Origin of the sequence: Streptomyces roseirectus, assembly GCF_014489635.1 — a bacterium.
Lineage (GTDB): Bacteria > Actinomycetota > Actinomycetes > Streptomycetales > Streptomycetaceae > Streptomyces > Streptomyces roseirectus.
Window position 1 is genome coordinate 4,587,583 of record NZ_CP060828.1, and the last position, 452,892, is coordinate 5,040,474.

Annotated in this window: 441 protein-coding genes, 5 tRNA genes, 7 pseudogenes and 1 CRISPR repeat array (1 of these 454 only partly in view); of the genes and pseudogenes, 221 read left to right on the plus strand and 232 right to left on the minus strand. The window is 70.3% G+C overall.

What is annotated here, in order from left to right:
* On the plus strand, positions 1-267 hold the 3' end of the coding sequence (locus IAG44_RS18960; RefSeq protein WP_187748277.1) for a sporulation protein. It extends 795 nt beyond the left edge of the window; only the last 267 of its 1,062 coding nucleotides appear in the window; its start codon lies off the left edge, out of view; it ends in the stop codon at positions 265-267.
* Position 268: 1 nt separating this feature from the next.
* The gene (locus IAG44_RS18965; RefSeq protein WP_187748278.1) at positions 269-517 is read left to right on the plus strand and encodes a twin-arginine translocase TatA/TatE family subunit; all 249 of its coding nucleotides are present in this window, start codon (positions 269-271) and stop codon (positions 515-517) included.
* An 84-nt stretch (positions 518-601) separates the two neighbouring features.
* On the opposite strand, the gene IAG44_RS18970 is transcribed toward IAG44_RS18965, so the two are convergent.
* Positions 602-1,633, minus strand: a complete 1,032-nt coding sequence (locus tag IAG44_RS18970; protein ID WP_187748279.1) for a cytochrome c oxidase assembly protein — start codon at positions 1,631-1,633, stop codon at positions 602-604.
* A gap of 131 nt (positions 1,634-1,764) precedes the next feature.
* Between IAG44_RS18970 and IAG44_RS18975 the strand changes: the two genes are divergently transcribed.
* The gene (locus IAG44_RS18975) at positions 1,765-2,181 is read left to right on the plus strand and encodes an SgcJ/EcaC family oxidoreductase (protein ID WP_187748280.1); all 417 of its coding nucleotides are present in this window, start codon (positions 1,765-1,767) and stop codon (positions 2,179-2,181) included.
* 16 nt (positions 2,182-2,197) lie between these two features.
* Here IAG44_RS18975 and IAG44_RS18980 read toward each other — a convergent pair whose 3' ends face one another.
* Positions 2,198-2,830 (minus strand): hypothetical protein, encoded by a 633-nt coding sequence (locus IAG44_RS18980; RefSeq protein WP_246561870.1) that lies wholly within the window; start codon positions 2,828-2,830, stop codon positions 2,198-2,200.
* Between the two features lie 85 nt (positions 2,831-2,915).
* Complete coding sequence (locus tag IAG44_RS18985; RefSeq protein WP_187748282.1) at positions 2,916-3,347, minus strand: SRPBCC family protein; 432 nt, start codon at positions 3,345-3,347, stop codon at positions 2,916-2,918.
* A 163-nt stretch (positions 3,348-3,510) separates the two neighbouring features.
* Here IAG44_RS18985 and IAG44_RS18990 point away from each other — a divergent pair, with 163 nt between their 5' ends.
* Together IAG44_RS18990 and IAG44_RS18995 are read left to right on the plus strand one after the other, a co-directional pair.
* On the plus strand, positions 3,511-3,966 hold the full coding sequence (locus IAG44_RS18990; RefSeq protein WP_187748283.1) for a tellurite resistance TerB family protein: 456 nt from the start codon (positions 3,511-3,513) through the stop codon (positions 3,964-3,966).
* 66 nt (positions 3,967-4,032) lie between these two features.
* Positions 4,033-4,545 (plus strand): AAA family ATPase, encoded by a 513-nt coding sequence (locus tag IAG44_RS18995; RefSeq protein WP_187748284.1) that lies wholly within the window; start codon positions 4,033-4,035, stop codon positions 4,543-4,545.
* Here the strand turns inward: IAG44_RS18995 and IAG44_RS19000 are convergent.
* The 4 genes from IAG44_RS19000 to IAG44_RS19015 all read right to left on the minus strand — a co-directional run bounded on the left by IAG44_RS19000 (position 4,505) and on the right by IAG44_RS19015 (position 7,506).
* The gene (locus IAG44_RS19000) at positions 4,505-4,843 is read right to left on the minus strand and encodes a hypothetical protein (protein ID WP_187748285.1); all 339 of its coding nucleotides are present in this window, start codon (positions 4,841-4,843) and stop codon (positions 4,505-4,507) included. The genes IAG44_RS18995 and IAG44_RS19000 overlap by 41 nt on opposite strands.
* 60 nt (positions 4,844-4,903) lie before the next feature.
* A complete protein-coding gene (locus IAG44_RS19005; protein ID WP_187748286.1) occupies positions 4,904-5,896 on the minus strand; it encodes a trypsin-like serine peptidase in 993 nt (330 codons plus the stop codon).
* 281 nt (positions 5,897-6,177) lie between these two features.
* Positions 6,178-7,110 (minus strand): M56 family metallopeptidase, encoded by a 933-nt coding sequence (locus tag IAG44_RS19010; RefSeq protein ID WP_187748287.1) that lies wholly within the window; start codon positions 7,108-7,110, stop codon positions 6,178-6,180.
* Positions 7,111-7,116: 6 nt separating this feature from the next.
* Positions 7,117-7,506: a BlaI/MecI/CopY family transcriptional regulator gene (locus IAG44_RS19015; protein WP_187748288.1), complete on the minus strand. Its 390-nt coding sequence runs from the start codon at positions 7,504-7,506 to the stop codon at positions 7,117-7,119.
* Positions 7,507-7,684: 178 nt separating this feature from the next.
* On the opposite strand from IAG44_RS19015, the gene IAG44_RS19020 reads away from it, so the two are divergent.
* Together IAG44_RS19020 and IAG44_RS19025 are read left to right on the plus strand one after the other, a co-directional pair.
* Positions 7,685-8,260, plus strand: coding sequence for a TerD family protein (locus IAG44_RS19020; RefSeq protein ID WP_187748289.1), 576 nt, complete (start codon positions 7,685-7,687; stop codon positions 8,258-8,260).
* A gap of 98 nt (positions 8,261-8,358) precedes the next feature.
* Positions 8,359-8,904 carry a hypothetical protein gene (locus IAG44_RS19025; protein ID WP_187748290.1) on the plus strand — a complete coding sequence of 182 codons (546 nt, stop codon included), beginning with the start codon at positions 8,359-8,361 and terminating at the stop codon, positions 8,902-8,904.
* Between the two features lie 66 nt (positions 8,905-8,970).
* Here IAG44_RS19025 and IAG44_RS19030 read toward each other — a convergent pair whose 3' ends face one another.
* The 5 genes from IAG44_RS19030 to IAG44_RS19050 all read right to left on the minus strand — a co-directional run bounded on the left by IAG44_RS19030 (position 8,971) and on the right by IAG44_RS19050 (position 15,241).
* Complete coding sequence (locus IAG44_RS19030; protein ID WP_187748291.1) at positions 8,971-9,489, minus strand: hypothetical protein; 519 nt, start codon at positions 9,487-9,489, stop codon at positions 8,971-8,973.
* A gap of 32 nt (positions 9,490-9,521) precedes the next feature.
* Positions 9,522-9,890 (minus strand): hypothetical protein, encoded by a 369-nt coding sequence (locus tag IAG44_RS19035; protein WP_187748292.1) that lies wholly within the window; start codon positions 9,888-9,890, stop codon positions 9,522-9,524.
* Positions 9,891-9,957: 67 nt separating this feature from the next.
* Entirely contained in the window at positions 9,958-10,641 is a 684-nt protein-coding gene (locus IAG44_RS19040; protein WP_187748293.1) for a type 2 periplasmic-binding domain-containing protein, read from the minus strand.
* A gap of 9 nt (positions 10,642-10,650) precedes the next feature.
* A complete protein-coding gene (locus tag IAG44_RS19045; protein ID WP_187748294.1) occupies positions 10,651-11,298 on the minus strand; it encodes a hypothetical protein in 648 nt (215 codons plus the stop codon).
* A 112-nt stretch (positions 11,299-11,410) separates the two neighbouring features.
* Complete coding sequence (locus IAG44_RS19050) at positions 11,411-15,241, minus strand: WD40 repeat domain-containing protein (RefSeq protein ID WP_246561871.1); 3,831 nt, start codon at positions 15,239-15,241, stop codon at positions 11,411-11,413.
* Positions 15,242-15,509: 268 nt separating this feature from the next.
* Here IAG44_RS19050 and IAG44_RS19055 point away from each other — a divergent pair, with 268 nt between their 5' ends.
* Entirely contained in the window at positions 15,510-17,153 is a 1,644-nt protein-coding gene (locus IAG44_RS19055; RefSeq protein WP_246561872.1) for a carbohydrate-binding protein, read from the plus strand.
* A gap of 162 nt (positions 17,154-17,315) precedes the next feature.
* Here IAG44_RS19055 and IAG44_RS19060 read toward each other — a convergent pair whose 3' ends face one another.
* From IAG44_RS19060 to IAG44_RS19070, 3 genes are all read right to left on the minus strand, one after another.
* Positions 17,316-18,164, minus strand: coding sequence for an LLM class F420-dependent oxidoreductase (locus IAG44_RS19060; RefSeq protein ID WP_187748295.1), 849 nt, complete (start codon positions 18,162-18,164; stop codon positions 17,316-17,318).
* A gap of 86 nt (positions 18,165-18,250) precedes the next feature.
* Complete coding sequence (locus tag IAG44_RS19065; RefSeq protein WP_187748296.1) at positions 18,251-20,323, minus strand: HelD family protein; 2,073 nt, start codon at positions 20,321-20,323, stop codon at positions 18,251-18,253.
* Between the two features lie 50 nt (positions 20,324-20,373).
* Entirely contained in the window at positions 20,374-21,111 is a 738-nt protein-coding gene (locus IAG44_RS19070) for a GbsR/MarR family transcriptional regulator (protein ID WP_187748297.1), read from the minus strand.
* Positions 21,112-21,338: 227 nt separating this feature from the next.
* On the opposite strand from IAG44_RS19070, the gene IAG44_RS19075 reads away from it, so the two are divergent.
* The 3 genes from IAG44_RS19075 (at position 21,339) to IAG44_RS19085 (ending at position 23,850) form a co-directional block, all read left to right on the plus strand.
* The gene (locus tag IAG44_RS19075) at positions 21,339-22,010 is read left to right on the plus strand and encodes a DUF4097 family beta strand repeat-containing protein (RefSeq protein ID WP_187748298.1); all 672 of its coding nucleotides are present in this window, start codon (positions 21,339-21,341) and stop codon (positions 22,008-22,010) included.
* A gap of 20 nt (positions 22,011-22,030) precedes the next feature.
* Positions 22,031-22,984, plus strand: a complete 954-nt coding sequence (locus IAG44_RS19080) for an ATP-binding cassette domain-containing protein (protein WP_187748299.1) — start codon at positions 22,031-22,033, stop codon at positions 22,982-22,984.
* An 83-nt stretch (positions 22,985-23,067) separates the two neighbouring features.
* A complete protein-coding gene (locus tag IAG44_RS19085) occupies positions 23,068-23,850 on the plus strand; it encodes an ABC transporter permease (RefSeq protein ID WP_187748300.1) in 783 nt (260 codons plus the stop codon).
* A gap of 104 nt (positions 23,851-23,954) precedes the next feature.
* Here IAG44_RS19085 and IAG44_RS19090 read toward each other — a convergent pair whose 3' ends face one another.
* From IAG44_RS19090 to IAG44_RS44555, 4 genes are all read right to left on the minus strand, one after another.
* Positions 23,955-24,581, minus strand: a complete 627-nt coding sequence (locus IAG44_RS19090) for a TetR family transcriptional regulator (RefSeq protein WP_187748301.1) — start codon at positions 24,579-24,581, stop codon at positions 23,955-23,957.
* 35 nt (positions 24,582-24,616) lie between these two features.
* Entirely contained in the window at positions 24,617-26,773 is a 2,157-nt protein-coding gene (locus IAG44_RS19095) for a phosphotransferase (RefSeq protein WP_187748302.1), read from the minus strand.
* 158 nt (positions 26,774-26,931) lie between these two features.
* Entirely contained in the window at positions 26,932-27,567 is a 636-nt protein-coding gene (locus tag IAG44_RS19100; RefSeq protein WP_187748303.1) for a GntR family transcriptional regulator, read from the minus strand.
* Positions 27,568-27,594: 27 nt separating this feature from the next.
* Positions 27,595-27,765: a hypothetical protein gene (locus IAG44_RS44555; protein WP_187748304.1), complete on the minus strand. Its 171-nt coding sequence runs from the start codon at positions 27,763-27,765 to the stop codon at positions 27,595-27,597.
* A 112-nt stretch (positions 27,766-27,877) separates the two neighbouring features.
* Here IAG44_RS44555 and IAG44_RS19115 point away from each other — a divergent pair, with 112 nt between their 5' ends.
* Entirely contained in the window at positions 27,878-28,060 is a 183-nt protein-coding gene (locus tag IAG44_RS19115; RefSeq protein ID WP_187748305.1) for a hypothetical protein, read from the plus strand.
* On the opposite strand, the gene IAG44_RS19120 is transcribed toward IAG44_RS19115, so the two are convergent.
* Both IAG44_RS19120 and IAG44_RS19125 read right to left on the minus strand, forming a co-directional pair.
* Positions 28,044-28,784: an HAD family hydrolase gene (locus IAG44_RS19120; protein ID WP_187748306.1), complete on the minus strand. Its 741-nt coding sequence runs from the start codon at positions 28,782-28,784 to the stop codon at positions 28,044-28,046. The two genes, IAG44_RS19115 and IAG44_RS19120, sit on opposite strands and share 17 nt — an antisense overlap.
* A gap of 29 nt (positions 28,785-28,813) precedes the next feature.
* Positions 28,814-29,689, minus strand: coding sequence for a FadR/GntR family transcriptional regulator (locus IAG44_RS19125; RefSeq protein ID WP_246561873.1), 876 nt, complete (start codon positions 29,687-29,689; stop codon positions 28,814-28,816).
* A 135-nt stretch (positions 29,690-29,824) separates the two neighbouring features.
* On the opposite strand from IAG44_RS19125, the gene IAG44_RS19130 reads away from it, so the two are divergent.
* A complete protein-coding gene (locus tag IAG44_RS19130; protein WP_187748307.1) occupies positions 29,825-30,019 on the plus strand; it encodes a hypothetical protein in 195 nt (64 codons plus the stop codon).
* Here the strand turns inward: IAG44_RS19130 and IAG44_RS19135 are convergent.
* Both IAG44_RS19135 and IAG44_RS19140 read right to left on the minus strand, forming a co-directional pair.
* The gene (locus IAG44_RS19135; protein WP_187748308.1) at positions 30,009-30,932 is read right to left on the minus strand and encodes a winged helix-turn-helix domain-containing protein; all 924 of its coding nucleotides are present in this window, start codon (positions 30,930-30,932) and stop codon (positions 30,009-30,011) included. The genes IAG44_RS19130 and IAG44_RS19135 overlap by 11 nt on opposite strands.
* 447 nt (positions 30,933-31,379) lie before the next feature.
* A complete protein-coding gene (locus IAG44_RS19140; protein WP_187748309.1) occupies positions 31,380-32,633 on the minus strand; it encodes a GNAT family N-acetyltransferase in 1,254 nt (417 codons plus the stop codon).
* Positions 32,634-32,865: 232 nt separating this feature from the next.
* Between IAG44_RS19140 and IAG44_RS19145 the strand changes: the two genes are divergently transcribed.
* Entirely contained in the window at positions 32,866-35,535 is a 2,670-nt protein-coding gene (locus tag IAG44_RS19145; protein WP_187748310.1) for an RICIN domain-containing protein, read from the plus strand.
* Positions 35,536-35,578: 43 nt separating this feature from the next.
* Here the strand turns inward: IAG44_RS19145 and IAG44_RS19150 are convergent, their stop codons facing one another.
* Positions 35,579-36,094: an RsiG family protein gene (locus IAG44_RS19150; protein ID WP_187748311.1), complete on the minus strand. Its 516-nt coding sequence runs from the start codon at positions 36,092-36,094 to the stop codon at positions 35,579-35,581.
* Positions 36,095-36,230: 136 nt separating this feature from the next.
* On the opposite strand from IAG44_RS19150, the gene dtd reads away from it, so the two are divergent.
* Complete coding sequence (gene dtd, locus IAG44_RS19155; RefSeq protein ID WP_187748312.1) at positions 36,231-36,656, plus strand: D-aminoacyl-tRNA deacylase; 426 nt, start codon at positions 36,231-36,233, stop codon at positions 36,654-36,656.
* Between the two features lie 344 nt (positions 36,657-37,000).
* Here the strand turns inward: dtd and ygfZ are convergent, their stop codons facing one another.
* From ygfZ to IAG44_RS19195, 8 genes are all read right to left on the minus strand, one after another.
* Entirely contained in the window at positions 37,001-37,966 is a 966-nt protein-coding gene (gene ygfZ / locus IAG44_RS19160; protein WP_187748313.1) for a CAF17-like 4Fe-4S cluster assembly/insertion protein YgfZ, read from the minus strand.
* 39 nt (positions 37,967-38,005) lie between these two features.
* Positions 38,006-38,437 carry a Fur family transcriptional regulator gene (locus tag IAG44_RS19165; RefSeq protein WP_187748314.1) on the minus strand — a complete coding sequence of 144 codons (432 nt, stop codon included), beginning with the start codon at positions 38,435-38,437 and terminating at the stop codon, positions 38,006-38,008.
* A 16-nt stretch (positions 38,438-38,453) separates the two neighbouring features.
* Positions 38,454-39,029, minus strand: a complete 576-nt coding sequence (locus IAG44_RS19170; RefSeq protein WP_187748315.1) for a heme-binding beta-barrel domain-containing protein — start codon at positions 39,027-39,029, stop codon at positions 38,454-38,456.
* Between the two features lie 196 nt (positions 39,030-39,225).
* The gene (locus IAG44_RS19175; protein ID WP_187748316.1) at positions 39,226-40,053 is read right to left on the minus strand and encodes a hypothetical protein; all 828 of its coding nucleotides are present in this window, start codon (positions 40,051-40,053) and stop codon (positions 39,226-39,228) included.
* Positions 40,050-40,817 carry a hypothetical protein gene (locus IAG44_RS19180; protein ID WP_187748317.1) on the minus strand — a complete coding sequence of 256 codons (768 nt, stop codon included), beginning with the start codon at positions 40,815-40,817 and terminating at the stop codon, positions 40,050-40,052. Before IAG44_RS19180 ends, IAG44_RS19175 begins: the two co-directional genes overlap by 4 nt.
* Positions 40,814-41,536, minus strand: a complete 723-nt coding sequence (locus IAG44_RS19185; protein WP_187748318.1) for a hypothetical protein — start codon at positions 41,534-41,536, stop codon at positions 40,814-40,816. Before IAG44_RS19185 ends, IAG44_RS19180 begins: the two co-directional genes overlap by 4 nt.
* Positions 41,537-41,642: 106 nt before the next feature.
* Entirely contained in the window at positions 41,643-41,837 is a 195-nt protein-coding gene (locus IAG44_RS19190) for a DUF397 domain-containing protein (RefSeq protein WP_187748319.1), read from the minus strand.
* A complete protein-coding gene (locus tag IAG44_RS19195; protein ID WP_187748320.1) occupies positions 41,819-42,664 on the minus strand; it encodes a helix-turn-helix domain-containing protein in 846 nt (281 codons plus the stop codon). Before IAG44_RS19195 ends, IAG44_RS19190 begins: the two co-directional genes overlap by 19 nt.
* Positions 42,665-42,828: 164 nt before the next feature.
* Here IAG44_RS19195 and IAG44_RS19200 point away from each other — a divergent pair, with 164 nt between their 5' ends.
* Genes IAG44_RS19200 through IAG44_RS19210 form a run of 3 tightly spaced genes read left to right on the plus strand, consistent with a single transcriptional unit; the run spans position 42,829 to position 43,878 of the window.
* On the plus strand, positions 42,829-43,224 hold the full coding sequence (locus IAG44_RS19200) for a hypothetical protein (RefSeq protein WP_187748321.1): 396 nt from the start codon (positions 42,829-42,831) through the stop codon (positions 43,222-43,224).
* Complete coding sequence (locus IAG44_RS19205) at positions 43,221-43,481, plus strand: hypothetical protein (RefSeq protein ID WP_187748322.1); 261 nt, start codon at positions 43,221-43,223, stop codon at positions 43,479-43,481. The genes IAG44_RS19200 and IAG44_RS19205 overlap by 4 nt, the downstream gene beginning before the upstream one ends.
* A gap of 34 nt (positions 43,482-43,515) precedes the next feature.
* A complete protein-coding gene (locus IAG44_RS19210; RefSeq protein WP_187748323.1) occupies positions 43,516-43,878 on the plus strand; it encodes a DsrE family protein in 363 nt (120 codons plus the stop codon).
* A gap of 5 nt (positions 43,879-43,883) precedes the next feature.
* Here IAG44_RS19210 and IAG44_RS19215 read toward each other — a convergent pair whose 3' ends face one another.
* Entirely contained in the window at positions 43,884-44,771 is an 888-nt protein-coding gene (locus IAG44_RS19215; RefSeq protein WP_187748324.1) for an AraC family transcriptional regulator, read from the minus strand.
* Between the two features lie 114 nt (positions 44,772-44,885).
* Between IAG44_RS19215 and IAG44_RS19220 the strand changes: the two genes are divergently transcribed.
* Positions 44,886-45,899, plus strand: a complete 1,014-nt coding sequence (locus IAG44_RS19220) for an aldo/keto reductase (RefSeq protein WP_246561874.1) — start codon at positions 44,886-44,888, stop codon at positions 45,897-45,899.
* A gap of 3 nt (positions 45,900-45,902) precedes the next feature.
* On the opposite strand, the gene IAG44_RS19225 is transcribed toward IAG44_RS19220, so the two are convergent.
* A complete protein-coding gene (locus IAG44_RS19225; protein ID WP_187748326.1) occupies positions 45,903-46,163 on the minus strand; it encodes a DUF3099 domain-containing protein in 261 nt (86 codons plus the stop codon).
* Between the two features lie 288 nt (positions 46,164-46,451).
* On the opposite strand from IAG44_RS19225, the gene IAG44_RS43590 reads away from it, so the two are divergent.
* A complete protein-coding gene (locus IAG44_RS43590) occupies positions 46,452-46,817 on the plus strand; it encodes a hypothetical protein (protein ID WP_246561876.1) in 366 nt (121 codons plus the stop codon).
* A 2-nt stretch (positions 46,818-46,819) separates the two neighbouring features.
* Positions 46,820-47,128 (plus strand): hypothetical protein, encoded by a 309-nt coding sequence (locus IAG44_RS43595; RefSeq protein ID WP_246561879.1) that lies wholly within the window; start codon positions 46,820-46,822, stop codon positions 47,126-47,128.
* Between the two features lie 70 nt (positions 47,129-47,198).
* Here IAG44_RS43595 and IAG44_RS19235 read toward each other — a convergent pair whose 3' ends face one another.
* From IAG44_RS19235 to IAG44_RS19260, 7 genes are all read right to left on the minus strand, one after another.
* Positions 47,199-47,486 (minus strand): DUF1416 domain-containing protein, encoded by a 288-nt coding sequence (locus IAG44_RS19235; protein WP_010351646.1) that lies wholly within the window; start codon positions 47,484-47,486, stop codon positions 47,199-47,201.
* 32 nt (positions 47,487-47,518) lie between these two features.
* Positions 47,519-48,358, minus strand: coding sequence for a sulfurtransferase (locus IAG44_RS19240; protein ID WP_187748327.1), 840 nt, complete (start codon positions 48,356-48,358; stop codon positions 47,519-47,521).
* 117 nt (positions 48,359-48,475) lie between these two features.
* Positions 48,476-48,556 (minus strand): putative leader peptide, encoded by an 81-nt coding sequence (locus IAG44_RS44770; RefSeq protein ID WP_425508529.1) that lies wholly within the window; start codon positions 48,554-48,556, stop codon positions 48,476-48,478.
* Positions 48,557-48,747: 191 nt separating this feature from the next.
* Positions 48,748-49,479: an LmeA family phospholipid-binding protein gene (locus IAG44_RS19245; RefSeq protein ID WP_187748328.1), complete on the minus strand. Its 732-nt coding sequence runs from the start codon at positions 49,477-49,479 to the stop codon at positions 48,748-48,750.
* Between the two features lie 647 nt (positions 49,480-50,126).
* Positions 50,127-51,686 carry a hypothetical protein gene (locus tag IAG44_RS19250; protein ID WP_187748329.1) on the minus strand — a complete coding sequence of 520 codons (1,560 nt, stop codon included), beginning with the start codon at positions 51,684-51,686 and terminating at the stop codon, positions 50,127-50,129.
* Between the two features lie 7 nt (positions 51,687-51,693).
* Positions 51,694-51,948, minus strand: a complete 255-nt coding sequence (locus IAG44_RS19255) for a MoaD/ThiS family protein (RefSeq protein ID WP_187748330.1) — start codon at positions 51,946-51,948, stop codon at positions 51,694-51,696.
* Between the two features lie 47 nt (positions 51,949-51,995).
* Positions 51,996-52,865, minus strand: a complete 870-nt coding sequence (locus tag IAG44_RS19260) for an alpha/beta hydrolase (RefSeq protein ID WP_187748331.1) — start codon at positions 52,863-52,865, stop codon at positions 51,996-51,998.
* 155 nt (positions 52,866-53,020) lie between these two features.
* Between IAG44_RS19260 and IAG44_RS19265 the strand changes: the two genes are divergently transcribed.
* The 8 genes from IAG44_RS19265 to IAG44_RS19300 all read left to right on the plus strand — a co-directional run bounded on the left by IAG44_RS19265 (position 53,021) and on the right by IAG44_RS19300 (position 60,389).
* Positions 53,021-53,788: a winged helix-turn-helix transcriptional regulator gene (locus IAG44_RS19265; RefSeq protein WP_187748332.1), complete on the plus strand. Its 768-nt coding sequence runs from the start codon at positions 53,021-53,023 to the stop codon at positions 53,786-53,788.
* Between the two features lie 96 nt (positions 53,789-53,884).
* Complete coding sequence (locus IAG44_RS19270) at positions 53,885-54,907, plus strand: LacI family DNA-binding transcriptional regulator (protein ID WP_187748333.1); 1,023 nt, start codon at positions 53,885-53,887, stop codon at positions 54,905-54,907.
* 159 nt (positions 54,908-55,066) lie between these two features.
* The gene (locus IAG44_RS19275) at positions 55,067-56,101 is read left to right on the plus strand and encodes a S1C family serine protease (protein WP_187748334.1); all 1,035 of its coding nucleotides are present in this window, start codon (positions 55,067-55,069) and stop codon (positions 56,099-56,101) included.
* Positions 56,102-56,128: 27 nt separating this feature from the next.
* Positions 56,129-56,323, plus strand: a complete 195-nt coding sequence (locus IAG44_RS19280; RefSeq protein ID WP_187748335.1) for a hypothetical protein — start codon at positions 56,129-56,131, stop codon at positions 56,321-56,323.
* A gap of 251 nt (positions 56,324-56,574) precedes the next feature.
* Positions 56,575-57,309 carry a response regulator transcription factor gene (locus tag IAG44_RS19285; protein ID WP_187748336.1) on the plus strand — a complete coding sequence of 245 codons (735 nt, stop codon included), beginning with the start codon at positions 56,575-56,577 and terminating at the stop codon, positions 57,307-57,309.
* The gene (locus tag IAG44_RS19290; RefSeq protein ID WP_187748337.1) at positions 57,306-58,778 is read left to right on the plus strand and encodes a sensor histidine kinase; all 1,473 of its coding nucleotides are present in this window, start codon (positions 57,306-57,308) and stop codon (positions 58,776-58,778) included. Before IAG44_RS19285 ends, IAG44_RS19290 begins: the two co-directional genes overlap by 4 nt.
* Positions 58,779-58,840: 62 nt before the next feature.
* Positions 58,841-59,281 carry a GNAT family N-acetyltransferase gene (locus IAG44_RS19295; protein WP_187748338.1) on the plus strand — a complete coding sequence of 147 codons (441 nt, stop codon included), beginning with the start codon at positions 58,841-58,843 and terminating at the stop codon, positions 59,279-59,281.
* A gap of 112 nt (positions 59,282-59,393) precedes the next feature.
* Positions 59,394-60,389 (plus strand): glycoside hydrolase family 26 protein, encoded by a 996-nt coding sequence (locus IAG44_RS19300; RefSeq protein WP_246561881.1) that lies wholly within the window; start codon positions 59,394-59,396, stop codon positions 60,387-60,389.
* Between the two features lie 62 nt (positions 60,390-60,451).
* On the opposite strand, the gene IAG44_RS19305 is transcribed toward IAG44_RS19300, so the two are convergent.
* Positions 60,452-61,105 (minus strand): hypothetical protein, encoded by a 654-nt coding sequence (locus IAG44_RS19305; RefSeq protein WP_187748339.1) that lies wholly within the window; start codon positions 61,103-61,105, stop codon positions 60,452-60,454.
* Between the two features lie 200 nt (positions 61,106-61,305).
* Between IAG44_RS19305 and IAG44_RS19310 the strand changes: the two genes are divergently transcribed.
* Positions 61,306-62,052 carry a M23 family metallopeptidase gene (locus IAG44_RS19310; protein ID WP_246561883.1) on the plus strand — a complete coding sequence of 249 codons (747 nt, stop codon included), beginning with the start codon at positions 61,306-61,308 and terminating at the stop codon, positions 62,050-62,052.
* 119 nt (positions 62,053-62,171) lie between these two features.
* Here IAG44_RS19310 and IAG44_RS19315 read toward each other — a convergent pair whose 3' ends face one another.
* Positions 62,172-62,912, minus strand: a complete 741-nt coding sequence (locus tag IAG44_RS19315) for a G1 family glutamic endopeptidase (RefSeq protein WP_187748341.1) — start codon at positions 62,910-62,912, stop codon at positions 62,172-62,174.
* Between the two features lie 213 nt (positions 62,913-63,125).
* On the opposite strand from IAG44_RS19315, the gene IAG44_RS19320 reads away from it, so the two are divergent.
* The gene (locus IAG44_RS19320) at positions 63,126-65,333 is read left to right on the plus strand and encodes an InlB B-repeat-containing protein (RefSeq protein ID WP_187748342.1); all 2,208 of its coding nucleotides are present in this window, start codon (positions 63,126-63,128) and stop codon (positions 65,331-65,333) included.
* Between the two features lie 357 nt (positions 65,334-65,690).
* Here the strand turns inward: IAG44_RS19320 and IAG44_RS19325 are convergent, their stop codons facing one another.
* On the minus strand, positions 65,691-68,000 hold the full coding sequence (locus tag IAG44_RS19325; RefSeq protein ID WP_187752769.1) for an ATP-binding protein: 2,310 nt from the start codon (positions 67,998-68,000) through the stop codon (positions 65,691-65,693).
* Positions 68,001-68,188: 188 nt separating this feature from the next.
* A complete protein-coding gene (locus tag IAG44_RS19330; RefSeq protein WP_187748343.1) occupies positions 68,189-68,881 on the minus strand; it encodes a DUF6445 family protein in 693 nt (230 codons plus the stop codon).
* 256 nt (positions 68,882-69,137) lie between these two features.
* On the opposite strand from IAG44_RS19330, the gene IAG44_RS19335 reads away from it, so the two are divergent.
* From IAG44_RS19335 to IAG44_RS19370, 8 genes are all read left to right on the plus strand, one after another.
* The gene (locus IAG44_RS19335) at positions 69,138-69,953 is read left to right on the plus strand and encodes a DUF4142 domain-containing protein (protein WP_187752770.1); all 816 of its coding nucleotides are present in this window, start codon (positions 69,138-69,140) and stop codon (positions 69,951-69,953) included.
* Between the two features lie 236 nt (positions 69,954-70,189).
* The gene (locus tag IAG44_RS19340) at positions 70,190-71,179 is read left to right on the plus strand and encodes an LAETG motif-containing sortase-dependent surface protein (protein ID WP_187748344.1); all 990 of its coding nucleotides are present in this window, start codon (positions 70,190-70,192) and stop codon (positions 71,177-71,179) included.
* Between the two features lie 343 nt (positions 71,180-71,522).
* Positions 71,523-72,740 carry a threonine--tRNA ligase gene (thrS, locus tag IAG44_RS19345; protein WP_187748345.1) on the plus strand — a complete coding sequence of 406 codons (1,218 nt, stop codon included), beginning with the start codon at positions 71,523-71,525 and terminating at the stop codon, positions 72,738-72,740.
* Positions 72,741-72,811: 71 nt separating this feature from the next.
* Positions 72,812-73,780, plus strand: a complete 969-nt coding sequence (locus tag IAG44_RS19350; RefSeq protein ID WP_187748346.1) for a nucleoside hydrolase — start codon at positions 72,812-72,814, stop codon at positions 73,778-73,780.
* A gap of 250 nt (positions 73,781-74,030) precedes the next feature.
* The gene (locus IAG44_RS19355; RefSeq protein ID WP_187752771.1) at positions 74,031-74,747 is read left to right on the plus strand and encodes a hypothetical protein; all 717 of its coding nucleotides are present in this window, start codon (positions 74,031-74,033) and stop codon (positions 74,745-74,747) included.
* A 265-nt stretch (positions 74,748-75,012) separates the two neighbouring features.
* Complete coding sequence (locus tag IAG44_RS19360; RefSeq protein ID WP_187748347.1) at positions 75,013-75,159, plus strand: hypothetical protein; 147 nt, start codon at positions 75,013-75,015, stop codon at positions 75,157-75,159.
* Positions 75,160-75,269: 110 nt separating this feature from the next.
* Complete coding sequence (locus IAG44_RS19365) at positions 75,270-75,575, plus strand: DUF6401 family natural product biosynthesis protein (RefSeq protein ID WP_187748348.1); 306 nt, start codon at positions 75,270-75,272, stop codon at positions 75,573-75,575.
* A gap of 177 nt (positions 75,576-75,752) precedes the next feature.
* The gene (locus IAG44_RS19370; RefSeq protein WP_187748349.1) at positions 75,753-76,559 is read left to right on the plus strand and encodes an NPP1 family protein; all 807 of its coding nucleotides are present in this window, start codon (positions 75,753-75,755) and stop codon (positions 76,557-76,559) included.
* A gap of 62 nt (positions 76,560-76,621) precedes the next feature.
* On the opposite strand, the gene IAG44_RS19375 is transcribed toward IAG44_RS19370, so the two are convergent.
* The 3 genes from IAG44_RS19375 to IAG44_RS19385 all read right to left on the minus strand — a co-directional run bounded on the left by IAG44_RS19375 (position 76,622) and on the right by IAG44_RS19385 (position 80,565).
* The gene (locus tag IAG44_RS19375) at positions 76,622-77,389 is read right to left on the minus strand and encodes a mechanosensitive ion channel family protein (protein ID WP_187748350.1); all 768 of its coding nucleotides are present in this window, start codon (positions 77,387-77,389) and stop codon (positions 76,622-76,624) included.
* Positions 77,390-77,625: 236 nt separating this feature from the next.
* The gene (locus IAG44_RS19380) at positions 77,626-79,227 is read right to left on the minus strand and encodes a hypothetical protein (protein WP_187748351.1); all 1,602 of its coding nucleotides are present in this window, start codon (positions 79,225-79,227) and stop codon (positions 77,626-77,628) included.
* A 117-nt stretch (positions 79,228-79,344) separates the two neighbouring features.
* Complete coding sequence (locus tag IAG44_RS19385) at positions 79,345-80,565, minus strand: PP2C family protein-serine/threonine phosphatase (protein ID WP_187748352.1); 1,221 nt, start codon at positions 80,563-80,565, stop codon at positions 79,345-79,347.
* A 120-nt stretch (positions 80,566-80,685) separates the two neighbouring features.
* On the opposite strand from IAG44_RS19385, the gene IAG44_RS19390 reads away from it, so the two are divergent.
* A complete protein-coding gene (locus IAG44_RS19390; RefSeq protein ID WP_187748353.1) occupies positions 80,686-81,108 on the plus strand; it encodes a hypothetical protein in 423 nt (140 codons plus the stop codon).
* A 99-nt stretch (positions 81,109-81,207) separates the two neighbouring features.
* Here IAG44_RS19390 and IAG44_RS19395 read toward each other — a convergent pair whose 3' ends face one another.
* Positions 81,208-81,756 carry an SH3 domain-containing protein gene (locus tag IAG44_RS19395; RefSeq protein ID WP_187748354.1) on the minus strand — a complete coding sequence of 183 codons (549 nt, stop codon included), beginning with the start codon at positions 81,754-81,756 and terminating at the stop codon, positions 81,208-81,210.
* A 207-nt stretch (positions 81,757-81,963) separates the two neighbouring features.
* On the opposite strand from IAG44_RS19395, the gene IAG44_RS19400 reads away from it, so the two are divergent.
* On the plus strand, positions 81,964-82,815 hold the full coding sequence (locus tag IAG44_RS19400) for a hypothetical protein (RefSeq protein ID WP_246561886.1): 852 nt from the start codon (positions 81,964-81,966) through the stop codon (positions 82,813-82,815).
* Positions 82,816-82,943: 128 nt separating this feature from the next.
* Here IAG44_RS19400 and IAG44_RS19405 read toward each other — a convergent pair whose 3' ends face one another.
* Together IAG44_RS19405 and IAG44_RS19410 are read right to left on the minus strand one after the other, a co-directional pair.
* Positions 82,944-83,957, minus strand: coding sequence for an endonuclease/exonuclease/phosphatase family protein (locus IAG44_RS19405; RefSeq protein ID WP_187748355.1), 1,014 nt, complete (start codon positions 83,955-83,957; stop codon positions 82,944-82,946).
* On the minus strand, positions 83,902-84,255 hold the full coding sequence (locus tag IAG44_RS19410; protein WP_187748356.1) for a hypothetical protein: 354 nt from the start codon (positions 84,253-84,255) through the stop codon (positions 83,902-83,904). Before IAG44_RS19410 ends, IAG44_RS19405 begins: the two co-directional genes overlap by 56 nt.
* A gap of 110 nt (positions 84,256-84,365) precedes the next feature.
* Between IAG44_RS19410 and IAG44_RS19415 the strand changes: the two genes are divergently transcribed.
* Positions 84,366-84,857 carry a hypothetical protein gene (locus IAG44_RS19415; protein ID WP_187748357.1) on the plus strand — a complete coding sequence of 164 codons (492 nt, stop codon included), beginning with the start codon at positions 84,366-84,368 and terminating at the stop codon, positions 84,855-84,857.
* Here IAG44_RS19415 and IAG44_RS19420 read toward each other — a convergent pair.
* On the minus strand, positions 84,854-86,941 hold the full coding sequence (locus tag IAG44_RS19420) for a PhoX family protein (protein ID WP_187748358.1): 2,088 nt from the start codon (positions 86,939-86,941) through the stop codon (positions 84,854-84,856). The genes IAG44_RS19415 and IAG44_RS19420 overlap by 4 nt on opposite strands.
* 314 nt (positions 86,942-87,255) lie before the next feature.
* Here IAG44_RS19420 and IAG44_RS19425 point away from each other — a divergent pair, with 314 nt between their 5' ends.
* Both IAG44_RS19425 and metG read left to right on the plus strand, forming a co-directional pair.
* Entirely contained in the window at positions 87,256-89,427 is a 2,172-nt protein-coding gene (locus IAG44_RS19425; RefSeq protein WP_187748359.1) for a VWA domain-containing protein, read from the plus strand.
* 152 nt (positions 89,428-89,579) lie between these two features.
* Entirely contained in the window at positions 89,580-91,295 is a 1,716-nt protein-coding gene (gene metG, locus IAG44_RS19430; protein ID WP_187748360.1) for a methionine--tRNA ligase, read from the plus strand.
* Between the two features lie 245 nt (positions 91,296-91,540).
* On the opposite strand, the gene IAG44_RS19435 is transcribed toward metG, so the two are convergent.
* On the minus strand, positions 91,541-92,884 hold the full coding sequence (locus tag IAG44_RS19435; RefSeq protein ID WP_187748361.1) for a pectate lyase family protein: 1,344 nt from the start codon (positions 92,882-92,884) through the stop codon (positions 91,541-91,543).
* A 247-nt stretch (positions 92,885-93,131) separates the two neighbouring features.
* Between IAG44_RS19435 and IAG44_RS19440 the strand changes: the two genes are divergently transcribed.
* Positions 93,132-94,757 carry a prealbumin-like fold domain-containing protein gene (locus IAG44_RS19440; RefSeq protein WP_246561889.1) on the plus strand — a complete coding sequence of 542 codons (1,626 nt, stop codon included), beginning with the start codon at positions 93,132-93,134 and terminating at the stop codon, positions 94,755-94,757.
* A gap of 210 nt (positions 94,758-94,967) precedes the next feature.
* On the opposite strand, the gene aspS is transcribed toward IAG44_RS19440, so the two are convergent.
* On the minus strand, positions 94,968-96,731 hold the full coding sequence (gene aspS, locus IAG44_RS19445; protein WP_187748362.1) for an aspartate--tRNA ligase: 1,764 nt from the start codon (positions 96,729-96,731) through the stop codon (positions 94,968-94,970).
* A gap of 165 nt (positions 96,732-96,896) precedes the next feature.
* Here aspS and IAG44_RS19450 point away from each other — a divergent pair, with 165 nt between their 5' ends.
* From IAG44_RS19450 to IAG44_RS19465, 4 genes are read left to right on the plus strand one after another with little or no spacing between them, the layout of a single operon-like run.
* Positions 96,897-98,999, plus strand: a complete 2,103-nt coding sequence (locus IAG44_RS19450; RefSeq protein ID WP_187748363.1) for an ATP-binding SpoIIE family protein phosphatase — start codon at positions 96,897-96,899, stop codon at positions 98,997-98,999.
* A gap of 9 nt (positions 99,000-99,008) precedes the next feature.
* Positions 99,009-100,193: a DUF262 domain-containing protein gene (locus IAG44_RS19455; RefSeq protein WP_187748364.1), complete on the plus strand. Its 1,185-nt coding sequence runs from the start codon at positions 99,009-99,011 to the stop codon at positions 100,191-100,193.
* Entirely contained in the window at positions 100,190-101,305 is a 1,116-nt protein-coding gene (locus IAG44_RS19460) for an AAA family ATPase (RefSeq protein WP_187748365.1), read from the plus strand. Before IAG44_RS19455 ends, IAG44_RS19460 begins: the two co-directional genes overlap by 4 nt.
* A gap of 21 nt (positions 101,306-101,326) precedes the next feature.
* Positions 101,327-102,295, plus strand: a complete 969-nt coding sequence (locus IAG44_RS19465; RefSeq protein ID WP_187748366.1) for a hypothetical protein — start codon at positions 101,327-101,329, stop codon at positions 102,293-102,295.
* Positions 102,296-102,315: 20 nt separating this feature from the next.
* Here the strand turns inward: IAG44_RS19465 and IAG44_RS19470 are convergent, their stop codons facing one another.
* On the minus strand, positions 102,316-102,588 hold the full coding sequence (locus IAG44_RS19470) for a hypothetical protein (protein ID WP_187748367.1): 273 nt from the start codon (positions 102,586-102,588) through the stop codon (positions 102,316-102,318).
* 112 nt (positions 102,589-102,700) lie between these two features.
* Complete coding sequence (locus IAG44_RS19475; protein WP_187748368.1) at positions 102,701-103,672, minus strand: pirin family protein; 972 nt, start codon at positions 103,670-103,672, stop codon at positions 102,701-102,703.
* Between the two features lie 297 nt (positions 103,673-103,969).
* Here IAG44_RS19475 and IAG44_RS19480 point away from each other — a divergent pair, with 297 nt between their 5' ends.
* Positions 103,970-104,173, plus strand: a complete 204-nt coding sequence (locus tag IAG44_RS19480) for a cold-shock protein (RefSeq protein ID WP_187748369.1) — start codon at positions 103,970-103,972, stop codon at positions 104,171-104,173.
* Between the two features lie 89 nt (positions 104,174-104,262).
* Positions 104,263-105,918, plus strand: coding sequence for a DEAD/DEAH box helicase (locus IAG44_RS19485; protein WP_187748370.1), 1,656 nt, complete (start codon positions 104,263-104,265; stop codon positions 105,916-105,918).
* Positions 105,919-105,978: 60 nt separating this feature from the next.
* Here IAG44_RS19485 and IAG44_RS19490 read toward each other — a convergent pair whose 3' ends face one another.
* Positions 105,979-106,455, minus strand: coding sequence for an SseB family protein (locus IAG44_RS19490; protein WP_050371310.1), 477 nt, complete (start codon positions 106,453-106,455; stop codon positions 105,979-105,981).
* Positions 106,456-106,634: 179 nt separating this feature from the next.
* On the opposite strand from IAG44_RS19490, the gene IAG44_RS19495 reads away from it, so the two are divergent.
* From IAG44_RS19495 to IAG44_RS19505, 3 genes are all read left to right on the plus strand, one after another.
* Positions 106,635-107,516, plus strand: a complete 882-nt coding sequence (locus IAG44_RS19495) for a dioxygenase family protein (protein ID WP_187748371.1) — start codon at positions 106,635-106,637, stop codon at positions 107,514-107,516.
* Positions 107,517-107,648: 132 nt separating this feature from the next.
* Complete coding sequence (locus IAG44_RS19500; RefSeq protein WP_187748372.1) at positions 107,649-109,475, plus strand: acyl-CoA dehydrogenase; 1,827 nt, start codon at positions 107,649-107,651, stop codon at positions 109,473-109,475.
* Between the two features lie 176 nt (positions 109,476-109,651).
* Positions 109,652-110,668: a serine hydrolase gene (locus IAG44_RS19505; RefSeq protein ID WP_246561891.1), complete on the plus strand. Its 1,017-nt coding sequence runs from the start codon at positions 109,652-109,654 to the stop codon at positions 110,666-110,668.
* Positions 110,669-110,692: 24 nt separating this feature from the next.
* Here IAG44_RS19505 and IAG44_RS19510 read toward each other — a convergent pair whose 3' ends face one another.
* Positions 110,693-113,587 carry an nSTAND1 domain-containing NTPase gene (locus tag IAG44_RS19510; RefSeq protein ID WP_187748373.1) on the minus strand — a complete coding sequence of 965 codons (2,895 nt, stop codon included), beginning with the start codon at positions 113,585-113,587 and terminating at the stop codon, positions 110,693-110,695.
* Between the two features lie 149 nt (positions 113,588-113,736).
* Here IAG44_RS19510 and IAG44_RS19515 point away from each other — a divergent pair, with 149 nt between their 5' ends.
* Together IAG44_RS19515 and IAG44_RS19520 are read left to right on the plus strand one after the other, a co-directional pair.
* Complete coding sequence (locus IAG44_RS19515) at positions 113,737-114,063, plus strand: SH3 domain-containing protein (protein WP_246561894.1); 327 nt, start codon at positions 113,737-113,739, stop codon at positions 114,061-114,063.
* 99 nt (positions 114,064-114,162) lie between these two features.
* Positions 114,163-115,251, plus strand: coding sequence for a glycoside hydrolase family 183 protein (locus IAG44_RS19520; RefSeq protein WP_187748374.1), 1,089 nt, complete (start codon positions 114,163-114,165; stop codon positions 115,249-115,251).
* Between the two features lie 174 nt (positions 115,252-115,425).
* Here the strand turns inward: IAG44_RS19520 and IAG44_RS19525 are convergent, their stop codons facing one another.
* The 4 genes from IAG44_RS19525 to IAG44_RS19540 form a co-directional block, all read right to left on the minus strand.
* Entirely contained in the window at positions 115,426-115,932 is a 507-nt protein-coding gene (locus IAG44_RS19525) for a hypothetical protein (RefSeq protein WP_187748375.1), read from the minus strand.
* Positions 115,933-115,936: 4 nt separating this feature from the next.
* Positions 115,937-117,253, minus strand: a complete 1,317-nt coding sequence (locus tag IAG44_RS19530; protein ID WP_246564195.1) for an AAA family ATPase — start codon at positions 117,251-117,253, stop codon at positions 115,937-115,939.
* A 144-nt stretch (positions 117,254-117,397) separates the two neighbouring features.
* A complete protein-coding gene (locus IAG44_RS19535; RefSeq protein WP_187748377.1) occupies positions 117,398-117,658 on the minus strand; it encodes a DUF397 domain-containing protein in 261 nt (86 codons plus the stop codon).
* A complete protein-coding gene (locus tag IAG44_RS19540; protein WP_187748378.1) occupies positions 117,655-118,485 on the minus strand; it encodes a helix-turn-helix domain-containing protein in 831 nt (276 codons plus the stop codon). The genes IAG44_RS19535 and IAG44_RS19540 overlap by 4 nt, the downstream gene beginning before the upstream one ends.
* Positions 118,486-118,580: 95 nt before the next feature.
* On the opposite strand from IAG44_RS19540, the gene IAG44_RS19545 reads away from it, so the two are divergent.
* The gene (locus tag IAG44_RS19545) at positions 118,581-118,823 is read left to right on the plus strand and encodes a hypothetical protein (protein ID WP_187748379.1); all 243 of its coding nucleotides are present in this window, start codon (positions 118,581-118,583) and stop codon (positions 118,821-118,823) included.
* A gap of 71 nt (positions 118,824-118,894) precedes the next feature.
* A complete protein-coding gene (locus IAG44_RS19550; protein WP_187748380.1) occupies positions 118,895-119,092 on the plus strand; it encodes a hypothetical protein in 198 nt (65 codons plus the stop codon).
* 22 nt (positions 119,093-119,114) lie between these two features.
* Here IAG44_RS19550 and IAG44_RS19555 read toward each other — a convergent pair whose 3' ends face one another.
* On the minus strand, positions 119,115-119,366 hold the full coding sequence (locus IAG44_RS19555; protein WP_187748381.1) for a GntR family transcriptional regulator: 252 nt from the start codon (positions 119,364-119,366) through the stop codon (positions 119,115-119,117).
* 175 nt (positions 119,367-119,541) lie between these two features.
* On the opposite strand from IAG44_RS19555, the gene IAG44_RS19560 reads away from it, so the two are divergent.
* Positions 119,542-119,877: a hypothetical protein gene (locus IAG44_RS19560; RefSeq protein ID WP_187748382.1), complete on the plus strand. Its 336-nt coding sequence runs from the start codon at positions 119,542-119,544 to the stop codon at positions 119,875-119,877.
* Between the two features lie 470 nt (positions 119,878-120,347).
* Entirely contained in the window at positions 120,348-121,646 is a 1,299-nt protein-coding gene (locus IAG44_RS19565) for a M18 family aminopeptidase (RefSeq protein ID WP_187748383.1), read from the plus strand.
* Positions 121,647-121,735: 89 nt separating this feature from the next.
* Here the strand turns inward: IAG44_RS19565 and IAG44_RS19570 are convergent, their stop codons facing one another.
* Entirely contained in the window at positions 121,736-123,118 is a 1,383-nt protein-coding gene (locus IAG44_RS19570) for a GH1 family beta-glucosidase (RefSeq protein WP_187748384.1), read from the minus strand.
* 436 nt (positions 123,119-123,554) lie between these two features.
* Between IAG44_RS19570 and IAG44_RS19575 the strand changes: the two genes are divergently transcribed.
* The 10 genes from IAG44_RS19575 (at position 123,555) to IAG44_RS19620 (ending at position 136,462) form a co-directional block, all read left to right on the plus strand.
* Positions 123,555-124,667 (plus strand): radical SAM protein, encoded by a 1,113-nt coding sequence (locus tag IAG44_RS19575; protein ID WP_246561897.1) that lies wholly within the window; start codon positions 123,555-123,557, stop codon positions 124,665-124,667.
* A gap of 79 nt (positions 124,668-124,746) precedes the next feature.
* Positions 124,747-127,107 (plus strand): NAD(P)-binding protein, encoded by a 2,361-nt coding sequence (locus IAG44_RS19580; protein ID WP_187748386.1) that lies wholly within the window; start codon positions 124,747-124,749, stop codon positions 127,105-127,107.
* Entirely contained in the window at positions 127,104-128,507 is a 1,404-nt protein-coding gene (locus IAG44_RS19585) for a sugar efflux transporter (protein ID WP_187748387.1), read from the plus strand. Before IAG44_RS19580 ends, IAG44_RS19585 begins: the two co-directional genes overlap by 4 nt.
* Positions 128,504-129,463, plus strand: a complete 960-nt coding sequence (locus IAG44_RS19590; RefSeq protein WP_187748388.1) for a glycosyltransferase — start codon at positions 128,504-128,506, stop codon at positions 129,461-129,463. Before IAG44_RS19585 ends, IAG44_RS19590 begins: the two co-directional genes overlap by 4 nt.
* Positions 129,463-130,239, plus strand: a complete 777-nt coding sequence (locus IAG44_RS19595; protein ID WP_187748389.1) for a PIG-L deacetylase family protein — start codon at positions 129,463-129,465, stop codon at positions 130,237-130,239. Before IAG44_RS19590 ends, IAG44_RS19595 begins: the two co-directional genes overlap by 1 nt.
* A complete protein-coding gene (locus tag IAG44_RS19600) occupies positions 130,236-132,776 on the plus strand; it encodes a glycoside hydrolase family 3 protein (protein WP_187748390.1) in 2,541 nt (846 codons plus the stop codon). Before IAG44_RS19595 ends, IAG44_RS19600 begins: the two co-directional genes overlap by 4 nt.
* Positions 132,754-133,728, plus strand: coding sequence for a Gfo/Idh/MocA family protein (locus IAG44_RS19605; RefSeq protein WP_187748391.1), 975 nt, complete (start codon positions 132,754-132,756; stop codon positions 133,726-133,728). Before IAG44_RS19600 ends, IAG44_RS19605 begins: the two co-directional genes overlap by 23 nt.
* Positions 133,725-134,759 (plus strand): NAD-dependent epimerase/dehydratase family protein, encoded by a 1,035-nt coding sequence (locus IAG44_RS19610; RefSeq protein ID WP_187748392.1) that lies wholly within the window; start codon positions 133,725-133,727, stop codon positions 134,757-134,759. Before IAG44_RS19605 ends, IAG44_RS19610 begins: the two co-directional genes overlap by 4 nt.
* 24 nt (positions 134,760-134,783) lie before the next feature.
* Positions 134,784-135,248 (plus strand): cupin domain-containing protein, encoded by a 465-nt coding sequence (locus IAG44_RS19615; RefSeq protein ID WP_187748393.1) that lies wholly within the window; start codon positions 134,784-134,786, stop codon positions 135,246-135,248.
* Positions 135,245-136,462: a class I SAM-dependent methyltransferase gene (locus IAG44_RS19620; RefSeq protein WP_187748394.1), complete on the plus strand. Its 1,218-nt coding sequence runs from the start codon at positions 135,245-135,247 to the stop codon at positions 136,460-136,462. Before IAG44_RS19615 ends, IAG44_RS19620 begins: the two co-directional genes overlap by 4 nt.
* Before the next feature lie 66 nt (positions 136,463-136,528).
* On the opposite strand, the gene IAG44_RS19625 is transcribed toward IAG44_RS19620, so the two are convergent.
* Positions 136,529-138,346, minus strand: a complete 1,818-nt coding sequence (locus tag IAG44_RS19625) for an NHL domain-containing thioredoxin family protein (protein ID WP_187748395.1) — start codon at positions 138,344-138,346, stop codon at positions 136,529-136,531.
* Positions 138,347-138,376: 30 nt separating this feature from the next.
* Positions 138,377-138,769, minus strand: a complete 393-nt coding sequence (locus tag IAG44_RS19630; protein WP_187748396.1) for a cupin domain-containing protein — start codon at positions 138,767-138,769, stop codon at positions 138,377-138,379.
* Positions 138,770-138,822: 53 nt separating this feature from the next.
* Here IAG44_RS19630 and IAG44_RS19635 point away from each other — a divergent pair, with 53 nt between their 5' ends.
* Positions 138,823-139,827 (plus strand): helix-turn-helix domain-containing protein, encoded by a 1,005-nt coding sequence (locus IAG44_RS19635; RefSeq protein WP_187748397.1) that lies wholly within the window; start codon positions 138,823-138,825, stop codon positions 139,825-139,827.
* A complete protein-coding gene (locus tag IAG44_RS19640; protein ID WP_187748398.1) occupies positions 139,824-140,318 on the plus strand; it encodes an LURP-one-related/scramblase family protein in 495 nt (164 codons plus the stop codon). Before IAG44_RS19635 ends, IAG44_RS19640 begins: the two co-directional genes overlap by 4 nt.
* Positions 140,319-140,325: 7 nt before the next feature.
* On the opposite strand, the gene IAG44_RS19645 is transcribed toward IAG44_RS19640, so the two are convergent.
* A complete protein-coding gene (locus tag IAG44_RS19645; protein WP_187748399.1) occupies positions 140,326-141,126 on the minus strand; it encodes a carbon-nitrogen family hydrolase in 801 nt (266 codons plus the stop codon).
* Between the two features lie 193 nt (positions 141,127-141,319).
* On the opposite strand from IAG44_RS19645, the gene IAG44_RS19650 reads away from it, so the two are divergent.
* Positions 141,320-142,144, plus strand: a complete 825-nt coding sequence (locus tag IAG44_RS19650) for a maleylpyruvate isomerase family mycothiol-dependent enzyme (protein WP_187748400.1) — start codon at positions 141,320-141,322, stop codon at positions 142,142-142,144.
* Positions 142,145-142,244: 100 nt separating this feature from the next.
* Here IAG44_RS19650 and IAG44_RS19655 read toward each other — a convergent pair whose 3' ends face one another.
* Positions 142,245-143,540: an MFS transporter gene (locus IAG44_RS19655; RefSeq protein ID WP_187748401.1), complete on the minus strand. Its 1,296-nt coding sequence runs from the start codon at positions 143,538-143,540 to the stop codon at positions 142,245-142,247.
* The gene (locus IAG44_RS19660; RefSeq protein WP_187748402.1) at positions 143,537-144,199 is read right to left on the minus strand and encodes a GntR family transcriptional regulator; all 663 of its coding nucleotides are present in this window, start codon (positions 144,197-144,199) and stop codon (positions 143,537-143,539) included. Before IAG44_RS19660 ends, IAG44_RS19655 begins: the two co-directional genes overlap by 4 nt.
* Before the next feature lie 219 nt (positions 144,200-144,418).
* Between IAG44_RS19660 and IAG44_RS19665 the strand changes: the two genes are divergently transcribed.
* Positions 144,419-145,312 (plus strand): D-alanyl-D-alanine carboxypeptidase family protein, encoded by an 894-nt coding sequence (locus tag IAG44_RS19665; RefSeq protein ID WP_187748403.1) that lies wholly within the window; start codon positions 144,419-144,421, stop codon positions 145,310-145,312.
* Positions 145,313-145,643: 331 nt separating this feature from the next.
* On the opposite strand, the gene IAG44_RS19670 is transcribed toward IAG44_RS19665, so the two are convergent.
* The 6 genes from IAG44_RS19670 to IAG44_RS19695 form a co-directional block, all read right to left on the minus strand.
* The gene (locus IAG44_RS19670; protein ID WP_187748404.1) at positions 145,644-146,528 is read right to left on the minus strand and encodes a hypothetical protein; all 885 of its coding nucleotides are present in this window, start codon (positions 146,526-146,528) and stop codon (positions 145,644-145,646) included.
* Positions 146,525-147,460 (minus strand): ABC transporter ATP-binding protein, encoded by a 936-nt coding sequence (locus tag IAG44_RS19675; protein WP_223006797.1) that lies wholly within the window; start codon positions 147,458-147,460, stop codon positions 146,525-146,527. Before IAG44_RS19675 ends, IAG44_RS19670 begins: the two co-directional genes overlap by 4 nt.
* Positions 147,461-147,583: 123 nt before the next feature.
* Positions 147,584-147,865 carry a hypothetical protein gene (locus IAG44_RS19680; RefSeq protein WP_187748405.1) on the minus strand — a complete coding sequence of 94 codons (282 nt, stop codon included), beginning with the start codon at positions 147,863-147,865 and terminating at the stop codon, positions 147,584-147,586.
* A gap of 56 nt (positions 147,866-147,921) precedes the next feature.
* Positions 147,922-148,350 carry a hypothetical protein gene (locus IAG44_RS19685; protein ID WP_187748406.1) on the minus strand — a complete coding sequence of 143 codons (429 nt, stop codon included), beginning with the start codon at positions 148,348-148,350 and terminating at the stop codon, positions 147,922-147,924.
* 264 nt (positions 148,351-148,614) lie between these two features.
* Positions 148,615-148,800, minus strand: a complete 186-nt coding sequence (locus IAG44_RS19690; RefSeq protein ID WP_187748407.1) for a DUF397 domain-containing protein — start codon at positions 148,798-148,800, stop codon at positions 148,615-148,617.
* 5 nt (positions 148,801-148,805) lie between these two features.
* Entirely contained in the window at positions 148,806-149,699 is an 894-nt protein-coding gene (locus IAG44_RS19695; protein ID WP_246561898.1) for a helix-turn-helix domain-containing protein, read from the minus strand.
* A gap of 170 nt (positions 149,700-149,869) precedes the next feature.
* Between IAG44_RS19695 and IAG44_RS19700 the strand changes: the two genes are divergently transcribed.
* Positions 149,870-150,280, plus strand: a complete 411-nt coding sequence (locus IAG44_RS19700; RefSeq protein WP_187748408.1) for an ATP-binding protein — start codon at positions 149,870-149,872, stop codon at positions 150,278-150,280.
* On the opposite strand, the gene IAG44_RS19705 is transcribed toward IAG44_RS19700, so the two are convergent.
* On the minus strand, positions 150,277-150,795 hold the full coding sequence (locus IAG44_RS19705; RefSeq protein WP_187748409.1) for a hypothetical protein: 519 nt from the start codon (positions 150,793-150,795) through the stop codon (positions 150,277-150,279). The two genes, IAG44_RS19700 and IAG44_RS19705, sit on opposite strands and share 4 nt — an antisense overlap.
* A gap of 154 nt (positions 150,796-150,949) precedes the next feature.
* Here IAG44_RS19705 and IAG44_RS19710 point away from each other — a divergent pair, with 154 nt between their 5' ends.
* Positions 150,950-151,912, plus strand: a complete 963-nt coding sequence (locus IAG44_RS19710; RefSeq protein WP_187748410.1) for a hypothetical protein — start codon at positions 150,950-150,952, stop codon at positions 151,910-151,912.
* Positions 151,913-152,027: 115 nt separating this feature from the next.
* Positions 152,028-152,960: a BRO-N domain-containing protein gene (locus IAG44_RS19715; protein WP_187748411.1), complete on the plus strand. Its 933-nt coding sequence runs from the start codon at positions 152,028-152,030 to the stop codon at positions 152,958-152,960.
* 85 nt (positions 152,961-153,045) lie between these two features.
* Here the strand turns inward: IAG44_RS19715 and IAG44_RS19720 are convergent, their stop codons facing one another.
* The 3 genes from IAG44_RS19720 to pdhA (IAG44_RS19730) are packed head-to-tail and all read right to left on the minus strand — an operon-like array spanning position 153,046 to position 156,730.
* Positions 153,046-154,542 carry a dihydrolipoamide acetyltransferase family protein gene (locus tag IAG44_RS19720; protein WP_187748412.1) on the minus strand — a complete coding sequence of 499 codons (1,497 nt, stop codon included), beginning with the start codon at positions 154,540-154,542 and terminating at the stop codon, positions 153,046-153,048.
* A gap of 10 nt (positions 154,543-154,552) precedes the next feature.
* On the minus strand, positions 154,553-155,533 hold the full coding sequence (locus IAG44_RS19725; RefSeq protein ID WP_187748413.1) for an alpha-ketoacid dehydrogenase subunit beta: 981 nt from the start codon (positions 155,531-155,533) through the stop codon (positions 154,553-154,555).
* A 3-nt stretch (positions 155,534-155,536) separates the two neighbouring features.
* On the minus strand, positions 155,537-156,730 hold the full coding sequence (gene pdhA, locus IAG44_RS19730; RefSeq protein ID WP_187748414.1) for a pyruvate dehydrogenase (acetyl-transferring) E1 component subunit alpha: 1,194 nt from the start codon (positions 156,728-156,730) through the stop codon (positions 155,537-155,539).
* Positions 156,731-157,052: 322 nt separating this feature from the next.
* Between pdhA (IAG44_RS19730) and IAG44_RS19735 the strand changes: the two genes are divergently transcribed.
* Together IAG44_RS19735 and IAG44_RS19740 are read left to right on the plus strand one after the other, a co-directional pair.
* Positions 157,053-157,712: a response regulator gene (locus IAG44_RS19735; RefSeq protein WP_187748415.1), complete on the plus strand. Its 660-nt coding sequence runs from the start codon at positions 157,053-157,055 to the stop codon at positions 157,710-157,712.
* Positions 157,713-157,818: 106 nt separating this feature from the next.
* Positions 157,819-158,172: a pyridoxamine 5'-phosphate oxidase family protein gene (locus IAG44_RS19740; protein WP_187748416.1), complete on the plus strand. Its 354-nt coding sequence runs from the start codon at positions 157,819-157,821 to the stop codon at positions 158,170-158,172.
* A gap of 18 nt (positions 158,173-158,190) precedes the next feature.
* Here IAG44_RS19740 and IAG44_RS19745 read toward each other — a convergent pair whose 3' ends face one another.
* Positions 158,191-159,819, minus strand: a complete 1,629-nt coding sequence (locus tag IAG44_RS19745; RefSeq protein ID WP_187748417.1) for a protein kinase domain-containing protein — start codon at positions 159,817-159,819, stop codon at positions 158,191-158,193.
* Between the two features lie 355 nt (positions 159,820-160,174).
* On the opposite strand from IAG44_RS19745, the gene IAG44_RS19750 reads away from it, so the two are divergent.
* Complete coding sequence (locus tag IAG44_RS19750) at positions 160,175-161,788, plus strand: Stk1 family PASTA domain-containing Ser/Thr kinase (RefSeq protein WP_187748418.1); 1,614 nt, start codon at positions 160,175-160,177, stop codon at positions 161,786-161,788.
* Between the two features lie 81 nt (positions 161,789-161,869).
* Here IAG44_RS19750 and IAG44_RS19755 read toward each other — a convergent pair whose 3' ends face one another.
* On the minus strand, positions 161,870-162,415 hold the full coding sequence (locus IAG44_RS19755) for a bacterial proteasome activator family protein (RefSeq protein WP_187748419.1): 546 nt from the start codon (positions 162,413-162,415) through the stop codon (positions 161,870-161,872).
* A gap of 504 nt (positions 162,416-162,919) precedes the next feature.
* Between IAG44_RS19755 and IAG44_RS19760 the strand changes: the two genes are divergently transcribed.
* Positions 162,920-163,450 (plus strand): hypothetical protein, encoded by a 531-nt coding sequence (locus IAG44_RS19760; RefSeq protein ID WP_187748420.1) that lies wholly within the window; start codon positions 162,920-162,922, stop codon positions 163,448-163,450.
* Positions 163,451-163,485: 35 nt separating this feature from the next.
* Here the strand turns inward: IAG44_RS19760 and IAG44_RS19765 are convergent, their stop codons facing one another.
* Both IAG44_RS19765 and IAG44_RS19770 read right to left on the minus strand, forming a co-directional pair.
* The gene (locus IAG44_RS19765; protein ID WP_187748421.1) at positions 163,486-164,469 is read right to left on the minus strand and encodes an NAD(P)H-quinone oxidoreductase; all 984 of its coding nucleotides are present in this window, start codon (positions 164,467-164,469) and stop codon (positions 163,486-163,488) included.
* 1,090 nt (positions 164,470-165,559) lie between these two features.
* A pseudogene (locus tag IAG44_RS19770) lies at positions 165,560-166,231 on the minus strand (potassium channel family protein); the annotation flags it as partial.
* A gap of 116 nt (positions 166,232-166,347) precedes the next feature.
* Here IAG44_RS19770 and IAG44_RS19775 point away from each other — a divergent pair.
* Positions 166,348-167,463: a potassium channel family protein gene (locus IAG44_RS19775; protein ID WP_246564200.1), complete on the plus strand. Its 1,116-nt coding sequence runs from the start codon at positions 166,348-166,350 to the stop codon at positions 167,461-167,463.
* A 34-nt stretch (positions 167,464-167,497) separates the two neighbouring features.
* On the opposite strand, the gene IAG44_RS19780 is transcribed toward IAG44_RS19775, so the two are convergent.
* The 5 genes from IAG44_RS19780 to pdhA (IAG44_RS19800) form a co-directional block, all read right to left on the minus strand.
* Positions 167,498-168,883 carry a molybdopterin molybdotransferase MoeA gene (locus IAG44_RS19780; protein ID WP_187748424.1) on the minus strand — a complete coding sequence of 462 codons (1,386 nt, stop codon included), beginning with the start codon at positions 168,881-168,883 and terminating at the stop codon, positions 167,498-167,500.
* The gene (locus IAG44_RS19785) at positions 168,880-169,770 is read right to left on the minus strand and encodes an NTP transferase domain-containing protein (RefSeq protein ID WP_187748425.1); all 891 of its coding nucleotides are present in this window, start codon (positions 169,768-169,770) and stop codon (positions 168,880-168,882) included. Before IAG44_RS19785 ends, IAG44_RS19780 begins: the two co-directional genes overlap by 4 nt.
* 66 nt (positions 169,771-169,836) lie before the next feature.
* Entirely contained in the window at positions 169,837-171,261 is a 1,425-nt protein-coding gene (locus IAG44_RS19790) for a dihydrolipoamide acetyltransferase family protein (protein WP_187748426.1), read from the minus strand.
* Positions 171,261-172,265 (minus strand): alpha-ketoacid dehydrogenase subunit beta, encoded by a 1,005-nt coding sequence (locus tag IAG44_RS19795; RefSeq protein ID WP_187748427.1) that lies wholly within the window; start codon positions 172,263-172,265, stop codon positions 171,261-171,263. Before IAG44_RS19795 ends, IAG44_RS19790 begins: the two co-directional genes overlap by 1 nt.
* Positions 172,262-173,392 (minus strand): pyruvate dehydrogenase (acetyl-transferring) E1 component subunit alpha, encoded by a 1,131-nt coding sequence (gene pdhA / locus IAG44_RS19800; RefSeq protein ID WP_187748428.1) that lies wholly within the window; start codon positions 173,390-173,392, stop codon positions 172,262-172,264. Before pdhA (IAG44_RS19800) ends, IAG44_RS19795 begins: the two co-directional genes overlap by 4 nt.
* Positions 173,393-173,567: 175 nt before the next feature.
* Here pdhA (IAG44_RS19800) and IAG44_RS19805 point away from each other — a divergent pair, with 175 nt between their 5' ends.
* Positions 173,568-174,068 carry an Lrp/AsnC family transcriptional regulator gene (locus IAG44_RS19805; RefSeq protein WP_425508458.1) on the plus strand — a complete coding sequence of 167 codons (501 nt, stop codon included), beginning with the start codon at positions 173,568-173,570 and terminating at the stop codon, positions 174,066-174,068.
* 8 nt (positions 174,069-174,076) lie between these two features.
* On the opposite strand, the gene IAG44_RS43600 is transcribed toward IAG44_RS19805, so the two are convergent.
* Positions 174,077-174,379, minus strand: coding sequence for a hypothetical protein (locus IAG44_RS43600; protein WP_246561899.1), 303 nt, complete (start codon positions 174,377-174,379; stop codon positions 174,077-174,079).
* 129 nt (positions 174,380-174,508) lie between these two features.
* Between IAG44_RS43600 and IAG44_RS43605 the strand changes: the two are divergent.
* A pseudogene (locus tag IAG44_RS43605) lies at positions 174,509-174,824 on the plus strand (NUDIX domain-containing protein); the annotation flags it as partial.
* A gap of 153 nt (positions 174,825-174,977) precedes the next feature.
* On the opposite strand, the gene IAG44_RS19820 reads toward IAG44_RS43605, so the two are convergent.
* Positions 174,978-175,310 carry an SH3 domain-containing protein gene (locus tag IAG44_RS19820; RefSeq protein ID WP_246561900.1) on the minus strand — a complete coding sequence of 111 codons (333 nt, stop codon included), beginning with the start codon at positions 175,308-175,310 and terminating at the stop codon, positions 174,978-174,980.
* Between the two features lie 311 nt (positions 175,311-175,621).
* On the opposite strand from IAG44_RS19820, the gene IAG44_RS19825 reads away from it, so the two are divergent.
* From IAG44_RS19825 to IAG44_RS19835, 3 genes are all read left to right on the plus strand, one after another.
* Positions 175,622-175,981 carry a hypothetical protein gene (locus tag IAG44_RS19825; RefSeq protein ID WP_187748430.1) on the plus strand — a complete coding sequence of 120 codons (360 nt, stop codon included), beginning with the start codon at positions 175,622-175,624 and terminating at the stop codon, positions 175,979-175,981.
* A 109-nt stretch (positions 175,982-176,090) separates the two neighbouring features.
* Positions 176,091-176,318 carry a type II toxin-antitoxin system VapB family antitoxin gene (locus IAG44_RS19830; RefSeq protein ID WP_187748431.1) on the plus strand — a complete coding sequence of 76 codons (228 nt, stop codon included), beginning with the start codon at positions 176,091-176,093 and terminating at the stop codon, positions 176,316-176,318.
* On the plus strand, positions 176,315-176,725 hold the full coding sequence (locus IAG44_RS19835; RefSeq protein ID WP_187748432.1) for a PIN domain nuclease: 411 nt from the start codon (positions 176,315-176,317) through the stop codon (positions 176,723-176,725). The genes IAG44_RS19830 and IAG44_RS19835 overlap by 4 nt, the downstream gene beginning before the upstream one ends.
* 22 nt (positions 176,726-176,747) lie before the next feature.
* On the opposite strand, the gene IAG44_RS19840 is transcribed toward IAG44_RS19835, so the two are convergent.
* Positions 176,748-177,338 carry a TetR/AcrR family transcriptional regulator gene (locus IAG44_RS19840; RefSeq protein WP_187748433.1) on the minus strand — a complete coding sequence of 197 codons (591 nt, stop codon included), beginning with the start codon at positions 177,336-177,338 and terminating at the stop codon, positions 176,748-176,750.
* Positions 177,335-178,852: a 3-hydroxyacyl-CoA dehydrogenase gene (locus tag IAG44_RS19845; RefSeq protein WP_187748434.1), complete on the minus strand. Its 1,518-nt coding sequence runs from the start codon at positions 178,850-178,852 to the stop codon at positions 177,335-177,337. Before IAG44_RS19845 ends, IAG44_RS19840 begins: the two co-directional genes overlap by 4 nt.
* Before the next feature lie 138 nt (positions 178,853-178,990).
* Here IAG44_RS19845 and paaN point away from each other — a divergent pair, with 138 nt between their 5' ends.
* The gene (paaN, locus tag IAG44_RS19850; RefSeq protein WP_187748435.1) at positions 178,991-180,682 is read left to right on the plus strand and encodes a phenylacetic acid degradation protein PaaN; all 1,692 of its coding nucleotides are present in this window, start codon (positions 178,991-178,993) and stop codon (positions 180,680-180,682) included.
* A gap of 34 nt (positions 180,683-180,716) precedes the next feature.
* Here paaN and IAG44_RS19855 read toward each other — a convergent pair whose 3' ends face one another.
* The 3 genes from IAG44_RS19855 to IAG44_RS43610 are packed head-to-tail and all read right to left on the minus strand — an operon-like array spanning position 180,717 to position 183,711.
* Entirely contained in the window at positions 180,717-181,454 is a 738-nt protein-coding gene (locus IAG44_RS19855) for a TrmH family RNA methyltransferase (RefSeq protein WP_187748436.1), read from the minus strand.
* Positions 181,451-182,689 carry an HTTM domain-containing protein gene (locus tag IAG44_RS19860; RefSeq protein WP_246561901.1) on the minus strand — a complete coding sequence of 413 codons (1,239 nt, stop codon included), beginning with the start codon at positions 182,687-182,689 and terminating at the stop codon, positions 181,451-181,453. Before IAG44_RS19860 ends, IAG44_RS19855 begins: the two co-directional genes overlap by 4 nt.
* Positions 182,686-183,711, minus strand: a complete 1,026-nt coding sequence (locus IAG44_RS43610; protein WP_246561902.1) for a DUF5819 family protein — start codon at positions 183,709-183,711, stop codon at positions 182,686-182,688. Before IAG44_RS43610 ends, IAG44_RS19860 begins: the two co-directional genes overlap by 4 nt.
* 498 nt (positions 183,712-184,209) lie before the next feature.
* On the opposite strand from IAG44_RS43610, the gene paaA reads away from it, so the two are divergent.
* The 6 genes from paaA (at position 184,210) to IAG44_RS19895 (ending at position 189,060) form a co-directional block, all read left to right on the plus strand.
* Positions 184,210-185,244 carry a 1,2-phenylacetyl-CoA epoxidase subunit PaaA gene (gene paaA, locus IAG44_RS19870; protein WP_246561904.1) on the plus strand — a complete coding sequence of 345 codons (1,035 nt, stop codon included), beginning with the start codon at positions 184,210-184,212 and terminating at the stop codon, positions 185,242-185,244.
* Positions 185,241-185,525 (plus strand): 1,2-phenylacetyl-CoA epoxidase subunit PaaB, encoded by a 285-nt coding sequence (gene paaB, locus IAG44_RS19875; protein WP_187748437.1) that lies wholly within the window; start codon positions 185,241-185,243, stop codon positions 185,523-185,525. Before paaA ends, paaB begins: the two co-directional genes overlap by 4 nt.
* On the plus strand, positions 185,522-186,238 hold the full coding sequence (gene paaC, locus IAG44_RS19880; protein ID WP_187748438.1) for a 1,2-phenylacetyl-CoA epoxidase subunit PaaC: 717 nt from the start codon (positions 185,522-185,524) through the stop codon (positions 186,236-186,238). Before paaB ends, paaC begins: the two co-directional genes overlap by 4 nt.
* Positions 186,232-186,750 (plus strand): 1,2-phenylacetyl-CoA epoxidase subunit PaaD, encoded by a 519-nt coding sequence (gene paaD / locus IAG44_RS19885; RefSeq protein ID WP_187748439.1) that lies wholly within the window; start codon positions 186,232-186,234, stop codon positions 186,748-186,750. The genes paaC and paaD overlap by 7 nt, the downstream gene beginning before the upstream one ends.
* On the plus strand, positions 186,750-187,814 hold the full coding sequence (locus IAG44_RS19890) for a 2Fe-2S iron-sulfur cluster-binding protein (RefSeq protein ID WP_187748440.1): 1,065 nt from the start codon (positions 186,750-186,752) through the stop codon (positions 187,812-187,814). Before paaD ends, IAG44_RS19890 begins: the two co-directional genes overlap by 1 nt.
* A gap of 121 nt (positions 187,815-187,935) precedes the next feature.
* Positions 187,936-189,060 (plus strand): acyl-CoA dehydrogenase family protein, encoded by a 1,125-nt coding sequence (locus IAG44_RS19895; protein ID WP_187748441.1) that lies wholly within the window; start codon positions 187,936-187,938, stop codon positions 189,058-189,060.
* 153 nt (positions 189,061-189,213) lie between these two features.
* Here IAG44_RS19895 and IAG44_RS19900 read toward each other — a convergent pair whose 3' ends face one another.
* The 5 genes and pseudogenes from IAG44_RS19900 to IAG44_RS19920 all read right to left on the minus strand — a co-directional run bounded on the left by IAG44_RS19900 (position 189,214) and on the right by IAG44_RS19920 (position 193,631).
* Positions 189,214-189,543, minus strand: coding sequence for a rhodanese-like domain-containing protein (locus IAG44_RS19900; RefSeq protein WP_187752780.1), 330 nt, complete (start codon positions 189,541-189,543; stop codon positions 189,214-189,216).
* Positions 189,544-189,635: 92 nt separating this feature from the next.
* The gene (locus IAG44_RS19905; protein WP_187748442.1) at positions 189,636-190,439 is read right to left on the minus strand and encodes a J domain-containing protein; all 804 of its coding nucleotides are present in this window, start codon (positions 190,437-190,439) and stop codon (positions 189,636-189,638) included.
* A gap of 181 nt (positions 190,440-190,620) precedes the next feature.
* Complete coding sequence (locus IAG44_RS19910) at positions 190,621-192,018, minus strand: DUF2252 domain-containing protein (RefSeq protein ID WP_187748443.1); 1,398 nt, start codon at positions 192,016-192,018, stop codon at positions 190,621-190,623.
* 125 nt (positions 192,019-192,143) lie between these two features.
* Positions 192,144-192,808 (minus strand): annotated as a pseudogene (locus tag IAG44_RS19915) (lipid II flippase MurJ); the annotation flags it as partial.
* Between the two features lie 31 nt (positions 192,809-192,839).
* A complete protein-coding gene (locus IAG44_RS19920) occupies positions 192,840-193,631 on the minus strand; it encodes a DUF4232 domain-containing protein (RefSeq protein WP_187748444.1) in 792 nt (263 codons plus the stop codon).
* A 214-nt stretch (positions 193,632-193,845) separates the two neighbouring features.
* Here IAG44_RS19920 and IAG44_RS19925 point away from each other — a divergent pair, with 214 nt between their 5' ends.
* Complete coding sequence (locus tag IAG44_RS19925; RefSeq protein ID WP_187752781.1) at positions 193,846-195,210, plus strand: helix-turn-helix domain-containing protein; 1,365 nt, start codon at positions 193,846-193,848, stop codon at positions 195,208-195,210.
* A gap of 118 nt (positions 195,211-195,328) precedes the next feature.
* Here IAG44_RS19925 and IAG44_RS19930 read toward each other — a convergent pair.
* Positions 195,329-195,412, minus strand: a tRNA-Leu gene (locus tag IAG44_RS19930).
* 382 nt (positions 195,413-195,794) lie between these two features.
* Between IAG44_RS19930 and IAG44_RS19935 the strand changes: the two genes are divergently transcribed.
* The 7 genes from IAG44_RS19935 to IAG44_RS19965 all read left to right on the plus strand — a co-directional run bounded on the left by IAG44_RS19935 (position 195,795) and on the right by IAG44_RS19965 (position 204,686).
* Positions 195,795-196,634, plus strand: a complete 840-nt coding sequence (locus IAG44_RS19935; protein ID WP_187748445.1) for an FHA domain-containing protein — start codon at positions 195,795-195,797, stop codon at positions 196,632-196,634.
* Positions 196,635-196,644: 10 nt separating this feature from the next.
* The gene (locus IAG44_RS19940) at positions 196,645-197,178 is read left to right on the plus strand and encodes an FHA domain-containing protein FhaB/FipA (protein ID WP_187748446.1); all 534 of its coding nucleotides are present in this window, start codon (positions 196,645-196,647) and stop codon (positions 197,176-197,178) included.
* 92 nt (positions 197,179-197,270) lie between these two features.
* Entirely contained in the window at positions 197,271-198,830 is a 1,560-nt protein-coding gene (locus IAG44_RS19945) for a Stp1/IreP family PP2C-type Ser/Thr phosphatase (RefSeq protein WP_187748447.1), read from the plus strand.
* Positions 198,831-198,879: 49 nt separating this feature from the next.
* The gene (locus tag IAG44_RS19950) at positions 198,880-200,319 is read left to right on the plus strand and encodes an FtsW/RodA/SpoVE family cell cycle protein (protein WP_187748448.1); all 1,440 of its coding nucleotides are present in this window, start codon (positions 198,880-198,882) and stop codon (positions 200,317-200,319) included.
* Entirely contained in the window at positions 200,316-201,779 is a 1,464-nt protein-coding gene (locus tag IAG44_RS19955; protein WP_187748449.1) for a penicillin-binding transpeptidase domain-containing protein, read from the plus strand. Before IAG44_RS19950 ends, IAG44_RS19955 begins: the two co-directional genes overlap by 4 nt.
* A 159-nt stretch (positions 201,780-201,938) precedes the next feature.
* Positions 201,939-203,930, plus strand: coding sequence for a Stk1 family PASTA domain-containing Ser/Thr kinase (gene pknB / locus IAG44_RS19960; RefSeq protein ID WP_187748450.1), 1,992 nt, complete (start codon positions 201,939-201,941; stop codon positions 203,928-203,930).
* Between the two features lie 129 nt (positions 203,931-204,059).
* Positions 204,060-204,686 carry a restriction endonuclease gene (locus IAG44_RS19965; RefSeq protein ID WP_246561910.1) on the plus strand — a complete coding sequence of 209 codons (627 nt, stop codon included), beginning with the start codon at positions 204,060-204,062 and terminating at the stop codon, positions 204,684-204,686.
* Positions 204,687-204,765: 79 nt separating this feature from the next.
* Here the strand turns inward: IAG44_RS19965 and IAG44_RS19970 are convergent, their stop codons facing one another.
* Genes IAG44_RS19970 through IAG44_RS19995 form a run of 6 tightly spaced genes read right to left on the minus strand, consistent with a single transcriptional unit; the run spans position 204,766 to position 208,814 of the window.
* The gene (locus IAG44_RS19970) at positions 204,766-205,500 is read right to left on the minus strand and encodes a class E sortase (RefSeq protein WP_187748452.1); all 735 of its coding nucleotides are present in this window, start codon (positions 205,498-205,500) and stop codon (positions 204,766-204,768) included.
* Positions 205,501-205,512: 12 nt separating this feature from the next.
* Complete coding sequence (locus IAG44_RS19975; protein WP_187748453.1) at positions 205,513-206,496, minus strand: class E sortase; 984 nt, start codon at positions 206,494-206,496, stop codon at positions 205,513-205,515.
* On the minus strand, positions 206,493-207,131 hold the full coding sequence (locus IAG44_RS19980) for an aminodeoxychorismate/anthranilate synthase component II (protein WP_187748454.1): 639 nt from the start codon (positions 207,129-207,131) through the stop codon (positions 206,493-206,495). Before IAG44_RS19980 ends, IAG44_RS19975 begins: the two co-directional genes overlap by 4 nt.
* Positions 207,128-207,325: a hypothetical protein gene (locus IAG44_RS19985; RefSeq protein WP_187753147.1), complete on the minus strand. Its 198-nt coding sequence runs from the start codon at positions 207,323-207,325 to the stop codon at positions 207,128-207,130. The genes IAG44_RS19980 and IAG44_RS19985 overlap by 4 nt, the downstream gene beginning before the upstream one ends.
* A 16-nt stretch (positions 207,326-207,341) precedes the next feature.
* Positions 207,342-208,004: a class E sortase gene (locus IAG44_RS19990; protein ID WP_187748455.1), complete on the minus strand. Its 663-nt coding sequence runs from the start codon at positions 208,002-208,004 to the stop codon at positions 207,342-207,344.
* 21 nt (positions 208,005-208,025) lie between these two features.
* Positions 208,026-208,814 carry a DUF881 domain-containing protein gene (locus tag IAG44_RS19995; RefSeq protein WP_187748456.1) on the minus strand — a complete coding sequence of 263 codons (789 nt, stop codon included), beginning with the start codon at positions 208,812-208,814 and terminating at the stop codon, positions 208,026-208,028.
* A gap of 93 nt (positions 208,815-208,907) precedes the next feature.
* Here IAG44_RS19995 and crgA point away from each other — a divergent pair, with 93 nt between their 5' ends.
* Positions 208,908-209,162, plus strand: coding sequence for a cell division protein CrgA (crgA, locus tag IAG44_RS20000; protein WP_187748457.1), 255 nt, complete (start codon positions 208,908-208,910; stop codon positions 209,160-209,162).
* Between the two features lie 244 nt (positions 209,163-209,406).
* Here crgA and IAG44_RS20005 read toward each other — a convergent pair whose 3' ends face one another.
* Both IAG44_RS20005 and IAG44_RS20010 read right to left on the minus strand, forming a co-directional pair.
* Positions 209,407-210,291 (minus strand): rhomboid family intramembrane serine protease, encoded by an 885-nt coding sequence (locus IAG44_RS20005; RefSeq protein WP_187748458.1) that lies wholly within the window; start codon positions 210,289-210,291, stop codon positions 209,407-209,409.
* A gap of 98 nt (positions 210,292-210,389) precedes the next feature.
* Complete coding sequence (locus tag IAG44_RS20010; RefSeq protein WP_281404295.1) at positions 210,390-210,908, minus strand: peptidylprolyl isomerase; 519 nt, start codon at positions 210,906-210,908, stop codon at positions 210,390-210,392.
* A 159-nt stretch (positions 210,909-211,067) separates the two neighbouring features.
* On the opposite strand from IAG44_RS20010, the gene IAG44_RS20015 reads away from it, so the two are divergent.
* The 7 genes from IAG44_RS20015 to IAG44_RS20045 all read left to right on the plus strand — a co-directional run bounded on the left by IAG44_RS20015 (position 211,068) and on the right by IAG44_RS20045 (position 217,565).
* Positions 211,068-211,760 carry a DUF5324 family protein gene (locus IAG44_RS20015; protein ID WP_187748460.1) on the plus strand — a complete coding sequence of 231 codons (693 nt, stop codon included), beginning with the start codon at positions 211,068-211,070 and terminating at the stop codon, positions 211,758-211,760.
* A 116-nt stretch (positions 211,761-211,876) separates the two neighbouring features.
* The gene (locus IAG44_RS20020) at positions 211,877-212,242 is read left to right on the plus strand and encodes a hypothetical protein (RefSeq protein ID WP_187748461.1); all 366 of its coding nucleotides are present in this window, start codon (positions 211,877-211,879) and stop codon (positions 212,240-212,242) included.
* 325 nt (positions 212,243-212,567) lie between these two features.
* Positions 212,568-213,767, plus strand: a complete 1,200-nt coding sequence (locus tag IAG44_RS20025) for a cation:proton antiporter (RefSeq protein WP_187748462.1) — start codon at positions 212,568-212,570, stop codon at positions 213,765-213,767.
* A 283-nt stretch (positions 213,768-214,050) separates the two neighbouring features.
* Positions 214,051-215,100 (plus strand): PucR family transcriptional regulator, encoded by a 1,050-nt coding sequence (locus IAG44_RS20030; protein WP_425508459.1) that lies wholly within the window; start codon positions 214,051-214,053, stop codon positions 215,098-215,100.
* A 66-nt stretch (positions 215,101-215,166) separates the two neighbouring features.
* The gene (locus IAG44_RS20035) at positions 215,167-215,574 is read left to right on the plus strand and encodes a hypothetical protein (RefSeq protein ID WP_187748464.1); all 408 of its coding nucleotides are present in this window, start codon (positions 215,167-215,169) and stop codon (positions 215,572-215,574) included.
* A gap of 302 nt (positions 215,575-215,876) precedes the next feature.
* Entirely contained in the window at positions 215,877-216,644 is a 768-nt protein-coding gene (locus tag IAG44_RS20040) for a L,D-transpeptidase family protein (RefSeq protein WP_246561913.1), read from the plus strand.
* Positions 216,645-217,565 carry a serine hydrolase gene (locus tag IAG44_RS20045; protein WP_187748465.1) on the plus strand — a complete coding sequence of 307 codons (921 nt, stop codon included), beginning with the start codon at positions 216,645-216,647 and terminating at the stop codon, positions 217,563-217,565.
* On the opposite strand, the gene IAG44_RS20050 is transcribed toward IAG44_RS20045, so the two are convergent.
* From IAG44_RS20050 to IAG44_RS20060, 3 genes are all read right to left on the minus strand, one after another.
* The gene (locus tag IAG44_RS20050; RefSeq protein WP_187748466.1) at positions 217,555-218,010 is read right to left on the minus strand and encodes an NUDIX domain-containing protein; all 456 of its coding nucleotides are present in this window, start codon (positions 218,008-218,010) and stop codon (positions 217,555-217,557) included. The two genes, IAG44_RS20045 and IAG44_RS20050, sit on opposite strands and share 11 nt — an antisense overlap.
* A gap of 283 nt (positions 218,011-218,293) precedes the next feature.
* Positions 218,294-218,810: direct repeats of the CRISPR family, unit length 29 nt; unit sequence GTGGTCCCCGCGCACGCGGGGGTGTTCCC.
* Positions 218,811-218,840: 30 nt separating this feature from the next.
* Positions 218,841-219,692, minus strand: coding sequence for a glycoside hydrolase family 6 protein (locus tag IAG44_RS20055; protein ID WP_246561915.1), 852 nt, complete (start codon positions 219,690-219,692; stop codon positions 218,841-218,843).
* A 479-nt stretch (positions 219,693-220,171) separates the two neighbouring features.
* On the minus strand, positions 220,172-221,227 hold the full coding sequence (locus tag IAG44_RS20060) for an LCP family protein (protein ID WP_187748467.1): 1,056 nt from the start codon (positions 221,225-221,227) through the stop codon (positions 220,172-220,174).
* A gap of 253 nt (positions 221,228-221,480) precedes the next feature.
* On the opposite strand from IAG44_RS20060, the gene IAG44_RS20065 reads away from it, so the two are divergent.
* Positions 221,481-223,706 (plus strand): Orn/Lys/Arg family decarboxylase, encoded by a 2,226-nt coding sequence (locus IAG44_RS20065; RefSeq protein ID WP_187748468.1) that lies wholly within the window; start codon positions 221,481-221,483, stop codon positions 223,704-223,706.
* Positions 223,707-223,724: 18 nt separating this feature from the next.
* Here IAG44_RS20065 and IAG44_RS43615 read toward each other — a convergent pair whose 3' ends face one another.
* On the minus strand, positions 223,725-223,865 hold the full coding sequence (locus tag IAG44_RS43615) for a hypothetical protein (RefSeq protein ID WP_246561918.1): 141 nt from the start codon (positions 223,863-223,865) through the stop codon (positions 223,725-223,727).
* A 211-nt stretch (positions 223,866-224,076) separates the two neighbouring features.
* Between IAG44_RS43615 and cyaB the strand changes: the two genes are divergently transcribed.
* Complete coding sequence (cyaB, locus tag IAG44_RS20075; RefSeq protein ID WP_187748469.1) at positions 224,077-224,664, plus strand: class IV adenylate cyclase; 588 nt, start codon at positions 224,077-224,079, stop codon at positions 224,662-224,664.
* Here cyaB and IAG44_RS20080 read toward each other — a convergent pair.
* The 5 genes and pseudogenes from IAG44_RS20080 to IAG44_RS20100 all read right to left on the minus strand — a co-directional run bounded on the left by IAG44_RS20080 (position 224,641) and on the right by IAG44_RS20100 (position 226,865).
* Positions 224,641-225,216, minus strand: a pseudogene (locus tag IAG44_RS20080) (nucleotidyltransferase domain-containing protein). The gene cyaB and the pseudogene IAG44_RS20080 sit on opposite strands and share 24 nt — an antisense overlap.
* A gap of 28 nt (positions 225,217-225,244) precedes the next feature.
* Entirely contained in the window at positions 225,245-225,592 is a 348-nt protein-coding gene (locus IAG44_RS20085; RefSeq protein ID WP_187748470.1) for a hypothetical protein, read from the minus strand.
* A gap of 174 nt (positions 225,593-225,766) precedes the next feature.
* Positions 225,767-226,141, minus strand: a complete 375-nt coding sequence (locus tag IAG44_RS20090) for a hypothetical protein (RefSeq protein WP_187748471.1) — start codon at positions 226,139-226,141, stop codon at positions 225,767-225,769.
* 32 nt (positions 226,142-226,173) lie between these two features.
* Positions 226,174-226,569, minus strand: a complete 396-nt coding sequence (locus tag IAG44_RS20095; protein WP_187748472.1) for a hypothetical protein — start codon at positions 226,567-226,569, stop codon at positions 226,174-226,176.
* 38 nt (positions 226,570-226,607) lie between these two features.
* Complete coding sequence (locus IAG44_RS20100; RefSeq protein WP_187748473.1) at positions 226,608-226,865, minus strand: hypothetical protein; 258 nt, start codon at positions 226,863-226,865, stop codon at positions 226,608-226,610.
* A 105-nt stretch (positions 226,866-226,970) separates the two neighbouring features.
* On the opposite strand from IAG44_RS20100, the gene IAG44_RS20105 reads away from it, so the two are divergent.
* From IAG44_RS20105 to IAG44_RS20120, 4 genes are read left to right on the plus strand one after another with little or no spacing between them, the layout of a single operon-like run.
* A complete protein-coding gene (locus IAG44_RS20105) occupies positions 226,971-227,801 on the plus strand; it encodes a helix-turn-helix domain-containing protein (RefSeq protein WP_187752784.1) in 831 nt (276 codons plus the stop codon).
* Entirely contained in the window at positions 227,798-227,998 is a 201-nt protein-coding gene (locus IAG44_RS20110) for a DUF397 domain-containing protein (protein ID WP_187748474.1), read from the plus strand. Before IAG44_RS20105 ends, IAG44_RS20110 begins: the two co-directional genes overlap by 4 nt.
* Before the next feature lie 40 nt (positions 227,999-228,038).
* A complete protein-coding gene (locus IAG44_RS20115; protein ID WP_187748475.1) occupies positions 228,039-228,353 on the plus strand; it encodes a DUF397 domain-containing protein in 315 nt (104 codons plus the stop codon).
* A gap of 52 nt (positions 228,354-228,405) precedes the next feature.
* A complete protein-coding gene (locus IAG44_RS20120) occupies positions 228,406-228,753 on the plus strand; it encodes a hypothetical protein (protein ID WP_187748476.1) in 348 nt (115 codons plus the stop codon).
* A 10-nt stretch (positions 228,754-228,763) separates the two neighbouring features.
* On the opposite strand, the pseudogene IAG44_RS20125 reads toward IAG44_RS20120, so the two are convergent.
* Positions 228,764-229,258 (minus strand): annotated as a pseudogene (locus tag IAG44_RS20125) (class I SAM-dependent methyltransferase); the annotation flags it as partial.
* A 401-nt stretch (positions 229,259-229,659) separates the two neighbouring features.
* Between IAG44_RS20125 and IAG44_RS20130 the strand changes: the two are divergent.
* A pseudogene (locus IAG44_RS20130) lies at positions 229,660-230,079 on the plus strand (Uma2 family endonuclease); the annotation flags it as partial.
* 20 nt (positions 230,080-230,099) lie between these two features.
* Here IAG44_RS20130 and IAG44_RS20135 read toward each other — a convergent pair.
* Complete coding sequence (locus tag IAG44_RS20135; RefSeq protein WP_187748478.1) at positions 230,100-230,483, minus strand: VOC family protein; 384 nt, start codon at positions 230,481-230,483, stop codon at positions 230,100-230,102.
* A 234-nt stretch (positions 230,484-230,717) separates the two neighbouring features.
* Between IAG44_RS20135 and IAG44_RS20140 the strand changes: the two genes are divergently transcribed.
* The 3 genes from IAG44_RS20140 to IAG44_RS20150 are packed head-to-tail and all read left to right on the plus strand — an operon-like array spanning position 230,718 to position 234,166.
* A complete protein-coding gene (locus IAG44_RS20140) occupies positions 230,718-231,956 on the plus strand; it encodes a beta-ketoacyl-ACP synthase 3 (RefSeq protein WP_187748479.1) in 1,239 nt (412 codons plus the stop codon).
* Positions 231,943-233,136: a beta-ketoacyl-[acyl-carrier-protein] synthase family protein gene (locus IAG44_RS20145; protein WP_187748480.1), complete on the plus strand. Its 1,194-nt coding sequence runs from the start codon at positions 231,943-231,945 to the stop codon at positions 233,134-233,136. The genes IAG44_RS20140 and IAG44_RS20145 overlap by 14 nt, the downstream gene beginning before the upstream one ends.
* Before the next feature lie 4 nt (positions 233,137-233,140).
* Positions 233,141-234,166 carry an SDR family oxidoreductase gene (locus tag IAG44_RS20150; protein WP_187748481.1) on the plus strand — a complete coding sequence of 342 codons (1,026 nt, stop codon included), beginning with the start codon at positions 233,141-233,143 and terminating at the stop codon, positions 234,164-234,166.
* Positions 234,167-234,546: 380 nt separating this feature from the next.
* Here the strand turns inward: IAG44_RS20150 and IAG44_RS20155 are convergent, their stop codons facing one another.
* The 8 genes from IAG44_RS20155 to IAG44_RS20190 form a co-directional block, all read right to left on the minus strand.
* Positions 234,547-234,999, minus strand: coding sequence for a hypothetical protein (locus IAG44_RS20155; RefSeq protein WP_246561920.1), 453 nt, complete (start codon positions 234,997-234,999; stop codon positions 234,547-234,549).
* On the minus strand, positions 234,957-235,400 hold the full coding sequence (locus IAG44_RS20160; RefSeq protein ID WP_187748482.1) for a glycine-rich domain-containing protein: 444 nt from the start codon (positions 235,398-235,400) through the stop codon (positions 234,957-234,959). The genes IAG44_RS20155 and IAG44_RS20160 overlap by 43 nt, the downstream gene beginning before the upstream one ends.
* A gap of 92 nt (positions 235,401-235,492) precedes the next feature.
* Positions 235,493-236,338, minus strand: a complete 846-nt coding sequence (locus IAG44_RS20165; RefSeq protein ID WP_187748483.1) for a helix-turn-helix domain-containing protein — start codon at positions 236,336-236,338, stop codon at positions 235,493-235,495.
* A gap of 12 nt (positions 236,339-236,350) precedes the next feature.
* A complete protein-coding gene (locus IAG44_RS20170; protein WP_187748484.1) occupies positions 236,351-236,863 on the minus strand; it encodes a DUF6879 family protein in 513 nt (170 codons plus the stop codon).
* Entirely contained in the window at positions 236,841-237,071 is a 231-nt protein-coding gene (locus tag IAG44_RS20175; RefSeq protein WP_187748485.1) for a hypothetical protein, read from the minus strand. Before IAG44_RS20175 ends, IAG44_RS20170 begins: the two co-directional genes overlap by 23 nt.
* Before the next feature lie 156 nt (positions 237,072-237,227).
* Entirely contained in the window at positions 237,228-238,085 is an 858-nt protein-coding gene (locus tag IAG44_RS20180) for a hypothetical protein (protein WP_187748486.1), read from the minus strand.
* A 167-nt stretch (positions 238,086-238,252) separates the two neighbouring features.
* Positions 238,253-238,609, minus strand: coding sequence for a hypothetical protein (locus IAG44_RS20185; protein WP_187748487.1), 357 nt, complete (start codon positions 238,607-238,609; stop codon positions 238,253-238,255).
* Between the two features lie 170 nt (positions 238,610-238,779).
* Positions 238,780-239,175: an ATP-binding protein gene (locus IAG44_RS20190; RefSeq protein WP_187748488.1), complete on the minus strand. Its 396-nt coding sequence runs from the start codon at positions 239,173-239,175 to the stop codon at positions 238,780-238,782.
* Positions 239,176-239,288: 113 nt separating this feature from the next.
* On the opposite strand from IAG44_RS20190, the gene IAG44_RS20195 reads away from it, so the two are divergent.
* Positions 239,289-240,116, plus strand: a complete 828-nt coding sequence (locus tag IAG44_RS20195) for a helix-turn-helix domain-containing protein (protein WP_246561921.1) — start codon at positions 239,289-239,291, stop codon at positions 240,114-240,116.
* Complete coding sequence (locus IAG44_RS20200; protein WP_187748489.1) at positions 240,113-240,364, plus strand: DUF397 domain-containing protein; 252 nt, start codon at positions 240,113-240,115, stop codon at positions 240,362-240,364. The genes IAG44_RS20195 and IAG44_RS20200 overlap by 4 nt, the downstream gene beginning before the upstream one ends.
* Here the strand turns inward: IAG44_RS20200 and IAG44_RS20205 are convergent.
* Positions 240,350-240,928: a TetR/AcrR family transcriptional regulator gene (locus IAG44_RS20205; protein ID WP_246561922.1), complete on the minus strand. Its 579-nt coding sequence runs from the start codon at positions 240,926-240,928 to the stop codon at positions 240,350-240,352. The two genes, IAG44_RS20200 and IAG44_RS20205, sit on opposite strands and share 15 nt — an antisense overlap.
* Positions 240,929-241,131: 203 nt before the next feature.
* Here IAG44_RS20205 and IAG44_RS20210 point away from each other — a divergent pair, with 203 nt between their 5' ends.
* Positions 241,132-243,240 carry an InlB B-repeat-containing protein gene (locus IAG44_RS20210; protein WP_187748491.1) on the plus strand — a complete coding sequence of 703 codons (2,109 nt, stop codon included), beginning with the start codon at positions 241,132-241,134 and terminating at the stop codon, positions 243,238-243,240.
* Between the two features lie 411 nt (positions 243,241-243,651).
* On the opposite strand, the gene IAG44_RS20215 is transcribed toward IAG44_RS20210, so the two are convergent.
* Positions 243,652-244,062, minus strand: a complete 411-nt coding sequence (locus IAG44_RS20215) for a hypothetical protein (protein WP_187748492.1) — start codon at positions 244,060-244,062, stop codon at positions 243,652-243,654.
* A gap of 217 nt (positions 244,063-244,279) precedes the next feature.
* Here IAG44_RS20215 and IAG44_RS20220 point away from each other — a divergent pair, with 217 nt between their 5' ends.
* From IAG44_RS20220 to IAG44_RS20230, 3 genes are all read left to right on the plus strand, one after another.
* A complete protein-coding gene (locus tag IAG44_RS20220) occupies positions 244,280-244,702 on the plus strand; it encodes a hypothetical protein (protein WP_246561923.1) in 423 nt (140 codons plus the stop codon).
* A gap of 13 nt (positions 244,703-244,715) precedes the next feature.
* Positions 244,716-245,492: a hypothetical protein gene (locus tag IAG44_RS20225; RefSeq protein WP_187748493.1), complete on the plus strand. Its 777-nt coding sequence runs from the start codon at positions 244,716-244,718 to the stop codon at positions 245,490-245,492.
* Positions 245,493-246,179: 687 nt separating this feature from the next.
* On the plus strand, positions 246,180-247,091 hold the full coding sequence (locus tag IAG44_RS20230) for a hypothetical protein (protein WP_187748494.1): 912 nt from the start codon (positions 246,180-246,182) through the stop codon (positions 247,089-247,091).
* 284 nt (positions 247,092-247,375) lie between these two features.
* Here IAG44_RS20230 and IAG44_RS20235 read toward each other — a convergent pair whose 3' ends face one another.
* Together IAG44_RS20235 and IAG44_RS20240 are read right to left on the minus strand one after the other, a co-directional pair.
* Positions 247,376-248,980: a hypothetical protein gene (locus IAG44_RS20235; RefSeq protein WP_187748495.1), complete on the minus strand. Its 1,605-nt coding sequence runs from the start codon at positions 248,978-248,980 to the stop codon at positions 247,376-247,378.
* A gap of 168 nt (positions 248,981-249,148) precedes the next feature.
* Positions 249,149-249,973, minus strand: coding sequence for an MmyB family transcriptional regulator (locus tag IAG44_RS20240; RefSeq protein ID WP_187748496.1), 825 nt, complete (start codon positions 249,971-249,973; stop codon positions 249,149-249,151).
* 610 nt (positions 249,974-250,583) lie between these two features.
* Here IAG44_RS20240 and IAG44_RS20245 point away from each other — a divergent pair.
* From IAG44_RS20245 to IAG44_RS20255, 3 genes are read left to right on the plus strand one after another with little or no spacing between them, the layout of a single operon-like run.
* Complete coding sequence (locus IAG44_RS20245; protein ID WP_246561924.1) at positions 250,584-251,063, plus strand: hypothetical protein; 480 nt, start codon at positions 250,584-250,586, stop codon at positions 251,061-251,063.
* Positions 251,050-252,303, plus strand: coding sequence for an MAB_1171c family putative transporter (locus IAG44_RS20250; protein WP_187748498.1), 1,254 nt, complete (start codon positions 251,050-251,052; stop codon positions 252,301-252,303). Before IAG44_RS20245 ends, IAG44_RS20250 begins: the two co-directional genes overlap by 14 nt.
* 5 nt (positions 252,304-252,308) lie before the next feature.
* Positions 252,309-252,755: an NUDIX domain-containing protein gene (locus IAG44_RS20255; RefSeq protein ID WP_246561925.1), complete on the plus strand. Its 447-nt coding sequence runs from the start codon at positions 252,309-252,311 to the stop codon at positions 252,753-252,755.
* Between the two features lie 8 nt (positions 252,756-252,763).
* Here the strand turns inward: IAG44_RS20255 and IAG44_RS20260 are convergent, their stop codons facing one another.
* On the minus strand, positions 252,764-253,663 hold the full coding sequence (locus IAG44_RS20260) for a helix-turn-helix domain-containing protein (protein ID WP_187748500.1): 900 nt from the start codon (positions 253,661-253,663) through the stop codon (positions 252,764-252,766).
* Between the two features lie 324 nt (positions 253,664-253,987).
* Here IAG44_RS20260 and IAG44_RS20265 point away from each other — a divergent pair, with 324 nt between their 5' ends.
* The 9 genes from IAG44_RS20265 to IAG44_RS20305 are packed head-to-tail and all read left to right on the plus strand — an operon-like array spanning position 253,988 to position 259,261.
* Positions 253,988-254,305 carry a transcriptional regulator gene (locus tag IAG44_RS20265; protein WP_246561926.1) on the plus strand — a complete coding sequence of 106 codons (318 nt, stop codon included), beginning with the start codon at positions 253,988-253,990 and terminating at the stop codon, positions 254,303-254,305.
* On the plus strand, positions 254,302-254,634 hold the full coding sequence (locus tag IAG44_RS20270; RefSeq protein WP_187748501.1) for a MerR family transcriptional regulator: 333 nt from the start codon (positions 254,302-254,304) through the stop codon (positions 254,632-254,634). The genes IAG44_RS20265 and IAG44_RS20270 overlap by 4 nt, the downstream gene beginning before the upstream one ends.
* Positions 254,635-254,654: 20 nt before the next feature.
* Complete coding sequence (locus IAG44_RS20275; protein ID WP_187748502.1) at positions 254,655-255,227, plus strand: WhiB family transcriptional regulator; 573 nt, start codon at positions 254,655-254,657, stop codon at positions 255,225-255,227.
* 38 nt (positions 255,228-255,265) lie between these two features.
* The gene (locus IAG44_RS20280) at positions 255,266-255,601 is read left to right on the plus strand and encodes a hypothetical protein (RefSeq protein WP_187748503.1); all 336 of its coding nucleotides are present in this window, start codon (positions 255,266-255,268) and stop codon (positions 255,599-255,601) included.
* A gap of 8 nt (positions 255,602-255,609) precedes the next feature.
* On the plus strand, positions 255,610-256,401 hold the full coding sequence (locus IAG44_RS20285) for a hypothetical protein (RefSeq protein ID WP_187748504.1): 792 nt from the start codon (positions 255,610-255,612) through the stop codon (positions 256,399-256,401).
* Between the two features lie 2 nt (positions 256,402-256,403).
* The gene (locus IAG44_RS20290) at positions 256,404-257,129 is read left to right on the plus strand and encodes an ATP-binding protein (RefSeq protein WP_187748505.1); all 726 of its coding nucleotides are present in this window, start codon (positions 256,404-256,406) and stop codon (positions 257,127-257,129) included.
* Positions 257,130-257,164: 35 nt separating this feature from the next.
* A complete protein-coding gene (locus IAG44_RS20295) occupies positions 257,165-257,575 on the plus strand; it encodes a DUF6195 family protein (RefSeq protein WP_187748506.1) in 411 nt (136 codons plus the stop codon).
* Entirely contained in the window at positions 257,572-258,657 is a 1,086-nt protein-coding gene (locus IAG44_RS20300; RefSeq protein ID WP_187748507.1) for a DUF2637 domain-containing protein, read from the plus strand. The genes IAG44_RS20295 and IAG44_RS20300 overlap by 4 nt, the downstream gene beginning before the upstream one ends.
* 46 nt (positions 258,658-258,703) lie before the next feature.
* Complete coding sequence (locus IAG44_RS20305) at positions 258,704-259,261, plus strand: hypothetical protein (protein ID WP_187748508.1); 558 nt, start codon at positions 258,704-258,706, stop codon at positions 259,259-259,261.
* A gap of 35 nt (positions 259,262-259,296) precedes the next feature.
* Here IAG44_RS20305 and IAG44_RS20310 read toward each other — a convergent pair whose 3' ends face one another.
* The gene (locus tag IAG44_RS20310) at positions 259,297-259,935 is read right to left on the minus strand and encodes a PASTA domain-containing protein (RefSeq protein WP_187748509.1); all 639 of its coding nucleotides are present in this window, start codon (positions 259,933-259,935) and stop codon (positions 259,297-259,299) included.
* Positions 259,936-261,008: 1,073 nt separating this feature from the next.
* Here IAG44_RS20310 and IAG44_RS20315 point away from each other — a divergent pair.
* Positions 261,009-261,209 (plus strand): DUF397 domain-containing protein, encoded by a 201-nt coding sequence (locus tag IAG44_RS20315; RefSeq protein WP_187748510.1) that lies wholly within the window; start codon positions 261,009-261,011, stop codon positions 261,207-261,209.
* A 48-nt stretch (positions 261,210-261,257) separates the two neighbouring features.
* Here the strand turns inward: IAG44_RS20315 and IAG44_RS20320 are convergent, their stop codons facing one another.
* Positions 261,258-262,124, minus strand: a complete 867-nt coding sequence (locus IAG44_RS20320) for a helix-turn-helix domain-containing protein (RefSeq protein WP_187748511.1) — start codon at positions 262,122-262,124, stop codon at positions 261,258-261,260.
* Positions 262,125-263,002: 878 nt separating this feature from the next.
* Positions 263,003-263,140 (minus strand): hypothetical protein, encoded by a 138-nt coding sequence (locus IAG44_RS44775; protein ID WP_223006798.1) that lies wholly within the window; start codon positions 263,138-263,140, stop codon positions 263,003-263,005.
* A 745-nt stretch (positions 263,141-263,885) separates the two neighbouring features.
* Here IAG44_RS44775 and IAG44_RS43625 point away from each other — a divergent pair.
* The 12 genes from IAG44_RS43625 to IAG44_RS20385 all read left to right on the plus strand — a co-directional run bounded on the left by IAG44_RS43625 (position 263,886) and on the right by IAG44_RS20385 (position 274,158).
* Positions 263,886-264,062, plus strand: a complete 177-nt coding sequence (locus IAG44_RS43625) for a hypothetical protein (protein WP_246561929.1) — start codon at positions 263,886-263,888, stop codon at positions 264,060-264,062.
* Positions 264,063-264,068: 6 nt separating this feature from the next.
* Positions 264,069-265,046, plus strand: coding sequence for a C40 family peptidase (locus IAG44_RS20335; RefSeq protein ID WP_187748512.1), 978 nt, complete (start codon positions 264,069-264,071; stop codon positions 265,044-265,046).
* Positions 265,047-265,097: 51 nt separating this feature from the next.
* On the plus strand, positions 265,098-265,436 hold the full coding sequence (locus IAG44_RS20340) for a hypothetical protein (RefSeq protein WP_187748513.1): 339 nt from the start codon (positions 265,098-265,100) through the stop codon (positions 265,434-265,436).
* Between the two features lie 2 nt (positions 265,437-265,438).
* Positions 265,439-266,686: a DUF8175 domain-containg protein gene (locus tag IAG44_RS20345; RefSeq protein WP_246561930.1), complete on the plus strand. Its 1,248-nt coding sequence runs from the start codon at positions 265,439-265,441 to the stop codon at positions 266,684-266,686.
* Positions 266,667-268,190: a hypothetical protein gene (locus tag IAG44_RS20350; protein ID WP_187748514.1), complete on the plus strand. Its 1,524-nt coding sequence runs from the start codon at positions 266,667-266,669 to the stop codon at positions 268,188-268,190. The genes IAG44_RS20345 and IAG44_RS20350 overlap by 20 nt, the downstream gene beginning before the upstream one ends.
* Before the next feature lie 3 nt (positions 268,191-268,193).
* On the plus strand, positions 268,194-269,720 hold the full coding sequence (locus IAG44_RS20355) for an SCO6880 family protein (RefSeq protein WP_187748515.1): 1,527 nt from the start codon (positions 268,194-268,196) through the stop codon (positions 269,718-269,720).
* Positions 269,717-271,114 (plus strand): ATP/GTP-binding protein, encoded by a 1,398-nt coding sequence (locus tag IAG44_RS20360; protein WP_187748516.1) that lies wholly within the window; start codon positions 269,717-269,719, stop codon positions 271,112-271,114. The genes IAG44_RS20355 and IAG44_RS20360 overlap by 4 nt, the downstream gene beginning before the upstream one ends.
* Complete coding sequence (locus IAG44_RS20365; protein ID WP_187748517.1) at positions 271,111-271,386, plus strand: DUF6238 family protein; 276 nt, start codon at positions 271,111-271,113, stop codon at positions 271,384-271,386. Before IAG44_RS20360 ends, IAG44_RS20365 begins: the two co-directional genes overlap by 4 nt.
* Entirely contained in the window at positions 271,383-271,571 is a 189-nt protein-coding gene (locus IAG44_RS20370) for a hypothetical protein (protein WP_187748518.1), read from the plus strand. The genes IAG44_RS20365 and IAG44_RS20370 overlap by 4 nt, the downstream gene beginning before the upstream one ends.
* A 4-nt stretch (positions 271,572-271,575) precedes the next feature.
* Complete coding sequence (locus IAG44_RS20375) at positions 271,576-273,030, plus strand: type IV secretory system conjugative DNA transfer family protein (protein WP_246561931.1); 1,455 nt, start codon at positions 271,576-271,578, stop codon at positions 273,028-273,030.
* Positions 273,027-273,488 (plus strand): hypothetical protein, encoded by a 462-nt coding sequence (locus IAG44_RS20380; protein ID WP_187748519.1) that lies wholly within the window; start codon positions 273,027-273,029, stop codon positions 273,486-273,488. The genes IAG44_RS20375 and IAG44_RS20380 overlap by 4 nt, the downstream gene beginning before the upstream one ends.
* Positions 273,489-273,681: 193 nt before the next feature.
* Positions 273,682-274,158: an ATP-binding protein gene (locus tag IAG44_RS20385; protein WP_187748520.1), complete on the plus strand. Its 477-nt coding sequence runs from the start codon at positions 273,682-273,684 to the stop codon at positions 274,156-274,158.
* A 90-nt stretch (positions 274,159-274,248) separates the two neighbouring features.
* Here IAG44_RS20385 and IAG44_RS20390 read toward each other — a convergent pair whose 3' ends face one another.
* Together IAG44_RS20390 and IAG44_RS20395 are read right to left on the minus strand one after the other, a co-directional pair.
* Positions 274,249-274,839 carry a hypothetical protein gene (locus tag IAG44_RS20390; RefSeq protein WP_187748521.1) on the minus strand — a complete coding sequence of 197 codons (591 nt, stop codon included), beginning with the start codon at positions 274,837-274,839 and terminating at the stop codon, positions 274,249-274,251.
* Positions 274,840-274,864: 25 nt separating this feature from the next.
* Positions 274,865-276,037, minus strand: coding sequence for a NucA/NucB deoxyribonuclease domain-containing protein (locus IAG44_RS20395; RefSeq protein WP_246561932.1), 1,173 nt, complete (start codon positions 276,035-276,037; stop codon positions 274,865-274,867).
* A gap of 554 nt (positions 276,038-276,591) precedes the next feature.
* On the opposite strand from IAG44_RS20395, the gene IAG44_RS20400 reads away from it, so the two are divergent.
* Complete coding sequence (locus tag IAG44_RS20400; RefSeq protein ID WP_187748523.1) at positions 276,592-277,194, plus strand: non-canonical purine NTP pyrophosphatase; 603 nt, start codon at positions 276,592-276,594, stop codon at positions 277,192-277,194.
* A 21-nt stretch (positions 277,195-277,215) separates the two neighbouring features.
* Here IAG44_RS20400 and IAG44_RS20405 read toward each other — a convergent pair whose 3' ends face one another.
* The 6 genes from IAG44_RS20405 to IAG44_RS20430 all read right to left on the minus strand — a co-directional run bounded on the left by IAG44_RS20405 (position 277,216) and on the right by IAG44_RS20430 (position 281,647).
* Positions 277,216-277,935, minus strand: coding sequence for a class I SAM-dependent methyltransferase (locus IAG44_RS20405; protein ID WP_187748524.1), 720 nt, complete (start codon positions 277,933-277,935; stop codon positions 277,216-277,218).
* A gap of 20 nt (positions 277,936-277,955) precedes the next feature.
* Positions 277,956-279,326: a hypothetical protein gene (locus IAG44_RS20410; RefSeq protein WP_187748525.1), complete on the minus strand. Its 1,371-nt coding sequence runs from the start codon at positions 279,324-279,326 to the stop codon at positions 277,956-277,958.
* The gene (locus IAG44_RS20415; RefSeq protein WP_187748526.1) at positions 279,326-280,081 is read right to left on the minus strand and encodes a hypothetical protein; all 756 of its coding nucleotides are present in this window, start codon (positions 280,079-280,081) and stop codon (positions 279,326-279,328) included. Before IAG44_RS20415 ends, IAG44_RS20410 begins: the two co-directional genes overlap by 1 nt.
* A gap of 11 nt (positions 280,082-280,092) precedes the next feature.
* Positions 280,093-280,656 (minus strand): hypothetical protein, encoded by a 564-nt coding sequence (locus tag IAG44_RS20420; protein WP_187748527.1) that lies wholly within the window; start codon positions 280,654-280,656, stop codon positions 280,093-280,095.
* A gap of 110 nt (positions 280,657-280,766) precedes the next feature.
* On the minus strand, positions 280,767-281,066 hold the full coding sequence (locus tag IAG44_RS20425) for a hypothetical protein (RefSeq protein ID WP_187748528.1): 300 nt from the start codon (positions 281,064-281,066) through the stop codon (positions 280,767-280,769).
* A 71-nt stretch (positions 281,067-281,137) separates the two neighbouring features.
* Positions 281,138-281,647, minus strand: coding sequence for a nucleoside-diphosphate kinase (locus tag IAG44_RS20430; protein WP_187748529.1), 510 nt, complete (start codon positions 281,645-281,647; stop codon positions 281,138-281,140).
* 575 nt (positions 281,648-282,222) lie between these two features.
* On the opposite strand from IAG44_RS20430, the gene IAG44_RS20435 reads away from it, so the two are divergent.
* From IAG44_RS20435 to IAG44_RS20480, 10 genes are all read left to right on the plus strand, one after another.
* Entirely contained in the window at positions 282,223-282,621 is a 399-nt protein-coding gene (locus tag IAG44_RS20435; protein ID WP_187748530.1) for a hypothetical protein, read from the plus strand.
* Positions 282,618-283,295, plus strand: a complete 678-nt coding sequence (locus IAG44_RS20440; RefSeq protein WP_187748531.1) for a DUF6875 domain-containing protein — start codon at positions 282,618-282,620, stop codon at positions 283,293-283,295. Before IAG44_RS20435 ends, IAG44_RS20440 begins: the two co-directional genes overlap by 4 nt.
* On the plus strand, positions 283,226-284,068 hold the full coding sequence (locus IAG44_RS20445; protein WP_187748532.1) for a serine/threonine-protein kinase: 843 nt from the start codon (positions 283,226-283,228) through the stop codon (positions 284,066-284,068). The genes IAG44_RS20440 and IAG44_RS20445 overlap by 70 nt, the downstream gene beginning before the upstream one ends.
* Positions 284,065-284,520 (plus strand): GNAT family N-acetyltransferase, encoded by a 456-nt coding sequence (locus IAG44_RS20450; protein ID WP_187748533.1) that lies wholly within the window; start codon positions 284,065-284,067, stop codon positions 284,518-284,520. The genes IAG44_RS20445 and IAG44_RS20450 overlap by 4 nt, the downstream gene beginning before the upstream one ends.
* Before the next feature lie 322 nt (positions 284,521-284,842).
* Entirely contained in the window at positions 284,843-286,081 is a 1,239-nt protein-coding gene (locus IAG44_RS20455) for a helix-turn-helix domain-containing protein (protein ID WP_187748534.1), read from the plus strand.
* Between the two features lie 108 nt (positions 286,082-286,189).
* Positions 286,190-286,630 carry a hypothetical protein gene (locus IAG44_RS20460; RefSeq protein WP_187748535.1) on the plus strand — a complete coding sequence of 147 codons (441 nt, stop codon included), beginning with the start codon at positions 286,190-286,192 and terminating at the stop codon, positions 286,628-286,630.
* Entirely contained in the window at positions 286,630-286,824 is a 195-nt protein-coding gene (locus IAG44_RS20465) for a hypothetical protein (RefSeq protein ID WP_187748536.1), read from the plus strand. The genes IAG44_RS20460 and IAG44_RS20465 overlap by 1 nt, the downstream gene beginning before the upstream one ends.
* Positions 286,825-286,941: 117 nt before the next feature.
* Positions 286,942-287,943, plus strand: coding sequence for a hypothetical protein (locus IAG44_RS20470; RefSeq protein WP_187748537.1), 1,002 nt, complete (start codon positions 286,942-286,944; stop codon positions 287,941-287,943).
* Complete coding sequence (locus tag IAG44_RS20475; protein ID WP_425508460.1) at positions 287,940-289,517, plus strand: amino acid permease; 1,578 nt, start codon at positions 287,940-287,942, stop codon at positions 289,515-289,517. The genes IAG44_RS20470 and IAG44_RS20475 overlap by 4 nt, the downstream gene beginning before the upstream one ends.
* Positions 289,517-290,920, plus strand: a complete 1,404-nt coding sequence (locus IAG44_RS20480; protein WP_187748539.1) for a glutamine synthetase family protein — start codon at positions 289,517-289,519, stop codon at positions 290,918-290,920. The genes IAG44_RS20475 and IAG44_RS20480 overlap by 1 nt, the downstream gene beginning before the upstream one ends.
* Positions 290,921-292,079: 1,159 nt before the next feature.
* On the opposite strand, the gene mobF is transcribed toward IAG44_RS20480, so the two are convergent.
* Positions 292,080-296,477 carry a MobF family relaxase gene (gene mobF, locus IAG44_RS20485; protein WP_246561933.1) on the minus strand — a complete coding sequence of 1,466 codons (4,398 nt, stop codon included), beginning with the start codon at positions 296,475-296,477 and terminating at the stop codon, positions 292,080-292,082.
* Positions 296,478-296,782: 305 nt separating this feature from the next.
* Here mobF and IAG44_RS20490 point away from each other — a divergent pair, with 305 nt between their 5' ends.
* Positions 296,783-297,136, plus strand: a complete 354-nt coding sequence (locus IAG44_RS20490; RefSeq protein ID WP_187748541.1) for a peptidase inhibitor family I36 protein — start codon at positions 296,783-296,785, stop codon at positions 297,134-297,136.
* 84 nt (positions 297,137-297,220) lie between these two features.
* On the opposite strand, the gene IAG44_RS20495 is transcribed toward IAG44_RS20490, so the two are convergent.
* The 17 genes from IAG44_RS20495 to IAG44_RS20570 all read right to left on the minus strand — a co-directional run bounded on the left by IAG44_RS20495 (position 297,221) and on the right by IAG44_RS20570 (position 310,841).
* Entirely contained in the window at positions 297,221-297,400 is a 180-nt protein-coding gene (locus IAG44_RS20495) for a hypothetical protein (protein ID WP_187748542.1), read from the minus strand.
* Between the two features lie 2 nt (positions 297,401-297,402).
* Positions 297,403-298,056 (minus strand): hypothetical protein, encoded by a 654-nt coding sequence (locus tag IAG44_RS20500; RefSeq protein WP_246561934.1) that lies wholly within the window; start codon positions 298,054-298,056, stop codon positions 297,403-297,405.
* 23 nt (positions 298,057-298,079) lie between these two features.
* A complete protein-coding gene (locus IAG44_RS20505; protein ID WP_187748544.1) occupies positions 298,080-298,352 on the minus strand; it encodes a DUF6211 family protein in 273 nt (90 codons plus the stop codon).
* Positions 298,353-298,543: 191 nt separating this feature from the next.
* Positions 298,544-299,137 carry a DUF6349 family protein gene (locus IAG44_RS20510; protein WP_187748545.1) on the minus strand — a complete coding sequence of 198 codons (594 nt, stop codon included), beginning with the start codon at positions 299,135-299,137 and terminating at the stop codon, positions 298,544-298,546.
* A complete protein-coding gene (locus tag IAG44_RS20515) occupies positions 299,134-299,535 on the minus strand; it encodes a DUF6181 family protein (RefSeq protein WP_187748546.1) in 402 nt (133 codons plus the stop codon). Before IAG44_RS20515 ends, IAG44_RS20510 begins: the two co-directional genes overlap by 4 nt.
* 31 nt (positions 299,536-299,566) lie before the next feature.
* Positions 299,567-299,983 carry a DUF6197 family protein gene (locus IAG44_RS20520; RefSeq protein WP_187748547.1) on the minus strand — a complete coding sequence of 139 codons (417 nt, stop codon included), beginning with the start codon at positions 299,981-299,983 and terminating at the stop codon, positions 299,567-299,569.
* 53 nt (positions 299,984-300,036) lie between these two features.
* Positions 300,037-300,699 carry a hypothetical protein gene (locus IAG44_RS20525; protein ID WP_187748548.1) on the minus strand — a complete coding sequence of 221 codons (663 nt, stop codon included), beginning with the start codon at positions 300,697-300,699 and terminating at the stop codon, positions 300,037-300,039.
* Positions 300,700-300,772: 73 nt separating this feature from the next.
* A complete protein-coding gene (locus IAG44_RS20530) occupies positions 300,773-301,786 on the minus strand; it encodes a DUF3560 domain-containing protein (protein WP_187748549.1) in 1,014 nt (337 codons plus the stop codon).
* A gap of 312 nt (positions 301,787-302,098) precedes the next feature.
* Positions 302,099-302,515: a DUF6409 family protein gene (locus IAG44_RS20535; RefSeq protein WP_187748550.1), complete on the minus strand. Its 417-nt coding sequence runs from the start codon at positions 302,513-302,515 to the stop codon at positions 302,099-302,101.
* A gap of 118 nt (positions 302,516-302,633) precedes the next feature.
* On the minus strand, positions 302,634-303,488 hold the full coding sequence (locus IAG44_RS20540; RefSeq protein ID WP_187748551.1) for a hypothetical protein: 855 nt from the start codon (positions 303,486-303,488) through the stop codon (positions 302,634-302,636).
* A 105-nt stretch (positions 303,489-303,593) separates the two neighbouring features.
* Positions 303,594-304,091: a hypothetical protein gene (locus tag IAG44_RS20545; RefSeq protein ID WP_187748552.1), complete on the minus strand. Its 498-nt coding sequence runs from the start codon at positions 304,089-304,091 to the stop codon at positions 303,594-303,596.
* 537 nt (positions 304,092-304,628) lie between these two features.
* The gene (locus tag IAG44_RS20550) at positions 304,629-305,195 is read right to left on the minus strand and encodes a hypothetical protein (RefSeq protein WP_187748553.1); all 567 of its coding nucleotides are present in this window, start codon (positions 305,193-305,195) and stop codon (positions 304,629-304,631) included.
* Positions 305,196-305,604: 409 nt separating this feature from the next.
* A complete protein-coding gene (locus IAG44_RS20555; RefSeq protein WP_187748554.1) occupies positions 305,605-306,843 on the minus strand; it encodes a hypothetical protein in 1,239 nt (412 codons plus the stop codon).
* 137 nt (positions 306,844-306,980) lie between these two features.
* Positions 306,981-307,403, minus strand: a complete 423-nt coding sequence (locus tag IAG44_RS20560; RefSeq protein WP_187748555.1) for a hypothetical protein — start codon at positions 307,401-307,403, stop codon at positions 306,981-306,983.
* Positions 307,404-307,470: 67 nt separating this feature from the next.
* A complete protein-coding gene (locus IAG44_RS20565) occupies positions 307,471-309,237 on the minus strand; it encodes a ParB N-terminal domain-containing protein (protein WP_187748556.1) in 1,767 nt (588 codons plus the stop codon).
* Positions 309,238-309,341: 104 nt separating this feature from the next.
* Positions 309,342-309,797 carry a DUF6197 family protein gene (locus IAG44_RS44780; RefSeq protein ID WP_223006799.1) on the minus strand — a complete coding sequence of 152 codons (456 nt, stop codon included), beginning with the start codon at positions 309,795-309,797 and terminating at the stop codon, positions 309,342-309,344.
* 297 nt (positions 309,798-310,094) lie between these two features.
* Complete coding sequence (locus IAG44_RS20570; RefSeq protein ID WP_187748557.1) at positions 310,095-310,841, minus strand: DUF2786 domain-containing protein; 747 nt, start codon at positions 310,839-310,841, stop codon at positions 310,095-310,097.
* 708 nt (positions 310,842-311,549) lie between these two features.
* On the opposite strand from IAG44_RS20570, the gene IAG44_RS20575 reads away from it, so the two are divergent.
* The 6 genes from IAG44_RS20575 to IAG44_RS20600 all read left to right on the plus strand — a co-directional run bounded on the left by IAG44_RS20575 (position 311,550) and on the right by IAG44_RS20600 (position 316,855).
* Positions 311,550-312,092 (plus strand): hypothetical protein, encoded by a 543-nt coding sequence (locus IAG44_RS20575; RefSeq protein WP_187748558.1) that lies wholly within the window; start codon positions 311,550-311,552, stop codon positions 312,090-312,092.
* A gap of 356 nt (positions 312,093-312,448) precedes the next feature.
* The gene (locus tag IAG44_RS20580; RefSeq protein ID WP_187748559.1) at positions 312,449-312,820 is read left to right on the plus strand and encodes a hypothetical protein; all 372 of its coding nucleotides are present in this window, start codon (positions 312,449-312,451) and stop codon (positions 312,818-312,820) included.
* Positions 312,810-313,445, plus strand: a complete 636-nt coding sequence (locus IAG44_RS20585) for an HNH endonuclease (RefSeq protein WP_246561935.1) — start codon at positions 312,810-312,812, stop codon at positions 313,443-313,445. The genes IAG44_RS20580 and IAG44_RS20585 overlap by 11 nt, the downstream gene beginning before the upstream one ends.
* A 43-nt stretch (positions 313,446-313,488) precedes the next feature.
* Positions 313,489-314,187, plus strand: a complete 699-nt coding sequence (locus IAG44_RS20590) for a hypothetical protein (RefSeq protein ID WP_187748560.1) — start codon at positions 313,489-313,491, stop codon at positions 314,185-314,187.
* 221 nt (positions 314,188-314,408) lie between these two features.
* Positions 314,409-315,398 (plus strand): hypothetical protein, encoded by a 990-nt coding sequence (locus IAG44_RS20595; RefSeq protein WP_187748561.1) that lies wholly within the window; start codon positions 314,409-314,411, stop codon positions 315,396-315,398.
* Between the two features lie 2 nt (positions 315,399-315,400).
* The gene (locus IAG44_RS20600; RefSeq protein ID WP_187748562.1) at positions 315,401-316,855 is read left to right on the plus strand and encodes a DUF5131 family protein; all 1,455 of its coding nucleotides are present in this window, start codon (positions 315,401-315,403) and stop codon (positions 316,853-316,855) included.
* A 40-nt stretch (positions 316,856-316,895) separates the two neighbouring features.
* On the opposite strand, the gene IAG44_RS20605 is transcribed toward IAG44_RS20600, so the two are convergent.
* Positions 316,896-318,746, minus strand: coding sequence for a tyrosine-type recombinase/integrase (locus IAG44_RS20605; protein ID WP_187748563.1), 1,851 nt, complete (start codon positions 318,744-318,746; stop codon positions 316,896-316,898).
* Between the two features lie 137 nt (positions 318,747-318,883).
* Positions 318,884-318,956 (minus strand) — tRNA-Ala (locus IAG44_RS20610).
* 178 nt (positions 318,957-319,134) lie between these two features.
* Between IAG44_RS20610 and IAG44_RS20615 the strand changes: the two genes are divergently transcribed.
* A complete protein-coding gene (locus IAG44_RS20615; protein ID WP_050371167.1) occupies positions 319,135-319,683 on the plus strand; it encodes a helix-turn-helix domain-containing protein in 549 nt (182 codons plus the stop codon).
* A gap of 233 nt (positions 319,684-319,916) precedes the next feature.
* Positions 319,917-321,311, plus strand: a complete 1,395-nt coding sequence (locus tag IAG44_RS43630) for a serine/threonine-protein kinase (protein ID WP_187748564.1) — start codon at positions 319,917-319,919, stop codon at positions 321,309-321,311.
* Here the strand turns inward: IAG44_RS43630 and IAG44_RS43635 are convergent.
* Positions 321,275-322,765 (minus strand): hypothetical protein, encoded by a 1,491-nt coding sequence (locus IAG44_RS43635; protein WP_246561936.1) that lies wholly within the window; start codon positions 322,763-322,765, stop codon positions 321,275-321,277. The genes IAG44_RS43630 and IAG44_RS43635 overlap by 37 nt on opposite strands.
* Positions 322,766-322,895: 130 nt before the next feature.
* Entirely contained in the window at positions 322,896-323,024 is a 129-nt protein-coding gene (locus IAG44_RS42980) for a DLW-39 family protein (RefSeq protein WP_003999697.1), read from the minus strand.
* Positions 323,025-323,341: 317 nt separating this feature from the next.
* Here IAG44_RS42980 and IAG44_RS20635 point away from each other — a divergent pair, with 317 nt between their 5' ends.
* The 3 genes from IAG44_RS20635 (at position 323,342) to IAG44_RS20645 (ending at position 324,667) form a co-directional block, all read left to right on the plus strand.
* Entirely contained in the window at positions 323,342-323,671 is a 330-nt protein-coding gene (locus IAG44_RS20635; protein WP_187748566.1) for a DUF6344 domain-containing protein, read from the plus strand.
* Between the two features lie 154 nt (positions 323,672-323,825).
* The gene (locus IAG44_RS20640) at positions 323,826-324,296 is read left to right on the plus strand and encodes a hypothetical protein (RefSeq protein ID WP_187748567.1); all 471 of its coding nucleotides are present in this window, start codon (positions 323,826-323,828) and stop codon (positions 324,294-324,296) included.
* Entirely contained in the window at positions 324,293-324,667 is a 375-nt protein-coding gene (locus IAG44_RS20645; protein ID WP_187748568.1) for a winged helix-turn-helix domain-containing protein, read from the plus strand. The genes IAG44_RS20640 and IAG44_RS20645 overlap by 4 nt, the downstream gene beginning before the upstream one ends.
* Before the next feature lie 206 nt (positions 324,668-324,873).
* Here IAG44_RS20645 and IAG44_RS20650 read toward each other — a convergent pair whose 3' ends face one another.
* The 12 genes from IAG44_RS20650 to dnaA form a co-directional block, all read right to left on the minus strand.
* A complete protein-coding gene (locus IAG44_RS20650; RefSeq protein WP_187748569.1) occupies positions 324,874-325,293 on the minus strand; it encodes a YeeE/YedE thiosulfate transporter family protein in 420 nt (139 codons plus the stop codon).
* Positions 325,293-325,940 (minus strand): YeeE/YedE family protein, encoded by a 648-nt coding sequence (locus IAG44_RS20655; protein ID WP_187748570.1) that lies wholly within the window; start codon positions 325,938-325,940, stop codon positions 325,293-325,295. Before IAG44_RS20655 ends, IAG44_RS20650 begins: the two co-directional genes overlap by 1 nt.
* Entirely contained in the window at positions 325,937-326,281 is a 345-nt protein-coding gene (locus tag IAG44_RS20660) for a hypothetical protein (RefSeq protein WP_223006800.1), read from the minus strand. Before IAG44_RS20660 ends, IAG44_RS20655 begins: the two co-directional genes overlap by 4 nt.
* A gap of 86 nt (positions 326,282-326,367) precedes the next feature.
* Positions 326,368-326,441: transfer RNA gene (locus IAG44_RS20665), tRNA-Ile, on the minus strand.
* A gap of 84 nt (positions 326,442-326,525) precedes the next feature.
* Positions 326,526-327,374: a DUF3566 domain-containing protein gene (locus IAG44_RS20670; RefSeq protein ID WP_187748571.1), complete on the minus strand. Its 849-nt coding sequence runs from the start codon at positions 327,372-327,374 to the stop codon at positions 326,526-326,528.
* A 20-nt stretch (positions 327,375-327,394) separates the two neighbouring features.
* Positions 327,395-329,971: a DNA gyrase subunit A gene (gene gyrA / locus IAG44_RS20675; RefSeq protein ID WP_187748572.1), complete on the minus strand. Its 2,577-nt coding sequence runs from the start codon at positions 329,969-329,971 to the stop codon at positions 327,395-327,397.
* Positions 329,972-330,013: 42 nt separating this feature from the next.
* Positions 330,014-332,077 (minus strand): DNA topoisomerase (ATP-hydrolyzing) subunit B, encoded by a 2,064-nt coding sequence (gene gyrB, locus IAG44_RS20680; protein ID WP_281404296.1) that lies wholly within the window; start codon positions 332,075-332,077, stop codon positions 330,014-330,016.
* 482 nt (positions 332,078-332,559) lie between these two features.
* Positions 332,560-333,138, minus strand: a complete 579-nt coding sequence (locus IAG44_RS20685; protein WP_187748573.1) for a DciA family protein — start codon at positions 333,136-333,138, stop codon at positions 332,560-332,562.
* Positions 333,135-334,256, minus strand: a complete 1,122-nt coding sequence (gene recF, locus IAG44_RS20690; RefSeq protein WP_187748574.1) for a DNA replication/repair protein RecF — start codon at positions 334,254-334,256, stop codon at positions 333,135-333,137. Before recF ends, IAG44_RS20685 begins: the two co-directional genes overlap by 4 nt.
* A 21-nt stretch (positions 334,257-334,277) precedes the next feature.
* A complete protein-coding gene (gene gnd, locus IAG44_RS20695) occupies positions 334,278-335,153 on the minus strand; it encodes a phosphogluconate dehydrogenase (NAD(+)-dependent, decarboxylating) (protein ID WP_187748575.1) in 876 nt (291 codons plus the stop codon).
* A gap of 137 nt (positions 335,154-335,290) precedes the next feature.
* The gene (dnaN, locus tag IAG44_RS20700; protein WP_187752795.1) at positions 335,291-336,421 is read right to left on the minus strand and encodes a DNA polymerase III subunit beta; all 1,131 of its coding nucleotides are present in this window, start codon (positions 336,419-336,421) and stop codon (positions 335,291-335,293) included.
* A gap of 2,124 nt (positions 336,422-338,545) precedes the next feature.
* Positions 338,546-340,540 carry a chromosomal replication initiator protein DnaA gene (dnaA, locus tag IAG44_RS20705; protein ID WP_187748576.1) on the minus strand — a complete coding sequence of 665 codons (1,995 nt, stop codon included), beginning with the start codon at positions 340,538-340,540 and terminating at the stop codon, positions 338,546-338,548.
* Positions 340,541-340,916: 376 nt separating this feature from the next.
* Between dnaA and rpmH the strand changes: the two genes are divergently transcribed.
* The 9 genes from rpmH (at position 340,917) to IAG44_RS20750 (ending at position 347,770) form a co-directional block, all read left to right on the plus strand.
* A complete protein-coding gene (rpmH, locus tag IAG44_RS20710; protein WP_015659252.1) occupies positions 340,917-341,054 on the plus strand; it encodes a 50S ribosomal protein L34 in 138 nt (45 codons plus the stop codon).
* Positions 341,055-341,075: 21 nt separating this feature from the next.
* Positions 341,076-341,447, plus strand: coding sequence for a ribonuclease P protein component (gene rnpA, locus IAG44_RS20715; RefSeq protein WP_187748577.1), 372 nt, complete (start codon positions 341,076-341,078; stop codon positions 341,445-341,447).
* Positions 341,444-341,797: a membrane protein insertion efficiency factor YidD gene (gene yidD / locus IAG44_RS20720; protein WP_187748578.1), complete on the plus strand. Its 354-nt coding sequence runs from the start codon at positions 341,444-341,446 to the stop codon at positions 341,795-341,797. The genes rnpA and yidD overlap by 4 nt, the downstream gene beginning before the upstream one ends.
* Positions 341,798-341,800: 3 nt before the next feature.
* On the plus strand, positions 341,801-343,093 hold the full coding sequence (yidC, locus tag IAG44_RS20725) for a membrane protein insertase YidC (protein ID WP_187748579.1): 1,293 nt from the start codon (positions 341,801-341,803) through the stop codon (positions 343,091-343,093).
* A gap of 15 nt (positions 343,094-343,108) precedes the next feature.
* Entirely contained in the window at positions 343,109-343,621 is a 513-nt protein-coding gene (locus IAG44_RS20730; protein WP_187748580.1) for a Jag family protein, read from the plus strand.
* 119 nt (positions 343,622-343,740) lie between these two features.
* Complete coding sequence (gene rsmG / locus IAG44_RS20735) at positions 343,741-344,457, plus strand: 16S rRNA (guanine(527)-N(7))-methyltransferase RsmG (protein WP_187748581.1); 717 nt, start codon at positions 343,741-343,743, stop codon at positions 344,455-344,457.
* 234 nt (positions 344,458-344,691) lie between these two features.
* Positions 344,692-345,765 carry an AAA family ATPase gene (locus tag IAG44_RS20740; RefSeq protein ID WP_187748582.1) on the plus strand — a complete coding sequence of 358 codons (1,074 nt, stop codon included), beginning with the start codon at positions 344,692-344,694 and terminating at the stop codon, positions 345,763-345,765.
* Positions 345,762-346,850 (plus strand): ParB/RepB/Spo0J family partition protein, encoded by a 1,089-nt coding sequence (locus IAG44_RS20745; protein ID WP_187748583.1) that lies wholly within the window; start codon positions 345,762-345,764, stop codon positions 346,848-346,850. The genes IAG44_RS20740 and IAG44_RS20745 overlap by 4 nt, the downstream gene beginning before the upstream one ends.
* A 302-nt stretch (positions 346,851-347,152) precedes the next feature.
* Positions 347,153-347,770: a GNAT family N-acetyltransferase gene (locus IAG44_RS20750; RefSeq protein WP_187748584.1), complete on the plus strand. Its 618-nt coding sequence runs from the start codon at positions 347,153-347,155 to the stop codon at positions 347,768-347,770.
* Between the two features lie 94 nt (positions 347,771-347,864).
* On the opposite strand, the gene trxA is transcribed toward IAG44_RS20750, so the two are convergent.
* From trxA to IAG44_RS20785, 7 genes are all read right to left on the minus strand, one after another.
* Positions 347,865-348,197, minus strand: coding sequence for a thioredoxin (gene trxA / locus IAG44_RS20755; protein WP_187748585.1), 333 nt, complete (start codon positions 348,195-348,197; stop codon positions 347,865-347,867).
* Positions 348,198-348,237: 40 nt separating this feature from the next.
* Positions 348,238-349,203 carry a thioredoxin-disulfide reductase gene (trxB, locus tag IAG44_RS20760; protein ID WP_187748586.1) on the minus strand — a complete coding sequence of 322 codons (966 nt, stop codon included), beginning with the start codon at positions 349,201-349,203 and terminating at the stop codon, positions 348,238-348,240.
* 183 nt (positions 349,204-349,386) lie between these two features.
* Positions 349,387-350,259: an anti-sigma factor family protein gene (locus IAG44_RS20765; RefSeq protein WP_187748587.1), complete on the minus strand. Its 873-nt coding sequence runs from the start codon at positions 350,257-350,259 to the stop codon at positions 349,387-349,389.
* A complete protein-coding gene (sigM, locus tag IAG44_RS20770; protein ID WP_187748588.1) occupies positions 350,256-350,999 on the minus strand; it encodes an RNA polymerase sigma factor SigM in 744 nt (247 codons plus the stop codon). Before sigM ends, IAG44_RS20765 begins: the two co-directional genes overlap by 4 nt.
* Positions 351,000-351,025: 26 nt before the next feature.
* Complete coding sequence (locus tag IAG44_RS20775) at positions 351,026-352,735, minus strand: protein kinase family protein (RefSeq protein ID WP_187748589.1); 1,710 nt, start codon at positions 352,733-352,735, stop codon at positions 351,026-351,028.
* A 138-nt stretch (positions 352,736-352,873) separates the two neighbouring features.
* Complete coding sequence (murJ, locus tag IAG44_RS20780) at positions 352,874-355,177, minus strand: murein biosynthesis integral membrane protein MurJ (protein ID WP_187748590.1); 2,304 nt, start codon at positions 355,175-355,177, stop codon at positions 352,874-352,876.
* 44 nt (positions 355,178-355,221) lie between these two features.
* Positions 355,222-357,588, minus strand: coding sequence for a DUF6049 family protein (locus tag IAG44_RS20785; RefSeq protein WP_187748591.1), 2,367 nt, complete (start codon positions 357,586-357,588; stop codon positions 355,222-355,224).
* A 293-nt stretch (positions 357,589-357,881) separates the two neighbouring features.
* Here IAG44_RS20785 and IAG44_RS20790 point away from each other — a divergent pair, with 293 nt between their 5' ends.
* Positions 357,882-359,279: a CCA tRNA nucleotidyltransferase gene (locus tag IAG44_RS20790; protein ID WP_187748592.1), complete on the plus strand. Its 1,398-nt coding sequence runs from the start codon at positions 357,882-357,884 to the stop codon at positions 359,277-359,279.
* 73 nt (positions 359,280-359,352) lie between these two features.
* Here the strand turns inward: IAG44_RS20790 and IAG44_RS20795 are convergent.
* The 4 genes and pseudogenes from IAG44_RS20795 to IAG44_RS20810 form a co-directional block, all read right to left on the minus strand.
* A pseudogene (locus IAG44_RS20795) lies at positions 359,353-359,577 on the minus strand (LppU/SCO3897 family protein); the annotation flags it as partial.
* A 117-nt stretch (positions 359,578-359,694) separates the two neighbouring features.
* On the minus strand, positions 359,695-360,957 hold the full coding sequence (locus IAG44_RS20800; RefSeq protein WP_187748593.1) for an MFS transporter: 1,263 nt from the start codon (positions 360,955-360,957) through the stop codon (positions 359,695-359,697).
* Positions 360,958-361,091: 134 nt separating this feature from the next.
* A complete protein-coding gene (locus IAG44_RS20805) occupies positions 361,092-362,174 on the minus strand; it encodes an inositol-3-phosphate synthase (RefSeq protein WP_187748594.1) in 1,083 nt (360 codons plus the stop codon).
* 44 nt (positions 362,175-362,218) lie between these two features.
* Entirely contained in the window at positions 362,219-362,899 is a 681-nt protein-coding gene (locus IAG44_RS20810) for a PadR family transcriptional regulator (protein ID WP_187748595.1), read from the minus strand.
* Positions 362,900-363,274: 375 nt separating this feature from the next.
* Here IAG44_RS20810 and IAG44_RS20815 point away from each other — a divergent pair, with 375 nt between their 5' ends.
* A complete protein-coding gene (locus tag IAG44_RS20815; RefSeq protein WP_187748596.1) occupies positions 363,275-365,950 on the plus strand; it encodes a transglycosylase domain-containing protein in 2,676 nt (891 codons plus the stop codon).
* Between the two features lie 171 nt (positions 365,951-366,121).
* Positions 366,122-367,603: a glycosyltransferase family 87 protein gene (locus IAG44_RS20820; protein ID WP_187748597.1), complete on the plus strand. Its 1,482-nt coding sequence runs from the start codon at positions 366,122-366,124 to the stop codon at positions 367,601-367,603.
* A 109-nt stretch (positions 367,604-367,712) separates the two neighbouring features.
* Here IAG44_RS20820 and IAG44_RS20825 read toward each other — a convergent pair whose 3' ends face one another.
* From IAG44_RS20825 to IAG44_RS20835, 3 genes are all read right to left on the minus strand, one after another.
* Positions 367,713-368,744, minus strand: a complete 1,032-nt coding sequence (locus IAG44_RS20825; RefSeq protein WP_187748598.1) for an alanine racemase — start codon at positions 368,742-368,744, stop codon at positions 367,713-367,715.
* Between the two features lie 62 nt (positions 368,745-368,806).
* Positions 368,807-369,925 (minus strand): lipid II:glycine glycyltransferase FemX, encoded by a 1,119-nt coding sequence (locus tag IAG44_RS20830; protein WP_187748599.1) that lies wholly within the window; start codon positions 369,923-369,925, stop codon positions 368,807-368,809.
* 231 nt (positions 369,926-370,156) lie between these two features.
* The gene (locus IAG44_RS20835; protein ID WP_187748600.1) at positions 370,157-370,474 is read right to left on the minus strand and encodes a hypothetical protein; all 318 of its coding nucleotides are present in this window, start codon (positions 370,472-370,474) and stop codon (positions 370,157-370,159) included.
* A gap of 227 nt (positions 370,475-370,701) precedes the next feature.
* On the opposite strand from IAG44_RS20835, the gene rpsF reads away from it, so the two are divergent.
* The 4 genes from rpsF to rplI all read left to right on the plus strand — a co-directional run bounded on the left by rpsF (position 370,702) and on the right by rplI (position 372,404).
* Complete coding sequence (gene rpsF / locus IAG44_RS20840) at positions 370,702-370,992, plus strand: 30S ribosomal protein S6 (RefSeq protein ID WP_007383258.1); 291 nt, start codon at positions 370,702-370,704, stop codon at positions 370,990-370,992.
* 74 nt (positions 370,993-371,066) lie between these two features.
* Entirely contained in the window at positions 371,067-371,660 is a 594-nt protein-coding gene (locus tag IAG44_RS20845) for a single-stranded DNA-binding protein (protein ID WP_187748601.1), read from the plus strand.
* 42 nt (positions 371,661-371,702) lie between these two features.
* Positions 371,703-371,939 carry a 30S ribosomal protein S18 gene (gene rpsR, locus IAG44_RS20850; protein ID WP_006381652.1) on the plus strand — a complete coding sequence of 79 codons (237 nt, stop codon included), beginning with the start codon at positions 371,703-371,705 and terminating at the stop codon, positions 371,937-371,939.
* An 18-nt stretch (positions 371,940-371,957) separates the two neighbouring features.
* On the plus strand, positions 371,958-372,404 hold the full coding sequence (gene rplI, locus IAG44_RS20855; protein ID WP_055719654.1) for a 50S ribosomal protein L9: 447 nt from the start codon (positions 371,958-371,960) through the stop codon (positions 372,402-372,404).
* A gap of 136 nt (positions 372,405-372,540) precedes the next feature.
* Here the strand turns inward: rplI and IAG44_RS20860 are convergent, their stop codons facing one another.
* The gene (locus IAG44_RS20860) at positions 372,541-373,878 is read right to left on the minus strand and encodes an MATE family efflux transporter (protein WP_187748602.1); all 1,338 of its coding nucleotides are present in this window, start codon (positions 373,876-373,878) and stop codon (positions 372,541-372,543) included.
* Between the two features lie 458 nt (positions 373,879-374,336).
* On the opposite strand from IAG44_RS20860, the gene dnaB reads away from it, so the two are divergent.
* The gene (gene dnaB / locus IAG44_RS20865) at positions 374,337-375,815 is read left to right on the plus strand and encodes a replicative DNA helicase (RefSeq protein WP_187748603.1); all 1,479 of its coding nucleotides are present in this window, start codon (positions 374,337-374,339) and stop codon (positions 375,813-375,815) included.
* A 13-nt stretch (positions 375,816-375,828) separates the two neighbouring features.
* Entirely contained in the window at positions 375,829-377,214 is a 1,386-nt protein-coding gene (locus tag IAG44_RS20870; protein WP_187748604.1) for a serine hydrolase domain-containing protein, read from the plus strand.
* Positions 377,215-377,279: 65 nt separating this feature from the next.
* On the opposite strand, the gene IAG44_RS20875 is transcribed toward IAG44_RS20870, so the two are convergent.
* Together IAG44_RS20875 and IAG44_RS20880 are read right to left on the minus strand one after the other, a co-directional pair.
* Positions 377,280-377,747: a GNAT family N-acetyltransferase gene (locus IAG44_RS20875; RefSeq protein WP_187748605.1), complete on the minus strand. Its 468-nt coding sequence runs from the start codon at positions 377,745-377,747 to the stop codon at positions 377,280-377,282.
* Between the two features lie 27 nt (positions 377,748-377,774).
* Complete coding sequence (locus tag IAG44_RS20880) at positions 377,775-378,239, minus strand: MarR family winged helix-turn-helix transcriptional regulator (RefSeq protein ID WP_187748606.1); 465 nt, start codon at positions 378,237-378,239, stop codon at positions 377,775-377,777.
* Positions 378,240-378,380: 141 nt separating this feature from the next.
* Here IAG44_RS20880 and IAG44_RS20885 point away from each other — a divergent pair, with 141 nt between their 5' ends.
* The gene (locus IAG44_RS20885) at positions 378,381-379,601 is read left to right on the plus strand and encodes an MFS transporter (protein WP_187748607.1); all 1,221 of its coding nucleotides are present in this window, start codon (positions 378,381-378,383) and stop codon (positions 379,599-379,601) included.
* A gap of 13 nt (positions 379,602-379,614) precedes the next feature.
* On the opposite strand, the gene IAG44_RS20890 is transcribed toward IAG44_RS20885, so the two are convergent.
* Entirely contained in the window at positions 379,615-380,481 is an 867-nt protein-coding gene (locus IAG44_RS20890) for a GNAT family N-acetyltransferase (protein WP_187748608.1), read from the minus strand.
* Positions 380,482-380,981: 500 nt separating this feature from the next.
* On the opposite strand from IAG44_RS20890, the gene IAG44_RS44785 reads away from it, so the two are divergent.
* Positions 380,982-383,477: a globin domain-containing protein gene (locus IAG44_RS44785; protein WP_425508461.1), complete on the plus strand. Its 2,496-nt coding sequence runs from the start codon at positions 380,982-380,984 to the stop codon at positions 383,475-383,477.
* Positions 383,478-383,480: 3 nt separating this feature from the next.
* Here the strand turns inward: IAG44_RS44785 and IAG44_RS20900 are convergent, their stop codons facing one another.
* From IAG44_RS20900 to IAG44_RS20920, 5 genes are all read right to left on the minus strand, one after another.
* On the minus strand, positions 383,481-383,963 hold the full coding sequence (locus IAG44_RS20900; RefSeq protein WP_187748609.1) for an NUDIX domain-containing protein: 483 nt from the start codon (positions 383,961-383,963) through the stop codon (positions 383,481-383,483).
* Between the two features lie 98 nt (positions 383,964-384,061).
* A complete protein-coding gene (locus IAG44_RS20905) occupies positions 384,062-384,967 on the minus strand; it encodes a LysR family transcriptional regulator (protein ID WP_187748610.1) in 906 nt (301 codons plus the stop codon).
* 191 nt (positions 384,968-385,158) lie between these two features.
* Positions 385,159-386,292, minus strand: a complete 1,134-nt coding sequence (locus tag IAG44_RS20910) for a cystathionine gamma-lyase (protein ID WP_187748611.1) — start codon at positions 386,290-386,292, stop codon at positions 385,159-385,161.
* Positions 386,289-386,783, minus strand: a complete 495-nt coding sequence (locus IAG44_RS20915; protein WP_187748612.1) for a low molecular weight protein-tyrosine-phosphatase — start codon at positions 386,781-386,783, stop codon at positions 386,289-386,291. Before IAG44_RS20915 ends, IAG44_RS20910 begins: the two co-directional genes overlap by 4 nt.
* A gap of 7 nt (positions 386,784-386,790) precedes the next feature.
* Entirely contained in the window at positions 386,791-387,168 is a 378-nt protein-coding gene (locus tag IAG44_RS20920; RefSeq protein WP_187748613.1) for a phage holin family protein, read from the minus strand.
* A gap of 59 nt (positions 387,169-387,227) precedes the next feature.
* Here IAG44_RS20920 and IAG44_RS20925 point away from each other — a divergent pair, with 59 nt between their 5' ends.
* From IAG44_RS20925 to IAG44_RS20940, 4 genes are all read left to right on the plus strand, one after another.
* The gene (locus IAG44_RS20925; RefSeq protein ID WP_187748614.1) at positions 387,228-387,545 is read left to right on the plus strand and encodes a cupin domain-containing protein; all 318 of its coding nucleotides are present in this window, start codon (positions 387,228-387,230) and stop codon (positions 387,543-387,545) included.
* A 207-nt stretch (positions 387,546-387,752) separates the two neighbouring features.
* A complete protein-coding gene (locus IAG44_RS20930; RefSeq protein ID WP_187748615.1) occupies positions 387,753-387,968 on the plus strand; it encodes a DUF5326 family protein in 216 nt (71 codons plus the stop codon).
* Between the two features lie 185 nt (positions 387,969-388,153).
* Positions 388,154-389,014 carry an IclR family transcriptional regulator gene (locus IAG44_RS20935; protein ID WP_246561939.1) on the plus strand — a complete coding sequence of 287 codons (861 nt, stop codon included), beginning with the start codon at positions 388,154-388,156 and terminating at the stop codon, positions 389,012-389,014.
* Between the two features lie 101 nt (positions 389,015-389,115).
* A complete protein-coding gene (locus IAG44_RS20940) occupies positions 389,116-389,562 on the plus strand; it encodes an SsgA family sporulation/cell division regulator (protein WP_187748616.1) in 447 nt (148 codons plus the stop codon).
* Between the two features lie 130 nt (positions 389,563-389,692).
* Here the strand turns inward: IAG44_RS20940 and IAG44_RS20945 are convergent, their stop codons facing one another.
* Complete coding sequence (locus IAG44_RS20945; RefSeq protein ID WP_425508530.1) at positions 389,693-391,264, minus strand: YibE/F family protein; 1,572 nt, start codon at positions 391,262-391,264, stop codon at positions 389,693-389,695.
* Positions 391,265-392,279: 1,015 nt separating this feature from the next.
* On the opposite strand from IAG44_RS20945, the gene thiC reads away from it, so the two are divergent.
* Positions 392,280-394,085: a phosphomethylpyrimidine synthase ThiC gene (gene thiC, locus IAG44_RS20950; protein ID WP_246561941.1), complete on the plus strand. Its 1,806-nt coding sequence runs from the start codon at positions 392,280-392,282 to the stop codon at positions 394,083-394,085.
* 645 nt (positions 394,086-394,730) lie between these two features.
* On the opposite strand, the gene IAG44_RS20955 is transcribed toward thiC, so the two are convergent.
* The 3 genes from IAG44_RS20955 to IAG44_RS20965 form a co-directional block, all read right to left on the minus strand.
* Positions 394,731-395,594 carry a hypothetical protein gene (locus tag IAG44_RS20955; protein ID WP_187748617.1) on the minus strand — a complete coding sequence of 288 codons (864 nt, stop codon included), beginning with the start codon at positions 395,592-395,594 and terminating at the stop codon, positions 394,731-394,733.
* Positions 395,595-395,750: 156 nt separating this feature from the next.
* Positions 395,751-396,857, minus strand: a complete 1,107-nt coding sequence (locus tag IAG44_RS20960) for a metallophosphoesterase (RefSeq protein WP_187748618.1) — start codon at positions 396,855-396,857, stop codon at positions 395,751-395,753.
* 1,433 nt (positions 396,858-398,290) lie between these two features.
* Positions 398,291-399,403: a LacI family DNA-binding transcriptional regulator gene (locus IAG44_RS20965; RefSeq protein WP_187748619.1), complete on the minus strand. Its 1,113-nt coding sequence runs from the start codon at positions 399,401-399,403 to the stop codon at positions 398,291-398,293.
* A gap of 401 nt (positions 399,404-399,804) precedes the next feature.
* Here IAG44_RS20965 and hisC point away from each other — a divergent pair, with 401 nt between their 5' ends.
* From hisC to IAG44_RS20995, 6 genes are all read left to right on the plus strand, one after another.
* Positions 399,805-400,881, plus strand: a complete 1,077-nt coding sequence (gene hisC, locus IAG44_RS20970) for a histidinol-phosphate transaminase (RefSeq protein ID WP_187748620.1) — start codon at positions 399,805-399,807, stop codon at positions 400,879-400,881.
* A 204-nt stretch (positions 400,882-401,085) separates the two neighbouring features.
* Entirely contained in the window at positions 401,086-402,594 is a 1,509-nt protein-coding gene (locus tag IAG44_RS20975; protein ID WP_187748621.1) for a cytochrome ubiquinol oxidase subunit I, read from the plus strand.
* A 20-nt stretch (positions 402,595-402,614) separates the two neighbouring features.
* On the plus strand, positions 402,615-403,616 hold the full coding sequence (gene cydB / locus IAG44_RS20980) for a cytochrome d ubiquinol oxidase subunit II (protein WP_187748622.1): 1,002 nt from the start codon (positions 402,615-402,617) through the stop codon (positions 403,614-403,616).
* A gap of 49 nt (positions 403,617-403,665) precedes the next feature.
* Positions 403,666-407,190 carry a thiol reductant ABC exporter subunit CydD gene (gene cydD / locus IAG44_RS20985; RefSeq protein ID WP_246561944.1) on the plus strand — a complete coding sequence of 1,175 codons (3,525 nt, stop codon included), beginning with the start codon at positions 403,666-403,668 and terminating at the stop codon, positions 407,188-407,190.
* A 127-nt stretch (positions 407,191-407,317) separates the two neighbouring features.
* Positions 407,318-408,751 (plus strand): GAF domain-containing sensor histidine kinase, encoded by a 1,434-nt coding sequence (locus tag IAG44_RS20990; RefSeq protein ID WP_187748624.1) that lies wholly within the window; start codon positions 407,318-407,320, stop codon positions 408,749-408,751.
* Positions 408,752-408,873: 122 nt separating this feature from the next.
* Entirely contained in the window at positions 408,874-409,926 is a 1,053-nt protein-coding gene (locus tag IAG44_RS20995) for a M23 family metallopeptidase (protein WP_187748625.1), read from the plus strand.
* Positions 409,927-409,929: 3 nt separating this feature from the next.
* On the opposite strand, the gene IAG44_RS21000 is transcribed toward IAG44_RS20995, so the two are convergent.
* The 5 genes from IAG44_RS21000 to IAG44_RS21020 all read right to left on the minus strand — a co-directional run bounded on the left by IAG44_RS21000 (position 409,930) and on the right by IAG44_RS21020 (position 415,154).
* Positions 409,930-410,799, minus strand: coding sequence for a Cof-type HAD-IIB family hydrolase (locus tag IAG44_RS21000; protein WP_187748626.1), 870 nt, complete (start codon positions 410,797-410,799; stop codon positions 409,930-409,932).
* 65 nt (positions 410,800-410,864) lie between these two features.
* Entirely contained in the window at positions 410,865-411,767 is a 903-nt protein-coding gene (locus IAG44_RS21005; RefSeq protein ID WP_187748627.1) for an LLM class flavin-dependent oxidoreductase, read from the minus strand.
* 65 nt (positions 411,768-411,832) lie between these two features.
* The gene (locus IAG44_RS21010) at positions 411,833-412,381 is read right to left on the minus strand and encodes an RNA 2'-phosphotransferase (protein ID WP_187748628.1); all 549 of its coding nucleotides are present in this window, start codon (positions 412,379-412,381) and stop codon (positions 411,833-411,835) included.
* Between the two features lie 173 nt (positions 412,382-412,554).
* Positions 412,555-414,315: an SDR family oxidoreductase gene (locus IAG44_RS21015; RefSeq protein WP_187748629.1), complete on the minus strand. Its 1,761-nt coding sequence runs from the start codon at positions 414,313-414,315 to the stop codon at positions 412,555-412,557.
* Positions 414,312-415,154 carry a M24 family metallopeptidase gene (locus tag IAG44_RS21020; protein WP_187748630.1) on the minus strand — a complete coding sequence of 281 codons (843 nt, stop codon included), beginning with the start codon at positions 415,152-415,154 and terminating at the stop codon, positions 414,312-414,314. Before IAG44_RS21020 ends, IAG44_RS21015 begins: the two co-directional genes overlap by 4 nt.
* 226 nt (positions 415,155-415,380) lie before the next feature.
* Between IAG44_RS21020 and IAG44_RS21025 the strand changes: the two genes are divergently transcribed.
* From IAG44_RS21025 to IAG44_RS21050, 6 genes are all read left to right on the plus strand, one after another.
* Positions 415,381-416,358 carry an ABC transporter ATP-binding protein gene (locus IAG44_RS21025; RefSeq protein ID WP_187752800.1) on the plus strand — a complete coding sequence of 326 codons (978 nt, stop codon included), beginning with the start codon at positions 415,381-415,383 and terminating at the stop codon, positions 416,356-416,358.
* Complete coding sequence (locus tag IAG44_RS21030) at positions 416,348-417,244, plus strand: ABC transporter permease (RefSeq protein WP_187748631.1); 897 nt, start codon at positions 416,348-416,350, stop codon at positions 417,242-417,244. The genes IAG44_RS21025 and IAG44_RS21030 overlap by 11 nt, the downstream gene beginning before the upstream one ends.
* Positions 417,241-418,152 carry an ABC transporter ATP-binding protein gene (locus IAG44_RS21035; protein WP_187748632.1) on the plus strand — a complete coding sequence of 304 codons (912 nt, stop codon included), beginning with the start codon at positions 417,241-417,243 and terminating at the stop codon, positions 418,150-418,152. Before IAG44_RS21030 ends, IAG44_RS21035 begins: the two co-directional genes overlap by 4 nt.
* 9 nt (positions 418,153-418,161) lie before the next feature.
* A complete protein-coding gene (locus tag IAG44_RS21040; RefSeq protein WP_187748633.1) occupies positions 418,162-418,881 on the plus strand; it encodes an ABC transporter permease in 720 nt (239 codons plus the stop codon).
* A 105-nt stretch (positions 418,882-418,986) separates the two neighbouring features.
* The gene (locus IAG44_RS21045) at positions 418,987-419,232 is read left to right on the plus strand and encodes an SGM_3592 family protein (protein ID WP_187748634.1); all 246 of its coding nucleotides are present in this window, start codon (positions 418,987-418,989) and stop codon (positions 419,230-419,232) included.
* A gap of 273 nt (positions 419,233-419,505) precedes the next feature.
* Positions 419,506-419,590: transfer RNA gene (locus IAG44_RS21050), tRNA-Thr, on the plus strand.
* A gap of 184 nt (positions 419,591-419,774) precedes the next feature.
* Here IAG44_RS21050 and IAG44_RS21055 read toward each other — a convergent pair.
* From IAG44_RS21055 to IAG44_RS21095, 9 genes are all read right to left on the minus strand, one after another.
* Positions 419,775-420,614: an HAD family hydrolase gene (locus IAG44_RS21055; protein ID WP_187748635.1), complete on the minus strand. Its 840-nt coding sequence runs from the start codon at positions 420,612-420,614 to the stop codon at positions 419,775-419,777.
* Between the two features lie 58 nt (positions 420,615-420,672).
* Entirely contained in the window at positions 420,673-421,950 is a 1,278-nt protein-coding gene (gene serS / locus IAG44_RS21060) for a serine--tRNA ligase (RefSeq protein ID WP_187748636.1), read from the minus strand.
* A gap of 517 nt (positions 421,951-422,467) precedes the next feature.
* On the minus strand, positions 422,468-423,403 hold the full coding sequence (gene pheA / locus IAG44_RS21065) for a prephenate dehydratase (RefSeq protein ID WP_187748637.1): 936 nt from the start codon (positions 423,401-423,403) through the stop codon (positions 422,468-422,470).
* Between the two features lie 319 nt (positions 423,404-423,722).
* Positions 423,723-424,985, minus strand: coding sequence for an iron uptake transporter deferrochelatase/peroxidase subunit (gene efeB / locus IAG44_RS21070; RefSeq protein ID WP_187748638.1), 1,263 nt, complete (start codon positions 424,983-424,985; stop codon positions 423,723-423,725).
* A 3-nt stretch (positions 424,986-424,988) separates the two neighbouring features.
* A complete protein-coding gene (locus IAG44_RS21075; protein ID WP_187748639.1) occupies positions 424,989-426,890 on the minus strand; it encodes a copper resistance CopC/CopD family protein in 1,902 nt (633 codons plus the stop codon).
* Between the two features lie 13 nt (positions 426,891-426,903).
* A complete protein-coding gene (locus IAG44_RS21080) occupies positions 426,904-427,341 on the minus strand; it encodes a copper chaperone PCu(A)C (RefSeq protein ID WP_187748640.1) in 438 nt (145 codons plus the stop codon).
* Complete coding sequence (locus tag IAG44_RS21085; protein ID WP_187748641.1) at positions 427,338-427,991, minus strand: SCO family protein; 654 nt, start codon at positions 427,989-427,991, stop codon at positions 427,338-427,340. Before IAG44_RS21085 ends, IAG44_RS21080 begins: the two co-directional genes overlap by 4 nt.
* A 68-nt stretch (positions 427,992-428,059) precedes the next feature.
* Positions 428,060-428,812 (minus strand): YcnI family copper-binding membrane protein, encoded by a 753-nt coding sequence (locus IAG44_RS21090; protein ID WP_187748642.1) that lies wholly within the window; start codon positions 428,810-428,812, stop codon positions 428,060-428,062.
* A 119-nt stretch (positions 428,813-428,931) separates the two neighbouring features.
* Complete coding sequence (locus tag IAG44_RS21095; RefSeq protein WP_187748643.1) at positions 428,932-429,711, minus strand: hypothetical protein; 780 nt, start codon at positions 429,709-429,711, stop codon at positions 428,932-428,934.
* Positions 429,712-429,965: 254 nt separating this feature from the next.
* On the opposite strand from IAG44_RS21095, the gene IAG44_RS21100 reads away from it, so the two are divergent.
* Entirely contained in the window at positions 429,966-430,403 is a 438-nt protein-coding gene (locus IAG44_RS21100) for an ATP-binding protein (RefSeq protein ID WP_187748644.1), read from the plus strand.
* 154 nt (positions 430,404-430,557) lie between these two features.
* Here IAG44_RS21100 and IAG44_RS21105 read toward each other — a convergent pair whose 3' ends face one another.
* Together IAG44_RS21105 and IAG44_RS44790 are read right to left on the minus strand one after the other, a co-directional pair.
* Entirely contained in the window at positions 430,558-432,030 is a 1,473-nt protein-coding gene (locus IAG44_RS21105; protein ID WP_187748645.1) for an aminopeptidase P family protein, read from the minus strand.
* 79 nt (positions 432,031-432,109) lie between these two features.
* Positions 432,110-433,474, minus strand: coding sequence for a PP2C family protein-serine/threonine phosphatase (locus IAG44_RS44790; protein ID WP_187752801.1), 1,365 nt, complete (start codon positions 433,472-433,474; stop codon positions 432,110-432,112).
* Positions 433,475-435,063: 1,589 nt separating this feature from the next.
* Here IAG44_RS44790 and IAG44_RS21120 point away from each other — a divergent pair.
* Both IAG44_RS21120 and IAG44_RS21125 read left to right on the plus strand, forming a co-directional pair.
* A complete protein-coding gene (locus tag IAG44_RS21120; RefSeq protein ID WP_187748646.1) occupies positions 435,064-435,729 on the plus strand; it encodes a bifunctional DNA primase/polymerase in 666 nt (221 codons plus the stop codon).
* A gap of 55 nt (positions 435,730-435,784) precedes the next feature.
* Entirely contained in the window at positions 435,785-436,387 is a 603-nt protein-coding gene (locus IAG44_RS21125; protein WP_187748647.1) for a hypothetical protein, read from the plus strand.
* Between the two features lie 235 nt (positions 436,388-436,622).
* Here IAG44_RS21125 and IAG44_RS21130 read toward each other — a convergent pair whose 3' ends face one another.
* From IAG44_RS21130 to IAG44_RS21140, 3 genes are all read right to left on the minus strand, one after another.
* Positions 436,623-437,588, minus strand: coding sequence for a DUF5926 family protein (locus IAG44_RS21130; protein WP_187748648.1), 966 nt, complete (start codon positions 437,586-437,588; stop codon positions 436,623-436,625).
* Positions 437,589-437,895: 307 nt separating this feature from the next.
* Positions 437,896-438,519: an ATP-binding protein gene (locus tag IAG44_RS21135; protein WP_187748649.1), complete on the minus strand. Its 624-nt coding sequence runs from the start codon at positions 438,517-438,519 to the stop codon at positions 437,896-437,898.
* Between the two features lie 70 nt (positions 438,520-438,589).
* Positions 438,590-439,429: a glycerophosphodiester phosphodiesterase gene (locus IAG44_RS21140; RefSeq protein WP_187748650.1), complete on the minus strand. Its 840-nt coding sequence runs from the start codon at positions 439,427-439,429 to the stop codon at positions 438,590-438,592.
* Between the two features lie 200 nt (positions 439,430-439,629).
* On the opposite strand from IAG44_RS21140, the gene IAG44_RS21145 reads away from it, so the two are divergent.
* On the plus strand, positions 439,630-441,123 hold the full coding sequence (locus tag IAG44_RS21145; RefSeq protein WP_187748651.1) for a S1C family serine protease: 1,494 nt from the start codon (positions 439,630-439,632) through the stop codon (positions 441,121-441,123).
* A 54-nt stretch (positions 441,124-441,177) separates the two neighbouring features.
* Here IAG44_RS21145 and IAG44_RS21150 read toward each other — a convergent pair whose 3' ends face one another.
* On the minus strand, positions 441,178-442,044 hold the full coding sequence (locus tag IAG44_RS21150) for a hypothetical protein (protein WP_187748652.1): 867 nt from the start codon (positions 442,042-442,044) through the stop codon (positions 441,178-441,180).
* A gap of 175 nt (positions 442,045-442,219) precedes the next feature.
* Here IAG44_RS21150 and IAG44_RS21155 point away from each other — a divergent pair.
* Positions 442,220-442,306, plus strand: a tRNA-Ser gene (locus IAG44_RS21155).
* Positions 442,307-442,355: 49 nt separating this feature from the next.
* Here the strand turns inward: IAG44_RS21155 and IAG44_RS21160 are convergent.
* From IAG44_RS21160 to IAG44_RS21170, 3 genes are all read right to left on the minus strand, one after another.
* Positions 442,356-442,790, minus strand: a complete 435-nt coding sequence (locus IAG44_RS21160; protein ID WP_187748653.1) for a hypothetical protein — start codon at positions 442,788-442,790, stop codon at positions 442,356-442,358.
* A gap of 131 nt (positions 442,791-442,921) precedes the next feature.
* On the minus strand, positions 442,922-443,359 hold the full coding sequence (locus tag IAG44_RS21165; protein ID WP_246561949.1) for an SMI1/KNR4 family protein: 438 nt from the start codon (positions 443,357-443,359) through the stop codon (positions 442,922-442,924).
* Between the two features lie 265 nt (positions 443,360-443,624).
* Positions 443,625-444,491: a bifunctional DNA primase/polymerase gene (locus IAG44_RS21170; RefSeq protein WP_187748654.1), complete on the minus strand. Its 867-nt coding sequence runs from the start codon at positions 444,489-444,491 to the stop codon at positions 443,625-443,627.
* A 370-nt stretch (positions 444,492-444,861) separates the two neighbouring features.
* Here IAG44_RS21170 and IAG44_RS21175 point away from each other — a divergent pair, with 370 nt between their 5' ends.
* The 5 genes from IAG44_RS21175 to IAG44_RS21195 all read left to right on the plus strand — a co-directional run bounded on the left by IAG44_RS21175 (position 444,862) and on the right by IAG44_RS21195 (position 448,770).
* The gene (locus tag IAG44_RS21175; RefSeq protein WP_187748655.1) at positions 444,862-445,176 is read left to right on the plus strand and encodes a hypothetical protein; all 315 of its coding nucleotides are present in this window, start codon (positions 444,862-444,864) and stop codon (positions 445,174-445,176) included.
* Between the two features lie 234 nt (positions 445,177-445,410).
* On the plus strand, positions 445,411-446,370 hold the full coding sequence (locus IAG44_RS21180; protein WP_187748656.1) for a bifunctional MaoC family dehydratase N-terminal/OB-fold nucleic acid binding domain-containing protein: 960 nt from the start codon (positions 445,411-445,413) through the stop codon (positions 446,368-446,370).
* Complete coding sequence (locus tag IAG44_RS21185) at positions 446,367-446,846, plus strand: MaoC family dehydratase (RefSeq protein ID WP_187748657.1); 480 nt, start codon at positions 446,367-446,369, stop codon at positions 446,844-446,846. The genes IAG44_RS21180 and IAG44_RS21185 overlap by 4 nt, the downstream gene beginning before the upstream one ends.
* Before the next feature lie 49 nt (positions 446,847-446,895).
* Positions 446,896-448,062, plus strand: coding sequence for a lipid-transfer protein (locus IAG44_RS21190; RefSeq protein ID WP_187748658.1), 1,167 nt, complete (start codon positions 446,896-446,898; stop codon positions 448,060-448,062).
* Between the two features lie 147 nt (positions 448,063-448,209).
* Positions 448,210-448,770 (plus strand): SigE family RNA polymerase sigma factor, encoded by a 561-nt coding sequence (locus IAG44_RS21195; RefSeq protein ID WP_187748659.1) that lies wholly within the window; start codon positions 448,210-448,212, stop codon positions 448,768-448,770.
* An 18-nt stretch (positions 448,771-448,788) separates the two neighbouring features.
* Here the strand turns inward: IAG44_RS21195 and IAG44_RS21200 are convergent, their stop codons facing one another.
* The 4 genes from IAG44_RS21200 to IAG44_RS21215 form a co-directional block, all read right to left on the minus strand.
* Positions 448,789-449,304: an NUDIX domain-containing protein gene (locus tag IAG44_RS21200; RefSeq protein WP_246561950.1), complete on the minus strand. Its 516-nt coding sequence runs from the start codon at positions 449,302-449,304 to the stop codon at positions 448,789-448,791.
* 84 nt (positions 449,305-449,388) lie between these two features.
* A complete protein-coding gene (locus IAG44_RS21205; RefSeq protein ID WP_187748660.1) occupies positions 449,389-451,044 on the minus strand; it encodes a long-chain fatty acid--CoA ligase in 1,656 nt (551 codons plus the stop codon).
* A 212-nt stretch (positions 451,045-451,256) separates the two neighbouring features.
* The gene (locus IAG44_RS21210; RefSeq protein ID WP_187748661.1) at positions 451,257-451,646 is read right to left on the minus strand and encodes a hypothetical protein; all 390 of its coding nucleotides are present in this window, start codon (positions 451,644-451,646) and stop codon (positions 451,257-451,259) included.
* A gap of 328 nt (positions 451,647-451,974) precedes the next feature.
* Positions 451,975-452,850: a GIY-YIG nuclease family protein gene (locus IAG44_RS21215; protein WP_187748662.1), complete on the minus strand. Its 876-nt coding sequence runs from the start codon at positions 452,848-452,850 to the stop codon at positions 451,975-451,977.
* Between the last annotated feature and the right edge of the window lie 42 nt (positions 452,851-452,892).

The window sequence follows — 452,892 nt, forward strand, 5'->3', positions numbered from 1 at the left end:
GCGGGGCAAGGGGGACCTGAGGGCTACGGGTCGTACGGGGGCCAGGGGGCGTACGGGTCGTACGGGGACCCCGGCAAGCACGACACGTACGGGCACGGCGGCGCCGGTCACGAGGAGCACCGGCGTTCCGGTCCCGGTGTGGGGACGGCGGTCGCGGCCGGGGCGGCCGGGCTCGCGGTCGGTGTCGTGGGCGGGATGGTCGCGGCGGAGGTCGTCGACGAGATCGGCGACTTCTTCGAGGGCGACGACGAAGAGGGCGAGGACTGACATGTTCGGGCTCAGCGAGCTGGCCGTCATCCTGATCGTCGTCATAGCCGTCCTGGCCGCGAAGAAACTGCCCGACCTGGCGCGCTCGGCGGGGAAGTCGGCGCGGATCCTCAAGGCGGAGGCGCGGGCCGCGAAGGAGGAGGGGGCTCAGGTCACCCAGGAGGGTGAGGGGGCGCCTCGGATCGTGCGGGGGGAGGCGGTGCGGCGCGGGGAGGTGCCGCCGGAGCCGGACCAGCGGGCGGCGTCCTGAGGCGGTACCCGTAGTACTTCTGGGGGCGTACCCGTAGTACTTCGGCCGCCGGACACCCCGGCCGGCGCCTCCGTCTCCAGCACTTCAGTCGCCCGCGCCTCGCCCATCTCCATGCTGACGGCGGAGCCTCGACGCGACCTCGTTCTGCTCTGTCTCCCACCAGGGGCGTACCCGGTCCGGCTCTTCGGAGGGACCGGCCGCCCCGCCGGGCCGACCGGCGTCGGCGGCCTGCGCCGATCGTGCCGCCCGCTCCGCCCTGGCCGCCTGTTCCGCGTCGAGGCGGCGGTCGAGCGCCGCCGCCTGGACCCGCTCCGTGCGGGCCCACTGGACGAGGATCGCCAACAGGAAGGGCAGGGCGACGAGTTCGGCGATGCTCAGCATGAGGCCGCCGCCGAGCTGCTGATCGTAGGAGACCCCGGGGGCCCAGTCGGGGTGGTGGTGGAGGTACCAGGCGCCCGCGATGAGGGAGCCGTGCGTCATGACGACGAGGCCCGGTACGGCGTCGATGACACCGTCGAGGAAGACCAGGGCGGCCCTTACGGGATGGGTGCACCAGGAAGGCAGGGTCTCCTCCTTGGTGAGTACGGGTATGACGAAGAGGCAGCCGGCGGCGAGCAGGTTGAGGTACATCAGCTCGTGGAGCCAGCCGTCGCGCAGGGCGGTCGAGAAGTACGGGGTGAAGTAGACGGTCAGCTCGGTGAGCAGGACGAGGGCGGTGCTGACGAGGGGGAACGTCAACGCGCGGACGGCCCGCCCGGTCATCGCCCGCCGGACCCGGCCCGCGCCCCGCTCCGGGAGCGCCGCCAGCGCCAGCCCCAGGGGGTCGCCGAGCGCGAGGCCCAGCGGGGCGACCAGGTCCAGCAGGATGTTCTGGACGGCGGCGGGCCAGAACAGGACGTGGTCGTAGACGGCGAGGCCGGACATCGTGGCGACCAGGAGCGTGCCGAGGCCGAGGACCGCGAACGCTGCCGTCCGCACGAGCGGCCACCGCCCCCGCAGCCGCACCACGCCCCACCCGTAGGCCCCGCCCAGCAGGGCGATCAGCAGCAGCGCCGGGACGTCGAGCTGCCATGCTGTGAGGAAGTGGACGGGGGTGGGGGCGGGCAGGGCGCTCATCAGGGTCGTACCTCTCAGGTATTGCTTCGAGGTAGGACGCTAGTACTGGCTCCGAGGTACGACGCACGAGGGAGGGAAGCCGACTACCCGCCCTTGACCTCGACTTTGCTTGAGGTCGCAGGATGAGCGGCATGACGACAGAGACGACAGAGACGACAGGCACCGAAGCCGCCGACATCCAGGCCATCAAGGAGATCGTCGCCACCGTCCAGCGGACCCAGCGCGCCAAGGACCCGGAAGGGTTCCTCGCGCTGTTCCATCCCGACGCCCTCTGGACGACCGGGCACGGCAAGGTGCTCATCGGGCTCGACGCGATCGCCGAGTTCACGCGCGCCGTGCTGCCCGCGGCGAACTGGGAGGGCGAAGTCACCTACGAGCCCGTGCACATACAGTTCCTGCGGCCCGACGTCGCGGCGGTCAAGGTCCGGCAGGTGTACCGCTCGGCGGAGGAGGAGAGCGAGGGCGCCCCGCTCTACGTCATGACGAAGCGGGGCGACGGGAAGTGGCTGCTGCACGCCTGCCAGAACACCCAGGTGCAGGCCGGTTAGGCCGGCAGGGTCAGGGTCAGTGGCCGCCCTGGGGCTCGAAGCAACCGCCCTCCGGGTAGGGGCCGTTGGCCGACACCTGGAAGTTGGTCCGCTGGACGAACGCGGTGACGCAGGCGTCGTCGTGGACGCGCAGGCCGATCCGCGCGCCCTCGGGGGTGACGTACCGGCCGTTGTCGTAGCGGGAGTTCATCGGCTTGACCTGGAGGGTGCCGCCGAGGGAGTTGCCCTTCGCGTCGAAGTGCTGCTCCTTGTACCCGAGTTGGAGCATCGCCGCGAGGACCGACCGGGGGTCCCACTTCTTCTCCTGCCACAGGCCCTTGAGGACGGGCTCGATGCGGGCGGCCTCGCGCTGGGCGTCCTTCTCGCTCGCGGGGGACATCTCGCCGGCGATGCGGAAGCCGTTGTTCTCGCGGTAGTGGGGTGCGCCGTCGTGGGAGCCGGGCTCCACGTAGGCGGGGGCCGGAGGGGTGGTGGGGGTGGGGCCGGGAGTACTAGGGGTGCTAGGGGTATCAGGGGTACGAGAGGACGGAGTAGCCCCTACGGCCGACGTACCTCCGGACTCCCCCGCCGTCGCGTGCTCCTTGCCGCACGCGCCGAGCGTCAGTGCGGTGACGGCGATCAAGGCCGCCGCCGCAGCGCCCTTCCTCATGTTTCCTTCCGGCATGTGGACCTCCCCCGTGACAGGCGGGACTCACGATAGGTGCCGTGTCCCGCGTTGTCGTGAGTATGCGGGCTCATTCCCGGGGCCGGTCCCGCGGCCCCTCGTTCTCCAGCAGGTCCCTGAGGCGGGCCAGGTCGGCGGCGACCGTCTCGGCGTCCTTGGCGAACTCGGCGTCGGTGGTGCCTGGTGGGCGGCGCAGGGTGAAGACGAGTTCGCACCGGTCGTCCCCGTAGGGGATGACCCTGATGGGGTTGTGGACGGTCTCTCCCGTAGGGAAGGTCACGTAGTGGTCGAGGACGCCGAGGTCGTTCTCGGGGGTGAAGGTGACGGTGACACGGCCGAGGAGGCCGGAGTGGGCGACCCAGGCGCCGTCCACCTGTTCGACGGTGTCGCCGAGGCCGTGGGCCCAGGCGGGGAGGTGGGTGGGCTCGGCGGTGTAGCGGTAGACGAACGCGGCGGGACGGGCGATGCGGACGGTCAGGTGCAGCGTCTCGGTGTCGGTCATGCGTCGAACGTAGCGACCGGGCGGGGCCGGGGTCTTGAAGGAATCGGCCGGGAAACCGGACATGGCCGGGAACCGACGGATTAACTTCTACGTTCCTGTAGAAGATGTAGTCAGGCAACGGTAGGGCGGCCGGGAGCGGGCGCCCCTGGTTTTTGGAGTGTTCATGGCCCTGTGGGACCGCATCAAGGACTCCGCATCGCAGATGCAGACGCAGTTGGTCGCGAAGAAGAACGACCTCAAGAGCGGGGCGTTCCGGGACGCGAGCATGGCCATGTGCGCGCTGGTCGCGGCGGCGGACGGCCACATCGACCCGGCGGAGCGTCAGCGGGTCGCCCAACTCATCGCGAACAACGAGGTGTTGGCGAACTTCCCGGCGGACGATCTGCGCCGGCGGTTCGAGGAGAACCTCACCAGGCTCACCACCGACTTCGACTTCGGCAAGGTCAGCGTCCTCCAGGAGATCGCCAAGGCCAAGAAGAAGCCGGCCGAGGCCCGCGCCGTCATCCAGATCGGCATCGTCATCGGCGGCGCCGACGGCGACTTCGACAAGGACGAGCAGGCGGTCGTCCGCGAGGCGTGCTACACCCTCGATCTGCCGCCGCACGAGTTCGACCTCTGAGCACGCCTTCCGGGCACCGGGCCACGGGTATGACAGGGTCCGGTGCTACGGAGGTACTACGGGGCCATGACGAAGATCCTCATCACCGGCATGTCCGGTACCGGCAAGTCGACGGCGGTCGAGTGGCTGCGCCACCGGGGACACCGCGCGATCGACACCGACACGGACGTCTGGAGCCGCTGGGTCACGCTCCCCGACGGCACCCGTGACTGGGTCTGGCGCGAGCAGGCCCTCACCGATCTGCTGGCCGGCCATGAAACGGGCCAGGGAACGGGCCATCTCTTCGTCGCGGGCTGCAAGAGCAACCAGGGCCGTTTCTATGCCCAGTTCGACCACGTCGCCCTGCTCAGCGCCCCCGCCGAGGTGCTGCTCGCGCGGATCGCCGCCCGCACGAACAACCCCTACGGCAAGCAGGCCGGCGAACAGGCCGAGATCCTGGGCTACTTGAGAGAGGTCGAGCCCTTGCTCCGGGAATCGGCGACCGTCGAGATCGATGCGACGGCGCCCGTGGAGGTCGTCGCGCGGCGGCTCGAAGCACTCACGGATCCACCGGCATGCTCGGGACGCCGCTGTCGATGACGCAGTTGTCGTCGGGGTCCTGGCTGTGGGTCTGGCTGTCGCCGGGGGCGGCAGTGCCGGACGCGCCCGAGGCGTCGGGGGTGGTGGACGTGGAGGGGCCGCACGAGGCGGTGCCGGTGTCGTCGCCGTCCTCCGGGCCGGAACCGGCGGTCGGGGTCGCCTCGGCGCCGGTGCCCGAGACGCCCGTCGGCGGAGTACTGGTGCCGCCCTCGCCGCTCTCGTCCGTGCCGCAGGCGACCAGCGCGCAGGCCAGCACGCCGATGCTGACGGCGAGCCGAACTCGTAAGGATCCAGGCATGAGTTGGCCCCTCCACGTCGTACGTCCGACCGGGGCCGGACGCCGGATGGCGCGTGAACGTCAGTAGGAAGAGTACGTGTTGAAGGCGTCGCCGACCCAGGTGGCGAAGTACGGCGAGCGCATCTCGGTCGGGTTGTCACGGCGTTCGGTGTTGCTGTTCACGCCGTTGACGTAGCCGCTCCAGTAGACGTTGTCGTCCTTGCCGAAGATCCAGGGCCCGCCGCTGGAACCGCCGGTCATGTTGCACGGCATCTTGATCTGGTCGGTGATGGAGGAACTGCGCTGCGAGGTGGTCGCGGAGCAGAAGTACTGCCACTGGCCGTCGAAGGCTCCGGCCGCCGGGTACCCCATGGCGACCATGAAGCGGTTCTTGGGGTAGTTCCACTGGATCCCCAACCCGCCCACGGAATTGACGAGTTCACCGGACGAGTTCGGCGAGGTGATGACGATGCCGACGTCGTAGCCGAAGTTGCCGCTGTTGACCCACCCGTTGAACGCGACCAGCGTCTCGGCCCACCACGTCCCGTACGGCCGGCTGCCGTGGTCGTAGTACGGCACGAACTGCCAGTTGGACGCCCAGCCTTGACCGGGACCGCCGTGGACGCAGTGCCCCGCCGTGAACACCATGTTCTTGTTGGTGGAGTTGACGGCCGACCCCGAGCACACGTAGTCGATGCCGTCGGAGCCCCGGTAGAACACCTTGCCCACGACCTGGGTCGCGGAGACCTTCAGCTTCGCCCCGCCCGGTGCGACCCCGACTCCCTTGCCCGCGACCGGTTCTGACCCGGTGGTAGCCCCGCCGACCGCCTCCTCGATGACGCTCTCGGGGACCGCCGAGTTCCCAACTGCCTTGGGCGGTACGGCCGCCGCCATGCGCTCCGGCGTCCAGTACGTCCCCGTCAGCGCCTGCGCGCCCGGCGAAACGCGGTGCTCCACGGCCGTCGAGGCGGCCGTCGTGGCCTGCCCTTCGGCCGCGATGACGGTCGACGGCGCGAACGCGAGTCCGAAGGCGACGCCGACCGCGAGTATGTATCTACAGCGCTTGCGTAACACGTGACACCCTCCCCATCCAGTGGCATGTCCACGCAAGCCTCCAAACTCCGGGCAACCCCTGTCAACGGTCCCATCGAGGTACAGGGTCCGGATATCACCCATGAGGACCCGGGCGGGAGAACTCAACACACCCTGGACGCACCACTGATGACGCTCCGTCACATTCCACTCGGCCCCGGCGTCCGGCACGGATCCCGGCAGCTCGCCGAGAGGGGCCGGATATCACCCAAGCCCTACGGCGCAGAGGTGTACGGGAGTTGAAACGGTGCCCTACACGCGCTTCACAGCGGGGTCGCCGCTTGCAGGATGACGAACATCGTCACCGCCGAGTTCGCCGACGACATCGCCGACACGGCCGTCCCCGCGGCGGCCCCCCACGCCGCGAGCCCCACCCCCGTGAACACGGACGGCCAGTGCCGCACGAGGGGCGCGGGACCCAGAAGTGCCGCCACCCGGCGGGGAATCGGGCCCGGTGCGGCGAATCCGGCGAGGGCCGGGACCGGGGCGCCCCGGGAGAGCAGCGCCGCCTTGCCGATGGCGCGCGCGACGGTGCGGCGGCTGCCGATGACGGCCGCCGCGTCCTCGTCGGCCCAGCGTTCCGCCGTGTAGGAGACGGCGGTTGCCAGGGGGCGCAGGAACGGGTTGGCGCGGGCGGCGAGTTGGACGGTGAGCAGGTACCGGTGGTGCCGGGCGGTGAGGTGCGCGCGCTCGTGCGCGAACAGGGCCCGGCGTTCGCCCGGATCGAGGCTGCTCAGCAGTGCCGTCGTGACGACGATGCGGTCACGGCGGGCGCCGGGCAGGGCGTAGGCGTACGGGGTGTCGTCCCGTAGTACCGCCACCTCTGTGGAGGGAAGACCCGTAAGGGCCCGGTGGGCGCGGCGGCGCAGGCGGAAGTGGTGCCAGGCCGTGCGAGCGCAGACCGCGGCGACGGCGATGAGGGCGGGGATGGCGGCCTTGCCCGCGACCTCGTCATAGGGGACGGCGGCGCGGACCTCGGGGTCGGACCAGCCGTCGGGCAGGGGGTTGCCCGGGAGCTGCGCCGTGCCGACGACCATCAGCAGGGCGAGGCAGACGGTGCTGCACAGGGCCATGACGGCGGCCATCGCGGTGAGGAGGCGGGTCGCGGCGCGGGGGTGGAGGTGCTGTTCGGCGAGGCGCGCTATCGGCCAGGCCGTCAGGGGCAGGACCAGGGGGAGGAAGACGAAGTACCCCATACGGCGTCAGTCCGTCCCTTCGCTCCCGGCCTCGCCGAGCAGTTCTCGCAGCAGCCGTTCGTCGTCGGCGCCGAGCCCGGTGACGAAGCTGGCGAGCACCGCCTCGCGGTCGCGTTCGCCGTCCAGGACCTTGCGCATCTTGCGCGCGGCCAGGCCGGCCTGGTCGGAGGCGGGGGTCCAGGCGAAGGAGCGGCCCGCGCGCTCGCGGGTGACGGCGCCCTTCTCCAGGAGGCGGGTGAGGATGGTGATGACGGTCGTGTACGCCAGGTCGCCGCCGAGGCGTTCCTGGACCCAGCCCGCCGTCGCGGGGCCGTCGGCGGCGCGCAGGGCCTCCAGGACGAGCGCTTCCAGCTCGCCCTGGCCCCGTCGCCGGGGGCGCTGTTCGTGATCCGTCACGCCCTTCTCTCCTCTCCCGCTCAGGTATCACCCCATCGTATCGACGCACCCCTCCCCGCAGGACCCCTAGTACTTTTGTTTCTACAGTGATGTAGATTTAAAAGCCGGAGGCGGCTTCTACGGGTCACCTCTCACGGCCCCTACGGGTCGTCCCCTACCCCCCGAGGAGGAGTTCGCAGTGGGAGTAACCCTGTCCAAGGGCGGCAACGTCTCGCTCAGCAAGGAGGCGCCCGGCCTCACCGCCGTCCTGATCGGACTGGGCTGGGACGTCCGCACCACCACCGGCACCGACTACGACCTCGACGCCTCCGCCCTGCTGCTGGACGCGGCCGGGAAGGTCGCCTCGGACGCGCACTTCGTCTTCTACAACAACCTCACCAGCCCGGACGGCTCCGTCGAGCACACCGGCGACAACCTGACCGGTGAGGGCGAGGGTGACGACGAGACCATCAAGATCAACCTCACCGGGGTCCCCGCCGACATCGACAAGATCGTCTTCCCGGTCTCCATCCACGACGCCGACAACCGCGGCCAGAGCTTCGGCCAGGTCCGCAACGCCTACATCCGCGTCGTGAACCAGGCGGGCGGCCAGGAGATCGCCCGCTACGACCTCTCCGAGGACGCCTCCACCGAAACCGCCATGGTCTTCGGCGAGTTGTACCGCCACGGCGCCGAGTGGAAGTTCCGCGCCGTCGGCCAGGGTTACGCCTCCGGGCTGCGCGGCATCGCCGCCGACTTCGGCGTGAACGTCTGAACACCCGCCGGATGTACGGGGATCGCCCCGAGGGGATCACCTTGAGGGAACACCCTCGGGTGGTCCCCCTTCCGCCTCTTCCACCACCGGGAGACCCTATGGCCGTCCCGCACCACCTCCGCCCCGAGGACCGGGCGGACTTCGAGGAGACCCTGCGCCTCGCGCTCGTCCGCACGGGCCAACGCGACCTGAAGGAACAGGCGTTGGCCGACGCCGACGTCATCATCGCCGCATCCGGCACCGAGTACGCCGCCTACGTCGCCCTGCGGCGCGACGCGAGCCGGACGCCGGACGCGCAGAGCACCGCGCTCGCCGCACTCGCCGTCCTCACGCCGATCGTCTCCGCGACGTCGGCCGCCTTCCTCCTCCTCGCCGGGTACGTCCTCCAACTCGCCGACGTCTCCGCCTCGTTGGCCGACTCGCTGGTCACCGCCGGCTGGGTGCTCGGCGTCGTCGCCGTCCTCAGCACCCTCCTCGCCGTCGCGGCACTGGTGCGCACGGCGGTGCGCGACCGCCGTGGGCCCGCCTCGCCCGCCGAGGTCGAGCAGGCTCGGCTGGAGTGGAAACGGGCGCTGCTGGAGCGGGGGTTGGTGCCGTACCTGTCGGGTTCGGGGGACAACTCGGGTCGCCAAGCCGCCAGTTGAGGTGGGAGAACGCGACGAGCCGGAGCCTGCTTGTGGCGGCTCCGGCTCGTTTCAGCCTCGGGGGGTTCAGCCGTAGAGAACCACCCGCGGCTGCACCGTCCCGACCGCTCCGGGGGAGTTGACGGTCAGGCGGTACACCTCGGTCAGCGTCTCGCCGGGGGCGAGCGTGCGCTGCGCGGTGGTGAGGTCGGTGTAGAGGGTGCCGGTCTGGTTGCCCGGCGTCACCGTCGTCCAGCAGCCGTCGGCCTTGCGGACCTCAAGTTTGACGTCGGCCGGCTTCAGGAACGGGCCCGAGTCCGGGGACACGAGCAGGAGTTGGGGCGCGGCTATCACGTCGGACGCGGTGGTGTTCGCGTACGTGACGGTGAACTCGTGGCTCTTGCCGTCGGTGGGCAGGGCACTGGTCGCCTGGTCCGCGAAGTCGACGGGCACCGGCGCCGGTTCGGCGGCGACGGTGGTGGCCGCCGGGGCGGTACGGGTGTCCGCCAGGGCGGGGGTGGCCGTGGCCAGGCCGCCCGCGAGCGCCACGAGGAGGGTCAGGGACGCGATGCGCGCACCGGTGTGGGGGAGGGAGACTTTCTTCACTGTGGGGGGTTCGCCTCTCGGAGAGATCGGACTTACCTCACCGAGTATTCCTGAGTGCTCCCGTTCTTTGCCTTCGGGACGTACAGCTGCTTCCAGTTCCAGCCCGTGCCGGTGCGCACGTAGTGGAACTCGACCGAGCGGTTCGTCTGCCACCAGTAGTCGGCGGCCGTGGTGCAGCCGTGCGCCGGGACGTCCCAGAAGCGCGAACCGCCCCAGTCACCATGGTCGTTGTAGCCGACGAGGTAGAACTTCAGGGCCGCGGCGTTGTCGTTGCAGATCCTGAGCTGCGCGTTCGCCGACGCGGCGCTCGCCGTCGCCGGGAACGCGACTCCGCCGAGCGCGGCGGCGACGGTCAGCAGTCCTGCGGCGATCTTGCGTTTCGTGTTCAGGGCAGTACGCATGGTCTTCGGTCACCTGTCTGTGGAGGTACTACGGGTAGTGCAGGGGGGTACTACGGGTAGTAGGGGCTCAGCGCAGCAGGCCCCGTGCCCGCAGCCAGTCCTCGGCCGTGTCGTCCGGGTCCTCGCCTGCGGAGATCCGCGCCGTGAGCTTCGCCAGTTCCGGCGTGGTCAGGGGCGCGTTGAGGCCGGCCAGGGCCTTGCGGGCGGCCGAGCCCAGCGCGGGGGCTTCGGCCAGCGGGAACACGTGGTCCTTGAGGGGTACGTCCGCAGAGCTACCCGAGTCACCGGGCGCCGCGTCGCCTCCATCCCCGTCCCCGTCCCGTAGTACCCGTACATCGGCCGCCGCCGGGGGCAGCGCGACGGTGCCCGGCGGCAGCGCCATGCTCAGCGTCGCCGCGAGGTCGCCGGGCACGCGCTGCCCGTCCGGCAGCACACTGAGCAGCGTGCTCCCGTACGCGGGCGCGAGGCCCAACTCGCCTGCCACGACGGCCCGTACGGTGTCGGCCGGGGTGGCGTACGCGGCGTCCGGCGTCTCGACCCGCTCCCCCGCCGCCGTGAGGACAGCGGCGTACAGGGCGGCCACGGCCCGGCTCTGCGGGGTGGCGTCGGTGCCGAGGACGATCGTGCCGGGGCGGTCGGCGGCCACCGAGGTCGTGCCGTCACCGCCCGCCGCGCCGCAGCCGGCGAGCAGCAGCACCGCGGCGAACCCGGCGGCGAGGGCGTGGCGCGCACGCGTCGTGGAGCAGCGCACGGCGGGCGGCTAGCAGTGGGCGCCGCGCTCGGCGGCGGTCATCTTGGCGTCCTTGAAGTTGACGTACCCGGCCTTGGGGTTGTCCTTGTTGAAGCCGGACGACTTGTAGTTGTTGACGTACCAGATGTAGTGCCCGTAGTACCTCTTGGGGAAGTGGAGCTCGTACCAGCCCTCCGCCTGCTGCTTGGAGGTGCCGCGCTCGATCCACCCCTTCGAACCGGCCGGGATGTTCAGGGTGTTGGACTCCGTGTCGGTGTGCGAGACCTCCCAGGAGTGGCCGTAGGTCGCGGTGACGGACACCTCGTAGACCTTCCAGAAGCCGGCGGTCGCGGTGACCGAGACGCCCACCGAGTTGGTCGTGCCGGTGGTGTCCGCCCAGTCGATGCGGTGCTGGTTGGTCTGGCTGCCGCAGTTGTAGGCCGTGCTGCCCACCTGGTGCCGGGGGCCGGTGTACGTCCAGTACTTCTGCGGGTGGAACTCGCACAGGTCGACCGAGCGCGTACCGCACTGGTCCAGCAGCTGCCTGGTCGTCGGGCTGTCCGCCGCGAGCGCCTGCGGGACGGCCAGCAGGGAGGCGCCCAGGGTGAGGGCCGCGAGGGTACCCGTAGTACGGGTGAGACCTTTGGGGGACGCGGTTGCGTAGCGCGTGAGATCCATCGATCGCTCCATGGGGGGGGAAGGGGCCCGCCCACCGTCGTGGCGGGCCGTTCCCCACTCACCTTTCGGGGGCCGGATTTGTTGCGCAACGCAGGTCGGAGGGGGAAACAACTCAGGTCGGGGGCAAGGCGGGCGCGTCCGCGGGCCGCGTGCCGCACACCCGCCGGTAGGGCGCGTCGGGCAGGTACGTCCTCCACTCCTCGGGGGACAGGGATGGGCCCGCGCGGGTGCACAGCCGGGCGGCGATCCGGTCGGGGTCGACGGTGTAGCTCTGCAGAGGGGCGCGGACGCCCCCCACCCGCAGAGTGACGCCGTCCGGGGTGAAGGCGAGCGTCCGCACCGCGTCACCCGCCGTCCTCAGGGATCCCCCTAGGGGCAGCCGGGCGTCGACGTCCCACACGCGGACGTCCCCGGAGCCGTAGCCGATCGCGAGGGTGGCACCGTCCTCGCTGAAGGCGAGGGCGGTGACCCGGGAACAGGTCAGGCACGCGGGCGCGTCGGCGGGTGCCGGGACCAGCGTCCCGGGACGGCGGCCGGCGGTCCACACGGTCACCTCGCCGTAGGCGTTGCCGGTGGCCTGGTGGCGACCGTCGGGGCTGAGCGCCGTGGGTGACGGGCTCGCCGCGCGCTCCGCGTGAGCCGTGCGCTCCGGGTAGGTCGTGTGCTCCTCGTGGGCCATGGTCTCCGGGACGGGCCCGGCGCCAGGCCCGTCGGAGCCCCGCCCTACGCCGGTGCGCACCCGGCGGGCGATGTCCCACAGCTCGGTGCCGAGGGTGCCGTCCGCCGTCGTCCGGGTGAGCCGTAGTGCGTCACCCTCCGGCGTGAGGGCGATCGCGCGGACGTCGGTGCCGGCGGGCGGGGTGAGGACGGCCCTGGTGCGCCGGTCCCGTAGATCCCGTACGACCACGGAGCTACGGGGGCCACCGGTGCCGTAGGCGAAGGTGCCGCCGTCCGGGGTGAAGGACATCAGCGGCGGACCGCCTGTGGCGGGGGCGGTGAGCGTGGCGAGCGGGCGGCCCGACTCGGTGTCGTACAGGTGGAAGCGGTCGCCCTCCGTGGTGGCCAGGAGAGCACCGTCCGAGGAGAGGAGTACGTCGTCCAGAGGTATGTCGTACCAGGGAGTGATCAAGGGGGTGGTGAGGTCGAGGGTGTGGACCGCGCCGCCGGTCAGGTAGCGGAGGGTGGGGGTGGTGCGGTCCCAGGCCAGCGCGGTGACGGGGCCGTCGGTGAGGGGATGGCGCAGGACCGGCGCCGCCGGGGAGGCGACGCGCCACACGGTCAGCTCGGGTCCGCCGCCGACCGCCGCCAGGAAACGGCCGTCCGGGGTGAAGGCGAGGTGTTCCGCGCGCCCGTGCGCGAGATCCGCCAGGCGGCGGCCCGTCACCGTGTCCCAGATCCGCGTCCCGGTCGGGGTGGGGACGGCCAGCCGGGTGCCGTCCGGGCTGAAGGCGAGCGAGCAGTACGCGGGCGAGGCGGCCGGCGCCCGCCAGTCGCCGGGGCGGGTGCGGTGCCGGAGGGTGTCCCACAGGAGGAGGGGACGGCCGGCACGGCACAGGGCGACCAGGCGGGCGCCGGGGGCGGGGTGTGAAGTGGGGGTGTCCATAGGGGAGTTAGCGGTGGTGGGGTCGGCCGGAGCTCCTGACGGATCCGGGTCGTTCGCGTCGGCCGGCGCCGGCTCGATCTCCTCGGTCGCGAACAGCACCCTGTCGTCCTCAAGGGAGCGCAACAGCACCCGTGAACCGTTCGCCATCACGTAACTCGCCCCGTCCACACCGAATCTGACGAACCGTCCAACAATAGGGCGCTCGGACGTCGAGCCGTCCGGTGCGCGGCGCCACAGGCTGGTGTCCCCGGTGCGGGGATCGGTCAGGGCGAGGGTGCGGCCGTCGGGGCTCGCGGCGGTGACGTGGGCCGCGCTCTCGGCGGACGTGAAGCGGCCGGTGCCGGTGCGACGGCGGTCGACGACGTCCCAGGTCGACCAGGTGCCTGCGGACGCGACGAGGAGAGCGCGGCCGGAGTCGACGAGGAACTGCCGTGCGGGAACGGCACTTCGGGACGTCGCCGCCCTCCCCGCCGCCGCGACCGCCCCGGCGCCTTCCTCCTCCCGCAGGCCCTCCATCGCGAACACGTCACTCTCCGCAGACCCGAACGCGTCCATCAACGCCCCACGGCTCTCCGGGATTTGGGACAGCCGCCAGGCCGCCACGCTCAGCAGCGCCCGCACCCGAGGGTCGGTGACCCGCTGCCGTCCGGCGAGGGCGGCGGCCTGCCGTGCGGCGGCGAGTCCACGCTGCCGTTCCACCACGCGGCTTTCCTGCCAGGCGATATGACTGACCGTCAGCGTGCCCATCAGCGCGAGGGAGAGCGCGAGGACCAGCCCCCGGACGCGTCCCCGGGTACGGTCGCTGGTCCAGCCCTCCATCGTCTGCGCGACCCGGGAGGCGCTGAGGAAGGCCCGCTCACCCGCCGTGAGGTCGTGGTCGCCCCGGTCGCGCCCGAACAGCGCGTCGGCGACGGCGAGCCGGGCACCCCGGTAGAGGCTGCCGGGGTCGCGGCCGTGCTCACGCCAGTCGCGGGCTGCCTCGGCGAGGTCACGGTGGCGGCGCATCCGCTCGCGGCTCTCCTCGATCCACCCCTGGAGCCGGGGCCAGTGGGTGACGAGGGCGTCGTGGGCCAGCTCGGCGTGCTGCCCGTCGAGGGTGACGAGCCGGGCCGCGGCCAGGCGCTCCAGTACTACGGGTACCTCGGGGTCGGGCCACTCGCGCAGCGCGGCGCGGGCGAGCGGGCGCCGGGTGTACTCCCCGTCATACCCAGGGGTGATGAGGGCGAGCAGGACGCGCCGCGCGGTACCGGTCTGCTCGGGGGTGAGGGAGCCGTACACCTCCTCGGCGGCCCGCGCGATCGCCCCGCGTACACCGCCGGTCTCCTCGTACGCCTGGAGGGTGAGGACCCCGCTGCGCCGGCGCCGCCAGGTCTCGCGCAGCGCGTGCGAGAGCATCGGCAGGGCGCAGGGCTGGTCGGTGGCCTCCTCGACGAGGCGAGCGGTGAGTTCGCGCTCGACACGCAGCCCGGCGGAGGTCGCGGGACCGACGACAGCCTCGCGCAGTTCGGCGCGGGTCATCGGGCCGACGGTGAGGGTGTGGCCGTCCAACTCCTCGGCCAGGCCGGGGTGTTCGGCGCACCGGCCGTGGAATCCGGCGCCGACGGCGACGACGACGCGCAGCCGGCTCGCCGGGTCCCGAGCGGCCAGGAGCTGGTCGACGAACCGCCAGCGGTCGGCGCGGTCCCGGCACAGGGTGAAGATCTCCTCCAACTGGTCGACGACGACCAGCCGTTCGGGTCCTTCCCGGCGCGGGACAAGGAGCCGTCCGTAGTCGGCGGCGGGTCGGCAGCCCGGCGTGAGAAAGGTCAACTCGCAGTCGCAGCCCTGGTCTTGGGCGAAGCGTTCGAGGCGGGGCAGGAGTCCGGCGCGCAGCAGCGACGACTTGCCGCTGCCGGAGGCGCCGACCAGGACGACGAACCGGTGTTCGCGCACCATCCGTAACGCCTCGTCGGCCAGCCGGTCCCGGCCGAAGAACAGCGCGCGGTCGGCGCTCTCGAACCGGGCGAGCCCCTGGTAGGGCGCGCCCGCGCCGTCCTCCCGCCTGGCGTCCGCCTGCCGTGCGACCGCGTTCAGCCGCTGCTCCCACACGTCGGGGTCGGCGCCGCAGGCGCGCGCGTAGGCGCGGACCACCGCGGCCGACGGCAGCCGCTCGCCGGAGGCCGCGCGGGACAGGGCGGTCACCGAGACGCGGGTGCGCTCGGACATCGTGCGGTAGGAGGGGGAGCCGAACCCCCGGCGGAGAAGGCGTAGTTCGTGGGCGAAGCGCTGGACGGGACCGGCTTCGGGGTCGAGCGGGCGTTCAGGCCTGCCCAGCGGGCGGCCGTTGCTTCTCGGGATCACTGGCAGTCGCTTTCACCAAGGCCACAGGGCGCGAAGTGCCGCGAGTATGCCACGCAACTTGAGAGTTAAAGGGGAATAGCTCGATTCAACCCCACGGGCAAGCGTTCACATTCTTAGACAATGATCAAGTACATAACTCTTGACGCGTTCACACCATGAGCCTAACGTCCCGAGAAAGCGCTTGCTATCGCCCGGGGATCCCCAGATCCGGGAGCTCTACCTGTTCACGTACACACCCCGCATACATGTACTCGAACGGAGCCGCACGATGCACCAGCGATCGACGAGACCAGCCGCCCCCGCACAACCGGTGGACCGCCCGGTAGCCCCACGGGTAACTTCCGCTCTCGCCTCCGCCGCCCTCCTCACCGGCGCCCTCGTGGCGCTCACCGGCACCGCGCCGGCCCACGCCGCGACCACCCGCTACGAGGCCGAGACCTCGCCCGCGGTCTGCACCGGCACGATCGACTCCGACTGGACCGGCTACTCCGGCAGCGGCTTCTGCAACGCGACCAACTCCACCAGCGGCTATGCCCAGTTCACGGTGAACGCGGCCGCCGCCGGAACCGCGACGCTCAACATCCGCTTCGCGAACGGCACTTCGGCCGCCCGCCCCGCCTCCCTCGCCGTCAACGGGACGACGGTCCAGACGCCGTCCTTCGAGACGACCGGCGCCTGGACGACGTGGGCCACCAAGACGCTGACCGTCACCCTCAACGCGGGCAGCAACACGATCCGGCTGACCCCTACGACCTCCGGGGGACTACCCAACGTCGACTACGCGGAGGCGACTACCACCGACTCGACGACACCGCCCGCGACCGGCGCCATCTACGTCTCCCCGACCGGCACCGACAGCGCGGCCGGCACGCAGTCCGCGCCCACGACACTCACCTCGGCGATCAGCCGCGTCACCGCGGGCGGCACGATCTACCTCCGTGGAGGGACGTACAACCACTCCGCCACGGTGACGATCCCCCAGACCAACAGCGGCACCTCGTCGGCCCGTACGACCCTGACGGCGTATCCGGGTGAGACCCCGGTGCTCAACTTCTCGGCACAGACCGAGAGTTCGTCCAACCGCGGGCTCCAGCTCTTCGGGTCGTACTGGAAGGTCTACGGGATCGTCGTCGAGCGGGCCGGGGACAACGGGATCTACGTCGGCGGCAGCCACAACGTCATCGAGCGGACGATCACCCGCTACAACCGTGACACCGGGCTCCAGTTGGGCCGGATCGCCTCCTCCACGCCGAGCAGCCAGTGGCCCTCGGACAACCTGGTCCTCAGCGCCGAGTCCCACGACAACGCCGACTCCGACGGCGAGGACGCGGACGGCTTCGCGGCGAAGCTGACGACCGGCACCGGGAACGTCTTCCGCTACGCCGTCGCCCACAACAACATCGACGACGGCTGGGACCTCTACACCAAGCCCGACACGGGTCCGATCGGCCCGGTCACCATCGAGGACTCGCTGTCGTACAACAACGGCACGCTCTCCGACGGCACCGTCAACTCCAACGGCGACCGCAACGGGTACAAGCTCGGCGGCGACGACATCGCGGTGGACCACGTCGTGCGGCGCAGCATCGCCTACCGCAACGGCAAGCACGGGTTCACCTACAACAGCAACCCGGGCTCGATGACCGTCTCGAACAACCTCAGCATCGACAACACCCAGCGCAACTACAGCTGGGACGCGGGGACTTCGGTGTTCCGCTCCAACACGTCCTGCCGGTACAACGTCAGCGGCTCCAACGACAAGACGATCGGGAACGCGGACAGCACGAACCAGTTCTGGACCGGCACCAACGGCTCGCGCTGCGCGTCGAGTTGGTCGGGCGCGCTGCGCTGGTCCTTCGCCTCGGACGGCAAGCTGGTGGTGACGCTGGGCGGGGTGACCGTCACGCTGTGACCGACCGAACCAACCGAACCGACCGAACTGGCTGAATCGGCTGAACCGGCTGGCCTCCTGGCCGACGCGGACGGTGTGCGGGCCCGCCCCCTTCGAGAGCGGGCCCGCGAACACTCCCACGGTCCAGGAACCCCGTTTCGGACAACTACCCTTCGGAACCGCTCACTTCAGTGCCAGAGCCTCCGCCAACTTCCGGTACCCCTCCGCCCCTTCCCCCGCCCCCAGTACCTGCGCCACCACATGATCGGCCCCCGCCTCGGCGTGCGCACGCAGTCCCGCAGCCGCCGCCTCCGGTCCACCCTGCGTCACCAGATCCCCGAGGAGCCGATCACTCCCCGGCGCGACGAAGTCCTCGTCGGAGTACCCCAACTTGCGCAGGTTGTTGGTGTAGTTGCTGAGCCCGAGGTACACCCCCACGCTCTCGACGGCCAGTTCACGCGCCCGCACCGGATCCGGGTCGACCACGACCTTCTGCTCGGTCACCAACAGAGGCCCCTCACCGAGGATTTCGCGCGCCCGGCGGGTGTGCTCCGGCGGTACGAGGTAGGGGTGCGCTCCGACGGCCCGCTCCATGGACAGCCGCGTCACCCTGGGCCCGAGCGCCGCCAACACCCGGCGACTGACCGGGACTTCGGCCTCGTCCAGCACGTCCAGATAGTCGTTGAGCGCCTGGTAGGGCCGGGTGTACTCCTGCGTGTTCTCCCGGTGCCCGGCGCCGACGCCCAACAGGAAGCGGTCCGGGTGCCGTTCGACGATCCGGTGATACCCGCGAGCCACCTCCTGCGCCGGGTTGGCCCAGATGTTCACGATCCCGGTCGCGACCACCAGGGTCTCGGTGGCGTCCAACATCCGCTCGATACCGTCGAATTCGGAGACCGAGGGGTTGCCGAGCCACAGCGCGCTGAAGCCGAGCGCTTCCAACTCGACGGCCAGCTCAGGGGATGAACTGCCGAAGCGCCAGACGCCGTACGTACCGAGGCTGAGGGGTGCGGGGTTGCTGTTCGTCGTCATACCTGGGGCCAACGAACCGACACCGCCCCATATTCCGACGCCGATCAAAATATTCCCGGCCCGGCGCTCACCTCACGCTCAACCCCTCACCAAGGCAACTCCCTCCCATGCACCACCTCCAACCGAGAAACCGCCCTGGTCAACACCACATACAACCGATGCCACCCCCGCTCCTCCCCCTCCACGATCGCCGCCGGCTCGACGACCACCACATGGTCGTACTCCAGCCCCTTCACCACCCCCGCCGCAACCACCTCGACCCGCTCCCCCGAAACCCCCTGGAACAAAGGGAGTTCCGCATCCGCGACCACCACCCCCACCGACCCCTCCTCCTTCAGAGCCCGCCGAACGGCCTCCAACACCCCGGCGTACAGGTCGCCTTCACAACGAGTGACCCGCACCTCCCCACCCCCACGCAGCGACCGAGCCGCCGGCACCGAGACCTCCAGCCGCCCCCTCACCCGGTTCGCCAGCTCCAGCACCACAGCGGGTACCCGGAACCCGACGGTGAGCGGCACCACGGCGGCCTCGGGCTTGCCGAGATGACAGAGCTGCCCGGACCAGGACCGAGCGGCCCAGGCGGTCGTCCCCTGGGCAAGATCCCCCAGTACCGTCAGGGACCCGAACTCCGCGCGCCGGGCGATGGCACGGCACTCCATGGGGGACAGGTCCTGCGCCTCGTCGACGACGATGTGCCCGTACCCCGCGGGATGCGCGATCAGACCTGAGACCTCGTCCAGAAGGACCAGATCGGCGGCGGACCAGCGAGCCGACTTCCAGGAGCGCGGCGGACGTGCCCAGACCAGGTCCGCCTGCTCCTCCGCCGACAGCAAGCCGTCCGCGAGATCCGCCAACTCCGGTCCACCCCGCAGGAGTTCGTACACGACCTCCTCCGCCCGCGCCTTCGGCCACACCGCGTCCACGCACCCGCCGACCGCCCGCTCGACCCGTCGTACCCAGGAGCCGTTCCGCGTCCCGCTCCGCCGCTCGGCCTGCTCGCGCATCCGGACGACGATGCGTGTGCGGACCCGCTCGCGGCCGACCTCGTACGGCGGAGCCTCGTCGAGCACGCCGCGCACGATCTCGGCGACCTCCCCCGCGGGTACCCGCCACCGGTACGACCCCTCCTGGACTACGGCACCCTCCGCGTCGTCCGCGCGGACCCTGCCGTACAGGGCCCGGCGCAGCACCTCCGCCATGCGCGGGTCGTGCTTGACGACGGCGGTGGCACGCGGGTCGGTGCCCGTGACCGGGTGACGGCCGACCAGCTCCGTGAGGGTCGACTGCCGGACGCCGGTCTCGCCGAGGGCGGGCAGCACCTCGGAGATGTAGGCGAGGAAGGTGCGGTTGGGGCCGAGGATCAGCAGACCTGCGCGCTCGATCCGCCGCGGGTACGTGTAGAGGAGGTACGCCGCGCGATGCAGCCCGACGGCCGTCTTCCCTGTACCAGGAGCACCCTGCACGCAGACGGAGTCACCGAGCCCGGCGCGCACGAGGTCGTCCTGCTCGGGCTGGATCGTCGCGGCGATGTCCCGCATGGGCCCGACGCGGGGACGTTCCAGCTCACGGGTGAGCAGATCCCCTGGCCCCGCTTCACCGACGCCCGCTTCACCGACCCCCGTTTCGCCGACGCCCGCTTCACCAAGCCCCGCCCCACCACCACCCACTCCCCCGGCGCCCGCCTCACCCCGTGAGACCCGTAGTACCCCCAGCCGCTCATCCTCCAGCCCCGTCAGATCCCCCGACTCCCCCCGGCTCCCCGGCGCCCACCCGAACCGCCGCCGCACATCCACACCCTGTGGATCCCGCACCGACGCCTGATAGAACGCCCGCGAGACCGGCGCCCGCCAGTCCACCACCAACGGCGGATCCGCAGGCCGCTCACTCACCCGCACCCGCCCCACGTAATGCGCCCGCCCGTCCTCGAAGTCGAGCCGCCCGAAGAACAGCGGCCCCTCCGGCAGCTCGCGCAACGCCTTGGCGTGACTGCGTAGTTGGTACCCGAGGACCTCCGCGTCGGCACCGGACGCGGAGACGTCCTCACCGACGACGACCTGCTCGTCAGCGCCGTCGACCATCGCCGCGAAGGCCGTCCGGCAGCGGTCGTGGTGGGCGCGTTCGTGTCGTAGGGATGCCTCTAGCTCAAGCTCGTCAGCCATCCTACGAGCCTAAGCCAAATATTTAACTGAGTCACTTTTTTAACCGACGATCACTCCGAGGTACTAGGGGTATCAGGCTTCGTATACAGCACCTCCCGCGCCTGATCAGCCGCCCGCGCAATGCTCTCCGACACGAAGTCCATGAACCGAGCCATGTTCTCCAGCCGCGTAGCGGCCGGCGTCCCGACCCCTAGTACCCCTACCCCCTGCCGCGCGACGTCCCCCAGATACGCCGTGGCCTTGGCGCTCGCCATCGTCGACTGGTACATCACGTCATCGTCGACGACATACCGCTCCCGCCGCCGCCCGTCCGGCTCCCGCTCCCGCCGCACCAACCCCTGCACCTCAAGGAACGCGATCGCCTTGGACACGGACGCCGCGCTGATCGCGAGCCGCCCGGCGAGTTCGGCGGCGGTGAGACTGCCGCTGTCGGTGACATAAAGCGCGGCCAGCACCCGGGACGTCATATTGGGCAGCCCCTGCTGCGTGAACAGCGTCGCGAACGCGTCCTCGTACTCGCGCACCGCCTCCGCGTCACGCCCGTCAACTCCCGGCGAAACACCGGGCGTTCGGGGCGCGGACTTCTTGCGACGGTGAGCGCGCTGCTCGGTCGCGCGGTGAGCGAGGTCCGCGCGGTACGAGTGGGGGCCGCCATTGCGCATCACCTCGCGCGTGACCGTCGAGGTCGGACGGTCGAGGCGCCGCGCGATCTCCGCGTACGCGAGTCCATCGGCCAGCCCCAGCGCGATCTGCTGACGCTCCGGCTGAGTGAGCCTGCCTCCCGGCATCGCCATCTCCTTCGTGGATCTCCAACTGCCGCCACCATAGCGTTCACCTCCAATTCATTGCAACGTCCACTCGCGCGAGCATTGCGTTACGAACACAACAGTTGCAACGATTTCTAGGCTACGACCTGCAATAACAACCATCCATCGCAACGAATGCGTTGCCAGATACTTCAACGCAACGTAGCTTTTCGATCGTCAGAAACGACGACGAGCGGAAGGCACCCACCATGCACACCTTCACCACCCCCACCCCCATCACCACCCACATCACCCTCCCCGCCGGCCGCATCCAGCTCATCGCCGCCGACCGCACCGACACCACCGTCACCATCCGCCCCGCCAACCCCACCAAGACCCGCGACCAGAAGACCGCCGACCAGATCACCGCCACCTACGACAACACCACCAACACCCTGCGCATCGAAGCCCCCGAACCGAAGAACGCCCTCCTCGGCCACACCGGCGCCGTCGAGATCACCGTCCAGCTCCCCACCGGCTCCCACCTCCACGCCACCACCGACGCCACCGAACTCCGCGGCGTCGGCCGCCTCGGCACCGTCACCCACACCGGCGGATACCGCACCGTCAAACTCGACGAAGCCGACAACGCCCACCTCACCGCCCACGACGCCGACATGACCATCAAACGCCTCACTGGCCCCGCCCACCTCACCACCCAACGCGGCACCCTCCACATCACCGAAGCCACCACCGGCGCCCTCACCCTCACCACCCAGCAGGGCGACATCCACATCGGCACCACCCCCACCACCAACGCCACCCTCGACGCCTCCACCGGCCACGGCCGCATCGCCAACTCCCTCAAGAACAACGGCAACCCCACCCTCACCATCACCGCCACCACCACCCACGGCAACATCACCGCCCACACCCTCTGACCACGAAGGAGCCCCCTGCCATGACCGAACTCGCCATCTCCGCAACCGGGTTGCGCAAGTCCTACGGCGACAAGACCGTGTTGGACGGCGTCGACATAGCCGTACCGCAGGGCACCGTCTTCGCCCTGCTCGGCCCGAACGGCGCGGGCAAGACCACCGCCGTGAAGATCCTGTCCACCCTGATCAGCGCGGACGACGGACAGGCGCGGATCGCCGGGCACCAACTCGGCGCCGGCGCCGCCGAGTCGCAGGCCGTGCGCCGGGCGATCGGCGTCACCGGGCAGTTCTCCGCCGTCGACGGACTCATCACCGGCGAGGAGAACATGCTCCTCATGGCGGACCTGCACCACCTCTCCAAGCGGGAGGGCCGCGAGGTCGCCGCCGAACTCCTCGCCCGCTTCGACCTCACCGAGGCCGCGAGCAAGCCCGCGTCGACCTACTCCGGCGGCATGAAGCGCCGGCTCGACATCGCCATGACCCTCGTCGGCAGCCCCCGCATCATCTTCCTCGACGAGCCGACGACCGGCCTCGACCCGCGTTCCCGGCACAACATGTGGCAGATCATCCGGGAGTTGGTGGCCGACGGTGTCACCGTCTTCCTCACGACGCAGTACCTGGAGGAGGCCGACGAACTCGCCGACAACATCGCGGTGTTGAACGGCGGACGCATCGTCGCGGAAGGCAGCGCCGCGGAGTTGAAGCGCCTGGTCCCCGGCGGCCACGTCCGACTCAGGTTCACCGACCCGGCGTCGTACCAGAGTGCGGTCAGTCTCTTCGAGGAGGCGTCCAGGGACGACGACTCACTCACCCTCCGCATCCCGAGCGACGGCGGACAGCGCCAACTCCGCGCGTTCCTCGACCAGTTGGACACGGCCGCCATCGAGGCCGAGGAACTGACCGTCCACACGCCCGACTTGGACGACGTCTTCTTCGCCCTGACGGAACACGGCGAGCCCGAGCACGTCAGCCCCTGAACAGCCCCCGTTGAACAGTCCCGCCCCCTGACCACACCCCCACACCCACCGCGTCACCCCAACCACCCCAAGGAGAACGCCAGATGAGCGCGTCCCTCGCCCTCCGCGACTGCACCACCATGCTCCGCCGCAACCTCCTACACGCCCGCCGCTACCCCTCCCTCACCCTCAACCTCCTCCTCACCCCGATCATGCTGCTCCTCCTGTTCGTCTACATCTTCGGCGACGCGATGAGCGCCGGCGTCGGCGGCGGCGACCGCGCGGACTACATCGCGTACATCGTCCCCGGCCTGCTGCTGATGACCATCGGCAGCACCACGATCGGCACGGCCGTCTCCGTCTCGAACGACATGACGGAAGGCATCATCGCCCGCTTCCGCACGATGGCGATCCACAGAGGTTCCGTGATCGTCGGGCACGTCATCGGCAGCGTGCTCCAGTCGGTCGCCAGCGTGGTCCTCGTCGGCGCGGTCGGCGTGGCCATCGGGTTCCGGTCGACCGACGCGAGCCCCGTGGAATGGCTCGCCGCGTTCGGGCTGCTGGTGCTGTTCGCGACGGCGCTCACCTGGATCGCCGTCGGCATGGGCCTCGTCAGCCCCAACGCCGAGGCCGCGAGCAACAACGCGATGCCGCTGATCCTGCTGCCGCTGCTGTCCAGCGCGTTCGTGCCGGTCGACACGATGCCGGGCTGGTTCCAGCCGATCGCCGAGTACCAGCCCTTCACGCCGGCGATCGAGACGCTGCGGGGTCTGCTGCTGGGCACGGAGATCGGCAACAACGGCTGGATCGCCGTCGGTTGGTGCCTCGCGTTGACGGTGCTGGGTTACCGCTGGTCGACGGCGAGGTTCGACCAGGACCCCAAGTAGCCGTCATGGCACGGCCGTTCACCACAGGGCGGCGCACCCCGGCAACTCGTCGGCGTGCGCCGCCCGTTCAATGCGGCCGCCCCAACAGCAGACGCCACCGCCCCTCACCCTCGCTCCAACAACCGCCCCACAGCCCCCTCCAACACCCCGAACGCCCCCTCCGCCGCCGCCACCGCGTCCCCCCGGACCTCCGCCACCGTCTCCCCCTCCGCGATCCGCCGCCAGTTCTCCTGCGCCAGGATCCGCCGGACGGCGATGAGTTGTCCGGCCGCGAGCCGCGCCGCGAGATCCCCACCGAGGACGTCGGCGAGGGCGCCCTCGGACCGTTCGAGGAACCCGTACAGCCGCGCGACAAGCGCCGGCGTTCCGTACAACAGGGCATAGAAAGCACGGACGTTGGGGTGATCGTTGAGCCCCGTGATCGGATCCTCGGCCCGCAGCCCCGCCAGGAAGTGCCGCCGCAGCGCCTCCACCGGCGCGAGCCCGGCCGCCCGTCCCTCGGTCACCACCTCCGCCGCCTCCCGCTCGTGGTCCGCGAGCCGGTGCAGGACCAGGTCCTCCTTCGCCGGGAAGTACCGGAACAGCGTCGGCTTCGAGATCTCCGCCGCGGCGGCGACCTCCGCGACGGACACCTCGTCGAACCCGCGTTCGATGAACATCCGCACCGCGATGTCCGACACATCCCGGTACATCCGCTGTTTCTTGCGCTCCCGCAACCCGCTCTCACTCATGCCACGAGCGTACGCAGCACCCCGCGCCCGACGCCCTAACCGGCCAGCGCGAGCCCCAGATAAGGATTGGCCGCCCTCGGCACCGGCAGCCCCAGCACCTCCAGCGCGGCCTTCAACGTCTCCCCGTACGAATCGACCGCCCTGCGCACGTTCGGCGCCTCCAACGCCTCCCGACTCACCAGCCGATCCAGGTCGATGTACGCCGACCGCACGATCTCCAGCCACCGGTACACCAGCCAGTCGCTCTCCCACCCCACCACCCGCTCCCCACCGAGACGTTTCTCCCACCGCCCGAACATCCGTTCCCTGATGGCCTGTTTGGTGGGCGTGAGATGCATGTGCCGCACCAGGTCGTAGAGCGGATCCCCGACCAGCGCCAACTCCCAGTCGATGATGGTGAATTCGGCGGAGTCCTGGCGCCGCACGAGGTTCCAGGGGTTGAGGTCTCCGTGCAGAAGGGAAGGAGCCCGGCGCGTCACGCGATGACGCAGCAGCAACTCCTCCAACCGATGCCCGTCGGGCAGCCCGACCTCCCTGGCCAACTGCGTGGTCTCCTCGGGAAGTTCCCACACGAGCCCAACCAGCGACTCGGTCAACTGCCCGTAGAAATCCCGGTCTTCGGCTCCCGGATCGAGCGACCGCCAGTCCACCTCCGTCAGCGCGCACAACTGGTCCACCAGCGCGTCCGCCTCGTACGGCCGCAGCCCGTCGACCGGATGGCGGGGCACCCGTTCGGGGTCGGGTCCGGCGTACGTGTGGATCGCGAACGGGTCGTCGCGGTAACTCTCCCCGAGCGCAAGGGTCCTGGGCGCCCGCACCGGCACCCGCGACTCGTGGATCGCCCGCAGCACGGCGTGTTCGTACAGCGGACGCCGCTCCCGCCGCCGCACGTCGGGCAGTTGGCGCCGGACGACGACCGGGAAGCCGACGCCGGCCACCTCGACGACGGTGTTGAGGTGCGAGGCACCCTTGAACACCTGGTCCGCTCCGGCCGCGCCCTCCGCGAGGAGCACCGCCTTCACCTGGTCCGTCCCGAACTCCGGTGTGAGCGGGACGCGTTCGGTGTCCAGGCGCCAGTCGAACGCCTTGCCCAGCCAGTCCCGTCCGTTGACGTCGCCACCGTGCCGGGCCGCGTGCCAGCGGAACAGGGCGCGCTCGATCTCCTCGCGCCCCGGCAACCCCCGTAGCCGCAGGGGCCGTTCGGCTGTCTGGAGGGCCCGTTCGACCTCGCGGGTCGCCCGGTCGAGGTCGCGCTGCGTGAACGACGCCTCCAGCCAGCGGGCGGCGCGCATGACGTCCGGGTAGAGGGACTGCGCCCGTTCGAAGTCGAGGTAGTGCCGCAGATCGGTGTCGAACCCGGTCACCGCGGCGGGCCGCGCGCCGCGCATCGCCGACTCCCAGGAGCCGATCACCTCGTCCCACTGCTGCGCCGGGTAACGCATGCGGACGAGGTGTGTCGCGAGGTCCTGCAACGGGTCGCCGAACGTGGCGAGTTCCCAGTCGACGCTGACGAGTCCGCCGTCCTGCGAGGCGTACGGCAGGATCAGGTTGTCGCGGTGCAGGTCGGTGTGCAGGAGGCTGTACGGCCGCCGCGCCATCGCCGGGACGCGCTCCGCGAAGCGGGTCAGGGCGTCCTCCGGGACCCCGAGCGAGCTGAACAGGCCGCCGAACTCACGCCAGTTGGGCATCCGGACCTGCCGGTCGGCCTCTCTGGCAAGGGTTTTGAGGAACGCCTGGCTGTCGGATCCGTGCGTGGGCCAGCCGCTCGGCAGCGGGGGCAGCGCCGTGCGGCGCACCCTCGTCATCTGGGTCAGCAGGCCGGTCAGCGCCGACACGAGCCGACTGTCCACGAGTTTGCCGTTCCCGCAGACGGTGGACAGCGGCACGCCGTTCACATAGCTGTGGACGCTGAAGTCCTCGGCCCGCAGCAGGCAGGTCGGCACGTGCGGCAGATGCGGGAGGACGGCCTTCAGGATCGCGCCCTCGTCCTGCCACGTCCGGATCACCACGGGCAGGGCGGAGCGGCGCCTGACCCGCACCAGCACGGTCGTCCCGGGCTCCTGGCCCAGCCTCCGCGCCAGCGACTCCGGAAGTTTGCAGACGTAGTTGTCGTTGTGATGGCCGCTGGCGACCGGGGCCTTGTTCCTGGCGTCCTCGACGAACGACGACAAGGCGGCGCTGGGCTCGATCACTGACCGCTCCGATGTACTCACGCTGATGGACAGGCACGTGACCTGAGTAACGACACAGTGGTGACGTGGGTGTAGTCACCACTCCTGGGTGTCTGCCTGTTCGACAGCGCGGCCACTGGACGATCCGGAGATCGTAGCCAACGCCCTTTGCGTGCGGGCTACTTGGCGAGGTATTTCCACACGGACTCGAACCACGTCCGCATGCTGTCCACAAAGGCCGTCGGGGCCGAGTTCGGGTCGGAGTCCCGTACTTGGTGGGTGAGTGTCGCGCCGAGGCCGAGGACGTCGAGCGCGTCGACCTCGGCGCCCGAGTCCAGGGTGATCCGGCGTTCGACCACCTGGTAGGGGCCGAACAGGGCCGTGCGGTCGTTGAGCAGGTAGAGCTTGAACGTCGGTGTCAGCGGCACGTATCTGATGTCCAGGGAGACGTCCCGTACCGCACCTTGCGTCTTCAGCTCCGTGAACTGCCGGGTGAGCGTTTTGACGTGCTGCTGGGTCATGGTCTCCAGGCGTTGCTGCAACCGACCGTCCTCGGGATCCCCTTGGGTCCGCGGATACGGCAGGTTGCCGGTGGGAAGCAGCATCCGCAGGGCGAGCCGTTCGGGCGCGATCTGCCCGGAGTAGATGCGCTCCAACTGGGCCACCATGTGCGCGCTCAGCGACTCCGACGTCAACGTGTAGACATCCAGCGCGACTTCACGCTCCTGAAACGCCTCGTCGAGCAACGGCCCCAGCGACAGCACCCGCCCCTGCCGCCTCGGATCCCCCGACGAGATGTGCCGGATCTTCACCACCCGCGACCCACTCCCCGGCCAGCTCCCTCAATACCCGCTGCACGGTGTCCCGCGAGACCCCGAACTCCTCGGCAAGACCCGCTGCGACGGCAGGAACGCCCCCTCGGCGTACAGCCCCTCGGAGATCCGGTACCGCAACTCCCCGGCCACCTGCTGGAACTCCCGCCCACCGCCGTCACCGCTCTGTCGTTCACCCACCCTCCGACCGTAACGCCGACCGCCCGCGAGCACACCACTTTCAGTCAAATCAGCCGTCCAATTGGACTGCAAGTTGCAGGCTTATCCAAGAGTTGTCCGGAGGTGAACGAACATGCTCCTGCTGTCCACGCTGACGGAGTCCCTGAGCCTGACCCTGGGTTACCTGGCCCAGGCACAACTCGGCCCCCTCGGCGTCTTCCTGCTGTTCTGCCTGGGAACAGGACTGCGAGCCCGGCACAGCGGACTCGCGGTCGGCGCCGCGGTGACGCTGGCGGTGCTCATGACCCAGGCGTGAGGAAGCCGGCCCGTCTCCGGACCGCCGTCAGCACCGGAAGCAGCGAGGAGACCACGGTCTCCGCCCCCTCCTTGCGCAACGCCCCCTCCTTGGTCCCGTTGCGCGCGTACCCGAGGAACGGCACCCCGGCCCGCCGGGCGGCCTCCAGGTCCGAGGTCGTGTCACCGATCATCAGGGCGTCCGCGGGCGCCGAACCCATCGCCCGCAACGCCCTGTTGAGACAGTACGGGTCGGGCTTGAGGAGCTGGAGATCCCCGGTACGGCCATAGATGTGCGGGGCGAAACAGTCGGTCAGACCACGGGTCGCGAGGTAACTCGTCACCACACGCGGCGCGTTGTTGGTGGTGACGGCCATCCGCGCGCCGACGGCGACCCAGGTACGGATCAGCGGATCGGCGTACGGCGTGGGCAGCGCCGAGGCCGTGGCCGTCAACTCCTCCTCGGTCAGCCACTCTTCGAGCTCGGCCACCAGATCGCTGCCGGACCGGCGACGGTCCACGGCGCGCAGCACGACGTGCGGATCGAGGCTCAGCCGCTCCGCCTCGTCCAGCAGCCCCCGCAGTCCCCGCCGGTCGAGCCGTTCCACGAGCCCGGCCGCCACCCGGTCCGCCGGGTGCCCGGCGAAGAGCCCGCACACGGGGCCGTCGAAGTCCCAGAGCACGACACGGGCGCGACCGATCAACTCCTCTACTTTTCCGGTCGTGTTGTCGCTCTCGAAAGCCATCCGATCCGTCTGTTTCGTATCAGAAGTCACTAGGAGAGTGTCAGGTCTGTCGTGATGGTTTCCCAGAGGGCGTCGAACCACCGCTGCGACTCCTCGACGAACGCGGCGTCCCGCTGCCCGGTGCGCTTCTCGAAGGAGAAGAGCAGGGACTCGGTCCCGCGCACGTCGTACATGTCGAGCACGCCCTCCTCGGTGGGCTCCTCGTACCGCGCGACCGTGTAGTAAGCCATCAGCGCCTCCTCGCCGTTGAGGAGGTACAGCTTGACCGGAGGGGTGAACGGCAGTGCTCTGAAAGTGACGTTGATGTCGATGCCGTGGGAGCGCAGCGCGCTGAGGTTGTAACGCAGCACCTGCCCCTGCGCGTTGCGCATCGCGAGCCACCGGTCGTGCACCGGGTCCTCGCCCTCGCTGGACCCGACCTGCACCGGGAACGCCAGGTTGATCTTCCGGGACGGCAGCATGATCCGCACGTCGATCTTTTCGGGCCGCACCGCCCCCGCGTGGATGAGCCGCAGCGGCTCACCGAGCGCGGGAATCAGGCTCTCCGAGGTGAGGCAGGCCGCGTCGATGCGGACGTGCGGCACCTGGAAGGCGTCGATGAGCCGGGGCGCGAGGGCGACCATGGTCGGCCGGGGCTCCTCGCCCTCGACGACCGGCGTCTCCGCGATCCGGGGCGGGCTGCCCTTGCTGACGTTCGTCAGCAGCCCGTCCTCCTGGAGCGAGCGCAACGCCTGCCGCACGGCGCCTCGTTCCACCCCGAACTCGTCCGCCAGCTCGGCCTGGGTGGGGAGGCGGTCGCCCGCCTTGAGGTCCCCGATCCGGATCCGCTCCCGCAGGTTGTCGGCGATCTCCTGGGGCGAGAGCCTTCTGCCGGCGTCCACTGCCACCTTCCCCTGGGTCGTCACGGTCGAACGCTACAACTCTCATCCATCTTAGGGCAGTTGCCGACAACTTGTTTGAGGGTTGGTGCCAAGTGGGGACAACATAAGTGAAGTTGGTTGCCAACTTTACCGAGTTGGACGGAGAAAGAGGTGAACCCCATGCCCACGCCCCTCGGCGCGACAGCCCTGATCACCGCCGCCCTCGAACAGGCCGTCCAGTGGAAGTACGGCACGACTGGCACGGTCGCCCTCCTGCTGATCACCGTCGGCATCAGGGCGAGGATCCCCACCCTGACCTCGATCGGCGCCGTGCTCCTCGCCGCGCTGATGACAACTCCCGCCGTCAGCTCGTGAGTTGAAGGTCCGAGCTGATCGTCCCCCACAGCGCGTCGAACCAGAGCCGGGACTGCTCGACGAACGTCGTGTCGCGCGCCCCGGCCCCCCGGCCGAACGCGAACAGCATGGACTGGGTCCCCTCGGCGTCGTACGTCTCCACCCGCTCGTCGTTGATCAGCTGCTCGCGCCGGCGCAGCGTGTAGTAGGCGAACAGCGCCTCGTCCCCGTTGAGCAGGTACAGCTTGACCGGCGGTGTGAACGGCAGTGCGCGGAAGGCGACTTGGACGTCGATGCCGTGCGTCTGGCGCAGCGCGAGGAGGTTGTGCTTGAGCACCTGGCCCTGCGCGTTGCGGTGCAGCAGCCAGTGTTCGCGCAGCCTCCCCGACGCCGAACCGTCCAGCGAGGCGGGGAAGGCGAGCGGGATGTTGCGCGACGGCAGCAGCACCCGCACGTCGACCTTGGCCGGATTCATTCGCCCCGCGTGGATGTGCCGCAGGGGTTCGCCCATGGCAAGTGTCAGTGAGACGGCGGTGAGGCAGAGCGCGTCGATGCGGACGTGATCGGCCTCGAACGCCTCCGCTATGCGCGGCGCGAGCGCGACCGTCGTCGGCTGCGGCGGGGTTTCGGGGCCCCAGTCGGTGAGCCCAACTCGCAGGTCGACGGCGACAGTTGCGGGCGCGCCCTTGGTCATGTTGGTCAGCAGGCGCTCCGCCTGGAGGATGCGCAGGGCCTGCCGGACAGCGCCCCGCTCCACCCCGAACTCGTCCGCCAACCGGGCCTGCGTGGGCATGCGTTCACCGGGCCGCAGCACTCCGGTCCTGATCCGGGTGCGCAGTTCGTCGGCCACCTCGCGGTGTGACTTCTGTGGCCGCTGTGGCCTTTTCCGTCCATTGACGGAGGCGGGTTCCGGCTCCACGGCAAAACAGTACAACTTCCCGCCATCTTCGGACAGTTCCCCGGGAGATGGTTATGAGACGCTTCCAAGCGGACATAAGTACAGTGAAGTTGGCGACCAACTTCACAAGACATGGTCGACATGGTCAAACTTTCAGATGGTTGGTCGGGCTCTCTTCCGGAGGGGAGCCGGGAGCCCGCAGATACGGCGGCCAGGCCGATACGGCGGCCGAAGCCGCGACCGCACAGTCACAACCGCATACGAGGCACCACCGCACAGCCACAACCACATATCGCGAGCACAGTCACAACTTCATAAGCCACAGCTACGAATGCACTACACCGTCAGAAGTAGGACGGGCGTACCTCCGAAGTAGCTCAGCAGTAGCTCAGAGGTACGCCCGGACCAGTGACCGACGACCCCGACCGGAAGGGAGCGAAGCCACACCCCCTAGGGGAAACCCGCAGGGGAGTTCGACTCGACTCAGAACATGTCCGGGCACCATGGCCGCCCGGACGTACGCAGCAGGGCGTCGGCCTCACGCACGGCGCCCGCTCGTACCTCCCGCACCCGGCCCAGCGCCGCCAGCCGCGCCACCGACTCGTCGCCCAGCCACAGCGACGCGAGGTCGGTCACGTCCAGCGCGAGGTCGGCGCCCCGGGTGCTCCGAGCGCAGGACGCCCCCTCCGGCGACGCCGCCAGCAGGAACCGGCCCCCGGCCAGCCCCGCCGCGTCGTCCACCTCCAGGACCAGCTCGCCCGAGCCGGCGTACGTACGCGCCGCCAGGGCCCGCTCGACGTCCAGGATCCGCACCCACAGCCAGTCCGCGAGCTGGGTGATCCCCACGGCGCGGGGGTCGGGGAACAGCCGGGGCAGCAGGTCGTCGGGACCGCGCTGGCCCGACTTCACGGTGGTCACCCAGTCGATCGAGCACAGGAAGTGCCACAGCGCGCGCTCCGCCCGCGGGGACGTCCCGATCAGCCACTTCACCGTCAGCGTGTTCGCGGCCTGCCCGCCCCCGGTCCACGCGTCGTCGACCTCGTACGCCGCCATACCTTCGAGGGACCCCTCGGGCGAGCGGTACGCCACGAACGTCGGCACCGGGCGGTCCCCCTCGTAGACCCGTAGTACTCCGGTCCCCGCGTCCCACCACTGCGGGACACGGCTGACCGCGCCGACCTGCCCCCGCCGCACCCGCTCGTGCAGCTCCGGCCCCGTCTTGCGCACCTCCTCCGGGTCCACCATCTCGATCCGCCCCCCGCACTCGGGCGCGGCCCACCGGGGGTCCAGCCCCGTGCGCGGCACGTCGATCGTCCACTCCGCGACGGACGTCGCCGGCCCGAACCCGTACCTCCCGTAGATCGCGTACTCGGCGGCGATCAGCGTGGCGGCGACGTCCCCCCGCTCCTTCGCGGCGCGCAGGTCCTCCCCCATCACCCGCGTCAGGATCCCCCGCCGCCGGTGCGTGGGCAGCACCGTCACGTTCGAGATCGCGTTCGCCGGTACCAACTGCCCGCCGGGGACGGTGAGTTCCTGGTCGTACGACCGGAACGCCCCCACCACCCGGTCGCCCTCGAACACCCCGTACACCCGCTGCCCCGCGTCCGCGATCCGCCGTGCCTCGGCGCGCTCCTCCGAGACCGCCGGGGCTTGCAGGAACCCGGTGTTGAGCGCCCGCAGCCAGGCGGGCCGCTCGTCGTCGGTGATGAATCGGATATCGAACGTGTCGTCGGTCATACGCCCACGCTAGACACCAAGCCCCGCCGCCCTCCAACGATTTGACCCACGCCGACGGCCGACTGCCCGGTCCCGAAAAAAAGTTTCCGGCCCATGGCAACCCTTTGCGTGGCCTGTGACCACAAAGAGCCGGATCAGGTGAGAAGCCGGATCCGGTCACGCCAGTGGCCGGATCCAGCGCCTCCACCGATCCACCGCACACCGAACGGCACACAAGGAGCCTCCCCTCCCCATGACCACCCCCTCGACGACCCCCAGCTCCCACCGGGCCGCCCGCTCCCGCGCCCACACCCGGGGCCGCCACCGCCGCCGCTGGACCACCACCGCCGTCCTCCTCGCCGTCCCCGCCGCAGCCGTCCCCTACCTCCTGTTCACCCAGGACGACTCCCAGGCCGCGACGATCGACACCGCGGCCTACTACCGCCTGATCTCCGTCCGCAGCGGCAAGGCCCTGGACGTCGACGCCTTCTCCACCGCCGACGGCACCCGCATCCAGCAGTGGACCGACCAGAACACCGCCAACCAGCAGTGGAAGTTCCGCCCCACAAACGGCGGTTACTACGAACTCGTCAACCGCAACAGCGGCAAGGTCCTCGGCATAGCCGGCAACTCAACCGCCAAGTCGGCGGCGGCAGTTCAGCAGACCGATTCCTCATCGACCGCCCAGGAGTGGCGCGTCGACGAGACGAACGGTGCCTTCACCCTCACCTCCCGCAGGAGCGGCCAGGTCCTGGACGTCTCCGGCGGCTCAACTGCCCAGGGAACGCCCGTCATTCAGTTCCCGGGCATCGGAAGCACCAACCAGCGCTGGAAGTTGGTGAAGGTGACCCCGGCGACGACCCCGGGCTCCTCGACCGGCACCACGCAGACGTCCGCCTCCGGACCGTACGCGTGGAAGAACGCCCAGGTCGTGGGCGGCGGTTACGTCACCGGCCTCGTCTTCAACTCCCGTGAGAAGAACCTCCTTTACGCCCGCACCGACATGGGCGGCGCCTACCGCTGGGACGCCGGCGCCAAGCAGTGGCTCCCCCTGACGGACTGGATCGGCGAGAAGGACTGGAACCTCCTCGGCATCGACTCCCTGGCCACCGACGCCGCCGACCCCAACCGCCTCTACCTCGCCGCCGGCACCTACACCAACGACTGGGCGGGCAACGGCGCGATCCTGCGCTCCACCGACCGGGGCCGCACCTTCCAGCGCACCGACCTCCCCTTCAAGGTCGGCGGCAACGAGGACGGCCGCGGCGCGGGCGAACGCCTCGTCATCGACCCCGCGAACCACGCCAACCTCCTCCTGGGCACCCGCAAGAACGGCCTGTGGCGCAGCACGGACTTCGGGTCGACTTGGCGTCAGGTCACGGGCTTCCCGGTCCGGGACGGCGTCCCCGTCACCTTCGTCACCTACGGCCCGGCGGGCAGCGGAACGGTCTACGCCGGGACGGCCGACAAGTCCGCGCCCCTGTACCGCTCCACCGACGGCGGCACCACCTGGAAGCCCGTCGCCGGCCAGCCGACCGGTCAACTCCCGCAGCACGGCGTCCTGTCGGGCGACGGCACCCTGTACCTGACCTACACCGACGCCCTCGGCCCCAACGGCGTGACGGCGGGCTCGGTCTGGAAGTACACCGCGTCCGGCGTGTGGAAGAACATCTCGCCCTCGCAAGGCAGTTACGGCTTCTCCGGCCTCGCCGTCGACCCGCGTGACCCGTCCACGGTGATGGTCACGACCCTCGACCGCTGGTGGCCCGAGGACGAGATCTACCGGACGACGGACGGCGGTTCGACCTGGAAGGCGCTGGCCGAGAAGTCCGTGCGCGACGCCTCCGCCGCCCCGTACGTCGGCACCGGCGTCGGCCACTGGATGACGGCCCTCGCGATCGACCCCTTCGACTCCGGCCACGTCCTGTACGGCACCGGCAACGGCATCTGGCGCAGCCAGGACGCGAACGCCTCCGACACGGGCGGCACCAGCCACTGGACCGTCGGTGCGCAGGGCCTCGAAGAGACCGCGCTGCTGGACGCCGTCGCCCCGCCCGGCGGCGGGACCCTCGTCACCGCCATGGGTGACCAGGGCGGTTTCCACTACGACGGCGCCCTGACCAAGGTGCCCACCGGACGCCTGAGCAACCCCCTCATGACCAACAGCACCAGCATCGACTTCGCCCAGTCCAGCCCCTCGACGATGGTCCGCGTCGGCCGTGGCGGCAAGCAGGACGGCGCGTACTCCACCGACGGCGGCCGCACCTGGACCGGGTTCACGTCGGAGCCGGTGCCCAGCGCCGACAGCGGCCACGTAGCTCTTTCGGCCGACGGCTCCGCGATCGTCTGGACGGAGTCCGGCCAGGCCCCCTACCGCTCCACCGACAGGGGTACGACCTGGTCCCGCTCGGCGGGTCTTCCGGCTAACTCGGAAGTAGTAGCCGACCGCTCCACCTCCGGCACCTTCTACTCCCTGTCCAACGGCACCCTCTACGCCAGCACCGACGCGGGCGCGACCTTCACCCCCCGGGCCACGAACCTCCCCGGCGGCCGTCTGTCCGTCACCCCCGGCGCTGCCGGTGACCTGTGGCTCTCCGGTGGTTCGGGCGGTCTCCTGCACTCCACGGACGCGGGCCGTACCTTCACCAAGGTCTCCACGGTGCAGTCCGCCTCGGCCCTCGGCTTCGGCAAGCCGGCTCCGGGTTCTTCCCAGCAGACGCTCTACGTGATCGCCACCGTCAACAACACCCCCGGCGTCTACCGCTCCACCGACCGGGCCGCCACCTGGGTCCGCGTCAACGACAACGCCCACCAATGGGGCGCGCTGACCGGCACCGCCGTCATCACCGGCGACCCCGACACCTTCGGCCGCGTCTACATCGGCACCAACGGCCGCGGCCTCCAGTACGGCGACCCTTCCTGATCCACCCCGGGGCGGCCCCACCCGCCCCACCCCTCTCCCCGCCTCACCCCAGCAGGTCGTCCACCTGGGCCTCACCCTCCCGATACCTGCGAGTGATCTCCGCCCCGCAGTCGTCCGCCGCCCGCTGCAACCCCTGTCTACGCCGGGAGACCTCCTGCTCGTAGCCCTCAAGTCTCCCCATCGCCTCGGTCAGCTCCCCGTCCGTGCGGGCGGACAGGTCCGACAGCTCCACCTCGCCCAGCATCTCCGCGGCCAGCCTCCGGTACTCCTCCCCCCGAGGGGTACCGAGCGTCACGTGCCGAGCGGACGACCGGTACCGGGCCGGTCCGTCCGCCAGGATCTCCGACAGCCGCTCCACCACTCCCCCCACCACGGCGGCCCCCCGGCACGCCAACTCCGCCCGCAGGATGTCGATCCGCCCCTGCAACAGCCGCCGCACGTAACTGAGATCCGCCTCGTCCCGGAGCGCGTCCCGCCGCATGTCGCGCAGCTCGGCCAGGCTGAGCCGGGACAGGTCGTACTCCTCGTACCGCGTGCCCGATGTACTGAGTGTGCTCATCCGCCTCTACCGTCCCCTCGACCGGCGTGTGGGAAGCATGGTGCCACCCCAAGTGGCCGCTATGTGACCGAGTGCCCCCGAACGGCCCCAGATGGGGGCTTTCGACACCCACTTTCGCCCCCGGCATGATGGGCGCATGCGAGCGGTAGTACAGAGAGCGGACGGCGCGAGCGTCGTCGTCGACGGCGAGACGGTGGGCGAGTTCACCGGCGAGGGCCTGTGCGTCCTGGTGGGCGTGACTCACGACGACACGAAGGAGAAAGCAGCCCAACTGGCCCGAAAACTATGGACGATCCGCATGCTGACGGACGAGCGGTCCTGCAGCGACACCAACGCCCCCCTCCTCGTCATCAGCCAGTTCACCCTCTACGGCGACGCCCGCAAGGGCCGCCGCCCCACCTGGAACGCCGCCGCCCCCGGCACCCTCGCCGAACCCCTGGTCGACACCGTCGTTTCGGAACTACGTACGCTGGGCGCAACCGTGACAACAGGCCACTTCGGCGCCCAAATGCGAGTAACCCTGACGAACGACGGCCCTTTCACGGTCCTGCTCGACATCTGAGGCTCCCGCGGGCACGCCCACCCGAATACACCCCCGGCACAACGCGCGCACGGACGACCCCGGCATGGGGATCGACGTGGACGTCCGGGACGACGCGCAGTTCGAGGTGTTTCTGACCCTGGCCCTGGCCCTGGCCCCCACACGATCCACGCCGAGGCCGGCCAGGGCGACCACCCGCCGGCTGGCCCTCACCCCGCAGGAGCACGCCCCGACCTCACCGCACGGTCGGCCCGGCACGGAATCCCGCCCACAGCCCTACCCCCGGCGCCCTAGCCCTCACGAGCTACCCCTGAAGAGCCACCCGGGCCCCACCCCTGAGGGCCAGCCCAAGGCCGGCCTCACCCCTAAGGCTCGACAATCACTTCCTGCGCCGCAGCCGTCTCCCCCACGACCAACGCCGCATCGACCGGCACGTTCCGCTTGACCAGGGCGAGGGCGATGGGCCCGAGTTCGTGGTGGCGGACGGCGGTGGTGACGAAGCCGATCTTGCGGCCGTCGACACCCTCCGTGGCGACCCGGATCTCGGCCCCCCGCGCGGGCAACTGCACTTCGCTGCCGTCGAGATGGAGGAAGACGAGCCGCCGGGGAGGCTTGCCGAGGTTCTGGACGCGGGCGACGGTCTCCTGCCCCCGGTAGCACCCCTTCTGGAGATGGACGGCGGTCCCGATCCACCCCAGCTCGTGCGGGATGGTCCGGTGATCGGTCTCGAACCCGACCCGGGGCCGATGCTGCTCGACGCGGAACGCCTCGTACGCGAGGATCCCGGCCGCGTCCCCCACCTCGGCGGCGAACGACTCCAGCTCCTCCCGGGGAAGGAACACATCCCGCCCGTAGGGGGTCTCCCGTACGACCACGGAGCCAGGCACCTCGACCACGGACCCGGCCGGCAGATGCACCACCCCGAACTCCCCGGTCCGGTCGGCGACCTCGACCCGGTAGAAGAACTTCATGGACTCCAGGTACGAGAGCAACGCCTCCTGCGTCCCGGGCTCCACATGCGCCCAGACGGTCGCCCCGTCGTCGACGAGGTACAGCGCGTGCTCGATGTGCCCGTTCGCGGAAAGGATCAACGCCTCGGTGGCCACCCCGGACGGCAGCTCGCTGACGTGCTGGGTGAGCAGCAGATGCAGCCAGGCGAGCCGGTCGTCCCCGCTCACCGCGATCACCCCGCGATGCGAGAGGTCGACGAACCCCCGCCCGTCGGCGAGAGCCCGCTGCTCCCGGAACAGATCCCCGTAGTGGGCGGCGACACCGTCGTCCACACCCTCGGCGGACACCGCGCCGGGCAAGGACAGCAAGGGACTCTTCATACTCCCAACCCTACGACGGGGTGACGGAACCCCCGAAAGTCACCGCCCGTCGGCCACGGCCGAACACTCCGCGCACCGCCCGAAGATCGCGAAGTGCTTCATGTCGGTCTCGAACCCGAACGTCTCCCGCAGCGACGCCGTGAACTGCGCCGCGACGGACACGTCCGCCTCGATCACCCGCTCACAGTCCCGGCACACGAGATGCAGATGATGGTGCCGGTCGGCGAGATGGTAAGTCGGCGCCCCGTGCCCGAGATGCGCATGGCTGACCAGCCCCAACTCTTCCAGCAGCTCCAGCGTCCGGTAGACCGTGGAAATATTGACCCCCGACGCGGTCTTCCTCACTTCCGCGAGGATCTCGTCGGGGGTCGCGTGCTCCAGCGTGTCCACGGCTTCCAACACAAGCTGCCGCTGCGGCGTCAGCCGATACCCACGCTGCCTGAGGTCGCTCTTCCAGTCGGTGCTCACCACACTGGAGAGTCTAGGACTACTTGAAGAAAGCGATCCCGTCGTCGGGCATGTCCTGCGGAAGTGCCTTGGCCCAGCGGGCGACCTCTTCGGGGGTGACGACCTTCTTGAGGTGCGCGGACATGTAGGGGCGCAGCTCGACCTCGGGGGTCTGCTTCTCGCCGACCCACATGAGGTCGCTCTTGACGTACCCGTACAACCTCTTGCCACCGGTGTAAGGGGCAGACGCCGCGGTCCGGGCGACGGCGTCGGTGACGAGGTCGATCTGCGGCTTCTGCTTCGCCAGCTCGCCGTACCAGATCTCGACGACGCCGTCGTCGCGGACCATGGTCACCTCGACCTTGCGGTCGGCGTCGATGCGCCAGAAGCCGTGCTCGGACTCCAGGGGGCGGACCTTGTTGCCGTCGCCGTCCAGTACCCAGGTATGAGAGGTGTACTCCAGGAAGTCACGCCCGTCCTGGGTGAAGCTGACCTCCTGCCCGAAGTTGCACTTCTCGGAGCCGGGGAAGTCGTGCACACCGGCGCCGGCCCACTCGCCGAGCAGGAACGCGAGGGGCAGAAGGTCCTTGTGCAGGTCGGACGGGATCTCGATCATCTGGCTTCCTGGTATGACGGGTCAGCGCTGGCCCTGGTACAGCTTCTTCACGGTCAGCCCGGCGAACGCGAGCACGCCGACGCAGACCAGGACGAGGAGAGCTTCGAAGAAGACTTCAAGCACGGGGTGCTCCTAGGAGGCGCGATTCAGGTACACAAGGCCGCCCCCCAGCTTACGCCGCCCCGTCCGCCCCCACTCATCGGCCCGGTACCGAGGCCAGCAGCTGGCTCTGGAGTACTACGGTCTGCTGGAACGGCACGGCCCCGGCCGAACCCTTACGGGACTGGAGGACGACGGCCATGACGTCCCCGGCGAAGAGGTACGCCTGCCGAAGCTGCTCGGCCCCGTAGGGCCGCTTCTCGTCGTAGGCGTCCCGGTCGACCCCGGCGACGTTGGACTCGGCGGCGAAGGCGTCGTCGAACGTCGTCTCCGTGGCCCCCCGCGCGGGGTACACCGGGTCGTCGTACCCGGTCAGGTTCTCGCGGAGGCGGGCGGTGACGGCGGGGTCGTCGAGACGCAGGAGGTAGACGGCGGTACGGGTCCCGTCGGGGGTGGTCCAGCCGCGCGCGGCGACGTGCCGCAGCCCGTAGTCGGTGAGGTACTGCCCGACGGTGACACGGTCCTCGGCGGACGCGTACACCGCGAGGAAGTCCTTGACGCCGAGCCACCCGTCACGCCCGCGCAGCGCGGTGTCCTCGACGGCGCCCTCAGGGGCGGGCAGCACATAGGACCGCAGGTCGGACCCGGTGACGGGCCGCTGCACCTCCGGGTACTCCCAGCGCCCGTCGGACTCGGTGGCGAGCCCGGGGACGTCGGTCCGCTCCATCCGGGTGATCCCGTAGGCGGTCCCCGCCCCGAGCACCCCGAAGACGACGACGGCGGCACCCCACCGCAGAACGCCCCGCAGAACACGCCGCCCCCGCGCAGGGGGCGCCCCCGTAATACCCGTAGGGGACTCGACGGCCCCCTCCACGACCTCGTCCGCGACGGCCTCGGCCACCCCCGCCTCCCTCTGCTCACTCATACGGCACGCCCCGGATCGTCGATACGGTCAAGCTGCTCGGCCACGAACGCGGCGACCCCCTCGCTGTCCAGCGAACCGGCCCCGGTGGCGCTGAAGAAGACGACGAGGTCCCCGACCCCTGCCGTGCACTGGATGCCCGTCAGCTTCTCCTCGTCCGGCTCCTTCTCACCCGCCCGCGCCTTCGGCACGAGGCACAGCGCGTCCTTGTGCCCCTTGACGACGGGCCCCTTCCCGAGGACCCCGGAGTCGGCGAGTTCCCGATACCCCTGGGTGACGAAGCGTACGGAGGACCGGTCGGCGAGCCGGGTCAGCGTCACCTGGACGACGTAGGGGTCACTCTTCTCGCCGAACCAGTCCTCCCTGCTGAGGTAGGTCCGCAGAGCCATGCTCTTGATCCGGTGCTTCTCGACGGAGTCGCGGTACTTCTTGGGCATGTCCTTGAGCGAGTTCGCGCGCAAGGCGGTGGCCTGCCGCTCGTTGAACTCGGTGTCGTGCCCGAAGTCCTCGACGTCGGGTCCGGGCCGCAGCCCGTCCGTCCCGTAGGGGACGAAGAGCGCGCGCAGGGACCCCGCGGCGGGCTGGTCGACGGCGCCCCCCGACGCCGCCGGCTTGGGAAACACCCAGCTCACGTCCCCCGGCTCCCGATCGGCCCCGCGCACGGTGACGACGGTGTACCCGACGCCCGCGAGGACGACGGAGGCGAGCAGCGCGCCCCCGAGAACGGCACCGGCGCGACGCCGGCGAACGGGCTTCTCGTCGCTCACAGCTTCCCCATCTGCCGCTGGGCGAGCCCCATGATCGCGGACTTGGAAATCGGCTTGGTGTCGTAGACGTAGATCTGGACGTACAGATCCCCGCGCCAGGCGTGCGCCTCGGCGGAGTAGAGGGGGAGGTACCCGTCCTTGTTGTCGGGGCTGTCGTGGACGTAGACCGTCCCTCCCTGGTACCCCGTACCAGGGAGGGACCAGTCGCGGGTATCGGCCTCGTCCTCGGCCCAGTACTGCCCGTTGGAGGCGGACTCCGCGGCCCCGGCGACGTCGCCGCTCTGGTTGTACTGGATAAGGCTCACGCGGACGAGACGGCGCTCGCCCTCCAGCCAGTTGGTGGTGACGGCGCGGCGGAACCCGTCCTCGACGGCGGTGTTGAAGACGCTGGACGGTTCGGCGAAGGTGGCGGAGTACGCGGCGAGGGACATCCACGTGGCCTCGCCCCGCCAGCTCCCCTGCGGCAGCGCCTTGCCCCCCTTCGGCCTGCTGACCAGCAGTTTCCGCAGATCACCGTCGGTTTTGACGCGCCGGTCGAGAGCGGCGGACAGCGGCTCGGGGGAACTGCCCTTGGCCTGCGGGACGGCGGCCTGGGAGAGCGGCGGCAAGGGGGTGGGAGACCGCTCGGCCTGGACGAGGTACCCCGTACACACCCCGGAGAGGACCCCGAGGCAGGCGGCGGTGGAGATGAGGAGGGCGGTACGGCCCCGGCGTTTCAAAGAGTCCCCCCGGACGAAGAGCCGGACAAAGAAGTGAAGCGCGCACTTGGCGTGCACGCTTCACAGGAGACTCACGGGTATCAGCGCTGGTTGTACGCCCCAGGTATTACGACTTGATACCGGCGACGAAGGCGGCCCAGGAGTCGGCGGGGAAGAGGAGAGAACCCTGAGAGGGGTCTTTGCTGTCCCGGACGGGAACGAGGGAGGGGATGCTGTCGGAGACTTCGAGGCATTCGCCGCCATCGTTGTTGCTGTAGCTGCTCTTACGCCACGAGACGCTGCTCAAGTCGATGGATCGCACGGCAATTCCTCCAGCAGACGCATGATGAACCTTCGTGTCTCGGCGGGGCTGTACGCCAAGTCACGTAGGGCATCATAGGCGCGGTTAAATGCCTCAACCCTGCTGCTGTCCTCGATCAGTTCGCCCTGTGCATCGTTCTCCGCGTAGGCGACGATCGTCCCGTCCACCATCTGCAAGAACATCATGTTGGTGTTGACCAGACCGTGCCGCCCCACGCCGAACGGCAACACCTGAATGGAGACGCCGGGCAGGTCCAGCACCTCCAGCAGGAACTCCAACTGCTTGCGCCACTCCACCAGGTCCGCCAGCGGATTGCGCAGCACCGCCTCCGACATGATCGACCGGAACGGCACCGGGTTCTCCGGGTCGAACAGCGCGCGCTGGCGTTCAAGTCGGGCCTGGATCTGCCGCTCCAGCTCCTCACCCTCGTAGCCACCGGCGATAAGCGCCGCCCGCGCGAACCCTTCGGTCTGGAGCAGGCCCGGCGGCGTGGTCGCCCCGTAGTGCCACAGAGCTACGGCCTTCTCCTCCAGTTCCATGTACGGCCGGTACTGCCGCTTGAACCGGTTCTTGTCGGTGACCGCCAACTCCCACAGGATCAGGAGCTTGTCCCCGGTCTTGTAGTAGGTGTCGAGGTCTTCGACCACATCGGGACCGCCCAACATGATCCCGTTCTCCATCCTGTTGAGCATCGTCTCGTTCCAGCCCACCTCCCGCGACAGCCTCCTCAGGGTGACCTTCGCCCTCTCCCTCTCCTTCTTCAGCTCCTGCGCGAACCTCGCCCTGGGCCCACCACTCCGCCCCGTGATCGTCTTCCTGGCCGGCATCGCCTTCCACCCTCCCACTGCCGATGACGAATCTCGCGTTGCCTTTGCGTCTGTCCGGGGTGCGAAGGCGTCCCTGCTTGGGCCATCCTCTTACTACCCAGGAATACGCAGAGTAGTACAACTGCCGCATTCCGTATAGATGTTGGGCGAAAGGAAGCAAACCGATGGAACCCGGAACCCTCCTCTACGACCCCACGACCGACAAGGTGGGGGAGTTCCAGGCCCGCTCCGGCAAGTACGCGATGCTGCGCCCCGTCGGCGGCGGGATCGAGTGGCAGGCCGACCCCGACACCCTGCGGCCCCCGACCGACAGCGAGCGCATCGGCGCGGGCGTGAAGGCGGCGAACGCGCAGGCGACGCGGAAGTACCCCCTGTTGGAGCCGACCGTCGACATCACGTCCGTCCCGGAGCCGTACCCGAACTGCGCGAGCTGCGCGGACCTGGTCCTGCTGGCCAAGTCGGCAGGGGAGAAGCGGGACTTGAGCGCGCAGGTGGACGCGAGGGTGTTGATGAGGCAGCACCACAAGCAGGCGCACCTCACGCGGGCCGACCCCGCGTGATCCGCCCCCGCCCCGAGCAGATCACCGAGGTCCAGCCGGCGTACGCGGTCCCCCCGCCCGCGCTGCCACGACCCCCGGCCCCTCACAACGACCGTCAACTCACCCCCGTCCGAAGCGAGTTCCCCCAGCAGAGGACGCGCCGAGGCCGAACTCGCCGCGCGGCGAGGCGACTTCTGACCGACGACACCTTCTGGAGCGGCGTCCTGACCGCCTTCAGCGTCGCGACACTGATCGTGGTGATCGCGGCGACGGTGTGAGGCCCGCACCACGGCCCGCACTACGCTTCACGGCATGGCCAAGAAGCTAGTGCTCAAGGTGACCGCGGGTGCCGACGCCCCCGAACGCTGCTCGCAGGCGTTCACCGTCGCCTCGGTGGCGGTCGCGAGCGGCGTTGACGTCTCCCTGTGGCTCACCGGCGAGTCCGCGTGGTTCGCGCTGCCCGGCAGGGCGGCGGAGTTCGAACTCCCCCACGCGGCCCCCCTCCCGGACCTCCTCGACACGATCCTCTCCACCGGCAAGGTCACGCTGTGCACGCAGTGCGCGGCACGCCGGGACATCACGGAGAAGGACGTGATCGAGGGGGTCCGGATCGCCGGCGCGCAGGTCTTCGTCCAGGAGGCACTGGCGGACGACGTCCAGGCACTCGTGTACTAGGGGTACTACGCGATCCCCCCTACGGACTGCCTCCCCGCCCTCAGCCTCGCGGCGTCCTGCCCCGGAGGTAGTCCGTAGGTACTCCGGTACTCCCGGCTGAACTGCGTAGCACTCACGTACCCCACCGCCTGCGCGACCTGCGCGGCGGACTCCTCCCCGCTCACCAGCCGCCGCCGCGCCTCCTGCATCCGCAGCCGCTTCTGATACCTCAGCGGGGTCATACCCGTGACCTCCTTGAAGTGCCGGTGCAGCCAGGCCGTGCTCATGTGCGCGACGGCGGCGATCTCCTCGACGCTCAGCGGCTGGTCGTACCGCTCCCGGATCCACCGCGCGGCCTTCCGCACCCGGGCCGCCGCCGAGTCGGACAGGCACCACTCCCGCAGCACGGGCCCGAGGCCGCAGCGCAGCACCCGGTACAGGATCTCGGCCTCGATCCGCCCGGCCAGCGGCCCGATGTCCTCGGGAGTATCGAGCAATTCGACCCACCGGGTGACGGCGTCCACGAGCTGCGGCGTCATCTCCGCCTTGATCAGCCCGCGCACCGGCGGCCCGACGGCCCCGGCACCGCTGTCCTCCAGCTCCATCAGCAGCTCGGTGATCGTCCCCATGTCGAGGCTCAGCAGCACCGACCGGTACGGAAACTTGACCAGTTCGATGGAGACGGGCAGGTCAATAGGGGTGAGCAGGATCTCCCCAGGCCCCGCGACCTCGCTCAGCGCCCCCGCCGTCGTCCGTTTCTCCCCGTCCGCGACGAAGCACAGAAGCGGCTCGTACAGCGTGTCCGCCGGCTGGAACGACCCGTCCAGCACGACCAGCGAGAGCCGGGGGACGGCCGTTTCGGCGCCCGGAACGGTGTGGTGCCGCTCGATGGCGGCGCCGAGTCGGTCGAACACGCGCGCTCCTGAGAGGTCCTGTACTGAGAGGATCAGGCAAGCTGAGACGATCAGGCAATCTTATGCGGCTGACGGCTCATGCCGCCCCGGCGCCCGGTCCGTAGCGTCGAGGGCATGGCACAGCAGACTTCCAAACTCCCTCTCCGCGCCCTCGGTACCCAGGGCCTCAAGACCGGCGCGATCGGCCTCGGCACCATGGGCATGACCATGGCGTACGGCGCCGGCGACGAGCAGGCGGGCATCGACGCCATCCGCCGCGCCCACGATCTGGGCGTCACTCTCTTCGACACCGCCGAGCTCTACGGCTGGGGCACCGGCAGCAACGAACAGCTCCTCGGCCGCGCCGTCGCCGGTTTCCGTGACGAGATCTTCCTCGCGACGAAGTTCGGCTTCGACCTGTCGGACGTCTCCGACCCGCTCAACCTCCCGCTCGACAGCCGACCCGAGAACATCCGCCGGGTCACCGAGGAGAGCCTGCGCCACCTCGGCACCGACCGCATCGACGTCCTCTACCAGCACCGGGTCGACCCCGGCGTGCCGATCGAGGAAGTCGCGGGCGCGGTGGGCGAGTTGATCGCCGAGGGCAAGGTCCTGTACTTCGGCCTGAGCGAGGCCGGGCCCGACACCGTCCGCCGCGCCCACGCCGTCCAGCCCGTCTCCGTCCTCCAGACCGAGTACTCGGTCTTCGAGCGCGCCGTCGAGGCCGACATCCTGCCCGTCGTACGGGAGTTGGGCATCGGCTTCGTCCCCTACTCGCCGCTCGGGCGCGGCTTCCTCACCGGCACGGTGAAGCCCGCCGCCGAGTACGCCGAGGACGACATCCGCCGCTGGGACGAGCGCTGGCAGCCGGGCAACTACGAGAAGAACGTCGCCGCCGTACGGGAGTTGACGGCCCTGGCCGAGTCGAGGGGCGCGACGGCACCCCAACTCGCCCTGGCCTGGCTCCTGTCCCAGGGCGACGACATCGTCCCCATCCCCGGCACCCGCAGCGCGGCGCGCGTGCAGGAGAACGTAACGGCTGCCCAACTCACCCTGACCACCGAGGACTTGGCCCGCATCGACGCCGTCCTCCCGCACGGCGCCGCAGGCTCCCGCTACCCCGAATCACTCATGCCCACCTGGACCTGACCCCTACCGGCGCCGCCGCTTCCCGTCCAACTCGTCCCACCACTCATCGGACTTGGGGTCCCCCGACGGATCGTCCCACCAACGGTCCTCGGGCCCCCGCCGGTTGGCCACGATCGCGGCAAGCGGCGGAATCACCATCGCCACCACACACATCCCCACCGCCACCGGCACCGACCACAACCGCACGACCCCCCACGCCAGCACGAAGAGCCCGATACAGCTCCCCATCATGGCGAAGTACACATGCCGCCGCCGCGCGTACATACCCCCAGCGTAACTCCGCAGAACCACACCCATTCAGCGGAACCCCCCTCGCCCCCACTTCCCTAGATTCAAGCCACCGACCGGCCCACCAGCCAAAGCCCGAAAGATGGCTGAACCACTGCGCAAGACCTCCCGGGGAATTCTCATCGTCGCACGCGGCGACTCGGCTGCACCCCGGTGAGCGGCCCGCCATGACTGCATCGACACGGCCGAGCAGCCGATGAACCAGGCTGCCGTCAACTGCCGGGTCCGCTGAGCCGGTTGTTCGAACGGGGACGGAGGAACCGCGTGGAAGAGAGAAGCGGCGAGCCGCGGCCGGCCGTGCTGCCCCTGTCTCCACCGATCGCGGAAACCCTGTTCGCCGCCCTCTACGGCGAACAGAGACCCCGCCCTTGGCACGACCCCGAGAACGACCCCTACCAGCTCTTTCACCAGCGCTCGCTGGCGATGGGCTGGCTGGACGTGCTGTGGGGCATGAACGACGCCGGCTCCGGGCACCCGCGCGGGGCCGCCGGGGGCCCGGAACCGGTCATGTGGTTCCAGGTCGAGGCGGCCGTCGTGAGCGGTGAACGGCCGTTGCCGGTGCGCCCGTGCCGTCGATGCGGACGAGGGAGTGGTACGAGGCGGGTGCCCCGGAGGCGCGGACGGCGGTAGAAGTGACCATCAGCAGCGGACGGGACGAGGTGATCGGACAACTGCCGCACCGGCTCGACGAGTTGGAGCAGAACGTCTTCACCCTCCGGTCGTACGCCTCAGGAAGTACCTCTCCCGAACCACCCTTCGACGACACCTTCTGGGACGGCCCGGCCCGCCACACCCTGACCCTCCAGGGCGACCTCGCAGCTTGGTCGTACGACAGCGTCGGCTGGCTCGCCGAAACCCTGGCAGAGCTCGCTGCCCGCCTCGGTGCGCGTGCACCTCTGCTGCTCACGGCCACCCGGAGCGACCAGCCCCGCCTCCCCTAGGGGGCATCCCGTCATACCGGAAGGGCCGTACCCGAGTACTACGGGTACGGCCCTTCGTGGCGGGCGTCGGTCAGACCGCGATCGCGACCTCGGCGAGGCCGCCCTGCTGGGCGACGACCGTGCGGTCGGCGGTGGCGCCGGGGACGAGGGCGCGGACGGTCCAGGTGCCTTCGGCCGCGTAGAAGCGGAACTGGCCCGTGGCGGAGGTGGGGACCTCCGCCGTGAACTCACCGGTCGAGTCCAGGAGGCGGACGTAACCGGTCACCGGCTCACCGTCCCGCGTCACCTGGCCCTGGATCGTCGTCTCACCGGGCTTGATCGTCGAGGCGTCGGGGCCGCCGGCCTTCGCTCCACACATGGTCATACTCCAGAGGTCGTCGGTCTGACGGGTTACTTGTTGGCGCCGAGCTCGATCGGGACGCCGACGAGGCTGCCGTACTCGGTCCAGGAGCCGTCGTAGTTCTTGACGTTCTCGACACCCAGCAGCTCGTGCAGCACGAACCAGGTCAGCGCGGACCGCTCACCGATCCGGCAGTACGCGATCGTGTCCTTCGCGAGGTCGACCTGCTCCTCGGCGTACAGCTCCTTCAGCTCGTCGTCCGACTTGAAGGTGCCGTCGTCGTTCGCGTTCTTCGACCACGGGATGTTGCGCGCGGACGGCACGTGGCCGGGGCGCTGCGACTGCTCCTGCGGCAGGTGCGCGGGGGCAAGCAGCTTGCCGGAGAACTCGTCGGGCGAGCGGACGTCGACGAGGTTCTGCGTGCCGATCGCGGCGACGACGTCGTCACGGAAGGCGCGGATCGCGGTGTTCTGCGGCTTGGCCTTGTACTCGGTGGTCGGCCGGGTGGGGACCTCTTCGACCAGCTCGCGGGCGTCCAGCTCCCACTTCTTGCGGCCGCCGTCGAGCAGCTTCACGTTCTCGTGGCCGTACAGCTTGAAGTACCAGTAGGCGTACGACGCGAACCAGTTGTTGTTGCCGCCGTACAGGATGACCAGCGTGTCGTTGGCGATGCCCTTCGCGGACAGCAGCGCCTCGAAACCGGCCTGATCGACGAAGTCGCGGCGGACCGGGTCCTGGAGGTCCTTCGTCCAGTCGATCCGGATCGCGTTACGGATGTGGTTCTTCTCGTAGGCCGACGTGTCCTCGTCGACCTCGACGATCGCGATGTCGGCGTTGTCGAGGTTGGCCTCGACCCAGTCGGCGTCTACCAGGACGTCGCTGCGGCTCATGCTCGTTCTCCTCCGGGGCAGTTGCGGCGGGGGTGCGAAGTGCGGGTGAGTGCGCGCGGGCTGCGCCGTGCGGATACGGGAGCGGGCGCGCGGGTGCCCCTGACAGGGCCGGCGAGTTCAGGAAGCGTTACAGAGCATGGCGGCGACGCGGCACAGGTCTACTGCCCGCCGCTTCGTGAGATCCGCCTGTCGCTTCATGCCGTCGATCGTAGGGACGGATCGGGCATGCTGTCACCGGTGTGTCGTATGGCGAGATACGATCGTCCACATGCCGAGATACAGGTAGCCCTGAAGTAGTACGGGACGGGACCCGTAGTACTCGGGAGGGGCCCCGCATCTACGGTACGGACGCCCCCGTCTCGCCAGTCGGACAGAACCCCGTACGACCCCTACCCCGCGAGTCGTACGTTCGAACCGCCCACCGTGATCTCCACGCCGTTCCGCGCCGGGACCACCTTGTCCAGCTTGATGCCGCCCGGCAGGTTCTCGATCCGCTGCTCGAAGTCGGTGATCTTCCGGACCTCGCCCTCGGCGGCGTCGACGCCCCCGAAGCTGGGCAGCGTGTCGGCGCGCACCTTCACCGTGTCACCGTCGACGGTCACGGTGCTCAGCACGGACGCGGGCGCCTTCTGGCCGAACGCGTCGATCTGGACGTCCACCTTGATCTTCCCGTTGCCTCCGTCGGACAGCCCGACCACCTCGGCGTCGACGCCCTGGATGATCTGCGTCGGCTCGGACTTCGCGGCCTTCAGCAGCTCGGCGTAGGAGATGCTGGCGGTGCCGCTCGCGGACGAGGCCGTCGCCGAGCTGAAGCTGGAGTCGAAGTCGACGCCCTTCATGCTCGCCTTCAGGTCGTCGATCCTGATCGTCCCGCTGCTGGTCCCCGTCGCCGCGTCGTACTGCTTGATCCCGACCTCGACGTCGTCGAGCTGCCCGCCGAGCGCCTGCGTCAGGAACGGGAACCCCTTGATCGACACGTCCGGCGTCGCCGCCAGCCCCTCGTTCACCCTCAGCTTGTCCGCGGCCTCCCCCTCGGCGAAGTTCACCGCCAGCCGGTCGGCCAGCACGAACAACCCGCCCAGGACAACAACAACGATCAGAAGTATGCGAAGGCCGCGCATTGCAGTGGTTCCCCCAAAGAGTGCTGACCGGGACCCTGAGGACCCCTAGCCCTTACGGCCACCCACCGTAACTCTCTGGGGTGAGGTGCCCCGGAGACTGTCGAGCAGTTGTGACAGTGGGGAGGGGTGGGGCGAGCGGTACGGGGGGCTCGGCGCAGGTACGCCGGGTGGCGGGGGCCCGAGGCGGCCGGGGTCACCGGGCACGCACGGGTGGGTCGGCTGCATCACGCGCGGGAACTGTGCAGCCCTTGGGATAACCGCGTACACGCGGGCCGGCCTCGGGGGGCAAACGGCGGCGCGGACAGGCCCGAATGAGGAGGCACACACGCGCGCGTGGCCGACGCTTCGCCAGCCTGTCGGCCTTCGCCGAGCGCCGCCGCGCGGGCACCGGTGTGAGCGTGGGTGCGCACTGGCCCACAGCCCGGGACCACCGCTCCGGAACGGCGCGCGCGCACGCGCCGAGGCACCGGCAACTCCGCCGCCCCGGCATGAGGCCCCCCCGCACGAGGCCGGTCCGCAGCCAGGGCGGGGCCTCAGCCAGGAGCAGGGCCTCCGCCGGGGCGCACGCCGCGCCAGCGCCGGTACGCGCGTGGGCGCGCCGGCACTCAGCCCGGGGCCTGCCTTGTGGCGGGCCCCGACCCCCGTTGCTAGCCCAGCGCCCGGCCCAGGACGTACACCGCGGGGGCGGCGAGGGACAGGGGGAGGGCGACGCCTGCCGTGAAGTGGACGAACCTCGATGGGTAGTCGTAGCTCGCGACGCGGTGGCCGATGAGGGCGCAGGCGGCTGCGCCCGCGCCGACGAGGGCACCCGGGGCGCCGACGTCGTTCATGCCGCCGACGGCGATGCCCGCGCCGGCGGCGGCGAGGAGGGAGACGACGACGGAGGCGGGCGTCGGGAGGGGCAACGCGCGCGCGAAGATGGCCACGGCGACGGCGGCCGCGCCCACGGAGACGGCGTCGGAGTCGGCGCCGAGGTACCCCGTCGCGACGATCGCCAACGCGCTGCTCGCGACGGTGGCCATGAGGCCGTACATGCGCTCGTCGGGGTCCGCGTGGGACCGGAGCTGGAGGATCAGGCACAGCAGGACCCAGACGCCGAGCGTGCCCAGGATCGCGGCGGGCGCGTGCTCCTGGCCGACGCCGAGCAGGACCGCGTCGGAGACCAGCGCGCCCAGGAACGCGAGCGCGATGCCCTGGCGCGCGGGCCACATCCCGTTCAGCCGGAACCAGCCCGCCGCCGTGACGCCCTGGAGCGCGACTAGCGGCAGCAGCAGCCCGTACATCCCGAACGGCGCCGTCCCGGCCAGCAGCAGGCCCAGCAGCGCCGTCAGCGCCGCCGGCTGCATCCCGGGCTCGATGATCGGCGAGCGCCCTTCGAGCCGGGCCCGCTGAGCATCGGTCACGCGCGCGTTCCCGGCGAGGGTGGCAGGCCCGTACCCGGGCCCGCCGCCCTGCGAGGACGCGGCGGAGGTCTCGCCCCCGCCGAAGGACGGCGCCCCCTGTCCGACACCCGAGCCCGCCGCCCCGGCGGACGGAGCCGACGGCCCAGCGGGCGAAGCCACCGGCCCAGCGGCCGAGACACCCTGCCCGGCGGGCGCGTACGCCCCGGCCTGAGCACCCCCCGCCGCGAAGCCCCCGGCACCCGCGCCGGACGCGTACGGCCCCGCCTGCGCCCCGCCCGGCACGAACCCACCGGACGACGCGTCGGGATGCCCAGCAGGCGCGTACGGCCCGGCAGCGGCCCCGGCGGTCCCGGCAGCACCGGCAGCACCGGCGGACGCGTACGGCCCGGCGGCAGCCCCCGCGTGCGCGCCGGGCGCATAACCTGCGGCACCCGCCGCGGCCGCGCCCTCGCGCGCGTACCCCCCGCTCTGCCCCGGCGCCCCGCCGCCCGCGTACCCGCCCGTCGGCGCGCCCTGCGCGGGCTGCTGCCAGGCGTACGGGGACGGCGGCTCGGCGGCCGCCGCATACCCTGCGTCCGGGGGGCCGTCGTAGGACTGCTGGGGCGGCAGGTAGGCCGTCTCCTCGGCGGGCGACGGCATCTGGAGGGACGGCTGGACGGTCGTCTCCCAGGTCTGCCCCTGCCACTGCTGGGTGTCGTCCATGGGGTCGTAGCCCGGTCTGCCCGGCCCGCCCTGCTGCCCCGGCTGCCCCTGCTGGGGCCACTGCGTCGCGTACGGGTCGTAGGGACCCTGCTGGTCGGTCATCGGTGACTCATCCTCCTGCGAACGGCGGGAGCACCTCGACCGTGCCGCCCTCGGCCAGCCGTACCGTCTCATGCGCGCGCGTGCCGACGGGGTCACCGTCGACGAGGAAGGAGCATCGGCGCAGGACGCGTACGAGTTCCCCGGGGTGTCGCTCGCGCACGGCGGCGAGCGCGTCCGCGAGCGTCACCGCGTCGTACGGCTCCTCCGCGACCTCGGCGGCGGCCTTCGCGGCGGCCCAGTAGCGCACGGTGACCTTTGGCATCCGTTCCTCGAAACAGCGGTGAGCGATCGGTATCCGGACCACAAAGGCTAGCCCGCCCGTCTGACACTCCAGTCCCCGATGCGCCCCAGCAGCCCGTCGCTCACGGCGTGCTCGGCGTGCCCCATGCCGGACTCCAGCCACAGTTCCGCGTGCCCGGCGGCGGCCTCGGCGAGGCTGCGGGGGTGGTCGAGCGGGAAGTACCCGTCCCGGTCGCCGTGGACGACGAGCAGCGGCGTCGGCGCGATCCTGGCGGCGGCCTCTACGGGCGACAGCGGCACGGGGTCCCACTCCTGGTGGTGGATGCGCGTCCCGAACCCGTAGCGCCCCACGAGCCGCCCCTCGGGCCGCATGACGAGCCAGTGCAGCCGCCGCATCGGCGCGGTCCCCCGGTAGTACCAGCGCGCGGGCGCGCTGACGGCGACGACGGCGTCCGCGTCGCCCGGGTGCAGCGCGGCGTGCCGCAGGGCGACCGAGCCGCCCATGGAGAACCCGACGCTCACCACGCGCGCGTGCCCGAGTTCGCGCGCCCAGCGGACGGCCGCCGCGAGGTCGAGCACTTCCCGGTCGCCGACGGTGGACCGCCCGCCGGAGGCGCCGTGCCCCCGGAACGAGAACGTGACGACGGACCCGTACCGTCGCAACGCCTCCGCCACCCTGCGCACGTGCGGCCGGTCCGCCGCCCCCGTGAACCCGTGGGAGACGACGAACGCGAGGTGATCACCGGGTGGACCGGAAGTGTCGTTCTCTCCGTCCCGCAGGGCGCCCGTTTCGTATACAACGGACCGAGGATCGTATACGGAATCGATCAGGACCCCGTCGGCGGTTGACAGAAACGTCCGCATAGGGGCGCTTCTGACCGTCTCGCCATTCGGACATACGGTGGAACGCGCCACACGACCTGCCGGACTGTCGCTCATGTCGGCTATTCTCCTGGGCAGAGGACTCGGGCAGCGAAGCCCCCGGGTCCTTTTGTGCTTTCGGAAGCGTTGTATACGAAGCGGGAAACCGTGGGTGTACGGCGGATCCACAGTGCCGCACATGTCCTCGCAGGGACCGAGGAGGAACCGGACGTATGAGTTCTCTGCTGCTCCTGACCAATGCCCTCCAGCCGTCGACGGAGGTGCTTCCGGCCCTCGGCCTGCTCCTGCACAACGTGCGGGTGGCCCCGGCGGAGGGCCCCGCCCTCGTCGACACCCCGGGCGCCGACGTCATCCTGGTCGACGGCCGCCGCGACCTCCCCCAGGTCCGCAGCCTCTGCCAGCTGCTGCGCTCCACCGGCCCCGGCTGTCCGCTCGTCCTGGTCGTCACCGAGGGCGGCCTCGCCGCCGTCACGGCCGACTGGGGCATCGACGACGTCCTGCTCGACACGGCGGGCCCGGCGGAGGTCGAGGCGCGCCTGCGGCTCGCGATGGGCCGCCAGCAGATCGTCAACGACGACTCCCCCATGGAGATCCGCAACGGCGACCTGTCGGTCGACGAGGCGACCTACAGCGCGAAGCTGAAGGGCCGCGTGCTGGACCTCACCTTCAAGGAGTTCGAACTCCTCAAGTACCTCGCCCAGCACCCGGGCCGCGTCTTCACGCGCGCGCAGCTGCTCCAGGAGGTATGGGGGTACGACTACTTCGGAGGTACCCGTACCGTCGACGTACACGTCCGGCGCCTGCGCGCGAAGCTCGGCCCGGAGCACGAGTCGCTGATCGGGACCGTCCGGAACGTGGGTTATCGATTCGTTACGCCCGAGAAGGCCGAGCGCGTCTCCGAGGACACCAAGGCCAAGGCCGCCCCCGCAAACGCGGAGGATGCGGACGAGTCGGCCGTCACGGCGTCCGCCGAGGTGTAGGCCCTGGTCGGACCGGGCGGCACCGGCGCGCGGTTACCGCTCGGTCACCTCCGATACGCCCTGCCCGGTCCGGGTTGATCCGCGTAGACTCCGCGCGTGGCCAAGGTGACGAGGGACGACGTAGCACGCCTGGCGGGGACGTCCACCGCCGTGGTCAGCTACGTCATCAACAACGGACCCCGGCCGGTCGCCCCGGCCACGCGCGAGCGTGTCCTCGCCGCGATCAAGGAACTGGGGTACCGGCCCGACCGCGTCGCCCAGGCGATGGCGTCCCGCCGCACCGACCTCATAGGTCTCATCGTCCCCGACGCCCGCCAGCCGTACTTCGCGGAGATGGCGCACGCGGTGGAGCAGGCCGCGTCCGACCGCGGGAAGATGGTCCTCGTAGGCAATTCGGACTACGTCGCCGAGCGCGAGGTCCACTATCTGCGGGCCTTCCTCGGGATGCGGGTCTCCGGCCTCATCCTCGTCTCCCACGCCCTCAACGACCTGGCCGCCGCCGAGATCGAGGCGTGGGACGCCCGGGTCGTGCTGCTGCACGAACGCCCCGAGGCCATCGACGACGTCGCGGTCGTCCTGGACGACCTCAACGGCGCGCGCACCGCCGTCCGCCACCTCCTCGACCACGGGTACCCGTACGTCGCGTGTATGGGTGGCACGGCTGATACCCCGGCGGTAGGGGACCCGGTCTCCGACCACGTCGAGGGCTGGCGCCAGGCCATGGCCGAGGCCGGCGTCGCCACGGACGGCCGCCTCTTCGAGGCCCCCTACAACCGGTACGACGCCTATCGCGTCGCCCTCGGCATCCTCTCCGCGCCCGCGCGCCCCCCGGCCGTCTTCTGCTCCACCGACGACCAGGCCATCGGCGTCCTGCGGGCCGCGCGCGAACTGCGCATCGACGTGCCGGGTGAGCTCGCGGTCGTCGGCTTCGACGACATCAAGGAGGCCGCGCTGGCGGACCCGCCGCTGACGACGGTCGCGTCCGACCGCTCGGCGATGGCCCGCGCGGCGGTCGACCTCGTGCTGGACGACGGGCTGCGGGTGGCGGGGTCGCGGCGCGAGCGCGTGAAGGTGTTCCCGTCGCGGTTGGTGACGCGGCGCTCCTGCGGGTGCCCCTAGGGTCGTACGGGTTTCCCCGTAGTACCCCCGTTTCTGAGAGGTTCCTGAGAGGCGGGGCAATTCGCCCTCGACGGCCTTTACGCAGGCCCGACGACGTTCTCGGGGCGTTCTCAGGGAGCACTCAGGAAGCTCTCATGGTCGCGGACGAAGCTTTTTTCCATGACCGAGAGCTTCCGCCGCGACGGCGAGTACGAGAACGAGCAGAACCCGTACCAGGGCGCCCAGCAGCAGTACTCCGCCACGCCCGTCAACCCGGAGTGGCCGCCCCCGCCGGCCCATCAGCCGGCGTACGCCGCGCAGCCGGAAGCCCCCGCCGACAAGAAGAAGCGCACCCGCGGCCCTCTCGCCCTCCTCGCCGCGGTCGCGATCGTCGCGGCGGCGATCGGCGGCGGCACCGCGTACGGCATCCAGGAGCTGACCCACAAGGACGAGACCGTCGCCGCCACCACGACCAGCGTCGTGCCGTCCAGCAAGAAGGGCGACATCGCGGCCGTCGCGGCGGCGGTCAGCCCGAGCATCGTCGAGGTCAAGGCGGCGCTGGACAGCGGGAGTTCGACCGGTTCCGGCGTCATCATCACGAGCGGCGGCGAGATCATCACCAACAACCATGTCATCGCCGGCGCGAGCAGCATCCAGGTCCAGACGAGCGACGGCAAGACGTACACCGCGAAGGTCGTCGGCACCGACAGCAAGAAGGACCTCGCGCTGATCAAGCTGGAGAACGCCTCCGGCCTCAAGCCCGCCTCCCTCGGCGACTCCGCCACCGTCGACGTCGGCGACTCGGTCATCGCGATCGGCTCCCCCGAGGGCCTGACCGGCACCGTGACCAGCGGCATCGTCTCCGCCCTGAACCGCGACGTCACCGTCTCGACCGACGAGAGCCAGGGCCGTCAGCAGCAACAGCAGGGCGGGGGCTGGCCGTTCGAGTTCGGCGGGCAGCAATTCAACGGCGACACGGGCTCGTCGACGACGACGTACAAGGCCCTCCAGACGGACGCCTCCCTCAACCCCGGCAACTCCGGCGGCGCCCTCATCGACATGAACGGCAACATCATCGGCATCAACTCCGCGATGTACTCGGCCAGTTCGGCCAGCTCCTCGGACGCCGGCAGCGTCGGCCTGGGCTTCGCGATCCCGATCAACACCGTCAAGTCCGACCTGGCGACCCTGCGGGCCGGCGGCTCGGACAACTGACCCGGCGCAACCAGTAAGGGGTACGACATGATCCGGCAGATCACCCACACCACGACCCGCACCGGCGCCGCCGACACGGCCCTCGCCCTCACGGTCGTCGCCGCCCTCCACGAGCCCGCCCGCCACGAGCCGGCCCGCCCCGGCCGCGCCCCCGAGGTCGCGCTGCTCAGCACGACGGCCGCCCGCCGAGCCCTGCGCGCCCGGCGCCGCGCGGCGGCCTGAGCGGCGCGGCGAGGGACCGCCGTACGGAACCGGCGACGGGCCGCCGAACCGTCGCGGGAAGCCGCGACGGGCCGTCACAGCAGCCGCGCCCGAGCCGTCACAGCAGCCGCGTCCGGGCCGCCGCACGAAACGCCCGTGCCGCACGAAGACGCCCATACGCGCCCCCAGGGAAACATGCGAGGCTGATAGCCCTTGCCGTCGGCGAGGGCGCCCGCCCCGCCGAGACCCCCGCACCCGAGGAAGCCGAGCCCATGAGCCCCGCCGAAGGCGACCGTGAACCCCAGCGCATCCTGATCGTCGACGACGAGCCGGCCGTGCGCGAAGCGCTCCAGCGCAGCCTGGCCTTCGAGGGGTACGGGACCGAGGTCGCCGTCGACGGCGCCGACGCGCTGGAGAAGGCGGCCGCCTACCGCCCCGACCTCGTCGTCCTCGACATCCAGATGCCCCGCATGGACGGCCTCACCGCCGCGCGCCGCATCCGCGGGGCCGGCGACACGACGCCGATCCTCATGCTCACCGCGCGCGACACCGTCGGAGACCGCGTCACCGGGCTCGACGCGGGCGCCGACGACTACCTCGTCAAGCCCTTCGAACTCGACGAACTCTTCGCCCGCGTACGGGCGTTGCTGCGCCGCAGCTCCTACGCCGCGCCCACGTCCGGGCCCGTCGAGGACGACGAGGCGCTGACCTTCGCCGACCTCCGCATGGACCTCGCGACGCGTGAGGTCACCCGCGCCGGGCGCCAAGTTGAGCTGACCCGCACGGAGTTCACGCTCCTGGAGATGTTCATGGCGCACCCGCGCCAGGTGCTCACCCGCGAGCAGATCCTCAAGGCCGTCTGGGGCTTCGACTTCGAGCCCTCCTCCAACTCCCTTGACGTGTACGTCATGTACCTCCGCCGCAAGACCGAGGCGGGCGGCGAGCCGCGCCTCGTCCACACGGTCCGGGGCGTCGGTTACGTCCTGCGCCAGGGCGGGGCGGAATGAGCAAGGTCGCCCACTGGTTCCGGACGCTCCCCATCCGGGCCCGCCTGTCGATGCTGGTCGCGGCGGCGGTGGCGTTCGCGGTGGCGGCGGTGTCGGTGACGTGCTGGTTCATCGTGCAGGGGAAACTGTACGAGCAGGTGGACAGCGACCTGCGCAAGGCGCTGTCGAGCCCGCGGCTCCAGGACCAGGCCATGAGCGCGGTCAACAACTGCACGACCAAGGTCTCCCAGGACCCCCGGCTGGGGCTTCCCACCACCTACTTCCAGGTGGTCGTGGCGAACGGCAAGACCTGCGTCCTGCCCTACTCCCTCGGCGCGGTCAAGGTCACCCAGACCGACAGGGACCTGATCGAGAAGGGCCGCGACGGCGTCTTCCACAACAGCACCGACAGCGAGGGCAACGATGTTCGGGTCCTCGCGCTCCCCGGGTTCACGGTCACCGACCCCGTGACCGACACGGCCGCCGGCGCCGCGCTCATCGTGGCCCTCCCGCTGAAGAACACCCAGAAGACCCTCAACGAGCTGATGCTCATCCTCCTCCTCGTGTCCGGCATCGGAGTCCTCGGCGCCGGAGCCGCCGGCCTCTTCGTCGCCCGTGCCGGCCTGCGCCCCGTCGACGAACTCACCGAAGCCGTCGAACACGTGGCCCGCACCGAGGACTTGAACATCCGCATCCCCGTCGACGAGGACGCGGAGGACGAAGTGGCCCGCCTCTCCCGCTCGTTCAACTCGATGACCGCCTCCCTCGCCAACTCCCGTGAGCTGCAACAGCAGTTGATCGCGGACGCCGGGCACGAACTGCGCACCCCGCTCACCTCCCTCCGCACGAACATCGAACTCCTCACGCGCAGTGAGGAGACGGGCCGCCCCATCCCGGAGGCGGACCGCAAGGCGCTGCTCGCGTCGGTGAAGGCGCAGATGACCGAACTGGCGGCGCTGATCGGGGACTTGCAGGAGCTGGCGAGGTCGGAGGGGCAGCGGGGTGAGCGCGTCCAGGTGGTGTCGCTGCGGGACACCGTGGAACACGCCCTGCGCCGCGCCCGCCTGCGCGGCCCGGAGTTGACGATCACCGCGAGCCTGGACCCCTGGTACACGCGGGCGGAACCGGCGGCCCTGGAGCGCGCGGTGGTGAACATCCTCGACAACGCGGTGAAGTTCAGCCCCGAGTCCGGCACGATCGAAGTCACCCTGGCCCACGGCACGTTGACCGTCCGCGACCACGGCCCCGGCATCCCCGAGGACGAACTCCCGCACGTCTTCGACCGCTTCTGGCGCTCCCCCTCCGCCCGCGCCCTCCCCGGCTCCGGCCTGGGCCTGTCCATCGTGGCCCGCACGGTCCAGCAGGCGGGCGGCCAGGTCACTCTGGCCCGCGCGGACGGCGGCGGCACGATCGCACGGGTGACCCTGCCGGGCGCCCCGGTCCCACCGCCGGAGACGCCGAACCCGTCCGAGCCCCCGGCACCGGAGTAGTACCCGTACCCCTCCGGAGCAGCACCCGTACCCCTTCAGAGCCACCTCGTACGCTTTCCGCCATGACCGAAAAGTGGACCACCCGCCCGGCCACCCCAGCCGACCTCGAACCCCTGGTCGACATCCGCGCGATCGTGATGCGCCCCGACCTGGAACGCCTCGGCCGCTACGACGAGCACCGGGTGCGTCAGCGACTGCGCGACGCGTACGACCCCGCGCACACCAGGGTCATCGAGGTGGACGGCGAGATCGCGGGCTGCGTGGCCCTGCGCCCGGCGTCGGACGGCGACTGGCTGGAGCACTTCTACCTCGTCCCCGGCCTGCACGGTCGGGGCATAGGCGGCGGCGTCCTCACGGAGACCCTGGCCCGCACGGACCGCACGGTCCACCTGAACGTCCTCCAGGGCAGCCCGGCCCGCCGCCTGTACGAACGGCACGGCTTCGTCCTGGACCACGAGGACGCCGTGGACGTGTACCTGACGCGCCGCGTGCCTGCCTCGTAGGTCGTACGGGACGGCGCAGGGGTCGTACGGGACGACGGAAATTCCCCGGTACGAGTGGTTCGAGGGCGAGTCAGGGGGCGCGCGGGAGCGTACCCGGCGATGATGGCCCGCTGTGTCGTCCCGTGTGCGTGCCCTGTTCCTGCCGCTGCTCACCCTGCTGCTCCTGGCGGCCCAGTCCTGCGTGCCGTCGCCGCACGGCACGGACGCCCGCCCGGCGCAGGCCGGCCCGCCGTCCCCCCGCTCGGTGAAGTTCGGCGCGTACGTCGGCTACGGCACCGACGGCATCGCCCGCATCTCCGGCCTCGACGCGTGGCTCGGCCGTTCGACGCCGACCGTCGGCCACGCGTACCTCCCCGGCGACCGATGGAGCAACATCGAGGGCGCGCCCGGGTACTTGGCGCACTGGGCGGCCTGGCGCAAGGCCCGCAAGGACCGCCTGTTCGTCCTCAACGTCCCTCTCCTGGAACGCAATGAGGCCCACCTCCCCGACGCGACGGTCCGCGCCGAGCTGCGCAAGGCCGCGAGGGGAACGTACGACCGCCACTTCCGCGCCCTCGCGCAGCGCCTCGTCCGGCTCGGCCTGCGCGACACCGTCCTCGTCCTCGGCTGGGAGATGAACGGCATCACCTACACGCACCGTTGCGGTCCGGACCCGGCGGCGTGGAAGCGGTACTGGGTGCGGATCGTGACCGCGATGCGCAAGGTCCCCGGGCAGCGCTTCCGCTTCGAGTTCACCCCCAACAGGGGCCGGGACGCGATTCCTTGGCCCCGCTGCTACCCCGGTGACCGGCACGTCGACGTCATCGGCATGGACGCCTACGACTCCCCGCGCGGTATGTCCTTCACGGCCCAGCTGAACGAGCCGTACGGGCTCAGGGCGCACGTCCGGTTCGCCCGCGCCCACCGCAAGCCGATCGCGTTCCCGGAGTGGGGGCTGTACGAGAACGGCGACAACCCCGCCTACATGCGGGGGATGTTGAGCTGGATGGCCCGGCAGAAGCCGCTGTACCAGACGATCAGCGACTACTGTCCGCACGGCGTGTGGCGGTGCCGCAAGAACCCGAGGGCGTCCGCCGTCTACAAGTCGCTGATGGGCCGGAAACGCTGAACCCCCGCCGGAGAGCGCCTGGTTGGGCAACTCCGGCGAGGATCCGGTGAGTTGAGTGTGCGTCAGTTCGTGGTGGCGCGTCGGCGGCGGACGGCGACGAACGCCACCGCCGCGACCCCGGCGGCAGCGGCGCCGCCGATCGCGAGACCCGTCGTGCCGACGCCGTCCGCCTTCTTCTCGGCGGCCGCGCCCTCGGGGCCCGCCGCGCCGCCGGGGAGGGTGTCGAGGTCGCTCGCGCAGACGGTGGGGGCCTTGGCGTCGTCGAGGAAGGCGCAGGCGGTGCTGGCGGCGCGCAGGGCCTTCTTGTCGGTCTTGCCGAGTTCGATCCGGGACGTGAACTCGGCCTTGGTGCGGGCCTTGACGTCGGCGGTCCAGGTGATGATCCCGCCCTTGCCGACCTGCCCGCCCTCGGACGCCTCGGGGCGGCCCGCGGTCTCCGGGACGCGCTGCTCGACCCTGAGGTTCGTCAGGGGTTCCCCGCCCTGGTTGTGGACGATGATCCGGTAGGCCAACTTGTCGCCGTCGGCGGCCTTGTCGACGCCGTCGGAGATCTCGATCGACATCGGGGGCGCGGCGGGGGCGGCCTTCTTGTCGGCCTCCTTGCCGGCCTCCTTCTCCGGGCCGTCGGCGACGGCCGAGGTGACCGGCTGGAGCAGGGCGAGGCAGACGGCGGCCGGGACGAGGGCGATCCGGGACAGGCGCAGACCAGAGGTCACGGTGAGGGGTCCTTTCCGTACAGGCGACGGGGTCATGCCAGCACGCCCCGTCTCCCGCCCGGTCCCGACATTCCGATCATCACGCCCGCTTGGGTCACGGGTATGACGCCATCCGGGGGAACGCTCCCGCAACCCGTCTGTCGTACCTCTCAGGGACTCCATCCGGCCTAGATGATCCGACAATGCTACGAAAACAGCGCATGCGTCCCCACCGCCTCGGCGCCGCGATCGGAGCGGTCGTCCTGGTCGCCCTCACCGCCGCCCCCGCCGACGCCCGCGAACCGTTCCGCGAGCGGGCCGCGCGCCTCGTCCAGGAGCACGAGCAGGCGCGTGCCCAACTGGACGCGCTCCGGCGGGCGGACGCGGCCCCGCGCCGGATCCGTACCGCCGAGCGCCGCCGCAAGGCGGTCCGCGACCGGCTGTGGAACATGCTGCGGGCCCACGAACGCGCTCTCGGCGACCCCGTCGCCGTCAACCCCTCGGGCAAGGGCGCCGGTTGTCCGAAGGGGCGGCCCACCTCGGCTCCCCGGTCCGTCGCCCGCTGGACCGCCCCGACCCGCGGGTACTGGCTGTCCGCCGGGTACGCCGCGCAGGGCAGCCGCTGGAAGAGCCGGCACACCGGGCAGGACTTCGCGGTCGGCACCGGCACGCCCGTCCGCGCCGTCGGTCCCGGCGAGGTCCGCGTCACGACCTGCGGCGACGGGTTCGGCAACCAGGTCCTGATCCGTCATCGCGACGGTTACTTCACCCAGTACGCCCACCTCTCGCGCATCGACGTCCGCAAGGGGCAGCGCGTCGCGGCGGGGCAGCGGATCGGGCTCTCGGGGGCGTCGGGCAACGTGACCGGGCCGCATCTGCACTTCGAGGTGCGGATCACGCCGTATCTGGGGTCGGCGGTGCCGCCGCTGCCGTGGCTGAAGCGGAAGTCGGTACGGGTGGTGGGGTAGCTCCCGAGTACTACGGGTACGGGGCCGAGGCGACACGCGCCTCGGCCCCGTGCTCGTGGTCCCGTACCCGGTGGTCCCGTACCTGTAGGTCCCGTAGTACCTGAGCGGGACGTGCGGGGTCAGCCCGGGTGGATCACCGCGTCGCGGGCGACGGCCCGCATCTGGGTCTTCTTCGTCGGCGTCAGCAGCGTGCTCGTCCCGCTCGTGCTCGTGTTCACGCAGACCCCGCCGAACTGGGCGGAGTACAGGTAGTACGACCGGGAGAAGTTCGTGAACGGCTTGCCGTCGACGAGGACGTTGTCGTAGCGGACGCCGTTGGTGACGGCCGCGCCCCAGTCGTGGATCTCGGTGATGACCTCGACCTGGGTGCCGGTGGCCGGGCCGGTGACGTGGACCGTCTGCCACCAGTTGCGCGTGACGTCCTTGATGAACATCTCGTAGTCCTGCGAGTTCTTCTCCGTCCGGATGCTCGCCTGGATGACGTCGCCGGGGCCGACCCCGCGCTTGGCCGCGACGTAGTTCGCCGGGAACTGCTCCCACCAGGCGTAGTACGACGCCTTGCCGTTCACGCACTGCACGCTGGTGCCGAGCTGGTTGAGCGGGTCCTTCCAGCTGTCGCCGCTGCCGAAGCCCACCCACTGGTCGGTGAGGCCGTTGGGGTTGCCGGTCGCCGAGGTGCAGTCGGCGGTCGGGACCTTCCACTGGGCGCTGACGCTGGTGTGGGCGCCGTCCAGCTGGAAGCCGGTCCAGTTGCCCTGGGGCGCGGTGCAGGCGGCGGCCTCGGCGAAGGCCGGGCCCGTCATCATCAGGGCCGAACAGGAGAGCGAGCCGAGGACGGCGAGCCGTCGTTTTGTACGCATACGGTGATGTTCAAGTCCGCTCCGGCCGCCCCGCCCTCGCCACTCCGGAGGCTGAGCCGCACGGGTGCGCGATTACCCCCGGCCTGACGGGTGAACGCGGCGGTCACTCACGGGTGATTCCGGCGGGACCCGTGAACGGGGGACCCGTAGTACCGGTCACACCTCCGGGGGAGGGAGCGGGGCCGAGTCCGGGGGCGATCAGGAAGGCAGCACATGACCATCCGTCAGACCCGGCCGGGTCCGGGCGAACCGGGAGCGCGGACCCGCCGCTGGGCCGCCTGCGCCGCGCTGGGCGCCGTCGTCCTCGGCGCGGCCGGCCTCACCCCGGCCACCGCGCTCGGGCGTACCCCCGAGGTCTCGTCGCCCTTCGGAGCCACGTCCTCCGTGGCGCCGGAGCCGGGCGATGTGCTGACGCCGGAGGGGCGTCGTACCCGTAGTACCTCCGAGGGAGCCGGGGCCCACGACGCCTCGGACGCGGACGGCTCCCGTCGTCCCCGTAGTACCCCTGACTCCCGGGCCGCCCTCGCCGACTCCGGCACGGCCGTCCGCCGGCGCGCCGGAACCGTCCGCGAGGAGGCGCTGGCCCCGCTCTGCGGGACGGCGAAGGCCGGTCAGGAGGTCCGCTTCCCGCTCTTCGACGACGTCGTGGTCAAGGCGGTGGAGACCGGGCGGGAGACGGTCGGCGGGCACCTGATCTGGCGCGGCGAGGTCCCCGGCACCACCGACCAGACGGTCCTGGTGACCCTGACCGGCGGCTGCGACGGCAAGCGGGGCAACGAGATCATGGGCGCCCAATTCGCCCTGGGCGGCGCCCTGTTCGACATCACGGCGACCGGTCCGGGCAAGGTCGTCATCGCGGAGTCGACGCCGCTGGTCGACGAGCACGAGCCGCGGGCGACCCCGCCGCGCGTCGCGAACCCGGCGCCGAAGCCGCGCAGCGCGCCCCGGACGCGCAAGGCCAACTGCAAGGGCGGCGCGGGGATTTCCGTCGTCGACACCCTCGTCGCGTACACCCCGAAGGCCAAGGCGGAGGCGGGCGGCGACGCGCAGATCCGCGCGCAGGCGGTGAAGGGCGTCACGCTGGCCAACGAGGCGTTCGCGTCGAGCGGCATCAAGGTCCGGCTACGGCTGGTGTTCACGACGCCCGTCGACGTGCCGCCGGCGTACGACACGGTGTCCGGCGCCTCGCTCGCCGCGTTCGCGAAGAAGAACGACGGGATCGCCGACACCCTGCCCGCGCTGCGCGACAAGTACGGCGCGGACCAGGTCAGCGTGATCGCGGGCGGCAAGGCGGCCGGCGGGATCGGCTACATCCCGGCGCCGGCCGGCCCGTCGTGGTCGGAGTGGACGTACACGGTCGTCGCGCAGTCCGCGATCGCGAGCTACTCGTTCGGCCACGAGATCGGCCACAACCTCGGCTCCAACCACGACTGGACGACCGACCCGGCGCAGCCGGACAACGGGGCGAGCGGGTACTTCCCGGCGAAGGGCGAGTTCTCGACGCTGATGGCGTACGAATCGAGCTGCCGGACGGCGACGAAGGGCACCTGCGGCCGGGTCAACCGGTTCTCCAACTCCCACCAGAAGTACCGGGGGTTGACGCTCGGCAAGCCGATGACGCAGACCGACTCGGCGGACTCGGCGGCGGTGCTCGGCGCCAGCGGCAAGGCGGTCGCGGCGTACCGCGCGGCCGTCACGGACGACTCGCTGTGCGGGGTGACGACGTCCGTGTCCCCGGCCGCCTCGGGCACGGTCACCGCCGAGACCCCGGGCCCGTACGCGCGCAACGCCACGGTCTACTTCACGGCGACGCCCGCCAAGGGGTACGTCTTCGACCGCTGGGTCCTGGACGGCAGGCAACAGACGTCCAAGGCAACGCGGTTCGCGGTCACGACGGCCAACGACCGTACGCTGCAAGCGGTGTTCAAGAAGGGCACGACGCCGACCGCGAAGGTCGCGACGAAGTCGTCCGGCAGCGGCACGGTGAAGGCGAAGACGACCAAGAAGGCGCTCGCCGCAGGGGAGTTCACGATCGGCACCGAGCTGCTGTACGAGGCGGTCCCGGCGCCCGGCTGGAGCTTCGCCGGCTGGAAGACGGCCGCCGGCTCCTACGCGGGCGACCTCTCCCTCGTCGGCGTCCAGGTCGGCGCCGCCGACCAGGGCCTTGAGGCGGTGTTCGCGCCGCGCACCCACACGCTGGAGCTGTGCCCGCACGGCCACGGCACCCTGACGGCGTCCCGCACCGGCGGCTACGCGACCGGCGACACCGCGATCGTGACGGCGACACCGGCCAAGGGGCATGTCCTGGCGGGGTGGTTGCTCGACGGCCGCCCGTACGCGGGAAGCGCGCGCGGCGAGGCGATCGTCAGCTTCGCGGACGGCCGCAGCCACACCCTGAAGGCCAAGTTCCGCAAGAAGTGACGGAGTTGGCGGGGCGCCGCCGGGCGGGATGCCGGTGTGCTCCCGCCGGGCGGCGCCCGGTGGGGGCTGCCCCGCCGACCAGGGGCAGCCCCGCTGTGTCGCCGCCGGGGGAGACGCGGTGCCAGGTGCCATGCCATGACAGTGGCCGTGGGGGTCCAGCCTGTCGGCCCCGCCCCGCTGCCCGTCCCCCGGGCGACACCATCAGGCTGCCTCACCGAAGGGCGGGGGCGCAGTCCCGCACGGGAAGATCCGTACACCTAGCCGCCGCCTGGAGCGGGTTGCCGTATGCGTAGGTACCCCTAATACCTCCGAGGTAGCTCCGCGGTGGGCCCCTAGGGGAGCTTTCAGGGGCTCTTCCTAGGGTCCCACCGTCGCGGGGATCTCCGTCCTCGACGCGATGCCGAGCTTCGCCAGGATGTGCTCGACGTGCGCGTCCACGGTCCGCTTGGAGATGACGAGGCGTTCGGCGATCTCCCGGTTGGACAGGCCCTGGGCGACGAGGACGGCGACCTCGCGCTCGCGCCGGGTGAGGGAGTCCGTCGAGCGGGGGTGGCCGTCGAGGGTGTGCCGGGGGCTCGGGGGACGCCGGTCGGCGGGCGGGTCGGCGGGCAGGGGGACGTCGGCGTCGGCGCGGACCGCCTCCAGGACCTCACGGCCGGACATCCGCGCCCCGGTCTCCCGCCAGTGCTCGAACAGTTCGGCGCCGAGCGTCGCCCGCACCGACTTCTGCACGGCCTCCTGCTCCTCCAGCAGCCGGGGCAGCAGGGTGACGGGGTCGCCGCCGAGCCGCCGCGCGTGTTCCGCGTACCCCATCAACCAGCAGGCGCGCACGGTGCGTTGATGCTGCGCGGCGTTCCAGGCGAGGCCGAGGCAGGCGAGCGCGGCAACCAGGATCTCCCCTATCTCGGCGGCGGCCTCAAGGCCGAGCCGGAAGCACTCGGCGGCCTCGGCGTGCGCGCCGGTGAGGTGGAGGATGAGCCCCTTCGTGGCGACCGTCGAGGCGTACAGCTGCCGCTCCCCGCGCCCCTCCAGGTATGACATACCCGTCGCACACAGGGCGAGCGCCCCGTCGGTGTCCCCGAACACGGCCCGCAGCAGGGCGGCCTCGTAGTGGATGACGCCGATCGCGAGCCCGTCCCCGAAGTCGAGGATGCGCCGCCGGGCCGCCTCGACCTCGGCGAGCCCCTGCTCGACGGCGCCCCCGAACGCGGTCATGGCTCCGAGGTATCCCTCGGCCGAAAGGACCACGCGTTCCTCCCCGCACCGGCGTGCCACGTCGTACGCCTGGGGGAAGCGGTCGAGGGCGGTTTCCAGGTCGCCGGTCCACACGCCGAAGATGCCGGTCATCAGCAGCCCCCAGGCCCGTTCGGGGCAGTCCTGCGGGGTGAGTCCGAGGCCCTTGTCGATCCAGTGGTGGCCCTCGGAGAGGGTGCCGGCGGCCCGCCAGTACGGGCCGAGCCGGGCCGCCAGCCACAGCGCCTCCACGCCCCGCCCCTCCGCCGCGCAGCCGTACTCCAGGGCGGCCCGGACGTCGGCGACGTTGTCGCGGACGGCGCGGTGCAGGGCGACCTGGGCGGGGCTCAGGAACTCGTCCCAGAACCGGCCCACCAGACGTTCGTAGTGCGCGAAGTGCCGTTGCCTCACTGCCTCTTGGTCGGGTCCGGTGAGGCGTCCGGCGCCGTACTCGCGGATCGTGTCGAGGAGCCGGTAGCGGCCGCCGTCCTCGCCGATGCGCTGGACGACCGACTTGTCCACGAGGCCGATCAGCGCCTCCACGACCTCGCAGGGCGGCAACTCCGCGTCGCCGCACACATGTTCGGCCGACATCAGCTCGAACGACCCCGCGAACACGGAGAGTCGGGCCCACAAGAGGCGTTCGTGCGGGGTGCACAGGTCGTAGGACCAGTCGATGGCCGTCCGCAGCGTCTGGTGCCGGGTGAGGGAGGTGCGACGGCCGCCGGTCAGCACCTCGAAGCGCTGGTCGAGGCGCGCGACCAACTCGGCGAGCGGGACGGCCCGTAGGCGTACGGCGGCGAGTTCGAGGGCGAGCGGCATGCCGTCGAGGCGGTCGACGAGGGCGAGGGTGCGCTCGCGGTCGCTCTCGTCGAGGGGCATGCCGCCGTTCACCGCCGCCGCCCGCTGCACGAACAGGTCCACCGCGTCCCGCCTGCTCAGCGGGGCGATGGGGACGCAGTGCTCGCCGGGGACGTCGAGCGGCTGACGGCTGGTGGCCAGCACACTGAGGCCGGGGGCCTCGCGCAGGAGGATGTCGCAGAGCATCGCGCAGGCGTCGACGAGGTGTTCACACGTGTCGAGCACGAGCAGGATGCGCCGGTCGCGGAGGTGTTCGACGACCGCGTCGAGCGGGCTCATGCCGGGCTGTTCGGGAAGTTCGAGGACGCCGGCGAGGGTGGCGGGCACCAACTCCGGGTCGCGCAGGGCCGACAGCTCGACGAGGCGCACCCCGTCGGCGAACCGCGCCGCCGAGGCGCCGGCCGCGCGCAGCGCCGTCCGGCTCTTGCCGACGCCGCCGGGGCCGACCAGGGTCACCAGTCTGGCGCGGCCCAACGCGTCGCGCAGCAGGGCCAGTTCCTCCGTCCTGCCGACGAAGCTCGTGAGTTCCACGGGGAGTTGACCGCCCCGCCGCTGTCCGAAGCCGAATCCCATCTGTCCCCCGCGCTCACGCCGGCCGTCGACACACTCCACCCATCACAGCGTAAGGATCGCGGTGCCGAGCGTGAATGGCGCGAGAAGGCGTAGGTATCACCCTGGCCGGGGACGGGGTTCGAAAACCTGCGCGAGGGGTGAAAGGGGTGTGGCTGGTGGGGTGTTGAGGGGGTGGCGGGACGTGCGGGTCAGGCCATCCAGAAGAAGACCGCCGTCATCCGCTTGTCCTCCAGGGTCGTGCCGCAGTAACCGGTGGCGCTGTGGACGAGGTTGGCGTTGTAGAGGAGGAGGCGGTTGTACTTGTGGGGGATCCGGACGTCCTCCTCGAAGGCGTCGGGGGCGACGAACCGGGTGCCGAGCGCGTCGACGAGGTTGTTGTGCGGCGCCTGGACCACGTTCCCGCCGAGCCGCCCGCCGGGCAGGGACTGCCGGTAGAAGGCGGTCCCGCAGTCCTTGGGGGCTACGGGGTTCAGGTAGAGGACGGCGGCGTACCGGCACAGCGACCGCGAGTCGGTGTGCGGCCGGGGCTCGCTCTCGCCCTCGCCGACCACCTGGACGCAGTTGTGGTTGAGGGTGCCCCCGCCGGGCGCCTGCTGCACCCACAGTTTCGCGGCGCCCGTCGCCTGCCTCACCAGCCGTTCCACGCGGGCGAGTCGATCCGGTTCGAGGCCGGGCATGGTCCGTAGTCCCGGCCAGGTCTCGGAGGTGTACGGGTATCCCCTGACCCAGTCCTCCTGGGCGAGACACCGCTCGCGTACGGCGTCGACGTCGGGCAGGACGTCGTCCAGCACCCAGTAGTCCCGGCCCTGGGTCGGTTTCCGGTACGGCAGCACGGGCAACTGCGGCAACGCGCGGGGCTGTACGCGTGGTTGTGGGGGCATGCCGCGAATGTAAGACGCGGGTAAGCGATCGCTCGCCCGCGCTTTCCTAAGGGTTGGACCCGTAATACCCCAGGGCCAGGTCAACGGTTGGTCGAGGCGGTCAACGGCGGACCAAAAGCCCCGGCCGAGAATTTTCTGCCCTCTCCGGTGAGACGCGGCCGTCTCCCGTCCGTACTCCTGTACGTCCGACCCCGCCGCTGTGTCCGGCGGACTCCCCGACCGGGCAGGAGGCACGGTGCGCTTTTCACGCAACGCGATGGGAACTCTTTTCGTGGGCGGTGCCCTGAGCGTCACGCTCGCCGCCCTCGTATACCCGTCGATGCTGGGCGTCAGCACCGTCTCGAAGTCGGGCGACAGAATCATCGCGAACACCCAGTGGGGGCCGCTGACCGAAGGCGAACGCGACTTCGTGGTGAAGGTGCGTGCGGCCGGTCTGTGGGAGTACCCGCTCGGCCAGATCGGTGTGCAGAAGGGCACGTCCCCCGCCGTCGTCACCGCCGGCCAGCACCTCATCGACGGTCACGCCGCGCTGGACACGACCTGCCGCAAGATCGCCCCGATGCTGAACATCACCCTGCCCAATGTGGCCAGCCCGCAGCAGCAGGCGTTCGTCAGCCAGCTCTCCGCGGAGAACGGCTCGAAGTTCGACACCGACTACGCCAACATCCTGCGCATGACGCACGGATCGATCTTCAACACGATCGCGAAGGTCCGTTCCACCACCAAGAACACGCTGATCCGCGCGCTGGCCGACCAGGCCAACGACACGGTTCTCGACCACATCACGGTGATGGAGCAGACCGGTCTGGTCGACTACAACCAGACCGTCTTCCAGCAGACGACGCCGCCGAAGCTGCCCGACTCGGACCTGACCCCGCCGCCCCCGATCCCCGGCGAGCCCATGGTCGTCCTCACCCCGCCCCCGACCGCCACCGCCACTCCGGTCGACATCGACAAGATCGTCGGAGCCAGCGCGGGCGTCACCGCGGTCCCGAACCCGGGCGGGAACAACGGCGGCGGGAACAATGGCGGTAACAACGGGAACAACGGCGGCAACAACAACGGTGGTTGAGCCGACCAACCTCAACCACCGCTACAACAAGGCGAGTTGACAGGCTTCCCACGCGAAGATCACGATGGCCCCGCACCCCTGGCGCGCACGCCCCGCGCGCCGGGTGTCCCTCCTGCCCCAACCGGCCGCCCACGCACGGCGGTCAGTGGCGGCCGGCCATCTGATCCGACCAAGTCACCCCCGGCGACGCCCGAGTTGACGATCCGTCATGTCGGCGTGCCGAGAATGGGATACGCATGTCCATAGCGAGAAATGCCACCGCGCGCCGCCTGTTGGGGACGGGCGTCGCGTCGCTCGCCCTCGCCGCCGCCTCCGTCGCCGCCGCGTCCGGCGCCTGGGCGAGCGGGGGCGGACACGGCTGGCAGGGCGGCGGCCAGTACCGGCCCGGCAGCGGCGCCGGCGAGAAGACCGAGGCCGACCGCTGCCAGTTCTCGCTCGACGGAACCTCCTTCTTCGACTCCGTCAGGGTCGACGACCAGAACCTCAAGCCCTCCGCCGACGGCAAGGTCCACGTCACCGTCCTCGGCGCGGGCGGCACCTGCACCGTCTCGCTCGCCTCCTACCTGGCGCACGGCGCGACGTTCGAGACGTCCGGCGAGCAGGTCTTCGTCGACTTCGACACCGTCACGGTGAAGAGGGGTCAGAAGGACACCCTCGACATCGCCGTCCCGGACGCCGGCTGCTTCGCGCAGGTCGACCTCTACCGGGGCTCGGTGCGGTTCGACGGCAAGAAGGACGCCCAAGACGGCTTCGAGCACGGCGAGTTGCCCAAGGGTCCGGACCGTCCGGTCATCAAGGACAAGTTGATCGCCGCCTGGAACGGCGGCACGAAGGACTGCACGGTCACCGAGCAGCCGCCGACCTCTCCTCCGGCCTCCCCGCCGGCCACGCCGCCCGCCGAGCAGCCCCCGGCCAGCACGCCGCCGTCGCCGGACGAGGAGCCGCCGGTCTCGTCGTCCCCGTCACCGTCCCCCTCCGTGTCGGAGTCGGCGCCGGAGTCCACGCCGCCCGGCGAGGGGGGCTCCTCCGAGTCGCCGACGCCCACCCCGTCCGCCTCCGCGAGCACGCCCGCCGCCGCCCCTACCCCCAACGGGGGAGGCGGTGGCCTCGCCGAGACCGGTGCGGGCAACAACACCGGCGCCCTCATCGGCGGCGCGGCGGCGCTCCTCGCGGGCGGCGCGGCGATCGTGGTGGCGACGCGACGCAGGCGGGGGACGCAGGGGTGAGCCGGGGGTAGTACGGGGCGGGGCCGGAGGTACTACGGGGGCGGACCCGTAGTACCCGTAGGACCCGCGCGGTTGTCGGGGCGACCCGTAGTACCCGTACGACCCGTAGCACCCGCCCCGGCCACCGCCCAGCCCGTAATACCCGTACGACCCGTAAAACCCGTCGCGTCGCCTCCGGCCCGGCCACTACCGTGACCGTATGAAGCGCGCCCACTCGTCACGCACGACGACGCCGGACATCGTCCCGGCGCGCTGACAGCTGAGCTGTTCGAAGAAGCCCCGGGGCGGGTGCCCCGGGGCTTCGCCGTCGGTCCACCCGCCTCGCCCTCGTGAGGAGACCGACATGGAAGCGCACGCGGACCACCGCCGCCTCGGCCGCGAACTGGACCTGTTCGACACCGACCCCCTGATGGGCGCGGGCCTGCCCTACTGGCTCCCGGACGGCGCCGTCGTACGGCACGAACTGGAGGAGTACGTACGGGAGTTGGAGCTGTCGGCCGGATACCGGCACGTGTACTCGCCGGTCCTCGGCAAGCGGGAGCTGTACGAGATCTCGGGCCACTGGGACCACTACAGCGACGACATGTTCCCCCCGATGCGGCTCGGTTCGGAGGAGGTGCTGCTGCGCCCGAGCCTGTGCCCCCACCACGCCCTGATCTACCGCTCCCGCGCCCGCAGCTACCGCGAACTCCCGCTCAGGATCGCCGAGTTGGGCGGCATGTACCGCTCGGAGCTGTCCGGTGTCCTCGGCGGCCTGACCCGCGTCCGCTCGATCCAGCTGAACGACGCGCACGTCTTCTGCACCCTCGACCAGGCCGTGGAGGAGGCGAGCGCCGCCCTGCGCCTGATCCGCCGCGCGTACGACGACCTCGGCATCGAGGCGTCCAGGTACCGGCTGTCCCTGCCGGGCGAGGGCGGCAAGTACGTCGCCGGACCGGAGCTGTGGAGCCGGGCAACCGCCCTGCTGCGCAAGGCACTTGAGGGGATCGAGTACGAGGAGGCGGAGGGCGAGGCGGCGTTCTACGGCCCGAAGATCGACGTCCAGATCAGCGACCCGGCGGGCCGCGAGGCCACCCTGTCGACCGTGCAGATCGACTTCCACCAGCCCGAGCGGTTCGGCCTGAGCTACATCGGCCCCGACGGCGCGAAACACCGCCCGGTGATGGTGCACCGCAGCATCGTCGGCAGTGTCGAGCGGGCGGTGGCGCACCTGATCGAGCGGCACGGGGGCGCCTTCCCCGTGTGGCTCGCGCCGGTCCAGCTCGCGGTGCTCCCGGTGTCCGAGGCGCAGGAGGCCCACTCCCTGGAGCTAGTACGTCAGGCGGAGTCCTCGGGTATCAGGGTCGCGTACGCCGGTCCCGACCAGGGGAGCCTGGGGGCCCGGATCAGGGCGGCGCGGCTGGTGCCGTACCAGGCGGTGATCGGTGAGCGGGAGGCGTCGGGCGAGCGGGCCGCCGTCCGTCTGCGGGACGGGCGGCAGGTCGGGGCGGTGGGGGTGGCGGAGCTGGTGCGGAGGGTCGGCGAGCGGTCGGCGGCCCGCGGGACCCTCCTGTGGGAATGATCGGCGCCGCATAGGGTCGGGTCCGACAGCCGTTCCGCACGACCGACCGCCGCACGGAAGGGGTCTCCGCAGTGACCGCTCAGCCCATCCCCGTGATCATGGACGTGGACACCGGTGTCGACGACGCCCTGGCCCTGCTGTTCGCCGTCCGCCACCCGGCGATCGACCTGCGCGCGGTGAGCTGCGTCGCCGGGAACACGGACGTGGACGGCGTCGTCCGCAACACCCTGACCGTGCTGGAACTGGCGGGCGCGCCAGAGATGCCGGTGGCGCGGGGAGCGGAGCGCCCGCTGATCGAGCCGGCGCGCTCCGCCCAGCACGTGCACGGTCTGGACGGCATGGGCGACCTCGGGCTCCCCGCCCCTACCCGTACTCCTGTGGAGCTGGACGCGGTGTCACTCCTGCGGCGGGAGATCCTCGCGTCCCCGCGCAAGGTGACCCTGATCCCGACGGCCCCGTTCACCAACGTCGCGCTGCTGCTGCGGACGTTTCCCGAGGTCACCGCGAACATCGAGCGGATCGTGTTCATGGGCGGCGCGGTCGAGATCGGCAACGCGACGCCGGTCGCGGAGTTCAACGTCTGGCACGACCCGGAGGCGGCGGCGATCCTGCTGAGCGCCGGGGTCCCTCTCACGATGTACGGGTTGGACGTCTTCCGGCAGGTGCTGGTCCCCGAGGACGACATCGCCCGCCTGCGCGCGAGCACGGACCCCGTCCTGCGGATGACGGGCGACCTGCTGGCCCACCGCGACCCCGACGCCAGCGGTGACCCCAGCCCCACCGGCTGCCTCGGCGACGCGGGCGCGGTCTGCGCGGTCGCCGACCCCGGCGGCCTCACCACCCGTCTCCTCCCCGTCGAGGTCTCCCTCGCCGCCGGCCCGACCCGGGGCCAGACGATCGTCGACCGCCGCCCGCGCCCCGGCGAGGCCGAGATCCACGGCCTGGGCCGGGAGCAGCCGGTGGTGGACGTCGCGCTGGAGGTGGACGTGGAGCGGTACGTGAAGCTGTATCTGGAGACGGTGGAGGGCCAGGGGGTCTGACAGCGGAGGGCTAGGGGGGTCTACGGGGCCTCCTTCTCCGGGCCCGCCGCCGAGCAGCACCCCTGAGTCCCCCTACCTCCGAAGTACGACGCGCGCCCCCACCCGTAGGAACCTCGTCCCCCGGACGGACCGCCGCGGTGGTCGGTCCCGGGGCGGGGTGCTGGCGTGGGAGCAGGTGTTCCTGCGTCAGGAGGCGGGTGCGGTGCGTCGAGCCGTGGGTGTGAGCGTGGCGTTGGTGTGTGCGGGGGCGATGACGGGGTGCGCGGCGCTGGGCCTTGAGCATCCGGCGGTCGCCCCGCACCCCACGCCGACCGTGGAGAAGTCCCCGTCCCCGAAGCCGAGTTCGACAGCGCCGGGGGTGCTGAGCGAGGCACAGGCACAGGCCGCGCTGCTGACGGTGGCCGACCTCGGCGCCCCCTGGACGGCCACCCGGGGCGCGGCGACCTGGCGCGATGGGGTGCTGAAGTCGACCAGCGCGGTCCCGGAGTGCGCCCGCTTCCTCGACGCCCTGTACGCCGACGAACTCCTCGGCGCCCCCGCCCGTGCCGCCGTCGGCCTGGACGACGCCGACACCGACGCGCAGCTCCGCTTCCAGGTGACCGCCCAGCGTCCGGCCGCCGAGGTGGACCGCGCCCTGGCCTGGCTGAAGACGATCCCCCAGGTGTGCGCCCGCTTCACCGCCACCTCGCCCACGAACGTCCTCCAGGACGTCACGGTCACCGAGGCCCCCCTCCCGGCGGCCGGGGACGCGCGTCAGGGTCTCCACGTAACTCTCACGAGCTACAACGAGGACGGCGAACCCTCCACCCTGACCCTGGACGTCGCCGCCGTCCGCGCCGGGGACGACGCGTACACCCTGGTCAACGGCGGCCTGGGCGACGTCGCCAACGAAGCGACCCAGATCGCCGTGCAGCTCGGCGCGCTGCGCCTGGCGGACGTGCGCAAGCGGGGGCGGGTGCAGGTGTAGGGGGCAGCGCGGCTTCCCCCTACGGGTCCGTCGGCGGCCTACCCGTACGACCACCCCCGTCGTCCGGACGGTACGCCCCACCCGTGACCGCCCGCCCTCCATGGCACGTACGGAAACCGCTTGCACAACTCCCTCTTGGCCCTCTTGCCCTCATACCCGTACACCCCTAGGTTGGTCGACACCCCGAACACCGCGTGACACCCCGAACACGCACGTCGTACAGCGCACCCGCCCCGCTGTAGTCACCACCTCCTGCGAGGTTCCCGTGTCCCGAACCACCACCGTCACCCGCGGTCTCGCCGCGGCCCTGATCGCCGTCTGCGCCCTGGTCCTCGCGTCCACCACGGGACAGGCACGGGCGGGCGCCGACCACCCCGCCGTGCAGACCGCGGACCGGTCGGCGAACCGCTGAGGAACGCGCCGCCGGCCGACGCCGGCGGCCGGGGGTACGACGGAACCGGGTGGCGGGAATCACGCCCCCTAGCTCTCCGGTATCCCCCTCTTCACCCTTACCGTGGAGAAATGTCCCCTCTGGCCCGGATCAGCAGCTCGTACGCCCCGCGTTTCGCGGAGTTCGCGTTCGAGCCCGCTTTCACGGCCGCGGTCGACCAGCACGTCGCCGAGCTGCGCGACCGCCTGGAGGCGAACCACGCGGGCCTCATCCCCCGCCCGCCGCACCGCGAGGACCTGGCGGACTACGCCCTCGGCTTCCTGGACGCCCTCGACGAACTCGACTGGCGCGAGCCCGTGGGCTACGACTACGCGGTGTGCCGACTGACCGCGATCAGTTGGCTGGTTCGGCATCACGAACTGCTCGCGGAGCAGTAACTCCCCTGTTCACCACGTGAATTGCCGGTGAACGCGTAAACGCGACATGACCGGATCCCACGTATGGAGAAATGGTAAGAGCCAATTCACAGCAAGCGCTTGCATTCTCAACATCTGTGCTGTCAGGGTCACTTCAGCACCCGCTGAACCACCCCCCGAGCACATGGAGAACCACGCGTGTTCCAGGAGTACAAGCGTTTCGGCAAGGCAGCTCTCGTCGCCGCGGCGACCACGACCCTCGCGGTGGGCCTCACGGCCGGCACGGCCTCCGCGGCCCCCAACCTGTCGAACCTGCCCGAGAGTTCGACCTCGTTCCAGCGCACCTTCCAGCCGTACTTCGACTACGACTCGGACGGCTGCTTCCCCGCCGCGGCGATCGACCTGTGGGGCAACCTCAACGGCGGCCTGAACCCCAGCGGTTCGATCGGCGGCGGCTGCCGGACCGACCACCTCGGCAACGCCAACACCTACGCGCGCGCCAAGTGCAACAACGGCTGGTGCGGGATCATCTACAGCCTGTACTTCGAGAAGGACCAGGCCGACCCGACCGGCATATCGGGCCTCGGCCACCGCCACGACCACGAGTGCGTGGTGGTCTGGGTGAAGCAGGGCGCCGCGCAGCCGTCCTACTTCTCCGCCTCCCGGCACGGCGGGTTCAGCACCATCCCGGCCGACCAGGCGCCGCGCGACGGCGTCCACGTCAAGATCGTCTACCACAAGGACGGCGCCTCCACCCACGCCTTCCGCTTCGCCAAGTCCGGTGAGACTCCGGAGGCTTGGCCCGACGGCGGCTGGGACCGCCCGGCGCTGGTCAGCTGGGACCACTACCCGGCCAGCAAGGACCCGTCCAAGAACCTCCAGACCATCATGAACAACTCCGACTGGGGCAACGCCAACTTCCCCCTCCAGGACAGCAAGTTCAACGACACCCTGAACAAGGCCAAGCCGTCGGGGATCTCCTTCGACCCCTACGGGGCGGGCTGAGCACACGCGTGAGGGCCGGCCGGTACCCGTAGTACTCAGGTATCGGCCGGCCCTCGCCGGACTCACATGTCCTGGTCGGTGCGCTCCCGCACCGGCTGGTTGGTCATCGCGTCCTGCCGCCCGGTCTGGTACGCGCTCACGCTGTCCCGGGCCCGCGTCGTCTCCCGCTCGGCCGTCGTCAGCAGCCGCTCCATCCGCTCCCGCATCGGCCCGATCATCCCGCCGCCGACCCCGACGATCAGGATCCCGGCCGCCGCCGCGAGCGCCGCGTACAGCACCGGCTGCGTCACCGTCGTCGCGATGCCCGCCTGGCCCAGCGCGGCGATCACGCCGAGCGCGAGGATGCAGGCCCACACGACCGTCGCGAGCGTGCGGCCGTACGACATCGACGACAGCGCGCTGCCGACGATCGACCGCACGGCGTTGGCGATCGCCATCGCGACGACCACGAGGACGACCGCGACGATGCCGCGCGGCAGCCACGACACGATGCTGTTGATCATCGTGCTGACCGGGTTGGTGCCGAAGACACCGAGCGCGAGCTGGAGCGTGATCAGCATCAGCGCGTAGTAGACGATCTTGCAGACGATCCCGGTCATGTCGTACTTCGACTCCCGCAGGAACCGGTCCGCCCCGGCCCGTTCCGCGAGCCGTTCCGAGCCGACCTTGCGCAGGACGCGGTCGAGGACCCGCGCGATCATCTTCGACACGAACCAGCCGATGGCGAGGATGATCAGGAAGCCGACGAGTTTCGGCACGAACTGCGCGACCTTTGACCAGGCGTCGTTCAGTCCCTGGGTGAAGTTGATGGCGAGCGTGGTGGTGGCCATGGGCGGCACATCCTTCGTTCGATCGACCGAAGCTCGGACCAGCGGTGCAACGCCCCCCTCGTTCCGTGGATAGCAGGGTGCGGTGGCGAGGGCCCGTGGGGTGAGGCCGTACGGGTGATACCTGAGACGTACGGGGTCCACAGGGCGCGCCTCGGCGCGGACGGCGCTATGGGAGTCCTGTGCGACCCGTAGTACCGCCGTCCTCGTCCCCTACGGGGTGCCCGGCCTGCGCTCGCTCAGCGTGCCGCCGGCTCCGGCCGTGCCTCGTCCGCCAGCTGGCGCAGTTGCTGCTGGATGTGGTCCAGGGCGCCGTCGCGCCGGCCCGGCACACGGGTGCGCAGCTCCGTGAGCGCGGGGGCCAGCTCGCTGGCCGGGGTGAGGGCGTCGATCCGGCCCCACTGGTGGTGCGCCCGGTCCACGGCCGCCTCGACCGCGGGCGCGTCCACCGGCTGCCCGGCCGCCAGCCTGCGCGACGCCACCGTCAGCCACGTCCGGCAACTGCGCTCCGCGTCCCCCGCGAACATCGCCAGGTCCGCCCGCACCTCCGCCCAGTGCAACGCCTCGTCCGACCCCGGCCCGTGCGCCTCCACGGCCACCGCTTCCTGCCGCGCCGCCAACGCGTCGGCCTCGGCGTGCCGGCCGCTCTGGACGGCGGCGGTGATGGCGGCGTGCGGGTCGTCGGCGGGGGTGGCAGCGGCGCTGCGGGGGGTGGGTGGGGGCAGGGGGTACTCGGGGGGCTGTGGGGGGACGGGGGGTGCGGTGAGCGTGGCGGACATGGTGGGTGGGGCGGGCAAGACAGGTGGGGCGGGCGCGGCGGGTGGGGGTACTACGGGGATGACGGGGGCGGGGGCGGGAGCCGTGGGTTCGGTGCGGGCTCGGGGGATGCCCGTAGTACCCGTAGTACCGGCGCCGTCGGGGGCGGTCGGGGATGGCGCGGGGCCTTTGGGACCCGTAGTACCCGTAGTACCCGCGGCATCGTCGGCGGCGCCACGCCCGCTCGGATGACCCGGCGCACCCGTAATACCCGTAGTACCCGGCGCACCCGCGCGGCTGCCGGGGACGGTCGGGTGGGGCACGGGACCCGTAATACCCGTAATACCCGTAGTACCCCTAGTACCTGTGATCCCCGCCCCGGCGGAGGCGGTCGCCCGCGCCCCAGGCCCCGGCGTACCTGTAGTACCCGTAGTACCCACCCCGCTCCCCCACCCCGTCCCGGGCTCCACCACCAGGTCCGCAGCCTCTCCCTCGCCCCGTACCCGCGCCAGCGCGGCCCCGTGCAGGTGCTCGGTTCCCGGGCGGCCCCCGCTGCGCAGGATCGTCCCGACGGCCTTCATGTACGACGGCGTCCCGGTGCCGCGCCGGCCGGCGGGCGGGGCGACGCGGCCGTAGACGGTGACGTGGGGACCGCAGTCCAGCGGGTTGTCGCGGAGCCACTGCCAGGTCTCGGCGTCGGCGTGCAGGTCGAGGAAGACCGTCGTGGAACCCGGCGCGCGCAGGCGCAGTTCCTCACGGAACCAGTGCCAGGGGAACCCGGTGTAGCGGACGGTCGCGGGGGTCGTGCGGGCCAGGGCGAGGTGCGGCAGCCGCTGGCGGCGGTCGAGTTGAAGCTGGCCGACGACGAAGAGGGTCAGCGGTCCCGGCGACGTGGCGGCGGCCCGCAGCCGGGTCAGGACGGCCTGCGGCTCCAGCGGATCGACGAGTTCGACGACGTTGGCGGTCTCGGTGCCGGCCAGCACGGCGGGCGGCACTGCGGCCAGCACCGGCAGCACGGACGCGGCGTCCACCAGGCAGCCCTTGCCGACGGGCGAAGCCGCCAGCAGCAGCACGGTTCCGGGCATGGGTCCCTCCCCCTGATGGATCACGTAGTACGTCAGCACCGTAACCGCTACGACTGCGAAGGGGAGCCCCGGAGAGCAAACCCCGACGTTCCCGCCCACCCCGCACACCCGCCCCGCTCACCCCTCGGGCACCGTCCGGACGGCGAAAATCGTCGTGTCGTCCCCCGGTCTGCCCCCGCTGTGCCGCAGCGCTCCTTCGCGGACGAAGGCCACGAGCCGCCGCGGTTCCGCGATCCCGGGATCCGCGGCCAGCGCCCGTGCCACCTCCTCCGCCAGCGGATAGAACCGCCCCTGCGCATCCCGCGCCTCGGTCACCCCGTCGGTCACGAGCAGGACGGTCTCCTCCGCCCCGACCTCGACCCGTACGACCTCAGGGCTACCCCGGAAGTCCTCAGGGACCCCCGTACCTCCGAAGTCCCCCGTACCTCCGAAGTCCCTCATACCTCCGAGGTCCCCCAGCCCGAGCGGCAGCCCACCACCGATCCCGCCCTCGCTCCCCTCTCCGGCCGCGCCCCCGACGTCACCCCCTAGTACCCGTACACCTCCCGCCCCCACCACCAGCGGCGGCTCGTGCCCGAACACCACCACCTCGACGACTGCCACGCCCCCGACCGGCCCCTTAGGGGGATACCCGAGGAGTACGGCGGTGGCGAACCGGTCCCCCTCCTCCCGTCCCACCGCCGCCGCGTGCGCCCGGTGCCGCAGCATCCGTGTCTCCAGGCGCGCGGCCACCACCGCGAGGTCGGCCTCGTGGTACCCGGCCTCGCGGAACGTCCCGAGCAGCGCCGCCGCGGCCTCGACCGCCGCGAGCCCCTTGCCCTGGACGTCGCCGACGAGCACCCGCGTCCCGTGCGGGCCGGGCTGGATGTCGTAGAAGTCGCCGCCCACACGGGCGTCCGCGTCGGCGGCGAGGTACACCTCCGCGTGCCGCAGCCCGCCCCAGTCCGGCGGCAGCGGGCGCAGCACGGTACGCCGGGTGGTGTCGGCGACGTCCGTCATGCGCACCATCCGCCGCTCGGCCCGCAGCCGCACCGCGCAGGCCAACACGGACAGCGCGCCGCCGACGGCGACGAGCAGCAGGTCGACCGTCCCGGCCCGGTACTGCTGCGGTTCGCGGAGTTCGGTGGCGACGAACGCGGCCAGGGAGAGGACGGCGAACAGGGCGGTCGTCCGCACCCCGCACAGCACGGCCGCGATCGCCGCGACGAACACGCAGAACGACTCGACGTGGAAGCGCACGCCGGTGCCCACGTCCAGCAGCGTGACCCCCGCCAGCAGCGCCAACGGCACCAGCCAGGCCACCCTGCGCCCCCGTACGCCGAAGAGCCCGTGCCGCATGGGGCGAGGGAAGCACGCCCGGTGGCCGTCCGCATCCGCGCGGCGACCGACTTGCCTCCGCCCCCGCCCGGGTGTGCCCTGGATGTCGGGGGCACAGAGGCAAGGAGAGGAGTACTCCCGATGGCTCACGCGGCACCCGCACCACGCATGTCGAAGGACGTCTTCAGCGCCCGCGTCCACCGGATCGCGGCCTGGGCCACCCCTGTGGTACTAGGGCTCGTCTACGGGTACTGGGTGGCGGCCAACCGCCGCTCGGGCGGTCCGATCACCGGCTGGAACCTGCTGCTCGGCTTCGTCAGCGCGCTCGCCTTCGCGGCGGTGTACGTCGCCGTGCGCGCCCTGGCGCCGCGCCTGAGGCGCGAAGCGCACGCCCTGCTGTGGACGGCGTTCACGGGCTGTGCCTTCGGCTTCGTCTACAGCCAGACCGGCGCGACGATCTGGCGCTCGGTGATGATGGCGCTCGGGGTGGCGGCAGCGTTCTTCGCCGTCCTGTTCTACCGGTACTACACCCGCGAGGACGGAGCAGGACACCGCGTCCGCTGAGGTACGTCATACCTGAGAGTTCGTACCTGAGAGGGCCGGGCCCCGATGAGTGGTTCTCCACCCACCGGGGCCCGGCCCTGTCACGGTCGCCGCATACGCTCACCACCAGCCCGAGGACCCGGCGGAGCTCCAGCTCCACGATCCGGACGCGCTCCACGACCCGGACCCCGACGCGCTCCACGAGGCGTCGTACGGGTCGTAGGTGTAGGACCCGTAGGGGTTGTCCCAGTTGCTCCAGTTCCCGTTCTTCCACTGGGGGCAGGGGTCGGAGCAGGTCGGCACCCAGGCACCGCCGGTGTTCACGAAGGCGGCGCTGGCCCAGCCCTGGGCGCCGACGAGCCAGTACCAGTAGGGGTTCCCGTTGACGCTCTGTCCCTGGACCAGGCACTGCACACGGTCCTGGCTGCCGGGCGAGAGCGCGGTGACGACACCCGAGTTCGTGGTGGGCGCCGACCGCACGTTGAGTTCGGTGCGGGAGACGACGGTGCCCCAGACCGGGCCGCCGCCACCGCCGCCGCGCCCTTCGGTGACGGCGGGTGCCGCTGTCGGCGGGGCTGCCGCCGCCTGCGTGCCCACCGCGGCCACGGCCAGCGTGCCACCGGTGAGCAGGGCCGCGGCCAGGGTCCGCAGGACCGGAGTGCTGCGCATGATTCGGCCTCCTTCTCCCCTGAACGTCCCCGGTTTCTCCCCAGCACCAGGAAACACCCGTTCGGGTGAACCCTCCACCGGAGAGAGGTTCCGCCGGAGCACGGGGGACGACAGGGGGTGACGGGCGGCGGCGAGCGGCGACGGGTACGGCACCCACATGGCGGCCATCCGCTGGCGTAGCTCTCAGGTACGGCCTTGCCTGGAGGCGTGGCCCTTACCCGCGTGACCCGTAATACCCGTACGCCCCGTAGTACCCGTACGACCCTCTCCGCCGCGCTCGTCGCCCTCGCCTGCCTCCTCGCCCCCTTCGCGACGCTCACTCTCTGGGCGTCGTACGGCCTGCGGGACCAGGAGCGGTACGTCGAGGCGCTGGCGCCGCTGGCCACGGACGCGGCGGTGCGGCGGACGATCGTCGAGGGGGTGGCCCGCGAGGCGCCCGGGGTGCCGAGGCGGGTCGTCGAGGACGAGGTGCGCCGCTTCACCGCGACACCCGCCTACCGCGCGGCCTGGGACGAGGGGAACAGGGAGACGTACGCGGCGGTGATGAGGGCGCTGGCGGACCCGGCGCGGGACGAGGTGGCCGTGCCCCCGTCCATGCCCGCACGCATGTCCGCACCTGCGCCCGCGCCCGCGTCGAAGCGTCAACTCGGCTTCACCCAGGCATCGTTCAGCCAGAGCCCGGTCACCCTCCTCCCCCGGCAGAACCTCGATGTCCTGCGCAGGAGTTACCACGCGCTGGACGTCGCCGGGTTCTGGCTGCCGGTCGCGGCGGTGGCGTTCGCCGGGGCGGGGATCGCGGTGGCCGTGTGCCGGCGCCGGGCGCTGACGGCGACCGCCCTGGGGACGGCGCTGGGCGGTGCCCTGCTCGGCGTCGCGGTCGTCGTCGCCCGCCACTTCACCGTCGACGGCCTCACCGACCCGGCCCACCGCACCGCCGCGGCGGCCGTGTACGACGCCCTGACCGAGACCCTGCGCACGGCGTCCTGGCTGCTGCTGGCCGGCGGCCTCACGGTCGCGGGCGCGGCGTGGCTGGCCGGGGTGGTGCGGGCGCGGGCCTGAGACGCGGGCTTGAGTGGCCCCTGCCTGAACTGGCGTGCCCTGAACCGGCGTTGACGCGATCCGACGCGGCCATTGCATCGGCGCTGGCCTGAACCGGCACCGATCCTGGGCCAGTTGGGTCGGTCGGGTCAGTTGCGTCGGTGCAGGGCGATGTCGACCAGGAGGGCGCGGTGGTCGGTGCCGGGGAGGTCGAGGAAGCGGGAGCCGGACACCGAGAAGTCGGCGCTGAGCAGGACGTGGTCGATCTGGGTGCCGAAGGCCGGCGTAGTACGTGAGGGCCAGCTGGGCTCGCGGCCGTCTCCGGCGAGCCGCGCCGCGTCCCGGAGGCCGGTGTCGAGGATGCGGCGGAAGGCCGCGTGGTCCTGGGAGGCGTTGAAGTCCCCCGCGAGTACTACGGGTCCGGTGCGCCCGGCGGCCCAGGCCCTGATCCGGGCCAGCTCCTTCTTCCACAGGCCCACCTGGTCGGGGAGCGGGGGCATCGGGTGGGCGAGCTGGAGGTGTACGGGGACCCCGGCGACGTCGGCGACCGCGCCCGGCATGCCCATCTCGGCGGGGATGGTCGCGGCGGGGGTGAGGGGGTGGCGACTGAGGATGACCGACCCCACGGAGGTACCCCCTTCGACCGACTGCCGGTAGGGGTAGGGGGCGGCGAGTTCGCGGCGCAGGGTGGCCTGGCAGCCGTACTCGCACTCCTGGACGAAGACGAGGTCGGGTTTCTCGCGGCGGACGGCCTCCAGGAGCGCGCCGGTGGCCCAGCCGAACTCGACGTTGGAGGTCAGCACCGTCAGCCGGGCGGCGACGGAGCCGCCGGGTTCGCGGGCGTCGCCGTGGGGCTGGAGGAACCAGGCCAGCGAGCCGAGGACGGCGGCGCTCCACAGCAGCCCCGGCCACCAGCGGACGAGCAGGGCGAGGAGCGCCGCGGCGGTCGCGGGAACGAGCAACCACGGGAGGAACGCGAGGAGTTGGGGTACCGGGGTGACCGCGTCCGTGTCGGCGATCCGGCATCCGACGACGGCACTCACCCCGGCGAGCACCACCGCCGCGCACCAGGCCCCGGCGACTCTTCCCCGGGGCCCGGCGGACGGCTCAGCGGAACTCTCGGACGACCTCGATGCGTCCGACGATGTGCTCGTTGAACTCATCCAGCTCCTCCGCGGGCACCCACAGCTCCAGAATGGTCTTCCCCCCAGCCTGCCGTACCGGATACCGGGACAAGAACTCGGTCTCCACCTCGAACCGGGTCACATACCCCACCCCGGACGCGGGCACGTTCCACTCCCGCGCGATCCGGCTCGCGTAGTCCTCATTGAGCACGGGATAGAAGATCGGCTGCTCCGGCAGCCTGGGCGGCCACGCCACCCACCCACTCGCCTCGACCAACGCCAACTCTTCGGGACCGGTGGGACGCCAGAGGGTGGTTGTAGGGGTTGAGGTACTCATGAGTGACGACCGTAGTCGTAGCCCTGCGGGGTGAGCGACGGGGTTTCCGTGGCTCTGAAGTAGCTCAGATCGCCTTGACCGGACGACGGGCCGGGGCGACTGTTCGGCTCATGACCAGGGCAAAGACATGGGGGACGGCCGTCTCGGCGGCCGTGCTGGCGCTGGCGGGCTGCGGCGCGGAAGGCGCGTCACAGCCCGGCGGACAGCCGGCGGCGAGCGGGGTACCGGCGGCCGTCGAGCCCGCCGGTAACAAACACACGGCCGTGGTCGGGGTGCCGTCACTGGGGGGCGGTGAAGCCTTGGTCAGTGGGGCGGCGCGCAAGGGGAGCGCGGAGTATCCGATCCCTGGCGGGCTGCGCGCGGGCGGGATGCTCGCCGTGGCGTTCGAGTGTGAGGGGGCGGGGAAGCTCGTAGTCGACGTGGTGCCCGCCGGCGCCTCCTTCTCCGTCCCGTGTGAGAAGGGGAAGGTGGCGCCGTTGATGAACGTGATCGAGGTGGACCGGACCGACCCCGCCGGGATGCTGCGGTTCACGGCGGGGTCGGGGGTCACCTGGGCGTTCGCGGCCGGATGGGACAACTCCAGCCGGGAGCGGGCGAGTTAGACGCCGATGTCGCGCCCGTCCTTGCGCCAGACCGAGACGACGGACGGGCGGACGATCTTGCCGGGGCCGTCGGGCCAGGTGGAGGCGGGCTTCTCGACCGAGGCGCCGTCGATCTCACCGGGGTGCTGGACGGAGACGAGGACGCGGCGGTCCTGGATGAGCGGCCCGCAGGTCTCGGCGCCGGTCGGAACGGTGAGGAACTGCTTCAGCTCGCCACGCCGCTCGCCCTTGGTCGCGACGCCGAACAGGCCGTCGTGGGACCCGAGTTGGTTGCCGTCGGTGGAGATCCACAGGTTGCCGTGCGGGTCGAATGCGACGTTGTCCGGGCAGGAGATGGGGCTGACACCGGACTTGGGGAAACCGGCGAAGTACGTGTTCGGGTCGTTCGGGTCGCCCGCGACGAGGAACAGCGACCAGCCGAACTTCAGCGACTCCGGCCGGCCCCGGTGCTCGGTCAACTCCAGCACGTGGCCGTGCTTGTTGGCGTTGCGCGGGTTCGCCTCGTCCGCCTTGGCGTTCGAACCGACGCCGCGGTTGGAGTTGTTGGTGAGCGCGACGTACACCTTGCCGGTGACCGGGGAGGGTTCGATGTCCTCGGGGCGGTCCATCTTCGTCGCGCCGACCTTGTCGCCGGCGATCCGCGTGAAGACGAACACCTCGTCGGCGGTCATGCCCTCGACGTGGGAGACGGCGCCCTTCGCGGTCGCCGTCGCCAGCGGGATCCACACGCCGGCGCCGTCGAACTCCCCGTCGGCGGGCAGCTTTCCGGTGCCGTCGATCTCGATCGCGGGCGAGTCGCCGGTCAACTTCGCGACGTACAGGGTGCCTTCGTCGAGCAGCGAGAGGTTGTGCTCGCGCACCGCGCGCGACGAACCCCGCTTCATCCGCTTGCTGCCGACGAACTTGTAGAAGTAGTCGAAGCGTTCGTCGTCGCCGGAGTAGATCACCGGACGCCCGTCGGCGGTGAGGCGGACGGTGGCGGCCTCGTGCTTGAAGCGGCCGAGGGCGGTGTGCTTACGGGGCGTGGACCCGGGGTCGTACGGGTCGAACTCGACGACGTACCCGAACCGGTGGACCTCGTTGGGCTCCTGGGCGACGTCGAACCGCTTGTCGAACCGTTCCCACTTGCGCTCGGTGGCGCCCGTGCCGATGCCGTACCGCTTGTCGGTACTACGGGAGGAGTTGGCGAAGTACTGGTTGAAGTTCTCCTCGCCGTGCAGCGTCGTACCCCAGGGTGTCGTACCTCCGGAGCAGTTGTTGAGCGTCCCGTACACCTTGGTGCCGGTCGGGTCGGCGGAGGTCTTCAGCAGGTCCGACCCGGCGGCGGGCCCGGTCAGCCGGAACTCGGTGGTCGCGGTGACCCGCCGGTTGAGGCGGTGGCGCGGCACGGCGGTGAGCTTGCCGGTCCTGCGGTCCTCCTGGACGACGACGGCGCTCAGGCCGTGCGCCGCCCAGGCGACCTCGACCTGCTGGCGCGTCGGGGTCGCGGGGTCGTAGCCGCGGAACATCAGGATCTCGTCGGTGTACTCGTGGTTGGCGACGAGGAGTTGGCGGTCGCACTCGCCCGGCAGGGGGAGGAGGGCGAGGAAGTCGTTGTTGTACCCGAACTGGCCCGCCTGCGCGGCGGCCGTCTGGTTCTCCGGGTCGAAGGCGGGGGCGCCCTTGACGATGGGCTCGCCCCAGCGGACGACGACGTTCTGCTCGTAGCCCCCGGGTACGACGACGGCGTCGGTGGTGTTGGGGGCGACGGCGTCGTAGCGCAGGCCGCGGGCCGCCTTTCCGGCGGGCTTGCCCTGAGCACCGGGTATGACGGGGTTACCCGTAAGGGGCGCGGCGTCGGCGGACGGAGCGTTCGTGACCGTCGCGGCACCGGCCGCGGCGGCGACGGTCACCACGGCGGCGGCCCGCACCATCGCGCGGCGGCTGAGCGCACCGGCGATCACGTCGCCGACGTACTCGTTGTCACTGGTGTTGGGCACCTCGTGGAAGCAGGCGTCGCCGCACCGGAAACGGCAGGTCATGGCGGAACGGCCGCCCGGATGCGAACCGGTCGGCGTGGTGATGATCGGCAGCAGCTTGCGCACTTTGCTCTCCCCTTGCGTACCCTTGATATGAGCGTGACGGTAGGGGTGTGTATGTGCCGGAGCGGGGCGGGTGGATGAACGCCGGATGAACGCGTGGGGGATTAGGGGGTGTCGGGGGTGCCCCTCAGGGGGGTGGAGAGGGCCTGACTTCGGAGTTGGCCGGTTTCCATGGCCACGTCTCGGTGCTGGGTGTTTGACACACGCCCCCTTCTCGCGCTCACCCCTGCCCAAGATCGCCATGCGGGGCCGCTAACCTTACGTGTCCGTCCTGGCCAGGGATTGACGGGCTTCAACTCACGCGAAGGGTTGCGCACATGGGCATTCTCACTCTCCTGCGGAACGCGTTCGGCAGGTCACGCAAGCAGCGTGGCGCCGAAGCAGAGGGTGCGGACCAGGTTCCTTCGCAGCAGACGCCGGAGCCGGAACCTCCCGCCGCGACCCCGGAACCGGAGCTCGCTCCCCCGGCCGCGCCCGCCCCCACCGCCGTCCCGGAGCCCCGCCAGTCCGACGACTCCGAGCACGAACTCGTCGCGGCGGCCTTCGACAACGTGAAGGTACCCACACCCGCGCGGTCGCCGGAGGGCGAGATTGAGACGCCGGCGGAGGGTACGGGGACCGAGGCCGAGGCCAAGGACAACGCCGACCCCAAGGCCGAGGGATCGCTCCCGGGTACTACGGGTACTGCCGAGACCGCCGAGGCTGCCACCGAGACCGACGCAGGTACTACGGGGTCGCCCGTAGGGGACGCGGAGGCCACCGAGCAGGCCGAGCCCGAGACCACACGGACGCCGGAAGCCGAGGCTTCAGAGGCGACCGAGGCGGCGGCCGCGCCGGAGGCCAAGAGCGAGGTCGAGATCGAGGTCGCGGAGACCGAGACGCCGACACCCGAGAAGGCGGACGCCGAGGACGTGGCCGTCGAGACCCCGCAGGACGACACCGAGCCCGACGCCCCGAAGGCACCGTCGGCCGAGGAAGCACCGGCCGCCGAGTCGACGGAGCCCGCCGGGACCACGGCCACCGAAGCCCCCGTCGCGGAGACGACCCCGCAGCCCGAACCGGCCCCCGAGCCCGAGGCGACCCCGGCCCCCTCCGAGAACAAGCTCGCCACCGCCGCCCCCACCGAGGAGCCGTCCCCGGAGGCCGCCCCGGAAACCCCGGCCGAGCCCGCCCCCGCCACGCCGACCCCGGCGGCGGAAGCCGAGCCCGCCGCCTCCGACGACGCCCCGGAGCCCACCGCGCCGACCCCGTCGTCCGAGGACACCACCCCGGCCGAGGCCCCCCTCGCCGACGAGCCCGAGGCCCCGGCAACCGAGCCCGCCGCCTCCGACGAACCCGCAGCCGAAGCGGACACGGCCACGGACGACGACGCCGAGGCCGACGCTTCCGCAGCCGCCGCCACTCCCGACGAGCCGGCCGCCACGGCCCCCGAGGCCGAGCCCGAGGTCGAGCCCGAGGCCGAGACCGCCCAGCCCGACGAGCTGCCCGCCGACTCCCCCGACGCCTCCGAGGAACCGGCCGCCGCAGTCGAACCGGCCGAGCCCGAGACCCAGGTCACCGAGCCCGCCCCCGGCACCCCCGAGGCGGAGCCCGACACCGACCCCGTAACCCCCGTAGTACCGGCACCGGCCTCACCGGAAGCCTCGGCGACCCCCGTGGACCCCGTAGTACCCGAGACCGACTCCCCGACCTCGGACTCCTCCCCGACCCCGGACTCAGCCTCGGACTCGGCCCCCACCACCCCGGAGCCCACCCCCGAGCCCGAGACCACCCCCACCACCGAGATCGAGCCGGAACCCACCCCAGCCCCCTCCACCCCCGCCGCCGAAACCCCCGTCGACACCCCCCTCCCCGCCCACCTCACCACCGCCCACACCTCCGCCGCTCTCGCCCTCGCCCACCTGGGCCTGACGACCGCGCGGGCCACCACGTACCTCGTGCTGGACCGCTCCGCGTCGATGCGGGCGTACTACAAGGACGGCTCGGCGCAGGCGCTGGCGGACCAGGTGCTGGCGCTGGCCGCGCACCTGTCACCGGCCGACCCGAAGGTGCGCGTCGTGTTCTTCTCGACGGAGGTGGACGGCGAGACGGACCTGACGACGGCCGACGAGGACGCCGCGACGAAGATCGACGACGTGCACGCGGGCCTGGGCAGGATGGGCCGCACGGCCTACCACGCGGCGGTCGAGGCGATCACGAAGCACCTCGACGCGTCGGCGGACCCCGAGGCCCCGGCGCTGGTGATCTTCCAGACGGACGGCGCCCCGGACGCGAAGACCCCGGCGACGCAGTCCCTGACGGAGGCGGCGAAGACCCACCCCCGTCTGTTCTTCTCGTTCGTCGCGTTCGGCGAGCACGAGAACAAGGCGTTCGACTACCTCCGCAAGCTGAAGACGGAGAACACCTCCTTCTTCCACGCCGGTCCTACCCCCAAGGGCCTCACGGACGACGAGCTGTACGAGGGCATCCTGAAGAACTGGCGCCCGTAGTACCCCCGGCCCCGTAATACCCGTCATACCCGTAGACCCCGTAATACCCCCGTGCCGCCCGCCCTCCGTAAATGGAGAGCGGGCGGCATACACACGTCGGCTACGATTTCAAGGATCCAGACACCGACGACCCGACCTGGGAGCAGCCCCCGATGGCTCGACACCTCATCACCAGCGCCCTTCCGTACATCAACGGAATCAAGCACCTGGGCAACATGGTGGGGTCCATGCTCCCGGCGGACGTCTACGCCCGCTACCTGCGCCAGCGCGGCGAGGACGTCCTCTACATCTGCGCGACGGACGAGCACGGCACCCCCGCCGAACTCGCCGCGAAGGAGCGGGGCCTCCCGGTCGACGAGTTCTGCGCGCAGGCGCACGACGCGCAGAAGGCCGTCTACGACGGTTTCGCGCTCGCCTTCGACTACTTCGGCCGCAGCTCCAGCCCGCAGAACGTGGAGATCACCCAGCACTTCGCGCGGAAGCTGAACGAGAACGGCTTCATCGAGGAGCGGGCGATCCGCCAGGTCTACTCCCCTGCGGACGGCCGTTTCCTGCCGGACCGCTACGTCGAGGGCACCTGCCCGCACTGCGGTTACGACAAGGCGCGCGGCGACCAGTGCGAGAACTGCACCCGCGTCCTGGACCCGACGGACCTGATCGACCCGCGCAGCGCGATCTCCGGCTCGACGGACCTCGAAGTCCGGGAGACCAAGCACCTGTTCCTCCTCCAGTCGAAGCTCCAGCGCGAGGTGGAGGAGTGGGTCGCGGCGCACGAGAACGAGTGGCCGCACCTCTCCTCGTCGATCGCCCGCAAGTGGCTCACCGAGGGTCTGCACGACCGCGCGATCACCCGCGACCTCGACTGGGGCGTGCCCGTCCCGGCGGACACCTGGCCCGAACTCGCCGCCGAGGGCAAGGTGTTCTACGTCTGGTTCGACGCGCCGATCGAGTACATCGCCGCGACGAAGGAGTGGTCGGACCAGGACCCGGCGAACCGCGACTGGAAGTCGTGGTGGTACGAGTCCCAAGACACCGTCCGCTACACGGAGTTCATGGCGAAGGACAACGTCCCCTTCCACACGGTGATGTTCCCGGCGACCGAACTCGGCGTCCGTGAACCGTGGAAGATGGTCGACTACGTCAAGTCCTTCAACTGGCTGACGTATTACGGCGGAAAGTTCTCAACTTCCCAGAAGCGCGGGGTCTTCACGGACCAGGCGCTCGACATTCTGCCCGCGGACTACTGGCGTTACTTCCTCATCGCCAACGCCCCCGAGTCGGACGACTCGTCGTTCACCTGGGAGCACTTCACGGCGACGGTGAACAAGGATCTCGCCGACACGCTCGGCAACTTCGTCAACCGCGTCCTGTCCTTCTCGAAGAAGCGGTTCGGCGACGAGGTCCCGGCGGGCTCCGCCGCGGGCGACGCGGAGGCGCGCCTCGGCGAGGAGATCGCCCGGCTGCTCGCGGAGTACGAGGAGCAGTTGGACGCCCTCCAGTTCCGCAAGGCGGCGTCCGCGCTGCGCGCCCTGTGGTCGGCCGGCAACTCCTACCTGGAGGAGAAGGCCCCCTGGCTGGAGATCAAGACCGACCAGGACGGCGCGGCCCTGACCCTGCGCACGGCGATGAACCTCATCCACCTGTACGCGGTGGTCTCGGAGCCCTTCATCCCGACGACGGCCAAGGCGATGCGCGAGGCGTTCGCCCTCGCCGACGACACGGCGACCTGGGTCACCCCGGACCGGGCGAAGTCCCTCGACGCCGTCCCGGCCGGCACCCCCTTCACCGTCCCGCCGGTCCTGTTCGCGAAGCTGACGGACGAGGACCTGGAGACGTACAAGGAGCGGTTCGGCGGCGCTCCGGAGTAATACCGCGGAGCCAGTACCGCAGAACTGATACCGCGGAGCCATGAACGAACGGTGGCCGGTCGGCCCTGGGGAACACCCGGGCCGACCGGCCACCTTCGTTGCGCGGCCCCCGTGTCCCTCCACCCGGTAGGCCGCGCGACCGGCCGAGGTCAGCGTCTCCAGGGGCGGGATCGAATACCCGCTGCCGGAGGAGACATCGGCCGGTGGCTCTGAGGTATCAGTGGCTCTGAGGTACTAGACGGGGACTACTTGAGGACGCCCGCACCGGTCGTCGACGTCAGTGCCGTCGGCAGGTTCTTCGCCGTCGACTCCAGTCCCGCCGTCAGGGCCGGAACCCAGTTCACCGCCGTCCTGAGGTCCTTGGACGCCGCCGCGTTGTAGAGGGCGACGAGGTCGGTGGAGGTGCCGTTGACGAGGTTGCCGGTGTTCTTGACGGACGCGGTGCCGTCGCTGCTGACCAGCTTGGACAGCTTGGTGCCGGCGGGCGCCTTCCAGTAGTTGTTCTCGGCGACGACCTGCGCCTTGGCCCGCGCGTTGATGCTGTACTGCGGGGTGTAGCCGTTCAGCGCGGTGATGTCGTAGAAGTTGTTGTAGATGTGCACCTGGCCGAGGCGCGCGAGCGGCGCCCGCTGGACGATGCCCTTCCACACGTTGTGGTGGATGGAGACGCGCAGCTTGCCGACGCTGTCGGTGTCACTGGCCCCGATGAGCATGGTCTTGTCGTGGCAGGTGAAGACGTTGCGGGAGACGGTGACGAGGTCGGAGCCCTTGGTGATGTCGAGGGCTCCGTCGTGGATCTGGTACTCCCTCCCGTAGTACTTGGGGTTGGAGCCGTCGAAGTGCGGTGCGTCGGTGAACGTGTTGTGGTCGGCCCATACGTGGGTGGCACCCCTGAGGGTCACCGAGTCGTACTGGCTGTTCCAGTTGCCGCTGCTGCCGTCGGTCGGGTCCCACTGCGGGAAGCAGTCCTCGGTCGCCGAGAGGGTCAGGTTGCGGACGACGACGTTGTCGACGTTCTGGATCTGGAGGCTGCCCCCGGTGATCCCGGCCTTGGTGCCCGGTACGCCGACGATCGTCGTGTTGGCGGGCACCTTGAAGACGATGTTCTTGGCCTGCTTGGCCTGCGCGGCGGCCCGTGCCTTCTCCTGCGTGCCCGACGGCAGCTTCTTGCGGCCGTAGGTGGCGGGGTCGTACGCCTTCAGGTACGACGCCAGCGAGTACCCCGTACCTGAGGCGTAGTCCGCACAGGTGAGCTTCTTGCCCGCGTCGTTCGTGTTCGCGTCGACGGTGCCCTTGATCTTGATGATCCGGGGCGTCTTGTCGGACGCCGACCCGAGCGCCTTCACGAGCTGGGCCCGGGTGGAGACAGTGAACGTGTGCGCGGCGTCCGCCTTGGCCCCGCCCGTCGTACCGCTCCCGTACGACGCCCAGCCGTCCTTGGCGGCCAGCGTCTGGTGGTACAGGTCCGCCGCACCGGCGTTCGCGTTCAGCACGAACACCCCGGCCCCGACTCCGGCGGCCGCCACGGCGGCGGACACCACGAGGGTGCGGCGCTTGCGAACGGACCGGCGGTGAGAGGAAGTTGCCACGAAGGAAGTCCTTACGGGTCTGTGCTGCTGCTTACGACCCCTCAGTGGTCACCGGGTGAAGGAAGGTTGCCGGGTGATCAGATTCTTTTCGCACGTCCCTCACAGGTATGCCGCCCCGTACCCCTCCGGTATTACGACGATCAGATGATCGTCGGCGTCCCCTAGGGTGTGGCGCCCGCTCGACCCGGCGCCGCGCCCCCAGCCTCGTCCCGTGCGGAGACGACAACCGAGACCCCTGTATCTGGCGGTGGCAGCGACCGCGGCCGTCCTGACCCTGACCGCGGCCCAGAGCCCCGCTCCAGCCACGCCCCCGGACCCGACCCAGGCCCAGGCTCCCGGCGTCAAGTCGGCCCGCGCGGACGGGTATTGGCTCACCCTCGCCGCCCGGGTCTGCGACGACTACACCGACATCATGTCCAACCTCCTGCGCGACAACAATCAGCAGTCCCTGCGCGACCTCGGCAAGGACTCCGTCTACACGCCGGGCCAACCCGTGAACCCGGCGACCGAGCAGGAGAACGACCCGAACTGCCGCCCCCTGACCGGCTGGAGGTTCACGCTCGGGCGGGGCATCAACGGTGAGGTGGACGGGCTGTCCACCGTCGTCCCCAGTACCTCAGGGGTACAACCCGTGACGGAGGCGTCGGTCCCTCTCCTGGATGACGAGGGTGACCCCACCGGCGCCACCCTCGCGGGCGCGGTCAACGTCGAGCTGAACTCCACCGACCAGGCGCTCGCCCTCGCCCGCCGCCTCCAGATCCAGGGCGGCACTCCCACGGACCCGCTCAACACGGCTGATCTCGGGGACACTTACGCGTTCGGCGCGCTGCGGTGCGCCGTCGACAACCAGAAGAACGACAACGTGGACCGCGCGGCCTTCCCGGCCGGCTCCCACCACGTCTTCTGCTTCTACTACACGGTCACCCCGCCGCCGGGCTCGGGCACGGTCGTCGTCCGCAAGGAGCTCAAGGACAGCGACGCGACCCAGACCTTCGGCTTCACCGGGAACATCTCCTACACCCCGGACCACGACTTCTCGCTCGCCGTGACGAACGGCGCCGCCGCCGAGCAGACGTTCCGCCGCTCGGCGACCAAGGGCAACGCGTACCCGGCGTGGAACTTCGCGGAGTCCGTCCCGGACGGCTGGACCCTCGCCGGTCTGACCTGCTCCTCGGCGCGAGGTACTAGTACCACGACGACGAGCGTGAGCGGCGCCGCGACCGTCGATCTCGCGGACGGCGACACGGTGACCTGCACGTACACGAACGCCCGGCAGTCGTCCCCGAGTACTACGGGTACCCTCGCGCTCCGCAAGCGGACGATCGGCCGCGCCGGCGGGCCCTTCGCCTTCACCGCCGACGGCACCACCTCCCTCGGCTCGGCGACCACCACCACCGAGGACTCCCCGGTCGCCCTCGCCTGGCACGAACTCCCCACCGGCCGCCACACCATCACCGAGACCCTTCCCGCCGCCACCCCCGAGGGCTCCTGGAGGTTCGACAGCGCGGTCTGCGACGGCACGGCGATCCAGCCGACCGGGTCCACCCCCCGCACGGCCACCTTCCCGATCGACCTCCCCAAGGCCGGCCTGGACTGCACGATCACGAACCGCTGGATCCCGTCCCCGAGCCCCAGCCCAAGCCCGACACCGAGCCCCACACACCCCCCGTCCCCCACCCCGAGCACACCGAGCACCCCCACCCCGACACCAACCCCGACGCCCCCTAATACCCCCACCCCCTCCCCCAGCCCGTCCCCCCAACTCCCCTCCACCGGCTCCGCCGACTCCCACACCTTCCTCGCCGTACTCGCCGCCGCCTTCATCCTCACAGGCACCGCCCTCCTCACCCTCCGCAGACGCTTGCGACGCTGACGCGGGGGGTGGGAAGAAGAGAGACGCCGGAAAGAGGGAGGGCCCCGGGGTAAGACGTCCCGCCAAGGACGTCGTCGCCATGAGACCCACTCCCCTTACACCCCGTACAACCCGGAGAAACCCGTAGGGGCCAAAGATCACAAGGATCCTCGGCCCCTACGGGTACTGCGGGTACTACCGGCACTGCTGGTGCTACCGGTACTACGGGTACTACTTCGGCTGCGGCTTCCGGATGTTCAGGTGCAGCTCCCGCAACCGCGTCTCCTCCAGCTCCGTCGGCGCGCCCATCATCAGGTCCTGGGCGTTGCCGTTGAGCGGGAAGGCGATGGTCTCGCGGATGTTGGGCTCGTCGGCCAGCAGCATGACGATGCGGTCGACGCCGGGGGCGATGCCACCGTGCGGCGGGGCGCCGAAGCGCAGCGCGCGCAGCATGCCGGCGAACTCGCGCTCGACGGTCTCGCTGTCGTAGCCCGCGATGTTGAACGCCTTGAGCATGATGTCGGGCTCGTGGTTACGGATCGCGCCGGACGACAGCTCGACGCCGTTGCAGACGATGTCGTACTGCCAGGCCAGGATGGACAGCGGGTCCTGGTTCTCCAGCGCGTCCATCCCGCCCTGCGGCATGGAGAACGGGTTGTGCGAGAAGTCGATCTTGCCGGTCTCCTCGTCCTTCTCGTACATCGGGAAGTCGACGATCCAGCAGAACCGGAAGACGCCCTCCTCGAAGTGCCCGGCGCGCTTGGCGGCCTCGACCCGGACCGCGCCCATGATCTTCGAGACCTCGTCGAACTCACCGGCGCCGAAGAAGACCGCGTGCCCGGCGGCGAGGCCGAGCCGCTTGGTCAGCTCGGCGACGTTCTCCTCGGTGAGGAACTTCGCGATCGGCCCGGACAGCGTGCCGTCCTCGCCGACGCGGACCCAGGCGAGACCCTTCGCACCCTGCGAGACGGCGAAGTCGCCGAGCTGGTCGAAGAACTTGCGGGGCTGCGCGGCGACGTCCGGCACGGGCAGCGCGCGCACGTGCTTGCCGGCGAACGCCTTGAACTCGGAGCCCTCGAACACGTCGGTGATGTCGACGAGTTCGAGCTGGGCGCGCAGGTCCGGCTTGTCGGAGCCGTACTTGAGCATCGACTCGCGGAACGGGATGCGCGGGAACGGCGAGGTGACCGCGCGACCGCCACCGAATTCGGTGAACAGCTCCGTCATCAGCTTCTCGATCGGCTGGAAGACGTCCTCCTGCTCGACGAAGCTCATCTCGACGTCGAGCTGGTAGAACTCGCCGGGCGAGCGGTCGGCGCGGGCATCCTCGTCGCGGAAGCAGGGCGCGATCTGGAAGTACCGGTCGAAGCCGGAGATCATCAGGAGCTGCTTGAACTGCTGCGGCGCCTGCGGGAGGGCGTAGAACTTGCCCGGGTGCAGCCGGGAGGGGACGACGAAGTCGCGCGCGCCTTCCGGGGAGGTCGCCGTCAGGATCGGCGTGGCCATCTCGTTGAAGCCGAGGGCGACCATCTTGTGCCGGATCGCGGAGATCACGGCCGTCCGCAGCATGATGTTGCGGTGCATGCGCTCGCGGCGCAGGTCGAGGAAGCGGTACTCCAGGCGGCGCTCCTCGTTGACGCCGTCCTCGGTGTTGATGGTGAAGGGCAGCGGCTGGGCGGCGCCGAGCAGTTCGACCTCGGCGACCTCGACCTCGATCTCGCCGGTGGGCAGGTCAGGGTTCACGTTCTCTGTTCCACGTGAAACAACGCGGCCGTCGACGCGGACGGTCGACTCCTTGCTGACCTTGTCGAGGGCGTCGTAGGCGGGGGTACCGGGGCGGGCGACGAGCTGCGTGATGCCGTAGTGGTCGCGCAGATCGATGAAGAGGATGCCGCCCAGGTCGCGCCGATTGTGCAGCCAGCCGCTCAGCCGGACGTCGGTGCCGACGTCAGAGGCGCGGAGCTGGCCGCAGGTGTGGGACCTGTACCGATGCATCTTCGTTCATCGTCCTTACGTGGATTTCGGTCACGCATGTTGCGATCCTCGGTCGCCCACAAGGGTACCGGCCGCCCTGAAAACAACCCTCCGGATATGTACCGGAAGCCAGCGGTCACACAACATCACTAGCGCCCTGCTGCCAAATCTTCTTAAAGTAGGGCAATGCGCACTGGTGAGCCCCTGCCCGCGGTGGAGCAGGTCCTCGCCGCTCTCTCGACCGGCGTCTGGCACTGGTCCACAGGCACCGGTCTGGTGACCCTCGACGCCGAGGCGGCCCGGCTGCTCGGGCTGCCCGCCGAGGAGACCGTGCTCACCGAGGCACAGACCCGGGCCCGGCTGCACCCCGTCGACTGGAACGAGATCACCGGGGTGATCCAGCTCGCGGTCGCCGAGCGGACGCTCGCGGAGGTGCGGATCCGGATCATGGACGAGCGGGGGCGGGTCGTACGGGTCGTACGGAGCCGGTCGAAGCCGTCGTTCGATCCGGTGAAGCGGGCGTACGAGCTGATCGGCACCCTCCAGGAGGTGACCGAGCCGGCGCCGGGCACCCCGGCGGGGCGGCGCGCGGTGACCGGCGACTGGCGGCGCTCGCGGGAGGCGTTCCTGCTGGACGCGGGGCGGGCGCTGGCGGAGGCGCGGTCTACCGCTGAGGTACTACGGGTCGCGGCGGGGTTGTCGATGCCGGGGTTCACCCCGGACGGGCTCGCCGTCTTCGGGGTGGAGGGCGACCGGCTGACCGTGATCGGCCACCACGGGCAGCAGCCCGGCGAGGAGGCGCCGTTCACCCAGCTCTCGGTGCGGACCGACTATCCCGCCGCGGAGGTAGTACGTACGGGGCGCGCGGTCTACCTCTCCTCGCCGGAGAAGTACCAGGAGCGCTACCCCCTGACCTGGCCGCTCGCCGCCCACTTCGGCCGCCGCTCCTGGGCGTTCCTGCCGCTGACGGTGGCCGGGCGGACGATGGGCGCGTGGATGGCCGCGTTCACCTACCCCGTCGCGTTCACGCCGGACGAGCGGTCCGTCCTGACGACGGTCGCCCGCATGCTGGCGCAGGCGCTGAGCAGGGCCGGCGCGGCGGAGACCCAGCGCGAACTGACGGACGGCCTCCAGCGCTCGATGCTGCCGACCCTGGGCGAGATACCGGGGATGACCCTGGCCGCCCGCTACATCCCGACCGGGGGTGGTCTTCAGGTAGGGGGTGACTGGTACGACATGATCCCGCTGCCGCGCGGCGGCTTCGCGCTGGTCATCGGCGACGTCCAGGGCCACGACGTGCGCGCCGCGGGTCTCATGGGCCAGCTCCGGATAGCTCTCAGGGCCTACGCCTCCGAGGGTCACCGCCCCGACGCGGTCCTCTCCCGCGCGTCCCGCTTCTTCTACGGCCTCACCCATACGGACGACTCCCCGCGCTTCGCCACCTGCTTCTACGTCGAGGTCGACCCGCGGACCGGCGTCCTGGAGACGGCACGGGCCGGCCACCTCGACCCGACGATCCGCATGCCCGACGGCACGGTCCTGCTCCGCTCCACCACGGGCGGGCTCCCCCTAGGGATAGACCCCGACTCCGACTACCCCACGTCCCGCCTCGTCCTGGACCCCGGCGAGACCCTGATGCTCTGCACGGACGGCCTCCTGGAGACCGGCGGGCACGACCTGGAGACGGGCTGGAAGCGGATCCGGCAGACGCTGGAGACCCACACCGGCACGCTGGAGGACCTGGCCGACACCCTGGTCCAAGCCGTCCTCGGCCCCCCGTCCCACCACACCACCGGCCCCCTCGCCGACCGCCGCGAGGACGACATCGCCCTGCTGCTCCTCTCCCGCGCCCCCGACCCCGACACGCCCCTGACCCCCTCCCGCCCCCGCCGCACCCTGCTGACCATCGCCCAGTCCGAGCCCGAACGCGTCGCCGAGGCCCGCCACCAGCTCCGCGACCTCCTCCACGACTGGCCCTCCCCCGACCAGCTCGACTCCGCCGTCCTCCTCCTCTCCGAACTCCTCACCAACGTCCTCGTCCACACCGACGCGGACGCCCTCATGCTCGCCGAGATCACCGGCCCGCCCGGCGCCCGGCGCCTCCGCGTCGAGGTGACCGACCCCAGCGACGACCTCCCCCACAAACGCCGCCCCGGCGAACTGGCGTCCTCGGGGCGGGGCTTGGTCCTCCTCGACCTCCTGGCCGACGGCTGGGGAGTGGACCCCCGAGGCGAGGGCAAGAGCATCTGGTTCGAGCTGTTCGAAGGGCCTCGGCCGGGGCCTAACTAGGATGGCCTCATGACGACCGAGGACGCAGCAGGAGAGGGTGCCCAGACCGCTCCCGACGTGGTGGAGGACGTGTTCGAGGGGATCGCCACCGATGTGGAGGTGGAGAGCGCCGGGGAGGACACGGCCCTCATCGAGCGGCCCTGGAAGCCGGAACAGATCCGGGTCAACACGAGCCAGTTCTCCCTCCGCAACATCCTCGACCAGATCGACGAGGGCTCGATCGAACTCGCCCCGGACTTCCAGCGCATGAAGGTCTGGCGCCACGATCAGAAGTCGCTGCTGGTGGAGTCCCTTCTGCTGCAGATCCCCCTGCCCGCGTTCTACTTCGCCGAGGACCAGGACAGCACATTCCGCGTAGTCGACGGGCTCCAACGGCTGTCCACACTGCACGAGTTCGTGCGAGGCGGCACGGCGAGCTTCTCCCTCGGAAAACTCGATCACCTGCACGACCTGCGGAACCTGCGCTTCTCCGATCTTCCTGTGCCGTTCCAACGGCGTATCAACAACACCCAGTTGATGGTCAACGTGATCGATCCGACGACGCCGCGCGGGGTGACGTACGAGATCTTCAAACGCATCAACACCGGTGGCACTCCGCTGAACGCCCAGGAGATCCGGCACTGCATGAGCCGGTCGCGCAGCCGGGACATCCTCAAGCGCATGACCCACACGGACGCCTTCGACAGTGCCACCGGTGGCCGCCTCATCGATCACATCCGGATGAACGACCGGGAGATGGCGCTGCGGTTCGCGGCGTTCTGGCTGCGCGGCCTGCCCGGATATCTGGCGCGTCCGGTGATGGAGGACTTCCTGATGAACGCCACGGAGATGCTTGACGATCCGAAGGCGGTTCCGGACGGTCAGGTGGCGGCGCTGGAGTCGGACTTCGAGCGGGCGATGTCCCACGCCTTCCTCGTCTTCGGCGAACACGCGTTCCGGAAGTGGCCGGAGAACGCCGAGTCACGCAGCCCGATCAACCGAGCCCTGTTCGAGACCTGGTCCATCGCCCTGGCGGACCCGGACTTCACCACAGAGGATCTACTCAAGCGCCGTAAAGACATCGTGCGGGCCGCCCGTGACCGTATGACCAACGACGTCGCCTATCTCAACGCGATCACCTCCTCCACCGCCGACCGAACCCGAGTGGAGACCCGGTTCCGGGCAGCGTCGGAAGACGTGAGGGCCGGCCTGTGATCAGTGCCCTGGAGGTCAAGCGCTTCAAGTGCTTCGCCTCGGCGTTCTTCGACATGCGCCCGCTCACCGTCCTGACCGGCGTCAACGGCGGCGGCAAGAGCTCGCTGATCCAGTCGCTTCTGCTGGCCAGGCTCGCGGCCACTGAAGACACCCGCAGCCTCCAGCTCAACGGTCCCCTGGGGCTGGCACTCGGCGAAGCCCGTGACGTCCTGCACTGGGACCACGACGAGGGCGCCACGATCGAAGTGCGGTTGCACGACGACGCGGCCGAGGCGACGTGGCAGTACGAGTTCGGCTTTCCCGAAACCGAGCGAGCCCTGCATCTGAACGTGCTCTCGGTTCCGCCGTCCACCGCCCCCGGCGTCGGGGCAGAGCCTCCTGGCTTCACCTACTTGTGCGCCGAGCGCCTTGGCCCTCGGGACATGCTGTCGCTCTCCGCCGAGGAGCCCGACAGCATCGGGGTAGGTGTGCAGGGGGAGTACACGGCCCAAGTTCTGGCCCTGCGAGAGACCCGCTCGGTGAGCCGACGCCGTACCGTCCGCCCTGCGCTCCACCACCCGCGGAGCACCGCCACTCAGCCCCGCCTCCAAGCCGAGGCATGGGCCTCCGACATCATCCGCCCGGTGCAGATCACTGCACAGCTCGCCGGTGGCGTCATGGCCAGCACGATCCGCTTCGCGGAGACCCGCCCGACCGGCGAGGAAGTCCTCCGCCCCGCCAACACCGGCTTCGGCGTCTCCTACGCCCTCCCCGTCATCGTCGCCGGCCTGCTCACCGAGCCCGGCGACCTGCTGATCGTCGAGAACCCGGAGGCCCACCTGCACCCGGCGGGCCAGTCGAAGCTGGGCCGGTTCCTCGCGCGGGTCGCGGGCAGCGGCGTCCAGGTCGTGGTCGAGACGCACAGCGACCACGTCCTCAACGGCGCCCGGCTCGCCGTGGCCGTCGACCGTGCCATCCGCGCGTCGGACATGATCACGCACTACTTCGACCACGACGGCCCCACGGCCATCGGCATCAACGACAAGGGTGAACTCGACCACTGGCCAGGCGGGTTCTTCGACCAGATCGAGACCGACCTGGGACAGCTGGCACGCGCGCGACGCGGCCGGTAGCGGCGTCGAAGGGGGGACGAGTTGGAGAACAGCGACGAGGACTACCGCGTCGTCATCGGCGAAGAGTGCTTCGACTGGCGGGAGTTGACGGCCGAAGAGCGGCGTGACGCGCTCGACGCGCTCGCCGACGTCCTCCAGCCGCTGGTGGACGGCCGCAGGGTGGCCCTCATGAACGCCGCGTACGACACGGAGTGCCTGCCGTCCAACACCCTGGCCGACGCACTGTATTCGCCGGACGGCGAGCTTCCGCACGACGAACGGCGGCTCCTGCAACGGCTGTTGGACAAATGCCGGAGCGTGGACGCCACCGATACGGACTTGACGTCACAGGTCCGAGTCCCCAACACCCCTTGGCACGAACCTTCTTGGGGCACAGGCCATGCCCTGTCCCGCGCGACGACCGGCCGGGCCATGTCCTGCCTGCTCCCGTCCGCACACAGTTGGCCATCCGGTTGGCACACGGTCGAGCGGGACACCGACGGTATCCAGGACGACGTCCGACTGCACGTGTTGCGCGTCCCCGAGGACACGCTCACCTTCTGGCGGGGTGTCTACGACCACGAACGCGTCCCGGCCGACCGCTTCTTCACCCTCACCTCGGACGCCTTCCCCGACCTGCTCTTCGCCGACTCACTCCGCCTGAACCACTTCAAGGGCGCCTACGCCGAGGTGCTTCCCTGGCTGCTGAAACTGCTCGCCGCCCTGAACGACCACTTCGCCCGTACCTTGGCCGAATGCGGCGGCGACCAGAGCCGGGTCAAGGACAGGTTCTCGGCATTGGGCCTGGACATCTCCCCCGAGAGTGCGAACACGAAGAAGAACGTGAAGGCGTGGGAGCAGCGGAACGTCACCTACCAGAAGGTGACTTACCGCTGCGAGTGGCACGGAAAGCGCCTGTGGGACCGCGATCGTGTCCATTTCTCCCTGCCGATCGCCGAGCACGATGGCAGGGTGCTGGTCGGCATCTTCACGAACCATCTGGATACGTGACACGAAGCCCCTTCAAGGCGTCACGGCGTCACGCAGTAGTACTGGTACCCCCCGGCACAGGCTCGCCTCCCCGCCTCCACCATCCCGTACTGCGCACACCCCTTCACGGCCCACGAATTCTGCTGGCAGCCGGTCCAGAAGGCGTCGTCGGCCGGGGCGGAGGCCGAGGGAGATACGGAAACCGCGGAGCCCACCGTGCGCGGCACCGGCAGAGCCTGCGCGGCCGTCGTCGAGACCATGGACAGTGCGAGGGGGACCGCCAGCAGCAGGGCGGCGAGAGAGGTTCGCTTCATACGGCCCATCGTGGCGAGGCCACAACGCACTCCGCGCCCCCACGGGAGCCAATTCACCCGTAAGAGCGCGGAGTTGGGGCCATGGCCTGACGGCCGGTCAACTGCCCTGCGGTCAGATGCCGTTCGCCTTCATCCCGTGGACCGCCGGGACCGACCCGAGCCGCCCCTTCTGGAAGTCCTCGAACGCCTGCTGGAGTTCGGCCTTGGTGTTCATGACGAAGGGTCCGTAGTGGGCCATGGGTTCGCGGATGGGACGCCCGCCGAGGAGGACGATGTCGAGGTCGGGGGTGTGGGAGTCCTGGGACTCGTCCGCACGGACCGTCAGGGAGGAGCCGGTGCCGAAGACGGCCGTCTGCCCGAGGTGGATCGGGCGGCGCTCGGCGCCGACGGAACCCCGGCCCGCCATGACGTACGCGAGGCCGTTGAAGTCCTCCCGCCAGGGCAGGGTGATCTCGGCGCCCGGCGCGAGGGTCGCGTGGATCATGGTGATCGGGGTGTGGGTGGCGCCGGGCCCCTCGTGGCCGTCCAGCTCACCCGCGATGACGCGCAGGAGTGCGCCGCCGTCGGGGGAGGTCAGGAGCTGGACGTTGCCGCCGCGGATGTCCTGATACCTGGGAGCCATCATCTTGTCCCTCGCGGGGAGGTTGACCCAGAGCTGGAGTCCGTGGAAGAGGCCGCCGGACATGACCAGCGACTCCGGCGGCGCCTCGATGTGCAGGAGGCCCGAGCCCGCCGTCATCCACTGGGTGTCGCCGTTGGTGATGGTCCCGCCGCCGCCGTGACTGTCCTGGTGGTCGAAGGTTCCGTCGATGATGTAGGTGACGGTCTCGAAGCCGCGGTGAGGGTGCCACGGGGTGCCCTTGGGCTCGCCCGGCGCGTACTCCACCTCACCCATCTGGTCCATCATGATGAACGGGTCGAGATGCCGGTAGTTGATGCCCGCGAACGCCCTGCGCACCGGGAAGCCCTCACCCTCGTAACCGCTCGGCGCGGTCGTGACGGCGAGCACGGGGCGTGCGACGGCGTCGGCCGGCGCGGTGACACGGGGGAGCGTCAACGGGTTCTCGACGGTCACTGCGGGCATGTCGGTTCCTCCTCGGACGTCGTACGACACACCGTCGTACCGGAACGTCGTACGACGATTTTAGTTGAACGATGAACTTCCTGCCACCTCCCGGAACAGCGGGCGGGCCGCCGGCATTCCCGTGGTCTTTCGCACACTCGTCCATGCGGTATCGCGCGCATGATGTGCTACGGTTCTTGTGTTGCAGTTGCGGTACCCATGAACCTATGTGCGCCCGACGGGATTGCTTCCTCGGGCGCATTATTCGTTTTCCGGCATCTCCGGATGGGGCCTCTGCTCTACCTGAAGGAGATCGTCATGGCACAGGGAACCGTCAAGTGGTTCAACTCTGAAAAGGGCTTCGGCTTCATCGAGCAGGACGGCGGCGGCCCGGACGTCTTCGCCCACTACTCGAACATCCAGTCCCAGGGCTTCCGTGAGCTCCAGGAGGGCCAGCGCGTGTCCTTCGACGTCACGCAGGGCCAGAAGGGCCCGCAGGCGGAGAACATCGTCCCCGCCTGATCGCCGGACGTAATTCGCTCGCCGGGGTTCGCACCGTCGTCGGTGCGGGCCCCGGTTTGCGCTGTTTCCAGGAAAAGGTGGACCCCCGCATGTCCCGCAGGCCCCAGAAGTCGAACCGCCGCGCCGCGTCACCGTCGTCGCCCGCGCCGTCCTCCCCCAGGGAATTCCGGCTGCCGGAGAGCACGACCCCCGCGCTGCCCCCGGTCGCGGACTTCGCCGACCTGGACATGCCGGCCGGGCTGCTGAAGACCCTGGCCGCGCAGGGGGTCACCACTCCCTTCCCGATCCAGGCCGCCACGCTCCCCAACTCCCTCGCCGGACGCGACCTGCTCGGCCGGGGCCGCACCGGCTCCGGCAAGACCCTCGCGTTCGGCCTCGCGGTCCTCGCGCGGACGGCGGGACTGCGCGCCCGGCCGAAGTCACCCCTCGCGCTGGTACTAGTACCTACGAGGGAGCTGGCGCAGCAGGTCACCGACGCGCTGTCCCCGTACGCGACGGCCGTCAACCTCCGGATCGCCACCGTCGTCGGCGGCCTCTCCATCACCCGCCAGGCCGACACGCTGCGGCGCGGCGCCGAGGTGGTCGTCGCGAGCCCCGGGCGGCTCAACGACCTGGTCGAGCGCGGTGATTGTGTCCTGGACGACGTCCGCATCACGGTCCTCGACGAGGCCGACCAGATGACGGACATGGGGTTCCTGCCGCAGATCACCAAGCTGATCCAGAAGGTGCGGCCGGACGGGCAGCGGATGCTGTTCTCGGCGACCCTCGACCAGAACATCGACCGGCTCGTGCAGCGCTTCCTGACCGACCCGGTGACGCACTCCGTGGACCCGTCGGCGGGCGCGGTGACGACGATGGAGCACCACGTGCTGCACATCGCCGACGAGACCGACAAGAAGGCCGTCACCACGCGGATCGCCGCGCGCGACGGGCGCGTCATCCTCTTCCTGGACACCAAGCGCTCCGCCGACCGGCTGGCCAAGCGGCTGCTCGCGGTCGGGGTGCGGGCCGCCGCGCTGCACGGCGGACGGTCCCAGCCGCAGCGCAACCGGACGCTGGACCAGTTCAAGAACGGGCAGGTCACGGCGCTCGTCGCGACGAACGTGGCGGCGCGGGGCATACACGTCGACGACCTCGACCTCGTCGTCAACGTCGACCCTCCCGTAGACCACAAGGACTACCTCCACAGGGGTGGGCGTACCGCGCGCGCGGGCGGGTCCGGGACGGTCGTCACGCTGGTCCTGCCGGAGCAGAAGCGTGAGATCAGCCGGTTGATGTCGGACGCGGGGATCAGGCCCCGGACGTCCCGGATCACCTCCACGGACGCCGAGTTGGCGACGATCACGGGGGCCCGGGAGCCGTCGGGGGTGGCGGTGACCATCGAGGTGCCGGTGCCTGTGCAGGCGGCGTCCGGGGCGCGGGCCGGGGGTGGCTCGGGGTCGGGCTCCGGCTCCGGCGGGTCGTCGCGGCGGCGGCGCCGTGGTGGCGGCGGTGGGGGCGGGACGATGTCGGCGAGCGCGGCGAAAGCCGGGAGCGCCGCGAAGACCGGGAGCGCCGCGAAGACGGGGAGTCCGGCGAAGGCCGGGACGGGGTCCGGGGCCGCTGCCGGCAAGGGGGGCCGGGGTGCTGCCGGACGACGGGCCGGAGGCGGACCGGCGTCGGGTGGTGCCGGTGGGAACGGGGGGCGCGGGGGTACCGGCGCCGGTGCCGGGCGTCGGGGTGGACGGCGTACGTCTGCCACGTGAGTGTGGCTCTCGGGTTGTACGGGGCTCAGTCCCGTACAACCCGTAGCTCTACAGGGCCACTCAGCCGTACATCCTGCGCATCGCGAACTCCACCATCTGCTCGACGGCCTTCGCGTCGAACACCATCCGGTGCTCGCCCTCCATGTCGAGGACGAACCCGTACCCCGTGGGGAGCAGGTCGATGACCTCGGCGCCGGTGATGACGAAGTACTTGGACTCCTTGCCGGCGTAGCGGCGCAGCTCCTTGAGGGAGCTGAACATGGGGATGACCGGCTGCTGGGTGTTGTGCAGCGCGAGGAAACCGGGGGTGTCGCCGCGCGGGCAGTAGACCTTCGACGTCGCGAAGATCTGCTGGAAGTCCTCGGCGGCCATCTGCCCCGTGGTGAACGCGCGCACCGCGTCGGACAGGGACGGAGGCGACGGCTCCGGATAGAGGGGCGGCTGCTGACCGTACCCACCGACCCCGCCGGGCTGCTGCGGCGGCGCGTACTGCTGCTGGGCGGCACCCTCACCCATGGGCTGGCCGTATCCGTACATGCCTCAAGCCTATCGAGAGTCGGCCGACGCCCGGGGTGAGGGCCGTTTTTCGGACACTGCGGGAAACGGCAGCGGCCGGGAAAACCGACAGCGACTCGACAGCCCCCGGCCTGGAATTGTCCCGTCCCTCGCTCATAGCGTCTGACTGAGCAGACAACGCACCAGGAAGAGGGACGGCCATGCGGCGACACGAGGACCACGACCACGCCGGCGAAGGGGTCGAGGAGCACGACCGGGGGCTGTCGTACGACCTGCCGGTGCTGGCCAGGCGGCGGATGATCCGGCTGATGGCGGGCGCGGGGCTCGCGGCGGTGCCGCTGGTGGGGTGCAGCGCGGACGGCGAGCCGAGCGCGACGGCGTCATCGGGGAGCCCGGCGGCGAGTTCGGCCTCCGGCGGCGCGACCGGTTCCGGCGACGCGGCTGGCGCCGAGTGCGCCACGATCCCCGAGGAGACCGCCGGGCCCTTCCCGGGCGACGGGTCGAACGGGGTGAACGTCCTGAAGGAGAGCGGCGTCGTCCGTAGCGACATCACGAGGAGCTTCGGGAACTCGGCGGGCGGTACCGCCGAGGGCGTACCCCTACGGGTCACCCTGACGGTGGTGGACGCGGCCTCGGGCTGCGGGACGCCGAAGAAGGGGGCGGCCGTCTACGTCTGGCAGGCGGACCGGGCCGGGGACTACTCGCTGTACTCCCAGGGAGTGACGGACGAGAACTACCTGAGAGGGGTCCAGGAGACGGACGACAAGGGGCAGGTCACCTTCACCAGCATCTTCCCGGGGTGCTACCCGGGTCGCTGGCCGCACGTCCACTTCGAGGTGTACGGGTCTCTCGGGGACGCCACGGCGGCGACGGCGATCACGAACACCTCGCAGCTCGCGTTCCCGAAGGACGTGTGCGACGTGGTGTACGGGACCGCCGGGTACGAGGGCAGCGTGCCGAATCTGGCCCGGCTCACCCTGGAGAGCGACATGGTGTTCCGGGACGGCTACGACCACCAGATGGCGGCGGTGACGGGGAGTCCGTCGGCCGGGTACACGGCCACGCTGACGGTCGCGGTGTGACCCGTCACAGATGACCGGATCGGGGTTGCGACTTATTACCGGCGGGTAGCATCATCGTAGCTACCAGCTGGTAAGTGAAGCCAATGCGCGAGGAACACAGTGCCTCGCCGACCTCTTGACGGAGCCATCACCATGGGGCACTACAAGTCGAACCTCCGCGACATCGAGTTCAACCTCTTCGAAGTCCTGGGCCGCGACAAGCTGTACGGCACGGGCCCCTTCGAGGAGATGGACACGGACACCGCGAAGAGCGTCCTGTCGGAGCTGACGCGGCTGTCGGAGAACGAGCTGGCGGAGTCCTTCGCGGACGCCGACCGCAACCCCCCGGTCTTCGACCCCGAGACCAACACGGCGCCGGTCACGCCGTCCTTCAAGAAGTCGTACAAAGCCTTCATGGACTCCGAGTACTGGCGGCTCGGCCTGCCGGAGGAGATCGGCGGGACGACGGCGCCGCCGTCCCTGATCTGGGCCTACGCGGAGCTGATCCTCGGCGCGAACCCGGCCGTGTGGATGTACTCCTCCGGTCCGGCGTTCGCCCGCATCCTCTTCGAGGAGGGCACCGAGGAGCAGAAGAAGATCGCGTCGATCGCCGTCGAGAAGACCTGGGGTTCGACGATGGTCCTGACCGAGCCCGACGCGGGCTCGGACGTCGGCGCGGGTCGTACCAAGGCGGTACAGCAGGAGGACGGCTCCTGGCACATCGAGGGTGTGAAGCGGTTCATCACCTCGGGTGAGCACGACATGGAGGAGAACATCCTCCACTACGTCCTCGCGCGCCCCGAGGGTGCCGGTCCTGGTACCAAGGGACTGTCCCTGTTCCTGGTCCCCAAGTACCTCTTCGACTTCGAGACCGGCGAGCTGGGCGAGCGCAACGGCGTGTACGCCACGAACGTCGAGCACAAGATGGGCCTCAAGGCGTCCAACACCTGCGAGATGACGTTCGGCGACCGCCACCCCGCCAAGGGCTGGCTGATCGGCGACAAGCACGACGGCATCCGCCAGATGTTCCGCATCATCGAGTTCGCCCGCATGATGGTCGGCACGAAGGCGATCTCCACGCTCTCGACGGGCTACCTCAACGCGCTCGAGTACGCCAAGGAGCGCGTCCAGGGCACCGACCTCGCGGCGTTCGGCGACAAGGCCGCGCCCAAGGTGACCATCACGCATCACCCCGACGTACGACGCTCGCTCATCACGCAGAAGGCGTACGCCGAGGGTATGAGGGCGCTCGTCCTCTACACCGCCTCCGTCCAGGACGCGATCGCCGTCAAGGAGGCGAACGGGGAGGACGCGAAGGCCGAGCACGCGCTGAACGACCTCCTCCTGCCGATCGTCAAGGGCTACGGGTCGGAGAAGGGCTACGAGCAGCTCGCGCAGTCCCTCCAGACGTTCGGCGGCTCCGGGTTCCTCCAGGAGTACCCGATCGAGCAGTACATCCGGGACGCCAAGATCGATACCCTCTACGAGGGCACGACCGCGATCCAGGGCCAGGACTTCTTCTTCCGCAAGATCGTCCGCAACCAGGGCGCCGCGCTGAACTCCCTCGCCGAGGACATCAAGAAGTTCCTCGCGCTCGGCACGGGCGGCGAAGAACTCGCCGGCGCGCGGGAGCACTTGGCGAAGGCGGCCGTCGAACTCGAGGCGATCGTCGGCCTCATGCTGACCGACCTCGCGGCGACCGAGCAGGACGCCAAGAACATCTACAAGGTCGGCCTCAACACGACCCGCCTGCTGCTGGCCTCCGGCGACGTCGTCGTCGGCTACCTGCTCCTCAAGGGTGCGGCCGTCGCCGCCGAGAAGCTGGAGACGGCCGCCGCGAAGGACGTGCCGTTCTACACCGGCAAGATCGCCGCGGCGAAGTTCTTCGCGGCGAACGTCCTGCCCGGCGTCACGCTGGCCCGCAAGGTCGCGTCCGGCGTCGAGCTGGACCTGATGGAGCTGGACGAGGCAGCGTTCTGAGAGCCACATGCGACTGAGTCCCGTCCGGGGTCGGGCGGGACTCAGTCATGTTCGCCCATATCGAAATGGAATTTAATTCCTTATTTCCTTTTTGTCGCTTGTGCTATTGTGCGGAATCATTATTCGCGAAGGCGAGTGATGTGAATATTCCGTGAATTAAGCGCGAAGGAATGACTGTGCACAAGTACATAAAGGTGGCGGCCGGCGTAATAGCGCTCGCAACCTTGACGCCGGCCGCCGCATCCGCAGTACCCGGCGGCCAGGAGGGCGCCCGGGTCACCTGCGCCTCGGACGGCAACGGGCTGACCGGCCATCTCCTGGCCAAGCGCCTCGAAAAAGACATACACGAGGCCCTGAAGGGCCGCGACAGCGTGGCGTCGGTCGCACTCTACGACCGCAAAACCGGAATTGAATGCGCATACGACGAGAACAGGCAGCAGGACGCGGCAAGCGTCATGAAGACCGTCATCCTGGGTGCACTGCTCTTCCAGAACAAGGGCCCTCTGAGCAGCGAGGACGACGCCCTTGCCAGGAAGATGATCACCGCTTCGGACAATGCTTCGGCCACGGCTCTCTGGAAAAAACTTTCCGACCTGACGAATCCGTCCGCCCCGAACCCCGTCAAGATTCAGGAATTCCTCGACGCGGCGGGAATGAAGAACACCGTCCTCGACAAGGAAGGCTTCTGGGGTCTCAGCCAGGTCACCGCGGCGGATCAGCTCACACTTCTGAAGGTGTTCACCTCCGACGGTGACACGGGAGCGCCGGTGCTCTCCCCGGAGGCACGCTCCTACGCGCTGGACCTCATGAATCACGTCCAGAGCGACCAGCGCTGGGGAACCCCGGCGGGAGCCCCCCAGAACGCTGTCGTCCATGTCAAGAACGGCTGGCTGCGGCGCTCCAACAATCCTGATGTGGACCCCTACGACAGGCTTGACTGGAAGGTGAACAGCATGGCCGCGTTCACCGGTGACGACTACGACTACGGGCTTGTCGTCCTCACCGAGAACAACAGGGTCGCCGAGGGCCAACCGGCGGAATCCGGGTGGACGTACGGGATAGACACCATCGAAGGGGTCGCCCACGCGGTCCACCACGATCTGTACCCGGAGCGGTCGTCCTTCCGTAGCCTCCAGCCCACCCCGCAGAGTCTGGTCAAGCAGCTCAAGTTGCAGCCTCAGCAGCCCAGATGAGGTGGATGGGGACCGCGGCGGACGTCAACGTCCTGACGCGCCGCCGCCCGAAACCCTCCGTGGGCAGGGCGGGTCGTAGTCGAGGCGGGGGAAGTGGCGGGCCCATTGGGCGCGGCTGATGGTGTTGTGGGCGTGGTCGCAGGCGTCGACGAGGGCCCGGTGGAGGTCGGTGTACCAGAGCTGGACGCTGTTGTGGGCGGTCACGGTGAGGAACGTGTCGTCCGCCTTGAGGTGGCGCACTTCCTTGACCGTCCCACGGGGGTTGATGAGGTGCGCCAAGGGGGCGGGGTGGGCGGGGTCGGTCACGTCCCAGGCGTTCACCGGGCCGTCGATGCCGACGGTCACCGCCGTGCGGCCGTCGGAGGCGAAGGCGACGCCGGTGACGATGTCGGCGTGCCGGGCCAGTTCGCCCAGTTCACGGTGTTCGCTGACGTCCCACAGCTTCGCCGTGTGGTCGTCGCTCCCGCTCAACAGGGTTGTGCCGTCGGGGCTGTAGGCGAGGGCGTCGACGAAGTTGCGGTGCCCCTTGAGGACGGCGGTGAGGGTGGCGTGGCGGGGGTCGGTCACGTCCCAGAGGCGGACGTCGTGGTCGTCGGAGCCCGAGGCCAGGGTCTTGCCGTCGGGGCTGAAGACCACGGGTTTGACGTTGTCGCCGTGGCCGGTGAGGCTGTCGAGCAGGTGGGGGTGTGCGGGGTCGGTGATGTCCCAGAGGCGGATGGTGTGGTCGTAGCTGCCGGTGGCGGCCACGCGGCCGTCGTGGCGCACGGCGACGGAGTAGACGCCGCCGGTGTGTCCGGTGGGCAGCTTCGACGACGGCCTGGGGTGGAGCGGGTCGGTGACGTCCCACAGCCGGAGCGTGCCGCCACTGTCCACGCCGAGCAGCGTGTCGCCGTCCGGGGTGAACTGGATCGGGCCGAGGCCGGCTCCGTCGGTGGTGCCGAGGCGGCGGGGACGCCGTGGCTCGCTCAGGTCCCACAGGACGACCCGCACGCCGTCGGCCATGGCCAGCGTGCGGCCGTCGGCGGTCACGGCCGGGGTGTGCCCGACCGGTCCGGGGCCGGTCGTCGTGCGGCCGGTCGACGCGACGGACAGGGTGCTGAGCAGGGCGTCCCGCGTACGGTCCTGCCGAGTCTGCCGGTAGGCGGCCAGGGCGAGTTGGACGGCCAGTGACGGATCGTGCGGGCTGAGGAGGACGGCCTTGTCGGCGGCGCGCAGGGCCACGGCCTCGTCGCGCTGCCGGGTGAGGGTGTCCTGGGCCCGGACGGCGAAACCGGCGGCGGCCAGGGCGCAGCCGAGCAGGACGACCAGGGCTCCGGTCAGCCGGCGCAGACGGCGTAGACGGCGGCGGTCGTGCCGTCGCTCCCGCTGTACCGCCGCCTCGCCGGCGTCGAGGAAGGCCCGTTCCCTGGCGGTCAGTTCGTGCGGCGGGATGGTCTTCGCGGCGTCGAGGCGTACCCCGCGGTACAGGGTGTCGGGGTCGTGGTCCAGGGATTCCCAGAGGTTGGTGGCCTCGGTGAGCGCGCGGTGCAGACGCACCTGGCCGCGGTCCTCCTCCAGCCAGTCGCCGAGCCGGGGCCAGCAGCGGATGAGCGTCTCGTGGGTGATCTCCACGTGGCCGGCGTCGGCGGTCAACAGCCTTGCCCGGGTGGCCTGTTCGAGGACGGACTCGGTGTCGGGGCCGCCGTCGAGTTCGTGGCGCGGCACCCGGCGTTTGGTGTCCTCGGTGCCCTCGCCGAGCGCGACGAGCCGCAGGAACAGGCGCCGGGCGGCCTCCCGCCGGGGTTCGCTCAGGGCTGCGTACCAGTCCTCGGCGGTCCGGGTGAGCGCGTTCCCGATGCCGCCCGCCTCGCGGTAGCCGGCCAGGGTGAGGGCGTTGCCCCGCCGTCGTTTCCAGGTCTCCAGCAGGGCGTGCGAGAGCAGGGGCAGCGCGCCGGGCCTGCCGTGGGCGTCGGCCGTGAGGGTCGTCAGCAGGGCGCTTTCGACGGTGAGGCGGGCGCGGACGGCGGGCTGGACGATCGCCGCGCGCAGTTCCTCGGCGGTCAGCGGGCCGACGGGGTGGTGGGCGTGGGGCAGGACGTCGACGAGGGCGGGGAGCCGTGTGCAGTGCGTGTAGAAGTCGGAGCGGACGGCGAGGGCGATTCGGGTGCGGCTGTCGGGGGTCTGGGCCGCGTGGACGAGTGCGGCGACGAACCGCTCCCGTTCTCGCGGGTCGCGGCAGAGGGTGAACGCCTCCTCGAACTGGTCGACGAGGATGAGCAGTTCGTCTGCCTGGCGCTGCCGCTCGGCGAGGAGCCGCCGCACTGTCCGGTGGAGGGTGCGCGGGTCTTTGGTGAGCCCTGCGTGTGCCGCGTCGAATTCGATGCCGGCCAGGGCCGCCAACCGGGTCGCGCATTCCTCCAGCGGGTGCGGGCCGGGGGTGAAGAGCAGTGCGGGAATTCCGGGGAAAGCGGGGAGCACACCGGCGTGCAGTACCGAGGATTTACCGGAACCCGAGGCCCCGAACAGAACAAGGAGTCGCTTTTCCTTCAGGTGATCGATGAGTGTGCCGGTAAGTCTCTCCCGGCCGAAGAAGAAGCCGGCGTCCGCTTCGCCGAACGCCGCCAGACCGGCGTAGGGCGGCTTGACGTCGTCCCGTTTCCGGTCTTTCTCGCCGGCGCACGCGTCCGCCGTCCGCTGCCAGATCAGCTTCCATTCCCGCTCGTCACCGCCACAGGCCCGGACGTAGGCGAGGGTGACGGCCAGGCTGGGGAGTTGACGTCCGGCGGCGGCCGAGGACAGGGTCGCGATGCCGTAGTGCGTTCTGCGGGCGAGGTCCCGGTAAGTGGGGCGGCCAGCCTGTTCGCGTAGTTTCCGCAGCCGTGCCGCGAATTCGAACAAGGGGCCGTTCTCCGGGTCCAGTGGACTTTCTCCCCGTGCCACGGGCGCACTCTTTTCCCTGGTCAACGGATTGTTCGGGATCCGTTTGTTCGGCGTCGGCCGACCGGTGGTGAACAACAGATTAGCGGCTAGAAAAGGTGTGCCGGGTCCCGCACCGGGGGCCCGGACGACAAGCGGAAAAGAGGAATTCCATGAAGAAGCGCATGCTGGCGGCGGCTGTTCTGATCAGCGGGCTCGCTCTGGGGGCCGGGCCTCTCGCGCAGGGGGCGCAGGCGGTGGAGGGGGCGCGGGTTGCGCAGGGCGCGCAGGCGGCGCAGGGCGCGCGGGCCTTCGTCTGCGTCGTCAACGACGACGGAGTCAACTTCCGTGGCGGCCCCGGCACCGAGTACGCCGTCCTGGGCCAGGTGAACAGGGGGCAGCAGTTCGAGTATCTCGACCAGGTGGGCGACTGGGTGAAGGGCAACCTGGTCGGCGGGCGCACCGGCGTCTGGATCCACTACTCGTACGTCAACTGCTGACCTCACCGTCCCGTTCGATCCTGCGGGGTGCCGTCGCGCACGGCGATGGCACCCCGTAGTACCTGCGAGTTACCCCCTCCCCCTGCGCAAGGAGCGTTCATGCACGACGGCAGGCCGGTCCACCTCAGCCGGGCCGGTTTCCTCCGGGCAACCGCCGCAGCAGCCCTCGCGAGCGGCGTCCCGCTTCCCGTTCGGGCCCACGCGTCGGCGGACCCCCTGCGTGTCTCCAAGGTCGCCGACCTCACCGGGCCCGGTCTCACCACCCGGTTCCGTATGGAGGCCACCGACCTTGGCGTGCCGGTGCGGACGCCCGATGGGCGGCTCCTGTTCGTCTTCGGGGACACCTTCGAGGAGGCCAGGGTCGGCGGCGGGTGGTGGCGTTCGCCGGTGGCGCTGTACGGACGTCTCGACGGACCCGGCCGGCCGGTCGTCTGGACCGGTGCGGTGGGAGGGGAGCACGCGCGGCAGCTGTGGCCGTACGACCACGACAACCCCGAGTACTCGACCGTGCTGCCGTCCGACGTGATCACCCTCGGGAACGTCATGTACGTGCACGTCATGGTGAACAAGGGGCTCGGCAACGTGGTGCGCACCGAGATCTGGCGGTCGGGCGACTCGGGCGCGACCTGGGCGCCGACCGGTGCCGTGTTCGCCGCGGGCCTGCACGGCGGCATGTTCCAGTTGCTCACCTGGGCGCTCGGCGACGACGGGTACGTCTACGTCCTGTCCACCGGGTTCCAGCGGGACAAGCCGGTCATCCTGCACCGCGTCCGGCCCGGCCGGCTGACGGATCCCGGCGCCTACGAGCCGTGGGGGCGGGCCCCCGACGGCCGTTGGTCCTGGGGCGCCCCGCCCACGCCCGTCCTCGACGGCGCGTTCGGCGAGCTGTGCCTGCGGCTGCTCGCCGGCCGGTGGGTCCTGACCTGGTTCGACCAGGGCGGCTACCGGATCGACGGCCTGCTCACGGACCATCCCACGGCCGACCTTCGCGCCGCCCGCCGCCGCACCCTGCTGCGGGGCACGTCCTGGGGCGACGAGGACGATACGCACGTGGCCCAGCTGTACGGGGGCTACATCATTCCCGGGTCGACGCCCGACGACCTCCATCTGTCGGTGAGCCAGTGGAACACGGGGGCGGGGTGGCCTTATCGGGTCATGCAGTTCCGGGTTCGGGGGCTTGCGGGGTGAGTCTGGATGCCGGGGGGCGGGCGTGTTCGTCGTCGGGGCGGGGGCTCGGTGGTGCGAAGGGCTGGGCCGAGATCCACGACGACGGCGGCGAGTGACCCGTCTCCTCTGATCGAGGCCGACCCCGGCGCAGGTATGGCATGGCCAGCGCCCGCGCCAGCTGCCATCAGACCGCACTTACGGCAGCTCTGCCCACGTCCCCATCACCGCTTCCAGCGTCCAAATGCGGACTTTGGCCTGCACCTTGGATGCATACAGATCCCGCTCCGCGACGATACTCAGGTCGCCGGCGCCGAGTTGCTCGTGCAAGGCGTGCTCGGCCAGGTTCATGCCGGTGGTGCCGCCGTTGCAGAGCGAGGTGAGGAAGGAACCATCCCAAGTTCGCTCGTGCAGAACCCAAGGAGCCTCGCCACTGGCGGTCTTGTGGAGCAAGCTCATGAAGCTTGCGGCGCGGTCGCGGCGGAGTGTCCCTTCCCCGATCTGAAAGATATGGTTACCGGTCTCGATCACCGTCGCGGTAGGCAGCACGAAACGCACGCTGGCCTTCAGCCGTGCGTCCATCTCCGACAAGACCTCATCGCGGTGATCGTTCATGTAAGGCACGTTGAGGATTTCGACGAAGACCGAGGTGTCAAGGAAGTCGACGACCGGCAGCTGGAGCCCGGACCGATGCTGTCTGCTCACCAACTCACAGGCTCCTCAGGAAATCCTCGACACTGGTCATGCTCGTGTCTCGCGGAAGGACGGCATCCGGCAAGCGGTCCTTAGTGACCGCGTCGCCCAGGTCACCGGCTGCCAGCAGATCAACGTAACCGGGTAGCTCCGTCAGACGGGTCAGCACGCTCTCCCCCGTCATCCGATCTCTGCTGCACACCACAACACCTGAATGGTCCTGCGCTGCAAGGGAGTTGAGCAGCGCCGGACTATGCGTGGTGAACAGTACGTCGATGCTACGGTGCTCCGACTCCTCCTTCATCAGGCGCAGCACGCGTGCGGCCTGTGTGGGGTAGAGGCCGTTCTCGATCTCCTCGATCACCAGGTGCCGCTGGGCCGGCAGTGGCCCCTTACCGTCGTCGGAGACGGGAGCGCTGAGCAGCGCCGTACCGAAGGCCAGAAAGCGCAGCATCCCGTCGCTGAGGAGTCGAGCCGGGACATCGTGGTCCGTTCCGTGGTAGCCCGACTCACGCAGCACCAACTGCACATCACCGAGCCTCGTGTCGACGCTGCTGATGCCCCGCACGGGATACTCGGGCATGCCCGCCACCAGATCCGTCAGCCTGTCGAACGCGGCGGAATCCGTCTGATGCAGGCTCTCCACCGCTGCGCTCAGGTTGTCGGCGCTCCGCCTGAGTTCCGTGTCGCGGGCATTGACGTACTGCCTCATGAGATGCGGGACAGGATCCAGCAGGAAGACTTCGCGCAGCACAGCGAGGACGTCCTGTGCAGCTCGGTGTACCACCTTGGTTGCTTCCGTCGTCGCGGGCAGCCGTGCCGGAACCTGAGTCGTCAGCAGCCGGTCGGCTACGAAAGGGACACCCGGATCGAGACCGCGCCGTCCGTTGAAATAGCGGACCTTGAGATCGCTCCGGCGAGGGTCAACGGGGTCGCTGGCCAGCAACGCGCGGCCCGCCGCGAGCCGACGGCCCCCGTAGGGCACGCCCTCCACGGCCGTCAGCTCCTCCCGCAGGATCCGCACCTCGGGGCGCACCGCGATCTCCACATCGAGATCGAAGACCGCCTGGCCGGATCGCACACGGCAGCCGAGCTTGAAACTGTCCTCTCCCAGTGGGGCACACCCCTCAACCCCGCCCCGGATCGGCTCTTCTCCCCCGCTCCTCGGCCCGTCCAACACATCCCGGACCGGCTCACCCAGGGCAAGCCGGGACAGCACCATCAGTCCATCGAGAGCATTGGACTTACCGCTGCCGTTGCGCCCGATCAGTACCGTGAGGTCTTGGAGCGGCAGGCACTGGTCGGTGAAGCTCTTGAAAGAGGTCAGGCGCACCTCCTCCAAACGGGGAGTTTCCACCGGGCACCTCTCTCGCTGTCTGAAACCTGGAACTATCTTCCCCTCAGCAAACCAGCAGCCCTCGCAAGCCGTCCAGCCAGGCTAGGCATCAGGGATTGGCTACCAGCACGACGTACAGGGTCAGGCGGTGGGCTTGTCGGCCTTGAGGCTCTCCGTGAAGGAGGTGAACGCGGGGGCGGAGATGGCGAGTTCGGGGCCGTGGGGGGTTTTGGAGTCGCGGATGGGGACGGTGCCTTGGGGGGCCATGTTCACCGCGATCTCGACGCAGTCGCCGCCGTTGTCGCTGTACGAGGACTTGGCCCAGAGCGCGACCTCGACGCAGTTGCCACCGTTGTCGCTGTACGAGGACTTGACCCAGCGGAGGGAAACTTCGGTAGTCACGGTGTGCCCTTTCGAACCTGTCTGATCATGGCCACGGACTCTGCCTGGGACAGCGCCTCGGCCTGTAGTTGATGGTAGGCCGTCAAAGCCGCTGCCACAGCGGGGGATTCACGGTCGAAGTTTCCCTGGGCCTGGGACTCCGCGTAGTAGACCATGGTCCGGTCGGGCATGGTGATCAGGTTCACGGGCAGATAGAGCGAACGGCGCTCCCCCATTTCGAACGGGGCGATCTGAAGCATCGTCCGGGGGTTGGCGGCGAACTCGATCAGGTGGTCGAGCTGAGCCGCCATGACCTCAGGGCCCCCGATGGGACGGCGGATGCAGCTCTCGTCCATCACCACGAACATCATCGGTGGGCGGGAACGCTGGAACAGCGTCTTCTGGCGCCGCAACAGGAACGAGACTCGCTCGTCGGCCTGCTGTTGAGTGACGGCTCCTCGCTGCACGGCGCTGTTTGCCAACACCCGCGCATAGTCCGGCGTTTGCAGCAGGCCGGGGATGACTCCGATGTCGTAGAGCCTGACCTCTATGGCCTTGCCCTCGTACATCACGTACTCGGGGAACCCCTCCAGCAGCACCCCGTGCTTGATCTCGCGCCACTTCTGCTCGAAGCGGTCACCGGTGCCCAGCGTCGTGTCCGCACTTCGCGCGAACCGCAAAGTTGGCCACTTGCGACCAGTTTCCACCGCTGAGATGTGCGAACCCGAGTAGCCCATGGGCTCGGACAGGTCTTCCTGCCGCCAGCCCTGTTCCTCACGCACGCTGCGGAAGAACGCGCCGAACTCCGCTTGAGGCGAGGCGTCCGGATTCAGCTCTTTGCGGTTCACCAAGTTGCTTGCCCCCTTTGGTCAGTTGCTCGGCTTCTGACTGTAGGACACGCTGGGGCCTCCCGGTAGCGGAATGGCTACAGAGAGGAACGGTCATGTCCGACGAGAGAATCCCCCCGCCCGTTCCGGAAGTCGGCACGATCATGGTCGACCGGCAGGGCCGGGTCGGTGAGTTCCGGGCCGTCGAGTACGGGTTCTGGTGGCTGCGGCCGGTGTCCGGTGGCGTCGAGTGGACCGTGGAGCCCGGGTCCGCCGAGCCGGCGAGCGCGGAGCAGCGGCTGCGGACGAAGGTCGCCGTCGTGAACGAACGGACCGAGCGGCGGGGGAAGTTGGGGTGAGACGTGGATGCTCACCGACCGGTGACTCCGTACAGCGAACACGTCCCGACCATCCAGAGGAGCCGACTTCCGTGCAGCAGAACCCTGAACTCCCCGACAGACTCTCGCCGTTGTTCGGCATGTCCCCGCCCGCTCCGGTGCCCGGCTGCTCGGTGTGCGCCGAGTTCGCCGAGCAACGCAGGGCCGCTCGCGCGGCGTACGACGGCAGCAGGGAGACGGACGTCAACGTGCTGATGCGCCGCCATCGGAAACAGGCGCACAGCGGGTGAACCGTCAGGGGCGCTTCCGGTGCTAGTCGGTCTTGGGCTCGCCCGTGCTCTGGTCCTTGACGAAGGAGCCCATGCCGGGGGTGGTGGTGATCAGGCCCTCGGCGCGGAGGGCGGCGGTGGCTTTGCGGACGGTGGGCCGGGCCACGTCGAACTCTTCGCCGAGCTGCACCTCGGACACCAGGTGGCGCGGTGGGTACTCGCCGCTCTTGATACGCGCGCGGACCACTTCGACGATTTGCTGCCACTTGGGACGGGTGGGATCGAACTCGAACACAGGTGGACCTTACTCATGGGCAACCATGCTCACATAGATAGTGATGTCAGGTGATGGGGGTGGACAGGGGGTGATCGGTGGGTCTACCTTCGGGCATGAAAACGCCCCGGGCGGACCGCGTAGGACCGGTCCGCCCGGGGCTGGCCGAGACAGCTACGAAGGAGCTGACCGACTTATGCGCGATGCTATCGCCCGCGCCCTCACCTGGGTGCTCACCACTTTCCTCACCCCTCACCGCCCCGGACGGCACACCGCCGACTTCCTCACGGCGCAGCCGCAGCCGTTGCCGCCCGCCCCCGTCAGCCCCTGGTCGCGGCCGTGGACCAGTCCCAGCAAGGAGGAGGCCGCCGCCTTCTTCCGGCAGCAGGACGCCGCCGACCAGGAGCGCAGGGTCAAACGCGAGCGCCGACGCGCCGCCGCCCTCGCCGCGCGGGGCATCGACTACCCGTACACCTATGACGGCGCCCCCTTCGGACCGGACGCGTTCGCCGTGACGGAGGCGAGCGCGTGAACCGCGAGGCGCTGCTCGCGGAGCCTCCGGTCCCGTTCGGTGCCGACTGCTGCCGGTGCGGCCGGTGGAGCGGCGCGGCCGTGGCGTGCCGGCGCGTCGAGAGGGCGGGTGGGCCCGGCGTCACGCTGTACGCCTGCCCGAGGTGCGTGTTCCTCGTCGGCGCGGGGCCGATGGCGGACGAGGTGATCCGGGCGGGGGTGACACGGGCAGGGCGGGGTGCTCCGCTGCGGCCCGCCGCACCGAGTAACGCCCGCCACCCCGGGTAACACCCGCCGCACCGGCTAGCGGATCCGGGACCCCGCTCGGACGATCGCCCGAGCGGGGTCCCTCGGGAGTACTAGGGGGAGGAGGCGCCCGCGCACCGACCCCGGCCGCCCGCCCCTCTCCGGCGTCAGCCCGTAGTACCTCCGAGGTACGCCCCCGTAATACCGGCGCCGACCGCCCGTCCCGCCCCTGGCTAGAGTGGCCCCATGACCCTCCCCACCCGCTTCGACCGCGGCCACACCGACGACCTCCAGTCATTCCTCATGGCCAGCCCGACGCCGTACCACGCCGTGGCCACCGCAGCGGACCGGTTGGAGAAGGCCGGGTTCCAGCAGCTCGCCGAGACCGAGGCGTGGGACGGCACGAGCGGCGGCAAGTACGTGCTGCGCGGCGGCGCGATCGTCGCCTGGTACGTCCCCGAGGGGGCCGGCGCGCACACGCCGTTCCGGATCGTCGGCGCGCACACGGACTCGCCGAACCTGCGGGTGAAGCCGCTGCCGGACCTCGGGGCGCACGGGTGGCGGCAGGTCGCCGTCGAGATCTACGGCGGGCCGCTGCTGAACTCGTGGCTGGACCGCGACCTCGGGATCGCGGGGCGGCTGACGCTGCGGGACGGGTCGACGCGGCTCGTGAACGTGGGCCGTCCGCTGCTGCGGGTGCCCCAACTCGCCATCCACCTCGACCGATCGGTCAGCGCGGACGGCCTGAAGCTGGACAAGCAGCGCCACTTGCAGCCGGTGTGGGGCCTCGGGGACACCCACGAAGGGGACTTGATCGCCTTCCTGGAGGAGGAAGCGGGGCTCGTGCCGGGCGAGGTCACCGGCTGGGACCTGATGACACACGCCGTCGAGGCGCCCGCCTACCTCGGCCGGGACGAGGAACTGCTCGCCGGTCCCCGCATGGACAACCTGCTCTCCGTGCACGCCGCGACCGCCGCGCTCGCCGCCGTCGCCACCCACGTCGGTGACGAACTCCCCTACGTCCCCGTCTTCGTGGCGTTCGACCACGAGGAGAACGGCTCCCAGTCGGACACCGGCGCGGACGGCCCGCTGCTCGGCGGTGTCCTGGAGCGCTCGGTGTTCGCGCGCGGCGGGACGTACGAGGACCGCGCCCGCGCGTTCGCCGGGACCGTCTGCCTCTCCTCCGACACCGGGCACGCCGTCCACCCCAACTACGCCGAGCGGCACGACCCGACGCACCACCCCCGCGTCAACGGCGGGCCGATCCTCAAGGTGAACGTCAACAACCGCTACGCCACGGACGGTTCGGGGCGCGCGGTGTTCGCCGCGGCCTGCGAGAAGGCCGACGTGCCGTTCCAGTCGTTCGTCTCCAACAACTCGATGCCGTGCGGCACGACCATCGGGCCGATCACCGCCGCCCGGCACGGCATCCAGACCGTCGACATCGGCGCGGCGATCCTCTCCATGCACAGCGTCCGCGAACTCTGCGGCGCCGACGACCCGTTCCTCCTCGCGAACGCGCTGGCCGCGTTCCTGGAAGGCTGAGCGAGAACGCCGAGTGTTACCTGAGGGGTGGCTCCGAGGTACGTCGTACCGGGGAGCCACCCCTCACGTATCTCCCCCTCAAGGTCCCCCTACTGCTCCCGGCACGCCCTCGCCGCGTCCCTGAACCACAGCGCGCTCGCCTTCGGCGTCCTGCGCTGCGTCTCGTAGTCCACGTGCACCAGCCCGAACCGCTTCTCGTACCCGTACGCCCACTCGAAGTTGTCCATCAACGACCAGCAGAAATACCCCCGCACGTCGACGCCGGCCGCCCGCGCGTCGCCGATCGCGGCGAGGTGGTCGGCGAGATACGCGGTGCGCTCGGTGTCCAGAATTCGCCCTGTTCCGTCGACAGGTGAACCGCTGTCGTCAAAGGCGGCACCGTTCTCGGTGATGTAGAACGGCACTCCGGGGTACTCCCGGCCGAGCCGGGTCAGGAGGGCCGTCAGCCCTTCCGGATAGATCTCCCAGGGCATCGCGGTGGACGGCCGGTCGGTCTGCGGGACGCCCTCGTACCCGTGCGGTTCGTCGCTCGCGCGAACCACGTCCCGGAAGTAGTAGTTCACCCCGAGGAAGTCCAGCGGCTGCGCGATGGTCTTCAAGTCCCCTTCCTGAACCGGAAGTTGAGCCTCCTCCCGGGCCAAGTCCGTGAGCAGGTCGGCCGGGTAGCGGCCGAGCAGCACCGGGTCCAGGTACAGCCGTGCCCCGACCGCGTCCGCGCGCCGGGCCGCCTCGACGTCCTCGGGCGCGTCCGAAGCGGGGTGCGCCAGCACGGGGTTGAGGGTGATGCCGACCTGCGCGTCCGGCACCGCCGCGCGCACCTGCTCGACGGCGAGACCGTGGCCGAGCAGCAGGTGGTGGGCGGCCTTGGTGAAGTCCGGGAAGCTGGTGCGGCCGGGCGCGTGGGTACCGAAGTAGTAGCCCAACATGGCCGAGCAGAAAGGCTCGTTGAGGGTGATCCAGTGCTTCACGCGGTCACCCAGCGCCCCCGCGACCATCCCCGCGTACTCGGCGAACCGGTACGCCGTCTCCCGCTCGGGCCAGCCGCCCGCGTCCTCCAGCCCCTGCGGCAGGTCCCAGTGGTAGAGCGTCGCCCACGGCGTGATGCCCTTGGCCAGCAGCTCGTCCACCAGCCGGTCGTAGAAGGCGACGCCCGCCGCGTTCACCGGTCCGCTCCCGCCGGGCTGGATCCGGGGCCAGGCGACGGAGAACCGGTAGGCGTCCAGGCCGAGTTGGGACAGCAGAGCCACGTCCTCGGGCACCCGGTGGTAGTGGTCGCAGGCCACGTCCCCGGTGTCGCCCGCGGCGACCTTGCCGGGGGTGTGACTGAAGGTGTCCCAGACGGACGGCAGGCGCCCGTCCTCGGCGACGGCTCCCTCGATCTGGTACGCGGCCGTCGCCGCCCCCCAGACGAAGTCGGCCGGCAGCCCTCGCACCGCCTCGCTCCCGACGGGCTCCGCGCTCGTAGCGGTCATCCGTTCCGCCTCCCTGTCGGCGGTACGACGTACGGCGTAGACGGCTTCCGCTTACGGCGTCCGTCCCTCTGAAGTCGTACCGCATACGACGTACGCACCCCCTCATGGGAGCGCTCCCAAGCAGGCTTGCCCAATCCCTGACCCCTGTCAAGCGCCGCAGGTTTCCGGACAATCGCGCACGTCCGCCGGGGAGGCGGCGGTAATCGGTTGACAGGATCGGACCGCCCCGGGGAGGGTCATGGAAGGGATTTGGGAGCGCTCCCATGTGGCCCGTTCTGCCTCTCGATTCCGCTCACTACCTCCCACGGGCAATCACGAACAACCACGACCGATCACGCACGTCCGATCCACCCTTCGGCCATCGCAACCGAAAGTGACCGCACGTATGCCTGACCGCAACTCCGCACCGTCCGGAACATCCCTGGGAACACCTTTTGTGGAGCGCAATCTCGACCTGGTGGGCAAGCTCTACCAGCGTTCGATCCATCCATCGGTCCGCCAGGTCGCCTCGGGGAAACGGCTCTCGTCACCCCTCGTGGTCGACCTCGACCCGACCACCGTGTGCGATCTGGCCTGCCCCGAGTGCATCAGCTCGCAGGTGTTGCACCATGGACAGATCGGGCAGGACCGCATCGTCAAGCTCGCGCACGAGCTGGCCGAATCCGACGTCCGCGCGGTGATCCTCATCGGCGGCGGGGAGCCGCTGCTGCACCGGGCCATCGGGCAGATCATCGAGGTGCTGCACGAGGCCGGGATCAAGCTCGGGCTCGTCACCAACGGCACCCAGATCAACCGCCACCTCGACCGGCTCGCCGAATGCCTGTCGTGGGTGCGGGTCTCGATCGACGCCGGCAGCGCGGACACGTACCAGCTGTTCCGGCCGAGCCGGGGCAAGCGCAGCGCGTTCCCCCAAGTCATCGAGAACATGCGGCAGTTGGCCGAGCGGAAGCGGGGGCGGCTCGGCTATTCGTTCCTCCTCATGCAGCGGTTCGACGACGACGGGAAGGTCACCGAGTCCAACTACGACGAGGTGTACCGGGCCGGCGTCCTCGCCCGGGAGATCGGCTGCGACTACTTCGAGGTCAAGGCGATGCTGGACATGGACCACTACACGGTCAACCAGCGCGCGGAGGACGTCGAGGCGGTCGAGGACCAGATCAAGCGGCTGCGGGAGCTGGAGAGCGACACCTTCCACGTCCTGCACTCGTCCAACTGGCAGGCCGTGCGGCGCGATACGGATCCCGTACAACCCAAGGACTACCACCACTGCTCGATCGCCGAGCTGCGGACCACGGTCACCCCTACGGGGGTCTTCGTCTGCCCCTACCACCGGGGTAACCCCAAGGGTCGGATCGGGGACATCTCGCAGACCGGGTTCGCCGAGCTGTGGGCGTCCGCCGACACCTCCGTCATCGACCCGAGCCAGGACTGCCAGTTCGTGTGCGCGCGGCACGGCTCGAACCTGGAGATCGCCCACATCGGGCGGCGGCCCGCATCCGAGGGGGACGGACCGGACGGGCTGATCGACGACTTCGACCCGTTCATCTGACGTCGGCTCCCGCACGTCCGCCCTCGCCTTCGCGCGCGACACCCCCACCCCCGAACCACCGAGGCCAGGAGTCCCCTACATGCGTCTAGCCGTGATCGGAGCCGGTCCCGCGGGGCTGACCTGCGTCAAGCAGGCCCTCGCGGACGGGCACGACGTGGTCTGCTTCGAGAAACACCAGGATCTCGGCGGCATCTGGAACCCGGCGTCCGGCGGCGCGTACGCCGGGGTCCGGATGCAGAGCTCCCGCATGAGCATGCCGTTCTCCGACCACCCGCCCGCCTTCGCCGCCGACTTCCCGACCCAGGCCGAGGTACAGGCGTACCTCCACGCCTACGCCACCGAGTTCGCCCTCCTCGACGTCATCCGCTTCGGCCGCGAGGTCGTCGAGGTGACGAAGGAGAACGGCCGCTGGCGCGTGACCACACGGGCTGCGGGAGGGCCCGTGTGGACGGGTGCCTCCGGCGGACGGGACGGGGACGAGGCCGGCGGGACCGGGGCGGCCGACGGGGCCAGGGCTGACGGGGACGGGGTTGGCGGGACCGGCGTCCTCCCCACCTCTCTGGCCCACGCTTCCGGCGGACCGGACGGGGCCAGCGGGGCCAGCGGGGCCAGCGGGGCCAGCGGGGCCAGCGGGAAAGGTGTACCGGCCGACGGGGGAGCTGCGCCGACCGGCGCCTACGGCTCGACCGGGCTCGGGACTTCTCCGGACGTCGACGGCTCCGGCCGGGCCGGGGTGAGCGGCGGGGTCGGCAGGGCTGACGCGGCCGGCGGAGCCGCCGGGGCCGGGGGCTCGACCGGCATCGGAATCCCCTCCGGCCTCGACGGCTCCGGTAACCCGACCGGCCTCGGTGGCTCGGGCGGCTCGTCAGCCCTCGGTGCTCGCCCCCGCCTCAGCGGGACCACCGACTCGAACGGGCCCGGGGGAGGCCCCGGCTCCAGCGGTACCGGTGTCTCGGCCGCGTTCAAGGGCTCCCCCGGCCCCGTGGGCTCCGGCACCCCCGTCGGCTCCGGCGCCCCTGTCGGCTCCGACACCCCCGTCGACTCCGACACCCCCGTCGGCTCCGGGGCCTCCCCCGGCTCCGCCCGCTCTGGCGCCCCCGGCGCCCCCGTCGGCTCCGACGCCCCCATCGACCCCGACGGCTCCGGGCCCGTCACCCCCTCCGTCGGCTTCGGTGAAACGTTTCGAAGCACGGGGGACCAGCACCAGCAACCCTCTTCCCTCCCCGCCCATCTCCCTCCGCAGCCCAATCCCGAGCACGGGGAGCTGTTCGACGCCGTGCTCGTGGCGAACGGGGAGTTGTGGCGGCCTCGGCTCCCGGACGGTGGCCTCCCCGCGGCCGGGAGTGGTGTCCGCGTCCTCACGTCGCCGGAGTACCGGGGGCCCGAGACCTTCACGGGGAAACGGGTCCTGGTGGTCGGGGGCGGGGTGAGCGGCGCGGACATCGCGGCTGATCTGGCCGCGCACGCCGTGAAGGTGGACTGGTCGGTGCGGCGGCGGCAGTTGTTCCTGCCCCGGGACATCGGTGGGGCCTACAACGACGCCCTGTTCTCGTACGCGGGCCGGGTCGCCGTGGAGGAGATCCCGTACGACCAGTACCTCTCCTGGCTGACGGAGTGGATGCCCGAGTACATGGCCCAGTACGAGGCGACGGGCCTCCTTCCGAGGGACGGGTATCACGGGGCCGTCCACGTCAACGAGAAGATCGTCCCGGCGGTCTACGACGGAGGAGTTACGCCGGTCGCGGCGTTCGGGAGCTTCGCCGAGGACGGCGATGTCATCCTCGCGGACGACACCCGCAAGCGCTACGACGCCGTGATCCTGTGTCTGGGCTACGAGGCCCCCGACTACGGCTTCCTGCCCGGCCTGCGCCGCGAGGACCTGTACGAGCACCACTTCTGGCGCCACGACCCGACGCTGGCGATCGTCAACACCCCCGTGGACACCGAGGCGTTCGGCACGGCGTGCCCGTACTTCGAGGCGATCGGCGGCTGGGTGCTGAGCGTCCTCGGCGGCAAGACGACGATCCCCGGCCCCGAGGAACGCGCGCGGTGGTGCGCCGAGCACATGGGCGCGCTCACCGACCGCCGCTACCTGGACTGCTGGCTGGAGACGATCCGCCTCGGAATCCTCAGCGGCGCCCTCCCGGACCCGGCGGTCCGCTTCCGCGACTACTGGACCCTGGTCTCCAGCCAGGTCGACCCCGCCAACCTCCGCCCCGGCACCCCGAGTTCGATCCCGGCCGTCCACGACGACCGCTTCGACCTGGACGCCGTCCGCCACCGCGTCCTCGCCGCCCTGCCGCCCGCGACACGCGAACGCCTGCTGGCGGACGGCGAGATAGACCGGGCCGACTTCGACGCGGCGGCCGCCATACCCGAACACCTCGCCCTGCACCCCTCGTTGCCGTACCGCCAGCGGGAGTCGGGGAGCGCCGCGTGAGCGCCGGCACCGTCGAGGGCGCGTCGGCGAAGGGCGGACGCTGGCGCCTGGTCACCGACCCGGCCGTCCGCAACCTGATCGCGGCGACGGGCGCGGTCGGCATCGCGGGCGCCTTCCTCGTCCCCACCACCAGCCTCTTCCTGACCGAGGCGGTCGCGGCGACGCCCCTGATGGTCGGCCTGTTCTTCGCGGCCCGCTCGATCGCGGAGATCGGCACGGACGTCGTCGTCGGCGCCGTCTCCGACCGCCTGAAGGACCGCCGCGCGATCCTCGTCCTGACGGCACTCCTGAACGCGTCCGGCGCCCTGTGCTACACGTTCCTGCGGGACTACACGCTCCTGCTGATCACCGGCATGATCCTGTTCGGCCTGGGCGGCGCCTGCTTCGGCCAACTCTTCGCTTACACCAGGGAGTTGGCGGACGACAGGGGCGTCGACGCCCCGTTCTTCAACGGGTTCCTGCGCTCGGTGACCTCGCTGGCCTGGGTGATCGGCCCGCCGCTCGCCTTCTGGATCGTCGCCCAGTGGTCGTTCGCGGTGCTGTACGGGGCGACGGCCGCGCTGTCGCTGGTCGCGGCGGTGCTGTGCCGCTGGGGCCTGCCGTACCCGCGCCCGGCGCAGGAGTCGGCCGGCGAGGAGCAACTGCCGGGCCTGCGCGGCATGTTCGCCGGTGTCGGCCCGCGCACGCTGCTGGTCCTCGGCTCCGTCGTCCTGCTGCTCGGCGCAAACGCGATGTACCAGATCAACCTGCCGCTCTACATCACCGACGACCTCGGTATGAGCGGCCAGTTCGCGGGCCTGCTGCTCGGCGTGAGCGCCGCACTGGAGATCCCGCTGATGGTGATGGTCGGCGTGTGGGCGGACCGGCTCGGCAAGCGGCGGCTGCTGATCGCGGCGACGGTGTGCGCGACGGCGTTCTTCGCGCTGCTGCCGATCGCCGACACCAACCGGGTCGCGCTGGTGGCGCTCCAGCCCCTCAACTCGGCCTGGGCGGCAGTGGCGTTGAACATCCCCGTCGTAATGCTCCAGGACAGCCTGCCGGGCCGCTTCGGCACCGCGTCCGCGCTGTACTCCAGCGCCTTCAAGGCGGGGATGTTCCTGGGCGGCCTCGCGGTCGGCACGGTCGCGACCTGGACGGGCTACACGCAGGTCTTCTGGGTCTGCGCCGGACTCACCGCGCTGGCCGGGGTGTTGGTGCTGCCGCTGCGGACGCAGGACACGGACCCACCGCTGCCGAAGCACGAACCGGCGGACGCCGCGGCGGACTTGGCCGACTCGCCCTCCCCGAAAGTCTCCCCCGACTCCCCCACCTCCCTCAACTCCCCTTCCCCGCAAGCCTCCGAAGACTCCGCACACTCCGCCACACCCCCCGCCCGTCCCGCTGAAGGGAGCCCCGAGTGACCACGACGTCACCCGCCTGCACGGTCGTCATCCCGACCTACAACCGCGCCGAACTCCTCGCCCACACCCTCGACTCCCTGGTCCGCCAGCGCCTGGACGACACGTTCGAGGTGGTCGTCGCCGACGACGGCTCCTCGGACGACACCGCCGAGGTCGTCGCCGGCTACCGCGACCGCCTCGACGTGCACTACGTCTTCCAGGAGGACGAGGGCTACCGCGCGGCGAAGGCCCGCAACCTGGGGCTGGCGAAGGCGCGCGGCGCGGTGACGGTGTTCGTCGACTCCGGGGTGATCCTCCAATCCGGCGCGCTGGCGGCCCACTTGGACGCGCACCGCGCCGCCGAGGGGCCGACGGCGGTCGTCGGCTACGTCTTCTGCTTCAACGAGGGCAACGAGGACGGCGAGGAGATCCTGAAGTCCCTGGACTTCGCCGACCCGGACGCCTCCTTCGCCGAATTCACCGCCGAGAAGCGCTGGTTGGACATCCGCGAGGACTACTACGACCGCTACGGCGAGGACCTGGACGCGCTGACCGCGCCCTGGCTGATGTGGTGGACGTGCAACTCCTCGGTGGACACCGCCCTGTTGAGGGAGGTCGGCGGCTACGACGAGGCGTACCGGCAGTGGGGCGCGGAGGACGTCGACGTCAGCTACCGGCTGCGGACGGCGGGCTGCCGGTTCGTGCTGCGCCGCGACGCGACCGCGCTGCACGTCCCGCACCCGAAGGACTACGAGTCCAACATGCGCTCGGCGGCCGTCAACTACCGCTATTTCGCGGCCAAGTACGACACCCCGGTGGCGCACCTTGTGGTGAACACGCACTTCCACGAGATCGAGGACGTGCTGCGCTCGCGCGGCCTCGCGCCCGGCGAGCCGACCGAGCACCTGGGCACGATCGTGCGGCCCATCGACCAGATGGACGCCGAGCGCGCGGCGGCGGCCGGAGGTGAGCGATGATGCCGCTCCTCGGCATGTGGACGGCCGCCGACCGGGAGGCCCGCCGCGAGTCGAGACGGGTGCTGGTGTTCTCCCCGCACCCGGACGACGAAGTCATCGCGTGCGGCGGCACGATCGCCCGTCTCGCCGCCGAAGGCGCCCGTGTGGGCGTGGTGTTCGCGACGGACGGCGCCCAGTCGCACGCGGCGGTCCTCGGCATCCACACCGACCCGTCCCCGGCCGAACTGCGCGTGATCCGGCGGGAGGAGGCGCGGCAGGCGGCGAAGGCGATGGGCATCGGCAAGGAGGCGACCCGCTTCCTCGACTACCCGGACACCCGATTGGCGGAGCACATACCGGCGTTCCGGCGGGACGTGCTGGAGATCCTGCGCACCAACCGGGACGTCGCCGAGGTCTACCTCCCGCACGAGGTACGGGAGTTGAACGCCGACCACCGGCTCACCGGCGAGACGGTCGTCTCCTGCCTCGCCGAACTCGGCCTGGAACCACGGATCTTCCGGTACGTGGTGTGGGACGAGCGCACCGAGGAAGAGTTCGGCTTCGTCAACCGCAACCCGGCGGACGGTCCGGGCGACGGCGCGGAGCGGCTGGTCTCCTTCGACATCACGCCGTACGTCACGCACAAGCACGCCGCGTTCCGTGAACACCGCACCCAGGTCGAGCTGTACGCGCCGGGACAGACGAGGGCCGTCGTGCCGCCGCCGTTCCAGGAGCGGGTGTTCGCCGCCCGCGCCGAGGAGTTCTGGGTCACCGCCGACCAGGAGGGCCGGTCATGACGACGTACGCGAACGACACCGGCCTGCCGGCGCTGCGGCCGCTGACCGAGTGGCCCCGCCTCACCTCCGCGTTCCCGAGGGACCCGGAGATCGAGCGCCAAGTCGCCGAGCTGCTCGCCCAGTTGACGCTGGAGGAGAAGGTCGGCCAGATGATCCAGCCCGAACTGGCCGAGCTGACGCCCGAGGACGTACGGGACTTCCACATCGGCTCGGCCCTCAACGGCGCCGGGATCTGGCCGGGCGGCAAGCGCCACGCCGCCGTCCAGGACTGGGTGGACACCGTCGACCGCTTCTGGGCGGCGGCCGAAGAGGGCTGGCGGGGACGGCCGTTCAGGATCCCGTTCATGTGGGCGACGGACGCGGTGCACGGTCACAACAACGTGTTCGGCGCGACCGTCTTCCCGCACAACATCGGCCTCGGGGCCGCGGGCGAACCGGAGTTGATGCGCCGCATCGGCGAGGCGACCGCCCGCGAGGTCGCCGCGACCGGCATGGACTGGACGTTCGCGCCGACCGTGACCACGCCGCGCGACCGCCGCTGGGGCCGTTACTACGAGGGCTACGGCGAGGATCCGGCCCTGGTCCACGCGTACGGCAGGGCCATGGTCGAGGGCCTGCAGGGCGATGTCACCGCGCTGCGCGCGGGCGGCAGGGTCGTCTCCAGCCTCAAGCACTGGATCGCGGACGGCGGCACCGAGAACGGCGGCGACCGCGGCACCGCCCGCTGCTCCGAGCAGATCCTGCGCGACATCCACGCGCAGGGCTTCCTCGCCGGCATCGAGGCGGGCGCTCAGTGCGTGATGGTCTCCTTCAGCAGCTGGTCGAACCCGGCCAACTACGACCACACGCCGGGAGTCGGCGCCCCCTACAACGACAAGGTCCACGGCAGCCGCTTCCTGCTGACCGACGTCCTCAAGGACGCCCTCGGCTTCGACGGGATCCTGCTGAGCGACTGGGACGCCCACGCCGAGGTCGCCAACTGCGCGGCGGGCGACGCCGGTTACGCGATCAACGCGGGCATGGACGTCCTGATGGTCGCGGGCCGCGAGGCGTGGCAGGGCGTCCACCGCTCGACCGTCCGCTACGTCCGGGACGGTGTGATCCCCATGTCCCGCATCGACGACGCCGTCTCGCGCGTCCTGCGCGTGAAGCTGCGCCTGGGCCTGTGGGAGCGGCCGCGTCCGAGCGAGCGCGCCGGGACGCAGCTCCTCGGCGCCCCCGCGCACCGCGCCCTCTCCCGCGAGGCCGCGAGCAAGTCCCTGGTCCTGCTGAAGAGTTCACCCGGCGTCCTGCCGTTGTCGCGCTCGGCGCGGGTCCTGGTGACCGGCTCGGCGGCCGACTCCCTGAGCAAGCAGTGCGGCGGCTGGACGTTCAGCTGGCAGGGCGACGACGTGGACCGCGCCGACTTCCCCGACGGCACCACCCTGACCGACGCGGTCCGCAACTCCCTCGCCACAGCAGGGCAGTTGACGCTCGACGTGGACGACCCGGCCGGGTACGACGTCGCGGTGGTCGCGATCGGCGAGGACGCGTACGCGGAGATGCGCGGCACGCTGAAGCCCTGGCGCTCCCTGGGCTACGCCGACTTGAAGCTGTCGTACGCCGAAGACCTGGCGCTGCTGCGGCGGTTGAGGGCGGCCGGCGTGCCGACGGTGACCGTCTTCTTCACCGGCCGGCCGCTGTACTGCACGGAGGAGATCAACCTCTCCGACGCGTTCGTCACCGCGTGGCTGCCCGGCCCGTACGCCGAGGGGATCACGGACGTCCTCTTCGAGGGCGGCCACGACTTCCAGGGCCGGCTGCCGGTCTCCTGGCCGCGCACCCGCGACTCGGCCGCCGTCAACCGGATCCCCCCGCACCTGCCCGACTACCGCGTCCCGCCCGAGGAGACCGCCCCCGAGGGCCGTCACACCCCGCTGTTCCCGGTCGGCCACGGCCTGCGCATGTACGACGGGAAGGTCCCCTCGACGGACCAACTCCCCCTGGACACCCCCGAACCGGCCCCACCAGCGCCTCACGTGGACGGCCCGCTGCGCGTGCTGGACGCGGACGGGACGCCGTACGACCTGAAGGTCGGCGGGCACAACACGTGGTCGCGGGAGGCCGTGCCGCTCACCGGGCCGATGAAGTGCCTGATCGTGCACAGCGATCCGGTGCCGGGGCCGACGGGCGGCGTCGGGCTGCGGCTGCGTTACACCGGCTACCCCGCCTTCGTGTACGCCGAGTCGCCGACAGGGACCCCGGCCGACCTGCGCGGCTACCTCGGCGGCGAGGTCCGCTTCGGTGTCCGCGTCCTCCAACCGCCCACTGGGCCGCTGTACTTGGCGTGCCACGACGACTACCCGGCTCAGCCGGGCGTCGACCTCACGCCGAGGCTGCGGGAGCTGGCGCCGGAGGAGTGGTCCGAACTGGCCGTGCCTCTCGCCGAGTTGGCGGCGGCCGGGATGGATCTGCGCCATGTGGACGTGCCGTTCATGCTCTACACCGAGGGCACGGCGGTGCTGGAGATAGCCGATGTCTCCTGGCGTGTCCCCTAGCGGGAGCCGCCCCGGGCCGAGGCTCGCTCTCATCGGCGCCGGCGCGTGGGGGCGCCGGTACCTGCGGGCCGCGGCCCTGCTCGGGGCGGACGTCGCCGTGTGCCACACCCGGCACGCCGGCGACGACGCCGCCTGGCTCGCCGTGCACCACCCCGGGGTACGGCACACGACCTCCCTCCAGGCCGCTCTGGAGGGCGAGTTGGACGCGGTGGCCGTGGTCACCCCGCGCGCCTCGCACGCCGGGATCACCCTGGAGTGCCTGCGCCGGGGGCTGCCCGTCCTGGTGGAGAAACCGGCGGTCACCGACCCGGCGGACCTGGCCCGCACCCAGGCCGAGGCCCGCCGCCGGGGCCTGGCCCTGCACACCGGCTACACCCACTGCCACGACCTGACACTCCATCAACTGGCGGCGCTGACACGCTCGCTGGCCGATCCGAACTGGCGCCTCACCTGGACCAGGCCCGCCCCCGGCACCACCCGGGCGGACCTGGTCTGGGAGTACTACCCGCACGTCCTCAGCGTCGCCGACCTGCTGGGCGGCCTCACCGGCGCCCCGCTCACGGCGCACGCCGTCGACACCCCCGGGAACACCGCGCGCGTCGAGGCCGAGCTGCCCCTGCGCACCGGCCGGGGACACGCCCTGGTCTCCTCAACGGGCCCGCGCCGCAAGGAGATCCGCCTGTACGACGGCCCCGTCCCGGTCGCCGTCTGGCGGGACCGCACCCTGTTCGACGCCCGGCGCCGGACGGTCTCCGAGGCCCCCGAGGAACCCCTGCTCGTCCAACTCCGCACGTTCCTCGACGAGGTGACGGCACCCGGCGACAACTCCCTCGCCTGGCAACGGGACCGGACCGTCACGAACCTCCTGGCCGCGCTCGACACGGCGACCGGCCGGGCCGCACCACCCCACCCACAGAGCCATCCGCAGATCCACACGAGGTATGAACTGTGAGAATTCTTCTGGCGGGCAACCGCGGATATCTCGGTTCCGTCCTGGAGCGATCGCTGCTGCGCGACGGACACGAGGTCACCGGCCTCGACACGGGCTTCTTCGATCCGGCCCCGCGCCAGCCCCGCAGGGACGTCCGCCACGTCACCCGCGACGACCTGCGCGGCTGCGACGCGATCGTCAACCTCGCCGCGATGTGCAACGACGCCTGCGGCGACCTCTCCGCCACCGCCACCGAACAGATCAACGCCCACGCCCCGGTCAGACTCGCCGAGTTGGCGAAGTCGCTCGGCATCCGCTCGTACGTCCTGGCCTCCTCGTGCAGCGTGTACGGGGCCGCCCGCGACGGCGAGCTGACCGAGAAGGACGAGGTCGCGCCGGAGACCGCCTACGCCGCCAGCAAGGTGACGGCCGAGCATGAGGTGCTGCGGCTGGCCGACGAGTCGTTCGCCCCGGTCGCGCTGCGCTTCGCGACCCTGTTCGGCGACTCGCCGTCCTTTCGGAGCGACCTCATGATCAACCGCATCGCGCTGACCGCCGCCCGCTGGGGCGAGATCAGGATGAACGGGGAGGGCCTGCTGTGGCGCCCCCTCCTGCACGTCGCGGACGCCGCGAACGCCATCCGACTGGTCCTGGAATCCAGCGATTCGGGCGCTTCGTCCGCTCCGGCCGGCGAGATCTTCAACGTCGGGTTCGCCGACCAGAACCACCGCGTCGTCGACGTCGTCGAGATGGCCCGCGAGCTGCTGCCGCACGTGACCGTCACCAGAACTCCCGCGCCGGACAACCGCAGTTACGCCGTCTGCTTCGACAAGTTCCAGGCGGCGTACGGGGAGTTCAAGTCCACCTGTACCGCCGAGGGCGGGCTGCGCGAAGTCCTCGACGCCTACCGGCTGCGGCTGCGCGCCCCGCTCAGCGAGACCGGCGACGGCTGGGCGGGCACCGACCGGCGCGAGTGGCTGCTCGCCAAGCGCTCGGCGGGCGTCCTGGACGCCGACTTCCACTGGAACTCCCCCACCACAGCCGCGAGCTGACGCCCCGCCAGAAAGGAGCCGCCCATGTCCCCCCGACACGAGCCGCCGATCCTGCCCCCGGACGCCGTCCACGCCGACCCGCGCGGCTCGATCACCGCGCTGCCGCCCTTCGAGGCCGTCGGCACGGTGGTCATCGAGTCCGAGCCCGGTGCCGTGCGCGGCAACCACTACCACCATGACGAGAGCCACCTCATGTACGTGGTCTCCGGCCGCATGATCTACATCGAGGACGACCCCGAACTCGGCATCTGCGTCGCCGAGGTGGGCCCCGGCCAGTCCGTCGTCAGCCCCAAGGGCGTCCCGCACACCACCGTCTTCCCCGAGCACACCGTCTTCGTCACCCTCTCCGACGTCGACCGCACCGGCCGCAAGTACGAGGACGAGGTCGTGCGCGTCGACCCGCTGGAGGAACGCCCGGAAGTCGCACCGTACTTGGTGGGTCTCGGCCCGCTCGTGACGGGCGAGATGCAGCGCCGGAGGCAGGGATGAGCCGCTGTCTGCTGTGCGCGTCGGGCGAGTTGGAGGACGTCCTCGACCTGCGCCCCACACCGCCCGCCAACGCCCTCGCCGACACGGCCGCCGACGCCCGCCGCGCGGCCCGCTTCCCGCTGCGGCTGATCCGCTGCACCGCCTGCACGCACGTCCAGTTGGCCGACCTCGTCGACCGGGACCTGCTCTTCCGCGACTACAAGTACGCGACGGGCGCGGCCCCTGGGCTGGTCCGGCACTACGCGGCCCTCGCGAGCGCGCTCACCACTCGCCACCGGCCGGGCTTCGTCGTCGAGATCGGCTCCAACGACGGCACGCTGCTGCGGCAGTTCGCCGGCGCGGGCGTGCGCGTGCTCGGCGTCGACCCCGCCGCCGGGCTGGCCCGGACCGCGGAGGAGTCCGGAGTCCCCACGTACGCGACGCACTTCGACGAGTCGGTGGCGGAGAAGATCCTCTCCGAACAGGGGCCCGCCGACCTGGTGTTGGCGAACAACGTCCTCGCGCACGTCGGTGACCTCGGCAGCGTGCTGCGCGGGGTGCGGCGGCTGCTGGCGCCCGGCTCGCACGCCGTCGTCGAGGCCGCGCACCTGCTGCCCATGGCGGTGACCGGGACGTACGAGTTCATCTACCACGAGCACATGTCGTACTTCTCGCTCCACGCCCTCCAACAGGCCGCCCAGCTCCACGATTTGGCGGTCGTCGACGTCGAGGAGATCCCCACGCAGGGCGGCTCGATCCGCTGCTGGCTGCGGCCCGCGAACGCCGTCCGCGCCTCGGACGTCGCCCCGGCCGTCGCCGAACTCCTCGCGCGTGAACGGGAGTCGGGGCTTCTCGACGGCACCCTCACCCGGTCCTTCGCGGCCCGCACGCAGCGCGTCAACGCCGGGCTGCACGATGTCGTGCAGGGGCTGCGGACCCGTGGCAAGCGGCTGTCCGGGTACGGGGCGTCCGCGCGGGCCGTGACCCTGATGACGCAGGCCGGCATCGACGGGGCGATCGAGCGCATCGTCGACGACAACCCCCTCAAGCACGGCTTCCACATCCCCGGCTCCGGCATCCCGGTGCTGCCGCCGGACGCCCTGCGCCGGGAGACCACCGACTACTGCGTGCTGTTCGCCTGGAACTTCCGGGAGGACATCACCGCCGGGCTGACGGAGTACGTCGAGGCCGGCGGGATGTTCGTGGTGCCGTTCCCGCAGCTGATGGTGGTCTAGGACGTGCGGGGTACCCCCGCAGAGCTACCGCCCTGGGCCTACCCCCGCAGAGCTACCCCGGGAGAGCTACTGGTCCATCCCCGCCAGCACCAGCGGCAGCCGGTCCGCCCCGCCCTCCGTGAGGCGGACCGGGACACCCCAGTCCTGCTGGTGCACATGGCACGCCGGGTACTCGTTCGCCGGATCGTCGTCGCACGAAGCGGCCATCGCCGAGACGTGCAACACCCCCTCGGCCACCGCAGGGTTCAGCTCAAGGACGCGCGAGAGATCCGTGTCCGCGCCCTCGCCCGCGAGCAGCAGCTCAGGCGGCGTGGAAGAGACCAGCAGGCGCGTGGAGGGGCCGTACCGGGTGTCGAGCTTCTGGCCCGACGGCGCCTGGAAGACGACGTCCAGCCGGAGCTTGCCCGGCGCGACCTCGGTCGCCGCGCGCTGCGTGCGGTGGGCGACCGCCTCGACGCGCACCGCCTCCTCCGGCAGCCGCAGTCGCGTCAGGCGGTGGCGGGCGGACTCGACGACGACCAGGTCGTCCCCGACGAGCACCGCGTCGGACGGCTCCCGCAGGTCCGTCGCGAGGGTCGTCACCTCGCCGGTCGCGGGGTCGTAGCGGCGCAGGGCGTGGTTGTAGGTGTCGCTGATCGCCACCGAGCCGTCCGGGAGGGCGGTCACGCCGAGCGGGTGCTGGAGGAGCGCCTGGCCAGCCGCGCCGTCGCGGTGGCCGAAGTCGAAGAGACCGGTTCCGATCGCGGTGTGCACGGTTCCGTCCGGATCGACCCACCGTAGGGCGGACGTCTCGGAATCGGCCAGCCAGAGCCGGTCGTCGGTCGCCGCGAGCCCGGACGGCTGCGCGAACCACGCCTGCGCGCCGGGCCCGTCCACCAGCCCCTCGTTGGTCGTGCCGGCCGCGACGGAGACGGTCCCCCCGGCCGGGTCGTACGCCCACAGCTGGTGCACGCCCGCCATCGCGATCCACACCCTGCCGCCGAACAGGGCGACGTCCCACGGCGAGGAGAGGTCGATCTCGCGCGCGGGCCCCGAGGTCGGGGAGCCCTGCCACCACTGCCGCCCGGTCCCGGCGAGCGTCGTGACGTCCCCGGTGGCCAGGTCGACCCGGCGCAGCGCGTGGTTGACGGTGTCCGCGACGATCACCGCGCCGTCGTCCAGGAGCGCGAGCCCCTGCGGTTCGCTGAACGCCGCCGTGGCCGCCGTGCCGTCGGTGAACCCGCGCGCGCCGGAGCCGATGCGGCGCACGACGCTCTCGCCGTCCTCCGCCAGCTCGACGAGCTGGTGCCGGGTCGTGTCGCTGACCAGGAAGTGCCCGGACGGCAGGACGAGCGCCTTGCCCGGGAAGCGCAGCGCGGTCGGCTCCGGCTCCGGCGCCACGTACGGGCCGTCCCCGCGCCGCAGGGTGCCCTTCGCGGCGTGCTCGGCCTCCAGCTCCGTCACCAGGCGCTCGATCGCGTGCACGTGCCCCTCGCCCGCGTGCTGCGCGACGACGTACCCCTCCGGGTCGATCACCACGAGCGTCGGCCACGCGCGCACCGCGTACTGCTTCCACGTCGCCAGCTCCGGGTCGTCCAGCACCGGGTGCTCCACGCCGTAGCGCTCCACCGCGTCCACGACCGCCTGGTGCTCCGCCTCGTGCACGAACTTCGGCGAGTGCACGCCGATCACGACGACCGTGTCCGCGTGCCGCTCCTCCAGCTCCCGCAGCTCGTCCAGGACGTGCAGGCAGTTGATGCAGCAGAACGTCCAGAAGTCCAGGACGACGATGCGTCCGCGCAGGTCGGACAGGGTGTACTGGCGGTCGCCCGTGTTCAGCCAGCCGCCCTTGCCGATCAGCTCGGGGGCCCGGACGCGCACGCGGCGCGCAGTGGTGTCGCTCATGCCCTCAAGGGTGCCACCGTGCACTGACAGTCACGACAGCGCGTGCCCCGTGGTCGCGTCCACGTGGTCCGGCACGTCGTCGTGGCGGTCGCCGACGGTCGACGTGCCAGTGGGTTCCAGGACCAGGATGTCCGTCGGGACGGGGGCGTACGGCTTGTGCTCCACCCCGCGCGGGACGGTGAACGCGGAACCCTTCGGGAGGACGACCGTGCGCTCGCCCGCCGGTTCCCGCAGGGCGATGTGCAGCTCGCCCGCCAGGACCAGGAAGAACTCGTCGGTGCCGTCGTGCGCGTGCCAGAGGTGTTCGCCCTCCACGTGCGCGACGCGGACGTCGTAGTCGTTGACCGTCGTGACGATGCGGGGGCTCCACCGCTGGGCGAAGGAGGCGAGGGCGGCGGGGAGGGAGACGGGTTCGCGGTTCATGCGGATCATGCTGGGGGGTGGTTCACCCGGCGGGCGAGTGCTAGGAATCGCACATGACGCAAGGATCCTCGCAGCCGAAGCCGCCGCACAGGGTGACCGTCGTGGTCGACGAGGGCACCAACCCCTTCGAAGTCGGCATCGCCACCGAGATCTTCGGCCTCCCCCGCCCCGAACTCGGGCTCCCGCAGCGGCTCTACGAGGTGACCCTGTGCGCGCCCACGCGCGCGGTGCGCATGAACCACGGGTTCTTCACGCTGACCGGCACGGCCGGCCTGGAGGCCGTGGACGACGCCGACACGGTCGTCGTGCCGGGCAGGCCCGACAACGTCGTCCCGCGCGGGGCGGACGTGCTGGACGCGATCCGGCGCGCGCACGCACGCGGGGCGCGCGTCGTGAGCCTGTGCACGGGCGCCTTCGCGCTCGCCGAGGCGGGGCTCCTGGACGGCCGCAGGGCGACCACCCACTGGATGTGGGCGGACGCCTTCCGGGAACTCCACCCGAAGGTCCTGCTCGAACCCGACGTCCTGTTCATCGACGAGGGCGACGTCCTCACCGCCGCCGGCAGCGCCGCCGCGCTCGACCTCGGCCTCTACGTCGTGCGGCGCGACCACGGCGTGGAGATCGCCAACGCGGTGTCGCGCAGGCTCCTGTTCGCCGCCCACCGCGACGGCGGCCAACGCCAGTTCGTCGAGCGCCCCGTCCCCGACGTCCCGGACGAATCCCTCGCGCCGCTCCTGGAGTGGGCCCAGGAGCGGCTGGACGCGCCCCTGACGGTCGCCGGGCTCGCCGCCCGCGCCTCCGTGTCGCCGGCGACCCTGCACCGCCGGTTCCGCGCGCAGCTCGGGACGACGCCGCTCGCCTGGCTGACCGGGGAGAGGGTGGCGCTCGCGTGCCGGCTGATCGAGCGCGGGGAGGAGCGGCTGGACGTCGTCGCCGCGCGGGCGGGGCTGGGAACGGCCGCGAACCTGCGCGTACGCGTGCGCCGGGCCACCGGGCTCAGCCCCTCGGCCTACAGGCGGCGTTTCGGACCCGGCGGCGGGGAAGCCGTATCTCCATGAGATTCCTGGTACGCGACCGGCTCCTCGGCTTCGGCGAGGACTACTGGATCGAGGACGACCGCGGGCAGAAGGTGTTCCTCGTCGACGGCAAGGCGATGCGCCTGCGGGACACGTTCGAGCTGAAGGACACGCGCGGGCGCGTGCTCATCGACATCCACCAGAAGATGTTCGCCCTGCGGGACACGATGGTGATCGAACGCGAGGGCGAGCCCCTTGCCCGCATCCGCCGCAAACGGCTCTCCCTCCTGCGCAACCACTACCGCGTCTCCCTCGTCGACGGCACCGACCTCGACGTCAGCGGCAAGATCATGGACCGCGAGTTCGCGATCGAGTACGACGGCGAACTCCTCGCCGTCATCTCCCGGCGCCGGCTGCACGTCCGCGAGACGTACGGCGTCGACGTGGTCCGCGACGACGCCGATCCCGCGCTCCTGATCGCCGTGGCGGTGTGCGTGATCCACCTGGCGGAGAAGGAGCGGGAGGACGCCTGAGAGGCCCCTACACCGCGCCGCCCGGCACCGTCAGCCCCAGTTGCCGGTCCTTCAGCGCCGGGAACACCTCCCGCGTCTGCGCGACCTTCGCCGGGTCGAGGTCCACCGTCAGGACCTCCTCGTCGGCCCCCGCCTCTCCCAGGACCTCGCCCCACGGATCCACCACGATCGAGTGACCGGCCTGGGGAACCCCGGCATGGGTGCCGGCCGTTCCACAGGCGAGTACGAAGGACTGGTTCTCGACGGCACGGGCCTGGGCCAGCAGCGTCCAGTGGGAGCGGCGGCGCTCGGGCCAGCCCGCCGAGAGCACCAGGGTCTCGGCGCCGGCGTCGACGAGACCGCGGAAGAGCTCGGGGAAGCGGAGGTCGTAGCAGGTGGCGAGACCGAGGACGGTCTCGGGGAGAGCGGCGGTGACGAGGGCCTGGCCCGCGCCCATCAACACCGCCTCGCCCTTGTCGAAGCCGAAGCGGTGGATCTTGCGGTAGGAGGCGGCGAGGCCGCCGGAAGGTGAGAAGAGGAGGGAGGTGTTGTAGAGGGATCCGTCGGATCCGCGCTCCGGGATCGAGCCGGCGTGCAGCCAGACGCCCGCGTCGCGAGCGGCGTCCGCCATCACGTCGTACGTCGTCCCGCGCAGCGGTTCGGACTCGGTGTCGAAGAGGTCGTAGGCGAAGGCCCCCGTGGTCCACAGCTCGGGGAGGACGACGAGATCGGAGTCACGCCGCTCGCGTACGAGAGCGGCGACCCGCGCCCGTCGGTCTTGGACGGATTCGCCCTCGTCCACGGCGACTTGGATCAACGAGGCGCGCACACTACCACCGTCCTGGCATTCGAGTCGTCCACATCGGCCTACGATCGTCACACGAAAGCACTGCCGGGGTAGCCCACAGCAGCGTAACTTAGCGTGCTAAGACGCCCGCCGACAGCAGCCGACAGCAGTTCTCCCATTGGCACCGCCGCCACCAACCGCCGCCCGTGTACCGACCGCCGAGGGGTCCCGTTCCGTGAGTCTGCATCCCACCCTCCAGCCCTACGCCGACGCCTGGACGCACTCCATAGAAGCGATAACCGAGCTGGTGGAGCCCCTGGTCGAGGCGGACTGGAACCTCCGTACGCCGTGCCCCGGCTGGTCGGTGAGGGACGTCGTCTCGCACGTCATCGGCCTCGACTGCGAGATGTACGGCGACCCGCGGCCGATCCACTCCCTGCCCCGCGACCTGTTCCACATGACGACGGACCACCAGCGGTACATGGAGGTCCAGGTCGACGTCCGGCGCCACCACACCGCCCCGGAGATGACGGCGGAGCTGGAGTACACGATCATCCGGCGCAACCGCCAGCTGCGGAACGAGAACCGCGACCCCTCGGCGAAGGTGCGCGGCCCGCTGGGTACGGAACTCACGCTCGAAGAGTCCATGCGCGCGCACGCGTTCAACATCTGGGTCCACGAACAGGACCTCCGCACGGCCCTCGGCCGCCCCGGCAACCTCGACTCCCCCGGCGCGCACATCGCGCGCGACGTCCTCCTCGACGCGCTCCCCGCGATCGTCGCCGACAAGTCGAACGCCCCCCGCAGCTCGGCGATCGTCTTCGACGTCACCGGCCCCGTCGAGTTCCTGCGCACGATCCGCGTCGACATCCAGGGCAGAGGCACCCTGGAGACCGTCCCCGCCCTCGGCCCCGCCGCCTCCTTCGTCCTCGACTGGGAGACCTACGTCCGCCTCGCCTGCGGCCGGGTCACCCCCGAGTCCGCCGCCGACCGCGTCAAGGCCGAGGGCGACCCGGAACTGACGTCGGCGATCCTCAGGAACTTCACGGTCACGCCGTAGGGGAGGGACAGAGAGGGCAGGGACAGGCCGACGGGGGCGCACAGGAGACACCGCACGCCCCCGCGCCCCCTTTCGCCACCCCCTCGCCCCCTCACACCCCCTACGCCGGCACGTGCACCGTCTCCACCCGGGACGCCACCAACCGCTCCCGCTCCCGCCGGGCCGCCCGCTTCCGCAGCCGCAGGATCTGACCGACTCCGATCGCCTGAAGTACGAAAACGACCGAGAACGCGATCCCGTAGTCGTCCGAAGTGGCATCCAGCAGGACGCCGATCAGGAACAACGTGGTCATCGACGCCGTGAAGCCGCCGATGTTGGTGATGCCGGAGGCGGTCCCCTGCCGCTCGGGCGGGTTCGCGGGCCGCGCGAAGTCGAACCCGATCATGGAAGCGGGCCCGCAGGCGCCGAGGACGACGCACAGGACGACGAGGACCCAGGTGGGCGCGTGTCCGCCGGGCCAGCCGATCGCGAGGGCCCACGCCAGAGCCGTCGCCGTCACCGTGCCCAGCGCGAGCGGCAGGCGCGCCTCGTGGTGGCGGGCGATCAGCTGGCCGTAGACCACGCCGAAGACCATGTTGGACAGCACGACCAGGGTGAGCAGCCCACCCGCCGCGCCGCGCGTGAGCCCCTGCCCCTGGACCAGGAACGGCATGCCCCACAGCAGCAGGAACACCATCGCCGGGAACTGGGTCGTGAAGTGCACCCACAGCCCCATCCGCGTCCCCGGCTCCCGCCAGGCCGTCGCGATCTGCCGGCGCACGTACGCGGCACCCTGATGCGGCTGCGGCGCGGGCTCGTACCCGTCCGGGTGGTCCTTCAGGAAGACGACGAGCAGGACGAGGACGACGGCCCCGAGGCCGGCGCTGCCCGCGAACGCGGCGGTCCAGCCGACGCCGTGCAGCAGCCGTGCGATGACCAGCGTCGACACCAGGTTCCCGGCGACCCCGGCGAGCCCCGCGAGCTGCGCGATCATGGGCCCGCGCCGCGCGGGGAACCAGCGGCTGCCGAGCCGCAGGACGCTGATGAACGTCATGGCGTCACCGCAGCCGAGCAGCGCGCGCGACGCGAGGGCCGTCCCGTACGAGGGGGAGAGCGCGAACCCGAGCTGTCCGGCCGTGAACAGCACGACGCCGATGGTCAGCACCCGCTTCGTGCCGAGCCGGTCGACCAGCAGGCCGACGGGTATCTGCATCCCGGCGTAGACGAGGAGCTGGAGGATCGAGAACGTGGACAGCGCGGAGGCGCCGACGTGGAACCGGTCGGCGGCGTCGAGGCCCGCGACGCCGAGCGACGTCCGGAAGATGACGGCGACGAAGTAGACCGACACCCCGATGGACCACACGGCGACAGCACGGCGCCCGCCGGGCGGGTCACCCGGGAGAGTGGAGTTCTTCACCGCACCTCACCCCGGGCGAGGTGCGCGAACCAGTCGACGTGCCGCCGGACGATCGCGACGGCCGCCTCGGCGTCGCCGGACCGCAGCGCGTCCAGGATCCGGGCGTGCTCGACGAGGGACTTGGCGATCCGGTCGGGGTGCGCGTGCATGATCGCGACGCCCATCCGCAGCTGCCGGTCGCGGAGTTGGTCGTAGAGCCGGGTGAGGATCTCGTTGCCGCCGCTGCGCACGATCTCGGCGTGGAAGCAGCGGTCGGTGACGGCCGCGGCGGCCAGGTCGCCCCGTCCGGCCTCCTCCTTCTGCCGCTCCAGCAGCTCCGCCAGCCGCTCGATCAGCCCGGCGGGCGCGGGGACGGCCTTGCGGACGGCGTGCTCCTCGATCAGCAGCCGGGTCTCGACGACGTCGGCGATCTCCTGCGCGGAGACCGGCAGGACCAGCGCGCCCTTTTTCGGGTAAAGCCTGATCAGCCCCTCGACCTCCAGGCGCAGCAGCGCTTCCCGGACCGGGGTCCGCGAAACCCCTACGGCGTCGGCGAGTTCGCCTTCGGTGAGAAGGGTGCCGCCCTCGAAGCGGCGGTCCAGGACACCCTGCTTGACGTGGGCGTAGACGCGGTCGGCGGCGGGTTGCTTGGCGATGGGGGCGGGTGGTGCTGACGGCATGCGGACAGGATAGATACAACACGTACGCATCGGGGGAACGTTTCAGCATGCGGACCGGGGGCGGCTCACGGGCCCCAGCTTCCCCAAGAGATTCAAAATTCCTCGGAGCGGACGCACAACTTTCTGTGCTAGTTACGTGTCACAGACATGCGGCCGTCCTCTTTTCCCCACTCAACCGGGCCGCATTCAGGGGCATTTCAAGACATCGGGGTATCTCAGTTGATAACCGCACTCAAGGGCACGCCCGTCCGCAGAGCCGCCGCCGTCACGGCCGTCGCGATGCTCGCGTCCGGCGCCCTCGCCGCGGCTCCCGCTCAGGCCGCCACCGCGCCCACGATCGCCGCCAAGGCCGGCTACGTGATGAACAACGCGAGCGGAAAGTCGTACGGCAAGGCCGCCACCACGAAGCTCTCGACCGGCTCCACCACGAAGATCATGACCGCCGCGGTCGTTCTGTCTCAGCCGAAGCTGAACCTGAACGACAAGGTCACGATCCAGATGGCGTACAGCGACTACATCGTCAAGAACAACGCGTCCTCGGCGCGGCTGATCGTCGGCGACAAGGTGACCGTCCGGCAGCTGCTGTACGGGCTGATGCTGCCGTCCGGCTGCGACGCCGCGTACGCGCTCGCCGACAAGTACGGCACGGGCTCCACCCGTGACGCGCGCGTCAAGAACTTCATCTCCAAGATGAACGCCAAGGCGAAGTCGTTCGGCATGACGAACACCAAGTTCGACTCGTTCGACGGCATCGGCAAGGGCGCCAACTACTCGACCGCGAAGGACCTCTCCGTCCTCGCCAAGAACGCCCTCAAGGACGCGAACTTCCGGGCGATCGTCAAGACCAAGTCCTACACGGCCAAGACCATCACCAAGACCGGCTCCACCCGGACGATGGCCCCCTGGACCAACACCAACACCCTCCTCTCCAGCTACAGCGGCACCATCGGCGTCAAGACCGGTTCCGGTCTCGAGGCCAAGTACTGCCTCGTCTTCGCGGCGACCCGCGGGGGCAAGACCATGGTCGGCACGGTCCTCGCGTCCACCAACGCGACCGTCCGCGCCCAGGACGCGACGAAGCTCCTCAACTACGGGTTCGCGAACCTGAAGTAGGGCTACGCGGAGGGGGCTCACCGCGGGGGTTGCGGTGGGCCCCCTCGGTGTTTCAGAGGGTGCGGGTGATGAGGGTGAGCCAGGTGCTGAGCGGGTGGGGCGATTTCCATGCCGAGTTCGGGGAAGCGGGCGTGTCATTCCCCGTGCGTGGCCGGGGCGCTGCGGGGTGTCGTCGGCCGGCTGCCCGGTGAACGCGCGCATCACTTGGTCGAGTTCACCGTAACGGCGGTGCGGACGTCCCCGATCCCGCCGGAGCGCCACCCTCGCCGCCCGCACCCCCACAGCATCCCGCCCCGCGTACTCGTCGGCTCGCCTTGGCGATGAGCGCGTATCAGCCGTCCTTCGCGTCCCGTCGGCAGTAGGCCCAGCACCCTGCCCCCGCGATCACGGCCGTGTACAGGCAGAACACCGCTGTCGCCGCCCCGGGCGTGAGGGCGGAGCCGATGAGGGTCTGTGCGAAGGACCGGTCGTCGGCGGGGAACGCCGAGGCATCGGTGAGCATGGCGCGCCCCGCGGCGAACGGCAGCCACCCGCCCACGCCGTCGAGCCCCGGGAGGAACCCGAGAGCCGCGCCCGCCAGCCGTTCCAGGATCAGCGGCCACATGCACAGCATCAGGACGGGCACGACCCGGCTGCGCAGCAGGGCCACCGCCGCCGAGCAGAGCAGCGCCCAGCAACCCGCCCACAGCATGAAGCGCAGCACCGGTACGGGTACGCCGGACCAGTCGGCCGGCGGAGCGTCCACGGCGACGAGGACGGCCGCCGTGGACAAGGAACCGAGTACGGCACTCGCGGCTGCCGCGCCCACGGCGGCAAAGAAGCCGACCAGGGACTTCGCGGCGTAGGCGGTGCCCCGTCCGCCCACCGCGAGCCAGGTCGTACGCGCGCCGCCGCGCACGAGGTCGGTGGAGACCGGGCCGGTGCCGAGGACGAGGAGGAAGAAGGCGAGCAGCGGAATCTGGGTGGCCAGCGGCGACCAGGTGACCGCGTCCGCGAGGAAGGCCGAGCCGAGCGGCCGTTCCCGGTCGGCGTCGACGAGGACACCGACGCCGGTCAGCAGGCTCAGCGCCCCGACGACGCCGAGCAGGATCCATGTGGAGCGCAGCCCCGCCAGATGCCGCCACTCGTACCGGCAGGCCCGGCGCAGGGCCTCGGCGGGAGAGACGGCCGTAGGAACGGGTACGCCGACGGCAGTGTCCGTCCGGACGGTACTCACGAGATCCTGAACTCCTCTTCCGCGATACCCAGATAGAACTCCTCCAGCGACGGCCCGGTCTCGTGCAGCCAGTACAGCGGCAGCCCGTGCTCAGCGGCGAGGGTGCCGATCCGGACCCGGTCCAGGCCGGTGACGGTCGCGCTGCGGCCGTCCGTGGGAGCGAGACGGCCGCCGCTGGTGCCGACCAGTTCGGCGAGCCGCTCCAGCTCCGGGCACTCCACGCTCACCACACGCCGGCCGGCGGCACGGTCCAGCAGCTCCGCCATCGTCGCCGCGGCGACGACCCGGCCACGGGAGAGGACGACGACCCGGTCCGCCAACTGCTCCATCTCGCCCAGGAGATGGCTGGAGACCAGGACGGCCCTCCCACGGTCGGCCTCGGCGCGCAGGAACTGCCGCAGCCAGCGGATGGAGTGCGGGTCGAGGCCGTTGGCCGGTTCGTCGAGGACGAGGACGGGCGGATCGCCGAGCAGCGCCTGCGCGATCGCCACGCGCTGGGCCATGCCGAGGGAGAGTTCGGCCAGCCGCAGCCGGGCCGCCTGGGCGAGGCCGACCTCCGCGAGGCAGGCGTCGACGCGGTTGTCGCTCGCCGCGGATCCGGCGGCGACCGTCCGCAGGTGGGTCCGTACCCGGTGCCCGCCGTGTCCGGCGACACCGCCGAGTACGGCGCCGACGACCGTGCCCGGCGCACCCCACGCGTGCAGGGGGCGGCCGAGGTAACGGGTGCGGCCCTCGCCGCGCAGCAGGCCCAGCATCAGCTGGATCGTCGTGGACTTGCCGGCTCCGTTGGCGCCGACGAATCCGGTGACCTCGCCCGCGCGCAGGGTGAGGTCGACTCCGTCCACGACTCGCTTCGTACCGAAGGACCGGCCGAGGCCCGCTGCCTCGACGAGAACGTCACCGTGCTCCGTATTCATGGAGCGGGGGTTCATGTAGGGTCTCCTTGCGTTATCGCAAGGGGGAGGAAGCCAGGCTTTGGCGGCCCGAACAGGCGTGGAAACCGGAGGGTTGCCACTCGCGGGCTTCTTCCCCCATTCCCTTTCCGAATTCCCGGATCAGTTCCGGGCTGTGGCGATCACCTGCAACAGGATCACCGCGTGCGCGAAAACGCAGATACCCCAGGCGGAAGCGCCTCGCATTCCGTGCCGGAATACTGTCACCCAACCGGTTGCCAGCAATATCACAGACAATGCGACGGAAAGCCAGGAAAGCGCGAGCCAGGGCGTGGACAGGTCTGTGAAGAATCCGAGAGCCGCAGCGGGAATGAGGGCCAGCAGGGGAAGTACCCAACTGCTCTCCCCCGCGCCGCGAGCGGTGTCGGAGGTGGTGCCAGTCATCCGGCGCTCCGTTCTGCGGGGAGGGTGGCCGGGCCGCCCCGGCCACCCGTGGTGGATCAGTGCAGGGCGTTGTAGATCTCAAGCAGAGTCAGGCCGGGCGAGATGGCCGCGAGCGGCAGCCGGACCAGCAGGGGGAGGCCGTCGTACCACTTCTGGAAGTCGCTGTACTTGCCCGCGATGGCCTTGCCGAAGCCGCTGACCTTGCTGAACGCCGCGCGAATGGCCGACCACTTGCTCGCGGCGGCGACCTTGCCGTCGGCGATCCGGCTGAGCTCGGCGCGCTCGGCGGACGTCAACTGCCCTGCGAGCGAGCTGCCCAGGAGCGTGCGCGCGGCATGCTGGGCCGCGGTCTGCTCCGCGGCCGCGGAGACGGACTGCGGCGTGGTCACCGAGGCGGTGGACGCCGAGGCGAGGCCGGCGCCGGTACCGAGCACGAGAGCGGCAACCGCGGAAACGGCGGCTGTCCGTAAAGCGTTGCGATTCATTCATCTTCCCTTGCGTCGTCGCAAGGGGGAGGAAGCCCCGACGGGCAACCTGAACAGGCGTGGAACCGAAAGGCTCCCCGGACTTCTTTCCCCCCGATTACATGGTCGCGCGACGTCTCGACTGGCGGGACGCCGGGCACGTCCGAACATTACCAATAAGATGATCACTCCGCCATCACAGAATCGGCCAGAGGGGGCGCACCGAGACGGAAAATGCCGCATCAACCTGTACGTTTACCGCACGGCAGGCGCATTACCGTTCCGTTACTTGGCTGAAAAAGATTCGAGGAGGAAGGTCCAGGAGGAGGGGGTGAGGCGAAGGAGGGGGCCTGAGGGGTTCTTCGAGTCGCGGACGGCGATGACGCCGGGGATGTTGCGGGCGACTTCCACGCACTCCTGGCCAGGGTTGCCACCGCTGTAACTGGACTTCACGAACTCGAAAGCGGGCACGCCGGTTACGTCTCCTTCATGATCCCCTCGATCAGCTTGACCGAGTTGCGCTGTGCGAGGCTCAACCGCGCAATCCGTTCGAAGAGCCCGTTGTGATGGTCAGCATCAGTATCGCTCTCCAGCCAGAGTGTCGATGAGGTGGTGTCCACATGAACCACGTCCAGGGCGCCGGGCTCGGCGAACGACACGACGGAGAAGGCACTGGTCATTCCGGGGTGAGCGCCCGCGTGGTACGGCAGTACCTGCAACGACACGTTCGACTGCTGCGCCATGTCCCGCAGATGCCCCAGCTGAGCCCTCATCACCTCGCTTCCGCCGACCAGTTGGCGTAGCGCACCCTCGTGCACGACCGCCCACAAGTCCAACGGGTTCTCCCCACCGAGGCGTGCCTGCCGCGCTGTTCGGGATTCGACGAACGGCTCGATCACGTTCGGGTCGTCCCACAGGCCGTTGCCGACCACGAGTGCCCGCGCATAGTCGGGCGTCTGCAACAGCCCCGGGATGATGGCGACTTGCCAGGTCCGGATGCTCGTCGCGATGTCCTCCAGCGCCACATACTCGACCATCGCCGGCAACTGCGGATATTGATTCCACCACCCCTTCGCCTTCCGCCTCTCCCGATCCGCCTTGGCGATCGCGAGCAACCGCTCGATGACGGCCTCGTCCTCCTCCCCGTACAGCTTGCACAGCGCACGGATGTCGGGCTCGCGGATCGGCACCCACCCCCGCTCCATCTTGGCCACCTTCGCGGCGGTGGCCGACAGCGCGGCCGCCGCCTGGGGCTGGGTCAAGCCGGCGGCCTCGCGCAGACGCAGCAGCTCACCGCCCAACTTCCGTGCCAGCACGGTGGAAGCCCGCCCTGTGATCACCCTTGCCTCCTCCTTGGTCAGCGGCAGCACGCAACGTACCCCACAAGGGGGAACCGGGATATATTTCCCCGGGATTGCTTGTGAGGAAAGACGGAACAACGCTACCTTCAGTACTCAACCAGCCACCTGGCGAAACAGGTTGGGCCAAATCTGCCACGCCCCCCGCCCGCCGGAGGCGACTTCGCCCAAGGAGGTCCCCCATGACCGACTCCTGCCCCATCCCCACCCATTTCGACTCCATCACCTACACGCCCACCCCCCGCACGATCCCCCTCGCCCGCCGCCACGTCACCGGCCTTCTCACCCGCTGGGGCCACCCCGACGCCGCCCTCACCGCCGCCCTCCTCACCAGCGAGCTGTGCACGAACGCGATCCTGCACGGCAAACTCCCCGGCAGGCTCTACCGGGTCGAGACGTCGCTCGTCGCGCGCACGCTGCGCATCGCCGTCACGGACCCCAAGGGCGAGTCCGTCCCCGCGGCCGAACCCCACGTCCCCGCTCCCGACACCACCAGCGGCCGGGGTCTCCTCATCGTCCAGCGCCTCGCGTCCCGCTGGTCGGTCGAGAAGCTGACCGTGGGCAAGACGGTCTGGGCCGAACTGGATCTCTAGGCCCCCGGCAGCACCAGTTCGTACAGGCACTCCCGTGTACGCCGCACCACCGCCGCCTCCTCCCCGTGCAGCTCGATGGCCACCCGCAGCAACTCGGCGCCCAGATGGGGCCGTTCGGAGTTGTCGGCGGGGATCGCGCGCCAGAGGCTGAAGGCGCGTCGGGAGGCCGCTTCGACGTCGGGGTGGTCGGGGCCCTGGATGGTGGCCCGGAGCTGGGCGCCGTGGAGGTACCAGGCGAGGCCGGTGGAGTGGTCGCCGGTGAGGGTGGCCAAGTAGCCGCGGACTTCGCGGACTTGGGCGGTGAAGAGGTGGAAGCCGCCGTACTCGCGGGTGACGTCCTGGTCCAGTTTCTCCGCGAGGACGGTCGCGTCCTGCGGGCTGCCGGACTGCGCGACCTCGGCGACCTTCACGAGCCGGGCGCGCAGGGTCTCGGGGGAGAGGCCCTGGGGCGGGGCGCCCGTCGACCAGAAATCGGGGCTCACCGTGCCCCAGGGGCGGTACAGCGGCTCGGACATGGCTCCCTCGGATGGTCAAGTGGCCGATCCAGTTCACCACTTCCTCGTACTCCTGCGCGAACCGTACCGCCCGCACTTTCACACGATCCCCGCCTCAACGCCGCGCCGGGCAGCGTAAAGTCCCACGTCGAGGACGTACGGCGAGGGAGATTCGATGGGCACGGCACCTGTCCCGGTACCGCACCTGCCGCCCGGCTCCCGCCTGCTCGTCCCGGTCCTCGCCGCGACGGGCGGCAGCGGGCGGACGACGGTGGCGCACCTGCTGGCGCGCGGACTCGCCGCCGTCGCCGACACCGTCCTCCTCGACCTCGCCCCCCGCCTCGCCTCCTCCTGGCCGCACCACCTCGCGGCCGGACGGACGCCGGGACTCGCGGCGCTGCCCCCCGACCAGCCCCTGACACGGACGGCCGTCCGCGCGGCCTGCGCCGTACCGAACGCCGGCGCCCAAAACTCCGGCACACGCACCGGCGCCCAGCACACCACCACCCCGCACGGCAACGCTCCTCACAGCGCCGGCCCACACGGCACCGCCCCCCACACCCCCGGCCTCCACGTCCTCACCGACAGCCGCGCCTGGCACGCCCCACCCCTCCTCGACCTCCCCGAACTCCCCGCCGCCTGGTACCAGTTGGCGGCGATCGGCGGCTGGCAGGCGGTCGTCGCCGACACCCCGCACCCCCTCGCCCACGACCTCCTCACCGCCCGCCACACCGGCGAGCGCGCGCTCACCCACGACTGGTACGACCTCCCCCACTCGGTCCCGGTCCTCTGCGCGCCCGCGACGGCGGACGGCATCCACGCGCTCCACCGGGCGACGACGACCCTGGACGCCGAAGCGCTCCCGCTATCCCGCACGGTCGTCGCCCTCACCTCCACGACGGACGGCCGCCTCTCCTCCGCCCTCCGCGCCACCCTCACCACGGCCACCACCCGCGTCGCCGCGGTCGTCCACATCCCCCACGACCCCCGCATCCGCGCCCACGGCCACGCCACCCCCAACCCCCGCCCCAGAACCCGCCACGCCTCCGGCCGCCTGACCGACACGGTCCTGAACACGGCCCACCGCGTCTGGGGCCGCCCCCTTCCCCCGGCCCCACAACCGGCCCCCCTTGCCTGACCCCACTCGAACCGCAAGCCACTCCACCCCAAACCACTCGAACGAGTGAACATCATTCATCCGTGTGGCATATGCGAATCTCCTCGCCTTACGTTCCGTGACGGAGGTGGTTCGCATGAACGAACCCTGCAAGCGGCAAGACGCCATCGACATCAGCGACTTCGTGTACGCGGCGACCGGAGCCCGCGTCCGGAGGCTCACGATGCCGGACGGGACGCACTGGTTCCCGGCGGTGGATGTGTGCAAGGAACTGGGGCACACCAACTCTCGGCAGGCTCTCTCAGATCATGTCCCGGCTGGGCACCGAGAAATTCTCGAGACCGTAACTGGAGCTTACGGTCTCAGCGTTCCCGCAGGTCGAGAGTGGCGCCGAGACCTGAATCTGATCTCTCTCGAAGGTCTCGTCCTCCTCGTCAACGCCTGCACCAAGCCCGCCTGCGCCCCTTTCAAGAAGTGGGCGGCAGAGGTCATCGCGACAGTCCAGCAGGAGGGTTCGTACTCGCTCCAGAAGGCCGAGGTGCAGCCCGCCGACCCGGCCGCCCCGGTCGTCTACGCGATGCCGGAACAGGTCGCGGAAGCCATCGTCCGGCTGGAGGAGCACAACCTCCGGATGGACGAGGAGCTTGCGATCGCACAGCGGGAATCGCTGTCCGTGCAAAGGCAGTTGCTGGCGGCACAACAGGAGAACCTGACCGCCCAGCAGAGCATCGCGGAGGCCATGAACCGGATCGCGTCCCGGCTGGACTCGCTGGCGCTCACCCCGGCGGCCTCGACCACCCCGCACCCCACGACGGAATCCGTCCTAGCCAACTGGCGCCGCAGGCTCTCCGTGACGGAGGACGTCTGGACGGTGGCGGTGGTCATCGCGCCGGTGCTCGTGGAGGAGGGTGAGCTGCGGCAGCCGCTGGAATCGCTCGCGGCGCGGACGGGCCTGTCGGTGCACCGGGTCAACGAGTGCCTGCGGCTGCTGCGGACGCACGCGTGCATCCGCAGCAGGGGCGCGACCGAGGACGGGGCGCCGGTGTACGTGCTCAACCAGCCTGTGTGAGACAAGCCCGGGTGGGAGAAGAAGGGGCGGTCGCAATCCGAACTTGCGGCCGCCCCTTCGGGGTTCACGTTAACTCAGGTGTGGCTCACGCCCAGGTGATCAGCTTCTTCGGCTGCTCCAGGATCGCCGCCACATCCGCCAGCACCTTGGACCCCAACTCCCCGTCCACCAACCGGTGGTCGAAGGAGAGCGCGAGGGTCGTCACCTGCCGGGGCTTCACCTTGCCCTTGTGCACCCAGGGCTGAGGCTTGATGGCGCCGACGGCGAGGATCGCGGACTCCCCGGGGTTGAGGATCGGCGTGCCGGTGTCGATGCCGAAGACGCCGACGTTGGTGATGGTCACCGTGCCGCCCTGCATGGCCGCCGGGGAGGTCTTCCCCTCCCGCGCGGTCGTCACCAACTCACCCAGCGCCGACGCCAGTTGCGGCAGCGTCTTGTCCTGGGCGTCCTTGATGTTGGGGACGATCAGGCCACGGGGGGTGGCGGCGGCGATGCCGAGGTTGACGTAGTGCTTGAGGACGATCTCCTGCGCGGCCTCGTCCCAGGACGCGTTGATCTCGGGGTTGCGCTTGATCGCGACCAGCAGCGCCTTGGCGATCAGCAGCAGGGGGTTGACCCGCAGGCCCGCGAGGTCCTTGTCCCCCTTCAGCTCCTCGACCAGCTTGAGCGTCCGCGTGACGTCGACCGTCACGAACTCGGTGACGTGCGGAGCCGTGAACGCGGACTCGACCATCGCCGCCGCCGTCGCCTTGCGAACGCCCTTGACGGGGATCCGGGTCTCCCGAGCGGAGGCGGCAACCACCCCAGCAACCGCCCCGGCGACCACTCCGGCAGCCGGTTCCGCGACGGACGTCCCCGGCGCCGCCGCCTTGTGGACATCCTCCCGCGTGACGATCCCGTCGGGCCCGGTCGGCGTCACCGTCGCCAGATCCACCCCGAGGTCCTTCGCGAGCTTCCGCACCGGAGGCTTGGCCAACGGCCGCCCCACCCCCGCCGACGCCACCGTCGACGCCCCCGCCGACACCACCGGCTCAGCCGCCGCCCGCTCCCCGACGACCGCCGCCGACACACCAGCCGACGCACCCGCAGCCGTCCCGGCAGACACCCCCGCGGACCCGCCCCGCCCGTTCAACTCCACCTGCACCGCCGGCGCCGCGGCCGTCGGCACCTCCGCGACCCCCTTCCGAGGCCGCCGCTTCGTGGACGACGCCGCCACCCCGTACCCCACGAGCACAGGCTGACGCCCCTCGGGCTTCGGCTCCTCGGCGGCGGCCGGAGACGCCTGAGCCGGCACCTCGGCCGACCCCCCGGCCTCCCCGACCTCCCCGACCGCGACGGAGATGATCGCCACCCCCACGTCCACGGTCGTCCCCTCGGGGAACCGCAGCTCCCGCACCACCCCGTCGTACGGGATGGGCAGCTCCACGGCCGCCTTGGCCGTCTCGACCTCGCACACCACCTGCCCGTCGGAGACCACGTCCCCCGGCTGGACGTACCACTTGAGGATCTCCGCCTCCGTGAGCCCTTCGCCCACGTCCGGCATCTTGAACTCGCGTACGCCGCTCTCGGTCATCGTCGTCACGTCCCTCTCCTCAGTACGCCAGGGCACGGTCGACGGCGTCGAGCACCCGGTCGAGCCCCGGCAGGTACTCCTCTTCGAGGCGGGCCGGCGGATAGGGCGCGTGGTAGCCCCCGACGCGCAGCACCGGCGCCTCGAGGTGGTAGAAGCACCGCTCGGTGATCCGCGCCGCGATCTCCGCGCCGGACCCGAAGAAGACGGGCGCCTCGTGGACGACGACCAGGCGCCGGGTCTTCTCGACGGACGTCTGGATCGCGTCGAAGTCGAGCGGCGAGACCGAGCGCAGGTCCAGGACCTCCAGGGACTTGCCCTCCTCGGCGGCGGCGTCGGCGGCCTCCCGGCAGACCTTCACCATGGGGCCGTAGGCGACGAGCGTGAGGTCGGTGCCCTCGCGCACGACCGACGCCTTGTGCAGCGGGCCGGGAATCGCCTCGGTGTCGACCTCCGACCGGTCCCAGTACCGCCGCTTCGGCTCGAAGAAGATCACCGGATCGTCGCTCTGGATGGCCTGCTGCATCATCCAGTACGCGTCCGCCGAGTTCGAAGGCGAGACGATCTTCAACCCCGCGACGTGCGCGAACAGCGCCTCGGGCGACTCGGAGTGGTGCTCGACGGCCCCGATGCCGCCGCCGTAGGGGATCCGGACGACGACCGGCAGCTTGACCTTGCCCAGCGAGCGCGCGTGCATCTTCGCGAGCTGGGTGACGATCTGGTCGTACGCCGGGAAGACGAAGCCGTCGAACTGGATCTCCACGACCGGGCGGTAGCCGCGCAGGGCGAGGCCGATGGCGGTGCCGACGATCCCGGACTCGGCGAGCGGGGTGTCGATGACGCGGCTCTCGCCGAAGTCCTTCTGCAGGCCGTCCGTCACCCGGAAGACGCCGCCGAGCTTGCCGACGTCCTCACCCATGAGGACGACCTTGGGGTCCGTCTCCAGTGCGCGGCGCAGCGACTCGTTGATCGCCTTGGCCAGCGGCAGTTTCTCGATCGCCATGTGTCAGACCCCCTCTACATCTGTGAACGACGCCTGGTAGGCGGCGAACTGGGCACGCTCCTCGTCGACGAGCGAGTGCCCGTCCGCGTACGCGTTCTCGAAGATCGCGAACCGGTCCGGGTCCGGCATCGCCCGGACCGCTTCCCGCACTCGTTTGCCCAACGCCTCGGACTCGGCCTCCAGTTCCGCGAAGAATCCCTCGTCCGTGTGGTTTGGCCCCTCCAGCGACCGCAGATAGGAACGCAGCCGCAGGATGGGGTCCTTCGCCTCCCAGGCGGCCCGTTCGTCGTCGAGCCGGTAGCGGGTGGGGTCGTCGGAGGTGGTGTGCGCGCCCATCCGGTAGGTGAACGCCTCGACCAGCGTCGGCCCCTCACCGGCCCGCGCGCGTTCCAGCGCCCACTTCGTCACCGCGAGGCAGGCCAGCACGTCGTTCCCGTCGACCCGGACGCCGGGGAACCCGTACCCCTGCGCGCGCTGGTACAGCGGTACCCGCGTCTGCTTCTCGGTCGGCTCGGAGATCGCCCACTGGTTGTTCTGGCAGAAGAACACGACGGGCGCGTTGTAGACGGCGGAGAAGGTGAACGATTCGGCGACGTCACCCTGGCTGGAGGCGCCGTCCCCGAAATAGGCGATGACAGCGCTGTCGGCGCCGTCCTTGGCGACGCCCATCGCGTACCCGGTCGCGTGCAGCGTCTGGGAGCCGATGACGATCGTGTAGAGGTGGAAGTTGTTGCTGTTCGGGTCCCAGCCGCCGTTGTTGACGCCCCGGAACATGCCGAGCAGGTTCGTCGGGTCGACGCCGCGGCACCAGGCGACGCCGTGCTCGCGGTAGGTCGGGAAGACGTAGTCGTCGTCGCGCAGGGCCCGGCCGGAGCCGATCTGGGCGGCCTCCTGGCCGAGCAGCGAGGCCCACAGGCCCAGTTCGCCCTGGCGCTGGAGGGCGGTGGCCTCGGCGTCGAAGCGGCGGGTGAGGACCATGTCGCGGTAGAGGCCGCGGAGTTGTTCCGGGGTGATGTCCGCGACGTACTTGTCGTACTCGGCGTCCGCGACCCGTTCGCCCGAGGGGGTCAGGAGCTGGACGAGTTCGGGTTCGGTGCTCTTCTTCGAGGCGGCGCGGGGGCCGGCCTTACGGGTCGTACCGGCCTTGCCTCCGCCGCCGCGTCGCGGTGTGCGCGGGGCGGTGCTCTCCACGGTCACGTGTGCTCCTCCGTCGGTCCGGCTCCCGGGGTTGCCGGGGTCCAGTGCGGCCTACCTGTTTCCGGACACCCGTGCGCGGGGTGGGCGCCACTCGACCGGAACAGGCGTGACAGGTGCTCCGGCGAACGCCCTGGGGCGTTCACGTTACCCAGTGCTCCACATTTCTGTGAAACCCCTTCTGACCTGCGTTTTTACTCGGATTTCCAAGTAAATTCGGCAAAGTCTCGAAGGGCCCTGGTCACAGCCTCGCAGGAGGCCGGAGCAACGGCACGTTATCCCGCGCTCCCCGGCCACGGGAAGGGTTCTGTGTGAAACTGATCTCGTGCGTGAAACCGCAGAAATCAGGGTTTTTCTCCTCGATGATCATGAAGTCGTCCGGCGTGGCGTACGCGAACTGCTCGCGGTCGAGGACGGCGTCGAGGTGATCGGCGAGGCGGGCACGGCGGCCGAGGCGCTGGCCCGGATCCCGGCCCTGCGTCCCGACGTCGCCGTCCTCGACGTGCGGCTTCCCGACGGCAGCGGCGTCGAGGTGTGCCGGGAGATCCGCTCCCAGGACCCGTCGCTGAAGTGTCTGATACTGACCTCTTTCGCGGACGACGAGGCCCTGTTCGACGCGATCATGGCGGGCGCGTCCGGGTACGTCCTGAAGGCGATCCGGGGCGACGAGCTGCTGTCGGCCGTCCGGGACGTCGCCGCGGGCCGCTCGCTGCTGGACCCGGTCGCCACCGCGCGCGTGCTGGAGCGGCTGCGCGACGGCGGGCCCAAGGAGGATGAACGCCTCGCCCGCCTCACCGACCAGGAGCGCCGCATCCTCACGCTCATCGGCGACGGCCTCACCAACCGGCAGATCGGCGAGGAACTGCACCTCGCCGAGAAGACGATCAAGAACTACGTGTCGAGCGTGCTGGCCAAGATGGGGATGCAGCGGCGTTCCCAGGCGGCGGCGTACGTGGCCCGCGCCCAGGCGGCCCGCCCGAGCTGAACCCCCGTCCACGGTCACACCGGCGTCTTACTCGGGACTTACGTCCCGCTCTCGGGGGGCCGTCAGCCCCTGTCGTCGCCGTGGGACCGCGCCCACAGTGGACGACATGCCGCTCACCGCCGACACCCGGCACGCCCTCGACCTCCTCGCCCGTGCCGAGCACGGCCAGGTGGCGGCCAGCCTGCGCGCCCTGCCCTTCCTCGCGCCGGCCCGCCACGCCGTCGTCGCCGACCGCCTGCTCCTGCGCCTGTGCGGGCGCCAGGGCACCTGCGCGGGCCAGGTCGTCGCGTACGGGGCCGGCACGGCCGACCGCTGGTCGGTCCAGGTCGTCGGGGTGTGCGAGACGGCGGAGCCGACGGCGGAGGAACGGGCGCTGTTCCCGGCGGACGGGCTCAAGGAGCCGCTGTACCTGTGGGTGACGCCGGAGTGCGCGACGGTGCACGTGGAGGAACACGCGTAAGGCGTACTCCCCCTCGCCTCAGCCGCCCGTCAGCCCGCCGAGCCCCGTCGTGCTGCCCTCCGACGTGGTCCCGCTGTTCGTCCCCCCGTCGGACGTACCGCCGTTCGTCGTGCCGGTGCTGCTGCCCGTGCCCTGGTTGGTCGAGCCGTTGCTGGTGTCGCCGGTCGTCGGGTCGGACGGCTCCGGGGAGTCGTCGTCCGAGGGCGTCGGGTCGGAGCTGGGCTGCTCGGACGGGGTCGGCGTGGGCGACGGCGTCGGCGTGGCCGGCTCGGTGTAGTAGCCCCCGCCGCCCGAGGTGGAGCTGTTCTCGGTCGACGAGTCGCCCGAGTCGTCGGACTCGGTGTCGCTCGGCGAGGGCGAGGCGGAGTCCGCGGTGACGGACGGCGAGACCGACGGCGAGGGGGTTGTGCCGGTGCCGCCACCGCTGCCCCCACCGGTGTTGTTGAGCGCGATCGCCACGCCCGCCGCGACGGCGATCACCGCGAGCACCGCGAGGATCCACAGCTTGCCCCGGCCGCTGCCGTGGTTGCCGTGGCCCTCGAAACCGCCGTCGTCGCCGGAGCCGTAGCCCTGGGGCAGGATCGGCTGGGGGATCTGCGAGGTCGTGCCGCCGTGGCCGCCCTGCGGCATCATCGTCGTGCTCGCGTAGCCACCGGGGGACTGGGCGAGCGGCGCGGTGACCGGGCCTGTGTTCCAGGTGCCGGAGTGACCGCCCTGCTCGTACAGCATCTGGAGCGCGTACTGGACGAGGCCGCGCATCTCCTCCGCCGTCTGGAACCGGTCGTCCGGCTCCTTGGCGAGGGCGCGCATGGCGAGCCCGTCCAGCTCGGGCGGCGAGGCGCCGTTCGAGACCTGCGACGGCGGGACGGGGATGTCCTGGACGTGCTGGTAGACCACCGCGAGCGGGGTCTCACCGACGAACGGGGGCCGCAGCGCGAGGAGTTCGTACAGCATGCAGCCGGTGGCGTACAGGTCGGAGCGGTGGTCCACGGCCTTGCCGAGCGCCTGCTCAGGGGAGAGGTACTGCGGGGTGCCCATGACCATGCCGGTCTGCGTCATCGTCGTGGACGCGCCGTGCAGCGCGCGGGCGATGCCGAAGTCCATCACCTTGACCGCGCCGTTGTGCGTGATGATCACGTTGGCGGGCTTGATATCCCGGTGCACGATGCCGTGCTGGTGCGAATAGGCAAGCGCCTCCAGCACCCCGGAGACGATGATCAGGGCCTGCTCGGGGCCCGGCGCCTCGGCGTTGAGGAGCAGGTCGCGGATGGTCCGCCCCTCGACGATCTCCATGACGATGTACGGCACGGACTGACCGCCGACGAAGTCCTCGCCGGAGTCGTACACGGCGACGATCGAGTGGTGGTTGAGCCCCGCGACCGACTGGGCCTCGCGGGTGAAGCGGGCCTTGGACGTCGGGTCCTCGGCGAGGTCGGCGCGCAGCAGCTTGACGGCGACGGTCCGCCCGAGGCGCACGTCCTCGGCGGCGAACACCTCCGCCATGCCGCCGCGGCCGAGTCTGCGCGTCAGCCGGTACCGGCCGTCGCCGACGAGCCCGCCGTTGCCCCATTGTTCCGGCGCGTCCGACATACCGCCGTCAGTCGCCTCGGGGTCGGACGGGCCCTGAGAGCGCTGCTGCTGTGCCATCAGTCCTCGCCGTCGTTTCTGCCCGCGGTGCGCGCGGTGTTGTCACGGTCTCCGTCGGCCACGCTACAGCCTTCCGCCGGGCCCCCGGTCCGGGCAGGCCCCCGCGTGCGGCCCTTCACACCCGCTCCCGCACATGTGCTCGTGCACATTCCGTGTACCGGAGGTACAGCCCGTGTAACGCTCGCGCGTCTCTTCTTTCTCGTACGGTCACGGAACGGGCACCGAGCTTGACGTGTCAGGGGCCTCAGGCAGACTTGGCCGAGATTGACGCATGGGATCAATGGTGTCGGTCACTACGACACAGCGCCGCGGGCGCCCGACGGGGCCCGGGACGCACGATGGGGGACGCGCAGACATGAGCCACGACGGTGCCGAGGGCCGCTTCACGGGGCAGTCGCTGGCGGGCGGACGCTACCAGGTACGCGGGCTGCTGGGCGAGGGCGGCATGGCCTCGGTCCACCTCGCCTACGACTCCGTCCTCGACCGGCAGGTCGCCGTCAAGACGCTGCACTCCCAGCTCGGCCGCGAGGAGGCGTTCCGCGAGCGGTTCCGGCGCGAGGCGCAGGCCGTGGCCAAGCTCACCCACACCAACATCGTCTCCGTCTTCGACACCGGCGAGGACCAGACGGGCGGCGAGACGACGCCGTACATCGTCATGGAGTACATCGAGGGCCGCCCGCTCGGCTCGGTCCTCGACGCGGACGTCCGCCAGCACGGGGCGATGCCCGCCGACCAGGCGCTGAAGATCACCGCCGACGTCCTCGCGGCGCTCGACATCAGCCACGAGATGGGGCTCGTCCACCGCGACATCAAGCCCGGCAACGTGATGGTCGACAAGCGCGGCGTCGTCAAGGTCATGGACTTCGGCATCGCGCGGGCCATGCAGTCCGGGGTGACGTCGATGACGCAGACCGGCATGGTCGTCGGCACGCCGCAGTACCTCTCGCCGGAGCAGGCGCTCGGCCGGGCGGTCGACGCGCGCTCCGACCTGTACTCGGTCGGCATCATGCTGTTCCAGCTCGTCACCGGGCGGCTGCCGTTCGACGCGGACTCGCCGCTCGCGATCGCGTACGCGCACGTCCAGGAGGAGCCGCCGCGCGCCTCCTCCATCAACCGCGCGCTGCCGCCGGCCGTGGACGCGCTGATCTCCCGGGCGCTGAAGAAGAACCCCAACGAACGGTTCCCCACCGCCGTCGCGATGCGCGAGGAGTGCCTGCGGGTCGCCGCGTCCTTCCAGGCGGCGCCGCCGAGCATCGTGCCGGGGGCGCCGGTGAGCAGTGGGCAGGGGGTGGGGTCGGCGGTGTTCCCGCCGCTGGGGACGCCGGCACCGGGGCCTGCGCCGACGCCCGGCCCTTATGGCCCTCAGGGTGGCGGTCCGTACGGTGCGGTGCCCGCGCCCGCGCCCTCGTACGGCTACCCCCAGCAGGGCGGATTCCCGACGCCGGCTCCCGCGTACGGCGCCCAGACCTACCCCCTCGGGGGCGGGCCGGCCACGCCGCCGCCGTCCGCGCCCGCCGGCCGGCGCAGCACCCGGCCCCTCGTCGTCGGGTCGGTCGTCGTCGCCGTCGTCGCGGTGGGGGCGCTGCTCGTGGCGCTCTCCTTCAACGGGGGCGGCAAGAAGGAGGAGGGCGGCGGGACCGCGTCCGAGTCGCCCTCCGCGAGCGCCGTCGCGGGGCACCGGGGGCCGGACCCGACCAAGACGATCGAGTCCACGGAGTGCTCGGAGCCGGAGGAGTCCTACAACGACCCCGACAAGATCCGGGTGCCCAACTTCAAGTTCAAGAACATCGACTCCGTCAAGGCGTGCCTCCAGGCGGCCGGGTGGCGGCCCAAGATCGTCGACGTGGACGAGAACACGTTCGGCGAGGGGACGGTCATGAACCAGTTCCCGGCGGCGGACACGGACGTCGACCCGAAGAACATGCCGGAGATCCAGCTGAACGTGTCGACGGGGGATCCGGCGTCCTGACCATGCGAAAGGCCGGCGCCCGGATGTCCCGGGCGCCGGCCTTCTCCTGATCTACGCCCTGAGTTACAGGTACGGCCTGAGTTACAGGTACGGCCCACCCGTACGGGCCCCCGGATGCCCTTCCTCACCCTCGTGGCCCCCCACTCCCGGAGGGAGTGCGCGGCGCATCTGCTCCAGTTGGGCGCGCGCGGCCATCTGCTGGGCGAAGAGGGTCGTCTGGATCCCGTGGAACAGGCCCTCCAGCCAGCCCACGAGCTGCGCCTGGGCGATCCTCAGCTCGGCGTCGCTGGGCGTGGACTCCTCGTTGAACGGGAGCGACAGGCGCTCCAGTTCCTCGACGAGCTCCGGCGCGAGGCCGTCCTCCAGCTCCTTCACCGAACTCGCGTGGATCTCCTTGAGACGCGCCCGGCTCGCCTCGTCCAGCGGAGCCGCCCGCACCTCCTCCAGCAGTTGCTTGATCATGCTTCCGATCCGCATGACCTTCGCCGGCTGCTCCACCATCTCGGTCACGGGAACTTCCCGACCCTCGTCGTCCAGGTCGACCCCGCCGAGCGCCATGCCGTCCTGGCCCACGACCAGGATCTTCTGGGCGTTCTCCGGCGACCTTTCGTTCCTCGGCATCTCCATGCCCACATTCTCTCGCACCGACCCTGCTCCCACCCGGCTACCCCCTCCCCCCGAAGATCCACCCCGTTCCCCCCGAAATGCCCCCTCCCCTCCCCCATGCGACCCTGACGACACACCCCACCCACGGTCGCGGGAGGACGAACGGGCCAGATGCCTCACAAGCCCAGAGCAACGCAACCCCGAGGAGCGACACCGAGCCGGGAAGCCGGGCCGACCGCTCGGCGGAGTGCTGGGACGCCGGGGGCGGACGGGTTCGCACGGAGAGGCGGGACGGCACGACAGGTGGGCGAGGCGGCGCGGACGCGGGGGACGACGTCGACACGGGCAGCGGGGACCCCGTCGACGTGGAACGGCTTCCCGCCGGGAACCTCGGCCGGTCCGCGCGAACCGGCCGACGCGGCAGACGCCGGCGGGGCGGAACCGACGCGGGGAACAGGGTGCGCGCCGACGCGGACGACGGAACCGGCCCCCCGGCCGAGAGGCGAGGCGACGCGGCCCAACGGGATGGCACCCGCACGGGACGTAGGCAGCGCGCCGACGTCGCCCCGCACCCCGCCGCGCGAACCGGCTGACGCCGCGCGGACCTCCGCCGATGCCCCAGCCCCAGCTCCGGTCCGCCGTCGGACGTTCGTCCGGCCCGGCGCGCTCGTGCTGTGCACGGTCGTGTGGCTGTGCGGCACCGGCGAGGCAGGCGCCCTGGAGCCGTCACCGGCCCCCCGTTCCACTCCCGAGCGCGCCGGAAGCCACCCGGGGGAGGGCCGGGAGCGGCCGGGGCGAGTGGGGGAGACGGCCGTCGAGGAGGGACCGGTGCCGCAGCCCTCGGCGGAGCCCTCCGGGGCAGCCCCCTCAGCCGAGCATCCCGGGGGGACCCCCGACGCGGCCTCGGCCGTCCGCCCGGACCCCGTGCACGACACCGCCCGCCGCCACGCCGACGGCGACTCGGCCCTCCACGTGCTCCCCCTCGGCAGCGGACTGGTACTGGTGGGCCTGGGCCTGGCGCTGGCCCTGGCGGGCCTGAGACTGCGCCGAGGCTGACGGCTCACACGCGAAGGCCCCCGCCGTACCGCTCCCTACCGAGGCACCACCAGCAGCACCTTCCCCACATGCCCGCTCTCCTCCACCACCCGATGCGCCTCCCCCGCCTCCGGCATGGGAATCTCCCGGTCGACGACGGGCCGGACATGCCCCTCGGACACCAGCGGCCAGACGTGCTCGCGGACGGCGGCGACGATGGCGGCCTTCTCCTCAAGGGGCCGGGCCCGGAGGGACGTCGCGCTGATGGCCGCCCGTTTGGCGAGGAGGGTGCCGATGTTGAGGTCGGCCTTCACACCCCCCTGCATGCCGATGATCGAGAGCCGCCCGTTCACGGCGAGCGCCTGGACGTTGCGGTCGAGATACTTCGCCCCCATGTTGTCGAGGATGACGTCGGCCCCGGCCCCGCCGGTCGCCGCCCGCACCTCCTCGACGAAGTCCTGCTCCCGGTAGTTGATGAGCACATCGGCACCGAGTTCGGCACACCGCCGCAGCTTCTCCGCCGTCCCGGCGGTCACCGCGACCTTCGCCCCGACGGCCTTCCCGAGCTGAATGGCCATCGTCCCGATCCCACTGGACCCCCCATGGACGAGCAACGTCTCCCCGGGCCGCAGGTGGGAAATCATGAAAACGTTGGACCAGACGGTGCACGCGACCTCCGGCAGCGCGGCGGCCCGCACGAGATCGACCCCCTTGGGCACCGGCAACAACTGCCCCGCCGGCACGGCCACCTTCTCCGCGTACCCCCCACCCGCGAGCAACGCACACACCTCGTCCCCGACCCGCCACCCACTCACCCCGGCCCCCACTTCAACAATCCGCCCGGAACACTCCAGCCCGGGATACGCCGAAGCCCCCGGCGGGGGATTGTAAAACCCCTGCCGCTGCAACAGATCAGCCCGATTGACAGCCCCAGCCACAACCTCGACCACCACCTCCCCCTCCCCAGCCACCGCATCCGGCACATCGCTCCACCCCAACACCTCGGGCCCACCAGGCTCAGAAATAGTGATCGCACGCATAAGCCCGACGCTACTCCTCACCCGAAACACAGAGGCACCGGAGACGCGGAGACGCCGGGAGGCTCGGAGTCGGGGGAGGCGCGGAGACGCGGGCGGCGCTGGGGGCGCGGGAGGCGCGGAGGTGCGGGAGGCGCGGGAGGCGCGAAGACGCGGGCAGCGCTGGGGGCGCGGGAGACGCGGAGGTGCGGGAGGCGCGGGAGGCGCGAAGACGCGGGCGGCGCGGGCGGCGCGGAGGCGCGGGCGGCGCGGGCGGCGCGGAGGCGCGGGAGACGCGGAGACGCGGGCGGCGCGGAGGCGCGGGAGACGCGGAGACGCGGGCGGCGCGGAGGCGCGGGAGACGCGGAGACGCGGGCGGCGCGGGAGACGCGGAGACGCGGGCGGCGCGGGCGGCGCGGAGGCGCGGGAGACGCGGAGACGCGGGCGGCGCGGGAGACGCGGAGACGCGGGCGGCGCGGGAGACGCGGAGACGCGGGCGGCGCGGGAGACGCGGAGACGCGGGCGGCGCGGGAGACGCGGAGACGCGGGCGGCGCGGGAGACGCGGAGACGCGGGCGGCGCGGGAGACGCGGAGACGCGGGCGGCGCGGGAGACGCGGAGACGCGGGCGGCGCGGGAGACGCGGAGACGCGGGCGGCGGGAGACGCGGAGACGCGGGCGGCGCGGGAGACGCGGAGACGCGGGCGGCGCGGGAGACGCGGAGACGCGGGCGGCGCGGGAGACGCGGAGACGCGGGCGGCGCGGGAGACGCGGAGACGCGGGCGGCGCGGGAGACGCGGAGGCGCGGGAGGCGCGAAGACGCGGGAGGCGCGAAGACGCGGAGACGCGAAGACGCGGAGACGCGGAGGGCGCGGGAGACGCGGAGACGCGGGAGACGCGGAGGGCGCGGAGACGCGGAGGACGCGGAGACGCGGGAGGCGCTGGGGGCGCGGGAGGCGCGGAGACGCGGAGGGCGCGGAGGCGCGGGAGGCTGCATCAACCGACGACTCCGCAGCAGCGACACAATCCCCGCAGACGACATCCCGCGCTCACCCCCACCCACCTAGGGGCGCGGGGAACTGCGCGACCAGCCACAACGAACCCGCACCCGCCCACTCACACAGCACCCCCCACACTCCCCACCACCCCAGATGCCCGCACAATCGTCACCACCCGATCCGTCAACTCCAGCACCCCCACCGCCGGATCGTCATACCCCAACACCCGATGCCCCCGCACCACACTCACCACCAGATCCTCAGTCTCCCGAGGCGTCTTCCCGGTCTCCGCACGGGTGACAGGCCGCTCGACAATGTCCAGCCCGCTCCCCTGCCGCAACAACCCCTCCATGATCACCCCGGCGGAGGGCGAGAGGACGGACAGCCCGAGGAGCCGCCCAGCCGCCCCCGCACTGGTGATGACCTCATCCGCCCCGGACTGCCGCAGCAGAGGCGCGTTCTCCTCCTCCCGCACAGCAGCAACGATCACGGCTCCCTGATTCAGCTGACGCGCGGTAAGCGCGACAAGAACGGCCGTATCGTCCCGCTGCGTGGCGATGATGATCCGCCCGGCCTTGTGCACCTCGGCCCGCCGCAACACGTCACTACGGGTCGCGTCCCCCACAACCCCCTCGTACCCCTCGGCAGTCGCCGCGTCGATCACCTTGGCACTGGGATCGACCACGACGACCTGCTCCTTGCGCAGCCCCGACGCACAGGCGGTCCGAATCGCGGAACGCCCCTTCGTACCGAAGCCGACGACGACAGTGTGGTCACGCAAGATGGGCCTCCGGGGTGCTCGACGAGACGTACTGCGACGGATCGCGTGTGGCGGGTGTGACGACCGGACCGCCGCCAGGAACCATGGTGCCCACCGACCGGATCAACACCCCAGGGGGGCACGCCTTGAAGGACCACCCGAGGCCACCGACGAAGCTGAGCAGACTCTCCCTGTTCCGCTCCCTGTGGTACCGCTCGCGCTCCGACGCCCGCGACGACGCCGAGGCGAGCCGCGCGGTGACGATGCCGACGCGCAGCGGCGTCCCCCCGCTCGCCCAGGTGCTGCGCCGCCTCCTGCTGGCCCTGCTGGTGCTGGCCTTGACGACGTTCATCGTCTACCTCGACCACGACGGCTACAACGACAACTCCGACGGCTCGGTCGACCTCCTGGACGCCGCCTACTACGCCACCGTCACCCTCTCGACGACCGGCTACGGCGACATCACCCCGGTCAGCGACGCGGCCCGCCTGGTGAACATCCTGGTCGTGACGCCGTTGCGCGTCGTCTTCCTGATCATCCTGGTCGGCACCACCCTGGAGGTCCTGACCGAGCGCACCCGCCAGCAGGTCCGCGTCCACCGCTGGCGCTCCCGCCTGCGCGACCACGTCGTGGTCGTCGGCTACGGCACGAAGGGCCGCCACGCGGCGGAGACCCTGGTCGGACAGGGCATCGCGAAGGACAGGATCGTCGTCGTGGACGCCCAGAAGAAGGCGGTGCTGCTGGCCGCCGAGGACGGCCTCGTCTCGGTGATAGGGGACGCGACCCGTTCGGAGACCCTGCTGAAGGCCGAGGTGCACACCGCCTCCCAGATCATCGTCTGCCCCCAGCGCGACGACACCACCGCCCTGGTCACCCTCACCGCGCGCCAGCTCAACCGCCGCGCCACGATCGTCGTCGCCGCCCGCGAGGACGAGAACGTGCCGCTGCTCAAGCAGAGCGGCGCCGACACGGTCATCACCAGCTCCAGCTCCGCCGGGCGCCTGCTGGGCGTCGCCATGGTCAGCCCGGTCGTCGCGAACACCCTCGAAGACCTCATGACCCTCGGCAGCGGCCTCGACATCGTCGAACGCCCCGTCGCCCCCGAGGAGATCGGCACCTCGCCCCGCGCCTGCGCGGACCTCGTCGTCGCGGTCGTCCGACGCAAGAAGCTGCTCGACTACGCGGACCCGGAGCTAGGCACGCTGGAGGTGGGGGACCGGGTGGTGACGGTGAGCCGGGCGAAGGTGACGGAGGCGGCGTAACGGGCTTGGGGGACGGCATGTTTCACGTGAAACATCACCCCCCCAACCCCCAAGGCAGCTCCAGCAGTTCGACGTCCTCCCCCGCCCGCACCCCACCCGGCACCACTACCGCCAACGCGTCCGCCACCGCGACCCCCCGCAACATCGCCGGCCCGTTGTAGTGCAACGGCACGGCCCGCTCCCCCCGCACCGCGACGGGGATCAACCGCGTGTCGGACGGATGCCCCTGCACCGCCTCTTTCAGTGGCAGCGCGTACGGCTCGGACGCGGGCCTCGCCGCGAGGCTCCTCAGCAGGGGCTCGGCGAGGGTGAGGAGCCCGGAGACGGCCGCGAGGGGGTTGCCCGGCAGCCCGACCAGATGCTGCCCCTCCTTGATCCGGGCCAGCAGCATGGGGTGCCCTGGCCGCACCTTCACCCCGTCGACCAGCAGCTCGGCGCCGATCCTCGCGAGGATCGGGTGGACGTGGTCCACGGGCCCGGCGGCGGTCCCTCCGGTCGTGACGATCAGGTCGGCCTCGGACGCGCTGATCGCCCGGTACAGCGCCTCCGCGTCGTCCCCGAGCCGCCGCACCACCGGCACCTCGGCGCCCAGCGCCCTCAGCCACGGTGGCAGCATCGGCCCCAGCGCGTCCCGGATGAGCCCGTCGTGCGGGCGCCCCTTGGTCAGCAGCTCGTCACCGAGCACCAGCACCTCGGCGCGCGGCCGGGCCGTCACCGCGAGCGTGTCGTACCCGGCCGCCGCCGCGAGCCCCAGCACCGCCGCCGTCACGACGGCCCCCTCGGGCAGCAGCACCTCCCCGGCACGGCACTCCTGCGCGCGGGGCCGGATGTCCTGCCCGTGCTGGACGTCCTTGGTGGCGTGCAGCCGCCCGTTCCCGTCGGTCCGGCCGTGCTCGCTGCGCAGGACGGCCGTGGTGTCCAGCGGGATCCGCGCGCCGGTCGCGATCCGCACGGCCGTCCCGTCGGCCAGCCGCTCCGACGCGGTCTGCCCGGCGAGCACCCCGTCCTCCCGCACGGCCCAGGGGCCCGGTCCCGCGACCGCCCAGCCGTCCATCGCCGAGGTGTCGAACGACGGCAGGTCGGTGAGGGCGGTCAGGGGAGCGGCCAGGGGGAGGCCGAGGGCGTGGTCGAGGGGGACGGAGCGGGGGGTGCGGCGAGCGGCGAGGGTGCGGCCCGCGCGGGTGGCGATGGCGCGGGCCTGGGGCCAGGGGGTGGCGTGGTGGTGAGGGGTGGGGGCGGAGGGGGCGGAGGGGGTGGTGGGGGTCGCCGGGGCAGCGGGCTGGGCGCCGGGGGCACCGGCACGCGCGCCGTCCCCGGCCTCCCTGGCTTCGCCGGCCTCCCCGGTGCTCCGTGGGTTCCTCACGAGTGCCAGCACCTCCTCGACGTCGAGGTCGTCCGCGTGGGTGTCGGGGCGGCTCATCCGGCGGCCGAACCGGCGTCGGACGTGCCGCCCTTGCCGTCGCCCTTGTCGCCCTTCTCGTCCTCTTCTTCGGCCCAGCGCAGGGCCAACGCGGTGGCCTTGCGGGTGGCCTCGGCGACGGCCTCGGGCGTGCCGTCGGCGCGGGCGGCGGCGTAGCCGACGAGGAAGGTGGTCAGGGGGGCGGCGGGGCGGGCCACGCCGTGCGCGGCGTCGCGGGCGAGGTCCAGGAGGAGCGTGGTGTCGACGTCGAGGTCGATGCCCAGCTCGTCCTTGACTGCGGAGATCCATTCATCCAACACGTGGTCATGCTCCCTGATCCGGGCCCTGGCGGTGGCGATGTCGTCCCAGGTGTCGCAGTCGAAGGACGCGACGGGGTCCGGGACGCGGGTGAGGTGGAGTCCTGCGGTGAGCCGGCGCAGCGGCAGCCCCGCGAGGCCGTCGCCCAGCGCGGCCAGCTCCCGGCGCAGGGCGGCGGAGCGGTACGCGGCGACCAGCGGCTGGTCGCGCCCGTCGGCGTCGGCGAGCAGCGCGCCGTCCGCACCGGCGTCCAGCGCGGCGAGCAGCCGCCGTACGGTGTCCGGCGCGAGGAAGGGCAGGTCGGCGGAGAGGACGACGACCCGCTCGGCGTCCGTCCGCCGCAGCCCGGCGTCCAGCGCGGCGACGGGGCCGCCGCCCGGCGGATCCTCGCGGATCCACTCCACCGGCCGGACGGTGGCCCGGGGCTCGGCGACGACGACCGTGCGGGCGGCGTCGGCGCACGCTCCGAGCACCCGGTCGAGCAGCGCCCGCCCGCCGACGCGCACGCCGGGTTTGTCCGCGCCCCCGAGCCGACGCGCCCCGCCGCCCGCGAGGACGACGGCGTCGTAGGGGCGCGCGTACGAGGTCATCCCCCGAGTATGGGGGCCGCCTCGATCACACGGAACACGCCGTCACGCCCTGTGCGCCCGCGCGCCTCACACCGTCCGCAGCAGCACCGCCGGCTGCTCGACGCAGTCCGCGACGTACCGGAGGAACCCCCCGGCCGTGCCCCCGTCGCACACCCGGTGATCGAACGTGAGGGACAGCTGGACGACCTGGCGGGCGGCCAGCTCCCCTTCGTGGACCCACGGCTTGGGGACGATGCGGCCGACGCCGAGCATCGCCGCCTCGGGGTGGTTGATGATCGGCGTGGAGCCGTCGACCCCGAAGACGCCGTAGTTGTTCAACGTGAAGGTCCCGCCGGTCAGTTCGCCCGGCGTGAGCCCCCCGGTACGGGCCGCCTCGGTGAGCCGGGCGAACTCCGCCGTCAGGCTCTCGGCGTTGCGCGTGTGCGCGTCCTTGACGACCGGGACGACCAGCCCCCGTCCGGTCTGCGCGGCGAACCCGAGGTGCACGCCGTCCAGGACGACGATCTCGCGCGCCTCGGTGTCCACGCGCGCGTTCAGCTCGGGGTACTTGGCCAGGGCCGCCGTGCAGATGCGGGCGAGCAGCGCGAGGAGCGAGACCTTGGGCCCGCCGACGCCGTTCATCGCCGCCCGCGCGCGCATCAGCTCCGTCGCGTCGGCGTCCACCCAGCACGTCGCGTCCGGGATCTCGCGGCGGCTGCGGCTGAGCTTGTCGGCGACGGTGCCGCGCAGGCCCTTGAGGGGGATGCGGGTCTCGCCGGAACCGGGGGCCGTGGACGGGGCATGCGCCACGTGAGCGGGCGAGCCCGCCGCGCGCCCCTGCACCGCCGCCACCCGCAGCGCGTCCTCCACGTCGGCCCGCAGGATCAGCCCCTCGGGCCCGGAGCCGGTCAACTCGCGCAGATCGAGGCCGCCTTGGCGGGCGAGCCGCCGGACGAGGGGGGAGATGACGGGGACGGGCCCGTCGGCACGGTCGCCGGAGGCGAGGTCCGTGGCCGGGTGTCCCGTCGCCGACTCGACGCCCGCGCGTACGGCCGACGTCCCGACCTCGGCGGACGCCTGGATCGCCGCGACCCCCCGATTCCCGTTGGCCCCGCCTGCCAGGGCCCCCGGCCGTACCCGGCGCCTGCGCGCGGGCGGCTGGCCGGTGCCGTAACCGACCAGCACGTTCCCGGACCCCTCGGCCGCAGAAGCCGGAGAAGCGGCCTGCGTCGGCGCGGCGGCCTCCGCCGGGGAAGCCCCCTGTGCCGCCCCCACGGCGACCGTCAGGAGCGGTGCCCCGACCGGGAGTTCCGTGCCCTCGTCGCCGAAGCGGGCGGTGACGACTCCCGCGTACGGACAGGGCACCTCCACCATCGCCTTGGCCGTCTCGACCTCGACGACGGGCTGGTCGACGGTGACGACGTCACCGACCTGGACCATCCAGGTGACGATCAGCGCCTCGGTGAGCCCTTCGCCGAGGTCGGGCAGTTTGAACTCCAGGACCTGTGCCATCAGCTCTCGGCCTCCCATTGGAGACGCGCGACCGCGTCGAGGATCCGGTCGACACCGGGCAGGTGGTGCCGTTCCAGCATCGGCGGCGGGTAGGGGATGTCGAAGCCACCGACGCGCAGGACGGGCGCCTCCAGGTGATGGAAGCAGCGTTCCGTCACGCGCGCGGCGATCTCGCCTCCCGGGCCCCCGAAGGAGCCCGACTCGTGGACGACGACCGCCCGCCCGGTGCGTCGTACGGACGCGCAGACCGTGTCGTCGTCGAACGGCACCAGCGAGCGCAGGTCGACCACCTCCAGGTCCCAGCCCTCCGCCTGCGCCGCCTCGGCCGCTTCGAGGCAGACGGGGAGCGAGGGCCCGTACGTGATGAGCGTGGCGCTCCCGCCCGAGCGCCGCGCCACCGCGCGTCCGATCGGTTCAACGTGCGGCGGTTCCTCAGGGTTCCAGGTGTCCTTGGACCAGTACAGCCTTTTCGGCTCCAGGAAGACGACGGGGTCGTCGGAGGCGATGGCCGCGCGCAGCAGCCCGTACGCGTCGGCGACGGTCGCCGGGGTGACGACGTGCAGGCCGGGGGTGGCCGCGTAGTACGCCTCGGAGGAGTCGCTGTGGTGCTCGACGCCGCCGATGCCGCCGCCGTAGGGGACGCGGATGGTGATCGGCAGGGGCATGCGCCCGCGCGTACGGTTGCGCATCTTCGCGACATGGCTGATGACCTGCTCGAACGCCGGGTAGGCGAACGCGTCGAACTGCATCTCGACGACCGGCCGCAGCCCGTACATGGCCATCCCGACGGCCGTCCCGAGGATGCCGGCCTCGGCGAGGGGCGTGTCGGTGCAGCGGTCGTCGCCGAACTCCTTCGCGAGCCCGTCGGTGACGCGGAAGACCCCGCCGAGGGTGCCGACGTCCTCGCCCATCACGTGGACGGCCGGGTCGGCGGCCATCGCGTCGCGCAGGGCGCGGTTGAGGGCCTGCGCGAAGGTGGCCGGTTTGACGGCGACGGTGGTCATGCCCGGTCCCTTTCGGCTTCCAGCTCGGCGTGCAGCAGGGCCTGTTGCTCGCGGAGCTGGGGGGTGGGGGCGGCGTAGACGTGGGCGAAGAGGTCGTCCGGGTCGAGCGCGGGGTCCTGGTTCATGCGCTCGCGCAAGGAGGCCGCCATGGCCTCGGCGGCGTCCTGGACGCCCTTGCGGCGGGGTTCGTCGAGCAGCCCGCGCGTGGCCAGCTCGCATTCGACGAGGGCGATGGGGTCGTGCTCGCGCCACGCCTCGACCTCGGCGTCGCCCCGGTAGCGCGTCGCGTCGTCCGCGTTGGTGTGGGCCTCCATCCGGTAGGTGACGGCCTCGACGAGCGTCGGGCCGCCGCCCTCGCGCGCGTGGCGGACGGCGTCGGTCAGGACCTCGTGGACGGCGAGGGCGTCGTTGCCGTCGACCAGGCGGCCCGGCATGCCGTACCCGACGGCCTTGTGGGCCAGGGAGGGGGCCGCCGTCTGCTTGGCGAGCGGCACCGAGATGGCGAAGCCGTTGTTCTGGACGAGGAAGACGACCGGCGCCTGCCAGACGGCGGCGAAGTTCAGGGCCTCGTGGAAGTCGCCCTCGCTGGTGCCGCCGTCGCCGACCATCGCGAGCGCGACGACGTCGTCCCCCTTGAGGCGGGCGGCGTGCGCGAGGCCCACGGCGTGCGGGAGCTGGGTGGCGAGGGGGGTGCACAGGGGGGCCACGCGGTGCGCGTACGGGTCGTAGCCGGTGTGCCAGTCGCCGCGCAGCAGGGTCAGCGCCTCGACGGGGTCCACGCCGCGTGCGACGGCCGCGAGGGTGTCGCGGTAGCTCGGGAAGAGCCAGTCGCGCTCCTCCAGGGCGAGCGCGGCGGCGACCTCGCACGCCTCCTGGCCGGTGCTGGACGGGTACACGGCGAGCCTGCCCTGGCGGGTGAGCGCCGTCGCCTGCGTGTTGTAGCGCCGTCCGCGCACCAGCTGCGCGTGCAGCCTGCGCAGCAGCTCCGGGTCCGCCTGGGCCGCCCGCTCGGTGCCCAGGACGCGGTACGGCTCGGCGTCCGGCAGCAGGGGCGCGGGGTCCATCCGGGGCTGCCAGGCGGGCGGCGGTGTGGGCCGGTACGCGCCTCGCTGCTCCATGACCGTCATGACGGCACCTCCTCGTGGGAGCGGCTACGGGAGGCGCGTCGTCGGTGAGGCGCCTCACCTACCGATTGTTCGGTCGTCGGCACAGTTTGGCTACGGGTGCCCTCAGGCTGTGGACAAACGGTTCTCCACAGCCTGTGATGGACGCAGTACGTCCATGGTAGGGAGGCGGGGGGACATGGCACCTGAACAAATGGCCGAAAACCCGGAAACCGGAACCCCGCCTCCCCCCGCGCGTCCGCTGGACGCGATCGACCACGACATCCTGCGCATGCTCCAGTCCGACGGCCGCGCCTCCATCCGCTCGGTCGCCGAACGCGTCCACGTCTCCCGCGCGAACGCCTACGCCCGCATCAACCGCCTCGTCGAGGACGGCGTGATCCGCGGCTTCGGCGCCCGCGTCGACCACGAACGCGCCGGCCAAGGCACCAGCGCCTACATCACCTTGAAGATCGTCCAGAACTCCTGGCGCACCGTCCGCGAACAACTCCGCCAACTCCCCGGCGCCTCCCACATCGCCCTCGTCGGCGGCGACTTCGACGTCCTCCTCCTCGTCCACACCCCCGACAACCGAGCCCTCCGCGAACTCGTCCTCACCCGCCTCCAGAGCATCCCCGAGGTCCTGAGCAGCCGCACCCTCCTGGTCTTCGAGGAAGAGGACCTGGAACCGCAGGGCTGATCGCGTACTCACGTACTCATGGCCAGCCCCAGCAACAAGGCGAACATCAAGGGCAGCGCCCCGATCCCGACGGTCCCGAAGGCCGCCCACGCCCTCCACCTGCGGTACTTCACCCGATGCGGCAGCAGCCAGGAAACGGCCCACAGCCCGAACCCCCAGTAGACGGCCCCGAAGATCAGCTCCGTCCCGTCATTCGCCCACTGCCAGCTGAACTCCCATACGAGCAGCGGCAGTCCGAACAGCGTGGCGATGAGAGGGGCGGCCCACCAGTCGGCGTGACGGGCGGAACGAACGACGGCTTCCTGTGTCATGCCCCGATCCCACCGCACCGACCGGAGACGCGGCATCGGGGCACGTACTCAAGAGGCACGCGCGCGTACTCATCACACGTCCGACGCGAACCGCACCGCCTGAGCCCTCATCGAACACCCGGCGAAAGAACCCACCGCGTCGTCCTCCTCCAGCGCGGCCCCCGCGCCAAGTTCGGCCAGGGACTGTGGGATCTGCCGATCGGCAAGGGCGAACCCGGTGAGCCGATCACGGAGACAGCGGTGCGTGAGCTGTACGAGGAGACCGGTGTAAGGGTGAGGGCGGTGGACCGGCGAGCCCGAGAACCGGGAACCCGGGAAGCACGCACAGGTGCGCTGGGTGGACGTCGACGAGATCCCCGACGCGTTCGTGAGCACGGCCGACAGGGCGCTGCGGAGGTACCTGGCGGGCGGGACGGGCGTTTCCCTGTACGGCTGGGATCGGTGAACGTACGGCTGGGATCAGCGAACGCGCGGGAAGCGGAACCCGGCCGCCCCGGCACGGCGTGAACGTACCGGATCCGGCCAGGCCCGCCACCAGCGCACGAAGATCACTCAGCTACGTCCGAGCGAAGCGATTTGCGTGCGAAACGGAATCCGCTCAGCTCTCGATGGGGTTGAGGAGGGAGTACTTGACCCACCCGAGCTTGCCCTTGTTGGCGCCGCTGGTGACCTTGCCGTAGCTCCAGGCGTAGTCCTTCGTGCAGTACTCGGTGAACTTGACGCCGGTGGCGAGGATGCCGAGGGACGTGTAGCTCGTGCCGGGGCCGCTGCGGAGGTTGACGGACGTCGACGCTTCCTTGGTCTGCGTGAGCGGCAGGTTGCAGGCGGCCGGCAGGGACGCCGCCGAGGCGGACGGCGCGACGGCGACGGCGCCGCCGATCATGAGGGCGGCGGACGCGGCGGCAGCCGCTATGTTCCGAACGATACGCATATCTCGTCTCCTTGACTTGCGAGGCATGAGGATGCGCCGGCTCGGGGGACGCACAGCGCGGTGCACGTGCTTGCTACTTCGCACGCGCGAAACCAGACCCTACCCGACCGCGAGCGCGCCCTTTCGGCCAACATCGTTCCTCCCAGGGGCCCTTGACGCCCCGGATCCCCAACATGCCGCATCGCAAAGGGAATCTTGGTGCTAGCGTGATACGCAACAACAAAAAAGTGGCCCCACCAGAGCTCGGAGTGTTAGCAGCACTCCGCTGATGGGGCCTGACGACAACCAACCCTAGTAAGGAACCTGTCGCCATGCGCCACTCTATCGCGCATGCCATTTCGGCATGCCTGCGCACCCTGCTCGCCCTCCTCCTCCCGGCCACGGGCCAACGCCGCAAGCCGTGCCACCCCGCACCCGCCCCGGCCGACCCCGCCGCCCCCGTCATCCCCGTAAGCCCCTGGTCCCGCCCCTGGACCTCACCCTCCAAGGAAGAAGCCGCCGAACTCTTCCGCCTCCAGGCCGACCGCCACGCCCATGCCGAGGCCGCCTGGGAACTCCGCCTCCAATGGGAACGCCGCCGCGCCGCCACCCTCGCGACCATGGGCGTCGACTACCCCTACACCTACGAAGGCGCACCCTTCGGCCTGGACGACTTCAGGGCCAGCGCGTAACCCGCGACGCCCCGCTCAGTCCGCTTCCGGGCGGGGCAGCTCGTCCAGGTCGGTATACATGACAACGTGTATATTGATATACGAAGCCGTATACACGGAAGGGGTCCTCGTGAGCCGTACCGTCATCGACCTCGACGACGAAGCGCTGGAAGCAGCCGCCAAGGAGCTGGGGACCACGACCAAGCGCGACACGATCAATACCGCGTTGCGTGAGATCGTGGCGCGCAACCGCCGCCTGCGCGCCCTGCACGAGCTTCAGGACCTCGCGGCGGAAGGCGCTCTCGACGTGGAACTCCTGCTGGACAAGCGCAACTACCGTGGTGGATCCGCCCGTTGAGCGTCGCGGACTACCTCATCGACACCTCGGCCCTCGCCCGGGTGCTGCTTCGCCGGGCGACCGAGGAGTGGGAGCGTCGCATCGGCGCCGGGTTGGTGGCCCTGTGCGACATCACCGAGTTGGAGGTCCAGTACTCGGCCCGCTCCTCGGCCGACCGCGAGGCCATCGGGGAACGCCTGAACCAGTTCACCTGGTGCCCGGTGCCGGAGGGCGTCTTCCGGCGTGCCCGCGTGGTCCAGGAACAGCTCACCGCGAAAGGCGAGCACCGCAGCGCGGGCCCCGTCGACCTCCTGGTCTCCGCCGTCGCGGAGGAAGCAGGTCTGACACTGCTCCACTACGACCGCGACTTCGAGACGATCGCGCGAACGACGGGACAACCGGTGCGCATGATCGACCTCAAGGGGTAACCCCCGCCGACGTCGCCACCGCTCACCCCGCCCCCCGCAGCCCCTCGAACACCAGCCGAGCCACCGCGTCCGCGACCTCCCGCTCCCCGGCCCCCCGCCCGTCCGGCCGGTACCACTCCACGACGGAGTTGATCATGCCGAAGACGAGGCGGGTGGCGAGGCGGACGTCGATGTCGGCGCGGACGTCACCGTCGGCGGAGGCGGCTTTCAGCAGCTCGGCGACCCGGTGGTCGAATTCGCGGCGCCGCTCAAGGGCCCACCGCTCGGTGTCCGTGTTACCGCGAACACGAAGAAGAAGCGTCACATACGGAAGCTCGCTGATCAGAACGTCGACCATACGGCGGACGACATGTTCAAGACGGTCGACGGCACGTCCCACGCGCGCGTGGTCCTCGTCGAGGATCCCGAAGAGCCCGTCCAGCGCACGGCTGACCGCGCGCCGCAGCAACTCCTCCTTCCCGGCGACGTGGTGGTAGATCGACGACTTGGAGATCCCGGCGGCCTTGGAGAGGTGTTCCATCGACGTGCCGTCGTAGCCACGCTCGTTGAAGACCTGCACGGCGACGGAGAGCAGCGTCTCCGGCGTGTACGTGTCGCGCTTGGCGGTGGTCATGAGGTGCTGCCCTCCCGCTTGTCGGAGGCGTACGCGTGCCGGTAGAGCGCGAGGGAGGGCGCGTACCGCCCGGAGGGATCACGCAGGTGGAGGTCGTCGAGGAGCGCGTACGCCCAGTTACGCCCGAGACGGCGGCTCCATTCGAAGGGCCCCAGCGGGTAGTTGACGCCGAGCCGCATCGCCGTGTCGACGTCCTCCTCCGTCGCGACCCCCTTGGCGACCGCGTCGTGCGCGAGGTCGACGATCCGGGCGACCGTACGGGCGACGATCATGCCGGGGACGTCACCGAGGACGCTGACGGACTTGCCGAGCGCCTGGAAGAGGCCGATCGCCTCGGAGAGGGTCTGCGGCGAGGTGTCCTGGGAGGCGGAGAGGGCGATCCGGGTGGCCTTGCGGTAGTCGAGGGCGAGGTCGAAGTAGACGACGTCGCGGAACTCGACGGACGTCTGCCCGTCGGCGAGCGCGAGCTGACCCCCGCCGGGCAGGACGAGCCGCGTGCCGTGGTCCTCGTCCTCCTCACGGACCTGGATGCCCGCCTCGCGGATCAGCGGGAGGAGGTCGGCCGCGGGGCCCAGGTCGCCCTCGGCGGTGACGTACGCGGGCGCCTGGGCGGGTTCAGCGGTGTGCGGCTCGGCGGCCTCCGCGTCGTCGCCGTAGTCGTACCAGCCGTGCCCGGTCTTGCGGCCGAGCCGCCCTGACTCGACGAGCCTGCGCTGCGCGAGGGAGGGCGCGAACCGCACGTCCTGGAAGAAGGACTTCCACACGGAGTGCGTGACGGACTCGTTGACGTCCTGCCCGATGAGGTCGGTGAGTTCGAACGCGCCCATGCGGAAGCCGCCGCACTCGCGCAGGACGGCGTCGAGGGTGGCCGGGTCGCCGCCCTGCGCCTCGTACACGGCGAACGCCTCGGCGTAGAAGGGCCGGGCGATGCGGTTGACGATGAACCCGGGCGTGTCCGCGCAGGCGACCGGCGTCTTGCCCCACGCGCGCGCGGTCTCGTACGCGCGCGTGGCCGACGAGACGTCCGTGGCACACCCGGAGACGACCTCGACGAGCGGCAGCAGCGGCGCGGGGTTGAAGAAGTGCAGGCCGACCAGGCGCCCGGGGTTGCGCAGCGCCCCGCCGATCGCGGTGACCGACAGGGACGACGTGTTGGTGGCGAGGAGACAGTCCTCGGCGACGACGTCCTCCAGCGCGCGGAAGAGCCCCTGCTTGGCGTCCAGGTCCTCCAGGACGGCCTCGACGACGAGGGCGCAGTCGGCGAGGCCGTCGAGCGCGTCCACGGGCGTCAGACGGGCACGCGCGGCGTCGCGGTCGGCGGCGGTGAGGCGGTTCTTCTCGACGAGCCGGTCGAGACGGGCGCCGATCGCGTCGGCGGCCTCCCGCGCGCGTCCGGGCGCCGAGTCGTGGAGCCGTACGGGGTGCCCGGCGACCAGAGCGACCTGGGCGATGCCCTGGCCCATGGTGCCGGTGCCGACGACGGCCACGGGGCTGCTGAGGTCGATAGCTGTCATGTGCGCGATCCTCCCGCACGGGGTTTTCCACAGATGCGGCAGGCCCCCTTGTCCCGACCGATCGTTCGGTTACTCTAGCGGTGACCGGCTGTTCCTGCCCAGACACACAGACACATCCACCCCAGGAGTTGGTCCCGCATGGCCGCCGAACCCACCGCCGCCGACCTCATCGTCAAGCACCGCCCCACCCTCGACCAGGCGCTGGAAGCGATCCGCACGCGCGCGTACTGGTCCCCCCACCCCGAGCACCCCAAGGCGTACGGCGAGAACGGCAGCCTGGACCTCGCGGCGGGCAAATCGGCGTACGACGCCCTCCTGAACACCCGCTTCGAGCTGGACCAGCCCGGTACGGACGGCTGGGTGGGCGGCGAAGTCTCCCCCTACGGGCCGGAGCTGGGCATCACGTACCCGCACGCGGACGCGGACGTCCTGCTGCCCGCGATGAAGGCCGGCCAGAAGGCGTGGCGGGACGCGGGCGCGGAGGTGCGCGCGGTGGTCTGCCTGGAGATCCTCAAGCGGATCTCCGACCGCAGCCACGAGTTCGCGCACGCGGTCATGCACACCTCCGGCCAGGCGTTCATGATGGCGTTCCAGGCGGGCGGCCCCCACGCCCAGGACCGCGGCCTCGAAGCGGTGGCGTACGCGTACGCGGAGCAGATCCGCACGCCGGGGACGGCCGAGTGGTCCAAGCCGCAGGGCAAGCGCGACCCCCTGGAGCTGCACAAGGCGTTCACGCCCGTCCCGCGCGGCATCGGCCTGGTCATCGGCTGCAACACCTTCCCGACGTGGAACGGCTTCCCGGGCCTGTTCGCCTCCCTGGCGACCGGCAACGCCGTCCTGGTCAAGCCGCACCCGCGCGCGGTCCTGCCGCTCGCGCTGACCGTGCGCATCGCGCGTGACGTGCTCACCGAGTCCGGCTTCGACCCGAACCTCGTCGCCCTGGCCGCCGAGCGCCCCGGCGAGGGCATCGCCAAGACCCTCGCGACGCGCCCCGAGATCCGCATCGTCGACTACACGGGCTCGACCGCCTTCGGCGACTGGCTGGAGGCCAACGCCCGCCAGGCGCAGGTCTACACGGAGAAGGCCGGCGTCAACACGGTGATCGTCGACTCCACGGCCAACTACCAGGGCATGCTCGCCAACCTGGCGTTCTCCCTGTCCCTCTACAGCGGCCAGATGTGCACCACCCCGCAGAACCTCCTGATCCCCCGCGACGGCATCGACACGGACGCGGGCCCGAAGTCCTACGACGAGGTCGTGGCCGACCTCGCGCGCGCGGTGGACGGCCTGCTGGGTGACGACGCCCGCGCGAACGGCCTGCTCGGCGCCCTGGTCAACCCGGACGTCAAGGCCCGCCTGGAGGCCGCCGCGAGCCTCGGCGAGGTCGCCCTCGCCTCCCGCGCGGTCACCAACCCCGAGTTCCCCGACGCGGTCGTGCGCACGCCCCTGATCGTCAAGCTCGACGGCACCAAGCCCGACGCCGAGTCCGCCTACCTCAGCGAGTGCTTCGGCCCGGTCTCCTTCGCCGTCGCCGTCGACTCCACCGCCGACGCGGTCGCCCTCCTGACGCGCACGGTCCGCGAGAAGGGCGCCATGACGGTCGGCGCGTACACGACGGACGCCAGCGTCGAGGCGGCGATCGAGGAGGCGTGCCTGGAGGAGGCCGCGCAGCTCTCCCTGAACCTCACCGGGGGCGTGTACGTCAACCAGACGGCCGCGTTCTCCGACTTCCACGGCTCCGGCGGCAACCCGGCGGCCAACGCGGCCCTGACGGACGGCGCGTTCGTCGCGAGCCGGTTCCGGGTCGTGGAGGTCCGCCGGGAGGGCTAGGGAGGGCTGGGGGCGCGCCGGGCCCCTCGCGGGCTCAGCGCCCGCCCGCGCTCCAGTGGTACAGCGTCATCGCCACGCTGGTGGCGAGGTTGTAGCTGGAGACCTGCGGGCGCATCGGCAGCGCCAGCAAGTGGTCCGTACGCGCGCGCAGTTCGGCCGAGAGGCCGGTGCGCTCGGAGCCGAACGCGAGGACGGCGTCGTCCGGGAGCTTCACGTCCCGGATGTCGTCGCCCTCCGCGTCGAACGCGAACACCGGGCCCGGGGGCAGCTCGGTGACGTCCAGGCGCTCGACGGCCGTCGCGAAGTGCAGGCCCGCGCCGCCGCGGACGACCGTGGGGTGCCAGGGGTCGAGCGTGCCGGTGGTGACCACGCCGGTCGCGCCGAAACCGGCGGCCAGCCGGATCACCGCGCCCGCGTTCCCGAGGTTGCGCGGGTTGTCCAGGGCGACGACGGGCGCCGTGCGCGGGAGCGCCGCCAGCGCCGCCAGGTTGGCCGCCCTGGAGGGGCGTACGGCCAGGGCGGCGACGCCCGTCGGGTGGGGGCGCGGGACGAGCGTCCGGTACGTCGCCTCGTCCACCTCCGTCAGCAGCGCCTCCAGCGGCTCGCGGACGTCCGGCGCGAGGTCGTCCGCGAGGGCCAGTGCGGCGGCGCGGTCGACGGCCACCGCGAGGGGCACCTCGGCGGTGAAGCGCAGGGCGTGCTTGAGGGCGTGGAAGCCGTCCAGGAGGACGGCGGTACCGGCGAGGCGGTGCCAGTCGGCCAGGGCGGTCATGTCGTCGAGCCTACGTGGACTTTCCCGGGGCCCTCGGCGGCAGGGGTGTTGGCGCCGGGGGGTGCGGCTTCGGCGTCCGCCGTCACGGACCCGCGTCCACGCACGCGTGCGGCGCGCGCGCCCAGCCACAGCAGGAACGCCGTCGGCAGGAAGACCGCGTCCGTCGCGATCATCGCCAGCGAGAAGAACGGCAGCCCCAGGACGACCGCGATCGCCGCGTGCTCCATCATCATCACCGCCAGCAGGACGTTCTTGACCTTCCGGTTGAACAGGGTGAACGGGAAGGCGACCTGCGCGATGACCGTCCCGTAGGTCGCGATCATCACCATCGTGCCGCTCGCCGCGAGGACGTCCGCGAGCGCCGGCCACGGGGAGAACGAGTCCAGCTGGAGCGGGTAGTACACCGCCGTGCCGTCCTGCCAGCGCGAGCCCTGGATCTTGTACCAGCCCGCCGTCGCGTAGATCAGGCACGCCTCCGCCATGACGACCAGCAGCGCGCCGTTGTGCATCACGTTCCCGGCGATCTCGCACAGCGCCCGCGCCTCGCCCCCGCGCCGCGCCGCGAACCACCACACGCCCTGCGCGGTCCACGCGGCCCACAGGAGCGCCGGGACGAACCACTCGCCCTCCGTCAGCCACCCCGCGACCGTCGCGACCGCCAGGACGCCGCCCAGCACCGCCCACAGCGCCGGGCCCGCCCAGTCGGTGACGCGCTCTCCACGCGCGCGTGCGGCAGCGTTCCGCCGCTCCCTGCGCGCGTCCAGCGACCACACGCGCGCGCACCGCGTGAACACCAGGTAGATCGACATCAGGTGCAGCACGTTGTCGCCGCCGTCGCCCATGAAGACGCTGCGGTTCTGCAACGACAGGACGCCGACCATGAAGAGGACCGTCATCGCGCGCGTACGCCAGCCGATCAGCAGCAGCGCACTGGAGGCGACGGCCAGCAGGTACACGACCTCGAACCACACGCGCGAGTCCGACCACATCAGCACCGTGAACGCGCCGTTGACGTCGATCAGCCGGTGGCCCAACTGCCAGCTCCACGGGCCGTCGGGGCCGTACAGCTCCGTGCGGTGCGGAAGTTCACGCAGCAGGAAGAGGAGCCAGGTCGCGCTGAAGCCGATCCTTATGACCGCGCTCTGGTAGGGCCCCAGGGCGGATTCGGTGACGCGCGCGAGGGCCTTGGAAAGGAGGCTCTGCGGAGGCACCGCAGCACTCTGGACGATGGTCACTTCACGCCTCCGTTCACCTCGGCGGCGGACACGCGCCACCACGGCAGGACCCGGAACGTCGGCTGCGTCGACACCTTCTCGTCACTCCACTCCGGGGGCCGCACGTTCGTCGTCCGCGACCGCACCTGCACGCGCGCGAGCGTGCCGCCCTCCCTCACCACGCCGCCCCGCTCCAGCCTCATCACGACGATCCGCCGCAGGTACTCCTCCGACAGCGCCCCCCGCATCCCCACCGCCCGGTTGTCGTTGTCGTGCGTCCCCGTGAAAAAGTCCCACGCCCTGCGCAACTCGTTCTGCTGCGTGTGGCTCGGCAACAGGTTCCCGTCGATCGCCCTCCCGTCCGCCGCCGACAGATCCAACCACCCGGTCGTCCGATACCCCCCGTCTCCCGACCGCACCTCCGCCCTCACCTGCACCGCGATGTCCTGCTGCAACGGATTCGGCGCGAACAACTTCCAGTTCTGCTCGAACTCCGGATACACCCAGTCGTCGATCGCCTCCGCATGCTCCTTGCTCACCGTGTTCGACGGCGCCACATGCAGAAAAACCATCCCCACATGCACGACGACGACCGCGGCGACGACGGCGACAACAGCCGCCGCGGCTATCTGCGCACGCAGGGAGAGCGCGGCCAGCCGGGCGACGGGCGCGCTGTCGGAGAGGGACGCGTGCGCGGCTCCGGCGGGGGCCGCCGCCCTGTCGGACGCCGACTCCGGGGCGTCGGCGAAGAGCGGGGTCCCTATGGAGTGCCGGGTCGTGTCCTGGGGGGCGTCACCGGAGGGCGGGGCGGCGTGCCGCGTGGCAGGGGCGGCGCCCGTGGGCCGCGAGGCTCCATCGGCAACGGGTGCGCCGAGTCGCCCGGGTTCCGCAGGGAGCTGACCCACCGGGCTCACGGAGCCGGCCGGGCCCGCGGCCCCCGCCGGCTCGCCCCCGGTCGCCCCCGCCTCGTCGGCGGACGGCACACCGTCCGGGCGGGGCACAGCCCCCTGCGCGGCTCCGCCCCCGTCACCCACCGCACGCACGGGCCGCTCCTCCGAGGCCGGGGCGCCGTCCTCCGGCCGGCCGGCCTCACGGCCCGGCTCCTTCCGGCCCGCAGCCGCCGGGGCAGCCCCGTCCGTCGCACCGGCCCCCGGAACATCCCCGGCCGACTTCCCCTGCTCCGGCGCTCCGCTATCCGTCTGCCTCTGCCCCGCCGGGCCCGCACCCGGCGGGGTGGCCTCCTCGGCCGGGCTCGTCGGCGTGAGCGGCTCGTCCCGGTCCCGGCCCGGCTCGCCCGGTGGAGCGTTGTCGTGCGTGTTCATGTGGGTCCGTTTCGGAGGGGAGGGCGGGGGCCGTCAGGGGGACGGCTCCACGGCACGGTACTCAGGCGGTGGGGGGAGTGCAGCCTTCGGGCCCGTTCCGGGAGTTATCCACAGGGGATTTCCACAGCGGTTGACACCGCAGATCGGGCGTCTCACCATGGAATCGCACGGACCGAACGATCGGTCGGGAGAGGGAAGCGGAAGGGCTAGGGGGATCGCATGACGACAGCAGCGGCAGCAGCAGCGCGGCGAACGCCGGACAGGCCCGGCGTACCGGCCGGGTCGGCCGGTACGGCCGAGGAGAGCGCCGCCGAGCACCAGCGGCACCAGCACCTCTTCGACGCGGCCGTCGCGGCGGACGACCGCATCGAGCCGAGGGACTGGATGCCGGACGCCTACCGGGCGACGCTGGTGCGCCAGATCGCCCAGCACGCGCACTCGGAGATCATCGGCATGCAGCCGGAGGCGAACTGGATCACGAGAGCGCCGTCCCTGCGCCGCAAGGCGATCCTGATGGCGAAGGTGCAGGACGAGGCGGGCCACGGCCTGTACCTCTACAGCGCCGCCGAAACCCTGGGCACGGGCCGCGAGGAACTGCTCGACAAGCTCCACACCGGCCGCCAGAAGTACTCGTCGATCTTCAACTACCCCACCCTGACGTGGGCGGACGTCGGCGCGATCGGCTGGCTGGTGGACGGCGCGGCGATCACCAACCAGGTCCCCCTGTGCCGCTGCTCCTACGGCCCGTACGCGCGGGCGATGGTCCGGATCTGCAAGGAGGAGTCGTTCCACCAGCGCCAGGGCTACGAACTCCTGCTGGCCCTGAGCAACGGCACGAGCGCCCAGCACGCGATGGCCCAGGACGCCGTGGACCGCTGGTGGTGGCCGTCCCTGATGATGTTCGGCCCGCCGGACGACGAGTCGGCGCACTCCGCCCAGTCGATGGCGTGGAAGATCAAGCGCCACTCCAACGACGAACTGCGCCAGCGCTTCGTGGACATCTGCGTCCCCCAGGCGAAGTCCCTCGGCCTGACCCTCCCCGACCCGGACCTGAGGTGGAACGAGGAACGCGGCCACCACGACTTCGGCCCGATCGACTGGACGGAGTTCAAGGAGGTCCTGAAGGGCAACGGCCCGTGCAACGAGCAGCGCATCACCCAGCGCAGGCGGGCCCACGACGAGGGCGCCTGGGTACGGGAGGCCGCGGCGGCCTACGCGAAGAAGCACACCGGCGAGACAGGAGCGCGGGCATGACCACCGACTGGCCTCTCTGGGAGGTCTTCGTCCGCTCCCGCCGCGGCCTCGCCCACACGCACGCGGGCAGCCTCCACGCCCCGGACGCGGAACTGGCCCTGCGCAACGCCCGCGACCTCTACACCCGCCGGGGCGAGGGCGTCTCCATCTGGGTCGTCCCGTCCGTCGAGATCACCGCGTCCTCGCCGGACGAGAAGGACCCCTTCTTCGACCCGTCCGCCGACAAGCCCTACCGCCACCCGACGTTCTACGACATCCCGGAGGGGGTGAAGCACCTGTGACGCCCCTGCGCACGGCGGCGGCGCTCGCCCTCGGCGACGACGCGCTGATCCTCTCCCACCGCCTCGGCGAGTGGATGGGCCACGCCCCGGCCCTGGAGGAGGAGGTCGCCCTCGCCAACATCGCCCTGGACCTCCTCGGCCAGGCCCGCGTGCTCCTGTCGACGGCCGGCGACGAGGACGACCTGGCGTACCTCCGCGAGGAGCGCGCCTTCCGCAACGTCCAGCTCGTCGAACAGCCCAATGGCGACTTCGCCCACACCATCGCCCGCCAGCTCTACTTCTCCACCTACCAGCACCTCCTGTACGGCGAACTGGCGCGCGGTGACAGTGAGTTCACCGGCCTCGCCGCGAAGGCCGTCAAGGAGACGGCGTACCACCGCGACCACGCCGAGCAGTGGACCCTGCGCCTGGGCGACGGCACGGACGTCAGCCACGCGCGCATGCGCACGGCGTGCGAGGCGCTGTGGCGGTTCACCGGCGAGCTGTTCCAGCCGGTGGAGGGCCTGGACGTCGACCCGGAGCCCCTGGAGGCGGCCTGGCGGGCGTCGGTCGAGGCGGTCCTCACGCGCGCCGGTCTGCCCGTCCCGGAGGGCCCCCGCACCGGCGCCTGGAGCGCGGGCGCCGGCCGTCAGGGCGTGCACACCGAGTCGTTCGGCCGCATGCTCGCCGAGATGCAGCACCTCCACCGCAGCCACCCGGGGGCGACGTGGTGACGGCCCTGGAGGAACGCCTCCTCGCGATCGCCGGCGCGGTCCCCGACCCCGAGCTGCCCGTCCTGACCCTCAGCGAACTCGGCGTGGTCCGCGCGGTCCACGTCCAGGACACCGGCACGGTCGAGGTCGACCTCACCCCCACCTACACCGGCTGCCCGGCCATCGAGGCGATGACCACCGACATCGAACACGCCCTGCACGCCGAGGGCGTCCACGAGGTGACCGTCCGCCGCGTCCTCACCCCCGCCTGGTCCACGGACGACATCACGGAGGAAGGCCGCCGAAAACTACGGGAGTTCGGCATCGCCCCGCCCCGCGCGGGGGCGGCGTCGGGACCGGTGACGGTGACGCTGGGCCCGACCCGAGGGCTGGGAGCTGACACCCCCGTCCCCTGCCCCCTCTGCGGCTCCCCCGACACCGAGTTGCTGAGCCGGTTCTCGTCGACCGCGTGCAAGGCGTTGCGGCGGTGCCGGGAGTGCCGTGAACCGTTCGATCACTTCAAGGAGTTGTGATGGCCCGTTTCCACGCGCTCCGGGTGACCGAGGTGGAGCGGCTGACGGACGACGCGGTGGCGCTGACGTTCGCGGTGCCCGCCGAGCTGAGGGAGGCGTACCGGTACACGGCGGGCCAGCATCTGGCGCTGCGCCGGATGCCGGCCGGGGAGGAGGAGGTCCGGCGGACGTACTCGATCTGCTCCCCGGCGCCGGAGCCGGACGGCGAGGGACCGCGCACGCTACGGGTGGGGGTGCGCCTGGTGGAGGGCGGGGCGTTCTCCACGTACGCGTGGAAGGAGCTGGCCGAGGGCGACGAGGTCGAGGTGATGACCCCGGCCGGCCGGTTCACGCTGGACCCGGCGCCGGGACTGTACGCGGCGGTCGTCGGGGGCAGCGGCATCACCCCGGTGCTGTCGATCGCCGCGACGCTGCTCGCGCGGGAGCCGTCCGCCCGGTTCTGCCTGGTCCGCAGCGACCGCACGGCGGCGTCGACGATGTTCCTCGACGAGGTGGCCGACCTCAAGGACCGCTACCCGGACCGGTTCCAGCTGGTCACGGCGCTGTCCCGGGAGGAGCAGCAGGCGGGCCTGCCGTCCGGACGCCTGGACCGGGAGCGGCTGACCGCGCTGCTCCCGGCGTTGCTGCCGGTGGAGTCGGTGGCCGGCTGGTACCTGTGCGGACCGTTCGGGCTGGTCACGGCGGCGGAGCGGGCGCTGCGCGAGCTGGGGGTGCCCCGCGCGCAGGTCCACCAGGAGATCTTCCACGTCGCCGACGCCCCCGCCCCGGCCCGCCCCGCCGCCCCCGCGCACAGCACGCTCACGGCCCGGCTCGACGGCCGCTCGGGCACCTGGCCCGTCCAGGACGGCGAATCCCTCCTCGACACGGTCCTGCGGGGCCGCCCCGACGCCCCCTACGCCTGCAAGGGCGGGGTCTGCGGGACCTGCCGGGCGTTCCTCGTCTCCGGGGAGGTGCGGATGGACCGCAACTTCGCGCTGGAGCCGGAGGAGACGGACGCGGGGTACGTGCTGGCGTGCCAGTCGCATCCGGTGACGGAGGGAGTGGAGGTGGACTTCGACCGATAGGCCCGGGGAGAGCGAGGGGCCCGGGGAGAGAGCGATAGGCCCGGGGAGAGGGCGTTCCCTTCTTCTAGAACCTGTTCTATCTTGACGGACCGTCAGATCTGGTCGCCGTCGGGAGGACACCGTGGACTTCACCTTCAGCGAGGAGCAGCAGGCGGCGGCCGAGGCGGCGCGCGGAGTCTTCACGGGGGTGGCGCCCGACGGGGTGCCGTCCCCGGCGAAGACCCAGGGCCGGCCGGTCGCCGAGGGGTTCGACCGCGACCTGTGGACCAAGCTCGCCGGCGCGGACCTGCTGAGCCTGATGCTCGACGAGCAGTACGGCGGGGGCGGCCTCGACGTCGTCGCGCTGTGCCTGGTGCTGCGGGAGTCGGCGCGGGTGCTCGCGCGGGTGCCGCTGCTGGAGAGCGCCGCGGCGTCCGCCGCCGTCCAGGCGTACGGGTCCGCCGAGCTGAAGGAGACGGTGCTCGCCGCCGCCGGGCGGGGGGAGACGGTGCTGACGGTCGCCTCGCACGGGCGCACCGGACACGACGGGGCCGAACTCGCCGTGAGCGCGCGGGCCGAGGGGGACGCGTGGGTGCTCGACGGGGTGCAGACGGCGGTGCCGTGGGCGTTCGACGCGGACCTCGTCGTCGTCCCCGCGCACACCGGGGGCGGGCGGCCGGTGCTGGCGGTCGTGCCGCGCGCGGAGTTGCTGATCGGGGAGCAGGTGTCGACCGCCGGGGAGCGGTGGGGGGAGGTGCGGCTGGAGTCCGTGCGGGTGCCGGGGGCGTACGTACTCGAAGAGGGCTGGGAGTGGTTGCGGGACGTGCTCGCCGTGGGGAACTGCGCGGTGGCGCTGGGACTGGGGGAGCGGGTGTTGCGGATGACCGCCGAGTACACGTCCGGGCGGGAGCAGTTCGGGCATCCACTGGCCACGTTCCAGGCGGTCGCCGTGCAGGCCGCCGACCGGTACATCGATCTTCGGGCCATGGAGGTGACGCTCTGGCAGGCCGCGTGGCGGATCTCGTCCGGGACGCGGGGGGTGCTGCCGGTCGCCGGGGACGTCGCCGTCGCGAAGGTGTGGGCCGCGGAGGGGGTACGCCGGGTCGTGCAGACGGCTCAGCATCTGCACGGGGGGTTCGGGGCCGACGCGGACTACTCCTTGCACCGGTACCACGCCTGGGCCAAGCAGGTCGAGCTGGCGCTCGGCCCGGCGGGGGGATCCGAGGAGGCGTTGGGGGAGATGCTGGCGGCGCACTCCGTGGGGTAGGCCGGGCGCCTAAGGGGGTGCCGGGTTCTGTGATCTGGCGGGTGCGGCGCCGTCGTGGCTTGTCGCGCCCACGCGGCGGTAGCCGCACATCAGACACAGCCCCGCGCCCCTTAAAGGCACGTTGCCCTCAGGGCGTGGGGAAAAACGCGTCCGCTACACCACCGTGCCGGGGTCTCCTGACGGCCTGATTACCGGCTTGCCCGAGGCTTCCCAGAGTTGCATGCCGCCGATGACGTTCACCGCGTCGATGCCCTGCTGGACGAGGTAGGCGGTGACCTGGGCGGAGCGGCCGCCGGAGCGGCAGATGACGTTGACGCGGGCGTCCTGAGGGGCCGCCTCGGTCAGTTCGCCGTAGCGGGCCACGAAGTCGCTCATCGGGATGTGCAGTGCCCCGGCGGCGTGGCCCGCCTGCCATTCGTCGTCCTCGCGGACGTCCAGCAGGAAGTCGCCGTCCTTGAGGTCCGCGACCTCGACCGTGGGCACACCAGCTCCAAAACTCATGCCCCGACGCTACCCGAATCGCCGCCGGGCACGTCCGACGACCACCGGTCCCACACGTCGGCGGCCGGAAACGGTCACGCCAGCAGGTCCGCGAGCCGCCGTTCCCGCGCGGCGACGTCGGCCAGCAGTTGCTCGGCGATCTCCTCCAGGAGCCGGTCGGGGTCGTCGGGGGCGAGCTTCAGCATGGAGCCGATCGCGCTCTCCTCCAGCTCCTTCGCGAGCGCGGCCAGCATCTCCTTGCGCTGGGCGAGCCATTCGAGACGGGCGTACAGAACGTCACCGGGAGCCGGTTCGCGCTCCGGGGGGACGGGGCCCGCGGCCCACTCCTCGGCCAGCTCCCGCAGCAGCGCCTCGTCGCCCCGGGCGTACGCGGCGTTGACCCTGGTGATGAACTCCTCGCGGCGCAGGCGTTCCGTGTCCTCCTGGGCGAGGTCGGGGTGGGCCTTGCGGGCGAGGTCACGGTAGAGCTTGCGGGCCTCGTCGCTGGGGCGGACCCGCTCCGGGGGGCGCACGGGCTGCTCCGTGAGCATCGCGACGGCCTCCGGGAACAGGCCGTCGCCGTCCATCCAGCCGTGGAACAGTTCCTCGACGCCCGGCATCGGCATCACCCTCGCGCGGGCCTCCGAGGCGAGGCGCAGGTCCTCGGGGTCGCCGGTGCGGGCCGCCTTCGCCTCCGCGATCTGGGCGTCCAGTTCGTCGAGGCGGGCGTACATCGGGCCCAGCTTCTGGTGGTGCAGGCGGGAGAAGTTGTCCACCTCCACGCGGAAGGTCTCCACCGCGATCTCGAACTCGATCAGAGCCTGCTCGGCGGCGCGCACGGCCTGCTCCAGGCGGTCCTCGGGCCGCGCCTGCCCTGCCTCAGCTTCGGGGGTCGTCACTCGCCCAGCGTAATCGCTCCGCTTGGGGCGCCGGGCGGGGAAGGTTCGGGGGCGGTGAGGTTGTCTGCCGGGTGCGGGTTCGTCGTGGTTGGTCGCGCAGTTCCCCGCGCCCCTTAAAGGCAGCTTCGCTGCCTCCCCACAGCTGCACCCCTGTACCCAGCAACTGGCATCCCCTTACCCGTCACACGCCCGTCTCCGCCGCCACCTTTCCCTCCCCCACTGCCTTCACCAGTGCTCCGTGGTCCGCCTCCGTTTGGTTCGCGTAGGTCACCGCGAAGGTCGCCAGTGCCTCGTCCAGTTCCTCGCTCTTGCCGCAGTAGCCGGCGATGAGGCGGGGGTCGGCGCTGTGGGAGTGGGCGCGGGCCAGGAGGGCGCCCGTCATCCGTGCGTAGTCGTCGAGCTGGTCCACCGCCAGGGCCGACGGGTCCACGCTGCCCTTGCGGTTGCGGAACTGCCGGACCTGGAAGGGCCGCCCTTCGACGGTGGTCCAGCCGAGCAGGACGTCGCTGACGACCTGCATCCGCTTCTGTCCGAGGACGACCCGCCGCCCCTCGTGCTCGACGGCGTCGACGGGGAACCCGGCGGTCACGAGGTGCGGCACCAGCGCGGAGGGCCGGGCCTCCTTGACCTGGAGGATCAGCGGCTCGCCCCGGTGGTCGAGGAGGAGGACGACGTACGACCGCGTTCCCACACTCCCCGTGCCGACGATGCGGAAGGCGACGTCGTGGACGGAGTGGCGGGCCAGCAGCGGGAGGCGGTCCTCGGAGAGCGTCGCGACGTAGGACTCCAGCGCGGAGACGACGGCCGCCGCCTCCGCGTCACCGACCCGCCGCAGCACGGGCGGCGCGTCGACGAACCGGCGTCCCCCGTCCTCCGTCGGCTCCGTCGACTTCGCCGCGAACCGCCCGCTCGTGTTGGCGCGGGCCTTCTGGGAGACGCGTTCCAGGGTGCCCAGCAGATCGCGGGCGTCGCTGTGCGAGACCAACTCCTCGTCGGCGATGGCGTTCCACGCGTCGAGGACGGGCAGCCTGGCCAGCAGCCGCATCGTGCGCCGGTAGGCGCCGACCGTGTCGTGGGCGGCCTCGCGGCACGTGTCCTCGTCGGCCCCGGCCTCGCGCCCCGCGAGCACCAGGGACGCGGCGAGCCGCTTGAGGTCCCACTCCCACGGTCCGACGACCGTCTCGTCGAAGTCGTTGAGGTCGATCACCAGTCGCCCGCGCGCGTCCCCGTACAGGCCGAAGTTCGCCGCGTGCGCGTCGCCGCAGATCTGGGCCGCGATCCTCGTCGACGGCGTGCGCGCCAGGTCGTGGGCCATGAGCCCGGCGGAACCGCGCAGGAACGCGAACGGCGACGCCGCCATCCGCCCCACCCTTATCGGCGCCAGCTCCGCGATCCGCCCGCGGTTGGACTCCTCGACGACCGCGACGACGTCGGGCCGCCCGGCGTCCGCCTCGAACCCGGCGTGCGCGGTACGCGGCACCGCGCGCCGCAGCCCCTTGCCGGCCTCCTTGGGCGACTCCCCGGCACCCCCGCCCCACTCCGCGAACCCCGCCACCCGAGGAATCCGAACCCCACTCACGACCGACCGCCTCCCCCGTGCACCCGCACGATCATCAACTCGCCCCGACCGTACAACGCTCCCCCAAACCCCGTCACTCCCTGTGGATAACCCTCAACGTGCGGAAAACCCCGTCACCCTCCCCAACTCCCCCCGAGCCCCGTCCCCTTCCAGTCGAACCGGGGCCGCAGCCGGAAACCGGCCGCGCGGGCGAAGGGGATCAGCGCGAGCGCCTGGACGGCGATGCCGAACATCGTGCCGATTCCCAGCAGCCGCACCTGCGTGTCCGTGATGTCCTGCACCCGGTCCGGCACGGTCATGAATCCGAGACAGCACCCGAACATCGAGATCAGGACGACGTTGTTGAGGATCTGCCCGTACATCCCGAACACCCCGTAGAAAAAGATCTGCGGCGACAGGAACCGGGCGAAGGTGACGGTCAGTTCGAACGCCTCGTGGTTCGACGCCGTGTCCCGCATGTAGAGCCCGACGATCTCCGGCGCAGCCCAGACCGCGAGCCCCGTCCCCACCGCGAGGACACTCACCACCAGCGTGACCAGCCGCTGCTCGTACGCGCGCCCCCGATCAGCAGGGTGTAGAGGCTGGTCGGCACGGTGTTGGCCGTGTTGTACGTACTGGCCGGCAAACCCGTGCCGAGCGCCGCCGCCTGAAGCACCTGCCGGATCAGCCCTGTCGCCCGCGACACGACCGTCCCCAGCGCCATCAGCACCGACGAGCGCCCGACCCCCGCGTTCTTCTTCCGCGCAGCGTGCCGCCGTCTCGACGTCACGCTGTCCGCCCCCTGCACCATGCGGGCCGACCTAACGGCCCGCGTGATCACGTCACCACTTGAGGGCGTCGGCCAACTCCCGCTGCCAGTACGTCACTTTGAGGGAGTCGTCGATGTAGACGCCCCCGGCGGGCAGCTTCGGACGGGCCTGCGTGCCGACGCCCCCGTTGCCGAGGTCGCTCCCGTAGAAGGAGACACCCAGGGACTTCACCGTCCGCCCGCCCGAACCGCTGCCGTCCGCCGAGGACAGCGCGATGCCCGCGTACCCGGACTGCCCCGGCTCCAGCGTGACGACCGCCTGCGGCTTCGACTCCTCGATGACCGGCGGTACCGCCTGCGCGCCGGTGAACTCGACCGCCGGGTAGTAGTACAGGTGGCACGGCTTGCTTCCGGTGTTGGTCACCGTCAGCAGCATGTGGTTCAGCGGCCGGCTCACCGGCGCGGCGACGGTCTTGGTGTTGGACCCCTCACAGGTGACGGCCGCGGCACTCTTCCGCGCCTTGGACGCCGTCCCGGTCGCCGTCCCGGTCGACCCCGACGTCCCCTTGGAACCGGACGTCCCGGTCGCGGCCGAAGCCCCCGTAGACCCCGTAGACCCGGTGGATCCCGTAGACCCGGTGGACCCCGTAGTACCCGTAACCCCTGCGGAGGACCCCCCACCGGTCCCCCCACCCTGCGCCGGCGCCTCCGCCCCCGCCGACGGCGACGCCGGCACAGGCGCCCCGGAGACGGAAATCCCCGTCCCGTCCTTGCAGGCGGTCATCGAAAGAGCCGCGATCACGACACCCGCGGCGGCACCGGCGAGACGGACACGACGGGTACGAAAGGTACGCATGCTGGACATGGCTGAGCTTCCCCTTGGTGGTTCGGGTCGGTGTGGTGCTTGGATGACTCGAGCTTGTGGGGTACTCCGTCCCAACCGCCACACCCAGCGGCCAGTTGGGAACGCTGGAACGGCGAAACACACTCCCACCTGCGACGACACCGTTCGCCTGGAACGCGCGAACGGGACACGGAAGAGGGAGAGACGGGTGTCAGCGACGGTGGGGGCCGACGGCATGGACGACGTGGAGGAGTTCGCGGCGCTGCTGCGCGCGCTCAAGGACCGCTCAGGACTCAGCTACGGCGCCCTCGCCAAACGCCTCCACATGAGCACGTCGACCCTGCACCGCTACTGCAACGGCACCGCCGTCCCCAACGAGTACGCCCCCGTCGAACGCCTCGCGAGAGCCTGCCGCGCCACGCCCCAGGAACTCGTCGACCTCCACCGCCACTGGATCCTCGCGGACACGGCCCGCAAACGCCGGTCAGACCAGCCCCGCGCGGGTACTACGGGTACGCCCCCTGCGGACACACCGACCCCCACACCCGACACGGACGACACCGACGAAGCACCCGGCACGAGTACTACGGGTAATACGGGTGCTACGGGTGCTACGGGTATTACGGGTACGCCAGACACTCCGGACGCCCCCACTCCCGACACCCCCCTAGTACCTCCGGCACCCCGCACCGCCCCCGCCTCCAAGACCCGCCGCCGAACCACCCTCCTCGCCATCGCCGCGGCCGTAGCCGCCGCCACCCTCGGCGCCGCGGCCCTCGTCGCGAACCAACCGGACAACGGCGCCGGAGACGAGAAGACAGCCGGCGTCACGGTCCCCACGGCCTCCACCCCCACCGGCCCCCGCTCCCCCACCCCCTCCCCGAGCACATCCCCCTCCCCGAGCGCGTCCCCCTCGACCCCGGCCTCCCCCTCGGCCACCCCCTCCGCAACCCCCGCCGGCAAGGCCCCCGCCCCCGCCGCCACCGTCCCCCTCACCGCCTCCGTCCGCCCCTACGTCTACGAGTCCCCGTGCAGCCAGGAGTTCCTGGTGGACAAGGAGCCGGCCCAGGTCGGCCCGCCCGCGGAGGAGCCGAACGCCCCCCGCTGGGCGGCGGCGAACAACGCGGTCTCGGCGAACCGGCAGGTGATCGCCCTGACGATCCAGGGCACGGGCGAGGAGACCGTCGTCCTGGAGGCCCTGCACGTCCGGATCCTCACCAAGAACGCCCCCCTCACCTGGAACGTCTACGGCATGGGCTGGGGCTGCGGCGGCAACGTGGACACCAAGGCGTTCACCGTGGACCTGGACCAGGGCAGCCCGGTGGTGAAGGCGGTGGGCGGCCAGCGGGACTTCCCGTACAAGGTGAGCGAGTCCGACCCGGAGGTCTTCTACGTCACCGCCGACACCGACGCCCACGACGTCCGCTGGGACCTCAGCCTGGAGTGGTCCAGCGGCACCCGCACCGGCACCCTCCACCTCGACAACGACGGCACCCCGTTCCGCACCAGCGCCGACGACGGCCGCAGCAGGTGGGAGTACTCCCTGGGCGACAACGAGTGGCTCAAACCCGACGAGGTGAACGCGGTCCAGACCCCCTGACCCCGCGCCTGGTGAGACACCTCACACCGCTGTGAAAATCACACCGCCCCCTCTCCGGAGGGGGCACACAGCAACACGAAGAAGCCCCCCAGGTCTGAGACCTGGGGGGCTTCCGCTGTGCGCGAGGGGGGAGTTGAACCCCCACGCCCTTGCGGGCACTGGAACCTGAATCCAGCGCGTCTGCCTATTCCGCCACCCGCGCATTGGGTGTGTCTTCCGCGATCCGGCCCTTTCGGGCTGGCCCCTTCCGACGTGGAAAACATTACCACGGTGAAACCGGCCCCTTCACCTCGCTTGTCGCGGCCCGGTGCCCACCGTCCCGCCCCGGTGAGTGACACGTATCAACCTCGTACCGGTGTTCCCCCGTCTCCCAGGAAGCCGGAGCGGGTGCGCGGTCCGGTGCGGGACACTGGTCTTCGGGCGCCTCTACGATCCAGGGCAGAGGGCCCGGCGCGAAAGGGGAACCGGCCGATTCACCGCCGCGTGGATACGATCAGTAAGCAGTACGAGCAACAGCACGAGACGTTCGAACAGCACGGCCCACCGCGACCACGACCGAGCCGTCACGACGGAGGAGGTGCCCCATGGGAGTCCTGAAGAAGTTCGAACAGCGCCTTGAAGGGCTGGTCAACGGCACCTTCGCCAAGGTCTTCAAGTCCGAGGTCCAGCCCGTGGAGATCGCCGGCGCGCTCCAGCGCGAATGCGACAACAACGCCCAGATCTGGAACCGCGACCGGACCGTCGTCCCCAACGACTTCATCGTCGAACTGAGCACGCCCGACTACGAGCGCCTCAGCCCCTACTCCGGACAGCTCGGTGACGAACTGGCCGGGATGGTCCGGGACTACGCGAAACAGCAGCGCTACACCTTCATGGGCCCGATCAAGGTCAACCTGGAGAAGGCGGACGACCTGGACACGGGCCTGTACCGGGTCCGCAGCCGGACCCTCGCGGGCTCGTCCGACCAGCAGGCCCCCGGCGGCAGGCCCGCGGCCGGCGCGTACGGCGCTCCCGGCCAGAGCCCGGCCGCGCCCCCCATGCCCGCGGGCCCGCCCCCCGGCGCTCCCGGCGCCCGCCCCGGCTACGGCTACCCGCCGGCCGGACAGGGCGGCGGCCTGGCCGGCGCCCCCGCGCCCGGCTCCCGGTCCCGGCACTGGGTGGAGATCAACGGCGCCCGCCACCAGATCTCCGGCCAGACCCTGGTCCTCGGCCGGTCCACCGAGGCCGACGTCCGCATCGACGACCCGGGCGTCTCCCGGCGCCACTGCGAGATCCGTACCGGTTCGCCCTCGACGATCCAGGATCTCGGGTCGACGAACGGCATCGTGGTGGACGGACAGCACACCACCCGCGCTACGCTCCGCGACGGCTCGCGGATCGTCGTGGGCAGCACCACCGTTATCTACAGGCAAGCCGAAGGGTGAAGCGGGGGCAATGTCAGAGCTGACCCTCACGGTCATGCGGCTGGGTTTTCTGGCCGTACTGTGGCTGTTCGTGATCGTGGCCGTGCAGGTCATCCGCAGCGACCTGTTCGGTACGCGCGTCACCCAGCGCGGGTCGCAGCGCGGGTCGAGGCGCGGCGAGGGCCGGGGCGGGAACCAGGGCCAGCGCCAGGCCGCCGCCCCGCCGCAGCAGCGCCAGCAGCCCGCCGCCGCAGGCCGCCGGGGCCGGAACGCCCCGACCAAGCTGGTCGTCTCCGAGGGCACCCTCACCGGCACGACCGTCGCGCTCCAGGGCCAGACCATCACGCTGGGCCGGGCGCACGACTCGACGATCGTGCTGGACGACGACTACGCCTCCAGCCGCCATGCCAGGATCTACCCGGACCGCGACGGCAACTGGATCGTCGAGGACCTGAACTCCACCAACGGCACCTACCTCGACCGAACGCGGCTGACGACCCCCACACCGATCCCGCTGGGCGCCCCGATCCGCATCGGCAAGACCGTCATCGAGCTGCGGAAGTAGTGCTGCATCATGAATGAGCGCGAGCGGAGCGAGCACGCGGCGCGGGCCGGCACACCGGCCTCCGGCGCGCTCCCGACCGGAGGGTGGGCAGTGTGGCCCGACACGACCGGCTGCGTGCCGAGCCGGGGGGTGAGGTGGGCATGAGCCTGTCGCTGCGCTTCGCCGCCGGTTCGCACAAGGGCATGATCCGCGAGGGCAACGAGGACTCCGGATACGCCGGCCCCCGGCTGCTCGCCATCGCGGACGGCATGGGCGGCGCCGCCGCCGGCGAGGTCGCCTCCTCCGAGGCGATCTCCACGATCGTCGCGCTCGACGAGGACATCCCCGGCTCCGACGTCCTCACCAGCCTCGGCACCGCCGTCCAGCGCGCCAACGACCAGCTGCGCTCGCTGGTCGAGGAGGACCCCCAGCTCGAAGGCATGGGGACGACGCTGACGGCCCTGCTGTGGACCGGCCAGCGCCTCGGCCTCGTCCACGTCGGCGACTCCCGCGCCTACCTCCTGCGCGACGGCGTCCTCACCCAGATCACCCAGGACCACACCTGGGTCCAGCGGCTGGTGGACGAGGGCCGGATCACCGAGGAGGAGGCGACGACGCACCCGCAGCGCTCGCTGCTGATGCGCGCCCTCGGCAGCGCCGAGCACGTCGAACCCGACCTGTCGATCCGCGAGGTCAGGGCGGGCGACCGGTATCTGATCTGTTCCGACGGCCTCTCCGGCGTCGTCTCGCACCAGACCCTCGAAGAGACCCTGGCCAGCTACCAGGGGCCGCAGGAGACGGTGCAGAACCTCATCGAGTTCGCGCTGCGCGGCGGCGGGCCCGACAACATCACCGTCATCGTCGCGGACGTCCTCGACCTCGACACCGGCGACACCCTCTCCGGGCAGCTGTACGACAGCCCGGTGGTGGTCGGCGCGGTCGCCGAGAACCAGCTCCAGCTGCACGACAACGGGATCATGCAGACCCCGGCGGGCCGTGCCGCGAGCCTCGGGCGCCACCGGGCGCCGGGCGGCGGCGAGTTCGGGCCCCCCGGATCGGGGGACGTGACCGGTTTCATCCCGGCGGGCGGCTTCGGGGACTACTCCGAGGACGACTTCGTCAAACCCCGCAAGAACCGCAAGTGGCTCAAGGTCACCCTCTACAGCGCCCTCGCCCTCGCCGTCGTCGGCGGCGGTCTGTACGGGGGCTGGCGGTGGACGCAGACGCAGTACTACGTCGGCGCCAAGGGCGAACACCTCGCGCTGTACCGGGGGATCAGCCAGGACCTCGCCTGGGTCTCGCTCTCGAAGGTCGAGAAGGACCACCCCGAGATCGAACTCAAGTACCTGCCGCAGTACCAGCAGAAGCAGGTCGAGGAGACCATCCCGGCGTCCAGCCTGAAGAGCGCGCAGAAGAAACTCGACGACCTGTCCGTGCAGGCGTCCGCGTGCAAGAAGCAGGCGCAGCAGGGGAGTTCGGGAACCGGATCGTCCTCGTCCGCGTCCAAGCCGTCGCCGAGCCCGTCGGCTTCGGCCCCGGCCTCGGCGGGCACCGGTACGGGTTCGGCGAGCCAGAGCCCGTCCCCGTCGGCCACTCCGGCGGCCAGCCCCAGCCCCGGGCCCAGTCTCTCGCAGGAGGAGGAGCGGGTCGTCTCGCTGTGCGGCAAGCAGTAGCGAGCCGTGAGGCACGCAGCCGGCAAGCCGTGAGAGGCCCCGTCACACGATGAGCAGTACAACCAACACACCGGCGCACCACACGTCCACGATCGGTGCCATCGGCGCGCCGAGCAGACGCAACACCGAGCTGGGACTGCTGGTGTTCGCCGTCCTGATCCCGGTGTTCGCCTACGCCAACGTGGGCCTCGCCATCAACGAGCAGGTCCCCGCGGGGCTGCTCGCCTACGGCCTGGGGCTCGGTCTGCTGGCCGGCATCGCCCATCTCGTCGTCCGCAAGTTCGCGCCCTACGCGGACCCGCTGCTGCTGCCGCTGGCGACGCTGCTCAACGGGCTCGGGCTGGTCGCCATCTGGCGGCTGGACCAGTCGAAGTACCTCCAGGCGGCCGAGCAGGCGGGCACCGCCTCGCCCAGGCAGCTCCTCTACACGGCGCTGGGCATCGCCTTCTTCATCGTGGTGCTGATCTTCCTCAAGGACCACCGGGTCCTCCAGCGCTACACGTACATCTCCATGGTCGGCGCGATCGTGCTCCTGCTGCTGCCGCTGGTCCCCGGACTCGGGCGGAACATCTACGGCGCGAAGATCTGGATCTCGGTCGCCGGGTTCTCCATCCAGCCCGGTGAGTTCGCGAAGATCGTGCTGGCGATCTTCTTCGCCGGGTACCTGATGGTGAAGCGGGACGCGCTGGCCCTCGCCAGCCGCCGCTTCCTCGGTCTCTACCTGCCGCGCGGGCGCGACCTCGGGCCGATCCTCGTCGTCTGGTTCCTGTCGATCCTGATCCTGGTCTTCGAGACCGACCTCGGGACCTCGCTGCTGTTCTTCGGCATGTTCGTGATCATGCTGTACGTGGCGACCGAGCGGACGAGCTGGATCGTCTTCGGTCTGCTGATGTCGGCGGTCGGCGCGGTCGGCGTCGCGAGCTTCGAGACGCACGTCCAGCAGCGCGTCGAGGCGTGGCAGAACCCGATGGGCGAGTACAAGCTCTCCCAGCAGGGCGTCATCGGCCACTCCGAGCAGGCCATGCAGGCGCTGTGGGCGTTCGGCTCCGGCGGCACCCTCGGCACCGGCTGGGGGCAGGGCCACTCCGAGCTGATCAAGTTCGCCGCCAACTCCGACTTCATCCTCGCCACCTTCGGTGAGGAGCTGGGCCTGGCCGGCCTGATGGCACTGCTGCTGCTCTACGGGCTGATCGTCGAGCGCGGTATCCGTACCGCCCTCGCCGCCCGTGACCCGTTCGGCAAGCTGCTCGCCATCGGCCTGTCCGGCGCGTTCGCCCTCCAGGTGTTCGTCGTCGCCGGCGGTGTCATGGGCCTGATCCCGCTGACCGGTATGACGATGCCGTTCCTGGCGTTCGGCGGTTCCTCCGTCATCGCGAACTGGGCGCTCATCGGCATCCTCATCCGCATCAGCGACACGGCCCGCCGACCGGCCCCGGCCCCCGCCTCGAACCCCGACGCCGAGATGACCCAGGTGGTCCGCCCCTCATGAACAAGCCCCTGCGCCGCGTCGCGATCTTCTGCGGTCTGCTGATCCTGGCCCTGCTGGTGCGGGGCAACTGGCTGCAGTACGTCAAGGCGAACGAGCTGGCCACCGACGACAAGAACCGGCGAGTGCCGATCACCCGGTACTCCATCCCGCGCGGCGACATCATCGTCGACGGCAAGGCCATCACCGGGTCCGTGGAGACCAAGGGCGACTACAAGTACAAGCGGACCTGGAAGGACGGCCCGATGTGGGCGCCGGTCACCGGGTTCTCGTCGCAGGCGTTCGGCTCCAACTTCCTGGAGAACCTGGAGGACGGGATCCTCTCCGGCACCGACGACCGGCTCTTCTTCCGCAACACCCTCGACATGCTCACCGGCAAGCAGCGCGAGGGCGGCAGCGTCGTCACCACGCTGAGCGCCGCCGCGCAGAAGGCCGCGTACGACGGGCTCAAGGGCAAGAAGGGCGCCGCCGCCGCGATCGACCCGACCACCGGCAAGATCCTGGCGCTGGTGTCGACGCCCTCGTACGACCCGTCGAAGTTCGCCGGGCAGTCCAAGGCCGACGGCGCGGCGTGGAACGCCGTCCAGAAGAAGAACGACGCCGACGACCCGATGCTGAACCGGGCGCTGCGCGAGACCTACCCGCCGGGGTCGACGTTCAAGGTCGTCACCGCCGCGGCGGCGCTGGAGAACGACGTGGTCTCCGGGATCGACGACAAGACCGACACCCCGGACCCCTACCGGCTGCCGCAGTCCTCGACCGACCTCGGCAACGAGCACGGCGACTGCGAGAACGCGACCCTGCGGTACGCGCTCGAAGTGTCCTGCAACACCGTCTTCGCGAAGATGTCCGACAACGTCGGCAACGAGAAGATGATCGACCAGGCGACGAAGTTCGGCTTCAACGAGAAGGCGCTGGACACCCCGGTGCGCGCCGCCGAGTCCGTCTACCCCGAGGACAACCGGCCGCAGAACGCCCTCGACGGCATCGGGCAGGGCTCCAACCGGGCCACCCCGCTCCAGATGGCGATGGTCGCCGCGGCCGTCGCCAACGACGGCAAGCTGATGAAGCCGTACATGGTGGACTCCCTCAAGACGCCCAGCCTCGACACCCTGGAGACCACCGAGCCCAAGGTGCTCTCCCAGGCGGTCTCCTCCGCCACCGCGCAGAAGCTCCAGGAGATGATGGAGACGGTCGTCGAGACCGGTACGGGCAAGCGGGCCCAGATCCCCGGGATCAAGGTCGGCGGCAAGACCGGTACCGCGCAGCACGGCCTCAACAACAGCGAGAAGCCGTACGCCTGGTTCATCTCCTACGCCAAGCTGGCCGACGGTTCCTCGCCGGTGGCCGTGGCCGTGGTCGTCGAGGACGGTGCCGCCGTCCGCGAGGACATCTCCGGCGGCGGGCTCGCGGCGCCGGTCGCCAAGGCCGTCATGGAAGCAGTCATCGGCAACAAGAAGTGACCCCGCTCACGTAGCCGTCGTATCGGTGCACGTTGCGATACCGGTCCTGTATCGAGTAACAGGCTTGGCCAGGTCACACAGAGCGATCCGGGTAGCGTATGCCCGGACGGCAGCCTCGGGCCTGAGGACCGAGACCGACGGAGAGGGCTGGTAGTAGCTATGGAAGAGCCGCGTCGCCTCGGCGGCCGGTACGAGCTGGGCCAGGTGCTCGGCCGTGGTGGCATGGCGGAGGTCTACCTCGCGCATGACACCCGCCTGGGACGCACCGTGGCGGTGAAGACGCTGCGCGCGGACCTCGCGCGCGACCCTTCCTTCCAGGCCAGGTTCCGCCGGGAGGCCCAGTCGGCCGCCTCGCTCAACCATCCCGCGATCGTGGCGGTCTACGACACGGGTGAGGACTACATCGACGGGGTCTCGATCCCGTACATCGTCATGGAGTACGTGGACGGCTCCACCCTCCGCGAACTCCTGCACTCCGGGCGCAAGCTGCTGCCCGAGCGGTCCATGGAGATGACCGTCGGCATCCTCCAGGGCCTGGAGTACGCGCACCGCAGCGGGATCGTCCACCGCGACATCAAGCCGGCGAACGTCATGCTGACGCGTACCGGCCAGGTCAAGGTCATGGACTTCGGCATCGCCCGCGCGATGGGCGACTCCGGGATGACGATGACGCAGACCTCCGCGGTGATCGGGACCGCGCAGTACCTCTCGCCGGAGCAGGCGAAGGGGGAGCAGGTCGACGCGCGCTCCGACCTGTACTCGACGGGGTGCCTGCTGTATGAGCTGCTGACCGTCCGTCCTCCGTTCGTCGGGGACTCCCCCGTCGCCGTCGCCTACCAGCACGTCCGCGAGGAGCCGCAGCCGCCGTCCGTCTTCGATCCGGAGATCACTCCGGAGATGGACGCGATCGTCCTCAAGGCGCTCGTCAAGGACCCCAACTACCGTTACCAGTCGGCCGATCAGATGCGCGCCGACATCGAGGCGTGCCTCGACGGGCAGCCCGTCCAGGCGACCGCCGCGTTCGGCTCCGTCGGGTACGGCTACGGCGACGACCAGGCGACGACCGCGCTGCGGTCCGACGCGGGCGCCACCACCATGCTTCCGCCGATGTCCCCCGACGACGGCGGCTTCGGCTACGACGACCGGCCCGCTCGGCGGCGTCAGCAGAAGAAGTCGAACACGTCGACGATCGTGCTGGCGCTGGCGGCGGTGCTGGTGCTGATCGGGGCCGTGCTGATCGGGTGGTACGTCACGAACGGGGACGGGGGCGTCGGCAACAACACGACCACCGTGCCGTCCTTCGTCGACCAGACCGAGCCGCAGGCGAAACAGACCGCCGTCAACGGTGATCTCCAGATCGCGGTCGAGAAGAAGACCTGCGAGAACACCGAGACCGGGAAGGTCTGTTCGCAGGATCCCGTGGCGGGCACGAGCGTCGACAAGAACACGACGGTCAAGCTGGTCGTGTCGACGGGGGCGCCGAAGGTGGCGGTGCCGAACGTGATCGACAAGGACATCGACGAGGCGACGAAGATCCTGGAGGACAAGGGCTTCCAGGTCAAGACCACCCAGTCGGAGTCCTCCCAGGCCCCCGGCACGGTCCTCAGCCAGACCCCCGATCCCGGCAACGAGCAGGAGAAGGGCTCGACGGTGACCCTTGAGGTCGCCAAGGCCGCCGAGAAGGAGACCGTTCCGGACGTCACCGGGCTCAGCTGTGACGACGCCAAGCGGCGGATCGAGCAGAACAACCTGACGGCCGGGAACTGCTCCGACGTCCAGGTGCAGGACCAGAACCAGAACGGCAAGGTCGTCTCCACCAACCCGGCCATCGGGCAGCAGGTGGACAAGGACACGACCATCAACATCCAGGTCGGCCGCGCTCAGATCCAGGTCCCGTCCAACCTCACCACCCTCTCCCTCAAGGACGCCAAGCAGGCGCTCTCCGACCTCGGGCTCCAGGTCAACGTCGCCGGCTCCCAGAACGACGACGCCCGCGTCATCAACTCCGACCCGGCTCCCGGCAGCACGGTCCAGCCCGGCCAGACCGTCAACCTCATCGCCATCGACGGCAACAACAACGGCGGTAACAACAACGGCGGCGGCGGCTTCTTCGGCGGCCTCGACGGCGCGGGCTTCCGCACGGACGACTGACGCCCGGTAACGCCCCGAGCCCCGGTCCCCTCCAAGGGGGCCGGGGCTCTTCCGTTCCCGCCACGCCGCCGCTCTTCACACGTTCGTATGTCGATCGTGTCTTCGGATCAGCTCACTCGTTTGCAGGGCATGATCAACGAAACCGTGCTGCTGGAATCCAGGTCGCTGCGCGAGAGCGTGGCCGAGCGGACGGAGGTGCTGGACCGGGTCAGGGTGCTGTCGATGCTGCCGGATGGTGTGCATGTGACGACGGCGATGGTGGCGGAGTACTTCGGGGTGGGGACAGAGGCCATCAAGTCGCTCGTCAAGGACCACCGAACCGAGTTGGAGGCCAGCGGCTACCGCGTCTTGACAGGTACATCACTGAGGTCCTTCAAGGACCTCACCGGGGTTCAGCCGTCCACAAGTTCCCTCGCCCTCTACCCCCGCCGAGCCGTCCTCAACGTCGCCATGCTGCTCCGCGACAGCGAAACCGCACGTCAGGTGCGTGTGTACCTGCTCGACATGGAGTACATGGTCCGCTCGCAGCCTGTGGATAACTCTGTCCACAGGCTCTCGGAGTCCATCCACGAGCTTGTGGATGAGCGCATCGTCCACATCCTCGGCAAGACCGTCGTCCCCATGTTCAACGCGCTCATCGAGACGTCAGGAGAGCACCGCAAGGAGTTGGTGTCGCTGCGGACGGATGTGCAGGCCGTCGAGAGGAGGCTTCGGCAGCACAGGGCGAGGCTGCGGCGGATGCTGAGCGCGGTGTGAGCGACAGAGTTGCTTCAAGTAACTCAGTCAGCCGAGTTATCCACAGGGCGCAGGGACTGAGCTCCTTCAAGGAGCTCAGTCAGCTCAACTCCTTCGGCGGTGTCCGTTCCGAGTCCACCTTCTCCGTGCGGACCAACTCCCCCCACACCACGTACCGGTACCGGCTCGTATACACCGGCGTGCACGTCGTCAGCGTGATGTAGTGGCCCGCTTTCTCCGTGCCGGATTCCTTGGGGATCTGGGAGAGGACCTTGACGTTGTACTTCGAGGTCTCGGGGAGGACGGAGTAGACCTTGTAGATGTACCAGGTGTCGCGGGTCTCGAAGACGATCGGGTCGCCGTCCTTGAGTTTGTCGATGTTGTGGAACTTGGCGCCGTGCCCGTCGCGGTGGGCGGCGAGGGTGAAGTTGCCCTGTTTGCCGGAGGTGGGGAGGGTCGCCTGGACGGGGTCGGTGTAGTAGCCGGCGACGCCTTCGTTGAGGACGTCGGAGGAGGTGCCCTTCTCGACCAGGACCTCGCCGTTCTTCATGGCGGGGACGTGGAGGAAGCCGATGCCGTCCTTGGTGTCGAGGGCGCCGGGCCCGGCCGGCTTGGACCAGTTGTCGCGGACCTTGTCGGACTGTTTCGCGGCCTCGCGGTCGGCGATGACGTTGGTCCACCAGAGGGAGTAGGCGACGAAGAGCCCGAGGATCAGACCGGCGGTGATGAGGAGTTCGCCGAGGACGCTCACGGCGGTGGCGAGGCGCCCGCCCCCGCGGCGGGGCTCGGCGGCACCGGTGTGCCGGTTCGTGGTCCCGTCGGTCGTCGCTGTCACGTGTCTTCGCCCCTACTCGACGAGCGCATCCGGCTTCCCCTTGCTGCGCGGCCGTTCCTCGACCATCTTGCCCCAGACGATCAATCTGTACTTGCTGGTGAACTCGGGGGTGCAGGTCGTGAGGGTGATGTAGCGGCCGGGCGCGGTGAAGCCGGAACCGGGCGGGATCGGGTCGAGAACGCTGGTATTGCTGGGCGAGGTGACCGGCAGCATGGAGGCCATCTTGTAGACGAAGTACTCGTCCTGGGTCTCTACGACGATCGCGTCACCGGGCTGCAAACGGTTGATGTAGCGGAACGGTTCGCCGTGGGTGTTGCGGTGTCCGGCGATCCCGAAGTTCCCGGTCTTCGCGTCGGGCATGGGGGTGGCGAGGGCGCCTTCGCCGTAGTGCCCGACCATGCCCTTGTCGAGGACCTTCTTGTTGCTGACGCCTTCGGCGATGGGGACGACGACGTCGAGCTTGGGGATGTGCAGGAGCGCGAACCCCTGCCCGGCGGAGAACGTGCCGGCGGCCCGCTTGCCGCTGGCCCAGTCCTTCTGGAGCTGGTTGGCCTCGCTGCCGGCCTGCGCGTGGGCGCGGACGTTGGTCCACCAGAGCTGGTAGCCGACGAAGAGGAGCATGAGGACGCCGGTGGTGATGAACACCTCGCCGAGCGCCCGGCTGGCGACGACGGCGGCGCCGGGCTTGCGCGCCTTGGCCTGGCGCCGGGCCTCGACGCGGGACAGCGGCCGGTCGCCGTGCAGGGGGCGGGATTCGGCCGCCGGTGTGGCGACGACGCGCCCGCGACGGCCCTTGGCGGCCTTCCTGCGGGCCGCGCGCCCGCCGAGGGGGGCGGGAGAGCCGGGCCCGGCGGCTGTGCCCGCAGAGGCGGATATGGGGTCACCGCCCTGGGGCGGCTCCGGTATCCGCAGGGCCATGGTCTCCTCGTCGGCGGGCGCGTCGTAGCGCTCGCCGCCGTGGAGAAGCCCCTCGCGCTCCGGGCGCAGCGCGGTCACGCGGTGGCCCTGCCCACGACCGGCGCGAGCCCGGCCGATCTGGCGACCGCGCCGTGGTCGCCGCACTCGGTCAGCCAGTTGGCGAGCATCCGGTGGCCGTGCTCGGTGAGGACGGACTCGGGGTGGAACTGGACGCCCTCGACGGCCAGTTCCCGGTGGCGCAGGCCCATGATGATGCCGTCCTCGGTGCGCGCGGTGACCTCCAGCTCGGCCGGGACGGTCTGCGGCATCGCCGCGAGGGAGTGGTAGCGCGTCGCCGTGAACGGGGAGGGCAGGCCCGCGAAGACGCCCTTGCCCTCGTGTGCGACGAGGGAGGTCTTGCCGTGCAGCAGCTCGGGCGCGCGGTCGACGACGCCGCCGTACGCGACCTGCATCGACTGCATGCCGAGGCACACCCCGAAGACGGGGACGCGGGTGGCGGCGCAGTGCCGGACCATCTCGACGCAGACGCCGGCCTCTTCGGGCGTCCCCGGCCCCGGCGACAGCAGCACGCCGTCGAAACCGTCCTGGGCGTGGGCCGTGGAGACCTCGTCGTTGCGCAGGACCTCGCACTCGGCGCCCAGCTGGTACAGGTACTGGACGAGGTTGAAGACGAAGCTGTCGTAGTTGTCGACGACGAGAATGCGCGCGCTCACTGGTTGTCCACCGTCACATCGTTGAAGGGAAGCAGCGGTTCGGCCCACGGGAAGACGTACTGGAACAGGACGTAGACGACAGCGAGGACCAGCACGATCGAGATCAGTGCCTTGAGCCACGCGTTGCCTGGCAGATGCCGCCAGATCCAGCCGTACATGCCGTCCCTTCCGTCGTACCACGGCACCAGACTCACGCCGTACCGCACCAGACTAACGGCGCAGCGCCGGGGGTCTGCCTTCGTCCACAGGTGACGTCGAATCCAGGTGCGCCCAGACGACGAGCCGGTGGCTGTGGCCCCACTCCGGATCGCACGTGGTCAACGTGAGGTACCGGCCCGGTGCCGTGTACCCCGACTTACGTGGCACAGGGTCGATCACCTCAATGTCCGTGGGGACGGTTTTGTAGGGCCCTTTGTCGATCCGATACGTGAACCAGGTGGTCCCGTCGCTGACCACGACGGCGTCGCCCCGGCGCAGCTCGGGGAAGTCCTTGAAGGGGTCGCCGTAGGTGCGGCGGTGCCCGGCGACGGCGAAGTTGCCGGTGCCGCCGAGGGGGGCGGTGTTCGTGTAGTGGCCGAGGCCCTTCTTGAGGGTGCCGGTGTCGGTGCCCTGGAGGACCGGCTTGTTCCACGTGAAACCAAGACGCGGGATGTGCATGACGGAGAAGGGCTGCCCCTCCTCGTAGGTCTTCGCTTTCGGTGCGACCGGTTGAGGCTTCCGCCAGCGGCTTTCGAGTCGCTGGACCTGCTCCGTCATGTCCCGGTCGGCCTGCACGCCGGTCCAGTACAGGGCGTAGACGACGAAGAGGACGATCACCGCGCCGACGGTGATGCACAGCTCGCTGACGGTCCTGACGATCCCCCGTAAGGACACGGGACCCCCTGGTTGCTCCGCTTACTCCACGGGCTCGGCGTAGTGCAGGTCCACTGTGCCCGAGTAGCCGGGCAGCGTCACCGTGCCGTCGTCGGTGACTTTCCAGCCGAGGCCGTAGACGTCGACGTACACCATGTAGTTCTGGATCGCCTTGGACGCGGCGAGGGCGTCCTTGAGCTTCTTGGGGTCGCCGACGGCCTGGATCTTGTAGGGGGGCGAGTAGACGCGGCCCTGGAGGATCAGGGTGTTGCCGACGCAGCGGACGGCGCTGGTGGAGATGAGGCGCTGGTCCATGACCTTGATGCCCTGGGCGCCGCCCTGCCAGAGCGCGTTGACGACGGCCTGGAGGTCCTGCTGGTGGATGACCAGGTAGTCGGGCTGGGGCTCGGGGTAGCCGGGGAGCTTGGCGGTGGCGTTCGGCGGGGCGTCGTCGAGGGTGACGGTGAGGGCCTTGCCCTTGATCTCCTGGGTGCCGGCGCTGTGCTCCAGGGCGGCGAGTTTCCGGTCCTCGGTGGTGGTGCGGCCGGCGTCCGCCCCGGCCAGTTCCTCGACCTGGCTGCGCAGGGAGGCGTTGGACTCGTCCAGCTCGCCGTTCTTGCGGCTGCGCTCCTGGATGAGGTCGGAGAGCTTGAGCAGGGAGGCGTCCGTACGGATGTCGGTGCCCTTGGCGGTGTCGAAGCTGGTGAAGAAGATGAGACCCGCGAGAGCGAAGACGCCGACGGTCAGGACGCGCATCGGGCGGACACGAACCGGACGACCGGGTGCGGAACCCGTTGAACCGTTACCGGGGGAGTCGGCAGAATTGCTCAACGTACCGTTATCTCCTTCGGCGCCGTGGAAGCACTACGCTAACCGACGCCCGGGGGAGCGCTCAGTGTCCCCTTGTCAGCAGGAGAGACCCTCGTGCCGAAGTCACGCATCCGTAAGAAGGCCGACTACACGCCGCCGACGGCGAAGCAGGCGACCGCGATCAAGCTGAACAGCCGTGGCTGGGTGGCACCGGTCATGCTTGCGCTGTTCCTGATCGGGCTGGCCTGGATCGTCCTCTTCTACGTGACCGACGGGGATCTTCCCCTCGACGCGTTGGGCAACTGGAACATCGTGGTCGGGTTCGGTTTCATCGCCGCGGGGTTCGGCGTCTCGACGCAGTGGAAGTGACCTCGGGCCGGTAGCCGCCGGGAGTTATCCACAGGCCAGGGCTCGTTGTCCACACGGTGGGGAAAAAGAACGACGATCTGTGGATAACTCCCAGGACGTTGACGCCGGTACGACGAACCCACAACCCGTCGAAAACTCGTACGCCCCCTGCCTGACCTGCGTAAACGCCGGTCCGGGACAGGGGGCGAACCCGTTCTTCCACAGGGTGCGCGCAGAGCGCTACAGCCTGTGGACAACTCTGTGCTCAGGTGAGCTGAGACGTCCTCAAGAGGGTCACGATCACGACCGCGGCGAGCACGAGTGCACAGGTGCCGTACTGGATCAGCGTCCGCTTCTCGCGGGGCGCGTAGACCATCCCGGCCCCGATCACGACCCCGGCGACGAGCCCGCCGACATGGGCCTGCCAGGCGATGCCGCTCCAGCCGAAGGTGAAGATGAGGTTGATCACCAGCAGGGCGATGATCGGGCGCATGTCCTGACGCAGCCGACGCATCAGTATGGCGGTGGCCCCGAAGAGGCCGAAGATGGCACCAGAGGCGCCGAGTGTCCCCTGGTAGGGCGACGCGAGCAGGTAGGTCAGCGCGCTTCCGGCGAGGCCCGAGATCAGGTACAGCGCCAGGTAGCGGGCCCGGCCCAGGACGGTTTCCAGGGGGCCGCCCAGCCACCACAGGCTGAGCATGTTGAAGAGGATGTGCCAGATCTCCTGGTGCAGGAACATCGACGTGAACAGGCGGTACCACTCGCCCGTCGCAACGCCCTCCGTGGCCTGGAACGGCGCCGGAGGCCACTCACCGACGAGCACCAGACTGTCGACGAGCGAGGAGCGGGCCTGCACGGCGATGAACAACAGCACGTTGATGCCGAGCAGCACCTTCGTCACCAGCCGTGGGTCCGCCGCGACCGTGCCACCGGCGATCGTGCGGGGCTGGTTCGCCGTCGGCGCGTGGCCCGTCCCCGAACCGTTGCGCACGCACTCCGGGCACTGGAATCCCACGGACGCGCTGACCATGCACTCCGGGCAGATCGGCCGCTCGCAGCGCGTACAGCGGACGCCGGTCTCGCGGTCGGGGTGGCGATAACAGCCGGTCAGCCCGGAAGCCTCCGCCTGCCCACCGTGCGCCTGGTCCACTGGATCCCCTTCACGTAGCTCCCGAACAGGGTCGTACACAACACGCTGCCCCGCTCTTCACTACGGACGAGCGGGGCATTTGGTTCCCGGAGAAGCGGTCAGCGCTTCTCGACGACGACGCTCTCGATGACGACGTCGTTGACCGGGCGGTCGTTGCGGGAGGTGTCGACCTTGGAGATCGCGTCGACGACCTCGGAGCCCTTGGTGACCTCGCCGAAAATGGTGTGGCGGTTGTTGAGGTGCGGGGTGGGGCCGACGGTGATGAAGAACTGGGAGCCGTTGGTGCCGGGGCCCGCGTTGGCCATGGCGAGCAGGAACGGCTTGTTGAACTTCAGCTCGGGGTGGAACTCGTCCTTGAAGCGGTAGCCGGGGCCGCCGGTGCCGTTGCCCAGCGGGTCACCGCCCTGGATCATGAAGCCCTCGATGACCCGGTGGAAGACGGTGCCGGCGTACAGGCTGCCCTCGCCCGGCTTGCCGGTCTTGGGGTCCGTCCACTTCTTCTCACCCGTGGCGAGCCCGACGAAGTTCTCCACCGTCTCCGGCGCGTGGTTCGGGAAGAGTTCGATCTCGATGTCGCCGTGGTTGGTCTTCAGGGTGGCGTAGAGCTTCTCGGCCACTGGGGCGCCTTTCATTCGACTGCCTTGTTAACCCCACGATCCTCGCATGGATCCCCACCCGTATGCCTGCCACCGCATGCCTTGTTCTCCCGGAGCAGGCATGATCCGCAAATGGGTGGAAAGTCGATAGAACGTACCGCCACCGAGGAGGAGGAACCCGTGACCCGCATCGACAGCGTGCGTGCCGCGACCGGCTCGGCGAAGGACAGCGTGCTGCACGCCGCGGAAGTGGTGGCGCCCTACGCCGACACGGCGAGGGAGAAGGCCGCGCACTACGCGCAGGAGGCCCGGGTACGGCTCGCGCCCAAGGTGTCCCAGGCCGCCGAGCAGGCCCGTGTGCAGTACGACGCCCATCTCGCGCCGAGGCTGGAGCAGGCCAGGAACCATGTCCCGCCGAAGGTCGACTACGCGGCCCACGAGGCGGCGCTGCGCACGCGGATCGCCGCGCGCCAGGCCGCCGAGTACTCGCGTCCGCGCATCGAGCAGGCGGTCGCCGCCGCCGGTCCCGTGCGTGAGGAGGCCGCCGCCCGTGGCGCCGCCGCGCTCGCGGCCCTGCGCGGACAGGTGACCGCCGAGCAGATCGAACGCCTCGTCCGCGCGAACCGCCGCCGTGCGCGGGCCGGCCGCGCGATGCGCGGTCTCGTCGTCCTCGGCGTCGTCGCCGGGGGCGTCTACGCGGTCTGGCGCTGGTGGGACCAGCAGGCCAACCCCGACTGGCTGGTCGAACCCCCGGCCGCCACCGAGGTGCCCGCCTCGGGCGGGCTCCACTCCGTGGACGGCACCGGTCTCGACCCGGAGGTCCAGGCCAAGGAGGCCGAGGAGGAGGCCGCGCGGGGCGAGAAACACGGCTGAAGTGAGCCATAGTGCATGGTGGTGGGGCCGGGGAGATCAACTCCCCGGCCCCATCGGCATGTTTCACGTGAAACAGGAACACCGAGGGGCGGCGGGGAGAGCGAGGGGGCGGGACCGTGGAGGAGCATCGACGGCCGGTGTCGTGGGGCGAGGCGGCGCTGACGACCCTGAGCGGGCTGGTGGTGCTCGGACTCACCTGGGGCGTGCTGACGCTGCTCGACGAGGAGACGCTGCCGGTTGCGATGCCCGCGGTGGGTCTGCTGACCCACTGGTTCATGCGGGAGCACCGGTTCTGGGGAGCCGGAGCGGCGGCGACGGTGGTCGGGGCGGTCACGGTGTTCGCGCTCCTCGACCCTCTGCGCGGCTCGCTCGACAAGCTCGCCGCCGACTCGGTCGCCTGTGCGTCGGGCCTGGTCAGCGCCATGATCGTGTTCGCGTTCTGCGCGCGTGGCCATCGGCGTGAACCGGCCCTTCCGGGCTGAACTTGCCGTGCGGCTAGGAGAGATGCGGTAAAGTTCTTTACCGAATACTTATGATCGCCGGCGGAGAGGGGGGCGTTTCCATGGACCGGGGCATTCGTGCCGTGCGTGTCGACAACGCCGCCCGCGACGGCGTTCCTGATACCGGCCGCAGCCTCTAGCGCTGCCCTCGCCCGGGTGGCCGCAGTGCGTCACGCCTGCCGCCCCGGGCCCGCCGGACAACTCACCCGCATACCTTCACGTACGACGCGCGCGACCGCCTCCACGGCGGCCTCGCGTCGGCACAGACGCCCGCGACCTGAACCGAATCGACGGAGGTCAGACGCCCGTGCACGACACGACAGCGATGCTCATCGAACTCGGGGCGATCATCCTCGCCCTGGGGCTGCTCGGCCGGCTGGCCGGGCGGATCGGGTTCTCGCCGATCCCCCTCTATCTGCTCGCCGGACTCGCGTTCGGCCAGGGCGGGCTGCTGCCGCTGGAGGCGAGCGAGGACTTCGTCTCGACCGGCGCCGAGATCGGCGTCATCCTGCTGCTGCTCATGCTGGGGCTGGAGTACAGCGCGTCCGACCTGGTCACCACGCTCAGGACGCAGTACCCGTCCGGCGCGGTCGACTTCGTGCTGAACGCGACACCGGGCGCCGTGATGGCGCTGCTGCTCGGGTGGGGGCCGGTGGCCGCCGTCGCGCTCGCGGGGGTCACCTGGATCTCGTCGTCCGGGGTGATAGCGAAGGTCCTCGGGGAGCTGCGGCGGCTCGGGAACCGGGAGACGCCGGTGGTGCTCGGGGTGCTGGTCCTCGAAGACCTCGCGATGGCCGTCTACCTGCCGATCCTCACGGCCGTCCTCGCGGGGGTGAGTCTCGCGGGCGGCGCGCTGACGCTGCTGATCTCGCTGGGGACGGTCGGGGCGGTGCTGTACGTCGCGCTGCGGCACGGGCGGCTCGTCAGCCGCGCGGTCGCCTCCGACAACGCCGAGCTGCTGCTGCTCGTCGTCCTCGGGCTGACGCTGCTGGTCGCCGGGATCGCGCAGGAGTTGCAGGTGTCGGCGGCGGTGGGGGCGTTCCTGGTGGGCATCGCGCTGTCCGGTGAGGTCGCCGAAGGGGCGGGCAACCTCCTCACGCCGCTACGGGACCTCTTCGCCGCCGTCTTCTTCGTCTTCTTCGGCCTGCACACCGATCCCGCCGCGATCCCGCCGGTCCTCCTGCCCGCCCTGGCGCTCGCCGTGGTCACGACGGCCACGAAGATCGCCACCGGCTACTGGGCCGCCCGCCGCGCGGCCATCTCCGTCCCCGGTCGCTGGCGGGCCGGTGGAGTCCTCGTCGCGCGCGGCGAGTTCTCCATCGTCATCGCCGGCCTCGCGGTCGGAGTCGAACCCCGCATCGGCCCCCTGGCCACCGCCTACGTCCTCATCCTCGTCGTCCTCGGCCCCCTGACGGCCCGCTGGACCGAACCCCTGGCCCGGCGCTTCACGCGGACGGCGAGCGCGGAGAACGCCCGGCGCAGGGAGGCGGCCCATGCGAGCGGCTGAGGGAGCACCGGGCACGGCGGGGGCGCCGGGGGCCGGGACGGCGCGGGGCAGGGGTGTGCGGCAGGCCGGGGGCGGGGGGCTGGCTCGGCGGAGTGCGCAGGGTGCGCGGGGTGTGGAGCAGGGGGAGAAGCGCCGGGGTGACGGGGGGTCGGCGGAGGTCGGGGCGTATGCCGGCGCCGCCGGGCGGGTCCCGTCTCGGGCGGACGTGCGACGGTCGCCGCATCCGAAGCGGAGCGTCGTGCGTCGTACGGAGGGGACGGCGAGTCGGGAGGGGGGAGCGGTGGTGGGAGGTGGGGGGGTCGTCGAGGGGTTCGCGGAGATCCTGGCCGATGCCGCGGTGACCGGACGGCGGCTCACGCGGGGGGAGTTGGAGTCGCGGCGGGAGTTGGGGGCGCGGGCCGCCGAGGCGGGGCTGGCCTGGCGTCCCCTGGTGCGGGCGTACGTGGCGGCCGGGCGGGCCGAGCGGCCCGCCGGGGCCGGGCTCGACGACGTGCTCGGGGTGCTGGAGCAGGCGCTGGACGCGTTCGCGGACGGGTACGAGCGGGCGCAGCGGCTGGTCGTGCGCAAAGAGGAGGCCGCGCGGCGGGAGTTCATCGACGACCTGCTCGCGGGACACGGCGACCCGGGCCAACTGGCCGCGCGTTCCGAGCGGTTCGGGCTGCGGCTGTCGCGCGCGCACGCCGTGGCCGTCGCTACGGGGCCCGAGGCGTACGACGAACTCGACGCCGTGCCACGGCAGTTGGCCGCCGAGCTGTTCTCGCGGTTCGAGCACCGGCGGATCCTGTTCACCACCAAGGACGGGCGGATGGTGTGCGTCGCGCCGGGCGACCAGGAGGACGTCCTCGTCCACTTCGCGAAGCTGGTCCACGCGGTGACCGCGGGCGCGGGGCAGGTGGCCGTGGGGCGGACGCGGACCGGCGCGGTGGGGATCGGGCACTCGTACGGGGAAGCGCTCAACGCCCTTGACGTGGCAGGGCGGATGGGGTTCGACGATCCGCTGCTGCGCGCCGCCGATCTGCTCGTCTTCCCCGTGCTGGCCCGCGACCGGCAGGCCCTCGTGGACCTCGTCCACCACACGCTGGCCCCGCTGGAACAGGCGCGCGGCGGGGCCCGGCCGCTCCTCGACACGCTCACGGCGTACTTCGACACAGGCTGCGTCGCCGCCGCCGCGGCCCGCGAACTCTCGCTCAGTGTCCGGGCGTTGACCTACCGTCTGGAGCGCATCCACACCCTCACCGGCGTCGACCCCGCCGACCCCGCGCACCGGTACGCCCTCCAGACCGCCGTCATCGGGGCGCGGTTGCTCAACTGGCCGTCCAGGGCGCTGGACTGACATACGGATGGGAGAATTCCGGGGTTCCCGCGCGGCGCAGGGCGAGGCGGAGAGGGAGTGGTCGGCATGATCGAGTGGAGTGAGTTCGGCTCGGGCGCGCGGCCGGTGCCCCAGCCGGTGGCGACGCCGCTGGTGTGGGCGGGCGCGTTCGCCGGGGCGCTGCTCCTGGTCGCCGTCCTCAACACGACCGTCGGCACGGACCGTCCGCTGCTCGCGCTCGCCGCGCTGTCGTTCCTCGCCGCCGTCCTCGGGCTGTGCGCCCGCTTCACCGCCGCGCCGGGGACGGCCGCCTTGTGCTGGTTCTTCCTCAACGGCTTCGCGATCCCGCCGGCCGGGACGCTGACGTGGACCGTGTCGCGGGACGTGCTGTGGCTGGCGTGTCTGCTGGGGGCGGCGGTGTCGGGGACGGCGCTGGCGCGGGTGGTGGACGCGCGGGCGGCGTACCGGCGGGTGTCGGGGGGCTGGGAGGAGTGAGGGGGCGGGGAGAGGTGAGGGGGCGGGAAGGGGTGAGCAGACGGGGTGCAGCGAGCGGCGGGGCTCGCGGGGCCGGTCCGGGTGGGCCGTTCGTATGAGCCGGGTTCACGGCGCTGATGTGCCTCGCCTCGACGGTGTCCGTGCCCGACTTCGCCGCGCACCCGCCGTGGCGGGACACCGATGTGAGCCGGTGAGCCGGTGAGGCCGTCCGCCGATCGGGGGTAAAGCGGTGACACGCGGCGTGTGCGGGGCGGCGGGGTGGGACTCATGGCGTATTGGGCCGGGAGTTCCAGGAGGCGGCGATGGCGCACGGCAGAGGGTGGATGTCCGGGGCGGTGGGGCTGTTGTGCGTGGCGGTCCTCCCGGTGGCTCCGGCCATGGCCGCGCCCGCGCCCTGCACCTCCGGGACCGGGCCCTATCAACGGCAGCTCGAACAGCATCTGCGGCTGCCGGTGGACGGGCGGCAGTCGGTACGGGACTGTCTGGCCATCCGGGGGTTCCAGGGGCGGAACGGGGTGAAGCCCGCCGACGGGTACGCGGGGCTGGCCACCTACCGGATGATGCTGGTCGCGGAGGCCGCGCGGAACCCCAACGCCGGGAAGAAGTGCCCCGTGCGGTCCTATCGGGTGGCGTGTGTGGATCTGACGCGGCAGCTGATGTGGGTGCAGAAGGGGAAGCGGGTCGTCTACCAGCCGGTTCCGGTGCGCAGCGGGCGGGACGGGTACGAGACCCGGACGGGGTGGCACCGGGTCTACTGGCGGGACCGGGACCACTATTCGAGCCTCTACGACGGGGCCCCCATGCCGTACTCCCAGTTCTTCGACGGGGGCCAGGCGTTCCACGGCACGTACGGGAATCTCTTCGCCGGCGGGTCCCACGGGTGTGTGAACCTCCGGCTCGCCGACGCCCGGCGGCTGTGGAGCGCGCTCAAGCTGGACGACGCCGTCTTCGTGTACGGCGTCAAGCCCGGGACCGCGCGGAACATGCCCCACGTCACGCCGCCGCCGGTCGGGGATCCGCCGGACGTCCGTGAGGTCGGGCCGCCGCCCAATCCCGACCCCGAGTCCTGAATGCGGACGCGGGCGGGGGCGCGGGCGGGGGTGTGGGGGCGCGCCGGGGCGCGGACGCGAGTGCGGGTGCGGGCACAGGCGCGGGTGCGGACGCGGGTGTGGTGCGGGTCGGTACTGGGCGCGTGCCTGCTGCTGGTGACGTCGACGGCGGCGCCCGGTGCCGTCGCCGCGCCGGCCGTGAGCTGTACGTCCGGGCAGAAGGGGCTCGCCTCGGCGTTACGGACCGGGATCGGGCGGGCGGTCGCCGGGCGGCGGGGGACCGTCGCCGTCGTCCTCCACGACCGTCCGTCCCGTACGCGGTGTGCGCTGCGCGGTACGTACGCCTTCGACTCCGCGAGCGTGGTGAAGGTCGCCGTCCTCGGGGCTCTGCTGTGGGACGCGCAGCGGGCGGGGCGGGGGCTGACCAAACGGGAACGGACGCTGGCGTCCTCCATGATCACCCGGTCCGGGAACACCGCCACCAACACCCTGTGGAATCAGCTCGGGGCGAGCAAGGTGCGGCGGTTCCTCGACGCCGCGCGCATGACCCGGACCTCGCTGAACCCCTACGGGTACTGGGGGCTCACCCAGCTCAACGCGCGCGACCAGCAACGGCTGATGGATCTGCTGCTCGCCCCGAACAAGGTGCTGCGCGCCGCCCCGCGGGCCTATGTGCTGGAGCTGATGGGGAAGGTGGTCGAGTCCCAGCGGTGGGGGACGCCGGCCGGGGCGCCGGAATCCGTGCGGGTGTACGTGAAGAACGGGTGGCTTCCCCGGGCCAGTCACGGGTGGCGGGTGCACAGCACCGGGGCGTTCGTCGGGGGCGGGAAGTCCTACACCATCACCGTTCTCAGCCACGGGAACGGGAGCATGAAGTACGGGGTGACGACCGTTCAGCGCGTCGCCAAGGCGATACACGGGGTCCTCGGCGTCACGAAGTGACCGTGCTCCTGATCAACTGACGGTGCGACTCCTGCAACGCCTCCGGCAACTCATCCGGACGGAACCACCGCGCCTCCAGGATCTCGAACGGGTCGATCTTCAAAGTCCCTCCCGCATACCGAGCCTCGTAGGCGACTTCCGCCCGAAATCGGTAACCACTGCTCAACCTCACCAGCCTCCCCGGGACCACATCCAGCCCCGTCTCCTCCTTCACCTCCCTCACCACCGTCTGCTCGAACTCCTCCCCCTTCGCCGCGAAGCCCGTCGGCAGGCCCCACGGGTGCCTCTTCGACCACAACCTGTGCTTCAGCAACAACACCTCCCCCTCCTCGTTCCGCACCACCCCCGTCACGCCGACCACGAACTTCGCGTGCGCGAGCCAGAGGATGCGCCACTGAAGCGAACCTCGAAGCAAATGCCACAACCGGGGGATCAGGTGTTTCACGGGGGCCCTTCGGGGGGGTGCTGTTCGGGGTGAGCACCAACTCTCTCAGCCGACGGGGAGTTTGGCGTCCAGAGGGGTCCGGGGGCCGATCCACCACACAACACCGGACGCGCTACGAGCGCCCGCCCCCAAGCGCTTACGACGTTCCGCCCCCGCGCGGGGACGGGGGACCGTAGGGTCGGCTTCGGGGGGGGTTCCGACCCCAGAGATGGCCAAAATGTCCGTTTCCTCGAAAGTAATGAAACTCAGCCCGCAAACCGAATAACGCCGCAGGTCACGGACGGTGGTCCCCGCGCACGCGGGGGTGTTCCCCGGTACCGGCCGGTGCGCCACCCCTGCGGGTTGTGGTCCCCGCGCACGCGGGGGTGTTCCCGATGAGGAGGGTCCCGGAGTAGCCGAGCGCGAGTGGTCCCCGCGCACGCGGGGGTGTTCCCCAGCACGCAAGGCGGGGCCCGTGACCGTGTGTGTGGTCCCCGCGCACGCGGGGGTGTTCCCCCCCTCGACGCTCCCGCCCGTCCGGCCGGGGTGTGGTCCCCGCGCACGCGGGGGTGTTCCCGGCTACGAGCGAATCCTCGCGGGGCTATCCCCGTGGTCCCCGCGCACGCGGGGGTGTTCCCTACCAGGCGACGCCGGGCTGTTCGCACTGCCCGTGGTCCCCGCGCACGCGGGGGTGTTCCCTCCCGCTTCGGCGGGGCCGGGTGGTCGCCGTCGTGGTCCCCGCGCACGCGGGGGTGTTCCCCCTCCCATCCGGCGGGCGAGTTCCGGCCTGTAGTGGTCCCCGCGCACGCGGGGATGCCCCCTGGGCGCCGCGCGGTCCGGCGACGCCGAGGTCAGGGGGTCAAGGACAAGGCGTACTCCGGCCACCACACGCCCGCTGGGGGCCCGCCTCGGCAGGTGCCGTCGGATTCGCCGGGGCGTTTGATCCAGAGGTGGGCGTCGAGGGAGGGGGTGTTGGTGTGGAGGGTGGGGGGTGGGCCGAGGGTGCGGGATGGGGGGTTGCACCAGGGGTCGGGGCCTGTGTAGGGGCCGTTGCCGTTGCGGCTGGTGTCGAAGACGAAGTGGGGGGTGTGGCCGGTGGCTTGGGCTAGGCGGCGTGCGTAGGTGAGGAGCGTGGGGGTGGTGTGGAAGTTGGAGACGTTCAAGGAGAAACCGTCGGCTCGGGGGAGGCCCGCCTTGTTCAACGCCCTTGCCAGCCACGGGAGGTCGCTGATCCAGCCCGGGTGACCGGCGTCCACGTAGACGCGGACGTTCTTGTGCGCCTTCAGCCGATCGACCGCGTACGCCAGCAGGCCCAGGCGTTCCTTGAGCCCGGCGTTCGCGCAGCCCGCGAGGGCCTGGGGGACGGCGTCCGGTTCGAGGATCACCCAGGCCGAACGGTCGCCCAAGCCCTCCGCGAAGGAGTCGACGTACGCCCGGTACTCGCGTGAGCTGTCCGCGCCCCCGGCGGAGAAGGCTCCGCAGTCCCGGTGGGGGATGTGGTACGCGACGAGAACCGGCGTACGCCCCACGACAGTTGCCGCGGTCGTCAGCCGACGCACCTCGGGCCCGGGGTTCGCCCCCGTCAACCACGTCGCCTGCGGTTCACGAGCGATGCGCTCGATACGAGCCGCGTCCGCGAACCGCCCGGCGTCACGGTACGCGGCGACTTGCCGGGCCGCGGGGGTGTCGGGATCCGTCCACAACTCCGTGGAGCTGGGGGCCTGTTCGGGGGACGCGACCCCCGCAATGGTGGCCGCAGCGTCCGGGACGATGGCTGCGGCATCCGGGGCGGCAGCCGCGTCCGGGACGATAGCTGCGGCATCCGGGGCGGTGGTTGCGGCGTCGGGAGAGGGAGAGTCGGGCTCCGATCGAGCAGCCCCAGCCACCTCCTCCACCCCCACGCCCACCGATCCGGAAAGCCCCGCCGCCACTCCAGAGGAACCCGCCGCCGACCCAACCAGCCCCGCCGCCACCCCCAACGAACCCCCCACCGATCCAACCAGCCCCGCCGCCACCCCCAACGAACCCCCCACCGATCCAACCAGCCCCGCCGCCACCCCCAACGAACCCCCCACCGGCCCAGAAAGCCCCGCACCCAACCCCCCACCCGGCACAGCCACCACCCCACCAACCACCCCCAACACCCCCGCCAACACCAAGCCCCCCACCCCCAGCGCACCCCTCACCCGCACGCCATCCCCCCACCCCGCACCGGCTCATACGCCCCGAACTCCGGTACCTCAGACGGCCGTTCCTGGGAGTTCACCGGCGTAAGGGCGCGGTCCTCACGCAACCGTGCGAACACCTCGTCCGCCCGTTCCCGGTCCCACCAGAGCGTGGAGCCGACGCCGGGGATGTTCTCGTTGAACCCCCCGATGGGAACCGTCGCGAACTCGGTGGCGGAGGGCTTGAGGCGGGTGAGGGTTTTCGCGAGGGAGGTCAACTCGGCGTCTTTGAAGCCTTGGTCGACTTTGATGGAGCCGAGGAGGGTACGGCTGAGGCGGAGGAGGTCGACGGGGTTTTCCTGGAGGCGCTTCAACACCCCGACGAGGAAACGCTGTTGGCGTTGGACGCGCCCGAAGTCAGCGGCACCGTCGAACTTGCGTGAGCGGACGTACTGGAGGGACCGCCCGCCGTTCAACCGGTGCTTGCCGGGGGAGAGTTGAAGCTTCGTCCCGGCATCGTCGATACGCCGAGCCGGACACACATCGACGCCGCCCACCTGCTGGACGGAGTCGATGAACCGCCGGAAGTCGATCTGGAGGTAGCGGTCGATCGGCACCCCGGTCATCTCCTCGACCGTCCGGACGGACAACGCCGGCCCGCCCTCCCGGAACGCCGAGTTGATCTTCGCGTCATGATCCGGCACCCACTCCCCGGTCCCGGGATCATGGTGCGCGGGGATCCGCGCGAGGGAGTCCCGGGGCAGACTGAGGACGCTGACCCGGTCCTGCCGAGCGGAAACGTGGACGAGCATGAGGGTGTCCGTACAGTGGCAAGCCTCACCCCCGGCGTGATATCTCCGCAGCTCATCACGGGTGAGCTGGGACCGGTCGTCGATGCCCATGAGGAGGATCGTCGTGCCGTTCCCGGCGGCACGGCCCCGCTCCGCGCCCGCCTCGAACGCCGCGACCCGGGAAACGGGCAGCGCGCTCGCGCCGTCGATCCCGATCAGGGCCACCCCGGTCAGGGACCCCGCCAGTACGGCCACCGCCCCCGCCGTCCACCGCTTCCTCATCGTCAGCCCTCTCCGTGCGCGTCACGGCCAGAAACCACGGCCGGAATTCGCGGCCAGAAGGGGTATGCACGGATCCCGCCCACCCTCATCGCCCCGGTGTGATTAATCCCCCGTACGGGGTAATACCCCCGAGGCCCCCTGGTCAGCGCGGACGCGCCCGCCGCACCATCAAAGCCGCGACCTCGAAGACTCGGCCTCGACGACTCGACCTCGCAGGCAAGGCCCCGCTCCGTCCGCCGGGAGGCAGCCGCGCATGGTCCACCCCCTGATCCTCCTCGCCACCCCCGCCCGCCCCACGGACGACTCCGCGAACGCCGACCAACTCCGCAGGATCAGCGAGGAGTTGCCCGCACACAGGTGGGTCTCCACCGCCCCGGACGCGCTCGCGGTGATCCGCGCGGAGGCGGGCCTGTCGGCCGTCCTGCTGGACTGGGGCCTGGTGGACGCCGAGCGCGTGCTCGCCGGCATCCGGCGCAGGGCCACCGGCCTCCCCGTGTTCCTGGTGCTGGACGGCGCCGGTCTGGACGAGGTGCCGCTGTGGGCGGCGGAGGTGGTCGTCGGGTACGTGTGGCTGCACGAGGACACCCCGACGTTCCTCGCGGGGCGGATGGCGCGGGCGGCGCGGGAGTACCAGGAGGGTCTTCTCCCGCCGTTCTTCCGGGAGTTGACGAAGTGGGACGACAGTCACGAGTACTCGTGGCACACCCCGGCGCACGCGGGCGGCGTCGCGTTCCTGCGCTCGCCGGTCGGGCGGGCGTTCTTCGACTACTACGGCGAACAGCTCTTCCGCTCCGACCTCTCCTGCTCGGTCGAACTCGGCTCCGCCTGGGAGCACTCGGGGCCGATCGGCGACTCGGAGCGGAACGCGGCGCGGATCTTCGGCGCCGAGCGCACGTACTACGTGCTGCACGGGACATCGAACGCGAACCGGCTGGTGGGCCACCACTGCGCCGTCCAGGACGAGCCCGTGATCCTGGACCGCAACTGCCACAAGTCCGTGCACCACGCGATGATCCTCGCGGGGGCGCGGCCGGTGTATGTGACGGGGGCGCGCAACGGGTACGGGCTGATGGGCCCGGTGCCGCCGGGGTCGCTGGCCCAACCACCACTGACCCAACCACCACTGACCCAACTGCCGCTGACAGCAAGCCAGTTGGCACCGGACGGCGCATCCCCCGTCTACGCCGCCCTCACCAGCAGCACCTACGACGGTCTCCTCTACGACGCCGTGCGGGTCACGGAGTTGCTGGGCGCGCACGTCCCCCGGCTGCACTTCGACGAGGCGTGGTCGGCGTACACGAAGTTCCACCCCCTGTACGAGCGCCGGTGCGCGATGGACGTCCCCCTGACGCCCGGCAGCCCCTCCCTGTTCGCGACGCAGTCCACGCACAAGCTGCTGGCCGCGCTGTCGCAGAGCTCGATGGTGCACGTGCGTTCGTCGGAGCGGGCGCCGGTGGATCACGACCGGTTCAACCAGACGTTCATGATGCACGGGACGACGTCGCCGCTGTACCCGATGCTGGCGTCGCTGGACGTCGCGGCCGGGATGATGGACGGGGCCGCCGGGCGTTTCCTGATCGAGGAGACGCTGACGGAGGCGGTGCGCTTCCGGCAGGCGGTGCCCCAACTGGCGCGGCGGATCAGGGAGTCGGGGGACAGGCCGGGGTGGTTCTTCGGGGTGTGGCAGCCGCCGGAGGTGGCCGAGGCGTCGTTGGATGAGCTGGTGAACTCCCCCGCGCGCTGGTGTCTGGACCCCGGGGACTCCTGGCACGGCTACCCCGAACTGGAGCCGGGTTACTGCCTGTTGGACCCGGCGAAGGTCACGATCACCTGCCCCGGCGTCCAGGCCGACGGCACGGTCGAGCCGTGGGGCATCCCCGGGAAGGTCCTGAACGCGTACCTCTACCGCCGCCGGGTCGTCGCCGACAAGTACGACCCGTACAGCGTCCTCGTCTTCTTCTCGATGGGCATCACGAAGGGCAAGTGGGGCACGCTGCTGGACGCGTTGACGGACTTCAAGGCGCTGTACGACGCGAACGCGCCCCTCTCGGCGGTGCTCCCCGAACTGGTGTCGGCGCACCCGTCCCGCTACGCCCGTCTCACCCTCCCCGCCCTCTGCGCCGAAATGCACGCCCCCACCGCCGAGTTGACGTCCCTCCTGCGCGCCGCCTCCGCCGCCCTCCCCACCCCCGTCCTCCCCCCGGTCAAGGCGTACGAGGCGATGGTCCGGGGCCGCACCGAACGCGTCCCCCTCGCCCAACTCCCCGGCCGCACAGCCGCGGTGATGGTAGCGACGACTCCCCCGGGCAGCCCCCTCCTCGTCCCCGGCGAGCAACTGGGCTCCGCCGACAGCCCGTTGCTCGCCTACCTCACCGCCCTGGAGTCCTTCGACCACCGCTTCCCGGGTTTCGCGAGCGAGACGCACGGCGTGGAACACGATCCGGCGGGCGGCTACGGAATCCAGTGCGTGATCCCGTGACCGCTGCGTCAACTGCCGTCAGGCCCAGGTGAGGCGTTGCCCCTCGGGGCCGGCCCACAGCCGCATCCGTTCGGCGGGCGGGCGTCCGTCCGCCTGCCACCGCGCGAGGCGTTCGGTGACCGCGTCCCACAGGCGCACCGGCCCGCCCTGCCGGACCATCCACCATCCACCGTCCAGTCGTCGAGCGCGTCCACGCCCAGCCGGGCGGGCGTCGCCTGGCCCTCGCCGAGGTCCGGCAGAATGCCCAGCGGGGGCGGGAGGTGAGGGTGGGCGAGCATGAACGAGACGTGGCTGCCGAGTACCGGGCCGCTGGCCGTGCCGTCGTCGCCGACGCACGGCGGACGGTGTGAGCGGGGAAGGGGAGTGTCGGATGCCGGTCGAGGCGGAGTTGAAGGCGCGGGTGCGGGTGCCGGGGGCGGTGGAGCGGGGGCTCGGGGAGCGGGCTGTGGCACGGGTCGAGGTGTATCGGGACACCTATTACGACCGGGTGGGTGGAGAGTTGGGGCGGGGGGATGAAGAGTTGCGGATCCGGACGGTGGAGGGGGTGGGTGGGCGGCGGACGGTGCTGACCTGGAAGGGGGCCGCGGTCGACGAGGCGTCCGGGTCGAAGCCGGAGTACGAGACGGAGGTGGCGGACGCGGAGGCGGCGCACGCGATCCTCCGAGGGCTCGGGTACGTCGTGTGGATCGCGTTCGAGAAGCGGTGCCGGAACTACGAGTTCACCGCGTACGGGCGGGAGATGCTGGCGACGCTGGTGGAGGTCCCGGAACTTGAGGGGACGTTCCTGGAGGTGGAGACGCTGGTGGAGGAGGCCGAGTTGGGGGCCGCGTTGGAGGATGTGCGGGCTGTCATGGGGGAGTTGGGGATCGGGGCAGGGGAGCTGACCACGGAGACGTACACGGGGGCGGTCGCGGAGAGGCGAGGGCGGGGGGCGTCAGGTGGTGGGGGTGGGGCGTAGGCGGGTGAGCCAGGGGTGGGGGCCGTAGGTTCGGGTGATCGCGTCGGCGAGCCAGGCGCGTTGGGGGGTGGTGAGGAGGGGGAGGGTGGTGGCGAAGTCGGTTTCGTCTTTGGGGCGTGGGGAGTTGGCCTTGTAGTAGAGCTGGATCTCGGGGTGGAGGTAGGGGAGGCCGGTCGGGGAGAGGGCACCGAGGGTGGAGATGGGGCGGCGGACGGAGGGGTTGCGGCGGGAGATCCAGTCCGTGCCGGACTCGGACGCCTCGTCGAGCATGAGTGGGAGGCGCCAGGGTTCGCCGGGGCCGGGGCGGCACCAGATGTCGTGGACGGTGGGGCCGAGAAGTTCGCCCGGGAGCCAGGGGCGGAGCGCGCCCGGAGGATCAGCGGCTCACAACTCCCAGCCTGAGAGGGCTTGTTGGGCGGCGTGTTGGTCCCGGCGCAGGTGGAGGACATCGACGTCGGAGCGGGGGCGGAAAGGGCGGCCGACGGCCAGTTCGATGGCGTGGCCGCCCGCGATCCACCAGGGTGCTCTTAACTCGGCGAGGAGTTCGGCCAGTTCGGGGAGGGGGAGAGGAGCCCCGGGGTCAGGCTGTCAGGGGGAAGTCTGTGAAGGGGGCGCCCTCGTAGGTGTACGGGTAGTCGATGCCCAGGGAGGCGAGGGCGGCGGCGTGGCGGCGTTCGCGTTGGAGGTGGAGTTCGTGGAGGCGGCGGGATTCTTCGGCCTCGGCCTGGCGGCGGAAGATTTCGGCGGCTTCGGCCTTTGAGGGGCTGGTCCAGGGGCGGGACCAGGGGCTTTCCGGGATGACCGGGGTCGCGAGAGGGGACTTGGGGGCCGTCGGGGTGAGGTGGGCGGCGGTGTGGCGGCCCGGGCGGCGGCGGGGGAGGAGGATGCGCAGGGCGCAGGAAAGGGCGTGCACGATAAAATCGCGCATAGGTCGATCAGCTCCTTCGTAGCTGTCTCGGCTAGCCCCGTTGGATCGTTGGCGCGATCCTTCGGGGCGCTTTTTTGTGTTGTGGTGACAGACCGTAGGGGCAAGTGACGCAAGTGGAGAAGGGGATTCCGAGGATTCACTCTTTCGGGTGAACTTCCCCGTAGTACTTAAGAGCTACAGCTCCTTCGGGAGGCCCCATTTCTCCGGGTTCGCGATCAGGTCCTCAAGGAGCGCGTCGGCGGTCGGATCGGTGACGTCCCACGCGTGGACGAGGGCATGCGCGTCGAACAGTCCGCAGCCGTCGCCGTTCTCGTGCGTGACGGAGCACCACTTGAGGACGGCGAACCTGAACTCTTCCTCGCCGTTCCAGAGGAACCACTGCGCCTCGTCGACCTCGCCGCCGTCCCAGAGGAAGTCGGCGTGCTCGCCGGTGTGCCCCTCGGCCAGCTCGCAGCAGACGTAGCCGTCCGCGAACTCGGCGTGGTCGTAGGTGGCGTCGGGCGCCGACTGGAGCAGCGTCAACACGTCCCGAACCGGCAGCCTTCTCACGGCGGTGCACTGCAACATCGCGTCCTCGCAGGTCAGTTGATGTACGACGAGGGCGCCCCGTCCCGACGCGGCACCCCCCACTCGGCGAGCCGTTCCGCGACGTACGTCGGACTCACCCGGAACTCCCGCGCCAGCGCGGCGGCCGACGCCCCGCTGCGGTACCGCGCCTCCACACTCTCCCTCGCCGCGACGAACTCCGCGCGGGCTTCCCGAACTTCGGCGGTGGTACGCCGGTCCGCGCGCCCCCTGAAGACCCTCGCGGGGGACCTCCGGTACATCAGCGCGGCGATCAGTCCGCGCCGGGTCTCGCCCCATTCGTCGAACCGGCGTCCCAGCCAGCCGGCGGTGACGCCGAACTCTTCCGCGACGCGGCTCAGGGGGACGCCGTCGCGGTATCTGCGCAGCACCAACTCCCGCTGTTTCAGCACGCGTTCCCTCGCGGTGGCCCTCTCAGGTGTACCGGCGTTCACAGGACCTCGCCCCTGCTGCGGGCGTTCGCCTTGCCGACCTCGGCGTGCATCCGCTGCTCCGGGGTGACCGCGTGGACGTCCCTGGGATCGGCCTCCCATTCCACGCCGCCCTTGATCGGGCGCAGCGCCCACTTCCCCGCCCAAGTCCCCCTGAACTCACCGACCTTGTCCGACGCGGCGTCTCTCACGAGGGCTCCGATCGCCGGTACCGGTGGGGGCTTCTCCGGCTCCGGAACATCACCTTTCTCCGTCATCACCACTCCTCTCCGTAGCGATTCCACTACCGTGAGATCAGAGTGACCGAGCCGCCGGGAACCCTTCAACTGACCCCGCTGGATTGGAAGGTTGGTGCTCCGCCGTTGAACCGTAAGAAGCTCGACCCCGACAGTTCGCCGCAGGCCGAATTCGGGGCGCATCTGCGCAAAGTGCGTGAAGAGCAGGGGCTCACGCAGGAGGAGGTGGCGGATCGGGCGGGTTTCTCCAGCTCGCACATGTCCGCCGTGGAGACTGCCCGCAAGAAGCCGACTCTTCAGGTGGCTCGGCTAGTCGATCGGGCGCTGGGAACCGGAGACATGTTCGAACGCCGGTGGCGGCAGATGAGCAACGGGGGAGTGCTGGAGGGTTCGCCGCAGTACATCGGCCACGAGGCGAAGGCTGCGGAGATCCGTGTGTTCGAGGTGAGCGTCATCCCCGGACTGCTCCAGACACCGCAGTATGCAGCGGTGATCGCGCAGAGTGAGGTGAAACGGGGAGCCATCACGAGCGCACAGGCCGAGGAGCGTCTGGCTCTGCTCGCGGGCCGCCAGGCTTCGCTGAACCGCCTTCCGTCGCCACTGGTCGTCGCGGTACTGGACGAGGCATGCCTGCGTCGGCCCTTGGGCGGCCCCGAGGTCATGAACGCCCAGTTGGACAAGCTGATCGAGTTCGCGGAGATGCCGAACACCCATCTCCAGATCGCCCCGTTCACCATGGGTGAGCGACGGCCCTTCGACCTGCCGGTGTACCTGCTGACTCTGCCGGACCGCACGGTCCTGTCCTACGCCGAGTCCGCCCACCAGGGCCACCTTGAGCGCGACATCACATTCGTACTGCCGAAGTTGACGGCCTACCATCAACTACAAGCCGAGGCGCTTTCCCAGGCGGAATCCGTGGCCATGATCAGAGACTTGCGAAAGGGCAGCACACCGTGAGTACCGAACTCCCACGCTGGTTCACCTCCTCGTACAGCAGCAACGGCGGCGTCTGCGTCGAGGTCGCCACCAACCTCGCCACCACCCACGGCACGGTCCTCATCCGCGACTCCAAGAACCCTGCGGGCCCCGCCCTGAACGTCCGCACCTCCCCCTTCACCGCCTTCCTCAACTCCCCCGAGTTCGGCGCGAACTGACCTGGTCGGAGCCCCTGGACCGCCCTCACCATGGGGCTCCATGACCCCCAACACCCCAACCTGGCGCAAGTCGTCCTACAGCGAGAACGGCGGCGTCTGCGTCGAGATCGAGATCTCCTCCCCGACCTGGCAGACCTCCTCCCACAGCGAGAACGGCGGCGCCTGCGTCCAGGTCGCCACCTGGACCAAGTCCTCGCACAGCGACAACGGCGGCGCCTGCGTCGAAATCTCCGCCACCCCCGCCCCCGTCATCCTCATCCGCGACTCCAAAGCCCTCCCCCACGCCCCCACCCTCCACATCCCGGCCCCCGCCTTCACCACCTTCCTCACGGCGCTGAAGACGGGAACTCCCTGAGCCCGGCCCCTTACGCCGTCGATCACACCGGCGGGCGAGTACTGGAGCAGCGATGTACGACACCCCCCTCTACCTGGCCCGGTTGGACATGTACGCGCGGTTCCTCACCGCCGTCGACGCCGAGTCGCACGTGGTGTGGCACCGGCAGGACGGCCGCTACGCGGACGAACGCGAGGCCATCGACGCCGTGGACCGCGCGTACGCCGCCACCCGCGCCGCCTTCAACCCCATCGACCTCGAAGGCACCGGCCCGCACAAAGAGGCCCGCCTGCTCCTCGAACAGCTCAAGGCCCTGCACAGGGACGGCGGCGAGAACCCTGACTGGAAGAGCTTCAAGGCGGCACGGGAGACGTTCGTGACGGCTGCGAAGGGGTGCCTGGAGGAGCTGCGCGACGAGTGACCGGTCGGTGTCAGTTTCCGTCGTCATGTCGGCTCCGTCCCCGGCAGACGAGCATGCCGCCGAGACACGTGACGCGAAACGTGCCCTCTGCCTCAATGGCCTCGCCAGGTGCGCGACGACCGGGTCGGCCGTGGGCCCCTCCTCAACACCCAGCACATCACCTGCGGCCCCCCGCCAGAGCTGCTCCAGTTCCCGCTTGTCGTTCCGGCTGTTGGTGGAGACGATCGCGATGCCATCGGGCGCGAGCACCCGGCCCAACTCCCGTACCGCGCGCCAGGTCCTCGACGTGATACAGCATGTGCAGCGCCAGGACAGCACCAAGTGCCCCATCGGCGACGGGCAGTTGCTGGACATCCGCGACAACGGCACCGGGGACGTCGTCGAGAATTCCGGAAGAGACGTCCAGGGGAAGCACAGCCAGATCGGGACGCTCCGCCCGCACCCGCGCGACGAACTTCCCGTTGCCGCACCCGACATCCGCGACCGCGCCACGCACGCCGGTCAGTCATCGGGGCTCCGTGTGAATGCGTGCACGTAGATCGACTGCCGACCGCGCGCCACGGTACGGCTCACTGCCCAGGAGCGCGGCCAGATCGCGGAGCCTGATGGTGATGCTCGCCGTGTATGTTCCGGCGCCGAACACCTCCGAGAGCTTCGTGCCGGCTCCTTCGACCTCGCTACTCGCCAGGTAGGCCGTCGCCAGGTCCAGACGCGCGGCCTGTAGCTTCCTGAATCCGTACGTCGCACACACCACCCTGCACGATGATCGATCCCGTCGCCGTGCTGGCGGCATGGGCAAGCACAGCCGACCCGGACCGGCGGACCAGCCGTCACATGTGGTGACGCCACTAAGCTGACAACAGCCTCGCGACGCCGTCTGGAGGAAGCTGTGACTGCCGAACTCCCCGAGTCGTGGACAACCTGAACTTCGCTCTGCGGCAAGCCGTCCCCGAAGGATTCCAGGCCACCCGGGAGATGACCGTCCGGCTCGACAAGAAGAGCCGCCCCGAACCCGACGTCCTCGTCACCACCGCCCCCTACGACCCCGACCGCACCTGGTACGCCCCCGAGGACGTCGTTCTGGTCGTCGAGGTCGTCTCGGAGGAGTCGGCGCACCGGGACCGCTCGATCAAGCCCTTCAAGTACGCGCAGGCGAGGATCCCCCACTTCTGGCGGGTGGAGGACGAGGACGGCGCCCCCACGGTCCACGCGTACGAGCTCGACGCCATGACCAGCACGTACGTGCCCACGGGGATCCACCGGGAACGGCTGAAGGCCACCGTTCCCTTCCCGCTCGACCTCGATCTCACGAAGCTCGTGCCCTGAGGGGTGGTGGTCCCGTCCCGTCAGACCGGCGGGAGTTGTCTGCGTAGCAGGCAGAACTCGTTGCCCTCCGGGTCGAGGAGGGGGTACCAGTTCTCCTCGCCGGTCTGGCCGATGTCCGCGTGGCGGGCGCCGAGGGTCAACAGGCGGCGGAGTTCGGCCTGTTGGTCGCGGTCGGTGGGGCTGACGTCGAGGTGGAGGCGGAGTTTGCGGGGGCGGGGGTCGGTGGTGGGGCTGAGGACGAGCGTGGGTTGGGGGCCGCCGAACCCCGTGCCGGGCGGGCCGAGTTCGATGCTGCCGTCGTCCTCCCGCCCGACCTCGACATACCCGAGGACTTCGCTCCAGAAGACGGCGAGCTGTTCGGCGTCCACGCAGTCGAGGACGAGTTCGCTGATGCGGCAGGCCATGCGGGCAGTGTAGGGAGGCGGCGCGGGGGGTTCGCGGAATTTCCGACGCGGAGAGCCCGTCCACGTCACCGGCGCGGCACCCCCGCCCCCGTCCCAAGCCCTTTCGCGCCCCCGCCGCCCCCTCCGCCCCCTGTGTGGGTGATGCGCCGAGGCCCCCGAAACCGCTTACCTGGGAGGCGGCGGCCCACCCCGCCTCCCCCTCCTCACCCCTCCCCCAGAGCGGAGCGAATCCGCATGTCTGCCTCCCCCACCTCCGTGATCAGAGCTGTCGGCGCGTGTCTGCCGGACAGGGTCGTGACGAACGACGACCTGGTCGCGGCCGGCCTGAACACCTCGGACGACTGGATCCGCACCCGGACGGGCATCGCGGCCCGGCGAAGGGTCGCGCCCGGCACGAGTACGGGCGACCTGGCGACGAGGGCCGCGGAGTCGGCGCTCGCGTCGGCCCCCGGCGACACCCCCCGGCTGGTGATCCTCGCGACGACGACCCCCGACCACCCCTGCCCGGCGACGGCCCCGCAGATCGCGTCCCGCCTGGGCCTCACGGACGTCCCGGCGTTCGACCTCGCGGCCGTCTGCTCCGGCTTCGTGTACGCGTTGGCGACCGCGGACGCCTGGATCCGCGCCGGCGCGGTGACGTCCGCGCTGGTCATCGGCGCGGAGACGTACTCGACGATCGTCGACCCGGCCGACCGCGACACGGCGCCGATCTTCGGGGACGGCGCCGGGGCCGTCGTCCTGGGCCGGGGCGACCCCGACGAGCCCGGCGCGATCCTCGCGACCGACCTCGGCAGCGACGGCACCGGTGCGGACCAGGTGATGATCGCGACCGGCGGCTCCCGCGCCCCCGCCGCGCCCGGCCCGCACACCCTGCGCATGAAGGGCCGCGAGGTCTACGGCCACGCCGTGCGCCGCATGACGACGTCCGCGCAGCGCACGCTGGACCGGCTGCGCTGGCCCGCCGACTCGGTCGGCGCGTTCATCGGCCACCAGGCCAACCAGCGGATCCTGGACGCCGTCGCCGACCGCCTCGCCATCGCGCCCGCGCACCGCTTCGGCAACATCCGCGACGTCGGCAACACGGCCGCCGCGTCGATCCCGCTGGTCCTCGCGGACGTCGCCTCGAAAGGCGCCGTGCGGCCCGGCACCCGCACCCTCCTCACCGCGTTCGGCGGCGGCCTGACCTGGGGCTGCGCCGCTCTCACCTGGCCCGACCTGACGAAGGAGCCCACCATGACGACCCTCGACTCCCCCGTGTACGAGCATGTCGCGCACGTCCTGACGACCAAGTTCGACGTGCTGACGGTGGAACCCGACGCCACGTTCGACGACCTCGGCATGGACTCCCTCGCCGTGGTGGAACTGTTCGTGACCCTGTCCGAGCACTGGGGCATCGTCCTGGACGACGCGGAGGCGGATCCGGAGCTGACGGTGCAGGCGCTGGTGGGGTTGGTGGAGCGTGCCCGGAGCTGACATCGCCATCACCGGCATCGGCCTTGTGACGCCGGGGGGTTGTGGCCGTGCGGCGACCTGGCGGACGGTGCTCGCGGGGCGCGCGACGGCGACGTCCGTGCCCGAACTCCCGTGGCCCGCCTGCCCGGTGGCCGACTACCCGGCGTCGAGGGGGAGTTGGCAACTCGACCGGCATACACGGTTCGCGTTGACGGCCGCGGACGAGGCACTGGTGGACGCCGGGTTCGGGGGAACCGGCGTCGGGAACCTCGACGCGAACCGCACCGCCGTCGTCGTCGGCACCGCCTTCGGCGGCACGACCTCTCAACTCGCCCAGCACGAACGCCTGTTGAACAAGGCCAAGCTCTCCCCGTACCTGATCCCGATGTTCCTCCCCAACATGGCGGCGGCCCAGCTCGCGCTGCGCATCGGCGCCCGGGGCCCTGTCCTCGGCGTCTCCACGGCGTGCGCGTCCGGCGCGACGGCGATCGGCACGGCGGCGGAGTTGCTGCGCTCCGGCGCCTGCGACGTCGCCGTGGCGGGCGGCACGGACGCCGCGCTGCACCCCCTGTGGTCGGCCGGCTTCCGCACGATGGGCGCGCTCTCCCCCACCGCCGCGCGCCCCTTCGACACCGCCCGCGACGGCTTCGTCATGGGCGAGGGCGCCGGGATCCTGGTCCTGGAACGGGCGTCCGACGCTGCGGCGCGCGGCCACCGGGGGCACGCCCTGCTCGCCGGGTACGCCGCGACCGCCGACGCGCATCACGCCGTCGCCCCCGACCCGTCGGGACGCGGCGCGGAACGTGCCGTGCGGCTCGCGCTGGCCGACGCCGGGGTGGACTGCTCGGCGGTGGACCACGTCAACGCCCATGGCACCGGCACCCAGTTGAACGACGCCGCCGAGGCCGCGCTGATCGCCCGCTGCTTCCCGCACCGGCCGTCCGTCACGTCCGCGAAGGGCTGCCTCGGGCATCTCCTGGGCGCGGCGGGCGCGGTGGAGGCGGCGCTGACGGCCCTGACGCTGTCGTCCTCCCACATCCCACCCACGGCCGGCCTGAACTCCCCCTCCCCGGAGGCGAGTTCACTCGACCTGGTCACTGGCTCCGCCCGCACCGCCGCCCGCCTCTCCCTCGCCGTCAGCCACTCGTTCGGCTTCGGCGGCCACAACACGGCCCTCGTCCTGCGCACCCTGGATCACTGAACGCATGCACACCACCCATGTCCTCACCGGAGCAACTGGCCTCATCGGCGCGGCACTTCTCCTCCACCTCGCGGAACACACGGACGACGAGTTCGTGTGCCTGGTCCGGCCACCGGGGGACCGCCTGGACGCCACGCTGAGCCACGCGGCGACGGCGTACGCCGTGAGCCCCGCCGTCCTCGCGTCCGCCCTCAGACGCACGCGGATCGTCGAAACGGACCTGACGACGGCGGGGGAGCTACCTCTGCGCCGCACAGGCCGCATCGAGATCTGGCACTGCGCCGCCGTCCTCAACTTCCGCCGCGCCGCCTGGCGTTCCACCATCACGACGAACGTCCGGGGCACCCGCCGGATGCTCGCGCTGGCCCGCGCGCTGGACGCCGACGCGTTCACCTACCTGAGCACGGCGTACGTCGCCGGCCGGACGACCGGCCCGATCAAGGAGGAACCGGCCTCGCCCCACCACGCCCGCACCCCCTACGAGCTGAGCAAGATCGCCGCCGAGCGGCTGGTCCTGGACGCCGACGATCTCGTCGTCCGCGTGCTGCGGCCCTCGGTCGTCGTGGGCCACAGCGAAACCCTCGCGTATCCCGGTACGCCGAGCGGCGCCTACAAGATCCAGCAGCTCCTGGCCGCCTACTTCCGGGCGCTCCCGCCCACCGGCCACCCCCGCCTGACAGCCCTCCCCGACGAACCCTTCAACCTCATCCCCATCAACCACGTGGTCCGCGAGGCCCACGCCCTCAGCCTCTCCCACGCCACCGGCATCCACCACCTCACCAACCCCGCCCCACCCACCACCGGCGACCTCCTCACCGCCCTCCTCGCCAACTGCGGCTCCCCACCACCCCTCTACACCCCCCACCCCGACCCCCTCCTCCACCTCGCCCTAGGCGTCTACGTCCCCTTCCTCAACAACCCCCAACGATTCCTCCGCTCCCGAACGGACATCGCAACACCTTGGACGCCGGATCAGGGGGTACTGCGGGCGATGTTCGGGGGATTCGCGGGGGACCAGAGGCAGGCGTGAGCGCCAAAACCGCACCCCGAACAAAGCGGCAACAAAAGGAAGGTGAGAGTCTGGTATGGGATCGAGCCCATCCGGAATGACCAGCCTCTCAGAAAAGATCGCAAGAAATACGGTGGCCGCAGGTGCCACAGCTTGCATTTCGGCTCTCGCGGGATGAGGAATGGAGAGGTTTTGATGACGTCGAAGCTTGCTGCTTTCTTGGCCTGGGCAGTGGTGTTTTTTGTCGTCAACAAGTTCGTGCTCTCTGGTGTCGAAGGTGGGCAGGGCCCAGCAAGGGCGCTGAGACGCAGCGAGCGGGCACTGCCCAGGCCCCCTCGTGGCGGGATGCCGAGTCAACCCCGCCACGAGAGGCGCGTACGCGGCGTTCCGGCAGCGACGCTCTATACGGGGTAGACGCTGGGCTTGGGGGCCACCATGTCCGGTGTGGTGCCCTCGACCGTCAGGTTCCCCGTCCACAGTTCGTACCGGTTGCAGTAGAGGCCGCCGAAGGCGACACGTCGCCCACCGGGCTCCAGTTTCCAGCCCGCCTCCTCCCAGCGGGCGAGGAGATCGCCGCAGACGAAGGCCCGATGCGCCTGCATCATGATCCACATGGCTTGGTCGGTCGCCGTGGCGGTCGCCTTGTTCATGGCGGCGGCCAACTGCCACAGCCGGGACACGTCGACGCCAGGGGTCAGCGGGCCGACGACGGCGACCTCGCCGAGCCTGCGTGCGTCCAGGTGTTGGGTGGCGTAGCCGAGGACAGTGCCGAGCAACTGGAAGACACAGGTGCGGGTGCGGCCCTCGGGGCTCAGCAGCACGGGCCGTCGCCGCAGCAGGCGGGCGAGTTGCAATCCGCCGCGAACCCCCACAGCGACCTGTCCACCTCGAAGCCGGCGCCCCGGATCAGGTCCATGACGTCGAGCATCAACCCCGTGGTGCGGGTCTTGGAGTTCGGGGCGTGGTGCAGGACGCGGCCGAAGTGCGCGTCGCACCAGTCGGCGTACTCCTGGCTGTGCAGCATGAACGCGTGCCACGCGGGATCGACGTCCCTGCTGGGCGCCATGACGTCGCCTTTCCCTGTCGTTCCCATCGTCCACAGGAATGCCAGGGCCTCGTCCGTGATCCGCGCGGACCTGGCGGCGTCGAGACCGTACTCGTCGGTGCAGAACGCGGCGATCCTGTCGAAGAGTTCAGGAGAAACGAGGTCCCTGCCGCGCCGCAGGGAAACGGGCCTTTCCGGCGTCACCGTCACGGGAATTCCCTTCTTTCACAGGTGAGTTCGGAAATAAGGCTAGGGAAAGCACAAGATGAGGTTCTATGCGCTTGCCGGAACTTGCCGGACATTCACCTGAGGGATTTGACAGCTGAAGTGATGATCGTGCGCGCTTCCACGCCGTAGACCGCGAGTTCGGCCAGCTCGCTGAACGTCTTGGCGTACAGGGAGATTTCGTGCTTCTGCACCATGGTGAGGTGAGCCGAGACGAGTTCGACGTTCACTGTCTCGTCGTCGTAGAGGAAGAACCCCTCGACCGGCCAGAGCGTGGAGCGGTCCGCGTCCTGGGGAATGATGCCGATGCTGACCTGCGGAAGTGTCATGACGTCGAGAAGATGGTCGAGTTGCCCCGCCAGGACGTCGGACCCTCCGATCCGGTATCGGAGTGCGCCCTCTTCCAGAAGGATCGCGAATGTGTGGCGTCCGTGCACGAGTTCCTGCTTCTCCATCCGTACCTTGACGGCTGCCGGTACGTCGTCGGCGAGCCCTCGGCGGTCCCGCAGGGAGGTGAGGAGGGCAGTGATGTAGGGGGCCGTCTGTACAGGGCCAGGGATCAACCAGGGCGAGTAGATGCGGAACCTTCGAGTGCGCTCCCACAGAGGAAGGACGGATTCCTGGGCCTGCTTCAACCCGGTCCGTTCCATCTTGCGCCACTCGACGTACATGCCGTCGATGCCGCGCGCGGTCGTGATCAGTTCCTCGGCGTCGCCGGGCACGCCACAAGCGGCCGTCCACGAACGGAGATCGCGCTCCGAGGGCGGACGTGTACCGCTCTCGAAACGCGAGCACTTCGATTCGTGCCAGCCCAGCCGGGCCGCCAACGCCCTTTTGGTGAGGCCGGCTTCGGTCCGGATCTCTCCCAGGCGTCTACCGAGGGCCTTACGGGCTTCCTGAACGCTTGAGGATGACGAGGCCATTGCCGGTGGACGTCAGAGCAGGGGGAACTCGGCGTGCGGGGTCGCCCGTTTCCACACGGACTCGAAGGCCGCGTCGCAGAGTTGGGCGATCTCCGGCGCGTCCGTGAGTTCGACGTCCATGTTCTCGCCCTCGCCGTCGAAGTGGTTGACGAGGACCAGGTGGCCGTCGAAGAGCCAGAAGTCGTTGCCCGGGAGCGGGAGGTCGGTGGCGGCGCGGCGGGAGAGCCAGCGGACTTGTTCCCCCGCCGCGATGTTCAGGCCGTCCGTCACGGCGTGCTCGAAGCGGATGTATTCGCTGACGGGCGTGGAGACGATCCGCGCCCGGCGCACCCCGACACCGCGCGCGGTCGCGGCGGTGACGAGGCGGTGCCAGTCGGGCCAGCGCTCGGCGGGATCGAACACGGTCCCGGCCCGCCAGTCGACGAAGGCGGGGTCCGACTTCATGTAGGCGTCGCGCATCTCCAGGTGGACGGCCGAACTCCGGCAGTCACGGAACAGTTCCTCAAACGTCGGGGGTTCGGTCATCGCCGCCGACCTCCAGGAAGAACCGCGCCATACGCCGGGGAATCTCCACCGCCGACTCATGACCCGGGATGTCCATCTGCCTCAAGCGTTCCACGTCGTCTACGGTCCACCCCTGGACGATGTACGTGTCCTTCTCCTCGTCGAGGTAGATGGTGGGGGAGCCTCCGCTGGGGCTCTCCGGGTCCTTTCCGAGTCTGACCAGGGCCATGGTGACCTCCTCGGCCGTCGCTGTGGATCTCTGTGCCCGAGCTTGCCCCAACGCAGACCGTGGCGCGCGCAACTTGCCCGAACTTGCCATGACTTCACGGTCCTCAGGTCCTCAGGCCCTCGGCAGAAGGTCGCCCGTGAACCAGCGCCGGTCAGGTCAGGACGCCGGATGTGCGGGGAACGGAGCTGGAGGGCGGACGCCCGTCAGGTGTGCTGCGCGGCGGCGCAGGAGCGGGGCCAGTTCGGGGTACCAGCCGCGGCCCACGGCCTGAAGCATCTCGGCGAGGGCGACCTGCTCGCCGATCCGCCCGGCGGGGGTGTCGAGGACGTGGGCGAACTCCGCACGGACGCGGTCGGCGACGGCGGGGACGCGGAGGCTGTTCACGTAGAGCATCGCGGGGTCGTAGCCGACGGGGACAGCGCCCCAGCGCTCCCAGTCGAGGATGACGAGGGGCGCGTGGGTGAGGTTGGCCCACTGGAGGTCGGCGTGCCCGGTGACGCGTTCGGTGATCGCCGGGGCGGGGATCCCCAGGAACGCGGGGAAGACCCGGTCGGCCCAGGACTGGCGGACGGTCTCGCGGGGCGGTTCGGCGGCACCGAGGGCGTCCAGGCTCTCCCGCAGCGCCGTCCACCAGGAGTCCGGCAGGCCCGGGTCCTCGGTGAGGTCGGGGGTTTCCGGCGAGATGACGGGCTGGGCGATGTAGTCGATCAGCTCCGCCTCGAAGACGTACGCGCCGCTGTCCCAGCGGTACAGGTCGTGCAGGTGCGGACGGGGCACCTTGCCGGACACCCGTTCCTCGGCGACGGCGATCCCCTCGTTCCGGACGGCGGGCGTCCTGGCCGCCTCACCGCAGTGGACGCGGAGCCAGTGACCGCCCTCGGTACGGCTGCCGATGGTGCGCCCGAGCCATCCCCAGACCGGCACCCCGGTCGGCGTGGTGGACAGCCGGACGGCGGCATGGGCCAGGGCGTCCACCATGCGTGCCCGGGTGGTCTCATCCTTGGGCGAGTACATCGGTGACCTTCCTGAGGTGGTCCGCGTCGAGCGGGACGGCGAGGGCGGCGGTCCAGTGAACGGCCATGCCCGGTGATCGGGTGGCCCCGAGGACGAGGGTGCCGTCGCGGCGGGCGAGTCGGCGCGGTCTGTTCGCCCGCCGCGGTGCGCGGCAACGCGCGATTACGTCACGCGGTCGCCCTGAACGCGTCCTCTCCGAACGGTGCCCCCTCGTACGTGTAGGGATAGTCGACCCCGAGGGTCGCGTACGCGGCGGCCTTGCGGCGTTCGTGTTGGAGGTGGGCTTCGCGGGCGGCGTCGGCCTCGGCCTGGCGGCGGAAGAAGGCGGCGGCTTCTTCCTTCGTGGGGCCGGTCCAGGGACGGGACCAGGGGCTGACGTACGGCGCGGGCGGAGTGGGCGAGGTGAGGTGCGGGCACGCGGCGGCGGGCCGCTGCGGTTTGCGGCGCTTGCCCGTGGCGGGGAGGAGGAGGGAGAGGAGAGCGCGCAGGCATGCCGAAATGGCACGCGCGGTAGAGTGGCGCATGGCGACAGGTTCCTTAAGAAGAGTTGTCGTCGCGGCCCCGTCAGCGGAGTGTTCCAGCACTCCGGTCCCTGGCGGGGCCACCTTTTTTGAGGTGTGCGGCGCACGTTAGCACCAACAAGCGCTTGCTGAACGCACTTTGGAAATCCTGGAAAGAACCAGGTGACGCGCCATCATCCGAACTCGCACCACACCACCTTCCCCGGATGCCGGTGCTGCGCGCCCCACTTGGCCGCCAGCGCGGCGACGAGCAGCAGACCCCGGCCGCCGTTCTCCCTCGCCGCCGGGACGACGGGCAGCGTGCCGGGTCCGCTGTCGTGCACCTCGACCCTGACGCCGGCGGCGCCGTGCGGACGCAGGCGCAGGAGGAAGTAACGGCCCGGCGGGACGCCGTGCAGGAGCGCGTTCGTGGTGAGTTCGCTGACGCACAGCAGGACGTCGTCCAGGGGGACGTCCGCGTTCCAGGTGGCCAGCGTCTCGCGGGTGAACTCCCGGGCGGCCGGGATGGAGCGGCGGGACCTCGCGTACAAGCGCTCGCGGGTGGTGGGGAGTTGGGTTTCGACGTTCATGGGACGAGGGTTGCGAGTGGTGGAGATCATGTGGCAGTGGCCCGGCTGGTACATCGCGTTTGTACTAGCCCGCACCAGTGAGAAACACCGCGGTGATGGGGAGTTTGGGCGGCATGGGAGCGAAGAGGCCCCGGCGTAATGCCACGGCACACAAGATGGTCGGCTCCGCGCTGGCCGCCCTCCGGCTGAAGGCCGGGTACACGCAGGAGAGGCTAGCTCAGGAGTTCGGTATCAGTCTGGGCAGCTTGACGTCGTATGAGCAAGGGAGGCGGCCACTTCCGCTGGAGATCGCGGAAAAATTGGACGAGTTCCTGGGCACGGGTGGGGTGTTGGCGAGGTTGGTCAACCATCTGCCCGAGTCGGACCTGATCGCGTTGTGGGCGGAAGAGTTCCTTCGGGAAGTGATGCGGGCCCTCTTCATCTCGTGGTTCGAGGTGCATGTGATTCCCGGCCTGCTTCAGACGGACAACTACGCCGACGCGATCTTCCGGTGCCGTCTACCGGCGTTCAGCGAGGAGAAGATCGCCGAGTCCGTGGCGGAACGTGCCGAGCGCCGCGCGATCCTGTACCGGAAGGAGCCGCCAATCTCGACCTTCGTGATCTGGGAGCCCGCTCTGCGGATGCCAGTTGGAGGACGCGAGGTGTGGCTGGAGCAACTGCGGTACCTCCGCGAGTGCTGCGACCTTCCCAACTGCATCATCCAGGTCCTGCCGTTGAACCGGCCCGGTCATGCGGGTCTCGACGGACCGTTCGTCCTGCTGGAGACGCCGGACCACGACCGGCTCGCCTACATGGACAACCAGAAGGGTAATCAGCTGATCTCGGATCTGGAGGACATCGCGATCCTCACCCAGAGGTATGGGATGCTGCGTTCACAGGCCCTCAGCCCCGATGATACGAGGGCGCTGCTGGACCAGATTCTGGGAGAGCTAGAGCAATGAGCAACGCGGCACTTCGGTGGGTCAAGTCGAGCTACAGCAACCCGAACCAGGCTGACTGCGTCGAAATCGCTTGCAACTGGGTCAAGTCAAGCTACAGCAACCCCGATGGTGCCGCCTGCGTCGAGATCGCCGCCCACCCCTCCGCGATCCACATCCGCGACTCCAAGACCCCCGAAGCGCCGTACCTCACCATCACCCCCACCACCTGGTCCGCGTTCCTGGCCACCGCGAGCTCACCCCTCCGCTAGCCAGGGCCCCAGCGCCAGATCCACCAGCTCGATCACCCTGGCGTCCTCCAACAGTTCCCCCATCAGGAACCGCTGGAACACCAGCGGCCCCACGATCCGCGCGATGAGATCGCGGGCGTGGCACTCGACGCCGGCGCGCAACTCCCCCCGCTCCACGCCGGCGGCGAGTGCCTGGGCGAAGTTCTCGTCCGCGTCGCCGAAGATCTGCTCGCGGATGGTCCGGGCCTCGGTGTCGTGTTCGGAGCGCTGGACGATGGTCGTGAGGACGGAGACGGCTGAGGGCTTGTTGAGGCGGTTGATCAACTGGCCGAGCTGGCCGATGAGTTGGTCCCGGACGGGGCTGTCGTCGAACGTGAACATCGGGCGGACGTCGCCCGCGAGCGCGTCGATGAGGAGGGACTGCTGGTCCGGCCAGTGCCGGTAGACGGTGGCCCGCCCGATCCCCGCCCGCCGGGCGACCGCCGCGTGCGTGACCTTCTCCGGGCCGCCCTCGACGAGGAGTTCCGTCGCGGCGGTGAGCGCGGCGGCGCGGCTGCGCAGGGCACGGGGATCCTCGGGGAGCACGGGACACCTCTTTCGGGGACGGCGATGCGCGGGACAGCGATGTGCGGGACGTCGACTTCCAGGACGTATTGACTCACACCGCCCGCACGCCCCGGTCCACGAGGACGATCCCCCGGACGGCGGCATACCAGGTGAGGGACCGTCACCCGCGAGGAACCCATCCGGCGTTCGAGCAAGGGGGGCGACCCTGAAAGGCAACCGCGTTGCGACGACCATCCAGACGACCATCCACCTGGGCCACGCCCACCGTCCTGGGCGCACTGGTACTGGGCCTCACCGGCTTCACCCCGCCCCAGCAGCCCGACCCGTACCCCCCGTACGACCAGAGAGCCACGGCCCTCCTCGCCCGCAACGTCCTGACCCCGGCCGACGACGAGGGCCCCGCCCCGGAGGACCCCGCCGACGCGGCCGAGGAACTGGGCCGTGACGTCGTCCGCACCCGCACCGCGAAGATCCGCCCCTCGGCGCTGGCCCCCCTGTGCGGCCCGGCGAAACCGGGGTTCGAGGCCCGTTTCCCGCTCTTCGAGGACGTCGTCGTCGAGGCCGTCGAGGAGGCGCGCACGGCGCACGGCGACCACGTGGTGTGGCACGGCACGGTCAAGGGCACGGCGCCCTCGGGGGACCAGGACGTCGTCGTCACCCTGAAGGGCGGCTGCGACGCGTCCGGCGGGGACGAGACGCTGAGCGCCCACTTCGTGCTCGGCGGCGAGCACTTCGCGATCGAACCGGCCGGCCCCGGCACGGTCCGCGTGCACCAGATCACGCCGCTGACCTCGGAGAACGACGCGTCTCCGGCGGCGCCGCGACACCGCGCGGGCAACGTGACGTACCGGACCGAGGGCCCGGCGGAGAGGTCCGCGCCCGGCTGCGACAGCACCATCCCCGTCGTCGACATCCTCGCCGCCTACAGCCCCCTCGCCCTCAAGGAGGCAGGCGGCGCCTCGCAGATCCGGGCCCAGATCGCGCGCGGTGTGTCCCTCACCAACGACGCGTTCGCCGACAGCGGGGCCAGGCTCCGCGCCCGGCTGGTCGGCATCGTGCCCATCTCGCTGCCGGCCGCGTACGACACCGTCTCCCCGAAGACGATCACCGCGCTCGCCACCCCGGGCGACGGCATCGCCGACACCCTCCCGACACTGCGCACGCGGTACGGCGCCGACCAGGTGTCGACGGTCGTCGGCGGGCTCGCGGCGGGCGGCATCGGCTACGTCCCCGCCCCGCCGGGCCCCTCCTACGCGGACTGGGCCTACTCCGTCGTCGCCGAACAGGCCATCTGGCACTTCTCCTTCGGCCACGAGCTGGGCCACAACCTCGGCGCCTCGCACGACCGGACGACGGAGCCGCAGCAGCCGACGCGGCCCCTGGGCGCCAACGGGTACTTCCCGAAGTCCGGCGAGTGGTCGACGGTCATGGCGTACGAGTCGGGCTGCGAGACCGCCACGAAGGGTCCCTGCAACCGGATCAACCGCTTCTCCAACGCGGCCCAGACGTATCGGGGTGAACCCCTGGGGGTGGCCCTGAACAAGCCGCTGCCCTCGAACACGGCGGCCGTCTTCAACACGACGGGCCGCGCGGTCGCCGCCTACAACGCCCCGAAGACCCCGGCCGCCCTCTGCCCGGTCACCACGTCCGTCTCCCCGGCGGGCGGCGGCACGGTCACACCGGCCCAGGAAGGCCCGTACGCCCGAGGTATGACGACCGTCTTCACGGCCGCCCCCGCCAAGGGGTACGTCTTCTCCGGCTGGACCCTCGACGGCAAGGCGGCGGGCAGCGCGCCGCACCTCAACGTCGCGATGACCTCCGGCCACACCCTCAAGGCGACGTTCCGCAAGGGCACGACGCCGACCCGCAAGGTCGCGACGAGGACGACGGGCAAGGGCACGGTGAAGAAGGCCGCCAAGTCCCGCGCCTCCACCGAACTCGAAGGCACCGACCACCACTTCACGGCCGTCCCCGAGCCCGGCCACTCCTTCTCGCACTGGGTCCTCGACGGCTCCTACGCCGGCAACCACGACGACATCGTCCTGCGCGTCGGCCAGCACGACTCCGAACTCACGGCCGTCTTCGAGAAACGCCAATACAACCTGGCGCTGAGTTCAAGGGGCCGCGGCACCATCTCCGCCTCCCGCCCCGCCCCCTACGGCGCCAGCGACACCGTCACGGTGACAGCCGTCCCCGCCCCCGGCTACGCCTTCCAGGACTGGCTCCTCGACGGCAAGCCCTACGGCGGCCGCGAACGCGCCACCAAGGCGCGGACGGCGGTGGAGATGCGGGGCCACCACCGATTGACGGCGGTGTTCAGAAGACTCTGAACCCAGGAGGCTCTGCCCCGCAGGTATGAGCCTCAGGTGCCTAGCCCTAAGGGGCCTAGCCCTAGGGGGTCGAGCCTCGGGGGACACGGCACCTCGGGGACTGAGCCCCAGGGGACGAGCCTCGCGAGGGCCGCGGCACCTCGGGGACGAGCCCCGGGAGGACGAGCTTCGCGGGGGCCGCGGTACCTCAGGAAACGAGCCGTGGGGGGCGGCCGCTGCGCCCCAGGGGCCGAGCCTCGGGGTCGCAGCGCCCCGGGGGGCCGAACCCTAGGGGCTAAGCCTCGGGGACGAGCCTTAAGGGTCACCCCTCAGAGGTCACCCCTCATAGGCCGACCCTCAGGGATCCCCCCTCATGGGCCGACCCGACCGCGCCCGGCCGGAGCTGGTGTTCCGGCCGGGTGCGCGCGTCTGTCAGTCCTCCTCCCCGGCCCCCTCCCCGGCGGACGCCTGCCCGCCCCGCTCCCGCTCGACCCGCTCCTCCTCCGCCCGCTCCGCCGCGGCCGCCATGATCGCCGTCTCGTAGACGTCGACCACCTGCTCGACCGTGCGGTCGGTGCAGCGGGCGACCTCGGCGATGGCGGCGACGGCCCAGTTCGCGAGGGAGAGGGAGAAGGCGACCAACGCGTCGTCGCCGCGCCCCCGCTTGACGCCCAGGATGTAGGCGAGGTTGAGGTAGGGAACCATGTCGGGGTCGCCGACCTGCGCCGCGCTGGTGCGCACCATCTCGATGGTCGTCTGAGACGCCTCGCTCCGGAGCGGCAGCAACCTGTCCCGCTCCGCGTGCACCTCCGCCAGCATCCGCTGCCGCTGCTTCTTGTTCACGCCACTCCTCAGTCCGGCCGGTTTCCCTCCAACGTCCCCGAACCGGCCGGGCGTTACATCCCCTTCGATACAACTATGCGATCTGTTGGACTGAGCAACGCCCCGAGGCACCACCCCTGAAGCACTACGCCTGACGTACTGCGGGCCCGATACCTCCCAGGTACCAGGCCCGAAACGCACCCCCCTACAACAGCGCCTGGCGGCCGACGACGAGCACGTGGTGGAGGAGATCCGCTTCACCTGGGACCACCTCGACGTCGTCCCCCTCGCCCAGACCGAACGCATCCTCACGGCCGACACCCGCCAGGCCGAGATCGACCGCCTGGTCCCGCGACAGCAACGCCTACACCCCCCTCAGCGGCTGCGACCCGCTGGGCCTCATGCCCAAGTACACGAAGGAGGAGAAGGCCCAGCAGCCCAGGGTGACCGGATGAGGAAGGCCGGCAACCACCATGCGGATTCCATGCACGGCTTCAGCGACGAACGGGTCCTGGAGATCTTCAAGAACCCGGACACGGTCTACCACTCGACGGCGGGCAGCGAAAGGCTGATCTTCCGGCAGGGGGAGGACATCGCGGTGGCGGAGGGCAGGATCCCGGCCAAGAACGGCTATATGGCTCCCGGAGTACAGATTCGATGAGGCGGCATTCACCATGAGACTCACCCTCGACGGCGACTGGAATGCGACGGTGGCGGGCGAACCGCTGCTCAGCACCCCGCGCTTCGACTTCCCGGGCCAGTGCGTGCGCATCGCGGAGTACGCGGACGTGGAGGAATGGCAGCGCTTCCTCGTGGAGACCTTCGGCAGCGCGGAGTGGCTGTGGGACGCCCCCGACGAACTCCGGTTCGCCCCGGTCGGCCGGGAACTGGTCGGGGCCGGGTTCCGGTTGCCCTACAAATCCGCCGACGCCGAGTACTCCGCCCGCGTTCCCGCTCTGCCTCCCGTCCGCCCAGGATGCCTTCGCGCGGAGGAGGCCCGGGACTTTCACATGGCGGTCACCACTGAACTCTGCCGCGCCCCCGGAGACACCGTACTCACCTGCCTGCGCGACCTCGACGTCCTCGACGAACCACTGGACGCCCGCATCGGCATCGCCCCCGACGTCGCACTCCTCGTCCAGCACAGCACCGTCGTCGGCTGGAGCCTGACCGACCCGGCCCGGTACTTGACCACAGGGTTCGCCGCCCCGGACCCGGGCCCGCCCACCCCCGCCACCCGTCGGCTGCTCACCGCATGCCTGGACCTGGTCACCACACCGCTCCTCGACGAGGTGCGGAACCGGAACCCAGCCGCCCTGGCCCGCCTCCGCACACTCGACGAGGCCCTGCGAACCCAGCGGGAGGACCGGCACCGAGCCGACGCCCTGCTCGCACTCATCAGCAACCTGGTCGAGGACTACACCGACCGGCCGACCGGACAGAAGCCGTGAACAACTCTCTCCAATGGGCACGAAAATGCCCCCTGAACCCGCGTTTCCGCAGGTCAGAGGGCATTCAAAGATGTGGAGCCTAGGGGAGTCGAACCCGAGGCGGGGACGCCTCTGACCTGCGGTTATTCCAGAGAACCGGACATTGGCACCCTATTCAGCCCTGCTCGATCCGCCTCAGTCCCCATCGATCCAGGGCCGGTGCGCACGCGTGTGCACGCCTCCCAAGATGATTGCAGCCGCGAAGCTCAGGCTTCCAACAATCCTACGTGCAGGGCGACTTGACTTATCACTGAAGATCCACTGCAAATCATGGCCCTCCAACTGGAAAAGCTCGAACGAATCCGCTGGCGACTGATTCTTCCTGCTCCACCTGAGCCGACCTAGTGGACCAGGTAGTTAACCCCAGCCGCAACCAGCGTGGTCACGGCGGTTCCTGCGGCGAGCAGGAGGAGGTGGCCGATCACCCCCTTCGGATAGGCCGGACGGCAGGTACGGGACGGCCTTCGCCGGATGGGGTGGCGCGTACGGTGATACATGGAGCCCTCCAGAGGGTGCCAGGCCCTCGTGCCGCCGACTTCGCGAGAGGGAGCGGCACGAGGGCGTTTCGGTTTCTCCCCCCTCACTCTGGACCGGCCCGGTGCATGAAGTCCCGCTCGCTCGCCTCGATCTCGGTGTAAGTTCCAGACCATGACAAGCTGGGCGGACGAGTGGCCGGCCGGAACAGCCGACGCCCTGGTGGAGGACGTCCGCTCCCTCGGCGCCAAGGTCACTCCGAGAACGGTCACCGATTACGTCGAGGTCGGCCTTCTCTCGCCCCCTCTCTACCGAAAGACGACTCAGCGAGGGAGCGACCGCCGGATCTATCCACCGGAACAGCGCCGGCTGTTCTACGAACTCACTGCCGCCAAGCTCAGGTCTCCGATCAAGCGCGTACCGCACCGAACGATGATCCCGATCATCCTCTTCATGTGGTGCATGGATGACACCGTGATCCCCGACATCCAAGCCCGCAGGGCACTACGGGCTTGGGCACAAAACGCGGGTATCAACTCGCACCCCCACCGCAGGGACACGGCAAAGAAGGTCATCAAGCAGTTCGCGCACCCGCTCGCAACTACTGGGCAGCGTCGAATCGCACAGCAGTGGCTGCTCGAAGGGGAGTCGTCCAGGAAGCCGAACTTCGACGCCATCGCCGAGGCCCTGAGCAACATCGCCAGCCCATGGAGGTCTCGTGGGGTTCCGGAGATCATCCGTGGCATCGGCCCCGCAGACGCACCGGTCACCACCGATCAGGTCGTGGCGATGTGGGAATTCACCTTGCAGGTCACTCAGAGCCTGGCGCTCGAAACCGTACCCGAGCACGTACTTCGACGTGCCCTGCAAGAGCACCGGCAGTACTGGCAGGAGTACCAGAACATCCGCCCGAAGTGGGAAGCCCAGGCTGGGGACATGGCAGACATTTTTGAACTGCCTACGAACCAAGAGCAAGCAGCACGCCAGCGAGTGAACGGATTCATCACGGTCCTCGGGAACACGCTTGACCTTGCAAGACCAGCCTTCACCCGTGCCGAGAAGCGTGCCAGAGCCCGGCTTCGCTGAACCTTACCTTCGGGCTGATCCTTGATGGTGGAGCACGCGTCCCGCCCCTACCTACGAGACACAGGACTCCACGACGTCGACGGTATCGGGAGGTAAGGCACATGCCTTTTAGGTCCTCTCGGCAACGCGACGGTTCGATGCGTGATGACGTTGGCCAGCAGGATAGCGACTCAGCGTTAGACACGAGTGAAGCCCTGGTAGGGACAGATCCGCGAAGAACATGTTCCGCGCAACCAGAGACTCCACTTATCGCATTTACAAGGGCGATCGTGCCGATCCGGGTATCATTCCGTTCGATCTAAATTCTCCACAGCAAGCCACTCGCTAAGACCGGTCAACATTGCCATTGCAGACACGAAGAGCACCTTAACGGCCGCTAGCCCTCGGAGATCACCGAAGACTTTCGTGAGCATCTTCTCGTATTCCCTGCTCTTCCGGTGCGCTGTAGCCTTCGACCTAACCTCTTGCAGGTTACGAAGAAACTGAATGTCTCGCTCAGCGTGCGCGTACCCGGCTGACTTCAGCCAACGTTCAAGCTTTGAGATTCCCTTTTCGTTATCGATCTTGTCTGACAATTGCGCCTGCACCTGCTTTTCATTGATAGCGTCAACGAAAAGCTGAGTCATGATTCGGATACTTGACTCGAACTCAGCCTGAGATTCGTTCAAGGGGAGACGCAGACGCTGCAAAAGTCCAGCATCTGCCTCCTCAGGCTTTCGGAAGAAATCCCATCCGTAACGTTCATTCCACGCACGCCCAAACGTCACATAGCTGGACCTCACGAGCAGGTCCTCTGCTGTCGGCTCCGCAAATTGCGCGAAAAATGCTCGCCGAATAAGGGTTTCACTGGGGTTGCCATCAGCCGGAACGTTAAAACTTCGCCAATAATCGCGCTCTTGGCGAGGCAGGTCGCGACCAAGGTCACCAAGAAAAACTACCACATAATCTTCGGTATTGTTGTCGATTTGCATACCCCACAGGGAGGCGCAACGGAGACGACCGTCAGACACCTCATACAACTCGGGTTTATCGTAGTATTTTTGCAGAACTTCCCGACGGAAGAATACCGGCGTCAAGTAGTGCGGTGCGTCCGGATTAGCTCCAAAGTAGTTAGCTAGAGCTTCCGGATTACAGGTGTAACGGACCTCATCACCATCATCGTTGGTCCCGATGATGAACTCGGGGAAATAGTTGTCTTCGTCTTCGTAGGGCCAGATGCCACTCTTCTCGATAGGAGGTGAGGATACTACTCGCGTGCCCAGATAACGCGTGAATACACGTCCCATACTCCCGTCGCCAGAATACAGGCCAGCGCGCAAGCCATCGGCTACCCACTCGGCATCCTCAGGTACAGCAGTACCCTCTTGGTCATACCTTACCGAGTCGATATAGAAAATAAGGTCAAGCTGGCGGGCAGCCTGAAACTGACGCAGCAGCTTCGTTCGCACCTCTACCTTTTTACCTGTGACTTTAACTGCGACTGACGAGGTTCCATCGTCATGCGGCTGCATGAACTGAGACGTCAAATCATCCCAGTAGAGGTTGTGGTACAACCGGAAGTGCTGGGTCAGTTCAAGCGCCGACGGAACCACCCCGTGGTAATCGCGCAGAAGAACCAATGGCTCAATGCCGTCCTGAATTCCGTCATGAAAGTAGGTAGTTACCGTCTTGCCGTTCTCATAGCGTTGCGAAAAACCGGGGCCGAAGTCACCCTTCGAGATGTCCCATCCAGGACCACTGAGGATTCGCTCTCTTTTCAAGGGCAACGCAAAAGCACAATAGATACCGCCGCTGTCATTGTCGTCGCGCCAACTGTCACAGACGACAGTCCATGCGCCCCGCTCAAGCGAGATAAAACGTTGCCTAACATCTTCTTGCTGCAAGTCCATTTCGATATTCTAAGACACAATGCCATCACCAGCAATACCGCTGCACGTGTCACATAGAACAACACTGCGACTGATCAAACTTCCTAATCATGGAGCCCTCCCTACTGCCTGCTACGGCAGCCGGACACGCCCATTCCGATTTGGAGAATGCGGAGCAAAATCCTCCTCTCACCCTGAAGCAACCAATTCCGCAGGCGTGAGCGCCACCAGCCGACAGTTCGGTAGCTCCAGAGGCTCCAGTACAATAATTCGAACAGTGAATTCCTTGCCCCCATATCGAGGCAAGTGAAGACGCCGGGGTGAGCTGGATACCGGATACGCCACGGTCGGCAAGTCGGCGTCGTCCCACATTTTTCGAACGGTCGGGTCGAGACGCACCTTCTCGATGATTTCCTGAAGCCGTTCGTCGTGCGGCCACTTTTCTGCGTGAACCCGAAGTGCCGCCATGGAAGGGAGTGCCCAGGATTCCCGCCAGTCGATGAGCTGAGTGCGTGCTTCTGGGGAGGTCAGAACCCATTCCACGACATTGACGCCGTCCGACATCCAGGGGAAGTACTCCTGGGCCTTCTTGTTGCAGGCGAGGAGGTCCCAGCAGTGGTCGCTGAGATAGATCCCCCAAGTCGGGCTCTGCTCAACGAGGGACAGCAGGACCGGGGACAGCTTGTGGGCCGACGGCCCGGAGCGCGGGGTGCTTGGTGCCCGGCCTCGGGCGATGCCGTAGACGATGCCCCACTCGTCGTCGTCCAGGTCGAGGATGCGGCGCACGGCATACAGGAAGGCATCGCTGTAGTTCCCCGGGCGCCCTGCTTCGAGGTTGCCGTACCAGCGTCGGCTGACTCCCGCCAGCCGCGCCGTCTGCTGCTGGGTGATCCCGCGGGTTAACTTCGCGCCGAACAGGTCGTTGAACCCCGGTACGTCTGCTGTGTCGCGGCGGGCGCGGGCTTGGCGCAGGATGCGTGTGAGGAGAGGCCGCACCCTTTCTCTGCCGTCCATAACGTTCATATAACATCCGGAGTTGGGATGTGCGTCACAGATTTCTGATGATCAACGTCGGCACCCTCCGGCGAGGCGCAGCTCACCACCTCTTCTTCTCGGGCGAGTTGAAGCGGTATCGAGGCCGAACCGGGAAGAGTTGAAAAGAAAACTATTTGGTTAGGGGAACTGTCAGTTCCCCTCCCCAGGATAAGCGGACGCTGTGATTCCTGTGCTGTTCCAGCTCCGGCCGTAGTCTCTTCAACGTCGAGGGATCTCCTCCTACGGCCCCGTTCTGCTTGGCTCGCGCACGAAAAGGATCTTCATGTCGCGCTCCACTTCGGTCACAACAGGCTCCAGAGGAATACCCTCCCTCAAGCCCTTTGAGCCTCGTGCATGCCACAACAGTTCCCAGACGGCTCTGGCACCTCTTTCTGAGTGACCCATGGAGAAATTCAGCACAACCGGTTCGAACAGCCCCAAGCACCAGATGCTCCGTTCCGGTGACCGGTGGTGGAGACGGGCGGCCGAGTCCATGCGCAGACATCGCGCGACGGCGGCAGCACGCCGCGCACTGCGTGCGGAGTGCCGTTCGCAGCTCGCCTGTATGCCGGTCCCAAGGCCGTTCACCTTGGAAGGGCTGATCTCGGGCATCGAAGCCGCCCGCAACCGCCGCATCAAGCTGGTCCCGGTCCCCGACCACCTGCTGGCCAACACCGACGTCTGCGGCCTGTGGCTCCAGCTCGACGACGTCCCCGTGGACCTGATCCTGCACGTGGAGGGCACCACGTCCTTCCACCGCCAGCGGATCATCCTCCACGAGCTGGCCCACATCTGGTGCGACGACACCACCGAGGCGAACTTCGAGGAGCTGGCCCGCCTGCTCCCCGACTTCCCGCCCGCCACCCTGCGCCGCCTCCTGACGCGGGGCCGTGTGATGGCCCGCCACCGCTACGACTCCCCGACCGAGCGCCGCGCGGAGATGCTGGCCGACCTCCTGCACCAGGAGGCGTACGCCACCGAGCACATCGACGACCCCACCCTGCGCCACCTCGCCGAAGACCTCACCCACACCCCCCACACCTCCCGGAAACCCCGTGTCCGTCTCTGACCTGACCGCCACCCTCATCCTGGCGCTGCTCCTGCTCCAGGCCGCCGTCCGCCTGCCCGGCACACTGCGAGGACAACGCCGCAGCCGCTCCCTCTCCGGCGCCTTCACCGCCTTCGCGATCGCCTGGTGGCTGCGCACCGGCCTCGGCCGAAACGCCGTCGACCCGCTCGGCGTCAACGACCTGCCGACCCTCCTCAAGCACGTCCTGGCCATCGCCGGGATCTGCGTCCTGCTGATGTACGTGTGCGACGTCTACGCCGAGGAGGACACCTCCGCCCGCCACATCAGGATCTCCACGCTGGTCCAGCGCGCGACCGCGTACGCCTCGGTCGCGACGGTGGTGTGCATGACGACGGTGTTCTTCCTCGTCCTCGACCGCTCGAAGACCGGCAAGGACAGCCCATACTTCATCGGCCGGCACATGGGCGACCCCGGCCTCGCCCTCTACATGGGCCTCTTCTACACGTACGTCGTGGCCGCCGCGCTCGTCTGCGCCTACCAGTGGGGCCGCGCCGCACGCCGCGCCGGCCACTGGTCCCTGCGCACCGGCCTCACGATGATGGCGACGGGCATGACGCTGATCGTCATCTACGCCGTCATGCGGACGCTCTTCCTGAGCGTCGCGACCCTGCACCCGCTCCCGGCCCGCGACCTCGCCGACCAGGAACACATCACCGACACCGTCCTGTACACAGGCTTCCTCCTGTGGCTCCTCGGCTCGATCGTCCCCGCGCTCCGCGCCCTCCTCACCCGCGCCCGCAGCATCCACGCGATCCTCAGGCTCCACCCGCTCTGGCGCGACCTCGCCCTCGCGGTCGACGGCATCGCCCTCTACCAGCCCGCCCACCTCCTCCGAGGCCACCGCGCCGCCGCGCCGCTCAGCACCCTGCGCGACGTCCTCTCCCACGACGCCACCCCGCAGATCCGCCTCGGCCGCTACATCACCGAGATCCGCGACGCGACGCACGAACTCCGCCGCCGTGCCCCCGCCGACCTGTACGAGCGCGCTGTCCAGTTCGCCGAGGCGAAAGGCCATCGCGGCCCCGAGGCCGCGGTGACGGCCGAGGCGTACTGGCTCAAGGCGGCCCTCCCCGCCGCCCGGCAACCGGCCGGAGCACCGACCGCCTTCCGGACCGCGGGCGACGACTTCGGCACCGAGGTCTCGTGGCTGATGCAGGTCTCCCACGCGTACCGCCGCATCAGCTTCGCCCCCGTCCCGCTCCCCGAGACCGCAAAGTGATGACCATGAGCACTCTGACCGCCTCCGCCGCCGCCGTGTTCTTCAACCACGACGGCGAGGTCCTGATCGTCAACCCGACGTACAAGAAGTACTGGAACCTCCCCGGCGGCGCCGTGGACATCGACCAGGACGAACCGCCGTACGACGCGGCAGTCCGCGAGGTGCGCGAAGAACTCGGCATCAGCCCGCACATCGGCCGCCTCCTGGTCCACGCGTGGATCACCATCCCCGGCACCGGCGCCCAGGTCCTCTACGTGTACGACGGCGGAATCCTCAGCCCGGAACAGCAGGCCGCGATCACCCTCCAGGAGTCGGAACTGAGCGAGTACCGCTTCTGCGCACCGCGCGACCTGGGTCCGGACCTGGTCCCCCCGCACCTCGACACGGTGTGGCAGGCCGTCATCACCGCCCACGCCGAACGCCGCCTCGTGGACGTGACCGTACGCCTGTAGAAGACCGCTTACGGGTGGTCGGGCCGCGCCTGCGCCTCCGCGCGGGCCTGCTCGACCTCCTTGCGGATGAACGACAGCAGATCCGCGGAAAGCCCTTCCTTCTCCCCGCCCCGAGCAGCGATCGCCGCGAACTCGCTCTTCAGCAGCCACGTCCCCGCGATGATCCGCTGCACATTGGCATCGTCGGACCAGATCAGCGGCGTCGTGTCCAGAGCCTCGGCGAGCGCGCCGAGCACGTCCTCCGACGCGGAGGTCACCTCGCCGGTACGCAACTGACGTACCAACGCCTCCGTCAGAACACGGGTTCCGGTCCTGCTGTTGCCTTCGGCCGCAACTTCTGCGTCTGAAAGGAGAGTCGGGAGGCGTTTGACGAGATAGGTGATCTTCTCGGCCAGGGTCGTCGGCAGTTCCGCAGGGGTGCTTCCCAGGGGGCTTCCGGGGAAGGGGCCGGCGCTCTCCTCCACGCTCTCCTGAAGGTCCTGCCCGTTCGCCTTGGCGATGGAGCGGTCCTCCGCCCTCCGCAGCTCCTCCACGGTCACTCCGTACCGCGCGGCCAGAGCCTGGACGTACTTCTCCTTGAGCCGCCGCTCTCCCCGCTCGGCTCCCGCCACCGGCCCGGCGCTCTTCGTCCCGATGATCGCGGGCGTCTCGTACTGGAAGAGGCCGGCGTCGCAGCGGAGATCCGTGAGGTCGGGCAATCCCGCGCGAGGGAAGAGTTCGTCGAGGGGACGACCGAGAGCGCGAGCGAGTGCCGGCAGCTTCTCGGGGTCGGGGGCCGTGAGCCCGGTCTCCCAGCCGGCGACCGTCGAGTCCGCGACACCGACGGAGGCGGCCACGGCGCTCTGCGGAATGTCGGCAGCTCGCCGCACCGCGCGCACGCGACCTCTGTCGAAGTGTCGAGCAGCCATCGGACCTCGTTTTTTATCCAAGCAGAGGAAGCATCTGCTTGTTGATATTCCTCGGAAACTGGGATAGCTTCAGCTTAGCGAAAAACCGGGGTTTCGCACACCCCGGCCTCGCCCGACTCACGTGCGCCCGCAGCCACGGAGCCGGAACGGGCGTCCCGCGCATCGCGCCGCCCTCCCAAAACAACACCGGCGCCCGGGAGTTCGCACCTCCCAGACGCCGGACGCAATGACCTGGGCCTTCGCACGGTCCGGGTCACCGAGACGGCCGCCCCGTGTCCCTCGCACGGCACTACCGGGACGGCTGCCAACGTGAAGGAGTGTCGCATGGCTCCCGCCATGGGCTGCAAGTCGGGCATCTCGTCGCCCGACCCCACCATCGCGAACCGGCTGGCCGGACAGCTGTCGGCCCTGCTGCCCGGAGTCGCCGCCGTGGACGTCCGCCTCCAGGACCCCCGCACGCCGTGGCCGCACCTGCGGTTCACCGCCGTCGATGAACGCCAGCAGGCCGTACACGTCCCGCGCGCCAAAGCGCTGACCATCGCCCGCTGGCTCATCAGATCCTTCCCGCAGGCCGGCTGGGCGACCCAGCCCATGCGCTTCGACCTGCGCACGGCCGTCCTGAGCGGGCGGGACGCGCGATGACGACGGCGAACGCCACCGATCTGGCCGCGCTCCACGGGCTCGCGGCCGTCGTACGGATGCTCGCCCGCACCGACGACGTCGCGGAGACCCGTCTCCACCTCGGGTACGACGAGGCCGCCAAGCGCCTGAACATCCCCGAGAAGTGGCTGCGCGAACGGATTTCCAGCCTCCCTCACCGGAAGCTCGGAAAGTTCGTCCAGTTCACCGAGGAAGACCTGCGTTCCATATCCGAAATGCACTTCGTCCAACCGCATCAACGTGCGGCAGAGGAAGAGAGTCCGGACCTGCTGGCCATACGGCCCTCCGCACGCTCCCGCCGACGCACCTGATTCCTCTGGACCCGGACGAAATGAACAGCACCATAAACACGCTCGTCGAATCTGCTCGGCAGGGCGACTGGACACCCCTGCTCGAAACCGCCCGCGAAGTACCAGGAAAGAACTGGCCCGAGAAAGCTCTCTGCTCCGGATTGGACTTCGAGGACGACTTCTTTCCGGAATCGGAACACCCATGGAGCGACCCCGACCAGCTACGGGAATCCCACGCCGACTCTCTGAGGCTGCCGCTCGCGCTGTGCTCCGCCTGCCCCTTGCCCGTCGCCGCACGCTGCCTGGTGGACGCGCTGCGGTATGAGGACCGGTACGGCATCCGGGCCGGGCTGCTGGCTCCAGAGCGCGAAGTTCTCCTCAGCCTGTGGAAAACCCGGGTCAACGCCGATTCGGTCGAGGCAGTGATTCAGGGTGTTACCACCCTGCTCAACTCAGCAGAACGCACGGCTGTCATCGCGCGAGTGATTGAAGACCCTGAAGTCAACCCTCGTCTCGTCGCGCAGGGTCTGGGCATTCCAATCAAGTACCTGTGGCAATTGGTGCGTGAGCACAAGAAGCGCTCAGCCGATTCCTCCGTTCCTGAAGCGGCGTAGCCACCCATCGACGAGCCGATTTCCACGAAAGCTTCCCCATGCACAACGAACTCAGCCAGGCTCTGCACTCCTTGGCACCGGACGCCGCCTTGATACGCGTCTTCCCCAAGCGGCAGGGAATGATCCACTTCTACGGCGCGGACTTTTTCATGCTCCTGGCCCCTCAAGACGTGGAAGAGCGCGCCGCGCGGCTCATACGGCAGCACTTCGGCGACGCCGTCGACTGGCGGCTCCCTCACGACTTCCACGTGCCCACGGGCTGCCTTTACGTCACGCCGCACCCCGACCGCGTCGGGTACGTCCCGGAGGACGACCGCTCGTTCGGCCTGCTGGCGGAGCGGTACGTCGCCACGGCGCACGGCGGTGACCGGTGAGCGCCGTCATGACGGAGTTGGTGTGGAGCCGTTCGCGGGCCAAGCGGGGGTCGCTCCTGGTGATGCTCGCCCTGGCCCGGGAGGCGGACGACAGGGGGTGGGTCTCACTGTCCCTGGAGCAGATCGCCAAGCTCGCCCGGCTGTCGGCGCGGGCGGTCACCAACTGCCTCCCCGAACTGTCGGCGCTCGGGGAGCTGAGCTATACGCCGGGTTCGGGCCGGGCCGTCACCAACCGCTACTCCCTCCTGCTCGGCTCCTCGGACACCCCTGCCCAGCAGCGGGAACCCGGAAGCGACTTCCCGGAAACCGCTGCCGAAACCAGGAAGTTGGAGCCAGAAACCCCGAAGTCCCTTCCAGGAAGCCGGGAAGCTTCTTCCGTGCTTCGCGGGTCTGGTAGTACTCCCGTAGGGAGTACTACCTCTTCAGAACAGCAAGCTGGCTTGCTGTCTCCCCGTACGACGCCGAGGGCAGCGGAGGGCATCCCGGCCGACGCCAAGGACCTCGTCGCCGCGCTGACGAGCGCTGGGATGGTCGTCGGCTGGAGGCTCACCGAGGACGAGTGGGCACGGGTAACAGCCTTGTCGGCGCGGTGGGGTGTCGAGCGGCTGGTGGAGGTCATCTCCCGCCGCTGGGACCCCGGCCGTCCCCCGCAGTCGGCGCGCTACCTGCTGCGCATCTGGGACGACCTCCCGACTCAGGTCCCCGCTGCTCACAACGTCGTCCCCCTGCGGCGCGAGCCCGGCGGCTGGAAGCCGTACCGCAACCCCGCCAGGGCCAGCGCCTACCAGAACGGATTCTGACCATGGCTGAGCCTCAACTCGCCTGCCAGACACGGTCGGTGCGCCGGCTGGAGAAGATCCTCGCCGCGAAGGGAATCTCCCTGGTGCCCGACGACGACTCCTCGCCGTCCGCTGATTCCGGTCCGGGCAACCCGCGCTGGCACCACGGCGCCCGCGTCGAGTACGCGCTCGCCCGCTGGGAGTCGGCGACCCCGCCCCGGTTCCGCGACGCGCAGGCGACGCTCCCGGAGGTTCGGGCCTGGGCGGAGAGGGCGCTCGACGACCCGTCCCGCGCAGGAACGTTGCTCCTCACCGGCCTGACCGGCACGGGCAAGACGCACCAGGCGTACGGCGCTCTGCGGCACATCGCCAGCGGCGGCCCCGACCGGTTCGAGGTGCTGGCGGTGAACTCGGCCGACATGTACGGGCGGCTGCGCCCCAGCGCGGTGATGGGCGCCTCGGAGCAGGAACTCAAGCGGCTGTCGACGGTGCAGTACCTCTTCCTCGACGACTTCGGCACGTCGAAGACGTCGGAGTGGACGGAGGAGATCACCTACCGGTTGATCAACCACCGCTACAACCACTGCCTCCCGACCGTCATCACCTCCAACCTCCCGGCCCGCGACGCCGACGGCCCCGACCTGACCGACTTCGTGGGCGACCGGGTCGCCAGCCGCCTCGCCGAGATGGTCACCACGCTCGTCCCGATGATCGGCGACGACCGACGCCGCAGCCGAGCGACGGCATGAACCACCCCACCTCCCCCGGAAAGACCGCCACTCCCATGCCCCACCCCCTCATGCTCGCCGCCGCCTCGAAGCTCGTCAGGGCGGAACAACTCCGCTCCGCGGCCCGGACACAGGCGTTCCACACCTGGGGCGCCCGCGCGGCCACAGCGGCGTCGAAGCACGCCCGGCGCCTCCTTGGCGACGAGGCGGTGACGCTGAAGTGGGAAGCGCTCGGCGTCCTGCACCCGGACGACCTCCTCCAGGCGACCGCGCCCCTGGGCACCGTCGCCGGACAGCACCTGGAACTCCACTACAGCGGCGACGGCAACCACATCGAACGGCTCGCCCTGCGGCGCTCGTGCGGCACGTGCCCCGCCCAGCACCTCGACGACATCGACTCGCTCGAACACCTCGGCCGGCTGCTGGCCCGGACCCCGGCCTGGCCAACCCTGAAGGAGCAGGCGTGAACACCCCGTACAGCCTGCGCACGATGTCCGCCTGGGACCGCGCGGCGATCGTCCTCCTCGGCGCGGCCGGCTTCGCCTTCTCCTACGACGCTCTCCGCCAAGTCGCCCTCGCGATCCACGCGCGGCCTACGCTCTCCTACCTCTTCCCCGTCTTCATCGACGGCTTCATCGCCTACGGCGTGCGCGCCCTCGTCCTCCTGCGGCACAGCGGCTTCGGCGCCCGCCTGTACGCCTGGTTCCTCTTCCTCGCCGCCACCGGCTCCAGCCTCTGGGCCAACGCGCTCCACGCGATCACCCTCAACCACAGCGGCCCGTCCGGACCGTCCCCGCTCCACCTCGGGGACAACGTCGTCGGCGTCCTCTCCATGCTCGCGCCGCTCGCGCTCGCCGGGTCCGTCCACCTCTACATCATCATGGCGCGGACGGCGGAGTCGTCCGTCCCGGACCGAGCGGAAAGCCGTCCGGGACCGGTCCGCAACTGCGTGAAAGTGGAGTTCGGCGTCCCGGAAACGGCGGGCCGTCTGCACGGCCAGGACACTGGGGAGCCCGCCGTGATTCCGTCCGTTCTGCCGCCCGTCCACGAGCGCACGGACAAGGACGAAACATCGACGCCTAGCGCCGGACCTGCGGCGATGCATCACCCGGCCGACTGCGAGAACGCCCCCTTCGCGCCCCGGGAGCATGAAACGCTGGCGGAGTACGGACCGCAGGAGTCACCCGTCCCGGACGGAGAAACACCGCCTGCCGACTCGACCGATCCAGCCGACGCAGCCGACCCGGAACCGGCAGCACAGCAGAAGACCGTCCTCCCTCCCGACGACGAACCGGTCCCCGTCCCGGACGGGGAGGAGTCTCCCCAGAACCGTGAACCCGAGGACGACTGGATGAGGGACCTCCTTCCCATCGCGCGGGACGCCGCCCGGACCGCCGGACGGATCAGCCGCGACGCCATCAAGGACGCGGTCCGCGCCCACCAAGCCGTCGGCAACGACAAGCTCGGCGAGTTGGTCGCCGCCCTCAAGGAGGAGGAAGCCGCCACCCGGAGGCTGACTCCGCCGGGTCCGTCCCGGCACCTCTGGTGACCAGCCTTCTCAGAGAGAATGTCCTCATCAGCAGGAAGGAAGAGCTATGCGGCGACACCTGCTCAGCGCCGGGGACGAAGCGGCCCACCGGCACGCAGCCGAAGCCGCGGCCCAGCTCGACGCCCACCTCCGCGCGGGCGGAACCCTGATACCGGTCCCCACCCCCGGATACACCCCGGAGCCCGGCGAGACGGCCTACGCCGACGTGATGTGCACGACGGCCCGCTTCTACGCCATCGACCCCGTACAACCACCGCGCGCCGGCTACTTCGAGAACCACCCCTCCCTGGGCCGCCGCTGGGTGACCAACCGGCGGCTGGACGCCCAACGGCTCCAGCAGGCGGAAGCCCAAGCCCAGGAGCAGTGGCGCGACCACGAGTGGGCACGGGTGATCCTCACTTCCGAGGGCATCCGCATCAACCCGCCGGGCTCACCGGACACGTGGCTCCCGTTCGACCACGTCCTCCTCACCGGCCTGACGGCCGAACCCGACCGCCAGGAACTGGTGCTGTCGTACAGCGTGTGCGCACCGCTGCTTCTCGTAGGTCCAGCAGTGCCATGGTTGGTGGTGGCCCTGGGACGGTTGGTCACACCTACGTCGTAGAGACCCCGTGACCAGGCCCGACCTGCACATGAGGGTCAGCAGGATTCCCCGAACTTCACCGCGCCGAACTCAACGGGTTGCCCATCGAGTTGGGCTCCCGGCTTCGGGTTCTGGGTGCAGACCTTCCAGTTGGATTCGAGAAGGACCATCCGGCTCTCGCCGGAGACATCGTTGACGGTGATGCTGGTGGAGGCGTCGAGGGCCTGGCGGGCGACCTTGACCGACTTACCACTGAAATCAGGCATCGTCGCCCCCGCATCCTGGACAGCGCTCGCGTCCTTGGCGGGGCAGCTCTCCTCCAGCTTGACCGCCCCGAAGTCGACCTTCGTATCGGTCCGATGCTCACCGGGGGCCGGGGTCTGCGAGCAGACCTTCCAGTTCCGGTCGAAAGCCTGCATACGCCCGCGTCCGAGCGCGTCGTGTGAGGTAAGGCTGTAGAACCCTGCGGCCTGCGCTTGGTCCTGGGCGGCCTGAAGACCCTTGCCCTTCATGTCCGGCAGCGTGCCGGTCTTTGCCGGGGCGTCGTCAGCCTTCGGCGTGTCTGCTGGCATAGGAGTGCCGGGCGCCGACGCGGTGGCGCCGGTCTCCCTGCTACTGCTCACAGCCGGATTGCAGGCGGTAAGAGCCAGGAGCCCGGTGGCAGCCAGAGCGGTAACGGCGGTGCACTTGCGCATGGTTCCCCCACATTTTGGTGCTGGAGAACCAGCATGCGGCCTGCGCGCTAACCGTAGAGGCAATGTGAACATTCCGTGATGTGACGTTCGATGCCGGTGGACCAAAGAAGCGTGCAGGCGGGTCTCACGGCGGCCAGGAGGTCACGCACTATGCCGGCAGTCGACTCGTCAAGGTCGAGGGCCAGGCGGATGAACCGGCGCAACTCGCTCACCGGTCGTTCCCCTTCGCGAAGAAGGCGGTCGCTGGAACCTCAGGTCCCAGCCTCCAGGCGTCCATGATCAAGGGGAAACTTCATACAGATCCGGGTGCTGTGCTCACGCTGATCGCACAACCGCTCCAGGGCTTCTTCGGCAGTCCCCAGTTTTCAGCCGTCGCGACAGCCTCAGCTTTCCTCTGTTGGCACCCAGGAAGCGCCTTGAGGCAAAAGGGGGCGCAAATGGGGTCGCTCGGTGCGGTCGGCCAGGCTCGATGCAGCAGCGCCGCGATGTCGGCTGCTTACGCGACGGCCTGGCTCAACCTCCGTACGGCAGAGAAGACAGTCTGCGGTTCACTGGTTGCGTGGAGCCTGCAGGCCCCAGGATCGCAGCAGCTCGCGCCGCCTGCCTTACTTGCTCTCAATCCACCAGATGATCAGCGAGACGAGTCCCCCGCCCAGAGCGCGAGAGGCACCCTTCGCCGCTTGGGCGCTCGCGGTGCGCGCCCTCTTCATCCAGTTGGCCTGCGGCTTGATGCGGGCAGGCTGGCTCTCGCTGAGAGAACCGCTAGAATCCATGTGAAGCTGCCTTTCCAGAGTAGATCAACGGAGGGGCTTCGCAGAGGGAGTCCTCGGTCACTAGCTTGCCGGCTCGACCGAAGAGGCTCCCTTTGCTTATTTCGCGAAAAGTTTGAGACACGCCAAAGAATCCACCCTCCCCCCTCTCAATTAATGTCATTTCGCGGGATAAGGTATGACATTGTCGACATTTCGCCGGACAGAATACTCTTGGCAGGCGAAATACGATCATTCATAATCGCCCTGAAGTGAAGGATCCAGCACCGGTCTGCAGTGCGGAGGGGATGGAGGGTGCAGGGAATGGAAATTGAGGCTCCGCGATGGCGCAAGAGCTCATACACGGCTAACCAGGGGAATTGCGTAGAAGTCTCGTTAGGGGAAACGGTGGCGGTGAGGAACTCACATCGCCCAGTCCTGGGGCCAATCTCGGTCCACCGGGAAGCTTGGGCGCTTTTCGTCGAGTCAATTGGAATGATTGATCCGCCCGAAGCCGTCGAGTGAACGGCTGATACCCTCAGCCCTCCCCAAGTCACCGCCACCTTCCCCTTCCTACGGCAGTCCTCGCATCAAGAATTCCTCTTCCAGATCCACCGCGACATACCTCTCGACATGCCAGAAATCGTCAAGGTAGTCGCTGGGTTCCGGGGTGCCAGCCCCCGTAAAGGCCGACCTCTCGCTCAGGAGAACCTGTCCATCAGGCTTCTCCAGGTAGGCAACAAGGTCTTCCTCCTCCTCCGGGAACTGGAAGAGGACATAGGGAGACCTGAACTGCGGATAGATGCCGGACGTGAAGGGCGCCACCTTCACGGTGACATTCTCCATCTCGTTCAGAGCCAGGAGCTTCTCGTACTGGTTCTTCATGATCTTCGCGCTCCCGAGGATACGTCGCACCGCAGCCTCGTCGAGAATGAAGAACAGCTCTGCCCCATGGGTGCGCACCACGCGCTCCTGGCGCTCGAGACGCAACGCCAGCAATGCCTCGGTGTCCGAATTCTGCCCCATCGCGTTGAACATCTCCCGGGCATATTCCTCTGTCTGGAGAAGCCCGGGAACCAAGTTCGACTCGAAGTTCCGGATCCTGATGGCTGAAGACTCGAAGCTCAGATACTGCAGGAATTCTGCAGCAGCCACCCCTCGATAGCCGGCCCACCACGGTGGGCGACGTGCGGCACGGACCAACTCTGTGATCTCTTCGACCTGGGCTTCATCCTCGATCCCGTACAGGGCGAGGAGAGCACGCGAGTCTGTGAGCGTCAGACTAACTTTGCCCGTTTCAATACGATTGATCTTACTAGGTGACCAATCAAGACGATCCGCGACATCCGCGTGAGTGAAGCCTGTGCGTTCGCGGGCAGCACGCAATCGCTTTCTCAGGCGACGCCCCTGGTAGATCGGATCTTTCTGGTCGTCGGGCACTGACACGTACCTGCCCTTCTGTCTGGGGGGTCTACTGAAGGCACATCGATCCACCCCCGTGACGGCTAGCTCAGCGCCAGATAGCCAGGGGGCGCCTGTCGACACGGCCGTGGACCACCCGATAGTAGGCGTACCGTGAGGCATCCGGACGCTAGTCACTGAACCGCCGCCCAGCGGCTTGCTCCCAAGCCCTCAGGTGGCGTATGAATGGTGCCCTGTCTGTCAGCCGACGAACGATCCTCATATAAGCATTCTGCTAGGTAGCATGCTGCTAGTCCACTCCTTGTCTAAACCTCTTCGCGCAATGCAGACACCGCAGTACCGCAGGTCCCAGCAGCACACACCACTAACACCCGCGGTCCCCCACTGGCTGACAGAACGCCTCGGAAGCAGCCCTTCTCGCGAAAGCCCAGAGAACGGCACCAACGCTGATCGCTTGAATGTGGGCCCTTCCGCGACCACGATGCTGGGCGGACTCGGAGACCATGGCCAGGGTGACGGTGCGAGAGCCGGCACCTCAAGTGACGCGAATCCGCAGGTGGACGGTGAAGAACGTGGTCAATGGATCCAGTGCCCGGCCGGGCACCATAGTTCAAGGCTTCCTCGCCGTTCTGCCTCTGTGTGGCCGCCCCGGGAGCCATACGGGCATGGCTAGCGAGGGCCTGCTCGTCATCCCATACACTGCACTCGCGCAGCCGCTCCTCGTGGATCCGATAACGGCCGAACCCTGATCTACGGTGCGGAGAAGGCCCACACGAGGGTTCCCGTGCCGTCGGCAGCACCGGCTGGGACCGGTCCAAGGCCTGGATCTGCGACCTTTCGTCCGCCGAGAGGACCACCGCGCCCTCTGGCGGGTTGAAGTACAGCCCGACGACGTCTCAGACCTTCTCCATGAACAGCGGGTCCGTGCACAGCTTGAAGGTGTCCGTCAGATGCGGCTTGAGCTGGAACTTCCACCAGATCCGGTCGACGGTCGACTTCGACAGACCACTGTGTTCCGCTTTCAACCTACGCAACCAGTGGGTGGCACTCTTTTGGGGGGCTCTTCCCGCATCGTGACCACGACCGCTTCCACTTGGTCAACGCGAATCAAGTTCTGACAGCTAACAACCTCACGGTTGCCGCAGCGTCGGGCGAACTCGCTGATCAGGAACACGACTACCAAGAACGCGTTGCCTTCCGGCTCCTCGTGTGCCTTCTTCCCTCCCCTCCTGTCAGGATTCGGGAACAGCCCGCAGGAGCAGGCCCTTTGGCCTGATTCCTGCGAAGGGGCGTTGCGGTCCGCTCCCCCCTCAGGACCGCAACGCCCGCCTCCCTCTTCCTTCGGCACATCAAGGTCCTGGTTCCCTCATGCCTCCCTCCACCCCTTTTATCCGTGTTCTCTGCGGTATACCCATTGCGTTCTCTGTCGGCCTCCTCTCTGCCGGCTGCTCCGCAGCCTCCATCTCCGAGAACGCACCACCCCGGTCTCAATCCGCCGCCCCACGAACTGAGTCCGCCTCTCCCTCCTCCGACGGAGACGCGCCCAGCAGCGTCGTACCCACCGACGTAGCGGCCACGGCACGGGAGTTCACCAGGGCGTACGCCGGGCACGATGCGCGTGTTGGCGGTGATGTCTCGTACGCGGACGCTGGAGAGCGCGCAGCGAAGTTCGCGGCCGGTGATCTGGCGGAAGCCCTCGTCCAGAAGCGCCCGGGGCAGGACGCTCCCTGGGCGGCCCTGCGTGCCGGACAGGCCCGGCAGTCCGTCACAGTGACCTCGGTGGAGGTTCCGGACGGCGCCCCCGCCGTCACCTCGTCGAGTGCGCTCGTCCGCGTCAGCTACGTCCTAACGACGACCCCGAGGCCCGGCGCCCCGCTGCTCAGCCGCGAACAGCTCGCGTTGCGTCTGGAGCGCACCTCCGCCGGCTGGCGGGTCGTCGCGTTGCCCTGGGCGTGACGGCGGATGGCGAAGAAGACCGTGCAGGTGGTGCTCGGCCTGGTCGTCGCGATGGTCCTTTCCGGTGTCGCCCTGTTGGCGACCTTCGGCGGTGCGGACAGCGCGTCCGCGCAGGAGACCGGCTCCGGTGGTGAAGTCGCTGCGAACGCCGGCGTCCCGACCTCAGTGCGGGCCCTCGTCAGCAAGTACGCGGGGAAGTGCCCCCAGGTCACCGCGTCGTTGCTGGCCGCCCAGCTCTACACCGAGTCGCACTTCGACGCGAAGGCGAAGAGCCCGGTGGGTGCGTTGGGGATCGCGCAGTTCATGCCCGGGACGTGGTCGGTGTACGGCGTGGACGGGGACAGCGACGGGGTCAAGGACGTCTTCAACCCGGCGGACGCCGTCGCCGCGCAGGCGGCCTACGACTGTGTCCTCGCGAAGGAAGTCGAGTCCGTGCCGGGGGACTCGACGGACAACATGCTCGCGGCGTACAACGCGGGCGGCGGTGCGGTGCTGAAGTACGGGGGCGTCCCGCCGTACTCGGAGACCCGGAACTACGTGAAGGCGATCCGGGATCTGGCCGCTAAGTGGGCTGCCAGCAGCCCGAGTTCACCGGCGGGCAAGGGTGCGGCTGCCGCCATCGCCGCCGCGAGGACCGCGCTGGGGAGCTGGTACCGGTGGGGCGGCGACTGCGCGCCGCCGTACATCGGGCAGAACGGCTGTGACTGCTCGTCGCTCACCAAGATGGCGTGGAGCCACGCCGGGGTGAACCTCCCGCGGGTCACCTACGACCAGGTCCACGCGGGGACGGCGGTCAAGACCATCTCCCAACTCCGGCCGGGGGACCTGCTGTTCAGCGTTCCCGGCGCTTCGGGGCCGGAGCACGTCGGCATGTACATCGGTGACGACCAGGTCATCGAGGCGCCGCACACCGGCGCTCAGGTCCGGATCAAGCCCCTCAGTTTCTGGGCGCCGCAGGTGATCGCCATGCGGCACATCGGCTGATTTCTCAGCACCTCACTTCTCTTAACTCACCTACATCTCAAGGGACTTCACATGCATGCCCTCTTCTCTGCGGTCTCCGAACCGTCCCTTCACCCCTCACTCGCGGCCGGCATCGACACGGTGTCCGGCGTGAAGCCGGACTGGGGGCCGTTCTCGACGCTCGGGAACACCGCGAAGGTGATTCTCGGCGTCATCGCCGCCGTCGTGCTTGCCGCGGGTGTCGGGGCGTTCCTGGTCGGGCTCGGGAAGTCCAAGGGGTGGGTGGGCGAGGGCCACTCGACGATGGACAGTTCGCGGGGCAAGGGGATGATGGTCGGCGGTCTCGTCTGTGTCTTCCTCGTCGCGTCCCTGGGCACCCTCGTCACCATCACGTACGGGATGGGTGTGTGACCGTGGGTTCCTCTCGTCCGGCTCGTGAGAAGAGTACGAAGCTGTGGACCGTCGGCGCCGGGATCGTCGCGGCGCTCACGGTCTGTGGCCTCACGGCGACCGTCCTCACCGGCTCCAACTCATCCACCTCAACGCCCAGTTCGACTCCGGTCGTCGTCGCGCCGTCAAGCGGCGGGACTCGGGGCCAGAGCACCGACGGTGTGCCGGTCGGCTACCCGCGCACCGAGGCCGGCGCGAAGGCTGCCGCCGCCAACTACGTCACCGTCAGCGGCAGTTCCTCCTTCCTTGCCGACAAGGCCGTGCGGCATCGCGCGATCCGGGTCATGTCCTCCGCGCGCACGGCGGCAGACGCCATCGAGGAGGCCGACCGCTCCGCCGGTTCCTCCGGCAGGAAACCGGCCGTCGCGCGGACCGGTGTCCTCGCCGCCCACGTCCTCGGTTTCGATATCCACAAGGCCACGGTCCACCTGTGGACAACTACCGTGCGTGGAAGCGCGGTCGGAGCCACGTCGCCCCAACTCGCGTTCCGTTCGGTCACGGTCGGGCTCGTCTGGGAGCGCGGCGACTGGAGGGTGTCGAGCAGTTCCTCCGGTCCCGGCCTGGTGGCACCGGTCGACGTCCGGCAGACGGTGAACGTGGCCGGGGACTTCGTGGACTACACAGCAGGTCAGGCCGTAGATCCCGTGGTCAGCGGCGTAGTGGGGACCGATGGGTTCCCGGCGTCGTACGCCCGGACGGCGGCGGGTGCGCGTGCTGCGGCGACCAGCGCGGCCCAGTTGTACGGCGATCCGCGTTTCTTCACGGACAGTTCGTGGCGCCACCGGATGCTCGCCGCGACGGCCTCGCCGGACACCCTCGACTCGACCAGAACCGACTCGGACTCAACAGCGCGCCTGGTTGTGGACAACCGAGGTCTCGGTGCCGACGGGAAGACCTCGGACGGGTCGCCGCTGGTCACGAGGACGGCGGTGCTCGGTGTGCGGCCGGTGTCGTACTCGGAGCAGGCCGCGAGCGTCGAGTTGTGGACGGCGTCGGTGGGCGGGATCGCCGGGGACGACGAGACGCAGCGTCCCCGGATCGCCTTTCTGCGGATGACGGTGGACCTGGTGTGGGGCGGCGGCAGTTGGAGGACGACGGCGGTGACGCCGGGGGAGCCGCTGGTTCCGTCGTTCTCGGCGACCGAGCCGGCGTCGGCAGCGGAGCGGTTCGCCGAGGTGGGGGGTGTGGACGATGCGCCTGCGACTGCGTGAGGACGCGCCGGGACTGCTCACCGTCGTACGCACCGGGTCAATAAGCGGGTGGGGGCGCCGAGTTCAGACGATCGCCGTCGTCAATGTCGTCGTCGCGTTCCTCTTCGTGCCGTCGGCGGTGGCGAACCCGTTCTGCTACATCCCGATGGTCTGCGAGGTGAAGGCGGCCGTCGACTTCGTGCAGGACCCATTGGGGTTCCTGCTCCAGAAGCTGACGGAGGCGAACATCTGGTTCCTCCAGAAGATGCTGGAGCTGATCCAGAACACGACGAAGGTCGACCTGACGTCGGCGGCGTTCCTGAAGCAGTACGCCATCATCTTCGCGTTCAGCTCGCTGATCACGGTCGCCCTGTGGCTGATCGCGGTCGGCAAGCGGGCCGTGCGAGGTGTGGGGCTGACCGCCGCGGTCGGGGAGGCGGTGGGCTTCCTGGTGCTCCAGTTCTTCGTCAACGCGATGACGCCCGCATTCATGGCGCTGCTGATGCGGGCGATCGACGAGGTGACGGACGTCTTCGAGCCGTACGCGACGGCGAACTTCAAGCCGTTCCTGGAGAACGTCCTCAAGGTGATGGCGGCGGAGCCCAACGAGGGTGTCGGGGTGCTGATCGTCGTCAACCTGATCATGCTGTGCGGTGCTCTGCTGATGTGGGTCGAGCTGCTGGTGCGGGGTGCGGCCATCTACGTCGCGGTCGCGCTGGGGCCGGTGGTGAACGCCGGTCTCGTGGACCGGGATCTGTGGGGCAAGAGCAAGAAGTGGTTCGGCGCGGTGTTCGCGATCGGGCTGTCGAAGCCGATCCTGTTCGCGCTGCTCGGTCTCGGCGGGGCGATCCTCAGCGATTCGACCGGGAGCCTGTCCGACACGGCGTCCAAGACGCTGGTGGGTGCGCTGATTCTCCTCGCGGCGGTCTTCGCGAGCGCCACGCTCTACAAGTGGCTTCCGGCGTTCGGGGACGAGATGGCGCAGCTGCACCACGACCGGAAGTCCATGCAGTCCTCGGGTCCGGCCGCCGCCGTCGACGGCCCCGCGCAGCACGCGAACCGGGCCATGGGGATGCACCTCCAGGACTCCATGGTCGGCGGGCGGTACGGCATGGCCGTAGGGCCAAGAGCCTCAGCCACTGCGGGCGGTCGTGCCGGGACGGCCAGCGCCAAGGCGATGACCGGCTCCAGCGCGAGTGCCGCAGGTGCCGCCGGTCCGGTGGGGATCGGGGTCATGGTCGCAAAGGCCGGTGCCGACGCGGTGAAGAGCAAGGCGGCGAGTTCTCCCGGAGCGCAGGCATCGGGTGCTCCGGCTGCCGCTCGGCCTCAGGGCAACGGCTCCGACTCGGTCGTGGGGCCCACCGGGCGGGGAGCACCGGCTCCCGTGCGTGGCCGGGCGCCGGGCAACCCGATGTCGTCGAGTCCGCCATGGCCTCCGGCAGCGCCGCCGCCGTCACCTCCCGCCCCACGGCTTCCCGTGAGCGGCCCTCCCCTCACCCCTCTGCCCACCGACAAGGACACCTAGCTCATGGCAACGCGCACGTATCAGTTCGGAAAGCACCGCCCCACCGGCCTCGTCGGCCGCCGTGACCTCGGCGAACAGGCCGTCCTCGGCGGGGGCGCCGGGATCGGCGTCCTGGGCGGCTTCCTCTTCAACGGCGTCCCGGTGCTCGCCGGGGCCGCCCTCGTCGTCCCGATCGTGACGGCGCTGCTGCTCGTCTACCTGCCGTACCGGCCCAAGGGCACCGCGCAGCGCCGAACGGTCTACCGCTGGTGGCGGATCAGCCGGTACCACCGCAAGGCGCTCGCCCGCACCGGCGGGGTGTGGGTCTCCCCGGCCATCGAGGCCGGCGTACGACGGGACGGGACTCCGCCGGACGCCGCCCTGGTGAGCCCGGAGGGGGTCGCCGGGATGACGTGGGTGGCAACGACCGTACGCGGGCAGCGCGCGGTGGTCGTCCTCCAGCCGGAGGCCGGGTGCGTGACCGCGACGCTCGAAGTCGCCTCGCCGGGGCTGGGCGGCAAGGAGGTGGGCGAGCAGGTCGTGGCGCTGGAGCGCTGGGGTGAACTGCTCGACGCGTTCGGCAACACCGAGGAGCACCCCGTCAAGCGCATCCAGGTGCTGGCCCGGCAGATGAAGAGCGACCCGCACGCGCATCAGCGGTTCGTCGCCCAGCGGGACGCCTCCCGGGCGACCGCCGGCGTCCCGCCGTGGCTGAAGGAGTCGTACGACGTGCTCGCCGATGCCGTGTCGACCTCGGCGGAGGAGCACCGCTACTACGTCACCGCGCACGCCCGCTTCACCCGCGACCTGGCGGCCGACGGCGCGTCCCGGGGCGTCGGTGACGAAGGGGTCGCCGCCGCGATGGCCGCTTGCATGGAGGAGCTGTGGGCGCGGTGCGAGGACGCCGACCTGTCGGTGGTGGCGCCGCTGGACGAGGGCCGGATGACGGCGTTCATCCGCAACAGCTACGACCCCGACCACCCGATCTGGGACACCGGCCTGGCCCGGCCGCACGCCTTCCCCCGCAACGTCGACGTCCGCAGCGGCACCCACGTCGCGACCCGCGCGGCGGGTTCGACCGGCAGCTGGTTCCACGCGACCGCCGCCGTCACCCACTGGCCTTCCACGCCCGTCGGCCCGGACTTCCTCTCGCCGCTGCTGATCGGGATGCCGGACGTCATCCGCACGATCGCGATCACCCAGGACCTCGAACCCAACGACAAGGCCGTGGACCGGATGCTCGCCGAGGACACCAACAACCAGGCCGAGATGCACCGTGACCGCCAGCGCGGCAAGAACATCGACCCGCGCGACGTGATCGCGGCCGACGCCACCGGCTCCCGCGGCATGGCCCTGGCCGCCTCGGGCGCCGCCGGCGCCTCCGTCGTCGGCTACATCACCATCTCCGCACGCAGCGCCGCCGAGCTGGAGAAAACCAAGCGCACCACCGCGTCCCGCGCGCGCAACGCGCACCTGCGCATCGAATGGCTCGACCTGGAGCACGCCCGCGCGTTCACCACCACCCTGCCGTTCGCCGGAGGCATCAAGTGACCCTGCTGACCCCCTCGTACGAGACCGTACGGCGCCCCCTGCACACGGAGACGACGACCAGCCAGGCCCTCTACCTGCCGATCGCGCCGCCCACCCTGGGCACGGCAGGCGCGATCGTCGGCCGGGAGCTGTACTCCGGAAAGGCGTTCGTGTACTGCCCGTTCAGCGCCTTCGGGGACGGGCTGCCCGGCGGCAACATGATCGTGCTCGGCGACACCGGGCGCGGGAAGAGCGCGCTGACCAAGACGTACGCAGCGCGGCAGATCCGGCTCGGGCGCAAGGTCGTCGTCCTGGACACGAAGGAGCAGAAGGAGCGCGAGGAGGGGGAGTGGGCGGCGCTCGGGCGCTCGCTCACCGGATCGGCGCCGGTGCGGTTCGCTCCCGGCGGGGGTGCGGGGTCCTCCTGCATCAACCCGATGGACCCGGCGATCGCGGGCAAACGACAGGTCGAGCTGGTCCGCACGATCGTCGAACTCGGCTTGGGCCGCCCCCTCGACGAGTTCGCCGGCTCCGCCCTACGGCTCGCGATCCACCGCGCGCACGAGCGCGCCGCTCTGGACGGCCGCACGCCGGTCCTCGCCGATGTCGCCGCCGCTCTGCGCTCCCCCGACCTGGCGGACGCCGAGGTGAAGAAGCGGACCTGGGAGGAGCTGCTGGGGGACGGGCTGGAGGCGTCCTACGTCCTGGACCGGCTGTGCGGCACCGGGACCGGGGATCTGGTCGGGATGCTCGACGGTCCCACCAGCCTGAGCATCGACCTCGACGCCGACATGGTCGTCTTCGACCTCACCAAGGTCCCCTCCGGGGGCGTCGCGATGACGATCCTCGTCGCGGTGATCTCCGTGTTCCTGGAGGAGGTGTGGCTGCGGGCGGCGTGCGAGTGCGGCGCCGAACCGGGACGGCACGAGCGGCGGATCGTGGACGCCAACTCCGGTGCTTGGGAGCTGGGTTCGTGCGCGGCGACCGGGTGTGCGCGCTACACGCAGCGCAAGCGCATCCTCGTCTGCGAGGAGGCGTGGCACATCCTCGGGACGCCCCAACTCGCCGCGCTGCTGGAGAAGTTCCTCAAGTTCGCGCGCGGGTACGGGCTGTCGTGCATCTTCATCGTCCACCACCTCAGCGACATCGACGACAGCCCCGAGACGCAGGCCGCGCTGAAGATGGCGGACACCGTCGTCGTGTACTCGATGAAGAAGGCGGAGGCCGAGGACACCGTCAAGCGTCTCGGGCTTCCCGCGTGGACGGCGGAGCACATCATGCGGCTGCGGCGCGGGGTCGCGCTGTGGAAGGTCGGGGAGGTCATCTACCCCGGTGTGCAGCACCTGTTGACCGAGGCGGAGCAGCATCTGTGCTTCTCCAGCGGCTCGATGACCGATCTGGCGACGACGGCATGAGCGCCGTCGTCCGGGAGGACATCGATCTCCTGCACTCCGAATGCCTCGCGCTCGCCCGGCGCACCGCCCGTCTCGCCGCCGAACTCGACCGCGGGATCCACGCGGCGACCGCCGGGCGGCTGTACGGCGCGGTCCGCGAGATCTGGCAGGCGTCGGAGCTACTGCACGCCGCGTTCCATCACGCGCCGTCGGACGGGCCGTCGATCGCGCGGCTGTGCGGGCGACGGATGCGCTACCTCGCCGCCCGCGCCTCACGCAGGAGGTCCCGGTGAACGCCGTCGCGGTCGCGCTGTACGGCCTGGCCGCGCTGTGCGCGATCGCCCTCCTGGCCCTGTGGGTGTCCTCGGTGCGGAGCCGGCGCAACGCCGGGTTCGCGTCCAAGGCACAGCTGCGGCGGCAGTTGTCCGCCAAGGCTGTCCTGCGCGCCACGGAGATCCGCCCCTCCCTCCTCCCTTGAACACATGGAGCACCAACTCATGCACGACCCGTACGACTTCGGATACTCGCTCGGCATCTCCCAACGCCCCAAGGGCGTCCCCCTGTGGTCCCGCGCGGACAAGGCATGCCGGGTCATCGGCCCGATGGGCAGCGGGAAGACGCTGCGGCTGTTCGCTCCGCTGATCCGCGAGTGGCGCGGTCCGGTCCTGGCGACGTCGACGAAACCGGACCTGGTGGAGTACACCCTCGACGCCCGGCGGACCGGGGACCGTCCTGTGTTCGTCTTCGACCCGCAGAACATCGCGCCGTCCCTCCCCCGCTTCCGGTGGCAGCCGATCGACGGCGCCGACGACACGCAGATCGCGATGATGCGGGCCAAGGCGCTCGTCGCCGGTTCCCGGACGCCGGGCTCCGCGCGGCAGTCGTCCGAGGGCAGCGCCTTCTACCGGGGCCAGGCCGCCAAGGTCCTCGCCGCGCTCCTGCACGCCGCAGCCCTCGACGGCGCCGGCCTCGACCACGTCCTGCGCTGGGCGCGCAAGCTCACCGATCCGGCCCCGCTGGGCATCCTCACCGCGCACCCCGGCGCGGGTCCCGGCTGGGCCGACATGCTGCGCACCTCCACGAGCGGCGACAGCCGCACGGTGGGCAACACCGCCGTGACGCTCGAAGCCGCGCTGGAGCCCCTGGTCCACGAGAGCGTCCTCGACGCGCTGCGGGGCGGGAAGGGGGAGGCGCCGACGGACTTCCGGGCGGTCCTCGACGCGGGCGGCACCGTGTACCTGCTCGGCAAGGACTCCGAGGCCAACTCCATCGCCCCGCTCACCACCGCCCTGACGGAAGACCTCCTGGACATCGCCGAGTCCCACGCCGTCGCCTCCCCCTCGGGCCGCCTCGACCCGCCCCTCCTCGGCGCGCTCGACGAGGCCCCCAACATCGCGCCGATCCCCTCCCTGCGCCAACGCGTCGCCGACGGACGCGGACGCGGCATCACCGTCGTCTACGGCCTCCAGGGCTGGGCCAGCGCCCGCGCCCGCTTCGGCGACGACACCGCCGACGAACTCGCCAGCTTCACCAACCACGTCCTCGTCTTCGGCGGCGCCAAGGACCCCGGCTTCCTCAAGGACATGTCGGAGCTGTGCGGCCAGGTCGAACGCGTCCGCACCACCCGCACCACCACGACCGGAGACCGCGGCGGCGAATCGACCGCCACCCACACCGCCCTCGAAGCCGTCCTGCGCGGCGACGAGATCAAGGCGCTGTCCGAGGGCCACGCGCTCCTCCTCGCCGACAACCTCCCGCCCGTCATCACCCGCCTCGACGGCATGTGGACCTGGGACACCTGGGACGAGATCCAAGGCCACGTCAGGGAGTTGCGGAAGGCGAACGAGGCCGAGCGGCTGAAACAGGCGGTGGAGAAGGGACGCCGGGCTGCGGCGCACGCCAAGGCGTGGCGGCACCGGCAGGACACGGCCGCGTGAGCGCGTTCCCGCTGTTCCCCGAACTCCCCGCAGCAGTCGCCGAGTACGCCGCCGCGCGGACCACCGACATCAACTCCCTGAGCAACCCGCCCCCGTGGGACCTCGGCGCCCTCCCCCGTGACGTCCTCGAACCGGTCCTGGTCTGGCTCGACGCGGTCTGCCGCTGGCTGAACCAGACCTACGCCTGGCAACCCCACCAGGTCATCCCGCCCTGCTGGCAGCAGCACCAGCACCTCGCGTACGAGATCGCCGCGCTCGCCTTCACCCGCACCGACACCACCACCGACCCCGGCGCCGCGATCATCTGGCACGAGCAGTACGACCGCTTCCTCCACCGTATGAACAACACCCTCGGCAAGAACGGCGACGACTGCCGCGTGGGACGCCACGAACCACGCCCGGCACGCTTCGCGCTCTCCGCCTGGCCTCTCGAAAACAAGTCCGACGAACCGAGTTGATCCGTAGAGCAGCCGGGTACGGTCCGGGATAGACGGCCGTGCCGTTGCCGAAACGGCAGGAGCTCATAGCACATCTCGCCGGATGGTCAAGGTAGTTCGGTCAGACTTCCTACGGACAATCTGTCCTCACACAGTCCTTGCCCGGTGGAATTCTTCTTTCCTCCGAAGCCGCCCCCGAGGTGAGGATGCCGCCATGCCACGTCGCGATCCCCAACATCCGACGTACGAATTCACGGTCCCGGCCACCATCGAAGCGGTTCCGACCGCGCGCCGCCGCGTCGTCACGCTGGCCCGACGCCTCGGCCTCGCCCTTTCGGACGACCTGCTGGACACCATCGAGCTGCTGGCCGGCGAGATCATCGCCAACGCGGTCCTCTACTCCGGCGAAGCGTGCGAGGTTTCCGTTACACGGACCTCGAAGAGCCTTCGTGTCGAAGTCACCGACACAAACCTGTCGTTGCCGGTCGCGACAAAAGCCGAAGCGGACGACGAAAGCGGACGAGGTCTTCTTCTGGTCGACGCGCTCGCGGGTAGCTGGGGGGCACAGCCGAGCCCTTCGGGAAAAACGACATGGTTCGAGATCATGTCTCCGAACTCGGTGGACACACAGCAAACCGAACGACTGGCATTCGAATCAACGGCCGCAGGGAATCACCATCAGGCCGCTTGATAAACGCTCTCGGTTAATGAGCCCCCTGCAGTCAGACCACGCGGACGTTCGTGTGGGGACGAGGCGTCTCAACACCCCATCCCCACACGTTCAGTTGTCGTGACGACGCAGTCTGGCCGAGGCTTTGCTCCTCCACGTCTCTTCCGAAGCAGGGAGCGAGGGTTCCTCGGGTTGGTTCGACGCCGCTTCACGAAGACTCTCGCCGTAGCGGTCACTCCGCTTGTGCACAAGATCCGGCTCAGCCGGTCCGGGCCAGATCTGGAGGAGGTAGTCCTCCAGCGGCTCGGCGGTGTGGGCGTCGCCGGCCCGGTCGCGTCCGCGCGCGTGAACCCGTACCCGGTAGGGCCCAGGGCCGTACGGGGTCAACACGGGCAGGTCCGCAGGCTCGTTCATCAGCGAGGAAATCCTCATCTGCCCGGAGAGGGACTGGACACTGTGGTCCAGGACTTCGTCCCACTCCTCGGTCTCCACGTGTGCCACAGGTTGCGCGTGCACCTCGACCGTCAGGTTCACCACACCGCTGTTGGAGCCGACGACCACGACGGCCAGCCCCGGCCTGGAGAAGATCAGCCCGTTCTCCGGGCGGAACGAAGGCTGGTCGTGCTGTCCGGCATCCGCGAGGTGGAAGGTGTGGTACTCCACCCGCGCCCGCTCAGACGCTGTCACAACGGGTTCGCTCATACCTGGCATGGTAGAAGGCGCATTCTCAGGTAGTGATCCACACGTAGAACGGGTCGTTCTCGATGACCCGGTTGTCGATGTAGAAGCGGTTCAGAAGGCTGCCACCGCTGCTGTTCTCCGACACCGGGATCATGCACGCACTCCACCCGTTCGGGCCGACACGGCTGCTGAGCGCCGAGATCTGGCACCAGCTGAAGGTACGGCCCGGATAGGGCGTCGGCTGCCCCACAGAGCCGGTGTAGGCCCCTTGCCAGGTCGAGCGGAACGGGTACTCATCGCAGCTGTAGCCCGTCGGGCGCGGGTAGCCGCCGTCGGCGAACTGCGGGCACGCGGTATCCCCGTTCTTGTCACGATTGGTCGCATCGGTCAGCCGACGAAGGGGCTGGCCGTTCGGATAAGCACCCGGAAGTCCAGACGTCTGGGCCTCCTGGATGTGGCGCGCGTAGTTGGGGTTTCGTCCGGTGAGGCTGACGACGTGGACGGCGGGGTAGGCCGGGACAACGCATCCGACCGCGGTTGTACCGGGGACGGCGTTGTCGCAGCGGACATTGAACGGCGGTTCCGTCGTGACACCGAGAGGCTGGACCGTCCAAGTCGGGTTGGCAAAGCGGTAGTTGACCTTGGTGCGGCCTTCGCCCTTGGCACCCGCAGCGGTGACCGTCGTCTTCGGCAGGATGTCGCCGAAGGCAAGGCCGGTGTCGTTCACCGGCTGGCTCGGGAAGTCGATGTCCCCGGAAGCGAGGGTGCAGGCCCCCGTACAGGTTCCGCCCCCGCTGACGGTGGTGCCGCCGATCGTTCCCCAGCCGTCGGTCTTGTCGATCGCCACCTGGTGCGCCCAGTACGGGGCATCGGCTCCGGTATACAGCAAGTCAGCCTGGATGTAGGACAACTGGCCTGTGAGCCGACCGGTCCTGACGTCAACGACGTTGAGTGTCCAGACCGAGATCGCGCATGCGTCGGTGCGGGTGTACCACCATGTGCCGTCGCCGGTCGCCAGGTCGTAGCAGTAGTCCGGGAGAGGCACGGGCGTCCTGTCAGCCAGTGCCGACAGGTCACGGGCGGTGACTTCACCCTTCCCGCCCGGCTTTATGCAGGCGGCGTTCGTTTTGCCGTTCTCGACCGCGAGGGCACCTGATTCAATTTGGCTCTCAAGCCGGGCGCAGTCGGCGGCTAAGGACGCGGTCCGCAGCGTCGGCAAGGCTGATTTCGGCGCCGGAGATGGTGCCGCTTCCCTCGTGGCCACGCGCTCCGGGGCTACGGACGGAGATACCGGTTCAGCAGCTACAGCTTGAATCGGCATGAGCGCGAGCGCTATTCCAGTGAGTCCTGCTCGTATCGATGATCTCATCGGTTCCCTTCACGGCGACGGAAGTGCAGACCAATCTCAATTTGGCCCACAAACACCAGGGACACTAGGCGAGAGATCTTCAAAATAAAGGCCATATGCAGACGCTGTCCGAAATCGAGTTCGACCGCGGGCAGTTCAGGCCAGACCGTAACGTCCTGCCCAAGATACTCAGAATGTGTTACGGCGCTCCCGTCAGATGGCGTCGCGCCACCAGCATCGACAGGTGACGGCGTGTTCAACTTGCGCACCTCAGCGGTGACTCCACCTACGCTGAGCACCTACAGGAGCCCTTACTGGCAACTGCGCTCTGTATCCGATTTGCGCTTTAAGCAACTTCTCGTCCCTCAACCCAACCGGGCATCCTGGCTTCGCTTCGCCCTCTCACCCCTTGAAGGAGATTCGCCATGTCGGGCTTGAAACTGGCCATGTGCACAGGGAACTCGGGCAAGTTCCGCACGGCTCAGGAACACCTCGCCCCGTGGGGCATCGAGGTGGAGCAGGCGGTGGTGGACCTGGACGAGATCCAGACGACGTCGGTCGCGGAGATCGCCCGGCACAAAGCCCGACAGGCGTTCGCGGCGATCGGGCGCCCCCTGTTCGTGGAGGACTCGGGCTTCTACATCGAGGAGTTCGGCGGCTGGCCGGGGCCGATGGTGAAGCAGGCGCTGGAGGCGTTCGGCCCCGAGGGGTTCACGCACCTCGCGGACCGCACGGCGACGCGGGCGTGCCGGTTCGCCAGTGCCGCTGTGTACGTCGACGCGGAGGGCGCCCTGCACACGTTCGCCGACGACTCCCGCAAGCCCGGCACCATCGCGAAGGTGCCGGACCGGGGCAGCGGTGAGCGTTCCTGGTCCGACCTGTGGTCGATCTTCGTCCCAGAGGGCGCCACGACGACGCTCGCGGCGCTCCCGGAGGCCGAGCAGGAGCGGGTGTTCGCCGAGTGGCGGACGACGTCGGTCGTCGCGGCGCTCGGCGCGTGGCTGGCCGAGAACCCGCCTCGAGCCTGACCAACCTCCGCCCCCTGGGGGTTACTTGGCGGCGACCACGTACACGCTGGCCCACTCCCGCTTGGGGTTGGCAATCTGAGGGTCGAACTCCCAGGGTTCGACCGTCGCGAACCCGGCCTCGGTGAAGAGCTGGACGAGTTTGTCGTGGTCGTAGGCCCAGTAGTGAGGGTGGTAGACGGGATCGTCGTCCTGGTCGCGGAAGACGTAGTTGATCAGGTCGAGGTGGGTGTTGATGTGGTCGAGGCAGTCGCGTTTCCCGTACCACTTCTTGAGCAGTGTGCGGGTGTCGGCGTCGCCGGAGGGGTAGCGGGTGAGGACGAAGCCGGCGTCGGGGACGCCGGTGACGACCCTCCCTCCGGGAGCAAGGACGCGGTGGGCCTCGCGGGCGTAGTGCTTGGCGGAGTTCGGGTAGTCGATGTGTTCCAGGAAATGCTCGGAGAACAGGTCGTGGACGGTGTTGTCGTGGAGGGGTATCCCTTCGCGGATGTCCCACAGGAGGTCGGCCGGCGGAACGGCGTCGATGTTGAAGTAGCCGTCGATGCGGTGGGCGCCGCCGCCGATCTGGACCTTGCGGGGCGCGTCGTCGATCCGGCCGTCGGGCCACGCCTTCAGCGCGGCGGTGTGGGTGCGGTGGACATCGAGTTCCTTGAGCGCGGCGCGCAGGGCGCGGGCGAGGCCGTGGGTGGTGGTCGGCTGCCGCAGAAGCTCGGCGATCTGCTCGGCCACGGTGTCAGCGGTCACGTCGGTGGTCTCCTTGTGGGTCACGTCCCGGCCAGGGTGCGGCTGTTGCGCATGAGGGTGTGCTTGATGTCGACGAGACGCGGGGCGATCGTGAGGTCTAGCTGCTGGACGGGGTGGAGTCGTCCAGCGTCGTCCTGTTCGGCTCGCCAGACCCGGTAAGCGAGGTCGGGGTAGGCGGGGTTGATGCCGATCTCGCCCTTGGGGATCGTCCCGTTGAAGGGGGTGACGATGTCCATGTGGTTCCAGTAGTTCCACGCCTGGAGCGCCTTGTGCTGGTCGAAGTAGAAGTAGAAGTGCGGGTAGCGGCCGAAGGTCCGCAGCTCGCGGTGGATGAGGTGGCCCAGGAGGGGGCCGAGGTGGGTGGCGAGGCTGTCGAACTCCCAGCGGGTGTGCCGCCATTCCTCCGGCGTCTGGCCGGGGGTGAAGAGGCGGGCGGCGATGAGGTGGCTGACGCGCTCGGTGAGATGGCGGCGGGCGTGCTGGGGGTCGATCGTCGGGTCGACCTGGGCGAGGAGGGTGTCGAACCGGGCGGGCGGGGGACGGAACTTGGCAAGGTCGAACGTGCCGGCCATGGCCAGCTCGGAGGAGAAGATCAGGTCCTTGTAGAGCCGGTTGTTGAACTCTCCGAGTTCCGCGAGGCGTTGAGTTTCGGCGCTGGTGGAGTACAGCATCAGGTACTCGGCCAGGGCCTCGAAGTACACGTACCCGAGGATCGGCAGGCGCGGGATCGCCGAGTCGAGCAGCCCCAGGAACAGCTCGGGGTCGACGGTGGTCTGCGCGTGGGCGACCGCGGAGGCGAGGGCGAGGAACCCGACGGAGTTCTTCGTCCGGCTGGTGATCGTCTCTCGGAGCTGGTGGCGTTCGATCTTGGAGAGGAGGTATTCGAGGAGGCTGTAGATCCGCAGGTGGATCGCGCCGAGGCGCAGGTAGTCGATGCCGGCGAGGCCGCGGTACGCCTGGTGCGGGACGTCGATCTCGAAGACCAGCGGTGTCGGTGTCGCGCCGGGCCGTCCGACGCGTCTCAGGAACGCGGGGGCCTCGCGGTTGAGGACGTACCCGGCGAGGTTGTGCATCCGCAGCCCCTCGCCGGTGGGAGTGAGCGGGGCGCAGTAGATGCTGCCGACGAGACATCCGCCCGAGGGGTAGAGGACCCCGTGTTCGCTGATCTCCTCCAGAGCATGGGTGACGTGCAGGAGATGCAGGGTGGTGTTGTTGCTGAGGGCGTCGAAGAGGGCGTTGCTGTGCAACAGGGCGCCGTTGGGGGCCTCTTCAGCGAGCCGGGTCTCCCACGCGGCCGTCGGCCCTGAGCTTTCAGCAGCGCCGGGGAGGACGGAGGCGCCGTAGAACTCGTGGGCGTCGGCCCATAAGTGGTACGCGTCGAGGAAGTCCATCAGATCAACTCCCGCCGTGCGAACGCTTTCAGGACGGCGGTCGTGCTGTCGGTGCCCGTGACGTGGTCGGCCTCGGACCACAGCACGAGGTCGAAGGCGACGGCCATCAGCTCCTCGAAGGCGTCCACGCGCACGTGCCGGGCGTCCGGCCACCACGTGAGTTTCGGCAGCCGGTACCGGTCGAGCGCGTCGGCCGCCTTCACCACGTCGGCGATCACCCGGGCTCCCGCGTAGTCCGCTTCGTCGTCCGGCGTGAAGTCCGGGTACGGCACCTCGTGCAGCCGCACCGAGACGGCGGCCTGCCGCACGGCCGCCGGAGTCATCTCCAGCCGGAAGCGCCCCCACACGTCCTCGGCGTTAACCGTCAGCCAGCGCGCGGCACGCGCGCCGTGTCCCCGGTCGTCCTGGTCATGAAGGCGCCGGCAGTCGTGCACGGCCGCGGCGACGATCGCCGTGGTGACGTCCGTCTCGTCGAGGCCGACGGCCTGCGCGAGGAGCGCGGCGAGCGCGGCCGTACGCATCCCGTGCCGCACACCGTGGAGGGAATCGTGCAGCCGGGGCTCCGCGAGCCACGCCACGGGCATCGCCGTACGCACGAGAAGCCGCCGGGCAGCAGGGCCCAACCTCGGTGTGCCGTCCGTGAGTTCGTCGGGCCGGTGTTCCGCGATCCACCGCACTGTGGCGGCATCGGTGAACTGATGCCGGGGGAGCTGCTTGCGCGCCGCCAGCTCCACCAGGCTCGGGGTCGTACTCATCCGCGCCCCCGTCACGACTCGGCGTCGGAGTTCTGCCGCGCGGATTCGAACGCGGCCGTGAACTCGGCGAGTTCACTCTCACTCATCAGGATGACGTCCAGCTCGCGGGCGACGGCCGCGATGCGCTCGTGCGCCGCCATCACCTCGGCCGGGCTCGGCTCGTCGTCGAGAAGCACCTCGAACTCGGCGTGGTACCCCCACGCCTCGCTCCACTTCACGGCGATCTCGACGCCGCCGAAGCGGAAGTTGCGGCGCGCGTTGTACGCCTCGTGCATCGTGCTCTCGAAGCCCAGCGCGTTGAAGATCCGCACGGCGGCGGCGATGTCGTCGCGCCCGATGGGGATCTCCGTCTCCGGGAAGGCCGCGCCCTGGCCTATCTTGCCGCCCTTGAGGGTGATCTTCCCGGTGTCGGTGGTGATGTTGTCGGTGACCTTCAGCAACTGGTCGGGCAGCACGTAGAAGTAGATGTACTTGTCGTCGTGCCCCAGGTCATCGCCGTCGCGTTCCAGCCGGGCGACGAGCCGTTCGTGGACTTCCTGGCTGAAGCGGGCGCGCATCTCGATCTCGACAGGCACGGAAACCTCCTTGTTTCGGGCATGGGTGACCCGCCCGGACCGGCCAGGGGTGGGGCCTGGCGGTCCGGCGGGTGGCGGTATTCGGATAGGGCGGCGCGGACGAGGGACTGTCAGGCGATGTCGCCGAACCGGTCCCGTACGACGCCGTCGTGCAGGTAGTTCGGGAGCGGCACCCCGCCCACCGACACGCGCCGGGTGGCGACCTGCTCCAGGGTGTCGCTGGGGAACCCCTCCAGCAGGCGCAGGCACTGCTGTACCCACTCACGCGAGGTGTTCCACTCGGCTGCGTCGCGGTACCGGACCGCCAACGCGTACGCCGTCTCGGCCGCCGTCCAGCGGTCGGTGCCCAACTCCCGCTGGAAGCAGGTCTCCAGCTCCTCGACGGAAGCGACGCGGGTTTCGCTGGTCATGGTGCCCTCTCTCATCCGGTGGTCCCGGTGGTGTTCAACGCGGCGACGGCCCGCCGGTGACGAGACGGCCGTCAGTAGGTGAAGAGCTCGGCGAGGGTCCGGTAGTCGTGCAGCTCGTCCTTCTCGAACCAGAGCCCGACCTCCATCTCCGCCTCCTCCTTGTTGCCCGACGCGTGCACGAGGTTGGCGACCGCCTTGCCGGAGGCCGCGCTGGCGGCCCGGCTGTAGTGGGAGTAGTCGCCGCGGATCGTGCCGGCGGGGGCCTCGTTGGGGTAGGTGCTGCCGACGATCTTCCGCACGGTGGCCACCGCGTCCGCGCCCTCCAGCACCAGCGCGATGACCGGACTCTGCTGCATGAACGTCGCGGTGAGGTTGTAGACCTCGGGGCCGAGCCGTTCTTCGAGGTCGAAGTAGTGCTTGCGCGTGAACTCGGCGTCCATCTGCTTCATCTTGACGCCAATGATCTTCAGTGCCGCGTCCTCGAACCGGGAGATGATCTTCCCGGCGTAGCCACGTACCATCGCGTCCGGCTTCAGCAGTACGAGGGTGCGCTCCACCGGGTGTTCCTGCTCCTGGGTCATCGGTTCCCTTTCAGCTTTCAGGCAAGCGATATGACGGACTTTCAGCTTGTCATCGACCCGAGATCACCGGGACCGGATTAGGCCCTCCGGGGCCGAGCGGAAATCGAAAATCCCTGGATGAGCCCATCAGCCACGCAGGGCCACATGATCCCCACGATGCGGCCCTGCGTGGCCGTGCAGTGAGGCTCCCACTCGGCACGGCCCGTGAACGGACAGACTGTCCGCGTGCTTCTCACGCGATTCACCGCGCGAGGTGCATGCATGTGATACGGGGTCAACTTCGTTGTGTGTAACGGCAGTTGAATCTCAAACGAAACCTCGCTCCTCCGACTGAGCAGCGCACCACGCCGGTCTGTCAAGGCTTCCCGCACCCGAACGTGCGGACAACTTGTCCGCGCACCGGCCCTCGCGGACTGGAAGGGTCCTTGGCCGACGGGGTGGCGATCTTCCTGGCGGCGCCGCGAGCCGTCCGGAAAGTCGGTGCCGCTTTCACCTCGTCGAGTGCCGGGAACCGCCACGAGCGGTTCCCGGCACCCCCGTCCATAAACGCTCCCGTCAGATGAGAGGAGTCCGGCGTGCTTTCCACAGAAACCCCCGCGAGGACCGAGCTGGGCAGGTTCTTCGAGGTCTCGGCCCGGCAGTTCGCCACCGAGCAGCCCACACCGAAGATGTTCTCGGCCGCGGTCGACGCCGAGTGGCACCGCTTCCTGAACGACCCCGGGTACGCGGAGTTCTGCGCTCAGCACGCGGGTCAGTTGGTCGGTCACGTCGAGGCCAAGGGTGTCGGCAAGATCTCGTGGGTCGGCGCCTACGAGGAGATGTTCGGCCCGCTGCCGGAGGTGTGGTTCACCGACGCCGACGGCGTGCTCGACGAACAGGCCCTGGCGCGCTACCGGGAGAGCGGCGAGGTACGCGCCGAGTGGGACTGCACGCCCCTTCCCGGTGGCGAAGTCGTGCCGTCCGTTGCCGGATGACGACCGGCCCACGAACAGGAGCGCCCCGGACCCCCGCCGGGGCGCTCCGCCTCGTCGAGGCGCAGACCGCCGAGCCGCGCGCGGTGGACATCTCGGGGTACGTGGACGCGGTGTCGGCGCACTGCCCCTACCTCGCGCCGTCGGTACGTCGCGGTCTGACGATGTGGACGGTCTACGAAGTCACCAGCGACGACCGTGAGTTCGTCGAGGCGGGCCTGTTCCACGCCGGCGTGCAGGCGGCGGAGTGGGTCCGCCCGCTCGCGGCCCGTCCGCACGGCGCCCTGGTGTGCGAGAACGTCGTCCTCCTCGGAGACACCATCGCGGGCCGTCTCCTGGACTGGCCCCACTGGGCGCTGAAGCACCTGTACGGGCCCGTCGGCCTCATGGTCGGCAAGTTCCACCACGGCGAGGAACGGCACGATCGTGAGGACCGCCCCATCCCTCCTCCGCCGTACTCGTTCCTCCCCGTCCGCCCAGCCGTCCGCGCCCGTGACCCACGTTTTCTGGCGGACACACCCGATCTCGCGGACGCCCTCGCCGTCGCGGAGGACGATGGACGCGACGTCTTCGCGCAGCTCTCTCCCGATTGGCAGGCGGTAAAGGCATGGTCGCGTTCCCTCCTTGTCCCTCCGAGGCCCGCGCGGCAGCGGAAGCCGCCTGCGGAGGCCCGGTAGAGCTGAAGGAGCTGACGAACCGGCGGGGTTCGGCCGTCTGGAAGGCCACCGGCCCCACCCGCGCGGTCGCGGTGAAGACCGGCTACGACGACGGCGTGAGCGTCACGGTCCGGGAAGCGGCGATGCTGACGGCCCTCCCCGGCCACGAGGTGACCGCCGGCCGGTACGACGACGGGGCGTGGCTGGTCACGCCCTGGCACGACGGCCCCTCGACCTGGAAGACCTTCACGGCGGCGCGAGCGGGCGACGGCGACCGGAAGCCTGCCCTCCGCGCGGCCGTCGAACTGTGCCGGGCCGTCGCCGACCTGCACGCCTCCGGCTGGATCCACGCCGACCTCCAGCCCGCCCACGGCATCCACACCCCCGTCGGCGTCCGCCTCATCGACTTCGCCTGGTCCCGCCCAGAACCCCACGGCGCCGTCGACGGCTACCGGGGCGGCATCGTGCACCTGATGGCCCCCGAACTCGCCGTCGCCGCCCGCGACAAGCAACCGGTCCTGGCCACCCGGCACAGCGACGCGTACGCCCTGGCGGGAGCCCTGTGGACCTGCGCGTCGGGAGCCTGGCCCCTGGACTACGAGGCCGCGGGCCTCGACCGGCAGGCCGCAGGCCAGGACGGCATCCGCGACGCCATCGCCGACGGCGGCATCCCCCTGTCCCCGCCCACCTGGCCCGAGTTCCACAACGCCCTGCGCCCCGCGCTCACCGCGCTTCCCGAACACCGCCCGACAGCCGTGGAGTTGGCGCAGGTCCTGCTCAACGTTCAGGCGTGATCTCCCTCCGCGAGCTACGCCCGGACGACGCGCCCTCCCTCCAGCGCGTCTACAGCGAGCCGTCCGTGCGTCACCTGCCGAGACCAGCCATGACCTCCGCCTCGGCAGCCGCATGGCTTACGGCACACGCGGCCCAACAACGCGCGCTACCAAGGGTGTTGTACTGCTTCGGCATCGACGACACCGAGGACCTGATCGGCGTGGTCAAACTCCGCTCCGACGGGACGACCGCGGCCCTCAGCTACATCCTCCGCCCCGACGCCTGGGGCCACGGCCACGCGACCACGGCGGTGACCCTCATGCTCGGCTACGCGGCAACGGTCCTGCGCCTGACCTCGGTCACCGCCAAACACCACCCCGACAACCACGCGTCAGCACGGGTCCTGGCCAAAACCGGCTTCACGCGTACCGCCCGCTCCACGACGGCCGTCACCTACATCCGGCCGCTCTGAACGACCACTGTGTGTAGCCGAATTGAGCTTGTCGGCCGCGAGGGCAGGCCGGAGATGCAGACAATCTGTCCGTAGGCAGTTTCTCGCAGCCCCTTGACTACCGGCGTGCGAACCTTTCCTAAAACTGACCTATTTCACACTAATAGCACCGCTTTAACTGCTTCGCGAACAAGCGATGTGAGCCCTCTCCTCGGCATCCACAACCTCCGCCCGCCCGGCGCCCCGCTGTCGATCCCGTTAACGCTCGGCAACCATGGACACGGGACAACCCCCTTTCCGTACCCTGATTCGAGTCCTCCATCGCGAAGGGATAGATCCACCGATGAGTGAAAACCTGACGCTGGGCGCCCACCTCCGTACGGCACGCAAGACGAGGCAGCTGTCCGCCGCCCAGCTGGGGCAGAAGGTCGCCGTCTCCCCGAGCTACATACAGAAGTTGGAGTCCGGCGCGCGGAAGGCTTCACCGTCGCTGATCCTGGCGCTCGCCAAGGCGCTGCGCTTCGGCCCGGAGGTCCTGACCGGCCAGCCGTACTACGGGGAGCCGGAAGCGGAGGACCGCGTCCACGCCGTCATCCCCGAACTCCGCCGCCTGCTGCTCTGCTACGACAGCCCCGACGACCTTGAGATCGAGCCCCGGTCGCTCGCCGTGCTCGCCTCGGAGGTCGACCAGGTGACGACGCTGCGCCGCGACGCCCGGTACGCGCCGATGGGCCCCCTGCTGCCGCCGATCATCACCGAACTCACGCACGTGGCCCTCAACAGCCGGGGGGAGGAGCGGAGCAAGGCGTTCTGGCACCTCGCCCGCGTCTACCGCGCCGTGAACTCCCTGGCGCACAAGATGGGTCACCACGACCTGTCCAGCACGGCACTGGAGCGGGTCCGCTGGGCGGCAGACCGCTCCGAGGACCCCCTGATGCAGTTCACGGCCGGCTACCTGGTCTCGGGCGCGATGCTCCGCCAGGGCGCCTACACGACAGCCCGCCGCAAACTCCTGCACCTGCGCACCGAGTTGGAACGGCTCCAGCCCGAGCGCTCGTTCTCGGACGACGCCCTCGCGATCGACGGCGCGCTGCTGCTGAAGCTGGCGGTCCTGGAGGCGCGGGAGAACAACGCGGACCGCGCGGACGCGTACCTGCGGGAGGCCGAGCAGGTGGCGGCGCTGGCGGGCAACAGGGACTCGCTGGCGTACGAGATGTCCTTCGGTCCGACGAACATCCGCATCCACGAGGTTCACGCGATGATCGACATGGGCGACACCGAGCAGGCACTCGCCCGGCTCACCGAGTGGGCTCCGGCCTCCGGCGGCGAGTGGACGCCGCCGGTGACGACCGTCGGGGAGCGGTCGAGCCACCACTTCATCGACGTGGCGTCCGCGAAGCTGGCCGTCGGGGACAGGGCCGGCTCCTTCGCCGACCTCAAGCGCGCGCGAAAGGTCGCCCCGAACCACACCCGGTTCCACCCGTCCGTCCGGGAGACGACGGCGGCACTGCTCAGGGTGGAGTCGCACCCGTCCAACGAGCTGTCGACATTTGCGAGTTGGACCGGCCTAAGCCCAACGTGACTGTTTGTCAAGGCCCTTGGCGAGCAGACCCCACGGACAATCTGTCCGCGCACCGAACTCGCTGAATGGAATGGTCTCTTCACACATAGTGGTGAGGAGGCCATTTCCATGTCCGACGTCAATCCCGCGCCCCACGCCCGTCCGCCGCGCTGGATGCCCATCGGCGAAGAGTCCGAACTGTGCTCCGTGGGCGTGTGGTGGGACGTCGTCCGTGCCGAGGAAGCCGTGGGAAGCCGCGCGATCGAAATCCTCCGCGCACGCAACGAACCCCTCGGCCCGGTGATCATGGATTTCGGCGGTGCGGAGCCCCGGCTGTACTTCCTCGTCCCCGTGGGCACGGCGTCGACCTGGAGCGAGCCGGGGACGGTCGCCCTCGGCCAGAACTGCCACGTCGTCGTACCGCCCGCCGACACCACGAAGCCGCCGGGGATGCACTGGTACGTCCCCGCGAGCGGCCCCCGGACGCTGACCCTGCCCCCGGCACTGCGCCGCGCACTGATCCAGGCGCGCGGTGAGCAGCGCGGTACGGCGGAGGAGACGGCCCCCTGATGTCCCTGAACATCTCCTTCGCGCTGCTGTTCGGGGTCATCGTGGTCGTCCTGATCCGGGGGAACTCGGTGAAGGCCGGCCCCGCGATCACCTGCGTGCTCTTCGGGTTCTTCCTCGCGAGCAGTTCCCTGGCCCCGAGCATCGGCAACCTCGTGACCGGCGTCGCCGACGCGATCAGCCAGATCCGCCTCTGACACCCCTCCCCCCTGCCCGAGGTCCCCCATGACATCGACGTCCGAATCCGCCCGTCAGGCACCACTGCCCGTTGCGCCGCGCCGCCTCCGCTGCTCTCATCAGGGGAAGGCACGCTGATGCGCTTCGTGTACCACCCGGCCGGCCACGACGACGCGTTGCGCGTGGCCCTCGTCGAGCTGGAGGCGGGCCGTTGGAGAACGGCACGGCAACTGCTGCTGGCCACCGGAACTCACTGGGCACTGCGGACGTCACGCACACAGCTCCTGGCCGTGGCCGCCGCGCGGTCGGACGTGGTCGGCGTGTGGCTGCACGAAGAGCCCCACCACTACGACGCCCACCTCATGGACGCCCGTGTCGCGGTCGAACGTGCTCTGCGCGCGCACCGTCAACGGCACGCACACACTTGGGAGTTCGAGGCGGAGGCCCGGCGCAGGGTCCTGGCGGCGTCCCGCCGCGCACCGCACGATCCCGTGCCCTGGGTGTGCCTCCTCGCGCTGGCCCAGATCGACACACGCCAGCAGTACCACGAACACCGCATCCCCGCTCCCGAGTTGATGATGCCCTCCGGGCCGTGGGGACTCCTCGACCAGGTCAATCAGCGCGACCCCTACAACCGCGAGGCGTACCACCGGCTGATGCAGTTCTTCCTCGCCCGCGAGGCCCCTTGGGCCGCCTCCCAGGCCGCGGTCTTCGACCTCGGCCGCAGCCTGGTCTCCCAACAGCCCGTCGGATCACCGCTGTTGCTCCTCCCCGCGTACGCGCTCGTCGAACAGCGGCGGCACTCCCGAGGGGATCTCCTGTGGCGCCGCCAGTGGGCGGAAACGCCGATAATCGCCTACACCCTGAACGCCTTCCACCACTGGTTCCACCAGACGTCCCCCATCATGCGGTCGGTCGCCGACCTGAGCCTTCTCGCCTACGCCCTGTGGGCCGGCACCAAGTACCAGGAAGCCGCCGAGGTGTTCGCGGCCTTGGATCCCTACGCGTCCCGCGAACCCTGGGCAACCGTGCACGACCAAGCTGCGGGACCCAATACCGGCGAAGCACTGCTCCGGCGCGCCCACGCGGAATCCCTCGCCTACGCGCGCCGGAAGGCACGCGCCGGGCCGTCCTCATGACACCCGCTCTCCATTGGCATGAACCTGACCATCCGCTTATTTCTCTCGACCCCGGAGGTAGACCTGTGAGTCCCAACCGCCATGTGGCACACCGAAAGTCCGATGACGCCTACCTGAGAGAGCTGGGCTATAAGCCCGTCCTCGCGCGGAGGATGGGCCCCTTCGGGAACTTCGCGATCAGCTTCAGCGTGATCAGCGTCCTGAGCGGCTGCATGACCTTGTACGGGTTCGGGATGAACACCGGCGGCCCCGCAGTGATGCTGTGGGGCTGGGTCGCCGTCGGCGCGATGGTGATGTTCGTCGGCGCCGGGCTGGCCGAGGTGACCTCGGCGTACCCGACGTCGGGCGCCCTGTACTACCAGGCGGAACAGCTCGGCGGCCGGAAGTGGGGCTGGTACACGGGCTGGCTCAACCTGCTGGGCCTGCTCGGTGCGATCGCCGGCATCGACTACGGCGCGGCCCTGTTCACGGGGGCGTTCCTCAACCTCCAGTGGGGGATCACACCGACGCCGGGAAAGATCATGGTGATCTTCCTGTGCATCCTCGCCCTGCACCTGACGCTGAACTGGTTCGGGGTGCGGCTGGTCAGCATCCTCAACAGCATCAGCGTGTGGTGGCACGTCGGCGGCGTCCTCGTCATCGTCGGCACGCTCGCTGTCGTCCCCTCCCACCACCAGTCACCGCAGTTCGTTTTCGGGGAGTTCGTCAACAACACCGGCTGGAGCAGCCCCGTCTACGTCGCGCTCCTCGGCCTGCTCCTGGCGCAGTACACGTTCAGCGGCTACGACGCCTCCGCGCACCTGAGCGAGGAGACCACCGACGCCCAGGTCTCCGCCTCGCGCGGCATCATCCACGCGATCGGCTGGTCGTGGCTGGCCGGGTTCGTCCTGCTCGCGGGGCTGACCTTCGCGATCCAGGACTACGCGGGCACCGTCGGGAGCGCGACGGGGGTTCCGCCGGCGCAGATCTTCCTCGACGCCCTCGGCCTCACCGGGGCCAAGCTGCTGCTCCTGGTCGTGATCGTCGCCCAACTGTGCTGCGGCAACGCCGAGACGGCCGCCGCGTCGAGGATGGTGTTCGCGTTCTCCCGTGACGGCGCCCTGCCGGGCTCGGCGCTGTGGCGGGACATCGACTCCCGGACCGGGACCCCGCGCAAGGCCGTGCTCCTCGCCGTCGTCTGCGCCGCCCTCCTCGCCCTGCCCAGCCTCTACAGCCCCGTCGCCTACGCGGCGATCACCAGCATCAACGTCATCGGCATCACCCCCGCCTACGCGATCCCGATCTTCCTGCGCGTCAAGAACCGGGACCGCTTCCGGCCCGGCCCGTGGAACCTCGGCAGCTGGGGCGTGATCGTCGGCGTCGTCGCGGTGATGTGGGTGGTGTTCGTGACCGTCCTGTTCTGCCTCCCCCAGACCGCCCCAGTCTCCGTCGACACCTTCAACTACGCACCCGTCGCCCTGGCCGTCGTCCTGCTCCTGGCCTCGGTCTGGTGGCGCAAGCAGGGCAGCTCCTACGAGGTCCCGGCCCACAGCTCCGACCGCTCGGCGTCGGCCTACGAGGAAGAAGTCGTGTGATGACGATCAACAACACCCCCACAACGAACGGCAGTTCCGCGACCGTCCCCGAAGCGAGCGGGCGCTCCGGGAAGGGAATCTCCCTCACGGACCTGCGCAACCTCGTGAAGGCAGACACGATCGACACCGTGTCCCTCGCCCTCCCCGACCTCCAGGGGCGGCTGAAGGGCAAGCTGTACGGCGCCCAGCACTTCCTCAACCAGATCGCGGACCACGGCGCCGACATGTGCGCCTACCTCCTCGCCACCGACGTCGACATGAACCCGGCGGACGGCTTCGCCCTGACCTCCTGGACGACCGGCTACCAGGACCTCCGCGTACGCCCCGACCTCACGACCCTGCGGATGATCCCGTGGCAGCCGGGCACCGCGATCGTCCTCGGCGACGCCCTCAACCCCGACGGAACCCTCCTCGACATCGCGCCCCGCCAGATCCTCCAGCACCAGCTGTCCCGCCTGGCCCGCCACGGCCTGCACCCCAAGGTCGGCATCGAGACCGAGCTCGTCCTCTACCAGGGCACCAGCACGGCGGCCGGTGAAGCCGTGGGCCGCCCCCTGACGACCGACAACCTCGACTACGCCCTCGACCACTCCCCCCTCTTCAGCCGCTTCGCCCGACGACTCCAACGCGCCCTCGCGGGCGCCGGAATGCCCGTCGAGGCCATCAAGACGGAAGCAGGCCCCGGCCAGGTCGAAGTCACCTTCCCCTACGGCCCCGCCCTCCCCGCCTGCGACAACCACCTCCTCTTCAAACACGCAGTCCGCACCATCGCCGCCCGCACCCGCCTCACCCCCACCTTCATGGCCGCCCCCGAAACCGGCCGCGCCAACGGCCTCCACCTCCACATCTCCCTCTGGTCCCGCGACACGAACACCCTCAACGACACCGGCACCCTCTCCACCACCGGCCGCCACGCCATCGCCGGCCTCCTCACCGCCCTCCCCGAACTCGCCCCCTTCTACGCCCCCAACACCAACTCCTACAAACGCTTCACCCCCGACTCCTTCGCCCCCACCACCTTCACCTGGGGCCACGACAACCGCACCTGTGCCATCCGCGTCGTCGGCCACAACGACAGCCTCCACCTCGAAATCCGCGTCCCCGGAGCCGACGCCAACCCCTACCTCGCCCTCTCCGCCGCCCTCGCCTCCATCACCCACGGCATCGAGCAAGAACTCGACCCCGGCCCGCCGCAGACCGGCAACGCCTACACCGCCCCCGGCACCCCCGTCCCCTCCACCCTCCACGACGCCCTCGCCGACTTCGAGGACAGCGCCATCGCCCACGACACCTTCACTACCGAAGTCATCGAGCACTATGCCCACCTAGCCAAACTCGAACTCAACCACGAACGAACCCACGTCACCGACACCGAACGCCACCGCTGGCTGACCAGGGCCTGACACCGCGCTGTTCGACAAGCGCTTGGCCCTCGCGACCACCCACGCGAGGGCCTTAGTTATGAAACCCGGTAGCCGCCTAACAAAACCCCTCAGCATGTCCGACGAACGGCTGATTCGACAAGGAGGTCACCGAGAAACCCACACGAAGGAGTGCTATTGCTCGATCTTGCCGACACAGCATGTGATCCTTCGTAGATATTGATCCATCTGAGACGACAGAGGTGTGTATGCCGGACCCAGAGTTCCTGATGGAGAGCGTCACCACTGCACTTACCGCTCTACTGATGAGTGACGCCTACGCATACGTGCGTCCACGGCTGAGCGCACTCTTGGAATCACGCAGAAATTCGAGTCTCCGTATCGAAGATCTTGATTGCCTCCATGGGACAGATCCCGCAATCTTGCAGGGCACCGTGCAAGAACACGTTCAGCGCCTCGCCAACTCGGACGACCGCCTCCTACAGCAGCTCCGAGAGTCCTTGGTATCGCTGGAGACCGGAAGGTCATTCAACATCCACAACAACCAGTTCACCGGACCGACCCAGATGGGCGGTACTCAGATCATCAACATGCACTAGGCGAGACATGCAAAAGAACTTCGAAAACAACAGCGAAGAGGATTCTCAGAACAGAAGGGAACCCACCTCTCAGGATATTCATCACAACCTATTCCAAGCCCCGTCCACATTCGGCGGAATTCAGCAGAACAACTACTTTGCCGGTCAACCCGTCTTGGCAGGCGTCGGCCAAATTACGAGGCCCACTGAATCCTCACTGCCCTCACAAGTTTGGGCAGTGATCATGTCGATCTGGACACTCGCGTGCCCAGTGTTGGCCTGGGGAACTCAATTGGATTCCGACGGGGCGTCTCTCCCAGGACTAACAGTTTTCCTCCATCAATCCACGCCGTACATCTTGCTGCTAGGCTACGTTGCATCCCTTCTCGATGTGGCGATTTACGCCCTATATCAGCACTGGGCCGCGGCGCGGCGAGCGATTAATTTTCCAGTCAAATGGACGATGCGCCTATCTGCCATCGCCCTAGGGATCGCATTTATGGGACTACTCAAATTCCTGAACGGCCTATAGGTCTCGATGCAGGCCACACCGTTGACAGCAATTTATCCGACGGCCTCTATCTCTTGGGAGAGTACGGCGTTCAAAGTTCCTGAGCAGAGGGCGGGATATCTGATTCCAAGGTAGACAGGGAAGTGGAGTACGTCTCGCGGGCATGTGCTACCCCGGTCCCGCGCTGCCGCTCTCGGTTCAGCCTGCTGCCAGTACCATCTGGCTCAGAGCCGGTTCGGTTCTCCAACTCATGGCGAAGACGCTCTTCCCGGTGTACTGCCCCAGAAGCCATCCCTCGGGCCTTGGTCGCCTCACGTCGAAGCCGAACAGCAGCCTGCTCATCCTTCTCCTGAGCACCCTGCACCAGGGTCATAGAGTCACGCTGAAGTACCGCCGCACCCTCCAACACGCCCTCGTGTTCTCCGTCAGGTCCGGCGACAACAGCCCGCTCTCGAAGGCGGTTGTTCAACGCGTTCAGCTCTCCGGTCATCTGTGCCTCGTACGCGTGAACAGTGACGCGTTCAGCCTCGACGAGAACCCGTTCTTGCCCTCGTAGAACGGGACGTCCGAACCGACCAACGGCGGCCAATCGCTGATCAAGCTGGTGCAGTCGCTCACTTGCGTCCTCCTGGGCAGCGGTGTGCTGGGCCACGGCGTCGGTGATCGCGCGGACTTCACGGATCGCCTCCGCCCGGGTGAGGAGGTCGTGACGGTGTCGCTCGAAAGCGAGCACCGCCGGACCGGCCCCGGCTGCGGTTTGTTGTTCAGCGTGGGCGGCCTTGGCCTCCGCGCGGTCCGCTGCCGTTCGGGTGGTGCGGGTGGCGGTCGTGGCCTTGCGGATCGCGTCGCGCAGGGCGTTGTTGCTCAGGTGCGCGTACGGGCGGTTGGCGGTCGGCGCGGGGACCTCCGATGACGGGGACGGCGTTCTGCGGCTGCTCAGGTTCGCGGCCTCCGGCTCGGCATCGTCGTGGGAAGGCTCGGCGGCTCCGGGTGCTCGCGGGACAGGGAGATCGGCGACGGCCTCACGGATGTGCGCGGGAACGGCGGTCGACGGCAGCTCGGTGAGGATCATCCGCTCCTCGGTCCCGGACTCGATCTCGCGGATGAGCCCGGCGACCGCGCGGTCCAACTGCTCCCGCTCGCTCTCCGGTTCCCCCGCGCGGGCGCGGTCGGCGTCGCTCTCATAGACGGACAGCGGGAGGAAGAGGTGGGACTCCTTCTTGTCGCGGGACAGCATCGTGTAGAGCGCGTTCGCCTGCGCGCCGGGGCCGTAGACCAGGGCTTCCTGGACGCTGAGGCCCTGGCTCTTGTGGCCGGTGATGGCGTACCCGAGGCTGAGGCCGCCTTGCGCGATGTAGTCGGTGTCGACCCATTCGGCGTGGTCCCTGTGACCGTCGGGGGTCTTCTCCCGCCACTCGACAAGTACCCGCCGTTCGTCGTCGACGGCGCGGACGATCCCTCGGAAGCCGTTGAGGACGTCCTCGCTCGCGCCGCCCGTGCGCCTGGCCCGGTAGTCGTTGGCGCGCAGGAGGACCTGGTCGCCAATCGACAGGACGAGTTCGCCTCCGCCTGCGAGGGCGTAGGTGTGTTCGGGACCGGTGAGGTCGCCGCTGGCTTTGCGCAGGGCGCGGGCGCCGAGGTTGAGTTCGTCGACGATCTCGTTGGTCGCGGCGAGCATCAGCAACTGCTGGACGGCCGTGTGGTCGTCGTCGTAGGCGATCCGCTTGTCGGCCCAGACGGTGAGCATCGCCGCAAGCGTCTCGTCCTTGTCCGCAAGGGCATGGACGCGGCCGGTCGCGGCGAAGGTGCGCAGGGACTCCATGCGCTTGTCGTCGCGCCAGAGCTGGAGGGCGCGGCGTTCGACGGCGTCCTTCTGGCGGAAGTTCTCGGTGAGGGTGAGGCCGCCGACGAGGTGGTGGACGGCTGCGAAGTGGCCGCCGACGCCGGGTGAGTGGAGCTGTTTGGGGTCGCCGATGCCGACGACCTTCGTGCCGGTCTTCGCGGCGTGTGCGAGGAGTTCGGCGATGTCGCGGTCGTCGCACATGGCGGCTTCGTCGACGACCAGGACGTCCACGCCGGTGAGGCCGGGGCCGTCGGCGCGGATGCCGGTGAGCCAGGAGGCGAGGGTGCGGGAGGTGATGCCGGCTTCGGCCTTGAGGTTGGCGGCGGCGACGGCCGCCGTGCTCGCGCCCGCGACGACGAGTCCCTGTGCCTGCCACGCCTGGCGGGCGGCGTCCATGATGGTCGTCTTGCCCGCGCCCGCGACGCCGATCACGCCGTCGATGCCGTGCCCGGCGGTCAGGAGCCGATCGAGGACGGCGCGCTGTTCGCCGGAGAACGCGAAGCCCTGCTGGGCCTCGACTGCGGACAGGGTCATCTCGACGGTGTCGGTGCTGACCCGGGCGGTCTGTTCGCTGAGGCGGCGGGTCGTCTCGGTGACGATCAGGGTCTCGGCGGCGACGATGTCGGCCGTGGTGTAGCGGGCGGCGTGGGTGTAGTGCTGAGCGCCCTTGGGCTTGAGCTGGACCGCGTAACCGGCGTGCCGGAGTACCGCGTCGGTGAGGTGCTCGGCCTCGTCGGCGGTGCCGATGCCGTGGGGGAGGGCGTCGAGGACGGCCGCGATGGCGGCGGCGTGGGTGAACTCCTTGGAGTGCGCGGTGAGTCCGGTCTTCGGGTCGAAGACGAGCGCGCACAGCTCGTCCAGGTTCGGGTTCGACACCGGTGCGTCGTCGTGGACGGCGGCGGTCGTGATGGCGTCGGGGTCGTCTCCGGCGGCGCGACCCTCGGCCTGCCAGTACGCGCGCAGGACGTCGTCCGCGGCCCCCGCCGCCTCGCCGTTCTTCGCGGCCTTGGAGACGGCGGAGGCGGCGGTGCGTTCGCGCAGGGTGGCGCTGTCGTAGTCGAGTCCGAGGCGGGTGAGGAGTTCGCGGACCTGGCTGTCGCGCTTGCTGAAGAGGCGGATGGTGGGCTCGGGGATCGCGGCGATCTCCCAGGCGCCGGTACGTACTTCGCGGCGGAAACGGATGCCGTAGCGGTCGGCGAGTTCGCGTCGTACGCGGGCATTCATCAGGGCCTGCGTCGCGCGGGCGTGACGGTGCAGGTCACGGCCTCCGGCGGCGACGGTGGACCACTGTCCGTCAGTGCCCTTGACCATGTTGGCCAGGGTGAAGTGCAGGTGGAAGTGGGGATCGCCGTACGGCGCACCGCCGACCGGGCGCGCGGCGCGGTGGATCATCATCCAGCCGGAGAATCCGCTCGTGCCGATCGTGCGGGCCTCTTCGCCATCGCCGTGCCGGCCGCGCATCGCGTACGCCGTCCAGCGCTCCAGCGCGTCCACGGACTCGCGTCCCGCCGCGACGATGACGGATTCGACCTCGTCGGCCATCTCCTGCGGCGCGTAGGCCAGGAACACCGACTGCGACTTCGGGAGGTCCAGGGTGACGTCCGCGCCCCGGTTGCCGACCTCGACCCGGCCTTCCCGCTGGGCCGCCTTGATCTCCTCGGCGTCCCAGACCTCGGCGGGATCGAGGCCCGCGGCCTTGGCCATCGCGACGGCCTCGCGGACCGCCATCGGCAGGTCCCGCAGGCGCCGTCCGGCTTCGGCCTCGGTCTGGAGGTAGCGGCGTTTCATGGACGCGGAGTCGAAGAGGTCGGTGGGCTGCCGGCCCGTTTCGCGGGCCTTGTTCTGTACGGCGTGCAGGAGCGCGCGGGCGTCGAGGCGTCCGCCGGCCTCGGCGAGGAGGGCTTGCTCCAGGTGCTGTTCGCCGTACAGCTCGACGGCGTTGATGCCGGTCGCGTCGGCGAGGGTGATGAGGGTGGAGGCGGGGACCTTGTGGGCTTCGCCGAAGCGGAGGAGCTGGCGTTCCATCCGGCCGAAAGCGTCCTTCTTGCGCTTCGAGTCGAGCAGAGAGGCCGGTGTCACGCCGCGTTCGGCGGCGGTGCGGCGGATCGCGCGGACCAGGGGTGCGGCGGGGAGCTTCGCGGCGGGGGCGACGGCGAGTTTGGGCTCCACCAACGTCCGGCCTGTACGCGGGTCTTCGCCTCGCATCAGGCGGCGGGCCGCCGGGAACTGGTCGGGGGACAGCACGCTGCCGGGGGCGATGTCGAACTCCGTGAGGCCCTTGCCGATCCACACCAACGGGCGTTCGCTCGCGTCGAGGTGGTAGTCGACCTGGCCGTCGGCGGCGGGCGTGGGAAGAACCTCCTCGCCGTACAGCGTGCGGGCGTCGATACCGGCCGCTGCGGCGACTTCGACGGCGTCGAACCCGGCGAACCTCGCGGTCTTCGCGTTGCGTATCTGGGTGCGGGCGCGGAAGAACGCCTTCTTCGCCTCGGTCGCGCCGAGCAGCGCGGCGACGGAGGTTCCGGTCTCCTCGGCCTTGGCCTCGATGACGGCGATGAGCGGAGCGGCGTCGACGGTGGGCGCCTTCCCGCACCCGTGACCTCCGGTCAGGCGGTACTCGACCTGCCCGTCCGACGGACCGATCATCGTCACCCACCCCACCGGCCCGCCCACCTCCCGTTCAAGAACCGACCAGATCCGGTCATCTTGGCCAATTGTATCGTCGCGAAGCGACGATACCTTGGTCCTCTCTTTCCAAAAGGGCTGGTCAGAGTGCCTAAGCAGCACTCTGAAGGCTGGGGCTTTCCGGATGATCGCCATCGAACTGTTACCGCTGACGATGAGAGGCGGCGGCGAGCTAGTTGCCGGTCAGTTGCGTGCTGCTTGCGTGGTCAGCGACGTGCTGTCGCTGACACCGTTGGGGAGATTCCGGAAGTTCAAGGGAGGAACCCATGAAGAAAGCGATCGTGGCGTTGTCCGCCGTCGCCGTGGCGACACTCACGTGGACGACGCCGGCGTCCGCTGCGCCGCCCCCCGCCTTCGACTGCCCGGCCAACTACTCCTGCTACTGGACGGGGGCCAGCGGTGCGGGTTCCCAGTGGAACGCCCCCAGCTGCGGTGGCTGGACCTTCTCGGGAACGGTCTGGAACAACAACCTGGGATCGATACAGAACCGCGGCAACGGCACGGTTCATCTCTACGACACCACCAACTACACCGGCTACCTGGCGAGCATCGCGATCGGCGGAGCCGTCAACCTCGGCTCCCTGGGCGACCGGGTCGGCTCCATCCGCATCAACTGCTGAACTCACCCCGAACCCCTCCTCATGGCCCAGTGGGGCGGACCAGCAGGCCCGCCCTACCCAGCTTCCCGGCATGCTGCCTCAGAGTCAGCCCGCCCGGAGGGGCCAGTCGTCGAACGGGATCGGTGAGCGGCCGGTCGCTTCGCGGACCGCTTCGTCGGTCCCGCACGGCGTGCAGATCAGAACCTCGCGGTCTGCCGTCAGCCGGGAACGCGCAGGCCGTTCACCGAGCAGCCCGCCGCATCGCGGGCAGCGGTTCTCGGGCACGGTCACTCCTCGGGGTTCTCGCGAGCCGACTTCAGGATCAGGTGCCAGACGGTCCGGGAGGACTCCTTCTCCGACAGCTCCTGCAACTGCCCGATCAACTCGGCGTTCTTCGCCCCAGGGTTCTCCGCGAGCACCCGCCGGGCGAGAGCAAGCCGTTCATCTCCCTGGTAGGGGTACGCCAGCCCGCGGCGCCCCTTGGGCCGCCCGCCCGCGTGACCGCGACCCTTGCGGTCCGCGAGGTACTGCCAAAGCCTCCAGCGCTTCCACTTCGGACGCCGGCGGGTCGGGAGGATGTCCCAGTCGTCGGGTTCGGGCCAGCCCTCCGGGGGGTTCTTGACGTAGTGGGAGACGGTGGTGGAGTCGGCGAACCCGCAGATCTTCGCCGCTTCGGCGGGGCCGACCAGCTCTTCGGGGTCACCGTCGAGCTTCGGCGGATTCGTGGTACTCGCGGCGGCCCGCCGACGCTGAAGCTCGTGGTGCCACTTCGCCCAGGTGTCGCCGTCCCAGTGCATGACGCCGTCGAGGGTCGCGGTGACGGGCGGGTGCCCGTTGTTCTCGCGGTCGGTCCAGAGGTTCTGGAGCGTGGACTCGCTGATGTTGTGGACCTTGCGCAGGTCGGCTCGTGAGTAGAGCGTGCGGCCGGTATCGGGGGCCAACGTTGGTCTCCTGTTCGGGGTGGTCATGGAAGGTCGTCCGGGGCCGGCGTCCAGGTACGCGTGCCGGTCGGCTCAAGTCTGGTGAGGGTGGCGATCTCGTGCAGAGGAACGGCGGCGGCCCAGTCGGCGCGGCCGGGGTGGCCGACGGGAAGGTTGAGCACGAGGTGCCGGCCGGTCGGGGGGAAGTCCTCGACGATGACGAAGCTGTCGGTGTCGTCGGCGCTGATGCTGTTACCCCTCTTGAGCTGGGCAATGTCGCCTGGCTGGGGACAGTCGGGGTGGCGGTCGCGTAGCATGGTCGGGTCTTTCTGGTGAGAGACATCGACGGCCAGCGCCTTGTTGCCCTTGTGCGCTGGCCGTCATTTCGTTGTCCGGGTTGGTGCGATGCCCAGGCCGGCCGGAGGTTGCTCTGCTCCGTTGACAGCCGAGTAATTAAACCACCTTTGATGCGGCCAGGGCGGGGCTCTGGTTCGAGGGACGGCAACCATCAGAAGAGCGCCCCTTGGTCCGTCGGGGCCTCGGCTCGGCTCCTCGGCGGTCGGTCGACGCGGAGTTCGTAGCGCGGGCGCCGTGCGTGCGGCGGAGCGTGGGCTTCGCGGTGGTGGCGGTTCCAGACCACGAGCGGTGCGCCCTGGTCCACCCACCCCTCCGGGTACCGGGAGGTGAGCTGGACCCAACGGTGCCGGCTCTGCGGGATCTCCCACCTGTCCCTGACCCTGGTGATCGGCGGGAGCGTCCGCCACCCGGGGAACGCGTGGTCGTGAGCGTCCTCCACCGCGTCGTTGTCGCCGTCGCCGTATCCGTCGCCGCGGTGGACGGGGCCCTCCCAGTCACAGGCAAGGCATCCGCCCCGGAACTCCTGCTGCTCCCGGCGCCCGGACTGCCGGCTTCGGGTGAGGAGGGTGGGGGTGTGGTGCGCGGGTGGGTCCAGTTCGTGCCCGAGGTCGCAGTACGCGCCGCCGGGGTGTCCGGGCTGGATGTGCCACGTTCGCGGGGCGCTCTCTGCGGGAGCACGTGTACGTGCGTTGCGCACCCGCCAGTAGTACGTCTGTCGCGCTCGGGCCCCGGTCGGCTCGGTCACGGTTCCTCACTGCGGGTGGCGCGCAGGACCTCGCGAAGGGGATCGGCGAGGACGGCTTGTGCGTCCGGGGCATCGAGGAACCTCGGCCCGTACGCGCGGCGGATCGCGCGGCGGGCGTCCTGGTGGCGGTCGTGTTCAGGGTCGTACGACGACCTGTCCAGCACGTCATAGCCGTGCTGGGTGAGCGCGGCGGTTGTGAGGGAGCGGACCTCCACCGAGTTGAGGGTGCCGAAGTCAGTCTCCGCCGGGGCCGCGAGAAGCACGCGGACCAGTTCGGAGGCGCTGAGCCGGGGGTGGAGAGGTACGGCGATCCGGTGGACGCCGTCCCGGCTGGGGGTGGCCGCTCCTCGGCGGCTCGGTGTTCTGATGGTGCTGCGGAATTCTGTCGTCTCGTCCATCGTGCTGGCTTTCGGGAAACTTGGGTGCGGGTCAGAACAGGGCGCGGGCGGCGGTGCGGAACGCACGGGCGGCCTCCGTGGCGGTGCGGCCGGGCTCGGCGCTCCATCGGTCGATGACCTCGCGGTGCAGGGCTTTCGCGGCGGCGGGCTCGTCGGCAGTGACGGGGAGTCCGGTGAGGTGCTTGGCAAGCAGGGCGAATGCCTGGTCGCGGGCGCGGTGGATGCGGTCCCAGTCGTACGTCCGGCCAGCGGCCCCCCGTCCGTGTCCAGCGGCGACTTCGAGGGCTCCGCGCGGCCAGCACGGCAGGGTGGCAGTGCGGCCGGGGCCGGCGAAGAGGCGGGGGCCCTGGTGAATGCCGACGTGTTCGATGTGGCAGGCGGCCCATTCGAGGATTCCGGCCGGGGTGTCCGCGATGACGACGCTGTTGGGGCTGTAGTGGATCGGCATGGTGACGTCCGTTTCGGGGCCGGGGGCGGCAGCGCGCCGCCTCCGGGGTCGGTCTACTGCTGGTGGGCGGGGATGAGTTCGCGGACCCGGTCCTTGCCGAGGCACCCGCCCTCGTGGCGGTGGGCACTCGGCGGAGCGCCGTTGCGTCCTCGCAGGTGGCTCCGGAACTCCGGGCCCTCCCGCGGGCACAGTTCGCAGGAGAGGGACCAGTGGTTGTCGGAGCCCGGGAACCCGGTGAGTACCGCTCGCCAGCGGTGAGCCGCGAGTCCGGCGAACGCCGTCCGCGCGCTCTGGATGTTGCGGTCGGTGGCGGGCATCCGCGGGTGCAGCAGGGGGACTGGCCCGTGAAGTGGCTGGGGAGCTTCGGCGCGTACGTGGTCCAGGGGGACGGTGGTGATGCGTCCGGTGGCGTACTCCTGGGCGAGGTGGGCGGCGGCCAGCTCGATGCCGGGGACTCCGACGGGCGGGCGGCGGAGGTTGTGTTCTCCCGTGCTGGTGTCGACCCACCAGTCCCGGTGCCATCTGTGGGCGCGGCCGATGACGAGGTCGTCACCGATGATCACGGGGTACCGGCATTCGATGTCCGGGGTTCCGATGCGGTAGGGCAGGGTGGTCTGAAGGGGAGGGTGCTCGACGTCTTCGGGTGTGCGGTGGTTGTCCGGGTCTGCGTCGGTGTTGGTGACGGGCGCGGGTCGTTCGAGGAGTGGGGTGGTCATGGTGGTGCCCTGTTCTGGTGAGAGAGGGGTCCCGCACCGGCGGTGCTCGGCCGCCGGTGCGGGTAGACGGTCGTTACGCGGCGCCGGTCGTGGGCGTCTGCCGCATCTCGTCGGCGCTCTTGCGTCCCGAGACGTCGTCGTAGGGGACCGTCCAGGTCCACCCGTCGAGCCGGTTGTCCTCGGCTCGGACGACCGCTTGTCCGACGCCGTTGTGGATGTGCGGGATGGTCACCGACTTGGGGTTGACGCGCAGGACCTCGTACCAGGTGCCTCGGCAGCGCACGAAGTCACCGCGTTGGAAGTCGGCCTTCGACCAGACCTTGAAGCCCTTGGCCTCGGCGTCCTTGATGACCTGTTCCCAGTGCTCGATCTCCTCGGTCAGCTCCTGGTGCTCAGTCACCAGCTCCGGGTCCGCCGGGTTGCGGGGGTACCCCTTGGCGGACTCCCCGCGCTGCCACTTCTCGACCGCACGGAGGTCGGCCCGGAGCTTGTCGAGACGGCGGAGGGTGCGGCCGGGGTCCTTGCGGAACCGCTCGTAGTTGGCGGCGGCCCGCTCGCGGTCGCTCCAGTACTGGGCGCGGTCGTGCTCGCTGATGCTCTTGCGCATCGCGTTGTCGATCCGCTCCTGATCCCGTCGTGCGCGGCGCTCGGAGTGGTGGCCGACCAGGATCGGCTGGCCGAAGGGGATGCGGTCGGCTATCTCCCGGCCCGAGGCCCGTGCGGTCTCGGAGTTCCGGGCGGCGGTGCCCGCGTACCCGCCGAACCGCTCGGCTCGTTCCTGGGCTCGCTCTTCCCGGTCCTGCTCGGCCTCGCCGAAGCTCCTGCGGTCGGCGTTGTCGACGCTCAGCGTGACCTCGAAGCCGGCATCTCGGAGTCGCTGCGCGAGGAGTTCGAGGGAGGGGGTGTGGGTCGCATGGTCGCGGCTGTGCGGGAGGTACCAGCAACCGAGGTTCCTGCTCCAGCGGAAGGGCTGGCGGCCGGTCCTGCCGTACTCGCGGATTTTCAGGATCTCCGCTGTTCCATCGCCCCGTGCCGTGCCCTCGATCAGGGTCCCTTCCCGGCGGGTGTGCGTGATCTCGATAGTCACTGAACTGGTCTTTTCTGGTGAGGAGTTGGTCTGTCCGCAGGACGGACCTTGCATGGGAGACGGGCCGCACTACAGGCGCGGGCCGTGAGGGACGAGCGGGTCGCGGGCCGTCGCGCCCTGCGCGGCGGCAGGGGCTGCCGCGCCCCCGCGGGGCGCGTCCTTCACGGTCCGGTGCCCGTCGGCGGTCGACGGAGCGACCGGCGGCGGTGAACGCACCGGACCTGTCCTGCCGCCCCGAAGGGGTGTCCGCTCCGGTACTGAGGGCCTGCCGGTCCGGGGGTGTTGCCCTCCCCCGGACCGGTGGGACCGTGGTCAGCTGAGGTGGAGCGTGGGCCGCGAGGCGGGGTCGGCCAGCCCGGTCCGCTCGCGCCACGCGTGGCGGACGGCGGCGCGCAGTGCGTCCCCGTCGTCGTAGGCGAACCGACCCTGGCGCATGGTGCGGACGATGTCGCGGAACGCGTCCTGGTGCATCGTGGTCAGCGTGTCGTCGATCGGGGTCAGCTCGTGCGGGAACATCGCCTGGACGCTGTGACCGGGCTGCGGGGCACCGAGGGTGAAGTACCAGACGACCGCCATGGTGGCCCTGTCCGCGAACTCCGGCCCGCCGAAGGGGCAGACGACGACGGCGGGGAGGGTGTTGAACTGGCGGCCCCGGTGCCAGGGTCCGGCGAGTACGAGCGTCGCGGTGGGGAAGTCCCGGACGGTGGGGGCCTGCTGGGTGGTGAGCATGTCGTTTCCTGTCTGGTGAGAGGTTCCGCCGGGGCGGGTCGGCCCCGGCGGCGGTGTTGGTCGGGGGTGTTGCCCTCCCCCCCAACATGTTTAATTAAACCATATTCCCGGGTGAAGGTCAACCAGCGTGGGCAAGTTCGCGGTGGCGCTCGACAGCGGCGGCGATGGCGCGGCCGGTTTCGATGACGCGGACGGCGGACTCATGGATCGGGGGTTTCCTGTCCTGGGTGATGACGCCCGCGAGGGGCGGCATGACGGCCGGTCCGGGGGCGACTCCGAGGATCAGTGCGGCGACGTGAGCCGCTGAGGCGACCTCGGCCACATGCTGACCGGAGACAGGGGCGTCAGCCTCAGCGATGCGGCGCCACGCGTGGCCGTACAGCAGGATGCGGACGGCACCGTCGGGGGTCTCCTGGCCAAAGTTGAACCCTCCAGCCTGCTCGGGGTCCTCGCGGTACCAGTCCCGGTACTGCCCGACCAGGACATCCCGAACGACCTCAGGGGCGAGCTGAGTGGCGGCAGGCAACTCGTAAGCGTCGCCGTCGGTTTGGCTGATGTCGAACACCGGCCCGGCCTTGTAACCCGACACCCGCCGCTCCCCCCTCTCGGCAACATCGCCAACACCTTCCCCGCGTCCACCGTCGGCGGGGGCATCCTGCGCGCCTTCGGATCGGCGCGTAATGGGCGTCCATATGCGGATGGAGGTGGACCCCTTGGCCGGGAAGCGTCCAGCCTTCCGCCAGTCCCCGGAGCTGAGTACGCGGGTGGCGTGGGGACACTGGGCGGCGATCGCGATGGAGTTGACGGGGCTGCGGTCCGCCAGGGTTGCGGCCGTACGCATAACCGTGGCCCAGAACTCCTCACTGGTGACCATCGCGCCGTACGCGCGATCCATCACGGCTTCGAGTTCGCCGCGCATCCTGGCGCTGTAGGCGCGGCGCTCTTCATCGGTCATCTTCGGCTTGCGGGGCATTTCTCGGTTCTCCTGGTGAGAGGTTCCGCCGGGGCCGGTCGACCCCGGCGGAGTGCCAGTCGGGGGAGCACCCTCCCCCTTCCGGTATGTTTAATTAAACCATATTTATGCGTCGCGGGCAACCCTCGCCGCGGAATGGAAAGGGTTACGACGAACACGGAACGCCGTACCGTCGTCGGCGGTGACGCACTCACCTCGCGCCATATCCTCCAAGAATCCGCCGAGTTCGCCGGTGGCAAGGTCAGCGGCCTGCATTAGACGCGTCAGCGACGACCCGGCCTCGCGCGGCTCACCCCCCTCACCCACTCCAACCCACGCCTGATATCCGACCGGCAACACCTCCGCGACAAAGGCGCGGGTGCGCGGCGGAAGTGGCACGCCCTCGAAGAGGCCGAACCGCTCTATGCCGTAGTCCTCCACCGCCCGCTCGGCTGCGTAACGGCCACCGCCCGGATGGCCATCGACGTCGGCCAGGTGCAACAGGTCCACGATCAACGAGTGGACCGCATCCTTGGCCGAGCCGCAGTAGACCTCCCACACCTCCCGAGCACGGTCGGCACTCTCAGACGCGGTCGAGTCGTCGCTCGACACAGTGTTACCCATAGCCAGTCCTTCCAGTGAGAGACCCCGGACCGGTTCAACCCGGGGCGACTGGGGCGGCAACCCCTTCCGACATAATTAATTAAACCATGCTCTTTGGGTAGGGTCAAGCTCTACACTCGCTGACCTGCTCTTTTCTCACGGCCGGACCCGTACCCGCTCCGCCGGGCCCGGCCACAACGGGCCTCGGCGGGGTTCCCTCCTCGGTCGGACAGCTCCGCCGGACCAGGGTTCCGGGCGCGGTGTCCTGGCTCGCGAAGCGACCGCGTAGCGGCTCGGCCTGGACGCCGTGCCCGGGTTCCTGGTACGCCCCCCGGGTGTCAGGCCGAGGAGGGAACCCCGCCTTCCTCACCCGCACCACAACGCTCCCGCACCCGCCCAACCAGCCCTCTCCCCCTCCGAGAGAGGACCCGCCGGAGGCATAAGGTCTTTGCGCCGGCGCCCAGCATGACCGCAAGCGGGCAGATCGCTCTGGTGAGTGATGCGCGTGAGGTTCGCCTGCGCGGTCTCGCCAGGGCCGGGGCCACCGGGACGGGCAGTTCAGCGGTCAAGGACGGCGATTCCTGCTTCCAGTGCCTTCTGGGCGCCTGACCCGAGACTGCCCGGTTGGCCGATGCGGCCTAGAGCATCCCATTGTGCGGGGGTGACAACGGCGTCGACCTTGATGTTGTCCAGCGGGCCGAAGGAGCCGTCCGGCCGCTTACCGAACTCGGTGGTACGGCCCTGCCACATCCCGGCGAGCTGGTTGATCACCCGCTCGCGCCATTCGTAGGGCAGCGGACCGCCCTGCTCCGCCGCTGCCAAGGCGATGACCTCGGTGGCAGCTGAGGACGGCAAGGCGCCGAGGTCCCGAACGATGAGTGCAAGACGCTTCGCGAGTCCTTCCAAGGCAGTCGCGTAGTCCTCACCACTGCGGTAGAGCATGTCGTACACAGGGCGGCGAATCTCGTCGTTGACGCAGTCAGCAGCAATCTCCTCAATGGGCTTCTGCCGGACCGCAGCACCACGGCGGAGATGTTGCGCTGCTCGACCGCTCACGCGAATCGTGATGGTCAACTCCGCACGGTCAGCATCCGGATCGTCACTACGAGGCTGCGGGGTCTCCATGGAGGTGACCGTAGCGCCCGCAAGCAGTACAGAGGGGGCTTTTGCCCAATGCCAGACGGCAGAGAAGGAGGCGGAGTATGTCCCCGCCTCGACGGACAGGTGCCGCCTGAGGCCGCGCGAAGCGCGGCGGACAGCGCCGTCGTGTCCGGAGGACACGTCCTTCGGCCCGGCGTCCGGGCGGTGCGGGAGGGCCGTCTTCGGTCCGGACGTTCCGGCCGGCTGCGAGCCGGGCCAGGCTGAGCCGTCCCTCCGGGACGCCCTTCATGGGGTTCGGCGCGGCCCTCCGCGCACGCCGGGAAGGTCGGCCGGCGGCGGGCGCGCGGGACGCGGGCGGCTCGATGCCGTCCGGGTCCCGGCTACCCGCCGGGGGACCGGTCGGGCGGAGGGGGTACCCGCCCGACCGGCGCCGTTACGCGGCGACCAACTCGCGTTCCTCGGTGGCTTCGTGCTCGACGACGCGGCACCGGGTGAGTACGGTCTGCGCCACCTCGCCGTAGGTGCTGTGGTCCTTGACCGTGCCGGTCACCTCGACCTCGCCGCCCTGGTCGGGGACGTCGGCTGCGCTGCTGAACCAGACGTACACGTTCCCGCTCGCGTCCTGGAACTTCACCAGACGGCGGCGCTGGGCGTGGTAGCCGTAGTGGCGCTCCTCCAGCTCGATCACGGTCGTCACGGTGGCGGTGATGGTGATCCGCTCCCCCACCTTCCCCTGCGGCATCGAGCACTGAGCCGCGCGCTCCGCTGCGGCCTTCTCCTGGTCCCGGTGCCATCCGGCGATCGCGGAAACGAGCGTCGAAAGGTGCCGCTGGCCGACCGTCTGGCCCTTGGCCAACTGGGCAATCTTGTGGCGGTAGTCGTTGGTGCTGCCGTACCCCTGCACGGCCCACTCCCGTACGGCGGCGGCCGTGGCCTCGGCGCCGGGCTGGGCGTTGACGTCCGCGCGCCACGCCTCCGAAATCCTGCGGTTGAAGAAGTAGGCGGACACGCTGTCGGCGGTCGGCGTGACCGTCTTCCACGCCTCGGACCGTGCGTAGAACCGCCCTTCCATCTCCACGATGGCGGCGGCCACCCTGAGCACCCTGTCCACGGGCAACCGGATGTCGGCGGGGACTCCTTCCGTCCCCAACCCGTCCCAGTCGGAGTCCTTGATCTTCTCCAGCCTCCACAACGCCTGAAGTCCCTTGATCGGCAGACCGGTGTACGGCTCGACGCACGTCGTGCCCAACTGCCGGTACTCGCCGTTCTCGTGGCGGGCAAGGTAAGTGACGGTCCGGTCGCGCTCGGTCTTGCACCCGTGGCAGAAGTTCTCGATGACCCGCATCCCGCGCGCCTCTTCGGCAAGTTCGTCGGACAGACCGGGGAAGGTGCTGAGGATCGTCTCGCCCTCTTCGTCGTGGTCGAGTCGGGCGACGACCGTCCAACCGGCATGCCGGGGGATACCCCCGGTGAGGGTGACGGTCACGAAGTTCCGCTTGCCGATCAACCGGCCGTCGTAGTCCCGGTAGTCCGCGAGGAACGGCGCGGACATCTCAAGCAGGTAGGGCTTGAGGCCGTGGATCGCGGCGCGGGCGTTGGTGGCCGCGACAAGCTGACGCACGTGGCTCTCGGCCGTCTCCGGGACGTCGAAGCGCATGACAGAGCTGTTCATTGGAGGGGTGCTCCTGCTGGTGAGAGAGGAATCGGGCGCCCGGCCGGGCGGATTGCCCTCCGCGTGCGGCCGGGGTCGGACCGAGTGGTGGCCCGTGTGTCGGAGGGGGTGTTGCCCTCCCCCTCCGACACACTTAATTAAACCATACTTTCTGATCTGGGGCAAGCATCCCGTCCGGGGATCTCCAGTGCGGCGCGGTCGCGGAGAAACGCGGCGAACAGTGCGGCGGTGTAGCTGTCGGCGGTGCCGTAGGTGCGGCGGCAGTCCAGCGCTCCGACGCGCTCCCCTCGGTGGTGGACGGGGAACGACTGGCCGGGGTCAGGGATGACCAGCGCGTACAGCCCACGTGCGGTGTCCACGCGCAGAACAACGGCGGCGGCCTGGTGGTCGTAGGCGGCGGACCAGCGGACGGGACCGACACCGAACTCCGCGAGTCCGGCTGCGATGGCGCGGGCCTGCATGAGGTCGGCGGTGGTGCCGGAGTCGGGTTCAGCGGGGGCGGGGACGCATCCGCAACCGTGGTCGTCGGCGTGCGTCTCGAACAGAGCTGTACGGGTCACTGTGGGGCTCCTGGGGTGGCCGGGGGCGGGCAGACGTTCCCGCCCCCGGAGTCGGGCTGCTGGGAGTTCAGGCGGCGGCTTCGTCGTCGTTCGCCGGTTCCTCGGCTTCCTGCTCGCCGATCCCCTCGGCGGTGCCGCGCCCCTGCTCCGCTCCCTGCCCGTCGCCGGATGTGATCGCGGCGCGGGGCTTCTTCTTCGCCGGGTCGTACGGCTCGTCATCCACCACGGACTGCTCGATGGGCGTCAGCGGGTACCCCAGGGCTTCCAGCACCATGAACCAGCGGCCCGTGGGCTTCCGGATCCAGTCCGACCGCTGGCTGTCCGTCCGCCATGCCGTCCGGGACGCGCACTTCTCACGGACAGCGGCGAGCGCCGCGAACTGGAGCTGCGGTGCCCTGCGGGGGTCTTTCGCAACGTGCCCGGCGAACCCGCCCCGGTTCTTGCCCTGCTCGCTGTTCAGCCCCAGGAAGGCAGCCAGGATCTCGGTGGTCGGCTCCTTGTTCAAGTCATCGCAGATTCCCCAACTACCGTTAAGAAGCGCGTTGTTGACGTGCCCGATCAGGTCGTTCGTGATGTTCTTGGGCAGGTTGCGCCGCTTGATCAGGTCAGTGATCCACTTCCGGCGCAGAACCTCGGCGGCGTCCCAGTCAAGGTTCCCCTTCTTCACGGCGGCGCGGGCGGCGCGCTCGGCTTCCACCTCAGCGGCGGTCTTCGTGGTTCCACCGCCACTGGCGCTCACGGGTGCCTCGTGCCCGTACAGACCGGGGGCGGAGCAGTAGGGCTCGTAGCGGTCGCCCTGCCGCTCGTCGAACACCCACACCTGCCCCTTGCAGTCGGCGTGCTCCTCGGCGCTGATGCCGCGCAACCGCCATACGGCGACCGCGCGTTCGGACAGTTCCTCGGCGTCCCTGACCTTCTGCCCGGCCGCTTCCAACTCCGCCCGGTGGGCTTCGGCCTTGGTCCGCTTGTCCCGCTTGGTGCGCTCAATGGCAATGGCCCAGTCGACGTCGCTGGCGTCGGCGTCCTCCTCGGCGGCGGCCTCGGTGATCGCTTCGAGCGCCCCGGCGTCGTCGGCGAACTCAGCGAGCGCGGCCATGTGCTCGAACGTCCATGCGTAGCTGCTGGCGCCCGCGACGGCGGCCCTCAACTTCTCGTCGGAGCGGACCTTGACGACCGTCTTGACGTCCTTCTGCCGCACCCCTGCGGCTCGGGCGATACGGCCGACCTGCGCGCCCGCCTCGGCCGCGCTGAACATGGCCTGGTTCATCTCCGACGGCGTCAGGCTCTTGCGGTGCTGCGCGGTCGTGATCATGTCGAGGAACTGTCCGGCGGCGTCGCGGTCATCGTCGTCCCACTCGTACGGCAGGTGCGTAAGCCCCGCGTCCTTCGAGCCGTGGAATCGGCGGTTACCGTCGTTGACTTGGAGTACTCCGCCGTCAAGTCGCTGAATCTTGACGGGAATTCGGCATCCTTCGGCCCGAAGGGACTCCACGAACGCCGCGTTGATGTCCAAGTCTTCACGGGCGTTCGCCGGGTGCGGGGTGAGAGCGTCGATGCGGATCACCGGGCGGGGCGTGACCGGCACGGCCTCCAGCCCTGCGGCGACGGCAGCGGCGAAGCGCTGGAATCCGTCGACGATCTGCGGCACGTCGCCGTGGGTCCGGACTACGTAGAGGGGTTCCTTGACGCCGTTCTCGGTCACGTCGGCCAGCAGATCGGCCGGTGTCTCGATGTCTCGGAGGTTGCCGGGGTGCGCGGCGAGTTCGGCGACGGCGAGGGTCGACCACGGAGCAGAGGTCGCCTCGGAGCCGGCTCGGTTCTTGACGTTGAGCATCGCTTCTTCTCTTCCTGGTGAGTTCTGGTGGGCCGTCCGGCCCGGCGGGGTGTCGGGAGGGGGTGTTGCCCTCCCCCTCCCGACACAATTAATTAAACCATATTCTACGGAGTAGGGCAACCTGAGATGCCGTGATCGACGTCACACAAGCACCGGGCTGCGGCAGCACGGATCATCACGGCGGCCTCGTCGGTGGTTCGCTCGGGGGCATCTCCCCAACACCACAACACAGTGCGCCGGTAGGCGTTTTCAGTGAGTCGCAGTTTCCTCCACCGAACGCTCGGAACGGCGCGGCCGTTGATGTGATCGCTGAGTATCGTCAGGGAATCGGCAAGGGCCTGGTGGAAGACGTCCCACGGTTCGCCGCGCGCAGACCAGCGGGGTCGGGCGGCGCGGACTCCTCGCTCCCATGCGTGCGGCACCGTGCAGGGCGCCGAGTCACCCATCCGTCCGGGCTGCCAGAGGTGGTCACCCTGATAGAGGCCGACTCGTTCGATGTGGGCGGCGGCGGTGGTGGTGAGGATGCGGGCGGACGTTGCGGGGCGGCGATGTGCGGACATGCAGTGACCTCCTGGGGCTTCGATCGGCACTCAGGCCAAGATCGTCAGATCGTCAGGGTGCTGTGGACATCGGGCGTAGTACCTCGCCCCGACAGTGCTGGACGGCCACTGACGTCGGACAACGCGGGTCAAGTCCTCGGCGGCCCCGCAGATCTCGCACGACAGCCACGCCCTACCGGCTTGCATCTGGTCGTTGTCGTATCTCCAGCGAGCCAGGGGGCGATTCCTCAAAGACATCAGATTCCCTTCCAACAGGCTGGGGACGACGGCGCCCGCCGCCCCCAGCAGAGTTGACCTCTAGGCCGCGAGCGCTCCGGCGGTCGCGGCACCCACGCGGCGGGTTCCGCCGATGTCGGCCCGGTCTCCAGCAGCAGCCCCGGCGCCGTACCCGTTGCCGCTGTACGACCCCCGTTGCGTCCGCACGCTCGGGTTCTCGGCCTTGAAGGCGGCTTGGACCATGGCGTCACGGGCGGCCAGTACAAGTTCACCGCTGCGCCCGGCGGCCGACGTCTCCGCACCGGCAGCGGCGCGGGCGGCCTCCTCGGTCGCCTTGAGACGGTCGGTGACCCGCACGATGAACCCGATCTGCCACGAGTTCCGCCACGCCCGCGCGCTCCGCACTCCGTACGGGACAACCTGTGCGTTGAGTCCGTTGAACATCTGGAGAAGGAGCGAGGCGTAAAGGATCTCGGCGCGCTGCACGTCGGACTCGTAACCGACGATCTTGACGCGCCGCACCCCAGCTCCCCGCGCGCCGATGTGGATGGGCTGGCACCCGACGGCTTCCGCGATGAAGTACATGAGGCGGGCGCGCGGCATGGACCACGGGTTGGGCAGGTCGACGTGCCGAGTGACGATCGCGTCCCGCGACGGCTGCCCGTCGCTCAACAGGGCTTCGTCGACGCCGTACTTGGCCATCATCTCCATCGCCCGCGTACGGGCAAGCTCGGCTTCCGCCTCGGGGGTCGCGGAGTCCTCGGCCTTGGCGAGTAGCGCCTTGATCGTGGCCAACTTGGGGTTCGCGCCCGCTTGGGAAGTACCCATGAATCTGCTCCTGGTGAGAGTGCGTGACCGAGGCCGACTAACCTCGGGGCGTCAGGCGGGGTGTTGCCCTCCCCTCCCGACATGTCTAATTAAACCATATTCTAGATGCTCGCGCAACCCCTGACCTGCGGTTTCCCCTCCGGCCTCGGCTGATGCCTCAGCCACAACGGGCCTGCGGTGGGGTTCCCTCCTCGGTTGGACGGCACTGCCTCGCGTGCCGTGGTGCAGGGGTGCGAGGTGGAGCGCCCGGAAGCTGGGACTTTGTGAGGAACGAAGAAAGTCCCAGACCCGGACGTACGACCTCGCACCCCTGCGGCGCGGTGCGCTTCGCTGGGACGACCGACCGAGGAGGGAACCCCACCGCCACCCCACCCCGACCACGACGTCGGGCCAGCCGAACGACTCACCCCCTCCCCCTCCGAGAGCGGACCCGCCGGAGGCATTTCTTTTGAGCCGCAGCAACCCACCCAGGTATTCAACAGGCCGCCCGTGAGAGGACCTTGCTCCCGCCGACGGCCCGCTCCAACGCCGCACCACCGCTCGTGAAGCCTCACGCCCTCCTCGCGCTCTCGATGCCGGCTTCCTTGGGCGACGCGTTCCACGATCGGTCGATCACGATCGAAGCCAGATGATCGAGGATGGACTGCGATAGGTCCTTGACCGCAATCGCTGGCTGCGGCTCCGACACGCGCGGTCTAATACGCGGTGATGGACGCGAGCGTGGTGGGACTGGTAGGCGCGGCGGTCGGCGCGCTGGGCGCTGCGGCAGGTGGCTGGGTTTCAGTGCTCGGTCAAGGGCGCCAGCAGCAACGGCAGTTGCAGGCCGACCGGGAGCATCGGCGCGAAGCCGCCCGTCGGGAGGCATACGGCGAGTGCATCGCGAGCACGAAACTGCTGTCGAATGCGTGGTGGCGGTTTTCCGACATCGTCTGGAACGAGCAGTCCACGCCGGATGAGTGGCGGGCTGCCTTCGCCGAGGTGCACGAGGCGTGGACCCAGTTCAGCACGGCGGTCGCGGTCGTTGCCGTCGCTGGGCCGGTAGCCGCTGCGGAGGCAGCCGAGGAACTACGCGTGGCCATGTACGAATGGGAGAAGGCGGGGATGGACTGGTTCGCGGCGGCCCAGCGGGAAGGGCACGGCCGACTCGATGAGTACGCCGAGCGTTTTCAGCAGTCGTGGCAGGCGAAGCGCGCTCCGGACCGCGCCTTCCAGCAAGCCGCGCGAAGGGCTCTGGGAACAGAGGAGCCATAACCAATCCGCCCAAGCAGGAGGCGGATATGCAGGGCCACACGGTGATCGCGTTGACGATGACGGCAGTCGACGAACTGCCCTGGCTGCACCGCTTCTTGTGGATGTCGTTCCGATACGGCTTCGAAAGACACTGAGCGCCCGTTCGGCTCCGTGTGAGCTCTTCCCGGTGCAGTGTCTACGGTCCGCACCGTGAGCAGCTACTTCGATCAGCCCGCTACGGGCATCGCCGAAGCCTCAGCAGGCTCGCCGCAAGGACAACATCCTTCGCTGGAAGGCGATTTGTGATCAGAACACAGGAAGACGCCGTAACGACCGCCGAGCTACGGCGACGGGTACGAGCTGTAGAAACCCTCCAGATGAAGACCCGCGAATTGGCTGCCCAGAGTGTCCTGACCGCCCGAAGAGCCGCTGCGGAAGCGGCAGTTGCCAAGGAAGCGGCCGACCGTAAGGCGCGTGAGTCCACTGCGGCAGTCTTGCGCCTGTACGACCAGGACTCGGAGCTGGTGGCCGAACTCCTCGGCGTACCCGCCGAAGAACTCGAACGGGACGCGAAGGCGGTCACTGCCGCTCGCGCCAAGGAGGTCATAGAGGCACTACGTGCTCGCGCCGGCCGCCCACGCACCCACCGCTCACGATCGGGAAACTCCACCGCCTCCCAACACCCCTTCCAGGAAACCGCTGTTGTGGAGATCAGCGACCCGAACAGCACCCAAGCCGATGTCGGATGATCAGCTTCCCGGCCTCTTCCCGCTCTCCACCATGCCCGCTCACGCCGCACCTCCTGAGGGTGGTCCCGAACAGCTCGCGCTGATCGGGACCCCGTCCCCGGTGCGCATCCCCGCCGTCGAGTGGTCAGCCTGGCTGTCCGACGAGTCGACACGGACCCGGTACTGGACAAAGGTGCACCGCACCGCGTCGGATGCGGACTGCTGGTTCTTCTTCGGCGCGATCTCCAGCACGGGCCACGCGAGCTTCCGCGCGGCCTCCCTCCCCGGCCCGACCCGGCGGGGCACCGTCCCCGGCCACCTCTACGGCTACCAGCTCGCCCACGGCGTGATTCCCCGCCTGGGCTGGGACAACGACAGCCCCACCGTCTGCCACACCTGCGACAACCACTCCTGCCAACAGCCCGCTCACCTCCGCCTCGGCACCCCCGCGGAGAACCGCACCGAATGGCTGACCCGCCGCCGCAACCCCGCCAGCCCTCTGGCAGACCTTCGCGGCCCCGCCGGCCGCTCCCGCGCCATCGGCGCCGCGATCCGCATCGGTCTCGCCCTCAAGGAACCCGAGGCGGAGATCGCCCACCGCATCCACACCGCGGCCACGGCCGGCAAGCCGCTGAGCCTCTGGTGACCTCCTGTCCGTCCCTTCGCGCCTCCCCTCGGAGAAGACCAACGTGCCCGCTGCTCCCCGACACCGCGCCCTGGCCTACATACTCGACGACCGCTGGTTCGTCGTGGTCGTGTCCCCGGCCAAGCCGAACAGCACCTACAACACGGAACCGCCGCCCCTTCGCACCCTCGCCCACCGCGAACTCGGCCCCGCGCACCTGCCGTTCCCCGCCGCCTCCGCCGGTCACCGCCTGGTGGAGGCCGGCTATCTCATAGACCCGACCGAGCGGTTCAAGCCGGACACCATCAACGGCTGGTCGAAGGGCAACCTCCCGGACCAGTGGCAGACCGTCTGCCACCCCATCACCGACGAACCCGCCCTGCCCGCCCTCGACAACGACAACGTGCCGGAGAGATCCGCCGCCCAGCTCGCCGCCGACGCCGCAGCCGCGATCCGAAGCATCAACCATGCCCTTTCCACCCCGACGACCCTCCCCTACCCACCACACGTCAGCGAAGTCGCCCAGCCGCTCACGCAGGTGATCGACCGCCTCCCCGAAACCCTCGACCACCTGTCCACCGCGATCCGCCACCACCTGGTCAAGGGCCTGATCCGCATGGATGACGCCACTTCCCCGGACGGCGCGACCGGCGAGGCGCTGAAGCACCTCGGCGAAGCACGCAACGGCGCACGAACCCTGTCGGACAGCCTCCACAAGGCCGCCGCGATCCTCTTCCACATGGGCACGGAGACCGCGATGTGATGTCCCAACCGTCCAGTCTTGAAGGGGATTTACAAGGCTCTTACGCCGCCCCTTCAAGACTTGGCCAACTTCACGAGATTCACCAAAGCCCCACATACACCATCGGACAAATATTCTCAACTCGGTTGGTTTTACTACGAGTTATAGCAGTACGGTCTCTCCCCCCGGACGGTCGCGGTCGTACGCAGGACGCGGGAACGTCCCGGAAGGAGATCCGCAGAGTGGGGAAACGGCTCGATGTCGGTCAAAGTGACTGGCGTACGCCCGCCAAGCACAGCGTGCTGAACAATCTGATCGGCGAGGAAGTAGGGGCATCACCCCACCTGTTCAAGCCTCCGCGCCGACTCGTTTGGTTCGACCTGACCGCAGGCGATGCGGCTGCGGGACAGAACGGGGAGTACTGGAACCGGAGTTGTTCCCCTGGAATCCTTGCTTACCAGGCGACCCGCTCGGAACTTCCCGTCGAGATCTACCTCTACGAGATCAACCCTGAGACCTTCATCCGGCTCGTGGCCAACCTCGGTCACCAGCTTCCGAAGCTCGGTTACTCACCGGACGGCGACAATTGCTGGCGCTCCCCTCGCGCCGTGTTGCACGCCATCAACGGTGACGGCAGGGATGCATCCATCCGGCACTTGCGATCAGGTGATGCGGTTTTCGCCATCAATGATCCCAACGCTGTTACGGGCTGGGCCATGCGATCGAAGTTCTCGCACGAGGTGATCGGACGCGGTGTGAGGCTCTATCGAAGTCTGACCACGATGGGGTGCAACGCCACCGGGCTGAAGCGCGGCAAGAAGGCCCGGCCCACACGAATCGAGTGCTTCGATCGGCTGGCCGCCGTCCAAGGAACGCTTCCCTCGTCTCGCGACCTCTGTCTCGCTGCGGCGAACGACGACGCGCAGTGGTCCTACTTGATCGAAACCTCGGACAAGTGGCGCGGCAAGACGGAATCGAACGTCCGGCGGGCGTTCAAAAAGCAAGGGCACGAGGTCACGATCACCTGGTACCGAGTCAACAGCGCTCAGTTCCAGGACGAACTCTTCCGCCACTTCCTCACCAAAGCCGAACTGAAGGGCATCCGAGGCAAGGAACAGCACTGGTTGGCCGCGACCATGGAACAGCGGCTCCAGATGATCAACGCCTTCGAGGACGCACCTCCGCCTCCCCCTCCGGCCGAGCAGATGGCGTTCTGGGAAGACGAGGACTGAACGTGGCGAATACGCTCGGCCCTTACCAGATCCACCCCTTCGCCGACGTCTTCCCTCTCATCCAGGACGACGAGTTCGAGGACCTGGTCAGGGATATCAAGGCTCATGGGCTTCATGATCCGATCTTGCTCAATCACGACCGGACAGTTCTGGTCGACGGACGTAACCGGTACCTCGCCTGCGAGGCCGCCGGCATTCCCCTGAGGTTCGAGACCTTGTCGGCGGACTACTCCGAGTCCATGATCCTCGACTTGATCGTCTCAAAGAACGTCACTCGCCGACAGTTGACTGCTGGACAGAAGGCGTTTCTAGCACTTGAGTACGAGAAAGCATTTTCGGAAGAAGCCAAGGAACGGCAACGCGAGGTTGCCCGGCGGGTAGCGGATCAAGTAAACGGTCAGGTCACAGGCTCGACGTTTGTCGCCGATCGGCGACAAACGTCCGAACAGGCAGCCGAACAGAAATCCAGCGCGAAGGCAGCACGCACCGTCGGGGCTTCCCCACGCGCCGTTCAACGCGCCAAGGCCGTAGCGACCTTCGCCCCTGAGCTAGTGGACAAGGTCCGCTCCGGCGAGATGGCCCTCGACCAGGCAGAGAAGCAGGCCCGTCAGCGGATGCGCGCCCTGCCTGAAGCCTCGCCGACCGAGAAGCCCAGCCCGGTCATGCTGACGCTCCGCACTCATAACGGCCAAGAGGTGCAGTACCCGAAGCCCGCAGGCAAGCCCACGTTCAACAATACCGATGGGGAGGGCATCTCCTGGGCACGCTGGTCCTGGAACCCTGTCACGGGCTGTCTCCACGGGTGCTCGTACTGCTACGCCAGGGAAATCACCTTCCGCTTCCCTCAGGTCAACCCAGCCGGCTTCACCCCTCTGTTTCACCACGAGCGCCTATCCGCACCGGCGAACACTCGAATCCCCGAGATCCACCGTGACGACCCGACCTGGCACCGAGTCTTCGTCTGCTCCATGGCGGACCTCTACGGCCGCTGGGTGCCCGACGAGTGGATTCTCGAAGTCCACTCCGTGATGGCAGCCAACCCCCTTTGGGAGTACCTGCTCCTCACTAAGTTCCCTGCGCGCTACACGAAGCTGGACCTCCCGCCCAGCGCCTGGGTGGGCACCAGCATCGATGAACAGAAGCGCGTACGCATCGCGGAGGATGCCTTCCGGGAGATCGACGGAGTGAAGGTCAAGTGGCTCTCCATCGAACCCCTCCGCGAGCCCCTGGTCTTCAACGACCTGTCGATGTTCGACTGGGTGGTCATCGGCGCGCAGACCGAGACGAACCAAGGAGTGGGAGCGGACTACAAGCTGGTACCGGCCTTCGCTCCAGATTTCGAATGGGTTGTGGATCTTGTCGCCCAGGCCAGGGAGTCAGGGTGCCGGGTCCATCTGAAGCCGAACCTGGTGAACGGGAAACCCGGAATGAAACTCCCCGACGAGTACCCCGTCTGATGGGTGGCCCGGCTCCAACGTCCGGGCCACCCACGACAGCTCACGAGGCCGGGCCTCCAGAACCTCGTTCCAGGTCCTGCGAGCACATCTTGAGCACTTCCGCCCGCGCCACCAACGACGACGCCGCAACGGCTTCCTCGCTGACTCCGCGCACCTGCGTCTCGATCGTCCCGCGAGGCCGCCGCTCGATCCGGTACTCAGCCGCCTTCGCGGTGTAGCTGTCGCCCTCGAACTCCCACGTCCACCGCCCCGTCGCGGGGAACGGAGTGAACGCCTGCGAGCCGTCCGCGTTGTACGACGCCATGATGTAGTGGACGAACTGCCGGTCCGGAACCCGCGTCCACACAGACCCGCCGCCGTCCCACCGAGGACGCTCCTCGGGCCCGGCCGCTCCCCGGCGGGCGACCTTCTCCTCCGGCCAGCCGCCAACACGCAGCGCCTCCAGTTCCCCGGCATGGTCGTCGTTCCACTGGTCCGCGACCTGCTGCGCGTGGTCCCGTTCGGCGAAGGGGACTTCGCGGCCGTCGAGCGTGACGACGAAGACAGGCCCCTCCGGGACCGACGGCGCATCGTCGTCGCTCTCCCAAGCGGGCGGCACAGCCCCTTCGCGGGGCGGCAGCGGCGGAAGCCAGGCCCCCGCGCCGACGAGTCCGGTCTGCGCGAGGAACCCCGGCAGCGGCGCGGTGGGGTCCATGGCCCATGCGACGGCGGCCATGACCTCGTCGTCGAGGGCGTCCAGGAGATGCCCGTAGCGATCCACGGTCGTCGTGATGGACTCGTGCCCCAGCCGGGCCTGGATCGCGGGCAGCGGCACCCTGGCGGCGATCAGCCACGCGGCGTGGGAGTGGCGCAGGTCGTGAATCCGGGGCCGTTTGATCAGCCCGAACTTCTCGGCCGCCAGCTCGATCGCGGGAACCCACCGCAGCCGCCGGAACGTCCCCGCGTCCCACCGACCGCCCTCCGGCCCGGTGAACAGCAGCGCGTCCGGCGCCTTCCCCTTCGCCCGCCGCCGCAGCATCGCGTCGAGCTTCCAGGTGATCACGATGGTGCGCCGGCTCCTCTTCGTCTTCGGCGCCCCGAGATACGGCTTCCCGTCCTCGTCCCGCTTCCACGCCCGCTGCACCCGCAGAGCAGGCCGCCCATTACGACGGCGCAGATCCCGCGGCTGAAGCGCGGTCGCCTCACCCCACCGCGCCCCCGTCTCCGCGAGCGTGTCAGCAAGGTCCTTCGCGTCCTCGGCCATGCACTCGTGGATCCACCGGTACTCCTCCCGTTCGAGGAAGACCATCTCCTCCTCGACCTGCTCCCCGTCGAGACGGGGAAGCCGCGTAAAAGCACACGGGTTCGTCGCCCGAAGTTGCGGCTCGGCGTCCACGGCGGCCTGGAGGATCGTGTGCAGCAACCCGTGCTGGTTGCCGACCGTCTTCGGCTTGTACTTCGTACGGGGCTTGTGGTCCGGCGGGTCGAGCGGTGCGGCCTTCCCCTCCGCCAGGTCATTGACCCACCGCTGGACCATCTCCCGGCTGATCCCGCCCTCACCGTCGCGCACGGAGTAGTTCTTGAACCAGGGCGACATGTTCTGCTTGACCAGCCGCCGGTACTTCGCCCGCGTGTCCCCCTGGACGCCCGTCAACAAGCTGATCTGCTTCATGGCAAACGGCTCGAACATCTCCTCCGCCGACCGCAGATCGGCGACGAACCCCTGCCCCCGTATCCACCCCGGCGGCCACTGCTGCCCGAACCCGTTGACGAGGTCCTTGAACTTCTTGGCGGCCTCAGGGTCGCTGAAGATCTCGGATTCGTACTTGCCCGTCCGGGCCGCGCCTGCCCGCCAGCGGACGAGGTAGGAGGTCTCCCCGTCCGTCCGCTCACGCTCCACGATGTGTGCCATGCGGCGGACGCTAGGGAGGGCACCGGGAAGAACTCACACGAGCACGTGCAGGTGCCGTGCACACATGGTGCACACACAGCCAAGCAGAAGACCCTCTCTGCCCCGCGTTTCCGCAGGTCAGAGAGGGTCCAAAGATGTGGAGCCTAGGGGAGTCGAACCCCTGACATCCGCCATGCAAAGACGGCGCTCTACCAACTGAGCTAAGGCCCCGGACAACCCCCACCAGCGCTTACGCACCGGCGGACGTCGGGAACCAGAGTACCGGTTCCCCCGGGTGATCCCGCAAAAAGATTGGGGGTCCCCGCGAACGACCACGCTCCGTAAGATGCTCGGACGTGGTTCGCTACAGCGAACCGCGGTTTTCTGGGGAAGCGATGGGGAGACGCGCATGGATGCCGCACAACAGGAAGCGACCGCGAGAGCGCGGGAGCTTCAGCGGAACTGGTACGGAGAGCCGCTGGGGGCGCTCTTCCGTAAGCTCATCGACGATCTTGGCCTCAACCAGGCTCGTCTGGCAGGGGTGTTGGGCCTGTCCGCACCGATGCTGTCCCAGCTGATGAGCGGTCAGCGGGCGAAGATCGGCAACCCGGCGGTCGTGCAGCGCGTGCAGTTGCTGCAGGACCTCGCCGCCCAGGTCGCCGACGGCAGCGTCAGCGCCGCCGAGGCGACGCAGCGGATGGACGAGATCAAGCGGTCGCAGGGAGGTTCGGTGCTCAGCAACACCACGCAGACGACGGGCAGTTCAGGTGCCCCCACCGTCAAGCGCGTGGTCCGCGAGATCCAGTCCCTGCTGCGCTCGGTCGCCGCCGCCGGCGACATCATCGACGCGGCGGACACCCTCGCCCCGACCCACCCGGAACTGGCAGAGTTCCTTCGGGTCTACGGCGCCGGCCGCACCTCGGACGCGGTCACGCACTACCAGTCCCACCAGAACTGACCCCGACGCCCGCCCGCCGAAGGGGGTTCGGCGCACGGACGACGGGATCAGCACGGCGCAACCAGCCGTGACGCACCACAACGCACCACACAACGGGGGAACCAGCCCTCCCCGGCCCAGGCCGAGGCGAGGGCAGACCATCAACGGGGGACCAGCACAACAAGCCCAACCGGCACCACCAGCACACCAACCCGCACACAGGGCAACCGCACGGGGGAGGAGCGGCACACGGCATGGGTGAGGTCTTCGCCGGACGATACGAACTCGTCGACCCGATCGGCCGCGGCGGCGTCGGCGCGGTCTGGCGCGCCTGGGACCACCGCCGCAGACGCTACGTCGCCGCGAAGGTCCTCCAGCAGCGCGACGCCCACTCCCTGCTGAGATTCGTCCGCGAGCAGGCCGTCCGCATCGACCACCCGAACGTCCTCGCCCCGGCGAGCTGGGCGGCCGACGACGACAAGGTCCTCTTCACGATGGACCTGGTCTCCGGCGGCTCCCTGGTCCACCTGATCGGCGACTACGGCCCCCTGCCGCCCCCGTTCGTGTGCGTCCTGCTCGACCAGCTCCTGGCCGGCCTCGCCGCCGTCCACGCCGAGGGCGTCGTCCACCGGGACGTCAAACCGGCGAACATCCTCCTGGAGGCGACCGGGACGGCACGCCCGCGCCTGCGCCTGTCCGACTTCGGCATCTCGATGCGGCTGGGCGAGCCGAGGCTCACCGACACGAACCTCGTCGTCGGCACCCCCGGCTACATCGCGCCCGAGCAACTCCTGGGCGCCGACCCGGACTTCCCGGCCGACCTGTTCGCCGTCGGCCTGGTCGCCCTGTACCTCCTGGAGGGCTCGAAGCCGGACGCGAAGGCCCTGATCCAGCATTTCGCCGAGCACGGCACCCCCGGCGCCCCCAAGGGCGTCCCGGAGCCCCTGTGGCACGTCATCGCCTCGCTGCTCCAGCCGGACCCCGCCTCCCGCTTCCGCACCGCCACAGGCGCCCGCAAGGCCCTCCTGACGGCCCTGGAGCTCCTTCCCCCCACCCCGGACGACGAGTCCATCGAGATCTTCGACCAACTCGGCCCGCTCCCCAAGGGATTCACCCCCGAGGGCCCCACGACGACGTCCCTCCGGAACACGGCCGCCCTGCGGGAACCCCCCTACCCCCCACTCCCCGACGCACCCCCCACCGCCACCTGGCCCGGCACCACCCCCACCGCCTCCGTCCACACGGGCTGGGGCCCAGCGACACCCCCTAGTACCCCTAGTACCCCGACGCCGGCCCCCACCCCGACCCCGACACCCACCCCCACGATGTCGGACACCGGCAGCTTCCACCTCCCACCCCCACACCCCGACCCGACCCCCACACCCACCCCACCCCCACCTCCGTACGACCCCACCGCCACATACCCCCTGCGCCCCACCACCCCCCACGCCCCTCACACCCCCGCCACCCCCTCCACGGCCACCTACACAGCCGCCCCCACCCCACCACCCCCCACCCCCCGCACCGCCCGCCACGGCCGCCCCGCGAAATCCCCCCGCCCCGGCCCACCCCCCAGAATCGCCATCCCCCTCCTCCTCTTCGCCCTCACCTGCTACGCCATCGGCTTCTGGGCCCTCACCCGCGCCTGAGCCCGCCGCCCCACGAGAAACCACACCCCGAGGACGACGAGGACGAGGGTCCCCACCCCGAACCCCCCGACGGCGACGGCGACCATCGCGCCCCCACCCGTACCCGTAGTACCCGCCCGCGTCTCCCCCGAGACCGTGCCAGACCCCCCGGCACCCCCCGCCCCGGCCCCCGCCCCCGTACCCGTAGTACCCGTACTCCCCGCCCGCCCCCCGAACACCCCGGCCGGCACCGGCTCCCCCCGGTACCCCGGCCCCGTCCGGGCCACCCCGCTCACCCGCACCCGCAGCGTCACCCCGTACGCCCCGTCCCCGAACCGCTCCGCCACGTCCCTCGAAAGGTGGACGGCGAGGTAGTACTCCCCGGCGAACCGCATCCCCCCGACCGCCGCACTGGACGAGTACCGGTTCGCGTGGTCCACCGGCGGCAGCACCCGCAACGCCCCCGTCTTCTGCTCCCCGTCGTACCCGAACCGCAGATCGTCGACCTTGGCCCGCACAGGGTTGTAGAGCGTCACGTCGAGCGCGGACGCCACGAACCCCGACCCCCCGTCCGCACTCCCCAACTCGGCGTTCACAAAGACCTGTTGCCCCCACCCGACGGGCACGGAGTAGTACACCGTCTGCCCCGGCAGCACATCGTCCCGCCAGACCCCCTGCTCCAGATCGGTCGCCGTCCCGAACCCCGCCCCACCGGGCCGCCGCCGAGCCTCCCCCTCCACCGGCGCCGGCGTCGCGGAACTCCACCCCTCGGGCGCCTCGGTGGCCCCGCCCTTCCCCACGGGCGGCTCCGACACGACGGCCAGCTCAAGCCCCCAGGACTCCGAACCGTCCGACCCCGACCCTGACTCCGACCCCGTAGGGGACTCCCCGGAGAAAGGCCCAGCCGACCCCGAGGCCCCCGACCCTGAGGTCCCCTCCCCAGCCCGCTCCACCACGACGTAATACGCCCCCGCCCCCTGACAGACCGACCGCCCCGCCCGGATCTCCCGCACCCCCCAAGCCGTCACCGGATGCGGACTGACGACAGACCCGAAGGTCACCGCGTCGTTGGAGCAGTTCAGCCCGTTGTCGTCCTGGAGGAAGACCTTCACCCCGTCACTGAACGCCAACTCCTCCTCGGCCCCCGGTATCGCCGTCACGGACACGTACGTCGTCGACGAGGCGTCCAGATCCACCCGGAAGTACGCCTTCCCCCGCCCCACGAGCGAACTCCGGTACACCCCGCCCGCTTCCAGCCGTTCGGCGTCACTGGTCCCGCTCGCCGCGTTGACGACCCGCGCCCCGCGGTCGTACGCGTACGCGGGAACGTCCGCCGCCCGCGCCACACCCCCCGGCCCCGCCAGCACGCCCCCCACAACCACCCCGACGACGCTCCCCCGAGCCAACCCCCGCACCGCCCACCCTCGCCGCACGGCCCACCGCCGCCGCACCGCCGACCCACCCACCGATCCCATCGCCCGCCCCTCGCTCACCACGCCGAAGCCGCTGTCCGTCCGTCGGAAACCCTCACGCGCGCTCGCCGGACAACGCAAGACCCCGACCGCATCGGCAGCCGGGGTCTGATGGAGTTCTGGGAATCGGCAGTCACGAACCCGTGGGCACGGAGTCGGTCGCCTCCGTCCACAGGTCCTGCTCGGCGCGATCCGCCTGGATCTGGCGGTACACGAGGAGCCCGCCGATGGCGGCCAGTGCGACCAGGAGAAGCTTCTTCACCGCGCGACCTCGTCCTTCGTTGACGTAGGGGACCTCTGGCGCCCGACTATACACACCGGCCGAGACCGATCGGTGACCTCCCCGGGCCCCCAACTACCGCTCGGTACCGCCGAGTAGACGCCCGGCCACCACTCCGATCTGAGGGTGATCACACCCCCACATACAGTCACCTTCCACGCTTTCCCGCCCTCATGCGCCCATCCGGGTGGTGTTCATCTGAACATCGCCACGCCACGGCCGTGGATCCACGATTTCGGTGCCGACATACACATCATGAGGAAAGTACGCAAATCCGCCCAACCCGAAAGTGAGGGGCCGTGGCCCGCACCCAGCTCAAGAACCTCTGGACGACCGTCATCACCGCCCTCCTGGCCCTGTGCGCGACCCTCGGCCTGATCACGACGAGCGCTGCCCCGGCGGCAGCACAGCCGACGACGCCCCGCAACACCACGGCCACCACCACCCCCCACACGGAACCCCCGGCCTGGGACTGGACCCGCCTCCGCTCCGTCCCGCCGACGATGAAGCAGCGCATCCGGGCCGAGGCCCACGGCAGCTCCCCGCACTGCCGCCACCTCCCCCGCACGAACGCGGACGCGGCCACCCCGGACTGCCCCGCCACCCCGGACACCCCGCTCCAGCGCTGACCCCAGCGCACCCCTCACGACTCACGACGTAACGGCGAACCCGCGTACAGCCCGCACGCCAGGCCCGACGGCTCCCCAGGAGCCCCGGGCCTTCGCCATGTCCGGCACCGGAAAGTACTTGCCACCAAGGAAAGTACTTGCCACCCTTGCGGACATGACGACCGACCACCCCACCCCGGCCGCCTTCGACCCCACCCCGGCCGCAGCCCAAGCCGCCCTCACCGGCGCCCACGCCGCCCGCGCGGCGGCCCGCACCGCCCGAGCCCGCCGGATCCCCGCATGGCACCCCCCGGTCGCCGGCCTGCTCTTCGCGGCGGGCTTCACCGGCCTCGCGCTCTACACCGACAGCCGGCACGTCGTCACGCTGGCGGCCTCGCTGGTCTGCCTCCTCGCCTTCCTGGCCCTGTTCGGCGTCCACGCGCGCGCGGGCGGAGTCGTCCTGCGCCCGACCGGCACCCCCCGCGAACGCTGGCTGCGCCAATCCCCCGCCCTGATCTCGACGGCCCTCGCCGTCGCGACGGCCTTCCTCATCACCCCCTCAGCCGCCCTCGCCGTGTTCGGCGTGGCCCAAGGCGCCCTGACCTGGCTCCAGTTGCACCGCGAGCGGACAAGGCCGACGGCATGAAGGAGCACACGCACACCCCCGAGCACGCACACACCCCCGAGCACGCGGACGACACCCCCCGCCTGGACCCCACCGTCCAGCACCCCACCCGCCTCGCCCTGGCCGCGTTCCTCTCCGGCTGCCTGGAAGCGGACTTCAGGACGACCCGCGACGCGCTCAACCTGTCGGACTCCACGCTCAGCAAGACCGTCTCCGCCCTGGAGGCCGCCGGCTACGTGACGTCCCGCAAGGGCTTCGTCGGCAAACGCCCCCGCACCTGGCTCTCCCTCACCCCCGAGGGCGGCGCCCGCCTCGCCGCGCACCTCGAAGCGCTGCGCCGTATCGCCGCCCAAGCCCGCGCGCAGGCCCACGACTTGACACCTGCGGAGTGATCCCGCTCACAATCCCCTACCCGGTCCACGCAGTCACCCCCCATCGCCCCCGGTCGCCTTGTTAGCCTTGGCCATAGCCCGGTCGCTGGTGCATCCCCCGTCGCCAGCGACCGGGCGTTTTCATGCCCACGACCACCCGGGCAACACGAAGAAGGCGCCTCCCGAGGGAGACGCCTTCTCCGCGATGTGGGGCCGACAGGGTGCGCTCACCCCCCGCAAGAGCCCCGTTCGACACGCAAAAGCCCCCGGCCACCGGCCCAGCGGGCCAGCCTGACCCCGACGACGATGCCCGCGAGGGTGATCACGGCGGGCAGGTAACCGCCGGCGAGCTGAACGATCGGGATCGCCGGGCAGCCACCGGAGATCGCCCAGCCGATACCGAACAGCACCGCGCCGGGAACGACACCGGCATGGACGCGCTGCGCGTCCCGGCGCACCCGCAGCAGGGCGAACGCGATCACGATGATCCCGACGGCACCGAGGAAGGAGAAGAACATCCGCAGGTCCTGGAAGGTGAACATGCGGTTGAGCTCGGCGTAGTCACCGAACCCGATACGGGTCACGGTGAAGCCGAGAGCGAGGCCGACGAGGAGGTTGGCCAGCAGGAGTCGGCCCCGGGTACGCATCAGATCACCTTCCACAAGAGGAACGACACCACGACGCCGGTGCCGAAGAACGTGGCCGTCGCGACGAGACTGGCGGGGCTCAGCCGCCCGCAGCCGTTGAGCCCGTGACCCGAGGTACAGCCCCCGGCCAGCCGGGTGCCGAAGCCGACGAGCACGCCGCCCACGAACAGCAGGACGACCATGACGACCGGGTTGCCGGTCACCACGTCCCGGTAGCCCGCCCCCATGTCGAGGCGGAGCCGGAACCGCCCGGAGGTGAGGGCGGCGAGCAGTCCGCCCACGAAGACCGAGCCCAGCAGAACGGCCTGGGTGACCAGCGGGGCCGGGCCCGGCGCCCCGCCCCGGCGGCGTACGGCCCCGTCCGGGACGGCGGCCGCCCCCGGCGGCTCGGGCAGGGTGGACACGGACACCGGCGCGGCGGGCGCGGTGCCGAAGTGCTCGGCGGTGGCCGCGCCGAGGGCGGCGGCCAGGACCCGTTCGTCGGCGAACTGGGCCTCCGTCCGCTCCACTTCGGCTTCGCGCCGCCAGTGGAGCACGCGCTCCCAGGCTCCCGACACCCCGAACGACCGACCGGCCGCGAGGGCGTAACCGATGGTCAGTACGGCGAGTGCGACAGCACCCGCCCACCAGGGCCAGTAGGCGGTCATGCGTTGCCTTTCATCCACTCGGCCAACCGCGCCCACCAGCCCCGCTCGGGCTCCTGCGCGGGCGTCGGCCCCTGTGCGGGCGTCCGCGGCTGTTCGGGCGTCGGTGCCAGATACCGGGCGTGCCGTCCGTTGGGCAGCAGCGTGATGGGCACCCGCTCACCGGTGAGCGCCACCTGATAGCGCGCGCACTCACGCCAGTTGGCCTGGTGGTCGCAGTAATAGGAACGCCAGCCCGCCAGACTCTCGTTGAGGTGAGGGAAGAGCGGACACGTCGAAGAATGCAGGCAGCCCACGTAGATCATCAAACCATCAACCAAACACGGCAGACAATGGTTGATCATGAACAGACAAAAGCGGGATCCGAAAACGGAGACGGCCGGTAGATCCCGAAGATCTACCGGCCGTCTGACCTGGCGCTATGCCGATGTGGGGCTAACAGGATTTGAACCTGTGGCCTCATCCTTATCAGGGATGCGCTCTAACCAACTGAGCTATAGCCCCGCCGCGCTTGCGGAGTGTGTCCCGCGCGCTGACTCCTGAAGGTTAGCGCACGACCGGGGCAGTCCCAAAATCGGTTGGCCCAGCTCACTCGTCCTCGGCGAGCGTCAGCTCCACCCCGCCCACGAACCCGGCGGACAGGTTGTAGATGAACGCCGCGAGCGTCGCGAGCGCCGTCGCGAGGACGACGTCGATGACGGCGATGACCGTCGAGAACATGAGGACGTGGGGGAGCGAGAGGAACGACTGGAGGTCGAACCCGTTGGACTCGTTGGACCCGGTCGCCTCGGAGATGGTCGAGCCGACGGACGAGAAGACCCCCATCGCGTCCATGACCATCCACAGCACGGCCGAGGCGACGATCGTGCAGATGCCCAGCGCGATGGAGAGCAGGAAGCTGACCTTCATCACGGACCACGGGTCGGCCTTGGACACCCGCAGCCGCGCCTTGCGCACCCGCGGCGCCGTACGCGCCCCGGTCCGCGGGTGCCGGACGGCCCCGTCGGGACCGGCACCGTCGACGGCGCCGCCCTCGGCCCCGTACGCCTGCGGCGGGTGGTAGGGCGCGGCGGCCTGCTCGGGACGGCGTTCGCCGGGCAGCGGGGAGGCGGTCTGCTGCTGCCCGACCTGCGCCCCCGAGGCGCCCCGCTGAGCGCCGGAAACCCCTGAACCGCCCCGCGTGTCACGGGAGTTGCCCCCGGCCCCGCCTGCGGGCCGCTGGGCCCCCTTGCCGCGCTTCTCGGAGACGGACGCCCCGGCGGACGCCGGCTGCGCGTCCGCCTTGATCGCCTTCAGCTGCGTCGTGTGCGCGTCCCGCGGATCCGCCTCCGCACCCCCGGACGCCTGCGCGGCGGAGCCACGACCGCCGCCCTCCTTCTCCCTGCCGGAAGTACCGGAAGTACCGGCGGACGTACCGGCGCCCGTGGCTCCGCTCACGATGACTCTCTCCTCGGTGCTTACTCGGACGAGGGCGACTCACCCTCGTCCGTGCCGGCCGGTGCGGTGGCCTCGGCGGCGTCGAGGTCACCCTCGACCTCCTCCGCCTCGCGCCCCGCCTCGGCGTTACGGGCGATGCCGACGACGGCATCGCGCTTGCCCAGGTTGATCAGTTGGACGCCCATGGTGTCACGGCCCGTCTCCCTGACCTCGTTGACTCGCGTACGAATCACACCGCCGCCGAGCGTGATGGCGAGGATCTCGTCGGTCTCCTCGACCACCAGCGCACCGACGAGTGACCCACGGTCCTCGACGATCTTGGCGGCCTTGATTCCGAGGCCCCCACGTCCTTGGACGCGATATTCGTCGACATTGGTTCGCTTCGCGTACCCGCCGTCGGTGGCGGTGAACACGAACGTACCGGGTCGAACGACATTCATCGAGAGCAGTTCGTCGCCCTCGCGGAAACTCATGCCCTTGACACCCGAGGTCGCGCGGCCCATGGGACGCAGGCTGTCGTCGGTGGCGGTGAACCTGATCGACTGCGCCTTCTTGCTGATCAGGAGCAGATCGTCGTCCGACGAGACCAGTTCGGCGCCGATCAGTTCGTCGTCCGAACCGTCCTCGCGCTCGCGCAGATTGATCGCGATGACGCCGCCGGAGCGCGGCGAATCGTAATCCTTCAGAGGCGTCTTCTTCACCAAGCCTGCCTTCGTGGCGAGCACCAGGTGGGGTGCGGCCTCGTAGTCGCGGATGGCCAGGATCTCGGCGATCGCCTCGTCCGGCTGGAAGGCCAGCAGGTTGGCGACGTGCTGCCCGCGCGCGTCCCGCCCGGCGTCCGGCAGTTCGTACGCCTTGGCGCGGTACACGCGGCCCTTGTTGGTGAAGAACAGCAGCCAGTGGTGGGTGGTGGAGACGAAGAAGTGGTCGACGATGTCGTCTTCCTTGAGCTTCGCCCCGCGCACGCCCTTGCCGCCGCGCTTCTGCGCCCGGTAGTCGTCCGCCTTGGTGCGCTTGACGTAGCCGCCGCGCGTGACGGTGACGACGATGTCCTCCTCGGCGATCAGGTCCTCGATGGACATGTCACCGTCGTAGGGCACCAGCATGGTCTTGCGGTCGTCGCCGTACTTCTCGACGATCGCGGCCAGCTCCTCGCTGACGATGCCGCGCTGGCGGACCGGGGAGGCCAGGATCTCGTTGTACTCGTTGATCTTGGCCTGGAGCTCGTCGTGCTCCTGGACGATCTTCTGCCGCTCCAGGGCCGCGAGGCGCCGCAGCTGCATCTCCAGGATCGCGTTGGCCTGGATCTCGTCGATCGTGAGCAGGTCCATCAGGCCCGTGCGCGCGATGTCGACGGTCTCGCTGCGCCGGATCAGCGCGATGACCTCGTCGATCGCGTCCAGCGCCTTCAGCAGACCGCGCAGGATGTGCGCCCGCTCCTCGGCCTTGCGCAGCCTGAAGCGCGTGCGCCGGACGATGACCTCGATCTGGTGCGTCACCCAGTGCCGGATGAACGCGTCCAGCGACAGGGTGCGCGGCACCCCGTCCACCAGCGCCAGCATGTTGGCGCCGAAGTTCGTCTGGAGGTCGGTGTGCTTGTAGAGGTTGTTGAGGACGACCTTGGCGACGGCGTCCCGCTTGAGGACGATGACGAGGCGCTGGCCGGTGCGCGACGACGTCTCGTCACGGACGTCCGCGATGCCGCCGATCTTGCCGTCCTTGACGAGGTCGGCGATCTTCTGCGCGAGGTTGTCCGGGTTGACCTGGTAGGGGAGTTCGGTGACGACCAGGCACTGGCGGTTCTGGATCTCCTCGACCTCGACGACCGCGCGCATGGTGATCGAGCCGCGCCCGGTGCGGTACGCCTCCTCGATGCCCTTGCGGCCGACGACGAGGGCGCCGGTCGGGAAGTCGGGGCCCTTGATGCGCTCGATGAGCGCGTCCAGCAGCTCCTCGTGCGAGGCGTCCGGGTGCTCCAGACACCACTGGGCGCCGGCCGCGACCTCGCGCAGGTTGTGCGAGGGAATGTTGGTGGCCATGCCGACCGCGATGCCCGCGGAGCCGTTGATCAGCAGGTTCGGGAAGCGGGCCGGCAGGACGGTCGGCTCCTGGGAGCGGCCGTCGTAGTTGTCCGTGAAGTCGACGGTCTCCTCGTCGATGTCGCGGACCATCTCCATGGACAGCGGCATCATCTTGCACTCGGTGTACCGCATGGCGGCCGCCGGGTCGTTGCCCGGGGAACCGAAGTTGCCGTTGGAGTCCACGAGCGGCATCCGCATCGACCACGGCTGCGCGAGGCGGACCAGCGCGTCGTAGATCGAGGAGTCGCCGTGCGGGTGGTAGTTGCCCATGACGTCGCCGACGACGCGGGCACACTTGTAGAAGCCCTTCTCGGGCCGGTACCCGCCGTCGTACATGGCGTACAGGACGCGGCGGTGGACGGGCTTGAGGCCGTCGCGGACGTCGGGCAGCGCGCGGGACACGATGACGGACATCGCGTAGTCCAGGTAGGAGCGCTGCATCTCCGTCTCGAGCCCGACGGGCTCGATGCGCAGGGTGCCGTCCTCAGGCGTCTGAGGGGTGTTCTCGTCGGTCATTGCTGGTGAAGATCCCTTCTGTGGCGGTCAGCTGAGACCGACTCAGATGTCGAGGAAGCGGACGTCCTTGGCGTTGCGCTGGATGAACGCGCGGCGGGCCTCGACGTCCTCGCCCATCAGGACGGAGAACAGGTCGTCGGCCTGGGCGGCGTCGTCGAGGGTGACCTGGCCGAGGACGCGCAGGTCCTGGTCCATGGTCGTGACGCGCAGCTCCTCGGCGTTCATCTCGCCGAGACCCTTGAAGCGCTGGATCGAGTCCTCGCGCACGCGCTTGCCGCGCTGGCGGCCCATCTCCAGGAGGGCGTCGCGCTCGCGGTCGGAGTAGGCGTACTCGACGTCCTCCCGGCCCCACTTGATCTTGTAGAGCGGGGGACGGGACAGGAACACGTGCCCGGCCTCGACCAGCGGGCGCATGAAGCGGAACAGGAAGGTCAGCAGCAGGGTGTTGATGTGCTGGCCGTCGACGTCGGCGTCCGCCATCAGGATGATCTTGTGATAGCGGAGCTTCGAGATGTCGAAGTCCTCGTGCACGCCCGTGCCGAACGCGGAGATCAGCGCCTGGATCTCCTGGTTCTGCAGGATCTTGTCGATCCTGGCCTTCTCGACGTTCAGGATCTTGCCGCGGATCGGGAGGATCGCCTGGTACTGCGGGTTGCGCCCGGACTTCGCCGAACCACCGGCGGAGTCACCCTCGACGATGAAGATCTCGCACTTGGTCGGGTCGTTGGACTGGCAGTCGCTCAGCTTGCCCGGCAGCGACGCGCTCTCCAGCAGACCCTTGCGGCGCGTCAGGTCGCGCGCCTTGCGGGCCGCGACGCGCGCGGTGGCCGCCTGGATGCCCTTGCGGACGATGTCCGCGGCCTCCACCGGGTTGCGGTCCAGCCAGTCGTTCAGGTGCTCGTAGACGGCCTTCTGGACGAAGGTCTTGGCCTCCGTGTTGCCCAGCTTGGTCTTCGTCTGGCCCTCGAACTGCGGCTCGCTCAGCTTGACCGAGATGATCGCCGTCAGACCCTCGCGGATGTCGTCACCCGTGAGGTTGTCGTCCTTCTCGCGCAGCAGCTTCTTGTCGCGCGCGTACTTGTTGATCAGGTTCGTGAGCGCCGCGCGGAAGCCCTCTTCGTGGGTGCCGCCCTCGTGCGTGTGGATGATGTTCGCGAACGAGTAGACGCCCTCGCTGTAGCCGCTGTTCCACTGCATCGCGACTTCGAGGGAGAGGGCCTTGTCCTTGTCCTCCGCCTCCAGGTCGATGATCGTGGCGTGCACGGCCTCGCCCTTGCGGGAGTTGAGGTACTTCACGAAGTCGACGATGCCGCCGTCGTAGCGGTACGTGACCGTCTTGACCTCGGACTTCTCGTCCGCGCCCGCCTCGTCCGCCCCGGCGGTCGCCTTCGCCGACTCGCGCTCGTCGGTGAGCTTGATCGTCAGGCCCTTGTTGAGGAAGGCCATCTCCTGGAAGCGCCGCGACAGCGTCTCGAAGGAGTAGACGGTCGTCTCGAAGATGTCCGGGTCCGCCCAGAAGCTGACCGAGGTGCCGGTCTCACGCGTCTCCTCGTGCTGCGCGAGGGGAGCCGTCGGGGCACCGAGCTTGTAGTCCTGCGTCCAGCGGTGGCCGTCCGTGCGGATCTCGACGGAGACCCGGCTGGAGAGCGCGTTGACGACGGAGACGCCGACGCCGTGCAGGCCGCCGGAGACCGCGTAGCCGCCGCCGCCGAACTTGCCGCCCGCGTGCAGGACGGTGAGCACGACCTCGACGGCCGGCTTGCCCTCGGACGGCACGATGCCGACCGGGATGCCGCGGCCGTTGTCGATCACGCGCACGCCGCCGTCGGCGAGGATCGTCACGTCGATCGTGTCCGCGTGGCCGGCCAGGGCCTCGTCGACCGCGTTGTCCACGACCTCGTACACGAGGTGGTGCAGGCCGCGTTCACCGGTCGAGCCGATGTACATACCGGGCCGCTTGCGGACGGCGTCCAGCCCTTCGAGGACGGTGATCGCGCTCGCGTCGTACGAGGCGGTGACCTCGCCGTTCACGCTCGCGTCGGTGGACGGGTTGTTCTCGTTGGGGTTGCCGGAATCGGCCACGAAGCGCCCTTTCTGGCACAGCACGAGCCAGACTCCTGGGCAGGTTGCCGGAGCGGCTGCGGCATGTTGCGTTGGTAAGCCTTGATCAGCGTTGCTCAGCTTGTCCCGGGCGGTCCCCACGTGTGGGGCGGGATTGGCTTCCAGTCTACCGGTAGCACCGACAGTGATGGGGGTTTGCCGGTACCTGAGTCCGCATGTGCCGCCCTCAACCGGCCTCTCTCGACTCCCGATATGCGGACGGGGGGCCCAAGAGGCTCACAGCGGCACTCAGCGCTTCCGGCTGTCAACCCTTGGCTACCGGCGAGTCAGCTCCGGATTCACCGGTGCGCACACCGTCTTCCGCCTTGTACGACAGGCAGGTTGAGCGGGTTTCGACGGACGCGGACGACGGCCCCGCGCGCGGAGTGCGAAGGGGGCGCCCCCGGCGCACGGCGGCGGACCGGGCGGGGCCGGGGGCGGCCTTGTCGACGCTCACGGCGTGCGCGGTGTTGACGGAGTGAGGTATGTCACCCGTAGGTGTCGCCGGGGCCGGTGCTCCCGGGGGCGCGCAGGGGCCCGTAACGGCGCACGGGGCCGCCGGGCCCCAGCACCTTGATCAGGCGCACGGCGCCGTGCCCGAGGTCCTGGTTGAGCCGCGCCACCAGGGTCGGCGCCAGCAGCCGCAGGTTCGTCGCCCACGCCGTCGAGTCGCAGCGGACGACCAGCTCGCGCTCGTCCTCGTCGTAGCGCTCGGGGACGCAGTGCTTGCCGATGTCCTCGCCGACGATCTCCGGCCAGCGGCCCATCACGCCGCCGACCGCCGCCGGGGTCTCCCAGCCGCGCTCGTTCAGCAGGCGGTTGATCGCGGCGCCGAGCGCCATGGGGTCGCGGCCGTCCGCGCGCGCGCCGGAGCGCAGGCCACCGCCGCGTCTGGCCTGCTTCTTCTGCTGGGCCGCGGCTCCGCGCGCGCGGGCCTGTTCGCGGGCGGCTTTGAGGGCTACGCGGGCGAGGTCGACGCCGGAAGGTTCTTTCGGCGGGCTGGAAAGTTCTTGCGGCGAGGTGGATTTGCCGGGAACTCCCCGTCCGTCCCGTTCGTCGGTACTCATACCCGCTCCACCTGACCGCCCGAGACCGAGAACCGCGTCCCGACCAGCACGCCAGGTACGTCGTCGTCCACCGCGGCCGTCACCAGTACCTGCTCGCCGGGAGCCACCAGCTCCGCCAGCCGTTCGCGCCGGCGGGCGTCGAGCTCGGCGAAGACGTCGTCCAGGACGAGCACGGGCTCGTTGCCCTCGGCGCGCAGGAGGTCGTAGGAGGCCAGGCGCAGGGCGAGCGCGTAGGACCAGGACTCGCCGTGGGAGGCATAGCCCTTGGCGGGCAGTTGACCGAGTTTGAGGAGGAGGTCGTCGCGGTGCGGACCGACGAGAGTGACACCCCGTTCGATCTCCTGCTTGCGCGCCTCCGCGAGCGCGGCCATGAGCTGGCCGTACAGCTCCTCGCGGGTGTGCGCCTCGCCGGGCGCCGACGGCCGGTACTCCAGCGCGAGCGGCCCACCGCCGGGCGCCAGTTGCTCGTACGCCTTGTCCGCCAGCGGCTGGAGCGCCGCGATCAGGTCGAGCCGCTGGGCCAGCAACTCGGCGCCCGCGCGCGCGAGATGCTGGTCCCAGACGTCGAGGGTGGACAAGTCCATCGAGCGTCCGCCGTGCCTGCGCGCGAGGGCGGCGGACTTCAGCAGGGTGTTGCGCTGCTTGAGGACGCGCTCGTAGTCGGCCCGCACCCCGGCCATCCTCGGCGCGCGGGCGGTGATCAGCTCGTCCAGGAAGCGCCGCCGCTCCCCGGGGTCGCCCTTGACGAGCGCCAGGTCCTCCGGCGCGAACAGCACCGTCCGCAGGATCCCGAGCACGTCACGCGGGCGCACCTGGCTCGACCGGTTGATCCGCGCCCGGTTCGCCCGGCCGGGGTTCAGCTCCAGCTCGACCAACTGCTGCCGCTCCCCCTGCCGGACCTGCGCGCGGACGACGGCCCGGTCGGCGCCCATGCGCACGAGGGGCGCGTCCGAGGCGACGCGGTGGCTGCCCAGCGTCGCGAGGTAGCCGACGGCCTCGACGAGGTTGGTCTTGCCCTGCCCGTTGGGGCCCACGAACGCGGTGACGCCCGGGTCGAGCGGGACCTCGGCCCGGACGTACGAACGGAAGTCGGCCAACGACAGATGCGTGACGTGCATGGCCGACCTCTCCGACGGGTGTTACTTGGACTCGACGGCGTGCCCGCCGAACTGGTTGCGCAGCGCCGCGATCATCTTCATCTGCGGCGAGTCGTCCTGCCGGGACGCGAACCGCGCGAACAGCGAGGCGGTGATCGCGGGCAGCGGGACGGCGTGGTCGATGGCCGCCTCGACGGTCCAGCGCCCCTCGCCGGAGTCCTGCGCGTAACCGCGCAGCTTGTCCAGGTGCTCGTCCTCGTCCAGGGCGTTGACGGCGAGGTCGAGCAGCCAGGAGCGGATGACCGTCCCCTCCTGCCAGGACCGGAAGACCTCGCGGACGTCGGTGACGGAGTCGACCTTCTCCAGCAGCTCCCAGCCCTCGGCGTACGCCTGCATCATGGCGTACTCGATGCCGTTGTGGACCATCTTCGCGAAGTGCCCGGCGCCGACCTTGCCGGCGTGCACCGAGCCGAAGTCGCCCTCGGGCTTGAGGGCGTCGAAGACCGGCCGCACCTTGGCGATGTCGGCCGCGTCGCCGCCGTACATCAGCGCGTAGCCGTTGGTCAGCCCCCACACCCCGCCGGAGACGCCGCAGTCCACGAACCCGATGCCCTTGGCCGCCAGCTCCTCGGCGTGCTTCTCGTCATCGGTCCACCGCGAGTTCCCGCCGTCCACGACGACGTCCCCCGGCTCCAGCAGCTCGGCCAGCTCGTCGACGGTCGCCTGCGTCGGCGCTCCCGCCGGGACCATCACCCACACGACGCGCGGCGCCTGGAGCGTGTCCACAAGCTCCTTGAGGCTGTGGACGTCCGCGAGGTCCGGGTTGCGGTCATACCCGACGACAGTGTGGCCCGCGCGGCGGATCCGCTCGCGCATGTTGCCGCCCATCTTGCCGAGTCCGACGAGACCGAGCTCCATCAGTGGTTCCTTAGGTCGCTGTGTGGCGTGAGAGGCGCTTCCGCACCACGCACGAGCCTAAACCCGGACGTCAGCGCACAGTTGTGGGCATACGCGCTCAAACGCACGGGTGAGCGCGTACCCCGGGCGACCCTCGGTCAGCCGCTCAGGCGGACCGGCATGATCAGGTACTTGTACGCCTCGTCGGCCTCGGCGTCCAGGGCGGGCTTGCCGCTCAGCAGCGCGGGCTTCGTGGACGTCGTGAACGACAGCTGGGCGACCGGGGAGTCGATCGCGCTCAGGCCGTCCAGCAGGAACGTCGGGTTGAAGGCGATCGAGATGTCGTCGCCCTCCAGCTGCGCGTCGACGCGCTCCACAGCCTGTGCGTCGTCGCTGGAACCGGCCTCCAGGATGAGCACGCCCTGCTCGAAGCTCAGGCGCACCGGGGTGTTCCGCTCGGCGACGAGGGCGACACGCTTGACGGCCTCGACGAACGGCGCGGTCTCGATCACGGCGACGGAGTTGAACTCCGTCGGGAAGAGCGTCCGGTACTTCGGCAGGTCGCCTTCGAGCAGCCGCGTCGTCGTCCGCCGACCCGCCCCCTCGAACCCGATGAGCCCTTCGCCGGAGCCCGACCCGGAGAGCGCCAGCGTCACGCTGTCCCCGCTGGTCAGCGCCTTGGCCGTGTCGAGCAGCGTCTTCGCGGGCACCAGCGCGACCGCGGACGCCTCGGGGTTCTCCGGCTTCCACAGGAACTCGCGGACGGCGAACCGGTAGCGGTCGGTGGACGCCAGCGTGACCGTGTCGCCCTCGATCTCGATCCGCACACCGGTCAGCACCGGCAGCGTGTCGTCACGGCCGGCGGCGATGGCGACCTGCGCGGCGGCGGAGGCGAACACCTCGCCCGGCACGGTGCCCGTCGCGTTCGGCATCTGCGGCAGCGCCGGGTACTCCTCCACCGGCAGGGTGTGGAGGGTGAACCGCGAGGAGCCGCAGACGACGGTCGCCCGTACACCGTCTGTGGAGATCTCGACAGGGCGGTTGGGCAGGGCCCGGCAGATGTCGGCGAGCAGGCGGCCGGAGACGAGCACCGTGCCCTCCTCCTCGACCTCCGCCTCGACGCCGACCCGCGCGGAGACCTCGTAGTCGAAGCTCGACAGGCTGAGCTGGCCCTCCTCGGCCTTCAGCAGGAGGCCGGCGAGGACAGGCGCCGGCGGACGGGCCGGGAGGCTGCGCGCCGCCCAGGCCACGGCCTCCGCGAGTACGTCGCGTTCCACCCGGATCTTCACTGTTGCCGCCTCCTGCTGTTGCCGGCGCTTCTCGGCCTGCTTCGCCTTCGTCGTCTGTCTGGGTGTCACGGCCCTCGGCGAGGGGAAGGACACCGGGGACCAGTCTGACGCACCCCACTGACACCTGGTGCCCCTCGGGGTCAAGTCGTGATGAGCGGCAGGCGGGCCGCCAACAGCGAGTTGTGCACAGGCCCCGCTTCGAAACGATTCCCGGGCTCTCTCTAGTTGGTCTTAGTAGTAGGGGCTGTGGATACGGTGGATAACCCCGTTTTCCCAGCTCAGAGGCCGAATTTTATCCACCGGTCCTGTGGATGGAGGCGGTGGATAACTCGGGGTGCCTGTGGAGAACGGAAAGTTTTGCACACACCGTCCACAGGGAGAGGGCAGTTGTCCCCAACTGCGTCCCCAGGTTTACCCACGTTTCCCACAGGCCAACCCGGCACCTTCATGTGACGCCTTTCACTCGACCCGGTGACTAGGCGCGTCACGTTGCCGAACAGTGGACAAGGGTGTGGAGAACCCCCTGTTCCCTGGGGAAAACCCCCTCCTACCTGGGGAAACCCGGTGGACAACTTTTCCCACACCCTGTGGACCGCCAAGTTCTCCACAGCCTGTGGATAACTGTTTCCCACATATCCACACCCCCCTGACCTGCCCAAACCCCTTATCCCCACCCCCACCCTGTGGACACAGTCTGGACAACTCAACAGTCCCCAGCCTGTGGAAGCCAACTACTCCCCAAATCTGTGGACAACCCCCGTAACCCCACCCCGATTCGAACACCCCCCACCCCACCAACCGGCCCAACCCCACCCACCGCAGCACAGCAACGAGCTGACGCCCCGCCGAGTGGTGCACCGGCACGAACCCGCTGTCCCGGCAGGCCGACCCGCTGGAGCTGCCGCCGATGGACCACATCAGCACGCCGACGCCTGCGAACGGCACGCGCCGCGGCTGGACAAGCGGGCCTGCGACCGCCGCCTCGACGCCGAGCGGAGACCGACGGCCCCGCATACTCACCCCCCTCCAGCGGGACACCACCCAACGACGCCCACCCCAACCGCCCACCCCGCGCCACGCCACGGACCACCACATCCCCTGACCCCGCCCCGATCACTCCCCCTTCCCTCCCACAACCCCCGGTGCCCTCACCCCCAGCCCTCCCGGCGCGCCTGCCTTCGCACGGACCGTCGCCGACGCCGAGCGCCCTCACCCCCAGCCCTCCCGGCGTGCCTGCCTTCGCACGGACCGTCGCCGACGCCGAGCGCCCCCACCCCCAGCCCTCCCGGCGTGCCTGCCTTCGCACGGACCGTCGCCGACGCCGAGCGCCCTCACCCCCAGCCCACCCGGCGTGCCTGCCTCCGCACAGGCCCCCGCCGACGCCGAGCGCCCCCACCCCCAGCCCATCCGGCGTGCCTGGCGCGTGAGACAAGCCCCACCCGGGATTGCCTACACCCCGCATCCCCTGGCCCATCCCTCCTTGCCCCACCCCTGGCCCATCGCTCTAGCCTCACCCCTCAACCCATGCTCCTTGCCGCACCTCTCGCCCTATGCCCCTCGCCCGCCTCCACCCACCCCTCCCGCCTCCACTCCACGGCCCGCACTTCCCTACCCACCCCTCCCCCTCACAGCCCGTCCGGCGCTTGAGGACGAGGCCCTTCCAGGGCCGACTACCACCCACAACCCGCACTTCCCCACCCACCCCCACTCCAGCCCACCCCGCACACCTCCCCGCTCCCGCGAACCCCTCAGTTCCCCTCCCTCCTCGGCCCTCCTCGGCCTTCCCCTCCCCGCTCCTCCCAGCCCGTCTCCTCACCCTCCCTGCCTCCCCCTCCCGCCCGCCTCCTGGCGGCCACCCCCAAACCCAGCCCTCGCCCTTGCCCCCGCCTCCACCCTCGCCCCTGCCCTCGCCCCGCTCTTGCCCTTGCCCCCCGCCCTCGTTCCCCCCGCTTCCCCCACCCACCCGGGGTCCAGGGGCGGAGCCCCTGGTGGGGTTGAAGGGGCGGAGCCCCTGGGGGATGGGACGGGTAGGGGCGGCGGGGGCGAGGAAACCCACAGGCTGTGGACGCCGGGCAACAAAAAAAGGGGGCGTCCCCGAAAACGGGAACACCCCCCACCCCCACCTCAGCCGTTCTTGATCCGGTTCGTCAGCTCGGTCACCTGGTTGTAGATAGACCGCCGCTCGGCCATGAGATTCCGGATCTTCCGATCCGCGTGCATGACGGTCGTATGGTCCCGCCCCCCGAACAACGCCCCGATCTTCGGCAGCGACAGATCCGTCAGCTCCCGACAGAGGTACATGGCGATCTGCCGAGCGGTCACCAGGGCCCGCCCCCGAGACGTCCCGCACAGATCCTCGACCGTGAGCCCGAAGTAATCCGCGGTCGCGCTCATGATCGCCGTCGAGGTGATCTCGGGAGCAGAGTCCTCCCCCCCGGGAATGAGGTCCTTGAGGACGATCTCGGTCAGCCCGAGATCGACCGGCTGCCGGTTCAGCGAGGCGAACGCGGTCACCCGGATCAGCGCCCCCTCCAGCTCACGGATGTTCCGGGAGATCCGCGACGCGATGAACTCCAGCACCTCCGGCGGCGCGTTCAGCTGCTCCTGAACCGCCTTCTTGCGAAGGATCGCGATCCGGGTCTCCAGCTCGGGCGGCTGGACGTCCGTGATGAGCCCCCACTCGAACCGGTTGCGCAACCGGTCCTCAAGGGTCACCAGCTGCTTCGGCGGCCGGTCACTGGACAGCACGATCTGCTTGTTCGCGTTGTGCAGCGTGTTGAACGTGTGGAAGAACTCCTCCTGCGTCGACTCCTTGTCCGCGAGGAACTGGATGTCGTCGACGAGCAGGATGTCCATCTCCCGGTACCGCTTGCGGAAGCTGTCGCCCTTGCCGTCCCGGATCGAGTTGATGAACTCGTTGGTGAACTCCTCGGACGACACGTACCGCACCCGCGTCCCGGGATACAGGCTCCGCGCGTAGTGCCCGATGGCGTGCAGGAGATGCGTCTTCCCGAGCCCGGACTCGCCGTAGATGAACAGCGGGTTGTACGCCTTCGCGGGCGCCTCGGCGACGGCGACGGCCGCGGCGTGCGCGAACCGGTTGGACGCGCCGATGACGAACGTGTCGAAGAGGTACTTGGGATTGAGCCGAGCGGTCGGCTCCCCGGGCCCCCCGGCACCGAGAGCACCGACACCACCGGAACCGGCACCCGCACCCGCACCCACCCCGGCCCCACCGGAGGAGGAACCGGACGAGGGCGCCCCGCCGGGCCGGTGCGCGGGCTCGGGCAGCTCACGCCGCACGGGATCCCGCTGGTCGTAGTCGGGCCGGGAGGGCGCCTCGTAGGAACCCCGCTCGGCGGGCGCGGACCGGTACGCCTCGGGGGAGGGCCGCCGCTCGGGCGAGGAGCCGTACCCCTGATCCCCGTACGACTCCTGCGGCGCACCCGCGTACGGATCCCGCTCGGGAAAACCGAGCCGCTGCTGCTGCCACCCGCCGTACTCATCGGCCCGCTCGGAACGCTCAGGACGGTCGGGCCGCTCGGGACGTTCCGAACGCTCCGAGCCACGCGGCCAAGCGCCGGGCTCGGGCCGCTGGTACTCGCCGGGATACGCGGGCCGGACGGTCGGCAGGGGCCGCTCCCCGGAGGGCTCGGGACGATGCCGGCCGTACCCGCCCTCGTACGGATCGTCGTACTGCGGCTCGTAGTCACCACGGTCACCACGGTCACCACGGTCACCACGGGACGGAGCGTCGTAGGACGGCTTGTCGTACGCCGGAGGCGGCAGCTCGGGCTCGTCGTACCGGGGCTGGGCCGCGGCCGGCGGAGCCGGTGGCTCGCCCGCGGACTCGTCGACGGTGATCGCGATCCGGATCGGCCGCCCGCACTCCCGGCTCAGGCTCTCGCTGACGATCGGCGCGAGCCGCCCCTCCAGGACGTTCTTCGCGAACTCGTTCGGCACGGCGAGCAGCGCGGTGTCGGCGACCAGCGCGAGCGGCTGCGTGCGCCGCAGCCACCGCTCGTCCTTGACCTCCACCCCCTGGCCACGACCCTCGCCGAGAAGCTGCTCCAGTACTCGCGGCCACACTGCGGCAAGATCGGCAGGTACGTCAGCCACAGGGGCACGCTCTCTCGAAGGTCCCACGATCGTGTGATCTCGGGACGGGTCGGGATGTAAATCGGGTGGTGCGGGGGACATGGGAACGAATCGGAGTCCAGTCACGGTAGTCAGCGCGCGGGGTGCGGTTCAAGTTGTTGTCCCCAGGCTGTGGACAGTGTCTCGCGCGCACCCCTGGTTTGACCGGATGGCGCAGCCCCGCGTACCGTAACCAGGTCGAGTTGTCGATGGCTGCTGCCGCCTGCCTCCGATGGGCCAAGATCGCTTCAGGTGATCGGGAAGCGGTGCACTCGGGCGTAACGAGAGCTACTCGTGGGCGCACGGTGACAGCCAGGATGGCACCCGCCACCACCGATTTGATTTCTGGAGCCCCCGAGTGAGCAAGCGCACCTTCCAGCCGAACAACCGTCGTCGTGCCAAGACCCACGGCTTCCGCCTGCGGATGCGTACCCGTGCCGGTCGCGCGATTCTCGCGAACCGTCGTGCCAAGGGCCGCGCGAGCCTGTCCGCCTGATCCCGGTCAGGTCATGCCGTCGTGCTGCCCACCGAGAACCGGCTGAGGCGGCGCGAGGACTTCGCGACCGCGGTACGGCGAGGCCGTCGGGCCGGACGCCCGACTCTCGTCGTCCATCTTCGTAGCGGTGCAACGGACCCGCACGCGCCTGGGGAGAGCGCTTCCCCGACGCGTGCGGGTTTCGTCGTGAGCAAGGCCGTCGGCAAGGCCGTCGTGCGGAACACGGTGAAACGCAGGCTGCGTCATCTGATGCGGGAGCGGATCGCCTTGTTGCCCCCCGGTAGCCTGGTAGTCGTACGAGCGTTGCCCGGATCGGGTGACGTCGGCCACGCACAACTGGCCCAGGACCTCGATGCCGCCCTGCGACGGCTGTTGGGAGGGGGCACGCGATGAAGTACCCGCTGCTGGCCCTGATCAAGATCTACCAGTGGACGATCAGTCCGCTGCTCGGGCCGGTGTGCAAGTACTACCCGTCGTGCTCCCACTACGGCTTCACGGCCATCGACCGGCACGGCGCGGTCAAGGGAACAGCGCTCACCGCCTGGCGCATCCTGCGATGCAACCCGTGGTCCCTGGGCGGTGTGGACCACGTGCCTCCGCGTAAACGACCGCGGTGGCACGAGATGCTGCGCGACGCCTGGCGTGCGCGCAGGGGCGGGACCTCCGCCGCCGAACCGGCCACCGGAGGCGCCAGCCCTTCGGGCCCGGCCGCAGAGCCCCCGTCCCATGCCCAAGGAGCATGATTAGTGGACACGATTGCCAGCCTGTTCAGCTTCATCACGACACCTGTGTCCTGGGTCATCGTCCAGTTCCACAAGGTGTACGGGGCCATCTTCGGCCCCGACACCGGGTGGGCCTGGGGCCTGTCGATCGTGTCTCTGGTGATCCTCATCCGGATCTGCCTGATCCCGCTCTTCGTGAAGCAGATCAAGGCGACCCGCGCCATGCAGACGCTCCAGCCCGAGATGAAGAAGATCCAGGAGCGCTACAAGAACGACCGGCAGCGCCAGTCCGAGGAAATGATGAAGCTGTACAAGGACACGGGTACCAACCCGCTGTCCTCGTGCCTTCCGATCCTCGCCCAGTCGCCGTTCTTCTTCGCCCTGTACCACGTCCTCAGCGGCATCGCCTCGGGCAAGACGATCGGCGTCATCAACGACGACCTCCTCGCGAGCGCGCGCCAGGCGCACATCTTCGGCGCCCCGCTGGCCGTGAAGTTCACGGACAGCGCGAGCAAGGTCGAGGCGCTGGGCGCTTCCCTGACCGACGTCCGCGTCGTCACCGCGATCATGATCGTCCTGATGTCGGCGTCGCAGTTCTTCACGCAGCGCCAGCTGATGACGAAGAACGTCGACACCACCGTCAAGACGCCGTACATGCAGCAGCAGAAGATGCTCATGTACATCTTCCCGGTCATGTTCGCCGTCTTCGGCATCAACTTCCCCGTCGGTGTCCTCGTCTACTGGCTGACCACCAACGTGTGGACCATGGGCCAGCAGATGTACGTCATCCGCAACAACCCGACGCCGGGCTCGAAGGCGCAGGCCGCGTACCTGGAGCGGCTGGCCAAGCACGTCTCGCACCACGGCAAGATCCGCCGCCGGGGCGAGAAGGCCGTCGTCAAGGCGATCGTCGCCAAGGGCCGTGACCGCAACGAGGCCGAGCGCAAGTTCATCAACGGCCTGACCAAGCTCGGGCTCGCCGCCCAGGCCGACGGCACCGTCGCCAAGAGCGAGGCCCAGGTCGTGGAGAACGAGGACGGCACGACGTCGCCCGCCGGCGCCCCCCGGCGCCAGCAGCCCAAGCGCCAGTCGAAGTCCCAGCGGCAGTCCGGCGCCGTCAAGACGGCCGGCGAGTCGTCCTCGTCCGCCCCGACGACGTCGCTCAGCAAGTCCGACGAGCCGTCCGACGAGCCCCGGGACACCCCGCCCGCCGCCAAGCAGGCGAGTCCCAAGCCCGGTTCCGGCGGTGGCCGCAGCAAGGCCCAGTCCGGGCGCAAGGGTGGCCCGCAGCGCCCCAAGTCCCCGTCCAAGAAGTAAGAAGGAGCCCATCCCGTGACGGAAGGCACCACCTCCGCCGCCGCCGAGGGTGCAGACACCCTGACCCGCCTGGAGCAGGAGGGCGAGATCGCGGCGGACTACCTCGAGGGTCTGCTGGACATCGCCGATCTCGACGGCGACATCGACATGGACGTCGAAGCCGACCGTGCCTCTGTGTCGATCATCAGCGACTCCAGTGGCCGCGATCTGCAGAAGCTGGTCGGCCGGGACGGCGAGGTGCTGGAGGCCCTTCAGGAGCTGACGCGGCTCGCCGTGCACCGCGAGACCGGTGACCGCAGCCGGCTGATGCTGGACATCGCGGGCTACCGTGCCAAGAAGCGCGCCGAGCTGTCCGAGCTGGGTGCCAAGGCCGCCGCCGAGGCGAAGAGCTCCGGCGAGCCGGTCAAGCTCAAGCCGATGACGCCGTTCGAGCGCAAGGTCGTCCACGACGCGGTCAAGGCGGCGGGCCTGAGCAGCGAGTCCGAGGGCGAGGAGCCCCAGCGCTTCGTCGTCGTGCTCCCCAACTGATTTTCCGCAGTACGTCTTCCCGGCCCCGTCTGTCCTGTCGTGCAGACGGGGCCGGTCTTTGTCAGCCTGGTTTTCGGCCGGCGCTCGGTGCGCCGGTGCGGTACGGAAGGACGGTCCCCGTGACGGAGGCAGCGGAACTCCCCCCTGCGCCCGAGGAGGCTCGTGAGGTATTCGGCGATCGCTTCGCGGACGCGGTCCGGTACGCCGAGCTGCTGGCCGAGGCGGGTGTGCGGCGCGGTCTCATCGGCCCCCGCGAAGTGCCCCGCCTCTGGGAGCGGCACATCCTCAACTGCGCGGTGCTCTCCGAGGCCGTGCCCGACGACGTGACGGTGTGCGACGTCGGCTCGGGCGCCGGGCTGCCCGGCATCCCGCTCGCACTGGTCCGCGACGACCTCAAGATCACCCTGTTGGAGCCGCTGCTGCGCCGCACCAACTTCCTCAACGAGGTCGTCGAACTGCTCGGCCTCGACCATGTGACCGTCGTCCGCGGCCGGGCCGAGGAGGTCATGGGCAAGCTCCAGCCCGTCCACGTGGTGACGGCCCGCGCGGTGGCCCCCCTCGATCGCCTCGCCACCTGGGGCATCCCGCTGCTGCGCCCCTACGGCGAGATGCTGGCCCTCAAGGGTGACGCCGCCGAGGAGGAGCTGAAGAGCGCGGCGACCGCGCTGACCAAGCTCGGCGCGGTCGGCACGTCGATCCTCCACGTCGGTGAGGGCATCGTCGATCCGCTCTCCACGGTCGTCCGGGTCGAGGTCGGCGAGAGCCCCGGTGGTGTGCGGTTCGCGGCGAAGCGGGCGAAGGCGGCCCGGACGGGGCGGGCGCGGCGCCGAAGGTAAGGCGTTTGAGTGCATATCTGACGGAGTGTCGCGGCCGTTCGGCGGTCGGCGCTGGGCATCGTGTTTCACGTGAAACGTCGCTCCCTGCTGCACGGCATCATCAGCCGTGGCCGCGCCGCGGCCGAACCCCGCGACCGTAAGCCTCTCGGTTCACTCGATGAGGGAACGGAGTTGTCCACAGAGGTGGATTTCTCCACAGAAGACCAGACCTCACTGGTTCATGACCCCGAGGACATGGGAGGCTCTGTTCATCGAGAGCCTGATGTCGAGGAGAGTGAATCCTTGCGGTCCGACGCCAACATCGCGGGACCGATGACCGATCCGGTCCCCGGTCCCCGTACCGAACCGTTGGGGGACGATGTTTCACGTGAAACACCGCCCCCGATGGACGACACCCCGATCGGTCGTGCTGCCCAACTGGCGGTAGAGGCGCTGGGCCGGGCCGGTGAGGGCCTGCCCCGACCCGAGCAGACCCGCATCATCGTGGTCGCCAACCAGAAGGGCGGCGTGGGCAAGACGACGACGACCGTCAACCTGGCCGCGTCCCTCGCTCTGCACGGCGGCCGTGTCCTGGTGGTCGACCTCGACCCGCAGGGCAACGCCTCCACGGCCCTGGGTATCGACCACCACGCCGAAGTCCCGTCCATCTACGACGTGTTGGTTGACAGCCGGCCCCTGTCCGAGGTCGTACAGCCGGTGGTGGACGTCGAGGGCCTTTTCTGCGCCCCCGCCACGATCGACCTCGCCGGTGCCGAGATCGAGCTGGTCTCCCTGGTGGCCCGGGAAAGCCGGCTCCAGCGGGCGATCCAGGCGTACGAGCAGCCCTTGGACTACGTCCTCATCGACTGCCCGCCCTCGCTCGGCCTCCTGACGGTCAACGCGCTGGTGGCCGGCGCCGAGGTCCTGATCCCGATCCAGTGCGAGTACTACGCGCTGGAGGGCCTGGGCCAGCTCCTGCGCAACGTCGACCTGGTGAGGGGCCACCTCAACCCCACCCTGCACGTGTCGACCATCCTGCTCACCATGTACGACGGCCGCACCCGCCTCGCGTCGCAGGTCGCGGAAGAGGTGCGCACCCACTTCGGTGACGAGGTACTGAGGACGAGCATCCCCCGCTCGGTCCGTATCTCCGAGGCACCGAGCTACGGGCAGACGGTGCTGACCTACGATCCGGGATCGAGCGGCGCCCTCTCCTACCTTGAGGCAGCACGAGAACTCGCGCTGAAGGGCGTCGGTCTCAGTTACGAGGCCACCCACGCCCATATCGGCGCTCAGAACAACCCGAACCTTGTGGAGGGGGTCCAGTGAGTGACCGACGGAAGATCGGCCTGGGTCGCGGACTGGGCGCACTGATCCCAGCCGCGCCGACCGAGAAGACACCGGCTCAGGCCGCGCTGGGCGGCGGCTCCACGTCTCCCACGTCGGTCCCGCTGCTGGCCGGTGACCGAGGAGTGGCCGCGGCGAAGGTCGCCACGCTCCCGGCGCCTGTTTCACGTGAAACAGAGGAACCGAGCGGGCCGGAGCTGCCGGCCCCGCCGATCGGCGCCCACTTCGCCGAGATCCCCCTCGACGACATCATCCCCAACCCGCAGCAGCCCCGGACGGTCTTCGACGAGGACGCGCTGCACGAGCTGATCACCTCCATCAAGGAGGTCGGTCTTCTCCAGCCGGTCGTCGTACGGCAGACGGGGCCCTCGCGCTACGAGCTCATCATGGGCGAGCGGCGCTGGCGGGCCTGCCGCGAGGCGGGACTTGAGGCGATCCCGGCGATCGTCCGCGCCACGGACGACGAGAAGCTTCTGCTGGACGCCCTCCTGGAGAACCTGCACCGAGCCCAGCTCAACCCGCTGGAAGAGGCCGCCGCCTACGACCAGTTGCTGAAGGACTTCAACTGCACGCACGACCAGCTGGCGGACCGCATCGGCCGGTCCCGCCCGCAGGTCTCCAACACCCTGCGGCTGCTGAAGCTCTCGCCCGCCGTCCAGCGCCGGGTCGCCGCCGGGGTGCTCTCCGCCGGGCACGCCCGCGCTCTGCTCTCGGTCGACGACTCGGAGGAGCAGGAGAAGCTGGCCCACCGGATCGTCGCCGAAGGGCTCTCGGTGCGGGCGGTCGAGGAGATCGTGACCCTCATGGGGTCCCGTCCGCAGACCCCGCAGCGGGCCAAGGGCCCCCGTGCCGGTGCCCGGGTCTCCCCGGCGCTGTCGGACCTCGCGACCCGGCTCTCGGACCGCTTCGACACCCGGGTGAAGGTCGACCTCGGGCAGAAGAAGGGGAAGATCACCGTCGAGTTCGCCTCCATGGAGGACCTGGAGCGGATTCTCGACAGCCTCGCCCCCGGTGAGGGCTCCGCCCTGCAGAAGGGGCTCGTGGAGGGCGGTAGCGAGGAGGCGTAAGTCTCCGTCGGGTGCCTTGAGCGGGTCGTGTCCGGTGAGTACCGGACACGACCCGCTCTTTGCCTTTCGGCCGTATCGGGGCCATCGCTTCATGGATACGATGCGAGCGGGTTGGCGCATCCACCTGGCAGCACCTCGGAGGGGGAGGCGGGGGCCATGCGAACGATGAGCCGGACCGGACTGGTGAGCGCGGGCCTCGGGCTGGGCGCGGTCGGCGGATTCGTCGGCAGTCTGCTCAGGGAGCGAAGCGCTCTGGCAGCCGCCCGCAACGCCGCGGGCGAAGGAAGCGAGGAACAGCCTTCATGGGGCGTCGGCTCGTACCGCTCACGCTGGACAACCTTCAGGACCTTCCCCAGCGCTGCCGCTCGTGTGTCTTCTGGGAACTCGACCCCGTCAGCGGCGAAGCCGCGGTGAAGGCGGGCACCGCGGCCCTGGAGAAGGAGGCGTGGATCTCCGCCGTCCTGCTCGACTGGGGCTCCTGCGGCCGGGTCGTCTCTGTGGACGAGGCGCCCGTCGGCTTCGTGCTCTACGCGCCGCCCGCCTATGTTCCCCGCTCGACGGCGTTCCCCACGAGCCCGGTCGCGGCGGACGCCGTGCAGCTGATGACCGGGTTCATCCTGCCGGGGTACCAGGGGCAGGGGCTCGGGCGGGTGATGGTCCAGACGGTGGCCAAGGATCTGCTGCGCCGGGGGTTCCGGGCGATCGAGGCGTTCGGGGACGCGCGCTGGAGCGAGCCGTCCTGTCTGCTCCCCGCCGAGCATCTGCTGGCCGTCGGCTTCAAGACCGTCCGCCCACATCCCGTCCACCCTCGCCTGAGGCTGGAACTGCGGACGACCCTGTCCTGGAAGGAGGACGTGGAGCTGGCGCTGGACCGGCTGCTGGGGGCGGTGCAGAAGGAGCCGGCGCTGAGGCCGCTGTGACACCTTCGGGGCGATGGAGAAAGGGCCGACCCAATGGGCCGGCCCTTTGACGTTCACGCGTCGATGTTTCACGTGAAACATCGGGAGCGTCGCCCTACTCGGCGATGAACTCCTCCAGGTCGCGCAGGAGCGCGGCCTTCGGCTTGGCGCCGACGATGGTCTTGGCGACCTCGCCGCCCTGGTAGACGTTCAGGGTCGGGATGGACATGACGCCGTACTTGAGCGCCGTCTCCTGGTTCTCGTCGATGTTCAGCTTGACGATCTCGATCTTTCCGCCGTGCTCGGCGGCGATCGCCTCCAGCGAGGGCGCGATCTGGCGGCACGGGCCGCACCACTCGGCCCAGAAGTCCACCAGAACGGGCTTGTCGCTCTTGAGGACGACCTCTTCGAAGTCGGCGTCGGTCACGTGCTTCAGGGTGCCGGCCACAGGGGCGCTCCTTAATCCTTCGTGCGGGGGGAGAGGGGGTTCAGACGGTGGTCTTCTCGGCGGCCTGCTCCTCGTCCGCGAGGGCCGCGAGGAAACGCTCGGCGTCGAGCGCGGAGGAGCAGCCGGTACCGGCGGCGGTGATCGCCTGGCGGTAGGTGTGGTCGACGACGTCGCCCGCGGCGAAGACGCCGGTCACGTTGGTCCGGGTGGAGGGCGCCTCGACCTTCAGGTAGCCCTCGGCGTCCAGGTCGAGCTGGCCCTTGAACAGCTCGGTGCGCGGGTCGTGGCCGATCGCGATGAACAGGCCGGTCACCGCGAGGTCGGACAGCTCACCGGTCTTGAGGTTGCGCAGCTTCAGCCCGGCCAGCTTCTGGTCACCCTGGATCTCGGCGACCTCGCTGTCCCAGACGAACTTGATCTTCGGGTCGGCGAAGGCGCGCTCCTGCATCGCCTTCGAGGCGCGCAGCGAGTCCCGGCGGTGGACGATCGTCACCGACTTGGCGAAGCGCGAGAGGAAGGTGGCCTCCTCCATCGCGGTGTCACCGCCGCCGATCACGGCGATGTCCTGGTCCTTGAAGAAGAACCCGTCACAGGTGGCGCACCAGGAGACACCGCGCCCGGAGAGCACGTCCTCGTTCGGCAGCCCGAGCTTGCGGTGCTGGGAGCCCGTGGCGACGATGACGGCCTTGGCCTTGTGGACCGTGCCGGCGGTGTCCGTGACGGTCTTGATCTCACCGGTGAGGTCGACGGAGACGATGTCGTCCGGGATCAGCTCGGCGCCGAAGCGCTCGGCCTGGGCGCGCATGTTGTCCATGAGCTCGGGGCCCATGATGCCGTCCTGGAAGCCGGGGAAGTTCTCCACCTCGGTGGTGTTCATCAGGGCGCCGCCCGCGGTGACGGCGCCTTCGAACACCAGCGGCTTCAGCGACGCGCGCGCGGTGTAGAGGGCAGCCGTGTAGCCGGCGGGCCCGGAGCCGATGATGATCACGTTACGGACGTCGCTCACGGCTTGGTTCCTCGTCTCTGGTCTGCGTCGTTCGACCGGTGGGAGCATCACTGCGCTCTCACCCCACCCAACGGATACTAAGGGGCGTGCATTCCCGGTGTGTCCGGGCACACGGAGAGGCACATGCGGGGGCATGCGCGGGGGCACACGCAGGGCACGGCCGGGAGACGGACGAGGGGGAGTTCAGGGGCGGGCGTAGGTGCCCTTGAGCAGCACGTCGGCCGGGGCGGAGGGGTGCTTCTCGCATGCGGAGTCGACGACGTAGACATCGACCCGCCCGGTGTCCCCGGTGTGCGGGAACACGACGAGGAGGACGTCCCTGCCCTCGTAGACGCCGTCCTTCACGGCGAGCGCGTCCTCCGTCCGGGCGGTGCCCTTCTGGACGCAGGGCGGCACGTTCACCGCTTGCAGCACCTGCGGGCTCTCGCCGGTGCCCTGGATCCCGACCTCGCCCTTCGGGGAGACCGAGGGGAGGGACCTGCGCGTGGGGAAGAGCTTCGAGACGTCCTCCGCGAGCGAGCCCTTGGAGAAGGTGTCCGACGCGGTGTTCGTGCTGCCGCCGTCCCCGTCGTCCATGAGCGAGGACAGCAGGACCGAGCCGAGGCCCAGGGCGGCGGCGGTGAAGACACCGAGAACGGCGGCTGTGCGGCGGCGGGAGCGGGGGCGGTCCTTGTTCTTGCGGCCGGGGCCGGTACTGGCCGTCCGGGCGCGACCGGACGGGCGATCCGCTGTCGATGTTTCACGTGAAACAACGGGGTCGGGTGAAGCAAGGGAGGCCGACGTTTCACGTGAAACATCGGTACTCGCCGCTTCCGCCGCCAGTGCCGCGTCAATACGCAGCGCCACCTCGTCCGGCATGGCAACCGGCTCGGCGGCGGCGAAGGTACCGAGGAGATCCCGGACCTCCTCCAGGGACGCGTGCGTGTCCGCGCACAGCGCGCAGCCGTCCAGATGCCGCTGGAGTTCGGCGCTGCGGGACGGTGGGAGGAGACCTTCGGTGAGGTCGGAGAGCTCAGCGACGTCCGGGTGCCCGGCCGTGTCCGTCGTCGATGTCACGCTCGCCCACCTCCGCCCTTCGCGGTAGCTGAATCGCCGGTCCCGGCTCCGTCCGGCTCGTTGTCGCCCTTGTCGTCGCTGCCGCAAGGGGCCGCTGCTGATGGGACGGATGTCCCCTCCACCCGGTTCCGTCTCGCGCCAGGCCGCTTCTCCTCGTCGCTGTTTCCCGGCCGGAGATGGGTGAGCAGGGGCAGGAGTCTGGCGCGCCCCCGGGCGCAGCGGCTCTTCACGGTGCCGGTGGGGACGTCGAGGACCTTGGCCGCCTCGGCGACCGGGTAGCCCTGCATGTCGACGAGGACGAGGGCCGCGCGCTGGTCCGGCGGGAGGGTGCTGAGGGCTTCGGCGAGCTGGCGGTGCAGATCGTTGCGCTCGGCCGGCGCCGAGGCGGACTCGTGGGGCTCCAGGAGCTGTTCGAGCCGTTCGGTGTCGTCGACCGGCGAGGTCCTGCGCGAGGCCGTCTTGCGGGCCCGGTCCAGACAGGCGTTCACGGTGATCCGGTGCAGCCAGGTCGTGACGGCCGACTGCCCCCGGAAGGTGTGCGCGGCCCGGTACGCCGACACCAGCGCGTCCTGCACGGCGTCGGCGGCCTCCTCCCGGTCGCCCAGCGTCCGCAGGGCGACCGCCCACAGCCGGTCACGGTGGCGCCGCACGATCTCGCCGAAGGCGTCGGGGTCGCCTTTCACATGACGGGCGAGCAGATCCTGATCGCTCACACCGTCGAACCCGGCGCCTTCCGCCATCGGCCTCCTCCCCCTCCGGTGAGATGTCAGCCCGTGAACTTCACGTTGGTTATGGCCTGCTTGTAGCCGGCGCCGTTGTACTGGTCCTGTCCCGAGTACGGCAGGGCCGTCAGCCATACGAGAACGTACCGCGTCTTCACCGGGGTCTTGGCGGAGAACGTCAGTTCCGTGCTGGTGGTCTTCTTGTCGGCGATCTTCGTCATCGAGCTGAGCGGCGTCGACGAGGAGAGGGAGTCGGTCGCGTACAGGGCACCGGTCGTGCGGTCGCCGCCGTACAGAAGCTCTATCGACGCGCCCGACACCTCCTGCTCGGACCCGAGGTCGTAGACGATGCCGACGCCCTGCTTGAACGGGGCGAGGCCGGGGCCGCCGGTGAAGGTGTACGTCCGCCAGTACGTGGACGCCTTCTTGTCGTAGGTCAGCCCCACGTCCTCCGGGTGCTGCGGCTTGCCGTCCGGGTAGTACTCGGCGGCGTCCTCGACGGTGAGCGTCTTGACCGGCTTCGGGGCCGCGCTCGGCTTGTCGCCGCCGTCGGTCGTCTGGGACTGCTTGGTGTCGTCGTTCTTGTCGAGCAGGACTTCCGCGAGCTGCCAGCTGCCGAGGCCGAGGGCGGTGATGAGGAGGGCGGAGACCGCCCACTTCATGGCCTTGCCGGTGCGGGTCTGGAGCGGGGGAGGCGGCGTCGGGACCGGCTGGGTGACGCCGGGGTGCGGCGCGGGGCGGCCGTACGTGCCCTGCTGGTAGGTGGTGCGCTGGTAGTCCGGGGGCGCGGCGAAGACCGGCTCCGGCGGGCGGATGCGCGGCATCTCGCCGATCGCCTTGACCAGTTCCTCCGGCGTCGTGCACGCGGCCTCGTGCCGGGAGGCGGTCGCGCCGTCGTTGACGAGGGCCCGCATCGCCAGCTCGGACAGGCCCCGGTGGACATGGGCGCGGACCTGGTCGGGCGCGATCAGACCGATGTCCTTGGGCAGCCCGGCCAGGCCGTGCGCGTCGTTCTCGTACGGCCAGCGCTGGGTGAGCGCCGCGTACAGCAGGGCGCCGATCGCCTCGGTGTCGGTGCGCTGCGGGGTGTCGGAGGTGATGCCGCGCAGCGCCGCGTTGACCGCGAGGCCGCGGATACGCCACTGCCCGGTCGAGGTGCGCAGCACGGTGCCCGGCGTGAGCCGCAGGTGGGACAGGCCCTCGCGGTGGGCGGCGGCCATCGCCGCGGCGAGCTGACTGACCATCTGGTACGCGTCGTGCGGCTCCAGCGGCCCGGCGGCCAGCAGCGCGGTCAGCTCGGTCGCGTCGGGCAGCCACTCGTGGACGACGTAGACGAGGTCGTTCTCCTCGACGGCGTCCAGCACCTGCACGAAGCGCGGGTCGCCGAGGAGGGCGGCGGAGCGGGCGGCGGCCAGCACGGACCGGGCTCGCGCGTGCTCGGCGGGCAGGATGTGGACGCCGACGGCGCGCCGCAGTTTCTCGTCGACCGCGCGCCAACTGCTGAACCCGTCCAGACGGGTGACGCACTCTTCGAGACGGTACCGTCTGGCGAGCTTGTGGCCGCTGTGCAGCTCCGGTGCCGAGGTCTTCCCGGGACGCTCCGTCCCGTCACTCCCCTGTACCTCGTCGCTGTCCGTGTCCCGCTCCCGGTTCTGGGCCACGCCGTCGGCCGTGGACTCGTCCGCCTGTGCGGTCGGCGGCTGGTCGCCACCGTTCGCTGCCACGTCGACGGCAGCCGTGCTCCGATCCGCCACCGTCGTTCCCTGCCTCCCCATTCATCGCGCGCCGTCCGGCCACCGTGCACGCCGTTCGACGCCGAACCAATTGTGCCCACAGTCCGCCGCTATGCACGACACACGGCGGCGGACGATGGTTGTGCGCTCGACCCCGGGTCAGCGCCCCAGTCGCCCGCGGACCATGCCCACCAGCGAGTTCAGCTCCTCGATCCGCATCCGGCGCGCGGCGAGGAAGAAGATACCGAGCAGGACCGCGCCGCCGACGATCAGCGCGGCGAACGACCCGAGGACGCCCTGCCCGAGGGTGTGGCCGATGCCGTAGCAGGCGGCGCCGCTGAGCAGCGCGGCCGGCACCGAGGCGATGCACAGCCTGGCGTACGTCCGCAGCACCCGCGCCCCGTCGAGGTCGCCGCCGAGCCGCTTGCGCAGCCGCGCCCAGGCGACGCCGACACCGATCGCGTAGGCCAGCCCGTACGCGGCGGCCATGCCGATCACCGCCCAGCGGGCCGGCAGCACGAAGTAGCACAGCGCCGATGCGCCCGCGTTCACCACGGCGACGATGACCGTGTTGTAGAAGGGCGTGCGCGTGTCTTCGTACGCGTAGAAGGCGCGCAGGACGACGTACTGCACCGAGTAGGGGATCAGGCCGAGGCCGAACGCCATCAGCATGAAGCCCATGTTGGTGGCCGACGAGGTGCCCGAGGAGCCGAAGATCAGCGTGCACATCGGGATGCCCAGGGCGAGGAAGCCGAAGGCGATCGGGACGATGGCGACGGCCGTGGTGCGCAGGCCCTGCGAGATGTCGTCGCGGACCGCGCCGGCGTCCGACTCGGCGGCCGAGCGCGCGAGGCGCGGCAGCAGCGCGGCCATCAGGGAGACGGTGATGATGGCCTGCGGCAGGCCCCAGATCAGCTGGGCGTTGGCGTAGGCGGCGAGACCGGTGCCGTCGACCGGCGACTCCTTGCCGGCCATGGTGGAGAGCTGGGAGACGACGAGCGCGCCCGCCTGGTTGGCGAGGACGAACAGGAACGTCCACTTGGCGAGCGTGACGGCCTTGCCGAGGCCGTGGCCCTTCCAGTCGAACCGCAGCCGCATCCGGAAGCCGGTCTCGCGCAGGTACGGGACCATCGCGAGCGCCTGGACGACGAGGCCGAGCAGGATGCCGACGCCCAGCAGGCGCTGGCCCTCCGGCGGGATGTTCGTGACCTCCATGCCGGAGTCGGCTGCGGTGCCGTAGACCCAGATGAACGTGCCCAGGGTCACGATGATGACGATGTTGTTGAGGACCGGCGTCCACATCATCGCGCCGAACTTGCCGCGCGCGTTGAGGATCTGGCCCATCACGACGTGGATGCCCATGAAGAAGATCGAGGGCAGGAAGTACTGGACGAACGTGACGCCGACCTCGTTGGCCGCCGGGTCGCTGGCGACGGGGTCGGACAGCAGGCGGATCAGCAGGGGCGCGCCGAAGACCGAGGCGACGGTGAGCGCGCCGAGGGCGACCATGACGAGGGTCAGCAGCCGGTTGGCGAACGCCTCGCCGCCGTCCTCGTCCTCCTTCATCGCGCGCACGAGCTGCGGGACGAAGACGGAGTTGAGGCCGCCGCCGACGGTCAGGATGTAGATCATCGTCGGGAGCTGGTAGGCGACCTGGAAGGTGTCGCCGAGGAGGCCGACGCCGAGCGCCGAGACGATCATCGCGGAGCGGACGAAGCCGGTGAGGCGGGAGACCATCGTGCCGGCCGCCATGACCGCGCTGGACTTCAGCAGGCCGGCCGCCTTGCCGCCCTTCTTCGCGGCAGCGGCAGCGGGGGCGGAGGCGACGGGTGCGGCGGGTTCGGCAGCGGCGGCCGGCTCGGGGACCGTCGTGCCGAGGTTCATCGTCCGGTCGTCCACCGGGCCGGGAGCGACGGGGCCGGGGGACACGACGGGGGCGGGCTTCTGGAACTGCGGCGCGGGCGGCTGGTACTGCGGGCCCGGCGCGGGGCGCGGGGTGCCGCCCTGCTGCTGGTCGCGGAAGAGGTGCGCGAACGCGTCGGGCTCGTGCCGCTCCTCGCCGGAGTGCGTGACGAGGTCGTCCACGCCCACGAACTGCGTGCTGCGCGCGTCGTCGCCGTACGGCAGGTACTGCGTCGGGCCCTCCGGCTCGGGTGCCGGGGGCTGGGCCCAGACCTGGGGGTCGGGGGCGTACGGCGACTGCGGGGGGCGGCCGTAGAGCGGCTGCGAGGGGTAGGTGCCGGGGGGCGGCGGGGGGTGCGCGGCGCGGTCGTAGAGCGCTTCGGCGACCGGGTCCTGCGCGGTGAGGTCCTGCGCGCGGTAGGGGTCCTGGGCGAAGGCGTCCTGGAGGTACGTGTCGGCGGGCTGCTGCGGCACCTGGCCGTGCTCGGGAGGCGGCGGGCCCTCGGGGTGGCCCGAGCCGCCCGCGGCCTGGCCGCGGTCACCGTCGTACGGCGCGTTCATGGTTACCCCACCTCATCGTCCCGGGCCGACCGGCCACGACATCCTCAACGGTCCACTCTCTCACCCGTGCCGGACGGGTCCGTGCTTTCCGCTGCGGTGTCCGGTGTCCCGTCACTCGCCTGCTGCGGGTCGTCTGCCCCGGACCGGGCGGGGGACTCCTCGGCGGTCTCCGCCGCTTCCGCCGCGGTGTCCGCCTCCGCCGTCTCCTCCGCCGCCTTTTCCGCCGCTCGGGCCACCGCGCGCTTGCGCTGGGTGTACATCCGGAAGCCCGCCAGCACGAGGAGCAGGAAACCGCCGCCGATGACGAGCATGACCGTCGCCGTGATCTCGGTGACCCGCACGTCGAAGACGACCTCTTCGCCGTACGGCTGCCCGTCCTGGGTGAAGAGCTGGGCGACGACCGTCGCCTTGCCGTTGGCGTTGGCGGATGTGGTGAACTTCACGCTCGTGCTGTGCCCGCCGGAGACCGTGACGGCCTGCTCGTCCCAGTCGTGGCCGGCGATCTCAAGCCGCGTCGGGTTCATCGACGTCAGCCGCAGCACCAGGTGGTCGACGCCCTGCACCAGGCTGTTCTGCACGGTCACGGGGATCGTCGCGCTGCGCCCGGAGAGCTTCGTCTCCGACTTGTCGATCAGCCTGACCTGGTCGGTGAGGGTCTTCAGATGGTTCGCGACACCCTGCCGGTAGGCGCTCGCCGCGCTGCCCCGGCTGCGCCACGACGTCGACATCTCACGGTTTATGGCCCGCCCGAACGGCGTCACGACCCGCGACTCGTCGGTCAGGATCACCTTGAAGTTGTCGAGCTTGCCCTGCGTGTTCGCGATGTCCTGGAACGCGCCCTTGGACAGCTCCTGCTTGCGCAGCGCCGAGGGGTACGCCGACCTGCCCGGCACCGTCGTCGTGGCGCCCGGGTCGGGCTTGACCGCCGAGGTCGCCGCGAGGCCCTGCGGCTGCGACCAGGTGCTCCCCCGGAGCGCCGTCACGGCCTTGGCCAGCGCCTGCGCCTGGGCCGCCGTCGGCATCCGCTGCGGGGCGACGACGACGCTGCGCTGCTTGTCGTTCTGGAGGGTCAGCGCGAGGCTCTGCGCGAGGAAGTTCTGCACGGCGAGCGTCGCCGAGGAGGCGTTCGTCAGGTCGCCCTGGAACGCCGTCGACAGCCGGTAGTCCGCGACGACCGCCGTGGTGCCGCCGCCGATCGGACGGGCCGCCGAGGGCGTGTACGACAGCCCGTCCGTCTCCGCCAGGCTGTCGCTGCGCGCGATCACCTTGTCGGCGCCCGCCGAGGTGGCGACCTTGACGATCGACGGGTCGACGGCGCCGTTCACCGGCCACGCGAAGTCGGTGCTCGGCGTCACGTGGAGCACGGTCTCGACGGTGGTCGCGGCGACGTCGGTGGCCGCCTTGAGCTGGCTCAGCGAACCGGTGACGTTCGTGCCGTTGTGCGCGAGGGCGGCCAGGTCGGGGTCGGCGAAGGGCAGCGCGACGACCTCCTTGCCGCTCACGGCGCCTTGCAGCTCGGCGAGGAACTGCTTGGCCTGCGCCTGGTGGGTGCCCGCGACGGTGGTGTCGTCGTCGGCCTGGACGCGGTAGCCGCCGCTCATCGCGTCGACGGAGGCCAGCAGGTCCGGGTCGATCACCCAGGTGACGTCCAGGGCCTTGCCCAGGGCCACCAGCTGCTCCAGCCGGCCGCCGGGGGCGATCTCGGCGGCGAGGTCGTCGTTGCGGAAGACCGGCGTCTGCTGCTGGTTCGAGCCCGTCTCCGCCGTCACGTGCACGGTGGAGACCAGCGGCCACAGGACCGTCGTCTTCGTGCTCGCGTCCGGCGCGTCGGGCTGCCAGGGCAGGAACGTCCGCCGCGCGCCGAGGACCTGGTCCCAGGACTGGGAGGCGGTCTCGCCGGAGAGCGTGACCCCCAGCGGGTAGACGCCGTCGCCGCCGAGGTCCAGCTTGTCGACCGGGACGCTGATCGTGAACGGCTGGGCCACGCCCGGTGTGAGCTTCGCGAACTTCGCCGTGTACGCGCCGCCCACCGGGTCGCCGGTCGCGCCGGACACGGCGTCGGAGCGCTTGGCGACGTCGGCGATCGCCGAGCGGGTGGTCAGCGCGGCGCCCACGCGCAGATCGACGTGGGCGTCGGTGACCGCCTGCTTGCCGTTGTTCGTCACCGTGCCGGAGACGGTCAGCGTGTCGCCGTCGCCCGGCGCGTTCGGTGTGAGCGCGTCGACGGAGACGGCGACCGTGCCGGCGTCGCCCGCCTCCTTGGGCGCCTCGGGCGCGGCCTGCGCCGCCGTGGCAGCGGGCAGCAGCAGCCCGGCCAGCAGGGGCGCCCCCGCGAGCAGTGCTCCGGTGCGCCGCAGCCGGCGGCGGGCAGGTGAGGGTGTCGACCTCGGGTTGTCTGCCGCCTCGGCCACGCGTTCGCCCGTCCCTCGTCGTCGTCAGTGGTCGTCGGAATGTGCGTCCACGCATGGTAACGATGCGCGCAGAAGGTAAGTGCCGCGGACTGGTCCACAAGATCGGGAAGAGCGGGCGGGGCGTCCCTAATGAGGTTGTATAAAGGCGGCCTTATATAGGGGAGAACGCCCGGCCGCCGTGCGCGGGGATCCTGTGCAGGTATGGGGTGGGCCGTCTTCACCAAGTCGCCGGGCCCGCTGCGGGCGGTAATCGGGGAGCCCGGTGCCCCCGGCGCCACGTACCCTTTTCTGTTGTGCCGAACGCCAACAAAGACAACCTCGACGTCGCGCCGGTCGCCGACGATCTCGCCCGCCGATTCCAGGAGGCCGGGTTCTCTCTCGCCCTGGTCGGCGGCTCGGTCCGGGACGCGCTGCTCGGCCGGCTCGGCAACGACCTCGACTTCACCACCGACGCCCGCCCCGAGGACGTCCTGAAGATCGTCCGGCCCTGGGCGGACGCGGTGTGGGAGGTCGGGATCGCGTTCGGGACGGTGGGGGCGCAGAGGGACGGCTTCCAGATCGAGGTCACCACGTACCGCTCCGAGGCGTACGACCGCACCTCTCGCAAGCCCGAGGTGTCCTACGGCGACTCCATCGAGGAAGACCTCGTCCGGCGGGACTTCACCGTCAACGCGATGGCGCTCGCGCTCCCCGAGCGGAGGTTCATCGACCCGCACGGCGGCCTCGACGACCTCGCGGCGCGCGTCCTGCGGACCCCCGGCACTCCCGAGGACTCCTTCTCCGACGACCCGCTGCGCATGATGCGGGCCGCGCGGTTCGCCGCCCAGCTCGACTTCGAGGTCGCCCCCGAGGTCGTCGCCGCGATGACGGAGATGGCCGAGCGGATCGACATCGTCTCCGCCGAACGCGTCCGGGACGAGCTGAACAAGCTGATCCTCTCCGCGCACCCCCGCAAGGGCCTCACGCTCCTCGTCGACACTGGGCTCGCCGAGCGCGTCCTGCCCGAGCTGCCCGCGCTGCGGCTGGAGAGCGACGAGCACCACCGGCACAAGGACGTCTACGAGCACACCCTGATCGTCCTGGAGCAGGCGATGGCCCTGGAGGAGGACGGCCCCGACCTCGTCCTGCGCCTCGCGGCCCTGCTCCACGACATCGGCAAGCCCCGCACCCGCCGCTTCGAGGACGATGGCCGCGTCTCCTTCCACCACCACGAGGTGGTCGGCGCGAAGATGACCAAGAAGCGGATGACGGCCCTCAAGTACTCCAACGAGCTGGTGAAGGACGTCTCCCGGCTGGTCGAACTCCACCTGCGCTTCCACGGGTACGGCGCCGGCGAGTGGACCGACTCCGCGGTCCGCCGCTATGTCCGTGACGCCGGTCCGCTCCTCGACCGCCTCCACAAGCTGACCCGCTCCGACTGCACGACCCGTAATCGCCGCAAGGCCGTGAGCCTTTCCCGCGCTTACGACGGGCTGGAGGAGCGCATCACCGAACTCGGCAAGCAGGAGGAGCTGGACGCGATCCGCCCCGACCTCGACGGCAACCAGATCATGGGGATCCTGGGCGTCGGGCCTGGGCCCGCGGTCGGCAAGGCGTACAAGCACCTGCTGGAGCTGCGGCTGGAGAACGGGCCGATGGAGCACGACGTGGCGGTGGCGGCGCTGAAGGAGTGGTGGGCGGCGCAGGGGTGAGGGGCAGGACATGAGGGAGGGGCGATGTTTCACGTGAAACATCGCCCCTCAGAACCTCTTGGAGAGAGTCCGATCAGACTTCCTTCAGGCACAGCACGACGTTGTGGCCCTTACCGATCTGGTAGTAGGCGATGGTGGACTCCTTGACGGCCTCGCACTTCGAGTCGTCACTGGTGCCGTCGAACTTCTGGACCACCTTGTACTGGGCCTTGCCCGACGAGCAGTCGACCTCGTTGAGGTCAGGATTGGAGTCGTCGCCGTCGTTGTGCATGCAGGCGCCGACCGAGGTCGTCTCGGCGGATGCGAATCAGCTGGAACGTGAATGCGCCACGGTGCGAGATAAGACCCACGTAAAGTACAGGCCACGACTGACACTCGCCGTGTCCAAAAAACGTCTGTAGCGCTTATGTGACACTTACTGGCGTTCAAAGCGGGACATAGTGCCAGCTGCTGCCGCGTAGATAACGGCGATTGTTATCACCAGCGCGCTTGAGCGCCCGTCGGACGGGAGCATCAGCGCCGCGACCCCGGCCGCGCCGACGAAGGCGATGTTGAAGAGCACGTCGTAGAGCGAAAAGATCCGGCCGCGGTAGGCGTCGTCGACGGTGGACTGGACGATCGTGTCGGTGGCGATTTTCGCCCCCTGGGTGACGAGCCCGAGGACGAACGCCAGGACCAGGACCGGGAGTTGGGCGAAGGGCAGCCCGAGGGCGGGTTCGAGGACGGCCGCCGCCGCGGCGCAGACGACGATCCAGCGGACGGGACCGAGCCGCCCCGCCGCCGACGGAGTCACCAGCGCGGCCACGAAGAAGCCCGCGCCGGAGATGCCGAGGGCGAGCCCGAGGAGCGCGAGCCCGTCGTCCGGGTCGGAGGACCAGGCGTAGCGGCAGAGCATCAGCACCATGACCGTCAGGGCGCCGTAGCAGAACCGCATGAGGGTCATCGAGCCGAGCGCCCAGGCGGCGCCGCGCCGCTTCGGCTCGGCGAGGTGCCGCACCCCCGCCGTGAGACCGCGCGCGGTGCCCCGCAGCGCGGCCGACAGCCGGGGCCGGACCGTCCCCTGTTCGGGGCCGAGCAGTTCGACGGCCATTCGCAGGGACGCCAGCGCCGAGCACAGGTACAGCGCCGCCCCCAGCAGCACCACCGCCGCGTCGGAGTCGGCGACCGCGATCCGGACGCCGAACGCGAGCCCGCCGCCCGCCGTCGCGGCGAGCGTCCCGGCCGTCGGGGAGAGGGAGTTGGCGATCACCAGCCGCTCGGCGTCCACCACCCGGGGCAGCGCGGCGGACAGCCCCGCGAGGACGAACCGGTTGACGGCGGTGACGCACAGCGCGGAGGCGTAGAAGAGCCAGTCCGGGACGTCGACGAGGATCAGCACAGCCGTGGCCGAGGCGAGGACCGCGCGCAGGAGATTGCCGTACAGGAAGACCTGCCGGCGCCGCCAGCGGTCCAGCAGGACGCCCGCGAACGGGCCGACCAGGGAGTACGGCAGCAGCAGGACCGCCATCGCGGAGGCGATCGCGCCGGGCGAGGTCTGTTTCTCCGGCGAGAAGACGACGTACGTCGCGAGCGCGACCTGATAGACGCCGTCGGCGCACTGGGAGAGCAGCCGTACGGCGAGCAGACGGCGGAAGTTCCCGAGGCGCAGCAGGACACGTAGATCACTGACGACGGACATGGGCACAGCCTCACATGGGGGAAGGTCCCCGGATCGGATGACCCGGGGACCTTCCTTCAGAGCCCTGGCAGGAGCGAATTTTTGTGCTGCGGTGGGTCATGTTTCACGTGAAACATGACCCACCGGGGTGAGCTCTAGCGCTCGACGTCGCCGCGGATGAACTTCTCGACGTTCTCGCGGGCCTCGTCGTCGAAGTACTGGACCGGCGGGGACTTCATGAAGTACGAGGACGCGGAGAGGATCGGGCCGCCGATGCCGCGGTCCTTGGCGATCTTCGCGGCGCGCAGGGCGTCGATGATGACACCGGCGGAGTTCGGGGAGTCCCAGACCTCCAGCTTGTACTCCAGGTTCAGCGGAACGTCGCCGAACGCGCGGCCCTCCAGGCGGACATAGGCCCACTTGCGGTCGTCGAGCCAGGCGACGTAGTCGGAGGGGCCGATGTGGACGTTCTTCTCGCCCAGCTCCCGGTCGGGGATCTGCGAGGTGACGGCCTGCGTCTTGGAGATCTTCTTGGACTCCAGGCGCTCCCGCTCCAGCATGTTCTTGAAGTCCATGTTGCCGCCGACGTTCAGCTGCATCGTGCGGTCCAGGACGACGCCCCGGTCCTCGAACAGCTTCGCCATGACGCGGTGCGTGATGGTGGCGCCGACCTGCGACTTGATGTCGTCGCCGACGATCGGGACACCGGCCTCGGTGAACTTGTCCGCCCACTCCTTCGTCCCGGCGATGAAGACCGGGAGGGCGTTGACGAAGGCGACCTTGGCGTCGATGGCGCACTGGGCGTAGAACTTCGCCGCCGCCTCGGAACCGACGGGGAGGTAGCAGACGAGGACGTCGACCTGCTTCTTCTTGAGGATCTTGACGACGTCGACCGGCTCGGCGTCGGACTCCTCGATGGTCTCGCGGTAGTACTTGCCGAGACCGTCGAGGGTGTGGCCACGCCGGACCTTCACACCGGTGCGCGGCACGTCGCAGATCTTGATGGTGTTGTTCTCGGAGGCGCCGATGGCGTCGGCCAGGTCAAGGCCGACCTTCTTGGCGTCCACGTCGAACGCGGCGACGAACTCGATGTCCTTGACGTGGTAGTCACCGAACTGCACATGCATCAGACCGGGGACCTTGGACGCCGGGTCGGCGTCCTTGTAGTACTCGACTCCCTGCACCAGCGACGCGGCGCAGTTGCCCACACCGACGACGGCTACGCGAACCGAACCCATTCCGGTTGCTCCCTGTGTGTTTGAGCGAGGCCCTGGCAGGGGCCTCACTTGGTGGTGTCGCCGGGCGTATCCGGACCGGGAGTCTCCCCGGGCCGGGGCAGGACGCCCGGCGCTCCCTCTGTGGTGTCACGAGCGGGGTCTCCATGGGCGGGACCCTTGAGGTCCCGGCCCGCCCGCTCGCTCTCGATCAGCTCGTTCAGCCAGCGCACTTCGCGTTCCACGGACTCCATCCCGTGGCGCTGGAGTTCGAGCGTGTAGTCGTCAAGGCGCTCCCTGGTGCGCGCGAGCGAGGCGCGCATCTTCTCCAGCCGTTCCTCCAGGCGACTGCGCCGGCCTTCCAGCACGCGCATGCGCACATCGCGGGAGGTCTGCCCGAAGAACGCGAAGCGAGCCGCGAAGTGCTCGTCCTCGTAGGCGTCGGGCCCGGTCTGGGAGAGGAGTTCCTCGAAGTGTTCCTTGCCCTCCGCCGTCAACCTGTAGACGATCTTGGCGCGCCGTCCCGTGAGCGGGGCGGCCAGGGCTTCCTCGGGGTTGCTCCCCGCCTCTTCGATCAACCAGCCGTTCGCGACCAGCGTCTTGAGGCAGGGGTAGAGCGTGCCGTAGCTGAAGGCCCGGAACACGCCCAGCGAGGTGTTGAGTCGTTTGCGCAGCTCATAGCCGTGCATCGGGGACTCGCGGAGCAGGCCGAGGACGGCGAACTCCAGGATTCCGGACCGTCGGCTCACCACTCCTCCTCCGTCCCCGTCCCCGTTATCTCGCTCCGATGTATCGACTCGATACATCACGACGATAGAACGACCTTCCGGACCCGACAAGGGGGAGCGGGGAGGGAGATCGGTGAACGGGATCACATCACCGAAACGTTGGAAGCAACTTGCCTGATTTGGGGTGAACTTCGAAGCTCGACGGGTTATGGCGGTGCGTAGTCTGTGCGCCATGCAGACCACCGGGAGCCAAGTGACGCCGGAGGGCGCCGTCGCCTCCGGTGGCCGTACGGATGAATGCGAAACCGGCCGCGTCCGTACATCGGGGGGACCGGAAAAAAGCCGCCGTTGTTTCCAGGCGCGCACGGGTGCGCCTGCCCGAGGAGTAGTCGTTCGATGAGCGAGCACCGTCGCAAACAGTCGCAGCCGCAAGGAGGCGGACGTGCCGCGGCCCGGCGCGGCCAGTCCGGCTCGTCCTCCGGCCGCCGTGCGGCACCGGGAGGCGACACAGGGGCCCCTTCCGACGGTCTGTACCAGTCGGGAGCAGCAGAAGAACGGCCGTACGGCGGCCGGGCCGACGCCCGGCGCGCGGCGCAGAGAGCCACCGGAGGAGGGCGCCGCAGGGCACCTGATCCCGCCGGCCCCGGACGCGGCAGAGGGCGTCAGCCCTCCGGCGGCAAGCGGTTGATCGACTACCCCCGCCAGGACAAGTACGGCTGGCAGCGCTGGATGCCGTCCTGGAAGCTCGTCATGGGCCTGTGCCTCGGCTTCTTCGGCAGCCTGATGGTCGCGGCGAGCGTCGCGTACGCCTTCGTGGGCATCCCGGAGATCGACAAGACCGCCGAGGCGCAGAACAACGTCTACTACTGGAGCGACAAGACCCAGATGGTCGCGACCGGTGGCGAGACCAACCGGCAGATCATCGCCCTCCCCGAGATCCCCAAGGCGATGCAGTTCGCGGTGATCTCGCAGGAGAACAAGAGCTTCTACAGCGACAGCGGCATCGACCCCAAGGGCATCGGCCGCGCGGTCTTCAACATGGCCCGCGGCGGCCAGACGCAGGGCGGCTCCACCATCACCCAGCAGTACGTCAAGAACGCCATGCTGGCCGACCAGTCGCAGACGATCTCCCGGAAGCTGAAGGAGATCTTCGTCGCGATCAAGGTCGGCAACAACGTCTCCAAGGACGAGATCATGGCCGGGTACCTGAACTCGGCCTACTACGGGCGCAACGCCTACGGGATCCAGGCGGCGGCACAGGCGTACTTCGGCAAGAAGGCCAAGGATCTCAATGCCGGCGAGTGCGCCTTCCTGGCCGCGATGCTGAAGGGCGCCACGTACTACGACCCGGCCGGTCTGCCGTCCGTCGACCCGGCGGCCACCGCCGAGGCCAACCAGGGGCGGGCCCTGCGCCAGATGCAGGACACCCTGAACAAGATGGTCGAGTACGGGCACCTGGACCAGGCGACACGGGCGAAGTTCACGACGCTCCCCCCGTGGCAGAACCCCCGCTCGAACACCAACCTCAAGGGCCAGGTCGGCTACCTCGTCGACCTCGCCAACGCCTACCTCGTGACGAACGAGGAGACGACCGGGATCAGCCAGGACCGCCTCCAGCGCGGCGGCCTCTCGATCTACACGACCTTCGACAAGAACAAGGTCCTGGCGCTCGAAAAGTCGGTCAAGGCGGTCCAGGAAGCCAACATCAAGCCCGAACAGCGCCCGGACACGGACACCCACGTCCAGTTCGGCGGGGCCTCGGTCAACCCGGACACGGGTGCCATCGAGGCGATCTACGGCGGTGAGGACTCCACCAAGCACTTCACCAACAACGCCGACCAGACCGGCGCCCAGGTCGGCTCGACCTTCAAGCCGTTCGTGCTCGCCGCCGCGATGACCTGGGGCGTGCGCGACCCGAAACTCGGCTCCTCGCAGGCCCAGGACGAGCGCACCATCGTCTCCCCCAAGAGCAGGTTCAGCGGCAAGAACAAACTCAAGATCCAGGAGTACGACGGGAGCGTCTGGAAGAACGAGAAGGGCCAGGAGTGGCTGCAGACCAACGACGGCAACGTCTCCCTCGGTGAACCGCCGAACTACGAGGTCGACCTGCGCGAGGCCATGCGGGAGTCGGTGAACTCCGCCTTCGTGCAGCTCGGCATGGACGTCGGTCTGGACAAGGTGAAGGAGGCCGCGGTCAGCGCGGGCCTGAAGCCGAACAGCCTGACGGGCACCACCTTCCCGTCGTTCTCCATCGGCATCTCCGACCCCAGCGCCATCCGTATGGCGGCCTCCTACGCCACCTTCGCGGCCAGCGGGAAGCAGCGGGACCCGTTCTCCGTCCTGGAGGTCACGGGCGAGGACATCAGCTACAAGCACGAGACCCTGACCAAGGACGCCTTCACCAAGAAGGTCGCCGACAACGTCACCGACATCCTCAAGACCGTCGTCGACAAGGGCACCGGCACCGCGGCCCAGCTTCCGGGCCGTGACGTGGCGGGCAAGACCGGTACCACCGACGGCAACAAGTCGGCCTGGTTCGTGGGCTACACCCCGCAGCTGTCGACCGCGATCACGATGTTCCGGTACGACGACGACGAGACGAACAAGAACCGCGAGTTCCTGGAGATGTTCGGCACGGGTGGCCAGGAGAAGATCCACGGCGCCTCGTTCCCGGCGGAGATCTGGCACGACTACATGGAGCAGGCCATGGACGGCCTGCCCAAGGAGAAGTTCCCGGAGCCGGAGCCCATCGGTGAGGTCATCAACCCGGAGCCGTCGCCGACCCCGACGCCCTCGGCCTCCGAGAGCGAGGAGCCGAGCGAGTCGCCGAGTCCGTCGCCCAGCCAGAACAGCCCCTCGCCCTCGCCGAGCCCGTCCGACACCTGCGGCGCCTTCGGCTTCGGGTGCAGCGACGGCGGCACGGACTCGGGCACCACGGAGGGCGGCGACAACGGCGGCAGCGGGGTGAGCCCGTCACCGACACCGAGCAACGACCAGGGAGACGCGTCCAGAGGTAACTCGGGCGGCCTCTTCGGCGGTGGGAACGGGAGCGGGGGCACCACCACCGAATAGCGCCACCACCGAACAGCAGCACGGGGGCTCTTGCCCGACTCGGGTGTTTCACGTGAAACATCGCGATGTTTCACGTGAAACGTAGAGCGTCCCCGGACCACGAGGGCCGTCGCACCGGACGAGGTGCGGCGGCCCACGGTTTTTCCCGGACAGGTACGGCAGGATGGCGGCATGCCCAGCGCAGAACCGACACAAGCGAGCGTGCACGAGCCGGACCCGGTGCGACCCACCAAGGAAGACCCGATCGCCGAGGCCGGCAGCGAGCTGATCGGCGGCCCCATCGGACGGCGTGCCCGGTTCGGGACGTCCTGGTGGAACCCCGTGCGGGTCATCGCGCTCGTGGCGATCGGGATGTTCGCCCTCGGGCTGATCCAGAAGGCGCCCTGCTACAACGGCGGCTGGTTCTTCGGGGCCAGCACCCAGTACACGCACGCCTGCTACTCGGACATCCCGCACCTGTACCAGGGACGCGGCTTCGCCGACGGGCTCGTGCCGTACTTCGACCGGTTCGCCGGCGACATGCAGTACCTCGAATATCCGGTGCTGACCGGCGTGTTCATGCAGGTGGCCAGCTGGCTCACCCCGCACAGCGGCACCATCCAGCACCAGGAGCAGTGGTACTGGATGGTCAACGCCGGGATGCTGATGGCCTGCGCCGCGGTCATCGCGGTCTGTGTCGCCCGGACGCACTCCCGGCGCCCCTGGGACGGTCTGCTGGTCGCGCTGGCACCCGCCTTCGCGCTGACCGCCACCATCAACTGGGACCTGCTGGCGGGCGCTCTGACGGCCGCGGCGATGCTGATGTGGGCGCGGGGCCGCTCGGTGGCCTTCGGGGTCCTCCTGGGGCTCGCCACGGCCGCCAAGCTGTACCCCGTCTTCCTGCTCGGCCCGCTGTTCCTGCTGTGCTGGCGGGCCGGCAAGTGGCGCGACCTCGGGAAGGCCGTCGCGGCGACGGCGGGCGCGTGGCTGGTGGTGAACCTGCCGGTGATGCTCTTCGCCTTCGACGGCTGGTCGAAGTTCTACACGTTCAGCCAGGAGCGGGGCGTCGACTTCGGCTCCTTCTGGCTGATCCTGGCCCAGAACTCCTCCGACCCGCTCACCACCGACAGCGTCAACACGCTGGCCACGCTGCTCGTGCTGCTCTGCTTCCTCGGCATCGCGATCCTGACCCTGACCGCCCCGCGCCGGCCGCGCTTCGCGCAGCTCGCGTTCCTGGTGGTGGCCGCGTTCATCGTCACCAACAAGGTCTACTCGCCGCAGTACGTCCTGTGGCTGGTGCCGCTCGCCGCGCTCGCCCGCCCCAAGTGGCGGGACTTCCTCGTCTGGCAGGCGTGCGAGGTGGCGTACTTCCTCGGGATCTGGATGTACCTCGCGTACACGACCAGCGGGAACGCCCACAAGGGCCTGTCGACCGACGGCTACCACTGGGCCATCGCCTTCCACCTGCTGGGCACGCTCTACCTGTGCGCGATGGTCGTCCGCGACATCCTGCTGCCCGAGCGGGACGTGGTGCGCCAAGCCGGGGACGACGATCCGTCCGGCGGGGTGCTGGACGGGGCCGAGGACCGCTTCGTCCTCAGCGCCGCGGTCGCCTCGGCGCGGCGGGACGAGGCGCTGGAGGGGCCGCAGGTGAGCTGGGGCAAGGAGGAGTAGCGGAGGCGTTCGCTGTGGGCGAACAGACCTGACGGAGTACGCCGAAGGCCGTACGCGGGGAGTTCCCGGGTACGGCCTTTCGGTGTCGCGCGGTGCCGCGGGCAGGCCCTCAGCGGTCCAGGAGGCGGTCGAACTGGGTGGTGGTGTGCCGCAGATGGGCCACCAGCTCGTCGCCGACCTTCGGCTCGGGGGCGTCGGAGGGGACGAACAGGATGGACACCTGCATGTGCGGCGGCTCGGCGAACCAGCGCTGCTTGCCGCCCCAGACGAACGGCGACAGGTTGCGGTTCACCGTGGCGAGACCGGCGCGGGCGACGCCCTTGGCGCGCGGCATGACGCCGTGCAGCGCCTTCGGGGCCTCCAGGCCCACGCCGTGCGACGTACCGCCCGCGACGACCACCAGGAAGCCGTCCGAGGCCGCCTTCTGCTGGCGGTAGCCGAACCGGTCGCCCTTGGCGACACGCGTGACGTCCAGGACCGAGCCCCGGTACTCCGTGGCGTCGTGGTCCCCCAGCCACAGCCGGGTGCCGATCCGGGCCCGGAACCGGGTCTGCGGGAACTGCTGCTGGAGCCGGCCCAGGTCCTCGGCCTTGAGGTGGCTGACGAACATCGTGTGCAGCGGCAGCCGCGCCGCGCGCAGCCGGTCCATCCAGCCGATGACCTCCTCGACGGCGTCCGAGCCGTCCGTGCGGTCCAGCGGCAGGTGGATCGCGAAGCCCTCCAGACGGACGTTCTCGATCGCGGCGTGCAACTGCGGCAGGTCCTGCTCGCTGATGCCGTGCCGCTTCATCGAGGACATCACCTCGATGACCACCCGGGCACCCACCAGGCCGTACACGCCGTCCACGGACGACACCGAGCGGATCACCCGGTCGGGCAGCGGGACGGGCTCCTCGCCGCGCCGGTACGGCGTCAGCACCAGCAGGTCGCCGCCGAAGAAGTCCTTGATCCGCGCGGCCTCGTACGTCGTGCCCACGGCGAGGACGTCCGAACCGAGCCGGGTCGCCTCCTCCGCGAGCCGCTCGTGCCCGAAGCCGTAGCCGTTGCCCTTGCAGACCGGGACGAGCCCCGGGAACTGGTCCTGGACATGCTTGTGGTGCGCCCGCCAGCGCGCGGTGTCGACGTAGAGGGTGAGCGCCATGGCCGGACCTGGGACCTTTCTGGGGGTGAGGTGTCAGGAGTATCGAAGCACTGGACGGGAGGTCAGCGGCGCGACATGTAGATGTCGAGCGCCTTGTGGAGCAGCTTGTTGAGCGGGAAGTCCCACTCGCCCAGGTACTCGGCGGCCTGGCCGCCCGTGCCGACCTTGAACTGGATCAGGCCGAAGAGGTGGTCGGTCTCGTCCAGCGAGTCCGAGATGCCGCGCAGGTCGTAGACGGTCGCGCCGAGCGCGTACGCGTCCCGCAGCATCCGCCACTGCATCGCGTTGGACGGCCGGAACTCGCGCCCGATGTTGTCGGAGGCACCGTAGGAGTACCAGACGTGCCCGCCGACGATCAGCATCGTCGCCGCCGACAGGTTCACCCCGTTGTGCCGGGCGAAGTACAGCCGCATCCGGTTGGGGTCCTCGGAGTTGAGGGCCGACCACATGCGCTGGAAGTACGACAGCGGACGCGGCCGGAAGTGGTCGCGCACGGCCGTGATCTCGTACAGCCGCTGCCACTCCTCCAGGTCGTGGTAGCCGGCCTGGACGACCTCGACGCCGGCCTTCTCGGCCTTCTTGATGTTGCGGCGCCACAGCTGGTTGAAGTTCTTGTGGACATCCTCCAGGGACCGGTTCGCCAGCGGCACCTGGTAGACGTAGCGCGGCTGGACGTCGCCGAAGCCGGCCCCGCCGTCCTCGCCCTGCTGCCAGCCCATCCGGCGCAGCTTGTCGGCCACCTCGAAGGCGCGCGGCTCGATGAAGTCGGCCTCGATGTCGCGCAGCCGCTTCACGTCCGGGTTCTGGATGCCGGCCTTGATGGAGCCCGCCTCCCAGCGGCGGATGATCACCGGCGGGCCCATCTTCACGGAGAACGCGCCCTGGTGCTTCAGGTGCGCGAGCATCGGCTCCAGCCACTCCGTCAGGTTCGGCGCGTACCAGTTGATGACCGGGCCCTCGGGCAGGTAGGCCAGGTAGCGCTTGATCTTCGGGAGCTGGCGGTACAGCACCAGGCCGGCGCCGACCAGCTGGCCGGCCTTGTCGAACCAGCCCAGGCTCTCCGAACGCCATTCCGCCTTGACGTCAGCCCATGCCGGTACCTGCATGTGGCTCGCCGCCGGCAGGCTCTGGATGTACGCCAGATGCTGCTCGCGGCTGATCGTCCTCAGGGTCAGGCTCATTCGGGGCGCTCCTCGGGCTGGTGTGTCCCCATGGGTACAGGGGCTCCGGCTCTAGCGCCGAAGCCTACTGCGCCCCGCGCGCGCCTCGACTGGGCGTACGGAACCTGAGTTCGGGCCGGGGTACGGCTGTCACGGTCCGTCAGGTGTCGTAGCCGCCCTACGCGTCGTACGCGCGGGGCGGTATCCGGTGTTCCGCGTCGGCGGTCAGCCGCCCCAGCCGCCCCAGCCGCCTCAGCCGCCGATGACTCCGCCGAAGAGTCCGCCGTGGGCCATGCCGAGGAAGAAGCCCATGGCGGCGGCGCCGAGACCCAGGATCAGCCCGAAGCGCTCGCGGGTGGTCTCGGAGACCCACTGCCCGTAGGCGCCGGTGAAGATCCCCACCAGGCCGGTCCAGGAGCTGAGCAGATGCAGGTGGTGGAACATCGCCGTGACGAAGGCCGTGATCCCGAGGACCAGGGTCACCGCGAGCAGCGTGTCCTGGAGGGGATGGGGCCTGCCGTCGGTGGCGAAGAGGGAGCCGGCGGTGTTGGGTCGCAATGCCTGTGCCATGGGGCACCTCCTGCGGAAGGCGGCGCATCGTAGCGCCGTACACACCCGATGGGTACAGATTGACGGCCGGGGCGGCCGGATTTCAACCGCAACCGGGTGTGCGGGTAGTCTGTACCGTCTGCACCGGTGTCTGTCCTGGCCCAGCCAGGGGCACCGTGGCGCACGCATCACAACCCTCCTGCCACGGAACGACCGTGGCCGCTGAGTCCGAAGGAGGTGGGTTCCACATGCGTCACTACGAGGTGATGGTCATCCTCGACCCCGATCTGGAGGAGCGCGCTGTCGCCCCCCTGATCGAGAACTTCCTGTCCGTCGTCCGTGAGGGCAACGGCAAGGTCGAGAAGGTCGACACCTGGGGCCGTCGTCGTCTCTCGTACGAGATCAAGAAGAAGCCCGAGGGCATCTACTCGGTCATCGACCTGCAGGCCGAGCCTGCGGTCGTCAAGGAGCTCGACCGCCAGCTGAACCTGAACGAGTCGGTCCTCCGGACCAAGGTCCTCCGCCCCGAGACCCACTGAGCTTCGGCTCCAGCGGTTCCGGGATTCGAGTAGCAGCAAGCAGCCAGAGCAGCAAACCCGCCGAGAGGTTCCCCATGGCAGGCGAGACCGTCATCACGGTCGTCGGCAATCTTGTCGACGACCCCGAGCTGCGCTTCACCCCCTCCGGTGCGGCGGTCGCGAAGTTCCGTGTCGCGTCCACTCCCCGCACCTTCGACCGCCAGACGAACGAGTGGAAGGACGGCGAGAGCCTGTTCCTGACCTGCTCGGTCTGGCGCCAGGCGGCGGAGAACGTCGCGGAGTCGCTTCAGCGAGGCATGCGCGTCATGGTGCAGGGCCGCCTGAAGCAGCGGTCCTACGAGGACCGTGAGGGTGTCAAGCGCACGGTCTACGAGCTGGACGTCGAGGAAGTCGGCCCCAGCCTGCGCAACGCCACGGCCAAGGTCACCAAGACCAGCGGTGGTGCCGGTGGCGGCAACCGCGGCGGTCAGGGCGGCTACGGCGGCGGCCAGGGTGGCGGCGGCTGGGGCGGCGGCTCGCAGCAGGGCGGCGGCGCTCCGGCCGACGACCCGTGGGCGAGCGGTGCTCCCGCCGGCGGCAACCAGGGCGGCGGCGGTGGCGGCGGCTGGGGTGGAAACTCCGGCGGCGGCCAGGGCGGCGGCGGCTACTCGGACGAGCCCCCCTTCTAGGGCGGGCTTACCCCCACTTCTTGATCACACAGGAGAAACATCATGGCGAAGCCGCCTGTGCGCAAGCCTAAGAAAAAGGTCTGCGCGTTCTGCAAGGACAAGGTCCAGTACGTGGACTACAAGGACACGAACATGCTGCGGAAGTTCATTTCCGACCGCGGCAAGATCCGTGCCCGCCGCGTGACCGGCAACTGCACGCAGCACCAGCGTGACGTCGCCACGGCTGTGAAGAACAGCCGTGAGATGGCGCTGCTGCCCTACACCTCCACCGCTCGATAAGGGAAGGGTGACCGACACATGAAGATCATCCTCACCCACGAGGTCTCCGGCCTCGGTGCCGCGGGCGACGTCGTCGACGTCAAGGACGGGTACGCCCGTAACTACCTGATCCCGCGGAACTTCGCGATCCGCTGGACCAAGGGCGGCGAGAAGGACGTCGAGCAGATCCGTCGTGCTCGCAAGATCCACGAGATCCAGACCATCGAGCAGGCCAACAGCGTCAAGGCCCAGCTCGAAGGCGTGAAGGTCCGTCTGGCCGTTCGCTCCGGCGACGCCGGCCGCCTCTTCGGTTCCGTCACCCAGGCTGATGTCGCTTCGGCGATCGAGGCCGCCGGTGGCCCGAAGGTCGACAAGCGCCGCGTCGAGCTGGGTTCGCCCATCAAGACGCTCGGCGCCCACGAGGCCGCTGTGCGCCTGCACCCCGAGGTTGCCGCCAAGGTCAACATCGAGGTTGTCGCGGCGTGACGCTGCGCTCGGCTTGAACAGCTGAGAAAGGGGCCGTACCCGCTGGGTACGGCCCCTTTTCATGTCCTCGGCGGGCCTCGGCAGGGCTGGGGGGCGACGTTTCACGTGAAACCAGGCGATGTTTCACGTGAAACGGTCAGCGCACAGCTCCCGTCACGATCCACCTTCCCGAGCGTGTGCGCAGCCACAGCGTCACCAGGCGGATCGTCATCATCAGCGTCATCGCCGCCCAGACGGCCGTCAGGCCGCCGCCCAGGGTGGGGATGAGGAGGGCGACCGGGGCGAAGAGCGCGAGGGTCGTCAGCATCGCGCCCGCCAGGTAGGGGCCGTCGCCCGCGCCCATGAGGACGCCGTCCAGGACGAAGACGATGCCGCTGACCGGCTGGGAGAGGGCGACGAGGATCAGGGCGGGCAGGGCGGCGTCCTTCACCCCGGGATCGCCGGTGAACAGGGGGAGGAAGAGGGGGCGCGTGAGGACGACGAGGATGCCGAGGCCGACGCCGACGGCGATGCCCCACTCCACCATGCGCCGGCAGGCGTTGCGGGCGCCCTCGGCGTCACCGGCGCCCAGATAGCGCCCGATGATGGCCTGCCCGGCGATCGCGATGGCGTCCAGCGCGAAGGCGAGCAGGCTCCACAGGGACAGCACGATCTGGTGGGCGGCGATCTCCGCGTCCCCGAGGCGGGCGGCGACGGCGGTCGCGATCATCAGCATGGCCCGCAGGGAGAGCGTCCGCACCAGCAGCGGCGCGCCCGCCTGCGCGGAGGCCCTGATCCCGGCGGCGTCCGGCCGCAGCGAGGCGCCGTGCCTGCGGGCGCCCCGGACGACGACCACGAGGTAGGCCCCGGCCATCCCCCACTGCGCGATGACGGTGCCCCACGCGGACCCCGCGATCCCGAGCCCGGCGCCGTAGACGAGCCCGGCGTTCAGTCCCGCGTTGGCGACGAACCCCGCGACGGCGACGTACAGCGGCGTCCTGGTGTCCTGGAGGCCGCGCAGGACCCCGGTCGCGGCGAGGACGATCAGCATGGCCGGGATGCCGAGGGCGGAGACGCGCAGATAGGTCGTCGCGTACGGCGCGGCGGTCGCGGAGGCGCCGAAGAGGTCGACGAGGGCTCGCGCGGAGGGCAGGACGGCGACGATGACGGCGGTGCCGAGGAGCAGGGCGAGCCAGATGCCGTCCACGCCCTGGCGGATCGCGGCCGGGAGGTCACCGGCGCCCGCGCGGCGCGCGACGGCGGCCGTGGTGGCGTAGGCGAGGAAGACGAAGACGCTGACGGCCGTCGTCAGCAGGGCGGAGGCGACGCCGAGTCCGGCGAGTTGCGCCGTGCCGAGGTGGCCCACGATCGCGCTGTCGGCGAGGACGAAAAGGGGTTCGGCGACGAGTGCGCCGAAGGCCGGGACGGCCAGCGCGACGATCTCCCGGTCGTGCCGGCGTCTGATGGCCTTGGTGGTCGTGGGGGCCGATGTCATGAACACCAATCTAATCGTCCACAGGTAAGTGTCGCAAGCGAGTATGGACCCTTACTGATCGTCTCGCTCCGTGTCCTTTCGTGCGCTGTTCGAGGTCATCTTGGGCCGACTGGGGAAGTTTTTCTTCTGCACAGCCAGTGGATGAGGAAACCGCAGGTCAGAGGGGGTCGGCAGAAAAAGTAGAGGGCTTGTTCACAGCACTGTCCACCGACTCGTGCACAGGTTTCGGGGAGTTGTCCACAGCATCCGGGCCTTCGTCCACATGGCCTGTGGATAACCAGATTGGCTGACGGTGCAGACGGGCCTACCGTGGTCCGGCGCCCGCTCCGACCGTCGGCCTGGGAAACCACCGCAAATCCGACGCGCCACAACCGGAGTTGGGCCTCTCATTTGTCAGTGCCGTGCCGTAGAAATGAGGCACGGCGAGGTCCGCTCGGCGGACGGGAGGAGGTGGCTCGGTGAGCGTTTCCGAGCCCTTGGACGACCCGTGGGCGGACAGCGGCCCCAGTGATCGTCTCCCCCCGACGCGCCGCCGGGGCGAGGGCGGCGGCCGGGGCGGCCGTGACGACCAGCACGACCGGGGCCGCGAGGGCGGCGAGTGGGACGGCGCCGCGGCCTTCGAGCGCGTCCCCCCGCAGGACCTCGACGCCGAGCAGTCCGTCCTCGGCGGCATGCTCCTGTCCAAGGACGCCATCGCCGACGTCGTCGAGATCCTGAAGGGCCACGACTTCTACAAGCCGGCCCACGAGACGATCTACACGGCGATCCTCGACGTCTACGCCAAGGGCGAGCCGGCCGACCCCATCACGATCGCCGCCGAGCTGACCAAGCGCGGCGAGATCAACAAGGTGGGCGGGGCCTCCTACCTGCACACCCTCGTCCAGACCGTGCCGACCGCGGCCAACGCCGAGTACTACGCCGAGATCGTGCACGAGCGCGCCGTGCTGCGGCGCCTGGTCGAGGCGGGCACGCGCATCACCCAGATGGGCTACGCGGGCGACGACGACGTCGACGAGATCGTCAACCGCGCCCAGGCGGAGATCTACGCCGTCACCGAGCAGCGCACCAGCGAGGACTACCTGCCGCTCGGCGACATCATGGAGGGCGCGCTCGACGAGATCGAGGCGATCGGCTCGCGCAGCGGCGAGATGACCGGTGTGCCGACCGGCTTCACCGACCTCGACTCCCTCACCAACGGGCTGCACCCCGGTCAGATGATCGTCATCGCGGCCCGCCCCGCCATGGGCAAGTCGACGCTCGCGCTGGACTTCGCGCGCGCGGCGTCGATCAAGAACAACCTCGCCAGCGTCATCTTCTCCCTCGAAATGGGCCGCAACGAGATCGCGATGCGCCTGCTGTCCGCCGAGGCGCGGGTCGCCCTGCACCACATGCGCTCCGGCACGATGACCGACGAGGACTGGACGCGGCTCGCGCGCCGCATGCCCGAGGTCTCCGCCGCCCCCCTCTACATCGACGACTCGCCGAACCTCTCGATGATGGAGATCCGCGCGAAGTGCCGCCGCCTGAAGCAGCGCAACGACATCAAGCTCGTCATCATCGACTACCTCCAGCTCATGCAGTCCGGCGGCAAGCGTTCCGAGAGCCGTCAGCAGGAGGTCTCGGACATGTCCCGTAACCTCAAGCTCCTCGCCAAGGAACTCGAAGTCCCGGTCATCGCGCTCTCCCAGCTGAACCGTGGTCCCGAGCAGCGCACCGACAAGAAGCCGATGGTCTCCGACCTCCGCGAGTCCGGCTCCATCGAGCAGGACGCCGACATGGTCATCCTGCTGCACCGCGAGGACGCCTACGAGAAGGAGTCCCCCCGCGCCGGCGAGGCCGACATCATCGTCGGCAAGCACCGAAACGGCCCCACGGCCACGATCACGGTCGCCTTCCAGGGCCACTATTCACGTTTCGTGGACATGGCACAGACCTGATGCACTGGGGTCCATGACGACACCTCAGGAAGAGTTGCTGCCCGGCACCCGGCGCGCGCTGCTGCACCGCGTCGCCGTCGCCCAGTCCGAAGGGCGGGCGCCCTCGCTCGTCGCCGCCGTCGTGCGGGGCGGGCGGGTGGTGTGGGAGGGGTCCCGGACGTCGGTGGACGGGCACGGGCCCGACGGGGACGTGCAGTACCGGATCGGGTCGATCACCAAGACGTTCACGGCGGTACTCGTCATGCGGCTGCGGGACGAGGGGCTGATCGACCTCGCCGACCCGCTGGAGAAGCACCTGCCCGGCACGGGGGTGGGGGAGGCGACCGTCGCCGGACTCCTCGCGCACACGGGCGGCCTGGCGGCGGAGTCGCCGGGGCCGTGGTGGGAACGGACGCCGGGATCGCTGCGGCCGGAGCTGGCCGACGTGCTGGGCGAGCGGCCGGTGCCGCACCCCGGCGGGCGCAGGTTCCACTACTCCAACCCCGGTTACACCCTGCTCGGCGCGCTGGTCGAGGCGGTGCGGGGCGTCTCCTGGGAGGAGGCGCTGCGGCGCGAAGTGCTCGAACCCCTGGGCCTGGACCGGACGAGCGCCCACCCCCGGATGCCGCACGCGGGCGGCTGGGCGGTGCATCCCTGGGCCGACGCCATGCTGCCGGAGCCTCTGGAGGACCTGGGCCGGATGGCCCCGGCCGGACAGCTCTGGTCGACGACACGGGACCTCGCGCGGTTCGCGGTGTTCCTGGCGAACGGCGACGACCGGGTGCTGAGCGCCGCGACGGTACGGGAGATGCGGGCCCCGGCGGCGCCCTCCGAGGCCCCGGACCTCGCCGCGGGTTCCGGATACGGGCTCGGCCTCCAGCTCCAGCACCAGGACGGACGGCTCCTGTTCGGCCACTCCGGCTCGCTGCCGGGCTTCCTCGCCAACCTCACGATCTCCCTCGCCGACGACGTCGCGGCCGTCGCCCTCGCCAACTGCACCTCGGGGCTCCTGCTCGGCTCTCTGGGCGCCGATCTCGTCCGGATCGTCGCGGAGGCCGAGCCGCGCATCCCTGAGCCCTGGAAGCCGCTCCAGCACGTCGAGCCGGCCGTCCTGGAGCTGGTCGGCCAGTGGTACTGGGGCACCTACGGCTTCGCCCTGCGCTGGACCGCCGACGGCCTCCTGTCCCTGGCTCCCCTGGCCCGCGCCGGCCGCCAGTCCCGCTTCGAGCCCAACGGCGACGGCACCTGGACCGGCCTGGAGGGGTACTACGCCGGCGAACTCCTGACCCCCGTACGCCGCCCTGACGGCACCGTGAGCCACCTCGACCTCGGCTCGTTCGTCTTCACGCGGCAGCCGTACGACGACGAGACGGTGGTACCGGGCGGGGTGGACCCGGAGGGGTGGCGGGGGATCGGCTGAGCGAGGCGGGGGCCAGGAGGGCGGGTTTCCGGCGAGGATGTTTCACGTGAAACATCCCGGCGCGCTCACAGCGCCAGCTTGAACCCCACGTGCGACGCCACGAACCCCAGCCGCTCATAGAACCGGTGCGCATCGGTCCGTGTGGCATCGGACGTCAGCTGCACCAACTGGCACCCCGCACGGCGTGACTCCTCGACGGCCCACTCGATGAACCGCGTCCCCAGCCCGCTGCCCCGCTCGTCGGCCCGCACCCGCACGGCCTCGATGATCGACCGCGTGCTGCCCTTGCGGGAGAGCCCCGGGATGATCGTGAGCTGGAGGGTCCCGACGACCTGCCCCTCGCGGACGGCGACCACGAGACGCTGGTTGGGGTCGCCGCTGATCCGGTCGAAGGCGGCCAGATAGGGCGTGAGGTCGTCCGGCGACTCCCGCTGCGCGCCGAGCGGGTCGTCCGCGAGGAGGGCGACGATCGCGGACAGGTCACCGGCGTCCGCGCTTCGGATGGTCAGGCCGGCTGTTTCGAGATCTCCCATGATCGGCAGCCTATGCGGGCCCGGGAGTCAGGCGGCGGCCGGTGTCTTCAGGGTCTCCACGGCGCGGACGAGCGGGGCCAGTTCGGGGTCCTCGGCCGCCGCGTCCAGTGCCTCGCGCAGCGCCCGGTCGTTGGTCGGCCGGGCCTCCTCCAGGAGCTTCAGCCCGGCCTCGGTGACGTTCGTGTAGATGCCCCGGCGGTCGGTGGGGCAGAGGTAGCGCTCCAGGAGCCCGCGGTCTTCGAGGCGGGTCACGAGGCGGGTCGTGGCGCTCTGGCTGAGCACGACCGCGTCGGCGACCTGCTTCATCTGGAGGTGGCCGCCGTCCCCGTCGTGCTGCCGGTTGAGCACGTCCAGCAGGGAGTACTCGCGCACGCTCAGCCCGTGTCCGGACTGGAGGGCGCGTTCGATGTGGCTCTCGATCCTGCCGTGCAGCAGGGAGAGGGCGCACCACCCCTGGGCGAGAGCGGTGAGCGCGGGGTCCGTCGCGGTCATGGGCCTTCCTCCGTCCCAGAGCGGTCGTCACCAGGATAGGGCAGCTCCGCAATAGTGCGCGCTTGCCGATATAGAGCGTCTGCAAGTATTGTCGGTGAAGGTAAACCGCTCACGCAATCATCAGAGAAGGTGTCTCTCCCCATGCCTCTCGCGCTCCTGGCCCTCGCGATCGGGGCCTTCGGCATCGGCACGACCGAGTTCGTGATCATGGGCCTGCTGCCCGAGGTCGCCGCCGACTACGGCGTCTCCATCCCCACCGCGGGCTACCTCGTGACCGGCTACGCCCTCGGCGTGATGCTCGGCGCCCCGCTGATGACGGCCCTCGGCACCAAGGTGTCCCGCAAGCGGATGCTGATGCTGCTGATGGGCCTGTTCATCGCCGGCAACGTGCTCTCCGCCGTCGCCCCCGTCTTCGCCGTGATGCTCGCCGGCCGCGTGGTCGCCTCACTCGCCCACGGCGCCTTCTTCGGTATCGGCGCGGTCGTCGCCGCCGACCTGGTCGCCCCGGACAAGAAGGCCGGCGCCATCTCGATGATGTTCACCGGCCTGACCGTCGCCAACGTCGTCGGCGTCCCGCTCGGCACGCTCGTCGGGCAGCACGCCGGCTGGCGCGTCACCTTCGGCATCGTCGCCGCGCTGGGCGTGGTCGGCCTGGCCGGGGTCGCCCGGCTCGTCCCCGACCTGCCCAGGCCGGAGGGGGTCCGGCTGCGCCACGAACTCGCCGTCTTCAAGAACGCGCAGGTCCTGCTCGCCATGGGGATGACCGTCCTCGGCTTCGGCGGCGTCTTCGCGGCCATCACCTACATCGCGCCGATGGCGACCCACGTCACCGGGTTCGCGGACAGCTCCGTCACCTGGCTGCTGGTCCTCCTCGGCCTCGGCATGGTCACCGGCAACCTCGTCGGCGGCCGGTACGCGGACCGCGCGCTCATGCCGATGCTGTATGTCTCGCTGGGCGCCCTGGCGGTCGTCCTGGCCCTCTTCACCGTCACCGCGCACAGCAAGGCGCTCGCGGCCGTCACCGTCGTCCTGATCGGCGCCCTGGGCTTCGCGACCGTGCCGCCGCTCCAGAAGCGGGTGCTGGACCAGGCGCACGGGGCGCCGACGCTGGCCTCGGCCGTGAACATCGGCGCCTTCAACCTCGGCAACGCGCTCGCGGCCTGGCTCGGCGGCCTCGTCATCGACGCGGGCCACGGCTACACCTCCCCGAACTGGGTCGGCGCCGCCCTCGCCGCCGCCGCGCTGCTGCTCGCCGTCCTGTCGGCCGGACTGGAACGCCGGGGCACGCCGAGCGCCGTGGTCGCGGGGTCCGGGAGCGCGGAGGAGGGGACGGCGCGGCAGTGGGCCGCCGCCCGCCGCTGAGGCCCGGCCGGCGTTATCCCGCCGCCACCGTCAGCGGGGCGAAGCGGCGGGTCCAGTCGCCGGGGAGGGCGGGGATGCCGGACGTCATCACGGAGTTGAAGGCGACACCCGCCAGGCCCCGTTCCTTCAGCCAGGCCAGCAGCTCCTCGTGGCGCACGTCGACGTCGGTGCGCAGCGGGCGGTCGGTGTGCTCGGCGAGGGAGGCGACGAGGGCCTTGGCGGTCTCCGTGTCGTGGGCGACGAGCGGGCCCACGACGTGCGTGTCCATGTTGGGCCAGGCGGCGGCGTAACCGGTGAGCCGGCCGTCGGCCTCGGCGACCCTCAGCTGGTCGGCGAAGGCGGGCAACCGGGTGAGCAGATGGGTGCGGTCGACGCCGAACACCTCCCCGTCCAGCCGCAGGATCCCCGCGAGGTCGTCGGCCGTCGCCGCCCGCGTGGCGACCGTCGGCCGCTGCCGCGCCGGGACGAAGTGGCCCACCAGCATCTCGGCCCGGCCGGTCGCCTTGAAGCCCAGCTCCTCGTAGAGCGGACGGCCGTTCGGCGTCGCGTGCAGGGTCAGCGGGGTCGTGCCCTGCGCGGCGAGGACGTGCCGCATCAACCGGCGTCCGATGCCCTGGCGGGCGTGCCGCTCGGCGACCAGGACCATGCCGATCGCCGCGAGGTCGGGGCGCTCCTGAGGGCCGTACTCGGTGACGACACACGCGGCCACCAGGCCGCCCTCGGGGTCGTCGATGCCGTAGCCCTGTCCGGCGGTGAGGAGGAGGCCCCACTTGTGCTCTTCGCGCGGCCACCCCCGGTTCTCGGACAAGTCCGCGCACGCGAGGAGGTCGTTGCGGGTCAGGCGGCGGATGGGGAGGGCGGTGGGGGAAGGAGTCGACACGGAGGCCAGGCTGTCCGACCGGTGGGCCCGGCGTCCACCCGTTTCCCGGGAGACATACGTGGTTTTGGCCATGCCATGGGCACGTGCCCGGAGTGGGGGTTCCGGACGAGGCCGCGGTGGGCGAGGGGAGTTCCATGTTTCACGTGAAACCAACAAACAAACGAATTGATGTGCCGCGCCCGGTAGTTGAGTGAAACGGCGAAACGCCCCACGGTAAGACCCAGGTGAGGGGCAGGCGGGGCTTGTGCGGTCCCCTGCGGCCGGTATGGTCGACTCCGATTGAGCCTGAAACGAGACGACGCAGCCTAACGGGACGGAGAGATCGAGGACCCGCATTCGCGGTGATACGGCCAGGGCATCCAGGTGGGGGTGGGATGCTGCCCTGTGGGCGAGACGGCTGCGGAACCGAACCGACAGGCACAGCCGTTTGCGGGGGAGCAGGCACTTCCCGAGGCAGGGAGTGCAGACCGACCGAAAAGATGTTCGAGGCGAGGCACACGATGGACGCTCCGGCCACCACGTCGGCCGACAACGGCACGTCCGGCGGCGGAGAGGGTTGGTTCACGCCGCGCAAACAGCCGACGTCGGCTCCCGGCACCCCACCGGCCTCCGAGTCACCGGGCACCGAACCCCAGGCCACGGAAGGCCGCCGCCTGGCCGGACTGCGCCCGGTGGGGCGGGGCACGGCGGCATCCGGCGACACGCAGGGCTCCGGCCGCGTGGACGCCGGCGGGCAGCAGAGCTTCGGCGGACAGCAGAGCCTCGGCGGGCAGCAGAGCCTCGGCGGGCAGCGGGACTTCGGCCAAGCGGACGCCGGTGCGCAGCGGGACCTCGGACGGACGGCCACTGACGCGGCGCCCGACTTCGGGCACACGGACGCCGACGCCCGAACAGCCACGCCGTCGGCCCAGGTGACCGCCCCCTCGGCCCCGGCGCCTTTCGATCCCGCGACCACCTTGCTCCCCAAGCTCATACCGGCGCCCGCGACTGCGGTACCGCCGCTGTCGTCGCCCATACCGCCGCGCCGCCCCGGCGATACGCCGCCCGCCGGCTTCCCGGCCGCCGACCTCGCGTCCGCTGCCCCGTCCGAGGCGTTCCAGGTACCGGCCCAGCGCACCGCCCCGAACGGGCCGCCGCCCGCTGAAGCCGCGCACCTGACGGCACCGGCTCCGACCGACACCGCGCACCTGACGGGCCCACCGCAGACCCCGCCCGCCTCCCTGACGCCGTCCGAGGACCACCACCGCACGCTCCCCGAGGAGTCCCGCGCGGGCGCCGAGGGGGAGACGCGTCCGGTCGTCGCGGAGGAACCCCGCTCGGCCACCGCCGAGAACCCGTCGCCCTCGCCGCAGCCCGAGGCTTTCCGGCCGTTCCCCCAGGACGCTCCCCGCCCCGAGACCGAGCTGCCGCACGAGGTGCCTCATGAGGGCGCCCGGCCTGAGGGCGAGTTGCCGGGGCCGTTCGCTCAGGAAGCCACTCGGCCTGAGGGTGACCTGCCGCGAGCGTTGTCTCAGGAAGCCCCCCGGGCCGAGGGCGACCTCCCGCGCCCGTTGCCTCAGGAAACCCCCCAGCCCGACGCCGAGCTGCTGCGGCCGTTCGCCCCGAACCTGAACCCGCCCGCGCAGACCCCGCCTCCGCACGACACCCCCGCCGAGAGCGCGCCGGCACAAGCCCCCCTCGCCCACGACGCCACCCCGGACACCGCCCAGCCCCAGCCCGAGGCCCCCGGCTCGTACGTCCCCGACGCTTTCCGGCCCGCCGCCGACTTCTCCCGGCCGACAGCCCAGAGCGCCCCTCAGGACCCCGCCCAGCCCATCCCGGACGCCTTCCGCCCCTTCGTGCCCGAGACGTTGGAGGTCGCTGAGCCGGCCCCCGTCGTGGAGGGGTCGCCGGACGCCGTGCTGGTGCGCCGGACGATGTCCGCCATCGGGTCGGTGTCCGACAAGGTCACGTCGTACTTCTACGCGCTCCTCTTCGTCCGCCACCCGGACCTGCGCCCGCTGTTCCCGCCCGCGATGGACGCCCAGCGCGACCGGCTGCTGAAGGCGCTGCTGACGGCGGCCGAGCACATCGACAACACGCCGGTGCTCGTCGGATACCTCCAGAACCTCGGCCGGGGGCACCGCAAGTACGGCACCCGCCCCGAGCACTACCCGGCCGTCGGCGAGTGCCTGATCGAGGCGCTGGCGAAGTACGCCGCGTCCGTGTGGGACAAGGAGACCGAGGCGGCGTGGGTGCGGACGTACACGACGATCTCGCAGGTGATGATCGACGCGGCGGCCGTGGACGAACTGCGCGCCCCCGCGTGGTGGCAGGCGGAGATCGTCTCGCACGAGCTGAGGACGCAGGACATAGCCGTCCTCACGGTCAGGCCCGACCAGCCGTACCCGTTCCTCGCGGGCCAGTACGCGAGCCTGGAGACGCCGTGGTGGCCGAGGATCTGGCGGCACTACTCCTTCGCCTCGGCGCCCCGCTCCGACGGCCTGCTGTCGTTCCACGTGAAGGCGGTCCCGGCGGGCTGGGTCTCCAACGCGCTCGTGCACCGCGCCCAGCCCGGCGACGTGATCAGGCTGGGCCCGCCGGCCGGGTCGATGACGATCGACCACACCCGTGACAGTGGCCTGCTCTGCCTCGGCGGCGGCACCGGCATCGCCCCCATCAAGGCCCTGGTCGAGGACGTCGCCGAGCACGGCGCCCGGCGCCGGATGGAGGTCTTCTACGGTGCCCGCACCGACCACGACCTCTACGACATCGACACCATGCTCCGCCTCAAGCAGTCCCACTCCTGGCTGGAGGTCCGCCCGGTCGTCGACAAGGACGGCCTGCTCCAGCTCCCGGACGCCATCCGCACGTTCGGCCCCTGGACCGAGTACGACGCGTACATCTCGGGCCCGGTCGGCATGATCCGCAGCGGCGTGAACGCACTGCGCGGCGCGGGCATCCCGAAGGAACGGATACGCCACGACTCGGTGGCCGAACTGGTCGCCGCCGGCTGAGGGTCAGCCGAGATCGGGTGCGTGCATGGCACGCACCCCCTCGATGTTGCCGTCCAGATAGTGCCGCAGCGACAGCGGGACGAGGTGGACGGAGGCGATCCCGACCCGGGTGAACGGGACACGGACGATCTCGTACTCGCCGACGGGCTCGTCCACCTCGGGGCCGTGTCTGAGCGCCGGGTCCATGGACTCCAGATGGCAGACGAAGAAGTGCTGCACCTTCACGCCGGTCGCGCTGGCGTCCTCGCCGATGTGCTCGACGGTGTCGACGAAGCAGGGGACCACATCGGTGATCTTGGCGCCGAGTTCTTCGTACACCTCGCGGTGCAGGGCCTCCACGACGGTCTCGTCGTAGGGCTCGACGCCCCCGCCGGGGGTGAGCCAGTAGGGGTCCATGCCGGGCTTGGTGCGCTTGATCAGGATCAGATCGTCACCGTCCAGCAGAACGGCGCGGGCGGTGCGTTTGACCACGGGTCGGACGGTCATGGAAGGAATGTGGCCCGCATGGTTTCACGTGAAACATGCCTCGTGGTTTCACGTGAAACATGCCTGGCGGTTTCACGTGAAACATCCGGCACGACCGCTCACCGCCACTGCGCCGCCGCCCGCAACAGCCTCTCGTGCGCCCGCGCGATATGCGGCATCGCCAGCGTCCCCGTCCGCACGACCAGGAAGTACGTCCGCAGCGGCGGCACCGGCGGATCGTGCAGGGCGACGACGTCCCCGCGCTCCAGGGCGCCCGTGCAGAGGTAGCGGGGCAGGACCGCGAGCCCCGCGCCCGCGACCGCGCAGGCGAGGACCGCGCGCAGGTCGGGGACGACGACCGTGGCGGAGGCGGCCGGGAAGGAGTCGAAGACGGCGGCCCAGTAGCGGGCGACCAGGGGCAGCGACTCGTGGACCTCGACGACGGGCAGGTTCTCCAGCGCGGACGCGCCCGCGCGGCGCAGCCGTCCGGTGTCGATCCGCGCGGCCCAGCGCGGGGCGGCGACCAGGACGTGCTCCTCGTCGCACAGCGGGGTCGCCGTCAGCAGCGCGCCGCGCGGGCGGGCCGTGCTGATGGCGAGGTCGTGGTGGCCCGCCGCGAGTCCTTCGAGGACTTCCTCGGCGGTGCCGAAGGAGGCGCGCAGGGCGAGCCCCTGGCCGTCGTCTCGGGTGAGTTCGGTGAGCGCGGGCAGGGCCTGTTCGGCCGTGAACTCGGGCGGTCCCGCGAGGTGCAGGGTGCGCAGCCAGGACGCGTCGTCGAGGCCGCTCTCGGCGATCTCCACCAGCGCGTCGAGGTGCGGGGCGGCCTTGTGGGCGAGTTCGTCACCGGTCGTCGTCGGGGTGACGCCCCGGGCCTGGCGCAGGAACAGCGGGCGGCCCACCTGCCGTTCCAGGGTGCGGATCTGCGAGGTGACGGCGGGCTGGGAGAGGCCCAGCAGCGCGGCGGCACGAGTGAAGGAACCGGCCCGGTGCACCGTCACGAAGGTGCGCAGCAAGGCCAGGTCCACGGCCGGCCCCCTCCCGCCCAACCATAAATATGCCGATAGGTCTCTGTCTTTACTGTGATTGGACACTGACACAGAGTCAACTAGCCTTATTCGGGCGGTTCTTCGCGCGGAACTGGGGAGGGGCGGCGCGAAGGCCGAGGACGGTCCGAACCACGAGGGGGGAGGTTCGGACCGTCCGTCATGCCCCGCGCTCAGCCCGCCGACTCCGCCAGCGCCCGCAGCACGTCCGCGACCAGGTCCTCGGTGTCCTCGGTGCCCACCGAGAGCCGGATGAAGCCCTCCGGGACCGCGTCGCCGCCCCAGCGCCCGCGCCGCTCGGCCGTGGAGCGCACCCCGCCGAAACTGGTCGCGTCGTCCACGAGCCGCAGCGCGTCGAGGAACCGCTCCGCACGCGCGCGTGAGCCGAGGGTGAACGAGACGACGCACCCGTACCGTCGCATCTGCCGTGCCGCGACCTCGTGGGACGGGTCGCCGGGCAGCCCCGGATACCGCACCCCGCTCACCTCGGGCCGCTTCGCCAGCGCCTCGGCGACGGCCAGCGCGTTCGCGCTCTGCCGGTCCACCCGCAGCGGCAGCGTCGCCAGCGACCGGTGCCCCAGCCACGCCTCCATCGGCCCCGGGATCGCCCCGACGATCTTGCGCCAGCGCCGCACGGCCGTCATCGCCTCCCCCGCGCGGCCCGTCACGTACCCGAGGAGCACGTCACCGTGCCCGCTGAGCTGCTTCGTGCCGCTCGCGACGGAGAAGTCCGCCCCGAGGTCCAGCGGGCGCTGTCCGAGCGGCGTGGCGAGCGTGTTGTCGACGGCGACCAGCGCCCCGCGCGCGTGGGCCTCGCCGGCGAGCCGCCGGACGTCGCACACGTCCAACCGCGGGTTCGACGGCGTCTCGATCCACAGCAGCTTCGCCCCGTCCAGCACCGCCAGTTGCGCGTCGGCGCCGGTCGGCGCGGTGCGCACCTCGATGCCGTACGCCTCCAACTGCGCGCGCACCAGGGGCAGCGCCTGGTAGCCGTCGTCCGGGAGCACGACGGCGTCGCCGGAGCGCAGTTGGGAGAAGAGGACGGCCGAGATCGCGGCCATCCCGGAGGCGAACGCCAGGGTCTCGACGCCGTCCTCGCCGGGCGCCTCCAGCTCGGCGACGGCGTTCTCCAGGAGCGTCCAGGTGGGGTTCTCGTCGCGGCCGTAGGCGTAGGGGCCGGTCGGCTCGCCCGGGAGGTGGTAGTGGGCGGCGAAGACCGGTCCTGGCAGGGCGGGTTCGTGCTTGACGGGATCGGGCAGCCCCGCGCGTACCGCGCGCGTGCCCTCGCCCAGGGGACCTTCGGTCATGTCGTACGTCCTTCCAGCTCCTGCCGCACGGCTGCGAGCAGGCCGTCGCTCGCCGCCTCCACCATCTCAAGGCACTCCTCGAAGCCCGCACGGCCCCCGTAGTACGGGTCGGGGACGTCGAGGTCGCCGTCGTGCGCGGCGGGGTCGTAGGAGCGCAGGAGACGGACCTTGCGGGCGTCCTCGGGGGTGGGGGCGAGGCGGCGCAGAGCCTTGAGGTGGCCGGAGTCGAGGGCGATCACCAGGTCGAGCCCGGTGAACCAGGAGCGGTCGAAACGGCGGGCCGTGTGGCCGGTGGCGTACCCGTGCTCCTGGAGGACGGCGACCGTGCGCGGGTCGGCGCCCTCGCCCTCGTGCCAGCCGTCCGTACCGGCGCTGTCGGCCTCGACGAGGTGACCGAGCCCGGCGTCCTCCACGCGCGCGTGGAACACCGATTCGGCCATCGGCGAGCGGCAGATGTTGCCGGTGCAGACGAAACAGACGCGGTAGGCCATCGCGGGCTCAGTCCTCGTCGGGCAGGGCCAGGTGCAGCGCCCAGGAGACGACGGAGATGATCAGACCGCCGGCGACGGCCGTCCAGAAGCCCTCCACGTGGAAGCTCAGGTCGAGCTTGTCGGCCAGCCACGAGGTCAGCAGCAGCATCAGGGCGTTGACGACCAGCGTGATCAGACCGAGCGTCAGGATGAACAGCGGGAAGGTCAGCACCTTCACCACCGGCTTGACCAGGAAGTTCACGAGGCCGAAGAGCAGGGCGACGAGCAGCAGGGTGACGATCTTCTTGCCGGTGCTGTCACCGGTCAGGGTGATCTTGTCCAGCAGCCAGACGGCGACCGCCAGGGCGCCCGCGTTGGCGATCGTCTTGACTACGAAATTTTTCATGTATGTGATCGTTCCAGAGAGATCGACGACCTACACGGGCCACGAGCGGGACGAGGACGATGAAGGCATTCCGGCTGGACGAACTGGAGGCGGAACGAGCCGCCAACGACGGCGCCTACCTGCAGTTCCTGCGCGAGCGGAACATGTCGGTCGGCCTGTACGCCCTCGACGCGGGCACCCACGATCCACAGAACCCGCACAACCAGGACGAGGTCTACTTCGTCGTCAGCGGGCGCGCGTCGATCACCGTCGGCATGGAGACGACCGAGGTCGCGCGCGGCAGCGTGGTGTACGTGCCGGCCGGGGTCGCCCACAAGTTCCACCACATCAGCGAGGACCTGCGGGTGCTCGTGGTGTTCTCCCCGCCGGAGGGCTGAGGCCGCCGGAGGGCTGAGGCCGCGCGCGCTCGTCTCCCGCTTGCGGTGGACGCCGGAACCCCCGCTTCCCCTAGGGGACGGATCAGGGGAGGACAAGGGGTGCGAGGCCCCCGCGGGGGCACCCCGGAGATCTAGCATCGAAGCAGGACATCCGAAAAGGGCCGGTGGCAAGGGCCGCCGGCCGGAGCACAGATGGGGACAAGGGCGATGCGAGAGATCTTCGCGGGACTGCCGTGGTGGGTGAAGTGGGTCGCGGTGCCGGTCATCGCCCTGGTCGTGTTCGGCGGCCTGATAGCCAGCGTCGTCGGCTTCGTGATCGGCCTGCTGTTCAAGGTGCTGGTGTTCGTCGCGCTGGTCGGCGGACTGGTGTACGTCGTACGGAAGTTCACGGCCGGCAGCTCCTCCTCGCGCGGCGACTGGTGACGCCGACGGGGCCGCCCGGAGCCGCCGGGGGCGCCGGGTACCGGTAACAGGGAGCACCCGTTCCCTCGGGCGGGGGAAGTTTCCCGCGCAGCGCGGCAACGGCCCGCGCGGGGCCGTTAGAGTCCGGAATTCGACGCGGGGCGACGCGCCCCGCACGGACCACCCTCGCGCTCCGGGAGTGCCCCTTGGCCACGGCTGACCTCTCCCCCGCGGAACCGGGCGCACCCCCCTCCCGCCCGCCCGGCCGCACCCTCCCGCCCCGGCCCGCCCCCGCGGCCGTCCCCGAACAGCCCCACCCCACGACCACCCTCATCGGCTCCGTCCAGCGCGCGATGCGTCTGCTGGAGACCGTCGCCGGACACCCCTACGGCGCCCCGGCCAAACAACTGGCCAGAGAGACCGGCCTCGCCCTCCCCACCGCCTACCACCTGCTGCGCACCCTGGTCCACGAGGGCTATCTGCGGCGCGACAAGGGCCTGTTCTTCCTCGGCGAGGCGGCCGAGCGGCTGGCCTCGGCAGGTGCCGCGCAGAAACGTCGCAGCACGCTCGTCGACACCCTCGCGCACTGGCGCGACGAGATCGGCGCGCCCGTCTACTACGCCGTGTACCGGGGCGGCGAGATCGAGACGCTGCACGTCGCCGACACCCCCGAGTCCCCCGCCGTCGAGCAGTGGGCCGACTTCCGCGAGACCGGGCACGCGCACGCGATCGGGCAGTGCCTGCTGGCCCAGCTCGACGAGGGCTCGCGCCGCGACCACCTCGACCGCTACCCGGCGCGCACCCTCACGCCGTACACCGTCCGCGACAGCCACAGCCTGCTGCGCCGGCTCGCCGGGGCCGGACGCGCCGCCGCCGTCACCGAGCGGCAGGAGTATCTGCTGGGCACGGTCTGCGCGGCGCTGCCCATCACGCTGGGGGCCATGACCGCGACCGTCGCGCTCTCCCTGCCGGTGCGCCAGGCCGAACGGCTGCTGCCCGCCGTGCGGAAGCTGGAGCGGGAGATCGGGCGGGCGGCGGGGGCGCTCGCGCTCTCTATCAGCATCTGAAAAATCACTGCTTGTGATCCATTGTGTACGTTCAGCAAGATGCGATGCAGTGGCACAGGTACATTCCCGGCCAGTCGACGGCACAGACACGGGGTAAGGCGATGCGCGAGTCCGTACAGACAGTTCAGGCAGAGGTCATGATGAGCTTCCTCGTCTCCGAGGAGCTTTCCTTCCGGATCCCGGTCGAGCTGGCATACGAGTCCTACGACCCGTATGCCGTCCGGCTCACCTTCCACCTTCCCGGGGACGCGCCCGTGACCTGGACGTTCGGGCGGGAGCTGCTGATCGACGGGGTGGGGCGGCCCTGCGGCGAGGGGGACGTGCGGGTCGCACCCGCCGAGCCGGAATCCCTCGGCGACGTCCTCATCCGCCTTCAGGTCGGCGCGGACCAGGCGGTGTTCCGCTCCTCCGCCGCTCCCCTCATCGCCTTCCTCGACCGCACGGACCGGGTGGTCCCGCTGGGGCAGGAGGCGTCCTTCGCCGACTTCGACGCCCATCTCGACGAGGCGTTGGGGCGGATCCTGGCGGAGGAGCAGAGCGCCGGGTGAGAGTGGCCGCGCCGCTTTTCGCCGGTGGGGGAAACGCTTCAGCGGGCCGGAGCTGGTGCAGGAACGGTTCTGCTGGGGTGGGGGCCTGAGCCGGGGCCGGTTGTGCGCCCCCGGCTCGTGCGTGCGCCGGTCAGCGCTTGCGGCGCCGGCCCCGGGATCCCCGTGCGGGGGCCTGAGCCGGCGCCGATGTCGCCGTCGCCGTCGCGGTCTTGGTGTCCGGGCGGTCCGCCGAGACGACCAGGGCCGCCAGGGCCGTCGTCACCGGGACCGAGGCGACCAGGCCGATCGAGCCGACCAGGGTGCGGACGATCTCCTCGGCGACCAGTTCGCTGTTGGCGACCGTGCCGATGCCGCTGTTCGCGATGGAGAAGAGCAGCAGCAGCGGCAGGGCGGCGCCCGCGTAGGCGAGGACGAGGGTGTTGACGACCGACGCGATGTGGTCGCGGCCGATGCGGATGCCCGCCCGGTACAGCCCGCGCCAGCCCATCGTCGGGTTCGCCTCGTGCAACTCCCAGACCGCCGAGGTCTGGGTGACCGTCACGTCGTCCAGGACGCCGAGCGAGCCGATGATGATGCCGGCGAGCAGGAGACCGCTCATGTCGATCGACGGGTACAGGCCGTGGATCAGGCCGGTGTTGTCGTCCGTGTTGCCGGTCAGCGCGGCCCAGTCGTTGAACAGCAGGCCCAGGACGCCGATCAGGACCAGGGAGATCAGCGTCCCGAGCACCGCGACCGACGTCCGCGCGGAGAGTCCGTGACACAGGTAGAGCGCGATCAGCATGATGGCGCTCGCCCCCACCACCGCCACGACCAGCGGGTTCGAGCCCTGGAGGATCGCGGGCAGGATGAAGAAGTTGAGGATCAGGAAGCTGATCGCCAGCGCGACCAGCGCCATCACGCCCCGCAGCCGGCCGACGACCACGACGGCGATCGCGAAGATGCCGGCCAGCAGCGCCATCGGGAAACGCCGGTTGACGTCGGCGACCGAGTACTGGAGGTCCCTCGGCGCGGACGGCTCGTAGGCGACGACGACCTTCTCGCCCTGCTCCAACTGGCGTGACTGGTCCGGCTGGACGATCTCCGTGAACGTCCGGCCCTTGTCCTTGCCGGTGTCCACCCGGATCGTCGCGCGCTTGCAGGTGCCGTTCGCCTGCTGGACGGCCGAGGAGCCCTCGGCGGTCGAGGTGTCGCCGGTCGGGGGCACGCCCCCCGCGTTCACCGAGGCGCAGCTCAGCTTCTCGACCTTCGTGACCGTCGCCTGCTGCGTCTGCCGGTCGAACCCGACGCCGGTCCGCTCGTGCGGTGGGGCTCCGCCGGGCCACAGGACGACCAGGCCGACGAGGACCGCCGCCGCGAAGGGGATCAGGACCGCGCCGATCACCTTGCGCAGGTGCCGGGAGACGGGGGCGGCGGGGCCGTGGCTGTGGCTGTGTCCGTGCGAGTGGCTGCCGCCGTGGCCTCCGCCGCCGTGCGAATCGCCGCCGTGGGAATCGCCGGAACCGCCGCCGTGCGGGGGGTGGTTGTGGGGGTACCCGCCTGGTCCGGAGCCGCTGTGCTCGGTGTTGCTTTCGTGGGCGTGAGCGTGGGCATCGTGGCCAGGGATGCGGGGGGTCGGGCCGCTGTCGTGGCTGGGGACACCGGGGACCGGGCCGTTGCCGTGAGCGGAGGCTTGGGGGATGGGGCCGGTGTCGTGCGCGGGCATCCCGGGCACCGGGCCGCTGTCGTGCGCGGGCATCCTCGGTACCGGGCCGCTGTCGTGCGGGGGCAGTTGAGGTGCGGGGCCGTCGGCCGGTCCCGGAACGCGGGGGACTGGGCCGCTGTCGTGCGCGGAGGCCATCGGCACCGGCCCGCTCTCGTGCATCGGCACCCTCGGTACCGGCCCGCTCTCGTATGCCGGGCGTTGGATCCGGGGCGTCGGGCCGGTGTCCTCCGGGCGGGAGACGGGGCCTACGCCGTACCGCTGTTGGGGCTGAGGCGCGTCGGGGGCGCCCCTCAGCAGCGGGCCCCGTCGCTGGAGCGAGCCGAGGCGGCCGGCGGGCCGGCCTCCCGACGCCGGGCCGGAGAACGGGGGACCGGCGGGACGGGAAGAGCCGGGACCGGCAACGCCGGGGCCGACCGAGCCGGGGCCAGGAGCGCCGGGACCGGCCGAGCCGGGATCAGCTGAGCCGAAGCCGCCGACGCCGTGACCGAGCGAGCCAGGGCCGGCTGAGCCGATGTCACCGGCGCCGGGATGAGCCGAGCCGGGATCAGCAGCGCCGGAACCGAGTGAGCCCGGACCGAGTGAGCCCGGACCAGTGGCACCGGCCCCCCGGCCCTGTTCCGACCCCCGCCCCCCATCCCCGTACCCGTCCCCCGTCCCGAAGTCCTGTGGGTCGCCCGGTGTGTGGCCGGGGCCGCCTCCCGGTCCCGGCCGGCGAGGGGGCTCGGGCGGAGGGGGGAACGGGGAGCGGGGTGTCGTGGTCACCGACCGATCATCGCAAGAACGGCAGAGGCCCACTGTTCACCGCGCCACAAATACCGCTAGCGTGGAGGCACCTTTGCACACGCGGGAGCTCGGAGCACCGGGCTGAGAGGGCGCTGACCTCCGTCTTCGCGGTGTTTCACGTGAAACGTCACCGAGTTCGAGTGATGTTTCACATGAAACATCGGCGGGCGGAAGCGGCTGCGTCGACCGCTGAACCTGTTACCGGGTAATGCCGGCGTAGGGAGTAGGTCTCATGACCATCAAGGACGCACGCACCCCTGCCTCCACGCAGAACGCGGCCAGCGCGAGCACGGCCGACGAGAGCGGCGAGGCCGGGAAGTCCATCGGCTGGCACAAGGCGTACGTCGAGGGCTCGCGCCCCGACCTGCGCGTGCCGGTCCGTCAAGTGCACCTCACCAACGGCCAGTCGGTCACGCTGTACGACACGTCCGGCCCGTACACCGACCCGTCCGCGCAGACGGACGTCCGCAGGGGGCTGCCGCCACTGCGGGAGAACTGGATCATCGCCCGGGGCGACACCGAGGAGTACGCGGGCCGTCCGGTCCGCCCCGAGGACGACGGGGTCAAGCACACCTCGCCGCGGGGCGGGCTGCGGAATCTGGACGCCGTCTTCCCGGGCCGGCCCCGGCTGCCGCGCCGCAGCAGGGACGGGCAGCCGGCCACGCAGTTGACGTACGCCCGCAGGGGCGAGGTCACGCCGGAGATGGAGTTCGTGGCGCTCCGGGAGAACGTCGACCCCGAGGTCGTCCGGGAGGAGATCGCGGCGGGGCGGGCGGTGCTGCCGGCCAACGTCAACCATCCGGAGATCGAGCCGATGATCATCGGCAAGCGGTTCCTGGTGAAGGTCAACGCGAACATCGGGAACTCGGCGGTGACGTCCTCCATCGAGGAGGAGGTCGAGAAGATGACCTGGGCGACGCGCTGGGGCGCCGACACGGTCATGGACCTCTCGACCGGCCGCAACATCCACACCACGCGCGAGTGGGTGCTGCGCAACTCCCCCGTCCCCATCGGCACGGTGCCGCTGTATCAGGCGCTGGAGAAGGTCGACGGCCGGGCCGAGGAGCTGACCTGGGAGATCTACAAGGACACGGTGATCGAACAGGCCGAGCAGGGCGTGGACTACATGACGGTGCACGCGGGCGTCCGCCTCGCGTACGTGCCGCTCACCGCGAACCGCAAGACCGGCATCGTCTCGCGCGGCGGCTCGATCATGGCGGCCTGGTGCCTCGCGCATCACCGGGAGTCGTTCCTGTACGAGAACTTCGAGGAACTGTGCGAGATCCTCGCCGCGTACGACGTCACGTACTCCCTCGGCGACGGGCTGCGGCCCGGCTCGATCGCGGACGCCAACGACGAGGCGCAGTTCGCGGAGTTGCGCACGCTCGGTGAACTCAACAGGATCGCGCGGCGGTTCGACGTCCAGACGATGATCGAAGGCCCCGGGCACGTCCCGATGCACAAGATCAAGGAGAACATCGACCTCCAGCAGGAGATCTGCGACGAGGCCCCCTTCTACACGCTCGGCCCGCTGACGACGGACGTCGCCCCGGCGTACGACCACATCACGTCCGGCATCGGCGCGGCGATGATCGCCTGGTGGGGGACGGCGATGCTCTGCTATGTCACGCCGAAGGAACACCTCGGGCTGCCCAACCGGGACGACGTCAAGACCGGCGTCATCACCTACAAGATCGCCGCCCACGCCGCCGATCTCGCCAAGGGGCACCCCGGCGCGCAGGACTGGGACGACGCCCTCTCCGACGCCCGCTTCGAGTTCCGCTGGGAGGACCAGTTCAACCTGGCCCTCGACCCCGTCACGGCCCGCGAGTTCCACGACGAAACCCTCCCGGCCGAGCCCGCCAAGACGGCCCACTTCTGCTCCATGTGCGGGCCGAAGTTCTGCTCCATGAAGATCAGCCAGGACATCCGCCGCGAGCACGGCGGCAACCGGACCGAGATCGAGGAGGGCATGGCCCAGAAGTCCAAGGAGTTCGCGGCGGCGGGGAACCGGGTGTATCTGCCGATCGCGGACTGAGGACGAACGGGCCGGGGACCGGGAGGCCGGGGTCTGGGACACCGAGGGCCAAGGGACCGGGGTGGCCGAGGGCCGGGCGCCGGGGTGCCGGGCGCCGAGGGATCGGGGTGCCGAGGGCCGAGGGTCGATAGACCGGGGTGTCGGGGGCCGGGGCCGGGGACCGATAGACCGAGGTGCCGGTGCCGGTGCCGGTGCCGGGGTCAAGGGGCCGGGGTGTCTGAGGGACGGGGTGCCGGTGCCGTAGGGCCGGGGGAAAGCAGGCGGGGGCTTTGACACGGGCCCTCGCCGCGAGGGGGCGGCTCTCGACGGGGGCCTGGGAGCCTGGGTCACCCCCCGTGCACGTCCCCCGTGACGGGCTTCTTCGGGACCCCGGCCCGTTCTTCCCTCACCGGCACCGGCACCGGCACTGATTCCACGGCCCCGACCACCCCCTTCAGGGGGCGCGGGGCTGTATCTGATCTGCGGCTACCGCCGCGTGGGCGCGAACAACCACAGCGGACCCGCACCCGGCTGAGCACCCCAAGCACCCCCCCACCCCCGCCACCCCCCCTCGAAGCCGACCCGCTTCCCTCCCCCCCCCACAAACCCGGCCCACCTTCCCTCTCGGGAGTGTGGGCCGGGGCGGAGCGGTGGGGGAGTCGGCGGTCAGTCGGGTGTGTTTTCTGGGCCGCCGAAATCGGGGCTGGTGTAGTCGGGGCTGGAGAAGCTGGGGCGGTGGCCGGGGGTGGGACCGTCGTCGGGGCTGGTGAAGCCGGGGCGGTCGTAGCCGATCTTGGGGAGGCGGCTCGTGGAGGACGGCGGGGGCGTCGGGGGGACGGTCGCCGCCGGGCCCTGTTCGGTCAGGGCCTCGCGGAAGTACGGCAGGAAACCGCGCTGCAACAGGGCCTCGCGCCACGCCTCCCGCGCGAGGGCGACCTCCTCGGCCTGCGCGTTGTACGGCCCGGCCTCCAGCGCGGGCCGGTTGCGCAGGGCCGTGAGCAGCAGTCCGACGGTGGCGACGAGGATCGCCAGCGCGGTGACCACCCCGAACACCCAGCCCGCGGTGACCAGCGCGTCGGCGAACGCCGGGGCCGGATCGAGCGCCTTCAGCAGATAGCCGACGAGCAGGAAGATCACCGCTGCCGTACCGGCGAGGACGGGGGTGAGCGCGGCGGCGACGGCGACGGCTCCCGCGCCGGCGGGCTCGGCGACGGCCTCGCCGAGCGAGGTGGCGATCCCCGTGTCACGGGCGGCCGGCTCACCGGCGTCCGCATCGCGGGTCGCGGGCGGCGCGGGCCGGCGCAGTTCCTCGCGGACCTTCACGTAATGCTGGTACTCGGTCGCCGCGGCCGCTGTGATGAACGCGGTGGCGCCCAGTGCCATGGTGCGCAGTTGTTCCGGGTTGAGACGCCGACCGGCGCCGGCCGGTGCCTCGTGCAGTGGGGCGGAGCGCAGCGCCTCGTCGAGGATCCGCTCGTACTCCTGGCGGTCCTCACTGTGCAGGTGCTGCGGAACGCTGTTCATGTGCATCCCCCGATGCTCCGTAGGGCTTGGGGCTCGCATGCCAACGAGCCGTCGGGCAGAAACGGAGGGGAGCCTGCTACGGATAAGCCGATGGTAGAGCGGCGACGGCTCACGGTGACAGGGGGTTTGCCGAAATTGGGCCCGGTCCCGCGCCGTCGGCGATCAGTCCTCCATGCCGGTCGCCTGCCCGTTGAACGGACGATTATCCATGGGCAACTGTTGGACCAGCAGCTTTCCGGCCATGGTCACTCCGCCGTCCATGGCGATGGCGAGGCCGTCCGCGTAGACGTGCGGTCCCTCGACGTTCGGTCCTGACCGGTCCTCGCCGTCCTCGGAGCCGACTTCGCCCAGCAGATAGGGGATCGGGCTGTGGCCGTGAACGATCCGGGTGCCGCCGTACGTATCGAGCAGGGAGCGGACGGCGTCGGCGCCGCCCTCGTCGCGGAAGGAGAAGCGCTTGGTGAACTTGCGGAACAGGTCCCACACCTCGTCCGCGTCGTTGCGCGTGATCGTCTCGCGGACGGTGTCGTTGACGGCCTCGATCGAGTCGCCGTAGTCGAGATAGGCGGTCGTGTCGGAGTGGACGAGCAGGTGGCCGTCGACCTCCTCGACGGCGTCGAGGCGGGCCATCCACTGGAGGTGGTGGTCCTGGAGGCGGTCCATGTCGGACTTCTGGCCGCCGTTGAGGAGCCAGGCCGCCTGGAAAGTGGCGGTGCCGGCGCCGGAGTTGACGGGGGTGTCGCCGAACCGCTTCGCGCCGAGCAGGAGGAGTTCGTGATTGCCCATCAGGGCCTTGCAGTAGCCGCCGGCCGCGGCGGCCTCCGCGGACAGGCGCATGACGAGGTCGATCACGCCGATGCCGTCGGGGCCGCGGTCGGTGAAGTCGCCGAGGAACCAGAGGCGGGCGGTGCCGGCGCACCACTGGCCGGACGCGTCGATCAGGCCCTGCTCCTGAAGGGCGGCGACAAGTTCGTCCAGGTAGCCGTGGACGTCGCCGACGACGAACAGGGGGCCGGGGCCGCCGCCGTCCACCGGCCGTGCGGCCACCGGTTCGACCGTCGGCATCCTCAGCGTGTCACCCCGGTTGATGACCGGCAGGTCCCGCTGCGTGGGCGTGTACCCCTCGGGGTACGGCTCGCCGGCGGGCACGGCGTTGCCGGGATGCTCTCCGTCGTACGGACCGGCCTCATGGACATACGCGGGCACCCGGAAGTCGCGCAACGTCGCCGTCCGTTCCGCCTCGGGTCCCTGACCGGCCCCCTGAGTCATCAGACCCCTCCACCATCGCGCCGCATCTGCACCGCTTCGGACTGCCTGGTCGCAGCGGCCCGCGGTGTCGTGGGCCCATCATAGGAATGCGGATCGGGCCGTGTGATGACCCAGGGGTGGTGAATCGCCTCCACCCCCCACCACATCACGGCATTCGCCCCAATTACCCCTCCCCCAGCCCCCACCCACACCCACCACACACCTCACGCACACCCCGAGCCGACCGACTCCGCACGAGGTCTCCGACGAGAGCCGAACGGGGGAGCCGGGGAGGGGGGCGAGGGGGGAGGGGGCTGGGGGAGCCGAATGGAGGAGCTGAGCGCGAGCCGGGGGGAGAGGGGTTGAGGGGGAGCCGACTGGAGAGGGCGGAGGGAGCCGAGGGGGGGAAGGGAGCTGAGGGAGCGGCGAGAGGCGAGGGCTGAGGGGGAGGCGGGAGGAGAGGCGCTGAGGGAGGAGCGAGGGCTGAGGGAGAGGGGTCGAGATGAGGGGGCCGGTCTCACGAACGCCACCCTTACGAGGCCGCACGACGGGACGGGGCACGGGGTTCCCGCGGAGCAGCCGAACGCCGCGCTCACGAGGCCCGTACGGCAGGGTGGGACGACGAGACCGTGGCGGGCCGGGTGGACGTCGTACTCGCGGGAAGCGTAGGGCGAGACGGTTGCCGACCGGGAAGCGGACGCCGTACGACAAGGCGGGACGGGGCTGCTCCGGACGAGCGGACGTCGCGCCGGCGGGGCCGCATCGGCGCGGGTACGAGGTGGTTCCGGACCGGCGGAGCACCCACGCAGGACAGCGCGCCCCGAGCCTGTGGACGAACCCGCACGCACCTGGCGACGACACCCCGTCAGATCGTGCAGCCGATCAGCCGCCGCCAACTTCACAGCTCACGGCCCCGCCGGGGTTGGTGTCCCGCCGGGCGGTGCGGCGATGCGAGGCTGTCGGCCTCCACCCGGAGCCGGAGCCGGAGCCGCGCCCACCGCCCCGTCCGGCCAGGGCGTGGGCTGTTCACCGGCGCCAGCCCTCCGACGCGATGCGCGGGCGCTGGCCCAGCGGGCCGCCCCGCCGAGTCACCGACTCCGCGCCGACACCCCACTCAGCGGGACGTGACCTCGCTGGGGCCACCACAGGCCGTCGTCCCCAACCGGCCCCTATGGCTGGACGCAGCTTCGAAGGAATCGCCCCCTCGCGCCCCCGCCCGCGCCGACGTGGTTCGACGGGAACGGCTGCACCGCGGACAGGCGACCACCGGACCACACCACCCAGCCCGGCCCTTCCTAATCGCGGCGACACCCACGCCACCCGCCGGCTCGGCGTGGCGGGCCCGGGATTCGCCGCCCGGACACGCTGCCGCGAGGCGACCCGCCGGGCCCGTCCCGGGGATTCGTCCGAGGCACCGCCTCCGGCGGAAACCCGGGGTCCCCGGAGGGGACCGGTTACGTGCCCTCGGGGTTGCGTGGGGGGCTGACCGTGGTGCGGGGTGGGCGGCGTTGGGAGGAGGTTCGGATGATCAGTTCGGTTGGTATTACCTGCTCGACGGGGTGGTCGGAGTGGACGCCTTCGATGGCGTCGATGAGGAGTTGGACCACGGCTGTGCCGATGCGGCGGGGTTTGAGGGAGAGGGTGGTGATGGGCGGCTCGGTGCTCGCGTAGACCGTGGATTCGCTGCAGCAGACGAGGAGGAGGTCTTCCGGTACGCGCAGTCCGTAGCGGCGGGCGGCGGCGAGGAGGTCCGTGCCGTTGGGGTCGAAGAGGCCGTAGACCGCGTCGGGCCGGTCGGGGCGGGCGAGGAGGCGATCGGCGGCGACGGCGCCCGCGCACGGATCGTGCGCCGGATACGCCTCGTACACCGGATCCTGGCCCACCCGCTCGCACCAGCGCAGATACGCGGTCGTCGACAGATGCGTGTACGTGTCGGTCGTGGTCCCCGTCAGCAGCCCGATCCGCCGCGCTCCGGCGTCCGCGAGGTGGTCGAGGATGTCCAGCACGGCGGCCTCGTGGTCGTTGTCGACCCACGCGGTGACCGGCAGCGGACCGGCGGGGCGCCCGTCGGAGACGACGGGTAAACCCTGCCGGACGAGCTCGCCGACGACCGGATCCTGATCGGACGGATCGATGACGACCGTCCCGTCCAGGGCGACGTTCGACCACACGTCGTGCCGCGAGGTCGCCGGGAGGATGACGAGCGCGTAGCCGCGGGCGAGCGCGGCGGACGTGGCGGCTCTGGCCATCTCCGCGAAGTACGCGAACTCGGTGAAGGTGAAAGGTTCATCCCCGTACGTGGTGACGGTCAGCCCGATGAGGCCGGACTTCCCGGTACGGAGCGTGCGGGCCGCGGCCGACGGGCGGTAGCCCAGCCGGTCGGCGACCTCGCGGACGTGGCGTCGGGTGGCATCAGGGAGCCTGCCCTTGCCGTTCAGGGCGTCGGAGACGGTCGTGATGGACACTCCGGCGGCGGCGGCCACGTCCCTGATGCCCGCTCGGCCCGGCCGGCTGCCTCGGCGTGAGGTTTCCGCGCGGCTCACCTGGTGCTTCCCTGCTGCTGTCATGGCGTGCCGATAGTAGGGCTCAGGAGGTGGGGTAGGGCGGACGCATATGCACGCATTGACAGGCACGTTTCTGCAAGGTCAAGAATAGGTAACTGCCTCAGAAATAAAGGTAGTTGACCCATTCAACAGTAATACGTGCGGTGTCTGCGCTGATGAGCCTGGCGAGCAACCGATGTTTCGAAGAGGTCTCAACTCACCTGGACGAGGGATGCGCGCCACGGCGCGTGCCACCGGCGCGTAGATATATGTACGGCGCGCCCCTCGTTTCGTCGCCCTTGATGCCCTGTTGCCCCGGATGCCCCTGTGAGCAACGAGGCCCGACCCGGCGCTGACGTGAGCGGGCCGAATCCTCATAAGGTGAGGAGAATTGAATCCCGGCGGTGGCCACGAGGAGGACTGCGGTGAGCGAGACGAGCCCCAAGCTGCGGGTCGAGCTGGAGGGGATCCCGACCTACAAGCCGGGCAGGCCGGCGGCGGAGGGCGGCCCGGTGGCCTACAAGCTGTCCTCCAACGAGAACCCCTATCCGCCGCTGCCCGGCGTGCTGGAGACCGTCACGGCCGCCGCCTCGTCCTTCAACCGCTACCCGGACATGGCGTGCACCGCGCTGACCCAGGAGCTGGCCGACCGCTTCGGCGTCCCGGTCACCCACCTGGCCACCGGCACCGGCTCGGTCGGCGTCGCCCAGCAGCTCCTCCAGGCCACCTCGGGCCCCGGCGACGAGGTCATCTACGCCTGGCGCTCCTTCGAGGCGTACCCGATCATCACCCAGATCAGCGGCGCGACCTCGGTCCAGGTCCCGCTCGCCCCGGGCGACGTCCACGACCTCGACGCGATGCTCGCCGCGATCACCAACCGGACCCGCCTGATCTTCGTCTGCAACCCCAACAACCCGACGGGGACGGCCGTCCGGCGGGCCGAGCTGGAGCGGTTCCTGGACCGGGTGCCGGGCGACGTCCTGGTCGTCCTCGACGAGGCGTACCGCGAGTTCGTCCGCGACGCCGACGTCCCCGACGGCGTCGAGCTGTACCGGGACCGGCCCAACGTCTGTGTCCTGCGCACGTTCTCCAAGGCGTACGGTCTGGCGGGCCTGCGGGTCGGCTTCGCGATCGCCCACGAGCCCGTCGCCGCAGCCCTGCGCAAGACGGCGGTCCCCTTCGGTGTCACCCAGCTCGCGCAGGACGCCGCCGTCGCCTCGCTGCGCGCGGAGGACGAACTGCTGGGCCGCGTCGGCTCCCTGGTCTCCGAGCGCACGCGCGTGGTGAACGCGCTGCGCACCCAGGGCTGGACCGTCCCCGACACCCAGGCCAACTTCGTCTGGCTCGCCCTCGCCGAGCGCACCCCGGCGTTCGCCGCCGCCTGCGAACAGGCCGGCGTCGTCGTCCGCCCCTTCCCCGAGGGCGCCCGCGTCACGATCGGCGAGACCGAGGCCAACGACATCTTCCTGAAGGTGACGGAGGAGTTCCTGAAGGAGGGGTGAGGGTCCCCCAGGGGGGCTGTGACCCATAGGACAGGGGGCCTGTGACCAATCAGGCCCCCCCTCCCGTCAAGTCTCGAACGGGTATGCGCCATAATTGCTTGTGAATGTGAACGCGTTCACAAGCGTGTCCCAGTTGCTCCGCTGTTGTGCGTGACATAAGGGGCAAACTGCCGCAGTACCACGGCACGTAAGGAGACTGACGACGTGGAAATGGCCTTGGCGCCAGAGACACTGGCGCGCTGGCAGTTCGGCATCACGACCGTCTACCACTTCCTCTTCGTCCCCCTGACGATCTCGCTCGCGGCGCTCACCGCCGGGCTGGAGACCGCGTGGGTGCGGACCGGCAAGGAGAAGTACCTCAGGGCGACGAAGTTCTGGGGCAAGCTCTTCCTGATCAACATCGCGATGGGCGTCGTCACCGGCATCGTCCAGGAGTTCCAGTTCGGCATGAACTGGTCCGACTACTCGCGCTTCGTCGGGGACGTCTTCGGCGCTCCCCTCGCCTTCGAGGCCCTGATCGCCTTCTTCTTCGAGTCCACCTTCATCGGCCTGTGGATCTTCGGCTGGGACAAGCTCCCGAAGAAGATCCACGTGGCCTGCATGTGGATGGTCTCGATCGGCACGATCCTGTCGGCCTACTTCATCCTCGCGGCGAACTCCTGGATGCAGCACCCGGTCGGCTACCGGATCAACGAGGCCAAGGGCCGCGCCGAACTCACCGACTTCTGGCTGGTCCTGACCCAGAACACCGCGCTCGCCCAGGCGTTTCACACCCTGACGGCCGCGTTCCTGACCGGCGGCGCGTTCATGGTCGGCATCTCCGCCTTCCACCTGGTCCGCAGGCGGCACATCGTCGAGATGAAGACGACCCTGCGCCTCGGCCTGATCACGGTCGTCGTCGCCGGGCTGCTCACCGCGATCAGCGGCGACACCCTCGGCAAGGTCATGTTCAAGCAGCAGCCGATGAAGATGGCCGCCGCCGAGGCCCTGTGGGACGGCGAGGCGCCCGCGCCGTTCTCCGTCTTCGCCTACGGCGACGTCGACAAGGGCCACAACAAGGTCGCCATAGAGATCCCGGGCCTGCTGTCCTTCCTCGCGAACGACGACTTCACCTCGCACGTCCCCGGCATCAACGACGTCAACAAGGCCGAGCAGGCGAAGTTCGGACCCGGCGACTACCGCCCCAACATCCCGGTCGCCTACTGGGGCTTCCGCTGGATGATCGGCTTCGGCATGACCTCGCTGGCCCTCGGCATGGTGGGCCTGTGGCTCACCCGCAAGAAGTTCATGCTGCCCGAGCACCTGAGGACCGGTGAGGACGAGGTGCCGCACCTGGTCCTCTTCAAGAACAAGGCGCTCGGCCCTCAACTGACCACCTGGTACTGGCGCCTGGCGATCTGGACCCTGGCCTTCCCGCTGATCGCCAACTCCTGGGGCTGGATCTTCACCGAGATGGGCCGTCAGCCCTGGGTCGTCTACGGCATCTTCCAGACCCGCGACGCGGTCTCCCCCGGCGTCTCCCAGGCCGAGATCCTGACCTCGATGATCGCCTTCACCACGCTGTACGCGATCCTCGCCGTCGTCGAGGTGAAACTGCTCGTCAAGTACGTGAAGGCCGGCCCGCCCGAGCTGACCGAGGCCGACCTCAACCCGCCCACGAAGATCGGCGGCGAGGCGCGTGACGCCGACAAGCCGATGGCCTTCTCGTACTAGGCCGAGGGAGCTGCACCGTCATGGAACTGCACGACGTCTGGTTCGTCCTGATCGCCGTCCTGTGGACCGGCTACTTCTTCCTGGAGGGCTTCGACTTCGGGGTCGGCGTCCTCACCAAGCTGCTCGCCCGGGACCGGGCCGAGAAGCGTGTCCTCATCAACACCATCGGGCCGGTCTGGGACGGCAACGAGGTCTGGCTGCTCAGTGCGGGCGGTGCGACCTTCGCGGCGTTCCCCGAGTGGTACGCCACCCTCTTCTCCGGCTTCTACCTGCCGCTGCTGGTCATCCTGCTCTGCCTGATCGTCCGGGGCGTCGCCTTCGAGTACCGGGCCAAGCGGCCCGAGGAGAACTGGCAGCGCAACTGGGAGCACGCGATCTTCTGGTGCTCCCTGCTCCCCGCGTTCCTGTGGGGCGTGGCGTTCGGCAACATCGTCCACGGCGTGAAGCTCGACCGGGACTTCGAGTACGTCGGTGGCTTCTGGGACCTGCTCAACCCGTACGCCCTGCTCGGCGGGCTGGTCACGCTGACCCTGTTCACCTTCCACGGCACGGTGTTCACGGCCCTCAAGACGGTCGGTGAGATCCGGGAACGGGCCCGTGCGCTCGCCCTCAAGGTCGGCCTCGTCACCGCCGTCCTCGCGCTCGCGTTCCTGGTCTGGACGCAGGCCGACAAGGGGGACGGCGCGAGCCTGGTCGCGCTGGTCGTGGCCGTCGCCGCCCTGGTCGCGGCGCTCGTCGCCAACCAGGCCGGGCGTGAGGGCTGGTCGTTCGCGCTCTCCGGCGTCACGATCGTCGCCGCCGTGGCGATGCTCTTCCTGACGCTCTTCCCGAACGTCATGCCGTCGACGCTGAACCCGGAGTGGAGCCTCACGGTCACCAACGCCTCGTCCAGCCCCTACACGTTGAAGATCATGACCTGGTGCGCGGTGATCGCGACGCCGATCGTGATGCTGTATCAGGGGTGGACGTACTGGGTGTTCCGCAAGCGGATCGGGACGCAGCACATCGCTGAAGCGCATTGAGTCCGACAGGGCGATGTTTCACGTGAAACATCGCCCTGGACCGAAGGGCATGTTTCACGTGAAACCAATCGATCCACGTCTCCTCCAATACGCCCGAGCCTCCCGCCGGTTCCTGGCGGCGGTCGTCGGACTTGGTGCTGTCGGCGCGCTGCTGGTCATCGCTCAGGCCATGCTCATCGCCGAGATCGTGGTCGGCGCCTTCCAGCACGGCCACTCGGTCTCCGACCTGCGTACCCCTCTCCTCCTGCTGGCGTCCGTCGCGGTCGGGCGGGCGCTCGTCTCCTGGCTCACCGAGCTTTCCGCCCACCGCGCGAGCGCCGCCGTGAAGTCGGAGCTGCGGGGGCGGCTGCTGGAGCGGGCGGGGGCGCTGGGCCCGGGGTGGCTGAGCGGGCAGCGGACCGGCTCGCTGATCGCCCTCGCGACGCGGGGCGTGGACGCCCTCGACGACTACTTCTCGCGCTATCTCCCCCAGTTGGGGCTCGCCGTCGTCGTCCCTGTCGCGGTGCTCGCGCGGATCGTGACCGAGGACTGGGTGTCGGCGGCGATCATCGTCGGGACGCTGCCGCTGATCCCGGTGTTCATGATGCTGATCGGGTGGGTGACGCAGTCGCGGATGGACCGGCAGTGGCGGCTGCTGTCGCGGCTGTCGGGGCACTTCCTGGACGTCGTCGCGGGGCTGCCGACGCTGAAGGTGTTCGGGCGGGCCAAGGCGCAGGCCGAGTCGATCCGGAAGATCACCGGCGAGTACCGGCAGGCGACGCTGCGGACGCTGCGGATCGCGTTCCTCTCGTCGTTCGCGCTGGAACTGCTGTCGACGATCTCGGTCGCCCTGGTCGCGGTGACGGTCGGGATGCGGCTCGTGCACGGCGAGATGGACCTCTACATCGGGCTGGTCATCCTGATCCTGGCGCCGGAGGCGTATCTGCCGCTGCGCCAGGTCGGCACGCAGTACCACGCGGCGGCCGAGGGGCTTGCCGCCGCCGAGGAGATCTTCGCGGTGCTGGAGGAGCCGGTGCCCGCGTCCGGCACGGCGGCCGTCCCGCAGGGTGCGATCACCTTCGACGGGGTGACCGTCCGCTACCCCGGCCGCTCGGTCCCCGCCGTCGAGAACGCCTCGTTCACCGTCGAACCCGGGGAGACGGTCGCCCTCGTCGGTCCGAGCGGCGCCGGGAAGTCGACGTTGCTGAACGTGCTGCTCGGTTTCGCCCGGCCCGCCGAGGGCGAGGTGCGGATCGGGGGCGCCGGCCTCGACGGCCTCGACCTGGCCGAGTGGCGTTCACGGATCGCCTGGGTGCCCCAGCGGCCCCACCTGTACGCCGGGACGATCGCGGAGAACGTCCGGCTGGCCCGTCCCGACGCCGATGACACGGCCGTCCGCCGGGCGCTCGCCGACGCGGGGGCCCTGGAGTTCGTGGACGCGCTGCCCGCCGGGCCCGACACCGTGCTCGGCGAGGACGGCGCCGGGCTCTCCGCCGGGCAGCGGCAGCGGCTCGCCCTGGCGCGCGCGTTCCTCGCGGACCGGCCGGTGCTGCTGCTCGACGAACCGACGGCCGCGCTGGACGGCGCGACCGAGGCGGAGGTCGTCGCGGCGGTGCGGCGGCTCGCCGAGGGGCGGACCGTGCTGCTCGTGGTGCACCGGCCCGCGCTGCTCGGGGTGGCCGACCGGGTCGTGCGGCTCGCGGAGGCCGGGGCCGGGGCGGGGGCCGTGGACCGGGCGTCCGCCGCCGTCGTCGTCCGGGAGGAGCACGGGCTCACGCAGGCCGACTTCTTCACGCCGGGGGAGTTGAAGGAGAGCGGAGAAGAGACGCCGACCGGGGTGGTGCGCGGGGGTGTGCTCGCGCGGGTGCGGGCCATGGCCGGGCCGCGCCGGGGGCGGCTGCTGCTGGCGGCGCTGCTCGGGAGTCTGGCGCTGGGCAGCGCGGTCGGGCTGATGGCGACGTCCGGGTGGCTCATCTCGCGGGCCTCGCAGCAGCCGCCGGTGCTGTATCTGATGGTGGCCGTGACGGGGACGCGGGCGTTCGGGATCGGGCGGGCCGTGTTCCGGTACGCGGAACGGCTCGTCTCCCACGACGCGGTGCTGCGGATGCTGGCCGACACGCGGGTCGCCGTCTTCCGGCGTCTGGAGCGGCTTGCGCCCGCCGGGCTGCGCTCCACGCGCCGGGGCGACCTGCTGTCGCGGCTCGTCACCGACGTCGACGCGCTCCAGGACTACTGGCTGCGCTGGCTGCTGCCGGCCGGGGCCGCCGTCGTCGTGTCGGCCGGGGCGGTGGCGTTCACCGGGTGGCTGCTGCCGGAGGCGGGCGCGGTGCTCGCCGTCGGGCTGCTGCTCGCCGGGGTGGGGGTGCCGCTGGTCACGGGGGCGGTGTCGCGGCGCGCCGAGCGGCGGCTCGCGCCCGCGCGCGGGGTGCTGGCCACCCGGGTCGCCGACCTGCTCACCGGCACCGCCGAACTCACCGTCGCCGGGGCCCTGCACCGGCGTACCGGTGAGGCGCGGGAGGCCGACGGGGTGCTCACCCGGATCGCGTCGCGCGGGGCGGCGGCGACCGCGCTCGGGGACGGGCTGACGGCGCTGGTGACGGGGCTGACCGTGACGGCGGCGGCGCTGGCCGGGGCGCAGGGTGTCGTCTCCGGGCGGCTGGACGGGGTGTCGATGGCGGTCGTGGTGCTCACGCCGCTGGCCGCCTTCGAGGCCGTCCTCGGGCTGCCGCTCGCCGTGCGTCACCGGCAGCGGGTGCGGCGCAGCGCGGAGCGCGTGTACGAGGTGCTGGACTCCCCCGTGCCGGTTCGGGAGCCCGAGCGGCCCCGGCAGGCGCCCGCCACGCCGTTCCCGCTGGCCGTCAAGGGGCTCACCGCGCGCTACGAGGGGCAGGGCCGCGACGCGCTCGCCGGGGTCGACCTGACGCTCACCGAGGGGCGCCGGATCGCCGTCGTGGGCGCCTCCGGGTCCGGCAAGACGACGCTCGCGCAGGCGCTGCTGCGGTTCCTGGACCCGCGTGCCGGGACGTACACGCTGGGCGGCGTCGACGCGTACGCGCTCGACGGGGACGACGTGCGCGCGCTCGTCGGGCTGTGCGCGCAGGACGCGCACCTCTTCGACTCCACCGTCCGCGAGAACCTGCTGCTCGCGCACAAGGGCGCGGACGAGGCCGAGCTGCGCGACGCGCTGCGCCGGGCCCGGCTCCTGGAGTGGGCCGACGGGCTGCCGGACGGCCTGGACACGCTGGTCGGCGAGCACGGCGCGAAGCTCTCCGGCGGGCAGCGGCAGCGGCTCGCGCTGGCCCGCGCGCTGCTCGCGGACTTCCCGGTGCTGGTCCTCGACGAGCCCGCCGAACACCTCGACCTGCCGACGGCCGACGCGCTCACGGCGGACCTGCTGGCCGCGACCGAGGGGCGGACGACGCTGCTGATCACGCACCGGCTGGCGGGGCTCGACGCGGTCGACGAGGTGGTGGTGCTGGAGGAGGGGCGGGTCGCGCAGCGCGGGACCTACGCCGAGCTGGCCGCCGTGGCGGGGCCGTTGCGGCGGATGGTGGAGCGGGAGGAGGCGGCGGAGCTGCTGGTGGGGGCGCGCTGAGACATGGGGGCGCGCTGAGACATGGGGCGCGCTGAGACATGGGGCGCGCTGAGACAGCGCGGGCCGTTCAGCCTTCGGGCAGAGCGGCCCGCTTTGTTTAGCAAAACGGGCAAATTACCCTCACTTCATGGCAGTCGACCCGGCCGAGAGCCGTCTCCTCGAAGCACTCCGGTCCATCGGCGGCGACCTGGACCGCATCCCCGCGACGGCCATGGCGCTGCTCGGCGTCCCGGACGCGGCCGTCGAGGCGGACGGCGACGGCTCCGGCTGGGCCCTCGCCGTCCCGATCCACGCGCACGGTGAGCCGTACGGCAGCCTCTGCCTCGCCGCGCGCCCCGACGGCCGTCCCTTCGACGACGCCGACCTCGACCTCGTCCGCGTCCTCGTCGGCGAGGCGGGCCTCGCGATCGGCAACGCGCGGCTGCACGAGGCCGCGCGGCAGCGGGAGCGCTGGATCGACGGCTCCGTCGCCGTCACCACCGCCCTCCTCGCCGACGACGACCCCGACGACGCGCTCCAGGTCGTCGCCGAGGCCGCCCGCACCCTCGCCGAGGCCGCCACCGGCGTCGTCATGCTGCCCGCCGAGAACAGCGGCCTGGAGATCGTCGCCGTCGCCTCCGGTGGCCGCTCGGAACTGCTCGGCCAGGTCATCCCCGTCGGCAACGACCTGGTCAAGGCGCTGCTCGACGGCCAGGAGGCGCTGATCGACGACGCGTCGAGCGACCCCCGCTCGATCACCTCGCACACCGACGAGTACGGCGCCGTCCTGCTGCTCCCGCTGCGCGGCGACGGCCGTTTCCTCGGCACGCTCGGCATGGCCCGCGCGAGCGGGCGCCCGACGTTCAGCGCCGCCGAGCGCGAACTCGCCCGCCGGTTCGCCGAACAGGCCGCGCTGGCGCTGGTCGCCGCCGAGGCGCAGCGTGACCGGGAACGGCTCGCGGTGTTCGAGGAACGCGACCGCATCGCCCGTGACCTGCACGACCTCGTCGTCCAGCGGCTGTTCACGATCGGGCTCACACTGGGCGGCGCGCAGCGCGAGGCCGTCACGCCCGAGGTGCGCGAGGGCGTCGGGCGGGCCGTCGACGAACTCGACGTCACCATCCAGGAGATCCGCGCCGCGATCTTCGCCCTGCGCCAGGGGCCCGGCGAGGCGCCGTCCGAGCTGCGGACGCGGGTGCTGCGCGAGGTCGCCATGGCCGCCGTGCCGCTCGGGTTCACGCCCGGCTGCCGGTTCGCCGGCGACGTCGACGCCCTCGTCGGCGAGGTCACCGGCAAGAACCTCCTCGCCGCCCTGCGCGAGGCCCTGTCCAACTCCTTCCGGCACGCCCACGCCTCCCGCATCGACGTCGTCGTCGACGCCACCGCGACCCTGCCGGACGGCCGCCCCGGCGTACGGCTGACCGTCGCGGACGACGGCGTCGGCATCACCGGCGGCGGGCGCCGCAGCGGCCTGCTGAACCTCGTCCGGCGCGCGGAGTCCCTGGGCGGCGCGAGCGGGCACGGGCCGGGCATCGGCGCCGGGGGCGGCGGGACGACGGTGGTGTGGGAGGCCCCGTACTGAGCGGGCGCGTCAACCGAGGGGTGACGGGGCGTCATCCGGCGTTGGGCCATCCGGACGCGCTGTCCCCCGGTCGTATGACGTGAACAGGCGCGCCGCCGGGCGGCTGGGACACGATCGCTGACATGCGCTCACCTCGCCGCCGCCCCCTGCTCGTTCCGGTCCTGCTGTGCGCGGCGGTCCTCGCGGCCCGGCCCGCGCCCGCCGCCGCCGACGGCGAGCACGGCTTCGGCGACGGGCTCGGGGCGCAGGTCGCGCGGCTGTACGAGGAGGCCGCCGCCGCCTCCCAGGAGTACGACGCCGGGCGCCGCGAGGCCGAGACCCAGCGGGCCAGGGCCCAGCGGTACGAGGAACTGCGCGCGCGGGAGCTGCGGGAACTCGGGCGGCTGCGCGCGGACCTCGGGCGGTTCGCGCGGGCCCAGTACCGCGACGGGGGCGGGCTCCCCATGGCCGTCCGGATGGTGCTGGACGGGGATCCCGACCGGTTGATGCGCGGTCAGCACGTGCTCGCGCAGGCGAATCTGGCCGTCGGGAGCGCGCTCGGGAAGCGGCGCGCGGCCGAGGAGCGGCTGGCGGCGGACGGGGCGCGGGCGGCGAGCGCCTGGCAGGTGCTGGAGCGGAGGACCGCCGAACTCGCCGTCCTCAAGCGGGAGATCGAGGGCAAGCTGGAGGAGGCGCGGTGGCGGCTCCAGGGGCGGGCGGCGGCGTCCGTCGCCGCCGGGGCCTGTCCCGGCGCGGTCCGGCTGCCGCGGCGCGCGGTCCACTCCGCGCGGGGGTGGGTTGCGCCCGTCGAGGACTACCGGCTCTCCGCCTCCTTCGGCAGCGGCGGCGCGCGCTGGGCCCGCCGCCACACCGGCCAGGACTTCGCCGTGCCCATCGGGACGCCCGTCCGCGCGGTCGGCGCCGGCCGGGTCGTCCGCGTGGCCTGCGGGGACGGGTTCGGCGTCCAGGTCGTCGTCGGCCATCCCGACGGGTACTTCACCCAGTACGCCCACCTCGCCTCCGTCACCGTCGACCCCGGCGAACGCGTTTCCGCCGGCCAGTGGATCGGCCAGACCGGCTCCACCGGCAACTCCACCGGGCCTCACCTGCACTTCGAGGTACGGGTGACGCCGGAGATGGGCTCGGCGGTGGATCCGGTGCCGTGGTTGGGGGAGCGGGGGGTGGGGCTGGGGTGAGGGTCACACCCGTTCTGCGAGCAGTTTCTCGATCATGACCGCCACGCCGTCCTCGTTGTTCGTGGACGTCCGGCCCGTGGCCGCCGCGCTGACGGCCGGGTGGGCGTTGCCCATCGCGTAGGAGCGGCCCGCCCAGGTCAGCATCTCGATGTCGTTCGGCATGTCGCCGAAGGCGACGACCTCGGCGGGGGCGATGCCGCGTTCCGCGCAGCACAGGGCGAGGGTGCTGGCCTTCGAGACGCCGGGGCCCGCGATCTCCAGGAGGGCGCTGGGGCTGGACCGTGTGACGCTGGCGCGCTCCCCGATCGCCGTCCTGGCCAGCGTGAGGAAGTCGTCCGGGTCCAGCGTGTGGTGGAAGGCGAGGATCTTCAGGACCGGTTCGCGCGCGCCCGGCCCGTCCGGGGCGAGGAGGTCGTCCGCCGGGGCCAGGGAGTCCGGGATCTCCATGTGCATCTTGGGGTACTCGGGCTCCTGGTGGAACCCGTACGTCTGCTCCACCGCGTACATCGTCCCCGGCGCGGCCTCCCGCAGCAGCCGGACGGCGTCCAGGGCGCCCTGCCTCGCGAGTTCCCGCACCTTCACGAACCGGTGCGCGCCGGGGCCCCCGTGCAGGTCGACCACCGCCGCGCCGTTCCCGCAGATCGCCAGGCCGTGTCCGTGCACGTGCGCACTCACGGCGTCCATCCACCTCGCCGGCCTGCCCGTCACGAAGAACACCTCGATCCCCGCGTCCTCGGCCGCCGCCAACGCGGCCACCGTCCTCGGGGACACCTTCCCGTCGTCCCCCAGCAGGGTGCCGTCGAGGTCGGTGGCTATCAGGCGGGGCGCCGGGGGTGCGGACGCGGGCTCGGGGTGGCGGGGTGCGGAGGTCACGGGGGCATTCTCGCGTATGGGGGTGCTCGGGTGGGTGGGAGAGCGCGCGGAGGAGACGGACGTCCTCAGCCCAGCTGTGCCGGAGCCTCCATCGCGATGCGTTCGAAGATCTTCTCGTCGGCCGCGAAGTCCGTGTCCGGGATCGGCCAGTGGAGGACGAGTTCCGTGAAGCCGAGTTCCCGGTGGCGGCCGGCGAAGTCGACGAAGGCGTCGAGGGAGTCGAGCGGGCGGGCCCGGTCGGGAGTGAAGCCGGTGAGCAGGATCCTGCGGAGGGAACCGGGGTCACGGCCCAGGGACGCGCAGGCGTCGGAGAGGCGGTCCGTCTGGTCGCGCAGGGCGCGGACGGACTGCTCCGGGGTGCCGGACTCGTAGAGCTTGGGGTCGCCCGTGGTGACCCATGCCTGCCCGAAGCGCGCGGCGAGACGGAGTCCGCGGGGGCCGGTCGCCGCGACGGCGAAGGGGAGGCGGGGGCGCTGGACGCAGCCGGGAATGTCGCGGGCCTCGTGTGCCGAGTAGTGATCGCCCTCGTAGGAGACGGAGTCCTCGGTGAGCAGCCGGTCCAGCAGGGTGACGAACTCGGCGAACCGGTCGGCACGCTCGCGCGGCGTCCACGGCTCCTGCCCCAACGCGGTCGCGTCGAACCCGCTGCCCCCCGCGCCGATGCCCAGCGTGATACGGCCCCCGGAGATGTCGTCCAACGAGATCAGCTCCTTGGCCAGCGTCACCGGATGCCGGAAGTTCGGCGAGGTGACCAGCGTCCCCAACCGAATCCGCTCAGTGACGGACGCGGCAGCGGTGAGCGTCGGCACGGCCCCGAACCAGGGCCCGTCCCGGAAGCTGCGCCAGGACAGGTGGTCGTAGGTGTAGGCCGCGTGGAACCCGAGCTGTTCCGCCCGTGTCCAGTCCGAACGGCCCCCTTCGTGCCAGCGGCGGTGGGGGAGGATCACGGTGCTGAGGTGCAGGCTCATACGTCGAGCGTATGCGGAGAGTCGTGTTTCACGTGAAACAGTGACCGTCCGTTCGGGAGGGCCCCTCAGCGAGCCTCCCCGAACCGGATGTACCGCGCCGGTACCGCCTTCGTCAGCCACACCCCGTTCGCGCTGACGTGGAAGACGTGGCCGTCGCGGTGCATGGCGGCGGAGTCGACCGTGAGGATGACGGGGCGGCCGCGGCGGGCGCCGACGCGGGTGGCGGTGGCGAGGTCCGGGGAGAGGTGGACGTCGTGGCGGTTCATGGCGCGCAGGCCCTCGGTGCGGATCGAGGGGAGGGCGCGGGGGTTGGTGCCGTGGTAGAGGCGCGGGGGCGGGGTGGCCGGGGGGAGGTCGAGGTCGACGTCGATGCTGTGGCCCTGGCTGGCCCGGATGCGGGTGCCGGCGATCTCGAAGCGCTTCTTGTCGTTGGTCGCGACGACGTGGTCCAGCTCGTCGCGGGTGATGCGGAAGCCGTGGGTCGCCGCGGCCGTGAGGAGGGCGTCGATCTCCGTCCAGCCGGCCTCGTCGAGGCGCAGGCCGATGCGGTCGGGCTGATGGCGGAGGTGTTTGGAGAGGTACTTCGACACCCTCACGGTGCGTTGGTCGGTCATCCCTCCAGTGTGCGGAGAGAGATGTGGATCACGCACCCAATTTTCGCCACCAGGTTTGATCCACAACCAACGGTAGTTATCCACAGGCCGGTTGGGGATTCTGTGGATAACTACCGGGCGGAATGCGGCATTTGAGCAAGTCATGTTAACGGTACGTTACTTGGCCAACTCCCCTATATCCGCGGCTCGTACCGCGCCAGCGCCCGCAACACCCGTGGCGACAGCCGCGAAAGCAGCCGCGACCCCTTCGCCTCCGCCGTCACCGGCACCACCGCCTCGTCCCGGACCACCGCGCGCACGATCGCGTCCGCGACCTTCTCCGGCGGGTAGTTGCGCCGCCCGTACAGCCGCGCGGAACTCGCCCGCCGCCGCTCCTGCTCACCCGCGTCGACGCCGACGAACGTCGTGGTCGACGTGATGCCCGTGTTGACCAGCCCGGGACAGATCGCGCTCACCCCGATCCCCTTGCCCGCCAACTCCGCGCGCAGGGACTCGCTCAGCATGAGGACGGCCGCCTTCGAGGCGCCGTACGCGGGCAGCAGACGCGACGGCTGGTACGCGGCGGCCGACGCGACGTTCACGATGTGGCCACCCTCACCGCGCTCGACCATGTGCCGCCCGAACAGCCGGCAACCATGAATGACGCCCCACAGGTTGACGTCCAGGACGCGCCGCCAGTCCTCGGTGCTCGTGTCGAAGAACGAGCCGGAAAGACCGACGCCGGCGTTGTTGACCAGCACGTCGACCACACCGTACGACTGCCGTACCTTCGCGGCGAGTTCGTCCATCGCCGCCTCGTCCGAGACGTCCACCGCCTCCGCCCACGCCTCCCGCGCGCCCACGAGCCGCGCCAGCTCGGCCGTCCGCGTGGCGCTCTCGGCGTCCCGGTCGACGGCGATCACACGCGCGCCCGCCTCCGCGAAGGCGAACGCGGTGGCCCGGCCGATGCCGCTGCCCGCGCCCGTCACCAGCACGAGCTGACCCGCGAACCGCTCCGCGTGGACGCCGGACGCGGCGACCGTCCGCGTCTGCCCGGCCTCGATCGAGGTGACGAACTCGGTGATCCAGGACGCCACTTGGTCGGGCCGGGTGCGCGGGATCCAATGCTTGGCCGGCAGCGTGCGCCGGGTCAGGCGCGGCGCCCACGTCTCCAACTCGTCGTACAGCGCGGGCGAGAGGAAGGCGTCGTCGAGCGCGGTGATGAGCTGCACGGGCGCGTGCGCGTACGCGTCGGCGCGCGGACGCCGCAGCCGGGCACGGACGTTGTCGCGGTACAGCCAGGCGCCGTGCGCGGCGTCCGAGGGGAGGGACGCGGTCGGGTACGCCGGGTCGGTCAGCTTCTCGACGCGGCGCAGCATCGCCGGCCAGCGCTTGCCGAGCGGGCCGCGCCAGGCCAGTTCGGGCAGGGCCGGGGTGTGCAGCGCGTACACGTACCACGACTTGGCGCCCTGGCCGAGGAGTTGGCCCACCTGGCGCGGCGTCGGCCTGCGCAGCCGGCGGTTGATCCAGTGGCCGAAGTGGTCGAGGGACGGCCCGGACATCGACGTGAACGAGGCGATCCGGCCCTCCGTGCGCGCGACCGTCACGAACTCCCAGGACTGCACGGACCCCCAGTCGTGCCCCACGAGGTGCACCGGCCGCCCCGGGCTCACCGCGTCGATCACCGCGAGGAAGTCGTCCGTCAGCTTCTCCAGCGTGAACCCGCCCCGCAGCGGCTTCGGCGCGGACGAGCTCCCGTGCCCGCGCACGTCGTACAGCACTACATGAAACCGCTGTGCCAGCCGCGCCGCGACCGCCGACCACACCTCCTTCGTGTCCGGATAGCCGTGCACGAGGACGACGACGGGGCGCCCCAGCTCGCCCAGTTCCGCCACGCACAGCTCGATCCCGCCGGTACTGATCCGGCGTTCGCGCGCCCCGTCGAGCATCGTCACTTCCCCTCCGCCCAGCGCCGCGTGTGCGGCAGGTCGTCGTCCAGCCAAAAGGCGCTCTCCGCCTGGTCCCTGGAGTCCGTGACCACCAGGATCTCCTCGAACTTCGCGCCGGTGCCCCGGAATCCGAGATGCGGTTCGACCGCCCACAGGCCCGGCTGCGGCGGGTGGTCGGAGAAACGGTACGGCGACCACAGCGGGGACCAGCCGTCGCGGTGACCGTGCAGGGCGTCCGAGACGAGGCCCTTGAGGGACTGGACGCCGAAGCCGAACAGGTGCGGGGAGAACCGCCGTTGGACGACCCGGTCCACCTTGTGGGCGATCACTCCGAAGGGGTACGCGCGATGCCGGTTGGCGTAACCCTGGCGGGCCATGAGGCGGTCGACGTCCTGGTAGATCTCCCGCAGCGACCTGCGCTCGCGGACCTCCCTGAGGATCAGCTCCCGGTGCGCCTCCAGGTCGTCCATCAGGCGCTCCTGGACGGGGTTCTCGCCGAGCGACCCCGAGTAGCCGATGTCGGCGGTGTACCCCTCGTGCACCGGGGCGAGGTCCAGGATGAACGGCATCCCGGGCTCCAGACGGCGGTTCGTCGGGAAGAACTGGAGGGGGATACGAAAGTCCGTGAACGCGGTGCGGTCGCCGAACCAGGCGAAGGGGAGGTGGAACCAGTCGCGGACGCCGCGCCCGCGCAGGTACTCCCGCTGCATCCGGGCCGCCTCACGCTCGGTCACGCCGGGGGTCAGCCGGGCGGCCACGTCCTCGGCGCACTCGTAGGCGAGCCGCTGCACCTGGCGGAATCCCCGCAGACCGGCGGGGGAACCGAGGGTCACTGCCGTTGTCATGCCACCTCGCCGTGCGGTTGCGATACGCGTCCGTAACTTGACCCCGCCGAATCTGGCACTTGTTAGAGAAACCGTCAATAGGGGGTGGCGCACGGGTTCCGGCCCGGCCCGTACCTCTCAGGTAGGGCATCCCTTAGGTATCCCCTACATCTGAAGGTGGGTGCGAAGACGGCTCTCCGGGGTGACGACCGCCTACCCGCCCCCTCACTACCTTCGAACCGTGACTGTGATCGCGACCGAAAGCCTGAGCAAGCGGTTCCCGAGGGTGACCGCTCTCGACCGGCTGTCCGTGGACATCGGACCCGGTGTGACGGGACTGGTCGGTGCCAACGGCGCCGGCAAGTCCACCCTGATCAAGATCCTCCTGGGTCTGTCCCCCGCGAGCGAGGGCCGCGCCGAAGTACTCGGCCTCGACGTCGCGACCAAGGGCGCCGCCATCCGCGAGCGCGTCGGCTACATGCCGGAACACGACTGCCTCCCGCCGGACGTCTCGGCGACCGAGTTCGTCGTCCACATGGCGCGCATGTCCGGCCTCCCGCCCACCGCCGCCCGCGAACGCACCGCGGACACCCTGCGGCACGTCAGGCTGTACGAGGAGCGCTACCGCCCCATCGGCGGCTACTCCACCGGCATGAAGCAGCGCGTCAAGCTCGCCCAGGCCCTCGTCCACGACCCCCGCCTGGTCTTCCTCGACGAGCCGACCAACGGCCTCGACCCCGTCGGGCGGGACGAGATGCTGGGCCTGATCCGCCGCATCCACACCGACTTCGGCATCTCGGTCCTGGTCACCTCCCACCTCCTGGGCGAACTGGAACGCACCTGCGACCACGTCGTCGTCATCGACGGCGGCAAACTCCTGCGCTCCAGCTCCACCACCGACTTCACCCAGACCACCACGACCCTCGCGGTCGAGGTCACCGACACCGACGACCACCCGGACGGCACCAAGGCCCTGCGCGAAGCCCTCCTCGCGCGCGGAGCCGACGTCCAGGACGGCGGCGCGGGCCTCCCCGGCGCCGGCCACCTCCTGCTGCTGACCGCGCGGAGCGAGGAGACCTACGACCTCGTCCGGGACACCGTCGCCGGCCTCGGCCTCGGCCTGGTCCGCATGGAACAGCGCAGACACCACATCTCCGAGGTCTTCACCACCGCCGACGAACAGGGCGACCAGCAGCGCAAGGAGGCCGTCGGCCATGGCGGTTGACCAGACAGCGGGCGACACCTCCCGCATCCACGACATCGGCTACCGCGGCTACGACGGCCCCCGCCTCGGTCGCGCCTACGCCCGCCGCTCGCTGTACGCGCAGTCCCTGCGCGGCGCCTACGGCCTCGGACGCTCCGTGAAGTCCAAGGTCCTGCCGATGCTCCTGTTCGCCGTGATGCTCGTACCGGCCGCCATCATGGTCGCCGTCGCGGTCGCCACGAAGGCCAAGGAACTCCCCCTCGACTACACGCGCTACGCGATCGTCATGCAGGCCGTCATCAGCCTGTACGTCGCCTCCCAGGCGCCCCAGTCGGTCTCCCGCGACCTTCGCTTCAAGACCGTCCCGCTGTACTTCTCGCGGCCCATCGAGACCGTCGACTACGTCCTCGCGAAGTTCGCCGCGCTGGCCTCCGCGCTGTTCGCGCTGACCGCCGCCCCGCTGCTCGTCCTCTACGTGGGCGCGCTGCTCGCCAAGCTCGACTTCGCCGACCAGACCAAGGGATTCGCCCAGGGAGTCGTCTCCGTGGCCCTCCTCTCCCTCCTCTTCGCCGGCCTCGGCCTCGTCATCGCCGCGATCACCCCCCGGCGCGGCTTCGGCATCGCCGCCGTCATCGCCGTCCTGACCATCACCTACGGCGCCGTCTCCACCCTCCAGGCCATCGCGCACGAGCAGTCCAGCGGCGGCTCCGTCCCCTGGATCGGCCTGTTCTCGCCGATCACCCTGATCGACGGGATCCAGACCGCGTTCCTCGGCGCGAGCTCCGCCTTCCCCGGCGGGCAGGGCCCGTCCGGCGCCGAAGGGGCGGTCTACGTCCTCGTCACCCTCGGCCTGATCGCCGCCAGCTACGGCCTGCTGATCCGCCGCTACCGGAAGGTGGGCCTGTGACCACGCTCTCCCTCGACCACGTCTCCCGCTGGTTCGGCAACGTGGTCGCCGTCAACGACATCACCATGGACATCGGCCCCGGCGTCACCGGCCTCCTCGGCCCCAACGGCGCCGGCAAGTCCACCCTCATCAACATGATGGGCGGCTTCCTCGCCCCCTCCACGGGCACGGTCACCCTCGACGGCGTCCCCGTCTGGCGCAACGAGGAGATCTACCGGCACATCGGCATCGTCCCCGAGCGCGAGGCGATGTACGACTTCCTCACCGGCCGCGAGTTCGTCGTCGCCAACGCCGAACTGCACGGCCTCGGCGCGAAGGAGGCCCAGCGGGCGCTGGCCACCGTCGAGATGGAGTACGCCCAGGACCGCCGGATCCAGACCTACTCCAAGGGCATGCGCCAGCGCGTGAAGATGGCCAGCGCCCTGGTCCACGACCCCTCGCTGCTCCTGCTCGACGAACCCTTCAACGGCATGGACCCCCGCCAGCGCATGCAGCTCATGGACCTGCTGCGCCGCATGGGCGACGAGGGCCGCACCGTCCTGTTCTCCTCCCACATCCTGGAGGAGGTCGAACAGCTCGCCCGCCACATCGAGGTCATCGTCGCGGGCCGGCACGCCGCGAGCGGCGACTTCCGCCGCATCCGCCGCCTCATGACCGACCGCCCCCACCGCTACCTGGTCCGCTCCAGCGACGACCGCGCGCTCGCCGCGGCGCTGATCGCCGACCCGTCGACCGCCGGCATCGAGGTCGACCAGGCGGAGGGCGCGCTGCTGATCCAGGCCGTCGACTTCGGCCGCTTCACCGCCCTGCTGCCGCGGGTGGCCCGGGACCACGGCATCCGGCTGCTCGCCGTCTCGCCGTCCGACGAGTCCCTTGAATCCGTGTTCTCTTACCTGGTCGCGGCGTAGGAGGCCAAGATGTACGACCCCACTGTCGCCCGGCTCACCTACCGGGCCCTGCTCGGCCGCCGCCGGGCCCTCATCCTCGGCGCGCTGCCGATGCTGCTCATCGTCATCGCCGTGATCGTCCGCGCCCTCGCCGGGGCGGACGACCAGACCGCGGTCGACCTGCTCGGCGGGCTCGCGCTCGCCACGATGGTGCCGATCATCGGTGTCATCGCCGGGACCGGCGCGATCGGGCCCGAGATCGACGACGGGTCCGTGGTGTACCTGCTGTCCAAGCCGGTCAAGCGGCCGGTGATCATCTCGACGAAGCTCATCGTCGCCATCGCCGTGACCATGGTGTTCTCGGCGCTGCCCACGCTGATCGCCGGGTTCGTCCTCAACGGCAACGGTCAGCAGATCGCCGTCGCCTACACCGTCGCCGCGCTCGTCGCGTCCATCGCCTACGCGGCCGTCTTCCTGCTGCTCGGCACGGTCTCGCGGCACGCCGTGGTCTTCGGGCTCGTCTACGCGCTGGTCTGGGAGGCGCTGTTCGGGTCCCTCGTGCCGGGGGCGCGCACGCTCAGCATCCAGCAGTGGTCGCTCGCCGTCGCGCACGAGGTGACCGGTGGCGACCTCGTCGTCTCCGACGTCGGGCTGCCCACGGCGACCGTCCTCCTGGTCGTCGTCACCGCCCTCGCGACCTGGTACGCGGGGCAGAAGCTGCGCTCCCTCACGCTCGCCGGGGAGGAGTGAGCCGGGGAGAACAAGCGGAGCCTGTGAGGTGCCGGTCGGCCTTGACGGAGGTTTCACCTCCGTCCGGGCACACTGGCGCAAAGGGGATGCGACCAGGAGGGCCGGATGGCTGAGGAACGTACATCGGGGGCCGGGCGGGAAGGGGCCGGGCGGGACGAGGCGTGGGACGGGCTGGTGCTCGACGAGGACTTCATACGGTCCGCCGAGGCGAGCGAGCCGTCCGCCCGTGCGCGCATGCTCTCCGCCCGCTGGAGCCGGGAGGCGCCCGAGCCCCAGCCCTGGCGCTCGGACGAGCCCCCCGCCGGCTGGTTCTTCAGCAAGGCCCGCCGCAAGAGGTGGCGGCGGAAGTAGGGGGCGCGCTGTACGGGGCGCCGTTAATTCGTTGGCGATCAACTCCCCCGGCGGGCACAGTAGTTGTATCCGCATCGCCGGGGGTGTGCCCGGCGTCGTCTACTGGGAGAGGAGCGGGGCGATGTCCATGCACGGCAGTACGTCCCGCTCCCGTCAGGGCAGCCCGCCGCGGGCTCCGGAGTAGTCGCTCACTCCGTCGAGTCCGCCCACGAGGAACTGCCCGGGGCGGCCGCTTCGAGCACGCGATGTCGCTCTCGCGTGGGCCGCCCACCCGGAGGATTGGCCGAGTGGCAAGGCACCGGCGCAGTTAGCCGTGGTCGGGTGAAAACCCGCGCACGTTCGATCCGTGCATCCTCCGCTGGAAGCAGCGCCGGTTTCATGGCTGGCGTGAGTTCAATGGTGATCCGGCGCTGCTGGGGACATCGGGACATGGGCCCGCTGGCCCGGCTTTTTAGGGGCGCGGGGCTGTATCGATTTGCGGCTACCGCCGCGCGGGCGCGACCAGCCACGACGCACCCGCACCCGGCAACGGCGAACACCCCTCACCCCAGCAGCCGCTCCACCACCACCGCGATCCCGTCCTCCTCGTTGGACAACGTCACCTCATCCGCCACGGCCCGCAGCTCGGCATGCGCATTGGCCATCGCCACCCCCCGAGCAGCCCAAGCGAACATGGGCAGATCGTTCGGCATATCGCCGAAGGCGATCGTGTCGACCGACTTCAACCCCAACCGCCGCGCCGCGAGCGAGAGCCCGGTCGCCTTGGACAACCCGAGCGGCAGTAGCTCCACGATCCCCTCACCGGCCATCGCGACGGTGACGAACCCCCCGGCGGCCTGCCGGGCCGCCTCCGCCAGCTCGTCGTCCCCCAGCGTCGGATGCTGGACGTAGATCTTGTTCAGCGGCGCGGCCCACAACTCCGCCGCATCCGTGAGCGGCGTCGCCGGCAGCTTGCCGATGGGCGAGTACCCCGGCCCGACCAGCACCTCCCCGTCGAGCCCGTCCCGGCTCGCCGCGAGGTACAGCGGCCCCACCTCCGCCTCGATCTTCGCGAGGGCGACCCCCGCGAGCTGCCGGTCGAGGGTCACGGACGTCAGCAGCCGATGCGCACCGGCGTCGTACACCTGCGCGCCCTGCCCGCAGACGGCGAGCCCGGTGTACCCCAGCTCGTCGAGGATGTACCGCGTCCAGGGGACGGCGCGGCCGGTGACGACGATGTGCGTCGCCCCGGCCGAGGTCGCCGCCGCGAGGGCGGTACGGGTCCGTGCGGAGACCGACTCGTCGGCACGCAGCAGCGTCCCGTCGAGGTCGGTCGCGATCAGCTTGTACGGAAAGCTGTCCAAGGTGCGGTCGGCTCCACTCACAGCACGCGTCTCACTCATCTCAAGCCCCCGCTGCCACTCCCACTGGACCGGACCCCGCCTTCACGGCACGGCCCGTTCAGGCCCCCGTCGGCTCCAGCACCTCACGCCCGCCCAGGAACGGCCGCAGCACCTCGGGCACCCGAACCGACCCGTCCGCCTGCTGGTGGTTCTCCAGGATCGCGACGATCGTCCGCGGCACCGCGCACAGCGTGCCGTTGAGCGTGGCCAGCGGACGGACCGTCTTGCCCTCGCGGTAGCGGATGGACAGCCGCCGCGACTGGAACTCCGTGCAGTCGGACGTCGACGTCAGCTCGCGGTACTTCCCCTGCGTCGGGATCCACGCCTCGCAGTCGAACTTGCGGGCGGCCGACGAGCCGAGGTCACCGGTCGCGACGTCGATGACCCGGAACGGCAGCTCCAGCGACGTCAGCCACTGCTTCTCCCACTCCAGCAGCCGCCGGTGCTCCGCCTCGGAGTCCTCGGGGGCGACGTAGGAGAACATCTCGACCTTGTCGAACTGGTGGACCCGGAAGATCCCCTTCGTGTCCTTGCCGTGCGACCCGGCCTCGCGGCGGAAGCACGGCGAGAACCCGGCGTACCGCAGCGGCAGCCGCTCCGCGTCGATGATCTCGTCCATGTGGTACGCGGCGAGCGCGACCTCGGACGTGCCGACGAGGTAGAGGTCGTCCTTGTCGAGGTGGTAGACGTCCTGCGCGGCCTGCCCGAGGAACCCGGTGCCGGCCATGGACTGCGGACGCACCAGTGCGGGCGTCAGCATCGGCGTGAACCCGGCGGCCGTGGCCTGCGCGATCGCCGCGTTGACGAGCGCCAGCTCAAGCAGCGCGCCGACGCCGGTCAGGAAGTAGAAGCGCGAGCCGGAGACCTTGGCCCCCCGCTCGACGTCGATCGCGCCGAGCAGCTGGCCCAGCTCCAGGTGGTCCTTCGGCTCGAAGCCCTCGGCGCCGAAGTCCCGGATCTCGCCGTGCGTCTCCAGCGTGACGAAGTCCTCCTCGCCGCCGACGGGCACGTCGGGGTGGACGAGGTTGCCGAGGCGCAGCAGCAGCTCGTGCGTCTCGGTGTCGGCCGCGTCGCGCTCGGCGTCGGCGGCCTTGACGTCGGACGCCAGCTGCGAAGCCTTCTTCAGCAGCTCGGCCTTCTCCTCCCCGGCGGCCTTGGGGATCAGCTTGCCGAGCTGCTTCTGCTCGGCACGGAGTTCGTCGAAGCGGACGCCGGACGACCTGCGCCGCTCGTCGGCGGACAGGAGGGAGTCGACGAGCGCGACGTCCTCTCCACGGGCGCGCTGCGACGCGCGCACACGGTCGGGGTCCTCACGGAGCAGGCGAAGGTCAATCACAGGCCCAAGGCTACCGGTGCGGGCGGACACCCTACGACCGACTATTACCGCGCCCCGAATCGGCCGTTATAAGGGAATTGTCCAAAGCGTCAAGGGCAATACGCACATCTCCCCGGCGCGAGGCACACCAGTGGCTCAATGTTGACCCGACTGCCTTGTGGAAAACGGGACTTGGGGATCGGTTGTCCACAGTGATCCACACCCCGGGAAAAGTTATCCACAGGGTGTGCGAAAGATCTGTGGATATCGAGAACGATCTTTCTGCCGCCCGGCTCCACCCCGCGAGATTCTGTCCTAAACATGCCTCGCATCCACTTTCGAGTGGAAACGCGTCGTCCCAAAGGATGGCGCGAGGGAAACAGGTGGACGAAGAGTGACTGACCCACCGGTGGACAACCCGAGGGCTTGTGAGGCGATTTGTCGACTGAACACCCCCGCGCAGTCGACTTATCCCCAGGTCGAGAAGGTCACCTGTGGATAACTCCTGTGGATAACCGCGATATGCCTGTACGACTGGCTAGAAACGCCCGTCCTGGCACCGCGCGACCCACTCCGACGCCGCGACGAACTCCGCGTCCGACGTCCCCGGCAGCGGCAGCGCCACATCCCCCGCGTCGATCACGTCCGCGCGCGGATACGACCCCAGGAACCGCACCTCGCGGCAGATCCGCTTCAGCCCCATCAGCGCCTCGGCCACCCGGCGGTCGTTGATGTGCCCCTCGGCGTCGACGCAGAAGCAGTAGTTGCCGATACCGGCCCCGGTCGGCCGGGACTGGAGCAGCATCAGGTTGATGCCCCGCGTCGCGAACTCGCCCAGCAGATCGCGCAGCCCGCCGGGATGGTCGTCGGACTGCCACAGCACCACGGACGTCTTGTCGGCACCGGTCGGCGCGGCGGGCCGGGCCGGACGGCCCACCAGGACGAACCTGGTCTGCGCGTTCTCCGCGTCGTGGATCCCGGTCTCCAGGGCCTCAAGGCCGTACCGGGCGGCGGCGAACTCGCCCGCGAAGGCGGCGTCGTAGCGGCCCTCCTGGACCAGGCGCGCGGCGTCCGCGTTCGAGGCAGCCGACTCCCACAGCGCGTCCGGCAGGTGCTTCCGCAGCCAGTTCCGCACCTGCGGCTGGGCCGCCGGGTGCGCGGAGACCGTCTTGATCTCCGCGAGCTTCGTCCCCGGCCTGACCAGCAGCGCGAAGGTGATCGACAGCAGCACCTCGCGGTAGATCATCAGCGGGGCGCCCGCGACCAGCTCGTCGAGGGTCGTGGTGATCCCGCCCTCGACGGAGTTCTCGATCGGCACGAACGCGGCCTCGGCCTCGCCGGTCCGCACGGCGTCCAGCGCGGACTGCACGGACACGTACGGCACCAGTTGCCGGGTCGCCGTCTCCGGCAGCGTCCGCAGAGCGACCTCCGTGAAGGTGCCCTCGGGACCGAGATACGCATAGCTGGCAGGCATGGGCTCACCCTAATGGCCCTGGACCACCCCGGCTCACGCGTCTCACGGTCGAGTGAACCCGCGTGACCTCAAGCCCACGCCCGCCGGCCGCCCGGCCGACAGCGGCCTCCCGGCCGATGCCCCCGGCCGACAGCGGCCTCCCGGCCGATGCCCCCGGCCGACAGCGGCCTCCCGGCCGATGCCCCCGGCCGACAGCGGCCTCCCGGCCGATGCCCCCGGCCGACAGCGGCCTCCCGGCCGACGCCCCCCGCCGACAGCGGCCCCCCGGCCGACACACCTCGCCGACACACCCCCCGCCGACACACCCCGTCGGCAGCGACTACCCCTCCAGCAACCCCTGCCCCACATACCCCCCCTTCTCCGCCCCGCCCGGCACCGCGAACAGCCCGCTCGACTCGTGCCGGATGTACTTCGACAGCGCGTCCCCCCGGTCCAGCTTCCGCTGCACGGTCACGAAACCCCGCAGCGGATCCGCCTGCCAGCAGATGAACAGCAGACCGGCGTCCGGGGTGCCGTCCGGGTCGATGCCGTCGTGGAAGGAGAACGGCCGCCGCAGCATCGCCGCGCCCCCGTTCTGGTCGGGCCGCGAGATCCGCGCGTGCGCGTTGAGCGGGACCACCAGATCGCCGTTCGCGTCGGTCTTCTCCAGGTCCATCGCGGTCGTCTCACTCCCCCCGGACAGCGCCGCCCCGTCCGCCTTCCGCCGCCCGATGACCTGCTCCTGCGCCGCGAGGCTCAGCTTCTCCCAGTCGTCCAGCAGCATCCGGATCCGGCGGACGACGGCGTAGGAGCCGTTCGCCATCCACGCGGGGTTCTCCGAACCGGAGGCGGGCACGAAGATCCGCCGGTCGAAATCGGCCTCGGACGGCTTCGGATTGCGCGTCCCGTCCATCTGGCCCATGAGATTCCGGGCCGTCATGGGGTGGGCCGTCGCGCCCGGCGAGCGGTTGAAGCCGTTCATCTGCCAGCGGACCTTCGCCGCGCTGCCCGCGTCCTTCTGGATCGCGCGCAGGGCGTGGAAGGCGACCAGCGCGTCGTTCGCGCCGATCTGCACCCACAGGTCACCGTCGCTGCGGGCCTTGTCGAGGTGGTCGGAGGAGAAGCTGGGCAGCGGATCCAGGGCGACCGGACGCTGCTTCTCCAGCCCGGTCCTCGCGAAGAAGCTGTGCCCGAAGCCGAAGGTGATCGTCAGGGCGGACGGACCGGCGTCCAGGGCGATCCCGGTGTCTCCCCGCTCCGACGCCTCCCCGGCCATCAGCCGCTCGGCGGTCCGCGACCAGCGCCGCATCAGCGCGGTCGCCTCCGTACGCCCCGCCCCGGCGGCGAGGTCGAACGCGACGACATGCCCCCGCGCCTGGAGGCCCTGGAGGATCCCGGGCTGATGTTTCACGTGAAACGCGACCTCGTCCGCGCCGACGGACGTCAGCGGGGTCGCCCCGTCCGGCGCGGCGGCATAGCCGACGCCCGCGCCGGCCGCGCCCAGCACCAGCCCGGTCGCACCGGCCGTGCCGAGCAGCGCACGGCGTGACACCCCCTCCTTCGCGGGCGTTTCCTGAGTCGTACGGGGCTCCGAAAGGGTCACGGTTCAGCCGATCTGCGCGTTCTTGGAGACGGTCGTCTGGTCGATGTCGGAGGTCCGGACGGTCACGGCGATCTTCCATTCGCCGGCCATCGGGATCTGCACTCCGTTCGCCGCCCAGTGACCGGTGGTGATGTGGTCGGGAGTGACGGGCAACGGCCCGATCTTCTTGGCTTCGAGCGTGAAGGCGAGCTTCAGCTCAGGGACGTCGAAGGGCTGCCCGTTGGCGTCGGTCACATAGACATGCAGCTCGTTGGCCCCGGTCCCGGCCGGATCCATGTCCACGCTCACGACACCCTTGCCCTTGGCCCCGCCGGTGTCGAAGCTCATGTCCAGCGTCAGCGCGCCGCCCGTCCCGTCCGACGGCGCGTTCGCCGACACCGAGGTGGCCGCCTTCGCGTCCAGCTCGGTCCGCCCCGGCTCGGTCGACGTCAGGATCGTCGTCACAGCCAGCAGCACGACGGCGACCCCGGCCTCGGCCAGCACCGACCGCCTGAGCCCGAACCGGTTGACGTCCCCGTCCCGCAGCTTCTTCTGCCGGGCGGACTCGACGGCGGCCTGCTGCCGGGCGAGCTGAGCGGCCCGCTTGGAGTCACCGGAAGCACCGGCCGTGGCAACCGGCTCTCTGACTTCCTCGACCTCGGTAGTGGTCGTTTCCTCAGTTCCCGTCGATACTCCGGCCTCCGCCAGCCGCCCCGTCCACCGGCGGGACACCGACGCGATCCCCACCAGGACCACCACCAGCCCGATCTTCACCAGCAGCAGTTGCCCGTACGCCGTCTCCGTGAAGGCGGACCACGAGCCCAACTGCCGCCAGGACTGGTAGATTCCGGTGGCGACCAGCGCGACGACGCTCCCGAACGCGATCTGCGAGAACCGCCGGACGGCGGACGCCTCCACGGGATGCTCCGCGGGCGCCCGGTACAGCGCGACCAGCATCGTCGCGAGCCCGCCGAGCCACAGGGCGACCGCGAGGAGGTGGACGATGTCGACCGGCATCGCGATTCCGGCCTGGAGCCCTGTCGACGCGTGCTCGGCGAGCGCCCAGCTCGCCGCGAGCCCGGCCGCGACGACCGTCCCCCCGACCGCGAGCCCGAAGGTCAGGTCCCGCTTCTCCTGGCCCTCACGCTTGTCGTAGGCCCCGAACAGGACGGCGATGAACAGCGCGGCGGCGGCGAGCAGCAGCAGCCGGGAGACGAGCGCCGCGCCCGCCTTGGTCTGGAGGACGTCCCCGAGGAGGGAGAGGTCGAAGACGTCCCCGACCTTCCCGGACCCGGTGTACGAGCCGCGCAGGAGCAGCAGGAACAGCGTCGACGCGGTGAGCGTCAGCCACCCCCCGACGACGAGCCGCTGCACGGCCCGCACGGAACTCCCCCGCGACCAGCAGGCCAGCACGAACGCGGCCCCGCCGACGAGGACGATGAACCCGGCGTACGAGAGGTAGCGCCCGGTGTCGTAGAGCGCGCCCACGACCCCGCCGCCCGCCTCCTGCACGTACGTCGACACACTCGTCTCGGACGGCGCCCCGATGGAGAACGTGTACGCCCCGGAGACGGGATGGCTGTCCTCGGAGACGATCTGGTACGTCACCGTGTACGTCCCGTCGGGCAGCCCGCTGCGCAGCGGCACGGCGTACGTCGTTCCGCCCGTGTTGTTCGCGGTGCCCGCGTCGACCCGGTTGCCCTTGGGGTCGAGGACGCGCACGGAGTCCGCGTTGGTGGCGATCTTCTCGGAGAACGTGAGCGTCACCTGCGTGGGGGCCTGCGCGACCACCGACCCCTGCGCGGGATCGCTGCCGGTGAGCGCGGCGTGCGCGGACGCGGGCCCGGCACCGGCGAGCAGTGCTCCGGTGACGGCCAGGAACAGCAGCACCCAGGTGCGCACGCGCGAGGCGGTGGCCGACGGCATGTGTTTCCCTCCCTCAGTTCCCGGTCTTGGGGACGTACGTGGCCGACTCCACCGGGATCTCGACCTTCAGGTCCTTCGACTCGGCGAAGTGCAGGGTCACGGTCACTTTCTCGCCCTGCCTCGGCTTGCGCTCCAGCTTCTCGAACATCAGATGGTTCCCGCCGCTCCTGAACACGAGCCGGCCGTGCGCGGGCACGTCGAGGGAGGCGACCTCGCTCATCGTCCCGCCGCTGGTCTCGTGCACGGTGACGGGCCCGGCGTCGCTGGTCACGGACGTCAGCTCGTCCTTCGTCCCGCCCTCGTTGCGGATCGTCAGGAACCCGGCGGCCATGTCGGAGACGGGCTGCGGGATGTAGGCGGCGTCGACGGACAGGGCCGGCCCGCTGTCGGCGGACGAGCCGCACCCGGCGAGCAGCAGGGCCGCCCCGACGCCGATGGCGGCGTACCTCACGGCTTCGCCCCCTGGACGAGCTTCGGCAGGTCCTTGATGTAGTCGTCGACGGTCGCGTCCTCCGTGTAGAGGACGTAGCCCGCGTCGGTCTTCGGCGAGAACGCGACGACCTGCGTGCCGTGCGTGGAGACCATCTTGCCGTTCTTGTCCTTGTGCGGCGGCTCGATGGTGATGCCGACGGTCCGGGCGGCGGCCTGGATCGTCGCGAAGTCGCCGGTGAGCCCGACGACCTGCGGGTCGATGCCCTTGAGCCAGGAGGCGAGCGCGGCCGGGGTGTCCCGCGCGGGGTCGGTCGTGACGAACACGACCCGCAGCTGGTCCTGCTGCGCCTTGGGCAGCTTCGACTTGGCGACGGCGATGTTGTTCATGGTCAGCGGGCACACGTCGGGGCAGTGCGTGTACCCGAAGTACAGCAGCGTCGGCCGCCCCTTGGTCTCGGCCCGCAGGTCGTACTTCTTGCCCTGGGCATCGGTCAGCACCAGGTTCGGCTTGGTGAAGGGCTGGTCCAGCACGATCGTCGCCCCCGAGTTGCCGCTGTCCTCGGAGACCGCGGTGACCGCGGCGTCGCTCTTGTCGTCGCTGCCGCAGGCGGAGAGGGTGAACAGGGCGGCGGCGAGCAGGGCGGCCGTCGCGTACGTCTTCTTGCGCATAGAGAAATGTCCCAGATGTTCCGGAGGAGAGGCGCGCGCCGGTGGCGCCCGGCGCGCGCCCGCGAGAATCAGACGTCGGACGCGGCCCCGCGCCGCCGCCCCGCGAGCACCCCGTAAGCGACCCCGGCGATCCCGACGACGATCCCGACGATCCCGAGCACCCGGGCCGTCGTGTCGGTGCTGTCGGAGGACTCGGACGACGACGAGGTGGTCGTCGCGGACGCGGCGGCGGCGTCGTCCGTCCCGCCGCCGTGGTGCCCGTCACCGGACGCGGCGGCCAGGGCCAGCGTCGGCGCCGGGAACTCCGGCTCCTCGGCACCGGCCGCCTGCACCTCGATCCAGCGCACGACCTCCTTGTTGGAGTACGTCTGGAGCGCCTTGAAGACGAGCGAGTCGGCGTCCTCGGGCAGCGCGCCGACCGAGACGGGGAACTGCTGGATGAAACCGGGCTCGATGCCCTTGCCTGCGGCGGTCCAGGTGACCTTGGTGACGGCCTCGGTGATCTGCTTGCCGTGCAGCGTCAGTGGCTTGGCGAGCTTGCTCTTGGTGACGGCGACGTTCCAGCCCTCCACCGGCTGCGGCATCACGGACGCGAGCGGGTGGTCGGTGGGGAAGTTCACCTCCAGCTTGACCGTCGAGGCGTTGTCGCGCTCGTTCGGGACACGGAAGTCGACGACCGCGTACCCGCCCTTCGCGGCGGTGCCCTCCGGGACCACGGTGACGTGCGCGAACGCGGGCGAGGACAGCGCGAGGACGGCCGTACCGGCGAGCGCGGACGCGGCGAGGAGACGGCGGGGGGTGCGGACTGGCATGGACTTCATGGTTGCGGACACTCCACGGTGAGCGAGGTCGGGTGAGGGGGCGCGCGGGAAAACGCGCGCCGTGCAGCACGACAGCACCCGCCCCCTCCCAGAGAGACAGGGGGCGACAGCTTGTCGTGTCAGGCGGCGAGAGCGAACGCCCCCGCCGGCGGCCCTCGCCGCACCACCGCGTGCTGAAGTTCCGTGTGCCGCAGCCGGGGCGGCGCGAGCTGGTCCGCGCGAGGGGCGCGCGGACCCTTCCCGGGCGCGCCGGGCAGCCCCGCGAGCAGCGCGCGCACCAGCGTGAGCGCCCCGCGCAGAGACCGCATGAGCGCCCCCTCCGCGACCCCGCGCGCCGAGAGCCCGATCAGCCGCAGCAGCGCACTGTCCCCACGCCGCAGCAGCCACCCGGCGGCGACCGCCGCGAGGACGTGCCCCAGCAGCATCGGCAGGGACGGCAGCAGCCCGGCGGACCCGGCGCTCATCTGCTCCGCCGGATGCGCGCCGGCGTCGTACACGCGCGCCTCGGTGAGGATCCGGTAGGCGTGCGCCGGGCTGATCGCGGCGGCCGTCGTCCCGCACAGCAGCCGCGCGGCCTGCTCCACGAGGGCGGCGTCATGGGTGACCGGCGGCGGCTGCTGGGCGTGCTGCCCCACCCCGAACACCGTGTGCAGCGCGGTCTGTCCGGCCGCGAGGAGCGCCACGATCCCCGGCAGCGACCGCTCCCGCCCGCACAGCGGCCAGGCGATCGCGCACATCACCAGGAACCCCGCCCCCAGCGTCCACAGCGGGACGCTCTCGCAGGAGGCGACCGCGTGCCCGGCGGCGGCCAGCACGACGCAGACCGCGGCGAACACCGCGGCCCGCAGCAGCCGGAGATCGCGACCGGCGCACTCGGCGCGCGGGCGGGGGACACTCATGGCGGGCCCATCATCGCACTGGTCCGATCGTCGTCCGACGTCAGGTCCACAAGGTCCCGGGCCGGACACAAAGCATCCAAAAGATCAGCTTCTGATACGACTGGCACCGACTGGTGTGGTTGGGGCGCCAATACACCCGTTCCGGTTCCCCGCGCATCCACCATATGGGCGGGATCACGCGGAATTCGCGCTTACTTCGGCTTCTCGGGGGCAATAGGTATCGGTATGTCGAGCCGCGGCCAGGAGGCTGGAACATGAGCATCTGGTGGTCACTGCATCTGCGGCGCGATGCCGCGAGCGTGCCCCTCGCCCGCCGCCTGCTGCTCGGCACGATGGAGACCGCCGGCGTCGATCCCGACGTCTGCTACGACCTCTCCGTCGCCCTGAGCGAGGCATGCGCGAACGCCGTCGAACACGGCGGAGGCACCACATCGGAGGCGTTCCGGGTCACGGCGTACCTCGACGGCGAGAAGTGCCGCATCGAGGTGGCCGACTCGGGCCCGGGCTTCACCACCGCCCAGAGAACCCCCAGAGTCTCCTCCTCCGACGCGGAACAGGGCCGGGGCCTCTACCTCATCCAACAGCTCGCCGACCACGTCCACATCGGCAACAAGCCAGGCCGGGGCGGCGCGGTAGTCAGCTTCGACAAGATCCTGAAGTGGCGCAAGGACGCCCCGCTGGTAGCCGTGTGACACCTCTTTTGGGACCGGCACTACCGGCACTTTGACCACCGGGGGCAGCCAAGTCCTTTAGGGGCGCGGGGAACTGCGCGACCAGCCACGAAGCACCCGCACCCCGCGACGATGGCCGGACCCCCCTTCGGAGCCCGGCCACCACCCCCCTACCTCAGCCCTTCAGCGAAGCCATCCACGACTCCACCTCGTCCGCCTGCCGGGGCAGCCCGTCGGACATGTTCCGGTTCCCCTCGGCCGTCACGAGGATGTCGTCCTCGATCCGCACCCCGATCCCCCGGTACTCCTCCGGCACGGTCAGATCATCGGCCTGGAAGTACAACCCGGGCTCGACGGTCAGCACCATCCCCGCCTCGAGCGTCCCGTCGACGTACGACTCCACCCGCGCGGCAGCGCAGTCGTGGACGTCCATCCCGAGCATGTGACCCGTCCCGTGCAACGTCCACCGGCGCTGAAGCCCCAGCTCGAGCACCCGCTCCACGGGCCCCTCGACAAGCCCCCACTCCACCAGCCGCTCGGCCAGCACCCGCTGCGCGGCGTCATGGAAGTCCCGGTACTTCGCCCCGGGCCGCACCGCCGCGATCCCCGCCTCCTGCGCGTCGTACACGGCGTCGTACACCCGCCGCTGCACCGCGTCGAACCGCCCGTTGATGGGCAGGGTCCGCGTCACGTCGGCGGTGTAATACGTGTGGGTCTCGACCCCGGCGTCAAGCAGCAGCAGCTCCCCAGCCCGCACCGGACCGTCGTTCCGCACCCAGTGCAACGTGCACGCGTGCGCCCCGGCCGCCGCGATCGTCCCGTACCCGACGTCGTTCCCCTCGACCCGCGCCCGCAGGAAGAACGTCCCCTCGATGTACCGCTCGGACGTCGCCTCGGCCTTGTCGAGCACGCGGACGACGTCCTCGAACCCGCGCACGGTCGAGTCGACGGCCTTCTGGAGTTCGGCCACCTCGAAGTCGTCCTTGACGAGCCGCGCCTCGGAGAGGAAGACCCGCAGCTCCTCGTCCCGCTCGGCGGTGACCTTGTCGTGGAGCGCGGCCTCGATGCCGGCGTCGTACCCGCGCACGACCCGCACGGCCCCGGTCGCCCCGCGCAGCGCGTCCGCGAGCTTGCGGACGTCCGAGACGGGCAGCCCGTACAGCCGCTCGGCCTCGGTGAGCGAGTGCCGGCGCCCCACCCACAGCTCACCCTGGCCCGAGAGCCAGAACTCGCCGTTCTCGCGGTCGGAGCGGGGCAGCAGGTAGAGCGTCGCGCTGTGCCCGCCGGACGCGGTCGGCTCCAGGACGAGGACGCCGTCCTCGGTCTGGTTGCCCGTGAGGTACGCGTACTCGACGGACGCGCGGAACGGGTAGTCCGTGTCGTTGGACCGGACCTTGAGGTTGCCCGCGGGGACGACGATCCGCTCGCCGGGGAAGCGGGCGGAGAGCGCGGCGCGCCGGGCGGCCGTCTCGGCGGCCTGCGGGAGCGGCGCGAGGTCGCGCAGCTCCGTGTCGGCCCAGCCGGACTTCATGTTCTCGGCCAGCTCGTCGGAGACGCCGGGGTACAGCCCGTTCTTGCGCGGCTTGATCGCCTCGGTTTCCTCGGTCTCCGGGGTCTCCGGGGTCTCCGGGGTGAGCTCGTCGGACACGGTCTTCCTCCTCCATACGGCACGGGACCGTCCCCATCGTACGGTTGTGCGGAAGGCGACCGGATCCCCGCAAACCTCCCTAATCGAACCGCGCCGCCAGCAGGACGACGTCCTCGGTGACGTCGTCGTCCGCGCCGGCGGGCAGCATCGCCCGCAGGACGTGGTCCGCGATGGCCCCGGGGTCGTCCCGCAGGGCCCTCGGGATGCCGGCGGCGGCCGAGTGCAGGCGGTTGAAGGCGCGGTCGATCGGCTCGCCGGTGCGGCGCAGGAGGCCGTCGGTGTAGAGCAGAACCGTCTCTCCCGGCGCGGCCTCCAGGTCGACGCTCGGCGCCTCCCAGCAGGACAGCATGCCGAGCGGCGCCGACACGGACGTCTCCACGAACTCGGTGCGCCGCTCGCCGGTCAGCAGCGGGGGGCAGTGGCCCGCCCCGGCGAGGGTGATCTTCCGCGGGCCCGGCTCGCAGTACGCGAACAGCGCGGTCGCGGCGCGGGCCGGTTCGGTCAGGCGCAGAAGCAGTTCGAGGTCGGACAGGACGGCGACGGGGTCCTCGCCCTCCATCACCGCGTACGCCCGCAGCGAGGCCCGCAGCCTCCCCATCGCCGCGACCGCGCTCGGCCCGCTCCCGGTGACCGACCCGACGGCGAGCCCGAGCGCGGCGTCCGGCAACGGCAGCGCGTCGTACCAGTCCCCACCCCCACGCACCCCACTCCGGTGCCGCACCGCGAGCCGCATCCCCGCGACCCTCGGCAACCGCGCCGGCAACAACTCCTCCGCCACCGTCCCCACACACGCCCTCATCCGCTCCACCTCCAACAACCGCCCCACATGCACCCCCGCGAACCGCACATACAGCCCCACCAAATGCCGCCGCCGCTCATCCGGCACCCCAGCCTCGTCATAAAGCCACACCACAGCCCCGGCGAACCCACTGCGCACACCCCCTGCCCCGAAGAGCCCGACACCAGGGACGGCCGAGCCCTCGGTCCCACCCCGAAACCCGACGACCCCGGGAGCACCGGAGACGCCGGCGGACCCGGAAACATGGCCGGTGCTGGGGGAGCCGGGGGTGCTGGCGGGGCCGAGGGTGCCGTGGGGACCGGCAGCGCCGGTGGCGTCGGCGGCGCCGGGTAGCCCTGAGGCGCCGATCATGCCGGGAGCACCAGGAACATGGCCGGGGCCGAAGGCGCCGGGAGCACCGGCGGGGCCGAGGGTGCCGTGGAGGCCGGCAGCGCCGGTGACGTCGGCGGTTCCGGGCAGCCCCGGGGCGCCGATCATGCCGGGAGCACCGGGAGCACCGGGAGCACCGGGAGCACCGGGAGCACCGGGAGCACCGGGAGCACCGGGAGCACCGGGAGCACCGGGGAAGCCCGGGGCATGGCCGGCGCCGAGTGCGTCGGAGACGCCGGGGGAGCCGGTAGTGCCGGTGACGTCGGCAGCCCTCAGGGCGCCGGGAGCGCCGGGGGAGCCGAAGGCGTGGTCGGGGCCGAGGGCGCCGGGGCCGCCGGTGGTGTCGGGCGCGCGGGTGGGATCGTCAACGCCCGCCGCCCCGGAGGCGCTTGGCTCCCCCGGGGCGCTGTGCAGGCCGGGAACGCCGGCGGAGCCGAGGGTGCCGTAGAGGCCGGGGGCGTCGGTGACGCCGGGGCGACCCGGGGCGCCGGGCGTGCCCGAAGCGCCGGTCGGACGCAGTGTGCCGGGGACCCGGGACGGGTCGGGGACGCCCGGAGTCCGGGGTCCGTCGGGAACGCCGGGGTTCTCGGGTCCTCGTCCGGCCCTGGTTCCCGTTCCTGTTCCGCCCGGCAGTGCGGAGCCTGGTCCCGAACTCTCGTTCAGGCGCCCCCTGTTGCCCTCCGTCGGGCCGCTTCTTCCGGTCAGGCGGCCGAAAGTGGTGCCCGGGGTTTCGGTGGGCGGGTCGCCGTCCAGGCGGAGGGCGTAGGTGGCGGCGTAGCCCAGGCGGGTCGCGACCTCGCGGTGGCGGGGGTCGAGGGTGGGGTCGGTGAGGAGGTCCGGCTGGGTCAGTTCGCGGGCGGTGGGGTCGTCGAGGAGGCGGCCGTGGGGGAGGGCGGCGCGGGGGACGGTCTCCAGGTGGCCGAGGTCCGCGCGGTCGAGGCCGAGGGGCGTGGTGGTGACGGGCCCGTCGAGCGGTGCGAGGACGACGAGTCCGCGGCGCGCGCCGACGAGGGCCGCCCCGGCGCGCAGGAGTTCGTCGAGGGCGGCGGGCAACGTGTCCGTACGGCAGAGGCGTTCGGTGAGCTCGTGGAGCGTCGTGAGGTCCGAGACCCAGCCGGCCAGCCGGTCCTGGAGGAGGACACCGGGACCGGCGGCGCAGGTGGGAGCGGACGACGGCAGCGGGACGGCCGCTGCGGGAGAGCCCACGGACACCGGCGAGGCAGTGTGTGCGGGCGAGGGGATCGTGGAATCGATTCCGGCCACTTTCGGAGCGTGAGGGGCGTTCATGGCGTCCGGCTCTCGAACTGGTGCGTTTTGCTCAAAAGCATCGCAAACCCCCATGTCATTCCGCTCATTCTGCACGGACGGCAGTGTCACCACATCTACACGCAGTCGTGACGGGATGTCCAGCATTGTCCTATCGGGATTCCCGGTGTCCATGAGCGGAGAGTGAGTCTTCGGCAGAAATGCAAAGTTGGCTTAAAACCGCCTCGGGTTCCGGGCGATTGAGGTCGACTGGGCTTGCTCCACAGAGCGTCACAGCGGTCGTGATGGGTACGTACTCGGTAGGGATTCAGGGGCGGTGGAGAGCCGCCCGGAACCTGGTGACCGACCCGGGCGTCCTATCCACCGACGACCGAGCCCCATCCTCCGTGGCGGAGGCGGAGAGAAATACGCGGGACGGCAAAACGCCAGACTTCGCCACCCCACGCCACGCCCAGTTTTTCGCGAGACGCAGTTCGGGGTTCCTCTTGCTCGGTGCAAGGGTGTGATGCGCCAACAGGTATGCACAGTGAAGTGATCGACACATGGTGTGATGTGGCCCACGGTGTTGCCAGCGGTGCAACGGAAAGGAACGAGCGCTCATGCGCGAGATCCTCGGAAGGCGACGCAGGCTTCTGTCCCAACGCGGCGACGGGATGCCTGAGTTGATCGACGCGGCCCTGACCTTCGCGACGAAGTGGCAGTGGCCCGTGCTCCCCGGTGCGGCGGCCGACCCCGAGGGGCGGTCGAGGTGCACCTGCCCCGACCCGGGCTGCACCGTGCCCGGCGCGCACCCCTTCGACCCCGGCCTCCTCGCCGCCACCACCGACGCCCGCATGGTCCGCTGGTGGTGGACCAACCGCCCGGCCTCCCCGATCGTCCTGGCCACCGGAGGCACCGCGCCCTGTGCCGTCAGCCTCCCCGCCCGCGCCGCCGCCCAGGCGCTCGCCGAACTCGACGCCAAGGGCATGCGGCTCGGCCCGGTCGTCGCCGCTCCCGCGCGCTGGGCGATCCTCGTCAAGCCGTACTCCATGGAACAGCTGGGCGAACTCCTGTACGCCAAGGACTACGTCCCCGGCTCCCTGCGCTTCCACGGCGAGGGCGGCTACCTCGCCCTCCCGCCCTCCCTCTCCGGCCACGGCGACATCCGCTGGGAACGCGCCCCGCTGCCCGGCTCGGCGTCCCCCTGGGTGCCCGACGTGGAAGCGGTCGTCGACACGGTCGTCGACGTCCTCACTCGTACGGGTGTGAGCGCCCCCGAGTTGTAGGGCCGCCCGGCGCGGACGGGCGAGCACGCGCGCGCGTGCTCGTTATCTTCCGCCTATGAACCTTCGCCTCCTCGCCCTCGGCGCGACCGCCCTGTGCGCCGTCGCGCTCCCCCTGACCATCGCGTCGGCGGGCCCTGCGGGCGAGGAGGGGAGCGTCCTCGACGAGGCCGTGCGGACGGTCGTCCCCCAGGGCGATCCGTCCGACGACCGGTCCGATGGTCGGTCCAACGGCCGGTCCGACGACCGTCCCGATGACCAAAAACCTCCCCGCGAACGTCCCCAGGACCCCGCGCACCTCCTCGGCATCGGCCTCGCCACCGCCGCCCGCTGCGGCCCCGAACTCGCCTCGCCGGACGGCGTCGAGGCGCAGACGTGCGTCCTGACGCAGGGTGAGGACACCTGGGCGCGGACCTACTACCGCAACGCCACCGGACGTGCCCTGAAGGCCGTCCTGAGCCTGTTGGAGCCCGACGGGCGGACGGTCAGGACGCGGTGCGCCGCTGGCGCCGAGGACGAGCCCACGAGCTGTGAGACACCCCGCGAACGGACCCGGGGGAGCCTCGCCGACTACACGGCCGTCGCGGAGTTCGCGCACCGCGGCGACGGGCCGCTGCTGCTGCGCTCGGGAAGCAACTCCGCGCCGGACGCGGGCAGTTGACGGAGGGCGCCGGAGTGTGAAGCGGCGCGGGCAGAAAAAGACCCGGTTGCTGGCGACGGGGGATGCACCAGCAACCGGGCTACTCGAACCGTAACAAGAGATCGGCTCCAAGCAAATTCGATCTCCTGTTTTCATCGGCTTTCCGGACAACCGCTGAGCGGCGGTTTCCGGCGCCGATCCGCCTTGCGGGAGGCGGGAGTTGTGAGCGGAGTCACCCGTTCGGGCGGGCCGCGCGTCAGCTCAGCGTGACCTGTCGGTTCGTCAGACCGCCGCGCGCGCGACGCTCGTCGGCGGTCAGCGGGGCGTCCGTGGCCAGGGCCGCCGCCAGGCGCTCGGCGAACTCGGCGGCGGGCTTCTCGACGTCCTCCGCGCGCACCTCGCTCGGCAGGTCCCAGACCGGCACGGTCAGGCCGTGGGCCCGGAAGGAACCGATCAGTCGGGTCCCCTCGCCGAGGCCGGCGGTGCCCGCCGCGTGCAGCCGCGCGAGGGCGTCCAGAAGACGCTCCTCCGGGTGCGGCATGACCCACCTGAGGTGGTTCTTCTCCGGCGTCTCGCACCAGTACGCGGACTCCACGCCGGCCAGCTTCACCGTCGGGATCACCGCCTCGTTGGCCCGCTCCAGGGACGCCGCCACGTCGGCCGCCGCGTTCTGGGCGTCCGTCACCCAGAAGTCGAAACCGGTGTGCACAACTGGCTCGAACCCGCCTTCGGGATCCAGCAGGTCCTGGAGCCGGGGCCCGTCCGTCGGCGCCCTGCGGCCCTGCACCGGGGTCCCCGGCGCGGCCTCCAGCGCGCGCAGCAGGTTGTCCGCGAGGTCGCGGCTCACGTCACCGGAGGAGGTGTCGTTCTGCAGGCCGAGCAGGACGGAGCCGTCGTCGCGCCGCAGCGCCGGCCACGCCATCGGGAGCACCGTCGCGAGCGTCACCGAGGGCACGCCGTCCGGCAGGCCGCCCTTCAGCGTCAGCTCGGCGGTGGCCGCCGGGACCAGCTCCCGCAGCGCGACCCAGTCGCACTCGCCCGCGAGCCCTTCGAACGGCCGGTGCACCAGCTCCGTGACCGCCTGCGCCGCCGCGCGCCCGTGGCACGCCTTGTAACGCCGGCCGCTGTTGCAGGGGCAGGGCTCCCGCGCCCCCACGACCGGAATCTCACCAGCGGTCGCCTGAGGCCCCTGGGCCTTGGTCTGGGGTCGCTTCTTGGCCATCGACTGTCTCCCGGTACGGCTCGACTCCTACCCGGGGAGCCTAGCCGGTCGGACTGACAGGGCCTGCCTGGTGAAGGGGGTGGGCCTGTGCCGGGGGTCGGGGGCGCGCCGGGGCGTCTCGGGCCGGTGCCGGTGGCGGGCCTTGCGCCGGGGCGCGGGCTTTCGCGGGGGCGTGCCGGGGCCGGTGCGGGCGGTGAGGCTTGCGCCGGGGTGCTTCGGGCCTGCTCCCGGCGGGGGTCGCATCGGGGCGTCCCGAGGCCGCTCCCGGCCGTGGTGCCCGCGCGTGCCGCCTCTGGCCCTCCCCGGTCTACTCCAGGTCGTCGAGGTCGTCGAAGTCCAGCCCCGCCAGGGACGGGCTCGCCATGCGGGCCGCGAAGTCGCTGTCCCCGCGCGCGTCGGGGTCGTGGACGTCGTTGTGGACGACGACCCAGACGGTGACCTCGCCGTGGACGTCGTCGCGGACGCCCCAGTCGTGCGCGAGCGTCGAGATGATGTTGAGGCCCCGGCCGCCGTGCGCGGTGACCGAGGGCGTCGCCGGGGCGGGCCGGGTCGGGCCACCGCCGTCCGTCACCTCCACGAGCAGGCGCCCGCGCGCGTCCACGCGCCAGGCGGCGCGGACGTCGCCGTCGCCCGCGAGCGCGTCGCCGAGCGGACGGCCGTGCTTGCACGCGTTGCTGAGCAGTTCGGAAAGGATCAGTACGGCGTCGTCGATGACCGCCTCGGAGACCCCGCCGACGCGGAGCTGGTCCCGCATCCGGTGTCTCGCCTCGCCCACGCCCGCAGGGCCGTGGGCCACGGCCATGCTCGACGACGTGGGCACCTCCTGTGCCACCACCAACGCCACCCCCGAGACCTCCTTAGCCCCACGCCACCGAGTGGATGCCCCCTTGGCCTGTACCGGAAACCGGTAGAGGTCCGTCCGCTGACGCATTTCTGACGCCCGTACACGCACCGAACGCGCCGGTGCACTCCCTGTGATGATCAACGCGTTGTGCGGGCGCTCAGACCCCGCCGAGGTGCCGCAGCACCGCCTTCGGCCGGTTCGTGATGATCGCGTCGACCCCCAGCTCCACACACAGGTCGACGTCCGACGACTCGTTGACCGTCCACACGTGCACCTGGTGCCCCGCCCGCTTCAGCCGGCGCACGTACGCGGGGTGGCTGCGCACGATCCGCATCGACGGCCCCGCGATCCCCACCCCCACCGGCAGCCGCCCGTCGCGCAGGCGCGGGGAGACGAACTGCATCAGGTACACCGTCGGCAGCGTCGGCGCGGCCGCGCGCACGCGGTGCAGCGACCGCGCCGAGAAGCTCATGATCCGGACGGCCGACTCGGCGGGCGCGGGCGGCGCGGCCAGGCCGAACCGGCCGAGCAGGTCGAGCAGGCGCTCCTCCACCTGTCCGGCCCAACGCGTCGGATGCTTCGTCTCGATCGCCAGCTCCACCGGCCGGCCCGCGTCCGCGACCAGCTCCAGGAGGCGTTCCAGGGTCAGCACGGAGGTGTGCTCCCGGTCCTCCGGGCGGAACTCCCAGTCGGGCTCCTCCTCGTCGCCCGCCCGCGCGCGTGCGGCCCGCCGCGTCTTCCAGGAGCCGAAGTCCAGGGCGTTCAGCTCGGCCAGCTCCAGCGCGGAGACCGCCCCGCGCCCGTTGGACGTCCGGTTGACGCGACGGTCGTGCACGCAGACGAGGTGCCCGTCCGCGGTGAGCCGTACGTCGCACTCCAGCGCGTCCGCGCCGTCCTCGATGGCCTTCCGGTAGGCGGCCAGGGTGTGCTCGGGGGCCTCTTCGGAGGCGCCGCGGTGGGCGACGACCTGGATGTGGTGCTGGCGTGCGTGGGTCACCGCGTCATGGTGCCATCGTCGCGGGGTACGCGAGATCCGGGACGTGCGTCTGAGAACCGTCTGAGAAGCGTCTGAGATGTTCTGACGCGAGTGACCACCGCCCACAGGCACCGCTTATGGTGCTCTGACGGCCAGTGGGAAAAGCTTGAAGCGTAAGGCAACACGCACACGACAACAGCCGTGGACCGAGGAGAAGAGCTGTGAACACCGAGAACGAGGGCACCGAGGTACCCCCGGCCCCGTCCGCACCCCCCGTGCCGGTGGACTCTCCCACGACGTCCGCCGCTGCCGCGCCCGAGGCGGCACCGACGACCGAGCTGCCGAAGACGCCGGCCCAGGCTCCGGCATCGGCCCAGGCTCCTGCTCCGGCCCCGGCGGGCGCGCCTGACGGGAACTGGCCGCCGCCCGCGCCTGCCGCTGCCCCCGCCGCCTCCCAGGACCGGCCGCAGGACCCGTACGCGGGCGCGCCCACGGCCGTGGACGGCTCCTGGCCGCCGCCGGTCCCGGCGACCCCGTCGTACGCGGACGGCGGCGCCGGCGCGGGCGGCGCGTGGGGGGCGGCGTACGGGCAGGAGCCCGCGCCCAAGCGCAAGGGGCGGGGCGGGCTCGTCGCGGCCGTCCTGGTGGCCGCGCTGGTCGCCGGCGGACTCGGCGGCGCGCTCGGCTACACGATGGCCAAGGACAACGACGACAACGGCTCGACGACCGTCTCCGCGTCCGACAGCGGCGGCTCGCTCAAGCGCGACGCCGGCACGGTCGCGGGCGTCGCCGCGCGGGCGCTGCCCAGCACCGTGACCATCCAGGCCGAGTCCAGCAGTGGCGACGGCGGCACCGGCACCGGCTTCGTCTTCGACACCCAGGGCCACATCGTCACCAACAACCACGTCGTCGCCGAGGCGGTGGACGGCGGCAAGGTCACGGCGACCTTCCCGAACGGCCGGAAGTACGACGCCGAGGTCGTCGGCCACGCGCAGGGGTACGACGTCGCCGTCATCAAGCTCAAGAGCGCGCCCTCGGACCTCAAGCCGCTCACGCTCGGCGACTCCGACAAGGTCGCCGTCGGCGACTCCACGATCGCCATCGGCGCGCCCTTCGGGCTGTCCAACACGGTGACGACCGGCATCATCAGCGCGAAGAACCGTCCCGTCGCCTCCTCGGACGGCTCCGGCAGCAACAACTCGTACATGAGCGCCCTGCAGACCGACGCCTCGATCAACCCCGGCAACTCCGGCGGGCCCCTGCTCGACGCCCAGGGCAACGTGATCGGCATCAACTCGGCCATCCAGTCCAGCGGCAGCGGCGGTGGCCTCGGCGGCGGCCAGGCGGGCTCGATCGGCCTCGGCTTCGCCATCCCGATCAACCAGGCCAAGTACGTCGCCCAGCAGCTCATCAAGACCGGCCAGCCGGTGTACGCGAAGATCGGCGCCTCCGTCTCCCTCGAAGAGGGCACCGGCGGCGCCAAGATCGCCAACGGCGCCTCCTCCATCGAGGCGGGCGGCCCCGCCGCCCAGGCCGGCCTCAAGACCGGCGACGTCATCACCAAGCTCGACGACACCGTCATCGACTCCGGCCCCACCCTCATCGGCGAGATCTGGACCCACAAGCCCGGCGACCGCGTGACGATCACCTACCAGCGGGGCGGCAAGACCCAGACAGTGGAACTGACCCTGGGCACGCGCACGGGCGACAGCTGATCACCGGGTAGTTGTTGTAAGGGGCGCCCTCAAGGGAGGGCGCCCCTTACGTGTTCAGGGCTGGTCGTAGCTGGTGGTGGCCGCGGAGGAGGAATCGCCGATCGCGAAGGTCGACGACTCCACCCTCCCGATGTGGACGTCCTGGGACGGGGCCGGTCTCGTGGTGAGGAAGTCGCGCAGGGTGCGGCCGGTGGGGGCGATGTGAGGGGCGGCGCCGATGAGGAACGCGACGCCCAGGACGACGGCGGCGAGCCGTCCGGCATCGCCGAGCAGGGAGACCAGGGGCGGGACGGTGATCAGGAGGAACGCCAGGGTGAAGAAGGCGGGGACGTGTTCGCGGTCCTGCTTCCTGCGGGCGGCCGACCGCTCGTGGAACTCGACGTCCCCTTCGTCGTTGTGGGCGACGACCTTCCAGCCGGAGATGTCGGGGGAGGAGACGGAGAGCCGCAGCGCCAGGGTCTGACCGCGCTCCAGCTGGGCGATGGTGAAGACCGCCTCGCCCGTGTCCTGCTCCAGGTCGGGCCGCCGGGCCACCCCCATCTCGCGCTCCGGCGCGGAGGTGGGCACCGCCTCGATGATCTGGGTCCCCGTCGGGAGCCGGAACCGCAACCGCTCGTCCTTCACGACCCGGTTGCCGGTGTTCTCGACCCGGAACTCGATCGAGCTGAGCCCGTCGATGGTGGTCCCGTTGTAACTCAGCCGCAGCCGGCGGCGGATCGCGTCGTCCGTCGAGACCATGGCGTTCTGCACCTCGGCCTCCCACGTGAGCCGCTTCATCGGCTCACGCCGCATCTTCACGTGCTCGATCGCGACGGTCCCCAGCACACCGACGACCGTCCCCACGACGGCGACGACAAGGTTCTGCTGAAACTCGCTCAGCCCGCCCCCGGCGGCCTCGACCACCCCGGCGAACGACTCCATACCGCCAACTCCCTCCCGTCGGACAGCGAGGTCACCTTAGCCACTGGTCTCCGGGCGGAAGCGGGGGTTGGGGACGAACCTGCGGGACTCCCGCCCCCACCCCGGCCCACGCACTCCACCAAACCCCCGCTGCCGGTACGCTGTACCCGCCCCGCCCCAGGTGGGATGCGGGCGAGGTGGGTTGCCCGAGCGGCCTAAGGGAACGGTCTTGAAAACCGTCGTGGCAGCGATGTCACCGTGGGTTCAAATCCCACACCCACCGCAGGCCGGAAGGGGTGTTCCTCGGTGTGAGGGGCACCCCTTCGTGGTGTTCAGAGTTCGTCGTCGCGGGCGAGGCCCTCCCAGGGGAGGGCGCGGAGGCGTTTGTCCGCGTCCGTGCCGGACGGGACCTGGGGGGTCGGCTGGAACCAGACGACCGTGAGGGCGGAGCGGTGGAGGCCGGGGTCCAGGGAGGGGGAGACCGGGGACGAGCGGAAGGAGGCCACGCAGGCCACCGCGGGCAGGATCTCCACGGGCCCGAACGGCCCCTTGGACCCGTCGTCGCGGTACTCGCGCGGCGGATCGATCAAGTGGACCGGCGTACGGGGGGATTCGCGTTCCGCGCCCCGCAACAACCCGTTGATCCTCATGTCGTTGACGCGCGCGCAGGGGTAGCCCTCCAGCATGCCCCCGTACGTCGAGGAGAGCCGGATGTCGGAGAGCTCGATCGAACGGCCGGACAGGAGGACGACTCGGGTCAGGGACATGGACGGACACCTTAGGCGCGTCGTACGCCGAAGTCCTCACTTTTACCTACGAAAGCGCTCCTTCGCGCTACCCGGCGCTCCGGTTCACACCGGTATGCGGACGGTCCACACGCGCCCCGGCACAGTCCGGTTCACGCGCCGCCCGCCGCGAACTCCTCGGCCACCGCCGCCAGTTCCGCGTTCGGACGTCCGTCCAGGCCCACCCCGTACGCGTCGATCGCCTCCAACGGACCCAGCCCGCCCGCCAACACCCAAAGAAACTCGCCGAGATCACGCGCGACGACCCCGGTATCCCCCTCGGACCCGAGGAACACGACGGGCTGCTCGGCGAGTTCACGCCCCTCGCGGACCAGCCAGAACGCCGCGTACCCGCCCGTGCCGTCCCGCCCGAACACCCGGAACTCATCCCCGTCCACCTCAGGGTTCCCGGTCCACGCCCGGAACCACTCCGCGGTCTCCGACGCCGACATGAACCCGTCGAGGGCCATGAAGTCGATGCCGTCGGAGAAGTAGTCGAAGGGGTGCGCCAGGGCGGCGGCGAGGGGTGCGGGGAAAGGGAGTTCGGCCATGCGGGGAAGGGTAGGGGATGGCTGGTGGGCGGGGCGGGGCCGGTGAACGGCTGTCGTCCGGCTCTGAGCCCGGTGCCGGTGAGCGTTCGGCGTCCGGCCCGTCTGACGGCGACGCGGACGCCGGCACCGGCGAACGACCGCCGCACGCCCCCGCCTTCGCACCGGCTCCCCCTCAACTGACCGACCCAGTCCCCGCGTTCCCGCCCCCAAGCCCCCGCTCCCGTCCCGCCACTCCACAGTGCCTCTCCCCCAACCACCCCCGCACTCACCCCTCTTCCCCCCGCCTCCCCGTCAACCGAGCCGCCGAAGCCAGCGTCGAGCGTGCCTCGCGTGGGCTCAGTCCCGTGCGGATCGCGGCCTCGAACAGGGCTTGTGAGAGGCCGAGGTTGTTCTCGTAGGCGCGGCAAGCGGCCCAGAAGAGGCGGGTGTTGCGCTGCCCTTCGTGGGCCGCGAGGACGAACTGGACGAGCCCGTGCCCATGTTGGGAGGCGGGGCCGGTGTGGGAGGAGCGCGGGGGCGGGAGGAGGAGGCGGAGGAGGGCGCGCGGACAGGGCGCCGGGGGGAGGTGACCGGTGCCGGGAGCCGTCGCGTAGACCCCCCGGTCCGTACGCGAGCCGGGCCCCACGAGGTATCCCCCCGCCCCCCGGATGTCGATGCCGGGCGCGAGCCGCCCCGCGGAGTTGGGGACGACGACGTCGGACGGCCCGGTGAGCCAGAGGTGGCGCCCGCCTGAGGGCGTGAGGACGACGACCGTCGGCGGGATCGTGAAGAGGTGGCGCAGCGCCAACTCCCTTAGCGCGGCGGTGGAGTCGGTGTCCCCCTTCGTGTCCAGGTCGACGCCGATGAGGTGGTGCGGCGCCAGCCCGCAGGCGATGCCGTACCCGGTCGCCCAGGGCGCCATCGCGAACAGCGCGCGGATGCGCGCGGGGTCGGTCGTCGCGTCGTACACGCCGTGCCCGGGGCGCCCGCACTCGCCGTGGCACGGCGGGGTGCCGGGCGGGTCGAGGCGGTGGGGGGAGCGCAGGGCCGGGAGCTTGGTGCGGGACAAGGGGATGACGGCCAGGCCGCGTTCGGCGGCCGAGAGCGCGTGGGCGAGGGCCAGTGTCGTGGCCTGCCGGTCGGTGGTGGCCATGCCCCCAGTTTCGCACACCCGTTCGAAGAACGGGAGGGGGCGCAGTCGCGGAACGGCCCCGAGGACGCCGTCACCGGCCCGCCTGCCGGAACGCTTCACCCCATGCGGCGCACGGAAAACCGCCCCCGCGACGCGCCCGGGACATGGCTCCTCGCGAAGAACGGTAGTGAAAGGGGTTTATCGACTGGTCATCACGCTTGCGTGCTAATCGTGCCGTCCGGGGTGGTTCCGCGGGGGTCCGGTGGGCAACTCTGATCTCGCGACGTCGTCACCAATGCCGAGGCGGTCGGCCAACTGCCCCGGAAACAGCCGTAGTTCATGCAAAACCCGGCCACAAGCCGGTACGTCTCTTGTTCTCTGGAGGAACAACATGGCAAGCATCCGTACCGCCCGCATCGTCGCCGCTGTCTCCGCCCTCCCGCTCGCCGCCGCTCTCTTCTCCGGCGTCGCGGCGGCGGACAACGGCGGCTTCGCGGACGACGGATCGAACGCGGGCGTCGCCAGCATCATCGGCAGCGGTGTGGCCGGCGACAACAACGGCAACTCGTCCACCACGCAGCAGAACGCCGTGGGCTCCGGCGCGAGCAACCAGAGCAACACGGCCCAGGTGAACGGCTCCGCGTTCACGGCCATCAACCAGGGCAACCACAACGTGCAGGTCACCTTCGCCCCGCTGTGGTGGTGACCCCCTGACGGAGGGCCGGCGCACCGGCACCGGCCCTCCGACCGGGTGTGGGGTGTGTTCACTGGGGTGGTAACACGCCTGCGCGGCGAGGCACTTGGGCTTCGCCGCGCAGGCGTTTTCCGCGTGCCCGCACAACGGTGCGCCCGCACATCGGCGCCGGGTCGTCCTTGACAGTCCACGCCATCTGACGGACAGTCAGAAACCTTCTGGAGTGCGGAGGGTGTGGAGGGTGCCATGCCGGAGGAGGACGACGGACGCCAACTCGCGGCGCGCGAACGCCAACTCGCGGCGTACGAGCGGCAACTCAAGGCGTACGAAGGTGAACCCGCCGCCGTCGCCGGGATCGCCAAGGACCCCGTAGACGCCGCCATGATCCGGCACTGGTGCGAGGCGCTGGGCGACACGAACCCCGCGTACACCGGCCCCGACGCCGTCGCCCCGGCCACCATGCTCCAGGTCTGGACGATGGGCGGCCTCTCCGGACCGGCGTCCCGCACCGACGCGTACGTCCAACTCCTCGCCCTCCTCGACGACTTGGGCTGCACGGCAGTCGTCGCCACCGACTCCGAGCAGGAGTACGTCCGCCCGCTGCGGCTCGGCGAGCGCGTCACCTTCGACTCGGTGATCGAGTCGGTGTCGGGGCGGAAGACGACGAAGCTGGGGGCCGGGTACTTCGTCACGACGCGGACCGATGTGCGGTGCGGGGACGGGGAGTTGGTGGGAACGCACCGGTTCCGCATCCTGAAGTACGCGCCCCGCAGCCCCGCTTCCCCTCCATCTCCGGCCACCCACCTCCGCCCCCGCCCCGTCATCAACCGTGACAACTCCGGTTTCTGGCAAGGCATTCGGCGAAACCGCCTCCTCATCCAGCGCTGCCTCGCCTGCGGAACCCTCCGCCTCCCCTGGATCCCCGGCTGTGTGGAGTGCGGTTCGCCGGAGTGGGACACGCGGGAGGCGTCCGGCGCCGGGACCGTGTACTCGTACGTCGTCATGCATCACCCCCGCTTCCCCGCCTTCGACCCCCCGTACGCCGTCGCCCTGGTCGAACTCGCCGAAGGCGTACGGCTGGTGAGCGAGGTGGTCGACGTGCCGTACGACAAGGTCCGGATCGGCATGCCGGTGACGCTCGAATTCCGGGCGTACGACGACGAGTTGACGCTGCCGGTGTTCCGGTCCGGGGAGGCGGCGGCATGACGTCACCGTCCGAGGGCACCCAACTCCCCCCGCTGGACGTCGAGATCACCCGGACCCTCATCGTCGCCGGCGCGATCGCGTCCCGCGACTACCAGGACGTCCACCACGACCCCGACGCCGCCCGCGCCAAGGGCTCCCCCGACATCTTCATGAACATCCTCACCACCAACGGCCTCGTCGGCCGCTACCTCACTAACCACTTCGGCCCCCACACCCGCCTCCACAAACTCGCCATCCGCCTCGGCGCCCCCAACTACCCCGGCGACACCATGCGGTTGACCGGCCGAGTGGAACAAGTCGACGGCACACAGGTCACGGTGAGCATCACCGGCGAGAACAGCCTCGGGCGCCATGTGACGGGGACGGCGGTGCTGAGCACGACGCCGGAAGCCTACGCGGACGGTGACGCGGGCGCCGGGACGGACGTCGACGCGGGCGTCGGCACGGACGGCGCGCGGGGTGTGGACGAGCGGTGAGCCGCTGACGTCAGCCCCTTCGAACACGCCCCCAACCCCAGGAGCCCCCATGCCTCCCCGCCCCCAACTCCCCCTCGGCAGGCGCGCGGCGATCGCCGGTATCGGTGCCACCGAGTTCTCCAAGGACTCCGGCCGCAGCGAACTGCGCCTCGCGGCGGAAGCCGTCCGCGCGGCGATCGCCGACGCCGGGCTGGCGCCGGGGGACGTGGACGGCATGGTGACGTTCACGATGGACACGAACCCCGAGATCAGCGTGGCCCAGGCGTGCGGGATAGGGGAGTTGGCCTTCTTCTCGCGCGTCCACTACGGCGGCGGCGCGGCCTGCGCGACCGTGCTCCAGGCGGCGATGGCCGTGGCGACCGGCGTCGCGGAGGTCGTCGTCTGCTACCGGGCGTTCAACGAGCGGTCGGGACGGCGCTTCGGCGCGGGGGTGACGAAGCGGGAGCCGTCCGCCGAGGGCGTCGCGCTGGGGTGGACGCTGCCGTTCGGGCTGGTGACACCGGCGTCGTGGGTGGCGATGATCGCGCAGCGGTACCTGTACGCCTACGGGCTTACCCCGGAGGTATTCGGGGAGGTAGCCGTCGTCGACCGCAGGCACGCCGCGACGAACCCGGCCGCGTACTTCCACGGCCGTCCCATCACCCTGGAGGACCACGCGGCGTCGCGCTGGATCGTCGAGCCGCTGCGCCTGCTGGACTGCTGCCAGGAGACGGACGGCGGACAGGCGCTGGTGGTGACGTCGGCGGAGCGCGCGCGGGACCTCGCCGCCCGGCCGGTGCTGGTCGCGGCGGCGGCGCAGGGCGCGGCGAAGGGGCAGGAGCAGATGACGGGGTTCTACCGGGGCGACCTGACGGGCCTCCCGGAGATGGGGGTGGTCGCGTCGAGGCTCTGGCGGGACTCGGGCCTCGCGCCCGCCGACATCGACGTAGCTCTCCTGTACGACCACTTCACCCCCTTCGTCCTCATGCAGCTGGAGGAGTTCGGCTTCTGCGGACCCGGAGAGGCGTCAGGGTTCGTCGCGGCGGACCGTGTCCCCCTGAACACGCACGGCGGCCAGCTCGGGGAGGCGTACCTGCACGGCATGAACGGCGTCGCCGAGGCGGTGCGCCAGCTGCGCGGGACGGCCGTCAACCAGGTCCCCGGCGCCGGGACCGCGCTCGTGACAGCCGGTACCGGGGTACCGACCTCAGGGTTGATCCTTACGGCGGACAGATGATCCCCCAGGGGTCATCCCGTAGTACCCGGGCCCCGTCGCTCCACCTTCAGGAGGTGGGGTCTGCCCCACCCCTACAACCTGAGGGGGACTTTTCTTCGGGACCTACGGGCGATCCGGACTACACGGTCTCCCTCCTAGCGTGGAGCCATGACCACACCCGTCTGCACCAGCGCTTCGAACGGGCGGACGCGGACCACCGTCCGCCCGGGATACCCGTCGTTCGCGTCCTACGTCCAGGACCGCCAGCCGGTGCTGCTGCGCACCGCCCGCTCGCTGACCGCGAACCCGTGCGACGCCGAGGACCTGCTCCAGACCGCCCTGACGAAAACGTACGTCGCCTGGGACCGCATCGAGGACCACCGCGCCCTCGACGGCTACGTCCGCCGAGCCCTCCTCAACACACGCACGTCCCAGTGGCGCAAGCGCAAGGTGGACGAGTTCACGTGCGACGAGCTCCCCGAGCCGGACCCCGCCCCCGGCCTCGACGACCCCGCCGAGCAGCAGGCCCTCCGCGACGCCATGTGGCGGGCCGTCCTCAAGCTCCCCGCCCGCCAGCGCGCCATGGTCGTCCTGCGCTACTACGAAGACCTCAGCGAGGCCCAGACCGCCGAAGTCCTCGGCGTCTCCATCGGCACGGTCAAGTCCGCCGTCTCCAGAGCCCTCGGCAAACTCCGCGAGGACGCGGAACTGGTCCTCGCCCGCGACTGAACCCCACTCACCGCCCCATCAGCCCAGGTACGGCCACTCACGGCGTTCCAGGAAGTGCCGGAGCCGTAGCCGCTGGGTGTGGTGCATCGGCAGCTCGGCCAGTTCCTCCGGCGGGACGAACCGCAGCTCCGTCGACTCGTCCGAGATCGCGAGCCGACCGCCGACCACCCGAGCCGTGAAGCAGACGTTGAACTGCCGCCGCACCTCGCCGTCCGAGTAGGCGATGACATGACGGGGGTCGGTGTACGTCCCGACGAGCCCGGTGATCTCCACATCCAGCCCCGTCTCCTCCCTGACCTCACGGACAGCGGCCCCCGGCAGCGAGTCGGCCATCTCCATGCCGCCACCAGGCAGCGCCCAGAGGCCGTTGTCCTGTCGACGCTGGAGGAGGATACGGCCGCGGTCGCCGGCCACCACCGCGGAGGCGGCGACGACCAGACTGTTGGGCTCGGGAGCGCCGGGGTCGGCGTAGTACTCGATGCTCCCTTGCCGCACGTTGAGGTCCCGGAGCATCCGGAACACGACGGATGGCATGGACGCCGACGAGGTCGCTACCCCTCCAGCAGGCAGAGAGCCCCCGGCGAACGCCAGGGGCTCCAAGGGCAGGGGGCGGAGTTACTAGATGACGGTGACCTCCAACTCCCCCTCCGCGTACCGCCGTCGCAGTACCTTCTTGTCGAACTTCCCCACGCTGGTCTTCGGCACGGACTCGATCACCGTCCACCGCTCGGGGAGTTGCCACTTGGCGATGCCGCCCTCGCCGGCGAGGAAGGCGCGGAGTTCGGTGAAGTCGGCGGTGGCGCCTTCCTTCAACACGACGGTGGCGAGGGGCCGTTCGCCCCACTTGGCGTCGGGGACGGCGACGACGGCGGCCTCGGCGACGGCGGGGTGGGACATGAGCGCGTTCTCGAGGTCGACGGACGAGATCCACTCGCCGCCGGACTTGATGACGTCCTTGGCGCGGTCGGTGAGCGTGAGGAACCCGTCCGGTGAGATGGTGCCGACGTCGCCGGTCTTCAGCCAGCCGTCAGAGCTGAACTTGTCCTCGGGGCGCAGGAGTTCGGCGTCGGGCCCGTTGTAGTAGGCCCCGGCGATCCAGGGCCCGCGCACCTCCAGCTCCCCGGCGGACTCCCCGTCCCAGGGCAGCCGTTCACCGCCGGGCCCGGTGAGCCGCGCCTCAACTCCCGCCGGGAACCGCCCTTGTGTGAGCCGGTACGCGAACTCCTCGTCGGTGCCGATGACGTGGGCGGGCGGCCGGGCGATCGTCCCGAGCGGCGACGTCTCCGTCATGCCCCACGCGTGGCACACCCGCATGCCGAGTTCGTCGAACGCGGCCATGAGCGACGGCGGACACGCGGACCCCCCGATGGTGACCTGCCCGAGGCAGGAGACGTCGCGCGGCTTGGCGGTCAGCTCGGCGAGGAGGCCCTGCCAGATCGTCGGGACGGCGGCGGCGTGCGTCGGCCGCTCCGACTCGATCATCTCGGCGAGCGGTCCGGGCTGGAGGAAGCGGTCCGGCATCAGCATGTTGACGCCGGTCATGAAGGTCGCGTGCGGCAGCCCCCACGCGTTCACATGGAACTGCGGGACGACGATCAGGGACAGGTCCTCGTCGGTCAGCCCCATCGACTGCGCCATGTTGACCTGCATGGAGTGCAGGTAGATCGACCGGTGGCTGTAGACGACCCCCTTGGGGTCACCCGTAGTACCTGAGGTGTAGCACATCGCCGCCGCGCTGCGCTCGTCCAGCTCGGGCCACGCGTACGTCGTCGGCCGCCCGGCGATCAGCTCCTCGTACTCGTGCACCCGCACGGCCGTCCCCGCGAGCCCCGACCGGTCCCCGACCCCCGACACGACGACGTGCTCGACGGTCCTGAGATGCGGCAGCAGCGGGACGAGCAGCGGCAGCAGCGAGCCGTTGACGATGACGACCTTGTCCTGCGCGTGGTTGGCGACCCACGCCAACTGCTCAGGCGGGAGGCGGAGGTTGAGGGTGTGGAGGACGGCGCCCATGGAGGGGATCGCGAAGTACGCCTCGACGTGCTCGGCGTTGTTCCACATCAGGGTGGCGACTCTGTCGTCGCCGCTCACCCCCAGCTCGTCGCGCAACGCGTGCGCCAACTGGGCTGCCCGCTGGGCGACTTCGGCGTAACTGCGCCGGTGCGGTTCCGCCTCGCCCGTCCAGGTCGTCACCTGCGAGGACCCGTGGATCACCGCCCCGTGCGTCAGGATCCTCGAAATCAGCAGCGGTACGTCCTGCATCGTGCTCTGCACGGCGTCCTCCCGGGCGACATTGCCTGCGACGGAACTGGTTGAGGCTGATTCTGCGCACATACCGGGCGGTATGTCACTAGGGGAGGGCCGATCGATCCGTTCACATTAAAGCTGAGGTCAAATCGGCAGGTGAGGGACCATGTGGAAGGCCGGGCGGGGAGCCGGGCGGGGGACCGTGACGGGCCGGTCCCCCTCCGTCATCACCGGACCCCCTACGCGGTCTCCCGCATCACATTGGCAAACGCTTCCGCGCCGAACGGGGCGCCCTCGTAGGTGTACGGGTACTCCAGCCCCGCCGCCGCGTAGGCCGCCGCCCTCCGTCGCTCCCGCTGGCGTTGCACTTCCGCCGCTTCGGCCCGCGCCCGCGCCTCCGCCTGCCGCCGGAAAATCGCGGCGGCCTCCTCCTTCGACGGCGACGTCCACGGCCGCGACCAGGGGCTTTCGGGGATCACAGAGGGGGTCCCGGAGGGGGTCCCAGACTGGGGTTCGGCGACCGCGCGGGGCTGGACACAGCACTTCCGCCGCCTGCCGGTTGCGGGCAGGAACAGCGCGATCAGGGTACGCAGGCACGCCAGAATGGCATGCGCGATAGAGTGGCGCATGGCGACAGGTTTCCTTTGCGAGAGGTTGTCGTCAGGCCCCTTCAGCAGAGTGTTGACGCACTCTGAGTCCTGAGGGGGCCACTTTTTGTTGTTGTGAGGAGCACCGTAGCACTGAGATCGCCGAGTTGAAGCAAACCCCAGCGAACTGCGCAACTTTTTCCGGGGGTTGGGTACGGGCGTCAGTCCCGCGCTCCTACGTCGGCTCGGAGGCACGGAAGTTGGAGCCGTCCGCAGCGCGGGAGACGTGACGCGGCTCCGCCCGAGTCGGTCACCGCCAGACGGTAGGGGCCGCGCGGCACCACGCCCGACGGATTCTCACCGGCCGATGTCACTCATCGAAGTCGCCGCCCTCTTCGTCTTCGGCCTCTTCCGTCTCGTCCTTGCCGGGCTTCCGAGTCTTCGGAGTCTGGTTGGAGACCCCCTCCGGTCGGTAGTACCGCCGAGCGCTCGGATACGTCGTAGGGCTGTCGTCGTACATGATCACCCAGCCGAGCAGAGCGCAGATCTGCCACTTGCCAGGCAGGTACCTTGCGACGAAACGAAACGCTTCGTCCACGGTCATCTCCCCTTCAGGGACAGTGACCATCAGCTTCTTGAAGGCGGCCGAGTGCTTGAAGCGGAAGTTGAACGGTATGCCGCGCTTGATCTCCCACAGTACGTCGTGCAGTGAGTGGACACCCGGAGTGAGTCTGTTCACATCGCGGGAGAGGTCAATGGGGAACTCGAGATCGAAGTGATTACTCTTGATCGTAGTCCGATCGCGATTACGCCCGGGGTCGTTGTTTCCGAATCCTCGATTATTCCAGACGATCTTTCCGCTTTTCAGGTGCTCCTTGATGAGCATTTTTTCCGGAGAGACGGAGGACAGGTCTTCTTCCACGAAAAGGCACTTGAACGACATCTCTTCAATGGAAATTCCCTCTCTTCCGGACAGCTTGTAGAGGTGATTCCCAAGGCGTTCGGGAAGCGGTTCGTCGGCCTTTCCCACATAGGTGAGCTGGCGTTCCGTGCCAGCCTCTTGGCGGAAGAGCTGGTACACCCCGGACCTGCTGGGGAGACCGAGCCTTTCGGCCTGAGGGGTGAGGGCGTCAAGGTTCTCCTGTGTGAGGGGCGCGGGCTCCAGCCGTTCCAGGGCCGCGTACAGCTGTGTACTCAACGCCTCGGTGATGCTGAGTCGGAACTGATCGCTGTACCCGCCCGCCATGTGAGCACCCCGTCCCCTGTGAAAATCCTGATCACGCGCACC

Excerpts from the sequence above, each read along its gene's own strand:
- IAG44_RS20910 (WP_187748611.1), bottom strand. The coding sequence starts at position 386,292 with ATGACCGAAGGTCCCCTGGGCGAGGGCACGCGCGCGGTACGCGCGGGG.
- IAG44_RS20400 (WP_187748523.1), top strand. The coding sequence starts at position 276,592 with ATGTCGGGCTTGAAACTGGCCATGTGCACAGGGAACTCGGGCAAGTTC.
- IAG44_RS19485 (WP_187748370.1), top strand. The coding sequence starts at position 104,263 with ATGTCCCGCAGGCCCCAGAAGTCGAACCGCCGCGCCGCGTCACCGTCG.
- IAG44_RS19065 (WP_187748296.1), bottom strand. The coding sequence starts at position 20,323 with ATGGCTGACGAGCTTGAGCTAGAGGCATCCCTACGACACGAACGCGCC.
- IAG44_RS21175 (WP_187748655.1), top strand. The coding sequence starts at position 444,862 with ATGGCAAGCATCCGTACCGCCCGCATCGTCGCCGCTGTCTCCGCCCTC.
- gyrA (WP_187748572.1), bottom strand. The coding sequence starts at position 329,971 with ATGACCGACGAGAACACCCCTCAGACGCCTGAGGACGGCACCCTGCGC.
- IAG44_RS19675 (WP_223006797.1), bottom strand. The coding sequence starts at position 147,460 with ATGAACCCCCGCTCCATGAATACGGAGCACGGTGACGTTCTCGTCGAG.
- IAG44_RS19680 (WP_187748405.1), bottom strand. The coding sequence starts at position 147,865 with ATGACTGGCACCACCTCCGACACCGCTCGCGGCGCGGGGGAGAGCAGT.
- IAG44_RS20240 (WP_187748496.1), bottom strand. The coding sequence starts at position 249,973 with ATGGACGGCAGAGAAAGGGTGCGGCCTCTCCTCACACGCATCCTGCGC.
- IAG44_RS21125 (WP_187748647.1), top strand. The coding sequence starts at position 435,785 with ATGAACCTTCGCCTCCTCGCCCTCGGCGCGACCGCCCTGTGCGCCGTC.
- IAG44_RS21085 (WP_187748641.1), bottom strand. The coding sequence starts at position 427,991 with ATGCGCAAGAAGACGTACGCGACGGCCGCCCTGCTCGCCGCCGCCCTG.
- IAG44_RS20475 (WP_425508460.1), top strand. The coding sequence starts at position 287,940 with ATGACACCCGCTCTCCATTGGCATGAACCTGACCATCCGCTTATTTCT.
- IAG44_RS20825 (WP_187748598.1), bottom strand. The coding sequence starts at position 368,744 with ATGGCGCTCACCCTCTACGTCGACACCGCGCGCTGGCGGGCGCACCAC.
- IAG44_RS18975 (WP_187748280.1), top strand. The coding sequence starts at position 1,765 with ATGACGACAGAGACGACAGAGACGACAGGCACCGAAGCCGCCGACATC.
- IAG44_RS19390 (WP_187748353.1), top strand. The coding sequence starts at position 80,686 with ATGGCTCACGCGGCACCCGCACCACGCATGTCGAAGGACGTCTTCAGC.
- IAG44_RS20965 (WP_187748619.1), bottom strand. The coding sequence starts at position 399,403 with ATGACAGCAGCAGGGAAGCACCAGGTGAGCCGCGCGGAAACCTCACGC.
- IAG44_RS20445 (WP_187748532.1), top strand. The coding sequence starts at position 283,226 with ATGGTCGCGTTCCCTCCTTGTCCCTCCGAGGCCCGCGCGGCAGCGGAA.
- IAG44_RS19605 (WP_187748391.1), top strand. The coding sequence starts at position 132,754 with ATGTCTCCTGGCGTGTCCCCTAGCGGGAGCCGCCCCGGGCCGAGGCTC.
- IAG44_RS19145 (WP_187748310.1), top strand. The coding sequence starts at position 32,866 with ATGACCACCCCCTCGACGACCCCCAGCTCCCACCGGGCCGCCCGCTCC.
- IAG44_RS19920 (WP_187748444.1), bottom strand. The coding sequence starts at position 193,631 with ATGTCCAGCATGCGTACCTTTCGTACCCGTCGTGTCCGTCTCGCCGGT.
- IAG44_RS19295 (WP_187748338.1), top strand. The coding sequence starts at position 58,841 with ATGACCGAAAAGTGGACCACCCGCCCGGCCACCCCAGCCGACCTCGAA.
- IAG44_RS20860 (WP_187748602.1), bottom strand. The coding sequence starts at position 373,878 with ATGACATCGGCCCCCACGACCACCAAGGCCATCAGACGCCGGCACGAC.
- IAG44_RS20340 (WP_187748513.1), top strand. The coding sequence starts at position 265,098 with ATGCATGCCCTCTTCTCTGCGGTCTCCGAACCGTCCCTTCACCCCTCA.
- IAG44_RS20555 (WP_187748554.1), bottom strand. The coding sequence starts at position 306,843 with ATGAACAGCTCTGTCATGCGCTTCGACGTCCCGGAGACGGCCGAGAGC.
- IAG44_RS19780 (WP_187748424.1), bottom strand. The coding sequence starts at position 168,883 with ATGAGCCGCCCCGACACCCACGCGGACGACCTCGACGTCGAGGAGGTG.
- IAG44_RS19820 (WP_246561900.1), bottom strand. The coding sequence starts at position 175,310 with ATGCGTATCGTTCGGAACATAGCGGCTGCCGCCGCGTCCGCCGCCCTC.
- IAG44_RS20470 (WP_187748537.1), top strand. The coding sequence starts at position 286,942 with ATGCGCTTCGTGTACCACCCGGCCGGCCACGACGACGCGTTGCGCGTG.
- IAG44_RS19010 (WP_187748287.1), bottom strand. The coding sequence starts at position 7,110 with ATGGGGTACTTCGTCTTCCTCCCCCTGGTCCTGCCCCTGACGGCCTGG.
- IAG44_RS20295 (WP_187748506.1), top strand. The coding sequence starts at position 257,165 with ATGCCCCACCCCCTCATGCTCGCCGCCGCCTCGAAGCTCGTCAGGGCG.
- IAG44_RS19415 (WP_187748357.1), top strand. The coding sequence starts at position 84,366 with ATGACCAGGGCAAAGACATGGGGGACGGCCGTCTCGGCGGCCGTGCTG.
- IAG44_RS20335 (WP_187748512.1), top strand. The coding sequence starts at position 264,069 with ATGGCGAAGAAGACCGTGCAGGTGGTGCTCGGCCTGGTCGTCGCGATG.
- IAG44_RS44780 (WP_223006799.1), bottom strand. The coding sequence starts at position 309,797 with ATGTCCGCACATCGCCGCCCCGCAACGTCCGCCCGCATCCTCACCACC.
- IAG44_RS20940 (WP_187748616.1), top strand. The coding sequence starts at position 389,116 with ATGCGCGAGTCCGTACAGACAGTTCAGGCAGAGGTCATGATGAGCTTC.
- IAG44_RS21190 (WP_187748658.1), top strand. The coding sequence starts at position 446,896 with ATGCCTCCCCGCCCCCAACTCCCCCTCGGCAGGCGCGCGGCGATCGCC.
- IAG44_RS19520 (WP_187748374.1), top strand. The coding sequence starts at position 114,163 with ATGCACGACGGCAGGCCGGTCCACCTCAGCCGGGCCGGTTTCCTCCGG.
- IAG44_RS19660 (WP_187748402.1), bottom strand. The coding sequence starts at position 144,199 with ATGCCGTCAGCACCACCCGCCCCCATCGCCAAGCAACCCGCCGCCGAC.
- IAG44_RS20520 (WP_187748547.1), bottom strand. The coding sequence starts at position 299,983 with ATGCCGATCCACTACAGCCCCAACAGCGTCGTCATCGCGGACACCCCG.
- IAG44_RS20845 (WP_187748601.1), top strand. The coding sequence starts at position 371,067 with ATGGCAGGCGAGACCGTCATCACGGTCGTCGGCAATCTTGTCGACGAC.
- IAG44_RS20800 (WP_187748593.1), bottom strand. The coding sequence starts at position 360,957 with ATGTCCGTCGTCAGTGATCTACGTGTCCTGCTGCGCCTCGGGAACTTC.
- IAG44_RS21135 (WP_187748649.1), bottom strand. The coding sequence starts at position 438,519 with ATGCGTCAGCGGACGGACCTCTACCGGTTTCCGGTACAGGCCAAGGGG.
- IAG44_RS20750 (WP_187748584.1), top strand. The coding sequence starts at position 347,153 with ATGGGGCGTCGGCTCGTACCGCTCACGCTGGACAACCTTCAGGACCTT.
- IAG44_RS19740 (WP_187748416.1), top strand. The coding sequence starts at position 157,819 with ATGCCGCTCACCGCCGACACCCGGCACGCCCTCGACCTCCTCGCCCGT.
- IAG44_RS20830 (WP_187748599.1), bottom strand. The coding sequence starts at position 369,925 with ATGAGCCTGACCCTGAGGACGATCAGCCGCGAGCAGCATCTGGCGTAC.
- pknB (WP_187748450.1), top strand. The coding sequence starts at position 201,939 with ATGGAAGAGCCGCGTCGCCTCGGCGGCCGGTACGAGCTGGGCCAGGTG.
- IAG44_RS20100 (WP_187748473.1), bottom strand. The coding sequence starts at position 226,865 with ATGACGGAGAAAGGTGATGTTCCGGAGCCGGAGAAGCCCCCACCGGTA.
- IAG44_RS20655 (WP_187748570.1), bottom strand. The coding sequence starts at position 325,940 with ATGACCGCCTACTGGCCCTGGTGGGCGGGTGCTGTCGCACTCGCCGTA.
- IAG44_RS19470 (WP_187748367.1), bottom strand. The coding sequence starts at position 102,588 with ATGAAGCGAACCTCTCTCGCCGCCCTGCTGCTGGCGGTCCCCCTCGCA.
- IAG44_RS18995 (WP_187748284.1), top strand. The coding sequence starts at position 4,033 with ATGACGAAGATCCTCATCACCGGCATGTCCGGTACCGGCAAGTCGACG.
- IAG44_RS19940 (WP_187748446.1), top strand. The coding sequence starts at position 196,645 with ATGTCAGAGCTGACCCTCACGGTCATGCGGCTGGGTTTTCTGGCCGTA.
- IAG44_RS19635 (WP_187748397.1), top strand. The coding sequence starts at position 138,823 with ATGACGCAAGGATCCTCGCAGCCGAAGCCGCCGCACAGGGTGACCGTC.
- paaA (WP_246561904.1), top strand. The coding sequence starts at position 184,210 with ATGACGACAGCAGCGGCAGCAGCAGCGCGGCGAACGCCGGACAGGCCC.
- IAG44_RS19500 (WP_187748372.1), top strand. The coding sequence starts at position 107,649 with ATGGGGCACTACAAGTCGAACCTCCGCGACATCGAGTTCAACCTCTTC.
- IAG44_RS19745 (WP_187748417.1), bottom strand. The coding sequence starts at position 159,819 with ATGGCACAGCAGCAGCGCTCTCAGGGCCCGTCCGACCCCGAGGCGACT.
- rplI (WP_055719654.1), top strand. The coding sequence starts at position 371,958 with ATGAAGATCATCCTCACCCACGAGGTCTCCGGCCTCGGTGCCGCGGGC.
- IAG44_RS19260 (WP_187748331.1), bottom strand. The coding sequence starts at position 52,865 with ATGAGCGACAGTCCGGCAGGTCGTGTGGCGCGTTCCACCGTATGTCCG.
- IAG44_RS21020 (WP_187748630.1), bottom strand. The coding sequence starts at position 415,154 with ATGACAACGGCAGTGACCCTCGGTTCCCCCGCCGGTCTGCGGGGATTC.
- IAG44_RS19115 (WP_187748305.1), top strand. The coding sequence starts at position 27,878 with ATGCTCCTGCTGTCCACGCTGACGGAGTCCCTGAGCCTGACCCTGGGT.
- IAG44_RS20915 (WP_187748612.1), bottom strand. The coding sequence starts at position 386,783 with ATGGCCTACCGCGTCTGTTTCGTCTGCACCGGCAACATCTGCCGCTCG.
- IAG44_RS20995 (WP_187748625.1), top strand. The coding sequence starts at position 408,874 with ATGCGCTCACCTCGCCGCCGCCCCCTGCTCGTTCCGGTCCTGCTGTGC.
- IAG44_RS19715 (WP_187748411.1), top strand. The coding sequence starts at position 152,028 with ATGAACGAACCCTGCAAGCGGCAAGACGCCATCGACATCAGCGACTTC.
- metG (WP_187748360.1), top strand. The coding sequence starts at position 89,580 with ATGGCTCGACACCTCATCACCAGCGCCCTTCCGTACATCAACGGAATC.
- IAG44_RS19265 (WP_187748332.1), top strand. The coding sequence starts at position 53,021 with ATGAGTTCTCTGCTGCTCCTGACCAATGCCCTCCAGCCGTCGACGGAG.
- IAG44_RS19615 (WP_187748393.1), top strand. The coding sequence starts at position 134,784 with ATGTCCCCCCGACACGAGCCGCCGATCCTGCCCCCGGACGCCGTCCAC.
- IAG44_RS19250 (WP_187748329.1), bottom strand. The coding sequence starts at position 51,686 with ATGACCGACCAGCAGGGTCCCTACGACCCGTACGCGACGCAGTGGCCC.
- thiC (WP_246561941.1), top strand. The coding sequence starts at position 392,280 with ATGACCATCAAGGACGCACGCACCCCTGCCTCCACGCAGAACGCGGCC.
- IAG44_RS20615 (WP_050371167.1), top strand. The coding sequence starts at position 319,135 with ATGGATGCCGCACAACAGGAAGCGACCGCGAGAGCGCGGGAGCTTCAG.
- IAG44_RS21170 (WP_187748654.1), bottom strand. The coding sequence starts at position 444,491 with ATGGCCACCACCGACCGGCAGGCCACGACACTGGCCCTCGCCCACGCG.
- IAG44_RS19580 (WP_187748386.1), top strand. The coding sequence starts at position 124,747 with ATGCGTCTAGCCGTGATCGGAGCCGGTCCCGCGGGGCTGACCTGCGTC.
- IAG44_RS20270 (WP_187748501.1), top strand. The coding sequence starts at position 254,302 with ATGACGACGGCGAACGCCACCGATCTGGCCGCGCTCCACGGGCTCGCG.
- IAG44_RS19625 (WP_187748395.1), bottom strand. The coding sequence starts at position 138,346 with ATGAGCGACACCACTGCGCGCCGCGTGCGCGTCCGGGCCCCCGAGCTG.
- ygfZ (WP_187748313.1), bottom strand. The coding sequence starts at position 37,966 with ATGAAGAGTCCCTTGCTGTCCTTGCCCGGCGCGGTGTCCGCCGAGGGT.
- IAG44_RS19825 (WP_187748430.1), top strand. The coding sequence starts at position 175,622 with ATGCGCCACTCTATCGCGCATGCCATTTCGGCATGCCTGCGCACCCTG.
- IAG44_RS19175 (WP_187748316.1), bottom strand. The coding sequence starts at position 40,053 with ATGAGTGAGCAGAGGGAGGCGGGGGTGGCCGAGGCCGTCGCGGACGAG.
- IAG44_RS20385 (WP_187748520.1), top strand. The coding sequence starts at position 273,682 with ATGCCACGTCGCGATCCCCAACATCCGACGTACGAATTCACGGTCCCG.
- IAG44_RS19080 (WP_187748299.1), top strand. The coding sequence starts at position 22,031 with ATGACCGAACTCGCCATCTCCGCAACCGGGTTGCGCAAGTCCTACGGC.
- IAG44_RS20805 (WP_187748594.1), bottom strand. The coding sequence starts at position 362,174 with ATGGGTTCGGTTCGCGTAGCCGTCGTCGGTGTGGGCAACTGCGCCGCG.
- IAG44_RS19340 (WP_187748344.1), top strand. The coding sequence starts at position 70,190 with ATGTCCATAGCGAGAAATGCCACCGCGCGCCGCCTGTTGGGGACGGGC.
- IAG44_RS20140 (WP_187748479.1), top strand. The coding sequence starts at position 230,718 with ATGTCTGCCTCCCCCACCTCCGTGATCAGAGCTGTCGGCGCGTGTCTG.
- IAG44_RS21100 (WP_187748644.1), top strand. The coding sequence starts at position 429,966 with ATGAGCATCTGGTGGTCACTGCATCTGCGGCGCGATGCCGCGAGCGTG.
- paaB (WP_187748437.1), top strand. The coding sequence starts at position 185,241 with ATGACCACCGACTGGCCTCTCTGGGAGGTCTTCGTCCGCTCCCGCCGC.
- murJ (WP_187748590.1), bottom strand. The coding sequence starts at position 355,177 with ATGAACGCGCCGTACGACGGTGACCGCGGCCAGGCCGCGGGCGGCTCG.
- IAG44_RS20920 (WP_187748613.1), bottom strand. The coding sequence starts at position 387,168 with ATGAAAAATTTCGTAGTCAAGACGATCGCCAACGCGGGCGCCCTGGCG.
- IAG44_RS20580 (WP_187748559.1), top strand. The coding sequence starts at position 312,449 with ATGAAGACCCGCGAATTGGCTGCCCAGAGTGTCCTGACCGCCCGAAGA.
- yidD (WP_187748578.1), top strand. The coding sequence starts at position 341,444 with ATGAAGTACCCGCTGCTGGCCCTGATCAAGATCTACCAGTGGACGATC.
- IAG44_RS19785 (WP_187748425.1), bottom strand. The coding sequence starts at position 169,770 with ATGACCTCGTACGCGCGCCCCTACGACGCCGTCGTCCTCGCGGGCGGC.
- IAG44_RS19890 (WP_187748440.1), top strand. The coding sequence starts at position 186,750 with ATGGCCCGTTTCCACGCGCTCCGGGTGACCGAGGTGGAGCGGCTGACG.
- IAG44_RS19025 (WP_187748290.1), top strand. The coding sequence starts at position 8,359 with ATGGCCGTCCCGCACCACCTCCGCCCCGAGGACCGGGCGGACTTCGAG.
- IAG44_RS20660 (WP_223006800.1), bottom strand. The coding sequence starts at position 326,281 with ATGATCAACCATTGTCTGCCGTGTTTGGTTGATGGTTTGATGATCTAC.
- cydB (WP_187748622.1), top strand. The coding sequence starts at position 402,615 with ATGGAACTGCACGACGTCTGGTTCGTCCTGATCGCCGTCCTGTGGACC.
- IAG44_RS20645 (WP_187748568.1), top strand. The coding sequence starts at position 324,293 with ATGAAGGAGCACACGCACACCCCCGAGCACGCACACACCCCCGAGCAC.
- IAG44_RS20885 (WP_187748607.1), top strand. The coding sequence starts at position 378,381 with ATGCCTCTCGCGCTCCTGGCCCTCGCGATCGGGGCCTTCGGCATCGGC.
- IAG44_RS20465 (WP_187748536.1), top strand. The coding sequence starts at position 286,630 with ATGTCCCTGAACATCTCCTTCGCGCTGCTGTTCGGGGTCATCGTGGTC.
- IAG44_RS19790 (WP_187748426.1), bottom strand. The coding sequence starts at position 171,261 with ATGGCACAGGTCCTGGAGTTCAAACTGCCCGACCTCGGCGAAGGGCTC.
- IAG44_RS19000 (WP_187748285.1), bottom strand. The coding sequence starts at position 4,843 with ATGCCTGGATCCTTACGAGTTCGGCTCGCCGTCAGCATCGGCGTGCTG.
- IAG44_RS19070 (WP_187748297.1), bottom strand. The coding sequence starts at position 21,111 with ATGCCGGGAGGCAGGCTCACTCAGCCGGAGCGTCAGCAGATCGCGCTG.
- IAG44_RS20285 (WP_187748504.1), top strand. The coding sequence starts at position 255,610 with ATGACGGAGTTGGTGTGGAGCCGTTCGCGGGCCAAGCGGGGGTCGCTC.
- IAG44_RS19245 (WP_187748328.1), bottom strand. The coding sequence starts at position 49,479 with ATGCGCGGCCTTCGCATACTTCTGATCGTTGTTGTTGTCCTGGGCGGG.
- IAG44_RS21045 (WP_187748634.1), top strand. The coding sequence starts at position 418,987 with ATGGCTGAGGAACGTACATCGGGGGCCGGGCGGGAAGGGGCCGGGCGG.
- IAG44_RS21200 (WP_246561950.1), bottom strand. The coding sequence starts at position 449,304 with ATGCCATCCGTCGTGTTCCGGATGCTCCGGGACCTCAACGTGCGGCAA.
- IAG44_RS19290 (WP_187748337.1), top strand. The coding sequence starts at position 57,306 with ATGAGCAAGGTCGCCCACTGGTTCCGGACGCTCCCCATCCGGGCCCGC.
- IAG44_RS20040 (WP_246561913.1), top strand. The coding sequence starts at position 215,877 with ATGGCGCACGGCAGAGGGTGGATGTCCGGGGCGGTGGGGCTGTTGTGC.
- IAG44_RS19200 (WP_187748321.1), top strand. The coding sequence starts at position 42,829 with ATGGAACCCGGAACCCTCCTCTACGACCCCACGACCGACAAGGTGGGG.
- IAG44_RS20410 (WP_187748525.1), bottom strand. The coding sequence starts at position 279,326 with ATGGACTTCCTCGACGCGTACCACTTATGGGCCGACGCCCACGAGTTC.
- IAG44_RS21010 (WP_187748628.1), bottom strand. The coding sequence starts at position 412,381 with ATGACCGACCAACGCACCGTGAGGGTGTCGAAGTACCTCTCCAAACAC.
- IAG44_RS21040 (WP_187748633.1), top strand. The coding sequence starts at position 418,162 with ATGTACGACCCCACTGTCGCCCGGCTCACCTACCGGGCCCTGCTCGGC.
- IAG44_RS19705 (WP_187748409.1), bottom strand. The coding sequence starts at position 150,795 with ATGTCCGAGCCGCTGTACCGCCCCTGGGGCACGGTGAGCCCCGATTTC.
- IAG44_RS20305 (WP_187748508.1), top strand. The coding sequence starts at position 258,704 with ATGCGGCGACACCTGCTCAGCGCCGGGGACGAAGCGGCCCACCGGCAC.
- sigM (WP_187748588.1), bottom strand. The coding sequence starts at position 350,999 with ATGGCGGAAGGCGCCGGGTTCGACGGTGTGAGCGATCAGGATCTGCTC.
- IAG44_RS20900 (WP_187748609.1), bottom strand. The coding sequence starts at position 383,963 with ATGACCGTCCGACCCGTGGTCAAACGCACCGCCCGCGCCGTTCTGCTG.
- IAG44_RS20875 (WP_187748605.1), bottom strand. The coding sequence starts at position 377,747 with ATGGGAGATCTCGAAACAGCCGGCCTGACCATCCGAAGCGCGGACGCC.
- IAG44_RS20195 (WP_246561921.1), top strand. The coding sequence starts at position 239,289 with ATGGGAGCGAAGAGGCCCCGGCGTAATGCCACGGCACACAAGATGGTC.
- IAG44_RS20815 (WP_187748596.1), top strand. The coding sequence starts at position 363,275 with ATGAGCGAGCACCGTCGCAAACAGTCGCAGCCGCAAGGAGGCGGACGT.
- IAG44_RS20820 (WP_187748597.1), top strand. The coding sequence starts at position 366,122 with ATGCCCAGCGCAGAACCGACACAAGCGAGCGTGCACGAGCCGGACCCG.
- IAG44_RS21210 (WP_187748661.1), bottom strand. The coding sequence starts at position 451,646 with ATGCGCCACTCTATCGCGCATGCCATTCTGGCGTGCCTGCGTACCCTG.
- IAG44_RS43630 (WP_187748564.1), top strand. The coding sequence starts at position 319,917 with ATGGGTGAGGTCTTCGCCGGACGATACGAACTCGTCGACCCGATCGGC.
- IAG44_RS21075 (WP_187748639.1), bottom strand. The coding sequence starts at position 426,890 with ATGCCGTCGGCCACCGCCTCGCGCGTGCGCACCTGGGTGCTGCTGTTC.
- IAG44_RS19855 (WP_187748436.1), bottom strand. The coding sequence starts at position 181,454 with ATGACCGCCCTGGCCGACTGGCACCGCCTCGCCGGTACCGCCGTCCTC.
- IAG44_RS19840 (WP_187748433.1), bottom strand. The coding sequence starts at position 177,338 with ATGACCACCGCCAAGCGCGACACGTACACGCCGGAGACGCTGCTCTCC.
- IAG44_RS20190 (WP_187748488.1), bottom strand. The coding sequence starts at position 239,175 with ATGAACGTCGAAACCCAACTCCCCACCACCCGCGAGCGCTTGTACGCG.
- IAG44_RS20505 (WP_187748544.1), bottom strand. The coding sequence starts at position 298,352 with ATGCTACGCGACCGCCACCCCGACTGTCCCCAGCCAGGCGACATTGCC.
- IAG44_RS19570 (WP_187748384.1), bottom strand. The coding sequence starts at position 123,118 with ATGACCGCTACGAGCGCGGAGCCCGTCGGGAGCGAGGCGGTGCGAGGG.
- IAG44_RS43635 (WP_246561936.1), bottom strand. The coding sequence starts at position 322,765 with ATGGGATCGGTGGGTGGGTCGGCGGTGCGGCGGCGGTGGGCCGTGCGG.
- IAG44_RS19240 (WP_187748327.1), bottom strand. The coding sequence starts at position 48,358 with ATGAGCCGCAGCGACGTCCTGGTAGACGCCGACTGGGTCGAGGCCAAC.
- IAG44_RS19330 (WP_187748343.1), bottom strand. The coding sequence starts at position 68,881 with ATGCCCCCACAACCACGCGTACAGCCCCGCGCGTTGCCGCAGTTGCCC.
- IAG44_RS19035 (WP_187748292.1), bottom strand. The coding sequence starts at position 9,890 with ATGCGTACTGCCCTGAACACGAAACGCAAGATCGCCGCAGGACTGCTG.
- IAG44_RS19640 (WP_187748398.1), top strand. The coding sequence starts at position 139,824 with ATGAGATTCCTGGTACGCGACCGGCTCCTCGGCTTCGGCGAGGACTAC.
- IAG44_RS20200 (WP_187748489.1), top strand. The coding sequence starts at position 240,113 with ATGAGCAACGCGGCACTTCGGTGGGTCAAGTCGAGCTACAGCAACCCG.
- IAG44_RS19195 (WP_187748320.1), bottom strand. The coding sequence starts at position 42,664 with ATGCCGGCCAGGAAGACGATCACGGGGCGGAGTGGTGGGCCCAGGGCG.
- IAG44_RS20525 (WP_187748548.1), bottom strand. The coding sequence starts at position 300,699 with ATGACCACCCCACTCCTCGAACGACCCGCGCCCGTCACCAACACCGAC.
- IAG44_RS20880 (WP_187748606.1), bottom strand. The coding sequence starts at position 378,239 with ATGACCGCGACGGACCCCGCGCTCACCGCTCTCGCCCAGGGGTGGTGC.
- IAG44_RS19480 (WP_187748369.1), top strand. The coding sequence starts at position 103,970 with ATGGCACAGGGAACCGTCAAGTGGTTCAACTCTGAAAAGGGCTTCGGC.
- IAG44_RS19455 (WP_187748364.1), top strand. The coding sequence starts at position 99,009 with ATGACGACCGAGGACGCAGCAGGAGAGGGTGCCCAGACCGCTCCCGAC.
- IAG44_RS19805 (WP_425508458.1), top strand. The coding sequence starts at position 173,568 with ATGGCACCTGAACAAATGGCCGAAAACCCGGAAACCGGAACCCCGCCT.
- IAG44_RS20085 (WP_187748470.1), bottom strand. The coding sequence starts at position 225,592 with ATGCGCGATTTTATCGTGCACGCCCTTTCCTGCGCCCTGCGCATCCTC.
- pdhA (WP_187748428.1), bottom strand. The coding sequence starts at position 173,392 with ATGACGGTCATGGAGCAGCGAGGCGCGTACCGGCCCACACCGCCGCCC.
- IAG44_RS20455 (WP_187748534.1), top strand. The coding sequence starts at position 284,843 with ATGAGTGAAAACCTGACGCTGGGCGCCCACCTCCGTACGGCACGCAAG.
- IAG44_RS18985 (WP_187748282.1), bottom strand. The coding sequence starts at position 3,347 with ATGACCGACACCGAGACGCTGCACCTGACCGTCCGCATCGCCCGTCCC.
- IAG44_RS19565 (WP_187748383.1), top strand. The coding sequence starts at position 120,348 with ATGACCCTCCCCACCCGCTTCGACCGCGGCCACACCGACGACCTCCAG.
- IAG44_RS19320 (WP_187748342.1), top strand. The coding sequence starts at position 63,126 with ATGACCATCCGTCAGACCCGGCCGGGTCCGGGCGAACCGGGAGCGCGG.
- IAG44_RS20925 (WP_187748614.1), top strand. The coding sequence starts at position 387,228 with ATGAAGGCATTCCGGCTGGACGAACTGGAGGCGGAACGAGCCGCCAAC.
- IAG44_RS19055 (WP_246561872.1), top strand. The coding sequence starts at position 15,510 with ATGCACCAGCGATCGACGAGACCAGCCGCCCCCGCACAACCGGTGGAC.
- IAG44_RS19075 (WP_187748298.1), top strand. The coding sequence starts at position 21,339 with ATGCACACCTTCACCACCCCCACCCCCATCACCACCCACATCACCCTC.
- IAG44_RS19085 (WP_187748300.1), top strand. The coding sequence starts at position 23,068 with ATGAGCGCGTCCCTCGCCCTCCGCGACTGCACCACCATGCTCCGCCGC.
- IAG44_RS20255 (WP_246561925.1), top strand. The coding sequence starts at position 252,309 with ATGAGCACTCTGACCGCCTCCGCCGCCGCCGTGTTCTTCAACCACGAC.
- IAG44_RS21030 (WP_187748631.1), top strand. The coding sequence starts at position 416,348 with ATGGCGGTTGACCAGACAGCGGGCGACACCTCCCGCATCCACGACATC.
- IAG44_RS20575 (WP_187748558.1), top strand. The coding sequence starts at position 311,550 with ATGGACGCGAGCGTGGTGGGACTGGTAGGCGCGGCGGTCGGCGCGCTG.
- pheA (WP_187748637.1), bottom strand. The coding sequence starts at position 423,403 with ATGCCTGCCAGCTATGCGTATCTCGGTCCCGAGGGCACCTTCACGGAG.
- IAG44_RS19140 (WP_187748309.1), bottom strand. The coding sequence starts at position 32,633 with ATGACCGACGACACGTTCGATATCCGATTCATCACCGACGACGAGCGG.
- IAG44_RS19285 (WP_187748336.1), top strand. The coding sequence starts at position 56,575 with ATGAGCCCCGCCGAAGGCGACCGTGAACCCCAGCGCATCCTGATCGTC.
- IAG44_RS20315 (WP_187748510.1), top strand. The coding sequence starts at position 261,009 with ATGGAAATTGAGGCTCCGCGATGGCGCAAGAGCTCATACACGGCTAAC.
- IAG44_RS18970 (WP_187748279.1), bottom strand. The coding sequence starts at position 1,633 with ATGAGCGCCCTGCCCGCCCCCACCCCCGTCCACTTCCTCACAGCATGG.
- IAG44_RS19395 (WP_187748354.1), bottom strand. The coding sequence starts at position 81,756 with ATGCGCAGCACTCCGGTCCTGCGGACCCTGGCCGCGGCCCTGCTCACC.
- cyaB (WP_187748469.1), top strand. The coding sequence starts at position 224,077 with ATGCCGGTCGAGGCGGAGTTGAAGGCGCGGGTGCGGGTGCCGGGGGCG.
- IAG44_RS20440 (WP_187748531.1), top strand. The coding sequence starts at position 282,618 with ATGACGACCGGCCCACGAACAGGAGCGCCCCGGACCCCCGCCGGGGCG.
- IAG44_RS20515 (WP_187748546.1), bottom strand. The coding sequence starts at position 299,535 with ATGGACGAGACGACAGAATTCCGCAGCACCATCAGAACACCGAGCCGC.
- IAG44_RS20290 (WP_187748505.1), top strand. The coding sequence starts at position 256,404 with ATGGCTGAGCCTCAACTCGCCTGCCAGACACGGTCGGTGCGCCGGCTG.
- IAG44_RS20235 (WP_187748495.1), bottom strand. The coding sequence starts at position 248,980 with ATGGACTTGCAGCAAGAAGATGTTAGGCAACGTTTTATCTCGCTTGAG.
- IAG44_RS19375 (WP_187748350.1), bottom strand. The coding sequence starts at position 77,389 with ATGGCCACCACCACGCTCGCCATCAACTTCACCCAGGGACTGAACGAC.
- IAG44_RS20310 (WP_187748509.1), bottom strand. The coding sequence starts at position 259,935 with ATGCGCAAGTGCACCGCCGTTACCGCTCTGGCTGCCACCGGGCTCCTG.
- IAG44_RS19620 (WP_187748394.1), top strand. The coding sequence starts at position 135,245 with ATGAGCCGCTGTCTGCTGTGCGCGTCGGGCGAGTTGGAGGACGTCCTC.
- IAG44_RS20415 (WP_187748526.1), bottom strand. The coding sequence starts at position 280,081 with ATGAGTACGACCCCGAGCCTGGTGGAGCTGGCGGCGCGCAAGCAGCTC.
- IAG44_RS20065 (WP_187748468.1), top strand. The coding sequence starts at position 221,481 with ATGGTCCACCCCCTGATCCTCCTCGCCACCCCCGCCCGCCCCACGGAC.
- IAG44_RS21165 (WP_246561949.1), bottom strand. The coding sequence starts at position 443,359 with ATGGCCGAACTCCCTTTCCCCGCACCCCTCGCCGCCGCCCTGGCGCAC.
- IAG44_RS20185 (WP_187748487.1), bottom strand. The coding sequence starts at position 238,609 with ATGCGCCACTCTACCGCGCGTGCCATTTCGGCATGCCTGCGCGCTCTC.
- recF (WP_187748574.1), bottom strand. The coding sequence starts at position 334,256 with ATGCACGTCACGCATCTGTCGTTGGCCGACTTCCGTTCGTACGTCCGG.
- IAG44_RS20585 (WP_246561935.1), top strand. The coding sequence starts at position 312,810 with ATGTCGGATGATCAGCTTCCCGGCCTCTTCCCGCTCTCCACCATGCCC.
- rpsR (WP_006381652.1), top strand. The coding sequence starts at position 371,703 with ATGGCGAAGCCGCCTGTGCGCAAGCCTAAGAAAAAGGTCTGCGCGTTC.
- IAG44_RS19795 (WP_187748427.1), bottom strand. The coding sequence starts at position 172,265 with ATGACCACCGTCGCCGTCAAACCGGCCACCTTCGCGCAGGCCCTCAAC.
- mobF (WP_246561933.1), bottom strand. The coding sequence starts at position 296,477 with ATGATCGGTCCGTCGGACGGGCAGGTCGAGTACCGCCTGACCGGAGGT.
- IAG44_RS19630 (WP_187748396.1), bottom strand. The coding sequence starts at position 138,769 with ATGAACCGCGAACCCGTCTCCCTCCCCGCCGCCCTCGCCTCCTTCGCC.
- IAG44_RS19685 (WP_187748406.1), bottom strand. The coding sequence starts at position 148,350 with ATGAATCGCAACGCTTTACGGACAGCCGCCGTTTCCGCGGTTGCCGCT.
- IAG44_RS19600 (WP_187748390.1), top strand. The coding sequence starts at position 130,236 with ATGACGACGTACGCGAACGACACCGGCCTGCCGGCGCTGCGGCCGCTG.
- IAG44_RS21095 (WP_187748643.1), bottom strand. The coding sequence starts at position 429,711 with ATGAGTGTCCCCCGCCCGCGCGCCGAGTGCGCCGGTCGCGATCTCCGG.
- IAG44_RS19925 (WP_187752781.1), top strand. The coding sequence starts at position 193,846 with ATGGACGACGTGGAGGAGTTCGCGGCGCTGCTGCGCGCGCTCAAGGAC.
- rpsF (WP_007383258.1), top strand. The coding sequence starts at position 370,702 with ATGCGTCACTACGAGGTGATGGTCATCCTCGACCCCGATCTGGAGGAG.
- IAG44_RS20150 (WP_187748481.1), top strand. The coding sequence starts at position 233,141 with ATGCACACCACCCATGTCCTCACCGGAGCAACTGGCCTCATCGGCGCG.
- IAG44_RS20490 (WP_187748541.1), top strand. The coding sequence starts at position 296,783 with ATGAAGAAAGCGATCGTGGCGTTGTCCGCCGTCGCCGTGGCGACACTC.
- IAG44_RS20650 (WP_187748569.1), bottom strand. The coding sequence starts at position 325,293 with ATGCGTACCCGGGGCCGACTCCTGCTGGCCAACCTCCTCGTCGGCCTC.
- IAG44_RS19275 (WP_187748334.1), top strand. The coding sequence starts at position 55,067 with ATGACCGAGAGCTTCCGCCGCGACGGCGAGTACGAGAACGAGCAGAAC.
- IAG44_RS20275 (WP_187748502.1), top strand. The coding sequence starts at position 254,655 with ATGAACAGCACCATAAACACGCTCGTCGAATCTGCTCGGCAGGGCGAC.
- IAG44_RS19235 (WP_010351646.1), bottom strand. The coding sequence starts at position 47,486 with ATGTGTGGAGCGAAGGCCGGCGGCCCCGACGCCTCGACGATCAAGCCC.
- IAG44_RS20355 (WP_187748515.1), top strand. The coding sequence starts at position 268,194 with ATGGCAACGCGCACGTATCAGTTCGGAAAGCACCGCCCCACCGGCCTC.
- IAG44_RS20955 (WP_187748617.1), bottom strand. The coding sequence starts at position 395,594 with ATGCACATGAACAGCGTTCCGCAGCACCTGCACAGTGAGGACCGCCAG.
- IAG44_RS19090 (WP_187748301.1), bottom strand. The coding sequence starts at position 24,581 with ATGAGTGAGAGCGGGTTGCGGGAGCGCAAGAAACAGCGGATGTACCGG.
- IAG44_RS19755 (WP_187748419.1), bottom strand. The coding sequence starts at position 162,415 with ATGGAGATGCCGAGGAACGAAAGGTCGCCGGAGAACGCCCAGAAGATC.
- IAG44_RS19355 (WP_187752771.1), top strand. The coding sequence starts at position 74,031 with ATGACGGGGTGCGCGGCGCTGGGCCTTGAGCATCCGGCGGTCGCCCCG.
- IAG44_RS20550 (WP_187748553.1), bottom strand. The coding sequence starts at position 305,195 with ATGGAGACCCCGCAGCCTCGTAGTGACGATCCGGATGCTGACCGTGCG.
- IAG44_RS20545 (WP_187748552.1), bottom strand. The coding sequence starts at position 304,091 with ATGGGTAACACTGTGTCGAGCGACGACTCGACCGCGTCTGAGAGTGCC.
- IAG44_RS19335 (WP_187752770.1), top strand. The coding sequence starts at position 69,138 with ATGGGAACTCTTTTCGTGGGCGGTGCCCTGAGCGTCACGCTCGCCGCC.
- IAG44_RS20570 (WP_187748557.1), bottom strand. The coding sequence starts at position 310,841 with ATGGGTACTTCCCAAGCGGGCGCGAACCCCAAGTTGGCCACGATCAAG.
- IAG44_RS20265 (WP_246561926.1), top strand. The coding sequence starts at position 253,988 with ATGGCTCCCGCCATGGGCTGCAAGTCGGGCATCTCGTCGCCCGACCCC.
- IAG44_RS18965 (WP_187748278.1), top strand. The coding sequence starts at position 269 with ATGTTCGGGCTCAGCGAGCTGGCCGTCATCCTGATCGTCGTCATAGCC.
- IAG44_RS19515 (WP_246561894.1), top strand. The coding sequence starts at position 113,737 with ATGAAGAAGCGCATGCTGGCGGCGGCTGTTCTGATCAGCGGGCTCGCT.
- IAG44_RS43600 (WP_246561899.1), bottom strand. The coding sequence starts at position 174,379 with ATGACACAGGAAGCCGTCGTTCGTTCCGCCCGTCACGCCGACTGGTGG.
- IAG44_RS20045 (WP_187748465.1), top strand. The coding sequence starts at position 216,645 with ATGCGGACGCGGGCGGGGGCGCGGGCGGGGGTGTGGGGGCGCGCCGGG.
- IAG44_RS19700 (WP_187748408.1), top strand. The coding sequence starts at position 149,870 with ATGACCGACTCCTGCCCCATCCCCACCCATTTCGACTCCATCACCTAC.
- IAG44_RS19955 (WP_187748449.1), top strand. The coding sequence starts at position 200,316 with ATGAACAAGCCCCTGCGCCGCGTCGCGATCTTCTGCGGTCTGCTGATC.
- IAG44_RS21160 (WP_187748653.1), bottom strand. The coding sequence starts at position 442,790 with ATGTCCCTGACCCGAGTCGTCCTCCTGTCCGGCCGTTCGATCGAGCTC.
- IAG44_RS44785 (WP_425508461.1), top strand. The coding sequence starts at position 380,982 with ATGGACGCTCCGGCCACCACGTCGGCCGACAACGGCACGTCCGGCGGC.
- IAG44_RS19060 (WP_187748295.1), bottom strand. The coding sequence starts at position 18,164 with ATGACGACGAACAGCAACCCCGCACCCCTCAGCCTCGGTACGTACGGC.
- IAG44_RS21055 (WP_187748635.1), bottom strand. The coding sequence starts at position 420,614 with ATGAGTGAGACGCGTGCTGTGAGTGGAGCCGACCGCACCTTGGACAGC.
- IAG44_RS20115 (WP_187748475.1), top strand. The coding sequence starts at position 228,039 with ATGACCCCCAACACCCCAACCTGGCGCAAGTCGTCCTACAGCGAGAAC.
- cydD (WP_246561944.1), top strand. The coding sequence starts at position 403,666 with ATGTTTCACGTGAAACCAATCGATCCACGTCTCCTCCAATACGCCCGA.
- IAG44_RS19325 (WP_187752769.1), bottom strand. The coding sequence starts at position 68,000 with ATGGGATTCGGCTTCGGACAGCGGCGGGGCGGTCAACTCCCCGTGGAA.
- IAG44_RS20390 (WP_187748521.1), bottom strand. The coding sequence starts at position 274,839 with ATGAGCGAACCCGTTGTGACAGCGTCTGAGCGGGCGCGGGTGGAGTAC.
- IAG44_RS20375 (WP_246561931.1), top strand. The coding sequence starts at position 271,576 with ATGGAGCACCAACTCATGCACGACCCGTACGACTTCGGATACTCGCTC.
- IAG44_RS21130 (WP_187748648.1), bottom strand. The coding sequence starts at position 437,588 with ATGGCCAAGAAGCGACCCCAGACCAAGGCCCAGGGGCCTCAGGCGACC.
- IAG44_RS19220 (WP_246561874.1), top strand. The coding sequence starts at position 44,886 with ATGGCACAGCAGACTTCCAAACTCCCTCTCCGCGCCCTCGGTACCCAG.
- IAG44_RS20605 (WP_187748563.1), bottom strand. The coding sequence starts at position 318,746 with ATGGCACACATCGTGGAGCGTGAGCGGACGGACGGGGAGACCTCCTAC.
- IAG44_RS19385 (WP_187748352.1), bottom strand. The coding sequence starts at position 80,565 with ATGCGGCACGGGCTCTTCGGCGTACGGGGGCGCAGGGTGGCCTGGCTG.
- IAG44_RS20685 (WP_187748573.1), bottom strand. The coding sequence starts at position 333,138 with ATGAGTACCGACGAACGGGACGGACGGGGAGTTCCCGGCAAATCCACC.
- IAG44_RS20535 (WP_187748550.1), bottom strand. The coding sequence starts at position 302,515 with ATGCTCACCACCCAGCAGGCCCCCACCGTCCGGGACTTCCCCACCGCG.
- IAG44_RS20460 (WP_187748535.1), top strand. The coding sequence starts at position 286,190 with ATGTCCGACGTCAATCCCGCGCCCCACGCCCGTCCGCCGCGCTGGATG.
- IAG44_RS19710 (WP_187748410.1), top strand. The coding sequence starts at position 150,950 with ATGGGCACGGCACCTGTCCCGGTACCGCACCTGCCGCCCGGCTCCCGC.
- IAG44_RS19410 (WP_187748356.1), bottom strand. The coding sequence starts at position 84,255 with ATGAGTACCTCAACCCCTACAACCACCCTCTGGCGTCCCACCGGTCCC.
- aspS (WP_187748362.1), bottom strand. The coding sequence starts at position 96,731 with ATGCATCGGTACAGGTCCCACACCTGCGGCCAGCTCCGCGCCTCTGAC.
- IAG44_RS19965 (WP_246561910.1), top strand. The coding sequence starts at position 204,060 with ATGATCAACGAAACCGTGCTGCTGGAATCCAGGTCGCTGCGCGAGAGC.
- dtd (WP_187748312.1), top strand. The coding sequence starts at position 36,231 with ATGCGAGCGGTAGTACAGAGAGCGGACGGCGCGAGCGTCGTCGTCGAC.
- IAG44_RS19475 (WP_187748368.1), bottom strand. The coding sequence starts at position 103,672 with ATGCCCGCAGTGACCGTCGAGAACCCGTTGACGCTCCCCCGTGTCACC.
- IAG44_RS19545 (WP_187748379.1), top strand. The coding sequence starts at position 118,581 with ATGTCCGACGAGAGAATCCCCCCGCCCGTTCCGGAAGTCGGCACGATC.
- IAG44_RS19315 (WP_187748341.1), bottom strand. The coding sequence starts at position 62,912 with ATGCGTACAAAACGACGGCTCGCCGTCCTCGGCTCGCTCTCCTGTTCG.
- thrS (WP_187748345.1), top strand. The coding sequence starts at position 71,523 with ATGGAAGCGCACGCGGACCACCGCCGCCTCGGCCGCGAACTGGACCTG.
- IAG44_RS19425 (WP_187748359.1), top strand. The coding sequence starts at position 87,256 with ATGGGCATTCTCACTCTCCTGCGGAACGCGTTCGGCAGGTCACGCAAG.
- IAG44_RS18990 (WP_187748283.1), top strand. The coding sequence starts at position 3,511 with ATGGCCCTGTGGGACCGCATCAAGGACTCCGCATCGCAGATGCAGACG.
- IAG44_RS20640 (WP_187748567.1), top strand. The coding sequence starts at position 323,826 with ATGACGACCGACCACCCCACCCCGGCCGCCTTCGACCCCACCCCGGCC.
- IAG44_RS20060 (WP_187748467.1), bottom strand. The coding sequence starts at position 221,227 with ATGAGGAAGCGGTGGACGGCGGGGGCGGTGGCCGTACTGGCGGGGTCC.
- IAG44_RS20175 (WP_187748485.1), bottom strand. The coding sequence starts at position 237,071 with ATGGCCCTGGTCAGACTCGGAAAGGACCCGGAGAGCCCCAGCGGAGGC.
- IAG44_RS20120 (WP_187748476.1), top strand. The coding sequence starts at position 228,406 with ATGTACGACACCCCCCTCTACCTGGCCCGGTTGGACATGTACGCGCGG.
- IAG44_RS21120 (WP_187748646.1), top strand. The coding sequence starts at position 435,064 with ATGCGCGAGATCCTCGGAAGGCGACGCAGGCTTCTGTCCCAACGCGGC.
- IAG44_RS20260 (WP_187748500.1), bottom strand. The coding sequence starts at position 253,663 with ATGGCTGCTCGACACTTCGACAGAGGTCGCGTGCGCGCGGTGCGGCGA.
- IAG44_RS20960 (WP_187748618.1), bottom strand. The coding sequence starts at position 396,857 with ATGACTCAGGGGGCCGGTCAGGGACCCGAGGCGGAACGGACGGCGACG.
- IAG44_RS20870 (WP_187748604.1), top strand. The coding sequence starts at position 375,829 with ATGACGACACCTCAGGAAGAGTTGCTGCCCGGCACCCGGCGCGCGCTG.
- IAG44_RS43615 (WP_246561918.1), bottom strand. The coding sequence starts at position 223,865 with ATGGTCCGGCAGGGCGGGCCGGTGCGCCTGTGGGACGCGGTCACCGAA.
- IAG44_RS19255 (WP_187748330.1), bottom strand. The coding sequence starts at position 51,948 with ATGCCAAAGGTCACCGTGCGCTACTGGGCCGCCGCGAAGGCCGCCGCC.
- IAG44_RS20480 (WP_187748539.1), top strand. The coding sequence starts at position 289,517 with ATGACGATCAACAACACCCCCACAACGAACGGCAGTTCCGCGACCGTC.
- IAG44_RS19595 (WP_187748389.1), top strand. The coding sequence starts at position 129,463 with ATGCCGCTCCTCGGCATGTGGACGGCCGCCGACCGGGAGGCCCGCCGC.
- IAG44_RS19750 (WP_187748418.1), top strand. The coding sequence starts at position 160,175 with ATGAGCCACGACGGTGCCGAGGGCCGCTTCACGGGGCAGTCGCTGGCG.
- IAG44_RS21150 (WP_187748652.1), bottom strand. The coding sequence starts at position 442,044 with ATGGAGTCGTTCGCCGGGGTGGTCGAGGCCGCCGGGGGCGGGCTGAGC.
- paaN (WP_187748435.1), top strand. The coding sequence starts at position 178,991 with ATGGCCGCCGAACCCACCGCCGCCGACCTCATCGTCAAGCACCGCCCC.
- IAG44_RS19365 (WP_187748348.1), top strand. The coding sequence starts at position 75,270 with ATGTCCCCTCTGGCCCGGATCAGCAGCTCGTACGCCCCGCGTTTCGCG.
- IAG44_RS20180 (WP_187748486.1), bottom strand. The coding sequence starts at position 238,085 with ATGTACTCGCCCAAGGATGAGACCACCCGGGCACGCATGGTGGACGCC.
- IAG44_RS20365 (WP_187748517.1), top strand. The coding sequence starts at position 271,111 with ATGAGCGCCGTCGTCCGGGAGGACATCGATCTCCTGCACTCCGAATGC.
- IAG44_RS20930 (WP_187748615.1), top strand. The coding sequence starts at position 387,753 with ATGCGAGAGATCTTCGCGGGACTGCCGTGGTGGGTGAAGTGGGTCGCG.
- IAG44_RS20835 (WP_187748600.1), bottom strand. The coding sequence starts at position 370,474 with ATGGCACAGGCATTGCGACCCAACACCGCCGGCTCCCTCTTCGCCACC.
- IAG44_RS19405 (WP_187748355.1), bottom strand. The coding sequence starts at position 83,957 with ATGAGTTCAACGAGCACATCGTCGGACGCATCGAGGTCGTCCGAGAGT.
- IAG44_RS19150 (WP_187748311.1), bottom strand. The coding sequence starts at position 36,094 with ATGAGCACACTCAGTACATCGGGCACGCGGTACGAGGAGTACGACCTG.
- IAG44_RS19935 (WP_187748445.1), top strand. The coding sequence starts at position 195,795 with ATGGGAGTCCTGAAGAAGTTCGAACAGCGCCTTGAAGGGCTGGTCAAC.
- IAG44_RS19760 (WP_187748420.1), top strand. The coding sequence starts at position 162,920 with ATGGCACCCGCACGGGACGTAGGCAGCGCGCCGACGTCGCCCCGCACC.
- IAG44_RS19380 (WP_187748351.1), bottom strand. The coding sequence starts at position 79,227 with ATGCCCGGAACCGTGCTGCTGCTGGCGGCTTCGCCCGTCGGCAAGGGC.
- IAG44_RS20165 (WP_187748483.1), bottom strand. The coding sequence starts at position 236,338 with ATGGCCTCGTCATCCTCAAGCGTTCAGGAAGCCCGTAAGGCCCTCGGT.
- IAG44_RS20565 (WP_187748556.1), bottom strand. The coding sequence starts at position 309,237 with ATGCTCAACGTCAAGAACCGAGCCGGCTCCGAGGCGACCTCTGCTCCG.
- IAG44_RS19310 (WP_246561883.1), top strand. The coding sequence starts at position 61,306 with ATGCGTCCCCACCGCCTCGGCGCCGCGATCGGAGCGGTCGTCCTGGTC.
- IAG44_RS20425 (WP_187748528.1), bottom strand. The coding sequence starts at position 281,066 with ATGACCAGCGAAACCCGCGTCGCTTCCGTCGAGGAGCTGGAGACCTGC.
- IAG44_RS20540 (WP_187748551.1), bottom strand. The coding sequence starts at position 303,488 with ATGCCCCGCAAGCCGAAGATGACCGATGAAGAGCGCCGCGCCTACAGC.
- IAG44_RS20135 (WP_187748478.1), bottom strand. The coding sequence starts at position 230,483 with ATGGCCTGCCGCATCAGCGAACTCGTCCTCGACTGCGTGGACGCCGAA.
- IAG44_RS20170 (WP_187748484.1), bottom strand. The coding sequence starts at position 236,863 with ATGACCGAACCCCCGACGTTTGAGGAACTGTTCCGTGACTGCCGGAGT.
- IAG44_RS19170 (WP_187748315.1), bottom strand. The coding sequence starts at position 39,029 with ATGATCGAGATCCCGTCCGACCTGCACAAGGACCTTCTGCCCCTCGCG.
- IAG44_RS19490 (WP_050371310.1), bottom strand. The coding sequence starts at position 106,455 with ATGTACGGATACGGCCAGCCCATGGGTGAGGGTGCCGCCCAGCAGCAG.
- IAG44_RS20035 (WP_187748464.1), top strand. The coding sequence starts at position 215,167 with ATGATCGAGTGGAGTGAGTTCGGCTCGGGCGCGCGGCCGGTGCCCCAG.
- IAG44_RS19280 (WP_187748335.1), top strand. The coding sequence starts at position 56,129 with ATGATCCGGCAGATCACCCACACCACGACCCGCACCGGCGCCGCCGAC.
- IAG44_RS19120 (WP_187748306.1), bottom strand. The coding sequence starts at position 28,784 with ATGGCTTTCGAGAGCGACAACACGACCGGAAAAGTAGAGGAGTTGATC.
- IAG44_RS21215 (WP_187748662.1), bottom strand. The coding sequence starts at position 452,850 with ATGGCGGGCGGGTACAGCGATCAGTTCCGACTCAGCATCACCGAGGCG.
- IAG44_RS20430 (WP_187748529.1), bottom strand. The coding sequence starts at position 281,647 with ATGACCCAGGAGCAGGAACACCCGGTGGAGCGCACCCTCGTACTGCTG.
- IAG44_RS19045 (WP_187748294.1), bottom strand. The coding sequence starts at position 11,298 with ATGGATCTCACGCGCTACGCAACCGCGTCCCCCAAAGGTCTCACCCGT.
- IAG44_RS20225 (WP_187748493.1), top strand. The coding sequence starts at position 244,716 with ATGAGACTCACCCTCGACGGCGACTGGAATGCGACGGTGGCGGGCGAA.
- IAG44_RS19725 (WP_187748413.1), bottom strand. The coding sequence starts at position 155,533 with ATGGCGATCGAGAAACTGCCGCTGGCCAAGGCGATCAACGAGTCGCTG.
- IAG44_RS21090 (WP_187748642.1), bottom strand. The coding sequence starts at position 428,812 with ATGAAGTCCATGCCAGTCCGCACCCCCCGCCGTCTCCTCGCCGCGTCC.
- IAG44_RS21180 (WP_187748656.1), top strand. The coding sequence starts at position 445,411 with ATGCCGGAGGAGGACGACGGACGCCAACTCGCGGCGCGCGAACGCCAA.
- IAG44_RS21005 (WP_187748627.1), bottom strand. The coding sequence starts at position 411,767 with ATGAGCCTGCACCTCAGCACCGTGATCCTCCCCCACCGCCGCTGGCAC.
- IAG44_RS19450 (WP_187748363.1), top strand. The coding sequence starts at position 96,897 with ATGCGCACTGGTGAGCCCCTGCCCGCGGTGGAGCAGGTCCTCGCCGCT.
- IAG44_RS21185 (WP_187748657.1), top strand. The coding sequence starts at position 446,367 with ATGACGTCACCGTCCGAGGGCACCCAACTCCCCCCGCTGGACGTCGAG.
- IAG44_RS44770 (WP_425508529.1), bottom strand. The coding sequence starts at position 48,556 with ATGAAGCGACAGGCGGATCTCACGAAGCGGCGGGCAGTAGACCTGTGC.
- IAG44_RS19950 (WP_187748448.1), top strand. The coding sequence starts at position 198,880 with ATGAGCAGTACAACCAACACACCGGCGCACCACACGTCCACGATCGGT.
- IAG44_RS20990 (WP_187748624.1), top strand. The coding sequence starts at position 407,318 with ATGGCAGTCGACCCGGCCGAGAGCCGTCTCCTCGAAGCACTCCGGTCC.
- IAG44_RS20945 (WP_425508530.1), bottom strand. The coding sequence starts at position 391,264 with ATGCCCGCGCACGACACCGGCCCCATCCCCCAAGCCTCCGCTCACGGC.
- IAG44_RS20280 (WP_187748503.1), top strand. The coding sequence starts at position 255,266 with ATGCACAACGAACTCAGCCAGGCTCTGCACTCCTTGGCACCGGACGCC.
- IAG44_RS20230 (WP_187748494.1), top strand. The coding sequence starts at position 246,180 with ATGACAAGCTGGGCGGACGAGTGGCCGGCCGGAACAGCCGACGCCCTG.
- IAG44_RS21195 (WP_187748659.1), top strand. The coding sequence starts at position 448,210 with ATGACCACACCCGTCTGCACCAGCGCTTCGAACGGGCGGACGCGGACC.
- IAG44_RS19130 (WP_187748307.1), top strand. The coding sequence starts at position 29,825 with ATGCCCACGCCCCTCGGCGCGACAGCCCTGATCACCGCCGCCCTCGAA.
- gnd (WP_187748575.1), bottom strand. The coding sequence starts at position 335,153 with ATGGAGCTCGGTCTCGTCGGACTCGGCAAGATGGGCGGCAACATGCGC.
- IAG44_RS20740 (WP_187748582.1), top strand. The coding sequence starts at position 344,692 with ATGGGAGGCTCTGTTCATCGAGAGCCTGATGTCGAGGAGAGTGAATCC.
- IAG44_RS20350 (WP_187748514.1), top strand. The coding sequence starts at position 266,667 with ATGCGCCTGCGACTGCGTGAGGACGCGCCGGGACTGCTCACCGTCGTA.
- IAG44_RS19210 (WP_187748323.1), top strand. The coding sequence starts at position 43,516 with ATGGCCAAGAAGCTAGTGCTCAAGGTGACCGCGGGTGCCGACGCCCCC.
- IAG44_RS19225 (WP_187748326.1), bottom strand. The coding sequence starts at position 46,163 with ATGTACGCGCGGCGGCGGCATGTGTACTTCGCCATGATGGGGAGCTGT.
- IAG44_RS18980 (WP_246561870.1), bottom strand. The coding sequence starts at position 2,830 with ATGAGGAAGGGCGCTGCGGCGGCGGCCTTGATCGCCGTCACCGCACTG.
- IAG44_RS19560 (WP_187748382.1), top strand. The coding sequence starts at position 119,542 with ATGCGCGATGCTATCGCCCGCGCCCTCACCTGGGTGCTCACCACTTTC.
- IAG44_RS19765 (WP_187748421.1), bottom strand. The coding sequence starts at position 164,469 with ATGCGTGCGATCACTATTTCTGAGCCTGGTGGGCCCGAGGTGTTGGGG.
- IAG44_RS19845 (WP_187748434.1), bottom strand. The coding sequence starts at position 178,852 with ATGACAGCTATCGACCTCAGCAGCCCCGTGGCCGTCGTCGGCACCGGC.
- IAG44_RS19495 (WP_187748371.1), top strand. The coding sequence starts at position 106,635 with ATGCGGCGACACGAGGACCACGACCACGCCGGCGAAGGGGTCGAGGAG.